The organism is Enterococcus sp. PLH-Efm8 (genome assembly GCF_053011625.1).
In genome coordinates, this window is the sequence record NZ_CP172568.1 from 1,596,113 (window position 1) to 2,057,485 (window position 461,373).

At 36.9% G+C, this 461,373-nt stretch carries 433 protein-coding genes, 4 tRNA genes, 1 other RNA gene, 19 pseudogenes, 1 riboswitch and 1 other annotated feature (2 of these 459 only partly in view); of the genes and pseudogenes, 97 read left to right on the forward strand and 360 right to left on the reverse strand.

Going from position 1 to position 461,373, the window contains the following annotated elements; genetic code table 11:
• Positions 1–820 carry the 3' portion of an IS30 family transposase gene (locus tag ACIFUW_RS07935; RefSeq protein WP_002287760.1) on the forward strand. The gene continues 134 nt to the left of window position 1, outside the view, so the window shows 820 of its 954 coding nt (coding positions 135–954); its start codon lies off the left edge, out of view; its stop codon occupies positions 818–820.
• Here ACIFUW_RS07935 and ACIFUW_RS07940 read toward each other — a convergent pair.
• The 9 genes from ACIFUW_RS07940 to uvrB all read right to left on the reverse strand — a co-directional run bounded on the left by ACIFUW_RS07940 (position 817) and on the right by uvrB (position 12,844).
• Positions 817–1,398: a DUF443 family protein gene (locus ACIFUW_RS07940; protein ID WP_002326695.1), complete on the reverse strand. Its 582-nt coding sequence runs from the start codon at positions 1,396–1,398 to the stop codon at positions 817–819. The genes ACIFUW_RS07935 and ACIFUW_RS07940 overlap by 4 nt on opposite strands.
• 186 nt (positions 1,399–1,584) lie before the next feature.
• Positions 1,585–2,211, reverse strand: coding sequence for a hypothetical protein (locus ACIFUW_RS07945; protein WP_002289700.1), 627 nt, complete (start codon positions 2,209–2,211; stop codon positions 1,585–1,587).
• A 566-nt stretch (positions 2,212–2,777) separates the two neighbouring features.
• Positions 2,778–3,713: a DNA-binding protein WhiA gene (gene whiA, locus ACIFUW_RS07950; protein ID WP_002289698.1), complete on the reverse strand. Its 936-nt coding sequence runs from the start codon at positions 3,711–3,713 to the stop codon at positions 2,778–2,780.
• A gap of 33 nt (positions 3,714–3,746) precedes the next feature.
• The gene (locus ACIFUW_RS07955; protein WP_002289697.1) at positions 3,747–4,745 is read right to left on the reverse strand and encodes a gluconeogenesis factor YvcK family protein; all 999 of its coding nucleotides are present in this window, start codon (positions 4,743–4,745) and stop codon (positions 3,747–3,749) included.
• Complete coding sequence (gene rapZ, locus ACIFUW_RS07960; protein ID WP_002289695.1) at positions 4,742–5,626, reverse strand: RNase adapter RapZ; 885 nt, start codon at positions 5,624–5,626, stop codon at positions 4,742–4,744. Before rapZ ends, ACIFUW_RS07955 begins: the two co-directional genes overlap by 4 nt.
• A gap of 134 nt (positions 5,627–5,760) precedes the next feature.
• Complete coding sequence (locus ACIFUW_RS07965; RefSeq protein WP_002296517.1) at positions 5,761–6,492, reverse strand: aspartate racemase; 732 nt, start codon at positions 6,490–6,492, stop codon at positions 5,761–5,763.
• A 3-nt stretch (positions 6,493–6,495) separates the two neighbouring features.
• Positions 6,496–7,761 carry a D-aspartate ligase gene (locus ACIFUW_RS07970; protein ID WP_002294441.1) on the reverse strand — a complete coding sequence of 422 codons (1,266 nt, stop codon included), beginning with the start codon at positions 7,759–7,761 and terminating at the stop codon, positions 6,496–6,498.
• A 262-nt stretch (positions 7,762–8,023) separates the two neighbouring features.
• Positions 8,024–10,840 carry an excinuclease ABC subunit UvrA gene (gene uvrA / locus ACIFUW_RS07975; RefSeq protein ID WP_002296519.1) on the reverse strand — a complete coding sequence of 939 codons (2,817 nt, stop codon included), beginning with the start codon at positions 10,838–10,840 and terminating at the stop codon, positions 8,024–8,026.
• 9 nt (positions 10,841–10,849) lie between these two features.
• Positions 10,850–12,844, reverse strand: coding sequence for an excinuclease ABC subunit UvrB (uvrB, locus tag ACIFUW_RS07980; protein WP_002294444.1), 1,995 nt, complete (start codon positions 12,842–12,844; stop codon positions 10,850–10,852).
• Between the two features lie 258 nt (positions 12,845–13,102).
• On the opposite strand from uvrB, the gene ACIFUW_RS07985 reads away from it, so the two are divergent.
• Both ACIFUW_RS07985 and ACIFUW_RS07990 read left to right on the forward strand, forming a co-directional pair.
• On the forward strand, positions 13,103–14,605 hold the full coding sequence (locus ACIFUW_RS07985; protein ID WP_002296521.1) for an amino acid ABC transporter substrate-binding protein/permease: 1,503 nt from the start codon (positions 13,103–13,105) through the stop codon (positions 14,603–14,605).
• 1 nt (position 14,606) lies between these two features.
• Positions 14,607–15,344 (forward strand): amino acid ABC transporter ATP-binding protein, encoded by a 738-nt coding sequence (locus ACIFUW_RS07990; protein WP_002292113.1) that lies wholly within the window; start codon positions 14,607–14,609, stop codon positions 15,342–15,344.
• Between the two features lie 44 nt (positions 15,345–15,388).
• On the opposite strand, the gene ACIFUW_RS07995 is transcribed toward ACIFUW_RS07990, so the two are convergent.
• Positions 15,389–15,562 carry a hypothetical protein gene (locus tag ACIFUW_RS07995; protein WP_002296523.1) on the reverse strand — a complete coding sequence of 58 codons (174 nt, stop codon included), beginning with the start codon at positions 15,560–15,562 and terminating at the stop codon, positions 15,389–15,391.
• Positions 15,563–15,573: 11 nt separating this feature from the next.
• Between ACIFUW_RS07995 and ACIFUW_RS08000 the strand changes: the two genes are divergently transcribed.
• Entirely contained in the window at positions 15,574–16,203 is a 630-nt protein-coding gene (locus ACIFUW_RS08000; RefSeq protein ID WP_002296524.1) for a PucR family transcriptional regulator, read from the forward strand.
• Positions 16,204–16,284: 81 nt separating this feature from the next.
• Here the strand turns inward: ACIFUW_RS08000 and dnaJ are convergent, their stop codons facing one another.
• From dnaJ to ACIFUW_RS08030, 6 genes are all read right to left on the reverse strand, one after another.
• Positions 16,285–17,451: a molecular chaperone DnaJ gene (gene dnaJ, locus ACIFUW_RS08005; protein ID WP_002289374.1), complete on the reverse strand. Its 1,167-nt coding sequence runs from the start codon at positions 17,449–17,451 to the stop codon at positions 16,285–16,287.
• Between the two features lie 150 nt (positions 17,452–17,601).
• Positions 17,602–19,431: a molecular chaperone DnaK gene (dnaK, locus tag ACIFUW_RS08010; RefSeq protein ID WP_002292134.1), complete on the reverse strand. Its 1,830-nt coding sequence runs from the start codon at positions 19,429–19,431 to the stop codon at positions 17,602–17,604.
• Between the two features lie 50 nt (positions 19,432–19,481).
• Positions 19,482–20,045: a nucleotide exchange factor GrpE gene (gene grpE, locus ACIFUW_RS08015; protein ID WP_002296525.1), complete on the reverse strand. Its 564-nt coding sequence runs from the start codon at positions 20,043–20,045 to the stop codon at positions 19,482–19,484.
• Positions 20,046–20,138: 93 nt separating this feature from the next.
• Entirely contained in the window at positions 20,139–21,182 is a 1,044-nt protein-coding gene (gene hrcA, locus ACIFUW_RS08020; RefSeq protein WP_002289532.1) for a heat-inducible transcriptional repressor HrcA, read from the reverse strand.
• 233 nt (positions 21,183–21,415) lie between these two features.
• Positions 21,416–22,582, reverse strand: coding sequence for a radical SAM family heme chaperone HemW (hemW, locus tag ACIFUW_RS08025; protein WP_002289534.1), 1,167 nt, complete (start codon positions 22,580–22,582; stop codon positions 21,416–21,418).
• 15 nt (positions 22,583–22,597) lie between these two features.
• Positions 22,598–22,825 (reverse strand): adenosine deaminase, encoded by a 228-nt coding sequence (locus tag ACIFUW_RS08030; protein ID WP_002300943.1) that lies wholly within the window; start codon positions 22,823–22,825, stop codon positions 22,598–22,600.
• Positions 22,826–23,308: 483 nt separating this feature from the next.
• On the opposite strand from ACIFUW_RS08030, the gene ACIFUW_RS08035 reads away from it, so the two are divergent.
• Both ACIFUW_RS08035 and ACIFUW_RS08040 read left to right on the forward strand, forming a co-directional pair.
• Positions 23,309–23,899, forward strand: coding sequence for a type 1 glutamine amidotransferase family protein (locus ACIFUW_RS08035; RefSeq protein WP_002289535.1), 591 nt, complete (start codon positions 23,309–23,311; stop codon positions 23,897–23,899).
• Positions 23,900–24,088: 189 nt separating this feature from the next.
• Positions 24,089–24,802, forward strand: coding sequence for a hypothetical protein (locus tag ACIFUW_RS08040; RefSeq protein WP_002289536.1), 714 nt, complete (start codon positions 24,089–24,091; stop codon positions 24,800–24,802).
• A 114-nt stretch (positions 24,803–24,916) separates the two neighbouring features.
• Here the strand turns inward: ACIFUW_RS08040 and ACIFUW_RS08045 are convergent, their stop codons facing one another.
• Together ACIFUW_RS08045 and ACIFUW_RS08050 are read right to left on the reverse strand one after the other, a co-directional pair.
• Positions 24,917–25,927 (reverse strand): S66 family peptidase, encoded by a 1,011-nt coding sequence (locus ACIFUW_RS08045; protein ID WP_002289537.1) that lies wholly within the window; start codon positions 25,925–25,927, stop codon positions 24,917–24,919.
• Positions 25,928–25,963: 36 nt separating this feature from the next.
• Positions 25,964–26,446: a YbaK/EbsC family protein gene (locus tag ACIFUW_RS08050; RefSeq protein ID WP_002294466.1), complete on the reverse strand. Its 483-nt coding sequence runs from the start codon at positions 26,444–26,446 to the stop codon at positions 25,964–25,966.
• Positions 26,447–26,595: 149 nt separating this feature from the next.
• Between ACIFUW_RS08050 and ACIFUW_RS08055 the strand changes: the two genes are divergently transcribed.
• Entirely contained in the window at positions 26,596–26,964 is a 369-nt protein-coding gene (locus ACIFUW_RS08055) for an iron chaperone (protein ID WP_002294467.1), read from the forward strand.
• A 464-nt stretch (positions 26,965–27,428) separates the two neighbouring features.
• Complete coding sequence (locus ACIFUW_RS08060; protein ID WP_002296526.1) at positions 27,429–27,881, forward strand: helix-turn-helix domain-containing protein; 453 nt, start codon at positions 27,429–27,431, stop codon at positions 27,879–27,881.
• Between the two features lie 143 nt (positions 27,882–28,024).
• On the opposite strand, the gene ACIFUW_RS08065 is transcribed toward ACIFUW_RS08060, so the two are convergent.
• The 5 genes from ACIFUW_RS08065 to truB form a co-directional block, all read right to left on the reverse strand.
• On the reverse strand, positions 28,025–29,320 hold the full coding sequence (locus ACIFUW_RS08065) for an ISL3 family transposase (protein ID WP_002296623.1): 1,296 nt from the start codon (positions 29,318–29,320) through the stop codon (positions 28,025–28,027).
• Between the two features lie 195 nt (positions 29,321–29,515).
• Positions 29,516–30,367, reverse strand: a complete 852-nt coding sequence (locus ACIFUW_RS08070) for a GRP family sugar transporter (RefSeq protein ID WP_002288523.1) — start codon at positions 30,365–30,367, stop codon at positions 29,516–29,518.
• 12 nt (positions 30,368–30,379) lie between these two features.
• The gene (locus ACIFUW_RS08075) at positions 30,380–31,165 is read right to left on the reverse strand and encodes an SDR family oxidoreductase (RefSeq protein WP_002288522.1); all 786 of its coding nucleotides are present in this window, start codon (positions 31,163–31,165) and stop codon (positions 30,380–30,382) included.
• Positions 31,166–31,516: 351 nt separating this feature from the next.
• Positions 31,517–32,458, reverse strand: a complete 942-nt coding sequence (gene ribF / locus ACIFUW_RS08080; protein WP_002288521.1) for a riboflavin biosynthesis protein RibF — start codon at positions 32,456–32,458, stop codon at positions 31,517–31,519.
• Between the two features lie 3 nt (positions 32,459–32,461).
• Positions 32,462–33,385 (reverse strand): tRNA pseudouridine(55) synthase TruB, encoded by a 924-nt coding sequence (gene truB / locus ACIFUW_RS08085; protein WP_002288520.1) that lies wholly within the window; start codon positions 33,383–33,385, stop codon positions 32,462–32,464.
• Positions 33,386–33,786: 401 nt separating this feature from the next.
• Here truB and ACIFUW_RS08090 point away from each other — a divergent pair, with 401 nt between their 5' ends.
• Complete coding sequence (locus ACIFUW_RS08090) at positions 33,787–34,746, forward strand: IS30 family transposase (RefSeq protein WP_002303350.1); 960 nt, start codon at positions 33,787–33,789, stop codon at positions 34,744–34,746.
• A gap of 72 nt (positions 34,747–34,818) precedes the next feature.
• Here the strand turns inward: ACIFUW_RS08090 and ACIFUW_RS08095 are convergent.
• A pseudogene (locus ACIFUW_RS08095) lies at positions 34,819–37,181 on the reverse strand (phosphoketolase family protein).
• 164 nt (positions 37,182–37,345) lie between these two features.
• On the opposite strand from ACIFUW_RS08095, the pseudogene ACIFUW_RS08100 reads away from it, so the two are divergent.
• A pseudogene (locus ACIFUW_RS08100) lies at positions 37,346–37,802 on the forward strand (carbohydrate ABC transporter permease); the annotation flags it as partial.
• A 156-nt stretch (positions 37,803–37,958) separates the two neighbouring features.
• Here ACIFUW_RS08100 and rbfA read toward each other — a convergent pair.
• The 11 genes from rbfA to ACIFUW_RS08155 form a co-directional block, all read right to left on the reverse strand.
• Positions 37,959–38,306, reverse strand: a complete 348-nt coding sequence (gene rbfA / locus ACIFUW_RS08105; protein ID WP_002288513.1) for a 30S ribosome-binding factor RbfA — start codon at positions 38,304–38,306, stop codon at positions 37,959–37,961.
• A 26-nt stretch (positions 38,307–38,332) separates the two neighbouring features.
• Entirely contained in the window at positions 38,333–40,639 is a 2,307-nt protein-coding gene (infB, locus tag ACIFUW_RS08110) for a translation initiation factor IF-2 (protein WP_085811518.1), read from the reverse strand.
• Between the two features lie 12 nt (positions 40,640–40,651).
• Entirely contained in the window at positions 40,652–40,963 is a 312-nt protein-coding gene (locus ACIFUW_RS08115) for a YlxQ-related RNA-binding protein (protein ID WP_085811517.1), read from the reverse strand.
• A complete protein-coding gene (gene rnpM, locus ACIFUW_RS08120) occupies positions 40,960–41,253 on the reverse strand; it encodes an RNase P modulator RnpM (RefSeq protein WP_002288501.1) in 294 nt (97 codons plus the stop codon). The genes ACIFUW_RS08115 and rnpM overlap by 4 nt, the downstream gene beginning before the upstream one ends.
• Positions 41,254–41,274: 21 nt before the next feature.
• On the reverse strand, positions 41,275–42,450 hold the full coding sequence (gene nusA / locus ACIFUW_RS08125) for a transcription termination factor NusA (protein WP_002288500.1): 1,176 nt from the start codon (positions 42,448–42,450) through the stop codon (positions 41,275–41,277).
• Positions 42,451–42,472: 22 nt separating this feature from the next.
• The gene (rimP, locus tag ACIFUW_RS08130) at positions 42,473–42,946 is read right to left on the reverse strand and encodes a ribosome maturation factor RimP (protein ID WP_002288499.1); all 474 of its coding nucleotides are present in this window, start codon (positions 42,944–42,946) and stop codon (positions 42,473–42,475) included.
• 144 nt (positions 42,947–43,090) lie between these two features.
• The gene (locus ACIFUW_RS08135) at positions 43,091–47,449 is read right to left on the reverse strand and encodes a PolC-type DNA polymerase III (RefSeq protein ID WP_002288497.1); all 4,359 of its coding nucleotides are present in this window, start codon (positions 47,447–47,449) and stop codon (positions 43,091–43,093) included.
• 211 nt (positions 47,450–47,660) lie between these two features.
• Complete coding sequence (locus tag ACIFUW_RS08140; protein ID WP_002288495.1) at positions 47,661–49,370, reverse strand: proline--tRNA ligase; 1,710 nt, start codon at positions 49,368–49,370, stop codon at positions 47,661–47,663.
• A 67-nt stretch (positions 49,371–49,437) separates the two neighbouring features.
• Entirely contained in the window at positions 49,438–50,706 is a 1,269-nt protein-coding gene (gene rseP, locus ACIFUW_RS08145) for an RIP metalloprotease RseP (protein WP_002288494.1), read from the reverse strand.
• A 160-nt stretch (positions 50,707–50,866) separates the two neighbouring features.
• On the reverse strand, positions 50,867–51,667 hold the full coding sequence (locus tag ACIFUW_RS08150; protein WP_002296531.1) for a phosphatidate cytidylyltransferase: 801 nt from the start codon (positions 51,665–51,667) through the stop codon (positions 50,867–50,869).
• Complete coding sequence (locus tag ACIFUW_RS08155) at positions 51,664–52,476, reverse strand: isoprenyl transferase (RefSeq protein WP_002294134.1); 813 nt, start codon at positions 52,474–52,476, stop codon at positions 51,664–51,666. Before ACIFUW_RS08155 ends, ACIFUW_RS08150 begins: the two co-directional genes overlap by 4 nt.
• A gap of 408 nt (positions 52,477–52,884) precedes the next feature.
• On the opposite strand from ACIFUW_RS08155, the gene ACIFUW_RS08160 reads away from it, so the two are divergent.
• Positions 52,885–54,135: an IS110 family transposase gene (locus ACIFUW_RS08160; RefSeq protein WP_002297404.1), complete on the forward strand. Its 1,251-nt coding sequence runs from the start codon at positions 52,885–52,887 to the stop codon at positions 54,133–54,135.
• Between the two features lie 318 nt (positions 54,136–54,453).
• Here ACIFUW_RS08160 and frr read toward each other — a convergent pair whose 3' ends face one another.
• The 4 genes from frr to rpsB all read right to left on the reverse strand — a co-directional run bounded on the left by frr (position 54,454) and on the right by rpsB (position 57,634).
• The gene (frr, locus tag ACIFUW_RS08165; RefSeq protein ID WP_002293875.1) at positions 54,454–55,011 is read right to left on the reverse strand and encodes a ribosome recycling factor; all 558 of its coding nucleotides are present in this window, start codon (positions 55,009–55,011) and stop codon (positions 54,454–54,456) included.
• A 2-nt stretch (positions 55,012–55,013) separates the two neighbouring features.
• Positions 55,014–55,736, reverse strand: coding sequence for a UMP kinase (gene pyrH / locus ACIFUW_RS08170; protein ID WP_002293877.1), 723 nt, complete (start codon positions 55,734–55,736; stop codon positions 55,014–55,016).
• A 135-nt stretch (positions 55,737–55,871) separates the two neighbouring features.
• The gene (tsf, locus tag ACIFUW_RS08175) at positions 55,872–56,753 is read right to left on the reverse strand and encodes a translation elongation factor Ts (protein WP_002293878.1); all 882 of its coding nucleotides are present in this window, start codon (positions 56,751–56,753) and stop codon (positions 55,872–55,874) included.
• 98 nt (positions 56,754–56,851) lie between these two features.
• Positions 56,852–57,634: a 30S ribosomal protein S2 gene (rpsB, locus tag ACIFUW_RS08180; protein WP_002293880.1), complete on the reverse strand. Its 783-nt coding sequence runs from the start codon at positions 57,632–57,634 to the stop codon at positions 56,852–56,854.
• 358 nt (positions 57,635–57,992) lie between these two features.
• Here rpsB and ACIFUW_RS08185 point away from each other — a divergent pair, with 358 nt between their 5' ends.
• From ACIFUW_RS08185 to ACIFUW_RS08200, 4 genes are all read left to right on the forward strand, one after another.
• Positions 57,993–58,472: an arginine repressor gene (locus ACIFUW_RS08185; protein WP_002293881.1), complete on the forward strand. Its 480-nt coding sequence runs from the start codon at positions 57,993–57,995 to the stop codon at positions 58,470–58,472.
• Between the two features lie 216 nt (positions 58,473–58,688).
• Complete coding sequence (phnW, locus tag ACIFUW_RS08190; protein WP_002347278.1) at positions 58,689–59,780, forward strand: 2-aminoethylphosphonate--pyruvate transaminase; 1,092 nt, start codon at positions 58,689–58,691, stop codon at positions 59,778–59,780.
• On the forward strand, positions 59,773–59,901 hold the full coding sequence (locus ACIFUW_RS08195) for a hypothetical protein (RefSeq protein ID WP_002296514.1): 129 nt from the start codon (positions 59,773–59,775) through the stop codon (positions 59,899–59,901). The genes phnW and ACIFUW_RS08195 overlap by 8 nt, the downstream gene beginning before the upstream one ends.
• Before the next feature lie 3 nt (positions 59,902–59,904).
• Positions 59,905–60,450 (forward strand): HAD hydrolase-like protein, encoded by a 546-nt coding sequence (locus ACIFUW_RS08200; protein ID WP_002288430.1) that lies wholly within the window; start codon positions 59,905–59,907, stop codon positions 60,448–60,450.
• A gap of 453 nt (positions 60,451–60,903) precedes the next feature.
• Here the strand turns inward: ACIFUW_RS08200 and argS are convergent, their stop codons facing one another.
• From argS to arcA, 4 genes are all read right to left on the reverse strand, one after another.
• Positions 60,904–62,595 (reverse strand): arginine--tRNA ligase, encoded by a 1,692-nt coding sequence (gene argS, locus ACIFUW_RS08205; protein WP_002288432.1) that lies wholly within the window; start codon positions 62,593–62,595, stop codon positions 60,904–60,906.
• A gap of 76 nt (positions 62,596–62,671) precedes the next feature.
• Positions 62,672–62,869, reverse strand: a binding site (T-box leader).
• A gap of 145 nt (positions 62,870–63,014) precedes the next feature.
• The gene (gene arcC, locus ACIFUW_RS08210; RefSeq protein ID WP_002288434.1) at positions 63,015–63,962 is read right to left on the reverse strand and encodes a carbamate kinase; all 948 of its coding nucleotides are present in this window, start codon (positions 63,960–63,962) and stop codon (positions 63,015–63,017) included.
• A 114-nt stretch (positions 63,963–64,076) separates the two neighbouring features.
• Positions 64,077–65,096, reverse strand: a complete 1,020-nt coding sequence (gene argF / locus ACIFUW_RS08215) for an ornithine carbamoyltransferase (protein ID WP_002288437.1) — start codon at positions 65,094–65,096, stop codon at positions 64,077–64,079.
• 90 nt (positions 65,097–65,186) lie between these two features.
• On the reverse strand, positions 65,187–66,416 hold the full coding sequence (gene arcA, locus ACIFUW_RS08220) for an arginine deiminase (protein ID WP_002288439.1): 1,230 nt from the start codon (positions 66,414–66,416) through the stop codon (positions 65,187–65,189).
• 460 nt (positions 66,417–66,876) lie between these two features.
• On the opposite strand from arcA, the gene ACIFUW_RS08225 reads away from it, so the two are divergent.
• Complete coding sequence (locus tag ACIFUW_RS08225; protein ID WP_002288442.1) at positions 66,877–67,578, forward strand: Crp/Fnr family transcriptional regulator; 702 nt, start codon at positions 66,877–66,879, stop codon at positions 67,576–67,578.
• Positions 67,579–68,186: 608 nt separating this feature from the next.
• Here ACIFUW_RS08225 and tsaD read toward each other — a convergent pair.
• From tsaD to galE, 7 genes are all read right to left on the reverse strand, one after another.
• Positions 68,187–69,203: a tRNA (adenosine(37)-N6)-threonylcarbamoyltransferase complex transferase subunit TsaD gene (gene tsaD, locus ACIFUW_RS08230; RefSeq protein ID WP_002288444.1), complete on the reverse strand. Its 1,017-nt coding sequence runs from the start codon at positions 69,201–69,203 to the stop codon at positions 68,187–68,189.
• On the reverse strand, positions 69,200–69,664 hold the full coding sequence (gene rimI, locus ACIFUW_RS08235; RefSeq protein ID WP_002288445.1) for a ribosomal protein S18-alanine N-acetyltransferase: 465 nt from the start codon (positions 69,662–69,664) through the stop codon (positions 69,200–69,202). Before rimI (ACIFUW_RS08235) ends, tsaD begins: the two co-directional genes overlap by 4 nt.
• 6 nt (positions 69,665–69,670) lie before the next feature.
• Complete coding sequence (gene rimI, locus ACIFUW_RS08240) at positions 69,671–70,213, reverse strand: ribosomal protein S18-alanine N-acetyltransferase (RefSeq protein ID WP_002288446.1); 543 nt, start codon at positions 70,211–70,213, stop codon at positions 69,671–69,673.
• Positions 70,197–70,919 (reverse strand): tRNA (adenosine(37)-N6)-threonylcarbamoyltransferase complex dimerization subunit type 1 TsaB, encoded by a 723-nt coding sequence (gene tsaB / locus ACIFUW_RS08245; RefSeq protein WP_002343909.1) that lies wholly within the window; start codon positions 70,917–70,919, stop codon positions 70,197–70,199. The genes rimI (ACIFUW_RS08240) and tsaB overlap by 17 nt, the downstream gene beginning before the upstream one ends.
• A 190-nt stretch (positions 70,920–71,109) precedes the next feature.
• Positions 71,110–72,090, reverse strand: a complete 981-nt coding sequence (locus tag ACIFUW_RS08250; protein WP_002288449.1) for a LacI family DNA-binding transcriptional regulator — start codon at positions 72,088–72,090, stop codon at positions 71,110–71,112.
• Between the two features lie 23 nt (positions 72,091–72,113).
• On the reverse strand, positions 72,114–73,598 hold the full coding sequence (gene galT / locus ACIFUW_RS08255) for a UDP-glucose--hexose-1-phosphate uridylyltransferase (RefSeq protein WP_002288451.1): 1,485 nt from the start codon (positions 73,596–73,598) through the stop codon (positions 72,114–72,116).
• 11 nt (positions 73,599–73,609) lie between these two features.
• Positions 73,610–74,599, reverse strand: a complete 990-nt coding sequence (gene galE / locus ACIFUW_RS08260; RefSeq protein WP_002288452.1) for a UDP-glucose 4-epimerase GalE — start codon at positions 74,597–74,599, stop codon at positions 73,610–73,612.
• Positions 74,600–74,846: 247 nt separating this feature from the next.
• Between galE and ACIFUW_RS08265 the strand changes: the two genes are divergently transcribed.
• Positions 74,847–75,014, forward strand: coding sequence for a DUF3042 family protein (locus ACIFUW_RS08265; RefSeq protein ID WP_002288457.1), 168 nt, complete (start codon positions 74,847–74,849; stop codon positions 75,012–75,014).
• A gap of 61 nt (positions 75,015–75,075) precedes the next feature.
• Here ACIFUW_RS08265 and ACIFUW_RS08270 read toward each other — a convergent pair whose 3' ends face one another.
• The 10 genes from ACIFUW_RS08270 to ACIFUW_RS08315 form a co-directional block, all read right to left on the reverse strand.
• Positions 75,076–76,887, reverse strand: a complete 1,812-nt coding sequence (locus tag ACIFUW_RS08270) for an FAD/NAD(P)-binding protein (protein ID WP_002288458.1) — start codon at positions 76,885–76,887, stop codon at positions 75,076–75,078.
• Positions 76,884–77,249: a DUF488 domain-containing protein gene (locus tag ACIFUW_RS08275; RefSeq protein WP_002288459.1), complete on the reverse strand. Its 366-nt coding sequence runs from the start codon at positions 77,247–77,249 to the stop codon at positions 76,884–76,886. Before ACIFUW_RS08275 ends, ACIFUW_RS08270 begins: the two co-directional genes overlap by 4 nt.
• 162 nt (positions 77,250–77,411) lie before the next feature.
• Positions 77,412–77,807 (reverse strand): rhodanese-like domain-containing protein, encoded by a 396-nt coding sequence (locus ACIFUW_RS08280; protein WP_002288461.1) that lies wholly within the window; start codon positions 77,805–77,807, stop codon positions 77,412–77,414.
• A gap of 17 nt (positions 77,808–77,824) precedes the next feature.
• A complete protein-coding gene (locus ACIFUW_RS08285; protein ID WP_002288462.1) occupies positions 77,825–78,787 on the reverse strand; it encodes an ROK family glucokinase in 963 nt (320 codons plus the stop codon).
• Positions 78,787–78,999, reverse strand: coding sequence for a YqgQ family protein (locus tag ACIFUW_RS08290; protein WP_002293902.1), 213 nt, complete (start codon positions 78,997–78,999; stop codon positions 78,787–78,789). Before ACIFUW_RS08290 ends, ACIFUW_RS08285 begins: the two co-directional genes overlap by 1 nt.
• Positions 79,000–79,019: 20 nt before the next feature.
• Positions 79,020–79,718 (reverse strand): rhomboid family intramembrane serine protease, encoded by a 699-nt coding sequence (locus ACIFUW_RS08295; protein ID WP_002289885.1) that lies wholly within the window; start codon positions 79,716–79,718, stop codon positions 79,020–79,022.
• Positions 79,719–79,737: 19 nt separating this feature from the next.
• On the reverse strand, positions 79,738–80,280 hold the full coding sequence (locus ACIFUW_RS08300; RefSeq protein WP_002289886.1) for a 5-formyltetrahydrofolate cyclo-ligase: 543 nt from the start codon (positions 80,278–80,280) through the stop codon (positions 79,738–79,740).
• Between the two features lie 131 nt (positions 80,281–80,411).
• Positions 80,412–81,416, reverse strand: coding sequence for a FecCD family ABC transporter permease (locus tag ACIFUW_RS08305; RefSeq protein ID WP_002301321.1), 1,005 nt, complete (start codon positions 81,414–81,416; stop codon positions 80,412–80,414).
• Positions 81,413–82,402, reverse strand: coding sequence for a FecCD family ABC transporter permease (locus tag ACIFUW_RS08310; protein ID WP_002293904.1), 990 nt, complete (start codon positions 82,400–82,402; stop codon positions 81,413–81,415). Before ACIFUW_RS08310 ends, ACIFUW_RS08305 begins: the two co-directional genes overlap by 4 nt.
• Positions 82,399–83,205, reverse strand: a complete 807-nt coding sequence (locus ACIFUW_RS08315; protein ID WP_002293905.1) for an ABC transporter ATP-binding protein — start codon at positions 83,203–83,205, stop codon at positions 82,399–82,401. The genes ACIFUW_RS08310 and ACIFUW_RS08315 overlap by 4 nt, the downstream gene beginning before the upstream one ends.
• 165 nt (positions 83,206–83,370) lie before the next feature.
• Between ACIFUW_RS08315 and ACIFUW_RS08320 the strand changes: the two genes are divergently transcribed.
• Positions 83,371–84,327, forward strand: coding sequence for an ABC transporter substrate-binding protein (locus ACIFUW_RS08320; RefSeq protein ID WP_002293906.1), 957 nt, complete (start codon positions 83,371–83,373; stop codon positions 84,325–84,327).
• Positions 84,328–84,403: 76 nt separating this feature from the next.
• On the opposite strand, the gene ACIFUW_RS08325 is transcribed toward ACIFUW_RS08320, so the two are convergent.
• Positions 84,404–84,922, reverse strand: coding sequence for a dihydrofolate reductase (locus ACIFUW_RS08325; protein ID WP_002296121.1), 519 nt, complete (start codon positions 84,920–84,922; stop codon positions 84,404–84,406).
• Between the two features lie 87 nt (positions 84,923–85,009).
• Positions 85,010–85,174, reverse strand: coding sequence for a 50S ribosomal protein L33 (rpmG, locus tag ACIFUW_RS08330; protein WP_002320810.1), 165 nt, complete (start codon positions 85,172–85,174; stop codon positions 85,010–85,012).
• A gap of 212 nt (positions 85,175–85,386) precedes the next feature.
• On the opposite strand from rpmG (ACIFUW_RS08330), the gene ACIFUW_RS08335 reads away from it, so the two are divergent.
• Entirely contained in the window at positions 85,387–85,833 is a 447-nt protein-coding gene (locus tag ACIFUW_RS08335) for a DUF2188 domain-containing protein (protein WP_002288531.1), read from the forward strand.
• 194 nt (positions 85,834–86,027) lie between these two features.
• Here the strand turns inward: ACIFUW_RS08335 and asnB are convergent, their stop codons facing one another.
• The 32 genes from asnB to ACIFUW_RS08495 form a co-directional block, all read right to left on the reverse strand.
• Positions 86,028–87,923: an asparagine synthase (glutamine-hydrolyzing) gene (gene asnB, locus ACIFUW_RS08340; RefSeq protein ID WP_002305724.1), complete on the reverse strand. Its 1,896-nt coding sequence runs from the start codon at positions 87,921–87,923 to the stop codon at positions 86,028–86,030.
• 324 nt (positions 87,924–88,247) lie between these two features.
• Complete coding sequence (bsh, locus tag ACIFUW_RS08345) at positions 88,248–89,222, reverse strand: choloylglycine hydrolase (protein WP_002303934.1); 975 nt, start codon at positions 89,220–89,222, stop codon at positions 88,248–88,250.
• A 525-nt stretch (positions 89,223–89,747) separates the two neighbouring features.
• Positions 89,748–89,821 (reverse strand) — tRNA-Ile (locus ACIFUW_RS08350).
• A 189-nt stretch (positions 89,822–90,010) separates the two neighbouring features.
• A complete protein-coding gene (locus tag ACIFUW_RS08355) occupies positions 90,011–91,036 on the reverse strand; it encodes a peptidoglycan recognition protein family protein (protein ID WP_069314784.1) in 1,026 nt (341 codons plus the stop codon).
• Positions 91,033–91,257 (reverse strand): phage holin, encoded by a 225-nt coding sequence (locus tag ACIFUW_RS08360; protein WP_002327994.1) that lies wholly within the window; start codon positions 91,255–91,257, stop codon positions 91,033–91,035. The genes ACIFUW_RS08355 and ACIFUW_RS08360 overlap by 4 nt, the downstream gene beginning before the upstream one ends.
• A complete protein-coding gene (locus ACIFUW_RS08365; protein ID WP_002318262.1) occupies positions 91,254–91,547 on the reverse strand; it encodes a hypothetical protein in 294 nt (97 codons plus the stop codon). Before ACIFUW_RS08365 ends, ACIFUW_RS08360 begins: the two co-directional genes overlap by 4 nt.
• A gap of 37 nt (positions 91,548–91,584) precedes the next feature.
• Positions 91,585–91,722: an XkdX family protein gene (locus tag ACIFUW_RS08370; protein WP_023043017.1), complete on the reverse strand. Its 138-nt coding sequence runs from the start codon at positions 91,720–91,722 to the stop codon at positions 91,585–91,587.
• A gap of 1 nt (position 91,723) precedes the next feature.
• Positions 91,724–92,131 carry a hypothetical protein gene (locus ACIFUW_RS08375; protein ID WP_002301869.1) on the reverse strand — a complete coding sequence of 136 codons (408 nt, stop codon included), beginning with the start codon at positions 92,129–92,131 and terminating at the stop codon, positions 91,724–91,726.
• A gap of 27 nt (positions 92,132–92,158) precedes the next feature.
• On the reverse strand, positions 92,159–92,683 hold the full coding sequence (locus ACIFUW_RS08380) for a hypothetical protein (protein ID WP_060806698.1): 525 nt from the start codon (positions 92,681–92,683) through the stop codon (positions 92,159–92,161).
• Positions 92,683–93,132, reverse strand: coding sequence for a hypothetical protein (locus tag ACIFUW_RS08385; protein WP_060806699.1), 450 nt, complete (start codon positions 93,130–93,132; stop codon positions 92,683–92,685). Before ACIFUW_RS08385 ends, ACIFUW_RS08380 begins: the two co-directional genes overlap by 1 nt.
• A 3-nt stretch (positions 93,133–93,135) precedes the next feature.
• Positions 93,136–93,753: a hypothetical protein gene (locus ACIFUW_RS08390; RefSeq protein ID WP_033646775.1), complete on the reverse strand. Its 618-nt coding sequence runs from the start codon at positions 93,751–93,753 to the stop codon at positions 93,136–93,138.
• Complete coding sequence (locus ACIFUW_RS08395) at positions 93,753–94,661, reverse strand: phage baseplate upper protein (RefSeq protein WP_069314785.1); 909 nt, start codon at positions 94,659–94,661, stop codon at positions 93,753–93,755. The genes ACIFUW_RS08390 and ACIFUW_RS08395 overlap by 1 nt, the downstream gene beginning before the upstream one ends.
• A gap of 12 nt (positions 94,662–94,673) precedes the next feature.
• Positions 94,674–97,433, reverse strand: a complete 2,760-nt coding sequence (locus ACIFUW_RS08400) for a phage tail tip lysozyme (RefSeq protein ID WP_269528394.1) — start codon at positions 97,431–97,433, stop codon at positions 94,674–94,676.
• A complete protein-coding gene (locus ACIFUW_RS08405; protein ID WP_269528398.1) occupies positions 97,430–98,134 on the reverse strand; it encodes a phage tail protein in 705 nt (234 codons plus the stop codon). Before ACIFUW_RS08405 ends, ACIFUW_RS08400 begins: the two co-directional genes overlap by 4 nt.
• An 11-nt stretch (positions 98,135–98,145) precedes the next feature.
• A complete protein-coding gene (locus tag ACIFUW_RS08410; protein ID WP_269528393.1) occupies positions 98,146–100,455 on the reverse strand; it encodes a phage tail tape measure protein in 2,310 nt (769 codons plus the stop codon).
• Between the two features lie 194 nt (positions 100,456–100,649).
• A complete protein-coding gene (locus tag ACIFUW_RS08415; RefSeq protein ID WP_002317983.1) occupies positions 100,650–101,114 on the reverse strand; it encodes a hypothetical protein in 465 nt (154 codons plus the stop codon).
• Positions 101,114–101,740 (reverse strand): major tail protein, encoded by a 627-nt coding sequence (locus ACIFUW_RS08420; RefSeq protein WP_002331125.1) that lies wholly within the window; start codon positions 101,738–101,740, stop codon positions 101,114–101,116. Before ACIFUW_RS08420 ends, ACIFUW_RS08415 begins: the two co-directional genes overlap by 1 nt.
• Before the next feature lie 5 nt (positions 101,741–101,745).
• Positions 101,746–102,111 carry an HK97-gp10 family putative phage morphogenesis protein gene (locus ACIFUW_RS08425; RefSeq protein WP_002301338.1) on the reverse strand — a complete coding sequence of 122 codons (366 nt, stop codon included), beginning with the start codon at positions 102,109–102,111 and terminating at the stop codon, positions 101,746–101,748.
• Positions 102,101–102,439 carry a hypothetical protein gene (locus tag ACIFUW_RS08430; protein WP_002317985.1) on the reverse strand — a complete coding sequence of 113 codons (339 nt, stop codon included), beginning with the start codon at positions 102,437–102,439 and terminating at the stop codon, positions 102,101–102,103. The genes ACIFUW_RS08425 and ACIFUW_RS08430 overlap by 11 nt, the downstream gene beginning before the upstream one ends.
• Positions 102,429–102,755, reverse strand: a complete 327-nt coding sequence (locus ACIFUW_RS08435; RefSeq protein ID WP_002317986.1) for a phage head closure protein — start codon at positions 102,753–102,755, stop codon at positions 102,429–102,431. The genes ACIFUW_RS08430 and ACIFUW_RS08435 overlap by 11 nt, the downstream gene beginning before the upstream one ends.
• Positions 102,736–103,014: a head-tail connector protein gene (locus tag ACIFUW_RS08440; protein ID WP_002331123.1), complete on the reverse strand. Its 279-nt coding sequence runs from the start codon at positions 103,012–103,014 to the stop codon at positions 102,736–102,738. Before ACIFUW_RS08440 ends, ACIFUW_RS08435 begins: the two co-directional genes overlap by 20 nt.
• A 1-nt stretch (position 103,015) precedes the next feature.
• A complete protein-coding gene (locus ACIFUW_RS08445) occupies positions 103,016–104,380 on the reverse strand; it encodes a phage major capsid protein (RefSeq protein WP_002331122.1) in 1,365 nt (454 codons plus the stop codon).
• A gap of 12 nt (positions 104,381–104,392) precedes the next feature.
• Positions 104,393–104,962 carry an HK97 family phage prohead protease gene (locus ACIFUW_RS08450; protein ID WP_033793245.1) on the reverse strand — a complete coding sequence of 190 codons (570 nt, stop codon included), beginning with the start codon at positions 104,960–104,962 and terminating at the stop codon, positions 104,393–104,395.
• Entirely contained in the window at positions 104,934–106,121 is a 1,188-nt protein-coding gene (locus tag ACIFUW_RS08455) for a phage portal protein (protein WP_002369120.1), read from the reverse strand. Before ACIFUW_RS08455 ends, ACIFUW_RS08450 begins: the two co-directional genes overlap by 29 nt.
• 63 nt (positions 106,122–106,184) lie before the next feature.
• Positions 106,185–107,912 carry a terminase large subunit gene (locus tag ACIFUW_RS08460; protein ID WP_002317990.1) on the reverse strand — a complete coding sequence of 576 codons (1,728 nt, stop codon included), beginning with the start codon at positions 107,910–107,912 and terminating at the stop codon, positions 106,185–106,187.
• Positions 107,909–108,361, reverse strand: coding sequence for a P27 family phage terminase small subunit (locus ACIFUW_RS08465; RefSeq protein ID WP_002301332.1), 453 nt, complete (start codon positions 108,359–108,361; stop codon positions 107,909–107,911). The genes ACIFUW_RS08460 and ACIFUW_RS08465 overlap by 4 nt, the downstream gene beginning before the upstream one ends.
• Before the next feature lie 111 nt (positions 108,362–108,472).
• Positions 108,473–108,853 (reverse strand): HNH endonuclease, encoded by a 381-nt coding sequence (locus tag ACIFUW_RS08470; protein WP_002304435.1) that lies wholly within the window; start codon positions 108,851–108,853, stop codon positions 108,473–108,475.
• On the reverse strand, positions 108,850–109,236 hold the full coding sequence (locus tag ACIFUW_RS08475; RefSeq protein WP_069972691.1) for a hypothetical protein: 387 nt from the start codon (positions 109,234–109,236) through the stop codon (positions 108,850–108,852). Before ACIFUW_RS08475 ends, ACIFUW_RS08470 begins: the two co-directional genes overlap by 4 nt.
• Positions 109,227–109,487, reverse strand: a complete 261-nt coding sequence (locus ACIFUW_RS08480; RefSeq protein WP_142423296.1) for a hypothetical protein — start codon at positions 109,485–109,487, stop codon at positions 109,227–109,229. The genes ACIFUW_RS08475 and ACIFUW_RS08480 overlap by 10 nt, the downstream gene beginning before the upstream one ends.
• Positions 109,477–109,854 carry a hypothetical protein gene (locus ACIFUW_RS08485; RefSeq protein ID WP_148411358.1) on the reverse strand — a complete coding sequence of 126 codons (378 nt, stop codon included), beginning with the start codon at positions 109,852–109,854 and terminating at the stop codon, positions 109,477–109,479. Before ACIFUW_RS08485 ends, ACIFUW_RS08480 begins: the two co-directional genes overlap by 11 nt.
• A gap of 60 nt (positions 109,855–109,914) precedes the next feature.
• Positions 109,915–110,211, reverse strand: coding sequence for a YjcQ family protein (locus ACIFUW_RS08490; protein WP_069972689.1), 297 nt, complete (start codon positions 110,209–110,211; stop codon positions 109,915–109,917).
• Positions 110,212–110,528: 317 nt separating this feature from the next.
• Positions 110,529–111,005: a sigma factor-like helix-turn-helix DNA-binding protein gene (locus tag ACIFUW_RS08495; protein WP_212463040.1), complete on the reverse strand. Its 477-nt coding sequence runs from the start codon at positions 111,003–111,005 to the stop codon at positions 110,529–110,531.
• Between the two features lie 256 nt (positions 111,006–111,261).
• Between ACIFUW_RS08495 and ACIFUW_RS08500 the strand changes: the two genes are divergently transcribed.
• Entirely contained in the window at positions 111,262–111,951 is a 690-nt protein-coding gene (locus tag ACIFUW_RS08500; protein ID WP_069972687.1) for a hypothetical protein, read from the forward strand.
• On the opposite strand, the gene ACIFUW_RS08505 is transcribed toward ACIFUW_RS08500, so the two are convergent.
• Genes ACIFUW_RS08505 through ACIFUW_RS08525 form a run of 5 tightly spaced genes read right to left on the reverse strand, consistent with a single transcriptional unit; the run spans position 111,920 to position 113,594 of the window.
• Complete coding sequence (locus tag ACIFUW_RS08505) at positions 111,920–112,054, reverse strand: hypothetical protein (protein ID WP_257790450.1); 135 nt, start codon at positions 112,052–112,054, stop codon at positions 111,920–111,922. The genes ACIFUW_RS08500 and ACIFUW_RS08505 overlap by 32 nt on opposite strands.
• Positions 112,051–112,632, reverse strand: a complete 582-nt coding sequence (locus ACIFUW_RS08510) for a DUF1642 domain-containing protein (RefSeq protein WP_269528391.1) — start codon at positions 112,630–112,632, stop codon at positions 112,051–112,053. Before ACIFUW_RS08510 ends, ACIFUW_RS08505 begins: the two co-directional genes overlap by 4 nt.
• Positions 112,629–112,826 (reverse strand): hypothetical protein, encoded by a 198-nt coding sequence (locus tag ACIFUW_RS08515; RefSeq protein WP_087625938.1) that lies wholly within the window; start codon positions 112,824–112,826, stop codon positions 112,629–112,631. Before ACIFUW_RS08515 ends, ACIFUW_RS08510 begins: the two co-directional genes overlap by 4 nt.
• A 7-nt stretch (positions 112,827–112,833) precedes the next feature.
• The gene (locus ACIFUW_RS08520; protein ID WP_269528390.1) at positions 112,834–113,022 is read right to left on the reverse strand and encodes a hypothetical protein; all 189 of its coding nucleotides are present in this window, start codon (positions 113,020–113,022) and stop codon (positions 112,834–112,836) included.
• On the reverse strand, positions 113,019–113,594 hold the full coding sequence (locus tag ACIFUW_RS08525) for a hypothetical protein (RefSeq protein ID WP_053812945.1): 576 nt from the start codon (positions 113,592–113,594) through the stop codon (positions 113,019–113,021). Before ACIFUW_RS08525 ends, ACIFUW_RS08520 begins: the two co-directional genes overlap by 4 nt.
• A 52-nt stretch (positions 113,595–113,646) precedes the next feature.
• On the opposite strand from ACIFUW_RS08525, the gene ACIFUW_RS08530 reads away from it, so the two are divergent.
• The gene (locus ACIFUW_RS08530) at positions 113,647–114,081 is read left to right on the forward strand and encodes a hypothetical protein (RefSeq protein WP_010725774.1); all 435 of its coding nucleotides are present in this window, start codon (positions 113,647–113,649) and stop codon (positions 114,079–114,081) included.
• 6 nt (positions 114,082–114,087) lie between these two features.
• Here the strand turns inward: ACIFUW_RS08530 and ACIFUW_RS08535 are convergent, their stop codons facing one another.
• The 13 genes from ACIFUW_RS08535 to ACIFUW_RS08595 form a co-directional block, all read right to left on the reverse strand.
• Positions 114,088–114,549: a DUF1064 domain-containing protein gene (locus tag ACIFUW_RS08535; RefSeq protein WP_269528389.1), complete on the reverse strand. Its 462-nt coding sequence runs from the start codon at positions 114,547–114,549 to the stop codon at positions 114,088–114,090.
• A gap of 142 nt (positions 114,550–114,691) precedes the next feature.
• The gene (locus tag ACIFUW_RS08540; RefSeq protein ID WP_002301754.1) at positions 114,692–114,934 is read right to left on the reverse strand and encodes a hypothetical protein; all 243 of its coding nucleotides are present in this window, start codon (positions 114,932–114,934) and stop codon (positions 114,692–114,694) included.
• Positions 114,931–115,779 carry an ATP-binding protein gene (locus ACIFUW_RS08545; RefSeq protein ID WP_002335805.1) on the reverse strand — a complete coding sequence of 283 codons (849 nt, stop codon included), beginning with the start codon at positions 115,777–115,779 and terminating at the stop codon, positions 114,931–114,933. Before ACIFUW_RS08545 ends, ACIFUW_RS08540 begins: the two co-directional genes overlap by 4 nt.
• Positions 115,779–116,561 (reverse strand): hypothetical protein, encoded by a 783-nt coding sequence (locus ACIFUW_RS08550; protein ID WP_069314766.1) that lies wholly within the window; start codon positions 116,559–116,561, stop codon positions 115,779–115,781. Before ACIFUW_RS08550 ends, ACIFUW_RS08545 begins: the two co-directional genes overlap by 1 nt.
• A 15-nt stretch (positions 116,562–116,576) precedes the next feature.
• Positions 116,577–117,392, reverse strand: a complete 816-nt coding sequence (locus ACIFUW_RS08555) for a PD-(D/E)XK nuclease-like domain-containing protein (RefSeq protein WP_069314767.1) — start codon at positions 117,390–117,392, stop codon at positions 116,577–116,579.
• Positions 117,355–118,377 (reverse strand): recombinase RecT, encoded by a 1,023-nt coding sequence (locus tag ACIFUW_RS08560; RefSeq protein ID WP_069314768.1) that lies wholly within the window; start codon positions 118,375–118,377, stop codon positions 117,355–117,357. The genes ACIFUW_RS08555 and ACIFUW_RS08560 overlap by 38 nt, the downstream gene beginning before the upstream one ends.
• Positions 118,378–118,379: 2 nt before the next feature.
• Positions 118,380–118,574 carry a hypothetical protein gene (locus ACIFUW_RS08565; RefSeq protein ID WP_069314769.1) on the reverse strand — a complete coding sequence of 65 codons (195 nt, stop codon included), beginning with the start codon at positions 118,572–118,574 and terminating at the stop codon, positions 118,380–118,382.
• 9 nt (positions 118,575–118,583) lie between these two features.
• Entirely contained in the window at positions 118,584–118,808 is a 225-nt protein-coding gene (locus ACIFUW_RS08570; RefSeq protein ID WP_069314770.1) for a hypothetical protein, read from the reverse strand.
• A complete protein-coding gene (locus ACIFUW_RS08575) occupies positions 118,808–119,137 on the reverse strand; it encodes a hypothetical protein (protein ID WP_058138102.1) in 330 nt (109 codons plus the stop codon). Before ACIFUW_RS08575 ends, ACIFUW_RS08570 begins: the two co-directional genes overlap by 1 nt.
• A 21-nt stretch (positions 119,138–119,158) precedes the next feature.
• Positions 119,159–119,356, reverse strand: coding sequence for a hypothetical protein (locus tag ACIFUW_RS08580; protein WP_016922361.1), 198 nt, complete (start codon positions 119,354–119,356; stop codon positions 119,159–119,161).
• A 48-nt stretch (positions 119,357–119,404) separates the two neighbouring features.
• Complete coding sequence (locus ACIFUW_RS08585) at positions 119,405–119,665, reverse strand: hypothetical protein (RefSeq protein WP_002323902.1); 261 nt, start codon at positions 119,663–119,665, stop codon at positions 119,405–119,407.
• A gap of 23 nt (positions 119,666–119,688) precedes the next feature.
• Entirely contained in the window at positions 119,689–120,438 is a 750-nt protein-coding gene (locus ACIFUW_RS08590) for an antA/AntB antirepressor family protein (RefSeq protein WP_069314771.1), read from the reverse strand.
• 38 nt (positions 120,439–120,476) lie between these two features.
• A complete protein-coding gene (locus ACIFUW_RS08595) occupies positions 120,477–120,719 on the reverse strand; it encodes a helix-turn-helix transcriptional regulator (RefSeq protein ID WP_069314772.1) in 243 nt (80 codons plus the stop codon).
• 172 nt (positions 120,720–120,891) lie between these two features.
• Between ACIFUW_RS08595 and ACIFUW_RS08600 the strand changes: the two genes are divergently transcribed.
• From ACIFUW_RS08600 to ACIFUW_RS08615, 4 genes are all read left to right on the forward strand, one after another.
• A complete protein-coding gene (locus ACIFUW_RS08600) occupies positions 120,892–121,728 on the forward strand; it encodes a LexA family transcriptional regulator (RefSeq protein ID WP_069314773.1) in 837 nt (278 codons plus the stop codon).
• A gap of 20 nt (positions 121,729–121,748) precedes the next feature.
• Positions 121,749–121,949, forward strand: a complete 201-nt coding sequence (locus ACIFUW_RS08605) for a hypothetical protein (protein WP_002317583.1) — start codon at positions 121,749–121,751, stop codon at positions 121,947–121,949.
• Positions 121,950–122,034: 85 nt separating this feature from the next.
• The gene (locus tag ACIFUW_RS08610; protein ID WP_069314774.1) at positions 122,035–122,475 is read left to right on the forward strand and encodes a hypothetical protein; all 441 of its coding nucleotides are present in this window, start codon (positions 122,035–122,037) and stop codon (positions 122,473–122,475) included.
• Between the two features lie 97 nt (positions 122,476–122,572).
• Positions 122,573–123,721, forward strand: a complete 1,149-nt coding sequence (locus tag ACIFUW_RS08615; RefSeq protein WP_016922368.1) for a site-specific integrase — start codon at positions 122,573–122,575, stop codon at positions 123,719–123,721.
• Positions 123,722–123,827: 106 nt separating this feature from the next.
• Here the strand turns inward: ACIFUW_RS08615 and ACIFUW_RS08620 are convergent.
• Positions 123,828–123,915, reverse strand: a tRNA-Ser gene (locus ACIFUW_RS08620).
• Positions 123,916–124,059: 144 nt separating this feature from the next.
• Positions 124,060–124,626 carry a TetR/AcrR family transcriptional regulator gene (locus ACIFUW_RS08625; RefSeq protein ID WP_002296332.1) on the reverse strand — a complete coding sequence of 189 codons (567 nt, stop codon included), beginning with the start codon at positions 124,624–124,626 and terminating at the stop codon, positions 124,060–124,062.
• 255 nt (positions 124,627–124,881) lie between these two features.
• Here ACIFUW_RS08625 and ACIFUW_RS08630 point away from each other — a divergent pair.
• Positions 124,882–126,212 (forward strand): annotated as a pseudogene (locus tag ACIFUW_RS08630) (DUF1576 domain-containing protein).
• Positions 126,178–126,528 carry a hypothetical protein gene (locus ACIFUW_RS08635; protein WP_002296335.1) on the forward strand — a complete coding sequence of 117 codons (351 nt, stop codon included), beginning with the start codon at positions 126,178–126,180 and terminating at the stop codon, positions 126,526–126,528. Before ACIFUW_RS08630 ends, ACIFUW_RS08635 begins: the two are co-directional and overlap by 35 nt.
• A 91-nt stretch (positions 126,529–126,619) precedes the next feature.
• Here ACIFUW_RS08635 and ACIFUW_RS08640 read toward each other — a convergent pair.
• A pseudogene (locus ACIFUW_RS08640) lies at positions 126,620–127,039 on the reverse strand (cupin domain-containing protein).
• On the reverse strand, positions 127,040–127,384 hold the full coding sequence (locus ACIFUW_RS08645) for a carboxymuconolactone decarboxylase family protein (RefSeq protein WP_002296337.1): 345 nt from the start codon (positions 127,382–127,384) through the stop codon (positions 127,040–127,042). It lies immediately after the preceding pseudogene.
• A 265-nt stretch (positions 127,385–127,649) separates the two neighbouring features.
• Here ACIFUW_RS08645 and ACIFUW_RS08650 point away from each other — a divergent pair, with 265 nt between their 5' ends.
• The 3 genes from ACIFUW_RS08650 to ACIFUW_RS08660 all read left to right on the forward strand — a co-directional run bounded on the left by ACIFUW_RS08650 (position 127,650) and on the right by ACIFUW_RS08660 (position 131,318).
• The gene (locus ACIFUW_RS08650) at positions 127,650–128,609 is read left to right on the forward strand and encodes an IS30 family transposase (protein ID WP_002301399.1); all 960 of its coding nucleotides are present in this window, start codon (positions 127,650–127,652) and stop codon (positions 128,607–128,609) included.
• Positions 128,610–128,798: 189 nt separating this feature from the next.
• Positions 128,799–129,395, forward strand: a complete 597-nt coding sequence (locus ACIFUW_RS08655; RefSeq protein ID WP_002287776.1) for a TVP38/TMEM64 family protein — start codon at positions 128,799–128,801, stop codon at positions 129,393–129,395.
• 123 nt (positions 129,396–129,518) lie between these two features.
• Entirely contained in the window at positions 129,519–131,318 is a 1,800-nt protein-coding gene (locus ACIFUW_RS08660; protein WP_002287775.1) for a glycerophosphoryl diester phosphodiesterase membrane domain-containing protein, read from the forward strand.
• A 277-nt stretch (positions 131,319–131,595) separates the two neighbouring features.
• Here the strand turns inward: ACIFUW_RS08660 and ACIFUW_RS08665 are convergent, their stop codons facing one another.
• The gene (locus tag ACIFUW_RS08665; RefSeq protein ID WP_002297633.1) at positions 131,596–131,808 is read right to left on the reverse strand and encodes a hypothetical protein; all 213 of its coding nucleotides are present in this window, start codon (positions 131,806–131,808) and stop codon (positions 131,596–131,598) included.
• 461 nt (positions 131,809–132,269) lie between these two features.
• Between ACIFUW_RS08665 and ACIFUW_RS08670 the strand changes: the two genes are divergently transcribed.
• The gene (locus tag ACIFUW_RS08670) at positions 132,270–132,419 is read left to right on the forward strand and encodes a hypothetical protein (protein ID WP_002293931.1); all 150 of its coding nucleotides are present in this window, start codon (positions 132,270–132,272) and stop codon (positions 132,417–132,419) included.
• 252 nt (positions 132,420–132,671) lie between these two features.
• On the opposite strand, the gene ACIFUW_RS08675 is transcribed toward ACIFUW_RS08670, so the two are convergent.
• The gene (locus ACIFUW_RS08675) at positions 132,672–133,631 is read right to left on the reverse strand and encodes an IS30 family transposase (RefSeq protein WP_002311774.1); all 960 of its coding nucleotides are present in this window, start codon (positions 133,629–133,631) and stop codon (positions 132,672–132,674) included.
• 212 nt (positions 133,632–133,843) lie between these two features.
• Between ACIFUW_RS08675 and ACIFUW_RS08680 the strand changes: the two genes are divergently transcribed.
• Together ACIFUW_RS08680 and ACIFUW_RS08685 are read left to right on the forward strand one after the other, a co-directional pair.
• Positions 133,844–134,752: an IS982-like element ISEfm1 family transposase gene (locus ACIFUW_RS08680; RefSeq protein ID WP_002326704.1), complete on the forward strand. Its 909-nt coding sequence runs from the start codon at positions 133,844–133,846 to the stop codon at positions 134,750–134,752.
• Positions 134,753–134,800: 48 nt separating this feature from the next.
• Entirely contained in the window at positions 134,801–135,187 is a 387-nt protein-coding gene (locus ACIFUW_RS08685; protein ID WP_002288573.1) for a YxeA family protein, read from the forward strand.
• A gap of 307 nt (positions 135,188–135,494) precedes the next feature.
• Here the strand turns inward: ACIFUW_RS08685 and ACIFUW_RS08690 are convergent, their stop codons facing one another.
• Positions 135,495–136,841 (reverse strand): glucose-6-phosphate isomerase, encoded by a 1,347-nt coding sequence (locus ACIFUW_RS08690; protein ID WP_002288574.1) that lies wholly within the window; start codon positions 136,839–136,841, stop codon positions 135,495–135,497.
• 111 nt (positions 136,842–136,952) lie between these two features.
• Entirely contained in the window at positions 136,953–138,302 is a 1,350-nt protein-coding gene (gene gdhA, locus ACIFUW_RS08695) for an NADP-specific glutamate dehydrogenase (RefSeq protein ID WP_002288575.1), read from the reverse strand.
• 116 nt (positions 138,303–138,418) lie between these two features.
• Here gdhA and ACIFUW_RS08700 point away from each other — a divergent pair, with 116 nt between their 5' ends.
• Positions 138,419–139,672, forward strand: a complete 1,254-nt coding sequence (locus tag ACIFUW_RS08700; RefSeq protein ID WP_002288576.1) for a BaiN/RdsA family NAD(P)/FAD-dependent oxidoreductase — start codon at positions 138,419–138,421, stop codon at positions 139,670–139,672.
• Positions 139,673–139,742: 70 nt separating this feature from the next.
• Here ACIFUW_RS08700 and ybaK read toward each other — a convergent pair whose 3' ends face one another.
• From ybaK to ACIFUW_RS08715, 3 genes are read right to left on the reverse strand one after another with little or no spacing between them, the layout of a single operon-like run.
• On the reverse strand, positions 139,743–140,228 hold the full coding sequence (gene ybaK / locus ACIFUW_RS08705; RefSeq protein ID WP_002288577.1) for a Cys-tRNA(Pro) deacylase: 486 nt from the start codon (positions 140,226–140,228) through the stop codon (positions 139,743–139,745).
• Positions 140,229–140,250: 22 nt separating this feature from the next.
• Positions 140,251–141,009 (reverse strand): type I 3-dehydroquinate dehydratase, encoded by a 759-nt coding sequence (gene aroD, locus ACIFUW_RS08710; protein WP_002305727.1) that lies wholly within the window; start codon positions 141,007–141,009, stop codon positions 140,251–140,253.
• A gap of 15 nt (positions 141,010–141,024) precedes the next feature.
• Positions 141,025–142,203: a class I SAM-dependent rRNA methyltransferase gene (locus ACIFUW_RS08715; protein ID WP_002288581.1), complete on the reverse strand. Its 1,179-nt coding sequence runs from the start codon at positions 142,201–142,203 to the stop codon at positions 141,025–141,027.
• A 229-nt stretch (positions 142,204–142,432) separates the two neighbouring features.
• On the opposite strand from ACIFUW_RS08715, the gene ACIFUW_RS08720 reads away from it, so the two are divergent.
• From ACIFUW_RS08720 to ACIFUW_RS08730, 3 genes and pseudogenes are all read left to right on the forward strand, one after another.
• Positions 142,433–144,553: an LTA synthase family protein gene (locus ACIFUW_RS08720; protein WP_002303943.1), complete on the forward strand. Its 2,121-nt coding sequence runs from the start codon at positions 142,433–142,435 to the stop codon at positions 144,551–144,553.
• A gap of 222 nt (positions 144,554–144,775) precedes the next feature.
• Positions 144,776–145,500, forward strand: a pseudogene (locus tag ACIFUW_RS08725) (hypothetical protein).
• Positions 145,490–145,999, forward strand: a complete 510-nt coding sequence (locus ACIFUW_RS08730; RefSeq protein ID WP_002288586.1) for a hypothetical protein — start codon at positions 145,490–145,492, stop codon at positions 145,997–145,999. Before ACIFUW_RS08725 ends, ACIFUW_RS08730 begins: the two are co-directional and overlap by 11 nt.
• Positions 146,000–146,068: 69 nt before the next feature.
• On the opposite strand, the gene ACIFUW_RS08735 is transcribed toward ACIFUW_RS08730, so the two are convergent.
• The 3 genes from ACIFUW_RS08735 to ACIFUW_RS08745 are packed head-to-tail and all read right to left on the reverse strand — an operon-like array spanning position 146,069 to position 148,564.
• On the reverse strand, positions 146,069–147,517 hold the full coding sequence (locus ACIFUW_RS08735) for a sensor histidine kinase (RefSeq protein WP_002288588.1): 1,449 nt from the start codon (positions 147,515–147,517) through the stop codon (positions 146,069–146,071).
• Complete coding sequence (locus ACIFUW_RS08740) at positions 147,517–148,233, reverse strand: response regulator transcription factor (protein WP_002288590.1); 717 nt, start codon at positions 148,231–148,233, stop codon at positions 147,517–147,519. The genes ACIFUW_RS08735 and ACIFUW_RS08740 overlap by 1 nt, the downstream gene beginning before the upstream one ends.
• Entirely contained in the window at positions 148,214–148,564 is a 351-nt protein-coding gene (locus ACIFUW_RS08745) for an SdpI family protein (RefSeq protein WP_002288595.1), read from the reverse strand. The genes ACIFUW_RS08740 and ACIFUW_RS08745 overlap by 20 nt, the downstream gene beginning before the upstream one ends.
• Before the next feature lie 143 nt (positions 148,565–148,707).
• Here ACIFUW_RS08745 and ACIFUW_RS08750 point away from each other — a divergent pair, with 143 nt between their 5' ends.
• The 5 genes from ACIFUW_RS08750 to ACIFUW_RS08770 all read left to right on the forward strand — a co-directional run bounded on the left by ACIFUW_RS08750 (position 148,708) and on the right by ACIFUW_RS08770 (position 152,576).
• Positions 148,708–149,481: a Cof-type HAD-IIB family hydrolase gene (locus tag ACIFUW_RS08750; RefSeq protein ID WP_002288592.1), complete on the forward strand. Its 774-nt coding sequence runs from the start codon at positions 148,708–148,710 to the stop codon at positions 149,479–149,481.
• A gap of 170 nt (positions 149,482–149,651) precedes the next feature.
• Positions 149,652–150,018: a transfer-messenger RNA gene (ssrA, locus tag ACIFUW_RS08755) on the forward strand.
• Positions 150,019–150,237: 219 nt separating this feature from the next.
• On the forward strand, positions 150,238–150,540 hold the full coding sequence (locus ACIFUW_RS08760) for a DUF5960 family protein (RefSeq protein WP_002302293.1): 303 nt from the start codon (positions 150,238–150,240) through the stop codon (positions 150,538–150,540).
• Between the two features lie 281 nt (positions 150,541–150,821).
• The gene (locus ACIFUW_RS08765) at positions 150,822–152,000 is read left to right on the forward strand and encodes an IS256-like element ISEf1 family transposase (RefSeq protein WP_000997695.1); all 1,179 of its coding nucleotides are present in this window, start codon (positions 150,822–150,824) and stop codon (positions 151,998–152,000) included.
• 336 nt (positions 152,001–152,336) lie between these two features.
• A complete protein-coding gene (locus tag ACIFUW_RS08770) occupies positions 152,337–152,576 on the forward strand; it encodes a hypothetical protein (RefSeq protein ID WP_002321266.1) in 240 nt (79 codons plus the stop codon).
• A gap of 361 nt (positions 152,577–152,937) precedes the next feature.
• On the opposite strand, the gene ACIFUW_RS08775 is transcribed toward ACIFUW_RS08770, so the two are convergent.
• The 9 genes from ACIFUW_RS08775 to ACIFUW_RS08815 all read right to left on the reverse strand — a co-directional run bounded on the left by ACIFUW_RS08775 (position 152,938) and on the right by ACIFUW_RS08815 (position 159,631).
• On the reverse strand, positions 152,938–153,198 hold the full coding sequence (locus tag ACIFUW_RS08775; RefSeq protein WP_002289617.1) for a hypothetical protein: 261 nt from the start codon (positions 153,196–153,198) through the stop codon (positions 152,938–152,940).
• Positions 153,199–153,382: 184 nt separating this feature from the next.
• Positions 153,383–153,880 carry a GAF domain-containing protein gene (locus tag ACIFUW_RS08780; protein WP_169040319.1) on the reverse strand — a complete coding sequence of 166 codons (498 nt, stop codon included), beginning with the start codon at positions 153,878–153,880 and terminating at the stop codon, positions 153,383–153,385.
• 129 nt (positions 153,881–154,009) lie between these two features.
• Positions 154,010–154,720 (reverse strand): acetolactate decarboxylase, encoded by a 711-nt coding sequence (gene budA, locus ACIFUW_RS08785; protein ID WP_002289619.1) that lies wholly within the window; start codon positions 154,718–154,720, stop codon positions 154,010–154,012.
• Between the two features lie 12 nt (positions 154,721–154,732).
• On the reverse strand, positions 154,733–156,397 hold the full coding sequence (gene alsS / locus ACIFUW_RS08790; protein ID WP_002289620.1) for an acetolactate synthase AlsS: 1,665 nt from the start codon (positions 156,395–156,397) through the stop codon (positions 154,733–154,735).
• A gap of 204 nt (positions 156,398–156,601) precedes the next feature.
• On the reverse strand, positions 156,602–157,264 hold the full coding sequence (locus tag ACIFUW_RS08795) for a DUF624 domain-containing protein (protein WP_002300930.1): 663 nt from the start codon (positions 157,262–157,264) through the stop codon (positions 156,602–156,604).
• 9 nt (positions 157,265–157,273) lie between these two features.
• The gene (locus tag ACIFUW_RS08800) at positions 157,274–158,089 is read right to left on the reverse strand and encodes a carbohydrate ABC transporter permease (RefSeq protein WP_002303949.1); all 816 of its coding nucleotides are present in this window, start codon (positions 158,087–158,089) and stop codon (positions 157,274–157,276) included.
• Between the two features lie 261 nt (positions 158,090–158,350).
• Positions 158,351–158,794 (reverse strand): LysR family transcriptional regulator substrate-binding protein, encoded by a 444-nt coding sequence (locus tag ACIFUW_RS08805; protein WP_002288989.1) that lies wholly within the window; start codon positions 158,792–158,794, stop codon positions 158,351–158,353.
• 133 nt (positions 158,795–158,927) lie between these two features.
• Positions 158,928–159,266: a LysR family transcriptional regulator gene (locus ACIFUW_RS08810; protein ID WP_002321036.1), complete on the reverse strand. Its 339-nt coding sequence runs from the start codon at positions 159,264–159,266 to the stop codon at positions 158,928–158,930.
• Positions 159,254–159,631: a MerR family transcriptional regulator gene (locus ACIFUW_RS08815; protein ID WP_002302962.1), complete on the reverse strand. Its 378-nt coding sequence runs from the start codon at positions 159,629–159,631 to the stop codon at positions 159,254–159,256. Before ACIFUW_RS08815 ends, ACIFUW_RS08810 begins: the two co-directional genes overlap by 13 nt.
• A gap of 223 nt (positions 159,632–159,854) precedes the next feature.
• Between ACIFUW_RS08815 and ACIFUW_RS08820 the strand changes: the two genes are divergently transcribed.
• Entirely contained in the window at positions 159,855–161,048 is a 1,194-nt protein-coding gene (locus tag ACIFUW_RS08820) for an MFS transporter (RefSeq protein WP_002322902.1), read from the forward strand.
• A 165-nt stretch (positions 161,049–161,213) separates the two neighbouring features.
• Here ACIFUW_RS08820 and ACIFUW_RS08825 read toward each other — a convergent pair whose 3' ends face one another.
• Positions 161,214–161,636: a helix-turn-helix domain-containing protein gene (locus ACIFUW_RS08825; protein ID WP_002288984.1), complete on the reverse strand. Its 423-nt coding sequence runs from the start codon at positions 161,634–161,636 to the stop codon at positions 161,214–161,216.
• Between the two features lie 370 nt (positions 161,637–162,006).
• Here ACIFUW_RS08825 and ACIFUW_RS08830 point away from each other — a divergent pair, with 370 nt between their 5' ends.
• Positions 162,007–162,681, forward strand: a complete 675-nt coding sequence (locus tag ACIFUW_RS08830; protein WP_002322903.1) for a hypothetical protein — start codon at positions 162,007–162,009, stop codon at positions 162,679–162,681.
• 161 nt (positions 162,682–162,842) lie between these two features.
• Here the strand turns inward: ACIFUW_RS08830 and ACIFUW_RS08835 are convergent, their stop codons facing one another.
• From ACIFUW_RS08835 to ACIFUW_RS08855, 5 genes and pseudogenes are all read right to left on the reverse strand, one after another.
• Complete coding sequence (locus ACIFUW_RS08835) at positions 162,843–164,015, reverse strand: class C sortase (RefSeq protein WP_002288982.1); 1,173 nt, start codon at positions 164,013–164,015, stop codon at positions 162,843–162,845.
• A 205-nt stretch (positions 164,016–164,220) separates the two neighbouring features.
• Positions 164,221–165,519, reverse strand: a complete 1,299-nt coding sequence (locus ACIFUW_RS08840) for a SpaH/EbpB family LPXTG-anchored major pilin (RefSeq protein WP_002303959.1) — start codon at positions 165,517–165,519, stop codon at positions 164,221–164,223.
• A gap of 127 nt (positions 165,520–165,646) precedes the next feature.
• Positions 165,647–166,162, reverse strand: coding sequence for a prealbumin-like fold domain-containing protein (locus ACIFUW_RS08845; RefSeq protein WP_223917858.1), 516 nt, complete (start codon positions 166,160–166,162; stop codon positions 165,647–165,649).
• A 72-nt stretch (positions 166,163–166,234) separates the two neighbouring features.
• A pseudogene (locus tag ACIFUW_RS08850) lies at positions 166,235–167,149 on the reverse strand (pilin N-terminal domain-containing protein); the annotation flags it as partial.
• A complete protein-coding gene (locus tag ACIFUW_RS08855; protein WP_002303963.1) occupies positions 167,146–169,473 on the reverse strand; it encodes an MBG domain-containing protein in 2,328 nt (775 codons plus the stop codon). The gene ACIFUW_RS08855 and the pseudogene ACIFUW_RS08850, both read right to left, overlap by 4 nt.
• Before the next feature lie 911 nt (positions 169,474–170,384).
• On the opposite strand from ACIFUW_RS08855, the gene ACIFUW_RS08860 reads away from it, so the two are divergent.
• On the forward strand, positions 170,385–171,680 hold the full coding sequence (locus ACIFUW_RS08860; protein WP_002297218.1) for an ISL3-like element ISEfa11 family transposase: 1,296 nt from the start codon (positions 170,385–170,387) through the stop codon (positions 171,678–171,680).
• 157 nt (positions 171,681–171,837) lie between these two features.
• On the opposite strand, the gene ACIFUW_RS08865 is transcribed toward ACIFUW_RS08860, so the two are convergent.
• Positions 171,838–172,131, reverse strand: coding sequence for a DUF2087 domain-containing protein (locus tag ACIFUW_RS08865; protein ID WP_002288970.1), 294 nt, complete (start codon positions 172,129–172,131; stop codon positions 171,838–171,840).
• Positions 172,132–172,167: 36 nt separating this feature from the next.
• Here ACIFUW_RS08865 and ACIFUW_RS08870 point away from each other — a divergent pair, with 36 nt between their 5' ends.
• Positions 172,168–172,353, forward strand: a complete 186-nt coding sequence (locus tag ACIFUW_RS08870; RefSeq protein ID WP_002311684.1) for a hypothetical protein — start codon at positions 172,168–172,170, stop codon at positions 172,351–172,353.
• A gap of 178 nt (positions 172,354–172,531) precedes the next feature.
• Here the strand turns inward: ACIFUW_RS08870 and ACIFUW_RS08875 are convergent, their stop codons facing one another.
• From ACIFUW_RS08875 to ACIFUW_RS08905, 7 genes and pseudogenes are all read right to left on the reverse strand, one after another.
• The gene (locus ACIFUW_RS08875) at positions 172,532–173,710 is read right to left on the reverse strand and encodes a tyrosine-type recombinase/integrase (protein ID WP_060814972.1); all 1,179 of its coding nucleotides are present in this window, start codon (positions 173,708–173,710) and stop codon (positions 172,532–172,534) included.
• Positions 173,711–173,812: 102 nt separating this feature from the next.
• Positions 173,813–174,124: a helix-turn-helix transcriptional regulator gene (locus ACIFUW_RS08880; RefSeq protein WP_060814999.1), complete on the reverse strand. Its 312-nt coding sequence runs from the start codon at positions 174,122–174,124 to the stop codon at positions 173,813–173,815.
• Positions 174,125–174,475: 351 nt separating this feature from the next.
• Positions 174,476–174,721 (reverse strand): helix-turn-helix domain-containing protein, encoded by a 246-nt coding sequence (locus ACIFUW_RS08885; RefSeq protein WP_169040341.1) that lies wholly within the window; start codon positions 174,719–174,721, stop codon positions 174,476–174,478.
• The gene (locus tag ACIFUW_RS08890; protein ID WP_060814974.1) at positions 174,715–175,116 is read right to left on the reverse strand and encodes an RNA polymerase sigma factor; all 402 of its coding nucleotides are present in this window, start codon (positions 175,114–175,116) and stop codon (positions 174,715–174,717) included. The genes ACIFUW_RS08885 and ACIFUW_RS08890 overlap by 7 nt, the downstream gene beginning before the upstream one ends.
• 236 nt (positions 175,117–175,352) lie before the next feature.
• Positions 175,353–179,612: pseudogene (locus tag ACIFUW_RS08895) on the reverse strand (Rib/alpha-like domain-containing protein); the annotation flags it as partial.
• Between the two features lie 3,246 nt (positions 179,613–182,858).
• A pseudogene (locus ACIFUW_RS08900) lies at positions 182,859–183,078 on the reverse strand (transposase); the annotation flags it as partial.
• 284 nt (positions 183,079–183,362) lie between these two features.
• Positions 183,363–184,913, reverse strand: a complete 1,551-nt coding sequence (locus tag ACIFUW_RS08905) for a polysaccharide deacetylase family protein (RefSeq protein ID WP_169040334.1) — start codon at positions 184,911–184,913, stop codon at positions 183,363–183,365.
• A 926-nt stretch (positions 184,914–185,839) separates the two neighbouring features.
• On the opposite strand from ACIFUW_RS08905, the gene ACIFUW_RS08910 reads away from it, so the two are divergent.
• Both ACIFUW_RS08910 and ACIFUW_RS08915 read left to right on the forward strand, forming a co-directional pair.
• Positions 185,840–187,135: an ISL3-like element ISEfa11 family transposase gene (locus tag ACIFUW_RS08910; RefSeq protein ID WP_002297218.1), complete on the forward strand. Its 1,296-nt coding sequence runs from the start codon at positions 185,840–185,842 to the stop codon at positions 187,133–187,135.
• A gap of 133 nt (positions 187,136–187,268) precedes the next feature.
• On the forward strand, positions 187,269–188,177 hold the full coding sequence (locus ACIFUW_RS08915; RefSeq protein ID WP_002295743.1) for an IS982-like element ISEfm1 family transposase: 909 nt from the start codon (positions 187,269–187,271) through the stop codon (positions 188,175–188,177).
• A gap of 204 nt (positions 188,178–188,381) precedes the next feature.
• Here ACIFUW_RS08915 and ACIFUW_RS08920 read toward each other — a convergent pair whose 3' ends face one another.
• From ACIFUW_RS08920 to ACIFUW_RS09025, 22 genes and pseudogenes are all read right to left on the reverse strand, one after another.
• The gene (locus ACIFUW_RS08920; RefSeq protein ID WP_060814977.1) at positions 188,382–188,621 is read right to left on the reverse strand and encodes a helix-turn-helix domain-containing protein; all 240 of its coding nucleotides are present in this window, start codon (positions 188,619–188,621) and stop codon (positions 188,382–188,384) included.
• Between the two features lie 23 nt (positions 188,622–188,644).
• A complete protein-coding gene (locus ACIFUW_RS08925; protein ID WP_060814978.1) occupies positions 188,645–190,168 on the reverse strand; it encodes a zinc ABC transporter substrate-binding protein AdcA in 1,524 nt (507 codons plus the stop codon).
• Between the two features lie 17 nt (positions 190,169–190,185).
• Entirely contained in the window at positions 190,186–190,308 is a 123-nt protein-coding gene (locus ACIFUW_RS08930) for a putative metal homeostasis protein (RefSeq protein WP_002322279.1), read from the reverse strand.
• A gap of 29 nt (positions 190,309–190,337) precedes the next feature.
• Entirely contained in the window at positions 190,338–191,321 is a 984-nt protein-coding gene (locus ACIFUW_RS08935; RefSeq protein ID WP_002304819.1) for a CobW family GTP-binding protein, read from the reverse strand.
• 23 nt (positions 191,322–191,344) lie between these two features.
• Positions 191,345–191,494: a 50S ribosomal protein L33 gene (rpmG, locus tag ACIFUW_RS08940; protein WP_002297320.1), complete on the reverse strand. Its 150-nt coding sequence runs from the start codon at positions 191,492–191,494 to the stop codon at positions 191,345–191,347.
• 20 nt (positions 191,495–191,514) lie between these two features.
• Entirely contained in the window at positions 191,515–191,892 is a 378-nt protein-coding gene (locus ACIFUW_RS08945) for a hypothetical protein (protein WP_002297319.1), read from the reverse strand.
• A gap of 31 nt (positions 191,893–191,923) precedes the next feature.
• On the reverse strand, positions 191,924–192,103 hold the full coding sequence (gene rpmF, locus ACIFUW_RS08950; protein WP_002297318.1) for a 50S ribosomal protein L32: 180 nt from the start codon (positions 192,101–192,103) through the stop codon (positions 191,924–191,926).
• Between the two features lie 14 nt (positions 192,104–192,117).
• Positions 192,118–192,387: a 30S ribosomal protein S14 gene (gene rpsN / locus ACIFUW_RS08955; RefSeq protein ID WP_127341857.1), complete on the reverse strand. Its 270-nt coding sequence runs from the start codon at positions 192,385–192,387 to the stop codon at positions 192,118–192,120.
• An 877-nt stretch (positions 192,388–193,264) separates the two neighbouring features.
• Positions 193,265–193,496, reverse strand: a pseudogene (locus ACIFUW_RS08960) (metal-dependent transcriptional regulator).
• 17 nt (positions 193,497–193,513) lie between these two features.
• The gene (locus tag ACIFUW_RS08965) at positions 193,514–194,458 is read right to left on the reverse strand and encodes a metal ABC transporter substrate-binding protein (protein WP_060814981.1); all 945 of its coding nucleotides are present in this window, start codon (positions 194,456–194,458) and stop codon (positions 193,514–193,516) included.
• Positions 194,455–195,297, reverse strand: a complete 843-nt coding sequence (locus ACIFUW_RS08970) for a metal ABC transporter permease (protein WP_010710542.1) — start codon at positions 195,295–195,297, stop codon at positions 194,455–194,457. The genes ACIFUW_RS08965 and ACIFUW_RS08970 overlap by 4 nt, the downstream gene beginning before the upstream one ends.
• A gap of 1 nt (position 195,298) precedes the next feature.
• A complete protein-coding gene (locus ACIFUW_RS08975; protein ID WP_002406972.1) occupies positions 195,299–196,018 on the reverse strand; it encodes a metal ABC transporter ATP-binding protein in 720 nt (239 codons plus the stop codon).
• A 210-nt stretch (positions 196,019–196,228) separates the two neighbouring features.
• Complete coding sequence (gene tnpC, locus ACIFUW_RS08980) at positions 196,229–197,776, reverse strand: IS66 family transposase (protein WP_002296127.1); 1,548 nt, start codon at positions 197,774–197,776, stop codon at positions 196,229–196,231.
• 101 nt (positions 197,777–197,877) lie between these two features.
• Positions 197,878–198,231: an IS66 family insertion sequence element accessory protein TnpB gene (tnpB, locus tag ACIFUW_RS08985; RefSeq protein ID WP_002287659.1), complete on the reverse strand. Its 354-nt coding sequence runs from the start codon at positions 198,229–198,231 to the stop codon at positions 197,878–197,880.
• On the reverse strand, positions 198,221–198,415 hold the full coding sequence (locus tag ACIFUW_RS08990; protein ID WP_002285758.1) for a hypothetical protein: 195 nt from the start codon (positions 198,413–198,415) through the stop codon (positions 198,221–198,223). The genes tnpB (ACIFUW_RS08985) and ACIFUW_RS08990 overlap by 11 nt, the downstream gene beginning before the upstream one ends.
• 403 nt (positions 198,416–198,818) lie before the next feature.
• Positions 198,819–200,603, reverse strand: coding sequence for an LPXTG cell wall anchor domain-containing protein (locus ACIFUW_RS08995; RefSeq protein ID WP_233143245.1), 1,785 nt, complete (start codon positions 200,601–200,603; stop codon positions 198,819–198,821).
• A 428-nt stretch (positions 200,604–201,031) separates the two neighbouring features.
• Positions 201,032–202,222, reverse strand: a complete 1,191-nt coding sequence (locus tag ACIFUW_RS09000; protein WP_002299749.1) for an IS256-like element ISLgar5 family transposase — start codon at positions 202,220–202,222, stop codon at positions 201,032–201,034.
• Between the two features lie 585 nt (positions 202,223–202,807).
• A complete protein-coding gene (locus ACIFUW_RS09005; protein ID WP_154731868.1) occupies positions 202,808–203,212 on the reverse strand; it encodes a PTS sugar transporter subunit IIA in 405 nt (134 codons plus the stop codon).
• 14 nt (positions 203,213–203,226) lie between these two features.
• Positions 203,227–203,709, reverse strand: a complete 483-nt coding sequence (locus ACIFUW_RS09010) for a PTS system mannose/fructose/N-acetylgalactosamine-transporter subunit IIB (RefSeq protein ID WP_082709565.1) — start codon at positions 203,707–203,709, stop codon at positions 203,227–203,229.
• A 19-nt stretch (positions 203,710–203,728) separates the two neighbouring features.
• On the reverse strand, positions 203,729–204,541 hold the full coding sequence (locus ACIFUW_RS09015) for a PTS system mannose/fructose/sorbose family transporter subunit IID (RefSeq protein ID WP_060815002.1): 813 nt from the start codon (positions 204,539–204,541) through the stop codon (positions 203,729–203,731).
• Positions 204,534–205,319 (reverse strand): PTS mannose/fructose/sorbose/N-acetylgalactosamine transporter subunit IIC, encoded by a 786-nt coding sequence (locus ACIFUW_RS09020; RefSeq protein WP_060814983.1) that lies wholly within the window; start codon positions 205,317–205,319, stop codon positions 204,534–204,536. Before ACIFUW_RS09020 ends, ACIFUW_RS09015 begins: the two co-directional genes overlap by 8 nt.
• Positions 205,319–207,394, reverse strand: coding sequence for a glycoside hydrolase family 31 protein (locus ACIFUW_RS09025; RefSeq protein ID WP_060814984.1), 2,076 nt, complete (start codon positions 207,392–207,394; stop codon positions 205,319–205,321). The genes ACIFUW_RS09020 and ACIFUW_RS09025 overlap by 1 nt, the downstream gene beginning before the upstream one ends.
• A 307-nt stretch (positions 207,395–207,701) precedes the next feature.
• Here ACIFUW_RS09025 and ACIFUW_RS09030 point away from each other — a divergent pair, with 307 nt between their 5' ends.
• Positions 207,702–208,868 (forward strand): ROK family transcriptional regulator, encoded by a 1,167-nt coding sequence (locus tag ACIFUW_RS09030; protein ID WP_060814985.1) that lies wholly within the window; start codon positions 207,702–207,704, stop codon positions 208,866–208,868.
• A 591-nt stretch (positions 208,869–209,459) separates the two neighbouring features.
• Here the strand turns inward: ACIFUW_RS09030 and ACIFUW_RS09035 are convergent.
• The 3 genes from ACIFUW_RS09035 to ACIFUW_RS09045 are packed head-to-tail and all read right to left on the reverse strand — an operon-like array spanning position 209,460 to position 212,153.
• The gene (locus ACIFUW_RS09035) at positions 209,460–209,939 is read right to left on the reverse strand and encodes a PTS sugar transporter subunit IIA (RefSeq protein ID WP_127341873.1); all 480 of its coding nucleotides are present in this window, start codon (positions 209,937–209,939) and stop codon (positions 209,460–209,462) included.
• Between the two features lie 11 nt (positions 209,940–209,950).
• A complete protein-coding gene (locus ACIFUW_RS09040) occupies positions 209,951–211,453 on the reverse strand; it encodes a PTS transporter subunit EIIC (protein ID WP_139914076.1) in 1,503 nt (500 codons plus the stop codon).
• Positions 211,446–212,153 carry an N-acetylmannosamine-6-phosphate 2-epimerase gene (locus tag ACIFUW_RS09045; protein ID WP_060814988.1) on the reverse strand — a complete coding sequence of 236 codons (708 nt, stop codon included), beginning with the start codon at positions 212,151–212,153 and terminating at the stop codon, positions 211,446–211,448. Before ACIFUW_RS09045 ends, ACIFUW_RS09040 begins: the two co-directional genes overlap by 8 nt.
• Positions 212,154–212,315: 162 nt before the next feature.
• Between ACIFUW_RS09045 and ACIFUW_RS09050 the strand changes: the two genes are divergently transcribed.
• Positions 212,316–213,134: a MurR/RpiR family transcriptional regulator gene (locus ACIFUW_RS09050; protein WP_060814989.1), complete on the forward strand. Its 819-nt coding sequence runs from the start codon at positions 212,316–212,318 to the stop codon at positions 213,132–213,134.
• 360 nt (positions 213,135–213,494) lie between these two features.
• Here ACIFUW_RS09050 and ACIFUW_RS09055 read toward each other — a convergent pair whose 3' ends face one another.
• From ACIFUW_RS09055 to ACIFUW_RS09070, 4 genes and pseudogenes are all read right to left on the reverse strand, one after another.
• A complete protein-coding gene (locus ACIFUW_RS09055) occupies positions 213,495–214,121 on the reverse strand; it encodes a TetR/AcrR family transcriptional regulator (protein ID WP_060814990.1) in 627 nt (208 codons plus the stop codon).
• Positions 214,122–214,127: 6 nt separating this feature from the next.
• Complete coding sequence (locus tag ACIFUW_RS09060) at positions 214,128–214,772, reverse strand: TetR/AcrR family transcriptional regulator (RefSeq protein WP_154731870.1); 645 nt, start codon at positions 214,770–214,772, stop codon at positions 214,128–214,130.
• A 353-nt stretch (positions 214,773–215,125) separates the two neighbouring features.
• Positions 215,126–216,316, reverse strand: a pseudogene (locus ACIFUW_RS09065) (IS3 family transposase).
• A 487-nt stretch (positions 216,317–216,803) separates the two neighbouring features.
• Complete coding sequence (locus tag ACIFUW_RS09070) at positions 216,804–218,123, reverse strand: IS1380-like element IS1678 family transposase (protein ID WP_000202380.1); 1,320 nt, start codon at positions 218,121–218,123, stop codon at positions 216,804–216,806.
• Between the two features lie 295 nt (positions 218,124–218,418).
• Between ACIFUW_RS09070 and ACIFUW_RS09075 the strand changes: the two genes are divergently transcribed.
• The 3 genes from ACIFUW_RS09075 (at position 218,419) to ACIFUW_RS09085 (ending at position 222,952) form a co-directional block, all read left to right on the forward strand.
• Positions 218,419–219,597 (forward strand): IS256-like element ISEf1 family transposase, encoded by a 1,179-nt coding sequence (locus tag ACIFUW_RS09075; protein WP_000997695.1) that lies wholly within the window; start codon positions 218,419–218,421, stop codon positions 219,595–219,597.
• A 488-nt stretch (positions 219,598–220,085) separates the two neighbouring features.
• Positions 220,086–221,212 (forward strand): IS3 family transposase gene (locus tag ACIFUW_RS09080; RefSeq protein WP_098381422.1). Its coding sequence is split into 2 segments (ribosomal slippage): positions 220,086–220,314 and positions 220,314–221,212, totalling 1,128 coding nucleotides; the frame shifts between segments, so codons are not numbered across the junction.
• A 444-nt stretch (positions 221,213–221,656) separates the two neighbouring features.
• Positions 221,657–222,952 carry an ISL3-like element ISEfa5 family transposase gene (locus ACIFUW_RS09085; protein WP_002297185.1) on the forward strand — a complete coding sequence of 432 codons (1,296 nt, stop codon included), beginning with the start codon at positions 221,657–221,659 and terminating at the stop codon, positions 222,950–222,952.
• 408 nt (positions 222,953–223,360) lie between these two features.
• Here the strand turns inward: ACIFUW_RS09085 and ACIFUW_RS09090 are convergent, their stop codons facing one another.
• Positions 223,361–223,939 carry an Asp23/Gls24 family envelope stress response protein gene (locus ACIFUW_RS09090; protein WP_060814996.1) on the reverse strand — a complete coding sequence of 193 codons (579 nt, stop codon included), beginning with the start codon at positions 223,937–223,939 and terminating at the stop codon, positions 223,361–223,363.
• 408 nt (positions 223,940–224,347) lie between these two features.
• On the opposite strand from ACIFUW_RS09090, the gene ACIFUW_RS09095 reads away from it, so the two are divergent.
• Entirely contained in the window at positions 224,348–225,598 is a 1,251-nt protein-coding gene (locus ACIFUW_RS09095) for an IS110 family transposase (RefSeq protein ID WP_002297404.1), read from the forward strand.
• A 184-nt stretch (positions 225,599–225,782) separates the two neighbouring features.
• Here ACIFUW_RS09095 and ACIFUW_RS09100 read toward each other — a convergent pair whose 3' ends face one another.
• The 7 genes from ACIFUW_RS09100 to ACIFUW_RS09130 form a co-directional block, all read right to left on the reverse strand.
• Positions 225,783–225,959: a DUF2273 domain-containing protein gene (locus tag ACIFUW_RS09100; protein WP_071870196.1), complete on the reverse strand. Its 177-nt coding sequence runs from the start codon at positions 225,957–225,959 to the stop codon at positions 225,783–225,785.
• Positions 225,960–225,968: 9 nt separating this feature from the next.
• A complete protein-coding gene (amaP, locus tag ACIFUW_RS09105) occupies positions 225,969–226,529 on the reverse strand; it encodes an alkaline shock response membrane anchor protein AmaP (RefSeq protein ID WP_060814997.1) in 561 nt (186 codons plus the stop codon).
• Between the two features lie 945 nt (positions 226,530–227,474).
• The gene (locus ACIFUW_RS09110) at positions 227,475–229,106 is read right to left on the reverse strand and encodes an LPXTG cell wall anchor domain-containing protein (protein ID WP_447224276.1); all 1,632 of its coding nucleotides are present in this window, start codon (positions 229,104–229,106) and stop codon (positions 227,475–227,477) included.
• Positions 229,107–230,346: 1,240 nt separating this feature from the next.
• Positions 230,347–230,814, reverse strand: coding sequence for a Dps family protein (locus tag ACIFUW_RS09115; RefSeq protein ID WP_060815481.1), 468 nt, complete (start codon positions 230,812–230,814; stop codon positions 230,347–230,349).
• Between the two features lie 133 nt (positions 230,815–230,947).
• The gene (locus tag ACIFUW_RS09120) at positions 230,948–231,481 is read right to left on the reverse strand and encodes an IbrB-like domain-containing protein (RefSeq protein WP_113850079.1); all 534 of its coding nucleotides are present in this window, start codon (positions 231,479–231,481) and stop codon (positions 230,948–230,950) included.
• Positions 231,468–231,893, reverse strand: a complete 426-nt coding sequence (locus ACIFUW_RS09125) for a hypothetical protein (RefSeq protein WP_060815483.1) — start codon at positions 231,891–231,893, stop codon at positions 231,468–231,470. Before ACIFUW_RS09125 ends, ACIFUW_RS09120 begins: the two co-directional genes overlap by 14 nt.
• Entirely contained in the window at positions 231,890–233,161 is a 1,272-nt protein-coding gene (locus ACIFUW_RS09130; RefSeq protein ID WP_060815484.1) for a DUF3440 domain-containing protein, read from the reverse strand. The genes ACIFUW_RS09125 and ACIFUW_RS09130 overlap by 4 nt, the downstream gene beginning before the upstream one ends.
• Positions 233,162–233,489: 328 nt before the next feature.
• Between ACIFUW_RS09130 and ACIFUW_RS09135 the strand changes: the two genes are divergently transcribed.
• The gene (locus ACIFUW_RS09135) at positions 233,490–236,114 is read left to right on the forward strand and encodes an Ig-like domain-containing protein (protein WP_447224277.1); all 2,625 of its coding nucleotides are present in this window, start codon (positions 233,490–233,492) and stop codon (positions 236,112–236,114) included.
• A gap of 118 nt (positions 236,115–236,232) precedes the next feature.
• Here ACIFUW_RS09135 and ACIFUW_RS09140 read toward each other — a convergent pair whose 3' ends face one another.
• The 17 genes from ACIFUW_RS09140 to ACIFUW_RS09220 all read right to left on the reverse strand — a co-directional run bounded on the left by ACIFUW_RS09140 (position 236,233) and on the right by ACIFUW_RS09220 (position 255,936).
• Positions 236,233–236,745: an EF0163 family protein gene (locus ACIFUW_RS09140; RefSeq protein WP_233143239.1), complete on the reverse strand. Its 513-nt coding sequence runs from the start codon at positions 236,743–236,745 to the stop codon at positions 236,233–236,235.
• A gap of 50 nt (positions 236,746–236,795) precedes the next feature.
• Complete coding sequence (locus tag ACIFUW_RS09145) at positions 236,796–237,854, reverse strand: glucosaminidase domain-containing protein (RefSeq protein ID WP_370531134.1); 1,059 nt, start codon at positions 237,852–237,854, stop codon at positions 236,796–236,798.
• A gap of 32 nt (positions 237,855–237,886) precedes the next feature.
• Positions 237,887–238,675 (reverse strand): conjugal transfer protein, encoded by a 789-nt coding sequence (locus tag ACIFUW_RS09150; protein WP_180811588.1) that lies wholly within the window; start codon positions 238,673–238,675, stop codon positions 237,887–237,889.
• 146 nt (positions 238,676–238,821) lie between these two features.
• Positions 238,822–240,843 (reverse strand): CD3337/EF1877 family mobilome membrane protein, encoded by a 2,022-nt coding sequence (locus ACIFUW_RS09155; protein ID WP_139914053.1) that lies wholly within the window; start codon positions 240,841–240,843, stop codon positions 238,822–238,824.
• The gene (locus ACIFUW_RS09160; protein WP_060815487.1) at positions 240,844–243,381 is read right to left on the reverse strand and encodes an ATP-binding protein; all 2,538 of its coding nucleotides are present in this window, start codon (positions 243,379–243,381) and stop codon (positions 240,844–240,846) included.
• The gene (locus ACIFUW_RS09165) at positions 243,356–243,763 is read right to left on the reverse strand and encodes a TcpE family conjugal transfer membrane protein (RefSeq protein ID WP_113850082.1); all 408 of its coding nucleotides are present in this window, start codon (positions 243,761–243,763) and stop codon (positions 243,356–243,358) included. Before ACIFUW_RS09165 ends, ACIFUW_RS09160 begins: the two co-directional genes overlap by 26 nt.
• Position 243,764: 1 nt before the next feature.
• The gene (locus tag ACIFUW_RS09170) at positions 243,765–243,983 is read right to left on the reverse strand and encodes a hypothetical protein (RefSeq protein ID WP_060815488.1); all 219 of its coding nucleotides are present in this window, start codon (positions 243,981–243,983) and stop codon (positions 243,765–243,767) included.
• 521 nt (positions 243,984–244,504) lie between these two features.
• A complete protein-coding gene (locus ACIFUW_RS09175; RefSeq protein WP_139914052.1) occupies positions 244,505–245,485 on the reverse strand; it encodes an ornithine cyclodeaminase family protein in 981 nt (326 codons plus the stop codon).
• 12 nt (positions 245,486–245,497) lie between these two features.
• Positions 245,498–246,376, reverse strand: coding sequence for a sulfite exporter TauE/SafE family protein (locus tag ACIFUW_RS09180; protein WP_127341850.1), 879 nt, complete (start codon positions 246,374–246,376; stop codon positions 245,498–245,500).
• A gap of 15 nt (positions 246,377–246,391) precedes the next feature.
• A complete protein-coding gene (locus ACIFUW_RS09185; protein WP_127341849.1) occupies positions 246,392–247,192 on the reverse strand; it encodes a TrmB family transcriptional regulator in 801 nt (266 codons plus the stop codon).
• 217 nt (positions 247,193–247,409) lie between these two features.
• Positions 247,410–248,588 (reverse strand): IS256-like element ISEf1 family transposase, encoded by a 1,179-nt coding sequence (locus tag ACIFUW_RS09190; RefSeq protein WP_000997695.1) that lies wholly within the window; start codon positions 248,586–248,588, stop codon positions 247,410–247,412.
• A gap of 974 nt (positions 248,589–249,562) precedes the next feature.
• The gene (locus tag ACIFUW_RS09195) at positions 249,563–249,949 is read right to left on the reverse strand and encodes a hypothetical protein (protein WP_113850084.1); all 387 of its coding nucleotides are present in this window, start codon (positions 249,947–249,949) and stop codon (positions 249,563–249,565) included.
• Positions 249,950–249,965: 16 nt separating this feature from the next.
• A complete protein-coding gene (locus tag ACIFUW_RS09200) occupies positions 249,966–251,033 on the reverse strand; it encodes a LysM peptidoglycan-binding domain-containing protein (RefSeq protein WP_169040315.1) in 1,068 nt (355 codons plus the stop codon).
• A 521-nt stretch (positions 251,034–251,554) separates the two neighbouring features.
• Entirely contained in the window at positions 251,555–252,067 is a 513-nt protein-coding gene (locus ACIFUW_RS09205; RefSeq protein WP_127341844.1) for a hypothetical protein, read from the reverse strand.
• An 18-nt stretch (positions 252,068–252,085) separates the two neighbouring features.
• Positions 252,086–255,049 (reverse strand): LysM peptidoglycan-binding domain-containing protein, encoded by a 2,964-nt coding sequence (locus ACIFUW_RS09210; protein ID WP_169040316.1) that lies wholly within the window; start codon positions 255,047–255,049, stop codon positions 252,086–252,088.
• Positions 255,050–255,294: 245 nt separating this feature from the next.
• The gene (locus ACIFUW_RS09215) at positions 255,295–255,762 is read right to left on the reverse strand and encodes a hypothetical protein (protein ID WP_127341736.1); all 468 of its coding nucleotides are present in this window, start codon (positions 255,760–255,762) and stop codon (positions 255,295–255,297) included.
• Between the two features lie 21 nt (positions 255,763–255,783).
• Complete coding sequence (locus ACIFUW_RS09220; RefSeq protein WP_164742214.1) at positions 255,784–255,936, reverse strand: hypothetical protein; 153 nt, start codon at positions 255,934–255,936, stop codon at positions 255,784–255,786.
• Between the two features lie 500 nt (positions 255,937–256,436).
• On the opposite strand from ACIFUW_RS09220, the gene ACIFUW_RS09225 reads away from it, so the two are divergent.
• The 3 genes from ACIFUW_RS09225 (at position 256,437) to ACIFUW_RS09235 (ending at position 257,868) form a co-directional block, all read left to right on the forward strand.
• Entirely contained in the window at positions 256,437–256,778 is a 342-nt protein-coding gene (locus ACIFUW_RS09225) for a hypothetical protein (RefSeq protein WP_164742215.1), read from the forward strand.
• A gap of 192 nt (positions 256,779–256,970) precedes the next feature.
• Positions 256,971–257,264, forward strand: a complete 294-nt coding sequence (locus tag ACIFUW_RS09230) for a hypothetical protein (RefSeq protein ID WP_113850087.1) — start codon at positions 256,971–256,973, stop codon at positions 257,262–257,264.
• Between the two features lie 55 nt (positions 257,265–257,319).
• Positions 257,320–257,868, forward strand: a complete 549-nt coding sequence (locus ACIFUW_RS09235) for a hypothetical protein (RefSeq protein ID WP_127341738.1) — start codon at positions 257,320–257,322, stop codon at positions 257,866–257,868.
• Between the two features lie 396 nt (positions 257,869–258,264).
• On the opposite strand, the gene ACIFUW_RS09240 is transcribed toward ACIFUW_RS09235, so the two are convergent.
• The 9 genes and pseudogenes from ACIFUW_RS09240 to ACIFUW_RS09280 all read right to left on the reverse strand — a co-directional run.
• Positions 258,265–258,462, reverse strand: a complete 198-nt coding sequence (locus ACIFUW_RS09240) for a hypothetical protein (RefSeq protein ID WP_049219549.1) — start codon at positions 258,460–258,462, stop codon at positions 258,265–258,267.
• Between the two features lie 504 nt (positions 258,463–258,966).
• Positions 258,967–260,142: a replication initiation factor domain-containing protein gene (locus tag ACIFUW_RS09245; RefSeq protein WP_127341739.1), complete on the reverse strand. Its 1,176-nt coding sequence runs from the start codon at positions 260,140–260,142 to the stop codon at positions 258,967–258,969.
• Positions 260,143–260,680: 538 nt separating this feature from the next.
• Entirely contained in the window at positions 260,681–260,845 is a 165-nt protein-coding gene (locus tag ACIFUW_RS09250) for a hypothetical protein (protein ID WP_154731831.1), read from the reverse strand.
• On the reverse strand, positions 260,838–262,157 hold the full coding sequence (locus tag ACIFUW_RS09255) for an FtsK/SpoIIIE domain-containing protein (protein ID WP_049219544.1): 1,320 nt from the start codon (positions 262,155–262,157) through the stop codon (positions 260,838–260,840). Before ACIFUW_RS09255 ends, ACIFUW_RS09250 begins: the two co-directional genes overlap by 8 nt.
• Before the next feature lie 267 nt (positions 262,158–262,424).
• Entirely contained in the window at positions 262,425–262,856 is a 432-nt protein-coding gene (locus ACIFUW_RS09260; RefSeq protein ID WP_102993996.1) for a DUF961 family protein, read from the reverse strand.
• Positions 262,856–263,206 carry a hypothetical protein gene (locus tag ACIFUW_RS09265; RefSeq protein WP_169040317.1) on the reverse strand — a complete coding sequence of 117 codons (351 nt, stop codon included), beginning with the start codon at positions 263,204–263,206 and terminating at the stop codon, positions 262,856–262,858. Before ACIFUW_RS09265 ends, ACIFUW_RS09260 begins: the two co-directional genes overlap by 1 nt.
• A gap of 18 nt (positions 263,207–263,224) precedes the next feature.
• Entirely contained in the window at positions 263,225–264,163 is a 939-nt protein-coding gene (locus ACIFUW_RS09270) for an LPXTG cell wall anchor domain-containing protein (RefSeq protein WP_102993995.1), read from the reverse strand.
• 99 nt (positions 264,164–264,262) lie between these two features.
• The gene (locus ACIFUW_RS09275) at positions 264,263–267,856 is read right to left on the reverse strand and encodes a SpaA isopeptide-forming pilin-related protein (RefSeq protein WP_169040318.1); all 3,594 of its coding nucleotides are present in this window, start codon (positions 267,854–267,856) and stop codon (positions 264,263–264,265) included.
• 428 nt (positions 267,857–268,284) lie between these two features.
• A pseudogene (locus ACIFUW_RS09280) lies at positions 268,285–268,542 on the reverse strand (hypothetical protein); the annotation flags it as partial.
• 103 nt (positions 268,543–268,645) lie between these two features.
• Between ACIFUW_RS09280 and ACIFUW_RS09285 the strand changes: the two are divergent.
• Together ACIFUW_RS09285 and ACIFUW_RS09290 are read left to right on the forward strand one after the other, a co-directional pair.
• Complete coding sequence (locus ACIFUW_RS09285; RefSeq protein WP_002287941.1) at positions 268,646–269,824, forward strand: IS256-like element ISEfm2 family transposase; 1,179 nt, start codon at positions 268,646–268,648, stop codon at positions 269,822–269,824.
• 271 nt (positions 269,825–270,095) lie between these two features.
• Positions 270,096–271,055, forward strand: a complete 960-nt coding sequence (locus ACIFUW_RS09290; protein WP_002301399.1) for an IS30 family transposase — start codon at positions 270,096–270,098, stop codon at positions 271,053–271,055.
• 43 nt (positions 271,056–271,098) lie between these two features.
• Here ACIFUW_RS09290 and ACIFUW_RS09295 read toward each other — a convergent pair.
• The 7 genes and pseudogenes from ACIFUW_RS09295 to rpsP all read right to left on the reverse strand — a co-directional run.
• Positions 271,099–271,354, reverse strand: a pseudogene (locus ACIFUW_RS09295) (hypothetical protein); the annotation flags it as partial.
• Between the two features lie 359 nt (positions 271,355–271,713).
• Positions 271,714–272,061, reverse strand: a complete 348-nt coding sequence (gene rplS, locus ACIFUW_RS09300; RefSeq protein ID WP_002286913.1) for a 50S ribosomal protein L19 — start codon at positions 272,059–272,061, stop codon at positions 271,714–271,716.
• Positions 272,062–272,196: 135 nt separating this feature from the next.
• Entirely contained in the window at positions 272,197–272,958 is a 762-nt protein-coding gene (trmD, locus tag ACIFUW_RS09305) for a tRNA (guanosine(37)-N1)-methyltransferase TrmD (RefSeq protein ID WP_002293717.1), read from the reverse strand.
• Positions 272,948–273,469 (reverse strand): ribosome maturation factor RimM, encoded by a 522-nt coding sequence (gene rimM, locus ACIFUW_RS09310; protein WP_002293716.1) that lies wholly within the window; start codon positions 273,467–273,469, stop codon positions 272,948–272,950. Before rimM ends, trmD begins: the two co-directional genes overlap by 11 nt.
• A gap of 169 nt (positions 273,470–273,638) precedes the next feature.
• Positions 273,639–274,430: a hypothetical protein gene (locus ACIFUW_RS09315; protein ID WP_002297190.1), complete on the reverse strand. Its 792-nt coding sequence runs from the start codon at positions 274,428–274,430 to the stop codon at positions 273,639–273,641.
• A 124-nt stretch (positions 274,431–274,554) separates the two neighbouring features.
• Positions 274,555–274,806 carry a KH domain-containing protein gene (locus ACIFUW_RS09320; protein WP_002290277.1) on the reverse strand — a complete coding sequence of 84 codons (252 nt, stop codon included), beginning with the start codon at positions 274,804–274,806 and terminating at the stop codon, positions 274,555–274,557.
• A gap of 11 nt (positions 274,807–274,817) precedes the next feature.
• Positions 274,818–275,093, reverse strand: coding sequence for a 30S ribosomal protein S16 (gene rpsP / locus ACIFUW_RS09325; RefSeq protein ID WP_002290274.1), 276 nt, complete (start codon positions 275,091–275,093; stop codon positions 274,818–274,820).
• A 252-nt stretch (positions 275,094–275,345) separates the two neighbouring features.
• On the opposite strand from rpsP, the gene ACIFUW_RS09330 reads away from it, so the two are divergent.
• Positions 275,346–275,900, forward strand: a complete 555-nt coding sequence (locus ACIFUW_RS09330) for an NADPH-dependent FMN reductase (RefSeq protein WP_002293714.1) — start codon at positions 275,346–275,348, stop codon at positions 275,898–275,900.
• 78 nt (positions 275,901–275,978) lie between these two features.
• Here the strand turns inward: ACIFUW_RS09330 and ACIFUW_RS09335 are convergent, their stop codons facing one another.
• From ACIFUW_RS09335 to ACIFUW_RS09355, 5 genes are all read right to left on the reverse strand, one after another.
• The gene (locus tag ACIFUW_RS09335; protein ID WP_002297192.1) at positions 275,979–276,500 is read right to left on the reverse strand and encodes a dihydrofolate reductase family protein; all 522 of its coding nucleotides are present in this window, start codon (positions 276,498–276,500) and stop codon (positions 275,979–275,981) included.
• A gap of 3 nt (positions 276,501–276,503) precedes the next feature.
• A complete protein-coding gene (locus tag ACIFUW_RS09340; protein WP_002293710.1) occupies positions 276,504–277,082 on the reverse strand; it encodes a DNA-3-methyladenine glycosylase I in 579 nt (192 codons plus the stop codon).
• 111 nt (positions 277,083–277,193) lie between these two features.
• A complete protein-coding gene (gene ffh / locus ACIFUW_RS09345) occupies positions 277,194–278,612 on the reverse strand; it encodes a signal recognition particle protein (RefSeq protein ID WP_002293709.1) in 1,419 nt (472 codons plus the stop codon).
• Positions 278,613–278,632: 20 nt separating this feature from the next.
• The gene (locus ACIFUW_RS09350) at positions 278,633–278,971 is read right to left on the reverse strand and encodes a putative DNA-binding protein (protein WP_002293708.1); all 339 of its coding nucleotides are present in this window, start codon (positions 278,969–278,971) and stop codon (positions 278,633–278,635) included.
• Positions 278,931–279,434, reverse strand: a complete 504-nt coding sequence (locus ACIFUW_RS09355; RefSeq protein WP_002297194.1) for a DUF523 domain-containing protein — start codon at positions 279,432–279,434, stop codon at positions 278,931–278,933. Before ACIFUW_RS09355 ends, ACIFUW_RS09350 begins: the two co-directional genes overlap by 41 nt.
• A 130-nt stretch (positions 279,435–279,564) precedes the next feature.
• Between ACIFUW_RS09355 and ACIFUW_RS09360 the strand changes: the two genes are divergently transcribed.
• The gene (locus ACIFUW_RS09360) at positions 279,565–280,269 is read left to right on the forward strand and encodes a response regulator transcription factor (protein WP_002293705.1); all 705 of its coding nucleotides are present in this window, start codon (positions 279,565–279,567) and stop codon (positions 280,267–280,269) included.
• A complete protein-coding gene (locus tag ACIFUW_RS09365; RefSeq protein WP_002303966.1) occupies positions 280,266–282,002 on the forward strand; it encodes an ATP-binding protein in 1,737 nt (578 codons plus the stop codon). The genes ACIFUW_RS09360 and ACIFUW_RS09365 overlap by 4 nt, the downstream gene beginning before the upstream one ends.
• A gap of 102 nt (positions 282,003–282,104) precedes the next feature.
• Here the strand turns inward: ACIFUW_RS09365 and ACIFUW_RS09370 are convergent, their stop codons facing one another.
• Entirely contained in the window at positions 282,105–284,576 is a 2,472-nt protein-coding gene (locus tag ACIFUW_RS09370) for a cation-translocating P-type ATPase (RefSeq protein WP_002297196.1), read from the reverse strand.
• 272 nt (positions 284,577–284,848) lie between these two features.
• On the opposite strand from ACIFUW_RS09370, the gene ACIFUW_RS09375 reads away from it, so the two are divergent.
• Positions 284,849–286,123 carry an ISL3-like element IS1476 family transposase gene (locus tag ACIFUW_RS09375; protein WP_146708612.1) on the forward strand — a complete coding sequence of 425 codons (1,275 nt, stop codon included), beginning with the start codon at positions 284,849–284,851 and terminating at the stop codon, positions 286,121–286,123.
• Positions 286,124–286,409: 286 nt separating this feature from the next.
• On the opposite strand, the gene ACIFUW_RS09380 is transcribed toward ACIFUW_RS09375, so the two are convergent.
• Positions 286,410–287,300, reverse strand: a complete 891-nt coding sequence (locus ACIFUW_RS09380) for a phosphate ABC transporter substrate-binding protein PstS family protein (RefSeq protein WP_002289807.1) — start codon at positions 287,298–287,300, stop codon at positions 286,410–286,412.
• A gap of 196 nt (positions 287,301–287,496) precedes the next feature.
• Positions 287,497–287,979 (reverse strand): hypothetical protein, encoded by a 483-nt coding sequence (locus tag ACIFUW_RS09385; protein ID WP_002300070.1) that lies wholly within the window; start codon positions 287,977–287,979, stop codon positions 287,497–287,499.
• Positions 287,980–288,186: 207 nt separating this feature from the next.
• Between ACIFUW_RS09385 and ACIFUW_RS09390 the strand changes: the two genes are divergently transcribed.
• Positions 288,187–288,552 (forward strand): hypothetical protein, encoded by a 366-nt coding sequence (locus ACIFUW_RS09390; protein ID WP_002289810.1) that lies wholly within the window; start codon positions 288,187–288,189, stop codon positions 288,550–288,552.
• A 90-nt stretch (positions 288,553–288,642) separates the two neighbouring features.
• Here ACIFUW_RS09390 and ACIFUW_RS09395 read toward each other — a convergent pair whose 3' ends face one another.
• Positions 288,643–288,960 (reverse strand): SdpI family protein, encoded by a 318-nt coding sequence (locus tag ACIFUW_RS09395; protein ID WP_002326708.1) that lies wholly within the window; start codon positions 288,958–288,960, stop codon positions 288,643–288,645.
• Positions 288,961–289,055: 95 nt separating this feature from the next.
• Here ACIFUW_RS09395 and ACIFUW_RS09400 point away from each other — a divergent pair.
• A pseudogene (locus ACIFUW_RS09400) lies at positions 289,056–289,151 on the forward strand (DUF5960 family protein); the annotation flags it as partial.
• 550 nt (positions 289,152–289,701) lie between these two features.
• Positions 289,702–290,661, forward strand: coding sequence for an IS30 family transposase (locus tag ACIFUW_RS09405; protein WP_002301399.1), 960 nt, complete (start codon positions 289,702–289,704; stop codon positions 290,659–290,661).
• A 122-nt stretch (positions 290,662–290,783) separates the two neighbouring features.
• Here ACIFUW_RS09405 and bsh (ACIFUW_RS09410) read toward each other — a convergent pair whose 3' ends face one another.
• Complete coding sequence (bsh, locus tag ACIFUW_RS09410; RefSeq protein ID WP_002301623.1) at positions 290,784–291,758, reverse strand: choloylglycine hydrolase; 975 nt, start codon at positions 291,756–291,758, stop codon at positions 290,784–290,786.
• Between the two features lie 409 nt (positions 291,759–292,167).
• Between bsh (ACIFUW_RS09410) and ACIFUW_RS09415 the strand changes: the two genes are divergently transcribed.
• Together ACIFUW_RS09415 and ACIFUW_RS09420 are read left to right on the forward strand one after the other, a co-directional pair.
• Positions 292,168–293,418 carry an IS110 family transposase gene (locus ACIFUW_RS09415; protein ID WP_002297404.1) on the forward strand — a complete coding sequence of 417 codons (1,251 nt, stop codon included), beginning with the start codon at positions 292,168–292,170 and terminating at the stop codon, positions 293,416–293,418.
• Between the two features lie 285 nt (positions 293,419–293,703).
• A complete protein-coding gene (locus ACIFUW_RS09420) occupies positions 293,704–293,961 on the forward strand; it encodes a hypothetical protein (RefSeq protein WP_002295273.1) in 258 nt (85 codons plus the stop codon).
• A gap of 231 nt (positions 293,962–294,192) precedes the next feature.
• On the opposite strand, the gene ACIFUW_RS09425 is transcribed toward ACIFUW_RS09420, so the two are convergent.
• On the reverse strand, positions 294,193–294,624 hold the full coding sequence (locus ACIFUW_RS09425) for a DUF4231 domain-containing protein (RefSeq protein ID WP_002305693.1): 432 nt from the start codon (positions 294,622–294,624) through the stop codon (positions 294,193–294,195).
• A 238-nt stretch (positions 294,625–294,862) separates the two neighbouring features.
• On the opposite strand from ACIFUW_RS09425, the gene ACIFUW_RS09430 reads away from it, so the two are divergent.
• A complete protein-coding gene (locus tag ACIFUW_RS09430) occupies positions 294,863–296,041 on the forward strand; it encodes an IS256-like element ISEf1 family transposase (protein WP_000997695.1) in 1,179 nt (392 codons plus the stop codon).
• Positions 296,042–296,201: 160 nt separating this feature from the next.
• Here the strand turns inward: ACIFUW_RS09430 and ACIFUW_RS09435 are convergent, their stop codons facing one another.
• Together ACIFUW_RS09435 and ACIFUW_RS09440 are read right to left on the reverse strand one after the other, a co-directional pair.
• Positions 296,202–297,110, reverse strand: coding sequence for an IS982-like element ISEfm1 family transposase (locus ACIFUW_RS09435; RefSeq protein ID WP_002295743.1), 909 nt, complete (start codon positions 297,108–297,110; stop codon positions 296,202–296,204).
• A 301-nt stretch (positions 297,111–297,411) separates the two neighbouring features.
• Positions 297,412–298,574, reverse strand: a protein-coding gene (locus ACIFUW_RS09440; protein WP_114366812.1) for an IS3-like element ISEfa8 family transposase whose coding sequence is annotated in 2 segments (ribosomal slippage) — positions 297,412–298,298 and positions 298,298–298,574 — 1,164 coding nt in all. Because the reading frame shifts where the segments join, the coding sequence is not laid out codon by codon here.
• Between the two features lie 104 nt (positions 298,575–298,678).
• Here ACIFUW_RS09440 and ACIFUW_RS09445 point away from each other — a divergent pair.
• Positions 298,679–300,018, forward strand: a protein-coding gene (locus tag ACIFUW_RS09445; RefSeq protein ID WP_086953915.1) for an IS3-like element ISEnfa3 family transposase whose coding sequence is annotated in 2 segments (ribosomal slippage) — positions 298,679–299,120 and positions 299,120–300,018 — 1,341 coding nt in all. Because the reading frame shifts where the segments join, the coding sequence is not laid out codon by codon here.
• Between the two features lie 39 nt (positions 300,019–300,057).
• Here ACIFUW_RS09445 and ACIFUW_RS09450 read toward each other — a convergent pair.
• A pseudogene (locus tag ACIFUW_RS09450) lies at positions 300,058–300,762 on the reverse strand (N-acetylmuramoyl-L-alanine amidase); the annotation flags it as partial.
• Between the two features lie 72 nt (positions 300,763–300,834).
• On the opposite strand from ACIFUW_RS09450, the pseudogene ACIFUW_RS09455 reads away from it, so the two are divergent.
• Positions 300,835–301,011 (forward strand): annotated as a pseudogene (locus ACIFUW_RS09455) (recombinase); the annotation flags it as partial.
• 175 nt (positions 301,012–301,186) lie between these two features.
• On the opposite strand, the gene ACIFUW_RS09460 reads toward ACIFUW_RS09455, so the two are convergent.
• The 3 genes from ACIFUW_RS09460 to ACIFUW_RS09470 form a co-directional block, all read right to left on the reverse strand.
• Positions 301,187–301,756 (reverse strand): prevent-host-death protein, encoded by a 570-nt coding sequence (locus ACIFUW_RS09460; RefSeq protein ID WP_002294835.1) that lies wholly within the window; start codon positions 301,754–301,756, stop codon positions 301,187–301,189.
• 73 nt (positions 301,757–301,829) lie between these two features.
• Entirely contained in the window at positions 301,830–302,153 is a 324-nt protein-coding gene (locus ACIFUW_RS09465) for a hypothetical protein (protein ID WP_002304701.1), read from the reverse strand.
• A gap of 153 nt (positions 302,154–302,306) precedes the next feature.
• Positions 302,307–303,119, reverse strand: a complete 813-nt coding sequence (locus tag ACIFUW_RS09470) for a hypothetical protein (RefSeq protein ID WP_002294839.1) — start codon at positions 303,117–303,119, stop codon at positions 302,307–302,309.
• A 326-nt stretch (positions 303,120–303,445) separates the two neighbouring features.
• Here ACIFUW_RS09470 and ACIFUW_RS09475 point away from each other — a divergent pair, with 326 nt between their 5' ends.
• The 5 genes and pseudogenes from ACIFUW_RS09475 to ACIFUW_RS09495 all read left to right on the forward strand — a co-directional run bounded on the left by ACIFUW_RS09475 (position 303,446) and on the right by ACIFUW_RS09495 (position 309,106).
• Positions 303,446–304,321, forward strand: a complete 876-nt coding sequence (locus ACIFUW_RS09475) for an AAA family ATPase (protein ID WP_305954223.1) — start codon at positions 303,446–303,448, stop codon at positions 304,319–304,321.
• Positions 304,322–304,334: 13 nt separating this feature from the next.
• Positions 304,335–304,658: a hypothetical protein gene (locus ACIFUW_RS09480; protein WP_002299544.1), complete on the forward strand. Its 324-nt coding sequence runs from the start codon at positions 304,335–304,337 to the stop codon at positions 304,656–304,658.
• On the forward strand, positions 304,655–305,407 hold the full coding sequence (locus ACIFUW_RS09485) for a DUF58 domain-containing protein (protein WP_002326714.1): 753 nt from the start codon (positions 304,655–304,657) through the stop codon (positions 305,405–305,407). Before ACIFUW_RS09480 ends, ACIFUW_RS09485 begins: the two co-directional genes overlap by 4 nt.
• Positions 305,397–307,568: pseudogene (locus ACIFUW_RS09490) on the forward strand (transglutaminase domain-containing protein). The gene ACIFUW_RS09485 and the pseudogene ACIFUW_RS09490 overlap by 11 nt, the downstream one beginning before the upstream one ends.
• Positions 307,569–307,810: 242 nt before the next feature.
• A pseudogene (locus ACIFUW_RS09495) lies at positions 307,811–309,106 on the forward strand (ISL3-like element ISEfa5 family transposase).
• 95 nt (positions 309,107–309,201) lie between these two features.
• On the opposite strand, the gene copB reads toward ACIFUW_RS09495, so the two are convergent.
• The 14 genes from copB to ACIFUW_RS09565 form a co-directional block, all read right to left on the reverse strand.
• Complete coding sequence (gene copB, locus ACIFUW_RS09500) at positions 309,202–311,373, reverse strand: copper/silver-translocating P-type ATPase CopB (protein WP_002299539.1); 2,172 nt, start codon at positions 311,371–311,373, stop codon at positions 309,202–309,204.
• A gap of 19 nt (positions 311,374–311,392) precedes the next feature.
• Complete coding sequence (locus ACIFUW_RS09505) at positions 311,393–313,579, reverse strand: heavy metal translocating P-type ATPase (protein ID WP_002312937.1); 2,187 nt, start codon at positions 313,577–313,579, stop codon at positions 311,393–311,395.
• A complete protein-coding gene (copZ, locus tag ACIFUW_RS09510) occupies positions 313,579–313,788 on the reverse strand; it encodes a copper chaperone CopZ (protein ID WP_002289040.1) in 210 nt (69 codons plus the stop codon). Before copZ ends, ACIFUW_RS09505 begins: the two co-directional genes overlap by 1 nt.
• Before the next feature lie 12 nt (positions 313,789–313,800).
• The gene (locus tag ACIFUW_RS09515; RefSeq protein ID WP_002294855.1) at positions 313,801–314,241 is read right to left on the reverse strand and encodes a CopY/TcrY family copper transport repressor; all 441 of its coding nucleotides are present in this window, start codon (positions 314,239–314,241) and stop codon (positions 313,801–313,803) included.
• A 73-nt stretch (positions 314,242–314,314) separates the two neighbouring features.
• A complete protein-coding gene (locus ACIFUW_RS09520; protein ID WP_002304690.1) occupies positions 314,315–314,854 on the reverse strand; it encodes a topology modulation protein in 540 nt (179 codons plus the stop codon).
• 614 nt (positions 314,855–315,468) lie between these two features.
• Positions 315,469–316,935: an APC family permease gene (locus tag ACIFUW_RS09525; protein WP_002288779.1), complete on the reverse strand. Its 1,467-nt coding sequence runs from the start codon at positions 316,933–316,935 to the stop codon at positions 315,469–315,471.
• A gap of 310 nt (positions 316,936–317,245) precedes the next feature.
• Positions 317,246–319,327 (reverse strand): heavy metal translocating P-type ATPase, encoded by a 2,082-nt coding sequence (locus ACIFUW_RS09530; protein ID WP_002304688.1) that lies wholly within the window; start codon positions 319,325–319,327, stop codon positions 317,246–317,248.
• A 524-nt stretch (positions 319,328–319,851) separates the two neighbouring features.
• Positions 319,852–320,211 (reverse strand): YccF domain-containing protein, encoded by a 360-nt coding sequence (locus tag ACIFUW_RS09535; RefSeq protein ID WP_010728238.1) that lies wholly within the window; start codon positions 320,209–320,211, stop codon positions 319,852–319,854.
• A gap of 29 nt (positions 320,212–320,240) precedes the next feature.
• Entirely contained in the window at positions 320,241–320,582 is a 342-nt protein-coding gene (locus tag ACIFUW_RS09540; RefSeq protein ID WP_002340853.1) for a hypothetical protein, read from the reverse strand.
• Entirely contained in the window at positions 320,579–321,253 is a 675-nt protein-coding gene (locus ACIFUW_RS09545; RefSeq protein ID WP_010728237.1) for an SGNH/GDSL hydrolase family protein, read from the reverse strand. Before ACIFUW_RS09545 ends, ACIFUW_RS09540 begins: the two co-directional genes overlap by 4 nt.
• A gap of 929 nt (positions 321,254–322,182) precedes the next feature.
• Entirely contained in the window at positions 322,183–323,481 is a 1,299-nt protein-coding gene (gene asnS / locus ACIFUW_RS09550; protein ID WP_002291771.1) for an asparagine--tRNA ligase, read from the reverse strand.
• Between the two features lie 39 nt (positions 323,482–323,520).
• A complete protein-coding gene (locus ACIFUW_RS09555) occupies positions 323,521–324,711 on the reverse strand; it encodes a pyridoxal phosphate-dependent aminotransferase (protein ID WP_002305679.1) in 1,191 nt (396 codons plus the stop codon).
• A 20-nt stretch (positions 324,712–324,731) separates the two neighbouring features.
• Positions 324,732–325,259 (reverse strand): cell wall elongation regulator TseB-like domain-containing protein, encoded by a 528-nt coding sequence (locus ACIFUW_RS09560; protein ID WP_002348809.1) that lies wholly within the window; start codon positions 325,257–325,259, stop codon positions 324,732–324,734.
• Between the two features lie 46 nt (positions 325,260–325,305).
• Positions 325,306–328,095 carry a helicase C-terminal domain-containing protein gene (locus ACIFUW_RS09565; protein ID WP_002304681.1) on the reverse strand — a complete coding sequence of 930 codons (2,790 nt, stop codon included), beginning with the start codon at positions 328,093–328,095 and terminating at the stop codon, positions 325,306–325,308.
• 224 nt (positions 328,096–328,319) lie between these two features.
• Here ACIFUW_RS09565 and ACIFUW_RS09570 point away from each other — a divergent pair, with 224 nt between their 5' ends.
• A complete protein-coding gene (locus tag ACIFUW_RS09570; RefSeq protein ID WP_002297185.1) occupies positions 328,320–329,615 on the forward strand; it encodes an ISL3-like element ISEfa5 family transposase in 1,296 nt (431 codons plus the stop codon).
• A 148-nt stretch (positions 329,616–329,763) separates the two neighbouring features.
• Here ACIFUW_RS09570 and ACIFUW_RS09575 read toward each other — a convergent pair whose 3' ends face one another.
• From ACIFUW_RS09575 to ACIFUW_RS09585, 3 genes are all read right to left on the reverse strand, one after another.
• Positions 329,764–329,964 carry a cold-shock protein gene (locus tag ACIFUW_RS09575; protein ID WP_002288762.1) on the reverse strand — a complete coding sequence of 67 codons (201 nt, stop codon included), beginning with the start codon at positions 329,962–329,964 and terminating at the stop codon, positions 329,764–329,766.
• Between the two features lie 451 nt (positions 329,965–330,415).
• Complete coding sequence (locus tag ACIFUW_RS09580) at positions 330,416–330,736, reverse strand: hypothetical protein (RefSeq protein ID WP_010728236.1); 321 nt, start codon at positions 330,734–330,736, stop codon at positions 330,416–330,418.
• Positions 330,737–331,238: 502 nt separating this feature from the next.
• Positions 331,239–332,357 carry a baeRF6 domain-containing protein gene (locus tag ACIFUW_RS09585; RefSeq protein WP_002299523.1) on the reverse strand — a complete coding sequence of 373 codons (1,119 nt, stop codon included), beginning with the start codon at positions 332,355–332,357 and terminating at the stop codon, positions 331,239–331,241.
• A 232-nt stretch (positions 332,358–332,589) separates the two neighbouring features.
• Between ACIFUW_RS09585 and ACIFUW_RS09590 the strand changes: the two genes are divergently transcribed.
• The 3 genes from ACIFUW_RS09590 to ACIFUW_RS09600 all read left to right on the forward strand — a co-directional run bounded on the left by ACIFUW_RS09590 (position 332,590) and on the right by ACIFUW_RS09600 (position 335,453).
• Complete coding sequence (locus ACIFUW_RS09590) at positions 332,590–332,712, forward strand: hypothetical protein (protein ID WP_002296297.1); 123 nt, start codon at positions 332,590–332,592, stop codon at positions 332,710–332,712.
• 115 nt (positions 332,713–332,827) lie between these two features.
• Positions 332,828–334,135: a serine hydrolase gene (locus tag ACIFUW_RS09595; protein ID WP_010728235.1), complete on the forward strand. Its 1,308-nt coding sequence runs from the start codon at positions 332,828–332,830 to the stop codon at positions 334,133–334,135.
• 118 nt (positions 334,136–334,253) lie between these two features.
• Positions 334,254–335,453 (forward strand): YdcF family protein, encoded by a 1,200-nt coding sequence (locus ACIFUW_RS09600; RefSeq protein ID WP_002302199.1) that lies wholly within the window; start codon positions 334,254–334,256, stop codon positions 335,451–335,453.
• A gap of 26 nt (positions 335,454–335,479) precedes the next feature.
• Here ACIFUW_RS09600 and ACIFUW_RS09605 read toward each other — a convergent pair whose 3' ends face one another.
• The 4 genes from ACIFUW_RS09605 to ACIFUW_RS09620 all read right to left on the reverse strand — a co-directional run bounded on the left by ACIFUW_RS09605 (position 335,480) and on the right by ACIFUW_RS09620 (position 339,356).
• Positions 335,480–336,748, reverse strand: a complete 1,269-nt coding sequence (locus ACIFUW_RS09605; RefSeq protein WP_002327344.1) for a voltage-gated chloride channel family protein — start codon at positions 336,746–336,748, stop codon at positions 335,480–335,482.
• Between the two features lie 54 nt (positions 336,749–336,802).
• A riboswitch (Fluoride riboswitch) is annotated at positions 336,803–336,869 on the reverse strand.
• Positions 336,870–336,910: 41 nt separating this feature from the next.
• The gene (locus tag ACIFUW_RS09610) at positions 336,911–337,558 is read right to left on the reverse strand and encodes a FusB/FusC family EF-G-binding protein (RefSeq protein WP_002323864.1); all 648 of its coding nucleotides are present in this window, start codon (positions 337,556–337,558) and stop codon (positions 336,911–336,913) included.
• 407 nt (positions 337,559–337,965) lie between these two features.
• On the reverse strand, positions 337,966–338,469 hold the full coding sequence (locus tag ACIFUW_RS09615) for an HD domain-containing protein (RefSeq protein ID WP_002289559.1): 504 nt from the start codon (positions 338,467–338,469) through the stop codon (positions 337,966–337,968).
• 122 nt (positions 338,470–338,591) lie between these two features.
• Positions 338,592–339,356, reverse strand: a complete 765-nt coding sequence (locus ACIFUW_RS09620) for a TrmH family RNA methyltransferase (protein WP_125278132.1) — start codon at positions 339,354–339,356, stop codon at positions 338,592–338,594.
• Positions 339,357–339,463: 107 nt separating this feature from the next.
• Here ACIFUW_RS09620 and ACIFUW_RS09625 point away from each other — a divergent pair, with 107 nt between their 5' ends.
• Together ACIFUW_RS09625 and yidC are read left to right on the forward strand one after the other, a co-directional pair.
• Positions 339,464–339,739, forward strand: coding sequence for an acylphosphatase (locus ACIFUW_RS09625; protein ID WP_010728233.1), 276 nt, complete (start codon positions 339,464–339,466; stop codon positions 339,737–339,739).
• A 676-nt stretch (positions 339,740–340,415) separates the two neighbouring features.
• Positions 340,416–341,366, forward strand: coding sequence for a membrane protein insertase YidC (gene yidC / locus ACIFUW_RS09630; RefSeq protein ID WP_002302193.1), 951 nt, complete (start codon positions 340,416–340,418; stop codon positions 341,364–341,366).
• Positions 341,367–341,544: 178 nt separating this feature from the next.
• Here the strand turns inward: yidC and lacD are convergent, their stop codons facing one another.
• Genes lacD through pfkB form a run of 4 tightly spaced genes read right to left on the reverse strand, consistent with a single transcriptional unit; the run spans position 341,545 to position 345,369 of the window.
• Positions 341,545–342,519, reverse strand: coding sequence for a tagatose-bisphosphate aldolase (lacD, locus tag ACIFUW_RS09635; protein ID WP_002302191.1), 975 nt, complete (start codon positions 342,517–342,519; stop codon positions 341,545–341,547).
• Complete coding sequence (locus ACIFUW_RS09640) at positions 342,516–342,974, reverse strand: fructose PTS transporter subunit IIA (protein WP_002374050.1); 459 nt, start codon at positions 342,972–342,974, stop codon at positions 342,516–342,518. Before ACIFUW_RS09640 ends, lacD begins: the two co-directional genes overlap by 4 nt.
• Complete coding sequence (locus tag ACIFUW_RS09645; protein ID WP_010728232.1) at positions 342,971–344,437, reverse strand: PTS fructose transporter subunit IIC; 1,467 nt, start codon at positions 344,435–344,437, stop codon at positions 342,971–342,973. The genes ACIFUW_RS09640 and ACIFUW_RS09645 overlap by 4 nt, the downstream gene beginning before the upstream one ends.
• Positions 344,419–345,369, reverse strand: a complete 951-nt coding sequence (pfkB, locus tag ACIFUW_RS09650; protein WP_010728231.1) for a 1-phosphofructokinase — start codon at positions 345,367–345,369, stop codon at positions 344,419–344,421. Before pfkB ends, ACIFUW_RS09645 begins: the two co-directional genes overlap by 19 nt.
• Positions 345,370–345,511: 142 nt before the next feature.
• Here pfkB and ACIFUW_RS09655 point away from each other — a divergent pair, with 142 nt between their 5' ends.
• Together ACIFUW_RS09655 and ACIFUW_RS09660 are read left to right on the forward strand one after the other, a co-directional pair.
• Positions 345,512–346,261: a MurR/RpiR family transcriptional regulator gene (locus ACIFUW_RS09655; protein ID WP_010728230.1), complete on the forward strand. Its 750-nt coding sequence runs from the start codon at positions 345,512–345,514 to the stop codon at positions 346,259–346,261.
• Positions 346,262–346,526: 265 nt separating this feature from the next.
• Positions 346,527–348,005 (forward strand): nucleotide sugar dehydrogenase, encoded by a 1,479-nt coding sequence (locus tag ACIFUW_RS09660; RefSeq protein WP_002302186.1) that lies wholly within the window; start codon positions 346,527–346,529, stop codon positions 348,003–348,005.
• 67 nt (positions 348,006–348,072) lie between these two features.
• Here the strand turns inward: ACIFUW_RS09660 and ACIFUW_RS09665 are convergent, their stop codons facing one another.
• Positions 348,073–349,164: an NAD-dependent epimerase/dehydratase family protein gene (locus tag ACIFUW_RS09665; protein WP_002302184.1), complete on the reverse strand. Its 1,092-nt coding sequence runs from the start codon at positions 349,162–349,164 to the stop codon at positions 348,073–348,075.
• Positions 349,165–349,503: 339 nt separating this feature from the next.
• Here ACIFUW_RS09665 and ACIFUW_RS09670 point away from each other — a divergent pair, with 339 nt between their 5' ends.
• Positions 349,504–350,691 (forward strand): IS256-like element IS16 family transposase, encoded by a 1,188-nt coding sequence (locus ACIFUW_RS09670; RefSeq protein ID WP_002296840.1) that lies wholly within the window; start codon positions 349,504–349,506, stop codon positions 350,689–350,691.
• 243 nt (positions 350,692–350,934) lie between these two features.
• On the opposite strand, the gene ACIFUW_RS09675 is transcribed toward ACIFUW_RS09670, so the two are convergent.
• The 25 genes from ACIFUW_RS09675 to ACIFUW_RS09795 all read right to left on the reverse strand — a co-directional run bounded on the left by ACIFUW_RS09675 (position 350,935) and on the right by ACIFUW_RS09795 (position 377,753).
• On the reverse strand, positions 350,935–352,440 hold the full coding sequence (locus ACIFUW_RS09675; protein ID WP_010728229.1) for a lipopolysaccharide biosynthesis protein: 1,506 nt from the start codon (positions 352,438–352,440) through the stop codon (positions 350,935–350,937).
• A gap of 45 nt (positions 352,441–352,485) precedes the next feature.
• Positions 352,486–353,910 (reverse strand): O-antigen polysaccharide polymerase Wzy, encoded by a 1,425-nt coding sequence (gene wzy / locus ACIFUW_RS09680; protein WP_002346842.1) that lies wholly within the window; start codon positions 353,908–353,910, stop codon positions 352,486–352,488.
• Between the two features lie 18 nt (positions 353,911–353,928).
• Positions 353,929–355,008, reverse strand: a complete 1,080-nt coding sequence (locus tag ACIFUW_RS09685) for a glycosyltransferase (RefSeq protein WP_002300862.1) — start codon at positions 355,006–355,008, stop codon at positions 353,929–353,931.
• 13 nt (positions 355,009–355,021) lie between these two features.
• Positions 355,022–356,068, reverse strand: a complete 1,047-nt coding sequence (locus ACIFUW_RS09690) for a glycosyltransferase family 2 protein (RefSeq protein ID WP_002300860.1) — start codon at positions 356,066–356,068, stop codon at positions 355,022–355,024.
• 5 nt (positions 356,069–356,073) lie between these two features.
• Positions 356,074–357,075 (reverse strand): glycosyltransferase family 2 protein, encoded by a 1,002-nt coding sequence (locus ACIFUW_RS09695; protein ID WP_010728228.1) that lies wholly within the window; start codon positions 357,073–357,075, stop codon positions 356,074–356,076.
• Positions 357,072–357,467 (reverse strand): glycosyltransferase, encoded by a 396-nt coding sequence (locus ACIFUW_RS09700; protein ID WP_002300858.1) that lies wholly within the window; start codon positions 357,465–357,467, stop codon positions 357,072–357,074. Before ACIFUW_RS09700 ends, ACIFUW_RS09695 begins: the two co-directional genes overlap by 4 nt.
• Positions 357,468–357,473: 6 nt before the next feature.
• On the reverse strand, positions 357,474–358,574 hold the full coding sequence (locus ACIFUW_RS09705) for a glycosyltransferase family 4 protein (protein ID WP_002300857.1): 1,101 nt from the start codon (positions 358,572–358,574) through the stop codon (positions 357,474–357,476).
• Positions 358,575–358,769: 195 nt separating this feature from the next.
• Positions 358,770–359,390: a sugar transferase gene (locus tag ACIFUW_RS09710; RefSeq protein ID WP_002321165.1), complete on the reverse strand. Its 621-nt coding sequence runs from the start codon at positions 359,388–359,390 to the stop codon at positions 358,770–358,772.
• Positions 359,380–360,498 (reverse strand): DegT/DnrJ/EryC1/StrS family aminotransferase, encoded by a 1,119-nt coding sequence (locus ACIFUW_RS09715; RefSeq protein WP_002301460.1) that lies wholly within the window; start codon positions 360,496–360,498, stop codon positions 359,380–359,382. Before ACIFUW_RS09715 ends, ACIFUW_RS09710 begins: the two co-directional genes overlap by 11 nt.
• Positions 360,495–361,190: an HAD family hydrolase gene (locus ACIFUW_RS09720; protein ID WP_002346844.1), complete on the reverse strand. Its 696-nt coding sequence runs from the start codon at positions 361,188–361,190 to the stop codon at positions 360,495–360,497. Before ACIFUW_RS09720 ends, ACIFUW_RS09715 begins: the two co-directional genes overlap by 4 nt.
• Positions 361,183–362,148, reverse strand: a complete 966-nt coding sequence (locus tag ACIFUW_RS09725) for an ATP-grasp domain-containing protein (RefSeq protein WP_002301462.1) — start codon at positions 362,146–362,148, stop codon at positions 361,183–361,185. Before ACIFUW_RS09725 ends, ACIFUW_RS09720 begins: the two co-directional genes overlap by 8 nt.
• 11 nt (positions 362,149–362,159) lie before the next feature.
• Positions 362,160–363,977, reverse strand: coding sequence for a polysaccharide biosynthesis protein (locus ACIFUW_RS09730; protein ID WP_002356654.1), 1,818 nt, complete (start codon positions 363,975–363,977; stop codon positions 362,160–362,162).
• A gap of 12 nt (positions 363,978–363,989) precedes the next feature.
• The gene (locus ACIFUW_RS09735; protein ID WP_010728227.1) at positions 363,990–364,754 is read right to left on the reverse strand and encodes a tyrosine-protein phosphatase; all 765 of its coding nucleotides are present in this window, start codon (positions 364,752–364,754) and stop codon (positions 363,990–363,992) included.
• A gap of 27 nt (positions 364,755–364,781) precedes the next feature.
• A complete protein-coding gene (locus tag ACIFUW_RS09740; protein ID WP_010728226.1) occupies positions 364,782–365,480 on the reverse strand; it encodes a CpsD/CapB family tyrosine-protein kinase in 699 nt (232 codons plus the stop codon).
• Between the two features lie 11 nt (positions 365,481–365,491).
• A complete protein-coding gene (locus tag ACIFUW_RS09745; protein WP_010728225.1) occupies positions 365,492–366,271 on the reverse strand; it encodes a YveK family protein in 780 nt (259 codons plus the stop codon).
• Between the two features lie 15 nt (positions 366,272–366,286).
• The gene (locus ACIFUW_RS09750; RefSeq protein WP_002294932.1) at positions 366,287–367,231 is read right to left on the reverse strand and encodes an LCP family glycopolymer transferase; all 945 of its coding nucleotides are present in this window, start codon (positions 367,229–367,231) and stop codon (positions 366,287–366,289) included.
• 45 nt (positions 367,232–367,276) lie between these two features.
• Positions 367,277–368,056, reverse strand: a complete 780-nt coding sequence (locus tag ACIFUW_RS09755) for a hypothetical protein (RefSeq protein WP_010728224.1) — start codon at positions 368,054–368,056, stop codon at positions 367,277–367,279.
• 390 nt (positions 368,057–368,446) lie between these two features.
• Positions 368,447–370,522 (reverse strand): glycine--tRNA ligase subunit beta, encoded by a 2,076-nt coding sequence (gene glyS / locus ACIFUW_RS09760; RefSeq protein WP_010728223.1) that lies wholly within the window; start codon positions 370,520–370,522, stop codon positions 368,447–368,449.
• 1 nt (position 370,523) lies between these two features.
• Positions 370,524–371,441, reverse strand: a complete 918-nt coding sequence (gene glyQ / locus ACIFUW_RS09765; RefSeq protein WP_002296161.1) for a glycine--tRNA ligase subunit alpha — start codon at positions 371,439–371,441, stop codon at positions 370,524–370,526.
• A 383-nt stretch (positions 371,442–371,824) separates the two neighbouring features.
• Positions 371,825–372,637 (reverse strand): DNA repair protein RecO, encoded by an 813-nt coding sequence (gene recO, locus ACIFUW_RS09770; protein WP_002301248.1) that lies wholly within the window; start codon positions 372,635–372,637, stop codon positions 371,825–371,827.
• A 142-nt stretch (positions 372,638–372,779) separates the two neighbouring features.
• Positions 372,780–373,679 (reverse strand): GTPase Era, encoded by a 900-nt coding sequence (era, locus tag ACIFUW_RS09775; protein WP_002288753.1) that lies wholly within the window; start codon positions 373,677–373,679, stop codon positions 372,780–372,782.
• Positions 373,680–373,693: 14 nt separating this feature from the next.
• Positions 373,694–374,089, reverse strand: coding sequence for a diacylglycerol kinase family protein (locus ACIFUW_RS09780; RefSeq protein WP_002301250.1), 396 nt, complete (start codon positions 374,087–374,089; stop codon positions 373,694–373,696).
• Complete coding sequence (gene ybeY, locus ACIFUW_RS09785) at positions 374,073–374,549, reverse strand: rRNA maturation RNase YbeY (RefSeq protein WP_002288749.1); 477 nt, start codon at positions 374,547–374,549, stop codon at positions 374,073–374,075. Before ybeY ends, ACIFUW_RS09780 begins: the two co-directional genes overlap by 17 nt.
• A 16-nt stretch (positions 374,550–374,565) precedes the next feature.
• On the reverse strand, positions 374,566–376,758 hold the full coding sequence (locus ACIFUW_RS09790; RefSeq protein ID WP_002327770.1) for an HD family phosphohydrolase: 2,193 nt from the start codon (positions 376,756–376,758) through the stop codon (positions 374,566–374,568).
• Between the two features lie 23 nt (positions 376,759–376,781).
• Complete coding sequence (locus tag ACIFUW_RS09795) at positions 376,782–377,753, reverse strand: PhoH family protein (RefSeq protein WP_002291698.1); 972 nt, start codon at positions 377,751–377,753, stop codon at positions 376,782–376,784.
• Between the two features lie 705 nt (positions 377,754–378,458).
• Between ACIFUW_RS09795 and brnQ the strand changes: the two genes are divergently transcribed.
• Positions 378,459–379,838 (forward strand): branched-chain amino acid transport system II carrier protein, encoded by a 1,380-nt coding sequence (gene brnQ, locus ACIFUW_RS09800; RefSeq protein ID WP_002288744.1) that lies wholly within the window; start codon positions 378,459–378,461, stop codon positions 379,836–379,838.
• A 153-nt stretch (positions 379,839–379,991) separates the two neighbouring features.
• Here brnQ and ACIFUW_RS09805 read toward each other — a convergent pair whose 3' ends face one another.
• The 3 genes from ACIFUW_RS09805 to ACIFUW_RS09815 form a co-directional block, all read right to left on the reverse strand.
• Positions 379,992–380,438, reverse strand: coding sequence for a GatB/YqeY domain-containing protein (locus ACIFUW_RS09805; protein ID WP_002287318.1), 447 nt, complete (start codon positions 380,436–380,438; stop codon positions 379,992–379,994).
• 26 nt (positions 380,439–380,464) lie between these two features.
• Positions 380,465–380,641, reverse strand: a complete 177-nt coding sequence (gene rpsU / locus ACIFUW_RS09810; RefSeq protein ID WP_002287321.1) for a 30S ribosomal protein S21 — start codon at positions 380,639–380,641, stop codon at positions 380,465–380,467.
• 161 nt (positions 380,642–380,802) lie between these two features.
• Positions 380,803–381,231 carry a Fur family transcriptional regulator gene (locus ACIFUW_RS09815; RefSeq protein ID WP_002287322.1) on the reverse strand — a complete coding sequence of 143 codons (429 nt, stop codon included), beginning with the start codon at positions 381,229–381,231 and terminating at the stop codon, positions 380,803–380,805.
• A gap of 91 nt (positions 381,232–381,322) precedes the next feature.
• On the opposite strand from ACIFUW_RS09815, the gene ACIFUW_RS09820 reads away from it, so the two are divergent.
• Positions 381,323–382,183, forward strand: coding sequence for a pyruvate, water dikinase regulatory protein (locus tag ACIFUW_RS09820; protein ID WP_002330063.1), 861 nt, complete (start codon positions 381,323–381,325; stop codon positions 382,181–382,183).
• Positions 382,184–382,274: 91 nt separating this feature from the next.
• On the opposite strand, the gene ACIFUW_RS09825 is transcribed toward ACIFUW_RS09820, so the two are convergent.
• The 5 genes from ACIFUW_RS09825 to ACIFUW_RS09845 all read right to left on the reverse strand — a co-directional run bounded on the left by ACIFUW_RS09825 (position 382,275) and on the right by ACIFUW_RS09845 (position 388,489).
• Entirely contained in the window at positions 382,275–382,625 is a 351-nt protein-coding gene (locus tag ACIFUW_RS09825; protein ID WP_002321425.1) for an ArsR/SmtB family transcription factor, read from the reverse strand.
• Positions 382,626–382,639: 14 nt separating this feature from the next.
• Positions 382,640–384,367 carry a phospho-sugar mutase gene (locus ACIFUW_RS09830; protein WP_085811444.1) on the reverse strand — a complete coding sequence of 576 codons (1,728 nt, stop codon included), beginning with the start codon at positions 384,365–384,367 and terminating at the stop codon, positions 382,640–382,642.
• Between the two features lie 214 nt (positions 384,368–384,581).
• Positions 384,582–385,508 carry a thioredoxin-disulfide reductase gene (gene trxB, locus ACIFUW_RS09835; protein ID WP_002296150.1) on the reverse strand — a complete coding sequence of 309 codons (927 nt, stop codon included), beginning with the start codon at positions 385,506–385,508 and terminating at the stop codon, positions 384,582–384,584.
• Positions 385,509–385,652: 144 nt separating this feature from the next.
• Positions 385,653–387,086, reverse strand: coding sequence for a 6-phospho-beta-glucosidase (locus tag ACIFUW_RS09840; RefSeq protein ID WP_002333726.1), 1,434 nt, complete (start codon positions 387,084–387,086; stop codon positions 385,653–385,655).
• Positions 387,086–388,489, reverse strand: a complete 1,404-nt coding sequence (locus ACIFUW_RS09845; RefSeq protein WP_085811443.1) for a 6-phospho-beta-glucosidase — start codon at positions 388,487–388,489, stop codon at positions 387,086–387,088. Before ACIFUW_RS09845 ends, ACIFUW_RS09840 begins: the two co-directional genes overlap by 1 nt.
• 230 nt (positions 388,490–388,719) lie before the next feature.
• On the opposite strand from ACIFUW_RS09845, the gene ACIFUW_RS09850 reads away from it, so the two are divergent.
• On the forward strand, positions 388,720–389,622 hold the full coding sequence (locus ACIFUW_RS09850) for a MurR/RpiR family transcriptional regulator (protein ID WP_085811442.1): 903 nt from the start codon (positions 388,720–388,722) through the stop codon (positions 389,620–389,622).
• Between the two features lie 39 nt (positions 389,623–389,661).
• Here ACIFUW_RS09850 and ACIFUW_RS09855 read toward each other — a convergent pair whose 3' ends face one another.
• The 5 genes from ACIFUW_RS09855 to ACIFUW_RS09875 form a co-directional block, all read right to left on the reverse strand.
• Positions 389,662–391,548: a beta-glucoside-specific PTS transporter subunit IIABC gene (locus ACIFUW_RS09855; protein WP_010724735.1), complete on the reverse strand. Its 1,887-nt coding sequence runs from the start codon at positions 391,546–391,548 to the stop codon at positions 389,662–389,664.
• Between the two features lie 94 nt (positions 391,549–391,642).
• Complete coding sequence (gene licT, locus ACIFUW_RS09860) at positions 391,643–392,494, reverse strand: BglG family transcription antiterminator LicT (RefSeq protein WP_085811441.1); 852 nt, start codon at positions 392,492–392,494, stop codon at positions 391,643–391,645.
• Between the two features lie 325 nt (positions 392,495–392,819).
• On the reverse strand, positions 392,820–394,604 hold the full coding sequence (locus tag ACIFUW_RS09865; RefSeq protein WP_010724733.1) for an ABC transporter ATP-binding protein: 1,785 nt from the start codon (positions 394,602–394,604) through the stop codon (positions 392,820–392,822).
• On the reverse strand, positions 394,604–396,355 hold the full coding sequence (locus tag ACIFUW_RS09870) for an ABC transporter ATP-binding protein (RefSeq protein ID WP_002330055.1): 1,752 nt from the start codon (positions 396,353–396,355) through the stop codon (positions 394,604–394,606). The genes ACIFUW_RS09865 and ACIFUW_RS09870 overlap by 1 nt, the downstream gene beginning before the upstream one ends.
• A gap of 141 nt (positions 396,356–396,496) precedes the next feature.
• Entirely contained in the window at positions 396,497–396,721 is a 225-nt protein-coding gene (locus ACIFUW_RS09875; RefSeq protein ID WP_002294955.1) for a YneF family protein, read from the reverse strand.
• A 250-nt stretch (positions 396,722–396,971) separates the two neighbouring features.
• Between ACIFUW_RS09875 and ACIFUW_RS09880 the strand changes: the two genes are divergently transcribed.
• Positions 396,972–398,558, forward strand: coding sequence for an Nramp family divalent metal transporter (locus ACIFUW_RS09880; protein WP_002296138.1), 1,587 nt, complete (start codon positions 396,972–396,974; stop codon positions 398,556–398,558).
• Between the two features lie 65 nt (positions 398,559–398,623).
• Here the strand turns inward: ACIFUW_RS09880 and ACIFUW_RS09885 are convergent, their stop codons facing one another.
• Together ACIFUW_RS09885 and ACIFUW_RS09890 are read right to left on the reverse strand one after the other, a co-directional pair.
• Positions 398,624–400,399, reverse strand: coding sequence for a hypothetical protein (locus ACIFUW_RS09885; protein WP_002294959.1), 1,776 nt, complete (start codon positions 400,397–400,399; stop codon positions 398,624–398,626).
• A gap of 212 nt (positions 400,400–400,611) precedes the next feature.
• Positions 400,612–401,514 carry a deoxyribonuclease IV gene (locus ACIFUW_RS09890; RefSeq protein ID WP_002296136.1) on the reverse strand — a complete coding sequence of 301 codons (903 nt, stop codon included), beginning with the start codon at positions 401,512–401,514 and terminating at the stop codon, positions 400,612–400,614.
• A gap of 278 nt (positions 401,515–401,792) precedes the next feature.
• Between ACIFUW_RS09890 and ACIFUW_RS09895 the strand changes: the two genes are divergently transcribed.
• The gene (locus tag ACIFUW_RS09895) at positions 401,793–404,138 is read left to right on the forward strand and encodes a transglycosylase domain-containing protein (RefSeq protein WP_002296135.1); all 2,346 of its coding nucleotides are present in this window, start codon (positions 401,793–401,795) and stop codon (positions 404,136–404,138) included.
• Positions 404,139–404,474: 336 nt separating this feature from the next.
• On the opposite strand, the gene ccpA is transcribed toward ACIFUW_RS09895, so the two are convergent.
• Positions 404,475–405,476, reverse strand: coding sequence for a catabolite control protein A (gene ccpA, locus ACIFUW_RS09900; RefSeq protein ID WP_002291653.1), 1,002 nt, complete (start codon positions 405,474–405,476; stop codon positions 404,475–404,477).
• A gap of 209 nt (positions 405,477–405,685) precedes the next feature.
• Here ccpA and ACIFUW_RS09905 point away from each other — a divergent pair, with 209 nt between their 5' ends.
• The gene (locus ACIFUW_RS09905; protein ID WP_002296134.1) at positions 405,686–406,792 is read left to right on the forward strand and encodes an aminopeptidase P family protein; all 1,107 of its coding nucleotides are present in this window, start codon (positions 405,686–405,688) and stop codon (positions 406,790–406,792) included.
• Positions 406,793–406,850: 58 nt separating this feature from the next.
• Here ACIFUW_RS09905 and ACIFUW_RS09910 read toward each other — a convergent pair whose 3' ends face one another.
• The 27 genes and pseudogenes from ACIFUW_RS09910 to ACIFUW_RS10040 form a co-directional block, all read right to left on the reverse strand.
• Positions 406,851–407,453, reverse strand: a complete 603-nt coding sequence (locus ACIFUW_RS09910) for a YtxH domain-containing protein (protein ID WP_002296133.1) — start codon at positions 407,451–407,453, stop codon at positions 406,851–406,853.
• 2 nt (positions 407,454–407,455) lie between these two features.
• Positions 407,456–407,896, reverse strand: a complete 441-nt coding sequence (locus ACIFUW_RS09915) for a DUF948 domain-containing protein (RefSeq protein ID WP_002289575.1) — start codon at positions 407,894–407,896, stop codon at positions 407,456–407,458.
• Between the two features lie 124 nt (positions 407,897–408,020).
• Positions 408,021–408,959 (reverse strand): UTP--glucose-1-phosphate uridylyltransferase GalU, encoded by a 939-nt coding sequence (gene galU / locus ACIFUW_RS09920; RefSeq protein ID WP_002289574.1) that lies wholly within the window; start codon positions 408,957–408,959, stop codon positions 408,021–408,023.
• 14 nt (positions 408,960–408,973) lie between these two features.
• Entirely contained in the window at positions 408,974–409,999 is a 1,026-nt protein-coding gene (locus ACIFUW_RS09925; protein WP_002296128.1) for an NAD(P)H-dependent glycerol-3-phosphate dehydrogenase, read from the reverse strand.
• A gap of 43 nt (positions 410,000–410,042) precedes the next feature.
• On the reverse strand, positions 410,043–410,873 hold the full coding sequence (lgt, locus tag ACIFUW_RS09930; protein WP_002289570.1) for a prolipoprotein diacylglyceryl transferase: 831 nt from the start codon (positions 410,871–410,873) through the stop codon (positions 410,043–410,045).
• Positions 410,874–410,887: 14 nt separating this feature from the next.
• Positions 410,888–411,826 (reverse strand): HPr(Ser) kinase/phosphatase, encoded by a 939-nt coding sequence (gene hprK, locus ACIFUW_RS09935; protein WP_002289568.1) that lies wholly within the window; start codon positions 411,824–411,826, stop codon positions 410,888–410,890.
• A gap of 166 nt (positions 411,827–411,992) precedes the next feature.
• Positions 411,993–412,343, reverse strand: a complete 351-nt coding sequence (locus ACIFUW_RS09940; protein WP_002289566.1) for a phage holin family protein — start codon at positions 412,341–412,343, stop codon at positions 411,993–411,995.
• Positions 412,343–412,663, reverse strand: coding sequence for a PspC domain-containing protein (locus tag ACIFUW_RS09945; protein ID WP_002294972.1), 321 nt, complete (start codon positions 412,661–412,663; stop codon positions 412,343–412,345). The genes ACIFUW_RS09940 and ACIFUW_RS09945 overlap by 1 nt, the downstream gene beginning before the upstream one ends.
• Positions 412,664–412,959: 296 nt before the next feature.
• Positions 412,960–414,528 carry a daptomycin-sensing surface protein LiaX gene (liaX, locus tag ACIFUW_RS09950; RefSeq protein ID WP_002289495.1) on the reverse strand — a complete coding sequence of 523 codons (1,569 nt, stop codon included), beginning with the start codon at positions 414,526–414,528 and terminating at the stop codon, positions 412,960–412,962.
• Positions 414,529–414,627: 99 nt separating this feature from the next.
• A complete protein-coding gene (locus ACIFUW_RS09955) occupies positions 414,628–415,395 on the reverse strand; it encodes a YibE/F family protein (RefSeq protein WP_002294975.1) in 768 nt (255 codons plus the stop codon).
• Positions 415,392–416,423: a YibE/F family protein gene (locus ACIFUW_RS09960; RefSeq protein WP_002296593.1), complete on the reverse strand. Its 1,032-nt coding sequence runs from the start codon at positions 416,421–416,423 to the stop codon at positions 415,392–415,394. The genes ACIFUW_RS09955 and ACIFUW_RS09960 overlap by 4 nt, the downstream gene beginning before the upstream one ends.
• Before the next feature lie 237 nt (positions 416,424–416,660).
• Positions 416,661–417,338 carry a phosphate signaling complex protein PhoU gene (gene phoU, locus ACIFUW_RS09965; protein WP_002289490.1) on the reverse strand — a complete coding sequence of 226 codons (678 nt, stop codon included), beginning with the start codon at positions 417,336–417,338 and terminating at the stop codon, positions 416,661–416,663.
• 12 nt (positions 417,339–417,350) lie between these two features.
• Positions 417,351–418,109 carry a phosphate ABC transporter ATP-binding protein PstB gene (pstB, locus tag ACIFUW_RS09970; RefSeq protein WP_002289489.1) on the reverse strand — a complete coding sequence of 253 codons (759 nt, stop codon included), beginning with the start codon at positions 418,107–418,109 and terminating at the stop codon, positions 417,351–417,353.
• Between the two features lie 15 nt (positions 418,110–418,124).
• Positions 418,125–418,931 carry a phosphate ABC transporter ATP-binding protein PstB gene (gene pstB, locus ACIFUW_RS09975; protein ID WP_002289486.1) on the reverse strand — a complete coding sequence of 269 codons (807 nt, stop codon included), beginning with the start codon at positions 418,929–418,931 and terminating at the stop codon, positions 418,125–418,127.
• A gap of 14 nt (positions 418,932–418,945) precedes the next feature.
• A complete protein-coding gene (gene pstA, locus ACIFUW_RS09980; RefSeq protein ID WP_002296590.1) occupies positions 418,946–419,830 on the reverse strand; it encodes a phosphate ABC transporter permease PstA in 885 nt (294 codons plus the stop codon).
• Positions 419,830–420,750: a phosphate ABC transporter permease subunit PstC gene (pstC, locus tag ACIFUW_RS09985; protein ID WP_002292761.1), complete on the reverse strand. Its 921-nt coding sequence runs from the start codon at positions 420,748–420,750 to the stop codon at positions 419,830–419,832. The genes pstA and pstC overlap by 1 nt, the downstream gene beginning before the upstream one ends.
• A 114-nt stretch (positions 420,751–420,864) precedes the next feature.
• Positions 420,865–421,722 carry a phosphate ABC transporter substrate-binding protein PstS gene (locus tag ACIFUW_RS09990; protein ID WP_002292763.1) on the reverse strand — a complete coding sequence of 286 codons (858 nt, stop codon included), beginning with the start codon at positions 421,720–421,722 and terminating at the stop codon, positions 420,865–420,867.
• A gap of 336 nt (positions 421,723–422,058) precedes the next feature.
• Positions 422,059–423,507 (reverse strand): cardiolipin synthase, encoded by a 1,449-nt coding sequence (cls, locus tag ACIFUW_RS09995; RefSeq protein ID WP_002296589.1) that lies wholly within the window; start codon positions 423,505–423,507, stop codon positions 422,059–422,061.
• A 151-nt stretch (positions 423,508–423,658) separates the two neighbouring features.
• On the reverse strand, positions 423,659–424,543 hold the full coding sequence (gene ftsX / locus ACIFUW_RS10000) for a permease-like cell division protein FtsX (RefSeq protein WP_002294981.1): 885 nt from the start codon (positions 424,541–424,543) through the stop codon (positions 423,659–423,661).
• The gene (gene ftsE / locus ACIFUW_RS10005) at positions 424,536–425,222 is read right to left on the reverse strand and encodes a cell division ATP-binding protein FtsE (protein ID WP_002292768.1); all 687 of its coding nucleotides are present in this window, start codon (positions 425,220–425,222) and stop codon (positions 424,536–424,538) included. Before ftsE ends, ftsX begins: the two co-directional genes overlap by 8 nt.
• Before the next feature lie 104 nt (positions 425,223–425,326).
• Positions 425,327–426,428 (reverse strand): peptide chain release factor 2 gene (prfB, locus tag ACIFUW_RS10010; RefSeq protein WP_096948712.1). Its coding sequence is split into 2 segments (ribosomal slippage): positions 425,327–426,355 and positions 426,357–426,428, totalling 1,101 coding nucleotides; the frame shifts between segments, so codons are not numbered across the junction.
• Between the two features lie 125 nt (positions 426,429–426,553).
• Entirely contained in the window at positions 426,554–429,088 is a 2,535-nt protein-coding gene (gene secA, locus ACIFUW_RS10015) for a preprotein translocase subunit SecA (RefSeq protein WP_103021687.1), read from the reverse strand.
• A 221-nt stretch (positions 429,089–429,309) separates the two neighbouring features.
• A complete protein-coding gene (hpf, locus tag ACIFUW_RS10020; protein ID WP_002289771.1) occupies positions 429,310–429,861 on the reverse strand; it encodes a ribosome hibernation-promoting factor, HPF/YfiA family in 552 nt (183 codons plus the stop codon).
• A gap of 127 nt (positions 429,862–429,988) precedes the next feature.
• On the reverse strand, positions 429,989–430,708 hold the full coding sequence (locus ACIFUW_RS10025) for a ComF family protein (RefSeq protein ID WP_002304587.1): 720 nt from the start codon (positions 430,706–430,708) through the stop codon (positions 429,989–429,991).
• Positions 430,705–432,019: pseudogene (locus ACIFUW_RS10030) on the reverse strand (DEAD/DEAH box helicase family protein). Before ACIFUW_RS10030 ends, ACIFUW_RS10025 begins: the two are co-directional and overlap by 4 nt.
• Positions 432,020–432,099: 80 nt before the next feature.
• The gene (locus ACIFUW_RS10035; RefSeq protein WP_002292778.1) at positions 432,100–432,420 is read right to left on the reverse strand and encodes a PTS sugar transporter subunit IIB; all 321 of its coding nucleotides are present in this window, start codon (positions 432,418–432,420) and stop codon (positions 432,100–432,102) included.
• 107 nt (positions 432,421–432,527) lie between these two features.
• Positions 432,528–432,815: a DUF7662 domain-containing protein gene (locus tag ACIFUW_RS10040; RefSeq protein ID WP_002294988.1), complete on the reverse strand. Its 288-nt coding sequence runs from the start codon at positions 432,813–432,815 to the stop codon at positions 432,528–432,530.
• A gap of 125 nt (positions 432,816–432,940) precedes the next feature.
• Between ACIFUW_RS10040 and ACIFUW_RS10045 the strand changes: the two genes are divergently transcribed.
• On the forward strand, positions 432,941–433,585 hold the full coding sequence (locus ACIFUW_RS10045; RefSeq protein WP_002304585.1) for a YigZ family protein: 645 nt from the start codon (positions 432,941–432,943) through the stop codon (positions 433,583–433,585).
• Between the two features lie 58 nt (positions 433,586–433,643).
• Here ACIFUW_RS10045 and ACIFUW_RS10050 read toward each other — a convergent pair whose 3' ends face one another.
• The 11 genes from ACIFUW_RS10050 to ACIFUW_RS10100 all read right to left on the reverse strand — a co-directional run bounded on the left by ACIFUW_RS10050 (position 433,644) and on the right by ACIFUW_RS10100 (position 439,331).
• Positions 433,644–434,351, reverse strand: a complete 708-nt coding sequence (locus ACIFUW_RS10050) for a GntR family transcriptional regulator (protein ID WP_002292782.1) — start codon at positions 434,349–434,351, stop codon at positions 433,644–433,646.
• Between the two features lie 219 nt (positions 434,352–434,570).
• Positions 434,571–434,741, reverse strand: a complete 171-nt coding sequence (locus tag ACIFUW_RS10055) for a hypothetical protein (RefSeq protein WP_002288995.1) — start codon at positions 434,739–434,741, stop codon at positions 434,571–434,573.
• A gap of 124 nt (positions 434,742–434,865) precedes the next feature.
• Positions 434,866–434,937: transfer RNA gene (locus ACIFUW_RS10060), tRNA-Gln, on the reverse strand.
• 6 nt (positions 434,938–434,943) lie between these two features.
• A tRNA-Tyr gene (locus tag ACIFUW_RS10065) sits at positions 434,944–435,024 on the reverse strand.
• Positions 435,025–435,111: 87 nt separating this feature from the next.
• Positions 435,112–435,348 (reverse strand): DUF2969 domain-containing protein, encoded by a 237-nt coding sequence (locus ACIFUW_RS10070; RefSeq protein WP_002316425.1) that lies wholly within the window; start codon positions 435,346–435,348, stop codon positions 435,112–435,114.
• Between the two features lie 113 nt (positions 435,349–435,461).
• Positions 435,462–436,346: an ROK family protein gene (locus tag ACIFUW_RS10075; RefSeq protein ID WP_002288998.1), complete on the reverse strand. Its 885-nt coding sequence runs from the start codon at positions 436,344–436,346 to the stop codon at positions 435,462–435,464.
• An 84-nt stretch (positions 436,347–436,430) separates the two neighbouring features.
• Positions 436,431–436,898, reverse strand: a complete 468-nt coding sequence (locus ACIFUW_RS10080; protein WP_002294994.1) for a GNAT family N-acetyltransferase — start codon at positions 436,896–436,898, stop codon at positions 436,431–436,433.
• Between the two features lie 184 nt (positions 436,899–437,082).
• On the reverse strand, positions 437,083–437,379 hold the full coding sequence (yidD, locus tag ACIFUW_RS10085) for a membrane protein insertion efficiency factor YidD (protein WP_002289000.1): 297 nt from the start codon (positions 437,377–437,379) through the stop codon (positions 437,083–437,085).
• A 134-nt stretch (positions 437,380–437,513) separates the two neighbouring features.
• A complete protein-coding gene (locus ACIFUW_RS10090) occupies positions 437,514–437,690 on the reverse strand; it encodes a DNA-directed RNA polymerase subunit beta (RefSeq protein ID WP_002289019.1) in 177 nt (58 codons plus the stop codon).
• A gap of 12 nt (positions 437,691–437,702) precedes the next feature.
• Positions 437,703–439,004 carry a UDP-N-acetylglucosamine 1-carboxyvinyltransferase gene (gene murA / locus ACIFUW_RS10095; RefSeq protein WP_002289003.1) on the reverse strand — a complete coding sequence of 434 codons (1,302 nt, stop codon included), beginning with the start codon at positions 439,002–439,004 and terminating at the stop codon, positions 437,703–437,705.
• A 96-nt stretch (positions 439,005–439,100) separates the two neighbouring features.
• Positions 439,101–439,331, reverse strand: a complete 231-nt coding sequence (locus ACIFUW_RS10100; protein ID WP_002289004.1) for a DUF1146 family protein — start codon at positions 439,329–439,331, stop codon at positions 439,101–439,103.
• 313 nt (positions 439,332–439,644) lie between these two features.
• Here ACIFUW_RS10100 and ACIFUW_RS10105 point away from each other — a divergent pair, with 313 nt between their 5' ends.
• Positions 439,645–440,940: an ISL3 family transposase gene (locus tag ACIFUW_RS10105; protein ID WP_002296623.1), complete on the forward strand. Its 1,296-nt coding sequence runs from the start codon at positions 439,645–439,647 to the stop codon at positions 440,938–440,940.
• Between the two features lie 370 nt (positions 440,941–441,310).
• On the opposite strand, the gene ACIFUW_RS10110 is transcribed toward ACIFUW_RS10105, so the two are convergent.
• From ACIFUW_RS10110 to ACIFUW_RS10175, 14 genes and pseudogenes are all read right to left on the reverse strand, one after another.
• Positions 441,311–441,733, reverse strand: a complete 423-nt coding sequence (locus ACIFUW_RS10110) for a F0F1 ATP synthase subunit epsilon (RefSeq protein WP_002289005.1) — start codon at positions 441,731–441,733, stop codon at positions 441,311–441,313.
• A 13-nt stretch (positions 441,734–441,746) separates the two neighbouring features.
• Entirely contained in the window at positions 441,747–443,153 is a 1,407-nt protein-coding gene (gene atpD, locus ACIFUW_RS10115; protein ID WP_002289006.1) for a F0F1 ATP synthase subunit beta, read from the reverse strand.
• A gap of 22 nt (positions 443,154–443,175) precedes the next feature.
• On the reverse strand, positions 443,176–444,078 hold the full coding sequence (locus ACIFUW_RS10120; RefSeq protein WP_002317883.1) for a F0F1 ATP synthase subunit gamma: 903 nt from the start codon (positions 444,076–444,078) through the stop codon (positions 443,176–443,178).
• A gap of 13 nt (positions 444,079–444,091) precedes the next feature.
• Positions 444,092–445,648: a F0F1 ATP synthase subunit alpha gene (atpA, locus tag ACIFUW_RS10125; protein WP_002317884.1), complete on the reverse strand. Its 1,557-nt coding sequence runs from the start codon at positions 445,646–445,648 to the stop codon at positions 444,092–444,094.
• Between the two features lie 22 nt (positions 445,649–445,670).
• A complete protein-coding gene (locus ACIFUW_RS10130) occupies positions 445,671–446,213 on the reverse strand; it encodes a F0F1 ATP synthase subunit delta (protein WP_002292794.1) in 543 nt (180 codons plus the stop codon).
• The gene (gene atpF / locus ACIFUW_RS10135; protein ID WP_002292796.1) at positions 446,200–446,724 is read right to left on the reverse strand and encodes a F0F1 ATP synthase subunit B; all 525 of its coding nucleotides are present in this window, start codon (positions 446,722–446,724) and stop codon (positions 446,200–446,202) included. Before atpF ends, ACIFUW_RS10130 begins: the two co-directional genes overlap by 14 nt.
• Before the next feature lie 90 nt (positions 446,725–446,814).
• Positions 446,815–447,030: an ATP synthase F0 subunit C gene (atpE, locus tag ACIFUW_RS10140; RefSeq protein WP_002292797.1), complete on the reverse strand. Its 216-nt coding sequence runs from the start codon at positions 447,028–447,030 to the stop codon at positions 446,815–446,817.
• Positions 447,031–447,082: 52 nt separating this feature from the next.
• Positions 447,083–447,802, reverse strand: a complete 720-nt coding sequence (gene atpB / locus ACIFUW_RS10145; protein WP_002300474.1) for a F0F1 ATP synthase subunit A — start codon at positions 447,800–447,802, stop codon at positions 447,083–447,085.
• 301 nt (positions 447,803–448,103) lie between these two features.
• Positions 448,104–448,568: an SsrA-binding protein SmpB gene (smpB, locus tag ACIFUW_RS10150; protein WP_002292799.1), complete on the reverse strand. Its 465-nt coding sequence runs from the start codon at positions 448,566–448,568 to the stop codon at positions 448,104–448,106.
• A 21-nt stretch (positions 448,569–448,589) separates the two neighbouring features.
• Complete coding sequence (rnr, locus tag ACIFUW_RS10155; RefSeq protein ID WP_002312230.1) at positions 448,590–450,947, reverse strand: ribonuclease R; 2,358 nt, start codon at positions 450,945–450,947, stop codon at positions 448,590–448,592.
• A gap of 2 nt (positions 450,948–450,949) precedes the next feature.
• Positions 450,950–451,705, reverse strand: coding sequence for an alpha/beta hydrolase (locus ACIFUW_RS10160; RefSeq protein ID WP_002304573.1), 756 nt, complete (start codon positions 451,703–451,705; stop codon positions 450,950–450,952).
• 102 nt (positions 451,706–451,807) lie between these two features.
• Positions 451,808–452,044, reverse strand: coding sequence for a preprotein translocase subunit SecG (secG, locus tag ACIFUW_RS10165; protein ID WP_002289017.1), 237 nt, complete (start codon positions 452,042–452,044; stop codon positions 451,808–451,810).
• A 117-nt stretch (positions 452,045–452,161) separates the two neighbouring features.
• Positions 452,162–452,440: a GNAT family N-acetyltransferase gene (locus ACIFUW_RS10170; protein WP_002296443.1), complete on the reverse strand. Its 279-nt coding sequence runs from the start codon at positions 452,438–452,440 to the stop codon at positions 452,162–452,164.
• A 112-nt stretch (positions 452,441–452,552) separates the two neighbouring features.
• Positions 452,553–453,167 (reverse strand): annotated as a pseudogene (locus ACIFUW_RS10175) (alpha/beta hydrolase); the annotation flags it as partial.
• A gap of 157 nt (positions 453,168–453,324) precedes the next feature.
• Here ACIFUW_RS10175 and tnpA point away from each other — a divergent pair.
• The 3 genes from tnpA (at position 453,325) to ACIFUW_RS10190 (ending at position 455,699) form a co-directional block, all read left to right on the forward strand.
• The gene (gene tnpA / locus ACIFUW_RS10180; RefSeq protein ID WP_002287522.1) at positions 453,325–453,729 is read left to right on the forward strand and encodes an IS200/IS605-like element ISEfa4 family transposase; all 405 of its coding nucleotides are present in this window, start codon (positions 453,325–453,327) and stop codon (positions 453,727–453,729) included.
• Positions 453,730–453,745: 16 nt separating this feature from the next.
• Entirely contained in the window at positions 453,746–454,894 is a 1,149-nt protein-coding gene (gene tnpB / locus ACIFUW_RS10185; protein ID WP_002287525.1) for an IS200/IS605 family element RNA-guided endonuclease TnpB, read from the forward strand.
• 229 nt (positions 454,895–455,123) lie between these two features.
• Positions 455,124–455,699, forward strand: a complete 576-nt coding sequence (locus ACIFUW_RS10190; protein WP_002289479.1) for an ECF transporter S component — start codon at positions 455,124–455,126, stop codon at positions 455,697–455,699.
• A 68-nt stretch (positions 455,700–455,767) separates the two neighbouring features.
• On the opposite strand, the gene ACIFUW_RS10195 is transcribed toward ACIFUW_RS10190, so the two are convergent.
• From ACIFUW_RS10195 to ACIFUW_RS10215, 5 genes are all read right to left on the reverse strand, one after another.
• Entirely contained in the window at positions 455,768–456,721 is a 954-nt protein-coding gene (locus ACIFUW_RS10195; protein ID WP_002287760.1) for an IS30 family transposase, read from the reverse strand.
• 111 nt (positions 456,722–456,832) lie between these two features.
• Positions 456,833–457,972: an ArgE/DapE family deacylase gene (locus ACIFUW_RS10200; protein ID WP_002295137.1), complete on the reverse strand. Its 1,140-nt coding sequence runs from the start codon at positions 457,970–457,972 to the stop codon at positions 456,833–456,835.
• A gap of 398 nt (positions 457,973–458,370) precedes the next feature.
• Positions 458,371–459,669: a phosphopyruvate hydratase gene (gene eno, locus ACIFUW_RS10205; protein ID WP_002292812.1), complete on the reverse strand. Its 1,299-nt coding sequence runs from the start codon at positions 459,667–459,669 to the stop codon at positions 458,371–458,373.
• Positions 459,670–459,784: 115 nt separating this feature from the next.
• On the reverse strand, positions 459,785–460,540 hold the full coding sequence (tpiA, locus tag ACIFUW_RS10210; protein ID WP_002292815.1) for a triose-phosphate isomerase: 756 nt from the start codon (positions 460,538–460,540) through the stop codon (positions 459,785–459,787).
• A gap of 103 nt (positions 460,541–460,643) precedes the next feature.
• Positions 460,644–461,373: the 3' portion of a phosphoglycerate kinase gene (locus ACIFUW_RS10215; RefSeq protein ID WP_002295135.1), read on the reverse strand. 461 nt of this gene lie beyond the right edge of the window; 730 of the gene's 1,191 nt are visible here — the last part of the coding sequence; its start codon lies beyond the right edge, outside the window — the gene reads right to left on this strand; the stop codon is at positions 460,644–460,646.

Consider the following 461,373-nt stretch of genomic DNA (forward strand, 5'->3'; position numbering starts at 1 on the left):
CAAATGTGGTGGAACAGCACTTGAATACTTTGAACAATACAAAGAAAATAAGCGACGTTGTGGGAGAACCGAAATCATTTTTCCTGCTGAGGAAAAAGAATACATTGAAAAAAGATCAACTGAAGGTTGGACCCCAGACGTCATTATTGGCCGTGCAGAGCGAACCTTCTCTTGTTCAGTAAGTACCCTCTATCGCCGGTTTAAGACGGGAGAATTCAATGTTTTACATTTACCGATGCAAGGAAAACGAAAACCAAATGGTTATAAGGAAAAACGTGGAAAACAGGCATTCAAAAGAAATATTTCTGAACGTAAAAAAGATTATGTCGTTTTCGAAGAAGAATTTGGACATTTAGAGGGTGATACGATTGTCGGCATCCACCATAAAAGTGCCGTCATCACACTCGTTGAGCGACTTTCAAAAGCCATTATCGCCTTGAAACCAGAAGGCCGTAAGGCAGTTGATATTGAAAATTCGATTAATGAATGGCTTCAATCCGTACCCAAAAATCTTTTCAAATCAATTACCTTTGATTGTGGAAAAGAATTCTCTAATTGGAAAAGTATTAGTAATACGAATGATATTGATATTTATTTCGCAGACCCAGGAACGCCTTCCCAACGGGGATTAAATGAACATTCAAACGGACTCCTCCGAAAAGATGGACTACCAAAAGAAATGGACTTCAACCAAGTCAATCAAGGATTCATCTCATCCGTTGCGTCCAAAAGAAACCATATCCCTAGAAAATCACTAAATTACCAAACACCATTAGAAGTTTTTTTGAGTTACGTAAATGGAAAGTTTTGTCTCGCTTAATTTGACAAATAATAATCTATAAACATCACCCCAAATAAAACAGAAAACAGTATAAGCATTATAAAAATTATCAACAACCTTGATCCTTCTTTTATAGATTCAGGAAACAGTATAATTTTAGTACTAGATAAATTGTTTACACCGATTAGTGTTAAAATATCTTTATTCTTCTTGCTAACATAACCCTTTATGCACAAAAGAACAGCTATACTTAAAGTAACAAATAAATAACGTATTCCAATAGAAAAATCACTATAAATACTCTCTAGCATAGGACCGACAATTGAAGAAGTCACTACTGCAAATGCTGGACCTATCCAAGCAACATTAGAATGTTCTTTCTCTCTTTTCCTTTGTAAATCTTTGTTGAGTATTAATCTATTTATTTCTTCTGCAGGCAAGTTAATTTTCATAACCTTATGGGGGATTATCCAATTAAAAATCGGAAAAAGGTAGCCTCCCCAAAAAGTATAGTGATCTGTGTCAATCAGATAATAACCTGATTTTGATTCCAGAATAACATATCTCAAAGCCGAACGAAAATTTTTCATGAATATCCATAATCTCACTGTTTCCACACCTAATTCCTCCAATTCCAATTAAATGGATTTATAGCATCACCAATTATGTTAACTGCCTGACCAACCTCATTGATAAAATTGGCACCACTATCCCATGCTTCAACAATGCTATATATCTATCAAACAAAAAATGGAAAACTAAATACTCGCGCACATAAATTTTACATTCTGTTTTTTATAAGACTAATAATAATCATTGAAAAAATTTCTTATCGGTGGCGCATATTCCCAATTGATTAATGTGATCCCATATTCTGCAAGTATTTTACGAGCTTCTTCTAAGTCATAGTGAGAAAAATGCATAAAACCTGCAATACGATCACGGACTGTGAGCTGTGGCTTGCTTCCACCATCATTCATAAAATATCCAGCAGAGCCACTACTTAAAGTGATTGTTACATCTTCACTTTCTATTATTAAGAATTCATAATGAAATGCTTTCAACTCTCCACTATTATTTAAAAGTTTTATACTCCAACTTCGTCTAGGTTGAGTTGTCACATTCCCTCTAAAACTTCCTATAAATTCTGCAATCACCGTATCTTCAATCAAAATTCTTTCCTCATCTATTTCATATTCAAGACTAAACGGAAATTCTCCATATGTAATCTCTGGCAATGGTGGTGCTGTAGTTCTCCAAATAAATACAATAACTGTGAATAGAAAAAATCCAACGATCGATATAAATGTTATGAGACCTGCTCGAAGTAAAACCCGATATAATAAAAATGCTGTATTTCGCTTTGCTATATCTAGAAAAATAAAAAGTACTGCAATCATAATGATAGTAAAAGTTGTAAAAAAGCACATTTTTTGCCCTCCCTTTATAAACATCGATTCTCAAATTCTAAACCAAATCTTGATAGTTCAAGTTCAGGTATAACGTATACCAACCATACATCCCAATTACTATTTATGAACTTATGATTATCACTGAATAAATCACTCCATCCCCTTGTTAAAACTTCTACATTAATTACACCTGGTTGTTTTCGACTAGCTAATCCAATGAACTTATCAACCATCCTTATCCACCAACCACGAGAATCTTGACCAGAAGTAAGAAAAACAGTTCTCAAGGTTGATCGAGCAGTTCCTTCCAGTTTTTAATTAATCTCCAGTTATAGATAAATACTTGATCCTATCTATATCAGGACTTCTATATTAAGCAAAAGTTTATGTATAAAACTAAAATCTTCATTCAGTTGTCTCCCCGCTTTTTATACGATTGTATTAAAAAACAATAGAAGCCTTTCAACATTATGTTACTCCAGTAAAGTTGGAATTATAGTTTGACGGAAGAAAAGCAAGTATAGCTTTTAAAAAAAACTGATACATTCGCATCTCCTGCTTCATGTATCAGTTTTTTCTTTGGATTAAACTGCTTCTTCACGCAGTTTTTCCGCAAATTCATTTATTTTGCGAATTCGGTGATTAATTCCCGATTTTGATATTGCACCTGAGGGAATCATTTCCCCTAATTCTTTCAAGCTGACCTCTGGATGTTGAAGCCGAAGTTCTGCGATTTCCTGAAGTTTTTCAGGAAGGGCATGTAGACCGACCTTTGCTTCGATCAATTCGATGTTTTCGATTTGTTTAGAAGCCGCATCAATCGTCTTGTTCAGATTTGCTGTCTCACAATTGACTAGACGATTGACCGAATTTCTCATATCCCGTACGATTCGAACATCTTCAAATCGGAGCATTGAGTTGGTTGCACCAATCAATGTTAAGAAATCAGCAATTTTTTCTGCTCCTTTTAAATACGAAATATAGCCATTGCGCCGTTCAAGCGTTCGAGCATGTAGACCGTAATAATTTAACATATCGCAAATGTCTTGGTTATGCTGTTCATAAATAGAAAATATTTCCAAATGATAACGACTCGTTTCCGGATTATTGACTGAACCTGAGGCCATAAAAGCACCACGTAAGTAAGAACGCATTTTTTGCGAATTTCCCATAATCTCGTCCGAAACGTGTCCATTGAACATCATACCATCCATGATATCAAGATCCATCAACACATCTTTTGTGCCTTGCTTCAACCGGACGATATAGACATTGTTCTTTTTTAATTTCATTTTTTTACGAACGAGTAGCTCACTTCGTACCTGATAATGATCTTTCAAAAGAGAATAGATACGTCTGGCAATTGCAGCATTTTCTGTTTGGACGTTCAAAATAAACTGCTGGTTCACAATACCTAAAGAGCCGTTCATTCGCAGCAAAGCAGCTAATTCCGCTTTCGCATGTTCTCGATGAACTTCCAAACCAGTTAGTTCTTTCTTCACATCTGCAGCAAATGACATCCTATTCTCCTCCTTTCTCCAACAATAAATTGCTTAATATTTTGAACCGAAAACTAAACGGAACAATTCTTCTACTACTTTGTCTCCATCGTGGAAGACACCACCATCTTTCAATTCTAAAAAGTCGGTGGAAATCACTCGACATCCTTCATTTCTCAATCCGTTGAAGTCGTGTGCGACTTGTACTAGATACTCATCATAGATCTCTGGGTCCATATAATCTTCAGGCACTTTTTCCGTATTGACCAATACTGTATCGATAAAAGGCTGATTCAAATGCTTGTGTAAAACACGTATATGATCGGCATCTGTGAAATGTTCCGTTTCCCCTTTTTGGGTCATGATATTACAGATATAGACGGTTTCAGCAGTTGTCTTGAGCATTGCTTCGCCGATTTCTGGTATCACTAAATTTGGAAGGATACTGGTGAATAAACTTCCGGGTCCCAAAACGACCATGTCGGCGTCCATAATTGCTGAAACGACTTTTCGAGCCGCTTTGGCTTCACTTTTATCATTTGTGTTGCAGACATACACACGGTCAATGGTTTTACGGTTGATCGCGATTTTAGATTCTCCTACTGCAGTCGTTCCGTCTTTAAAAACAGCATGCAAGGTCAAAGGAGTTTCTGAAGAAGGATAAACATGTCCATCTACATGCATCATTTTTGCTAATAATTGAATCGCCTCATAAGTGCTTCCCCGCATCTCGGAAACTGCGGCAATGATCAGATTACCGATCGTATGATTGGCTAAAAACTGATCTTCCTTTTTGAAACGGTATTGGAAAATATCTTCATAGAATTGTGGCATATCCGATAACGCCACTAAGACATTTCTCAAGTCACCAGGAGGAGCCATAGCGATCGATTCTCTGATTGCACCGCTGCTTCCACCATCATCTGCAACAGTCACTACTGCTGTGATATCTGCTCCTTGATTTCGTAAACTTTTCAGGATAACTGGCAGACCAGTGCCACCGCCGACCACTACGATCTTTGGTTTTCTTATCCGGTAGGTTTTCATTTTCACGACCGGTTCACCGTCTCTTTCCTTTTATCCTTGTCCCGATGTGTCACATTGACTTTATAGTTTTTCCCTAAAGCATTTGCCAAACGTTCAGTCAATGCCACAGAACGGTGTTGACCGCCTGTACAGCCGATTGCAACTGTCAAGCTGCTTTTTCCTTCTTTAATGTATCCAGGCAATACAGTTTCCAGAAGATCCAAAAATTTATGGTAGAATGATTGCGTTTCATCAAAGGACATCACATAATCATAGACTGGCTGATCTTTTCCGGTCAATGGTCTTAGTTCCGGGATATAATGAGGGTTGGGCAAAAAACGCACATCCATCACAATATCCGAATCGATCGGCAACCCGTATTTAAAACCAAATGATACAAATTCGATCCGAAATCCTTGGTCTCCCTTTGATTTGAATGACTCATTGATTTTTTCACGTAATTGTCGTGGTGTCAATGTTGTCGTATCAATGATCACGGAAGCTTGGGCTTTCAAGTCGTCTAGTATCGCCCGTTCTTTACGTATCCCTTCAGTGATCAAACCGTCCATCGCCATTGGATGTGCTCGTCTTGTTTCTTTGTAGCGAGCCACTAGTTCTTCGTCTGAAGCATCTAAAAATAAGATAGAAGTGTCGATGAAGTTCGTATTTTCGATTTCGATCAGCATGTTTTGGATTTCTTCAAAGAAGGAACGAGAACGCAAATCCACTCCTAAAGCCATTTTTGTGACTTTACCTGATTCTTTGATCAATTCCCAGAATTTTGGAATCAATCGAGGCGGCATATTATCGATACAAAAATAGCCCATATCTTCAAAACTTTGGATAGCTACTGTTTTCCCTGCACCACTCATACCTGTTATGATGACTAATTGCAAATTATCTGTCATATTTACGAACCCCTCTCACATTGTGCATAATAAAATTATATCATCCCGGGCGTATCATTACCAGTTTTCTTTTTCTTTTACAAAAAGATTTGGACCAAATATCTTTTAGGATATTTGCCCCAAATCCAATTTTTTTACTTTTCCGATGCTGTATCCAATGCCTCGCTTCTTTCAGCTAATGCACGTTCGATCGTTCGATCCGCTAAAATAGATTGAGCATCGATCACTGGGTAATGATTATCTTCAGCAAATTCATGCATCAAAGATAATTCTGTGCAACCTAGGATGACTTTTTCACAGTTTAGGCGCTCTACCGCTTCCTCTAAGATTTCGTAATAGAGCTCTTGATTCAAATAATCCGATTCCTTGATCTCATGATAGATCAGGTAATTGATTTTTTCTTGAAGCGCAGTATCAGGAATCACTGTTTCGAAACCAAGATTTTTGACTTCGCGTTCATAGATTCCAGCTTTCATACTTCCTTCTGTTCCTAGAATCGCTACTCTCCCTGTCGTATGCTGACGGACAAGTTCATTTGCTGCTTCTCTTGGCATATGCAAGATAGGAATATCCGTTGCCGCTTGTAACTCTTCAAAAAAGTAGTGTGCGGTGTTACAAGTCAACACAATGAAGTTTGGTCGCAATAAATTTTGTTTCTCAATATCATCCAGCAGAAACGGCATTGGATTTTCTTCTGATCGATCTAAAATATAAGCTGTACGATCAGGAACTGTTGCATGATTGAATAAGACATAATTCAAATATTCTTGATCTTTTGTAGCTTTCGTTCGGTGGTTGATCAAGCGAACAAAACTTTCTGTCGCCATCGTGCCCATTCCGCCTAAAATACTGAAAAAATTCTCCATGAACTAGCCTTCTTTCACATGAAAATACTTTTTGAATCTTGGAATATAGTTATGGAACATATATTTCATCAACAACCAGCGCTTGATTGATCGGTCTTTTTCATAAAATACAGTAGTACCGTAACGATTTTCTTTGATCATTTGCTCAGCTAGTTTTTTGTCTTCATTTTCCCGAGCATATTCTAAAAAGATTTTTTTGGGCACACCCATCCATAATCTTGCTTTATCTGATTGATTCGTTCCATAGGTCGTTTCAACAAAGGGTTTGTTGAACACTCGATCTTCTGTGACAAAACGAGCCAGATTCAAGCCGTTCAATGTCACAAAGAAACTGCTACGACCTTGTCTCAAATTGATTTCAAATAATTTATATTCTCCATCTCTAGGATCATACTTCATATCGAAATTGGCAAAGCCTGTATATTCGATTTTTTCCAAAAATGCCTTAATGGTTTGATAGATTTTTTCGTTATAATCTGGCATGATCACAACGTAATTACCAATCGATGCTGGTGTAGGATCTTCTAATAGTGGATGACCAAGGCACATCATCCGAACTTGATGATCTTCATCTACATACGCATTTAGCACACGCATATTACTATCATCACCCGGGATAAAATCTTGTACAATCATTTCACTTTTATAACCGGCTTCGTATATCCGGCCTAAAATTAAATCGAACTCTTCTCTAGTCTCTAAAATAAAAGCTTTTTTTCTTCCTTCAAATTGGACAGAAAGATACTCCACACTGTTTGCAGGTTTCAAAGCAACTGGGAATTCAAAAGGCAATTCCTGTTCCAAATGTCCATTTACTAACATTTCTTCTCTGACGATCAATGTTTTAGGATACGGAAGATCATATTCTTCACAAACTTCATAAAAGCTTACTTTATTGATCAGCCTTTCAAATAAAGAATAATCAATATATGGACAGATAAAATATTCTGACAGCTCTTGTTTATGTTGGGAGATCAATTCTGCATATCCATCACCACAAGCAATCAAAAGATATTTTTTACTCTTATCAGAATATCTTTCTTTTGCCAAACGAAGCATCGTCTCGATAAATACAGGGTCTTTATCAAATCCTGGAATAACTTCTACATTGACAATTTTACTGTAGCGGGTAGGGGCTAACTGATCCGAAGCATATGCTTGGCAGATTTTGCCGTATGCTTCATTAAAAGAACGTGCCATACCATAAACGTTCATGTCGCTTCCTAATAATATAGGGATAAATTCTTCATTTTCAATACTGTTCATCATTATCTCTCACTTACTCATAATCTCTTGTTTTTCTTTTCCAACTACACAAGGAATATCATACCATAAAGAAAAAAGCAATCAAAGGAAAGTCCTCCGATTGCTCAATTCTTTTTTGAACGGATTGAACTTATAGGAAGTTTTTATCTATACCAATCAGTGTAGAAAGAACTACCATGTAATGATTCTAGAACACTGATATTAATAAAACAAGCAAAAATTCATTTTTTTATGTTTTTTTAACTATCTCAGCTATCTATCCTCTTTATACCATTATTTTTTTCAAATAGTGACCTGTATAACTTTCTTTTACGTTAATGATTTCTTCTGGTGTTCCAGTCGCAAGGATCGTTCCTCCACCTTCTCCACCTTCTGGTCCTAAATCAATGATATAATCTGCTGTTTTGATTACATCTAGATTGTGTTCAATCACTAAAACTGTGTTACCAGCATCTACTAATCTTTGTAATACATGCAACAAGCGGGCGATGTCATCGCTATGAAGTCCTGTCGTTGGTTCATCTAGTATATAGAAATTCTTTCCATTAGAGATTTTGTGCAATTCACTGGCAAGTTTCATCCGTTGTGCCTCACCACCGGACAATGTCGTTGCTGGTTGCCCCATCGTCACATAACCTAAGCCAACATCAACAATCGTTTGCAGTTTGCGATGAATCTTTGGAATGTGCTTGAAGAATTCTACAGCATCCTCTACTGTCATTTCCAAAATATCAGCAATGCTTTTTCCTTTGTAATGCACTTCTAATGTTTCAGAATTATATCGTTTACCATGACATACTTCACAAGGAACATAGACATCAGGCAAAAAGTGCATTTCGATCTTAATAATTCCATCCCCGCGACAAGCTTCACAACGACCGCCTTTTACGTTGAAACTAAAACGCCCTTTCTTATAACCCCGCATTTTTGCCTCGTTCGTTTGAGCAAATAACCCACGGATATCATCAAATACACTTGTATAAGTCGCTGGATTACTTCTCGGCGTCCGGCCGATTGGGCTTTGATCGATATCGATGATCTTTTCGATACTTTCGTAGCCGGAAATTGTCTTGAATTTACCTGGCTTAGCAGAATTCTTATTTAATTTTTGCGCTAACGATTTCTTTAAGATACTATTGACCAATGTACTCTTTCCAGAACCAGACACACCTGTGACTGCTACAAATTCTCCTAATGGAAATTCAACACTAATATTTTTCAGATTGTTTTCTGAAGCACCAGTGATCTTGATTGCTTTCCCATTACCTTTACGGCGTTCTTTTGGTACAGGGATTGATTTTTTCCCTGAAAGATATTTCCCTGTCAAAGAATTTTCATCATTAGCTACTTCTTCAGGAGTGCCTGCAGCCACGATTTGTCCGCCTTGTTCTCCGGCCCCAGGTCCGACGTCAATCAAATAATCTGCTGCCCACATCGTATCTTCATCATGTTCGACTACAACGAGGGTGTTGCCAAGATCACGCATTTTCTTTAATGAGCCAATCAGTCGATCGTTGTCGCGTTGATGCAATCCGATCGATGGTTCATCTAAAATATACAAAACTCCAGAAAGATTCGATCCAATTTGTGTAGCCAATCTGATTCGCTGCGCTTCTCCCCCAGATAATGTTCCGGAAGCGCGACTCAAAGTTAGATAGTCTAGTCCCACATTTTCCAAGAATGAAAGTCTGTCATTTACTTCTTTTAAAATCGGTTTGGCAATTACTTTCTCTTGTTCAGATAACGTTAAGTTTGAGAAGAAATCTACTGCTTTTTGAATAGACAACTCATTTGTTTGCCCGATATTCGTTCCATTGATTTGAACAGATAGAGCTTGGGGATTCAATCGATAACCTTTACATGTCTGACAAGTTAATTCTGTCATATAAAGACGCATTTGCTCACGCGTGAAATCACTGTTCGTATCATGATAACGACGCTCGATATTCTTCAATACCCCTTCGAAAGTCGTTTCTACATCGCGAACGCCACCAAAATCATTTTCATAATGGAAATGGAAAAGATCATCTGTCCCATTCAAGATGATCTCCTGATGCTCTTCCGGTAATTCTTCGAATGGTGTATCTAAATCGATACCGAAACTTTCACAAGCCTGCGCTAACATTTGAGGATAATACTGAGAGCTGATTGGATTCCATGGAACGATAGCACCTTGACTAAGTGTCTTCGTTCTATCTGGAATCACTAAATCTTGATCGACTTCTAATTTGACACCTAAACCATCACAGTCTGGACAAGCTCCAAAAGGCGCATTGAATGAGAACAGTCTTGGTTCTAGTTCGCCAACAGTAAATCCGCAATAAGGACAGGCATAGTGTTCGCTAAACAACATTTCTTCTTCACCGATCACGTCAACCAGAGCATAGCCGTCTGCTAATCGCAGGGCCGCCTCTAAAGAATCAAATAGGCGAGAACGAATCCCTTCTTTCACAATGATCCGGTCGATGACGATCGCGATATCATGTTTTTTGTTTTTCTCCAGCTCAGGCACTTCACTTAAATCATAGATCTCACCATCGACTCGAACGCGGACGTATCCCTCTTTTTGGATTCGTTCGAATATTTTTTTATGTTGTCCTTTTTTCTTTACCACGATCGGTGCCAACACTTGGATCTTTGTGCGCTCAGGCAAAGCCATTACTTGATCTGCCATTTGATCTACTGATTGACTGGTAATCTCGATATGATCGTTGGGACAAATCGGATGTCCTACACGTGCAAACAACAAGCGTAAATAGTCATTGATTTCCGTCACAGTACCTACTGTCGACCGAGGATTTTTACTTGTTGTTTTCTGATCAATAGAAATCGCCGGACTCAATCCGTCGATGCTATCTACGTCCGGCTTATCCATTTGTCCTAAAAACTGACGAGCATAAGCAGAAAGGCTCTCTACGTATCTCCGCTGCCCTTCAGCGTACAGCGTATCAAATGCTAGGGAACTTTTTCCAGAACCGGACAAACCTGTAACGACCACGAATTTATCTCGTGGAATCGTTACATCTATATTTTTCAAGTTATGGGCACGTGCACCATGAATCGTAATTTTATCGTTAGCCATGTTGTCCTCCTACTTTGAAGCTTTTAATTCTAAAATCATATCTCGCACATTCGCGGCTGTTTCAAAATCCAAAGCTTTTGCCGCATCTTTCATTTCTTTTTCTAATTTCATCAATAACGTGTCTTTTTCTTCCTTCGTCATTTCTTCGTACGAGACTTGTACCGCTTCTTTTGTATCATCTTCCGATTCTTTCGTAATAGAAATCAAATCTCGGATTTCTTTAATGATCGTTTTTGGAACGATCCCATGTTCTTCATTGTACTTCTGCTGAATCGTACGACGTCTTGACGTTTCATCCATCGCTAGACGCATAGAATCTGTTACTTTGTCTGCGTACATGATTACTTTACCTTCTTCATTCCGAGCAGCTCGTCCAATCGTTTGGACTAAGGAACGTTCACTACGTAAAAAGCCTTCTTTATCCGCATCCAAGATAGCAACAAGGGAAACTTCAGGTACGTCTAATCCTTCACGAAGCAAATTGATTCCAACTAACACATCAAATTCACCTAATCGAAGATCTCGAATGATTTCTGTTCGTTCCAGCGTTTTGATATCACTATGCAAATATTTGACTTTGATCCCTAATTCTTTGAAATAATCTGTGAGGTCTTCTGCCATTTTTTTCGTCAATGTCGTTACAAACACCCGCTGGTCTTTTTCGACTCGTTCATTTATTTCGCCTACTAGATCATCGATTTGTCCCATGATTGGACGAACTTCGATCACTGGGTCAAGCAGCCCTGTCGGACGGATGATTTGTTGGATAACGGTATCTGTTTGTTCATGTTCATATGGTCCTGGCGTCGCAGAGACATAAATGATCTGATTGACATGTTTTTCAAACTCTTCTAACCGAAGTGGCCGATTGTCTAAAGCAGATGGCAAACGGAAACCGTAATCTACTAGCATCTGTTTTCTCGCTCGGTCACCATTATACATTCCTCTGATTTGAGGCATGGTTACGTGCGATTCGTCCGCCACGATCAAAAAATCTTCAGGAAAGAAATCCAATAGCGTATAAGGCGGTTCACCTTCTTTACGTCCGTCCATATGCCGAGAATAATTTTCAATTCCCGACGTGTAGCCCATTTCTAACATCATTTCAATATCGTAATTGGTTCGCTGTTCTAAACGTTGAGCTTCCAGAAGTTTGTTTTCATTTCGCAAGACAGTTAAACGCTGTTCTAATTCCGCTTTGATATTCGCTACGGCATGCTCCATATGTTCATCATTCGTCACAAAGTGAGTCGCCGGGAAGATTGCTACGTGTTCCGTTTCTCCTAAAACTTCACCTGTCAGTGCATTGACTTCTCGGATACGTTCGACCTCATCTCCAAAAAACTCCACACGTAAGGCACGTTCATCTCTTGAAGCCGGAAAAATCTCCACGACATCACCGCGCACTCGAAAACGACCGCGCTGAAAATCTATATCATTTCTTTCGAATTGGATACTGACTAAGTCACGAATCAACTGATTGCGATCTAGTTCTGCTCCCTGTCGAATCGAAACTACTTGTTTTTGGTACTCAAAAGGCGAGCCTAATCCAAAAATACATGAAACGGATGCAATGACGATCACATCATTTCTTTCTAATAATGAACTAGTAGCCGAATGTCGTAATTTGTCGATCTCATCATTTACACTTGAATCTTTTTCGATATACGTATCGCTTGAAGGCACATAAGCTTCAGGCTGATAATAATCATAATAAGAAACAAAATATTCAACAGCATTGTTAGGGAAAAATTCCTTGAATTCCCCGTACAGCTGACCAGCCAATGTTTTGTTATGGGCAATAATCAGTGTTGGTTTATTCACTTTCTCAATAAGATTGGAAATCGTATATGTTTTCCCTGTTCCAGTCGCACCTAATAAGATTTGTGCTTTTTTCCCGCCGACTACGCCATCCACTAATTGGTTAATCGCTTCAGGCTGATCACCAGCCGGTTGGTATTTCGAGACAAGCTCAAAGTGTCGGGAGGTATCTCTCTCAATCATTCTTCGTCCTCCTTTTCATTCATTCCTTTTCATTTTACGACCAATAAAAAGAAAAGGAAAGCAAAGGCATTCCTTACTAAAAAATTATACCACACCGAACATACTTTCGCCACTTTTTTATCTTATTATACATGTTATGTTTTATAACATAAAATGTTAGAAACTCGCATTTTTTTCATTTTTTCGAGCTTACAGTCTTGTCTGATTCAGCACTTTTCGCCTATAATAATAAAATATTGGAAATTTAGGAGGTTGATTATGAAAAGAAAGCATTTATTTCACTCATTTGTTTTCTTAATGACAGGACTTGTGACACTTGCGTTTGGTCATGTTGCACAAGCTGACAACACTACAACGGCAGAGTCAAGCACAAGCGAGACAATGCAAAAAATAGAGCCCAAAAAAGACGTATACGTAATTGCCAGTGACTCTGCTTTTGCTCCATTTGAATTTCAAAACGCAAAGGGCGAGTACGAAGGCATCGATGTAAAATTGATGGAAAACATCGCCAAACTGCAAGGATTTAACATCCGAATGGACTACCGTGGTTTCTCTGCTGCTTTGCAAGCTTTGGAATCAGGACAAGCAGACGGAATGATTGCCGGAATGACTGTAACAGATGAACGAAAGAAAAGCTATGATTTTTCTGATTCTTACTTTGATAGCGGGATCCAATTAGCTGTCAAAAAAGGAGATACTTCGATCAAGTCTTATGAAGATTTGAAAGGAAAAACAGTCGGAGCAAAAGTTGGTACCGAAAGTGCTGAATTTTTAAGCGACCATGAATCTGAATATGGCTATTCTATCAAATATTTTGATGCTGCTGATCAATTGTACGACGGGTTAAAAGTTGGCGCAATCGATGCAATGATGGATGATTATCCGGTAATCGGTTATGCGATCAAACAAGGACAAGAATTGGAAACACCGATCAAAAAAGAATCTGGCGGAAAATATGCATTTGCCGTTAAAAAAGGACAAAATCCTGAGCTTCTTAATATGTTCAATGAAGGATTGAAAGAATTAAAAAGAACAGGCGAATACGATAAGATTATTAAAGAATATGTAGCGGATGGTTCAGAAACTTCCAGTGAGTCTTCCACTGCTGATGAATCAACATTTCTTGGACTTATCCAAAACAACTATCAAGCATTGTTGAAAGGACTTTGGAGAACAATTCTCCTAACTTTGATCTCCTTTGCTTTGGCTATAGTAATCGGTGTGATTTTTGGATTATTCAGTGTAGCACCAATACGCGCTCTTCGCACAATTGCTAGTATTTATGTCGATATCATCCGAGGAATTCCAATGATGGTTCTTGCGTTCTTTATTTTCTTTGGGTTGCCTGGTATCGTTGGATTTACGATTCCTGACTTCCTTGCTGGTGTTATCACCTTGACTCTTAACGCAAGTGCTTATATCGCAGAGATTGTTCGAGGCGGGATCAACGCCGTTCCTGTCGGACAAATGGAAGCTTCCAGAAGTTTAGGTCTTTCTTATAATCGGACAATGCAAAAAATCATTTTGCCGCAAGCGATACGCATCATGATCCCATCATTCGTCAATCAGTTCGTTATCTCATTAAAAGACACAACGATCATTTCCGCAATCGGTGTAGTCGAATTGCTGCAAACTGGTAAGATCATTGTTGCACGTACAACACAAAGTACGTATGTTTACTTGATCATTGCGATCATGTACTTGATTTTGATCACAGCATTGACAAAATTAGCAAAAGTTTTAGAAAAGAAGGTGAAGTAAGATGGCAGAAAAAATCTTAGTTGAGCATTTAGTCAAAAAATACGGCGATAACACAGTATTAAACGACATCAATGTATCCATCAACGAAGGAGATGTCGTCTGTATCATTGGCCCTTCAGGTTCAGGAAAAAGTACATTCTTGCGTTGCTTGAATCGTTTAGAAGAACCTTCTGACGGTGAAATTATTATTGACGGCGCCCACTTGATGGATAAAAGCACAGATATCAACTTGGTGAGACAACATATCGGAATGGTATTCCAACACTTTAACCTATTCCCTCATCTTTCTATTTTGGAAAACATCATTTTAGCACCGATGGACCTGAAGAAAGAATCTAGAGAAGAAGCAGAGAAAAAAGCAATCAAATTACTGCAGACAGTTGGTCTAGAAGATAAAAAAGATATGTATCCTGAAATGCTTTCTGGTGGACAAAAACAGCGTGTGGCTATTGCTCGTGCTCTAGCGATGAACCCTGACATCATGCTTTTTGATGAGCCTACTTCTGCACTCGATCCTGAAATGGTCGGTGATGTCTTGAACGTCATGAAAAAGTTAGCAGAACAAGGTATGACGATGGTTATCGTTACGCACGAAATGGGGTTCGCTAAAGAAGTGGCCAATCGCGTCATGTTCATTGACGACGGAAACTTTTTAGAAGATGGAACGCCTCAACAAATCTTTGAAAATCCGCAAAATGAACGGACAAAAGATTTCTTGAATAAAGTATTAAATATTTAATAAAAACCAAAAATGCACGGTCGCCATGAAGGGACCGTGTATTTTTATCTTCTTATTTTCTCACCTAATCGTATCAGCCGCATCGCTTGTTTTCCTGCACAAACAAGCAATCGCTCTACCTGTTCCATCGCATAAGAAAGTACCATCGGTTCATTGATGATATCAAGTACATAGTCGATACCACCCTCACTTAATTGAGCTTGATTTTTCTTCTCCATATTATGTAGTTGTGGGACAACTTTCTGACAATCAGCAATTGTGTCAAGAACGGATCAATCCTTTATTGGAGTTGCTCGAAAGGGTCTTCTCTTATTACGGACAGGCTTTGCTCACTGTACATAGACAACAAATCATTATCCTAGTCAATCGGATTTCCAGAGCCTCATTGCTATCATTGCTTGATAAAATCCAGACAAAGTTTAATAAAATGTATCAGTTACAGCTAAACTTTGGAATTGGGTCGCTTTGTTATACAGAGCAAGAGACACCGCAATCTTTCCTTCATGCCAAACAAGTTTGCGAATGGATAGCTTTCCATCAATCTGTGAACGAGATCCGCTTTTTTGAAGATTTAGACCTCGGGATCGTTTTACCAGCAATCCCGTCAGATCAACGAACATTATATGTAAAACGTATTTTGAAAAGCCTGACAGAAGAAGAAGTACATTTGTTCAAGAAGACTTTGGCATGCTTCAGTAAAAATAACGGAAGCATCAAAAATTGCTCAGAAGAATTATTTATTCATAAAAACACCTTGCAATATCGATTGAACAAGTTCCATTCTCTCACTGGTTATACCCCTAGAAACTATGACGATTATCATATTCTAAAGCTGGCTTTTTTGTTGGTACAAACATGACAACTACAAAAAAACCAGGCGAACATATGATTGTTCGTCTGGTTTTTAATTATTAATGACTTAGCGTTTTTACTAGAAAAACTACTTCCGCTTTTTCCCGCCAAAAGCATCTTTAAACTTATCGAAGAAACCGTCTTCTTGCTGTTCTTCAACTTTGATGCCGCCAGCTTCAGCGAATGCACGTAATGCTTCTCTTTGTTGTTCATTTAGATTTTTCGGTGTGATCAGTTTTACTTTGACATGTTGGTCGCCTGTTGCACCACCACGTAACTTCGGAGCGCCTTTTCCACGTAAACGGAAGTTCGTACCTGTCTGTGTTCCAGCAGGGATCTTCAATTTCACATCTCCATGGACAGTTGGTACTTGGACTTCATCCCCCAAAGCTGCTTGTACAAAACTTAAAGGCAATTCATAGTAAATTTCAGAACCTTCACGATCAAAGATATCACTTTCTTCTACACGGAAGACCACATACAAATCACCAAATGGTCCGCCGTTTTCTCCAGCTTCTCCTTGACCAGCTAAACGCATTTGTTGTCCTTCTTCTACACCAGCTGGTACATTCACTTTAACTGAATGTGCTTTCTTCTCATGTCCTGAGCCATGACAGGTTGGACAAGGTTCTTTGATTTCTTTCCCTGTCCCATGACAAACATCACAAGTTTGACGGCTCATCACTCGTCCAAGTGGTGTTTGGCGTTCTACATTAATCGTACCTGCACCATGACATTTATGACAAGTAGTTGGTTGTGTGCCTGGTTTTGCACCGTTCCCACCACAAGTATGACAGATTTCTTCCCGATTATACTTGATTTCTTTTTCTACACCAAAAATCGCTTCTTCAAAAGACAAGTCGACCGTATATTGCAAATCAGCACCTTGACGAGGCGCATTTGGATCGACTGACCGACCGCCTCCTCCAAAGAAAGAGTCGAAGATATCTTCAAAACCACCGAAGCCGCCACCAGAGAAGCCGCCGAATCCACCAAATCCGCCACCAGCTCCACCAGCACCGTAATTTGGATCTGTGCCTGCATGCCCGTATTGGTCATATGCAGCGCGTTTTTGCGGGTCACTTAAAATCTCATATGCTTCTGATACTTCTTTGAATTTTTCTTCCGCATCAGGTTCTTTATTGATGTCAGGATGGTATTTTTTCGAAAGCTTACGATAAGCTTTCTTTATTTCATCTTCTGATGCTCCTTTTGAGAGCCCTAAGACTTCATAATAATCACGTTTTGTTGCCATAGGCTTTCCTCCTATTGGTTCTCATCATTTTCACGTCGCTTGTTATCATATCATATTTTGTTTGAAACAAAAACCGATACTTCAAACTATTTTTCAAAAGAAAAAGCCAAAGTAGCAACTTTGGCCTTCTCTCGAAATTCAGTGAACTGATTATTTATCGTCGCCATCGACTTCTTCAAAATCAGCATCAACGACATCATCTGCTCCGCCTTGAGCTGCTTCTGGGTTTTCTTGAGCTTGTTGTTGTGCCGCTTGTTCGTATAGTTTAACAGTCAAGTTTTGAACGATTTCGTTCAATGCATCGCGTTTAGTTTTCATTTCTTCGATGTTGTTTGCTTCAACAGCGGCTTTCAATTCATCGCGAGCTGTTTCTGCTTTTTTCACTTCTTCTTCGTCCACTTTGCCTTCTAATTCTTTCAATGTTTTGTCCACAGAGAATAGCAATGCATCTACATCATTACGTAGGTCAACTTCCTCTTTACGAGCTTTATCTGCTTCTGCATTTGCTTCTGCATCTTTTACCATACGTTCGATTTCTTCGTCTGTTAGACCTGAAGAAGATTTGATCGTGATTTTTTGTTCTTTTTGTGTACCTAGATCTTTCGCAGATACATTTACAATCCCGTTTTTATCAATATCGAATGTTACTTCGATTTGTGGAATACCACGAGGAGCTGCTGGAATATCTGTCAATTGGAATCTTCCTAGAGTTTTGTTGTCAGCAGCCATTGGGCGTTCACCTTGTAATACATGGATGTCTACTGCTGGTTGATTATCTGCCGCAGTTGAGAATACTTGTGATTTACTTGTTGGAATCGTTGTATTGCGGTCAATCAATTTAGTGAACACTCCACCCATTGTTTCGATACCTAATGACAATGGTGTAACGTCAAGTAAAACAACATCTTTCACATCACCAGTGATCACGCCACCTTGGATAGCAGCACCCATAGCAACTACTTCATCAGGGTTAACTGATTTGTTTGGTTCTTTTCCTGTTTCTTTACGTACTGCTTCTACAACTGCAGGGATACGAGTAGATCCACCGACTAAAATAACTTCGTCGATTTCTGATTGTGATAAACCTGCATCTTTTAGCGCTTGACGTACTGGTACTTTTGTACGTTCTACTAAGTCAGCTGTTAATTCATCAAATTTTGCACGTGTCAATGTCATTTCCAAATGCAATGGTCCAGATTCTCCTGCTGTGATAAATGGCAAGCTGATTTGTGTGCTTGATACGCCAGATAAATCTTTTTTCGCTTTTTCAGCAGCGTCTTTCAAGCGTTGTAAAGCCATTTTGTCTTGAGACAAGTCAATGCTGTTTTCTTTTTTGAATTCTGCTACCATGTAGTCGATGATTTTGTTATCAAAGTCGTCCCCACCTAGATGGTTGTCGCCAGCTGTTGACAATACATCAAAGACACCGTCTCCTAGTTCAAGGATAGATACGTCAAAAGTACCGCCACCAAGGTCGAATACTAAGATTTTTTCGTCGCGATCTGTTTTATCTAAACCATAGGCAAGAGCAGCTGCAGTTGGTTCATTGACGATACGTTCTACTTCTAGACCAGCGATCTTACCAGCATCTTTTGTTGCTTGACGTTGTGCATCATTAAAGTAAGCTGGCACAGTGATAACTGCTTTTTCGACTTTTTCACCTAAATAGTCTTCTGCGAATCCTTTGATATATTGAAGGATCATTGCTGAGATTTCTTGTGGTGTATATGATTTACCTTCTACATCTACTTTGTAACCTGCTTCACCGATATGGCGTTTGATTGATGAAATCGTATTTGGGTTTGTCACAGCTTGACGTTTTGCAACTTCCCCTACTTGGATTTCTCCATTTTTGAATGATACAACAGAAGGTGTTGTACGGTTTCCTTCTGGGTTAGCGATGATTTTTGCTTCGTTTCCTTCCAATACTGCTACTGCAGAGTTAGTCGTACCTAAGTCAATACCGATAATTTTACTCATAATTAACGTCTCCTTCTTTAATTGAAAGTGTAAGTTTTATATCCGCACAATTATTGTGCAACAATGACCATGGTTGGTCTTAACACGCGATCATGTAATTTGTAGCCTTCTTGTAGTACTTCTACAATCGTATCGGCTGGTGTATCTTCAGTCGCTGGAACAGTTTGTACTGCTTGATGAAGATTAGGATCAAAGGCTTCTCCTTTAGCAGGGATTTTTTCAATTCCTTCTTCTTCCAGTGCGTTACGCAAACTTTCCAAGACCATTTCCACGCCTTTTTTCAAACCTGCCCCTTGATCATCTGACACTTCTGTGGCTAATGCACGTTCCAGGTTGTCAATTGATGGAAGTAATTTTTTGGCTAAATCTTGTGAACGGTATTTTTGTAATTGCTCACGCTCATTTTTTCCTCGATTTGCCATATTTGCGATTTCAGCACGAGCCCGCAAGTATTTATCTTCCATTTCTTCTAACTCAGCTTTTAATTTCGCTGTTTCGAATTCTTCCGCTTCAGCTTCTGAAATACCCGAATCTTCTGCAGCTTCGACATCGATTTCCGGTTCTGGCTGAGCATCTGTCATTTCTTTATCTAGTTCTTCTTGATTTTCTTTCACGATACAGTCTTCCTTTCATTATTCAGTCAGCTGTTTGATTGCTCTTACTAAGAAAGAGAGAACGATCAGCTGCAAATAGCTTCGTTATTCACATTACGAGTTTGACAAGTCAAGCGAACGGTAGTAATCAGCAAGTTTAGCTGCTAGTTCTCTTCGATAAACATCGACTAGACCGAACATCCGAGAATAAGGCATACTAGTAGGCCCTAACAAGGCTATTGTACCTCTTCCATGACCATCTATCTCGTAACTTGCTTGAATCATACTCATATTCTGCAATAAATCATTGCCTAATTCAGCACCAATCTTGATATGAATATTGCTATCCATCGGAGTGATCATTTGTGTAAGTCCGTCTGAGTCTTTCATAAAAGAAAACATCGATTTGAACTGATCAAGATCTTGACGGGGCTCATAATCCAAGAGATTCATTTGTCCACTGACATAAACCTTATCTTCAAAAACATGACCAAGAACGGTGTCAAATAACTGAGACATCCCTTCTGTCGTTTGGAAATATTTATGAAGAATCATCGGAATCTCCGTACGAAGTTTATGGTACACCGTCATCAGAGGATCTCCGACTAGACGGTCGTTTACAATCTGTACCATTTTTTCTAGTTCCTGACTTCCCATATATTCGGGAAGAGTGAACACTTGGCTTTCTACATTCCCCATATCTGTTACGACGATAGCAATAATCTGTCGATTATTCAAGGGTACGATACGAAAGCCAGTCAGTCGGCGGTCTTTTATTTCAGGTCCCAATGAAAAAGTCGTATAGCTTGTCAGCTCAGATAATATCTCAGCAGATTGCTTAATAATCTCATTGATTTCATGAAATTCTCTGCCTAGAGACTGACGAATCAGCAGCAAATCATCTTCTGCTACGCGAGCAGGTTTTAACAAATGATCCACGTAATAACGATAGCCTAAAGCAGATGGAATCCGCCCAGAAGAAGAGTGAGTCTTCAACAGCAATCCTTCATCTTCTAATGCTTTCATATCATTGCGAATCGTTGCTGAGCTGGCCTTGACTCCCTCAGACATCAATGTTTTGGAACCAACGGGCACGCCACTACTCGTATAGTGTTGGATGATCAGACGTAAAATGTCGTTTTGTCGCTTTGTTAACATCTTCCTCACCTCTCATTAGCACTCATATATTCTAAGTGCTAATCCACTTATAAATATAGCAAGAAGCCCTTCTCCTGTCAAGAGAAAGACTCCATTTTTTAGCACTCTAAACACAAGAGTGCTAATTCTAAATAATTGATGTAAATCCAGTTATATCAACGTTTCAATAGTCCTTTATTGTATTTTTGAACTTTTTTTATTTAAATTCAGATAAAAAACAAATATTCTTTAAACTATTTTTCAAACAAAAAGCGCTCAAACACATTGTTCCCCAAAAAGGTCCCTCTTGGTGTCAAATAAACACGGTCTTCTTCATTAACAAGTAACCCTTCTTGCTCTAATTCCCTTAGCACATCACCGTACACCGATTCAATTGTTTTTTGATAGCGATCATAGAAATGTTTTTTAGTAATCCCTGTTTTTTTTCTTAGTCCTAAGAACATTTCTTCTTCTATTTGATTTTTTCGTGTCAATTTTTCTTCTTCCAATACCGGGCGTTCATTTGCTCGTAATGGGCGTAAATAGTGTTGGATTGGTCCTTTGTTGCGGTAACGAATATCTCCAAGATAACCGCTAGCACCAGCTCCAAACCCAAAATAGTGGTCATTGTTCCAGTACATGAGGTTATGTTGAGATTCATGTCCGGAGAGCCCAAAGTTACTTATTTCATATTGGTGACGTCCATGCTTTTCCATTGCTTCAATCGTCTCTTCAAACATTCTGGTTTCCGTTTCCTGATCAGGCAGTTCGAGTCTTCCTTGTCGTACCCAGTTCATGAACATTGTTTTGTTTTCGAGGATCAATGAGTACAAAGAATAGTGAGGCAGATCCAAAGCCAAAGCTTTTTCCAAAGTATCCAGATATCCTTCTAGTGTTTGTCCCGGTAATGCATAAATCAAATCGATGCTTACATTGGTAAAATTTTCTGCTTCTAAAAATTGCATAGTTTGATACACATCTTCTGCGGTGTGTTTACGTCCAATTTTTTTCAATAAGCGATTATCAAATGTCTGCACTCCCATGGATAAACGATTGACGCCATAGTTTTTCATTACTTGAAGTTTTTCACGGGTCAAATCACCTGGATTCGCTTCTACAGTAAACTCATTACCATTTTGAAAAGGCAGGATCTCTCTAGCACCTGATAACAGTCGATCAAGTTGTTTAGCAGATAAAGAAGTTGGTGTCCCGCCCCCTACGTAAAGTGTTTCTAAATTCGCTGTCGGATGACTTTCTAGCATTATTTTCATTTCATTCAGCAGCATTTCCACATACTCATCTACTGGCTGCCCTTCTAAAAAAACTTTATTAAAATCACAGTAATAGCAGATATGCTCGCAAAATGGGATATGAATGTACGCAGAAACCTTGTTTTCTGCGGGATTTATTGTTTCTATCATTGAAATTCTTTCTCCTTACGTCGAAAAGTCGTGCCTGTTTTCGACCTTCTTAAAATCGCGTTCAAGCACCAACTCATTGAAATAAGCCGCATATTTAGAATCAAGGAAACCTAGCTCTAAAAATGCTTGCTTATTGTCATCGGAGCTACACGGTGCTTTTACAGCCTCTCGATAAACGGTAATCGCAAAGCTGACCTTCGGCATTAAGTCAAAATCTGCAAAAATATGAAAAGCTATTTTCACAGATTCCTCCTTAAGTGCTCAGACCACAACGCTTTGCTTACAACCTCTCATATACGCATACTAAACGTATTTGGCGAACAAATCCACTAAAAAATCCAAGAATCGACTTCTTGGATGATTTTTTCTTTCATTAAACTGGTTACCTAGTTATATATCTCTAGGGTTGTTTTCATGTCTGAGTGCCCGATATGATTTATTTTTCGTTTCTATAATTACTTTTTGCCTTCCAGTTTCTTTTAATATTGTACTCAAGCAAGTGGGAATTGGTTCTTTTGTCATCCATGTATGCAAAATGTTATAATGCTGGTAAACAAAAATGATTACCTGTCATTTTTATTTAGTTCGTATTTAATTAAGTTGACTATCTGTATACTCTGTCTAAAACTTAAGAATTGTTGTTTTCGCTGTCGCTACCCAATTTTAATGAATGTCTGTAGGTTAAAACTGTTGTCCTTGTTATAGATAGTAAAGGAGAGCTTGAAAATGAAAACTGCGATTACGTTTCTATTAGAGGAATATGCCGATTGGGAAGGTGCTTATATTACTAGCACACTAAACCAAAATGAGAAATGGCAAAACAAAACTGCTTCTATCCAATCAGAGGTCACTTCCATTGGAGGATTAAAAACAAAAATCGATTACTTAATCGAACAAATACCTGAAAAAGTTGACCTTTTTATTATGATCGGTGGCAATTCATGGGACATAAAAAATCATCATTTATATCAAATAATCGATAAATTGTTAAAAACAGACGTACCAGTAGCTGCTATTTGTGGGGCAGTTGATTATTTAGCTCAGAGCGGATTATTGCAAGGTTACAAACACACCGGAAATGCGCAATTTCCTTGGTTAGAATCGGAAAATTATCAGAATAAAGAAGATTTTATAGAACAACAAGCTGTGAAAGATCGTAATTTGATTACTGCGAATGGAACAGCTCCTATAGAATTCACAGACTTGATTCTTCAAGCAGTCCATTTTGAAACAGAAGAAATAAGAGAAAAAACGATTCGTCTATACAAACTTGGATTCTATGATTACTATAAAAAGTACGGAGATCCTTTCTCCTAATCATTCTCTTCAATTAAATACTCCTTATCAATAGTGTGACAAGTAATTTTACTGATGATTATTTGTCACACTTTTTCTGACATTTATCAAAGAAGATACACTCTATTTATATTCATAGACAAGGTTTTACGGATTCAAAAATTCAGGATTATGCTATACTGGTATTAAAAAAATAATGAGGTATTTTATATGAAAAAGTTAGGTTTTATTTTATTGTTGGTCTCTTTATTCCTTGTAGGATGTACGTCTCCTAGTAAAGAAAATAGTGATCCATCTGCGACCACAGACAAAAGTTCAATCAGACAAACCAGTTCAGCTGAAAAATCAAGTACTCAGAAATCAGCTTCTACTGAAACGAATACATCTTCAACAAGCAGTAAAGTCTCAGAGCCCAATACTTCTTCTACATCTAGTAGTACAGTTGAGACAAATATTTCTTCTTCAACAATAGACACAACCTCCTCACAGTCTTCTCAGTCAATAGATCCGTTAGCAGGATATTCTGATCTACAAATTGAGTACGCACGTGTTTGGCTAGCTATTAGAGGTAATACTTTTAGAGATACATCGGGTGATTTCGAATTACATGTTATTCATTATCCTGCAGGAACACCTATCGCCCCTTATGATGCAGGGAGTGCAGTCTATCCGAAAGATGTGGTTATGCTCACTGGGAAATACAGTTACCAGGGAGTTTTAGTGTATTCAAGTAACCATGACGGGACAATCACTAGTTATCCAGTTCCTTCACATTGGCAAATGCCTGCAGATCAAACATCTTATCCAGCGTTCATTAGAGAAACAACTCAAGAAATCATTGATAATGCATCTGTAGTAGCTATTCCTACAGGAAATCCCAATGACGTGAAACAGTTAATCGATGTGACAGTTATAGATAATTAGACTTTCTAATATGTTATACAAAAAGAAGCTGACAGCATTTTGTCAGCTTCTTTCACTTTCTTTTCTATTTAGATTTATTGGTCTTTGATAGACTCCAAGGCAGGAAAAAATTTTTTAAATAAACGTTTGCAAAACAGTCGCTTTTCTATCTTCTACCGCTACTTCTGCATAGGCACCATTAATCAATGTCAGTTGTGGCGGTACATGACCACAATCAATATCATACAAGATCGGTAGTTTTAATTCCTTTGACAGATCTTCGTATACATCCTTCATTTTATAATCTAACAAATCCTCTGCCGCACTTCTACCGAACATGATCCCCGAGCTGCCATCAAACCAGCCTGCCAGTTTCATCTGAACAAGTGATCTTCTTAAATCAACTGACGATAGCTCACAGTTTTCTAGAAACCACAAGATCGGCTTTCCATCATTATACTTTCTTTTAAAAGATTGGACATCTCCATAAGGAGTACCGATTAAATGCCTGATCGTATCAATACAACCACCTAATAATCGTCCCTTCATCCTTACTGCATCTCCGCTGACTGATTGCCAATTTGTTGGTTCAGTGAGATGGAAAACAGAAGATGATGAATGCTCATGGGGCCACACTTTTTGATACTTTTCAGAAGATTGCTGTAGAATCGATTCTCCTTCTCTTGTTTTCAGTACACTTTCCCACATTGCTGTCGTTTCATCCAAGTACTCTCCTCTTAAATCAATAAGGTTAGTTCCATGTGCAGTGGCTATCCCTGTTTTTAATGTGACAGCAAGTAGCAACGTACTAATATCTGAATAACCTACTATCCATTTTGGTTGTAGAGCATCAAAATCGACAAAATCGAGAATCTCAATCAATAATTCTCCTCCCCAAGTCGGAAAGATCATTTGGATATTTTCATCTTGCATCATTTGATTGAATTCATCTGCTCGTTTTCTTGCTGGACCTGATTTTTCCTTATCTTGCGTCCAAAGCGTCTTTCCAGTAACTACTTGGAAAGATTTTTCTTCCATTCTCTTTAAAGCTGATTCGAGTAACGAATGGTGTTCCTCTGATACGCCTGAGGATGGTGCAGTAACCCCAATCGTTGCATTTCTTTCTAATAATGGATAACTTATCATGTTGCTTCACCTCCAAGTATGCACTATTTTACTTGGTTAATTGTTTTTTTCGTTTGCCGGCATCAAAAATATCGGCATCTCAAGTAGCTGGATGATTTTGTTTAAGTCAACCGTTTGGATGACCATCGTTTGATCTGGTCTACCTGGTGCAAAAACAAGTTTTTCATTTGATAAGAGCTCTTCATCAATAATAATCGGAATCTGTTTTTCATAACCAAACGGAGAAACAGCGCCCTGCTTTTGTCCCGTTTGTTCTTCCATGCGTTCTGATGAAACAATAGAAAGCCTTTTACCGACGATCTTCCCTAATGCTTTGAAATCCGTTTGTTTCGTAGTAAAAGTCAGATATACGTAGTTATTATCTTTTTTATCTTTTAAGAATAAGCTTTTGGTCTCTGTACCTGTAAATCCTTGTTCTTTCTTTATTACCAAAGCATCTTCATTTGTATAAATGGCTCGATGATGATACAACTCAAAATATATATTTTCGTGTAAGAATTTCTTTGCCAAGTCAATCATTTTTATGTCTCTTTTCTATTTTATTATTTGAGACATCTTATCATATAAATATAGCGGTTACAACATTACTTGTGTTTTGTTCGTTTTTTATACATAACTATTGTTTTTCTGGTAAAATAAATCAAACCACTTAATGGAGGCGTTTTAGAATGGAAAAATTTCAGCCGATCATCAATCAAATCAAAGAAAAAGAACATCAACAAAAGATCAAAGACCTTTTTGCTAAGATAACAGAAACGTATCCCCAGCTAGACACAACTGTAAAATGGAACCAACCTATGTTTACTGACCATGGTACCTTTATTATTGCATTTAGTTTTGCTAAAAATCATTTTTCTATCGCACCGGAAAAAGCAGCGATTCGTGCCCTTGAAAAAAATATCCAAGAAGCAGGCTACGTATATACGGATAACGTCATCAAAGTTCCTTGGAAAAGTGTAATCAACTGGGAATTGATTGAACAATTGATTTCATTTAATATTGAAGATAAAAAAGGTCATGATAAATTTTGGCGATAAAGCTTTATACGAATAAACCTTTTACTGGCGAGGAAACTATTCATCACCTTATACAGGTTTTGTTCAATCCTATCCTTTTTATCATCCCTGGTTAAACACTTAATTGACAAAGTATCTGCTATTTTTATAAGGAGTCTTTCTTGTGCTGAAAAAAATCACTGATTGAATGGCTTTGAATTTTCTACTTAGTAAAATTATTTTTTCAGCAATTTTCCTGCAAAACTTTTGAATAAGGAAAAAATACGAGAAAATATCAGTGATCTTTCATAATACTGCCCATTATTTTCAGGTATATTTAAATATAATATCACTTTAGGAGAGAACGAATTTCTTTAGAGAAATAAAAGTTAGAATTTTCTGACTTGATTTTTACAATGACCTTAATTAAAATCGTTCTTTCTACATTTCGTGATTAAGCAAATATCAACTAAGTCAGTAGAACCATTCACATAGGAGGGTGAACATTGAAAGATTTTTACTCAGTAAATGAATTAGCCGAACAATTAGGTGTTACTACACGTTCTATCAGAAATTATCTTCATGAAGGAAAACTAAAAGGAACAAAGGTTGGCGGGCAATGGAAATTTTCTGAACGTAATCTTTTTGAGTTCCTATACGGAGATCAAGCAGAGGAAGCAGCAAAAGAAATGCAGCGATTCATGCTAAATGCACCAATCACGATGCGTTTCAACCTTCAATATCGTGATTTTACAGCAATCAATCAATTCCGAGAACAATTAGTCCAGTACCATAACGATGTTTACGCAAATAAAAAAGACCGTCTTTTACAATACGATCTTTATAAAGACAATCATGCGGAGATACTAATCGGTGGTAACTTCAATTATGTCGTAAACTTTAGTCAATGGATCAATGAAAAATTATTGATCCAGACAGATATTTCCCTTGTATCTTAAACAATTAAAAAGCGCTAGAAATTCCAGAGATGTTGGAAATTCTAGCGCTATTTTTTTAGGCTCTTTGTCAAATGATGTTGGTAAAGAGAAATCTTAGAATAATTTGGACAGAACAGAAAGAAGAAAACCTCTTTCTGTTCTGTTTATTTGGTTAAAAATGTTTTGCCATGACGAATCATAATTCGTAGTTTGAAATTGTAAAAGTTGCGAAAGCCGTACGCATTGCGTTTTAATACTTTGATGTGGTTGTTTAAGCATTCCAATGGTCCGTTTGAATAGCTGTAGTGAAGCGCATTTTGGATCTGTGGCAGAAACTTTTTAAACGTTCGTAAAGTGGTTGTATAGGTTTCTGGCAGACCGCTAATGTCTCTAGTTAAACAATCCTCAAATAGTGACTGATCTCTTTTCTTTACCGCATAAAGAATGTCTTGGTATAACTGATAGCCTTGGCGTAAGTTGGGACAAGCAGCTAACAGTCGATCGGCAATCTCACTTTCAGTCAAATAATCTTTAAAACTGGCACGCCAAACCCGTTTTTCATAGTTTAACTTTGCTTCTTCTTTTTGTAGGAGTTTCCAATAGCGCTTCAATTTTTTCCCTAACCCTCGTTGAGAGTGGGAATTTCCTTTAAGTCGTACCGTGGTTTCTTTCACTCGATGATTCAAGAAAGTTCTGCCAATATGTTGGACGATGTGGAAACGATCGATGATCAACTGAGCATTCGGGAAAAGCTTTTTCACCAACGAAACATAAGGCGCATACATATCAATAACAATCAATTGAACGGCTTCACGAGTCGCTAATGAAAACCGAGAAAAATAGCGTTCTAAATAAGGCAAGCGTCGATTTTCGACAATATCCAATAATGCATGGCTTTGTCCGTCCATCATGATAAAACTCATTGCACTGGCAACACTTCGAACCGATTTGAATTCATCAAAGCATAAGACCTTTGGCAAAGTCTGTTTGAAAGGATTCAATGGGCGGTAGAATCGCTTCATGACACGATAGACCGAAGAAGTGGAAATATTTTTCTGACGAGCGATTTCCGTCATGGAAGTATTCTCTTTTAAGCGAGCAATGACAGACCAACGAACTTTTTGACTAATGAAACAGTGTTTTTCAGCAACAGAGGTATCCGCTACGAATGTTCTTTGGCAAGACTTACATTTAAATCGTTGTTTCTTCAGCTCCAGATAAGTGCGATACTCAGACACATCATTCAGTAACAACCGAACGGTTGTCGTCCCCCAACGAATGATCCTAGAGGGGACGACACAAAGACAATGGGAACACTCTTCTGGCTTGTACAGAAGAGTTCCTTTGTAAATCAAGCAAATTTGCCCTTTGTATTTTTCTTTAGTTAAACAATTTTCCTCGAAATAGATATTTAGGTCTAGAATATTTAGGGTATCTTTGATAAGCTGAGTATGAGACATCTTGAATCCTCCTATGAATTGGTAGCCAAATTAATTCTAAAGGATTTCAGGGTGTCTTTTCTATATTTTTTTATACAAAAAAGATGTTGGTGAAGTTCACCAACATCAAAAAGTATAGAGCCTTTTTTTATAAGTACTTACTGTTTGGTTCAAACAAATATTTTTTTAATAAATGAAATTTTACCATCTTTATCCTCAAATAAAGACCGTGACCATGCTTCCTACTACGATCAGCAATAATCCGATAATCGTTAATTTTTTTTCTTTTGGTGTCTTATTTTCATGCAGGATGTACATACCGCCTAATGTAGAGATAACTACGTTTAGCTGTGTAATGATATATGCAGTAGCAACCCCATTTTCATTTGCTGAAAAAATATAAGCCAATGCTGACACACTAAAGATGGCTCCAACGATCGTTGCTTTCCAACTCTTGTCTTCAGAAAATGCGGTTGGTTTACGGAAAATCACATAAATCACTGCCCCTAAAAAGACACCGATCATTTGCGGAAAGAAAATGGAAAGTCCGCTTGCATCAACTAGTTTAGGCAATGCACTGTATACCCAATAACCAATACTTGTTGATGCTAATAGACTAATTCCTTTTGTGATACCGCCTTTTTTTCCAGGATCATCACTGATTGCCGTTAAAGCAGAACCAAATACAAGAAGAATGATTGCTGCTGCTCCAATGATTTTCCCCATACTTCCAGACCATTCTCCAAAAGCGAAGACACCAATCAACGAGGTTCCGACTAACTGTAATGCAGTCGAAATTGGCATCGTTTTAGAAACACCAATCAAGTTGAAAGATGTATACTGTCCTGTTTGTCCAATAACCCAAAATGCACCAGAAAGTAAACTAATCAAAAATGTAGTCACTGAAATACCAGCTGGAGAAGCGAATAATTGAACGAGTAAGCCGACAAGCACCGCTCCAATACCAGTTCCTAATATCTCATTTGTTGGTCTGCCACCAATCTTTTTCAAAATCAGTGGCTGGATCCCCCAGCCAACTGCCGGGATCAATGCAATCAATAAACCCATTTTTATTCACCCTTATCCTTTTCCACCTTGGAAAGAAGGATATAAAGTCATCCCACCATCTGCAAATAGTGTAATACCTGTAACATAACTGGATTCGTCTGAAGCCAACCATGCAGCTGTCGCCGCTATTTCTTTTGGTTCACCTACGCGTCCTAGTGGGATCATACTTTCCAAGAGTTCTTTTTGTTCAGGATCATCAAATTTTGCCGCATTAATAGGTGTACGGATAGCACCAGGGCCTATACTATTGATTCTGATTCCCTTCGGTGCATACTCCATTGCTACCGTTTCGGTAAATAATTTTACCCCGCCTTTTGAAGCAGCGTAATGAGCAAACGTTGGCCATGGGATCTGTTCATGAACAGAAGACATATTGATGATATTTCCTTTTTTATTATTCTCTGTAAAGTAATTTAAAGCCGCTTTCGTTCCGATAAAAACGCCAGTCAAATTGACTTTTAACACTCTTTCCCAATCTTCAAGGCTAAGTTCATGGGTTGGATGCTGATTTTCCATCCCAGCATTATTAACCCAAACGTCCAGTGTCCCAAAATTTTCTAAAGCCGTATCAAGTAAACGCTGTATTCCTTCTTCAGAACTGACATCTGCTTGTACAGAGACTGCTTTTCCGCCTGCCTCTTCGATTGCTTTGACTGCTTTTTCTGCTCCTTCTTTATCCGAGTTATAGTTGACAACTACATTCATTTTTTCTTTCCCGAATCGTTGAGCAATCGCTGTTCCAATCCCCTTTGAGCCACCAGTTACTACTGCGACTTTGTTTTCTAATTCCTTGTACATAGTACCCACTCCTTTTTCATACCTAAACCTGTTATTACGGATAACTTTTATTTCCGCCTTAAAGTGAGTGTACACCAAGATATATAGTCTAAAGCAAATGATACGCTCTAGCAATCGTTTTCATGAATTGCTAGTGTCCTTTTATTTCTATAAAGAAAGAGGTTGTGACAGAAGTGGTCAGCTTCAAGAAATTTCGGCTTATTTCCGAAGAAGCTACTTCTGAAAAACCATTTATTTGGAAAAAAAGGCTGTGACAAGACTTTTGTCACAGCCCCTTTCCTGGGCTTATTTATCACCCATTTTATTGTAATTGCTAGTTATACATAAACAAGAGATTTTATGCATAATGTTTTATTGCTGAGAAAAATATTCAGCTGTTGCTTGTTCATCCTCCTTGAGTTGTTCAATCAATTCCTCTACACTAGAAAATTTCACTTGATCTCTTAAAAATTGATTCCAGCGTACCGCGACATGTTCACCATAGATATCTTGATTAAAGTCCAAAATATACAACTCTACAGTCAGCTCCCGTCCTTCACCGAATGTATCATTATGTCCAATTGAACCCATGGCTGGATACCATGTTTCCCCAATTTTTATTTCCGACACATAAACACCTTCTTTAGGCAAATGAACCGTGCTCTTTACTTTGACATTTGCTGTAGGGAATCCTAGTAGTCTGCCTCGTGCATCGCCATGGACAACTACCCCTTCTACCTCATATGTGCAACCTAATAGTTTTGCTGCTTCTTTTACTTGTCCGCTGTCTAGTAATCCACGAATACGGGTAGAGCTGATTTTTTCACCTTGTTCTTCTTCTTTAGAAACTGTGACGATTTTGAATCTTCCTTTGGCATATTCAGGAAAATGAGCGACATCTGCAATGTCTTTTGGTCCATACGTATAATCAAAACCGGAAACAGCATATTTTGCATGTAACCCTACGATGTATTGATCAACAAATTCCTGCGGTGCTAAATGAGCAAAAGAAGAAGTAAAATCAACTTCATATAAATAATCTATACCCAAAGCGGCCATTTTTTCTTCTTTTTGCTTAAGGCTAGTCAAATATTTCACGCTGCTAGGATCGATCTTTTTAAAGACAATAGATGGATGCTGATTGAAAGTCATCAATGCTAATTTCAATCCTTCTTTTTGTGCAATTTCCATACCTGTCTTTATGACTTTCTGGTGTCCGATATGCACGCCGTCGAAAAATCCCAGCACTAAAACGACATCGTCTTCTGGAATTTGTTCTGATTGGTAAGGATGTCTGATCTTGATGATATTCATTCGTTATTCCTCATTTCTCAATACTTTACTAGGTTTTAATTTGTTTTTTTCTTTCGGGTTTGGCTGATAAATACTGACAACTTTTCCTTTATAAAACAAAGCAATTTCTTCTGACGGCATTTCTGGGAGCGCAAATACAGTATAATCAAGTCTCATACCGTTTTTTACTTTCTGCCATACTTCATCAGTAATATCTACTCGTTTGAACCGTTCCACTCCTTTTTCTATTGGCAGCAAACAATCATCGATTGTCCCATTTTTCACAGCTTGAGCTACTTCTTCTAATGTCAGAGCATCCTTCTGGGACATACCGGCACTTGCTGTTCGGGTCAGATCAGACATGTGCGCAGGGTAACCAAGTTTCTTGCCTGTATCTACAGCTAATGTGCGGACATAGGTTCCTTTCCCGCATTCTACTTCGAAGCGCCAAGAAATGGTTCCTGTCACTTCGTCTCTTGTCAATTCACTTGTCCGGATAAAACGGTAAATCTGAGCCTTTCTAACAGGACGCTCCACTGTTTCATTATTGCGGGCATATTCATATAACCGCTTACCGTTGACTTTTACCGCTGAGTACATTGGTGGTATCTGGGTGATCTCACCAATAAATGAAGCCATCACTTCATCTATTTTTTTTTCAGATAAAGACATATCTACTGGTTTTGTTTCTACCCGTTCTCCGGATCGATCTTCCGTCGTTGTACTGAAACCTAGAGTTATCTCGCCTACATAGATTTTCCCAGAATCTGTCAAATATTCGATAACTTTTGTGGCTTTTCCAATACAAATGGGCAACACACCGTCTACGTCTGGGTCAAGCGTACCCCCATGTCCGATTTTTTTCGTATGTAAGATTTTTCTTAATTTGAATACGCAATCATGACTTGTCATTCCGCGTTCTTTCCATAAAGGTAATAACCCGTCCATGTCTTTTCTCCATTTCATTTTTGATTTAACTGAATTATTATAACACATTGCATCAATTACTGACGAATTTGACATCATAATGAACGGTTTTTATTTTTCGGCAATAAAAACGTAACAAAATTCATGCTCACGTAAATAGAAATCATGTTATGCTTTTTTAAAGGAGGGAATAGAATGGAAGATTTTTTCTTTGCACCATTTGATTGGATTTATGGGTGGCTTACAGGTAAATAGTTTGGTTTTCACTTCCCAAAAACGAAAAAAAAGACTGGCCATTCTTCCAGTCTTTTTTCCGTTTTTTTTATTTCGCCGATTGTAAAATTAAGCTAGACAACTAAAAAAAGTCATTTGTGCTACACTCAAAATAGTTCCGACGAAAGAATTATAAGGAGTGAGTACAAATGACCTATAACCATCTTACACCAACTGAACTCGTAATGATAGAAGCTTATTTCAATCAATCACAACCTGTTTCAAAAGTAGCCAATCTGTTACAACGTTCTCGACAAACTATTTATAAGGTCTATCGTTTTCTTAAATCTGGTGGAAGCGCAATGAGCTACTATAAACAATATAAGAAAAACAAACGTAACTGCGGAAGACATCCGATTGTTTTACCTGATGAGCAACAGGAATACATTCAAAAAAAGGTTGTTCAAGGGTGGGCTCCTGATGTCCTTATTGGTCGAGCAGAGTTTCCTATTGCTTGTTCGGTACGCACACTGTATCGAATGTTTAAAGATAAAACCTTTGACACTCACGATTTACCAATGAAGGGAAAAAGAAAACCAAACGGTCATAAAGAAAAAAGAGGAAAACAAGGGTTTCGCCGGTCAATCCGAGACAGAAAGACAGACTATACCCAGTTTGATCATGAATTTGGTCACCTGGAAGGTGACACTATCGTGGGTGGAAAACATAAAAGCGCGGTCATCACATTAGTTGAACGGCTATCTAAAGTCATCATTACCTTGAAACCCGAAGGCAGACAGGCTAAAGACATTGAAAATAGGCTGAATCAATGGTTTCGTTGTGTCCCAAAAAACTTATTTAAATCCATCACATTTGATTGTGGAAAAGAATTCTCAAATTGGAAAAAGATTAGTAATACCAACGATATTTCAATTTATTTTGCGGATCCAGGAACACCTTCTCAACGAGGATTGAATGAACATTCAAATGGCTTATTACGTAAAGATGGTTTGTATAAAGCTATGGATTTTAATGGTGTATCTGAAACCTTTATCCAATCGGTGGCATCGAAACGAAATCATATTCCTAGAAAATCATTACACTATCGGACACCAATGGAAGTATTTTTGAGTTACGTCACAAAAGATGATTTGTCTAACTTAATTTGACAAACGAAATTTATTTTTTCAGTTTCTTAATCAATGTAAAAAATTCTATTTTGCGGGATCGATTTTATCATTTTATTGGTCAAGATTTTTCCATTTCCAATCCAATACTTCTGGCAGATCAATACCATTTTCACGAATATAGTTTTGATGTTCTTGTAATTTCTGATCCATTTTTTTCGCAAAATCTTCTGCTTGACTTCCTTTGATTTTTAAAGCTGCGTCTTTTGCCAAATGATAACGATCAAGTTCATTTACTACACGCATGTCAAATGGTGTCGTGATATCTCCATTTTCTTTGTAGCCATGAATCATTAAATGATGGTTATGACGATCAAAGAAAATCGTGCGGACCAATGTTTCATAACCGTGGAAAGCAAATAAGATCGGTTTGTCTTTTGTAAAATATTGATCAAATTCTTCATCGCTCAACCCACGCGGATCTTGACTTGGATGACGTAATTTCAATAAATCTACGACATTGATGAACCGAATTTTTAGTTTTGGGAATTCTTCCAGCAGCAAAGTTACAGCTGCTAATGCTTCTAAGTTAGATTCCGTTCCTGCAGCAGCAATGACCAATTCAGGTTCCTCCTCTTTTGCTGTCGAAGCCCAATCAATGATTTTCAAGCCTTCATTCACTAAGACGGCTGCTTCTTCTGCTGAGTAAAATTGAGCACGCGGATGTTTGGAAGAGATGATCAAATTGATTTTTTCTGACGAGCGGAATGCTTTATCCATGACTGCGAGCAATGTATTTGCATCCGCAGGCAGATATTCACGGATGAACTCCGCCTTCTTTTCTGCCAAATGTGTCAATATTCCTGGATCTTGGTGGCTATATCCATTGTGATCTTGCTGGAAGACTGTTGAGCTTGCAATGAGATTTAGCGAAGGATAATCATTTCGCCAAGAAAGGTCATGTGATTTCCGCATCCATTTGAAGTGCTGAGTCAACATAGAGTCAACCACTCGCAAGAATGATTCGTAACTTGCAAAAAACCATGCCGTCCAGTCAGAACGTACCCTTCTAAGAACCCTTCATCTTGGTGTTCCGATAATTGACTGTCGATGACGCGACCAGATGGCGAAAGCCATTCATCATTTTCTGGTTCGATTTTTTCCATCCATTGGCGATTTGTCGTTTTGAAAACTTGATTCAATCGGTTTGATTTTGTTTCATCTGGTCCAAATATACGGAAATTTTCTGGATTTTTCTCAATGATCTCGCGAACGAATTTACCAAGTTCGGTCATATCTTCTGCTTTAACGGAGCCTGGTTTTTCAAATTGCAAAGTATATTTTTTCCAATCTGGCATAATAAGCGGTCTTGGATCGATTCCACCATTGGTGATAGGATTTTTTGCCATTCTTTGGTCACCAGTAGGCGCGATTTCTCTGATTTCTTCTAAAATACGTCCTTGTGCATCAAATAATTTTTCTGGTTCATAGGATTTCAGCCAACGGAGTAAAGCATCTGCATGATCCATATGTTCTTGATCTACAGGAATCGGTACTTGGTGTGCTCGGAAGGTTCCTTCAATTGGTTCCCCGTCCCATTCTTTTGGACCGGTCCATCCTTTTGGTGTGCGTACGATCAATACTGGCCATTTTGGCATCACGACATCTGTTGCTGTCTTCAGGCGAGCTTCTTTTTGGATGGATTTAATTTTCTCGATTGCTTGATCCATTTTTTCAGCCATAACAGGATTTAATTTTTCTGAATCATTTCCTTCAATAAAGAAAGGTTCCCAGCCAAGTCCGTTAAAGTAATTTGCTAATTCTCCATCTGATTTACGTGCCAAGATCGTTGGGTTGGCTATTTTTGCACCATTTAAATGAAGGATCGGTAAAACAGCTCCATCTATCACTGGATTGATAAAGACATTTGAGAACCAGCTTCCAGCTAAAGGACCGGTTTCCGCTTCACCATCACCAATCACGACAGCAGAGATTACTTCAGGATTGTCTAATACAGCTCCGACTGCATGTGAAAGAGAGTATCCAAGCTCTCCGCCTTCATGGATAGAACCTGGTGTTTCTGGTGCTGCATGAGAAGCAATGCCTCCAGGAAATGAAAATCGTTTGAATAATTTTTGCATTCCTGTCTCATCTTCCGTTACTTCTGGATAGATCTCTGTGTAACTTCCATCTAAATAAGCATTCGATACCATGACTTGTCCGCCGTGTCCTGGCCCTTCAATATAAAACATGTTCAAATCATATTTATTGATGACTCGGTTCAAATGGACATAAATAAAATTTTGGCCAGGAATCGTTCCCCAATGACCGATTGGATGTTTTTTGACATCTTCGGGTTTCAGTGTACGTCTCAGTAAGGGGTTATCTTTAAGATAAAGTTGCCCAACAGAAAGATAATTAGCAGCACGCCACCAAGCCGTCATTTTATCAAAGTATTCTTTACTAGAATAATCCATACATAACACTCCTTTTCATTATTACTCTTATTCTAGCGCAGATACTCCCAATTGAAACCTAATAAGCACTTCTGTTCATTTGTTTGGATTTTATATCTAGCCAAATGAACAGGTATAAAAAACCACGAAATTTTTCCTTTCGCTGACGTTTTTTACATTGATCCAAAAAACTTGTCGTTATCACAATGGCTGTTCCGCAGTTCATTTCGCTCCTCATCATGCATAATTTGCTGAATGACGCTGGGCCAGTTAACACATTGCTGGAAAACTGGGGCTGGATCGAGCAATTCCTTTCCTGATTGATCCGTTTTATGTAAAAGTCTCTGTTATCTTTGTCAATATGTGAATTGGTATCCCAGCTACTATGCTAATTTCTACAGGGATTATCCAAAATTTGGATCGTGACCAAATCGAAGCGGCGTAATCGGAAATATCAATAACTTCAACGTGATTTTTCTTTTAACTGTCAACGGACCGACAAACTCAAACTTTTATGGTGCAGGTTCCACTGATCTTCTAGTTACTTGGCTATACCTGACTGTCACTAAAATAGATTACAATCTAGCTTCCGTTATCGGTATCTTGATCTTTATCTATATGCAAAAATTTATATACTACTAGAAAAAAGAAAGTCGAATTTTTTACTTTTCTTTTTCTCTTTTTTGGTTAGCTGACACGCCGCAAGACTAAAGTCATGGAACTCTTAGGTAATACGTCTTAATGAAAACAAAAAAATCCCGCAACCCCTGATTTCACAGGATTTGCGGGAGTTTTTGATTAGTCTTTGTTCAAGTCGCGAAGCAATTCATCGATATGGTTGCCATAGACAACTGATTCATCAAGTTCAAAGAACAATTCAGGTGTCTTATAAATACTTAGATTGTGCCCTAACTCTCGACGAATCAATCCTGATGCTTTATTCAATCCATCTTGTGCTGTTTTCTTATCTGATGCTAAGTCAGATAAAATGCTGTAATAGATCGTTGCTTGCTGTAAGTCCCCCGTAACTTTCACATCTGTGATCGTTACGTTCTCCACACGAGGGTCACGGACCTTTTTGCGCAAAATATCATTGACTTCTTTTAAGATTTCTTGACCGACTCGGCGGTCACGGTAGTTAGCCATAATGATTGGCCTCCTTTTATCAGTTTTTAGTCATTTTTGACTTCTTCCATGATAAATCCTTCAATTACGTCATCTACTTTGATGTCATTGAATTTTTCAATCATTGCACCACATTCATAACCCATTTTGACTTCTTTCACGTCATCTTTGAATCGTTTCAGACTTGCAAGTTGGCCTTCATAGATTACGATTCCGTCACGGATTACACGGACACCGCTATCTCTACGAATATATCCTTCTGTTACATAGGCACCTGCAATCGTACCAACTTTAGAAACTTTGAAGGTTTCACGAACGATCATTTGACCGGTGATTTTTTCTTCAAATTCAGGGTCTAGCATCCCTTTCATCGCAGTTTCGATTTCTTCGATGGCTTTATAGATGATACGGTGAAGACGAATATCGACTTCTTCAGTATCAGCTTGCACTTTTGCCTGCGGTGTAGGACGAACGTTGAAACCGATGATAATAGCGTTGCTGGCTGCTGCTAAGGTTACATCACTTTCATTGATTGCTCCGACAGCTGAATGGACGATTTTTACACGGACACCTTCCACATCAATCTTCTTCAATGATGCAGCCAGTGCTTCTGCTGAACCTTGTACATCTGCTTTGATGATTACGTTAACTTCTTTCAATTCGCCTTCTTTCAGGCTTTCAAATAAGTTATCCAAAGTCACACGGCTTGTGGCAGCACGGTTTTCTAATAATGCACGTTTCGCGCGTTCTTCACCCGCTGCACGTGCTGTCTTTTCGTCTTCGAAGACTACGAAACGGTCACCTGCTTGAGGTACATCATTCAAGCCAGTGATTTCTACTGGCGTTGCAGGTCCTGCTTCTTTATCGCGACGGCCAAGATCGTTTGTCATTACACGGACACGTCCGTAAGTATTACCGACAACGATTGGGTCACCAACATGAAGTGTTCCTTCTTGGACAAGTAAGGTTGACACAGGACCTTTACCTTTATCAAGACGTGCTTCGATCACTGTTCCGATTGCGCGTTGTGTTGGATCTGCTTTTAAATCTTCTACTTCTGCGACTAACAGGATCATTTCCAGCAATTCTTCGATGTTTTGGCCGAATTTCGCTGAGATCTCAACAAAGATCGTTTCTCCACCCCATGCTTCAGGAATTAACTCATACTCACTTAATTCTTGCATAACATGTTGAGGGTTTGCACCTGGTTTATCAATTTTATTTACAGCGACGATGATTGGAACGCCTGCAGCTTTGGCATGGTTGATTGCTTCAACTGTTTGTGGCATGACGCCATCATCTGCAGCAACAACTAAGATCGTGATATCTGTGATACTTGCTCCACGTGCACGCATACTTGTAAAGGCCGCATGTCCTGGTGTATCCAAGAAAGTGATTGGTTTACCATCAATATCGATCTGGTAGGCACCGATATGCTGTGTGATTCCGCCGGCTTCGCCGCTTGTTACACGTGAATGGCGTAATGTATCCAATAAAGTTGTTTTCCCATGGTCTACGTGTCCCATAATCGTTACGACTGGCGGACGTGAGACTAATTTATCTGGATCGACTTCTTCTGCCTCGAAGAATTTATCGATATCAGCAATGTCAACTTGGACTTTTTCTTGTGGTTCCATGCCATAGTCCGTCGCTAACAGTTCAATCGTATCTTTATCCAGTGCTTGGTTTTGATTGACCATGACACCAAGCATAAATAATTTTTTAATGATTTCTGCTGGCTCACGATGAATTTTTTTCGCAATATCTGCTACGTTCATACCTTCAGTATACTCTAATACATCTGGCAATTCACGGAATTTGCGTGGTGGTACAGCTGGTTTAGTTGATTGTTGCTGTTTGCCTTTTTTACCTTTTTTATTATAACGATTACGGTTATTATTATTAAATTTGCCGCGATTGTTATTGTTTGGTTTGTTGTTATTGTTAGTACGGTTTTGATTGCCGCCTTGGCTCGTTCCTTGACGATTTTGGCTGCTGGTATTTCCCGTATTATTTGGGTTTGTTGTTGGTTTTTTTCCTTGATTCACTTGACCGCTCCCTTGACCGCGATCTTGATAACTGCGGTTATTTTTATTTTTTTGTTGATTGTTCGTTGTTTCTTTTTTACGTTGATCGTTCGGCTGTTGATTGGCTGGTTTTCTGCTTGCTTGTTGTGCAGCTTGTTGTTTCGTGCTTGGGTTTTTGAACGCTTGTTGCAATTTCTTCTCATCATTGCTAGTAATCGCACCCATATGGTTTTTCACATCGATGCCAAGTTGTTGTGCTTTTTCCACGACGTCTTTACTAGATTTTTTGAGTTCTTTTGCTAATTCATAGATTCTTTTGTTGCCCATGCAATCACCTTCCTAACCTTCAATTAGCTCCTTGGTCTTCTTCGCAAATCCGGCATCCATTATTCCGAATACCTTGCGAGGTTTTCCGATCATCTGCGTGATTTCTGCTTCAGAAAATAGCTCAAAGCAAGGAACTTCATAATATGAACTCTTATCTTTTATCTTTTTTCTTGTATTCTCGCTTGCATCGGTTGCCACAAACACCAATTTTGCTTTTTGTTTGCGGATTTCAGCAATGGTCAGTTCTTCACCCGTGATTAGTTTTCCCGCGCGCATCGCTAGACCGATGAGATTCATGGCTTCTTGCCGATTAACTGTATTCATTTTCCAAATAACTCTTTACGTGCTTTTTGGTGAGTGACATAGTCAAGAAGTTCTTGATAAAACTCATCTGTTAATGTTGTTTCGAGTACTCGATCGAGAATTTTTTTATCCCAAGCTTGTTGTACTTCTTCCGGCTCAAGTGAGACATACGCTCCTCGTCCAGGCATTTTTCCAGTTGGATCGATCGATACTTCCCCTTCTTTTGAACGGGTGATTCGGACCATCTCTTTTTTAGGTTTCATTTCACCTGAAACCACGGATTTGCGTAAAGGAATTTTCCTTTGTTTCATCTCTTTGCCTCCTTACTAAAGTTAAGCTTCTGGTTTTTCTTCGACCGTTTCATTGTTGAATGCAATTGTTTCATATTCATCGTCTGTTAAATCTGACTGAACGATTGCTTCATCATGCAGTTCTTCTGTTTCTTTTTGTTGTTCTTGATTTTCATAAAATTCCGTCATGTCAGATTCTGATTTGATATCGATTTTATGGTTAGTCAATTTAGCAGCTAAACGTGCGTTTTGTCCGCGTTTACCGATTGCTAGCGATAATTGGTAGTCTGGAACGACAACTGTGCAGGCCTTTGGATTTGTCTCATCGAAGATCACATCCATGACTTGTGCAGGATTCAATGCATTTGCAATGAATACAGCTGGATCTTCATTCCATTCGACGATATCCATGTTTTCGCCTTTTAATTCATTGACGATTGCTTGAACTCGTTGTCCCTTTGGCCCGACACATGTACCGACTGCATCGATATTTGGATCATTTGAGCGAACTGCCACTTTTGAACGATCGCCAGCTTCACGGGCGATGCTGACAATTTCAACGATTCCATCATAGACTTCTGGTACTTCTTGCTCAAATAAGCGGCGCAATAGGTCTGGATGGCTGCGGCTAACAAATACTTGCGGACCTTTAGACGTATTTTCTACTCGGGAAACATAAACTTTGATTCGATCATGTGGTTGATAAAATTCATTTGGCATTTGATCTTGTTTAGAAAGAACTGCCTCAATTTTACCAAGATTGACATAAATATAACGTTTATCCTGGCGTTCGACGATTCCTTGCATGATGTCTTTTTCATAAGCACTGAATTCGTTATAAATAATCGTTCTTTCTGCTTCACGTACACGCTGTAAAATAACTTGTTTAGCCGTTTGCGCAGCGATCCGCCCAAAATCTTTTGGTGTTACTTCAAAACGGATCGTATCACCGATCTCATATGCTGGATTGATTAAAAGTGCATCTTTCAATGAGACTTCCAACTGTGAATCCATCACTTCTTCCGTTACTTCTTTTACCGCATAGACATGGATCTTTCCTTTTTTCTGATCAAATTCCACTTCGACGTTTTGTGCTTGGCCATAGTGACGTTTGTATGCAGAAACCAATGCTGCTTCTAAAGCATCGATCACGATTTCTTTTGAGATCCCTTTTTCAGCTTCTAAAGCGTCTAACGCATTTAACATTTCTTTACTCATTTTTTCTGATTCCTCTCCGTGATTAAAATTGGATAGCTAAGCGAGCTTTTGCAATATTTTTTCGGTCAAAAGTCAATTCTTTTTCTCGTGTTTTTATGCGTATTTTCAATGTAAGCTGTTCAGCATCAAATGATTGAAGAAATCCTTCATATTGTTTTTCGCCATCTACTGGTTGGTATAAGGAGACATGGACATAATCACCAAGTGCCTTTTCATAGTCGCTTTCTTTTTTCAATGGCCGCTCTGCTCCCGGGGAGGATACCTCCAGGAAATAGGCTTGAGGAATCGGATCTGGATCTGCTGCATCAAGTTTTTCACTCAGTTTCTCACTGACAAAGGCGCATTCTTCGATATCGATACCGCCTTCTTTGTCAATAAATACTCGTAAGAACCAGCTTTTTCCTTCTTTTACAAATTCGACTTCGACAAGTTCAAAATTTTGTTCATCTAAAATCGGTGTCACCATTTCTGTGACTGTTTCAACGACGCTACTCAAAAGTTTCGCCTCCTTAAAAAATTAAGTGCGTAATTCCATTAAAAAGAGTGAGCGAAAAATCCGCTCACTCACAGTTAGTATCATTACCTATAAGAACTATACCATACTCTGCTTAAAATTACAAGCAGACAGGAAAACAGATGCTTATAGCATATCGAATAACGATAATTGATTTTCATCTGGTAGATCTTTCAATACGCCATTGTCGTTCATATATTCGATCAATGTTTTTGAAACTTTACCGCGGGTGGCAAGATCTTCTTTGGATAAAAATGGACCGTCTTTTCTTGCTTCAACGATTTGTTTTGCCACGTTGGTTCCCAAACTTGGGACAGCTCTAAATGGTGCGATCAACGTATCACCTTCAATAACAAAGTTAACGGCATCCGATTTATACAAATCAATCATTCCAAATTTGAATCCTCGTTCCAGCATTTCATTGGCTAACTCCAGCACTGTCAGTTGATTCTTTTCTTTTACGGAAGCATCTAATCCTTTGTCCGTGATTTCTTTCATTGCTTGTTTCACAGCATCTTTTCCTTTGCACATGGAGACTAGATCAAAGTCGTCTGCACGTACAGAAAAGTATGCACAGTAATACAAAATAGGGAAATAAACCTTGAAATAAGCGACACGAAGAGCCATCAATACGTAAGCTGCAGCATGGGCTTTCGGAAACATATATTTGATTTTTGAACAAGAATCGATATACCAGTCGGGCACATTATTTTCTTTCATCGCCGATAGATAGGTTTCTCGCAATTCATCAGGGATCTTGTTCCATTGTCCTTTACGAACAGTTTCCATGATTTTAAATGCCATCCCGCTATCTAATCCAGCATGGATCAAATAAACCATAATATCATCACGACAGCCGATTACTTCCGCCAGTGTCGCATCTCCTCGTCGAATCAATTCTTCCGCATTTCCTAACCATACGTCTGTACCATGAGATAGTCCGGAAATTTGCAGTAGTTCTGCAAAAGTTGTAGGATGCGTTTCTTCTAGCATCCCTCGAACAAAACGAGTGCCGAATTCTGGAATACCTAATGTCCCTGTTTTGGAATAAATTTGTTCCTGACTTACTCCAAGTACTTCAGGACCGGCAAATATCCGCATCACTTCCGGGTCATCCGTAGGGATCGTTTGTGGATCGATCCCTGATAAATCTTGAAGCATCCGAATAACAGTTGGGTCATCATGCCCTAGAATATCTAATTTCAATACATTATCGTGAATCGAGTGAAAATCAAAATGAGTCGTTTTCCATTCCGAATTTTGATCGTCTGCTGGATATTGGATCGGCGTAAAATCATAGACATCCATATAATCGGGAATAACGATGATCCCCCCTGGATGCTGGCCGGTTGTCCGTTTGACTCCAGTAGCGCCTTTTGCTAATCTGTCGACTTCTGCACTTCGAAACTGCAGATTATTGTCCCTTTCGTATCCTTTTACATAGCCATATGCTGTTTTGTCGGCGACTGTACCAATCGTTCCGGCACGGTAAACATAGTCTTCGCCAAACAATACTTTCGTATAGTTATGGGCTTCTGCTTGATAATCACCTGAGAAGTTCAAATCAATATCGGGCACTTTGTCTCCATGGAATCCTAAAAATGTCTCAAATGGAATATCATGACCGTCTTTGTTTAAGCGTGCACCACATTTTGGACATTGTTTTTCTGGCATGTCAAATCCAGAACCATACGTACCATCTTCAAAAAACTCGGAATATTGGCACTCTGGACAATAATAATGAGGGGCTAACGGATTAACTTCAGTGATTCCTGTCATCGTCGCAACAAAGCTAGAGCCAACAGAGCCACGTGAACCTACTAGATAGCCATCTTCATTACTTTTATGCACTAGTTTTTGGGCGATCAGATAAATAACCGAGAAGCCATTACCATTAATAGAATTCAACTCTTTTTTTAATCGTTTTTGAATGATCTCAGGTAACGGATCTCCGTACATTTGTTTTGCTTTTGTGTAACTCAATTCTGATATTTCATCTTCTGAACCTGGAATCTTCGGTGTATAAAGTTCATCTTTGACTGGAATCACTTCTTCGCAGATATCTGCGATTTTATTCGTATTTTCTACTACGATCTCTTTCGCTGTTTCTTCCCCTAAAAAGTGAAATGCAGTTAGCATCTCATCGGTTGTTCGGAAATGGACATCCGGCAAACTATGACGATTCAACGGATTCGCTCCGCCCATAGAATTGATCAAAATTTTTCGGTAAATGGCATCTTCTTCGTTCAGATAATGTACATTACCTGTTGCAACAACGATTTTATCCAAACTTTTTCCGATTTCTACCAAATTTTGGATAATTTCTTCCAAATCATGTTCATTTTTTACCAATTCTTGCTCGATCAAAGGCGCATAGACCGCTTTTGGCATAACTTCAATATAATCGTAGAATTTTGCTCGGTTTCTTGCCTCTTCTACCCCTTTTTGCATCATGGCTTCGAATATTTCTCCCTTATCACAAGCTGAGCCGATCAATAGATTTTCACGCATCTTTTTCAATTGGGAGCGTGGTATTCGTGGGACGCGTTCGAAGTATTCGACATTCGACATTGAAATCAGTTTGAACAAATCTTTCAGTCCTGCCTGATTTTTTGCTAAAATCGTTACATGGAAAGGTCGAGCCCTTTTGTAAGAATCTCCTTCTCCGATATGCTCATTTAGCTGATCATGATAAAGCATGTTATGATTGTCCATTGCCTCTTTCACAAAGATCCATGCTAAGTGACCAGTTGCTTCAGCATCATAGATTGCTCGGTGATGCTGTTCCAAGCTGACACCAAATTTTTTAGATAACACACCTAATCCGAAACGTTTGAATTGAGGATACAGATATCTAGCTAATTCCAACGTATCAATGACTGGATTGGCCGCTTCAGGAATACCATACCTTGCGTAGCTAGTATTCAAGAACCCCATATCAAAAGCCGCGTTGTGGGCTACCAAAATTGTATCTTTTGAAAATTCAAGGAACATCCGCAATACTTCTTCTTCCGACTTTGATCCTCGAACCATTCCATCCGTGATACCAGTCAGATCTACCGTTGTTCGTGACAAAGGATGTCCTGGATCGATAAATTCATCAAAGCTTTCGATCACATTTCCTTTATACATTTTGACTGCGGCTAGCTCGATGATCGTGTCATATACTGCAGACAATCCTGTCGTTTCCACGTCAAATACGACATATGTGGCTTCACTCAATGCTTCATGTGCATCATTATAAGCAATTGGGACACCATCATCTACGACATTCGCTTCCACGCCGTATAAGATTTTCACACCTGCTTTTTTTCCAGCACTATGTGCTTCCGGAAAGGCTTGCGCACCACCGTGGTCTGTAATGGCGATAGCTCGGTGTCCCCATTTCCCTGCTTGTGCCACAAGATCAGAGATGCTGTTTGTTGCATCCATCGTACTCATATTGCTATGAACATGAAGCTCTACTCGTTTTTCCCCTTCAGGAGCATAATCTTTGCGAGGTGTATGTTTGACTTCTATGATATCTTGCGCATTCATGACCAAATCACGGACAAACGTATCTTCTTGAATACTTCCTCGTACCTTTAACCAGCTACCGACACTGATCGCATCAAATACTTGTTCATCTTTTTCGCCGTTCGAGAATTTTTTGACGATAAATGATGAAGTATAATCTGTGATTTTCAAAGTCAAGATCTTGCGTTTTGAACGTAGTTCTCTGACTTCTTTGTCGAATACGTACCCCTCAAGTGTGACTCTTCGTTCTTCTTCAACGATACTGATCATTGGTGTCGTTGGTTCATCGGCTGGAATATTTCGTCCTAGCTGGATGTGGATGGGTCCTTCAAGAGCTGGCGATTGCTCTTTTCTTTCCTTTTTCTTTTGTTCGTGGACAACTAGACTTTCAGCTGCTTGCTTCATAAAGGCTTCTGCCTGTTCTTGTTTGCGTTCTTCAAAAAGTTTCAATACTCGTTCCGCTTGCTGCTCATCCACTTCTGGTTCGATACGAAATTTTGGGAATCCGTAACTGACGAACAACTCTTCTACTAATGGCAAGTATTGTTGCTTCAAATAAGAAATAGCTCCTGTACTGTCGATTGGCAAGATGACTTTACGATCTTTTATCACAGGTACCTGCGTTTTCAATACTTGCTGTGCTAGTGGTGTATCGCATTGCTGATTTTCCAAAGCTTGGGCCCAGTAATCTTGCAAGAGCTGTTCATCGAATGTCTGGTCATCTGCTAAGATATTCAGTTTGACTTGTGCAATATCTTTAAAAGCGATAGTCAGATGCTGAGTCAATGACCGATATAGCATAATAGGCAAAATTTTGGAAAAATGCAGCGTAAATTCCCATAAACGCGATTTACGATGGACCACTACACTATCCATTTCACCAGCAGTAAGCAGTGGATGATTTTTTTCTGCTTCCTCTAGTTGGATTTGTTCCAACAGTTTTTCAAATAAATCTCGTTTTTCTGACAAAGATATACGCCCTTTCTGATGAGAAACAATGCAATTGATCGCATCTTATCCTCTTCTTTTTCAGTACCTTTTAGTATACTCGTTTTTTCTGAGTTTTACATTAAAAAATTGGAACTGCGATTCAAATCGCAGTTCCAATTTTAAAAGCGAATCATCAGATTGTCAAAAACAGCTGATTCAGCTATTTTTATTTTCTGTGTTTTAACGCTTATTATTCGCCTTGGTTCAAGAGGATTGGTAAAGTATTCACCAATTCTTCTTTACGTACTTCAACCATTTCGCCAGTTTTCTTGATTTTCACTTCTACGATTCCATCCACTGCTTTTTTACCGACAGTGATTCTGATTGGACAGCCAATCAAATCAGAATCCGCGAATTTCACTCCTGCGCGTTCATTTCTGTCATCAACCAGTACTTCATAGCCAGCTTTTGTCATCGCTTCTTCTAGTTCATTCGTCAGGTTTGTTTGGTATTCGTCTTTTAGATTCATTTGGACGATATGCAAATCAAATGGCGCAATTCCTTTTGGCCAGTTGATTCCTTGTTCATCTGAATGTTGTTCTACGATTGCTGATAATAAACGACTTACACCGATACCATAACAGCCCATAATCACAAATTTTTCTCGTCCATTTTCGTCTAGTACAGTTGCTCCCATAGATTCACTGTAACGAGTGCCGATTTTGAAGATATGTCCGATTTCGATTCCTCGAGTAAAGGCAAGAACACCATTGTTGTCTGGTGAAGGATCTCCTTCTTGTACAAAACGAAGATCTTCATAAGAAAGTACAGTGAAATCGCGTTCTGGATTCACATTTTTATAGTGGAATCCTGTTTCGTTCGCTCCAGTAATGGCATTCGCTAAATCTTGGACATAACGGTCTGCATATACTTTTACGTCATCTGAAACACCGACTGGTCCGACAGAACCAAACTCAGCACCTAGATATTTTTGTGCTTCTTCTTCTGTTGCTTCTTCTAAAAAGTCAGCAGATAAAAAGTTTTTCAGTTTTACGTCATTGACTTCATGGTCTCCGCGTACCAAAACAAGGACAGGTTGTTCATCCGCAATGAACAATACAGACTTGATGATTTTTTGAGGTTCAACAGAAAAGAAATCTGCTACTTCGTCAATTGATTTTACGTTAGGTGTAGCTACTTTCTCCAATTCAAGCTGTGTTTCATGCGATTTTTTTGATACATAGTAGCTTGTAGCCATCTCCAAGTTTGCAGCATAATCACTTTCAGTCGAATAACAGATCGTATCCTCCCCGATTTCTGAGATCGCCATGAATTCTTTTGAGTCTTTCCCGCCCATTGCGCCACCGTCTCCGATAATCGAGCGAAATTCTAAGCCACAACGCTTGAATACTTCGGTGTAGGCTTTTTCGTAATCTTTATATGTCTCGTCCAAACTTTCTTCCGTTGCATGGAAAGAATACGCATCTTTCATGATAAACTCTCTTCCGCGAAGCAAACCGAAGCGAGGTCGTTTTTCGTCACGATATTTAGGTTGGATTTGATAAAGATTTAAAGGTAATTTCTTATATGAATTGATTTCATTACGCATCAAATCAGTAAAAGTTTCTTCGTGAGTTGGTCCAAGGATCATTTTTCGATCATTGCGGTCTTTGAAACGATACAAGTTTGGTCCATATGTTTCGTAACGCCCGGATTCTTCCCAAAGTTCTGCTGGCAAGATGGCAGGCATCAGCATTTCTACCGCTCCGATTTTTTCAAATTCTTCCCGCATAATGCGTTTCAGTTTTTCCAATACACGATTTGCTAATGGCAGATATGAATAAATACCCGCTGATACTTGGCGGATATATCCAGCTCTTAGCAAGATTTGATGGCTTAATACTTCTGCATCATTTGGAACTTCGCGTAATGTTGGAATCAACATTTTTGATTGTCTCATTCTATATACTCCTTTATTTCCTCAAAATAGTTATCGTTTGTTATTATACCCTATTTGTCAACTTTTTCTAGAAAAAGAATCGTTGAATATCGTTCCATGTAACTAGCACCATCAACAACATTAAAAATCCAAAGCCAGCTAATGTCAATATTCCTTCTTTTTCTTGACTTAATGGTTTCCCGCGAATCCCTTCAAAAATATTCAAGACTAATTTCCCGCCATCTAAGGCAGGAATCGGAAGCAGATTGACGATTCCGAGATTCATTGAAAGAAGCGCCATCAAACTAATAACAGTTGTTACACCTTGATTTGCTGCTTCTGAAGACAATTGGTACATCATGACAGGTCCGCCTAATTTATCTAAACTGAAACCTGTAAATAGTGATCCTAAGGCTTTGAAAATTTCCAATGAACCGCTGAAAGCTTGACGCGTCCCTCCAATGATCTTATCCATAAAACCTGTATTCATTGGGGCTTTTATACCAAGTTGGCCAACTTTTTCGCCATTTGACTCTACAGATTTCGGTGTCACGTCGACAGATTGCACCTGACCTTCTCGTTCGATCTTAAAGTCTAATGTTTTATCCGGATTTTTCGTAATGACTGTTGTCAGATCATTCCATGAATGGATTTCTTTTCCGTCCACACTGACTACCTCATCATTTTCTTTTAAGCCTGCTTCTGCCGCAGCTCCATTAGGCATGATCTCTCCTACGCGATTAGTGTTCGTCACTTGAACACCACCTTGCATAAATGCCAGAATGATGAATAACAGGATTGCCAAAATAAAGTTATTCATGGGTCCAGCAAAGTTGGTCAGCATACGCTGCCACAATTTAGCCGATTGGAACTGTACGTCTTTTGGCGCAATTCTGATTTCTGTTCCGTCGTTTTCAATAATCGTCGCATCATGATCAACAGGGTAGGTTACTACTTCTGTTTCGTCTCCATTCACATAACCAGTGATAGTCAGCTCATCTTCTAAATCATAACGGCTCAATTCCATCGGGATAGCATTTGTCAATTGGATTTTCTTACTTAAATTTATCTTCTCTACGATGCCGTCAGAATTTAGTAAAAGAGAAAGAGGCATTCCTGGTGCCATTTCTGTTTCATCATCCCCATTGCCTGCCATTCGAACATAACCGCCAATAGGTAATAGGCGAAGCGTATATGTTGTCCCGTCTTTTGCTTGATGCCCATAAATTTTCGGACCCATACCGATAGCAAATTCGCGAACGAGGATTCCTGATCGTTTCGCAAAGAAGAAATGACCAAACTCATGAACAATCACTAATATACCAAAAACGATGATAAATGTCAGAATCGTTTTCATAGCTTTTTTCTCCTTTACTTGTTTTTTGTGTTTTTTATAAAACAACGATAAAACACTATAATTTTACCATAGTATACCAAAGACACCAATAGTATCAATATAATGAAAAATAAAAACCTGCGTCTTTTATGAAATTCACAAAGAAACGCAGGTATACTTACTAAATAATGCCAAATAAATGCATGATAGGAAATACAAACAGCAAACTGTCGAAACGGTCTAAGATTCCACCATGGCCTGGTAAGATATTTCCCGAGTCTTTCACATCATAATGACGTTTGATTGCAGATTCGACCAAATCACCAAATTGTCCGACTGCTGAAAAAATAATCGTCATCAGAAGCATGACAAACATACCATGATTAAATAGTTCTTTTGCTGGGTATAGCAATAAATAAAGAAATGCGACTACAACAGCACTACCAATACCACCGAGCGCACCTTCAATCGTTTTGTTGGGCGAAATATCAGGACTTAACTTATGCTGACCATAACGTCGACCAACCATATATGCTCCGATATCAGTTGCCCAAACAATAAATAGACCAAATATCAAAACAGCCAAGCTTTCTGTTCGTGCATTGACAAAATTCTGGAAACCTATTCCCACATACAAGCTGACAAGCACAGGAAAACCTGCTTCATCAATCGTATACGTATTTTTAGAAATAACTGATGTTCCTAAAAGAATCATAACTATAAGATAAAATAACATAAATGTACTTACATTCTCTGGAAGAAAGAAAAACCATCTTTCTTTTGGCAAAACAAGTAACACTGCACCAACGGCGGATAAAACTCCTTCAAAACTTAAGAGTGTCAATCCTTTCATCCGAAACAGCTCGTAAACTCCTATTACTGCTAAGATTGCTGCTGTAAGCTCAACCGCTATGCCTCCGATCCATATAATCGGAATAAACAAGACTAGCGCCACGGCTGCTGTGACCACACGTTGTTTCATGACTGATCCCCTTTCTCATCTTCTGTTTTTTTTACACCGCCGAATCGACGGTCTCGATTTTGATAAGAGGCGATTGCTTCTTCAAGATGCGCACCATCAAAATCAGGCCAAAGCGCTTTTGTAAAATACAGCTCACTATATGCGATCTGCCATAACAGAAAATTACTAATTCGCTCTTCTCCACTTGTACGGATCATCAGCTCAGGATCTTGTAACTCTTTAGGCAAGAAACCTGTCATTAAATGCTTAGCAATCAATTCATCATCGATTTCTTCTGCGTGTATTTCTCCTTTTGCTACTTCTTCGGCAATTTCTTGGACAGCAGTCACGATCTCTGCTCTGCTTCCATAATTCAAAGCAAAATTCAATACCATTCCAGTATTGTTTTTTGTTTGCTCAATTGCACGTCTTACAGCATCTTGCGTATGTTCTGGCAATACGTTTTCATAACCCATGACATGAACTTTGACATTTTCTTTAATCAATTCTGGTACGAACGTATCAAAGAAGTCGACAGGTAGTTGCATGAGAAAACTTACTTCATCTTTTGGTCGCTTCCAGTTTTCAGTCGAAAAGGCATAAAGCGTCAACACTTTCACTCCAAGCCTTGATGCTTTTTTTGTGACTTTCTTTACTGTTTCCATGCCTTCTTTATGGCCAGCAACTCGTGGCAAACGACGGTTTTGCGCCCAACGACCATTGCCGTCCATGATGATGGCAATGTGCTGAGGAATTGGTCCATCGGTATTAAATTGAAATTCGCTTTTTTCTTGAATATATTTGTTTTTTTGCGGAAAAAAACGTAACATTCTTTTTCCTCCTCGTAAAATATCATTTGTCTAATAGTTTTTATTCAAAATGTTTCTAGATTATAAAATTTATTGAATAACACATTCCTAACGGAATTTGTTTCGATATTGTGTGATTTCTCAGAGTACAATGGATGTATGGAAAGGATCCAACGGGAATTTGCTATTTCCTCCTGTAGCGTTTGTCTACCCTGTTTAGTCTGTTACCCGAACCACTGTTATCACTACCAACTCATTAGCTGTTTCGATAATGGACTAGACTTTCAAATAGTAGTTTGGAAGGCAGCTTCTAGCTCTTTTATCACCGTATTCTATTAGGCGAGGTTGTGGCTATACAGTGAGTTTCTGGGAAATCCCACAGTATCGAAGCATTTTCCAAAATTTATATCGAAAGGAGGTCCTTCTTCCATGAAATTATTTGTCGGTATTGACGTTAGCTCTGAAAAACTAGATGTTTGTTTTTTAACAGACGACAATCAATTGTCTATCTTATCTGAAATCTCTGTTGCCAATGACATCGAAGGTGCTTCATTCATACGAGAAACAATTCTTGAATTCAATGACAGCTACCACTTTGATCAAATTGTGATTGGCATGGAGTCAACGTCCATGTACAGCTTCCATCCTTCCATGTTTTTTCATGAAGATGAGAAACTAAAGAAGCTCAACACACTTGTAACGATTGAAAATCCTTTTCGGGTGAAACAATTTAGTCGCATGTTTGATGAGAATAAAACTGATCGAAACGATGCATTAAGAATCGCTGATTTCTTGCGTATTCAACGATTCACAACTTCCCCTATCAAAGAAGAGAAATACATGGCCTTACAGCGTTTAACACGTACTCGCTATCAACTTATTAAGCAATTGATTCGTACAAAGCAACATTTTCTTGAAAATCTAACGTACAAATGTAATACGCTTGCTCGAGAAATGCGAGACGAATCGACGAGTCTTTTTAGTGCAACCCTCATTTCACTCATGACGGAAGATTTCACATTGGATGAACTTGCTGAGCTTCCTTTAGAAGCTTTCTGTGATTTACTTCAAGAAAAAGGAAAAGGCCGTTTCAAGCAACCAGAAAAAATCGCTAAAGCAATTCAACGTGCAATTACCATGAGTTACCGCCTAGGTGCTCTTGCACAAGAATCAATTAATGTTGTTTTAAGTGTTCTCGTACGAGAAATACGAGCACTTGAAAAAAATATCAAAGAATTAGATAAAGCCATCGAACAAGTAATTGTTGTCATTCCAGAATATCAATGCTTAACCAGTATTCCAGGCGTTGGTAAAGTCTATGCTGCCGGTTTAATCGCTGAAATTGGTCAAATCGAAAGATTTGAAGATCAGACAAAATTGGCAAAATACGCTGGATTAAGTTGGAAAGTGAACCAATCTGGAAACTATCAGTCGCAAAATACACCTCTGACAAAACAAGGAAATCGATATTTTAGATACTACTTAGTTGAAGCTGCCAACTCTGTAAAAAATTATCTTCCTGAATACAAAGCTTTTTATCAAAGTAAATATAAGGAGGTTCCAAAGCATCAACACAAACGTGCACTCGTCCTAACCGCAAGAAAATTTACGCGTCTGGTGGATACGCTACTACGTAAACACCAACTCTATACGCCACCAAGGAGTGTGATAGAGAAATAACAATCCGTTATTGACGCAAATCCTTGAATCAACCCGAAAAAAATTTGATTTTGATCGGGTCTAGTTTCGTGCGCTTCAAAACATATTACTCAATAAAGAAAATCTTAAATTTCATCTTGACTTATCACCATTAGACTATACTTAAAAGATTCCCACTATCTTAAGTATTATAGCAATATCTAACTGTTTTTCCTATGAAATCATTGTTTTTTTATTTAAAAACTGAATAATTTTTTCTTTTTTTAATTTTTAAATAAAAGAAATATAAATAAAAACAGAGGAAGCGGAATGATCCGCCCCTCTGTTTTTATGATTTTATTAAACTTCCAATAATTCTTTTTCTTTATCAGCAGCGATCTTATCTACTTCTTTGATGCTGTTATCTGTCAATGTTTGTACGTCTTTTTCTAATCCGCGCAAATCATCTTCGGTAATATCACCATTTTTTTGTTGTTTTTTATATTCATCGATCGCATCACGACGGATGTTACGAATCGCGATTTTTGCATTTTCTGCTTCTTTTTTAACATCTTTAGCTAATTCTTTTCTGCGTTCTTCTGTCAGTTGCGGGATAACTAAGCGAATGACATTTCCATCATTGGTTGGACTGATTCCGATATCACTTGCCATAATAGCTTTTTCAACATCTTGAAGAATGCTCTTGTCAAAAGGTGTGATCATTAAAACACGTGCTTCTGGAATTTGGATTGATGCCATTTGGTTCAATGGTGTTGGCGCACCGTAGTAGTTCACAGTAATACGGTCCAAAAGGCTAGCGTTCGCACGGCCTGCGCGGATTTGCCCAAGTTCACGTTGAAGATTTTGTGCTGCTTTTTTCATTTTTTCTTTTGCTTCTGTCATAATTGCATCTGCCATTTTTATTTCCCCCTTACAGTTGTTCCGATATTTTCGCCTAAGATTGCACGGCGAATATTTCCGTGTTCATTTAAATTGAAGACAAGCAGTGGAATATCATTATCCATGCTTAGTGAACTTGCAGTTGAATCCATGACTTGTAATCCTTTGGCAATAACTTCCAGATGAGTCAGTTCTTCAAATTTTACTGCATTTGCATCTACTTTCGGATCAGCAGAATAAACACCGTCTACATTGTTTTTAGCCATCAGGATAACATCTGCGCCGATTTCTGCCGCGCGTAATGCTGCTGTTGTGTCTGTCGAGAAGTACGGGTTGCCGGTACCGCCTGCAAAGATAACGATCCGTCCTTTTTCTAAATGACGTTCTGCTTTACGGCGAATATATGGCTCTGCGATTTGACGCATTTCAATCGAAGTTTGCACGCGTGTCGGTACACCCACGTTTTCCAACGTATCCTGTAAAGCTAAGGCATTCATAACTGTAGCTAACATACCCATGTAATCAGCTTGAGCACGTTCCATGCCCATTTGTGCTCCGATTTGTCCGCGCCAGATATTTCCGCCGCCCACAACGATTGCCATTTCAACGCCCAGCTCGTGAACTTCTTTGATTTCTTGGATGATTTCTTTGATTACTGGTGGTTTGATTCCAAATCCTGCGTCCCCAGCTAAAGCTTCTCCACTCAATTTTAAGACTACACGCTGATATTTCGGTGTGACCATGTTCATTCCTCCAATATTTTCTATTGCCATTTTACCATACTTAGATGATTTCGACACTCTAAGACTGGTTTTTCTTGTTTTGCTTAAAAAAAGGGAGCGCACAAACCGTGCGTTCCCGTCTGTTATTCAACAGAATTATTTTTTCACTTGGCTCATAACTTCTTCTACAAAGTTATCTTCGCGTTTTTCGATACCTTCGCCAACTTCGAAACGTACGAATGTTTTAACAGTTGCGCCTTTTGATGCAACGTATTTTTCAACAGTCATATCAGGATCTTTAACGAATGGTTGGTCCACCAAAGCGATTTCTGCTTTGAATTTCTTCAAGCGTCCTTCTACCATTTTTTCAACGATATTCGCTGGTTTGCCTTCGTTCAATGCTTGTTCTGTAAGAACAGTTTTTTCATGTTCTAATTCAGCTTCTGGAATTTGTGATTCGTTTACATAACGAGGATTGATAGCTGCTACGTGCATAGCTACGTCTCTTGCAACTGTTTCGTCAGTTGTTCCATCTAGAACAGTCAATACGGCAATACGTCCGCCCATATGCAAGTATCCACCAAATGCAGCATTGTCGTCTTTTTCTACAACTTCAAAGCGACGGAAGCTGATTTTTTCTCCGATAACTTGAGTTGCTTCGATCAAGTCAGATTCAATTGTACCTTTATCTGTTTTGATTTTCATTGCAGCTTCCATGTCTGCTGGTTTGTTTTCAGCAACAAGTTCTGCAATTTCTTTTACTAAATCTTGGAACATTTCGTTTTTAGAAACAAAGTCTGTTTCTGAGTTTACTTCAACGATTGCTGCAGTGTTACCTTTCACAGCAACTGAAGCCAATCCTTCAGCTGCAATGCGGTCATTTTTCTTCGCAGCCTTTGCCATTCCTTTTTCACGTAAAAGATCAACTGCTTTTTCCATGTCGCCTTCTACTTCAACTAATGCTTTTTTCGCATCCATCATTCCTACGCCAGTCATTTCGCGTAGTTCTTTTACCATTTTAGCTGTAACGTCTGCCATGTTTAACTCCTCCTGTGTGTTTTTCTTTTTAAAAAAAGCTGCTTCAAAGGAGAGTGAGGCTTGTCGCCCAGCCTTTGAAACAGCTCCATCATTCAAAATTATTCTGCTGAAGAATTGTCGCCTTCAACAACATCTACGATTTCTTCGATTGATGTTGCTGTGTTTTCTTCTGTGAAATCTTCTTCAACTACTTGATCTTCACCTTGGTTTCCTTCGATGAAAGCATCAGCCATTTTTGAAGTAATCAATTTAACGGCACGAATTGCATCGTCGTTTGAAGGGATTACTACGTCGATTTCATCTGGATCGCAGTTTGTATCAACCATAGCTACGATTGGGATATTTAATTTGTGTGCTTCTTGAACAGCAATACGTTCTTTACGTGGGTCAACGATGTACATTACATCTGGGATTCTTGGCATATCAGCGATACCGCCTAAGAATTTTTCAAGACGTTCACGTTCTTTGTTCAAACCAGCAACTTCTTTTTTAGGTAGAACTTCAAAAGTTCCATCTTCTTCCATTGCATTGATTTGTTTCAAACGGCTGATACGTTTTTGGATAGTATCCCAGTTTGTCAATGTTCCGCCTAACCAACGATGGTTAACGAAGTATTGTCCTGCACGAGTTGCTTCTTCTTTGATTGCTTCTTGTGCTTGTTTTTTTGTACCTACGAATAATGCTACGCCGCCTTCTTCAGCAACGCTCTTCATGTAATCATAAGCTGCATCTACTAATTTAACTGTTTTTTGCAAGTCAATGATGTAGATTCCGTTTCTTTCTGTGAAGATATATTTCTTCATTTTTGGATTCCAGCGACGAGTTTGGTGACCAAAGTGTACGCCGGCTTCTAGTAATTGTTTCATAGAAATTACTGCCATGTTTGTTTCCTCCGATTTGGTTTTATTTTTCCTCTTCTTATCTTCTACCTTGCCGGCAAACTTTTTCAAGCACCTACCGACAATCCAATAAGAATGTGGATTTGCTGATGCATAAAGCACCCTCAGCTATTATACAGACAAAAGATCCGTATCGCAAGAGCAAATATACTTTTCTGCTCAACATTCAATAGTTTACCTGAAAGATAAAAAGAATTCAAGAAAAACAGTAGATTTCTCTTTGTTTCTTTATTATCCTTTTTCCATAAAATAATTTTAGGTATAAAAGACGAATATTATTGGGCAATCCTTCTTTTTTTTGTTATGATACATGTGAAATCTTTCGTAAAGGAGAAAGAAAATGCGCAAAGCTCAAAGACATTTGCTGATTAAACAAGTCATTGAAGAATTCCCGATCCGTACGCAAGAAGAACTATTAAACAAACTTGGGCATTATGGCGTTACCGCCACGCAGGCAACGATTTCTCGAGATATCCGTGATCTAAAAATCGTGAAGGCACCTGATGAAAATGGCGTTTCCCGCTTCGTATTGTTTCGCGAAAAAGGAACTCCTGAGACTAGGACTGAGGAAGAGGATCGGCTGGTTCAAATGATTGAAGACATTGTATTGAAAGTCGAACGAGTCCACTTTTTGACGATCGTCAATACCTTGCCAGACAATGCTCATTTATTTGCATCTGTTTTAGATGAGATCAAACCTCCCTCTATTGTCAGTACAATTGCTGGATTCGATACGATCATGGTCATCTCGGAAAATGAGGAGGACGCAAAACGAGTAGAAGAATTTCTTCACCATCCAACTGAAGTATCACTTTTTTAATCAGAGCACGTATTCCTAATATGGAATGCGTGTTTTTTTATTTTCAATATTTTCCTTATTGAATAAACCTTTACACTCTTTACAAAAATACATCATTTTTTATTCAAATTTTTCAACACCTTGATTGAATCACAATAATCATCATTTATATTGGATGTTAACAAGAGCAGCTTCTTGCTCTTTGTGTATTTCAAAAAAGAAATGAAAGGAAATCATATGTATAAATTATTAACTTCTGGACCATTGACGACTTCTGAAACAGTGAAAAATGCTATGCTGATCGATCATTGTACTTGGGATCAAGAATACAAAGAAATTACACAATGGATAAGAAAAGAATTATTGGATCTTGCTCAAGTATCGGAAGGAATATACACAACGGTCTTAATGCAAGGTAGCAGCTCCTTCGGGGTAGAATCGGTATTAAGTTCTGTGATCAGGCCAGAAGATACTGTACTGATTTGTTCAAACGGCGCATATAGACAACGAATGATCAACATGTGCGAATGTCTGAAACTGAACTATACCGTTTATGAGGTATCGGAACATCAAATCCTCCAAGCTCATGTGATTACACAGCTGATTGAAGAGAATCCGTCTATCTCCGCACTAGCAATGGTCCATAGCGAGACTACTTCCGGTATTTTGAATAATTTGGAAGAGATTGCTGCTGTCACGCAAGAAAGAGATCTTTTGTTTATAGTGGACGCGATGTCAAGCTTTGGTGGGATACCGATTTGTGTAGCCGAACTAGGGATTGATTTTTTGATTTCCAGCTCAAACAAATGTATTCAAGGTGTTCCAGGCTTTTCTTTTGTACTTGCTAATAAAGCGGAACTGGAAAAACGAAAAAATGTTAGCCGAAGTTTGTCACTTGATCTATATGACCAGTACCGCGTGATGGAAAACGAGAATGGCAAATGGCGTTTCACTTCCCCTACCCATACGGTTTTGGCTTTTCAACAAGCGCTGAAGGAACTAGAGGCAGAAGGAGGAATCGAAACTCGATATTCACGTTATCTCGCCAATAATCATGTGCTACGACAAAAAATGACAGAGATGGGGTTCCAGCCTTTCATTCAAGAATATCAGGGGCCATTCATCACCTCTTTTCTTTACCCTAAGGACTGGCGATTTGATTTTAATCATTTTTATCAGTATTTAAAGCAAAATGGATTTGTGATCTATCCCGGGAAAATCAGCGATCATGAATGTTTTCGTATCGGAAATATTGGCGAGATCTATCCGGAAGATATTTTGGAACTGACAGCAATTATCAAAGACTATAAGGAGAACGTTAATGATTAAAACTGTAATTTTTGATTGGGCAGGAACAACTGTGGACTTTGGCTGTATGGCTCCTGTCCACGCTTTTAGAAATGCTTTTCTAGAAAAAGGAATCCAACTGACTGACAAAGAAATCCGCTAACCGATGGGAAAATTAAAATGGGATCATATCCAACAGCTTCTTTCCCTCCCTTCTGTCAAAAAACAATGGATAGCTATTTATGGACAACTACCTCAGGAAAAAGAGGTGGAGGAATTGTATCAACAATTTGAACATTATCTGTTTAAAGATTTGGTCAAGCATTCTACCTTGAAACCCGACACATTGGAAACGATCGAACGGTTGAGAAACGCTGGGATCAATATTGGTTCCACGAATGGATTTAATGCTCCTATGATGACAATCGTAGCAGAAACCGCAAAAAAAGAAAGGTATTCACCAGACTTCATGGCAACTTTTGAAGACGTCGAAGGGTATGGTCGACCGTTTCCTTATATGATCCATAAAAACATGCAGTACTTCAAAAACAAGTCGGTTGATGAAGTAATCAAAGTCGGAGATACGGTCTCAGATATCCAGGAAGGGAAAAATGCCGGAGTGTTGACAGTAGGTGTAATTGAAGGTAGTTCGCTAATGGGGATTTCTTATGATGAGTACCAAAAATTAGAGATGGGGAAAAAGATCGTTTAAAACAGTCTGTTGCTCTTAGATTCCAACAAGCCGGCGCTGATATTTGTGTAAACAATTTAAAAGAGTTAACAGAATACATTTTGTACGCTGACATGAATCCAGAATGACTTTTATACAAAATAAGAGGTTGTGAAAAAGCTGTCCTGTATCAAGTAATAAAAACAGCCAAGCAAAAATAGCTCCTCATATTTTTCGTTTGGTTAGGCTTATTACCGCAGATGCAAGCTTTTGAACACCGTTTATTCGAAAAAAAAAAGGGAGCTGTGACACGACTTTTGTCACAGTCCCCTTATTTGCAAACAAACAGTGTTTAAGAGACAACCTCTCCACTAAACGGTGTTCATTCAGCTGACTCTCGGTATTTGCTCAAAAAACGATAAAATTTGAAAAGCTATTTTCTCTTTTGTTTCTCTAATACTCGGATCAGAACGCTGATTTCACATTCTCTTTTTCTTACATCTTATCTGGTGCATGAAGTCCTAGCAAACGAAGGTCTTCTTTCAATAATACAGTCACTGCATAAACTAGAGCTAAGCGTGCTTCTTTTTGTTCATCATCAGCTAAAATCTTCGTATGAGCATAGTATTTGTTGAATGCTTGTGCTAATTTGATTGCATGTTTCGCAATCACTGACGGTTCGTATTTTTCCCCAGCAGACAAGACCGTTTCAGGGTATTTTTGAACTAATTTAACCACTTCCCAGCTGGTATCGTCATTCAATGCATAGTCTGCTGTTTCTGAAGGGACAAATCCTGCTTTTTCCAACAGGCTGACTGCACGAGCATGTGTATATTGCACATAAGGTCCAGTTTCTCCTTCAAATCGAACAACTTCTTCCAGGTTAAAGTCAAATGTATTCAGTCGATCGTTTTTCAAATCGTGGAAAATGACTGCCCCAACCCCAACTTGTTTAGCTACAGCATCTTTGTTTTCCAAATCAGGGTTTTTCTCGCTGATTTGTTCTTTAGCAGATTGGATTGCTTCATTTAATACTTCTTCTAATAAGACGATCTTTCCTTTACGAGTTGATAATTTTTTACCACCTTGCGTGATCAAACCAAATGGAATATGGTGCATGTCGTCAGACCAGTCAAAGCCCATTTCCTTCAAGACAGCTTTCAACTGTTTAAAATGATAGCTTTGTTCATTCCCTACTACATATAGAGATTGTTTGAAGTCGTAAGTACGTTTACGGTACAATGCAGCAGCTAAGTCACGTGTAATGTATAGTGTCGCACCGTCTGACTTCTTAATCAACGCTGGATTCAGGTCATAAGCAGATAGGTCAACGATCTCTGCACCTTTATCCTCGTTCAGCAAATGTTTTTCTTCTAAAAGTTTGACGATTTCATCCATCTTGTCATTGTAGAAAGCTTCACCGTTCAACGAATCGAAACGTACTTCCAGCAGATCATAGATTTTATTGAATTCTTTCATCGATTCATCACGGAACCATTGCCATAATTGAATAGCCTCTTTATCGCCTTCTTCCAGACGTTTGAACCAAGCACGAGCTTCTTCATTTAATTCTGGTTCTGTTTCAGCTACTTCATGGAATTGGACGTATAAACGAAGCAATTCATTGATTGGTTCTGCTTTAACAGCTTCTTCTGTACCCCATTTTTTGTAAGCGACGATCAGTTTTCCAAACTGTGTTCCCCAGTCACCTAAATGGTTGATGCGGATTGGCTGATAACCGATTTTTTCCATAATGAAACCGATCGAATTACCGATAACTGTCGAACGCAAATGTCCCATTGAGATTGGTTTGGCAATATTAGGAGAAGACATGTCGATTGGTACTGTTCCTTGATTCCCGATGTTGCTATCCCCATAATGTTCTTTTTCTTTCACTACTGTTTGCAAAACTTTTTTGCTGATAAGTTCTTTATTCATGAAAAAGTTCAAGTAAGGTCCGACAACTTCGATTTTTTCAAAGTTGGCAGAATCGATTTTTTCTGCTAAATCTGCAGCGATTTGCTGTGGCGCTTTTCGGTAAACTTTTGCTAATGAAAAGGCTGGAAATGCAACATCTCCGTGTTCAGCTGATTTTGGATTTTCTAGTAATTGCTCGACTTGTTCCAGTGTTAAATCATCTTTGACAGCGTCATAGACAGCTTTTGCGACAAGATCTTTATTATTCATCTTTATTCCTCCTAAAGTGTTCCCTTGATTGTTAAACAAAAAAAATCTCTAGCGACGGCATACTTAGTATGCCATCACTAGAGACGAGATTTCCCGCGGTACCACTCCAATTGTCCTAAAAAAGGACCAGCTCCATCTGATATCGGTAGACGACCGTCTGTTTAAAACAGAATTCTCCAAGTGCGCTTCGTTGTATCTTCTTCATTCGGCTTCCACCACTTCCGAATTCGCTAGCCAAGAATGATACAAGTACTCTCTTGTTCAACAAATCTTAGTCTTATTAAACTTTCTTGAATTATATCAGAAAAAAAAACGAAAGGCTAGTCGTTTCATAAAAAAACAATCCAGATGGCCTAAAGGAGAAGAAATACCACCTGGATAGCTATAAATCATTTCGTAAATACGAAAGACTTAACAAATTAATCAGCTACGATAATCGTTCCTTCTTCAGAAGCTAAAAGATTCTCGATATTTTCTAAAGAAGTGATGATTGCCTTAGCGTTTGGTTTTGCTTCAACAAATGCAATAGCTGCTTCTACTTTCGGAAGCATGCTTCCTGGAGCGAATTGCTTTTCATCAATGTATTGTTTCATTTCTGAAACAGTAACAGTTTCTAATTTCTTTTGATCTGGTTTTTGGTAATTGACATACACATTGTCTACTCCTGTCAATACGATCAGCAAATCCGCATCGATGATTTCGGCTAATTTTTCTGAAGCAAAATCTTTATCGATTACGGCTTCTCGTCCTTCTAATCCAGTAGCTGTTTCTACAACAGGAATCCCACCGCCACCAACAGAGACTGTGATAACTCCTTGATCGACCAGCGTTTCGATGACACGTGCTTCTTTAATCGAGATGGGTTTAGGGGAAGCGACTACTTTTCTCCATCCACGTCCAGCATCTTCTTTGAATGTCACAGTGGAGTCAGCATTCATTTGTTCTTTGGCTTCTTCTTCCGTGTAGAATGGACCGACTGGTTTACTTGGATTTTTGAATGAAGGATCATTTTCATCCACAATAACTTGAGTGACTAAAGAAACCACATCTTTATCGATCCCTTTTTCCTTCAGTACTTCGCCCATGGCGTTTTGTAACCAGTAACCGATAGATCCTTCTGTCATTGCAACACATGTATCTAAAGGCATTGCCGGTGTTTTCTCAGAATCAGCAGCTTGCTGCTGAATCAATAGGTTACCGACTTGCGGACCATTTCCGTGGGAGATGATCAATTCATCTCCTTGTTCGATAAATTTCACTAAATACTTTGCTGTTTCCATTAACGCTTCTTGTTGGGCTTTTGCACTTGCATCCGTAGACAAGATGGCATTGCCCCCTAAAGCGACAACTACTTTTCGTTTGGCCATTTCATTCGTCCTTTCTTCAGTTCTACCGAATTTTCTAGATAACAAAACGAGCCAGCGTTTTGTGATTTTCCCTCAATGCTGACTCGTTTTTTCGTGAGATGAATGTGGTTATGCTTAAACGCGAGGGATAAACAAGTTACCTAATGTTGCTGCCATGATCGCTTTGATTGAGTGCATACGATTTTCTGCTTGGTCAAATTGACGAGCATATTTGCTGCGGAAGACTTCATCTGTTACTTCCATTTCAGTGATGCCAAAGCGTTCTTTCATTTGTTCACCGTAAACAGTGTTTGTATCATGGAAAGCTGGCAAGCAGTGCAAGAAGATCAAACGATCTGTGTTGTGTGTTTTTTCTACCATTTCCATATTGATTTGGTAAGGTTTCAACAATTTGATACGTTCTTCGAATTTATCTTCTTCACCCATTGATACCCATACATCAGAATAAAGGACGTCTGCTCCGTCTACACCTTTATCAACATCGTCGGTAATCATCAATTGTGCACCGGATTTTTCAGCAAAGCCTTCTGCCATTTTGACGATTTCTTCTTCAGGTTGTAATTCTTTTGGTGCAACGATACGCATATTCGCTCCTAAAATTGCACCTGTGACTAATAAAGAGTTAGCCATATTGTTTCGACCATCTCCGCAGTAAGCAACAGTGATACCTTCTACTGTTCCAAAGTTTTCTTGGATAGTTAAAAAGTCAGCGATCATTTGTGTTGGATGCCATTCATCAGTCAAGCCATTCCAAACTGGAACACCAGAGAATTCTGCTAGTTCCTCTACCATTTTTTGACTGAATCCACGGAATTCGATTCCGTCAAACATACGTCCTAGTACTTTAGCTGTATCTTCTGTGGATTCTTTTTTACCTAATTGGATATCATTTGCACCTAGATATTCAGGATGTGCACCTAGATCGATCGCTGCAGTAGTAAATGCAGAACGAGTACGTGTAGATGTTTTTTCAAATAAAAGCGCAATATTTTTTCCTTCTAGATAGTGATGTGGGATACCACGTTTTTTCAAGTCTTTCAAGTGTTCTGAAAAATCGATCAAATATTGTAATTCTTCTTTTGTAAAGTCTTTTTCTGCTAATAAGCTTCTTCCTTGGAATACTGATTCTTTCATATTAAACATTCTCCTTTAGATTGTTTTTATTTAAGATTAAAGAGGAAATCCCGACGGCAGCTGACAGTAAGACTGCCGTCAGGAAACAAATTACTTCAAGTCTTCACGGACAAGTGGTTGGCTCATGCAGCGTGGACCACCACGACCTCGTGACAATTCACTTGAATTGATTTCTAACACTTTGATGCCATAGCTACGAAGCAATTCGTTCGATACATAATTTCGGTTATAAGTGACTACAACACCTGGAGCGATTGCCAATGTGTTTGATCCATCATTCCATTGTTCTCGAGGTGCAACGATCTCATCTCCATTACCAGTTGGGATCAGTACAAGATCATCTAATCCAAGAGCAGCTTTCATCGTTTCGTGTAAGTTATCTGAATGAGTAATCTTGATATCATCACCATCTGGTTCGATTGTAAAGACATCCATCTTACCGTCTTTACTTTGAATTGCTGGATGGATAGTGAATTTATCGTGATCTACCATTGTAAATACGGTATCCAAATGCATCATTGCACGGTTGTTCGGAATTTTGATTGCCAACACTTTTTCAAATCCTGAATTTTTTGCGAATAGGTGGCGTGCTAATTTTTCTAAAGCTTTCGCATTAGTTCGTTGAGAAATCCCAACAGCTACTACTTTATCGCTTAAGATCAATTCGTCTCCGCCTTCGATATGATCTGGATTTTCACGATCCAACCATACTTCGATTCCTTTATTTGCAAATCTTGGATGATGTTTCAAAATATATTCTGTAAACATCGATTCACGACGACGTGCTTCAAAAGTCATCTTATTGACTGTCATCCCATTTCCCATTGATGCGGAAGGGTCGCGTGTAAAGTACAAGTTTGGCATTGGGTCCATGTAAAATGGATAGTCATCGTCTGCTGACAGATCATATAGACTGCTAGAACGTACTTCGATATCTTTTGTACGAACCCCAGCCATGATTTTATCTACCATTTCTTGCGTTTCCATTGATAGAAGGAACTCATGAAGACCCTCTCTTACAGCATTCGATGCAATATGAGATTCATCCAACATTTTATTCAAGAATTGTTCTTTGACATTGCCTGCGTCAATCGCTTCTGCCGCTAATTTTTCCAAGTAAAGAGTCTCGACGCCTTCATTTTGCAATGTCTTCGCAAAGTTGTCATGTTCTTCTTGAGCAATCGGAAGATATGGAATATCATCGAACAACAGACGATCCATAATATCTGGTGTCAAATTTTCCACTTCTTGTCCAGGCCGTTTCAGTAAAACTGTCTTTAATTTCCCTATTTCAGAGAAAACGTGAATAGGTTTATCCATGTTGTGTTGCCTCCTTCTTTTTGATTACATGTATAGGATATCCTCCTTTTGTAATCACTTTCATAATTTTGTCTCATTCAAAACGAGACATTCCTCACATTAATATTCGATAATTAAATAATTAAACGTTTTTCTATTTTTAAGCGTAATTTATTCATTTTTTATTCTGTATACACTTTCAAAAAAATATTTATTCATTGAAAAAATTTTTTTGAATAAATTAAAAAAATAAATTATATTATCGTTGTTAGCGTTTACTATATGTATTATTGTTGTTTTTTATACACAAATCATTCGCTTCAAAACAAATTATTCAATACCATTGTATATTTTTTACATAATAACAAATTATATTTGTAAAGTATTAAAACTTGTTTCTAATGTTGGTATGTTAAAACTTTACAAATTCTTTAAAAAAAGTGACAATAAATATAGTGAACAATAAGGAGAGGACTTTTTAATGCGTGTTAATAAAATCGATTTTCACTTTTCAAAACTCAGATATCAACCTGATTTTGAACATTTCTCGGATGAAGAGTTCCAACAGATCAAGGAACATACTGTTCTTCGTTCTTATAAAAAAGGACAGATCCTTTTCGACGATGGTGATCCCAGACAACGGTTGTATATCTTGACCAAAGGACTCGTTCGTTTAGAACGTTATGATGAAAGTGCAACTTATTACTACTATGACTATGTGAATACAAATAACCTTTTTCCTATGTCAGGAATGTTTGGAGAAGAGACCTACACTTATACAGCTCAAGCGATGACTGATATTGAAACATTCTACCTTCCTGTTTCCTACTATGAAAAATTAGCACGAAAAAATCCCGAACAGTTGATCTATATGATACAAAAAATTTCTAAAGTAGTTGAAATACATGAATTGCGTATCCAAATCGGATTGACCTCTAGCGCCTTTGACCGGGTAAAACAAAATTTATTCATTTTGAAAGAAGAATTGGGCGTACCAACAAAAGATGGTCATATCACCATTCCTTATCCGATCACCTTAAAAGAATTAGCAGTGAATAGCGGCACGACACGTGAAACTGCTGGACAAGTAATCAAACAACTACGTGATTCCGGGCTGTTAGATTATGACAAAAAGCGTTTTACTTTCTGTAAGACAGCTACTACTCCAGCTATGAGAGAATAACGCGAACAAAAATAAGCAGTGACCCTGATAAATATCAGGGTCACTGCTTATTTTCCTCCCTAAAACTTCTGAAAGATCCGGCAGTTTTAGATCACTGGACAAGACTCAAAGATTTTCTATGTGTGTTTCAGTTATGTAATATTCACTGTTTGCAAAAAATACTGTTAGATTAACTAGATGAAGCGTCTTGTCCTCATCCGATCTAGATTATTCGATATTCCTCGACAATAAACGATTACTCAGTGAGGGCAATCAGAGGAACGGATAATGATAAATAAGCTGTAAAAAATAGCAAAATAACAATAATGATTAAAAGTATGTAAAAAATAGGGCTTTGACAAAAACGTGTCACAGCCCTATTTCGATTAAACGGTGTGTACCTGTCAACTCTTCGGTCACAAGTCATAATGTTCATAAACATGAGGAGCTGTTTTTTGAAATTGTTCCTTGTGAATCAGAGTTAAACGACAGGCTTACGAACTCTTGATTAAACGGCGTTCAAAAGCTTGCATACGCGGTAATAAGAACAGCCAGGTCAAAAACATGAGAAGCCGTTTTTCCTGGGCTGTTCTTATTACTTGATGCAGGGCAGCTTTTTCACAACCTCTTTATTCAGATAAAACCAAGCTTGGATCAGCATTCAACTGATAGCTAGCAAAATTTCTTTTTTGCATTTCCACATGTGCTGCTGCTCCAATCATTGCAGCATTATCTCCACAAAGTCGAAGAGGGGGAATCACTAGTTCTACCTCAGGGAGTTTAGCTGCCAAAGCATCCTGCAATCCTTCACGCAACCCTTGATTGGCCGCTACACCTCCAGCTATAATCAGTTGCTTGACTGGATAATTTTGACAAGCTCGAAGTGTTTTAGTAATCAATACATCGATCACACTTGCTTGAAAGCTAGCTGCTAAATCATTTTTGTCTAGATCTTCTCCACGCTGTTGTGCATTATGCACCAAATTGATAAATGCACTTTTTAATCCGCTAAAACTGAAATCATAATTATCTTCATGGATCATCGCTCGCGGAAAATGGTAATTATCTTTTCCCTGATGAGCTAGCTGATCGATTTCTTTTCCGCTTGGGTAAGAAAGACCTAATACTCTTCCAACTTTGTCATAAGCTTCTCCTGCTGCGTCATCTCTTGTCTCCCCAATGATTTCATATGATCCATCTTCTTGCATATAGACTAATTCTGTATGTCCTCCGCTAACAAGAAGTGCCATCAATGGAAACTGGAATGGTTTAACCAGACGGGCTGCATAGATATGCCCTGCCATATGGTTTACAGGAATAAGCGGCAATTGGTGTGCCCAAGCAAAAGCCTTAGCTGCAGAAATACCAATCAGCAACGAGCCGACAAGTCCTGGTCCATAAGTGACAGCGACTGCCGATAAATCTTCTGCCGACACACCAGCTTCTACCAGTGCATCTTCCAAGCATAAGGTGATTTGTTCTACGTGATGGCGGCTAGCTACTTCAGGTACTACGCCACCAAAACGTTTATGACTGTTTATTTGAGAAGCAACGATGTTAGATAAGATCTCTGTTCCATTTCTAACGACCGCTACACTCGTTTCATCACAACTTGATTCAATCGCCAGAATCAATTCTTCATTCATTTCATCGTCTCCGTTTTTAACTTTCTGCTCATAATGATCGCATCTTCCGTCGGATTGCGATAATATGATTTCCGTTTACCTAATATACGAAACTTTTCTGATTCATAAAGTTTTCTTGCTGCTTCATTAGATAGACGTACTTCTAAAAAAACATGCAGCGAATCTTTTATTTGTTCCGTAATCAGTAATTGTAACAAATGCCGTGCATGCCCTTTTCCTTGTTCTGAAACTGCAACAGCAATATTTGTGATCTCGACTTCATCTATTACTTTCGAGTATCCAATAAAGCCACAGATCTGGTTATCTTCAGCTAAAAGCAGATAATCAGAGTGAGGCTGTTGGATGTCTGCCAAAAACTGCATTTTCGTCCAAGGTGAACCATGTGGATAAGCATTTTCGCTAATCATCCATACGCATTCTGCCAAGTACGCTTCATCAAAATCTTTTTTTCTGCAAATCAACTAATCTCACTCATTTTCTAAAAGTTTTATCATATCCAACGCATCTTCTTTTGTTTCAGTGTAATATCTTTTTTTGATCGTTGTTGCTTGAAACCCCAATTTCCGATAAAGTCTTTGTGCATCTTGATTACTCATACGCACTTCTAATGACATCGTCTCACAGCGATTCATTATAGCAAAGTTCTCGATTTCGTCAATAAGCAGCGAACCGATTCGTTTACGCTGATATGCCGGTCGAACGGCAATATTCGTGATATGGCAATCTAAACCGAACGCTCTTGAACCGATAAAACCAATCATTCTTCCATTATCAAAGATACCTAGATATAGATGAGGAAGCGGTGACTTCAATTCTGATATAAAGGCACTTTTTGTCCATGGCAATTCGCCATTATAGACTTCTCGTTCGACATCCAGCAGCTCTTTGATATCTTCTGTAGTCAATTCTCTTAGTACGTAACGACGATCGATTTGTTCGACTGTTTTTTCTGTATAAATCATTTTATCTTGAAAAAAGCTTCTGGCATACGCTCTAAATTTTTTCAACATAACTTTCGTCTCCAGGTGTGTGCGTCTCCAACCATTTTTCTTCTGCTTCTACTCGTTTTAAATAGCGAGGAAGAAAAGCTTGTTTCTCTGCAACTGGTTCAACTAAAGCACCTAATTGAGCCACAGTTACACCACTTGGAATATCCCATGCTGGAACTGTATTAATCATCGCACTAGGCAATATTTCCTTTATTTCAGAGAAGAATTTGTGACAATCACTCCCGACGAAATAAATAGCTTCATTCAGCTTTTGTAGTTGTGTGAACAAATCAGAAGCAGAAATATGTACATCTTCAAGTACAGTTTCTAATCTATTTTCTTTCCAGCGGTATGCCCCAGCGTATACATTTTTTCTTCGAGCATCAAACATGGGCACAATAATATTATCCACACCGATGCAATTAGCCGCGATGGTTTTCAGACTAGATACTCCTACTAGCTCTTTATCTAATGTATAAGCAATCGTTTTTGCTGTCGTTACACCTATACGAAGCCCTGTATAAGAACCGGGACCATCAGAAACCGCGATTCGGTCAATGTCTTTTGGACTTATTTGAAGATCTGCAAACAATTGGTCGATTGCAGGCATCAGTGTTACACTGTGGTTGCGTTTGATATTTGTTTGTATTTGTCCAAGAATTTGTTCGTCTTCTACCACACCGATCGCCAAAGTTTGGTTTGCAGTATCTATTCCTAATGTAATCATATATTTGATCCTTTCTGCTATGACATTCTCGCCTTCCATTGTAGCATACTTTTTTATTCTGAGGATGAAAATACCAAAGGCAAAACTAGTACAATAATACATGATTATCTGCTGGCGGGCAAATTTTGCCCCTTCCTGAAACACAAAAAAGCTGCGGTATCACTCCATTTTCCCACAGCTTTTCCATCTTTTATTTCGTTGATTCTCGAATAATCAACTCTGTTTCCACAATAATCTTTCTTGAAACCGGTGCTTTGGAATTACTTAATTGAAGAATCGTCTCCACTGCTAGCTCTCCCATCCATTCGGTATAAACTTTTACAGTAGAAAGCGAGGGCGTTACATATTTCGCTACACTGACATCATTGAAGCCCATCACAGAAATATCTTCTGGTACCACTAAACCTTTTTCTTGAATCGCTTTCAGTGCGCCAATCGCTAATGCATCATTAGCTGCAAAAAGCGCATCAGGAACATGCGGATTCGTTTTTAAATATTGCTTCACTGCTTGATATCCTGACTCGACAGAAAAATCTGCTTCGATAATTGGACCTTCGTCGTAGCCTTTTTCTGCCAAAACTTGTTGAAATGCCATAATTCTGGGATCTTTTAGCCGCTGATGGTTTTTCTTCGTATATTCTGTTCCAGCAAGCATAGCGATATGTTGCGCTTTATGGGAGACAAAGTGTTCAATGACTTTTTGAACACTTGACTTAAAGTCGACAACTAGAGAGTCGATTCCTTGAGAAGTGCCGTCAGAATCTACCAAAAGCAAGGCATTTTGGGATCCTTTCATTTCTAATAACTGAGCTTCGTCGAATTTTCCTAGTGCGATCGTTCCATCTGCCGGAAGATCACTAATGGAATCCCACGTTTCTTTCAATAAAGTAACGTTTGCTTCTTCTGCCTTTTTTTCGATTCCTAGGCGAATAGATAAATAATAAAGATCTTCAAGCTCTTCCGTATCGTCGTACCACTGGATCAGGCGAAGCGTTTGCTTAGTATTTGCTGCATTTTTACGATGTTTCGTATAATTTAAGCGTTCTGCTGCTTCAAAAATTTTTTGCTTTGTTGCTAAGCCAACGGAAAGATCAGGATCATAGTTGAGAACTCTTGAAACAGTAGCAGGAGAAACTCCTGCCAACTGCGCAATGTCTTTAATTGTTGCCATTTGTCTCTCCTCCTTTTTTACGTTTATAAAATCGCAGTAAATCGTTCAAACGCTGCCTGTCCTTTTTCATCTCGCTTGAATACTCCAGCGTCTTCCAGTACACGTGCAAAAACCTGACCTACAGATTTTTGTACGACATCGGTGACCGTATCTTTCGTCAAATCAGGATGTTCTTTTTTTAATTGTTCTGCCCACGGACGATGATATTCAGCCATCTGGTTTTCTTCTCCTAATAAGAAATGCTCTACTTCTACTAGTTCTGGTTTCAAACGAGGTGGTAAAACAGCAAGCCCCATTACTTCGATCAACCCAATGTTCTCCTTTTTGATATGTTGGACATCTTTATGTGGATGAAAAATCCCATCAGGATGTTCTTCTGAAACATTGTTGTCTCGAAGGACAAGGTCCAACTCAAAGTAATTGTCCCTTCTTCGTGCAATTGGCGTAATCGTATGGTGTGGTGTACCATCTGCTGAAAAAGCTCTGATAGATACTGTTTCATCCGAATATGCTTTCCATTTTTCCAATACTGAGTTAGCTGCTTCAATAAGCAAGTTTTTCTCTGTTGATTGCAAACGGATCACAGACATCGGCCATTTCACGACTCCTGCGATGACTTGCGGATAATCTTCTAGTTTGATAAGTTTTTCTATCGGTGCTTTTGCCATAGGAAATTCATGACGTCCTGCCTGATAATGATCATGAGAAAGAATCGATCCTCCAACAATTGGTAAGTCAGCATTCGAACCAACAAAGTAATGAGGCAAGACTTCAGTAATCCGAAGCAGTCTAGCAAATGTTTCCTTTGTGATTTTCATCGGGCGGTGTTGTTCTGATAAAATGATCGAATGTTCATTGTAATAAGCATAAGGGGAATATTGGAATCCCCAGCTTTCACCGTCTAGATTCATTCGAATAATCCGGTGATTGGTGCGGGCTGGATAGTTCAAGCGACCTCTATATCCTTCGTTTTCCATGCAAAGCATGCAGGTAGGATAGTCTACTTTTACCGCCTCGCGTTCTGCTGCGATTTGTTTTGGATCTTTTTCTGGCTTAGATAAATTGATTGTGATTTCCAGTTCACCATACTCCGACTCTGCCGGAAATTTGATGTTTTTTGCGATGGCTCTTGTTTTGATGTAGTCATTTTTCTTACTTAAATTAAAGAAATACTCAGTTGCTTCCTCTGGGCTTTTCGAATAGTGCTGTGCAAAGAATGCATTGACGACTGAAGGTGGCGGTGTGAGAAAATCCATTAATTGCGCTTCAAAAATCTCTTGTTCTGCTGGCAATTCTGAAAGAACACCATTTTCTCTTGCCTTAGCGACAAGCTGATCCAATAAGTCTACAGATTCTTCCTTAACTGGTCTTACTTCAATGCTTTCTAGAGCATCTTCTCCTACCATCCCTAAAAGACGATTCTGTAAATATAAGCGGTCCATTTCCATCCATCCGCCAGCTTCGATCGCAAGTGTGGCAAAATCACAAATCGTTTGACTGATTGACATATCTCATTCCCCTATTCTTCATAACCATTTGGATGGCTGACATGCCAATCCCATGCTGTTTTGATAATCGCTTTGATATCTGTGTATTCAGGTTTCCAGCCCAGAATCTCTCTCGCTTTTTCACTTGAAGCGACTAATCGGCTAGGATCTCCAGCTCTTCTTGGTGCTATTTCTGCTGGAATTTCTTTTCCTGTCACTTCTCTAGCTGCTTCTAGCATTTCCTTGACTGAGTATCCTTTGCTGCTGCCTAAATTGAAGAAGTTGCTTTCATTTCCTTCTTTCAAGTATTCCAAAGCTAAAATATGTGCAGCAATCAAATCTTCTACTTGAACATAATCTCTGATACATGTTCCATCTGGTGTATCATAATCGTCTCCATAAACAGCCAAGGCTTTTCTTTGACCAAGAGCTACTTGTAAAATGATTGGGACAAGATGCGTTTCTGGTGTATGATCTTCTCCGATAGATGCATCTGCTTTTGCTCCGGCTACATTGAAGTAGCGCAAAGCGACATAGCGCATGCCATATGCTTGGTCACACCACTTCATCATTTTTTCCATCATCAATTTACTTTCACCATACGGATTTTTAGGATTAGCTGGTGTATCTTCTGTGATTGGAGACTCTTTCGGCTCTCCATAAGTTGCTGCAGTAGAAGAGAATACGATTTTATTCACGTTGAACTCGTGCATGACTTCAAGTAAGATTTGCATACCGTATACGTTGTTGTTGAAATACATCAATGGTTTTTCGACAGATTCTCCTACTAAAGAGCTTGCAGCAAAATGGATTACTCCTTCAATCGGTTCCTTTTCAAATACGGAACGTAGAAATTCTTTATCCCGGATGTCTCCTTCATAAAAATGAGCATCTGGATGTACTGCTTGTTTGTGACCTGTGAGCAAATTATCTACCACAGCTACTTGATACCCCTTTTGAACTAGCTGGTCTACAGCGTGCGAACCGATATAACCGGCTCCGCCTAGTACTAAAATTGTCATAAAAAACACTCCTTTGATTAGTAAAATTGTGTTTGTTGATTCTATATAATTTAAAAAACGAAGTTTACTTTTATGGTGAAAACAAACAAAGTAAAATTTCGTAAATTCATATGGTAAATTTATAATAAAACATTTAGTAAACATTTTCAAGGGTTTTTTGCAAAGGTTTACAAACAAACGTAAAACTAGCCTTTTTTTCTCTTTTGTTCCATAATAGATATAACAAATAATAAATGAGGTGGATTCAATGAAAAAATTTGTATCTGGAATATTAGTAGGAAGTCTGGCAACAGCCGCTGCCGTTGCTGGTTTGGTTGCTTCTGTGAAAAAAACAGTGATCGATCCAATTGACGAAAAAGAAGCAATGATCGAAGAAAACCGTAAAAAAGCAATGCGTAAACGCGTTTCTCGTTAATAATTATTTAAAAATACGCATGAAGACTTTCTAAAAAACAGATAAGTCATCATGCGTATTTTTATTTGTCAGTCAATATAAGTTGTGCTATTTTATCTGCCTGTCTCAGATTCCATGGATCTGTATAAGGTCTAGCTACTGCTGCAGTTAGCCAATCCACACCTTCAACAGGTATTCCATAGCAATAAAAGTCAGACTGGATTTCCCCTGAAGCATCAATCACGCGATTCGTACCTCGCTCAACATCTATAGCTTCTGAATGATAACTTCCTGTATTATCTGAAAATGAAAAAGGGCGAACAAGTTTGTTTTCCTTCAAATTTTTTATGACAGGATTACTTGAACGAGAAAAGCTTGTTTGTGGCAATCGAGCTTCAATCAAATAGCGACTGCTGATTTCTTTATCTTGTAGAGAAATAACATAGCGGTTGTGCTTTTGCTGAATATCAAATGGCGGTTCGATCAAATGAAAAATACCCGCATCTATCAGTGCTGCTAATTCTTTCGTCCGAATGATTGGCGGACCGATCGTTAAAAAGCTATTTAGATGAGTAAACCATCCCCATAGTATTTCTTTGTATTCCTTAGCAGAAAAAACGTGCCATTCAATAGCCTGCCGGATTGGATCACGCCAGTCTTTTAATGCATCAAATGTTGAAGCAAATGCTCCTGTGCAATTGCCTTTTTCCGCTTCTTTTATCTGCCCTTCAATAAATATTCGGCTAGCTTCTGAAAAGGGCTCATTCTGATAGGCAAGAGGAGTTTCTAAATACGACCAATCCCATCTATAAGGGATTAGTGCTGGATGCTTTCCGAGACACTCCTCTGAAGAGAGGGAGAGAAAATCATGCTCAAAATTTTTCTTTGGAATCGGCAAGTGATATTCTTCGATGATTTTCTTGTAATAAAACAACTCAACGTCTTTTTTCAGATAGTCAAAAAATGTTTCGCCAGTCAAAAATCCCGACTGATGCCATTGCTCCAGGTTTTCTTTTGTTAGTAACCGTGGCCATGCCATTGCTCCGCCTTGCTTTTGATTTCTTCCTCGAGGGTAATAAGGGAGCCCCCTTCTTGATCCACTGTATACAATCGGTTCCTTGCCTGATGGATGATAGACCAGTTTTCCCTTTTCGTTCTCGAAGCGCCCTCCTCTTGATACTGTAAACAATCCGACATAATCAAAAAAACTTAAGCCTAGACCTCTTAAAAAGACATTTTCTTTAGGCGGTATCTTCGAAAGATCTACATCTGCAGGATTAGAAGGAAGCTGATACAGTAAAACATTTTTCTTTGCGTAGTCTACCCACACTCTTTCTTCTTCTGTCTCATCATTTTCCCAGTGACCGCTTGCTAAAACAAGCTGATCGATAGAATAGCTTTGCTGATCTGTCTGTAAAAGATAACCATCTTTTCTTTTGCTTACTTTTTTTACTAAAGAATAAACAAACTGAATAGAAGCTGGAAATTCTTCTTGCAACTTTGAGAAAAACCAGCGTTGATAGAGTCCGTATAAACATCGAGTAGATTGCTGATCTTTTTCCAGACGATTGATTTCTTCTATAATTAGTTGCTTATTTTTGGTTACCGTCTGTTCGATATAATCTGTAGCAGGTCCTTTACTCCATTGAAACAAGTTGGGTCCCTGTGTTACCAATCCTCCACTGGACAATGTTTCATCTGTAAAAAGCGTCACTTGTTGAGAAACAGAATTCATTAATAACTCCGGTGGCTGATTCAACCGCCAAACTCGACCTCCAGGACCATTGGGATCGAAAAGAAAAAGTTCAAGAGAATGTCTGTCCTGATTATTATGGAGAATCCTTTCTGCTACACTTAATCCTCTAGGTCCGGCACCAATGATCCCTATTTTCATTTGCATGCCTCCATTTCGATAAATTTTTTCAATAAAACAGCATGGTTCTGATGTTCATTTTTTGCACCATAAACAAAAGTAATGACTGGATGTTCTTTCATAAGTTGACTGAGTTTAAAAATAGCTTGCTTCTTTTCTTCTTCGAAAATCAATTCTTGCTGGTATTTCTTTGCAAATGAAGCAAATCGTTCTGGTACATGGTCAAAAGTTTTGCGTGCTTCATTACTAGGTGCAATTTCTTTCAACCACAGATCTAACTGCGCTTTTTCTTTTGAAATTCCTCGTGGCCAGAATCTATCCACGAGTATTCTATAGCCATCCTCTTTTTCAGCATCAAGGTAAACACGTTTTAATTTGATCATAGTTGTTTCCTTCTTTCTACCTTTTCGCTTAGCTTATATATGTAGATAATAGCACAAAATAAAAAAAATGAACGGCACAACTATCCATTGCGCCGTTCATGTGATCTTGGTCAAAATCTAATGATTGATTCGGTTTTTAAAGCTGTCATACAATCATCTGTTTTATACTTTTTTACTTTTGATTTTTCCAGACCATCCGTCATATCCACCCTTAAGTAAATAAATCTCTTGATAACCTGCTTTACGTAATTTATTTGCTGTACGGATGCTCAAACTTTTCTTTTGATCGTAAATATAGACAGGCTGGTCTTTTCGAATAGATCCTAATGAATCTTTCAAAACAGTGTAAGGGATGTTTCTTGCACCTAAAATATGCCCAGCATCAAACACATCTTTTTCGCGAACATCGATTACTTGTGCTTTTCTCATTCCTTCTCGAAATTCTTCTTCTGTCAAAGTCGTTGCTGAACGTTTGGCCATTACTCGTAGATAGACTTCCCAAAGGATGATTGCAAGCACAATCAATAGCAAAATGATATTAATTACCCATAAAACCATGTAATGCCTCCGTTTTTTTAAGCAAATTTCAAGGCTAATGAGGCAGCACCAATGACACCAGCTTCATTACCAAGCTCTGCTAATTTGATTTTTGTTGATTCTCTTACTTGCGGGAAAGTAAATTCTTTAAAATATTTCTCTACACGGCTACGTAAAAATTCTCCTGCTGCCGATACTCCTCCACCTAACACGATACTTGACGGATTTAATGTATTCCCCAAGTTTCCGCAAGCTAAACCTAAGTAGAAGCATACGCGATCAACAACCATCAATGCAAACGGATCGTCTTCTTGAGCCATTTCAAAGATATCTTTACTTGTTACTTCTTCTCCGTTGTCTAGCATTGCTTTCAGTTTTGAATCCCCTGCGTATTCTTCTGCCAAGAAACGACCTAGGCGTACCACACCTGTAGCGCTAGATACAGTTTCTAAACATCCGCGTTTACCGCAAGTACATTCGAACCCTTCAGGATCCACAGTGATATGTCCGATTTCTCCTCCAGCTCCGCTCACGCCGTGAATCAAATTTCCGCCAGCAACGATACCTCCGCCAACACCTGTTCCTAGAGTAACGAATACAACGTCTGGATCGTTTTCTCCAGCACCTTTCCATCGTTCACCTAAAGCAGCAACATTCGCGTCATTATCGATAGCGAATTTGATTCCTGTTCCTGCCTCGATCAGTTTTTTCACAAATTGAACTTCTGTCCAGTTTAAGTTATACGCACCAATAACCGTTCCAGCTTCGCTGTCCACGCTTCCTGGGGTACCCATGCCGATTCCGATAAAGTCTTCGGCTTTCATATTATATAAATTCAAACGATGATTGATTGATTCAATGATTTCAGGAACGATATGCTTACCATCATCCAAAATATTGGTATCGATGCTCCATTTTTGCTGAATCTCTCCTTCTGGTGTTAAAATTGCAAATTTTGCTGTTGTTCCACCTAAATCAATCCCAATAATCTTCTTGTCCATTACAAATTTCCTTTCTTTCGGCTTTCTTCAATTCGGTGCTCTCTTTTTAATATGCGCCACGCTGTCATGTATGTATCATGATCAATCAAACGGCTATCATACAGATTACGCAATTCGATAGTCATTAATTCAATGTCATAGATGCGTGCACCCACATAGATAAAGATGCCAAATTTTTTGAACAGCTGCTGTACATCATATAAGCTCTCCATCTTTAAGCACTTCCTTCATATTATACAAGTAAACCATATTTTTTTAAACCCAGTAAAATACATATTACAAAAAGAAATACAAAAACTAGTGTAGAAAGAATCCTTTGGTGTATCGAATAGCTTGTCTGTTGTTTCGGTAGACCCAAAACATTCCCTAACACTAATCCGCCAATTAGCCCACCGACATGTCCCCAAACATCTACAGAGGTATCCAGAAGACCAAAAACAAATGTCAACACAATAAATAAAAGAAAATGTCTGACTAGCTGCTGGATCGCTGGGTTATGTTTAAAATGAAACCCTAAGATAAACAACGCACCGAACAAACCGAATATCGAAGTACTTGCACCACCAGACAGAACATTCGCTTCGTTAAAAGCAAAGCTTGCTGTATTTCCCATTATCCCGCTGAACATATAAATCAAGAAAAAACGCCAATGGCCATAGATTGCCTCGATTTGCTGCCCCATAAAATACAGTATCAGTGAGTTCATTACGAAATGCATCAGTCCAAAATGGATGAAGATTGGTGTCACTAAACGCCACCATTCATTGAAGTGAACAAGATAAGGACCATACATTCCGGCATAATAAGGGATCTCAAGTCGCGGAAATAATTCCATCATGAGGAAGACCGCTGTCTGTATCCCTAAAAAAGCATAGGTCCATAACGGTCGTCTTAACCATGCACGCAATTTTATTTGCTGTTGATAATTCATGAAAACCTCCCATTTCATTTTAGTCAATAAACAATTGTTGGATCTTCTGATCAAAGCTCTCCGGTTGCCATTGTTCATTCAATTGTTCACGAAAAACAAGGCTACATGTTTTTTTATGAAAATTATTTAAATACCGGTCGTAATAACCACCGCCAAAACCGATTCGATAACCGGCTCTATTGTAGATAATACCTGGTACAATGAGGAGATCGATCATCTCCGGCAAATAGAGCTTCTCTGATTGTGGCTCAAGAACACCAAAACTCGAACGTACAAGAACGGACTGTTCATCCATTTCATAAAACGCCATCTGACGTTTCGGCAAAGTTTTAGGTACAACTATTTTCTTTTGTTCTTTTTCTGCTCGTTGGATAACCGGCTGTGTATCCAGTTCAAATTCATTCGATAAAGTCGTCCCTATCACTTTTGCTGACTTCCAGTACTCGCTGGCGAATAGCTGTTTATAGATTCGCTGTTCTTTTTCCTTTTTCTTGCCACTTTTGGCCAGATTTTTCAGCTTTTCGATTCCTTTCCGGCGTAATCTTACTTTCAATTGGTCCAAAAACTCACCCTTCCTTCTCTCATAAAATGGTATAGGAAAAAAAGAAAAATAGCAATCGAACTTTCAAATAAATGCATAAATAGAATAAAAAGAAGACCTAGAAATGATTGGCCTTCCTTTTTTAATGAATTTCAACTGTTCAGCGCGTGTTTTTGTCTGATAAAAAGTGCATACAGAAAATATGGCGCACCAAAAAGGGCAATCAAAATTCCTGTAGGTACTTCCCCACTTAGTAGAATCACTCTAGCAACCATATCTGCACTAAGCAGAAAAATGGAACCGAACAAACCGCTCAGAACAAAGGTCCAGTTATTTTCTTTACGTACGACTAGCTTCGCAGCATGAGGAGCTAGTAGTCCTACAAAAGATAAACTACCTGTCACCGCTACACTACCGCTTGCCAAAGCAACAGCTAACAACAAAAGGATTTTTTGACTTTTAGCCACGTTAAGGCCTAATCCTTGCGCGCGTTCTTGACCAAATGATAGCAATACAATCCTCTGTGCATAAAGTCCTCCTAGCGGAATTAAGATAACCGCCCATGGAAGCAATGCCCAAACATAAGGCCAGCTCGCACCCCAGATTGATCCCGCTAACCATGCATTCACAAATCCATAATTTTCCTTAGATAATTGGATCGTGCATAGCAATGTTAATGCAGAAAGGCCGGCATTAACGGCAATACCGGACAATAAGATTCGATTCATACCCAAAAAGCCATTTCGATCATAGGCCGCAAGATAGACACAGCAAGCAGCTAAAACACCACCTAGAAAGGCTACAACTAGCAATAGAAACGGCAGCGAATAGTGCGAAAAGAAACCTAAATAAAGCATCACTAAAAATCCTGCTCCGGCATTAATGCCCAATATACTAGAATCTGCCAATTCATTTCTTGTTACTCCTTGCAAGATATAACCAGAAACGCCAAGACAAGCTCCTGCTAATAAACTGATCAGTAATCGAGGAACTCGAAATTCTCTAACAATCAGCGCCAAAGAAGATGATTCTTTCCCTATGAACGTGGCAAAAAGCTGATCCAGGTAAATAAAAGGCGTACCAATCATTAAACTACCTATAGACAGGATGACAAGTACAAAAAGCAAGAAATAGAACGTCCAATATATTTTTTTCACCGTTGTTCCCTCCTTACTTGTATCAGTAAAAACGGAACGCCAATCAATGCAATGACTAATCCAAAAGGTGTTTCAAAAGGGGGATTGATCATCCTCGCTGTAAAATCCGCCAACATAACCAATCCACCGCCAACTAAAAAAGAGACAGGTAGAACATAACGATAGTCCGTTCCAACCATTCCGCGAACAACTGGCGGAACCAACAGCCCAATAAATGAAACAGGTCCGACTAACGAAACGGCAATGGCTGCTAACACTGCAACTAGACAGAAAACAATCAACCGCGTTCGTTTAGGATGACTTCCAAGAGCTAATGCATGTGTTTCACTCAAATGAATCAAAGATATTGCTTTTCCTAATGAAAAAGAAACCAAAACAGCAAGTATATATAAAGGAAACAATACTGCTAATTGTTTCCATGTGATATTGGCAGCTCCGCCTACAAACCAAAAAGCAAGATCCTGCTGCAGATTAAAGAATTGGGTAAGTGCTTGGCTGATAGCAGTAAAAAAAGAACTAATAGCTACGCCAGCTAAAATCAGCTGTAAAGGATTCATGCCCATTTTCGAAAACTGCAAAAAACCAAATACGAGCAAAGTTACAGCAAAAGAACCTGCCAATGACATTAGAAACACAGAAAAATCAGAAGCTTTAGGCCAAAAAGCAAAACTAAGGGCCATTGCCAACGAAGCACCCGCGTTGATTCCTAGTAAGCCTGAATCTGCTAAAGGATTTCTTGTCACTCCTTGCATCAATGCACCGCTCAATGCAAAACAACTCCCTACAAGAAATGCTCCCGCCACACGAGGCAAACGAATATTTCGTATGATTTGGTGACTTTGTTTTGATCTATCAAAATCAAACAACGCCTGCCAAAAATCTGCTTTTCCCACAGTCGCTGCGCCATTTGAAAGAGCAACAAAAAAAATAATCAAAAGAACAAAACAGACCAAAAGCAGGAGTCTATTTTTCTTCATAGTCCTCATAATTGATCCTCCTGCTCTTTTGGCAACAAATCATAGGTTAGAAAAACTGGTTTATTTGTTCTTGGAAGCGTGACAATCGTTGCATCAATCTCAAATATTTTTTTCATACACTCTTTTGTGATCACTTCTTCAGGTGTACCTTCTGTGATCAACTTACCGTTTTTCATTGCTAATAAATAATCTGAAAAACGTGAAGCATGATTAATGTCATGAATCGACATCAAGATCGTTGTTTGTTTCATTTGATTGATTTCAGTCAATAACTGTAGGATCTCTAATTGGTGTGCCGGATCTAAAAATGTTGTCGGTTCATCCAAGATCAAGATATCTGTTTCCTGAGCAAGCGCCATAGCGATCCAGACACGCTGGGTTTGTCCACCAGACAGCGTTGCGATATCCCGCATACGAAATCCAGCTAGACCTGTAGCATCCAACGCCCACTCGATTGCTTCATGATCTTGCGTGTCCATGCCACTGAACAGTTTTTGATAAGGGTATCGTCCGTAAGATACTACTTCTTCTACTGTCATACCTGTAGGGTGTTCACTAGTTTGTGCTAATAATGCAATTTTTTTTGCAAGTTCTTTTGAACTGTATGTAGAGATATCAGAGTTATTGACAATGATCTTTCCTGATTTCACAGGTAGTATACGGGTAAAACTTTTCAATAAAGTAGATTTTCCACTTCCATTTGGCCCAATCAAACTAGTGATTTTCCCTTCAGGAATCGTAACAGACATGTTTTCAATGATTTTTTTGTTTTCGTAGCCGGCTGCAATGTCAGCTGCTCTTAATCTCGTCATTTCACCCATCCTTTCGCTGAAAATCATTCTCAATTATGACGCTGTTTCAACATTTCGTCAAGCGCTACTTTCATATCTATAGCCAAATGAAGCGGTTGACAGCGTTCGAAATATCAGGAATAATAACCAATGAGAAAGATTCTCAATTATGTTAGGAGGAAAGAAATGAAATTAAAAACAAAAGTATTCACATTATCTAGCATATTGCTGCTGGCTGGAGTACTGAGCGCTTGCTCCCCCTCTTCAGATAAAGAAACAGCTACAACTGCCAATTCGACGACTTCATCCAATAGTACTCATACAGTCACAGATACACTTGGACATAAAGTAGAGATTCCAAACGCGCCCAAACGGATCATCGGCAGTTACTTAGAAGACTATCTGATTGCACTAGGGGAAAAACCTATCGCCCAGTGGACTGTTGGCAGTGGTTCCATTCAAGATTATCTGCAAGATGATTTAAAGGATGTCCCAACGATTTCTTATGACCTTCCTTATGAGAAAGTGTTAAGCTTTGAGCCTGATTTGCTGTTGATTTCTTCTTCCGCTACTGTCGAAGGCGGGAAATACGAACAATATAGCAAAATCGCGCCAACTTATGTTGTAAAAAACGGAACAGATGTCACATGGGAAGAACAACTAAAAGATGTCGGCAAAGCTTTGGCAAAAGAAAAAGAGGCAGAAAAGATCATTTCCGATTATCAAAAATCCATCAAGAAAACTCGAGAAGAACTAGCAGATAAAATCGAGAACAAGACAGCTGCAGTGTTGTGGGTGACCAACAACTCAGCCTTTATGGTCAGCAAAAATCGGTCAAGTGGAAGAATCGTATACGACGATCTGGAATTTGGTGTTCCTGATCTAGTGGAAGAGGTCTCCAAAAAAGCCACTTCTGACTGGTCTGCTGTTTCCTCTGAAAAGCTAGCTGAATTAGATGCTGACTACATCATCCTTGTGAACAGTGACAAAGATGCTGCCATGTTCAATGAACCAAGCTGGAAGAATCTTAAAGCAGTGACAGACAATCATGTACTGCAATTCGGACCTGAATCTAGTTGGCTATATAACGGACCTATTGCCAGTCAGGAAATGGTCAATGATATCAAAGAAAAACTAAATTGATTTTAACTAAAAAAAGCATCTTCACGATTAGTCGTGATATGCTTTTTTTCTTATTAACAAACTAGACGCATAGATTTTATTCTTCTTTTGAAGCAACCCTATTTTTTACTCTTTCCCATTTTTGAAAACGATGGGCATATAGATTTTCTTGATCCGTTATCCCCTCATACTCCTCTATAAGGGCGAAGTCTGAAAAATCAATATTCCCAATATACGTATCGCCTTCAAACGTGCTATCGATCAATGTTCGCCAGATCCGACCAGTGTAAGGAAGAAGTTCTTGAAAAATCCGACTACCACCCGAAACATAGATATCTTCTGAGATCGTTTGACTATACGACAAAAGTTCATCGATCGAATGCATTACTTCCGCATTTTCTTTCGTGCGAAAATTTGGCTGCGTTGTCAACACGATGATATGGCGATAAGGAAGTGAAAGATCCCCCATTCCTTCATAGGTCTTTCTTCCCATCACTAAAATTCGATCCATTGTATGTTCGCGAAAGAAACGCATATCATTTGGCAATCGCCATGGTAACAAACCATTTTTGCCGATCAGACCATTTTTATCTTGTGCCCACATGGAAATAAACATATTATCCGCTCCTTATGATTTTAGATGTTTTGAGATAAAAAAAGTCTCAATTCTTTGACCAGCAAGGAATTGAGAACTTTAAAAACATTATTTTGTTTCACGGTGCAAAGTAACTTTGCGTTCGCGTGGGCAATATTTTTGTTTTTCCAAACGATCAGGATTGTTACGTTTGTTTTTGCTTGTTAGATAGTTACGTTCTTTACAAGAAGTACACTCTAAAGTGATGTTTACGCGCATGTTTTTCCCTCCCATTTTTACAAGAATCCTCTAAGATGACTCTCAGACTTGATTATCTTACCATGATTTTTTCTAGATTGCTAGTGTTTTTCACGATTTTGTTAAGTAAAACTACTTGACGATAAATACAACGGTTTTACTTCTCAAACAAAATCTTTTTCTTTTTGTATAAATACCCTTACACTTGTTTATATAGATTATGTTTTTTAATAAAGGGGGATACTAATATGCCATGGAACATGAAGGACTTTCCTGCATCAATGAAAAACTTAGATAAATTGACAAGAAAAAAAGCAATCGACATCGCAAATGCATTATTAGATGAAGGGTACCCTGATAACCGTGCGATCCCAATTGCCATTGATCAAGCAAAAAAATGGTATGAAGATGCTAGTGAATCAGAAAAACGAACTTTCGAAAAAGAAAAAAATCCAAGCAAGACGGATGAACACGATACGAATCCTCGTGCTGGAAAACTGCTTGATTCAGATGTGATCGTAGAATATGAGGAAGAACAATGGATCGTGAAATCTAAAGGGGCAAAAAAGGCAAGCAACCATTTTGATACAAAAAAAGAAGCAATCGAAAAAGGAAAGCAAGTAGCACAAAACAAAGAATCAACTTTGTTCATTTATAAAAAAGATGGGACAAAAGAAAAAGAAATCGATTATTGAACATATGTAAAGGGGTTGTGACGAAAATCGTGTCACAACCCCCTTATGTTCGAAACAATGGTGTTCCTCTGCCAACTCCGAACCATAAGTCATAATATCTATAAAACGGGAAGAGCTGTTTTTTGAAATTGTTTCTTATCACTCAGTGTTAAACGGTAGGAGAAAACCTCTTTTTTATTGATATTTGATTTTCATCAAACAGTCACATAGTCGATTGCTTCTGCTTGCGGAATCGTTTCATCTACAAAGTAGACTTTATACCATGTCAAGAAACTGAAGATTGTCCAGATTTTTCTTTGCTCTTCTTTACGTCCTTCGTGATGGTCATCTAGCAACTTCATGATTTTTTCTTGATCAAAAAATTCTTTTGCAAAATCTGCTTCGAACAATGCTTTGACTTGTTCGTAGCCGTGTTCTTCTTTCAACCAAGCTTTGATTGGCACAGGGAATCCTAATTTCACACGATTCGACCATTTTTCCGGAAGATGTTTGTTCGCAGCTTGTCTGAAAATATCTTTTGTGTTGTTTTGATTCAATAAAAACTTACTTGGTATTTGTTGAGCCAATTTCATGACTTCGATATCCAATAAAGGTACTCGGACTTCCAAAGAACTTGCCATAGAAAGTTTATCTGCCTTTAACAAGATATCTTTTGGCATCCATTGATGAAGATCGACATATTGCATCTTATTGACTTCATCTTTGATTCCTTCTGTTTTCTCGTAATGAACAGTCATGATTTCATCCACAGATGGTGCTGTTTGATATTTTGGTGTTAACACTTCTGATGCTTCTGATTCTTCGAACACTCGAGCATGACCGATAAAATATTCTTTTGCAGGAGCAAGTGATTCATATAAATGGATCCGTCCATGGAAATTTTTCATTTTTCCGATTTTACGTCCTAAATTATAGCGTGTTCCTTTTGGTAATTTTTTCAATCCTTGAGCAATCACACGGATGAATTTTGAATTCGTATGGAATCCATACGTTTGGTATCCCGCAAACAGTTCATCCGCCCCTTCTCCAGATTGGACTACCCGCACACTTTGTGAAGCAAGATTTGCTAAAAAGTACAAAGGTACGCAAGAAGGATTTGAATCAGGTTCATCTAAGTGATACTGGATCAAAGGGAATGCTTTGAACGACATGTCTCCGTCGATCACTGCTGCTGTATTATCTAAGTCCAATAGTTCGGTTAGTTTTCTGGCTTCAATCGCTTCATTATAGGTTTTATCATCAAACCCGATTGAGAAAGAATGATCTGGTTTCAATACAGAGGTTACATAACTGGAATCAACCCCGCTGGATAAGAAAGAACCAACTTCTACATCACTGACCGTATGTGCTTCAATAGAAGCTTGAACGGTTTCGTCGATTTTTTCGATCCATTCTTGTCGGGAATGCGTTTCTTTTGTTTCAAAATCTGCATCCCAATATTGCTGAATGTCTATTTTTCCATCTTTATACGTATAATAATGGCCTTCAGGCAAACGATAGACATCTTTGAAGAATGTTTCGCCGTTTAATGGAGAATATTGGAAAGTCATATAAGGTTTCAACGCTTCTTTGTTCAATTCTTTGTTAAAATCAGGATGAGGCAGAAAACTTTTGATTTCTGAACCAAACATAAATGTTCCGTTCATTTCTGCATAATAATATGGTTTGATCCCAAAGTGGTCTCTTGCACCGAATAACTCATTCTTTTCATTATCCCAAATAGCAAAAGCAAACATTCCGCGGATCTTTTGCAATAATTCTGTTCCCCATTCTTCGTAACCATGCAAAAGGACTTCTGTATCTGCATGTGTTTGAAAAACGTGGCCAGCTGCAATCAATTCTTCTCTCAAAGGCTGGTAATTATAGATTTCGCCATTAAAAATAATGATCTTTGTCCGATCTTCATTGTAAATAGGCTGAGTACCGCCCTCTAAGTCAATAATACTTAATCTTCTGAATCCTAAAGCAACATGTTTATCGATATATTCTCCTGAACTATTAGGTCCACGGTGAACGATTCGATCCATCATTGTATTAATAATTGTTTTTTTGTTGTCCTTGTCGTTAACAAAACCTACAATACCGCACATTTAACTTTCACATCCTAATATAAAATTACTGTTTATTTCATTCATATGCATCTTATCATAGAATAAATAGCGGACGAATATTTTCTCTCTTACAATTTCGTCACGTGAAAACAAAAGATGAAAGTTTCTGTTTTTACAGAAAATAAAGTCCCAATATCTAATTTACCATGTTTTCTTTTTTGAGGCTACCTTATTCTCTTCGTGTTAAAAAAATATTAGTGGATGCTATTTCCAAAAAAACCAGCAAAAAAAGACACGACCTAAAGATCGTGTCTAATTATGACTGTATCAGAAAATATGATACCAAACGGATCTATTCATTAATTAATTGACATAGTTTATCTGTTGCTCTTTTATGACTGGATAACTGACCAATTCATGACGATCCAAGTCTTCTTTATTCATATTTACAGCAGTAATTTGACTGTCTTCATACGTACGATAATAATAAATCCCTTTATCAACGTTACAGCAAGAAGAATAAATCGTATATTCGTATTTTCTTTCTCCAGTATCGCATACTCCTTTTTGTTGCTCGACTGAGCCTAGTATATGAAAAAATTGACTGATACTTTCAGATTCTGAATCACCTGATGCAGCATTCATTTTAGTAAATGTGGCTTTTACAAATCGAGAAACAGAAGAGAGATCTCCAGGTAAGCCCAATCCTCCCATCCCACGACTATAAACATTCAAGCTGATCTGGTTTGAAAAATGATTTTCTGGTGTTCCATTTGATAGCGAGCGATAATTGTTCAGATTAAATAATTGATAATCAAATGGCGGATTATTTGTCAACACACCGACAGGATTATCATATAAATGAAGTCCATCTTTCATACTTTCAATTACTATCGATTTTTCTTTATCAGCTAATAACCAGTGTAAAGGTGACAAGGGTAGTTTTTCACTAAAATCGATATTGACTAGATTGATAGTAGCCAATAATTCTTTAGCTTCGTCTATGGTTGAGCATTGCCCTAGTATCCATGGAATAAACTCAAATGGTGCAACGTTATCTTTTCCTTCTTGTAATTCTTTATAATCAGCATTGCCAGGAAAATTCAGTCCTGCCATACTCAACCCTTTTTCATTTGTAGCCTCATAATAGAGTGGATAGTTGGATACCCCAGCTGCTATTCCTATCATTGCATAATGTTTATCTAAATTTTTTACCTTTCTAAAATCGAAACGATAATTTCTTGGAGTAATAGTGACCACTTCATTATAAGACATCTCATAATCAAAATTCCTTCCAAAATAATGGTCTTTCGTTGCATAAGTGATTGCGGTACACATCGTTTCCCGTCCTAAAACAAATCGTTTTTACACTTTTATCTTACATCTAGTATTTTTTTTATCAAAAAAAGGCCAAAGAAGATTGATTTACTAGCATTTATAAAAAATAGTACTCAGGGGGAATCAAAAAATATTGTAGGTTAAAAGTACAACAATAAGGGGCTGTGACAAAAGTCTTGTCACAGCCCCTTATTCCGAACAAACGGTGTTCAAAAGCTTGCATCTGCGGTAATAAGCCCAATCAAACGAAAAAATAGGAAAAGCTATTTTTGTTTGGCCGTTCTTATTACTTGATGCAGGACAGCTTCTTCACAACCTCTAATCGTTGATATAAGGAAGGTACAGGATTTATATATGACTGGTAATAGAAGAAATTTACTAGCATATTTTAGCGATTTACCCTAATTTTTGCTTCTAGTTATAAAATATTAGTACTAACTAAATTTCAAAACGTAGTCAAAAACGTATTTAAAATTCTAATCGGGTAAGTGTTCGACAAACGGTTAATAAACTGAATTTATCTTATGTACCCTGTAGGACTCGAACCTACGACCGGACGGTTATGAGCCGTCTGCTCTGACCAACTGAGCTAAGGGTACAGGTTGTTGCCACATAAAGCCATAAACAATCAACCAGTAGAATGTGTGGCAACAAACCTGTTATCGCATAGCTTGGAGTGTGACTATTTATGGGTGATAGTGAAGATATGCGATAACATCACTATTTTATCGAATAATTTTTATAGTTGTCAATATAGTTATGTACTGCTCCTCAACGAGGAGCTATTTTTATCGTTTAGGAATATTTAAATACCAACGTTTGTCATGGAAATCTTGCGCACCGCCTTTAGTGTTTCCTTCTGGATCATTCGTTGCCCGCATCATGACATAGACTTTCTTACTAGGAAAATTACGCATATTGAAAGATACATGATAACCAACATTTCCAGAAGTATTATAAGCTTGATTTACATCTGGTCTATAAATTCCATCAGCTCTTACTCTAGCTAGTTCTTTTCCAGTATTGTAGTCCATAATGAAAATATACTCGTATTTATAGTTAGCGATGTGCCATCCAGCGACGTGTAAGTTTGCATTTTCAATTTCCCCAAACTGATCAATATGAGCGTAGTTTGTTCCATCTGTCAGCGTAGGATTTGCAGCACCTGCTCTAGTTGGATCAATGACTGGTTTATCATCTGAAGTAGTTGGATTTTCATCGGTAAATCCATGAGCTAAATCATAAGCAAGCTTTTCTTTGCTAACTCCCATTTGCGATAAGTAACCATATGGATCTGTGTGGTTCCCCCAAACATAATTTGTCACCCACAAATGAGAAATGATTCCTTTTGTAAATAAAGAAGTTCCTTGATCAAGAGTCAATGGAATTCCATATTTTTTTGCACTATCTCTTGTATATTCAATATAAGCTCGATAGTTTTTTTCAAACAATGCTTTATCATATGTGCGCTGTAATTCAATCTGTACAGGCGCATAAGGATTAGCGTTACCAGCTCCCCACGAAACATATCCTTGCTCACCCACACGGTAAACAATCCCACCGTCACCAATAACATCTGTAGTATAAGGATTGCTTCCGTTATAATTATTTTTCATGTTGGCGGCTACGTTTCTTGCTGGTGCATCTATTCCAGTTTCGTGCAAAATAATTTTGTTAGGAATTGCTAATCTGGAGTCTCCTTGATTCGGCGCTAAATTATACTCGTCATTAATAGTATAAGCAAACGTATTAATGGGTAATAAAAAAAGAGCCGTTAACAGGCTCATCGCAGTAATAGTAATTTTCTTTTTCATTTGTTTCCTCCTTCTTCGCTTTCAGCCGAGAACATTTTGTAGGTTCGATTTGATACACCCAACACACTCCCTAAAAACGTGCCAAAACCAGTAATGATGACAACACAGATATCTGTGTACTGCCAATTGAGCGCTTTACCAACTAACCCCACGAAAGTAGCTAGTGCGGGAATAATTACCAGTGCGAACCATTTTAGTACTTCGAACGTTTTATTATTCATTTTCTTCTCTCCCTAAACAAAGTTTTGATTTGTTGCGTGTGTTCCACCAATTTTTCTGTATGTGTATCTAATCTTTCATCGTGTTTCTTTAGTTCTTCATGAATCATCAATCGATCTGATTTGCTCGATTCTAAATCTTTAGTCAGCAAATCTAAATTGTGGCTTACTTTTGAAAGAGTCTCAGTAATCTTCGAGAAAGATGCAGTAATTGGTTTTATTACTAATAAAATCAAAGAAACGATAGCGGTTATTGATCCTGCTATCGCTCCCCATTCCCCTAAATTAATCATGTGACAACTCCTTGAATCAAAATAAAAAGCACATCAATTAAGATGCGCTCTCTTCATTGTTAATAATTTTTTCTGCTTCTTCGTCTGTAATGCATAGTGGAACGAATTGTCGAACTTGGTCAGCAGTAAAACAATTCCAGTCAAACATCATCTTGATATCATCATAAGAATACATATTATTTTCCTCCGTCAAGTTGTTCTTTGATAGTAGCAATGTCTTTTGTGTTTTGAAGGGATGTCAGCATGGTTTTCGAATTAATTTGTGCTAGTCCTTCTGCTTTTGTAGTAAGCTCTTCATTTGCTTTTTTCAATGCAGCATTATCTACCTGTAAACCTATAGATAAATTTTCTAGTAGTTCTAATTTTTTTGAATAATCTTGTGTAACTGCTTCTTCCCACTTATTTTCAGTGAAGTTAAAGAATTGCGACTGTTGTCTTCTTCCGAAAGCTTCATCCGTCTCATCTTCCTTCTTCTCAAACAAAATAGGTGGAACTTCTACAAAAGGTAAACCAGTTGGGAAATTATCCTCTACTTCGTGTTCTTCGTAACCTAGTGGATATAATACTTTATAAATTGTTTTCATTTTACTCTTCCTCCAATTAGTAATCTGTTAAGCCGGCCAAGGATCTCGAGTGATCCACATACCTGAAATATATGAACTACCTGAACCTGATTTGGCTTGTATGATGCTACTTTGATCAATGAATGCACGTGCATCCGCTGGCTGACTTGCATTTCTAACTAGTGAAAGCGCGGTTTGCGCTGGATAGCCTTGATCGCGTTTATAACCGTCTGGGATTCTTAAAATCCAACGAGTTTCTGATCCTTCGGGCCATGTGCCACATTTAAAATTAAAAGTAAGAAATACGATGTTTCCGATTCTGATTATTTTTCCATTCACATCAGTTACGTTTGTTGTATCACTTCGATCAGCTAGTGTGATAGCTCGCTCGATCATACCTGCTTGCACAGGCAATCCATTGAATTGCAATCCGTCTTTAAAATTTTTCGTTCCTAAGACCGTTTCATTACCTGTGGCTTTTACTAAAACACCCTCCACACCATCAATTCCTTTGGCATGAGTTTTCAAATACTTAGGAACGCCCTTTTCTTTTAATTGCACAATATCAGCCATTAAACCGTCCCCACTTTCTCAAATGTAATATTGGCTAATCCATCGAGTTTAGCTTTGTCAGTTGCTGACATTAAACCTGCTGTCGTAGTTGTAGCATTACCTGGATTTTTCTGTGCTCCAGCTGCAATTCCATCCAACTTAGTTTTATCTGCGGACGACATCAACCCATTTGCTGTAGTTGTAGCTACAGCTGTAGTTGTGGCATTTATTCCAGGATCACCTTTATCTCCCTTTGGTAAAACAAAATTAAATCTAGCTGCAGATGATGTTCCTACATTCGTAACAGAAGCGGTTGAACCACTAGAAACGGTTCCTATGGTAATTGTTGCTGCTTGGCCAGGATCGCCTTTATCTCCCTTCACCGTTGTTGGTTTGCCTTCTATAGCATTCCAATGAGTTTGTGGATAAACCTGTACACCGCTTTGTTTTATTTTTACGATATCTGTCATTTTCTATACCTCCCCGATTTTTTCAAAAGTAAAATTTGGAATTCTTTTGTTTGTGTAATTTTCTGCTTGATTTACAGCTTCTTGGAATTTTTGATCTACATATGACTGATTAACACCACCAGTCCCACTACCACCTGTAGAACTAATTGTTCCATCTTCTGCAATTGATATATTTGCACCTGCTTTTAATATTTTTAGAGATTCTAATTTTCCCTTTAATTCTTCAGAGAAATTGAAGTCTGTTTGCTTAGTTGCAGATAAAACACCTTCTTCAGTAACCTCTAAGAGTTCCCCAACTTTTATACCTCCTAATTGTTCAGGAGTAGCAATCGGCAAAATATATGTTCCACCTTCTCCATTTACGATCTTTTGAAACATTTCAGCAGTAAGAATACCATCGCTTGTCTCGCTTGCATAAGGTAGTTCAGTAATTGCATTCTCTAATCCTAAATCAGCTTTCGTTAAAATGACTGCACCATATTTACCATTAACCGAAAGAACTTTTGATTGTCCTGATATCATTTTTTCTAATCCTAAAACTGCAGAAACATGTGTAATTGGCATAAATTGACGTTTAACACCAGATTCATCAGTTTCCATCATTCTCTTTACTTTAACCATCAAATCACCCCAACTTTCTCAAGAGTGAACACATTTTGCTTTGGATCATCAACGGTTGCGATGATCAAGGCTCCTTCTTCAATCGGGAATGCTACAGTTCCAACTTTTTCGACTTCATGATTATCTGAAAAGAGATCATCCTGCAAAATATCAGTCACTTCAATCTCCCCGTATTCAATCGTGAAAAGCGTTGCTCGCAATTTCTGATATAAATAGTCCATATCTGCCAGCAAACGCTCTGAAATAGACGCATGACGAACTCCTTGAATATCAACACGTGCATCCATTAATTCGGCTAACATTACTCCACCTGGATCGATAGACTTCAAAATATCTTTGATTGATTCAAACCATTTTAAATAATCGGTTTCTTGTCCTTCTCTCCATGCCTCAAATGTATTTTGTTGGTCTTGTCGCCATTGTTCAAATTCCTTTTTACGTGCATTCATCCAATCTGTGAAGTCACCTTTGTTTTCATTGATAAAAGCTGACATATCCGCAATTAAATCTTCAATTGATTGCCAATAAGAACCCATTTCTCCTTCCGTTTTTGAAACAGCATTGATGACAAAATAAGAGAAGTCTTGAGTTGTTCCAATCAAGTCTTCTCCTTTAAATATAATGAAATTGGCTGTTTGTCGATGCAAACACTGCATGGAATATTTATCAAAAATATATTTGATTTTCCCTTTTTTAGCATCCACAATTTTTGTTTCTAATTGGACTGGATATTTTCCGCCAACAACTGATTCAAAATATACCTTACATTCTGATAAATCATATGGAAGACCATTTTCGACAATTGTAGCTTCCATAACTTCAGTGTTTTTATTGCCTTGTCGAACTTGAATCATCCCCACGTAATTATAGGGTTCTGTTGTACTTAATATGACATTCCACTTTGCCATTAAATCACCTCCCTATTTTGGTGGTATGACAATGGAAGAAATTGCACTTGCACTATAATACTGGCGATCTAACTTTCCACAAATCATACCTAACTCTGTGTTTTGTTCATAAGTTTGCATACGACCATTAGCTAAGCCTCGGATAACGCCAGTATGTCCATAAGTTCCATCTGCAAACCATGAACCCACTTGTCCACCTCTTGCCCAATTAATAATTGCGCCAACTACTAATTGATCATATCTAGGGTTTTGAATCACTTTCCAACCAACAGCAGACCAATCATAGGCAATACCAATATCAGATGCTGCAGAAGTATTTCCTATCACATGAGTTAAACCATATTTTGTTCCAGCACCCATGCCACAACCACCCAGATATCCTGAATATTCTGCAGACAAGCCATAACACTGACCATTGCCAATTCGTTGTCCAATCAAAGACTCTAAATGTTTTAGTCCTGCTTCTCCAGTAGCTCCTCCTGGTTTTAAATCTTTAAATTTGTTATACCAGTTAACTGCATAATCTTGACGTTCAGGATGTGTCGCTGCCGGACGTTCATAGTTTCGTTCAAAAGCATATGCTGCTTGTCTTGGATCAGTACAGGCCTTAAATCCATCAACCGTCGTAGGTTGTACTACGCCCATCCATTGTCCATTTGTAAATGTCCAAATAAGCAATCGAACTTGTGCATCTAAGCTCGTTATTGGTTCTTTAATACCTGCAGCATTAAATAAGTTTTGAACATAAACTTTTCCATCCCATGTTGCTGGACCAACAAGAGGATATGAAGAACCATCCCACTGAACTAATCCGTATGCTGGTCCACCTATTTGAACAGTATCAGGATCAAAAGTTCCTCCTGTTTCTTGTTGAATGTTCCCCAATATTCCACATGCAGATTGTTTCGTAAATCCGTTATTACACAAAATATCGTAAATTCTCCAAGCTCTCTTTTCTGCATCTGTTTTTAATTCACTAGGATACCCACCAGTAGATTCTCCACCTCCCGATGGACCACCACCTTGTCCAGGAATTATTTCTTTTCCTTTAACTGTAAGTTTTCCTTGTACATCTAAGTCTCCAAAATAAATTGCTTTACCATTTCCTAATAAAACTAATCCTTTTCCTGCAGTTGGAGAAATTAAAATGTATTTTCCATCGCCATTTGTACGTATTACCAAAGAATTTTCCTCAAGAGGTGTAGGCGTTACAGCATTTGGAAATGGATTTCCTGCTGAATCTGTTGTTCCGATCGTTCCAATGGATTCTTTTCTATTCCAGAATTCCATACCTTTTTTGGTTAGCTCCATGATTTTTTTGTTTTCATTCCAAATTTGAAGCGTGCCTTTTACAAGTTTTAACACATCACCATAAGCATTAAAGGAAGTTTCGAATACTTCTGCATTTATTGTTCCTACTTTGATGAAGTCAGCAACAATTTCTCCTTTTGATGTGATAGCAATACCGAATGGGCCATTTACGCCATTATCTGAATAACCTAAACCATTCAAATTCCATCGCCAAACACGCTTTGCACTAGCCACATTATCAGTATCCATAATAAGTATTTCGGATGGTGCTTTCTCTGGACGAAAAACGACATGTCCACCAGAATTCCCAGTGATCCATGCCGTTGCATTGAGTACGTTTTGCACTAATGTTTCTGTCCGATTATCGATTTTCTTTTTGAGTTCTTGAGTTTGAGAATTCACTGTAGAAGTATAAAGAGTTAAATCATTTCCCAATACTAGATCCTTATACTTTCCTAATGTAGGAAAGTATGTGTATTCAACTACTCGCTCAGTGATTTCAATATCAAGTTGTTTTGCTCTTACATGAACAACATCACCAAAGCTTAGAGTTGAAAGCCTCCGATACATTTCGCCGTATTCCAAAGTATGTTCTAGCGAGACCATGCTAACGGTATGAGTTGCTTTAGGTTCATGAATACGATCATTTTCAAAAAGTGTATTTCCCCATTTCTTTAGTTCGTCGATTGTTTTACAATCTGAATTCTCTCTTTTACCTATGCGCCGATTTTCATCCGTTACTCCATCTATTTCTAAAAATCCATAGGTGATAGGGTCTTTGTCTTCGTCATAATCATTGTCAGGAACACCACCAACCAGAAATAGACTGTTTACAATAGATTCTTCGTCTATTTCTTCCTCAATAGCTTCGAGATTTAAGCCGAAATCAATTCTAAATCCATTATCAGCTCCAATTTGTTTTACCAGTTTCAAATCATAGTTATCCATATCAAGTTCCGCGCTAGTCACGCCAGTCAAATTTTGATTACCGTTATTTGAGCCGATAATCGCTTCAACTGGTGCGACTTGTCTTGCTGTAAATTGGTGCGTTGTACCTACATTCGACAGATAGTTGAATTTTTGATCAAATGCCAAACTGTTTTTAAGATTGGTCATGATTTGAGAACCGTTGCCGTTATCCGTGAATGACTTAACGATAAAGTTTTTATTGGCCATAAAACCAATATGTCTGGCTGTCACAGAAACGGATGTCAAATTCTTTTTGATATTGTAAATTTCGAAGTATTGCCATGATCCATCTGGTACCTTCGCTTTTATAAAATTTCCTTTTTTTAAATAAGAGCGATACTGTCCGCTTCTTGAATAGTTACCATAAAACCGATATTGGCCATTCAGCACACGATTGATTTCTGGCAAATCTTCCCAGTCAACTAACGACGCTCCGTTCACGCTCAAATCATCTGGCATTTTTTTATAAGCATAAATAAATTCTTGCGTCACAGATACACACTCCTATTCCAAAACCGCACTTCTTTAAATTTTCCGGATATTTTTACCTGATTCCATTCAGGCTGCAATACTGGCCAATCACCACGCGTAAATAAATTCAAACCTTCTTGTATTGCTTTTCCAAGCTGAGTATCAACCCCGATTGTTGCAGCTAACGTATTAAGTATTGTTAGGCTTTTATCGCCGATAGCAATCGTAATATCTCCTCCGTTCGATTCTATTTCCAGATAGGGATGTGCAATTTCGTCACCATGATCAAAAATATCCATAACACTAGAATGAAAAATTTTAGGCGCTTCACCGATTTTTCTTTTGAGTGGCTGACAACGAAAAGTAACATCGAATGTATAAAAGAAACCCCACTCGTTTTCGAAAGGGACTTCTTTATCCATGCTGCAGATAGCATTTAGATACTTGTCTGGATCATTATGAGTGATTAATTGGCTTTTACCAGTAAGCCATCGTTTGACTTCCCTCAGTTTCGAATGTGGGATAGTGATCCCTTCTATTTCCAAATCAAAAGGTTCATAATCATCAAACGTCTCCGTCAATTCTCCGCTTCGGCCCTGAATCGTGTAAGTTTCGTATCGCTTGTTCGGCATAATATCTGGAAGCTCTCCCTCAATAATGCAATCCATATCAATTACTGCATTCCGATTTTTCCAAATAAAATTGGGTTCATCTGGTTTCATAAATTGTCGAATCAAATAGGAACACCCCCCAAATCATAAATAGCCTGTTGGTTTGCTTTAGCAAATTTACGATTCATACGATCTAATTCTGATGGGTTATTTGCATCAACTTTTCCAATATGGATATGCTGCTCAATATTACCGCCAGAAACTTTTCCGCCAATGCCTCTACGTTTTTCTTCGTCAGATAATGGAGTAACTGTTGTTTTTCCATTTTTTGCAGTCAGTAATTCTGGACCAGCTTCACCAACAATCGCTTGCCCATTGATTAAATGACCACCTTTTGCTAAATAAGGTATCTTATCAAAGTGAATACCTTTACCGCCTACAATTGGAACACCTTTAGGTACTTTTATTTTATTAGCTAGACCTATGAAATCGTTAATTAAACCTATTAATCCATTAATTGGTGCTTTTGCTAGCGCCACGATTCCATCAAATATCCCACCAAAGATATTGACAACACCATCCCAAGCCTTTGACCAGTTACCTGTAAATACTCCAGTGATAAAATCTAAAAAACCACTGAAAATTCGTTTTCCAGCATTATAAAAATTATTGAAATTCGCTATAACACCATCGAAAAATCCACCAAAATAACCACCTAAAAAATTAAATATTTCAACAGCTACATCTGAAACACCTTTGAAGAAAGAATTCACTCCATCATGAAACCATTTAACGTTATTATATGCCCAAATTAGTCCAGTAACTAATGCGCCAATAGCTATAACTGCTAATGCAAACCAGCCTCCCGACATTCCAAATAAACCAGCAAGTCCTTGCCAAACTCCTATAAAACTTTTAACTCCCCCAACTATTTTTGTAACAGATCCCATCAGCGAACCAAGAACGATTAGTACTGGACCAACTACTGCAGCTATACCAGCAATTGTTATGATCCAATTCTTTGTATCTTGATCTAGAGACCCCCACCATTTAGAGAATTCCTGTAATAAGAAAGTTGCTTTTTCAAAAAAAGGCAAAAGGCTTACTTGGACTGCTTCACCGACGTCAGCCATTGCTAATTTTGCATTGTTTATAGCTTGATCGGCTTGATCAATTGGGTCAAGAGTAGCATCGAATGTGTCTCCTACAGCTCCCCCACTTTCTCCAGCAGTTTTTGCTAAATCTTCCAGATTCAAAGTACCTCTACGAATTGCATCGGCCATTCTAGGACCGCCTTTAGTCCCGAATACTTCTGCTGCTGCATTGATGGCTTCTGTTTCAGAACCTGCATTTTTTACCTTGTCTTGTAGTTCTTCTAGTCCTTGACTTAAAGATTTTCCGTCTTTCGCATAAGCCACTGTTGCTTTAGATAAACTACTTAAAGCTGCGCTTGAATCAACACCAGATTGCTCAAATTGTCCAAGTAAAGTGACCCCTTCACCAAAGCTCAACCCTAATTGTTTAATTTGTGGTGCGCCATCAATTGCTTTTTGCATCAAGTCGTCTACAGATTGACCAGTATTCTGCGATGTTTTCGTTGTTACATCAAGGACAGAATTCAAATCATCATATTCTAGTCCATAAGCATCAATAGCTTGTCGAGCAGATATTGCTGATTGCGAAACATCTGTATCATTGATTTCAGCGTACTGTAGGAGATAATTGGTTGAATCTTCCAGTTTTTTATCCATGAATCCAAATTGTGTATTTACCTCACCAATAGCTTCCCCAACCGTTTGTAAAGGTAAATGAGTATTTGAACCAACGTTTTTGAAAGACTGTGAAAGTCTATCAGCTTGATCACCTGTTGCTCCGGTTTTTGTAATGATGGTATCAAGTGCCTCGTCAACTTCACCAAATGCTGCAAGTCCTGCTGCTCCTGCCGCTACAATAGGCGCGGTTACTCCAACAGACATTTTTTCACCAACGCCTTTTATCTTTTCCCCGGTTTCTTCTATTTTTTGAAGCTTTTTCGCTGTATCTACAGAAACATCACCTTGTTCTTTTAATGCATCGTTTGTCTGTTCCAATGCTGTACGAAGCTTATTTTCTCCAGTTTCCGAATTAAGCAATTGCTTATATAATTTTTCTGATTCAGCAGAATATTCGCCTGTCTCTTTGACAGATTTTTCATATTCTTCTCTCAACATTTGAGATCGTTGTTCAGCTAACCCCAGTTGTTTTTCTAACTTTTGTTTAGCCGCTCGCAATTTTTCTGTTTGAGTTGCATCCTTGTCCATCGCAGACACTTGGTTTTTGTACTCGGCAGCGGCTAAGTTCATTTCTTTGTTGATTTCTTTGATTGTTTTCGAATAACTGACTTCGCCATTCGTTTTAAAATTAAGAACGACATCAGATTCTTTACCAGCCATTTATCTTAGCGCTCCTTTCTACCACCAAGGCGATTTATCCATAGTTACAGATTGAGGTGGTTCAAAATCGGTGTTTTGTTGTAACCACTGTAAATAAGATTTGAGCCACAAGTTAGGTGTAGACTTTAAAAAGAAACTCTCACTCCAATTCAATAGAGTGAGAGCAACGTAAATATAAAAACTCCAAGGAGTTCCTATCTCTTCCGATTCTTTTTGTTTTTCTTTCTTTTTGCTTGCGCTTTTTGAAAGTCTTGTGGCTTCTTGGATTTTTTTAGGTCTTCTACCTGAAATGTCTGACTAGCAAAAATTTCCATACAGGTACTATAAGCAGACAACACCTCTCCACTCATTCCTAAGAATTTAAAAATAGTTTCTGGATCTTCCTCTAAACCACCAGTGCGCAACATTGCATAAATCAAGGCACGCATGATTTTTAAGTCACTAGGTGATAAGTTAGCAGAAGAAATTTTTCCTTCTTTTTTATATAGCATGGCATTCATATCAGATTCGAATTGCGAATAATCTCCACCATATACATCTGCTATAAATTCCATTGTTTGCATAGTAAATGAGATAGGTAATTCTACACCTTGAATAGTGACAATAGCAGAATTTTTTAAGTCTTCAACGTGAATTCCATAATCAGATAACCGAGCCATTAACCTGCACCTCCAACTTTAGCCAATGTTTTCCACTGTTCTTCATCGTATACAGGTTGAGCAATGAATTTATTAAATAATTCTAGAGAAGCTCCGTCTCTATTTGAATCAAAGCTTGAATACATTACGTTGTTATACTTCAATCCAGATGAAATGAAGTTCGCAGTTACATCATCAATTTTCGTTTCATCATCAGCAGTAGCATATTCTTCATCAATAACATTGGACAACTGTGTTTTGGGATACCAAACAGCTTTCTTTCCACCGTTTTCAATATTTCCAATAAAACCAAATGCGAAATAAGGAAATTCACGAGCAGTATTTTTACCAAAGGTTACACCACTTTCAGCAATCAAACCTTTCAATTCGTCCATAACAGCAATTGGAATTCCTACATGATCCAGAGCTAACTCATGTTTTGTTTCTCGACTTACACGCCGAAACATTTTACTAGATGCCCATTTTTCAAGAGCTGTTCCATTTCCCTTTATTCCTAATTTTGTAGCAATTGGCAAACGAACAATCTCGCTATAAGTTGGTGCTTCTCCAACAGCATCAGGAGTAGCCATCATACCAATCAATATATCGTCTAATCCTTCAAAATAGAAAGTATCTTGCTTTCCCACTTAGATCATCCTTCCCACATTTTAATAATTTTCTTTGTCATAATTTCTTCAATCTGTTGCTTATTTTGCTCATATGTTCCACTTGCAAAATGTTGAGCGCGTTGCTTTGTTGTCCCATTTTCAGCAAAACGCCAATAAAAGGCTGTATCTTCAAATTGGACTTTTACTTGATCGTTTTCAACGACTACTTTTATTTGATCGCGCATATGTTTCTTTTTTAAGAGCGACTTAGGAATATTAGGAAGCAACTGCTTTAGATAAAAGTTAGCTGCTTCTTCTAAAGATTCCAACGATAATTTTTTCGGATCAACTTTTGAAAGGTTTCCTAAATAATCCGATATTTCAGAAAAACCATTCTTATTACTTGGCATTTTCCACACACCTCACATATGTGTAATAGTTGGTTACGGTATCGTCGTTCTCATCACCTTGTATACCTGTAAAATCTGAATATGGAATACCAGCATTTTGTAATGCTTCTTCAATAACAGATAAATCCCGTTCTGTTCCAAGTGTGAAAAAAGAAATTTGATAATACGTTAATTTTTTATAGACTTTACCGGATGCCATTTTTTTACTGTTACTCACATTTGAGTACACGATGTATGGATACATCGTTCCTAATCTGGCTTTGTCTCTGAACACTGGTAACTTCGTTGATTTCAGAGCTGTTTTCAATTTATCAAAGCTAATAGACATAAGCTAAACTCAGCTCCATTTCTCTTGTATCGGGATTCGTATAAATGCGAGTAATGTTATACGTCACAGAATCAATTTTGAGTGCACTTAATTTCTCTGTGATGGATTTATCCCATCTGACTTTAATTCGTCTGACAACGTCTGTCTTGGCTTGTTGTGATAAATATTTTTCTTGAGAAGTCACACCGAGTTCCTCATAAAATATTGGACGCTTAAATTCGTAAACTGTAGTTGGACGATCGTTTCCATCTGTTCCTGTTTTGATGTCTAGCAATTCGGCTTTCCATCTGAGATTATTAGTCTGTCTCTTCGGCATTTTGAATCGCTCCTTGCACGATAAATGGCGTCATGGCATTCATAGCTTTGTCGAGTTCATCCTCTGAAACTCTATATTCATAGGCAATGCCGGCAACCATCAAAATAAGATATTCTTGTTGGCCACCAGTTGCTGTTTTGACATAATCTTTTGCCATATTTAAATAAAAAGAGAGCAAAGAATCATCCATGCCCTCTTCAAAATGAATATGTGATTTGAATTTTTCCTCTAAAGACAATTCTTTAGTTTGATCTTCCATCTTAACCACCAACTGGTCTTGTAATTTCGTAGCGATATACTGCCGGTTCAAATGGAGAATAAACCAATTGACCATCTAGCAAGTTGTAAATTTGGAATCCAATTTGATTTTTACCAGAGAATTTTTCAACAAGTTTTTGAATTTCCAAGGCACCAATAACTTCTTGAATTTTAAATGCAGAAAAATCGCCAAAATATAAAACTGGTGTGTCTGGTTCACCCTTTTTATCTGCTGCATCTGTCCAATCCACAGGATAGCCAACTAATTGGTAACCAATTCCACCTTCTGCTTGTGTGAATGGCCGCAACAAAGGAAATCCATCATCTGTTTTCATTTTTTCAATGGCAGTCAAAGCAGCTCGATTAATAATAAAGCGTCCCTTTTTCATCACTTCTGTCACTGGTGTATTTTTAAATTCGATTAATGCATCATATAATTTTTGCCCAGCACCTGAAGCAGTTAGATCTAAAGGTTTTTCAAATGCTACAGCCTTTTTGGCTAATGCACCAGGATTTTCATTTCCAGCGTCATCACCATTGAACATATAATTGATTTCTTTACGCACATAAGCTTTTTTCAATTCTTCCACAACAATATCTTCAACTGGAACACCAGACATTTTTAATAATTTTTTAGTTACTGTTGCCAAAGCATCGAATTCGGCAGGATTAAGCAAAATTTCATCAAACTGAATAGCTGTTTCAGCAATATCAGTTAAACGCTCTTTCTTGTTTACATTCGCATCTGCTTTCTTCACAAGAATTGGATATTTGACATCTCCTGATGTTCGCACCACTGTTCCGTATTTACGAAGTAAATTTTCTTCTTGAGCATAAGTAATAACTTCAGATGCAATTACTTCTGGGACAGTAACTGAACCGTTGCCAGCTTCAATCCCTAAAGCTCGAGCTTCTGCTTCAGAAATATTTCCAACTACAAAATTAGCAAATGCTTTTCGTAGTTGTTGATCTTTTTGTTTCTTGGTCATTTTTGCACGTGCCTCCAATCCGTTCTTAATTGATCCAAGTAATCCATCTCGTTGCTGTTGAGTAATCATTCCAGAACGATTTTCTGAACTATCTTCACTGTCTGAATCTTCTTCTTGATCGTTGTCTTCACCAGAACGGCTTTCGTCTGAATCCGTACTATTCGATTGATCATCTGTATTGTCGTCTGTTTCATCAGTTCCAGAATCTGCGCCTAATTCGTCTTTAATTCCGTTCAATTCATCAATAACACTGTCAATTTCTTCTTTCACGGCTTCTAAATCTGCTTCACGTAATTCCTCAGATTCAATTTTTTGGCGTAATTCAGCTAAACGTTGTTCGCGACGTGCCTTCATTTTTTTCAATAATTCTTTGTCCATAATAGTTTCCTCCTACGCTTCTAGCGCTTGATTAATTTTTTTGATTAATTCTTTTCTTTGTGCAATATTTTTTTCTAAATCACCACGGCTCCTTAGCGCTGCCTCTGTATCTTCATAAGCCGGCAAAGGAACAATAGAAACTTCATATAATTCCACTTCGCTAATTGTTCGAAGCATAGGTTCTGAATTGTAATCCCATGTTTCTTCAGTTGGTACAAATCCAAAACTACATTGATTAATGTCTCCGCGTTCCATAGATTTAACCAAGTCTCTTGCTACCGTTGTATCTGGCAAATCGACTTCGAATTTCAAACCATGATCGTCTTCTGACAATCGAAGGGTTCCGCTTTTGGTTCGCCCTAGTACATTAGACCAATCGTGATTAAATAAGCAACGTACATCGGAGTTACTAATCGTTCTAGCAAAAGCGCCTGGTGCAATTACTTCACTCAAATCGTCCCATAATAGTGTTGGGCTATTGAATACAGCAGCATATCCACTAATGGTCCTCGTATGAGTTTCTTCATCAGAACGCGTTGAAAGGTTGGTGATGTCAATTGTTCGAATCTCCTTCTTCTTCATTTCCATCACCCCCCTTCAAGTTTTGGTTATTCGTAGGTAAAGAATCGTCTGTTGCATGCTTCTTGCCGATTTCTGTCAAATCATTTGATATATAAACAGCTTCAGTTTCTGGCGTTCCTTGTTTAGGGAAACCAAGCATTTCTGCCACATTATCCGGACTTGTAATCCCAGTACGAACGATGTTGTAGCCAATATTTGTTTTTGTTGAGTAAGGAACAAAATCCAAAATATTAATTTTCCATTCCACTCTATAGCCAGAATTAGGCATAAAAAAAAGAGCGGTGTAATGTTCGCTCTTGTTTTTCAATATTGGTTTGATTGCTTTGTTGTGCAGATACATCATCGCTTTTTCAATATCTGTCTTCATCAGCGATTGATACGTATCAACATTGATTCCTAGAAATTTTCCTAAGTCTTTTTTGTAAACACCTAAATAGTTCAAAATTGCTGCATCATCAACAGGACTTTTTAATGTCTCGATGGAATATCCTTTTCCCAAAGGAATCATCTTAACAGAATGATCAATCTCATTTTGCGTTCCTTCCAGTTGATCCAATATAGCTTTGACAATTTTTGTTTGGGCGCTATTATTTGGATTGATGTGGGCGTCTAGTTTAAGCATGAACGCAAGTAAACCGCCTTTAGTATATTTATCCGTCAAAACTTTTTCAGCGCTCAGAACGCCTTCCAGAGTGTTTCTTGCAAGATCAATTATTCCAGCACCTTTTAATGAATCAGTTCCGATGTTCTTAATGTGTCGAATCATTTGACCAGGTATTTTTTGACCATTCATTTCAAATTCTTCTTGAAGTCGTTCATTGATCTTAGTTGTTACACCGTACGCCAAATGGAGCTGATCCCTATCCGTTAATGGGAATGTCTCACCATTGATCAATAAAGTATTTGTTTCCAATTTAGTAAATTCGAATCCGGTCAAATAATCATTTGGACTCTTCAAAATCTTTAGCAAGTGATGATCTTTGACTTCGTTGCCATCAGGACCAATAACAATCGGTGTGGCCAATGCCACCTGATTGGATATGTCTTGAACTAATTCATAAACATCAGAAGATTCCATGATAGATGAATCCGTCACATATCTTTGACCATAACGTGTGTAGTGTCCAAAAATATCCTCGATATATCCACGTTTTTCCATAAAAGAATAAACTGCATTCGATAACCGATCACGTAATTTCAATTTTTCTCACCGCCTTTCTATTTATCTATAAATGGAACTTAGATAATCATCTAACTCATCCGAATCAATATCTGTCATTTGATTCATCGTTTCCTTATGACCGCACAAAAACGCCACGAACCCATCAATCTTTTTCTTTGATTGGCGTTTACTTGGCGCTTTTTGTCCATTGATGTTAGTAATTGCTACAACGTTTAAAGTGCAATATAGGAATAATGGATTATCAAATTGAATCCGTTTCTCATAAAACAACCGCTCGACATCGTCAAAAGGTGCATTCAATACTTTAGGATATTGGTCAACCTCAACGCATTCCAATCCTAAGTTTTCTAGTTTCTCAACAAGTTTATCGCTCATTGCTGGATCATAATTTACTTGCTGAATATCATATAAATCCATGCAGTCCTCTATGTACTGCAAAATCTGATCTTGATCAATCATTTTTCCATCGCAAAATTCAACGAAACCTTGTTCAGCCAAATCACTGTAAGGAACATTATCTTCTTTTTCTCGAAACTCTAAATCTTCATTCGGAATAAAATAGAGTTGCTTTACTTTAAGAACCGCTTTACCATCTTCATCCCATGTTGGGAAGTTTAAAGATACACAGGTCAAATCTCGTGTACGTGATAAATCTAAACCGATATAACATGGTTCGCCACTTAAATCACCAAGTTCTTGTGTGGTAACTAAACATGGCTCTACTTGATCCTGTTCAAAGAAATTATCCGCGCCGTTCACAAATACATCCAAGTGTTTCGTTAGAAATTCAGCTTTGGAATGAGCTGACCGTTGCGCTGTTTTAAATGCCGATTCTAAAGCAGATAAATCGACTGATATTCCCCAGTTAGGATTGCACATTTCCCAGACTTTTCTATCCGTCCAATCATAATTTTTATTTGGCTCATAGATTAGAACAAAGTTTGAATCATTATCATCGCGTTTCAACACTTCTTTTGCTTCGCGATATACACGCATTCCAACAGACGACGAACCTTTCCCAGCAGTTGAGATATTAAACATCAATGGCTGTGGTAAAGATATTTGAGCAGACTTAAAATTGTCATACTGTTCCATTTTCTCTTGCTTATGCAATTCATCATTCAACACAAAATATGGATTTGAACCCTCAATGTTATCAATATTCTTCGTTTGAACAATAAATTTATTCGAGTAAGCCATATCTTTATGAATATAATCATAAGTGATACTAGAAACAGTTCCCTTTGGTCCTTTAAATATTTTTGTTCCTTCACGTAGAATTGGATTGTTTAAGATGGTAGCCGCAAAAGGTTTAGCAGCATATTGAGCTTGAGCAAAGTCAGAAGCGCATGCATAACAATCAACTGACAAAGCACCTTCTCCATACATTGCATAGCCTAATGAACCGACAGCAATCAATGTTTTACCGTTCTTTTTAGGGATTTGGACATACGCTTCACGAGTAACACGGACAATTTGCCCTTTTTCATTTTCTTTAACCCATCCATACATCCACGAGTAAATAAATTTTTCCCAAGGTTCTAAAATGAATGGCTTTCCAACCATCTCACCTTTTGTGTGAACAATAAACGACTCAACCCAGTCCATCATTTCATTCGCACGATCTACATCAAACCAAATATCTTTACGTTTTTTCCACCGATACCAACGATCCACTGCCAAACGAACAGTTTTAGGATATTTCCCAGGTTTCTTTCTTACTTCTTTTGCAAATAAATCGGCATAATTTACACCAGGTTCGATCATTTTTCAGTACCTGCCTTCTTACGCCATTTGTTTCTGTGCGCTGCTAGTTCATCTACTGGCTTTTCTTCTGGACGTGTAATTTCTTCATCTTTTCTTGCAGTCGATCCGCCAGTTATTTGTCTACCAGTTTTAGCCTTATTCGTTAGCCCCAACAAATCTAGAGCTTTCATTTTCTTATCTGACCAAGTTTCTACTTGCTGCGCCAATGGATGCTTCGATTGATTAGTGGCACCTGATTTATTCGTGAATTTTTGCGTCTCCGGAAAGCCTTTTTCCTTCCACAAAAGATATTTGTGTTGGTAAATTTCAAAAATATCCAAATATGATTCGATTAATGGATCAAGAGTGATGGTGTACAAATCAGACAAATTCATTATTTTTAAAATACGAGCTTTTTCAGCACTTACTTTTTCATCAACAATCGCTTTACGTTGCGCTTTAGTCGTCATACTTGTATACACCCCCCTTTGTTTTTTGAAAAATTTGACCTAACGATGCGCGTGACTCCCCGCTACCCTATCTCCCCACGCGAAAAAATTTTGAAAATGGATAGGGGGGCTTCAATTGAAATACGAAGGGAAAACTTTTTTGTCTTCCGTTTCATTTTCAACAATTGGATGACATTTTGAACATAAAAGCATGAGATTGTTTGGATCAAGCTTAAGCAGTTCATTGTCTTTGATGGGTACAATGTGATGGACATGTGCCCTCTTGCCGAAGATAAACTGACCGCATCGCTGACAGTGACCACCTTCTCTTTCATAAATAAATTGACGCATATCTTTCCATGCTTGCGTTCGATAGAATGGTTTGTTCTCATGATGATAAACAGACTTTGCTTGCTGCTTCTTCTTGCGTGATCTGCTTGATCTCTTGTGTTCAGTACAGTAGATACCTTTTGCTATCTTGTTCGTGCATCCGTCAAACTGACAGTACTTCATTCTGCTTCACGGATAAGATTGATGATGTCTCCTTTTGCACGGACAGCACCAGGAATATCAATGCTATGTTTCTTAGCATATGCACGTAATTCTTTTGCAGTCATGTTGTCCAGTTCATCCGTATCTTCAGTGGACTGATCATTAGTAGCTTCGTCTCCATCAAAGTCAGCAGCGGTGTTTCCATCGCTATCAAGAATTTCACTGCTATTAGTAATAAGTTCACCATTAACAGCCACAAACGTTTTACCATCACTTAATATTCCTTTTTCTTCCGTTGCTTCAAAATCAGGTTCTTGACCTTTCGGAACTACGACAGTCTTTTTCTTTTCTGAATCCCAATACTCTGTTCCTGTGATGGATGTTCTAATTTTGATCATTGCCATTTTGATTCTCTCCTTCCACATATAAAATCTACTGCTGATTTCCGAGTCCGATCTGCTAAACTTGGTTTCATCCATTCGTAATTTACAGGTGTATTTTCAATAACGATTTTTTTATATTCGTTACGTACTTGAATCAATTTGATCAACACATCAACATTATCCACAGTTGGTGTTCTTTCAATGAAAGACAATTGTCGATCAATCAAATCATCGATTCTTTCTAGTTGTTTTTTCTCAGTATTATTTTCCATTCTGGTCTTCTCCTTTGTAATTTGTACTGATTACTTTTGCGCCCATCCGCTCATACCATTCAACCTGTTCTTTCAAATTCGGTAAGGTCCTAGAAATCAATGCTATGGTTAGGTGAGTTTTGCGTTCTGTTCTATCAATTATTGCTCCGGAATATTTTTCAATAGTCAGGCTATTATCAATGCTGACACTACAGTGGTTGCCATTCCAGCTTGGCTTGATATCGCTAATCACAATATTTCCATCGGCATCTTTTATTTCATTTTTAATCCAACGTCTACTGTTGTCATCTTCAATCGCTTTTTTATAAACTTGCCCCATACCCGCTGGAACATCAAAAGTAAGTACAGCCTCATGAAAATCATTCATAGATAAAACTCCTTTCAAAATAAAAGAAGAGAAGCCTGATATACATCAGACTTCTCACACCTATTTTATCCAATCTCTAATTTCTTTTGCCATTTTATATGTTTTAGAAAATGTTGAGTTCTCTGCTAAAAAAATTTCGCCTTTTTCAGTCAGTTTTAAAAATCTATAAGTAGCAGGTAATAAAACATTGCTGCTGTAAGTTCCACCAACAATGTAACTTTCGTTTTTCAAAAAATTTAACTGGTCATTAAATTGTTCTTCTGAAATTCCCAATATACCAAAATCAAGATTTTCATAATTTCCATTTTCAATTTCTTTTAAAATGGCATATCGTATTTTCTGGTTTTCTTTTATCATTTATGAATAGCCTCCTTTTCATAAATGAATTATACCATTTAAACAATTCATTTTGCTCATTGTAAAACAATAATAAACAGTAGCCATTGATAGAATAGATAAACACGAAAATTTAAAAGAAGCTTTTCCATTTCCTTTTAGTTTATTTTTGATTATTGCTGTCTAATCAAAGCAATAGAAAAGAGCCACAGATACCAATTAATAAAACGGTTGGGATATCTTGGCTCTTTCATATTTTTTTGACACTAATAGAATATCATGCTGCTAACAATGTTTACATAGCTACAATGACCTAACATTTAGTGAACATTGTAATTTTAGAATAAAGAGAGCTGTTCTTTGTACTTCTTGCTATTGTAAAAATCAATTTCGTTTTCTTTTTTCAATCGGTCAGCTTGTCTGTGTTCGTACTCATCTAAAAAGTTCAATGTCTTTCTGATTTCTGCATGTCGCTGTCTGACATACGATGAGCTGTATCCAACGAATTCAGCAATATCTTCTAAGCTCATTTGATCAACATATTTCATCTTAACAATTTGATTATCAATACCAGAAAAGCTATCTATCAGCAATAACATTTCTTCTTTTTGCTCGATCAACAACTCCAATTCATTTTCTATCTTTTGAATATTTTCTTCTAAAGAAGCTGATCTAGAATTCTTTTCGATGCGGACGTCTGCTAAATCCCCATTGACCCATCGATTCAATTCAAGCTTACTTTTATTAAGATTCCACTTTAAGTAAAGAATCTGCTCATCAAGTTCTTGATAATCTTTTAACCACTGAAATCTCACAAACGCCACCCCTTATATGATAAAATAGTATTGCGCTGCTATCTCGAAAGAGGTGGCTTTTTTATTTCCCGAATAATTATGGATCCCGAAAACATAATTTATTCGCTTTTTACTTATTCATCTAAGCCTTAATTTCTAATACCATCAATCCATGTAATGATTCACGTTAAACACATAAAAATTATTCTTAGATTTTTAAATACTATCATTACTATTATTTGATATAATCTAATAAAAAATGAAATGAGGTTATTTTATGAAAAAATGTTTTTTTGTCACTCCGATAGGAACTGATGATTCTCCTGAAAGAAAAAACTCCGACACGGTTCTCAATCACATCATAAAGCCAGTATGTGAAAGTGTAGGTTTTGAAGTAGTTCGTGTAGATCAACTACATACTGTTGACAGAATTGATCATACTATTACAGAGTACTTATCTAACTCTGACCTCGTGATTGTCGATTTAACTTATCATAATGCTAATGTTTTTTATGAATTTGGTTACAGGCAAGCATTAGGGTTGCCTTTAATACCACTGATAACTGAAGGAGAAAGTATCCCATTTGACGTAAATACACTTAGAACTATCTACTATGTTACAAATGATTTAGATAAAGTAGAAAATGTGAAAAATAAATTATTGGAAACAATAAAACATATGACATTCGAAACTCCTCAAAAACCAATAACTAATGAAACAAATATTGATAACACTTTACTATTAAACATTATTGATAAACTTGAAGATATAGAAACTGCTGTTCAAGTTAGAAACGATAAAGAAACAGAAAGAATTGCTGAACTTATGTCCAAGTATTCTCATCCTCAAAAATCCGCAGAAGCAGAAATATTTAGCAGTGTATTTGGTCCTATAATGCAAATGGCAGCACAGGATCCCAACTCGTTAAAAAATATCAGTGATGCTTTTGGCAATGTTGAGTCTTAAGTTTTTCGCCTTCGTACAGTCCTTTGTAATATGCTACAAGGGACTGTTGTTTTTTCAATTCTTTTATTAATATCCCTGCAATTAATAATAATGTTCTAGTCATTTCGTCACCTCTTCCACTGGCACAGCAAACGGCCAGTATCTTTCATCAATTTCTTTGATTTCCACTTCTGTTATCTGATAAGCAGATTTTTCCCAAGCACACAGCGAGCAGCTAGTATCAAAACAGAAATCATTTCTGTTATTAAATTTCTTGATAAGATATAAGTCACCAATAATAACTTCATACAACGGTTCTTTCTCAACCTCGTAGCCGTTGTATAGGCTCAATAGTGTTTCATATGATTGTCTCGTTGCCCAAGCGAGTAATTCTTCTCCTTGTTCTTGCGTCACTATGCCATCTCGTACAAACCAATCACAGAAATAATATGAATCACCATCTTTGGATTTGATTAAATACGCTATTTTTTCAGCTTTTGTAAAAGGGTCCGTAGATTTCTCAAGCCAACCGGCCACGAGTTGTGGAATAACTGGTTTCTGCGATTCATTTAGTTGTTGGATTAGTTCTAATGCATGTTCTAAACCCGCATATTTTCCATCATGAAAAGCACTTATACCTTTAAAGTCTTCCATGCTACCTACAAGTCTTGCTAGTTTATCAATCAATTCCTGTTTATTCATCGCTGTTCCTCCTTAGTAGTTATAAGCATTGGTTCCGGCATAATCTGATCATCCTTCAAAAATAGATCAGGACATTTTTTTCTTAGCTTCTTATTGTTCGTATAAGTTTTCAATAGCCATTGACTGGCTTCGCTTTTGCTTTCTCCGGAAAAATAAATTTTCCCTGTTTGGATGCCTGCAAGTTGAATCATCATTTTCACCTCAAATCAAATTTTTTTCTGCTAGATGGAGCAAAAGCAATCCGACATCAAGAATCTTTTGATCCATTATTTCAGCTACTTTGCTTGGCTTAACTCCTTGAGAAAAGAGCAAGCGTGCTTGCTCTATCTCTTCGTGAGTCCAAACAAATTTGGCTTCCTCAAGGATAATTACTGGATCAGTTGCTCTCATTGTTCCTCTGGAAAAATGATGTCATCCTTATGTTTGGACCAGGTATCTGCATATGGAGCAAAGTATTGTCTAGCTAATTCGATTTGATCAATTAAAGCAGTCTCTGATAATTCATGATCTGCAGCAATTTCATTCATACTATCGCCTTCATCTAAACGGATAAGAACGTCTCGAATATTTACGGTGACATTTTCTGGTAGTTGTAATGTCGTTGCTGTTTTAATAAAATCATCAACAGTTTCTTTTGATACTAGGATTGTTACATTCTCAACTTCTTCTACACCATCGCCGATATCAAGTGAAGTCTGCTCTTCTTTGAACATTTCGATTGTGCCATCTGAATTCACAACATATTCAATATTTGGTTTCTTCGTTTGCTTATTTACTGGTACTGTGTATTCGATTGTTTCTGGTTGAATTACTACAGTCACTGTTGAGCCAAGAAACTCCGTTAAATTTTCAGTACTACCTCTCAGCGATCCATTGCTAACAACTAGTAATACTTCTGTGTTTCCATTAGATTTTGATGTCACTTTCTTCAATTCTGGTCTGAAATTTACTTGTTTTGTCATTTTATTTTCCTGCTTTCTTTGATATGATTTTTATTAAGGAGTTGAAATCAAGATGCTTTATAAAATTAACGTGTCTTTAAAGATGTATTTGAGAAGAAAATTTAGTAAAATAATTGGATCAAAGTTCTACGTTAAATTTTTCGATAAACAAACAGAATCACGTATATTGAACAAGTTCTTAAAAAATGTAGCTAGTGGAAAATATACGGAAAACAAAAACATAAGATATGCTTATTTAGATAACGACGATCATCTCAATGCAATCTTTTTAGCTATTGAGAAAGGGTACGTAAGCAATATTGAGATATTGGAACGCGAAGAAGAGATTTTTCCTGAATTAGAAGCCGTTTATCCTACAGTTACTGTTTCTGGAGAAAACTTTTTGCGTAACCAATCTTTTTTTAATCGACATCCTTTTTTTGAAAAAGTTTTAATTGCTGTTATATCTTCTATAGTTACTTTGCTTATAGGTTATTTTTCTAAATAATAGTTTTTATGAAGAAGTTTCGTCATGTAGCTTCTTCTTTCTTCGTTCCGTTTGTCTTTTTCGTTGCTGTCTTGCTGATTCAAAACAATCCATTTCAATGAATTTATTGATTTTTGAATCGAACTTAGCAAATGTCACTGGAAAACCGTATCGATAAGCAAACATCTTCATTTTGAGCATAGAGATTGCATCTTGATAACCTTTGACATCAATCACTTTTTTCACTTGGCCATTCTCATAAATCACAAAATCAGCTCGGTAATAAATCGGTGCAATCTTACGATCGTTGCATAGATACCCTTCTTGCAGCAGAACATTTTCTTGCATGGCACAGTAGGTTTCAGATAAAGGCATAAAACTCATACCGTTTCGTTTTAACTTCATGTAATAACGAGCTTCTGCTTTAGAATCAAAAGTGATGCCGTCTACTTCGTGCTTTTTGTTTCCGTATTTGCTTCTTGTTGCCATTTGCTATACTCCTTCTTTAGTCTTTCGAGTCGTTCTTTCGAACGTCGTCCATTTTCATTGCATATTGGACAAGGTTCACAAGTTGACCATCCAAGCGATGTCTTATACCAAATAACTGTTTCATCGTTGCATTTTAAACAAGTCATTTTGCACCTCTCATCCATGCTTGGTTACTTTTCGGACAACAACACTCTTTTTTCACTGGCTTTGTCTTAGGTTTTGAAAATCGTCTTTTGGGTTTAATAACTTCGACTACTTCGCCGCCACAAACACTTGCAACAAGGTCAGCCTCTTCTTTAGTCGTGTGGTGTTTAGCAAACTCGACACTGGCTTCTCCTCGCCCTCGGCTATCTAAGTAGCACATTTTTTTCACTACAAAGGTCAAACTGGATTCCTCCTTTTGTCTGTCGTTGTTTTGAATACGGCTATGTTTCCTTTTGTCCCATTCATTACACGAGAGAACACTCGCTCGCCGTATGCGTGTTTTAATTGCTTCGATGATAAATTGGTTGTGAATATCGTAGCTTTGTTTAGACGAGCTTCTGTGAGCGATGTGAGAACATCAACATCATAAGGCGTTGCCTGATTGTTTTCTTCCATTCTTCCTAGCTCCGCACCTAAATCATCAATCACTACAAAATCCGTCTTTTTAATTTCAGCCATCAACGAACCTGTCACAGCTTTTCTTGCTTCTGGATCATTCATTGCAAATTTCAATTGCTCTAATAATTCTCGATAGCTTATAAATGAACAGGCAATTTTATAATTAGATGCCATCATTACTTCTTTGATCACTGCAGCACCTAGATGGGTTTTTCCGGCTCCTGTTCTACCAGTAATAACCGCGTGAATCGTGCTGCCACTTACGATTTTTTTAGCCCATTCTTGAGCCATCGCTTTTATTTGTGCTGTTTCCTGATCAACTACTTTGTATCCATCAAAATCGAAGGTCCATATGGCATCATCTGTAATCATTGAACTGTTAAGCATTCGATTGATAGCGTCCTTTTTCATTGCTTCATTCGCTTTTTGGATAGCTTCTTTTTGATTTTTAGTTACCATTTCTCGGTAACCACAAATCTTATTGATACATGTAGGACCGCATCGATCAGTACCATCTTTATTTTTTGTTTTCCAGATATACAATGGATCACCACATTTCGGGCAATTATGATCTGCTGTTTTTAATCCGCCGTAAGGTGCAGCCATTGCACTTAGTTTTTTATTCATTACCAATCCTCACCTGTTTCTGGTAACTCATCATTAGAAATATTTTGTTGCGTTCTTTTATTTTTTTGGATAGCCATTTTATCGAAATGTTTTCTCAAACTCGTTGGAGATAAGATTACGCCTGACCAGAAATCATTACTTGTGGCCCAAACAATCATGTCTTGAACTTCTCTACCAGTTCGTTTGTCAGATTCAATTGTTAAACGAATCGTATTCGCCCATTTATCCAAATCAGGTTCTTTGATGTTTTGATTTTTTCGAATGAGTTTTAATAAAAGAATGGCCAATTTTTTATTTGGATCGTCATCTGCATACTCTCGTGTTTTTCGAGAGTTGCGAGGATTATTATTCTTATCATTCTTTTCATTCTTTTCATTCTTGTTAGTTGTTAGTTGCTTGTTAGTTGCTTGTTGGTTGCTTGTGAGTTCCTTTGTTAGATCGTTGTCTTTTGATTGGTAAACCTCCCAGTTGACAATGGTTATAAGCCTATTTTTGTTTGTTGGTTGGTTTGTTAAAAATTCATATTTTTCAAACCTCTTTAGAGCAGTTCTAACATTTTGCAATGAGATACCTTTACCACATTTTTTTCTAATACTATCGAGAGAAGTAACGAATTGACCTGGACTTGCTTTGTACGGTTCGCCTTGCCATTCCCACTCTCTTTCTTCATGATTCGCCATTGAAAGAAGGGTAATTAAGATAACTTTTTGCTCTGGTGTAGATTCTTGCCAAATAGGTTTCTCGAGTAATTGGCGATAAAGCTTTATCCATCCTCCGGTCATTTCATCACCACCACTCTACAAATCGTCCATGTTAGTGAATCCAGTAATTGGAAGATTACCTCTACAGTACTCGCACAAACCGCAATGGTTCGGCTTCTCTTCGCCGTCCTTCACTCTGACAATTCTTTCAATTTTTTCTTTTAACATAACCAGCTCATAATCCATATTGTCCTGATCAATCGTGATCAGTCTTGCTTCGCTTGGTGTCTGCTTGGACACTGCGGCGATGATCGGCATAAAACTTTTTCCATATTGTTGGAAAAGTAATTCCTGATAAATCGCCATTTGAAGCACGTAACCAAAATTGACAATGAACGTTTCTCTTGATCCATAGTTTTCGTTCCATTTCCGTTCATGCATGTCTTTTGTTGTTTTGATATCAACAAAATACTCATCCTCAACATTCAAGCAATCAATCTTGCCTTTCCATGTCGTTCCAAATAGTTCCCCAGTCACAATCATTTCTTTCTCACCTTGATAGATGTTCATGAACACTTCTTCTTGTTTAAGTCGTTCAATCATTTGTTCAGCAATTTGGAAATCTTTCAACAATCCATACGGCTTCCTACTAGAAAACATTCTGGATTTATTTTCTTCTTTGAACGCTTCATGTACTTCTTTTGATTCAAAATAAGAATGTACGTAGTTTCCGACGAGTAAGGCTTTGGGATCCGACGTCGGTGACCAATCGCCTTTCAACTTTGCTAAGGCTGCGGCTTCACATTTTAAAAAGGACTTATATTGTGATGTCGACATGTACTGCCAGTCAGCTTCATTGGAGTAATAATTTTCATCAGAAAGGGTACTCATCGTCTTCAAATTCTGAGACATCGTCTACACCTTCCTCACGTCCAAAGTCCGGAATATCTAATAATTCTTCTTGAATCGGATCGGTATCCTCATTTTCGATTAAATGTGCTTGTTCTATTTCTGAATGGCCAGGTACGTCAGCAACTCGAGTTACTTCATCTTGGATATCATCTGGAATCACAATCGGATCTGGTTCTTTTTGTATTGGTTCAGTAATCTTTTTGTTTGAAAAGAATTTTTGTTCGAGAGTAGCCACTTTTTCTGTTTGTGGCGTTACATCTTTCCGATCATTGTCAAATTCATTTTCTAACGTATCTTTTGCAGCTTGAACTAATAAATCGTTGTCGTTGCTTGTGTTGATCAATGTTTTAGCTGCACGATTGATTACTGTCCGTTTAGCCATTTCTTCTGGAAATTCCTTTTGTGGTCCAGAACCTTTCATTTTTGACTTCGCCCAACTATGATCGATTTGCTTTTTCGTCATGACTGTTGTGGTCTCTTTACCATTCGCTAACTTGATAACTACATAGGCTGCAATGATTTCATTGTCTAAATTCTCGAATTTTGTTTCATGCTTTTTGACAACCATGTTCGGTCCATCCATTGCAACTTCAAACTCATCACCTTGTCGAACGACTACAGGCGTAATATCTGCCCCTCCAGTTACACGATCAAGGACCGCCATTGTTCCAAAATATGAACGCATTAGCTGAACCTTGTTTCCGTATTTAATGAAATAGCATTGTTTTTTTGCTGGAGATAACCCTTGAATGACCATGTCTAAAAGTGCATTAGAAATGGAGGTTTTCATTTCTTGATTGTTTGCAGCCATCTGCAACAAATTTCCTCCTGTATTGTTAGTGAGTTCGAAAAAAGCACTTTTTAACGCATTTTGTGGACTATATCCTGGTGGCATTTCTAAGCCTTGTTCTTGTAACCGCCCAAGATTACTGATTACCTGCTCGTCTAATGAACGTTGTATTGTTTGTGTTAAATCATTTGCCATTTCTAAATTCCTCCTAATTCAATCTTTGGATAATGTTGTTGCGCATACTCTAGAATGTCGTCTACGGGTACATAGCCTTCTTCTGTTAAATAGCAAGAATCTCCTGGATACAAAGAATTTCCTTGCCAATCAACACCGACAGCTCTGGCTTCTTCTTGCGGTTGCTGTCTTGCGCCTAAAGAATCAAAGTCTTTCATCACGGCCTCCTAAAAATCCCAAAATAATTTGACACTACCGTCTTCACATTGAATGTTTGAAATACCTTCACTTTCTAATGCTGCTAGAAATGATGGTGTCAGCCCTTTTGAACGAACAGTGCAACTTGTTTGTCCATACTTTGCTGCAGTTAAGATTTTGTCTTGTACATCTTGTTGTGCTTTGTGCATCATTGCTTCGAATATTTCATCGCCTAGCCCTTTAACTGAGATCATCAGAATTTGATACCACCTTTCTTGCGATCCATTTTTTCGGCAAACCGTAGAAAGTCCTGATACCATTCCTCAAACTCTGGATCTTCATATTCAATACCAAACAATTGTTTTAAAGTACCATGAGTTTCACAATTGCAATTATTATTCTGCAAATCACGTTTTGTTTTCTCATACTGTCGGTAAACACTCCACGCAACCAAGCTATCGTTTCCAGCTTGTCCAAGAACGACTTCCCCTTTTTCATCGACTACACTAACTGACATTCCTAGATCATCATTCGCACATTCAGCTGCTAACTCTTTAATTAAATTTTGGATTTTTTCATTCATTGTGATAAACTCTCCTTGTAATTAATATTTTTCAGGACACGATTCTGCTTGCCGGCGTTCGTGTCTTTTTTTAGTTTGATATTCAGCTTCATCTAACCCTGCGAACATCCAAACGAGGTAGACAATTACCCCGATCAAAGCTTGTTTACTTCCCCAGACACTCAGCAGATAAATAATGATTGGTGCACTGAATACGATTGTTGTATTTAGTTTGTCCATAAATTCCCCTTCTTTGCTGTCATTATTTCCGAACACTTACCCGATATTTTATTGTGCTAGAACCCATGCTCTACATTTTTCTTTGTCGTAAAATTTTTGATCGCCTATACGCCCGAATGGAAGTCCTTTATCTTCCCACTTACGAATAGTTGCAGTTGATACTCCGAAGTATTTCGCTATCTCTATTTGCTTTAATACACGTTTATCAACTGAGGCATCTCTTCTTGCTTTTGCAATTTCATCAGTTATGATTTCATGAATGTAGCTACGAAGTGCTGCCTCATTTTCAGGCGTTAAGATTACTTCCATAATCCTGAACCTCCTATCAAATTTTATTTTTCTTTCCAAACTCCATACTTAATAGCGAAATCCTTGACTACAGATAAATAAATTTCTTTTAACCTTTTATCACTTTCGATTACATCTAACTTATTTGTCTTATCTCGCTTGGATTTTGAAACACCTTCGCCAGCCATACGGTTACGTAAATTGGTTAATCTAGTTTTGAGAGAGGAACCAGCTCTACGATCAACTTCTTCATATATCGCTGTTTGAATTTCTTGATAAGCACCATAGCCACCTTGCGTTTGTGCCATTTTATTTACAAAGTTTCGGCAATCTCTACGCCAATCAGTTGTATTCAGTGCCACAATTTCAGTAATATTATCCATTTGTGTTGCTAAACGTTTTGTCTCTAACTCTTGCTTAGCTACTGCATTAAATATTCCTTGGAACATTTGAAGTTCTGGACTTAGCTTTGAAGTATCAAGTAATTGTTGTTTGTATTCTTTTTCTACTTCAATAAAATATTGACGCGCTTGTTTTCCTTTTTCTGTTCGTTGGAGCATTGAGATTTCTTTTGCCATATCTAACTTTAAAAAATGGTTTTTCTGAGGTCTTCCACCTTTTACTGATTTTTCAGTAAAACTTATAAAATCAACGTTTTCAGAGAATCCATACTCTCTCATTCTCGGAAACCAATCATTATACCGCTCTTTTACTTCCAAAAATTCATGTAACTCTCTACCACTTACTAACTGCTCATTCTCTTCATTTGTTGTTACTTTGATTAGTTCTTTCATTGATTACACTCCTCACGACGAATTTATTAGTTATTTAATTAATTGAATACTGTTTTGCCTTGCCAATAACGAGTAAACTCGTTTTTATTCCCAAAAAAAATTTCTTCTGGTAAAACATTGTAAATATTTGGAATCATTTGAACGTATTTTTGTTTCATTTTATTTGAATCTTGTTCCCAACTTGCTAAAGTTTGGTAGTTTACGCCAAATTTAGAAGCCGCTTCTTTTTGAGTCATCCCTGTTAAAATTCTAGCGGCTTCTAATGAAATTTTCTTTTTCATTTAAACACCTCCTTTTCATAAAAACACTATAAACGAGTTTACTCGTTATGTCAATTAGTAAACTCGTTTTTTTATTTAAAAAACGAAGTTATTTTATTGCTATTAAGTTGTAAATAACGAGTTTATCCGTTACAATCTTTTATATAATAATGAATCAGGAGGTATGACAGTTATGGCTAGACCACCATTAAATAACTTCGAAAAACAACTACGTAAAGAAATTTCTGAGAACCTAAAAAAAGTGACTCGCGGAAAGACTCAAGCTCAAATCTCCCAAATGACAGGTATTCCCGCTTCAACTATTTCTGGTTATTTCTCTCAAAGATCAACAATAAAAGAAGAAAATGTCAAAAAAATTGCAAAAGCATTTGGAGTCTCCGAGATCGATATTGATCCTAGATTTGCTCATAATTACGATTTTTTAAGACTGAAAAAAGATGTAATGGACGAGTTGAGTTCCGGAAAGAAGTTTAATGAAAATGACTTTCTCCAACTTGCAAAAAAGACAAGCGCCTTAGGGGTGAGTTTAAATCAGATGAAAACAGAGAGGGGCAATAACATAACTGCTGTTTATCATGATACACATGATTATAACTTTTTTGACACTTCAGTCGCTGCTGGCATCCCCTCTTCAGTCGAAGCTTTCGATCAAGATCATATTGAACAAATTGCTATACCTGATTATGCAATGGGAAAATATGCAGGTTATCAAGACGTGTTTTTTACTAAAGTAAATGGGGATTCTATGAATAATGTTATCCCAAATGGTTCGTTGATTGCTGTGAAAAAGGTAATGAGTTGTGAGGAATTGAAGGATGGGGATATAGTTGTTTTTAGCAACGATAACGAATTTTCTGTAAAAAGATATATAAATGATCAACAAAATAAACGTATCATTTTCAGACCCGATTCTTCCAACATTTCTTTCACTGATATTGTGGTTAATTATGATGATACTAAATACGTTCAAATTTACGGGAAAGTCGTTGTATATATTGTCCAACTATAATTAATTTGAGAGGGTATAAAATGAAAATTGGAATGAGAAAACCAAGTATAAAAAAATCCATTAGCGCTAGAACTACTGGAAAAGCAAAAAGAAAAGTAAAAAAAGCAGTTATTCCTGGTTATGGGAAAAAAGGTAGCGGCTGGATTAAAGACCCAAAAAAGGCTGCTTACAATAAAGTATACAAGAAAACTACATTCAGTTTTTGGGATTTATTTAAATAAAAAAAGCCCGTGCAGCAACACGGACTCGAAACCTTATTTCTAAGATTCTCCAATAAAATAATACCATAGAGATAAGGAGTAGAAAATGAAATTTATTAAATTTGGAATTATTGGATTATTAGCAGTGACAGTTATGGGAGGATGTGGATTATCAACAGCTGAAACAAAGGAATCAAAAAATTATAGTGAGACAAACAGTACTATCAAAGAAGTAGACTCTGATCAAACTGCTGAATTTGCAACTATTGCCGAAAAACACATTAAAGAAATATATTCGATAGATAATTTGAAGATGGATTTAAAATCTATCAAAGTTACTCAATTTCCTGACGATAAAAATGCAGAAACTGGTGAAGAGTACAAAAATGTCTACAATGGTACTGGAGATTTTACTTGGCAAGACAAAAAATACAACTTTTCTTTGATTTACTCAAAAAAAGATGCGACTAATTACACTGTCCTATATCTATATAGTAATTTAGACCCTAATAAAGGCGTAAATACACCATTAGAAAGCGATCAATAAAATATAAACGCCTACCAGCCTAAAGCAAGCGTATAACTAAGGAGGTGATGCAAGCTATTTTAGTCCGAACACTTACCCGAGCGAAAGGACGAAAAAAATGGCAACATTCGAACAATACAAAAAGAAAAACGGTGAAAAATTGTGGAAGTTTCAAACTTATTTGGGAGTAGATCCCTTGACTGGCAAACAAGTGAGAACTACACGAAGAGGTTTTAAAACAAAAAAAGAAGCTCAATTAGCGCTGACCAAATTACAATTGGAATACGAAAGTAATGGTCTAAATAAAACTAAAGAATTAACTTTTCAAGAAGTTTACGATTTATGGATCGTAAATTATGAACAAACAGTAAAAGAAAGTTCTTTCGTTAAAACAAAAGAACAGTTTGCGAATCATATATTACCAGCATTTGGTGCTCTTAAAATCAACAAAATATCGATTGATATAGCTCAAAAGTTCGCTAATGAAAAGGTAAAAAAATTTGTGTTGTATAGAGAATTCATCAATAATGCTTCGCGTATATGTGATTATGCTATTAAATTAGGATATCTACAAGATAATCCTTTTAAAAAAATCACAGTTCCGAAAAGAAAGGTCTCTGTTCATGAAAAAGATACTTTAAACTTTTTTAGTAAAGAAGAACTAGAAATCTTTTTGAAATCAGTAGAAAAGAAAAAAGATATTCGTATGTATTCTTTTTTTCGGACACTAGCCTTCACAGGGATGCGCGTAGGCGAGCTCTTAGCTCTCACATGGAAAGATATTGATTTTGACGATAATTATATCAAGATAAATAAAACTCTCGCCAGAGGAAAAAATAGACGCCTTTATGTAGAGCAACCTAAAACCAAAAATTCTAAGCGAGATATACCAGTCGATGATGAAACTATGAACACCTTGAAGAAATGGCGATTAGAACAAAGAAAATGGTTGTTAACATTGGGAATTAATACGTTAAGCAAAAATCAACTGGTATTTTCTAACCAGAAAAACGAATATCTCCAATTATCTAAGCCTCGTAAATGGTTAGAAGTGATTATCAAACAAAATAATCTTAAACGTATTACTATTCATGGTCTTAGACATACACATGCTAGTTTACTTTTAGAAGCTGGTGCAAATATTAAGGACGTACAAGAACGTTTAGGCCACTCGTCTATTCAAATAACTATGGATCTATATATCCACATTACAGACAAACGAAAAGAAAAAACAGCAGCGCAATTCGCAAAATATATCGGTATTTAAGCAGAACGTATTCAAAGACGTATTCAAACAAAAAAACAGGGGCGAAAGCATTGCAAGCAAATGCCTGTATATCAATGTTTTCGCCTCTATTATGAAATGTTATATAAGGAAGGTACAGGATTTGAACCTGCGCGCCGGTATTAGCCGGTTCGCCGGATTTCGAGTCCGGTGCATTACCACTCTGCCAACCTTCCGTAAGTACTATTTTTAAACTTTTTTCACGAAATGTCAAGCCTATTTCTAATAGATAAATAACAGAAATCGCTTTTTTTAGCAAAAAAGTCCATTGACAGTTTGCAGCCAACGGACTTACCGATCAAATTCATACTGATAGAACACTATCTGATTATTTCAGGATTATCTAATGCTAAAATCGAGTCAATTGTCCGTTTGATCAGTGCAATGATTTGTTCTTCTGTTGGATGCATGATGTTTGATGACATCAATGACGCTAAGCCAGTCACTGCTACCCATGTACCAGTATGCAGAGCATCGACATATTCATCCGATAATTGATTGTATCTTTCATCTTCTTTAACTATTTCACGGAAATAATTGTATGAAAAATCATGCATTTTCTTTCCGTCCCCATGTTCATCAATGTACAATGCCATGTAAAGACTATGATGCTTTTTTGCAAAGTAGATATAGTTCAAACCGAGATCAATGATTTTATCACCAGTACGTTCAATAGGGAAAACATCTTCTTTTAGTTGTTCAAAGATAGAATCCAGCAACGTATTTTTTAAATCTTCCATGTTTTTGAATTCCAGATAAATCGGCTGTGTCGAAATCCCCATCTTTTTAGCAATATTTCTCGCAGTAAATCCTTTAAACCCTTCCTTTGCAACAACATCATAAGCAGCTTTTAGAATTTGATCCTTGGTATAGACTTTTCTTCTCATTAAAACTCCCCCACTTCTTTACTGCAGTATATGTTGTTTTATTGTACCCTATTTTTAGCATTTTTTGCAAACATTTTACTCAAAACGTTATATTTTAAATTTTTTTTCAGTCTTCTTTAACTTTTTTTTGCAAAATTAAAAAAATTTGGTTAAATTCAATGGGTTCCCTTACATTTTTAGTTTTGACCTAAATGATAGTTGTCCAAATCTTTCATTTCAAGTTATAGTTAAAGAAAATGAAAAAGAAGGTGTGTAATGGAAAACGAAACTGACGTTATTTATATTCATCCTCAAAAACGAATCGTTTCACAGAAAAGAAAGTATTTTTATCTTGGTTTTACAGGTGTTTTTTTCTTTTTATTGGCTTGCTTTCTAATACTCCTACTGATAATTGGAGTGGATTGCTAACTATTCTTACCTCGCCAAGCAATCTTTTGACAGATTATTTTGCTTTAGGCGGTTTCGGAAGCGCATTCATAAATGTAGGGATTTTGACCTTACTTTCTGTGCTTTTAGCTTATCGGCACAAGGTGATTTTAAACGGTCCCTTATTTGCTTCGATTCTAACAGTTACCGGTTTCTCTTTTTTTGGCAAAAACCTTTATAATTCTATCTCAATCATTTTAGGTGTGTATCTATACGCTGTATTTGTCAATAAACCTTTTTCTCAGTACATCATGATCGGACTGTTTGGTAGCGCATTATCACCGGTCGTTAGTTATATCACTTTTGGTATGCGTTTTCCTTTACTGATAGGTATTTTATTGGGGAATTTAGCTGGCATAGCAATTGGTCTACTTCTTCCGCCCTTAGCTGCTCAAACTTTAGTTTTCCATCGTGGATTCACACTTTATAATATTGGATTCACCTCTGGGTTGATTGCGATGACTTTTACTGCTGTTTTGAGGTTATTCAGCTATTCAATCGTCGAAAATACATTGGTTTTCAATGAATATCACTTTCCTCTCATTTGGATTATTTTTGGCTTTTTTTCGCTGACAGTCGGAATTGGTTTCTATTATAATTCCTTTCGGCTTTTGGGGATTCGAGAAATTTTCGATTCATCTGGAAAATTGACAACTGATTTCATTGCTAATTCTGGTATTGGTGCTACTTTGATCAACATAGGCTTAGTTGGTCTGATGCTGTCTTCTTATGTTTTGCTGGTTGGCGGTCAGTTAAATGGACCTGTCATCGGTGCTATTTTATCTGCGGTGGGTTTCAGTGCTTTTGGTTGTCATTTAAAAAACAGTTTTCCGATACTAGTCGGAATATTTATTGCTTCTTTGTTTGGAACTTTTCATGAGATCACCAGTACTGGCATGCTTGTTGCAGCTGTGTTTGGGACAGGTCTCGCGCCCATAAGCGGTTTTTACGGCAGTTTTTACGGTGTAATAGCTGGTGTACTACATATTGCTCTTGTCCATAACGTCAGCACTTTGCACGGAGGACTAAATCTATATAACAGTGGTTTTTCAACTGGTTTCGTTGCAGGTATCCTTGTACCGATACTAGATAACTTTACCGCTGTCAGAAAGGAAAAAAAGACACTTGGAAAAAGAATTATCAAAAAGAATCATCGATGAGCTTCTTACTTATTTATATTCCCATGAAATAACTGAAATACGTATTGGAGTAGAATTTGCTGAGGAAGGGCTTTTCATAGAGATACAGGGTACGGCAGAAACTCAGCCAGAAGATTTAGATGTACTTGCTGATTTGCTGAACAATCCTCGGGACCCTAGTATGGAAATCTATTATCAAGAACTATTAGGTAATCCCCGACATGATCGGGAAGATTATCATCTGTTAGGTAGTTTGATTGATGACGTGGAAATCATGTATGCCCAGCCGATTATCAATATTAAGATCTTTCGACGTGCTTCTCATTCCTATTATTAACCCTATTTTCTATTTATAAAAGACTGAATCAAAAAAGCAGCTCCTGAAAGTTCGATTAAAATCTACTTTCAGGAGCTGTTCAAGCTTGACATTATTGATTTTCCAATCCTTCATACACTTCATCTGTTACAGGTTCTAAAAACTCTGAATTACCAGCAGTGATCGCCAAATGTTCAAACCAACTGTCTTTTGTCGCACCATGCCAATGTTTAATCCCTTTGTGCGTTACGACGACATCTCCAGCCATTAATCGTCTTGCTGGCTTTCCTTCTTCCTGATACCAGCCTTCTCCTCCGGTCACAAGTAAGATTTGATAGCCGTCTTTATGGACATGCCAGTGATTGCGACAACCTGGTTCAAAAGTTACATTACCTACACCAACAGAAACTTCGGGATCATTCACTAACATATTCAGATAGCTTTACCCGGTAAATACTTGAGCGTAAGCTTCGTTTTTTTCACCTGCTGGAAAAATCACGCCATTGTGTATTTCTTCGTGTTTTGTCGTCATTTACGCCTCTTTCTTATCTTCGCTATTTTCTTCTAAATAGATTTCTTTTGCTAAACTAAAAGCTGACCAAGCTTTTGGCCATCCTACATAAAAAGCTAAATGGGTAATGATTTCTGCTATTTCTTCACTAGTAATGCCATTTTGCTTGCCAATCTTCAGATGAGCTGGCAATTGTTCAAAATTTCCTCCTGAAATTAATGCAGATATGGTGATGATACTACGCTGATGAGCAGATAATTCTTCTCTGGACCATACTTGTCCAAATAAAACATCATCATTCAATTCTGCAAATTTTGGTGCAAAATCTCCTAATTGATCTCGTCCTGCGGTTTGTTTTTCTGCCATTTCTCTTATTCTCCCTTCACGACTGTTAGGTGATTCAACTATGGTTCTAAGGCAACTTTATTTTCTATTGTTTCTTCGCATTTCATTTTAAATGTAGTCTTTCAGCCTGTCCAATGCTTAGTTTATTCAGTCGATATGCTTTTTAAGCATAGTTGCTAACGCTTTTTTTATTCGCCGATTGTAAAATTAAGCTAGACAACTAAAAAAGTCATTTGTGCTACACTCAAAATAGTTCCGACCAAAGAATTATAAGGAGTGAGTACAAATGACCTATACCCATCTTACAACGGATGAACTTGTAATAATAGAGTCTTATTTCAAAATGAATCAATCTGTTGCTAAAACTGCCCATTGCTTGAATCGTTCAAGACAAACGATCCATAAAGTATATCTGTTCTTCAAGCAAGGAAAATCAGCCTTAGAATATTATCAACAGTATAAGAAAAACAAATCAAACTGTGGTAGACGTCCGCTTGTTTTACCCGAGGAACAATCAGAATATATTCAAAGAAAGGTTGTTCAAGGATGGACACCCGATGTGATTGTTGGTCGTGCAGCGTTTCCTATTAGTTGTTCTGCTCGTACCATTTATCGTATGTTCAAAAAGGGGCTATTTGATTCTTCTGACTTACCGATGAAAGGCAAGCGTAAACCGAATGGACATCAAGAAAGACGTGGAAAACAAACTTTCCGCCGCTCTATTCATGAACGTGAAAAGGATTATAGCCAATTCTCAAATGAGTTTGGTCACCTTGAAGGTGACACTATCGTAGGTCTGAAACATAAAAGTGCTGTAATTACCTTAGTTGAACGATTATCAAAAGTTATCATCACATTGAAACCGTGTGGTAGACAAGCGATTGATATTGAAAAAAAATTAAATCAATGGTTTGAATCTGTACCGAAAAACCTATTCAAATCCATCACTTTTGATTGTGGAAAGGAATTTTCAAATTGGAAACAGATCAGTAATGTCAATGATATTGCCATTTATTTCGCTGATCCAGGAACGCCGTCTCAAAGAGGCCTAAACGAGAATTCTAACGGATTGTTACGTAGAGATGGTTTATTGAAATCTATGGATTTCAATTCAGTAGATGAATTTTTTATTCAATCTGTCGCATCTAAACGAAATAATATTCCTAGAAAATCACTGGATTATCGAACACCTTTGGAAGTATTTTTGAGTTACGTAAGTATTGATGATCTGTCTAACTTAATTTGACAATTAAGAATTTTAAAAAAAACAAGTTATTAAATAAGTCTTTAGTTGGATGTTTTTTTGAGATCAATCTTTTATACTTATGATGAACTTACAAAATTGTTTGTTTTCTGTCATATCAAAAAATGGCGCAGTTAGTTGCTTTTCTAGTAAAGTATAGTTAACAAAGAACCTCTAAGGAGTTGATGAATAATGAATATTGCTGCCTCTCGAAAACTGATAAATTTCATATCCATTATCGGATTAGGCCTATCAATCGCGCTGACGATTTATTTTATTAATTTAGGTGTTTTCAAAGATTTGAATGCGTTAAGAGGATTAGTAGGTGATTCCATCATTTTAGGACCGATTATTTTTGTCTTCATCCAAATCCTGCAAGTAGTTATTCCAATCATTCCTGGAGGGATCAGTACTGCAGCTGGTGTCCTGATATTTGGCCCTTATGCTGGATTTATCTATAACTATATTGGAATCTGCATTGGTTCGATTATCATTTTTCTGCTAGGGCGTCGTTATGGAAAGCCATTCATACTTTCCATGATTAGCGATAAGACATATAACAAATATATTGGCTGGCTGGATAATCAAAACCGTTTTGAGAAGCTGTTTGCTCTAGCTATTTTTCTTCCAGTTGCTCCTGACGATGCGTTATGTTTGATGGCTGGATTGACAAACATGTCAGTGAAACGATATACACTAATCATTTTGATTGCTAAACCACTGTCGATTTTCTTATATAGTATGGCCTTGATTTATGGAGGTCAATATCTAAGTGGTCTTCTTGGATAATATTTATTTTGTAAAATTAGTCATTGATTGACAATGTTAAATCTGGGAAAGGGTCTGCAAAACACACTGCACCCTTTCCTTTTTCATTAGATTTGCGCTACAATGTGAAGAGCAGGTGATAGGATGAATTATTTGAAACGTAGCTTAGGTAATGCTTGGGACTTTTTAAAAGGAACACAAGCTTATTTCCGTGATGTCTTGCTGATGCATGGCTTTATTTTATTTATTTGTTTACCCTTATTGAGCAGTACGACCCGTTTTATTTTACACCGAGGGGCAATTGACTATTTGTCTTATGACAATATTCCTTCAATTTTTTCTCAACATCCTGGGGTTCTACTCTCGTTAATCGTAGTTTTGATGACGATTTTACTGTTAGTTTATTTCGAATTTACTTTTCTTTTGATGAGTGTTTTTTTTATTAAAAAGAAAGAACCAATCTCTTTGAAGCAACTCTTACACTTGACGATACTTCAGCTGAAGAAAGTGAGACCCATTACTTTTTTGTTTTTCCTTGCTTATTTTTTATTGATTCTACCGATCAGCGGATTAAGTTTTAATTCTGATCTACTGTCAAAAATAAAAATCCCCGCTTTCATTATGGATTTTATTTTTGCTAATCGTTGGATCATCGTCAGTTCCTTTTTACTCGTTTATATTTTCCTTGGCTATATTGGGATTCGACTGATTTTTGCTTTACCGGAAATGATTCTACGGGATCGTCCTTTTCGAGCAGCCATTCGGGAAAGCTGGTCATTGACCAAATCGCGTCTTTTGGCCATCACGGGCCAATTTATTGTGATTGGCGGTACGATTTTACTCCTTTCTTCTTTAGGATATATCGTTGTTATTTTGGCACAAAGTATGGTTGAACAATTTTTCCCAGACTATGCATTGATCAGCGCTGTGTTTGCTATGACGCTTTTACAAGGGATTTTATTATTCAATATCGTGATGTCTACCGTAGGGATTTTTTATATCATTGTTGATTTCATGGATGACGAAGGCTTCTTGCCTGAGATCCCTAAGTGGTTTATCCCACAAGCCCCCAACTTGCGTTTCTCTGCGCTGAAAAACACTGGTTTGACTCTTTTTGCAGTTTTTTTCGGTATTGGCGTCTGTCTTTACAATATGGATTATCTGACTTCAGCTGTTCAGACAAAACCAGTGACTGTCTCTCACAGAGGTGTGAGTACCCAAAATGGGGCGCAAAATACTTTAGAAGCACTTGAAAAAACAAGCAGAGACTATCATCCTGATTATGTAGAGATGGATGTTCAGGAAACAAAAGATGGTCATTTCGTAGTGATGCATGATGCAAATCTTCGTCACTTAACAGGGGTAAATGGAACACCACAGGATCTTACATTGAAAGAATTGACAAATCTTACAGTTACTGAAAACGGAGTGCAAGCCCCTGTTTGTTCTTTTGATTCTTATTTGGAAAAAGCACATAAGCTAAACCAAAAATTACTTATTGAGATCAAGACCTCTAAAAAAGATTCGGATGACCTTGTCGAACGATTTGTCCATAAATACCGCAAAGTTATCTTAGAGAACCATCATATTTTGCAAAGTTTGACGTACCAAACCGTTTCAGATTTAAAAGAAGCAGAACCAAACTTTTATGTGGGCTACATCTTACCTTTCAATATTGTTGGGCCCCCTGTGACGCCTGCTGATTTTCTGACAATGGAATATAGTACGATCAACCGTAACTTCATTAATTCTGCCCACCAAGACGGAAAAGAAGTATATGTATGGACAATCAACGATTCAGATGCTATGAGTCGCATGATGTTTTATGGTGTGGATGGTATCATAACCGATGAGATGGGACTACTAAATGAAAGTGTGAAACAAACAGATGAAGAAATCACTTATTCAGATAAACTGCTAAATTTTGTTTTGGGAGTCGGCTAATCAAAAATCGTTAATGAAAAAAGTCTTTATACAACAAAAAACGCATAACCTGCCACCGCAGGTATATGCGTTTTTTGTTTGACGCTCATAATGTGTGCTTAACTTTCTCTTGATTCCTTCATCGCACGAACAATAGCTAAAATAGCAGGAATTGCAGAGATCACTGCAAGAATAATTCCCATTTTCCCTGAACTTTTTCTTTTTGGCATATCTTCTCGCTCCCTTCTGTCTTTATTTATATTATAAGGGAGTTCTTGCGAATTCTCAAAAATACTGTTTAAGAAACCAATTCAGCAGGTGCGCTAATATCACAGAATTTTACGAGCATGCGATACTTGCTTTCATTGATAAGTTGATAGTCTCGTTGGTCATAACTTTCAACATACACGACAGCCGTGTTGATATATGTACGTTCAATACAGCCGATTAGTTCATGAGATACTCCGATCGGTTTGCATATATAAGATCTTCCTACTTCTGCTTTTACCATTTCATTCCCTCTTTTCTTTATTTTTATTTTGTTTTTTCTTTATTTTATAATAACAAATTACCTTGTATTTGAAAACGTTTTTATCCATTTTTTTATTTTTTATTTTGAGTATCTTTCTGCTTTTTAGATAACTATTTTTTAACACGATCTTAGACGTTGTGACAAAAACGTTTGTTTATATTCCTATGTTGTTCGTGCGTTTTTTTCTTTATATTGCTAAGTTATTTATAAAGAGGTGAGCATATGATTTATATTCAAGCAATAGTATTTGTAACCTTGATGATTGGGCTACTTATCGGATTAAAAGAAAATAGCTAAACCATTTAAGAAAAAATAAATAAGGAAAATGATAAATGCTTTTTAATTGCATCAAAAAACGTACGATGCTAAACTTGGTATAAGTTCGAAAGTTTAAAGGAAACTTTCAAGAACTAAATTACATTACAAAGGAGATGAATTTTATGACGTTTACAAAAACAAATATGCAATACCGCGTAGCTTTTGATACAACTTCTAACCGTTTTATGGCGATTGATGCACAAAACGAAAATAACGTTGCGTTTGGTATTACAATCGAACAAGCAGTCCGAGCATTAAACGAATCTAGATAAGGAGTGAACCATTCCAAATGGCGACTGATGAGATCTCGGAAAATCAATAAAAGACGTTTGTAACGGTAATCCGCGACAAACGTCTTTTTGTATTCATTACATATATTTGGAAATTGTCTCTCTTTATCTCTAGACCTAAACAAAAACACAAGTTCTAATATCAACCATCTCGTTTTTTATGACAATTTTGTTAGCTGTTTCGATGATAATATTCCGTTATTATCTGTATAATATTTAATATAATCTTAATTGTCAAATTAAGTTAGACAGATCATCAATACTTACGTAACTCAAAAATACTTCCAAAGGTGTTCGATAATCCAGTGATTTTCTAGGAATATTATTTCGTTTAGATGCGGCAGATTGAATAAAAAATTCATCTACTGAATTGAAATCCATAGATTTCAATAAACCATCTCTACGTAACAATCCGTTAGAATTCTCGTTTAGGCCTCTTTGAGACGGCGTTCCTGGATCAGCGAAATAAATGGCAATATCATTGACATTACTGATCTGTTTCCAATTTGAAAATTCCTTTCCACAATCAAAAGTGATGGATTTGAATAGGTTTTTCGGTACAGATTCAAACCATTGATTTAATTTTTTTTCAATATCAATCGCTTGTCTACCACACGGTTTCAATGTGATGATAACTTTTGATAATCGTTCAACTAAGGTAATTACAGCACTTTTATGTTTCAGACCTACGATAGTGTCACCTTCAAGGTGACCAAACTCATTTGAGAATTGGCTATAATCCTTTTCACGTTCATGAATAGAGCGGCGGAAAGTTTGTTTTCCACGTCTTTCTTGATGTCCATTCGGTTTACGCTTGCCTTTCATCGGTAAGTCAGAAGAATCAAATAGCCCCTTTTTGAACATACGATAAATGGTACGAGCAGAACAACTAATAGGAAACGCTGCACGACCAACAATCACATCGGGTGTCCATCCTTGAACAACCTTTCTTTGAATATATTCTGATTGTTCCTCGGGTAAAACAAGCGGACGTCTACCACAGTTTGATTTGTTTTTCTTATACTGTTGATAATATTCTAAGGCTGATTTTCCTTGCTTGAAGAACAGATATACTTTATGGATCGTTTGTCTTGAACGATTCAAGCAATGGGCAGTTTTAGCAACAGATTGATTCATTTTGAAATAAGACTCTATTATTACAAGTTCATCCGTTGTAAGATGGGTATAGGTCATTTGTACTCACTCCTTATAATTCTTTGGTCGGAACTATTTTGAGTGTAGCACAAATGACTTTTTTAGTTGTCTAGCTTAATTTTACAATCGGCGTAATAAAAACCCGTGGTGCTAGTTAATTTTTTCCTAGAGGAAAATGTCTAAACATGTTGGTAAATCAACAAAAAAACGCATATAGTAGTCTCAAAACTCCCAAGAAATGAGGACTACATATGCGTTCATCAAAATATACTGAACATTATACAGATACTTTTATAACATTCAAGGAAATTATGAGAACTGTTTCTAACATATACCACAATTGTGTACCAGATAAGATTAAAAACCGAAGAAATACTGATAAACTGAAGCAACGCGATACAGTGATTATTGCTTGTGTTATATGGGGCATAATTAATGGCTATACTAGCCAAAGAGCCACGTATAGAGCGGTTTGTTCCGTCTTATTTCCTAATGGTGACTTTCCTAGTAGGAGTCGATTCACTCGCTTAAGTTCAAACTTAGCTTACACTATCAAGATTATTCGATACTTTTTCATCAAGAAGCTCACCAAAGGTGAACTAGTCGGAATTATAGATAGTTTTCCTAGTCCATTATGTAAACCAGTTAGAAATAGACAAGCAAAACTATTGAATCAAATAGCCAAAGTTGGCTATAACTCAACAAAAAAATCTTATTTTTATGGTCTTAAAATTCATATGATCGTTACTAAGACTGGCTTTCCGATTACTTACTCAATCACGAATCCAGGTGTCCATGACGTGAAAGTGTTAGAGACTTTATCGGAAGAAGCGAATCTTCCCAATATCCTAGGGGACAAAGGATATATTAGCCATAAAATCCATGAAAAGCTTGCCCTTAAGGGCATTACTATATCCGTTCCGCCACGTAAAAACATGGATAAATCAGAAAAACTAGACCACAGCTTACTTGGAAAACAAAGAAAAACAGTTGAGACTGTTTTTTCTTCCTTAGAAAAATTAGGTTGTCAAAATTTCAACTCACGTTCTGTTAAAGGGCTAGAGAGTAGATTTGAAAGCATATTACTGGCTTACAGTGTTCTATTAAGTCGAGCACAACGACGTTTTGAAGGAACTTTGAGATATTCTTTAGGATATTAAAATTAACTAGCACCACGGGTATAATAAAAATAAAAAAGGAGATCTTTCATGAAAAAAATTTTAGGGTTGATCGTTATCATATTGATTGCTTTTATAGGATGGAAAGGTTGGGACTACTATCAGTCTACTTATGTAGGTAAAGATTATTATGCGGTAGTCAAAGCTCCAATGCCTGCAGAAACTGATATCAAAGCAGATAATGGGGAAGTAATTGGAAGAGGTTTTAAATACAACGTAGATGCTTATGCTGAAAACGGTGAAAAAAGACAGTTAGATTTCGATGTCATTACTTCTGGTGACTCTGCCAATGGTTCTGCTTACCCCGAAGGAACGATCTTGCAGTTGAAAGCAAGCGAAAAGCGGATCATAGAGAAAAAAGTAATTACCAGCGATAAGGTACCCTCATCTGTAAAAGAAAAATTAGGCCTATCTTAAGCTAAGAATATATCGCAAAAAAGCACTCGAAGTGAGTGCTTTTTTGCTTACTGATTCTAGAAAACAAAAAAACAGAATTAACCTTCGAAGTCAGCCTCACTGTTCTTAAAGTCCTAAAACAAACTAAAGAGCAAGGCAATCAATCGATTTCTATACAAACAAGGGACTGTGACAAACGTCTTGTCACAGCCCCTTATTCTGAATAAACGATGCAGTATGTTTGAGTACCTAAATGGGTACCAGTTTTCATTTTAAAGCGAACATGTTTCTATCACTGATTATTTAAATCTAGCGAAAAACCCTTATCTTACAGGCGTTCGTTCAATTCTTTAGCAAGATCTTCAAAGCCTGGTTTGCCTAGAAGTGCGAACATGTTTTTCTTGTAAGCTTCTACACCTGGTTGGTCGAATGGGTTGATTCCATTCAAGTAACCTGAAATACCTACAGCAATTTCAAAGAAGTACATTGTATAACCCAATGTATAAGCATCCATTTCTGGAATTTTGACTAGCAAGTTAGGCACGTCACCGTCTGTATGAGCAAGCAATGTTCCTTCAAATGCTTTTGTATTTACGAAGTCCACTTCTTTTCCTTGCAAGTAGCCTAGACCGTCTAAATCTTCTGCTTGTTCAGGAATTGTGATTGATTTACGAGGTTTTTCAACCTTCACAACTGTTTCAAAAATATTGCGACGTCCTTCTTGGATGAATTGTCCTAAAGAGTGCAAATCAGTTGAGAAGTTTGCGCTTGAAGGATAGATGCCTTTTTGGTCTTTTCCTTCAGATTCACCATACAATTGTTTCCACCATTCTGAGAAGTATTGCATTCCTGGTTCATAGTTGATCAACAACTCAGTTACTTTGCCTTTACGGTAAAGAATGTTGCGCATTGCTGCGTATTGGTAAGCTTCGTTTTCTTCTAGTTTGTCGCTTGAGTATGCTTTGCTTGCATCAGCGGCACCTTGCATCAATGCATCGATATCTGCACCACTAACAGCGATTGGTAACAAACCAACAGCAGTTAATACAGAGAAACGTCCGCCGATGTCATCAGGAATCACGAAAGTTTCCCAACCTTCTGCATCTGCTTCTACTTTAACTGCACCTTTTGCTTTATCTGTTGTAGCGTAGATACGTTTGTTTGCTTCTTCTTGTCCATATTTCTTAACAAGAAGCTCTTTGAATACACGGAACGCAATCGCTGGTTCAGTAGTTGTTCCAGATTTTGAAATAACGTTTACTGAAAAGTCGCGATCACCGATTACTTCGATCAAGTCAGCAATATATGTTGAGCTGATTGAATTTCCGGCAAAGAAGATTTGTGGTGCTTTTCTTGTGTTGCTATCTAATAAATTGAAGAATGTGTGATTCAAGAAGTCGATCGCTGCACGAGCGCCTAAATAAGAACCACCGATACCGATAACAACTAATACTTCAGAATCAGATTGGATTTTTTTAGCTGCTTCTTTGATACGTGCAAATTCTTCTTTGTCATAGTTCGTTGGTAAATCGATCCAGCCGCGGAAGTCGCTTCCTGCGCCAGTACCTTCCCGTAATTCGTTGTGGGCTGCTGTTACTTGGCTTTGCATGTACCCTAACTCTTGTTCGTTGACAAACGGTGCTACTTTTGAATAGTCAAAATGAATGTGTGCCATTTGTTCTCCTCCTTATAGGTTTACTCTACAGGTAATACTTTACGTTTTTTTTTATTATTTTTCAAGCAAATAAACAAAATGCTGACAATATTTCCAAGAAAGTTTCATTTTTCAAACTAAACCTTCTGCTGCCATTGCTTTGGCAACTTTTTCAAATCCAGCAACATTTGCTCCAAGAAGCAGATTTTTTTCGTCGCCGTACTCGGCTGCTGTTTGGCGACACGTATGGTAAATCGTTTCCATGATTTGATCCAGCTGCTCATCCACTTGCTCTCTTTCCCAAGTCAATCGCTGGACGTTCTGACTCATTTCTAAAGCAGATACTGCTACTCCTCCAGCATTAGCAGCTTTTCCTGGACAATACCACACGCCTGCTTCATGAAGAACAGAAACAGCTTTTACTGTACATGGCATATTAGCGCCTTCTGCTACGATTTTGATCCCATTTTCTACTAAGATTTCGGCCAAGCTTTCGTCTATTTCATTTTGAGTAGCACATGGCAAAGCGATATCCGCTTTTTCTTTCAATGTCCAAACAGATTCTCCAGCATGATAAATAGCAGAAGGACGTTGGTTTGCGTATTCCGTCAAACGTTGTCTATTGATTTCTTTGACTTCTTTCAATAGTTTCACATCTATTCCTTCTGGATCATAGATGTACCCGCTAGAATCTGAACATGTAACAACTTTCCCGCCTAGCTCTTGCACTTTTTCGATTGCATAAATGGCTACATTCCCGCTTCCGGAAACAAAAACTGTTTTTTGATTAAATGAATCTTTTTCTTCGTTCAATAGATGTTTGACATAATACACTAATCCATAACCAGTAGCTTCCGTACGTATCTTACTTCCCCAAAAATCCAAAGGTTTACCTGTCAACACACCAGTATCATATTTTTTCAATCGTTTATATTCGCCGAACAAATAGCCGATTTCTCTAGCTCCTACACCGATATCTCCCGCAGGAACATCAATCGATGGGCCGATATGTTTTGACAATTCCAGCATGAAACTTTGACAAAAACGCATGATCTCATTATCAGATTTTCCTTTAGGATCGAAGTCACTTCCGCCTTTTCCTCCACCGATTGGCAGACCGGTTAAACTATTCTTGAAAATCTGTTCAAAAGCCAAAAATTTCAAGATACTTAGATTGACACTAGGATGGAAGCGCAATCCACCTTTATAAGGGCCGATAGCTGAGTTGTATTGGATACGGTACCCTCTATTTACTCGCCAGTTTCCTTCATCATCTTGCCAAGGCACTCGAAATTGAATAACTCTTTCTGGTTCCGTTAAAAGTTCTAAGATATTCTTTTCGATATATTCGGGATGAGTGTCCAAAAAAGACATAACCGTGGGCATGAATTCATCGATTGCTTGTAAAAATTCTTCTTGCCCTTGATCCTTTTGATGTAGCTTTTCTTGAATTGCTTGAACATATTCTGTTGCGTTTGTCATCGTTCCACGCTCCTTTGCTTATCTTCCCTCATTTTAGCTCATTTTCTCTTTTGGCTCAAAACATTTTTTTCTGTTTTCTTTCTTCAGATATGCTACACTTTCCTTGAGGTGAGGGAATGGAAAAACTGTATGATGTGATCGTAGTCGGCGCTGGAACAAGCGGGATGATGGCAGCGATCAGTGCAGCTGAACAAGGCGCACGCGTACTCTTGATCGAAAAAAACAAAAAAGCAGGAAAAAAACTACTGATGACAGGTGGTGGTCGGTGCAATGTTACGAACAATCGTCCTGTTGATGATTTGATTGCACATATTCCTGGAAATGGAAAGTTTTTATATAGTACGTTTGCGCAATGGAATAATTTCGATATCATGAACTTCTTTGAATCACAAGGCGTACATTTAAAAGAAGAGGATCATGGACGGATGTTTCCTGTAACAAATAAATCAAAAACGATTATCGAAGCATTGCTCAATCGTCTGAAAGAACTAGATGTGACGCTTCTATTCTCTACTCGAGTAGAGAAATTGATCCACAAAGAACATAAAATTTACGGTATACGCACGGAATTCGAAGAGTTCCATGCTCCTGCCATTATCTTAACAACTGGTGGACGGACTTATCCATCTACTGGTTCTACTGGAGATGGGTACAAGATCGTGAAGCGAGTGGGTCACACGGTGACGCCTCTTTATGCGACAGAGTCCCCCTTGATATCGGATGAACCGTATATTCAGGAGAAAACACTTCAAGGGCTTTCTTTACAAGACATCACTTTACGCGTTTTAAATAAAAAAGGTCGTGTATTGACTGAACATACGATGGATTTACTTTTCACCCATTTCGGTATTTCTGGTCCGGCTGCACTGCGTTGTTCAAGTTTTGTCAATAAAGAATTAGAGAAAACGGGAGAACCAGTGACACTTTCTCTGGATTGTTTCCCTACACAAACCAAACAAGAGCTTATTCATATATTGACAGAAAAAAGTAAAGCAACCAAAAAGAACTTGGTCAATGCTTGGCATGGTATATTGCCTGAGCGATTGTTAGTTTTCTTTCTTGAGCGGCTTGAAATGGATCATCTGACAGGACAACAAGCCTCTCAAAAACAAATTCAAGATTTTGTTCAACTATGCAAAGAGTTTAAGCTATCAATCAACAAAACTTTTCCTATTGAGAAATCATTTGTAACTGGCGGAGGGGTTTCTCTAAAGGAAATTTATCCTAAAACATTGGAGAGTAAAATCATTGATGGTCTGTATTTTGCGGGAGAATTACTGGATGTCAATGGTTATACTGGCGGCTTTAATATCACAGCGGCTTTCGCTACAGGGCATGTAGCAGGAATGAATGCCGGGCAAAGAGCATAATGTATAAAAAAGAAAGAAGGAGACTGGACAAACAACATCCCGGCCTCCTTCTTTCTTTTATACGTATGATTTATTGTTTTATATCTGCAAATTGTCCGCTCGTTAATGCACAGATATCTTGAGGTGCTAACTCCATCTGTAGCCCTCTTCTGCCAGCCGAGACAATGATTTGTTCATAGCTTTCTGCAATTTGATCTAAATAAGTAGGAAATAGTTTTTTCATACCTATAGGCGAGCAGCCACCACGTATGTATCCGGTCGTTGCTTCCAAATCTTTTAAATGGAGCATTTCTACTTTTTTATTCCCTGAAACTTTTGCTAATTTTTTTAGATTCAATTCGGCTTCTCCCGGTATCACAGCAACAAGAGGCCCCGTCACATTGCCCACAGCAACCAGTGTTTTAAATATACGAGATTGGCTTTCTGGAAGCTGTTCAGCGACCGATGACGCACTTAGGTGGCTTTCGTCCCACTCATATTCGTGCTCTGTATAGGGAATCTTTTTTTGTTCGACCATACGGATTGCATTCGTTTTTACTATTTTTTTCTTTGCCAAAAAATATCACCTCAAACTTGTTCTACAACGGTTCATTTAATAATTGAATAATTTGCTTCAATGCTTTGACCGGTAATTGTCCTGGAGCAGAAGTAGAATCGCTGCTTAAGGAACCAAATGTCATAACGGAACCCGTCGTTCCGCCAACCAGACGAGAAATTTTACCAAGATTTCCCATGGACATCGTAATAATAGGCATGGAGAAAAAAGCATTTGCCCGTCTAGTCAACTCCATCAACCGCAAAACATCTCGTTCATTATTGGGAGTTACTGCCAGTTTTCCGATATCGGCTCCAAAATGTTCCATAACATTCAATCGGTAAAGCAAGACAGGGTCTGCTGGTGTTTCTTTAAAATCATGACTACTGATAATTAAAGGAATGTTTAAAGACTTGATTTCCTCTATCAGTCTTTTTCCTAGACTTTCTACTTTGAACAACTCGATATCGACCATATCTACTAATCCTGTGTGTATCACATGTTCATAAAGGTCGCGATACTGACGGATCGATATGTCTTGTTCTCCGCCTTCAGCTAAGGTACGAAACGTAAATAATAACGGCAGTCCATCAAGCATCTCATGGATAAGAACCAATGTTTCTGCTACTTCATCAAAAGAAAAAACTTCACGATAATGATCGACTCGCCATTCGACTAAATCGGCCCCTGCTTCACGTGCAAGAACTGCTTCACGTAATACTTCCTCTCGGACGGCCCCGATAAGAGGCGCACAAATCTTTGGTCTACCGCTTCCTATATTCAATCCCTTTACCCGAACCATTCTGCATCGCTCCTTCTAATGGTTATTTTTAATTTGATAAACAAACACTTTCAGATAATTGCCTTCTAAAAAGGTATCCGTCGTCTGGAAATCTTTTGGCAGACGATATAAAGCAAGTTGTTCAAAAGAAACATTTTTGGCATGGAATTCCTCTTCAATCATTGTTTGGAATTGTTCTATCGAGACATTCGCAGCATTTGTAGACGCAATAAGTATCCCGTCTTCTGCTAAAATATCCAGACTATCCTTGACCAGTTCCCCATAATCTTTTGCTACGCGAAAGACTTTTTTCTTATTTCTGGCAAAACTTGGTGGATCCAATACAATCATGTCATATAAAAATTGTTTTCTTTTGGCGTATTTGAAATACTCGAATACGTCCATAACAATGATTTTTTGCTGATCGACATCCAAACCATTCACTTCAAACTGTTCCTGTGTTTTTTTTAAACTGCGTTTTGCTAGATCGACACTTGTTGTTTCGATTGCCCCTCCCATTGCGGCAGCAACAGAAAAGGCGCCGGTATAACTAAACATGTTCAAAACTGTTTTCCCAGAAGCGAAACCTTCTGCTAATGATCCCCGTACTTCTTTTTGGTCTAAAAAGATCCCAGTCATTAATCCTTCATTTAAATAAACGGCAAATTTTACTCCGTTTTCTTTTACGATCAAGGGTTCCGGTGCCTCTTTTCCGTAAATGAACTGGCTCTCAGGCAGATTTACTGATTCAAATCGAATTTTCTCATAGCCTCCTATGATTTCCGGGTAGATTTCACGAAAAGCTTGAATCAATAATTCACGATGTGCATATAACGTTTCGTTATACCAAGAAAAAACAGCATAACCTGCATAATAATCAACAATCAGACCGCCGATCCCGTCTCCTTCTCCATTGAATATACGAAAAGCGGTAGTAGAATCATCTGAAAAAAAGAAAGTTCTTTTTTCTTTTGACTTCACAAAAAATTCTTCAAAAAAAGATTGATCAAATGGGATGTTCTGCTGGCTCAATACCCAACCGATTCCCTTATTCTGCTTTCCTAGATATCCTTTTGCGATAAATTGGTTTTGCGAATCAACTAATTCCACCCATTGCGTGGTTTCTTTTTGGGGATGAGCAAGGTCTTCTTTTTGGATCAGTGGATATCCTTTTTTCAATCGATTGCTTGCTCTTTTTTTTACTTTTACTTTCATTCCTTCACCTGCTTTAGCTTTCTCTTCCCAAGTATAACAAAAAACATAGGACTTGTCTTACTGCTCATTTTTTCATGAAGCTTAAAGAAAACCTTAATGAAACAGCATAAACTTCTGGTTTCAATTGACACTATATTGTCATACTAGTAAAATAAATGAGAATAAGTGAGCTGTGTAACATGGTTTCAGGACACTTCTGTGATTAAGAAGTGCAGAAAGGAAGATTATCTTGAAATGTATAAAAACACCTGCCTTTTTGAATAAGAGGCTCGGATTTTTTTCTTTACTAGTCGTTTTACTTTGGTTGAAAACGATTTTTGCCTATTTAGTTGATTTCCATCTCGGAATCGAAAGTGGCATTCAATACTTTATCTTGTTTATCAACCCTATTGCAACTACATTGTTATTACTTGGAATTGCTCTTTATATCAGACGCCCTAGAGTTGCTTATATCACGATGATGGTCATTTATTTTCTTTTGACATTGCTTGTTTTTTCGAATGTCACTTATTATCGAGAATTCACGGACTTCATTACGATCAACACGATTTTAGGTGCTGGGAAAGTAGCGAGTGGTCTGGGAGAAAGTGCCATTCGACTGTTTCGCCCATATGATGTGATCTATTGGATCGATTTTATTATCTTGACTGTTCTGCTGATTGCAAAAAAAATCAAGTTGGACCCTCGCCCGATCCGAGCAAGAATGGCTTTTGCGATCTCTACATTAGCAGTTATGATTTTCTCAGGAAATCTTTTTATGGCGGAAGCTGATCGTCCAGAATTGCTGACTCGAACATTCTCTCGTGATTATTTGGTCAAATATCTTGGCTTGAATGCTTTCATGGTTTATGACGGTGTTCAAACTTACCAGACAAACCAAGTGCGGGCAGAAGCAAGTCCCAATGATATGAAAGAAGTAGAAAATTATGTAAAAGAACATTATGCAGCACCAAATGACGATTTGTTCGGGCTCGCTAGAGGAAAAAATGTGATTTATATCCATTTAGAAAGCTTCCAGCAATTCCTGATCGATTATAAATTGACAGATGAGAATGGTCTCCAGCATGAAGTTACACCTTTCATCAATAGTCTTTACCACAGCAACAGCACGTTCAGTTTTGACAACTTTTTCCATCAAGTAAAAGCAGGAAAAACAAGCGATGCGGAAACGCTGATGGAAAATTCATTGTTTGGCTTGAATCAAGGCTCCTTGTTCACACAATTAGGCGGAAAAAATACTTTCCAAGCTGCACCTGATATTTTAAGTCAAACACAAGGTTACATTAGTGCGGTATTCCATGGGAACGCTGGTACATTCTGGAATCGAAACGAGACATACAAGAATTTAGGATATGATTATTTCTTTGATTCTTCTTATTATGATGTTAATGATGACAATTCGTTCCAATACGGGTTGCATGATAAACCATTTTTCCAACAATCCGTACAATACTTGGAACGTCTGCAACAACCATTTTATTCAAAATTCATTGCTGTATCTAACCATTATCCTTATTCAAAATTCACCAATGACGAAGCAGGATTCCCGTTAGCCAATACAAATGATGAAACGATCAACGGTTACTTTGCGACAGCCAATTATTTAGATACCGCCGTACAAGAATTCTTCAATTATTTGAAAGAAAGCGGCTTGTATGATAATTCAGTCATCGTCCTTTACGGTGACCATTACGGTGTCTCGAATTCAAGAAATAAAAATCTAGCTGAATTAGTTGGAAAAACAAGTTCTACTTGGACAAACTACGACAATGCACAAATGCAGCGTGTCCCTTATATGATCCATATCCCTGGACAAACACAGGGCGGAATCAATCACACTTACGGCGGACAAGTTGATGCCTTGCCTACATTACTTCACTTACTAGGTGTAGATACAAAAAATTATATTCAGTTAGGACAAGATCTATTCTCGAAAGATCATGAACAGCTTGTTTCTTTCCGTGATGGTGATTTTGTTACACCAAAATATACTTACTACGGTGGTACGATCTATAGTAACGAAACTGGTGAAGCTATTACTGAACCTACTGAGGAAGTACAGAATGAAATTGATTCACTGAAAGAAAAAGTTGATAAACAGTTAGCTGTTTCTGACCAAATCAATAATGGTGATCTTCTTCGGTTCTATACGAATAGTGGATTAGACCCAATTGATACCAGTGATTATGACTACAAGAATGGCTTAGAGAAATTAAAAGAAGCTGAAAAATCTCTTGGTGACAAGTCAACTAGTGTCTTTAGTGAACACAACGGACAATCAACTGTTGATCTTTATAAAACGCAAACGTACCAAGAACTTCACGGAACGACCACAAGTTCTTCCGAATGATAAAATAAATTTAAAAGGAGCAGCGACAAAATTATTGTCGCTGCTCCTCTTTTCGAATAAACAGTGTTCAAAAGCTTGCATCTACGGTAATAGAATAGGGCAGCTTCTTCACAACCTCTTGCTTTTTACAAAATATTTTCTGGTTTTAATTCGTGATTTCACTAAAGGAATTTCATACTTTATTCATATTCATTTTCTATACTTTTTATAGAGGTGAAAAGTATGAAAATAATCCGCTATGCTACTGCTCGATTAATTTATTACAAAAAGCAGACAATACTCTATTGTTTATTTTCAAGCTTTTCTGCTTTTTTATTGATAGCATGCCTGACTCTTTACCATTTGCAATCGGCTTTAGCCAATCAAGTCCAAGATCGGCTTTCATTTATTGGCGCTTCTGCATCTACAGAGCTTCTTCCGGCTTTAGAATTAGCTAGCCGATTTTATATAAAAGGCATATTCAGTTTATTTTTTCTATTTGCCTTCCTTTTTATCTTTTTCTTTTACTATTCAGTCAGGCAAAACAAGCAGGAATTGATCAATTGGCACCTGACTGGTCTTTCTAAAACCAAATTATTCCTTTTTATTTTCTGGCAGCTGTTCTTTCCTCTCTTTCTTTGTTGTATCTTGGTTTTATTGTGGATCGTAAGCTTCCAGTCAGTTTATGAAGCGCTTCTTCAAAGGATCAATTTTCTTGTCTTAAAGACTACTGAACTGCCAGATATCCGTGATATCTTGACTTCGGTAAGCGGACTTACAATTCCGATGGATCAACAGACTTTTTTTACCATCGATTTCCAAAATGATCTTTTTTTCACAGATATACTTAAGGGATTTGCCCAAACTCTTATTGGGCTCAGTGGATGCTGTCTCATTCTTAGTCTATTCCCTTTCACTTTTTTATCCATCATTTGCAAAGTAGGAGGCCTGGACGTAATGAAACCTGAATATTTGATTCATGCTGAACACTTGACCGTTATTTTGTGTCCTCTCGAAAAACAGCATAAAATATTGGAGCACTTGAAAAAAGAGGTTCTTGTTGCAAAACTGGATAATTTTGCGATCATCCAAAAAAATTGGCCGATGTTTCCTTATCTGAATCTTAAAGACCATGTCCTGTTGGATGTACCGGAAAAAGAAATCAAACAAGATCGTTTGGCCTATCAAGAAAAACTTGATATCTCTCCTTCCTTGCTTAATTGTGCGGCAGCTGAGTTGACGTCTTTTGAAAAAGTAAAGCTGCAATTACTTCATGCCTTGCTTTCCAAGCGAAACAATATTGTTATTGAAGATACATTTGATGAACTTAGTGTATTGGAGATCCAAGAGCTACTCCACTTGCTTTCTTATTTAGCTCATGAAGAAAATCAAGGTATCTTACTCTTTACTCATGATGCTACTATTGCTCAAAGTCCTTATATTGATCGTTTAGAGCCCGCGGGCTAAATCAATCATTTTATAGTAAAAACAAGCGGTATAGAAGATCGATTCATGATCTTTTATACCGCTTGTTTTTTACTCTTTTTTGATTTCTACGTCAGGCAAACGAACAGCGAATTTTGTTCCTTTTCCTAGTTCGCTTTCTACTTCTAATTTTCCTTTATGCAAGCGTACAAGTTGCTGCACGATTGGTAAACCTAATCCTGATTCACCATATTTTGTATTTTTTCTTGAAGGATCTACTTTATAATAACGATCCCAGATACTTTTCATTTGTTGTTCAGACATTCCAATTCCCGTATCTTCAATCGTGATGATCGTTTCAAGATAGCCTTTTTCTAAAGTAATCGTGATTTGGCCGTTTTCAGTAAACTGTATCGCGTTTTGAATAATATTGACCATGATTTGGACAAATCGGTCATAATCAGCGTAAACATCAATATCATCAACGGCTTTCAATGTCAATGTATCTCCTGCTGCTTCTGCTTTAGCTTCTAACTGTGCAACAATATTTTTCAATGTTTCTGTTCCATTGAATTTTTTAATGACCATACTGATTTGATTCGTACGGATTTTTTCATAATCCAAGTTTTCATTCACCAAACGGATCAGACGCTCTGTTTCATTTTTCATCAATTTAATCGCGTTTTCTCGCTGATTTTCAGGGATTGCATTGTATTCTAACCCTTCCAGAAGTCCGTTGATTGTCGTAAGAGGTGTTCTCATCTCGTGAGAAGCATCTGCCATAAATTGTCTTCGACGATTTTCTTGTTCTTCAATTTCTGCTTGAGATTCTTTCAATGAATTCGTCATTTTATTGAAATCATCTGCTAACTCATCAAATTCATCTTTGTCATGTACGGGGAGCTGTACATCAAAATTACCATTCGTCACTTCTTTCGTCGCATTCCTTAACCGATTGATACGCTTAACTTGGAATGCTGCAAAAGCATAGCTGGCAATAACTGCAACGATACTGGAAAAAATAAATCCTTTGAACAGGTTCAGTGTAATTGGACGAACGCTGTTATCGATATTTCGCGCAGGTTGACTAACTACAAGTGCTCCATAGAATTCATGATTCAAATTAAATGGCACAAGTGCGTAAGAGGTCGCCTGTGCTTGTCCTAAAATATTTTTATTCGATGTGAATTTTTCTTGACGTCCATTCCTCAGATTTTTCCATTGATCAGCTGTTAAGGTAAAATTCAGTAAAGCTGTATTAGTCGGATAAATGACACGTTCGTTTTTATCGATAAATATAAAGTTCACATTTTGTTCTGTCAGTACTTGCTCTGTCAGCAGCAATGCATTTTGAAACGCCTGATCTTGACTAAACTGCGGGAGCGTATCGGCATAGGTTTGCGTTGTCTTTTCAACTGATTCAGCATATCCAAACAGTTGCTGGTAATTGTTTTCTTCAATCGTTTGTTTTGTCAGTTGTGTAAAAGAAACTCCAACGATCAATAAGATCAACGCGACCATTCCGCAGAAAGCTAAGAGTTGCTGATACAAATAACGCATTAGGCAACACCAGAATCATCGAATTTGTAGCCGACTCCCCAAACAGTTTGGATGACTTGTGGTCCGACCTTTTCGATTTTTTGTCGTAATTTCTTGATATGGGCGTCCACTGTCCGTTCATCACCAAAGTACTGATAATCCCAGACTAATTCAAGCAACTGCTCCCGAGAGAATACTTGACGTGGTTTTTTTGCTAAAGTAAACAATAGATCGAACTCTTTAGGCGTCAGTCCTTCAATTGGCCGGTTGTCCAGATACGCTTCTCGTGTTTTCGTATTCATCTTGAAATGACTAGTCTCGATATCAAAATGATCATCTGAAACTACTGCTTCTTCTCTTGCTTCTGCCAACTCACTACGGCGATGCAAAGCTTTCATTCGAGCAATAAGCGTCAGAGGACTGAAAGGTTTTGTGACATAATCATCTGCCCCCATCTCTAAGCCGATCACCTGATCGCTTTCAGAATCTCTAGCTGTCAGCATGATAATCGGCACAGTACTTGAAACTTTGCGGATCTCTCTTCCTACTAGCATACCGTCCAGTGTGGGCAAATTCAGGTCTAGTGTAATCATATCCCAATGTTGTGGGTTTTCTAAAAAGGCATCGAGCCCTTCTTTTCCATCATACTTGAAAGTTGCTTCCCAACCTTCATTTAAGAAAAACATCTGCATCATTTCAGAAACAGATTGATTATCTTCAATCATTAAAATATTCATTATCGTTCCCTCCAGTTTCCAGGTCATATTTCTGTAATTTCTTTTCTGTCATAATAAAAATAGGCATAATTGGAAATACTAGCAGAAGCATTTCAATCAGAAAATAATTCGTATGCCCAGATGTCTTTAAATAATAGCCGATCAATGCCATCAGTAAGCCCATAAGAAAAAACCAGTTTCCGCTTGTCTTTTGAGCCAGCCGCCAATGAGCGTCTGTTTTTGCGGCAAGAGGCGAATGATACCCATAAAAAGGCAGATTTCCTTTTGAGGGCAGAATCCGAAAAAGACTGCCAATTATTAAGAATAAGATACCAATACTGAAAAAAATCATTCTTTCCCTCCTAAATTCTCTTCTTATAGTATACTCTAAATTGTTGACTGAACCAATATGTTCAGGAATTCTTCACGAAAGGTTTGTCTTTTGTTCATTCTTTGTTAAGATAAACTTATTCCAATAAAAAAGGAGTTTTATTTGTGTCAAATTATCGTGCAATCACTTTCTTTGATCTTGATGGAACATTACTAGATGCGAAATCAAAAATCACACCCGAAGTGGCAAAAGCTATGAACGCATTAAAAGAAAACAATGTTCTCCCCGTCATCGCTACAGGACGTACAGAAGCAGAAATCCACTCTATCATGGAAGATGCGGGCATTACTTCTGCGGTCACCATGAATGGTTCTTTCATTCGAGTAGACGGCGAAGAAATCTATTCTCAAACATTTTCTTCAGAAGAATGTCAAAAAATGTATGATCATGTACAGTTGAACGGTCATGAACTTTCTTACTATAACGATCAGAAAATCTGGTGTACCGGTCATAGCCAAACAATGATCAATGCTTACGACTTCATTCATTCAGATGTTCCGGAAATTGATCCTTTAGGCTTTAAAGAAAACACAGTAAATATGTTGCTGATCTTATCTCAATCAGGTGACGAATACTATCACGAACATTTTCCTGAGCTAACTTTTTATCGGAATGGTCCTTACTCGATCGATACAGTGAAGAAAGGAATCTCAAAAGGGGCAGGTGTCAAACGTCTGCAAAAAGAACTTCAGCTGGAAAAAGTTCCTACTTTTGGATTTGGCGATGGTCCGAATGATTTTGCCTTGTTGGAAGCTTGCGACAACAAAATCGCTATGGGCAACGCCTATGACGGATTAAAAGAACTTTCTACCTTTATCACAAAGAAAAATACAGAAGGCGGAATTGTCCACGCATTGAAGTATTTTGATCTGATTTAAGATCTTTTTTTGAAGCTACCTCTTTTCTTAAGAAAATCGCTTATTTTTTCTTAAGAAAGGGGCAGTTATTATATAAATAATGGGATATGATTCGCTTTTTTATTGAATTTATCCCAATATATGCTATACTAATTTTGTATGAAAAATACACGTAACCCTTGTTAGCTAACGGGGACGTTACGGATTCGACAGGCACAGTCGAGCTTGAATTGCGTTTCGTAGGTTACGTCTACGTAAAAACGTTACAGTTAAATATAACTGCTAAAAACGAAAACAACTCTTACGCTTTAGCTGCCTAAAAACAGTTAGCGTAGATCCTCTCGGCATCGCCCATGTGCTCGAGTAAGGGTCCTAACTTTAGTGGGATACGTTTCAACTTTCCGTCTGTAAGTTGAAAAAGAGAACATCAGACTAGCGATACAGAATGCCTGTCACTCGGCAAGCTGTAAAGTGAATCCTTAAATGAGTTGACTATGAACGTAGATTTTTAAGTGGCGATGTGTTTGGACGCGGGTTCGACTCCCGCCGTCTCCATTGTGAGATTTCAGCAGATTTCGCTAGATGCTTAAATCCTTATTTTATAAGGGTTTGAGCATTTTTTATTTTCGCAGATTTTCGTTAAATGAATGAAAATGGCATTCAAAATAGCATTCAAAAAGAACACTTTTTAATATATATGTTCCATCCATATTATCAATGATATTCCTACTTTACAAAAAGAACATTAGTTCGTATACTCTTTTTGAGGTGAACATTATGTTGATGGAAGGAAAAACACAATTATGGTTTAAATTTGATCCTTCGAATAGATTTGTCAAAGATTTTTATAAGGTGTGGGATTCAGAAGTTTTCTTTTTAGCAATCGAAGATAGCTTATTAATCAATCTCTATTACTCTAATAAGAACTACTTTAAAATTCCGGCAACAAAAACCAGAATGAAGAAAGATGTGTATTTTTTGTTTGATATCGTGACTGATGTGCCAGACGCACGGAGCGATCATCGGCGTTATGACTATTTGAAGTATACTTTCGTTGATCCAGAAAGGTATAAAGATTAAAGTAGGCTACCTAAAAAAGGTAGCCCGGAACGGATTTTATCACCATACTTATAAAAGGGATATTTTTTAAGTTAGTATTAAGATTGTGTAATATGATGATATCTATATTTTATAGTATCAGTGCTATAAAATCAAAAATAAGTCACTAATTAACTACCACTCCAATTATAAGTCGAGAGTATAAAATATTTTGTGTAAATGAAAAAATCCATACAAAAAAGGAAGTCCCTTCTGTAGAATAAAGTTAACGACAACCAATTCACAGAAAAGAGGACTTCCCTATGAATGATTTTACTACAGAAATTGTGCAAACTCTAGTCACTAAAGGCGATTTAAATGAATTATTCCGTTCGCACTTAGAAAAAGCGATAAACACACTCCTACGGACTGAATTAACGGCTTTTTTAGATTACGAAAAATATGATCGCACTGGTTTTAATTCAGGTAATTCGAGAAACGGTTCTTACTTTCGATCAATCAAAACCGAATATGGTGAATTAACATTGGAAATACCTAGAGATCGTAATGGTGAGTTTAAACAACAAACTTTACCAGCCTACAAAAGAACAAACGATACATTGGAAACCACTATTATCCATTTATTCGAAAAAGGTGTTACGATGTCTGAAATTGCTGATTTGATCGAAAAAATGTACGGTCATCACTATACTCCACAAACCATGTCCAACATGACTAAAGTTCTGACTGAAGAAGTAAATGCCTTTAAATCCAGAGCCTTAAATGATAAGTATGTCGCTATTTTTATGGACGCTACTTACATTCCACTAAAACGTCAAACCGTATCCAAAGAAGCGATTTATATTGCCATTGGTATACGAGAAGACGGCACTAAAGAAGTACTGAGTTATGCGATTGCTCCAACTGAATCAACATACGTTTGGAATGAGCTGCTACAGGATATTAACTCCAGAGGAGTTCAAGAAGTCTTGCTTTTTATTACGGACGGCTTAAAAGGCATGAAAGATACTATCCATCAAATTTATCCTAAAGCAAAATATCAGCATTGTTGTATCCATGTATCTCGTAATATCGCTCATAAAGTACGTGTCAAAGACCGAAAAGAAATCTGTGATGACTTTAAGGCTGTTTATCAAGCTAACTCAAAAGAAGAAGCGAATACCTTCTTATCCGGCATGATTGAGAAATGGAAGAAAAACTATCCTAAAGTGACGCAGTCACTCATAGAAAACCAAGACTTATTAACTTTTTATGATTTTCCACCTAGCATTCGTAGAACCATTTACTCAACCAATCTAATCGAGTCTTTCAATAAGCAAATTAAAAGATACAGCCGTAGAAAAGAGCAGTTTCAAAATGAAGAATCACTAGAACGCTTTCTAGTCAGCATTTTTGATACATACAATCAAAAATTTCTAAACAGAAGCCATAAAGGTTTTCAACAGGTAACCGATACATTAGTTTCAATGTTTACTGAGTAACTAATTATTTTGCAGGAGGACAATTTATTTACACAAAATTATTGACGCTCCCAGCTATCCTCCTAGCAACTATTTAAATACCCAAAAAAATTACCTCTAGATAATATCATACCTACGTTTTCACTTATAAATTTTTTCATAAAAAAAGCGTTTAGAGGCATAATCGTTAATACAGATGGTAACCAATGTATCTGGTTTGAACTGGGATATCACCCTCTCCATATATGTATTACTAAGACTAATAGATACTATAAAAGACTTGATAGTTTTGCATTGATTTTGCCTAATACTGAGCATAGGTGTATGCTAAACGATACTATAAGGAGTGTGTACATAATGAAAAGAATTCTGTTTATCAGTTTATCAAATTTATTGTTACTTACTGCTTGTGGGACTTCTGCATCAAAGAACATACCTTCAGATACGCAAATTTCGAATAGTATCGATTCAACAATTTCTACAAATGAGAAAAATTCTCCGGTAGAAACTTCCGATATAAAAGTTTCTACCTCTGCAAAAAACAGGGTAAAGAAACTGTCAGCACGTCTCCTTTATTTCAAACAAACTCTGAATTAGCTTCTTCATCTTCTTCAGCAAATAATGATGATAGTTTCGCGTTTACTCCTAACTAAATGCAACCTTTACAAATGCTTTACGATAACAAGCCTGAGCTAAATGATCCTGATATCAGTTTTGCATTTTTTGAAATGATTGGATCGGATGATCTTTTTAAAACTACTAGTTTGTCTATCCGAAAATAGGACAGTTCTGGCAGTATAGGTTTTTATCGAGTTTCTCCACCAGGCCTCGTTACAGAGACAGATTCTCTAGGCGAACCTTTTGAATAAATCAAAAATCATGAACAATCACTGCCAACTAAATAAAGTGCCTTCAAAAGCTTGGTCTTCTCGCTTTTGAAGGCACTTTATTTAAATCTTTATGAAACTAAAGTATGTTCATATTTGTTGCTATAGTTATATAGATATTCTGTTGTTTCCAACTCATAAACGTGAGTATATTTTGCCACTACTTTTCCGCATTTTTCTAATATTTCATTGCGATCGACGTCATGATATTCGTCTACGCAGATCACAACACAATTTTCTAATTTACTGATTACTTCTCCAACCACTTTTTGTTTCAAGCCAATAGGTTGGCAAATATATTTTTTTCCTAAAATGATAGTTTCGTTATTCATATTTCATCCATCCTTAATGTTTTTCCATTATTTAAAATGATAATACCATTAAAATATGATTATGAAAATCAATAACACTTGTGATTTTATAAAAAAATAAAAAAACCGAAAAACAGAAATGCCCACTGTCTTTCCGGCTCTTTTTATTCTTGATTTCTCTTCTTTTTTGTTTCAATAGACGATTTTAGTTATTAATAAATGAAAAAGCATTTATATTCAAATTTGCTAATAAAAGATCTACATATTTTTCTAGAAATGCTTGATCGATTTCATCATACCCTTTCGTTACTCCGCAATCGATATCTAAAACACCGATTAAATTACCTTCTTTTACCATTGGCACTACGATTTCTGATTGTGCGGCTGAATCGCAGGAAATGTAATTTGCATGGGTTTTGACATCATCAACGATCAATGTTTCTTGTTTTTCAGCTGATTCTCCACAAACTCCTTTTCCCATCTTGATACGTGTGCAAGAAACTCGCCCTTGGAACGGTCCTAAAATCAATTCATTACCATCGAATAAATAATATCCTGCAAAGACAGTCTCAGGCAAAGTCTCATTCAACAATGCAGATGAATTTGCTAAATTTGCTAACCAGTTATCTTCTGCTTCTAATAATCCTTGTTGCTGTAATAATAAAATTTCGTATGCATCTTTTTTCTGTTTTTCTGTCCACATGATAAAAACCGCTCCTTTTTGATCTATGGAGAAGATTATAGCTCAGTTTTTTTGTAAACGCTAGGTTTCCTCCTCAAAAAAACGAGATACGTCAGGTTAATCACCTTGAACGCATCTCGCTGTCTTTTTCTATTCTGCTTGTTGGATTTCTGCTGCTAAATCAGCATAATCAATCGTTTCGTGAACAAAAGTCGGATCATCAACTGGAAAATGCTGTACAAGGGACGAGATGCGGCTAATCTCAACTTTTCCTTCAGCCACTTCAAAATCCATTACATGTCCGCCAAATGTATGTGTATCATCGATAAAATGCAAGTGAAATCCCGCTGCAGCAACTCCTTGGAATAATTCAGGCGTAAAGAACCCGACTAATGTTCCTTGGACATTGCTTTGTTGGAATTCTGGTTGAGACTCTGAAATTTTTGCTAGTCTTCTGTAAGGTTTTTCTTGCTTCGGCATGATACGGATGTGCATATTTTTGAATAATCCAGTTATCTTCACTGCCAAAAATAGGTTTTCCCCGGCTTCTCTTACTAATATGTCTTTTTTCAATTGTTCTCCATCTGCAGTTTTTGAGACAGAAAAACTAGTATCTGGCGTAAAATCTGTAATTGCTGCATAGGGGGTAAGTTCACTTCCATCTAATTGGGCAACTGAGCCATCTGATCTTCCTTGATAAGCTACGCCATCTAAAAAGATGACTTCACCATCAAGCCCATGCAATGTTCCCAATCCCAGAGTTCCTTTTTCTAATATATGAGCAATCGTTTCTGTTCCATCCATCAAGCCAGCCATCAAAGCTCCTAATGTCCCGTGCTGGTATAAGATTTTTTCAGTCATGTCGACACTTCCTTAATAGAATTGATCTGGTAAGATTGTTTCTCCCAATTTCTCATTATCACGGTAATCAATCGGAATATCAATAATTACGGGTCCTTCTGTCGCAAATCCTTCTTCTAAAGCTTTTTCTAATTCCTCTACACTTGTAGCTCGGATTCCTTTAGCGCCAAAAGCTTCTGCATATTTCACAAAATCAACTGGACCAAAGTCTACACCTGACGCCCGCTGATATTTCATTTTTTCTTGGAACTCTACCATATTGTAGTGTCCATCATTCCAAATCAAATGAACGATATTCAATTTTTTACGTACCGCCGTTTCTAAATCCTGGGCAGAGAATAAAAATCCCCCATCGCCGGAAACTGATACGATTTGTGTATTTGGACGCACCAATGCAGCAGAAATCGCCCATGGCAATGCAACACCAAGCGTTTGCATACCATTACTGAATAACAAATGACGAGGTTCATAACTTCTAAAGTGGCGTGCCATCCAAATATAATGACTACCTACATCTACGGTAACAGTCATATCATCTGTTACTTTTGACTGAAGCGTGTTAATAACTTCTAAAGGATGCAAGATACCTGCTTCTCCTTTTGATTGAACAATGTCCCGCTCCGTTAATTCTGCTTGAAGAGATGCTAAATATTCTTTTGCATCTTCTGACACTTGTTGAGGCTCTAATGAACCTGTCAATAAATCAAGAGTGGCTGAGATATCACCGATCAATTCTCTTTCAGGCTGCATAAAAGGATCGATTTCAGCTGGCGCTTCATCGATCACAATGATCCGCGCATCTTTTTCCGCATTCCAGTTTCTTGCTTCATATTCGATTGGATCATAGCCAATAGCAATAACTAGATCACTTCGTTTCAAAAGCATATCTCCTGGTTGGTTTCTAAATAAACCCACACGACCAAAGAAATGCGCTTCTAATTCACGTGAGATCACTCCAGCTGCTTGGAATGTCTCTACAACAGGCAATGCTGTCTTTCCAACTAATTGCCTGATGGCTAACGTTTCTTTTTCACTTGATCCTCGCATACCTACTAATAGTACCGGTAGTTTTGCTTCTCTAATGCGTTCAGCTAGGTAACGGATATCATCTGCAGAAGCAGAACCTAATTTAGGATCGCTCAATGGCTTGATGACATTCCCTTGGACAGGTGCATCCACTACATCTTGCGGGATACTGATAAAGCTCGCGCCTTTTTTTGAACTCTTAGCCATACGATAAGCATTGGCAATCACTTCTGAAATTGTTTCTGGATCTTGGATTTCTGCACTGTATTTTGTGATTGGCTGGAACAGTGCTGCATTATCCATGCTTTGATGGGTCAACTTCAATAGATCGCTTCGTTTTACTTGTCCGGCAATTGCTAAAACTGGGTCACCTTCTGCTGTCGCTGTTACCAAACCTGTAGCTAAGTTACTAGCACCAGGACCACTTGTTGCGATAACTACTCCTGGCTCTCCTGTAATACGTCCGATTGCTTGTGCCATAAATGCAGCATTTTGTTCGTGACGAGTCACGATTAATTCAGGACCTTGATCCTCTAATTCATTAAATACACCATCGATTTTTGCACCTGGTATACCGAATACATAATCAACATGATGATTAATCAAACTTTCTACTACAGATTTCGAACCTTGTTTCATTTTTTCGTCCATTGAACATCGTCCTTTTTATGCTTTATTTTTAATTATTAGTTAGAAATAATCACAAATAATTGATACAGTTTCTAAACCTGTTTCATTCAAAAGTATAGCACGTTTTATTTCATTTGTTTAGCCATATGTTTCAAAAAATGAAAAAGAATGACAGTTTTTACATAAAAACTGTCATTCTTAATTGAAAGTTTCAATTTATAAAGTCTACAGATCCATAGTTCTCATCAATTTACGATTGTTGAAGTAAATCAAACCAAATACGATAGAAGGACCTAGTAGAATACACCATTGGGGCTTTACGAAAAAGAAGAGAAACAAACTTGTCAATAGTAAAAAATCTAGTAAACTCACATACCATTTTTTCAACGTATAGTAGAACGCTATCCGTAGAACTTGATTTGGTTTCGACGCTGGATTTCTCACCTGAAAATACCAGTAGTTGATGCTAAAGGAAACTGATAAACAAGCAAGTAAAACAAACAACGGAATCAACCATTTTCCATAAGAAAAACGTATAAAAAAGAAACAATCAAAAATCATTATCACACTAACTATCCAAGCAAATAGCCAATAAAAAAATCCCTTTAGCCAAAATTGGCGAAACGTCTTTATGAACAAACGTACTGGTGAAAAACTTTTTTCTTTTGCTAATTCTTCTGTCATACCTATCATCACGATGCAACCTGGACCAATAAAAAGTAAAGAAAAAATAAAGGAAAAGACATTCCTTCCATCTATCGACAAAAGGAACGCAGCTGCTATATACAAGATATTGACACACCAAAAACAAAGGCTACTTGCCAATGATTGATACAACCAATAAAAGAATTCCATATAAACATTTTTGTCAAAACGCTGCTCTTTCATAATCACCTCCTATTCCTTCATTCCTGATGAAGCGATCCCTTCTACAAAATATTTTTGCATCGCTAAAAATATAAAAGCAACAGGAAGAACAGAAACAACTGAGGCAGCCATGATTAATGCGTACTCTGCATCAAATAGCCCAATAAACATTTTCAACCCTAACTGGATTGTTTTATTTTCCGTAGAAGACAAATAAATGAATGGCCCCATATAATCGTTCCATGTATTAACGAATGTGATGATCGTCAAACTGGCAATCGCCGGTTTTGTAAGAGGTAAAATGATCTTGCGATAGATTCCCCACTCTGATAAGCCATCGATCCGCGCACTCTCACATAAAGAATCTGGGATACTACTGTAGTATTGCTTCAACAAGAACACACCAAAAGCATTGAACGCTTGTAATAGCACCAACGACCACAACGTATATGTTAAACCCACTTTTCTCATCATAATGAACTGCGGGATCATATAAGACTGCCAAGGGACAGCAATCGTGCCGATATATGCTAAAAATAAAATATCGCGCCCTTTAAAATTTAGTTTAGAAAACCCGTAAGCAGCAAAACTAGAAGTAAACAACTGAATCAACGTGATCACAACGCTTAAAAAAGCTGTATTCTTAAAAAATGTCACTAAAGGAATACGAGACCAAATAACCAGATAATTCTCTAAATGCCAAGTTTTAGGGATCCATTGAATCGGAATCGTGAACACTTCATTATTTGCTTTGAATGAAGCAGAAACCATCCATAAAAAAGGAATGATCGTCAATAAAGCTAATACAATCAGCAGAATCATACCCAACCATTGAATAAAGGGCATGTTTTTTGAACGAATTTTTGCTTTTTTTCTTTCATTTCGAACACCTCCAAAGTTATAATCTTCATTTCTTTGTAATGATTACAATCCAGAACAACGGTTATTATAGCTGATTCATTTCCGTTCTTCTTATGTTTGTAAGCGCTTATTTAACAAGTTATGTAAATCTCTTTATTTTTTTTGATTTAAAAATGAAAAAATACAAAAGCAAGACTGTCATACGTCTCGCTTTTGTATTGAAATTTCTTCGATTAGAGATACTTATTACTGTTCAAAAGCTTCTTTGAAACGGTGAATCAATTCATTGACTACAGGTGATAAAATCCGATTCTTTTTCCAGACTAGCATGCAGTTCGTTTCAATCATTGGGTCAAGCGGAACGAATGTCACTCGCTTTGAAAGATGACTTACAGCACCTTCTATGACTAAAGCAGCACCTACCTGATTCTCAATTAGCGCAAATACATTGAAAATCAAATTGTACGTTCCTGTGATCAGCAACTGCTCCTTTTTTATGCCTAACCAGTCAGCAAACATTCGCTGTATTTCTGGACGCTTTGAGATCAAAAGAGGTACATTCGCAAAGTCTTCTTTTGTTATCACGTCTTTTTTTGCTAAAACAGAATTTTCTAAAATGAGCAATCCCCATTTTTCCTTTCTTGGTAACAAAATCGTTTCGTATTTCTCTGTATCTACTGGATCTAGCAAAATCGCTAAATCTAACAGGCTTTTTTCTAGTCACTCCGTGATATCATCACTTGTTCCGCTGTGGATATGAAATTGAACGCTGGGATAATCACGGATCAACTTTTCTAGTAATAGTGCCAATGTATTCGAATTATCAGCTTCCACACAGCCGATCGTAAATCGGCCGCTGAATAATTGTTTTTTTCTGTTCTCGAATTCTTGAGTGGTTTGATTCGTTAAATCTAAAATTTCTTCTGCTCGGCTTTTTTAGAAAATAACCTGCTTCTGTCAAGATCATTTTGCGGTTTTCGCGTACAAACAGTTCTGTTCCTAGTTCCTCTTCTAACTCCTTCAGTTGTCGGCTTAAGGTTGGTTGTGTAAGATGTAGAACTTCTGCGGCTTGAGAGATTGTTCCTTCTTCTGCAATTGTCCAAAAATATTTTAGTAAGCGTAACTCCATAGCGATGCTCCTTGATTTTTTTACTTGATACATTCCATTTTATTTCTAGATAACACACGATCATATTTCTTGATTTTTCCTTGTAAACGTTCCAAACATTCTTGCATTTCAGCAATTTTTTTCGTCAAAAGTTCACTTTCTTCAATCAAAAGCTTACGCCGCTCAAATACAGTTGCTTCTCCTTCGCTAGATAGGCGAATATATTCAATCAAAGACTCGATCGATAATCCGGCATTTCGCATACAGATCGTAAAGTCGACCCATTTTAGGTCTTCTTCTGTATAATCACGGATTCCGCCTTTTGTCCGATTAACTGGTGGAATCAACCCGATTCGTTCATAATAGCGCAATGTATCGGCCGAAATGCCCTTTTCTTCACTGACTTGTTTGATATTCATCTGATCACTCTTTCTCTTAATTTCTTGCCACTTTACTTATGTATTTTATTTATTCTACAACTTTAAGTGTACTCCAAGTCAATACTCATTTCTATTAAAACTAAGCTGGATTATCTATATCGGTTGTTTGTGTATTATTTCAAATAAAAAAGTCTTGTTTTTTTATTCTTTTTTGGATATACTTTTAACAATTTAGGGAAATTTTAGGAAAAGGGGTATAAAAATGACAACGTATCAGCGAAAGTTATTATTATCGACATCGGCGGGAATTGCTTTAGAGAATATGGATATTATGTTTTTAGCTTTTTCATTATCTTCAATGATTACTTCTTTTCATATTAGTGGTACGCAAGCGGGTTTCATTTCAACGATCACTAATTTGGGGATGCTCATTGGAGGTATTTTTTTTGGCATCATAGCTGATAAATATGGACGTGTGAAAGTATTTTCTCAAACGGTCCTTCTGTTTTCGATTGCTTCTTTATTGATGTATTTTGCTTCAAACATCTACTTGGTTTATCTCTTTCGCTTTATCGCAGGTGTAGGAGCGGGAGGAGAATACGGGGCGTGTATGTCCTTGATTTCCGAAAGTTTTTCAAAAAAACAAATTGGACGAGCTTCTTCGGTTGCTGGTATTGGTGCGCAGGTCGGTGCGGCTTTGGCTGCGATTTTAGCTGCTGTGATCATTCCAACGTTTGGTTGGAAGATGTTGTATGTCGTAGGTGTACTGCCGGTGTTGATGGTCTTGTTCATTCGTCGCGGCTTGACTGAACCAAAGGAATTCAAATCTGTACAATCTGCCGAAAAGAAAACCAAACTTAGCAGACTGTTTGAATCAAAACATCTTGCTTGGCAAACATGTGGCCTTAGTATCATGGTAACTGTCCAAATTGCCGGCTATTTTGGGTTAATGAATTGGCTGCCTTCAATTATGCAAAATCGATTAGGGCTTTCGGTTTCTGGGTCTTCATTGTGGATGGTCAGTACTATTTTAGGCATGTCTTTGGGGATGATGACTTTTGGCATAATCATGGATAAATTGGGGCCTAAACTAGCCTTTTCTTTGTTTTTAATTTGTTCATCCTTATCTGTCTATCTACTTGTGTTAGCCCATAGCCAGTGGAGTTTGGTAGCAGCCGCTGTGATAGTCGGCTACTTTATCAATGGCATGTATGGTGGATATGGCGCAGTGATTAGTAGTTTGTATCCAACAGAAATCCGCGCGACGGCGAATAATTTCATTATGAACCTTGGACGAGCTGTTGGTGGTTTTTCTTCTATCGTCATCGGTTTCTTGATGGATCATTATAGTTTAACTGCCGTAATCTTGTTTTTGAGCGGTATTTACCTAGTCAGTCTGCTGGTCTTGACAACTCTTACTGGTGTTACAGCATTAAGGGAAAGCTTGCAGCATTGATAGTTGAGTCTGTAAATGACAAGAAAGAGGTGTGGCAAAAGCTTGCATCTGCGGTAATAAGACCAGCCAAATCAAAAACATGAGACACTGTTTCCGTTTGGCTGGTCGTATTACTTGATGCAGGGCAGCTTTTTCAACTGCTAATTTCCTTCTATCTGGCGGCTACTATTCTTTGACGTCCGTCATTTCAAAGTACTTTACTAATAACTTAGCATAACGAAAAACTGTGGATACACTCGTATATTGAGCGTCTGCATAATCTTCCAAATTTTTCTCAGGATGTTGATACATGAATTCAATCAAATGATAATTATATGATTTTCTGTAGAAATGAAGATAAATAATGTAGATTGGGAAGTTCTCCTGCTTTTCCATAGAAAAGCGCCGATTATTCTCATTCTTCAAAATGACCTTATCAGGATATTTTTGGAACAATTCTTCTAAATCTGTTAGATAATTCAAGATAGACTTACTTGATACCTTCAATTCGTTTTGTAGTTCTTCTATTGAACACCAACGTTCTGTTTCAAGCAGTAAATGAATCATTTTAATTTTCTTTTGAGAAACTTTTGTTAAAAAAGTCTGCATATTTTCTCCTCCTGTATCTACTTTACTATACTACATACAAGAAAAAAAACGGATACAAATATCATATTGTCACACCGTCAATAGTGCATAAACCTGTTATTATTTCTCTTTTTTTCCTAAGTATTCTATTGATATGAATCATTTAATCGTTTATTATATAAATGTCAATAATCTAATAATAAAATAACGTACATATTTTATTATTGCATACTTAATAACAGAACTATAGCAAAAAATCCCGTGTATCAAAACGGGATTAGATTAAGTTTCCTCAATCACTATTCATAACACAATTATTATAACAAGTAAGTAAACAATTGAAAAGGACATTTATTGAAAACGGTTGTTTTTTACTTAAGGAGGAAATTTAGTGAAAAAATTAGTTGCATTGTTTTTGGTCGCAGGAAGTTTGTTGAGTGGGTGTGGTGCTACTACGTCTACTACTCAAAGCACAAGTTCAGCTCAGGCTTCCAGCAGCAGTACCACGATCTCCGAAAGTACGGCAGATTCATCGAAAGAACAAGAACAAATTGAAAAGAAAAAAGAAGAAGAGAAACAAAAAGCGGAAAAAGCTGCACTAGAAAAAAAAGTGACAGAAGCGGAATCTGCTTTGTCACAAGCTGAAGCAAATCCTACAAAAGAAAACTATGCAACTGCTTCAGCAGCTATCCAAGCGCTACCTGAAAACAAACAAGAGTTGACAAGCCGTCTTGCTGCAATTGATTCCACAATCAAAGCAAAAGAAGCAGAAGAAGAACGGAAAAAGCAAGAAGAAATTGCACGACAACAAGCAGAACAAGCGCAACAAGAAGCAATCGCACAGCAACAAGCAGAACAGGCGCGACAGCAAGCAGCAGCTGAACAGGCCTCTCAGCAGGCACAAGCCGCAGCTCCTGAGCAAAATAATGAACAAACTGTCTATGTCACACCGACCGGTTCAAAATACCATACACATAAATGTGGAAATGGTACGTATACCCCTGCCACTTTAAGCGAAGCTCAAGCTCGTGGTTTAACCCCTTGCTCCAAATGTTATGGAAACTAATTCAAAAGTTATACTATAATAATAAAATTCTTCTGAAACATAAAAAAATAGAAGCTGGCGTTCCAGATAGTAAACCAAAAATAGCAGTTTACACGTCCATTTCGTCAGCTTCTCTCTTTTTTCATTTAGTCTGTTCCCTCTGCTTTTTTGGACATCTTCATTCATTCTTTCTCAATCAAATAGTACACCTCTTTTTCTTTTCGCAGTTTATATCTTCCTTTTTTCAATTTCATTGAAAACTGTTTCGAATGTTTATGTTTTACATGGATTTTAAGCAGGAGCTCCTCATGTTGCAAGCGATAGTTCCTGCCTTTTAAATCAGAAAATCTCACTAGTCCGTATTCATCAGAAGCTTTCACAAATGGAACTTTTTCTCTAGTAATATAGTGTTTGCCGTTGAGCGTTTTTACAGAAAAGACCATTCCTTCGATTGGTCGTCCGTTTGTGTTCTTTACATAAAAAGATAAAGGATAGTTTCGCTTAGCGATGGCCAAAGAATCTAAATAAGCGATGAGTAGCCAAACTAAGCCGATTGATCCAAGTAGTATACCGATAAACCAAATAAAAAATTTCCATTTTTTCCATTGATCAATTCCTTGGATCGCTTTTTTTGCCTCTTTTGCTTGATAAGGAATACGATGCCCCGTCACAAGCAGTCGATGTGTATTGACCATATAAGGAGTACAGGTAAGCAAAGTCACGAGATCTCTGCCTTTTTGGATACCCAAAGAATCTACTTCATCAGGTAAGACCACTTGGATTTTTTCTACTTGATACGCCAATGTCTTTCCATTGATCTGGATGAAAAACTGGTCTCCTTTTTTCAACTTAGGCAAATCTGTAAATAATTTTGCTTCTGGGAGTCCACGATGCCCAGAAAGAACGGCATGGGTGTTTTTCCCGCCAGTCGGATAAGAACTTTCTTCCAATAATGACGTTCCTTTTTGCAAAAATATTTCCGTTGTCTGATCGAATATAGGTAAGCTGACATTGATTTTTGGGATTTCGATGACTCCAAGCATATGTTCCATAAAAAAGGCATTACTAGGTAAATCTTTTAATGCTTTTGCATCAACTGCTTGGTTGAAACTGCCTATCCCTGGTGATACGTTTTGCTCTGCCAACTGTTGGTTTTTCTTTGTCATTTTTTCCTGCTGTTTTTTTATTTCCTCTGAATTCTTATTCGATGCTTGCTTTTGATAATGGATGATCATTTGCTGGGCAAGAAAATCATTCAGTGAATCTTCTACAAAAGGATAAGAAAAGATCCCGATCCCAACGACTAAAATGATTGCCATGAAGATGTCCAGTATTCTTATTCTGCTTTTATTCATCATGTCCACCTATTTTCTAATATGTATATGAAGAGGTTGTGAAATCAGCGCCTTGACCTGAGTATTCGCTCAACAAACGGCAAAATAGTTCCTCCTATTTTGCCGTTTGTTGAGCGAATACCAAGAGACCGACCACTTGTCACAACCTTTCTCCCCATTTGAATCACTATCGTTTATTTATCGTATGATTTTTGTTTCCAATAGTTTAAGCTTCTGTTTCTTGATGGCGTTTTTTGAAGTAGATCACTGCTCCTCCAACTAAAGCAGTACCTACCAAGATGAATACGATGATCCCCATACCACCAGTTGAAGGCAAGATTCCTTTAGGTTGGTTATCGATCGTTGTTTCATCAGAAGTTGTTGGATCATCATCTACTGTAAATTCAGTGTACGCAGCTTCATTCTTAGGTAATGCGTAGCCTTCTGGTGCTTTTGTTTCTTGAAGGCAGTATGCCCCTTGTTTCAGCCCTTCGATTGAAAATTTCCCTTCTGAATCAGAAATCAATTTCACTTCTTCCCAGTCAGAACCTGTGACTTCATCTGACCAAGCATATGGGTATTCTCCTGAGGCAAGATTTGCTATTTTTTTCATTAATTTAACAGTTGGATCTTTTGCTCTTAGAATAGAAAATTCTGCATCGGCTAATTTTTCTTGCGTGTTCACATCTTGTTTGATGAAGTGGAAATCACCGTAGTTTTGGACATTTTCTACAGTAATCGTGTTATCCGTAGTTGTATTTTCCCGATTGACTACACCGTTTGGATTCCCAAGATTGGCTTCATCTGCGCCATGGATGATACCGGTTGTTTGTTGCAATTTTCCGTTTTTTACTATAAAAGTAGTTTCTTTTTGTGGATTGGTTAATTGATAACCATCTGGTGCTTTTGTTTCAACTAAAGTATAATTGCCGTCTATTAATCCATTGACACTGATGGATCCTTCAGTATCAGTTGTGAATGTCAACGCTGACTCAGCAGGATCATAGAGAGCGACACCAGTGTTTTCATCAAAACCGGTCACGAATTGATTCTCTGAATTTTTGATCTGGAATTGCGCCCCTGCTAACTTATCTACCCCTGAAAAGTTCCCAGCTTTCTGGATTTTGATATTGCTTTCTTTGATGACATTTTTAGCATATAGGTGAATCGTGTCTAAAGGTTTGTCAGGGTCTGATGAATTCGGGTTATAAAAGGGTAAGCTTAACACGATATTTGGCGACGTTTCGACACCGGGCTTTGGTGTTTCTACAAAGACGTATACAGCATCTTTCCCATCAGATTTACCTGGAAGAGTCAGGTTAGCTAATCCTTCACCAGAAGTCGTTACACTTGCGAAGGGTGTAGCGTCTGCTGGAACTGCTGTGTCTTTACTTGGATAGTACGTAGCAGTGATGTCATATACGTTGAATTCAACGCCGTTCAACGGTTCGCTATTCGGAAATGTCAATTCCGTTCCGTTGTTTATTTGATTTTCTGGTGCTGAAGTGAATTTCAATTTATGCAAATTAACCGTAACATTTTCTGGTGTAGGTGATACGGCCTAGAAACCTCTGCAGTTCCTAGGCCGAGAACGAAAGGAAGCAGCATGATAGCAGTTCCTAAAAACGTCCATATTTTTGTTTTGATGTTTTTCATTTTATTTCCCTCCTATTGTTTCCTTTTTGTTGTTTTTTATAAAACCAAGCTGTCCCTGTTGAAAGGACTAGCAACAACCCTAAAATTGAGAAACCTCCAAGCATCTCTTCGCTTGTTTTTGGAAAGCTTCCTCCATTTTTTTCATTTGATGGACCATTTGTCTGCATCTGAACTGGCGTTTTTCCATTATTCGTCGGATTTGCTTTTGGTTCGTTGATGATTTCCAATGGTATAGGATGAAGCGGATCATAACTGCCTTTTTCAACTTCAAAGAGAATGGTTGATTGACTCAATATATATCCTTTAGGCGGTTTAATCTCCACTAGTTCGTAACTTCCAAAAGACAATCCATGGACAGAAAATGTTCCATCTTTACTGGAAGTAAAAATCGTTGCTCTTGAATCATCTTTGGCTACCCAATGATTTATCCCGTTTTCTTGCGCTAAGTATTGGTCATTTTTTTTGACTAGAAATTGAGCATCTGCTAGTTTTTGTTTCGTTTGCCGATCCACTTTGACAAATTGTTTGCCTCCTGTTTGGATGGCAAGATGTGTTTCTACTGTTTGATTGTCAGTCGTCAAACGTACATCGTTATCAAATGTCGTTTTTTCACTGTTTTCTTTCAATGTCATTTGGTAACGGATCGTTAATTTTTTCCCAGCAAACGAACTAAGATCTTTTCCAGAATCTGATAAGACAAAACCATGTTTTGTTTTTTGTGTGTGAAATGTATGAATCTTGTCTCCACCAATCAAAAAATCGATCGTTTCTGGTTCTAGCCATAACTGAGGATCAGCTGTATCTTTGATCGTATAGGTTCCTATCTCGTTGATGTTCTCAGGAATTGTTACGGTGATGAGATAAGGAACTTTATCCCCATCTGCAAAATCTGTCTGCTTATTCTCTACTGTTTTTGTTAATGTGAGTGCAGCAGGTATTTTTTGTTCGCTCTTTGGATACAAGTGGATGGTCGTCAATTTATGATTAGATGAATCTGTCACAGGAAGCACAACGACAAATGGTGCTGATTTTTCTTTTACTTAATCTGAAGTCTTTATTTCCGCAAATCGGTAAACAGCGTCACGACCTTGCTCATCTTTGTCCGATGCACTAAAAGAAGCAATGCCCTCTTCCTCGTCTACTGTTTTTGTCACATTTTCTGCCAGTATTTTTTCACTATCACTTTTTTGTGCTAGTTTTCTTTGTGCGTCTTCCACACTACTTCCTTCTGACCGCAGCTTGTAAAATTCATCCGAGACATCATATATAGCGAAAGTAACGCCGTTCAACCCTTTTACTCCTTGAAAGTTATCCGGGATATTTATTCCGTCGTTTTGACTGATACTTGGCATCTTATCGCTTTCGAACATTCGATTATGCAAAGTAAATGTAATAGGTGATTCTCTAGCTGACACAGTCGGAGAACCTATAAAAAAGACCAGTAGGATAAAAAAGAGAACAGCAAATATATCCACACGTACATTTTTTGTTTTTTTCATCGCTGTTCACCTGCTTTTTTCTTACGATGGATAAAATAAAAGAAGCCAGAAAAAATAAAGATCAGTCCTAAAAAGACAAAGGGCAGTAGACCTATCCCACCTGTCGAAGGAAGCAAGAGAGTCGGATTGATCGTCAACTTAGCGGTATCTGTTGCGATAATCGTATAATTATTGTTTACACTTCCTTCGCCTAAACTAATCGTTACTATTTGTGATCCAATATCTGTCCGGCTGTTAACTGTTAGGGTATAATCCAATGATTCGCCTAAGACAACACCGGTAACGTGGAGATTTCCAACCGAAATCGAGTGACTTTGGGCATCATAATTAAAGGCAGCGTCATCGACAGTAATCACTGCGTTAGCTTTATAGATGGTATAAGTTCCTGATGTGTTGGCTATATCAGTAAATGACAACTTGGGATTTGCTGCTTTGACTTTGTCTATTCCGCTATTCGTTAGTTTAATTGTATAGCTGCCAGCATTAACCATATTTTTTGCTGATTGTGCATCTGCTGTGTAATCCATACTGCTAAGTGCCACTTGTACTGGAGTAAGCGAACTAGTGACACCCTCTGCTAGCTTGACATGGATTGACGGGACACCTGCTTTTCCATCATATGTCTTACTGCCACTGAGCTCTACCGCACCGCTGATTTGCTTAATCGTATAGACATCAGATGTCTGCACGATAGTAAATAAATAGTTTGTTCTGGCAGCTAGTTTAGCTAGTCCGCTTTTTGTCAATTGCCAAGACGTATAGGTTCCAATTTCAGTAGGCGCAGTTACTTCAACTCCCTTTTCATTCATCGCTTTGAAATCAGTTGGATTCCATGTGATTTGATCAATACTGAGATCATTGTTTAAAAGGGATGTTGATTCTGTTTTATCATTAAAGGCATATTTAACGATCGGTACAACAGAAAGACCATCATAGTACTTACTGCCATTTGCATTGATTGATACTGTTGCATTTGTCTTATAATATAGGATGACTTCAGAAATCTGTTTTCCATTTGCGTCCTTTACGATTACATTTCCATTTGTATCTAAACTAGCTAAAACACTCATTGCTGATTGGTTCTTTGTTTCTGTCGCTGAAACAGCTGTAAAGGTATATCCGTTGATAGTAGGCGTATTAGTCGTCAGGTCTTGTGCAGCACTTCCGTAAGTAAGATTCATTATTTTAGAAGGAGCAATCATCTGTCCAAAATAGTCTTGATACTTAATAGTGATTGGTGTTTGTTTGCCTGTATAGGTCACCGTATCGACGTTACTTTCTAGGGCTGTGAAAGAACCGTTTGTTTGTGCAAAAGAATAGCCCGTTACTGCTGTTGGAGTGATAACCACTTTGTCACCCACATGGATTCCAGATAATGTAGTCCCGTACGTTCCGATTTTTGCTGCTCCACCATTGACTGTATAAGAAAAAGTTCCTGTCCGATTCGCATTGACCTGAACCGTTGCTGCTTGATAGGTTGGAAAATTTGAAACATTTCCCTTACCATCAACGATCTGCCCATTTTTGATCGAGTACCCCGTGAATGGAATATCATTTGCTAACTGTATACCGATTGAAAAAGTACTCATACCTCCTCCGGCAGGAAGCCCTCCCCATGTTGAGGGTGTAAAAGAATAACTTTTATCCGCATTGGGTGTAACTGAATCGATCGTATTTCCAGCGGTAGCCACCCCCATATAGATACTTTTTGGGAATGTGATAGTAGTACCATTTACTGTGGAGCCAATAAACAGATTATGGATATCTGGACGGTTATCAATAAAAGCGATTGCTTTGGTTACGCCTTGTAACGCAGTTTTATCCGCACTCATCGATCCGTTAACCGCAACAATGACTCCATCTTTGGCATATATCACTGTATATCCATCTGGTATGGTATGTCCGTTGAAATTCGCAGTGGCCGCAACAGTACTAAATGTCTGGCTTCTACCTGTTTCTGAATAAGCTTTCTCCCCTGCTGCTTTTGCTGCTGTGATTTCTTTTTCTGTCGGATCAATCAGTTGAGTCGAGGATGTGGTTGAGGTTGTCTCGTTGTTGCTAGACTGATTGGTGCTTTCTATGGACTGTATTTCAGAATAGGGTGGACTATTTGTCTCCTCTGTCGTTTGGTTAGCAAAATTTGACGTTTCTGTATAAACGTTTACATAAATACTTGATAAGCTCCCTAAGAAAGTAAAAATCAAGATGATCGAAATCATAATGGGATGTAAGTATTTTCTTTTAGATACAGCTTTGAGTCTAGAAACAAAATGTTTTTGACATATACGTTGGATTTTATTTTGAGTTTTCTTAATCATTTTCATCCCTCCTCTCAATAAAAAATCATCAAATAATCCTTTACACGTTATTCTAAATTTAATTTTTATTATTTTATTGATGTATAGAAAGTTTGGGGCTTTTTTTCTCTTTTTATTCTAAGGTTATTTTAGTCTTGTCCTTTAATACAAAGATTTTATTTTTAAATAAAAAATACTCTTTTTTTACGATTATTGAAAAAAAAAGATAAAACTTGATTAATTGAAGTATTGCTTAAATTTGGAAGCTATGAGGGAAGAATAAAAGAGTTAGGACGGGATTATCTACTATTTTTCTTTGTTTTAAATATTTGTTATCTTTGAACATAAAAGAGAAATGTGTCGACTGCAGTGTTGTGTCCCTCATCACGAATAAACGGTGTTCAATTAGCTGATCTTGTATTAACTTAAAAAATGGTAAAGTACGAGTTGCTATTCCCCATTTTCAATTTTCTAACGCTCAGGACAAAATACTGTTTTCACAACCTCATTGGAATAAAAGCATATATATTGTTTCAAGAACGAAATCTTGTTATCTTTTTAAAGGGCATCTGTCCAAAATCTAATTTTAGGAGGTACGTTTTGGTATTTATTCGTACAAATAAAAGAGAATTATCTTTATTCATGTAACGCATCCAATTGATTTTTTCATGTACGCTCCTGGAACGATTTTACTGACGATTGCTTATTTAACTGCGAATCGCTCATTAGCTTTTATCATAGCTATCCATATTTTGAATAACGTTCTTGGCTTTGTATTATAGATACAGATGACAAAAAAAGTGGCTCTATAATTTATGGGACTGATGAATCAGAATTGATTCTTCAGCCCCATTTTCATTTTAGGTATTAAAAAACATATCGTTCTCTAGTATGATTAAATCACCACAAAATAAACAACTGAGAGGACGATACGCTATATGAATGATTCTATCAAAAAAATGCTGAGAATAACAGAGAAAGATTTGATGATTACAGAGGTCTCTTACGAGACCCTTCAGAAGAAAAAGACGTTGGTCGTCGATGCTGTTCTCTCGCCTACTCCTCGTGCTTGTAGAAGTTGTGGTTCTACTGTGGTAGATGGAAACGGGAAAGCAATTATAGTGAAAAATGGAAAAAAGGAAACGATTGTCCGTTTTGAACAATACAATCATATGCCTTTGGTTATGCGCCTAAAAAAGCAACGCTATACCTGTAAAAACTGTCGCACCCATTGGACGGCTCAAAGTTATTTTGTCCAACCCAGACATTCAATCGCAAATCATGTTAGATATAAAATTGCTTCTTTACTGACTGAAAAAGTATCTTTATCTTTTATTGCGAAAAGCTGTCAGGTATCTTTGACCACCGTTATTCGTACATTGAAAGAGTTTAAAAGCTATTTACCAAAGCAATCTAAGAAGATCCTCCCCAGAGTATTGATGGTTGACGAATTTCGTTCGCATGCTTCCATAGAAGATAAGATGAGCTTTATTTGCGCGGATGGCGAAACAGGAAAATTAATAGATGTTTTGCCTACGCGTAAATTACCTCGATTAACAAGCTATTTCTTAGGTTGTACCAATCCAGAAGAAGTAGAATTCTTGGTGACAGACATGAACGCCGCCTACTTCCAGCTCACCAAACGTGTTCTGCCAAATGCGAAAGTCGTGATTGATCGGTTTCATATTGTCAAACACATGAATCAAGCGTTCAATGAGTTGCGTATCCGTGAAATGAATGAACTTCGTAAAGCCGGACAGAAAAGCCAGGCAGAAAAACTGAAAAAGAACTGGCGCTTTTTGCTAAAAAATCGTGCAAACATCAACCATTATGAATACAAAACATGGAAAAGTTTCCGAGCACCAAAATACCCATTTCTTACTGAAGCAATGATGATTGATCGATTGCTTGAGTTTTCTCCGCCCCTAAAGGAGGCGTATCCCTTTTTTCATGAATTAGTTGAAGCCTTTCGAGACAAAGACCCTGACTTATTTTTCTCCTTATTGGCAGAACTTCCCGAAACGTTAGATGACAGCTTTCGGGAAAAGCTTCAAAACCTTCTGACCTATGAAGAAGGCATCACCAACGCAATGATCTATCCTTATTCCAATGGAAAAATAGAAGCGAAGAATACCCACATAAAGACAATGAAACGAGTATCCTACGGATTTAAATCATTTGAGAACATGAGAATTAGAATCTTTTTGATCAATCAATTAATCAATGTAAGATAACAAAAAATCTGAGCCAGAATGTGGTTCATTCTGACTCAGATTTGATTTTGCACAACTCATCAGTCCTTATTGACAAAGAGCCAAAAAAGTTCAAGTATGCGGTGTAGAACCAATATCGCATACTTGAACTTTTTTCAATGAGTATAAATTAAAACTTCTAATTTTCAATTCCCATCATCTGATATGCCCGACCGTCTGAACTTCTTTTGAAAAAGCCAAATGTGATTAGATAACGTCTTTGTTCGACATAATCGCCACTAGAAAATACGTTCAGCAGTATCGAATTAACCTCTGTTTCTGTATAAGTCACTCCATGGTCAAAGCGTTTCAAGACTTCTTTCAATAGGATGTATTTCTTTTTTGTTGAACTTGGTACTTGTTTTACTTTTCCATCATTCATGAATGTGTCTAAAACTTTCATCTTTTCTTGCTCCGTATAAGTATAAACCATCTTCTTTCTCCTTTTGATTCTAAGAATACTCCATTTATGTTAGAATATTCTGGATTTTTTATTAAAGCGGTTACTCTTAAGAAAGATATTATCATAGTGCTCTTTTTTTTACTACTACTTATAGGTAGATTTATTCTAATCCATTATTCTCCCCTACCAATAATTAAAGAAAAAACTGGATCAGGGTGTTCAAATTACATGCTAAGAAAAAAGAACCCTTGAATACCAAGGGTTCTTTCTCAGTCTGATAACAATGATTAACGACGGATTTCTTTGATACTTGTGAAAAGTCATTAAAGTATTGATATAAAAGTTTTTCTCTTTTTCTGACTACACTTTGACTAAAGCATAGTCACAACACCTATTTTAGATTCTAAAATACCTGCACTTCTGCCAAAATCTAATTTTCTAATGAATCAAAAGCAAGCAAAGGCTTTATTCTTTCGTTTGATGTTAAATGCCGATATATTTTTGAAGTTGTACTATCTGTATGACCTAAACGATCCTTTAAAACATCCCAACTGCAATACTCAGCTACTAAACTAGCCATCGTATGACGAGCCAGATGAGTATGGAAATTTTTGTTGATTCCACATCTCTCTACACAGCGCTTAACGTGGTCATTTACATATTCACGACGATAAGGAACTCCACGCTTACCAGGATCAAGATAAACAAATAAATAAGTCTCGTCTACAACAAAATTGCTATTTCTTTTTGTTTTATTTAATACATCAATTAATTCGTGCAATTTCTCCATTACTAACGGTGTGACAGGTACTCTTCTAGCAGAACTAACAGATTTTGTAGTTTCAATTCGAAAATCTTTGCTTTTTCCTTTTACTGCCGTCTGCTTATAAAATAAGATTTCATTTCGTTCAAAATCTATATCTTGAGGTTGTAAAGCAAGTGCTTCACTCACACGACACCCAGTATAAAACAAAACATGAAAAAGAACAGACATGGGTAATTCTTCATAAATGATCCCATAATTTAAAAAAGTTCGCAATTCATCTACTGTTAAAAACTTATCTTCTAAACTATTAACAGACTCTTTTAAATCTTCAACTGTTAACTGATACTTAGGCATTTTTACAAACTCCATTGGATTTTCATTTATCAAATTCTTTTTCTTACAATATTTAAAAATCATATTTAGAACTTGAACAAGAGATTGTAAACTATTTTTAGCATAACCAACATCAATGCCGTCAATTCCTTTTTCTTTTAAAATAAAAAGGAATTTTTGTAGTTCTTCTGAAGATAAACTGCTTAATTTTTTATCACCAATCCATCGATTAAGTATTTTTACCTGTTCTTCTCGCTTATCATATGTTGCCCTCTTTTGTTCGTTTAGTGATCGATAATATTCAAACCACTTTTGACTAACCACATTGAATTTATCATTACTAGCAATTCTTTTTTGCTTATTTCTGTGTTGTTTTTCCATTTCAAGATAAGCTAGCTGAGCCTCACGCTTAGAATTAAAACCTCGTCTCGTAGTTCGAAAAGCCTGAAAGTACCAAGTAATTTTTCCTGTTGCAGTAATATGTTTTTTAAAACGACTCATATTTTCCATTTGTTTTTACCCCCAATTATGAAGGAACCCAACAATCGGAAACTCTTGAAAATCTTTCTATTTATAAAATAATTATACAATATACAGACGAAAAAATAAATTCTACAATTCTCGTAATAAACGAAACTGATCACAAAAGTATTCTTCCTTTCCTTTTTTTATCCACTCCAAAATATCATCTCTAAGGTAATGCCCTTTGATGCCAAACCAGCATCTTGGAAAATTATCTAGTTTTATAAGACGATTTAAAGTACTATCACTTATTTGAAATTGTTCTTTTAGATCTTTATTTGTTAAAACTAACGGTAGGTCATTTATTCTCTTTACTTTATTGATAGAATCCTCTAGCTTTTTGGGATTAAATAAACAATTTTCTAACTCTGATGAATTATTTTTATTGTTATTCTTTGACATGATTATCTCTTCCCTTCTATTATTAAGGATTAATCTATCAGCTGCCTTTGTCAAAAGCACATAGGAATTTCACCTCTCCCCAAGTTTACGGCGAGCCTTACGGAAGTATCATTATCCCAACCTCAAATCATCGCTTTTTATTGACTATAAAAATTATTTTAGAATATTTATCGCTCCTTCTTTATAATAAGAGATCATGGCGTAACTAAAATATGCTCCTTGAAGTGTTAACGTACTGATAGAATATATTTATTTTTCAATGAACAATAGGTTTTCTCCCTAAAAGAATCCGCTAATCTAAAGTATTAGAAGACTCTTTTTGGTAGAAAAAGTAGAAAGGGGAGTTTTTAGCTAGTTAACTTTAAATTTCAATATAGCTTCTATTAATTTAACTTCTAATTGCCTTAGCATATATTCATCCACATAGGTAATAAATTGCCCCACCTCATTAAATCCATTTGTTAAACATAACTTAGCTATATAATTATCATAATGTTTGAGTATCATCTTGATCGAAATTGGATCTTCTTCTAGAGCAGATAGGATAATAGATAGTGGAACTAATGGATACTGCCATTTTTTGGGTTTATCTACCATAGGTCATACCCCATTTTCAATTGTTCAACTGCCTTCGTTCGTTGATACCAGATACCACTTGTACTCATATTGAGAATTCTACCGATTTCAGCATCATTAAAATCGGCAAAATAATAAAGTAGAATAATCTTCCTTCTTATATCCGATAACTGATCAATTGCTGCTGATAACTTCTGATCTGAAATTAATATCTCCATTCCAAATAAGAAATAGACATCTTGTTCATCAAAATTAGTTTGTGGATACTTCCCTTCATTTACATCATTCAGTGGTTCCTCATTATCTTTTATTCTAGTGTTTCGTTTTCGAATAGACTTAGCTTCGTTTCGTAATACTTTTTTGCAGTAGGCATCAAATTGGTGTTGTATAGATTTCTCATTATAGTTTTGTTGCACGATCAATATGCTCCTTTATCCCCTTTCCACTAATACAACAATCAGAGAGTGCCTTTTTTTCGAAAAAACTAAAAAAAAACAAAAAATAATCATACTTTTTAGGTGGAATTTCATTCTCAAAAAAAAAAAAAACGATTAGTATCACTAATCGTTTTTGAGTATTCCTTGCAAAAGCCAAATTACTTTTATAGTTAAAATTTGATATTGATAATCATCCTTCTTTCGGTAGTGGGTAATCATTTTGATCTTTCTATTCTACTTGATGATTTTTTAGACTCTCTCTTTTTATAATCAATTAGGCCTAAACTTCCCAACAATAGAAGACCACCAAAGATAGTAATCATATTTGTATCCTCTTCACCTGTTTTGGGTAACATTTTCGCTTTTTTAGCTTGTTTCCCTACTTGTGTAGTATCCACTGGGGTGACGACTTCCACTTTACTTCCTTCTGGAAGATTCAGAATGTTGTCCGTTAGGTCAACTCCTTCTCCTTTATGAACTTCTTCTGGCATGATTTGTTCTGGTTCGATTGTTGGAATTGGCTTGATTTCTACCCAATCTACTTTATCTTTGACTGTTACTGGTACCTTAACCGTTGTACTTGATCCATCTGGGAAGGTGACTTTCACTTCTCCTGTACGTTCACCTACTTGTGTAGTGTCCACTGGGGTGACGACTTCCACTTTACTTCCTTCTGGAAGATTCAGAATGTTGTCCGTTAGGTCAACTCCTTCTCCTTTATGAACTTCTTCTGGCATGATTTGTTCTGGTTCGATTGTTGGAATTGGCTTGATTTCTACCCAATCTACTTTATCTTTGACTGTTACTGGTACCTTAACCGTTGTACTTGATCCATCTGGGAAGGTGACTTTCACTTCTCCTGTATGTTCACCTACTTGTGTAGTGTCCACTGGGGTGACGACTTCCACTTTACTTCCTTCTGGAAGATTCAGAATGTTGTCCGTTAGGTCAACTCCTTCTCCTTTATGAACTTCTTCTGGCATGATTTGTTCTGGTTCGATTGTTGGAATTGGCTTGATTTCTACCCAATCTACTTTATCTTTGACTGTTACTGGTACCTTAACCGTTGTACTTGATCCATCTGGGAAGGTGACTTTCACTTCTCCTGTATGTTCACCTACTTGTGTAGTGTCCACTGGGGTGACGACTTCCACTTTACTTCCTTCTGGAAGATTCAGAATGTTGTCCGTTAGGTCAACTCCTTCTCCTTTATGAACTTCTTCTGGCATGATTTGTTCTGGTTCGATTGTTGGAATTGGCTTGATTTCTACCCAATCTACTTTATCTTTGACTGTTACTGGTACCTTAACCGTTGTACTTGATCCATCTGGGAAGGTGACTTTCACTTCTCCTGTATGTTCACCTACTTGTGTAGTGTCCACTGGGGTGACGACTTCCACTTTACTTCCTTCTGGAAGATTCAGAATGTTGTCCGTTAGGTCAACTCCTTCTCCTTTATGAACTTCTTCTGGCATGATTTGTTCTGGTTCGATTGTTGGAATTGGCTTGATTTCTACCCAATCTACTTTATCTTTGACTGTTACTGGTACCTTAACCGTTGTACTTGATCCATCTGGGAAGGTGACTTTCACTTCTCCTGTATGTTCACCTACTTGTGTAGTGTCCACTGGGGTGACGACTTCCACTTTACTTCCTTCTGGAAGATTCAGAATGTTGTCCGTTAGGTCAACTCCTTCTCCTTTATGAACTTCTTCTGGCATGATTTGTTCTGGTTCGATTGTTGGAATTGGCTTGATTTCTACCCAATCTACTTTATCTTTGACTGTTACTGGTACCTTAACCGTTGTACTTGATCCATCTGGGAAGGTGACTTTCACTTCTCCTGTATGTTCACCTACTTGTGTAGTGTCCACTGGGGTGACGACTTCCACTTTACTTCCTTCTGGAAGATTCAGAATGTTGTCCGTTAGGTCAACTCCTTCTCCTTTATGAACTTCTTCTGGCATGATTTGTTCTGGTTCGATTGTTGGAATTGGCTTGATTTCTACCCAATCTACTTTATCTTTGACTGTTACTGGTACCTTAACCGTTGTACTTGATCCATCTGGGAAGGTGACTTTCACTTCTCCTGTATGTTCACCTACTTGTGTAGTGTCCACTGGGGTGACGACTTCCACTTTACTTCCTTCTGGAAGATTCAGAATGTTGTCCGTTAGGTCAACTCCTTCTCCTTTATGAACTTCTTCTGGCATGATTTGTTCTGGTTCGATTGTTGGAATTGGCTTGATTTCTACCCAATCTACTTTATCTTTGACTGTTACTGGTACCTTAACCGTTGTACTTGATCCATCTGGGAAGGTGACTTTCACTTCTCCTGTATGTTCACCTACTTGTGTAGTGTCCACTGGGGTGACGACTTCCACTTTACTTCCTTCTGGAAGATTCAGAATGTTGTCCGTTAGGTCAACTCCTTCTCCTTTATGAACTTCTTCTGGCATGATTTGTTCTGGTTCGATTGTTGGAATTGGCTTGATTTCTACCCAATCTACTTTATCTTTGACTGTTACTGGTACCTTAACCGTTGTACTTGATCCATCTGGGAAGGTGACTTTCACTTCTCCTGTATGTTCACCTACTTGTGTAGTGTCCACTGGGGTGACGACTTCCACTTTACTTCCTTCTGGAAGATTCAGAATGTTGTCCGTTAGGTCAACTCCTTCTCCTTTATGAACTTCTTCTGGCATGATTTGTTCTGGTTCGATTGTTGGAATTGGTTTGATTTCTACCCAATCTACTTTATCTTTGACTGTTACTGGTACCTTAACCGTTGTACTTGATCCATCTGGGTACGTAACTTCTATCGTTCCTTCATACTCACCTGGCTGGGTTGTATCAATGACACCTTCTGGTGTAACGTCGTTCACTTTCGTGCCTTCCGGCAACTCTTCCAAGTTAGTTACATTATCCGTCAGATCAATCGTTCCTCCGTAGTTGACTTCTTCTTTTTCTACTTCTGGAGTATATTTTTCAGCATCATTTCGATTGTCCACTACTTCCACTGGAACTTTCACTGTATCTTTTGTTCCATCTGGATACGTAACTTCTATCGTTCCTTCATACTCACCTGGCTGAGTTGTATCAATGACACCTTCTGGTGTAACGTCGTTCACTTTCGTGCCTTCCGGCAACTCTTCCAAGTTAGTTACATTATCCGTCAGATCAATTGTTTCTCCATAGTTGACTTCTTCTTTTTCTATTTCTGGAGTATATTTTTCAGCATCATTTCGATTGTCCACTACTTCCACTGGAACTTTCACTGTATCTTTTGTTCCATCTGGATACGTAACTTCTATCGTTCCTTCATACTCACCTGGCTGAGTTGTATCAATGACACCTTCTGGTGTAACGTCGTTCACTTTCGTGCCTTCCGGCAACTCTTCCAAGTTAGTTACATTATCCGTCAGATCAATTGTTTCTCCATAGTTGACTTCTTCTTTTTCTATTTCTGGAGTATATTTTTCAGCATCATTTCGATTGTCCACTACTTCCACTGGAACTTTCACTGTATCTTTTGTTCCATCTGGATACGTAACTTCTATCGTTCCTTCATACTCACCTGGCTGAGTTTTATCAATGACACCTTCTGGTGTAACGTCGTTCACTTTCGTGCCTTCCGGCAACTCTTCCAGATTAGTTACATTATCCGTCAGATCAATTGTTTCTCCATAGTTGACTTCTTCTTTTTCTATTTCTGGAGTATATTTTTCAGCATCATTTCGATTGTCCACTACTTCCACTGGAACTTTCACTGTATCTTTTGTTCCATCTGGATACGCAACTTCTATCGTTCCTTCATACTCACCTGGCTGAGTTGTATCAATGACACCTTCTGGTGTAACGTCGTTCACTTTCGTGCCTTCCGGCAACTCTTCCAAGTTAGTTACATTATCCGTCAGATCAATTGTTTCTCCATAGTTGACTTCTTCTTTTTCTATTTCTGGAGTATATTTTTCAGCATCATTTCGATTGTCCACTACTTCCACTGGAACTTTCACTGTATCTTTTGTTCCATCTGGATACGTAACTTCTATCGTTCCTTCATACTCACCTGGCTGGGTTGTATCAATGACACCTTCTGGTGTAACATCGTTCACTTTCGTGCCTTCCGGCAACTCTTCCAGATTAGTTACATTATCCGTCAGATCAATTGTTTCTCCATAGTTGACTTCTTCTTTTTCTATTTCTGGAGTATATTTTTCAGCATCATTTCGATTGTCCACTACTTCCACTGGAACTTTCACTGTATCTTTTGTTCCATCTGGATACGTAACTTCTATCGTTCCTTCATACTCACCTGGCTGAGTTTTATCAATGACACCTTCTGGTGTAACGTCGTTCACTTTCGTGCCTTCCGGCAACTCTTCCAGATTAGTTACATTATCCGTCAAATCAATCGTTTCTCCATAGTTGACTTCTTCTTTTTCTACTTCTGGTTCATAAAATTCAGCATCACTAGAAAGTTTCTTATAATACAAATTAATGATATTTCCATCTTTTTGTGTGATTATTAAACTTTCAGGATCGGCAGTCACAAACTCATAATTACTAATTTCGTATGTTTCCCCCATATCCATTCCATTAATTTCTTGACCAAACGTAGAAACTAAGTAGGTTGATTCACGTAACTTCAATAATTGTTCTGTATCCTTGGTTGAATAATCATAGAAATTAATGGTAGTAGGGAATAAATTAATGTAACTTGAAGCAAGTGAGTTTCTTACTATTCTCTCTTGATCATTTTTTTTATCTGTAAACCATGTTTTAATTTCTGCTGATATCAATTGATCTTCATCTTCAATTAGAGATTTAGGCATAACAGGAATATCAATAAAGTTTGCACCAACAAATGGTGAAGAACTCAAAGTATTCATAAAGCTCTCAACAGCATTAACGTAGTAAACTCCATTTCCATACTGACCAGCTTTATCCTTGTTGACTTCAATTTTTATTTTATTATCTACAAACATATTCTTTTTCAACATGACAGGTGCATTTGATCCACCGTCATGATGGTTGATACTATTTTCTCTGTATACTTGCCAAATCGTAATATAATCATCATCTGAAACTAAATTTAATATTTGTGGATCAATCTCAATATTAAATGAAACAGGTCGACCTAAATCAAGTGCCGTTCCATATAAAAGGTTATTCATGATCGTATTCTGAACTCTAATCAGACTTTTATCAGTTCCTTCGAGAATACTACTGAACTGACCATCGCTTCCCATTTGCTTTCCTTCATAAGTGGTAGTAATTGTATGGACAGATGGTGAGTTTAACCAATTTGAATTATTTTCATCTGGCTCCTCTTGTGAAAGATCAACAATAGTATTCTTATTTAAACTTTCTTTAGCAATAGTTGCAACACCAGAACTTGATTGACCTTGTAAACGAAGTTGAACACCAAACTTATCCCTTCCAAGCTCTTGCTGTAACTCTGCGACATCTTTCGATAATTTTATATAGATATTCGCTTCATATCTTTCAGCCTCGAGAGGAACAGATGGAAATACCCCCCAGTTTCCAGATAGCGCGCCTCGACTCTTAGGATTCGTGCCCGGAATACGTATGAAAAATTTATCTAATAACACACGATAGATTCCGCCAGTTTTTTGATCTACTTGTGCATAAGCATCACTTACACCTGTCGGAGTTCCAAAAGTATTTACATTGCTCAATGTATTAGTATCTACTTTTTCAAAATATCGTTGGTACCCAACTTGTGCACCGATGTTTACGGTATTTTTTATGTTAATTTCTTCAATATATTTCGTAAGCTCTGGATCCACACGAAGATAAATCCAATCAATTGAAGCAGGCGTTGCTGCAGCTCTGTAAGCCATTTTCAAATGTAATTGAGTGGGATCATCAGTTTTTACACCCACATAAGTAATTCCAGTCTGAGTAATCAAACTTCCAGAAATGTTAGAATTGTCTGGTAGTGCCCAATCTTCTAAAAAGTTTTCTCCAGTTTGAACATCAAGACTCCTAACACTTCTACGTAAAGTTCTTGATGCTGATGATGAATTATTTTCCTCTAATAAAGAAATACTATCTTTTTTGATCGTTTTTTGTGGAGTAACATTTTCTATAGCAGTATCTTCTAAATTAACTAAGTCCCTTGTTGTATTAGATAAAACTGTCGTATCTTTATCTACTTGTGAAGTATTGCTTTTTATACTTTCTTCTGTAACTCTTGTCATCTGATTCTCAACTAAAGCAGCATCATCGCTATCTTCATGAGGATGTACTTCTAATTGTTGAATAGCATCATTATCAGTCAAGACTTCCTTTTGAATAATACTCTCTGGCTGAACTTCAATACTATCTTCAGATAAATTTGTATTTTCTTGATTGTTAGTAGTTTCACCAAATGAATTTTCTGATTCAGAAATGGTTGCTTTCGAAGCTAGTTCTAGATCTTTATTTATAGCACTATCTTCCGACACATCAATATTTTGTTTTTCTTCTGAATTACTTTCTTTTAGAATAGAATTATTCAAAGTAGATTGGATTTCAGTTGATTGATTTATCTCTGTTGTTTCACTAGCAAAAGAAACTGTAGGACAAGAAATTAATCCTATTCCTAAAAACATTGCACCGATAATGAAAGAAGCCGCTCCACCTCCTCCTTTTTTCTTTTTAATTGCGTACTTAAACTTCTTCTCGCTTCTTTGATAAAACATACTTTATCCTCCTAACATAAAAAGTTATCAAAAAGAAATCCTAAAAACGAACGTTCATTTTATAAGAAAGGTTAGAATAGATTCCCTTTCTCAATTTATATGTTAAATTAAATTTATAATATTTTCAATATGAACGTTCACTTTTTATTAGTCACAAAAGATCTATTTCTTTTGTATTCATTTAACCTTTTTTCTCGTTGATAATAATAAAGGGAAGGATTTAATTTATAATCAAATGAGAATGATACTCAAATAAAGGAGGAATCTTAGTAGAGATTATTATGAGTAAAAACGAATTTTTTTAATATAAATTCACTTAATAAGTCAAATAAGACTGCCAATAAAATGATGTTCCTCAAGTAAAAAACAGCTAAAACTCTTTCTAAAGTGGCTGACTATTAACCATATAGTGGGGAAAAGATAAATAAAAACAAACAAGTGATTATATACTCAACAATCAGTTTAACCATTGCATCCATTCTAAAAGATGTTGATCGCCATTATCAAATAAAGAAATTTTTTCAACTTTGAAAAAAGGTTCATAAACTCGACATTTCTTATTAAAAACTTAACTCATAGTATTCTTCCTAAAATAAACATGATAATAATATCAATATACAACGATCTTATAGAGGTTATTAGCAGTATAGATTGCATAAGTTTCTTTTCACGTTTTCTTTTTCTTTTCCTTCAAAGAAAAAGAACAGATCTTTCTTATTAAAAAATTTGTTTTGAATAAAATGGATAGGATGACTTCATTTTAGTAAAAGCTGAAAATAAAGAATCTAGAAAGTCTATTCTTAGAAAATTTAGTTCTTTATTGTATAAATAACTATGGCGAATTAAAAGATATAATCAATATCAAAAATCAAAATCAAAGAATGTGCCCAATCAAGGGAGAAGCAAAAGCGTCTTTCCTTGATTCGTTGCAATGAGGTTTTTACGGGGTTCAGTCTATCTTTATTACCAGAATATATTTACCTTTCTAAATTGATCAGTGACGTCTTTTTAGTAACCCATAAAACTGGAAATACTAATTTTTGACGTTATTCTTACTAACAAATGAATATAACATGAGCTTTAATGATTTCAATATTTTTCATCTCACACAATTTTCTTAATATCTGACCAATACCTACTCTTAACTTTCCATAAATCACTTTTCGTCGATACTTTGGGTAAAGAAAATATGACATCTCGTATGTGCTACACTTTTATCGTCGGTAAACATTAGAAACTCCTTTCGATCTGATATGCGGTTAGTAGCCATTATTAGTATATCGAAAGGAGTTTTTTATCGCTAAAGCTATTTCGTCCACGCACAGAAATGCGTGTTTTTTTGTTTCGTACGCTACGCTAACGAGACTAACTAAAGTTAATAACTAAAAGAGTATTAAGTATACTTACAACAGTTAGTATACTTAATACTCTTTATTAATTTGTTTTACATGACTTTTCATCAAATAAGGAAACTACAAATATAATTTCTTCAAATACCACTCAATCTAATTACAGTTAGTCTACTAGTCGCTCATCATTCATACCAAAATATTGATGCAATGGTTTTTGTTTTCCTGACAATAGTTGATCGATCGTCACAAATTCGTACCCTTTATTTTTTAACATGGAGATCATATTTGGTATGGCTTTAACTGATTCAGGATGGATATCGTGGATTAAGATGATTGCACCATTATAAACATTCTGTTTGACAACATTATTGATTGCTCTAGGATTTTTTGATTTCCAATCCTGTGAGTCAATATCCCATTGAATAATTGGCATGCCAATTGTTTCAGCACTTTTTTTGTCAATAGCGCCATAAGGGGGACGGATATTGCGAGGCAAGACGCCTGTAGCCTTGAAAATTGCTTTATTAGCTTTATTTATTTCACTTTGTAATTCATCTGTCGAAAGTGTATTCAATTGTGGATGAGAATACGAGTGACATGCTACCTCATGACCCTCGTCGTGGACTTGTTTTGCAACATCTGGATTTTGATCCACCATCTGTCCTAACATGAAAAAAGTAGCTTTCACGTTATCTGTTTTTAGTATATTCAACAAATCAAGTGTTGAGCTATTATTTGGACCATCATCAAAAGTAAGAGCGACGTACTTTTTATTTTCATCTAATGCAGGTAATGTATCTTTTATACTTTCTTGCGAAACCAGATCTGTATCAATGAATGGCGCAATATCTTTGTATTTTAGAGTGACTTTAGAAGTTCCAGTTGAATTTTTTGGTAAGACGATAGTCAATTCATCAGGTGTATAAGTCATTTTACTATCATAAGAAATTCTATCCATTGTTAATACAGCATCAATGATTTTTTCAGGTTCTTTGGCTTGATCAAGTATGGATTGCTGAATCACCTGTTGAATACCTAAGAGACTTCCTTCATCTGGAAACAAATCCTTATTTGTGATTTCTTTGCCAGTTTTTTTGAAAATATAGATATCTTTCTCAGAAATACTATCTGGCTTTTTGAAATTTTCCTTACTGCGATCCCAGATAAAACTATCTGCTTCAATTCTATATTGATTAACTTTAGAAGATATTGCTGTTGCTTTTATTCTGGCAACTGTGAGCACTTCTTTTTCACGATGCTTTTTTTGTTGCTTTTGAGCAAGCTCGTCTAAGAGCTGGTTTGCATTTTTGAAAGGAACAGTATTTTCATCAACTGGACGGTAAACAAGGCACTTATTTTCTCCGTCATTTATAGTATCTATTTTCGTTGAAATTCCACTTTGGTCTTGCTCTTCTTGGATTGAAGCCATGAGATTTTTTGCAGCAGTTTCATATTTGGCTTGAGCTTCTGCTTCTTGCTGTTTTAATGTATAAACAATATAGCCGCCAGTAACGACAATTACTAGAATAAGTGCGGTAAACAATGCGAATATATACTTGCTATAATTAGATTTTTTCTTCGGTATTTTTGGTTGTTTGTTTTCGTTTCCGGTTTGGGGCTTTACAGCTTCATTCAATTGATTTGTATTTTCACAGCTATCAGGTTCTTGTTTGTGACGTTGGCTACGACGTGCATAGGTATTTTTGTCAGACATATGACTTTATCCCTCCATTTATCATCATAAAGTAAAATAAAACAGCGCAATTATAATGAAAACGAATTCATAGATAATTTTTAAGGAAAGTTTTTTCTATTATTCTTTTACTTTCGGCGTAGTAATTATCGCTAATTCCTCACCACTTTAGATATTGTGGCTACTTAATTTTCAACTCAGTTTTGATAACATTAGAATCACTAGTTTTGATTTTAGTTTTTGAAATTGTACCATTCGATAGATTAATTAGTATGGTTGTAGTCTTTGAAATACCAATAATGGTCTAGGATTAAAAATATAAACTATTATCCAATCTTGTTCTATTTGATTAAACATACTATTTTAATACTTTAATTATTAGTAATTAGCTAAACAGAATCACTTGCTTTGATAGTGTAGCCAGTTTCTCTTTATTTAAATTATTCACTATTAGGCGAAAGGATGTTATTTCAGAATTTCTATTCGAAGAAACTTCTTTTTTTGTTTTTTGTGCATTTGATTATGCATCTTATTACTTTGTTAAGTTCCCTTTAACAATCTATCAAAGAAGACTATTTATTAATTCTCTAAAGAATTCACCATAGTAGTAACACTTAATACGAGAAACTAAAATACTGTAAATAACATATTTGTACTTACACCAATTTAAAATATTTTTTCTACGTATTGCTTCCTCCTCTCTATTTTTCAATCATTTAAAAATCACAATTAATAGTACAAAAACCCGTGGTGCTAGTTAATTTTTTCCTAGAGGAAAATGTCTAAACATGTTGGTAAATCAACAAAAAAAGGCTCTATAATTTATGGGACTGATGAATCAGAATTGATTCTTCAGCCCCATTTTCATTTTAGGTATTAAAAAACATATCGTTCTCTAGTATGATTAAATCACCACAAAATAAACAACTGAGAGGACGATACGCTATATGAATGATTCTATCAAAAAAATGCTGAGAATAACAGAGAAAGATTTGATGATTACAGAGGTCTCTTACGAGACCCTTCAGAAGAAAAAGACGTTGGTCGTCGATGCTGTTCTCTCGCCTACTCCTCGTGCTTGTAGAAGTTGTGGTTCTACTGTGGTAGATGGAAACGGGAAAGCAATTATAGTGAAAAATGGAAAAAAGGAAACGATTGTCCGTTTTGAACAATACAATCATATGCCTTTGGTTATGCGCCTAAAAAAGCAACGCTATACCTGTAAAAACTGTCGCACCCATTGGACGGCTCAAAGTTATTTTGTCCAACCCAGACATTCAATCGCAAATCATGTTAGATATAAAATTGCTTCTTTACTGACTGAAAAAGTATCTTTATCTTTTATTGCGAAAAGCTGTCAGGTATCTTTGACCACCGTTATTCGTACATTGAAAGAGTTTAAAAGCTATTTACCAAAGCAATCTAAGAAGATCCTCCCCAGAGTATTGATGGTTGACGAATTTCGTTCGCATGCTTCCATAGAAGATAAGATGAGCTTTATTTGCGCGGATGGCGAAACAGGAAAATTAATAGATGTTTTGCCTACGCGTAAATTACCTCGATTAACAAGCTATTTCTTAGGTTGTACCAATCCAGAAGAAGTAGAATTCTTGGTGACAGACATGAACGCCGCCTACTTCCAGCTCACCAAACGTGTTCTGCCAAATGCGAAAGTCGTGATTGATCGGTTTCATATTGTCAAACACATGAATCAAGCGTTCAATGAGTTGCGTATCCGTGAAATGAATGAACTTCGTAAAGCCGGACAGAAAAGCCAGGCAGAAAAACTGAAAAAGAACTGGCGCTTTTTGCTAAAAAATCGTGCAAACATCAACCATTATGAATACAAAACATGGAAAAGTTTCCGAGCACCAAAATACCCATTTCTTACTGAAGCAATGATGATTGATCGATTGCTTGAGTTTTCTCCGCCCCTAAAGGAGGCGTATCCCTTTTTTCATGAATTAGTTGAAGCCTTTCGAGACAAAGACCCTGACTTATTTTTCTCCTTATTGGCAGAACTTCCCGAAACGTTAGATGACAGCTTTCGGGAAAAGCTTCAAAACCTTCTGACCTATGAAGAAGGCATCACCAACGCAATGATCTATCCTTATTCCAATGGAAAAATAGAAGCGAAGAATACCCACATAAAGACAATGAAACGAGTATCCTACGGATTTAAATCATTTGAGAACATGAGAATTAGAATCTTTTTGATCAATCAATTAATCAATGTAAGATAACAAAAAATCTGAGCCAGAATGTGGTTCATTCTGACTCAGATTTGATTTTGCACAACTCATCAGTCCTTATTGACAAAGAGCCCAAAAAAACGCATATAGTAGTCTCAAAACTCCCAAGAAATGAGGACTACATATGCGTTCATCAAAATATACTGAACATTATACAGATACTTTTATAACATTCAAGGAAATTATGAGAACTGTTTCTAACATATACCACAATTGTGTACCAGATAAGATTAAAAACCGAAGAAATACTGATCAACTGAAGCAACGCGATACAGTGATTATTGCTTGTGTTATATGGGGCATAATTAATGGCTATACTAGCCAAAGAGCCACGTATAGAGCGGTTTGTTCCGTCTTATTTCCTAATGGTGACTTTCCTAGTAGGAGTCGATTCACTCGCTTAAGTTCAAACTTAGCTTACACTATCAAGATTATTCGATACTTTTTCATCAAGAAGCTCACCAAAGGTGAACTAGTCGGAATTATAGATAGTTTTCCTAGTCCATTATGTAAACCAGTTAGAAATAGACAAGCAAAACTATTGAATCAAATAGCCAAAGTTGGCTATAACTCAACAAAAAAATCTTATTTTTATGGTCTTAAAATTCATATGATCGTTACTAAGACTGGCTTTCCGATTACTTACTCAATCACGAATCCAGGTGTCCATGACGTGAAAGTGTTAGAGACTTTATCGGAAGAAGCGAATCTTCCCAATATCCTAGGGGACAAAGGATATATTAGCCATAAAATCCATGAAAAGCTTGCCCTTAAGGGCATTACTATATCCGTTCCGCCACGTAAAAACATGGATAAATCAGAAAAACTAGACCACAGCTTACTTGGAAAACAAAGAAAAACAGTTGAGACTGTTTTTTCTTCCTTAGAAAAATTAGGTTGTCAAAATTTCAACTCACGTTCTGTTAAAGGGCTAGAGAGTAGATTTGAAAGCATATTACTGGCTTACAGTGTTCTATTAAGTCGAGCACAACGACGTTTTGAAGGAACTTTGAGATATTCTTTAGGATATTAAAATTAACTAGCACCACGGGTGTACAAAAACTTTTATTAACAGATACAATAAAATATTATCATCAATTTTAGCATTGTAAAATAATTAATTATAAATAATAGCATTACAATTTTGTAATATTTTTTCGAATATGTTAATTCCTATACATAATAAAGAGCAGATCAAATCCTAATAAAAGAAAATTAATCTGCTCTACTGTTACAACTAATTAATCAAACTATTATATCGTTTTGCTAAACGTCTACTTCTTCCAGTATTGACCTTGATAAAACAACAATCCCGGTCTTGTTTTAACACTCTACGAACTGTATCAACACTAACATGTAAAGTTGCAGCAATATCAGCTAATGTACTCCCATTTAATCTCATTTGCTTTGCAAATCGATAACGCCGATAAGCATCAATATTCTTGGAATCCATAGACAATAATACTTTTCTTACCATGTATTTTCTCCAAAGATTGGATTTTAATGGGCCATCATTTCTTGAGCAATCTCATGCTCAGATAATGAAGCTGGATAGAAAGTAGGCCAATTATGCATTTCATTATAAAGTTTTTCTTGACTTTCTCCACCAAAGAAAATATGGAAATGCTCTGCCTTACTTGGTGCAATTCCATGATCACTAAATTGAATATATTTAAAACGACCAGCACCTGCATCATCAGTTTCAAAATTAAAACGAACACCACGGTTTCCTTTTTCATAATTCAAAATTTTGTATCCAACATATTTGTATGTGTATTGATGATGTTCACCGTTGACTACAAAATCAATGGTGTTGTCTTTAATGTTGATAGTATCAATATCTGTCTTATAGCCAGTAGTATAATAATCTTTGTACTCGGCAGCTGTCATGTCTTTATTGAGTTTTGCTTTGTAATCGAAAACTTCATCCAAAATTCCATCTTTTAACAACGGATAAACAGATTGCCATTCGCCTGTATAATCACTCAATTCGCGATCCTTCACATCGGCATCTTTAAAGTACCCATTAGCAACTGTCTTTTCATCCTTCGCTTCTTTTTCTGGAACTACCTCTTCACCAGCAACCATAGTTGTTTTCTCTAACGCTTTTAGATTGTCTTCCATTACTGAAACATAATCTTCACCATTATCCATTTGTTCTTTTGTAAGACTTTCAAGAGGATTCAATACTTCCAATTTTATCCCAGCTTCATTGGCCAAAGTTTTTGCGATTTTATCATTAGCATTCTTTTCAAAATAAATATAATTGATCTTATTTTTTTTAACATACTCTTTTAATTCAGCTAATCGACCAGAAGATGGCTCTTCTTCAGGACTTAGTCCAGCAATAGGAACTTGTATCAATCCATAATCCAAAGCTAAATATCCAAAGGCTGCATGTTGTGTCACAAAACTTTTTTGTTTCGCTTCTTTAAGACTAGTGGTATAGTCAGCATCCAACCGTTTCAGTTTAGTCAAATACTTTTCAGCATTTGTCTCAAATACTTTTGCTTTTTTCGGATACAATTTAACTAACTGATCCTTGATATTTGAAACTTCCTTAATTGCCATTTTGGGTGAAACCCACGTATGAGGATCTAGTTCATGATGGTGATCTTCTTCTCCGTGATCATGATCTTCTTCTTCACTACCTGGCAATAAAATCATGTCTTTTGTTCCTTCTACTACATTAGGCCCAGCTTTCTTCCAACTTTCTTTAGCTTTTGGTACCCATGATTCCATGTTTTCGTTATGATATACAAAAACATCAGCATCATGAGCTTTTGCCATATCCTTAGCTGAGGGCTCATAGTCATGAGGTTCTGATCCCGCTGGAACCATTAAATCCACGTTCGCTTCATCGCCGACGATGTTTTTGGTGAAATCATACATTGGATAGAATGTTGTTACAATTTCTAATTTTCCATCTTTATCATTCGATACTTTTGCATCATTAGTGCTGGAGCAAGCTCCCAATAATCCTAGAGCTGCTATCCCAACAAGTCCTACACTGATTTTCTTCATTCTTTTTCCTTCCTTAATTATGCTAATTTCTTCATTTTATTTCGTTTATGTTCTTTGATAATTTTTAATGCCCTTTTTCTAGTTTTAATATTCGGGCTTTTAAGTCGTCGATATGCACTAGATATATCCGTTTTCTCCATTAGAAATTACCCCCAATCACTACTTATCATTATTTGCTTTCCGCCAGTAATTTATCAAAACTCTGTTTGATCCTTTCTTCATCCAACATTTTTCCGATTAGAATAATAGTGGTTTGGTCTTTTTGTCGAGTGGTGTATTGAAAATTAACCTGTTCGTTTACCTCTTGCATGGCAACTATAAAATCCTGCTCTTGTAAAGCAATCAATCCTTTAAAACGATACAGGCTCCCTTGGTTGGTTAAAATCAGCCAGTCAATCCATTGGAGTAAAAAATCTTTTTTTATGTCTTGATCTGAAGTTAAGAGAATTGATTTAAACTCATGTACTTGATGGTGTTGATGATAGTATTTGCCATTATAGTGATTTTCTGATGAATCACTTTCAAAAACTAAGGGATGATTAAATTTTTTCAAATTATAAAAATCCTTTTTTTGAATCGTTTCACTATGTGTGAACATTCGAATATCGGATAAAGGGTTAATACTTTTGATTTCTCTCTGTAATTTTTTTAGTGCAGATAAATTCAAGTTTTGTTTTCTAGACACAAAAATGCGATCTGCCATGACAAGTTGCTTAAGGGCTTGTGGTTCTCTTTCAATAAGTTCAAAACTGTCACTATCAATAACAGTCAATAAACTATCGATATATACTCTTCCTCTTAGTTGAGGCGCTGTTAAAAGTGTTTGAATGATTGGTTGGGGATCTGCTATACCTGTAGTTTCAATGATGATTTGTGAAATTGGTTGTTGATGTTCTTCTATTGTTTCCAGTAAAGAAATCAATATTGCTAATAAATCACTGCGAAGACTGCAACACATACATCCATTATTTAGTTGTAACACCCGTTCCTCGCTATGAACTAATAATTTGTGATCAATCCCAACTTCACCAAACTCATTTTCAATTATAATAATTTCTTCCCTGGGGTAGGGTGAGACTTGCAAGGCTTGATTGATTAGCGTTGTTTTTCCAGCCCCTAAAAACCCAGAAACGATTGTAACTGGTATGCCCATTTTGTCACCTTTTTACCACTTAGCTATTTCACTTCTTTAAAAATTGCCCGTCTGCGCAATTTTGGCGAATACTTTTTTAATTCTAACCGTTCAGGGTTATTCCGTTTATTTTTGCTGGTGAGATACAGACGTTCTCCAGTTTCGACACATTCCAAAATAATATTTTGACGCATAAATCTTCCTCCTTCAATACTTATCGATCTTCAAGATATGCTTGAATTTGTTGTGCATCTTCAAAAGTTAACTCGCCAGATTCCAATTGTGAAACTAAATTTTCTTTCATATCAACAGGTATCTCCCAATAACCATCGATACATTGAAATAACTCCTCGTCATACTCTTCAAAAATTGGATAGATTCTTAAAAAATCATCAAATGATAAGCCTTGGTCCTCATAGTAATCTTTGACTAATCCATTTTCAATTGCCTGTTGGGTCGGTAAACCCGTTTCAGTAATAATTCCTCTCTCTACCATCGAACGATAAAAAGTGCATTTATCTAGCGATTGCTGGGTCGTTTCAAGATAATACTTTAATCCTTCTTCAACTAAAGGTGGGTAAATAATTTCCATTTTGGTTCCCTCCTAAAAGTTATATATTAAACTATTTTGAAGCTCCTTTAATTACTTTCTTTCCATTATAGTACCCTTTTAAAGATACATGATGGCTACGTCTATAATCACCATTCGCTTCGTCAAATGAAATTTCTGGTTTTACTACAGTTTGATGAGTTCTTCTTAACCGTTTCTTCGCCTTAGATGTTTTTCTTGCTGGTACTGCCATGATATTTCCTCCTCTTACCAACTTGCTTTTTTTACTCCAGGAATCAAACCTTGATGGGCAAGCTCTCTAAACTTAATACGGGACATACCAAACTTCCGCATATACCCTCTTGGACGGCCATCCGTCTGATCACGAAGCCTCAGACGATTTGGATTTGAATCTCTTGGCAATTTAGCAAGGTCGGTGTGATCTCCTACGGCTTTTAATTCTTGACGTTTGTCTGCATATTTTTCAATCATTGCCATTTGTTTCTTTGCTTTAGCAATTTTAGACTTTTTTGCCATATACATTTATACTCCTTCTGTTTTGATTTAGACGTCACAAATCGTAAACGTTACGTTTTGACATTGACACTTTACCAACAAAAATTTCTCTTGTCAACAATAAATAACATGAAATAAAAATCATATGAATAGATATCCATTTGAAAATGATTTTATCGATACATAGAGATAATCAGATTAATTAAAAGAACTTGTAGTTTAAGTGCAAAAAATAATGGTTCATTTTTATTAGTCCATTAAAACATAAATACCGTTTTAAGTAGCTTTTCTCTACTTAAAACGGCATTATGAAAGAAACTATAGTTTTATTCAATCTTTTATGTTTAACTCGTTTATTAATGATTTTGTAAGATTGTGACCAATTCTTATATTATAAGAAATAAACATTAAGTAACTAATTTGAAAAAGAATTGTAGCTGTATTCCAAAAATTTATAGGCTAATTATAAGCCTATCCTATCATCTCGATAGAACTTATCTTTTTTAGATAGATTGTTCAGACAAACAAAGCTATCTTAATTTGATGAAGTACATCCTTTTGAAAATAACTTAGTTCATTTTCTATTATCTTTCAGTAAGTGGCACGTAGTACCTAGTCTATATGAGAAAATTCGCCTTATATGATATTTTTAATTCTATAAATTTTTAAACATTAATGTCTATTATTAAACTCATTGCTTAAACCTAAACTAATGAGCAGCAACAGAATAGCTGATTAAAAAAGTAATCCTATAAGAAGTAATATACTCATCTAAATCATTCGCCTTTTCTAAAATAATCCAAGAAAGATTTAAAAAAATTATATCCAGCTATTAGGATAAGTCCTATCATAATTACTCCAATAGTCATTTTCTTATCCTTTCTAAATAAAAAGTCTTTTATATAAAGCTCTTTTTGTAATTGTCAATAAAGTCTTTCCCTCTATTTGTCAATTGACACCCTATGTTTAAATAACCTTCATATCTAAGTTTAGCCAACATCTCACTTACAGATGCTGGAGTAATGCTTAGAATTTTTGCTAAATCTTTATTTTTTAACTTTTTTTCTTTTCGTCAATTCCTGAATTGCTAATAAATAAATCAGTATAGTAGTTGGTTTAATTTTTACCATACTCTTTTTCCTCCAATTTATTTTGAAAGACCTTCAGCAATTTTATCCAGGTTCCATTTCATCATCGCGTAGTAACTATCACCATCTTGTCCTTTCTCTGCAATTGAATCAGTAAAAATCGTTGAATAGATAGGAATATTGGTATCTTTCGATACTGTTTTCATCGGTCTATCGTCCACACTGCTTTCTACAAATAAGGAAGGAACTTTTGTTGTGCGTAGTCTTTCAACTAAGTGTTTAATTTGATCTGGCGTTCCTTCTTCTTCAGTGTTGATTTCCCAAATGTAAGCAGAAGGCACATTATACGCTTTCGAGAAATACTTAAAGCATCCTTCACTTGTAACAATCATTTTTTTATCATTCGGAATTGAAGCAAATTTAGATTTTGCTTCTTTGTCTAGTGTATTCAATTTTTCAATATACTTATCTAGATTTTCTTTATAGATTTTTTTATTATCAGGATCTTTTTCCGCTAAATGTTTTTCAATGTTTTTAGCGTAAATAATACCGTTTTCTAAATTTAACCAAGCATGAGGATCTTCCTTCCCTTTCTCACTCTGACCCTCTAAGTAAATAACATCTATGCCATCACTTGCTGCAAAATAGTCTTTGTTTTCCTCTTTGTTCGCATTTTTAACTAATTTTGTAAACCAAGCATTTCCTCCAGTTTCCAAGTTAACACCATTATAAAAAATCAAGTCTGCTTTTGAAGTTTTTTGAACATCTTCAGGCAAAGGTTCATATTCATGGGGATCTTTCCCAATAGGTACAATACTGTGTAAATCAATTTTATCCTTTGCTATATTTTCAGTAATATCTGCTAAAATCGAATTAGTAACTACTACTTTTAATTTTTCGTTCGAAGCCACTTTATCTTTACTATTTGTTGAACACGCTCCTAATATAAAAAGAGCAATCAAAATCCCCAGACTTCCCACTACTACTTTCCATTTTCTCATCATAACGATCTCTCCTTCTTTCTTAAAAATTTTTGTTTTGGTGAGATTAGAAAACTAATTACAAATAAGGATGCCGCTGTTAAAACAATACTTGATCCTGCGGCTATGTTAAAATTATAACCAATAAACAATCCAAGCAATGATGAGCTTGCCCCGACTGCTGCAGAAATAAATATCATAGTTTTCAAGCTATTTGCATATAAATATGCTGTAGCTGCTGGCGTGATTAACATTGCAACAATTAATATAGTCCCCACACTTTGCATAGCTGTTACTGCTACTAAAGTTAATAGAACCATCAGTAGATAATGATAAAAATTGACGTTCATCCCCATTGCTTTTGCCATTAATGGATCAAAAGAAGTAATTAATAATTCTTTAAAAAATAGAACTACTATAACCAACACTAAAACAGAAACGCCAATCGTAATCCACTTATCAATATCTTGTACAGCTAAAATGTTTCCAAATAAGATATGAAATAAATCCGTTGAGCTATTTGCAACTCCTATAAGGATAACTCCTAGCGCTAAAAAAGAACTGAAAGTAATACCAATTGCTGTATCTCCTTTTATTACACTATTGCTTTTTATAAAAGTAATAATGATAGAAGCTAATAGACCAAATACAATAGCACCAATAAAAAAATTAATACCTAAAATATAAGAAATTGCTACTCCTGGCAAAACAGCATGAGAAATAGCATCGCCCATAAGAGACATTCCTCTTAAAATAATAAAACAACCTACTGTTCCAGAAACAATCCCTATAACTACAGATGTAATTAGAGCATTCTGTAAAAAGTGAAAGTCATACAGACCATTAATAAAATTTTGAAGCATGTTATTCCCTCTCTCCAATAAATATAGTATCTCCATAGGCTTTTTTTAAATTCTCTTCATTAAATACAGATTCTACACTTCCGTGAGCAATTACATTTCGATTCAAAAGAATAATATTATCAAAATACTTCTTTACCTTGCTTAAATCATGATGCACAATTAGCACTGTTTTTCCCTGATTTTTCAATTCTTTTAACGTATCCATAATTATTCGTTCACTAATTAAGTCTATCCCTACAAATGGTTCATCTAAAAATATGAAATCCGCATTTTGAGCAAGACATCTTGCTAAAAGTACACGTTGAAATTGTCCTCCAGATAATTCTCCTATTTGATGATTAGAATATTTTCCCATATCGACCTTTTCCAAAGCCTTTGAAACTCTTTGCCATTCTGCATTTTTAATTCTTTGAAAAACTTTCATTCCGGCATACGTTCCCATAGATACACATTCTTTTACTTTTATTGGAAAAGTAAAATCAATATCAGCTTTTTGCTCTACATATGCAATCTTTACCAGTTTTTTATTGATATCTTCATTATTAATGGAGACCTCTCCCTGATGAGGGATAATATTTAACATTGCTTTAAGTAATGTAGATTTTCCAGCACCATTTGGACCAATAATACCTGTTAGAGCACCTTCTTGTATTTTTAAAGAAATCTCGTTCAATGCTAAAAAATCGTTATAACAAACATTAAGCTTTTTCACTTCTAACATAACTTTCTCCTTCTAAATGATAATGATTATCACGATTATATGGTATACAGAAAATATATTTTAGTCAAGCCTAAATTTTAAAATTTGGATTTTTTTCTGTTGCTGAAGATTAGGATGACAAAACTATTTGAAACGTAAGCGCCCCATAGAACAGTACCTGTACGTCAAATAACCCGACCTATAGAATAGAATCGGGAATGTTTGGCGTTTTTAGTTACGAGAAAAATGTTGTTGTACATCCTTGTTCCAAGGCAACAGTTGATCTAAAGTTTCTGCTGAAAGTACGGGAAGATTTGGTATCTTATCAAATAGAAACTCTAGATACTTTACAGGATTCAATCCGTTAAGTTCTGCTGTTTTATATACACTCAGAATGATTCCTGAAGTTCGTGCTCCTTCAAGACTTGTGGAATGCAACCAATTTTTCCGTCCTATCACCAGCTCTTTGATATTTCGCTCCGCACGATTATTTGTGAGTTCTAAACGACCATCTTCAAAAATAGGTTCAAAACCACTTCGTAGTTTACACGCATATTGAACGGCTGCATCCAACTTGGATTTTGCAACAGGATCTATCGTTGCCATCCACTCATAAAAAGCAATAAATAATGGACGCAGTTCTTGTTGCCGACAGCTTAATCGCTTCTCAGGAGAAAAGTCTTTCCATTTCTTTTCTAGGACAAACCATTTATCCAATTGTTTGACTGCTTGAGCTGCGGGAATATCCGTGTTTTTCTTTCCTTTTGGAATTGCTTCGAAAAATTTCCGCCGAACATGCGCGAAACAATAGACAAGTCGTACACTTTCCACGGCATTATACCCGCTATAGCCGTCACAGTGTAAATACCCTGTAAACTCCTTGAGAAAAGTTTTCGGAACATCTCCAGCACGACTTTCGTCGTGGTGATAATAAACGATGGGATGCTGACTGTCTTTTCCTGTACAAAACTGCCAGTAATAGGTATCTGTTTTGGCACTTTCAATCACACGATAACTTGTTTCATCCCCGTGTAGAATCTCTTCTTGATTAAGATAGACTCTTAATCGTTCTCCTAAAGGGTCTAACGCGTTTTGCACTGCTTTAATATGCCAATTGGTGATATTATCTCTCGAAATATCCAACCCATGTGTTTGTTTCCAATAGTTCTCTTGCCGATAGGCAGGAACTTTCTGACCAAATTTCATCCGGATCGTTTCCGCCACTAAACTATTGGAACCTAAGCTATTAGAAATCAAAGGTTTAGGAACGATCGCTTTTTTAAAAGAAGAAAGTCCTTCTTTTTCGCAGCTTTTACAACAATAGGTATGTTGATAATGGGTGAGACAATCCAACATAGCCTGATGGAAACGAATTTCTTCTCGTACTTTTGTCCGTCCGATATCTTTCATCTGTGAACCGCAATGTTCACAAAATTGTTCTTCCAAAGGAAGGAGATGTTCTTTCTCTGTTATAGGTAAGTGTTTGATTTTGTCTGCTTTCGTTCCTACAACTCGTTGATGTCCTTTTACTGGAATAATGGTGGCAGCTGCTTCTGGAACACTTACAGAAATTTCTTCATCACTAAAAAGATTCAATTGCCCATTCGTTTCCTCAAAGAGAGTCTCTTTAGAGCGTCCAAATAATTTGTTGGTTAAATAATTGACCTTTTCATTCAATAGTTGGATTTCAGTTGTAAGATTCTGAATGGTTTGTTGTTGTGCTTGATTGGTTTTATGGGCTTCTTGAAGCAACTGAAGCAACGTATCTGTAGTTTCCAAAATTTTTCACCACCTTGAATCGAACTGATTTTGTTACAGAATACCACAAGAAACGCACAAGAAATAGGGGTTCAACACATTTTTTGTGTTAACCCCCCAGCTTAAAAAACTCCTTTTTTTCCTGGCAAAATAGCTCGAGGTTGATCGATACTTAATCCTTCTAACAACCATCGAACCTGTTGGTTCGTTAAGGTTCGAACTTCGTCTTTCGTCCGAGGCCATTTTAACTTGCCGTTTTCTATCCGCTTATAACAGAGAAGAAAACCATCACCGTCCCAATAGAGAAGTTTGAAACGGTCTTGACGGTTCCCGCAAAATAAAAAAACGGCATCTTCGTAAAGCTCGAGTTGATACTCTTGTTGAATAAGACTGGCAAGACCATCAATTCCTTTTCGCAAATCTGTTTTTCCGCACACAATATAAATATGTTTGGTTTGAAGTAAATCATAAAGCATTGGACAACAGTTCTTTCAAAATAGCTTGAAGAATATAATTGTTAATACCGTTATAGATCAAAACTTCAGAACCATTCTCTCTTTTGATGCGCATCGCTAACTTGGCAGCCGCGGGTTTACCTTTTTCTGGTGCACTCTTTTCGTTTCCTAATTGGACAGGAACAATCTCATTTAATTTATACATAGAAAACCTCCAGACTTCTTGATAGCTCAAGTATATCTTGAGGTGCATTTGTTAGTAAGGTACTGTTCTATGGGGCGCTTACTTTGAAACTACCCGTATAGTAAGTAGTTTTCAAAACAAAAAAAGAGTGTTCTCTAATGAGAACACTCTCCTAAAAATACTTTATTTGCATACAAAAGAATTAGACTTGAAGTGGATAGGGAGCTAAATCTGTTTATAAGCATCAAGACATTCTCTTCTAGAAATGAAAAGTAGGTTATTTATCTTTCGTAACATGTTAGGCTTATTCAACTATGCTTCCAATCGAAATTTAATTTACTTAACAACTTAAAACTTTCTCTTTATTGATTTTCATATTTTAAATTGCTCAAATAGAATTAGAGAAATAATAATAATTCCCACATTAAAATTTATTTTTTTTCAGCCCTATAATACTTGCAATCGCCGTGAATAACCCTACATACACAGGAAGACCATTATATTTTTCTCCAGTTTTCGGTAACTCCATAGTATTTTTATTTCGATTGCCTTCTTTATTTTTTTCTTGATTCATTAGTTCCCTTTTTTTATTGCTATTATTATAATTTAGATTAGATGATCTTTTGTTGTTGTTAAAAAAAGTAGAAGGATGATTAAAGCTAGCTTTACTATCCGAACTTTGTTTAGAATTTGTATTTTTCGTTACTCCGGGTAATTTGACTGCTATGTCTTTCTCTTTTTCTCCACCAAGATCATATCTTACTGTATAGCCATTTCTTACTCCATCTGTTTCGATGCCATAATTTACTTCTTTTTTGATGCCATCTTGTTCGGTAAATGTTACCTCTCCGTTAGCGTCTACCTGTTTCTTAAGTACTTCCGTTGATCCATCTGTTAAGTTTCTTAACCGTACTTCTTTTCCCGCTTCAAGTGGTAATCCATTTGTATAATGTGCTTTTACCTTTAAACTAAGTGGTAACTCGGATCCTGGCAAATTCACTGTTATGTCCTTCTCTTTTTCTCCACCAAGATCGTATCTTACTGTATAGCCATTTCTTACTCCGTCTGTTTCGATGCCATAATTTACTTCTTTTTTGATGCCATCTTGTTCGGTAAATGTTACCTCTCCGTTAGCGTCTACCTGTTTCTTAAGTACTTCCGTTGATCCATCTGTTAAGTTTCTTAACCGTACTTCTTTTCCCGCTTCAAGTGGTAATCCATTTGTATAATGTGCTTTTACCTTTAAACTAAGTGATAACTCGGATCCTGGCAAATTCACTGTTATGTCCTTCTCTTTTTCTCCACCAAGATCGTATCTTACTGTATAGCCATTTCTTACTCCATCTGTTTCGATGCCATAATTTACTTCTTTTTTGATGCCATCTTGTTCGGTAAATGTTACCTCTCCGTTAGCGTCTACCTGTTTCTTAAGTACTTCCGTTGATCCATCTGTTAAGTTTCTTAACCGTACTTCTTTTCCCGCTTCAAGTGGTAATCCATTTGTATAATGTGCTTTTACCTTTAAACTAAGTGATAACTCGGATCCTCGCAAATTCACTGTTATGTCCTTCTCTTTTTCTCCACCAAGATCGTATCTTACTGTATAGCCATTTCTTACTCCGTCTGTTTCGATGCCATAATTTACTTCTTTTTTAATGCCATCTTGTTCGGTAAATGTTACCTCTCCATTAGCGTCTACCTGTTTCTTAAGTACTTCCGTTGATCCATCTGTTAAATTTCTTAACCGTACTTCTTTTCCCGCTTCAAGTGGTAATCCATTTGTGTAATGTGCTTTTACCTTTAAACTAAGTGGTAACTCGGATCCTGGCAAATTCACTGTTATGTCCTTCTCTTTTTCTCCACCAAGATCGTATCTTACTGTATAGCCATTTCTTACTCCGTCTGTTTCGATGCCATAATTTACTTCTTTTTTGATGCCATCTTGTTCGGTAAATATTACCTCTCCGTTAGCGTCTACCTGTTTCTTAAGTACTTCCGTTGATCCATCTGTTAAATTTCTTAACCGTACTTCTTTTCCCGCTTCAAGTGGTAATCCATTTGTGTAATGTGCTTTCACCTTTAAATTAAGCGGTACTATAATTTCTGCTGAATTTGTTAAACTTTCTGCACTGGTAATTTGTGGGGATTGTAGTGAAACGAAAGCTGTTGTAGATAGTAGCAAACCGCCAAGAATTATCTTTGATTTCATAATATCATTCTCCTTAAATTCTATTTATTAAGCTCAAAAAATAGTTTTTATGTTAATATTCTAGCTATTAAAATTCTTAATACTACAAAAGGAAACCATTGTTTTATTGAATAGAGACATGTCCCTATCTCCTCTCTAATTAGTTTTTATAAAACGTAACTATTACGTTTTATAAAAACGATTTTACAAATTTACTTAAAAAATGTCAATAAAAATGAAGGTTCATTTTTTATTGAAGTGCCAAAAATAGATTAATATAAAATTCAACTCGATTTTTTTCAGATAGCTAAAAATGCAACTTCAGCTTTATTAGCTAAAAAGTTGCATTTTCCCCGTATAATAAATTTTATAGTCTAAAGCATTTCTAGAATTTGATTGGGAGCGTCAATAATTTTGTGTAAATGATTCTTCCCTACTGCAGATTGTTTCTAATTCTCAATCAGTTGGCTTAGCATTTGTTCAAGTTCGCCTTCGGCCTGTTGAAAGCCTTTATGACTGCGACCTAGGAATTTTTGGTTGTAAGTATCAAAAGACGAGACTAAGAAACGTTCCATCGACTCTTCGTTTTGGAACTGTTCCTTGCGGTGGCTGTATTTCTTGATTTGCTTATTAAAGGATTCAATCAAGTTCGTAGAATAAATACTCTTGCGTATGGCCAAGGGGAAATCATAGAAAGTGAGCAAGTGATCGTTCGAAAGAATCGATTCAACCACTTTTGGATAGCTGGTTTTCCATTTTTCCGCAAAAGCACCACGTGCTTCCAACGCCACCTCTTTAGATGAGGCTTGATACACCATTTTAAAATCATCACAGACTTCCTTACGATCATCGACACGCACTTTGTGACTGATATTACGGGAAACGTGTACACAACAATGTTGAAAACGAGCTTTGGGATAGAACCGACTAATCGCTCCTACCATCCCCTTTAAGCCATCCGTGATGAACAGGAGGACATTTTTCAAACCGCGCTCTTGAAGGTCCAATAAAATTTCCTCCCAAATCGTGATGGATTCAGTCGGTGCAATCGCATAGCTCAATACTTCCTTTGATCCGTCCGGGCGAATGCCAACTGCGATATGAATAGCTTCCTTGGCGACGGTTTTCCGCTTTAACGGAATATACGTTGCGTCCATATAAATAGCAGCATAACGGTCATGAAGCTCCCGCCCTTTAAACGCCGTTACCTCTTCTGTAAATGATTTTGTTATATTGGACATGGTTTGGGGCGTGTAGTAATGCCCATACATTTTCTCAATCAAGTCTGCGATTTCCGACATGGTAATACCTTTTCGGAAGAGGTGAATGACGGTCTCCTCTAACGTGTCATTCGTCCGTCTATAAGCAGGAACAGTCTGTTGCTTGAACTCACCATTGCGGTCGCGCGGAATCTGGAGATGAAGTTCCCCATACTCGGTCTTGACCGTACGGTCATAGGAGCCGTTACGAGAATTACCCGTGTTAAAACCAATGCGATCATACTTTTCGTAATCTAGGAAAGCCGTTAACTCCGTTTTGAGAAGCGTATTGACTGCTTTCTCCAAATGGACACGGAATAATTCATTCAAATCGCCTTTGTTCGCTAGAGTCTTTAGAATTTCTGTAGTAAAATCGTTCATAGGGAAGTCCTCTCTTCTGTGAATGTGTTGTGGTAACTCTATTCTACAGAAGGGACTTCCTTTTTTCTATTTACACAAAATATTTTACACTCTCATTTGATTGGACAACATTCATATATATATCAAAAAAACTTTAACACAACTATATAATATTTGCATATAGATCATATCCCACCGCTGTTAAGATTGTTACATCTAGAATTAGTACCTACTCTGGCACTAATTTCCTAACCGTCTCATTGAAAATACCACTTATACTTGAAAGCATCTTCAATCTTAGATTGTCCTCCAAATAGTACACTCGAACCATTATTGCTTTACTATTTAACTATTTGGTTTTTATAGCAGTTCAAGCACTAGCTATACCGTGCTATTCCAAAAAGAGCCCTTTTAACATTCCTCTATTTCGCTAGTATTAATTATTTAAGATTATAATGAAAAAAACATATTTCTTACTATGGCTTCGTATCTAATTTTGATATTATGTAGAAAACGAATCATATTAATATCGAAAATAGATTTCCTTTTGTTTTGATTTAAACTTTTTCAATTGAGATTAACAGAACTATTCTTCCTTCATTATAATTACTCTTCTCCACCATCCATCTGTATCTCAGGTATTTTAATACTACTTTTACCTATTTCTATTAAATGCTCAGCAAGTTTTTCTTCATTAATTTTAAAGTATGATTCTAATACCATCCCTAGATTCATTCCAGTTACTACTTGAATTCTTTTATCCATACTTGCTTTCATCATAGCTACATTTGCAGGTGTTCCTCCCATTAGGTCTACTAATATAATAATATTTCGTATGTCACTTGTTTCTTCCAGTATTTTATTCAATTTATTTATTGTTCCTTCAATACCGTCATTTTGTGTCATAGAAACTACCGGATAATTAATCTGGTTTCCAAGTATCATTTTAGCTGAATTTAATATTTCCTCAGCCATTAAACCATGACTCATTAAAATTATTTCATTAGTCATCGCACTTATTCCCCTTATAAAATATCTTTTAAGTAAGTTTTTTTATCGTCTGGTGTCATAATTGTAGTAATTTCAACACCAAGATTTAATAGCTTCTCGAAGGCATTTCTTTCTTCATTAGTAACGCTAATATTAGGACGTAAAACCGTTGTTCCTTTTCGATTAGACATGTTGCCAACGTTAATCCTATCTATCTGTAAATCATTTTCGATAAACGATAATAAGTCTACTGGGGATTTGACTATTAAAAGCACATTTTGCCCTTCATATTTTCCATTTTTAATATTGGTAATCGCTTTCTCCTCAGTTATAATTGAAGAACTGATTCCTGCAGGGACTGCCATCCTTAGCACCTGTTTTTGTATATCATTATTTGCAACAGTATCATTTACAACCATCAAACGAGTCACACCTAATTTATTACTCCACATTGTAGCTACTTGACCATGAATTAATCGATCGTCAATTCTAATATTTTTTATACCCTTCATTTCCACAAAAATTTCCTCCTATCATTTATTTTAAAATGCCTAGAGTAGCTAAAACAATAGACAGAACCATCACACCAAGAATTAAATAAATAGGTTTTACATTTTTTTTCAAAGACCAGTAAACTAAACCAACTAAAAGTGCAGGTAATAATCCTGGCATTATTTGATCTAGTATTTCTTGCCCTCTCATAGAAAAATCACCTTGTTTAAAATCTAAGACGACATTTGTTTTAACAACAGATGGTATTAATGCTCCAACAACCATTAATCCTAAAATTGAAGTCGATTCAGTTAAAAGTTTTAAACTTTTTTCAATAGTAGTAATTAATTTCGTACCTGAAGTATAGCCTATGCGAAATAATGGTATACTTATCATCTTTAAAGCTACACTTACAGCAATCCATAAAATAATTCCTACTGGACTACCATCAATTGCCATATTTGCTGCAATAGCCCCAAATATAGTCCATGGAATAACTACAAATAGACTATCACCTAATCCAGCTACTGGCCCCATAAGTCCTGTCTTAATCGATGTCACTGCTTCTTCAGTATTTTCATCTGAATTTTCTTCCATAGCTATATTAATACCTAAAATATACGGTGCAACCCAAGGATTTGTATTGAAAAATTGTAAATGATTTAGTACTGCTTTTTGTAACGCTTCTGGTTTGTTTTTATAAGTAACTTTTAAGAATGGTAATACAGCGTAACAATATGCTAGAGCTTGCATCTTTTCATAATTTGAAGAAACTGAGCTTGTAAAAAACCATCTCCATAATACACTCTTTTTAATTTTGGAATTAACACCAAGTTTTGTCGTCTCCAAGCTATTCATCCTCATCCATACCTCCTATTGTATTAACAACGGTATTATTAATTACATTCTGACTATTTTTTTTATAAATAATTAAAGCTATAGCAGCGCCTATTAATGCTACTCCTAATAATGGCATTTTTAAGTAAACAGACATTACAAAACCGATAACAAGATAACTGAAATATTCTTTTGCAGGTAAGTATCGAAGCAATAAACCAATACCAACAGCTGGTAATAATCCCCCAGCAACTGTTAACCCATTTGTTAACCATTCAGGAGTATGAGCAAGAATAGTATTAATTAAAGATGGTCCAAAAATTACTGCCAACGCAACCGGTATGCCCGTTGTTGCCGCCGTTAAGAATACTCCAAACATTTGCATCTTGGAGATCATACTATAATCTCCTCGCTTTACACCTGCTTCTGCTTTATGAACCATCCAAATACCAATTGTATTTCTAATAATATCTAATTGAACCATTAATAGTGCTACTGGTATACCAATAGAAATCCCTACCGAAGATTCCTGACCAGTTGTTATGGTGATAAAAGTTGCGACAATACTTGCAGTTTGATAGTCTGGTATAGAAGCTCCTCCAAAATTACTAATTCCTAAAGACAATAATTGTAAGGTTCCCCCAATAAAAAGCCCAGTTTTTATATCTCCAAGTATTAAACCAGTTACAAATCCCGCTGTTACAGGTTGGTAGGTTCCGAACATTGTTGAATTCTTCTCAAAATTAATAAAAAAACCATATAACACAATTAAACCAAGTTGAATAACACTTATCTCCATTAGATCTCCTCCTTAATTATACTTAATAGTTTTGAAAATTTATCTTTTTGATTTGTCTTTATAAAAACAGGTATCATACTAATATCTGCTTCAACATCCAACGTTTGTCCGCCATCATATTCTTCACCTGTCCATATATTGGTCCAGTTTTCATTTATTGGTAAGTAAACTTCTCTTACTGTTTCCTTATAATTTACAATCGGTGCAATTAGGAACGTATCTCCAAATAAGTAAGTATCTTCTACAGCCCAAGTATTATTATCTGAAGGATATTCATAAAATAGCGTCCTCATGATCGGATCTCCGAATCTATGAGCTTTATCCATCAAAGTACTGATATACGGTTTCAACGCTTCACGTATTTTTATATACTTAGTTAATATCTGCTCAACTTCTATACCGTATGACCATATTTCATTTGGTGCACCAGTAACCATCGAACCTCCACCATGATCCGATAAGGGTTTACTATGGGGTAATCGGTCACCGTGCATTCTTAAAATTGGTGAAAAAGTAGCATATTGAAACCAACGAATTAGCAATTCTCTAAACTCCGGATCTTCTGGATTTCCGCCATGAAACCCACCTATGTCAGTTGTCCACCAGGGAATCCCTGCTAAACCTACATTTAGTCCAGTATTAACTTGATTTCTAAATGCTTCAAAACTAGAATCAATATCTCCAGACCACAATAATGCACCGAATCTTTGTGCTCCAGCCCATCCTCCTCTAACAAGAGTAATTACAGGCTGTTCATTACTTAATTCTTCATAAATCATTGAAAGATAATCGATTGGATATAAATTACCACTATATAAATCAGTCCCCTTTTTATAACGATAATTATCAAAGTCATAAACGGAATATCCTGGCTCAGCTACATCTAACCAGAAATAATTAATCCCTTTATCAACATAATTCTTTTTAATTAGACTCCAAACATATTTCCGAGCTTCACTATTTGTCATATCAATAAAAATAGTGTTTCCTTGAATTTGCATGGTTAATCGAACTCCACGATTAACTTTTACTAGATAACCATTTTCTAAATATTTTTCATAATTTTCTGCATCAGTTTGTACTGTAGGCCAAATTGAGATTATTGGTTCCACTCCGTAATCAGTTTTCAAAGTCTTTAAAAATTTTTCTGGATTAGGCCAGTATTCCTCATCAAAACAATATTCTCCTTGCTTTGGCCAGTGAAAATAATCAATAGCGATAGTTGAAAGCTTTATTCCACGTTTATGATACTTTTCTACTACATCCATCACTTCCTCTGGTGATCTATATCGTAATTTGCTCTGCCATAATCCTAATAAACTATCTGGCATTTTAGGGACTTTTCCAGTTAGATTACTATAGTTTCTAAGTATTTCCTTTGGTTCATTTCCTGAAATTATTACATAATCGATATAATCAGAAGAATACATTTTCCATCGAGTTATATTTTTAGCAAAAGAAACTTCTCCAATACCAGGATTATTCCATAAAAAACCGTATCCAAGACTAGATATATAGAATGGAATTGACACCTGTGAGTTTCTTTGCGCTAATTCTAAAACAGTGTTCTTCAAATCAAGATAAGAATGTTGATATTGACCCATTCCGAATATTTTTTCTTTTGGATCTGATTCAAATCTAGTAGTTACTTGAAATTTACCATCCATATTGGAACGATATTCTCTTGACTTTAATTTCAATGTAGAATTAAAATCCTTTGTAACTTCAACTGAACCAGCATCTTCACCACCATCATCATGTTTAACAGCTCTTAATCTAATATATTCTTTTAGTAAGACATCGTTTTTTTCATTATAAAAAGTTAAACGATCACGATGATCTAGTACCGCTCTTATTTTCCCGTTAATTAATTCTGTTTTATTTTCATATTGATTTATTATCACTTTATTTAGGGAATTAGGCTTATCAATTAAGGAGTTTTGTCGATCTTCATAGTTCATGTCTACAAATGAACGTATTCTAATAGCATTTTCCCCCCATGCTTCAATAATCAGTAATTCATCATCAAATTTTCTTGAAAAATAATTTGATTCAATGTTTATCACTTCTTTCATCCCACTTTCCTTTTCTTCTTAATTAGTTAACTCTTATTACAACACTAGCAATTGTAATCGCATACATATACATATCAATTTAATTTAAGTATTTTGACTAGAATTCTGCTTTTTAATTTGTTTTCTCGATAAACTAATTATCAAAAAAAAAACTAATAACAAAAAACACTTAATTACTTGAACTAAAATTGTTTGTACGTTAAACTAATTAATAAATAAAATATAAAATAAGCTATTTAAAATGTCAACTGTAAACGCTATATTTTTTTTGCATAGGCTATTTTATTTTTAAATTGAGGAGAAATTAATGATTTCAAGTAAATATACAATTAGAGAACAAAACGAGGCAAAAATACTTAATCAAATAATTAGACATAAAGAAATATCTAGAGCTGAATTGAGTAAAATAACCTCTTTAAACAAAGCATCTGTATCTTCTATTATCAATAAATTGATCGATGACTCGCTTGTAATTGAAAATAGAATTGGAGAAGCAACAAATCGTGGCCGAAAACCCATTATGTTAACTTTTAATGGAGTATCTTCGGGCTTAGCAATTGCAATTGATCTAGGATATAATTACATTGATGGAATGGTAGCTTCATTAGATGGAAAAGAAATTGCAAGAATACAGCTTACTGATACTTATGTTAGTAAAGACAACATACAAATGTTAATTCGTAAAATTATAAAAAAACTCACCGATAATCTTCCTTATACGCGACATGGAATAATCGGTATGACAATTGCTGTTCAAGGACAAGTTCTAAATAATAAAGTACTTAGTACAACTTATAACGGTCTTGAGGAAATTGATCTAGTAAAATTATTAAATCAAGAGTATAGCTTTCCTGTTTTTTTACAAAATGAGGCAAACTTATCTGCATTAGGTGAATATACTTTTTCTTCTGATATCGAGAATTTAGTATCAATTAGTCTTCATAGTGGAATAGGCGTTGGAGTAGTAAAAAATGGTAAACTTGACATTGGTAATAAAGGATATGCTGGTCAGTTGGGACATACAATTCTATTTCCAAATGGCAGAAAATGTGAATGTGGTAATTATGGTTGTTTAGAAAAATATTGCTCTACTCAAGTAATTTACCAAGAGATTTCCAAAGAAAAAAAACTAGATAAAATTAATTCGGATATAGTGGAATATCTTTATAGCAACAAGGATCAAAAGGTTGTAGAGATGATTGAACTATATGCATACTATTTATCGATAGGAATTAACAATATAGTTATGCTCTATGCTCCTGAGTTAGTGATTTTTAACAGTCCTTTAACAAAAAAAATTCCGAACATAATTAATATAATCAAAAATTTTTTGAATAATCAATATACAAAAGAAATTCATATCATTAACAGTCCTATAGAGTGGAATCCTGTTCTTAGTGGAGCAATTTCGTTTTCAATTCAAAAATTTTTAAATATTGAAAAGTTGAAACTCAGCTCTTATGCAAAAAATTAATTTAATTTAGTGGAAACTAGTATGTGAAATGGAGAAATTTTAACATACTAGACGGCTCACCAGTACTCTCTCCTTAAAAAGAGCTTTTTATATAGTTATGAATTTCTCACCGCTCTACCTCTTTTTCAAGAGATAAAAAAATTAATACAATGCTTATTACTTAAACTATTTCTAACTCAATAATCTATCAAATATTCTCAATTTTTTTCAATTGTCTTTTTGTTTAATCAAAGCATGCTTGCTTATTATCCATTTGGCCTATACTTTAGGGTAAAATTTTACAATTTCATCTAAATTATATACTAAACTTTTATCGCTATTAAAAGTAAAAACAGCTTCGCCCACGTATAGAAACGTATATCTTTTTGTTTCTACACGTGGGCGAGCTGACTAAAATCATATAATCAAAAACTTAATAAAACGAGGTTCACTCCAATCATATTTCATTTTTCAAAACTATCACATTAATCTCTTGTCAATCAAAATTATTATACATTGAGAAAGTTACAACTTATATACTACTTCTTTAAACTCTAAAACTTCACCAATGAGTTTCTAATAATTAGATCTTATTAATCTAACTATTAATCATTATGATAAATTTAAATACCCACAAAGAACACCATGTAAAACTCTTCCTGTATATAAATCGAGATTATCAATTTGACTAGATTCAGTAAAACAAATGATTACTGATGAGTCTTTTTTAGCCAATTCAAGCTGTTTAAAATCAACCTTAACTAGTGGATTTTCAGGTGTTATATATTCTTTTTCATCAACAAGAATTGAAAAAGGTTTTCCTTCTAATTCTACTGTATCTATCCCAATATGAATCAAATAATCAATTCCTGAATTACTCTTTATACTAATAGCATGTTTTGTTGGAAAGATAGTTGTGACCTGACCAGCTAAAGGAGCATAAATTGTCTGCTCTTCTGGAATAACAGCAAAACCTTCCCCTAATAATTTTTGTGAAAAAACTGGATCATTTACTTCTGATATAGGAATAACTTTTCCCGAACATGGAGAAAATAGTTCCACTTGTTTTTTCTTTCTTAAAAACTTAATCATATAAATTCCTCCTAATTATCTCTTTTCAAAATTTGATTGATTTCTTGACTAAGTAAATCAGCTTTTCCTCCAAAAACTGCTTGAATCCCACCTTTTACCTCAAAAACTGCAGTAGCACCTAATTGTTTTATAGCTTGTTTGTCAACATTTTGTCCATTCTTCACAGCAACACGCAAGCGAGTTGCACAGGCTTCAACAGATTCAATATTCTCTTCACAGCCAAGTGCTTTTATAATCATTAAAGATTCTTCATGCAAAGAAGTATTTTTATTCAAGTTAATTTCAGAGACTACCTCTTTTTCTTCTATCATACCAGGGATCGCTACTTTGAATTTTTTTAAAAAGAAAGTAAAAACGATAAAGTAAATAATAGCCCAAGCAAGTCCAAAAGGAATCAATTTAAGCCAGTTAGTTTTGTCATTTCCTTGAAGTACACCAAATAATAGAAAATCAATTAGTCCACCTGAAAAAGAATTTCCTACTCGAATATTCAGGATATCCGCAAAATAAAAAGATAGGCCGTCTAAAAATGCATGGATGACATAAAGCCATGGAGCCACAAACAGAAACATATATTCTACAGGCTCAGTGATTCCTGTTAAAAACGAAGTTAATGCACCGCTGAAATAAAGACCGCCATTTTTCTTACGGTTTTTTTTAGGAATTGCACGATACATCGCATAACAAGCAGCAGGAAGGCCAAACATCATCGTGGCAAATCTTCCAGCAAAAAAACGAGTCCCATAAGTAAATAAGCCTGTGTGATTCGGATCAGCTAATTGAGCAAAGAAAATATTTTGTGCCCCAGAAACTGTAATTCCCGCTACACTCTCAGTTCCCCCTAACGAAGTGTACCAGAAAAGTGGATAAATTGTATGATGAAGACCAACAGCACCAGTTAAACGAAGTAAAAATCCATAAAGAAATGTTCCTAGACTCCCCATTTGAGCAATATGCTCTCCAGCAACAACTAATCCATTCTGAATCGGTGGCCAAATTAGATAAAAGAAGGAACCAATAATAATTGCAGCCAAACTAGAAATAATTGGAATAAAACGTGAACCACCAAAGAATCCTAAAAACTGCGGTAATTCTATTTTTCTATAGCGATTGTGTAAAAATGCGACAATTCCGCCAATGGCAATTGAACCTACAACTCCAGTATCAAGAGTTGCATCTTTGACAGAAAATAATTCAAGAAAACCACTAATTGTTGCTGTATAAACTAAGTAAGAAACACCACCAGCTAAACCAGCAGTTCCTTTGTCACCATTTGCAAGCCCCACTGCGATACCAATCGCAAATATCAATGCTAAATTAGCAAAAACGGCGTTACCAGCATAACTCATGATACTCAAAATCGTATGAAGCCACGGTTGAGCTAATATGGGATAAGCATTTATGGCGCTTTCATTTGTCAGTGCACCGCCAAGACCTAAAAGTAAACCAGCAACAGGTAAAATAGCGATCGGCAACATAAATGCCCGACCTAGTTGTGAAAATTTTTTAAACATTTTTCTCTTCCTCCTTCAATGCATTGACGAAACGTTCTGCAATTTCTTGTGGACGAGTGATCGCGCCACCAACTACGATTCCAGAAACACCTAATTCCCTAATTTTTTTTGCCTGCTCTGGGGTATGGATTTTTCCTTCTGCAATAACACAAATTTCTGCTTGAACGAGCTGTTTCATCAAGTCAATCGCTGGCCCTTCTTGCTTTCTACTTTCATTAGTATATCCGCATAACGTGGTTCCGACAAAATCAACGCCAGCTTCATAGGCATTTTTACCTTCTTCAAAGGTAGAGATGTCTGCCATTAATAATTGTTCAGGATACTTTTCTTTGATCTGAGTAATGAAAGTGTTGATAGACAAATTATCATGGCGTTTGCGCAGCGTACAATCTAGCGCAATAACTTCTACACCAGTAGCAACTAATTCATCGACCTCACGCATCGTTGCGGTAATAAATGGTTCTTCAGGAGGATAATCTCGCTTAATTATCCCAATCATAGGTAGAGAAACTTTTTCTTTAATCTCTAAAATATCTCGAACAGAATTTGCTCGGATACCAACTGCACCAGCTCTTTCAGCAGCTAGAGCAAAATAGGACATAAGACCTCCTTCTTCTTTATAAAATGGTTCACCAGGTAATGCCTGACAAGAAACAATCAGTCCACCTGAAATTGCATCTAAAAATATTTGTTTCTTCATTCTCCTAAACACTCCACTTTAAATTAATTTTCGGATAATAACTCCAAATAAAATATAGCACGCGCTTTCATTGATGTAAAGTATAAAAATGGATAAATTTGGAGATTTTTTTATCTTTTTGGAGTATAATGGAGTAAAATTTTTTACTGTAAAGGAGTTCATATGAATTACATCTATTTAATTAAAGAGCATTATCCTTTATTGACTAAATCTGAAAAAAAAGTAGCTGATTTAATCTTAGATTCTGGGAAAGCAATTATTTATAGTACAATGAGCGATATCAAAGAAAAAACCACAGTTGGGGATGCAACGATTATTCGTTTTTGCCAAAAATTAGGATTTTCTGGTTTCTCTGATTTGAAGATCGAAATTGCAAAAGAAGATTTCAGTAAAAAAAAAGAATATCCGTCAAGCGAGAAATATTACGATATAATTGCTACTCATCTAACTGAGGCGCTCTATTCTACAGCACATTTACTAGATGAAAAAAAACTAGATAAGGCAATCCAACTCATCAGTCAAGCAAAAAATCTTTATATATTTGGGGTGGGTTCTAGTGGAAATACAAGCCTTGATTTAGAAAGTATGTTCTTACGAGTAGGAGTTCAAGCAAAAGCTGTTCTGGATCCTCATTTTCAAGCTCAAGTAGCTTCTTTGATGGAAGAAGACGATGTGATTATTGCTTTTTCATTATCCGGAAAAACAAAAGATACCTTTGATTCTGTAGAAATTGCAAAAAAAAATGGTGCAAAGATCTTAGCAATTACCAATTACCTTCATTCTCCAATAGGACAGACAGCAGATGTTGTTTTACAAACAGCAATCGAAGAATTTTTAAATGGTGGTTCTTTGGCAGGGAAAATCTCTCAATTGTACCTTTGTGATTTACTTGTACAAGGTTATGAACAGAAAAACAATATTAATGCAGTGGAATTACGTGAAAGAGTATTACGCTCTATCTTAGATAAAAGCTTAGATTAAATAGAGTATTAATTGAAGCAATTTATATTTAGGTGAAATATCAATTAATTAGTGGGACTCACAATTTGCACAAATAACTTTCATCTTACCTTTAGATGAAGTGTTAGAAAGAAAAGTATCAACCATCAATACTTTGAAAAAATTCTTTTTATAGGAATATGATGAACAGCTTTCAATATACAATAATCATTATCAAAGATAACTGACAACTTTTAGCAATAAAATACAAAACACTTTTTTAGTCAGTATCTAAATATAACAAATCTATTTCATAAAGCAAAAAAGCGGCTAGACAAAAGAGATGTCTAACCACTTACATTTATCATCTATATAATTCAATGAACAGAGAAAAAAAGGACATCAGTTTTTATCAATAAAAAGTCTTGTTCTTATCAATATTTTCAGATGTTTTAGCAGATCCTCTTCAAATTCTATAGATTGTTTATCTTGTTGATATAAAGATAGATAAAGCAATAATTTTTTTCGATAAAATACATTAAAATATGAATAGATATAAATAGTAATTAAATTATCTATAAACAATAATGTATAGCGATCTTTTACCTTAGGGGATTCTATAAATTTAAAATAGAAAGAAAATTTTTTTCTTTCAAATTCTTCTATAATATCTATTTTTTTTATTTGGCCAGAATTGGTCGAAATAAGCATAAAAAAATTCAAAAACAATTGTTTCTTTTCAGAATTTAATCGTACTCTTTCAACTATATTTATAATATATTCATCGAGTGTAGAACTTTCCTTAACAATTTTTTCAAGTTCAAGGTTTATTATATTTAAATCATACTCCACTGCAGCTTCATACAGATCATGTTTTGTTTTAAAAAAACTATATACAGTAGTAGTACTAGTTTTAGCTTCATTAGCAATATCTAAAAGTCTTGTTTTCTCATAACCAAATTTAGAAAAATGCTTTATAGCAATAATTATAATTTCTTCTCGCATGCTATTCTTATTACTTATTGTCATAGACTCTTACCCCCTTGCAAGTACAGTTAGCGTCTCGATAACATTTTCTTTTAATATTAATGAACTTTTTATTGAGTCTTCTAGAAAAATTTTGGCTTTTATTTCTTGATATTGCGTATTTTGAAGTAATTCTCCGGATAACATCATCGTATCAATAATGAACGTGTAGACAACTGGATCAATTTTATCACTTATTTCTTTTTCATCTTGTAATTCATTTACGGTATGCCAATATACTTTGAAAAAACTAGTGTTATTGTAAAATTGTTTAACCCACTCGCTTGTCATTTGTTCGTCACCAGGAATTTTATTATAAAAAACAATCAATTCAGGATGTTTTCTTCCTAATTCTAAGATTGTTTCGAACATTACTTCTAAACGATTTTCTAATTTTAAAGGAGCATTGTTTATATTATTAATATATTCATCTAAAATAACAAAAACGTGTTCTATTGCTACTCTTAGCATTCCTTCTTTATTGTTAAAGTACTGATATAATGATCCTGCACTTAAATCTGCCTTATCAGCAATCTTACGAACTGAAGCAGATTCATAACCAACTCTTCCAAATTCTTCTAAGATATAGTTTAAAATGAGTTCTTTTTTTTCTGATTTTAATCGATTAAATAATTCATTTGCTGTTTTATACATAGCTATCTCCTCAAAAAAGATATTATAACTAAGTATACCATATTAACCTTATAAAAACGACCGCTCATTTTTTAAAGCTTCTCCTAATTGAATCATTTTCCAACCATTTACTTTTCTACTACTAATAATTTCGTCTGAACTATTTACAGAAGTGTGACCCGACTTAATTTCAGAAGTCTTAATATTTTCATTATTCTTTACAAGACTCCTGACTTTCAAGGGGATATAAAATAACTCTAGATGTATGGAATGGCAACACTTTTCTAGACAAAAATTATAAGGTCTGTTTATGACACCATATCCAGTTGCCCTTGACAACGAGCCTCCTCAAATCGGTTTTCTTAGCGGCGTGCTCACTTTGAATAAAATAAGCCGCTCGAACAGAAGGTAACCGATTCTTGCTCATTATCAAGGGTTCGCTACGCCAACCTCCGCATAGCGTACCTCAATTGGTGTTTTATAACCAAGAGAACTATGGATCCGATGATGATTCCACCAATTGACATAATCAAAACATTCTAATTCTAAGTGTGCCATCGTTTCAAATTGATATTGACTCACAAATTCCGTCTTAAAAGCTTTGTAAGTCGCTTCTGAAACGGCATTATCATATGGACATCCAGGCTTACTCAAGGAGCGTTGAATGCCAAATGTTTCTAAGATAAGATCAATCAATTCATTATCAAATTCTTTTCCACGATCCGTATGGAAGAGTTCGATTTCTTGAAGTGAGTAAGGAATGCTTTGAATGGCCCTTTTTACAAGCTGCGCATCTTTTTTATTTCCGCAAGAATGGCCAATAATTTCACGATTGAATAAATCAATCATCAAACAAATATAAGCCCAATTTGTCCCGACCCGAACATAAGTTAAATCCGTGACAACCGCTGACAATGCTTTTGTTTGAGTAAACTTTCGATCTAAGTGATTCGCAATTTTCTTTTGATTGCTTTGGCACGAATGTACGCGATATTTGGGCTTCGTGTAACTGGATTTCAATCCTCGTCTTTTCATGATGCGACGAATTTTTCGACGACTCAAAATGAGATTTTTCTTATCAAGGCGTTTCTTGATTCTGCGTGAACCATATGCTCGTCTATTTTGTTGAAAAACTTCTTCCACCGCTTCTTCTAATTTTGCTTCTACTGCGCCTTGAGTCGTTTCTTTTTCTCGATAATAATAGGTGGCTCTTGCAATACCCAGTACTTTACACATGGCTGATATCGAGTATTTGTGCTTATTTGCATCAATTACTTGTCTTTTCGTCCGAATATCAGCGCCGCTTGCTTTAAAATATCATTTTCTATCAAGAGTTGTTTATTTTGCTTTCGCAATTGAATTAACTCTTTTTGTTCAGGTGTTAAGTTATCTTTTTCTTTAAATGAGCCAGAGGTATTTGCTTGTTTCACCCATTTATCAAAAGTAGACGGGGTTAAATCATACTCTCTGATAATATCGGTTCTCTTTTTCCCTGACGCATATAACTGAACCATTTGATTTTTAAACTCTTTAGTAAACGTTCGACGTGGTTTTCTTTCTGACATTAACAATTCCTCCAGTGTGTTTTCTTATATTTTACACACCTTAATTTTTCTGTCTAGTTAATTGTAGCCTATCCAAACAAACGTTCATTTTATAAAAATAAGAGAAATAATATCATTATGTTTCATAATATATATGTTAAAATAATTTTAAAAAAAATTCAATATGACTATTCATTTCTAGTTTGCGAATATGACTAAAGAAAGAAAAAAGACTTTACCATTAGAATAAATCAGTTATAAAAAAGAGACGGTAAATATCGATTTCTTTAATTATCTAATTACTCCCTGAATAATTCATAGCTTTAATTCTTTGGCACATTTTATTGAAATATGTATCACTAATATCCCTATCAACTGATTTTGACTAAAAAGTTACTTCAAACATTCACTGTTCAAAAATATTGAGGAATAAATTTTGGGTGTAAGGCATTTTGAGCATACTTCTCCCTGGATAACTTCCCAGTAAAAAAATCGTTAGATTGTTGGATTAGATCCATTGACTGGCTCGCCTCAGGCGAGCAAAGACCCTGTAGAATTCATTCTGATACACATGATAACTAGATAATTTGAGATAGACTCGTCTACCCGTTTGGACTAATTTCCCAGCAACTTTCAGAAACTTCAATCGAATAGAATGAATGGTCATTCCCTTTTGGACTTCTTCAAAGCCAATCGTTCTTAAGAAGTTGACTAAGTTGTAAGCTATCAAGCTGAGCATCATTCGGACATGATTCTCCAAAAAGCGAGGACTGTCTGTTTTGTCAAAGTAAAAGCCAGCTTTCGCTTCTTTAATGAAGTTCTCCATTGTGCCACGTTTGGCATAGATAGAAAAGATGGTATCAGGAGAAACATTTTCTGATAGATTCGTCACGATAAATTCATGTCGAAAGAGTAGTTCGCCCGCTTCACGTGTTGAGCGTATACACACGCGACGACTTTGTGACCAGGATTGTGCTTGATAAGTGGTCGAGAAGTACTGAACTTCTCGTTCTTCCCACTTTTGATTATCGCCATAAAGTACTGATTTCTCAGCTATTTGACCTAGTCTACGATTATTCTTCAGTCGAATAACATAATGACTCTTTTTTGATTCACACGAATCATACACACCAGGTGTAGCGAACCCGCTGTCTCCACGAACCAAGATGTCAGTGTTTGGTAGAGAGTGATTATAGTGCTCTAATAAAGGTGTGAGAAACTCCTTTACGCCTTTTGATGTATATTGATTTCCTGAACGTAGTTCAGCTTTTAAGAAGTCACCAGTCAATCCGTCAAAAGCTACCAATGGATGGTAACCATAGGTTTGGTAGTGTGTATTATAATTCGTTTGTTCTTGGTGACCAAATGTATCTGAATGGGTCGAATCTAAATCAATGATTAATTCCGTATCATTACGGATGAGGCGTGCTTTATCGATAAGTTCTTGGTTCAAAGCTTGAAGTTCATGGATATTCTCCTCAGATAGTCGATCTAAAAATCGGGAAAGTGAAGATTGAGAAGCGAGTTCTTTCCTATCTAAAACAGCTTTAAACACAGGATCTTGTCTCAGGAGATTAGCTGCAGAATCAGCTGAGTAACCAGCAATTAATTGCATAATGAACTGCTCAAGTATGGATAAGTTGTCATGAGTAAAATACGCTCGTTCGTCTTCAATGTGAATGTGTTGCTTAGCCAGTTCAGAAAAACCAAAGATGTTCATCAGCTCTTTCACTAGGACGAGACCCGAATCACTCGATAATTGACCACCTGTATGAGAAATAGTGATATTTGAATTGAATTTTACTTGGTTTTTGTGTAAGCTAGTCATGAAAAGAACTCCTTTCTTTTGGTTGGTTTAGTCACTTTAACCATAGCAGAAAGGGGTTCTTTTTTCATCACTTAACGGGTGAAGATGAAAAAGTAATTGTAAGCTGCCGTGAGGCAGTTTCACATGGTTTTAATTAAAAGTATGAATTATTCAGGTTACTCTTCATAATGATATGTTTTTCATGCTTAGAGAGTATAAAATATTTTGTGTAAATGAAAAAATCCATACAAAAAAGGAAGTCCCTTCTGTAGAATAAAGTTAACGACAACCAATTCACAGAAAAGAGGACTTCCCTATGAATGATTTTACTACAGAAATTGTGCAAACTCTAGTCACTAAAGGCGATTTAAATGAATTATTCCGTTCGCACTTAGAAAAAGCGATAAACACACTCCTACGGACTGAATTAACGGCTTTTTTAGATTACGAAAAATATGATCGCACTGGTTTTAATTCAGGTAATTCGAGAAACGGTTCTTACTTTCGATCAATCAAAACCGAATATGGTGAATTAACATTGGAAATACCTAGAGATCGTAATGGTGAGTTTAAACAACAAACTTTACCAGCCTACAAAAGAACAAACGATACATTGGAAACCACTATTATCCATTTATTCGAAAAAGGTGTTACGATGTCTGAAATTGCTGATTTGATCGAAAAAATGTACGGTCATCACTATACTCCACAAACCATGTCCAACATGACTAAAGTTCTGACTGAAGAAGTAAATGCCTTTAAATCCAGAGCCTTAAATGATAAGTATGTCGCTATTTTTATGGACGCTACTTACATTCCACTAAAACGTCAAACCGTATCCAAAGAAGCGATTTATATTGCCATTGGTATACGAGAAGACGGCACTAAAGAAGTACTGAGTTATGCGATTGCTCCAACTGAATCAACATACGTTTGGAATGAGCTGCTACAGGATATTAACTCCAGAGGAGTTCAAGAAGTCTTGCTTTTTATTACGGACGGCTTAAAAGGCATGAAAGATACTATCCATCAAATTTATCCTAAAGCAAAATATCAGCATTGTTGTATCCATGTATCTCGTAATATCGCTCATAAAGTACGTGTCAAAGACCGAAAAGAAATCTGTGATGACTTTAAGGCTGTTTATCAAGCTAACTCAAAAGAAGAAGCGAATACCTTCTTATCCGGCATGATTGAGAAATGGAAGAAAAACTATCCTAAAGTGACGCAGTCACTCATAGAAAACCAAGACTTATTAACTTTTTATGATTTTCCACCTAGCATTCGTAGAACCATTTACTCAACCAATCTAATCGAGTCTTTCAATAAGCAAATTAAAAGATACAGCCGTAGAAAAGAGCAGTTTCAAAATGAAGAATCACTAGAACGCTTTCTAGTCAGCATTTTTGATACATACAATCAAAAATTTCTAAACAGAAGCCATAAAGGTTTTCAACAGGTAACCGATACATTAGTTTCAATGTTTACTGAGTAACTAATTATTTTGCAGGAGGACAATTTATTTACACAAAATTATTGACGCTCCCCATGCTTACTTTGTAGCCAGATAATTGAAAATAAAACTTATATTTTACAAATGATACATTTATTTTAATAAAGAGACATATCTTAAACACAACTTAGGTTATCCAAAAAATTAAAAAAGGAAAAAGGTACTGTTATTCCAAGTAATACCATTATTCAACTTCTGGTGTTATATATCTTGTTTTATATTTTTGTATTTTCGAAAATAGGTTTTACATGTGAACATTAATTAGTTATATATTAACTATATTCTTCTATTCTTCAGCTTTTTGTGCTTCTTTATTTATTAGATTATCTATGATTATATTTTATTTCAGATAATCTTATTGTTTTTTATCTTCTTCCATTTCACTAAATTCTGGTGTTAGTATCAAATCTTAGACAGCTTTTCGTAGAGACAAGAATAAATTAAACTTATCTACGAGAGGATGAATTTTTATGACCCGATATGAAGAAAATTTTAAACAAATGATTATTGAACTGAATCAAACTGGACGTTCTGTTCGAGGGTTAGCGAAAGAATATGGCTTATCTGAAGCAACGATTTACAAATGGAAGAATTTATATTTACCTGATCAGTCCACAGGACTGACTGGAAAAGAAGTAGCTGAACTGAGAAAAGAAAATGCTCGTTTAAATGAGGAACTTGAAATCTTAAAAAAAGCCGCAGCCATATTCTCTCGGAAAACCTAAATTCGCTTGTTCAATTTATTGAAAAATGGTGTAAGGATTACACTGTTTCTTTGTTGTGTCGGTTATTAGAAATCCCTAGAAGTGTCTATTATTTTTATAAGAATAAACCGTTGACAGCTACAGAAATCAGAAATAATAAGTTGAAAAAGAAGATTTCAACAATTTTTTTTACGAATAAACAACGCTATGGTGCCACAAAGATCCATCAAGTTTTATTAAAAGAAGGGATTTCAGTATCTCTTAAACATGTCCAAAAGCTAATGAAACAATTAAATTTAAGGTCGATTGTAGTTAAAAAATATAGACCTCAAAGGTCTAATAAACCGATCATTTTAAAAGAGAATCTCTTAAATCAGGACTTTTCTACTGAAACGATCTGTGAGAAATGGGCAGCTGACATTACGTACATTCCTACTAAGAAAAATGGTTGGTGTTACTTATCTTCAATCATGGATTTACACACGAAAAAAATTATTAGTTATACATTTTCAAAACGAATGACTGTGGATTGTGTCATTCAAACATTGAATAAAGCAAAAATACATTATCACATTCCAGAAGGAATGATTCTACACACTGACTTGGGCAGCCAATACACAGCAAGAGAAGTGGAACAATGGCTTAAAACCAACAAAATAAGGCATTCTTATAGTAGAAAAGGAACACCTTATGATAATGCTGGAATCGAATCTTTCCATGCCTCATTGAAAAAAGAAGAAGTCTACACGACTAGCTACTCAGATTTTGAAGAAGCAAATCGAGCGCTATTTAGCTACATTGAAGGATTTTATAACCGAAATCGAATCCATAGCTCGATTCACTATCTAACCCCACAGGAATTTGAAGAATTAGCAAAAGAAAAAATGGCTTAACCGTCTCTACTAAAATGTGTCCAAGATATTGACTCAAATCCATTCCTCTACTACACCATATCTATTGACAATCAACCAAATAAAATACAGTATTTCACGATATAGTGTGATAAATAACAAAATAGAAGCAATAAAGCTTCTTGTGTTAAAACAATTATAAAAGAACTAAATAATTAGCCCTTCTATCTATAAAAAAGTCAATAGCGTCACTAGGATTTCCTAATAACGCTATTGATTTTCTTTTCCTCTGAAATTAAATCAGAAAGATTTTTCAATAATGATAACTGTTTTGATTAACAGCTTTTATAGGCTCTATAATTTATGGGACTGATGAATCAGAATTGATTCTTCAGCCCCATTTTTATTTTAGGTATTAAAAAACATATCGTTCTCTAGTATGATTAAATCACGACAAAATAAACAACTGAGAGGACGATATGCTATATGAATGATTCTATCAAAAAAATGCTGCGATTAATAGAGAAAGATTTGATGATTACAGAGGTCTCTTACGAGACCTTTCAGAAGAAAAAGACGTTGATCGTCGATGCTGTTTTCTCACCTGCTCCCCATACCTGTAGAAATTGTGGTTCTACTGTGGTAGATGGAAACGGGAAAGTAATTGTAGTGAAAAATGGGAAGAAGGAAACGATTGTCCGCTTTGAACAATACAATCACATGCCTTTGGTTATGCGCTTAAAAAAGCAGCGCTATACCTGTAAAAACTGTCGAACCCATTGGACGGCTCAAAGTTATTTTGTTCAACCCAGACATTCAATCGCGAATCATGTCAGATATAAAATTGCTTCTTTACTGACTGAAAAAGTATCTTTATCTTTTATTGCGAAAAATTGTCAGGTATCTTTGACCACCGTTATTCGTACGTTGAAAGAGTTTAAAAGCTACTTACCAAAGCAATCTAAGAGGATTCTCCCCAGAGTATTGATGGTTGATGAATTTCGTTCGCACGCTTCCATAGAAGATAAAATGAGCTTTATTTGCGCAGATGGCGAAACAGGACAATTAATTGATGTCTTGCCTACGCGTAAATTGCCTCGATTAACAAGCTATTTCTTAGGCTGCGCTAATCCTGAAGAAGTAAAATTTTTAGTCACAGACATGAACGCCGCCTACTTCCAGCTTACCAAACGTATTCTGCCAAATGCGAAAGTAGTGATTGATCGGTTTCATATTATCAAACACATGAATCAAGCCTTTAATGAGTTGCGTATCCGTGAAATGAATGAACTTCGTAAAGTAGGACAGAAAAGTCAGGCAGAAAAACTGAAAAAGAACTGGCGCTTTTTGCTAAAAAATCGTGCAAACATCAACCATTATGAATACAAAACATGGAAAAGTTTTCGAGCACCAAAATACCCATTTCTTACGGAAGCGATGATGATTGATCGATTGCTTGGCTTTTCTACGTCCCTGAAGGAGGCGTATCCCTATTTTCATGAATTAGTTGAAGCCTTTCGAGACAAAGACCCTGACTTATTTTTCTCCTTATTGGCAGAACTTCCCGAAACGTTAGATGACGGCTTTCGGGAAAAGCTCCAAAACCTTCTGACCTATGAAGAAGGCATCACCAACGCGATGATCTATCCTTACACCAATGGAAAAATAGAAGCGAAGAATACCCATATAAAGACAATGAAACGAGTATCCTACGGATTTAAATCATTTGAGAACATGAGAATTAGAATCTTTTTGATCAATCAATTAATCAAAGTAAGATAACAAAAAATCTGAGCCAGAATGAGGTTCATTCTGACCCAGATTTGATTTTGTACAACCCATCAGTCCTTATTGACAAAGAGCCCTTTTATAATGGTTTATACGATAATAAAATTTTTAAATAATATAAATTGAGAACTAAAATATTGTAAAGATTTACTAGAAAGAGACAAAAGAACTAAATAAGAAATACAAAATGAGTAACCAACAGCTATAAAGATTTCTACATCTTTCACAAAATGCTTATTCAGATGTTGATCTCCCACTTAAAGAAACTAAAACCAGTTAAGTCCTATACCTAACTGGTTTTATTATATTTCAGTTCTTTCTTCTATATCTACATTAAAATATCTAAGAGCCTTAAATTTAGTCTTTCAATTTTATATGTTGTATATTACAGAAAGGAAGTTACTATTTTACACGAGGTTCTGTTGCTTCTTTTACGTTTTGTACACCATCATTAACTTTTTCACTTGCTACTCCTAAAGCTTCTTTTGATTTCTCAATTTGTTTTGAAGCAAATTCTCCAGTAGCAGAAGCTGCATCAGTAAGATGATCTTGTAGGGTAACTGAATCTTTTTCGTATTGTTCTTTTGTTTTTACATCTACGACGTTTACGTTAATTTCAATTACATCTAAGCCAGTCATTTTCCTAACTTCATTTGAGATTACTTGCTTAATTTTATCATAAATTGTAGTTACATCTTTACCATATTCAGCCACTATTGAAAGATCTACTGCAACTTGTTTTTTACCTACTTCAACATCGACTCCAGAAGTTGTGTTATCTGTATTTACTAATTTTCCGGCTATATTTGAAAAGAATCCTCCATCAACTGTCAAAAGCCCATCAATTTCATCTAATGCAATACCGATTATTTTTTGAATTACTTTATCTTCAAAAACCAATTCTCCTTTAATAGCTTCAGAAGCTTTTGATATATCATTCTTTTTAATTTCTGTTTTTGTATTGTTTGTTTTATTATCCATTAGTTTTCCTCCTCGTAAAATATCATTTGTCTAATAGTTTTTATTCAAAATGTTTCTAGATTATAAAATTTATTGAATAACACATTCCTAACGGAATTTGTTTCGATATTGTGTGATTTCTCAGAGTACAATGGATGTATGGAAAGGATCCAACGGGAATTTGCTATTTCCTCCTGTAGCGTTTGTCTACCCTGTTTAGTCTGTTACCCGAACCACTGTTATCACTACCAACTCATTAGCTGTTTCGATAATGGACTAGACTTTCAAATAGTAGTTTGGAAGGCAGCTTCTAGCTCTTTTATCACCGTATTCTATTAGGCGAGGTTGTGGCTATACAGTGAGTTTCTGGGAAATCCCACAGTATCGAAGCATTTTCCAAAATTTATATCGAAAGGAGGTCCTTCTTCCATGAAATTATTTGTCGGTATTGACGTTAGCTCTGAAAAACTAGATGTTTGTTTTTTAACAGACGACAATCAATTGTCTATCTTATCTGAAATCTCTGTTGCCAATGACATCGAAGGTGCTTCATTCATACGAGAAACAATTCTTGAATTCAATGACAGCTACCACTTTGATCAAATTGTGATTGGCATGGAGTCAACGTCCATGTACAGCTTCCATCCTTCCATGTTTTTTCATGAAGATGAGAAACTAAAGAAGCTCAACACACTTGTAACGATTGAAAATCCTTTTCGGGTGAAACAATTTAGTCGCATGTTTGATGAGAATAAAACTGATCGAAACGATGCATTAAGAATCGCTGATTTCTTGCGTATTCAACGATTCACAACTTCCCCTATCAAAGAAGAGAAATACATGGCCTTACAGCGTTTAACACGTACTCGCTATCAACTTATTAAGCAATTGATTCGTACAAAGCAACATTTTCTTGAAAATCTAACGTACAAATGTAATACGCTTGCTCGAGAAATGCGAGACGAATCGACGAGTCTTTTTAGTGCAACCCTCATTTCACTCATGACGGAAGATTTCACATTGGATGAACTTGCTGAGCTTCCTTTAGAAGCTTTCTGTGATTTACTTCAAGAAAAAGGAAAAGGCCGTTTCAAGCAACCAGAAAAAATCGCTAAAGCAATTCAACGTGCAATTACCATGAGTTACCGCCTAGGTGCTCTTGCACAAGAATCAATTAATGTTGTTTTAAGTGTTCTCGTACGAGAAATACGAGCACTTGAAAAAAATATCAAAGAATTAGATAAAGCCATCGAACAAGTAATTGTTGTCATTCCAGAATATCAATGCTTAACCAGTATTCCAGGCGTTGGTAAAGTCTATGCTGCCGGTTTAATCGCTGAAATTGGTCAAATCGAAAGATTTGAAGATCAGACAAAATTGGCAAAATACGCTGGATTAAGTTGGAAAGTGAACCAATCTGGAAACTATCAGTCGCAAAATACACCTCTGACAAAACAAGGAAATCGATATTTTAGATACTACTTAGTTGAAGCTGCCAACTCTGTAAAAAATTATCTTCCTGAATACAAAGCTTTTTATCAAAGTAAATATAAGGAGGTTCCAAAGCATCAACACAAACGTGCACTCGTCCTAACCGCAAGAAAATTTACGCGTCTGGTGGATACGCTACTACGTAAACACCAACTCTATACGCCACCAAGGAGTGTGATAGAGAAATAACAATCCGTTATTGACGCAAATCCTTGAATCAACCCGAAAAAAATTTGATTTTGATCGGGTCTAGTTTCGTGCGCTTCAAAACATATTACTCAATAAAGAAAATCTTAAATTTCATCTTGACTTATCACCATTAGACTAAAAATAAAAATTTATTTTTTACCGTAAAAACGGTTATTAACTAGTTTTATTTGTCAAAAAATCCAATAGTTTCTAAATAGATACCTAAATAAAAACCACATACAGTAAGTATTGTTATTATCACTATTTTAAAAAGTCCTAACGTGAGAATTAATAATCCTAATAGTAGTCCTACACATGCAAAAATGAGCGGATATTTATATTTCTCTATGAATTCTTTCATTGTTTTCTCCTATAAAACTTTTGATTTGGTTTCTTTATTTCTTTCATGATAATCATTGAATTTTATTTCAGTTAGTATTGTTTGTTCTGCACCAAATAAGGCATTCAAATTAGTGTTTACTTTCCTTATAAAGGAGGTTTGTCGCTCCCCTGTTTGAAAAGCTTTACGTATTTTTCCCCGTACATAGATTTTTATTTTTTTCTTCTTAATTACAACTTTTACCGTTGGATCAACAATAAAAGGCTCTTCTTTTGCTGCGATTAATACAAAATTCTCAATTGCTTTTTTTTGAATTGCTATTTTTCCAGTATCGGTCTTTTTTTCTATATAATTATTTATCCTAGGATAAAATAATACAATAATTAAAATAATAAATAAGAATGTTAGCAAAACGGCACTAAGCCAAAACAAAAATTGAGCCATGTTATTACCAATATATGGGTAACTTGTAAATGGTAGTAAATAAAATGGTAAACTAACCACACTTTGCATTGTAATTAACGTATGTGCTAAAGGAAAAAAAAACAGCAGTAAAACAATAGTTAATAGTAGTTTCAAGCTTTTTCGCATATTCCACCTCTTAGATTACGTTGTGAATATAATTCTTTATTTTATTATTCTATGGAACTTTACAATTAAACAAAACCTATAAATTAAACTTGACACAGATTTTGGCAGTTTGATTTCTAGAATATTCTCCTTTCATTTCATTTATCTCACTAACTTTAGTTAAACTAATACGATAAGTTTAACCAATTACTATATCTGAAACTATCAAAGTGAGTAACTTGTATAAAAAAATAGACTGTTCACTTTATAAATTAAAATAGTTTACGATATAATATTATCAAGTAAAAATCCTCAAGTCAAATAAAAATGAATGTTCAATTTATTTTTTATACAAGTTTTTTAATTCTAGAAATAAGTTCCCTGCTTATAAGAAGATGTACTAAATAATGATTCTTATCTCACAAACATATTATTTCTTACCTCCAATCCTTTTAGAAACCATAAAAACTATTAACTAACAATATTTGAAAATTCACACTAGTATTATTTAATCCACTAGACAAAAAATTACTATCATCGATATAAAAAATTTTTTTCGATTGTATATAATATTTTTTTTGAGAGATGAGATTTTTCTATTGAAAATTTCTTATCTTCCAATGTTTTTTTTGTTAAAGAAGACTTAATTTTTCGTTTTTTATTTCCTGTTTCTTTAATTACAAGTCTTTGTCCCTAGAAAAAATAAAAAATCAACCAATAAGTATTTCTGAATAATGAATAATATAATACGTTTTTTCGGCCAAGCATATTAAACATTGGGCGTGAGATTCAGTATCTTGAATATACTTATGATTTAAATAGACTCTTTTCTTATACATTTCTTGCCTAAAGATTATATATATTTCTCTTCTAAAGTTATCATAATCCCTCCTTAATACTTGAGTGATATAAAACATAATTACAACCTGAGATAGAACACTAAGTATTCTATCTCAGATCTATTTTCTATCCTTTTTTTCTTTTCAAATTTAATTTAAATCCAGCAAAAATAGAAGTCAATAAAACTATTATACCTACAAATACTCCAGATGATTTTGCCTCTCCAGTTTTTGGAAGAGTTTTATTTGTTTCAGATTTATAATTCACCTTACTCTTTTGTATTTGTAGAGTTTTATAATTACTAGTCTCTGGCGTTACCGGGGTTTCTGGATCTGGAGTCTCAGGTGTTACCGGAGTTTCTGGATCTGGAGTCTCTGGTGTTACCGGAGTTTCTGGATCTGGAGTCTCTGGCGTTACCGGAGTTTCTGGATCTGGAGTCTCTGGCGTTACCGGAGTTTCTGGATCTGGAGTCTCAGGTGTTACCGGAGTTTCTGGATCTGGAGTCTCTGGTGTTACCGGAGTTTCTGGATCTGGAGTCTCTGGTGTTACCGGAGTTTCTGGATCTGGAGTCTCTGGCGTTACCGGAGTTTCTGGATCTGGAGTCTCTGGCGTTACCGGAGTTTCTGGATCTGGAGTCTCAGGTGTTACCGGAGTTTCTGGATCTGGAGTCTCTGGTGTTACCGGAGTTTCTGGATCTGGAGTCTCTGGTGTTACCGGAGTTTCTGGATCTGGAGTCTCTGGCGTTACCGGAGTTTCTGGATCTGGAGTCTCTGGCGTTACCGGAGTTTCTGGATCTGGAGTCTCAGGTGTTACCGGAGTTTCTGGATCTGGAGTCTCTGGTGTTACCGGAGTTTCTGGATCTGGAGTCTCTGGTGTTACCGGAGTTTCTGGATCTGGAGTCTCTGGCGTTACCGGAGTTTCTGGATCTGGAGTCTCTGGCGTTACCGGAGTTTCTGGATCTGGAGTCTCAGGTGTTACCGGAGTTTCTGGATCTGGAGTCTCTGGCGTTACCGGAGTTTCTGGATCTGGATTTACTGGTTTATCTGGATCGATTTTTTTAACCGTTATTAATGATTGAGAAGCATTTACCTGCAAAATATTATTGTCGTCAGTTGGAATAAGTAAACTAATATCATAATTGTTAATATCTTTTGCAAGTGGCTTGTAATTTAGAGCTTCTTTATAAAATTTATAAGCATTAGTATTTACGCCACCTAAATCACTTCTTGATTTTTTCTCTGTTGTTTGTCCCAAGGTTACCCAAATAGCATGACTAATTCCTCTGGCAAGAGAAGCACGATCATCATTAGAAGCGGCTGTATAAGTATTTAAATAGGGATATTTAGTAATAAAATTATCCCAAGCGTAAGCCATGATATTTCTTACTTTATTAATTTTTTCATTACTATATACTTTCAAGAGTTGTTCGTCTTTTTCATTGTATAATTGATAACCAGGGTTTGAAAACCCACGATCATTCAGTTTAGCTATAACGTTTTTGTCAAAACAAAAAGCTACTTGGTTATCAATAACACTTTCAGTTTTAATACCCTTATTATATAAGAAATACCCACCTTTTGTCTGATTACCAAAACCACTTATTGCATAACTATTTTCTATACTAGACGCATTAGCAATAGCGCCATTGAGAAATATGTTTCCAAAAATTAAACAGCCAATTATAAAGGACGCAGCACCACCACCTTTCTTCTTTCTAATTGCAAATTTCAATCTTTTTTCTTTACAACTAGTAAACATTCCCATCTCTCCTTACCGCAAAATGAACGTTCATGTTTTATAGACAAAAAGAAAAAGCATTCAAATTAGAATGTTTTTCGATAAAAGTATAAATTAATTTTCCGGAAATTTCAATAAAAAAATGATCGTTTATTTTTTAAGAAACAATTATGATGAGGCACTTTTATTTTCAGGTAGACTCACTATAAAACATTAAAATTAGACAGGTAATCAATGCTAATTTTGCTTCAACATTTCACTATCAGTGTTATCTAAAAACTATCTGGGAATAAGTCCACTGAGTTCTATTATATTTGTAAATAAGATAAAACTATTTATAAGAAAATATTCTTGAACAGTTTTTATTTATATATAATAAGCTTTGTTGTTAATCTTAGGACTTGAAATATGATTTCTTTTTTAATTCTTCCATACATTTAATAATCTATAGATAAAAAAAGAGATAATTTAGATCATTTTTTGCAATATAAAGCAAATTTGTTGAGCTAAGATGTTGGTATTTCTATAATAGGTTCAGGGATATCCCAATATCACTCTCTAAGGGCAACTCAGGGGAAGGAGTTGCCCCTGAAAATGTATATTAGAATTATCAAAGCAAAAAATAAGCATATTAACTTATTTTTTATAATGTTGTAGCGAAAAATATAGCGCAAGCTTAAAATTAAGTTCTCAAAAAGTAGAAATAGCTGCTTCTTATACCATGATTAAATGAATAAAGTATGCTGTCACTTTATGGGAATTTCGGGATGAAAATAGATACAACGTGTATCAGCATATTTTTTCTTTTTATATTTTTTATAGCTTTTTATACTTTTTCTCAGTCCATCAGAATCTATTTCTCCAAATAATATTTTCATATTATATATAGATATAAAAGAGCATAGTTAAAAAATATTCTTCCAATGTTTCTTTCGCTCAGTTTTCTAATTTTATATACATATCTGACATACTATTAGATTGTGTATGTTCCCATCAACTCTTTGTTAAGATAATTTATAATATATATTTTTACAGTACTATATACTTATTTCTTTGATATAATTAGTTGTTAAAATCTACCTGCACTTATATTTATCGACTGAAACAGATCACTTAGTGAAAAAACATCTAAGGTAGAAATAAATCTCTCCTTAGATGTTTTTGTTTTTTTATCAATCTCACTTATAGTATTCATAGAAACACTGAAAAACACTCCCTATTCACAAGGAAATATCATAACCATTCACTTGAAGTTCTGTATCTATTTATCTAACTCAGGTGAGTTACCTAACTCTGCTTTTAACATCCAAATCTCTTTTTCTAGCTCTGATTTAGAACCAATAAAAATATCCTCTGTACAGTCATCGCCTTCCTTTCCTGCAGTTTCAATCCCCTCTTCATATGTCGAAACAAGATAATTATAACCTTCCAATAAATAATCAATTTGTTCATCAATAGTTTTATTCCAAGAGCCTTTTTCTTCTTCTAATTTGGAATTTGTAAAAAACTCTTCTAGAGTTGAATACGGAGATCCATCAAGTGTAATCAGTCGTTCTGAAATTACATCTAACTGATCATTAATTTGCTCCATGAGATCATCCATTTTAGGATGTAGAAATAGAAACCTTTCTCCACGCATATACCAATGAACTTGATGTATTCTTACTGAAAATACGCTTAAATCGGCTACCAATTGATTTAATACTTTTTTTGTTTCACAAAATTTCATAATATCACTCCTAATTTAAATTTTTTTAAAAGAAATAATTCTGATTTACACATAATTTAATATAACAAATATATCTTGTCAACAATAAAATGAACGTTTATATTAAAATCGTGTTTATAAAAATCTTTACCACTTATTCATCCTTTTGTTTAGGATAATTTTTTTTTACAAATTCATCCCATGATTCACTAAATTCATGGTTCAAAAAGGCACTTTTCAACCCTGTTACTTGTTTTAATCTAAGAACTTCTTCTTTTTCCATTCCTAGTTCTTTCCCTATTTTATGATCGTCCCATCCTTCATTGACAAGCAGTAGAACTAATTCGGACATTTTATCTATTTCATGTTTCCCTCTAGCTCTATTGTGTCTAATTGTACTTGACATTCTTTGCTCCAATGGCTTATCAATTACAACTAAAGGAAGTTCTTTTAAATCAAGTTTGCTTTTTCCAATTAAATACCTATGGAACCCATCAATAATAATATATTCGTCTTTTTTATCATCATAATAGCAAACAATTGGTTGTGTATATCCGTCTTTTAAAATCGATAATTCTAAAAGCTCCATTTCAGGTTCAGCGACATGATTTGGGTTATAATTATTACTTTTTATTTTCTCTACTGGAACCATTTTTACATTTAAAACAGGCATATCAATCTTGTTCATTGATTTCTCTCCTAAAAAATAAATAATTCTTTGTCTCTCTATATTGTTTAAAACAATAATGTTTCAGATTATTTAAGTACTGATCTTTTTTTAAAGAAATTCGTACACACTTTCTTTCACATTTCTTGTCTATGAAAAATAAAACCTTCTCCAATAGATACTTTCGAGTATCGTCATTTTCATCTTCAACAAAAACATCTCCAATATCAATAAACTCATTGGAAATTTGGATGGAAGAAAATCCAATTATCCTTTCCTTGTTCATTAACAAAAACCAAATAGTACTAGGTGTATTTATTAAATAAGGTAATTTTCTTCTATATACTCTTTCAGCAAAATATTTCCCCATTAAACTGTAAAAATTTTGTTTATTGTATGGGGGTATATAAACTTTAATATCTATTTCGCTCATTTCATTCCTCCTATTTTTTGTACAATATTTTCGTACCTCTTTCCTTTTAATTGATTTATTCCCAAAAAGTCTTTATATTCTTTAAACATCTCATATAGTTCAGCTTCATCTTTTTTCGTTAAACTATAATTTCTAGTAGATAAAACAAAGTCATTTTTTTCTAAAGCTTTAGCTATCCCTTTCCAGTCATTCCAAAGTCTTTCATCTTTTATCCAATCTTTTCTTTTTGATTCATCTGGCATATCTTGGATATCCATATTATATTTATTCTTGTAATAAGCAAAAAGAATACATATCTTTCTGTAATAATGATTCATTAAAAGAGGAGAATATAATCCTAATGTTTCTAGTAAAAAAATAGAATATCTTTGCCAAGTCATAAATGAAGGTTTTTGAGAAGTATTTAATCCTAAAAGACTAGTTTTACCATATATATTTCCAAAATTAACTCCACTTACTCTTTTTACTAATTTATCCCATGTTTCAGGTTCAAGTTCAGCAAATTGATTTAACGCTTTTCTTTGTTGTAATCCGAAAGGCTGACATATTCTCATGTCCCGGTACTTATATCCAATCTTATACATTTTCTCATAGATATAATTATATTCTAGTCCACATTTAAAAGTTGCAGCCCAAATGTCATCAACTTTCCAATCAAATAAAGGATAAAACAAAATATTTCCTTCTAAAGTTATATTTATCCAACATCGATTCTTATATTTATTTTCACCTTTTGTAACAGCACTATGTCTATGTAAACTTTCTTGTGCTCTTATACCTACACCACATGATACAGCACTTTGGGGATATTGTTCTTTATACCAATTTTGAAAATAACGAAGAAATCTGTCGGGATTACCATTTGATAATGAATAATATTTCTTTAAACCGTCATCAATATTTTCCAAAGTTATGGCATTTTTAGGAAGAGAATGAATCCATTTTTCTTTTTCGCTTGGATCCCACATTTTCCATTGAGGTTGAAAAAAACTAGTGTTGTTATCCTCAAAAAAAGGTAAGCAAAAATGATAAATATTTTTTACTCTAGGTAACTGTTCAATTTTTTTTATAAAATCAACAGTTGCTGTGTAATTTGCTTCAATATTTAATATTAATAGATCAAAATTTCTATCTAATTTTTCTGCAACTAGATTAGCTAACTGAACCATTATCCCACTATCCTTACCACCACTAAATGAAAAATACACCTTGTCAAATTCTTCAAATATGTATTCTAATCTCTTTAAAGTAGCATCAAAGACATTCATTTCTCATCCCCCTAAAAAAATAAGCGTTCAATATCAATGGTAATACCTTTAAAAACTTTGTCAATAATTTTATCAATTGTTGTTTCTTATAGTATTCAAATCATATAGAATAATGTAAGGAACACCTTTAATTTATATACTATACTTACTTAAAAAAACAAAAATGGATTTTAGTCTAGTAGTATCTTACAGTTAACAAATATTATAGAAATAATTGGAATTATTATTCAAACAATATTTTTAACTTGTTTTTCCATTAAATATTATTATAATGAAAATGAACGATCATTTTTATCGTTCGAATAAATTATGTAGAAAGGATAATTTTATGGTTGGAAAAAACAATAAAAAGTTATTAGAATTAAAAAGCAATCCAATTATCAAAAAGTGGAGAATTAGTCGACTGAAAACAGGAGTTGCATCAATTGTCATATTTAGCGGGGTATTATTAAGTTCTACTATTTTTATACCTTTACATACTGTTTCAGCAGAAGAAACAGTAACTACTACTTATTATGACCAATCTAAAAATGTTAGTGATCAATTAACAAATATTAATATTTCAATATCTAATAATAAAGAGAAAGTCATATTTCCACATAATGCAGAATCGCTAACTTCAAATTATGCATTCAAAGTCCCTGACTCAGTTAATCCAAAAGATTATTTTTATATTGACTTGAGTGAAAATGCTAATTTTTATGGAGTTACAGAAGCTAACTCTGTCACAATGCCTAATCTCTTAGCTCCAGATAATTCAATTATAGCAACTGGAAAATACGATATTGATACTAATCGTATTCAATACGAATTTACGGATTATGTAGCAGTGCATGATAATGTTAGTGGAAAAATTTCTTTACCGATCTTTATTGATCCAGAAGTAGTAACTAATACTTCTTATCAAACTATTACTGCGAGTATAGGCAATAGTAAAAAAGATTTGAGTCTGTTAGTGGATTATTCTAAAAATGTAGGACCTCAATATAATGCTAATGGTGCTGGTAACATATTTAATGTAGACTTGAATAACCATAATTTTTCTCATACTATCTATGTCAATTCTTTAAAACAAACTTTAGGAAATAAAAGTATTGAAATTAGAAATCAAAGAAAAGAAGAAAATGGATATAATTCTGAAATTATCTACGATAAGACAAATACTCAAATAAAAGTTTATAAAGTAAAATCAAACGGAAGACTAACCGACAGTTTTTCTATTGCTACAAATGATTCACTAGAAGACGTGACTAATCAATGCTATATTGATTTTTATGATAATAAAATTAATATTAGTTTTCCGAGCAATATTGATAACGAAACTTATGTCGTTCAATATACTTCTCCTTATACAGATAAAAAAGATATTGCTACTAGAGTAGTTATGTATGGTTACTCTCCTTATCAATTAGGCAATACTAGCTGGTACTGGGATAATTATGTAAAACTAACAGATGGAAATGCAAGTGGTGACGGTAGTGTGATATCACCTGATCCAGAAACTCCAGTAACGCCAGAGACTCCAGATCCAGAAACTCCAGTAACACCAGAGACTCCAGATCCAGAAACTCCAGTAACGCCTGAGACTCCAGATCCAGAAACTCCGGTAACGCCTGAGACTCCAGATCCAGAAACTCCAGTAACGCCAGAGACTCCAGATCCAGAAACTCCAGTAACGCCAGAGACTCCAGATCCAGAAACTCCGGTAACGCCTGAGACTCCAGATCCAGAAACTCCGGTAACGCCTGAGACTCCAGATCCAGAAACTCCGGTAACGCCTGAGACTCCAGATCCAGAAACTCCGGTAACACCTGAGACTCCAGATCCAGAAACTCCGGTAACGCCTGAGACTCCAGATCCAGAAACTCCGGTAACGCCTGAGACTCCAGATCCAGAAACTCCGGTAACACCTGAGACTCCAGATCCAGAAACTCCGGTAACGCCTGAGACTCCAGATCCAGAAACTCCGGTAACGCCTGAGACTCCAGATCCAGAAACTCCGGTAACACCTGAGACTCCAGATCCAGAAACTCCGGTAACGCCTGAGACTCCAGATCCAGAAACTCCGGTAACGCCTGAGACTCCAGATCCAGAAACTCCGGTAACACCTGAGACTCCAGATCCAGAAACTCCGGTAACGCCTGAGACTCCAGATCCAGAAACTCCGGTAACGCCTGAGACTCCAGATCCAGAAACTCCGGTAACACCTGAGACTCCAGATCCAGAAACTCCGGTAACGCCTGAGACTCCAGATCCAGAAACTCCGGTAACGCCTGAGACTCCAGATCCAGAAACTCCGGTAACACCTGAGACTCCAGATCCAGAAACTCCGGTAACGCCTGAGACTCCAGATCCAGAAACTCCGGTAACGCCTGAGACTCCAGATCCAGAAACTCCGGTAACACCTGAGACTCCAGATCCAGAAACTCCGGTAACGCCTGAGACTCCAGATCCAGAAACTCCGGTAACGCCTGAGACTCCAGATCCAGAAACTCCGGTAACACCTGAGACTCCAGATCCAGAAACTCCGGTAACGCCTGAGACTCCAGATCCAGAAACTCCGGTAACGCCTGAGACTCCAGATCCAGAAACTCCGGTAACACCTGAGACTCCAGATCCAGAAACTCCGGTAACACCTGAGACTCCAGATCCAGAAACTCCGGTAACACCTGAGACTCCAGATCCAGAAACTCCGGTAACACCTGAGACTCCAGATCCGGAAACTCCAGTAACGCCTGAGAACCCTGAGCCTGATAAACCAGTGTCTTTAAAAAACACTAACTCTAAAATTTTAATATCAGAGAAGAATGTTTCAAATACTAATTCAAAGTCAAATAATACTCTTCCCCAAACTGGTGAAAAAGAATCATCAGGAGTTTTAGCTGGATTAGTTATTTTATTAGCTTCTATTGCAGTGGGTATTAAATTAAATTTAAAACGAAAAAATATCTAGATTAGTCCAAAAGAAAACAGAGATAGAATAAGTATTCATCCTATCTCTGTTTTCAATTTAAAATAAATAATCACTGTTCGATTTAATTACAAACAATTTCCACAATTCCTTTTTTATTTTAATATGCACTTCTTACATAATAAATCTTGATTTTATCAATCTTCTGCACTTCTTGATCCACCTTGATTTGAAGTAACACAAACCGAGTTATCTCATTTGTTGTTTCTTCTCCAAATAATAAATATTGATCCGATTGGATTACATCTTGTGTGATAGTATGAATACGGCCAATTGTTTTATATTGTATATGTGGATCGTTGTCAATCCCATTTTCTTTTATACAACGATCGGTTAAATAGTTTTTTACAGATTGATTTCGTTCGTATATATCCGTGTAATTCACCCATTTTCTTCCAAAATTCTTTAACAAATATTGGATTTCTTCAGAAATATTGCATTCTGTTTTGTCTTCCTGATTTCTTTTGCTTTCTTTACTTGAACTTTCTGCTTGTATCATCTTTTCTTTTGATATTAAGGAAACTTCTGTTTTTTCTTCAGAAAAAATCCACCCACAACTAGTAAGTCCAAACAAACAAAAACAACTTAGAAAGAAAAAATAATACTTTTTCACAATCGATCCTTCTCCCTTTTCTACTAAAAATTTTCATCGAAAGAATTCTTTTATTTCACTTTCCGAACCAGACTTCGAATTTTCGCTTGGTTATAGCCGCGTTGATACCGTGCCATAATTCGCCCCTGCTCGGCGTTCTGTTCTACGGTGGAGAAACTTTGTCCACTATTTGAGACATCTGTTATGATACCCGTGTGGCCATAGATTCCAGGAGACAATGCACCACCTGCTTGCCAATTGACCACATCTCCTGCTTGTAAGTCACTGGGCTTTGGATTCATGATCACTTGCCAACCATAGGTTGCCCAGTTATAATCTTCCCCTATTAACATCGCAAACATGTGTCCAGAACCCATTAACTGTGGGCCACCTAGTTGAGATACATACCATGCCGTACCACCATAACATTCCCCATTATTTACGGGTCGTCCAATGATCCGATCCAAAACCTTCGCATTGCCTTTACTTTTTCCTGCAATAAGCGAAGTTTTTTTGATTGGTAGGCTATTCCAATGCTTGATCGCAAAGGCATCATATTCCGTTAAGTTATAGGACTTTATGATACTTATTGCGCCTTGATAATACGAACTGCCTTCGGTGATACCTGCCGCCGCATAACCTCCACGACCTAGAATCAATAAACAACTTCCAGGATCTTTATTGCCCACACATTGATTAAAGTTGCTTTGACTCGCCACCATAAATCCATAATAGTCATAACAAGCATTCAGGTTCGGAAACTTCATATAGAAACCACCTTCAGAACCACCAATCCCACGTGCAGAACCTTGTGGATAGGGACAACCAGGAAACCACGTAATCCCAAAAAAGTTCGTATCGTTTCTTCCAGATTGTGACTGCCCATAAGCTGATTCATATCCTAATTGAGAAAGAATCACACTCGGTAATAACTGATACTTTACAGCTGCACCAACTGCTGCTTGGGCATGTTCATCTGTTATCGGACCACGCCCTTTGATCTCTGAAAAAATAGGTAAGGTTTCGATATATTCTCCCGTATGAGTAACACCAACTGCTGAATCCATGTGCTTCGATTCACCACTAGACATGCTAATTATCGCAAATAATAAAAACAGACAACTCATCATACAGATGCCACTAAATAAAAAAATCTTTTTCACTAATGAATCGCCTCAATTCGAAAGTTCCCATTCTCTAATTGTTTCATAGACATTTCATAGTACATGGTAAACCAAAGGTGCGTTTCTTGATCTTGATACAAAATATTACAATGAATCTCATATCTACCCTCTTTTTTTGCGACTTGCAAATTCGATAGTTCTTCAAAGGCTAAAGGCTGTTGAATTGGTAAAAGAGTTGTCCCATAATATTTTAATTCTTCTGCGTTTGCTTTAGGATAAATACGAAAGAAGGTATATAAGAATTTCTCTAATTCTTCCTGTTCTTTTCGAGAAATGCTCGTTGTTTCGAACCGAGTGTCTACTTTAATCGTTGCTTTTTTAACATTACTCGCTACAATAGGCAATTTCACTATGGCATATGATAATTCGTTTCGATATACCTCCACCTTATACACACGCTCTTTGAATTCTTTTTCTATCTCTAATAAGACATGAAACATAACCACAAATGTATGTTTTTTTGATTCATGTTCCTCTATTGCCCAAATCGAGACATTTTTAACTTTTACATTCGTTTCTATGTCTTTATCTATTTCATTATCCATTTGCAGCCCATCAGCTAAATAACTTTCTACTGCTTTTGATCGATTTATTTGTTGGTCGCTTTCAAGACTCACTGTAAAATACAAAAATGCAAAATTTTTCACATAACTTTCTATTCCAGTCATATCTTTTAATTGTTTATCAATGACTTTTGTTTCATGGATTGTATGCGTATCTTGAGAAGTTAAATTATTATAAACTCCAAAACAAACACTAAAAACCAAAAAGCTCCAGCCTACAAAAAAAAGGAAGCGCCTTTTTCGCGCTCCCTTATAGCTTTCTTTTTTCTTGTCTTTCTTTCCTTTTAGTCTTGTTTCTTGTTCAGAGAGAATAGACAGTTTTTTCTTCCGAGGAAACATAGCCCTCCTCCTTATTCTTTTTTAGTTCTACCTTTTCTCGCGTTTTGACGAGAAGTCGAAGTCCAACGAACCGGAGTTTCAATCTTTCGATTCGTACTTCGTTCATGAATCGGATGTTCCTGCTTCGACAATTTCTTATTTTTAGCTATATTTGAAATGTTACTTCTTTTTTCTATCGTAGGAAATTGTTCTGTTCGACCAATCATTGCACTTTTCCGTGTTTGTAATTTACCAGAAGTCACTTGTGTTTTTCCTGTTTGATGCGCCATTGAACGCATCGCTCGTTGTTTTCTCTCTTGTTGCTCTAATTGCAATGCATCTTTTCGTGCTTCATAAAAATTCTTCTGTCGCTCATTCGCAAGGTTACGCGCTCGTGTTTGTCGTTCCGACTCATTCATTCGCCCAGAGAAATAATCGTATTTCATTTTTTGTGCTTTGTATTGGGCATTGGTTGGGACATACTGAATTGTCCGCTTCCATTGTTCTGCCCTACTTTCAATCGTTGCCGGTAATTCTGTCATAGCTGAAACTTTTTTTCCTACTCGCTCTATAAGAGGTGTAGAAGCTATACTTCGTTGACCACTCATAGATTTGGAAATCATTTGGCCAGCTACACCTCCGGCAGTACCCCCAACAAAATTTTCACCAATTCCTCGTATCATTTTTTGACCCATTGTACCTAACATCATGCCACGTAAGAAACGTCCAGTTCGATCCCCAGCTCGTGTTTGTACGCCACCAATTTTCATCCAACCTAATAATTCATTGACACGTGTCGAGACAGATAACCATAACGTCACCTGTAAGAAACTGGTCCAAATCATTCCTTTGTCCTTGGATAAGTGGTTTAACTCATGACTAATAGAAAAAGTAATGGTTAAAATGAGTAAAATACCCATTTTTGTAAACAATAATTGAAAGACTTTCTGTAAGGCATTACCTAATAACGATCCTGAATTTGGAAATAACGAGAAAATCATCGCTACAGGTAAGAATCCTATAAATAACAAGAATAATACTTGCGACGCAATTAAGATAACGATTAATACCAAAACACTCATACTAATGACAATGTTGACGATGAGCGTTAAAAATACCATACCAAAACGCAAATACACTTTTTGTACCGAAAGATGGCCATTTTTTTGTTTGGTTACTTCTTCTTCAACAAGCTTATTTCGCTGTTCTCCTTCATCATAAGGTGATTCTTTTAATAAATTGATTATACGTTCTTCACCAACCGTTTTTATATCACTATCCCCAAATTGCATCACTAGCCAGGGTTGCTTAATTTGAATGGCAAATAAATTCTCACGAATGGCCTTAATTGCATCTGGTTTTTCTTTTTGTTCAGGTAACAGATTTTTGGCAATGGTTAACATTTCACTATTGATTTCTTTTTGTACCCCATTAGCTTTCTCTAAATATGTGTTTGTATTCATAAAGAAAACGCCGCAACAAATAAAAGTAAACAAAAATGTCACCGCTTGTTGAATAGCTTGCGTAGGGTGTTGTTTCACTATTCCTTGATAAACTACTGAACAACCTGCTAAAGTAATTAACAATCCACCAAAGAAAGGGACTAATCCATGACTCAATGTCCCTGTACGGTTCATTCCAGCAATATTCTGAATTGTATGACTTAACGAACCAATCAACTCTGAAAGAAAATCTAATTCAAAGGCTTCTTGGACAAGAAACCCTAAAAAGTAACACAGGTAGACATTTAACATCCATAAAATATTGGTAACGGCAAATATCCCATAAATAACTGTATTAGAAATTCCTTCACCCCATTTCCACGGCAACCAATTCCACGACGTATCCACAAAAAAATCTAAATTATAATTATCTAAAGGATATGTTTCAAAATCATATACGGCATTTTTGCCGCCTAGGGTTTCTTTTATCCAACCAGCTGCTTCTACTAATGATGGGTGAAAGAAAAAAACACCCATCATTATGACTAGACTTATGAAAACCAGTTTCCGGCGAGTAATTAAAAATGAAACCTTTGAATACCACTGTTTCATCTAATTCACCTCAATTTCTTCAACCAGTTTTTCTAATATCTCGTCTTTATATTCTTCCTCTTCGTAGGTTTCTTCCATTGGCGGTCGTGTATCAAATGCATGGAATAAATCTTCAAACCAATAATACACATACAAAATGCCAATATTACCATGGATGTCACAAAACAGACATTCACCGTTTTCTAGATTTTTTACACGCTGGATATTTTCTTCTGTGACAGATATTCCACAAAAGCTTAATGCTTTGGTAATTTCTTCGCGATCATTCGAACGAAAAATGAATTTCAACCCAATTTTACTTCTCATCTTTTCATCACCTAAATCATCTGTGTTTTGTGTTGAAAAATCAATCCCTGCATTGCGAGATCTTCCTTCACGAACCAATTTATCTCCTAAAATTTTTCCTTGCGCAACATTCAACCACGCCCAACTTTCATCTAAGCCAACCGCTTTATAAATTTTTCGATTTTGTTTAATAAAATCTAGCGCATACGTAGCCAAACTCATCATAATCGCAATACTTAAAATTTCAGAAGAGTTATAGTCCTCAGGTACAGTTTCACTATCTGGTAACGTTAAATCCTGAACCAGTGCGAGATTACATTTGGCATCCAAATTTAACCCTTGTTGGTTCGTGCCATCTCCAAATAATAGGCCTGCAATAGATAGTTCTTTGAAGCTTTCAATATGCTTTGCCAGGCGTTGTGCGGTCGCTGCTTCTTGTGCATATAATTCCTGAATTACTAGAAGTAATCCTTTTGTTCCCTCAAAATCAGAAACAGTTTTAACTGCCCGTTGTAACAAAGGAAACCGGTCTTCGTCCCGAATACTTACACCCGTGATATAGGTGAGCACATCCAATGCTAAACTTTCTTGATCTTTTTTTCTTCTCATCAATTGAAATGGATCAAGTAAACCAATATTTTCTTTCTCACTGGTAATATTAACTGTTTTTAAGTAGGGGGCAAAATATGGCAAATCTTCGGACCAATTTGAACGTTCCGATTTTGGATCGATACAAAAAGCCAAGGCGCCAAACAACACCGACCAAAATAACAAGAGATTCTCAGTTAATGATTTCCCACCACCTAGCGAACCAATTAATGCTTTGGCAAGAGTATTGGTAACCGTTCCTTTTATTCCTTGTGCCGCTAACCATGGTTTAATAAACACTGGGATTCCTGTTTCTGCATTAAATCCAATCGGAATACCACAGCCATCTCCTAGTTGTTGTGTCGCACCAATGCCAAGACTAGCAATAAATTCTGCGCCTACATATTGACGATAATCCTCAATCACTCGCCTTCCTGCTGGATAACTTCCAAAATGTAAAAGCAGCTGTACATTGCACGGTACTTCTAAATACATAGAATAGACATCAAAAAAATTGCGAACATCACTCACACGTTTTAACATTTCATCATAGGTCTTCCCTGACACGCGAACGTTTAGTGATAATACATACAAATCTTCTCGCGTATCTTCTAATTTTTGTTCCAACTCATTGGCTGATTGGTAAGCTTCGCGTACATTGTTTCCTACATCTTTTCCAACCGACATACCACTTTCATAAATATCAGATAAATCACTCTTTTTGCCACGTACTTTCGCCAAGGCCAAACGATTATCTAAAAGATTCACATCTAACCAAGAATCGATTGGAAAATCCAATTCCGATTGTAAAAAATAATAAATCTCTGATTGAAATGGAAATACCAAATCACGGGTCATACGTGAAAGAGATAAATACGTGATATATTCTTTTTCTGTCCCTTGTTCTAAAATTAGATAATTTTTCTTTTCTGTGATTCCTGCACTGGCCAAATTCAATACATCATAGTGATACGTATACGTATTCGTTTCTTCTTTAAAGCTATTTGGTCGATACATCACTTCATCTAAGGATTGTTCTTTTTTTCCTTCTAAATGTTCCACTAAAAACACCATGTCTTCTGGTGTTGTTTTTCGTAACCGAAAGTATTTACTAATCCGGTTATACAATAAATTCTCCAATCGCTTATATCGTTGAATTTTTTCATTTGGGATGGTTTCAAAGTCTCCAAACAAACGGGCATTGGATCGGTGAAAAAAATCTTTTGCGGCAATACGAAATTCTTTTAACCAATGAGCTTCTTTGGGAGCAATTTCTTCTAATACCAGCTCAATCCCAACATACCAGCAAACATTTTGAATATATTTTCCATGTAGCTCTTCTAAAATGTGCTGAACACCTTCTAAATGTTGGTAGGCAATCGTTTTTAATTCCCCTTTAGAACGCACCAATTCTTTTGAGGATTTAATCGTTTTTTCAATTTTTTCTTCGTTTGTACAAAAAAAGAACCGAACATGCGAAGAATGACTTTGACGAATCAGACGCATGATTGCTTGTTGGAGTTGATACGCCTGATCTTCTCCCACGAAGCTATATGAATACATTGGGAATTCATAATAAGCGTACACACGATCTTCTTCTCCAAAAACTAAATTGTCTTCTAAATAATAAAAAGGAATCTTAGGCACTAGTTTTGGTAGTCGCATCCTTTTCACCTCCATAACGTACTACACAACGAATTCCTCGTTTGATTTCTTTTTTTTCTATTGGCTTTACCCATTGGCCATGAAAGGATTCTTTTGAACGACACTGAAATAAAAGAAAAGAAGCCAAATAATTATAAGGCTTCCTTCCTTGAAATTGTTTTCGTGTCATTAAAAAAGCAAATAACCACGGACAAAAAAATTGTCGAGTAATCGTATGTTCCATAACAAATGGAAAAATTCGAAAAATCCCCCCAAAAAAGCCAATCCCAAACCATATCGCAAATGTTTGTGTTACAGGACGAGGTAACGCGACCCCATCCCACAATTTATAAAACACTCGCTCTATATACCAAATCTTTGTCCAATTGCGTATTTCACTCATTTTATCGCCCCCATGACCGCATACGATCCAAAATCCAATTGAATACGCCAGACGTATCTCCAACTAACCAAACAGCTACTGCTAGCACAAGAATCAATGGAATGGCTTTGCTTGCTTTCCGTTCAAAGGCAATATATGCCGCACCACCAAGCATCGCCAACATAATCAAATACTTAAAATCCCCAACAAAATCGGTAAACACATTTTGAAAAAAATTCATTTGCTTTTTCCTCCCTGTTAATACTCATTGAACTAATGACAATACACAATACCACAGAGCAAAACTGATAAAAATTTCACTTGATATTCCTCATTATGCATTTTTTCTGTTCCTTGATTGCTGTTTTTTACGTAAGAAGTATAAATAATTTCTCACACGACGATACATTACTTTTACAGGAACATGCGTACAATAAATCCGGTGCTGCGTACTTTTCTTTGTTTTAGGATCAAGTTTCATAGAATAAAAATCATAAAAATACTTACCACTTTTTTTATCGTATGTTCCTTCAATCATCAGTGAAAAGCTAGGGTGGTAAATCTAACAAATACAATTGATACTTCCCTCTACTAGATAAAGGGATAAAACCAAGTACCTTTAAATGATCCGATACAGTCATAAACACGATCTATCTCCTCCCAAATAAAACAAAAAAAAGCTGTAATCGCATTTTGATTACAGTCTTTTTTGTTCTCTTTTTATAAATGTACTAATTAAAGGTTTACTTCCGGTCTTTTTATTTAATAAATCAATTTTCCCAAATTATTTTCTTTAGCTTTATTAACGATTTCTGTCGCAACTACCACATCTAATACAGCCGAACCAACTGTTTTGAAAATTGTGATTTGTTCTCCACTTGTCCGACCGATCAATTCTTCATTGATCAGTTGGCCTAGTTCCCCATGATAACTGTCTCTTTGAATATACCCATCTTGCAGCGGTGAAATGAAGTCCCCAGCTTCTTTTAGAACACCGTCCATGGTATCAAAAATAACAACATCTGCGGCTTTGATTATTTCTCGTGGAATTTCACACATTTCCGGTGTGTAAGCACCGACTCCGTTGATGTGCGCACCTTTTTTGACCCACTCAGCAGAGAATGTCGCACGTTTTGAAGTGGTCACACTTGTAATGATATCTGCTCCTTCAACGCATTCTTGACTGGTTTTTGTTGGGCGCATCGTTACAGAAAACTGTTGCATCATTTCTTCAGCAAATCGGCTGGCACGGTCAAAATCAATATCAAAAATCCGAACTTCTTCTAATTTACGAACGGTCAACATCGCTTCTAATTGCGACTGTGCTTGTCCGCCGGTTCCGATCAGTGCGCCGATTTTAGCATCTTCTCTTGCAAGAAGTTCTGTTGCTGCACCTTGAACAGCGCCGGTTCTTAATTGTGTCAAATAGGTACCATCCAAACAAGCGGATACCATACCCGTTTCTGGATCAAGGACGATCATCGTGGCTGGTACACTTGGTAAGTTTTTCTTGAGGTTTTCAGGATACACGGAAACGATTTTGACACCTAACGCACCTTCGCCACCTTCTACATAAGCTGGCATATATAAGCTTTGTCCGTTGCTTTTTGGCACATCGATATTGGTGCGAAGAGGCACACTTGCCTTTCCTGCTGAATACAATGACAATGCTTTTTTGTCTGCATCGATGGCTTCTCTCATTGAGAAACTTTTGATAATATCTTCTTTTTTAAGAAATAACATTTGAATCGCTCCTTAATTAGCTGCTGAAACTTTTTTTAATTGACTGCCCAACATTGTGTATGCACTGTATAGTAAGACCAAAATTACGATCCATTTCAAGACATAGGTATCTAAAGATTTGACTAGGAATACAGCGACCAATACCCCTAATACACCGAAGGTTGAAGTGAAAAGTGTGATTTTTCTGCTGTATTCATCAAATTTAATGAATTGGACACTGCCGATCGGTACTGAGAATGTACAAGCCCCCATCATAATAGGAAAGGCTGCAACTGGATTCAAGCCTAGCAAGTAGACAGTTACCATCGTTAGCGCATAAGAACCAATGCCAATATTGTTCAATGCGCCATAGACAAAGAGTAAAAATCCTGCCAAGATTAATTTTCCGCCATACAATTCACTGGCTGTTCCGTTTGAGGGAATCCAATTCATTTGTCCCATAAAAATTAAGAATGCAGCAATGACCAATCCTATGCCGACAAATAGTTTGATCGTTTTTTCTGGTAATTTCACGACAAATCTTGGTCCTAAATATGCACCGATAATTTGGCAGATAATACAAACAGCTAGTGTCTTGACCCCTACGTTGATGGCAGTGATATAAGACAATGCCATGACGGCTACCGGTACGACACATTGGGTATTCAACGTTCCGGGTAGTTTTTTCATGCTGACCCATTTCAACTTTGGATAAAGGACGGTTCCGATAGCAAAGTCGGAAACGCCAAATGTTGAAAGAAAGAAGGTGATAAATGACGTGAAGGGCAACAGACGCATATCCCCTGGTTCTTCTTTGAAATTTTGTTTGTTTTTGAAAAGGTCTCTTAGAAAGTAAATAATAAAATATAGATTGATTGCGACAATTAGTGCCAGCAAAATATTCCGAATCATAAAAATTTCCTCCTACTAGTAAATCTTTCTGATTCCCTCAAAGTCCTCACCATATTTTGCTTTAAGTTCTTCAGAAGATTCTGCAATCACTTTTAGTGTATATGCATCATGTTTGACATATTCTTTTGCTAGATTGACCATGGCGTGGTTTTTTGTCCAAGTGACATCGGTTGATTGCAGTTCTTCGTTAATGGTGCCAAACACGACTTCTTGCTCATCGGCGACGATGTTTATCCATCTTGCCCCAAAGTCAGCGAGTTTGTCTGTTTCAAAACCATGAATGTAATACTTTTCTAAGGGAAGATCATATTCATGGCTAGAACTGAATAAAATCAGTACAAATTTATCGACTCTTTTTTCAGCCTGCTGCAATGTCTTTAGCAGTGAATCCGTGAGGTTCTCATGCCAAACTTGGATGAGCAAACTTTCTTTTGCATTTTTCACCAAATGCTCTGCTTTATCCAGAACATACTCGATGCCATCAACTTTCCACAGCATTTCTTCTTCATCTTTTTCTTTGATCATCCCTAGATTTTGAGTAAGAAAAGAGAGATCATTTTTAACACTTTTTTCTAATTTCTCTAAAAACTCATTTGCCGAGATGGCATGATAAAGTTTAGGTTCTGATTTATTGACGACAATCAAATTCTTTTTTAATAGTTTTTCCAAAATGTTATATACTTTCGAGCGTGGCACACCTGAGACTTTACTTACTTCATATCCTGTAAGATTGCCTTTTTCCAATAGTGTGGTATACACTCTTGTTTCCATCTCTGAAAAATCATATTTTTTCATGATTTGAATAATCGTTTCCATTGATTAATCCTCACTTTATCTTTTAGTAGCTACTACGGTAACAACTATAAATCCTTTTAAATTTTATGTCAAGAGTTAGTTCAACAAAACACATATAGAAATTAGTTTAAAAACAATGTATTTATTAAATAAAACTATTATTATATGAATGTTTGTGAAGAAAATGGGAGCGTCAATAATTTTGTGTAAATAAATTGTCCTCCTGCAAAATAATTAGTTACTCAGTAAACATTGAAACTAATGTATCGGTTACCTGTTGAAAACCTTTATGGCTTCTGTTTAGAAATTTTTGATTGTATGTATCAAAAATGCTGACTAGAAAGCGTTCTAGTGATTCTTCATTTTGAAACTGCTCTTTTCTACGGCTGTATCTTTTAATTTGCTTATTGAAAGACTCGATTAGATTGGTTGAGTAAATGGTTCTACGAATGCTAGGTGGAAAATCATAAAAAGTTAATAAGTCTTGGTTTTCTATGAGTGACTGCGTCACTTTAGGATAGTTTTTCTTCCATTTCTCAATCATGCCGGATAAGAAGGTATTCGCTTCTTCTTTTGAGTTAGCTTGATAAACAGCCTTAAAGTCATCACAGATTTCTTTTCGGTCTTTGACACGTACTTTATGAGCGATATTACGAGATACATGGATACAACAATGCTGATATTTTGCTTTAGGATAAATTTGATGGATAGTATCTTTCATGCCTTTTAAGCCGTCCGTAATAAAAAGCAAGACTTCTTGAACTCCTCTGGAGTTAATATCCTGTAGCAGCTCATTCCAAACGTATGTTGATTCAGTTGGAGCAATCGCATAACTCAGTACTTCTTTAGTGCCGTCTTCTCGTATACCAATGGCAATATAAATCGCTTCTTTGGATACGGTTTGACGTTTTAGTGGAATGTAAGTAGCGTCCATAAAAATAGCGACATACTTATCATTTAAGGCTCTGGATTTAAAGGCATTTACTTCTTCAGTCAGAACTTTAGTCATGTTGGACATGGTTTGTGGAGTATAGTGATGACCGTACATTTTTTCGATCAAATCAGCAATTTCAGACATCGTAACACCTTTTTCGAATAAATGGATAATAGTGGTTTCCAATGTATCGTTTGTTCTTTTGTAGGCTGGTAAAGTTTGTTGTTTAAACTCACCATTACGATCTCTAGGTATTTCCAATGTTAATTCACCATATTCGGTTTTGATTGATCGAAAGTAAGAACCGTTTCTCGAATTACCTGAATTAAAACCAGTGCGATCATATTTTTCGTAATCTAAAAAAGCCGTTAATTCAGTCCGTAGGAGTGTGTTTATCGCTTTTTCTAAGTGCGAACGGAATAATTCATTTAAATCGCCTTTAGTGACTAGAGTTTGCACAATTTCTGTAGTAAAATCATTCATAGGGAAGTCCTCTTTTCTGTGAATTGGTTGTCGTTAACTTTATTCTACAGAAGGGACTTCCTTTTTTGTATGGATTTTTTCATTTACACAAAATATTTTATACTCTCAAGAAAATACTACAACTCAGATATTTTTTACAACGATTTACAGAAAAATAACCTCTTTAAATATAAAAAGTATGGGTTACTGATTACTTATAAATCTTTACGGTCTAGTTTCGCAACAATTCCTTTCTTTCTAAAAAATATACTCACATTTTTTCTTTCTTGGACTTCTTTTTTGATTCTTCTCTTTTAACTCTTGCCCCTTTTCTCCTTCAAAATATTTATGCTTCCTCTTTCAAAAACGTTTTTAGGTTTTGGACGATAAGGAGTGACTTTTTTTCATATAAACACCTCATTCAACTGTTCGATCCATTTTATATCATCACATTATAAAAATAACAAATATATTAAATTTTTTTATCAAAATCATCTTAACCTTTTGGAAGATTACAGTACGCTTTCTTTTTATTCCCAAACTTTTTTTGTTGCTCACTTTCGTATAGCCAATCTAAGCGATCATCGACGACGGTGCTTTTACAACGAATGGTTAGTTTTGGGCGCTGACTTATCTACTGTTTTATAGTAGATTATCTTCTGAGAATTCTCATATTAAACTTTTGTATACCTCTAAAGTGGATATAAAGCTTTCAACTGTACCTCAAGAACGCCTCGAAAGCTTCAACAACTATTTCAACAATAAATTGTCTTTCTTTGATTAAAATTTATATATCATTCAAATAATTAACTATTAAAATTAAGCGATAAAATAGAAAAAGAAACGATACAACTAAATCGTTTCTTTTTCAACTTCAGCTTATACTATTCTATACATAGATAACTTTTTATTAGCAACTTGATTAGTGAGTGTATGCTTACTATTCAAGGCTTTGCTATTCGACGCCAATCGAATAGTAAAGTGCCTTTTTTATTTTATTTATCCACTTTATAATTTTTAATCCAATTAAGAATTTCTTTTTTGTTCGTGATTAGTTTGATAAATTTTTCTTCATCAAATTGAACTCGAGTATCTTTTATATTAACACCATGAGCCTCACTTAACATATCAATTATCATTACTTTTCCTTCTGAGCTAGATAGTAAATATTGATTACCTTCTAAAAATACACCTTCGTACTCGTTCCCATCATATAATTCATCACTAAAGTTAATTTTCTTACTAACATCATCAGAAACTACAAAATCTATTGTTTCTTGTAAATTATCTTCATCAATTTCTGAAAGTAAAAAGTCCTCTATTTTAAATATTTGTTGTTTTTTATACGATTGCAAAATATTCGTTATTTGTTTATCAATCACTTTGCTTACCTCCTATTTAAGGTTTTGGGACAGGATAGGTAGTCCACACATTTTTTAATTCATCATAAACTATTTTTATATGTGTTTCCCCTTTGGTTCCAATAACTTTCCCTGTATCAATAATACTAGAAAAAGAATTTTGTCCTTGGCTCCCTACTCCATTTGGTATAGCTTCTACAAGTTTTCCATTTTTTAATGCGTCTTGAACTATTTTATTAGCTTCTTCGGCTGAAGAAACATTAAACTTTCTAGCCCGTTTAGCAGTTGAACTATTCAAATGTTTATTCTTGATTTCAAAATTTTTAATATTAATATCCAATCTACTTCCATCCCCACTGGCTTTCTCAACCAATACTTCTGATTCAGTCTTAGGAACGGTTGTGACCACAGGTTGTTCTTTTACTTTCGGTATTGTTGTAATTACTGGTTTCTCGTCCACTTTTGGTGTGGTAGTCACTCCAGATTTTGATTCCGCTTTTGGTGTCGTGGTAATCGCCGGTTTTGCTTTTACTTTTGGTGTTGTCGTGATCGCAGGTTTTGCTGGTGTAGAAACAATTGTTTGAATCGTTAAGACTTGACCCGGATGGATCGTATAATTTTTGATCTTGTTCCATTTCACTAGATCATCCATGCTCACGCCGTATCGATTAGCGATCAACCAAACAGAATCCCCTGCTTTTACGGTATAGCTGGTTCCGCTTTTTCCTACAGGAGTTGAATGACTCGTGGTCATACCTTTTTTGACGACTAATACTTGGCCGGGGTGAATCAAATCACCTTTGATGCCATTCTGTTTGCGTAATTCATCGACGGTCACACCATATTTACTACTAATCAGCCATAAAGATTCACCATAAGAGACTTTGTGGGTGACTGGATTTGTAGAAGCGGGTACTTTTGTCGTTGGTTTCCCTGATGAAACAGGCTGTTTGACTGTCAACTTTTGGCCAGGATGGATCGTATTATTCTTGATCTTATTCCATTGGACAAATTTTGAAATGGATAACCCATACTTCTCACAAATCCCCCAAACTGAGTCTCCTGCTTTTACTTTGTACGTAGCTGGCGTACTTGGTTTTGCCACTGGTTTGGACGTTGGTTTTATAGTAGATTATCTTCTGGAAATTCTCAAATTAACCTTTTACATGCCTCTAAAGTGGATATAAAATTTTCAACTGAAGAAGCAAAGGTCACTAATAGTAAATATGAACACTATTTTTGAATCTGGAAAAGAGAAAATTAATATGACAAATGACTAAATAGAAGTTGTGAAGGTACTTGTTATAAAACAATTTCTAAAAGGAGCGGAAGGCAATGAGAAAAATGATTCTTCTGATCCGTAAAACACTATAAAGAAAGTCAATAGATCATTAGTCTCTCCTAATATTGCTATTGACTTTCTTTATTGGGCATGTGCTTTTGATAGTGCCCGAGGAACTCACAAAATACCTAGTACCTTGGATTATCCCTCGAACCTTTTCAGCATAACATGCCCACCGTTTATTTTAGCATTTGAATTTGTTCTTTCAAAATTCTTTTGTTTCATCCTCAGAATCTAGCAAAATAGCTGTTGAAAATCCTATCTTCTTCTCATTTAAAATTAAATCAAGTGGTAGATTTTATACTTTCATTGAGTTCTGCCCATTCATTATCTGAAAAGCTAGAAAACTCTAAACCAATAATCTCACTGTCTTCATTTAGAAATAAAGATACATGATTAGACATCTTTACAACAGAATCCATCTTTTCTTTATCTAATTTAAAACATAATTTTTTGTGTTCTCTAGATATTTTAAACCCAGATTCTTTAGTTATAATCGAATTTTCATCAAAAATATCTGTTTGGATCACTGGATTTTTTTCTGCATACTCTCCAATAAATAAATTGGAATCTTCAATATCATTGATGGATGTGAATACTACTTCTACAATTTTCTGTGTAACAGAATTGATTTTAATCTCAACAAATGATTCATATTCATTAACGAATCTATAATAATAAAATTCTCCTAGGTTATACTTATCATCATTTTCTGGAAATGATACTGTGATTGGGACATAATAGTCAACTTCTATATCATCTTTGACTAATTTATCCTCATAACTTTTAATTTTCATAATTTGCTCCTTTCATAGTTATGGTAGATATACAGCATGTTTAATAACTGGTAATTGTCCTGCTTCTCTAGCTGGACTAAATATTAATTCCCAATTATCTATTATTATTTTAGTTTCAAATTTTATCCCTGTAGAAGTAGCTTGTTCTACAGCACCTTGAAAACTCCTTAACAATTGTTGTTCGGTAAGTTTTTGTCCATGAGATAGATTTCGAGTTGAATATTCTACCATGTGCTTGGTTCCATTTGGATTTACCCACAACTTTTCCCCATTAACAATTATTTCAAACGATTTAGGAATAGTAGTTCCTTCTCTTGGAGGTTGTGTACCTTTAATATCATCCCAGACTGTACCTGTAGACCCACTGGCTTTCTCAACTAATACTTCTGATTCAGTCTTAGGAACGGTTGTGACCACAGGTTGTTCTTTTACTTTCGGTAATGTTGTAATTACTGGTTTCTCGTCCACTTTTGGTGTGGTAGTCACTCCAGGTTTGGATTCCACTTTTGGTGTCGTGGTAATCGCTGGTTTGGATTCTACTTTTGGTGTTGTCGTAATCGCAGGTTTTGCTGGTGTAGAAACAATTGTTTGGATCGTTAAGACTTGACCCGGATGGATCGTATAATTTTTGATCTTGTTCCATTTCACTAGATCATCCATGCTCACGTCGTATCGATTGGCGATCAACCAAACAGAATCCCCTGCTTTTACGGTATAGCTGGTTCCGCTTTTTCCTGCAGGAGTTGAATGACTCGTGGTCATACCTTTTTTGACGACTAATACTTGGCCGGGGTGAATCAAATCACCTTTGATGCCATTCTGTTTGCGTAATTCATCGACGGTCACACCATATTTACTACTAATCAGCCATAAAGGTTCACCATAAGAGACTTTGTGGGTGACTGGATTTGTAGAGGCGGGTACTTTTGTCGTTGTTTTCCCTGATGAAACAGGCTGTTTGACTGTCAACTTTTGGCCCGGATGGATCGTATTATTCTTGATCTTATTCCACTTCACCAGATCATTCATACTGATCCCATGCATATTAGCGATCAACCAGACCGAATCTCCTGCTTTTACCGTATACGTCGTATTAGTCGTAGGAGAAGTTTTTGGTGCTGGTTTTGATGCCGGTTTCGGTTCTTGTAAATGCATCACTTGTCCTGGATGAATGGTATTATTTTTGATCTTATTCCATTGGACAAATTTTGAAACGGATAACCCATACTTCTCACAGATCCCCCAAACCGAATCCCCTGCTTTTACTTTGTAAGTGGCTGGCGTACTTGATTTTGTCGCAGGTTTGGACACTGGCTTTGATGTACTTGCTGGTTGTTTGACGATGACTTGCTGGCCAGGATGGATCAGATTATTTTTGATTTTGTTCCATTTGATGAAGTCATTCATACTGATGCCATACTTATGCGAAATAGACCAAACAGATTCTCCTGCACGTACTTGATGCATCGTATTTTTGGGGGTCGTCGTTGGCTTCGGTTTCGCTGGAGAAGTTGGTTTCGTTACTGGTTTGGCTACTGGTTTTGCAGGTACTTTGGGTTGGGCTTTGATTACTGGTTTCGGACGAGTTACCGGAGGAACATAGGACGCATTTGACTTTCTTCGTGCACTTGCGGCCGCCTGTGCACGAGCTCGAGCGGCGGCTTGTTGTTTAGCCCAATTTTGTGCTTGTTTTCTCGCTTTTGCTGCGGCTTGGGCACGAGCTCGTTGTGTGGCTTGCGCTTTTGCACGGGCTGCTGCTTGTAATTTGGCACGGGCAACGGCTTTGGCGCGGGCTTGTTGTGCGGCTTGATGCCGCTTTTGTGCTTGTTGTTCATGGTAACGCCAGCGTTCGACCATTCGTTTCTTTTCCGCACGTTGTGCTTCCATCGTCTTATAGAACTGATGGCTTGAATAAGCAGCTACCCCTGCCCCGATTACCAACATCGCTCCTTTGACAAGCAATGGAATGACTAAGAAGCGCTTGTTTCGCTTTCCACTTGTTTGACTATTCCGAGAAGCACTGATTTCAGAAATCACTTGTTCCAATGCTTGTTCATCTTTTACCTCTAACATCCGATCGATTTCCTCATCGGTACTTGCTAGAAAGAAGTCACTAAATGCTGCTCCTTCTTCCAATTTCTGTTCTCGATCATTATAGTATTGCGTAAGCAGTTGTTCAAATGTCTCTAACGACGATTCATTTTCCAATCGTTCAATCTCATCTGCCGTGAGGAACTTCTTTAGTTCATCGAGTTCTTCTACACCAAAGGACTCATCCAATTGATTCAACAAGAGATATTCTAAAGCATCGGCCAATTCTTTTTCATTGCTTGAATTTATGACTAACCCTAATTCTTCTTCTGTTGCATGATCAATGTATTGATCGATTGCGGCATCAAAGGCTTTTTCATCAAAAGCGACCACCGGTTCCTCTTCTGGGTGATTTGAAGAAACCGCAGAAAGATCTCGGCGGCTTCGCCGTGAAACAACTGCTCCTTCATTTGAAGAGACTGGTTCGGCTATTTTTTCGTTAGGTTTATCAATACTTGGAGAGGTATGTTTACCGAATGATTCAGAAGATCGTGTTCCTTCAAAATCAATCGTTGATGAATCAACTGCTTCCTTCGTTTCTTCTTCATGAGAAATCGTTTGTTCCTGAGGATCCGAAGACTCTTCGGTAGACTCATCGACTTCTTCTGGCGCAGTTTCTTCGCTGGACTGGGTAAGATCACTTGATTCATCTGAACTGCTCGATACCGTCGTTTGAGTAGTTTCTGTTTTCTGTACTTCAACCTTTTCAGTTTGTCCATCTGACGCATCGTCCGAGCGTTCTGTAAGCTTCTCTTCCCCCTCGCTATCAGATGCGATCGTTTCTTGTATCGCCACCGAATCGGCCACTGCAATCATACTTGGCACAAAAGTGGAAGATGTTACCAACCATATACTTATACATACCCCAAATCGTAACACTTTTTTCAACATATTTTTCTTCCTTTCTTCATTTACACCTAATTAAAATAACGATCATTATCATACTGAAAATTGTAGAAACAAATTTAAATAGGTGTTTAAAGAAATAATATCATCATTTTTAATGATGATAAATAACAGGGAAGAAAAAAATGACCTTTCATTTTTGTAATATGATCAAGCAACTATAAAGATGGAACAAAATAAATAAACCGATAAAAGTAGAACAGATATTCCCAAAACATGTCTGATTTCCGTCATTCCGTTTTCTCATTTCTCTCATTTAATGTCATGGACACTTGGATATCTTTTAACTTCTGAATATGGGTTAACATCGATCTATTGGCTTTTACAACTACGTGTACGACACCTTTAGCTTTTCCTAGAATCAATTCTTTCTCTCTTTTCAATGGCTTTTTATCAGGCCCTACATATTCATGATTCGCTTTATCTATAAACCGAATCGTTAGTACATACGGCTTTTCCGGATCCGCATATTCAAATGAAAGATCTCCTTGATAGAGCTCGTTTTCCGAAGGAATTGTCTCAGGTTTCTTTGTATCAAGAACATCCGTCTCTAATAATAGCTCTGGAGATACCTCTTCCGTTGTGCTAGCAGGGGATTGTTCCGTAACATCTTTGTTAGAAAACAACGAGTTTCCAATAAATAAAACACTTCCAAATATACTTAATCCAACAATCAATACTATTAAACTTTTTTTCATACTTCTCTATTTTTTCACCTACTATTTTTCTATATTTTCTTTTTCTTGACTAGACTTCTTTTTTTGATTCTTCTCTTTTTCTTCCTGATCTCTTTCGCCTTCAAAATATTTAAATAACCCCCTTTCAAAAGCATTTCTAGGTTTCGGAGAATAAGGAATGCCTTTTTTCTTCATACAAACACCTCTTTTAACTATTTGATCTATTTTATACCACCACATTATCAAAATAACAAATGTATTAAAAGGAATTTCTTATTAAAACCATCTTGACCTTTTGGGAGATTTCAGTGCGATTTCTTTTTATTCCCATACTTTTTTCGTTGGTCGCTTTCGTATACCCAATCTAAGCGATCATCGGCAGTAGTGCTTTTACAACGAATGGTAGGACAAAACAAGGGGCGGAAAAACTTTTTTGATCATTTCATAAAAAACTTTTTCCTACAGCATTCCCTTGTTTTCTCTTACCACACGTTGTGACCTAAAAGCACGCCGACGAACGCTTAGCTATACGAAAATGACCAACCAAAACAAAAAAGTGAGGTGAATGGAAACAAAAAGAAATTGAAATCTCCCAAAAGGTCACCCGCCTCGGAGACAACTTGCTGCCGAAAATGGTTGGTTGATTCGGCTAAGTATCAAATAAGGCAAATCAAATATTATTGGAGGAATAGATCATGAAAGCAAATACACCATACAAAGTAGGAGACATTTTTTATAGTAGTTGGGGCTATGAACAAACCAACGTTACTTTTTGGCAAATTATTAAATTAACCAAAAAAACAGCATGGTTTCGACCCATCAAAAAGCAAACTGTAAAAAACTATACTTCTATGAGTGGAGAAACTATGCCAATACCAAATGAATTTATCGATTATCCGCTTGCACGAACCAAAGACAGCATTGTTAGAAAACGAATTAATCCAGCCTTATATCCCAATGAATTATACGGTAATCGCAGTTGGGATACATTTTACCGCTATGATAATCAACCGGTTTATGAAAGCAGTTATTACTAAGAGGGTATTTCCCTCTTAGTCAACGTTACAAAAATAAAAGGAGCAAGAACAATGAAACCAATAACTCTATATGAAATCTTAGGTGAAGAACGGTCTGACAATTTACCAACAACGCATAAATTAAGAGTTCTTGCTTCTAAATCTATCGGTAAAAAATGATAACTGAGTATTTCTAATCAAGGAGAGATTGCAATGCTAAGAACAAATGCTATTCCTATCGTTGATTCTTACGATCGGAATACCAATAACTATTTAGGATCTTTTGAACAAACAGATGAAAATATTTTGAACTATGTTGCTGGGTTAAGTCCTTTTGAATCTGTACGTTTAGTTGAACATACAACAGATACACTCATTTTAACAACAATCGGCTACTTCTTCGATCAGGTATCTGACCAACAATGGTTACAACAGATTTTACCTAAACTTATCGCAAAACAAACTGGAAAAAGCACCATCGAAGCAGTCAAAATATTTTTTTACTAAATACATGTATTCATTCTCAAGGGATTTTTTCCCTTGAGTGAAAGGAGAAAGAATGATGTCCATACTTCAACCCTTTGGTGAACCAATCGAACGAACAGAATTCATTCAACACTATATGAAATTATTTGTTCAAGTTATTAAACACACTCATCAAATTGATGAATTTTATTCCAAAGAAATAGAGTATCTTCTAGCAGAAAAGCAAAAAATTGCTTTACTTTATGACTATTTTGTCGAAATGTATGATCGCGCACCAGATTACTTTTATTTATCTGATACACTTACTACTAACTTTTTAGCTAAAGAACATCTTTTTGCCTCACACACAAAAAACCTTATGTGTGTAGAACACTTTGTCAATACCTATCTTCATCTGTTAAAAATTCAAAAAATCTGTACATTTGAAGCATTTCAAACAGATTATCTATTTATTTTAGATCGTGAAGCATATCATGCAAAACTAGCATTTGAAAAGCAAAATCAAGCCATTGAAGGCTATCCAGAATTACGCATCCAAAACAATTCTTTTTTACAACAACGATTGTTGAAACAGCTAATAAATGGATTCCATCAACGAAATAAAGCCTATCAAAAAGATCAATAACTGGTTCTTTTTGATAGGTTTTTTCCATCAAAAACAGAAACTTCTTTTTTTAATTGTTTGATTACTTTTTTAGTCATAAAGATCATTCAAATTTTTTTAAATAAATTATCCATATCTTCTAATATTAATGGAACATCTGCAATTATTCGATCCCTATTCGTACCAAATAATTCAATCGATGAAGCATCAAAGAAAGAAACTATTTTTTCTAAATTACTAAATGTAGTTAGCTCTTATCTTCCTCAACATTAGAAGCGCTTTGTACATTGACACCTAATTTATTAGCCAGCTCTTTTTGTGTAGCTCCCTTTTTCTTTGGCAATCTAGATAACTTATACTCGAAATTTTCTATCACATAGCCCACTTCTAAACATTAAATTTTTTAAATATATTTTTTTATCCAAAACGTTGCTGCGCCCAATGAATTATCACTTGTATTTGATCCGCCACAAAATTCAACACGCTTATGATAAAATCTTTTGGCGTTGGCATTCCTTCTCCCGATAATAAAATTCTAAAACAAATATAGGCAATACCTAAAATAATCACTAATTTCAATACATACCAAACACCGGTAAGAAAATACTGTCCCATTTTTCCAACATATTCCTTTCTTTAAAGTGTTAATAACCAAATAATACTACAGACAATACAAACTAAAAGAAACAGTAATTTCAAAAAATGCCAACCTACAGAAAATAAAAATCGAATCATTTCTTTTCCCCTCTATTTTTCATATATAGATATAGTTTTTCTTCCAATACTTGTTGTAAATCTAGGATATCTTACTTGGCAAATCGTCATATTTCATCATTGTTTTTACTGCTTTTTCGTATATCCACATACTTGTGTTGCATATAAATAAATCTTTGTCAACGAATATTTTAACGAATCACTAATACGGTAGCTTAATACTTCCCCTATTTCTACATGTAACATTTTGATTGATTGTTGATAATCTAAATATTCTTTAAATAACTGTAGATCATTTCCAACACATAGGATCGTTTCTTTTATTAATCGTTAACAAGCAATCATATACTCTCCCCATCATTGGTCTTCTGTTTTAATCATGTTTCACCCATCTTATCGCAAGCTTTATAGCAAATAATGAATCGCGTCTGGATTTTCTTGTATATATTCATAAACAGCACGCACCTCATCTTCTACAATTTTTTCATCTTGTTCCCGTAATTCTGTTTCTTCTAAAATTTCTCCAAATCGATTCAATCCTAAAATTTCATCCACAGTTTTTACAATCTTCATTGTACGAGCAGGTTGTGTCTTTAAATACATCAATTTCCGATTATAATTTGGCTTTTCTGGTGTCACTGTCAAATTGACTTTTCCAACGTTCTGAATCAATTTTCCCCATGGTTTCCACACATTTGTGTTTTTCTCTCCCTCAAACATTATTAACTGATTGGCTAAAATCCCCATCGTTAAATCTGAAAAATCTACTTTATTTAAGTATTGTTCAATAAAACTGACCGCTTTTGCATCACGTAAGCGAATTTCATAACGATTTTTTACCTCGACCTCTTCCAACGGAAGTTTCTGCTTTTTTGCAATTTCATAATTCTTCTGATAAAAACAAAAATACATCAAACTTTGTGAACTACCTAAATAAACAGATAAGCCACTACTTAGATTATCTAACAACTGTTTTTCTTCTTGAAATCGCCAGGTTCGAAATTTTGAATCAAATTCGCCACGATTTAGTTTTTGTGCAAATTCATGTAAAGAAAATAGTTCTTCAAAATCATCTACCGCAATATCAATTCTTCGAGACACACCATTGAAAGAGACACATCGTGTAAAGAATTGATACCAACTATCATTTCGTTCATCCAGTACACTTTCATAATTCCGACAGCCTTGACCAGATAATTCGATCAACACTCCTTTATCGTCACCTTTTTTAGAATTTAATACACGGATCATGCCTTTTTGATACATTTCAATATAACCATATAAGCGGGTTTCTGCATAAAAAAAAGAGTTAAAATCCATTCCCAAAATTTCTTCCACAACTGTTTTCGTATCATTTGTCGGAACTCGTACACGGACATAATCAAATTTAATTTCTAAACTCGTAAAACTTGAAAAATTCGCATAAAATTCACAAAGTGCTTCTTCTTGTTCTTTCGAGCAACTTCGTTGGTCATTTTCTATCATTGATAAAAAAGATTGTGGCCATCCTAATGTATCTGCCACTAATTTCTGTGTCAAATTCCGACTTAACCGCATTTGCTTTAATTGTGTCCCATCCAAATATATCTTTCCTTTCTTTTGTGATATTTTATGTTACAAAGCGAAGAAAAATATCACAAAATTTTTGAAGCAAAATAGTGTTATATCAATGTTTCAATCACCCATCTTTGCCACCGAATATAAATTCTACCCCCCTGTTAGAATATGGGGGTTTTAGGCGTGCGCTACGCGCACGCCCCACAACGCACCCTGCACCTCAGGGCTTTCGCTAACGCTAGGACGCTTCCGCGTCCTTCCGCCCTGAGGCTTGTTTGCTTGTGGAGCATACGCACAGCATCTTCCGTATTCTAATGAGGACAAATTTAATTTTCTGGCAACGCAAAGGACAAGTTAATATCCTCTACTTGTAGGTACAGTCGAGACCGGTCTTTACTTTTAACATAAGAACAGGAAAGTCCTTTGAATCGTCCATAAAAAACAGGCTGTTCCGCTGCTTTTTCGACAATTTGGTCACTATAGGATCGAGCACTTTTATTTGAAGTAAAAACCCGTCATATTCGCCTTCGATAATTGTCATAAGGCAACTGTAACCAATCAGTTAACTCGTTGGATACATACGTTCTACTCTCCAACGATTCTCTACTTTTTTATTGATAAAGAAGCTTAATCTCTTCTCACTGAAAACAATTGCCAAAAAAGAGTCAATCATTAAATCTTTTATTCCTAATCGAGTTCCACATGTAGCTGGGATTTCTTCATACATTTTTTCCCTCTTTCGTCTCCTTGATTTTTTCAGCCATTAATTGATCAGATAGTTGTTTAAATTCCGCAAAAAAGTTAAATCTTGTTATATCGATAAATGGCGCATAAAATTCTCGTACTTGATCGGTTCCCGAATCAATATAACCACGACCTTTAATCGGCTTATTAAATAATGATTTTACTGTATGTTCAAAGATCATCTTATACCCAGCTTTGGATACTCTTCCCAGTGTTACACGTAAACCAAAATTATCTCGTATCGCGCCGTCCAAATACTTTGTATCTGGACGTTGGGTACCTAAAATTAAAAACACGCCACATTGACGACCCATTAAAGCAATTTGGTTCAAACATCCCATTGCCTTCTTTTTTTCTTTAGTATCTAACGATGCATAATATGCTGCCCATTCATCAATCACCAAAAAATGAGGAGTTAGATGATAATAAGTATAATCGTACCCTAATTCATACTCGGGCTGTTCTCTTAAAAAATCGTATCGATTAGCAGTTTCTTTAGCTAGATTTATTAAACAAGATAAAATACCACCACCATAAAAAACTTGATCTTTAAAAATTGGTATTTTTTCTAAACTAGCCAAATCTGCACGTTTTGGATCACAAATATCAAACGTACCATACGGTAATAATGCATAGATCAAAGACATTATAAAATACGTTTTCCCACCGCCAGTACTTCCTATAATTATGGCATGTGGTGCTTTATTAAATGCCCATTGAACATTCTTCATTAAGGTGATTATGCCATCTTTTACGGTTATATCTCGAATCCCAATACGATTTTTTTCCACATCGTATAAAAAGGTATAACAAATATAGTTTTTCTCTCGTTGCTCTTCTACTAAATCACAAAAAAAGGCTTCTTCTAGTTGCCCAGCCATCTCATTAAACCGATCTTGAAAGGGACCTAAATCTAATGGCAATCGAACATGAATTAAGCCATTTTTATAGTGATAAAAAATTTTTGGATAATACACCACTTTCCGCCGTCCATTTTTCAATACTCTTTCAAGAATCAATCGACGACTATGTATCATCTTTGCTAATTTTCCTTTATGAACCAATCGCTGATAAACATTATAAAAGTAAAAATACAAACACATATACGCAAATAGACCAGCTAAACCAAATGCGATTATCCAATAAATACAGCACCATTCCCATGTGATCGTTGTATAAAAGAGAGAAAAAAATCCACTCATTAGCAACAGAACCGGCAACATAAGATAAAAAATAAATCGTTCTGAAGCATATTTATGTCGATTTCGAATACGAATACCTTTATATTGAAACACTTATTCTCATCTCCTCGCATCATAGAGTGACTAATGTATTGGATAAAAGAAAACCTTCATTAACACTAACAACATCAATATTAACTTAATGTAAATACCACACAATACTTAAATAATACAAAATACACAAAGAATCAATCGTATCTAACCACTATCTAAATTCTTAAAAATTCAAAAATTTATCCCAATAATATAGCCAGCCAATTCAATTTTCTCCACATCAGCTACTTCTTCTAGCTTTAAAATAAGAAAGAGCAATGGAAACCATTACTCTTTCTTTGCACTTTCTTTATTTGAGTCTTGTTTTTCTTTTACATATGTTGCACGAGTAGAGGAAGACGTTTGAAAAACGTTTTTTCCCGTTTTTTTATAACGAAGCGCAGATACTTTCAGATCATTCTCTGCTCGGTTACTCATTGATTCGCGATCAATAGAAATCCAAAATCGAAATTCAACCTCTTCTAATTCCACCACATCGCCAAAACTTAATCCATCCAAATTTGTTTTTGGTGGAAAATTCACCACGAACATTGTTTCTTGGGTAGCACTTGAAAATTCAACTGGACGCTCTTTAATTTCTCCTGTGTTTTCATTATCTTCATACAGCATACGTGGACGTTGTGCCTTGACAAAATAGATTTCTCCTAGTGTTTCTTTTACCAACCCTGGGACAATTCCTTGATCAAATTCTAGTGTCATTAGTTATTTCCTCCTTTTACTTCTACACGATCGACTAACAAATAAAACCTATTACGTGCTATTTTGTTTGTTTCACCGTCATTTCCAATATTTCGTACATCTGCTCGACGAGAAATTCTAGGATTTGCCAGTAACACTTCTGCATTGTATCGCATGGCTTTAGGCGCACCACCGACAGCTACACGCACTTCAATTTCTCCCATCTTTTCAGAGTTCATCTGAAAAATCTCCCACTCTACTTTCTTCATATTTCCTCGATGATCTCGTTCACCTGTCGAGCCAACGTGTTTTTGATTAAAACACTTTCCCAATACTTCTTCCTGACTAATTGCAACATAAGATAAACCCATTTTTATTCTCTCTCCTTACTAAATAGTTTTCTTAAACATATGACGCAAATGACGCCATTGTTTTTTACCATAAAAAATGCCCCCGGTTACTGCTGTTAAAAGAGAACCAAGGATAGTTAAACTAATTTGAAGTTCTTCACCTGTTTTTGGCAATACTTTTGTTTTCCCATCGATTGTTTTGATTTCAATATTGCCGCTAGGTAGTTTTTTTACAGGAATGGATAAATCTTCTACCAAATTCCCTTGATTATCTTGTACAAGTGGTACACCATCTTGTACCCCAACAATCGCTTGACCAGTCGCTACTTGTAAAGGAGTTTCAGATGTTGGGACATGATTAATTTCTTCTAAATTACTTGTCACAATAGGAATTGATTTTTCGGTACCCGTTCCTTGTACAATTTTTCCATCTGAACTGACTGAAACAGTCATTTCCTTTTCCGATACAGTCTTTATATGATTTTCAGGTGTTAAATTTTTGGGAGCTCCTAAATCATTTTTCTTTTCTGTTTCTTTTGGTGTATCTATTGTAGTAGATGAAGAACTAAAATCGTCTATTTTTGAATCATTATCTACCGAACTAGTTCCCGAATAAGACTCACTGGTAGTTGGTGTAGTATCTTTATCATTCGTTGTTTCTCCAGTAGAAGGCGATACAACTGGTGTTTCATTTTCTGAATTTTCCGTTATATCAGGAACAACAGGTGTTGTTGGTTCAGTTACTTCTGAAGATATATCCGGATCAACAGGAGTTGGTTGATCCGGAACAGACTCATCTATTTTAGAAATATCTGGAATTGGAACAACAGGTGTTGTTTCTTCTATCACAGGTGGCGTAACTGGTGTAATACCTATTTCATCTGCAAAAACGTTTATTCCACCAGCAAGAACTACGGAACTAAATAAACATGCGAAAAATAGCTTCTTCATTCTCTTTTTCCTTTCTTTTTTCTTCATAAAACAAAGATCATTTCTTATCTTTTCAAAGGTTACTTATGCAATAACTTTTTTAAAACCAAACAAGCGATTAGGCATCTAACCGCTTGTTTGTCCTACTTAGTCTTTGACTTTGCGTAACTCGTAAAATGTAAGACCTGCTGCTAAAACAAATAGCACACCAATGATCATCCATAATACAGTATCTTCTGATCCTGTTTTTGGCAACATTGGTACTACTGAAGCTTGTTTCACCTCTTTAAAAGGTTGTGATTTTTCAGGAATTTTTGGTTCCGGTACTTTTGGAACTTCTACAAAATAAACCGTTTGATCTTCTGATTTTAAGTCTACGTTGTGGTTTGCGATTTGTTCAAATCGAACTTCATAATCGTTTTCATCTTTTGGTTCACTTTGGGCTTCTAACCATTCTGCAAAAGATAATCCTTTGCCTGCTAGCTTACGTCCATCTACCAAAAATTCAAATAAGAACTCTAAAGTTGTCTTATCTGCTTTGAAAATTTTTTCAGCACTTGTACCGTCTAATTTCACACCATCAGGTGTAATATAACCTTGTACGAGCACTTTGTACGTTTGACCAACAATTAAGTCGTTCAACTGTACCAATTCTTTCACTTTTTGATTTGGTAAAGCTTGTAATTGTTTTTCGCCGTTTTGACCTGTTGCTTTTGTATGAATCATAGGGTTCACAATACGAACCGTTTGTCCTTTATCGTGAATATCTGTATGAGACGCAACTAAGCGTCCGTCACGATAGACATTTTCAAATACGACTATCTCTTTTCCAGCTAATGCACTAGCATCAAAGACAAAGTCAAGGGAAATCATTCCGTTAGGATTTTTTGCGACAAACACTTTACTTGCGGTAATTTGTTTACCATTTACTAACAACGGTACGTCTTTTCCTGCTGTGATAGATTCTTCCTTATCCATCAAAACACCATTGACGGTATAAGTTTTTCCGATGATTAGATTACTGTATTTTACAGTGTCTGTAATCGTTACTTTTTTCAATGGGGTCACTTTTTGTTGGTTTGTATACTTACCGATAGCTGTAGTACCAATTTTAGGTGGAATCCGTTTGTTTTCCACTTCTAGTGCAATCACTGTACCGTCTTTATCAACCGTTACAGTAAATGGTACGTCTTTATCTAAGGCCAGATACCCTGCTAATGGTTTCACTTCTTTAAAGAAGTAATCGCCAACCAATAAGTCTTTCACATTGATTTTACCTTTTTTGTCTGTTTTGAATGTACCAACAAAGGTTGTGCCTGTTTCATCTTTTTTGAATAGGTCAAATTCAACACCAGCAATCGCCGTTTTTTGATCAAAATTCGTACTAGTATCATATTTGAAAACCTCTACGTTGGCTTTCGCTAAACGGTTAGCGAAGTAGATTAATTGAATCGTATTGGTGTCGTCTGTTACTGAAAAGACATAAGGCGTTTTATTTAGAACATATTTTTCAGGTGCTTTGATTTCTCGCAACTCGTAACGATTTTTTCCGTATTTCAATGTATCCGTTGTGACAAAGTACCCTTTCTCGTTTGTTGTAAATATGTCTGAAACCTCTGTATCATTCGGTAATGCCATCGATACATAGCCACCTTTACCATTGTTTGCGTATTTATCCCAAATTTTGAATTGGGTACCAGCTAGAGCAATGACTTTCCCTGTTTCTTGATCCACTTTCACCACTTTAAGACGTTGTTCGATTACTTTGTCTTCTAAAACATAATGGAAGGTTTGTCCATTTTCAGAAATTGTGACTTCGAATGGTTCAAATAGTTTATATCCTTCTTTTCCTTTGGTTTCAGAAAGAATGTACGTATCAAAGACAACGGTATTTTTACCAAAAGTAGCGTAACCATCATTATCTGTCACAACTGTTTTCACCACTTTTCCAGTTGTTTTTGACGTCAAAGAGATTTCAATACCAGCTAATTTGGGTTTGTTGTCTGGATTGGTTGAATCGACTAAATCTTTATTTGCGACTTTGACTAAATCAATGGTTCCTTTGATCACTTGATCTTTTGCGATCGTATTGACAGTTTTTCCAGGTTCAACGACGATTTCAATTGCTTCATCAGAAAGTACATAACCTTTTGGTGCTTTGATCTCTTTTAAAACATATTTACCAGGATCAAGATCTTTGATTTCTGCCTGTACTTTGCCATTGATATTTTTCAATGTAATTTCTTTGATTTTCTTCCCATTTGCTTGATACAAGCCATACACTGCATTTTCTAAAGAAGCTGCACCTTGTGCTTTCACACCGGTTTCTGCATCTTCTTTAAAGACGCGAATGTTTCCTTGTTTCAAAATGGTCAAATTGACAACAGAGTCACCAGGTACAAAAGGATTCAGCACCCCAATTGTTTGAGCACCTGGACGACGATACGCTAATGGCACGCCTAATGCTTCAATTTGATTGAAATGAATTTTTGCCTTTTCTGGTGACTCTTTTGTGATTGTAATCCATACTTCATTATCATGAATAGATACATTAACACCTTTTGGCTTTTGAATGTCTTTTACACGTTGTAGAAAGTCATTGCCACTTTTTACTTTTAACGTTTCGCCAATTTTTACCGTATGTGTTTGATTATGAAAAGTAGCTCTTACATCAAAATTATTAAGCAAACGTTGAATTTCTGCTTTTCGACGATCATAGTCAATACGGATATTTTTAATTGGAATTTTTGTGCCCAAAACTTCCCAAATCATAAATTGTGCCGCAATGTATTGTTCATCGGATTTGTCTTTGCTTGTGACATATCCTAAATAAGAGATCAAGCTTGTTTTTTTTCGTATATTTAAATCTTTCAAATAGTTTTCTAAAGCAGTAGCTGTATAAACTTGACCTTCTGCGGCTGCGACACCAGGTTCAATACAAAATGCTACTTGTCCATTAATCTCAAAACGAACCATGTAATTTAAAGTGAAATTGGGATTATTGGCACTAGAAATAACACCAATATTTTCGCCCCAATCAATTTTCCGACCACCCAAAACTGCTGTATTGGTTGCACGTCGCACCCGTGCACTTCGAGCGGTTTGTGGTACAATCAATGTAACTTCTTTTGAAGAAGTAGAAGAAACAGCTTCTTTTTTTATTTTCTCTTTTTGTGTATCACCTGATTCCTCAACTTTTTTCAATTCAGGTTCATGGGATTCTGTCGAAAGAGCTGTTTTCTCTTCTTTTTCAGAAGAAAGTGAAGTATTAGAATTCATTTCTTCTTTCGTCAATTCAATCGGAGTCGTTGCCTCTTTTGAATCTTCTGATTGAACTGATTCTGTTCCTTCGTTTATTACAGTAGAACAACTTTTTTCTGATGAATTTTCCTTTTCAAAAATTGTTTGAACTTCAGGTGTTTCTATTGGTATTTCTTCTGCCACAACTGGACTATCTCCTGGTTGTTGGCTTTTACCGATGGTTTCATCGAGTACGCTTTTTTCGTTCATTGAAGGTGCTTCTGTTGGTGGAACAAATTCTGTCGATATCTCTTCTTTGGCAGTCTCTTTTGGTAAATCGGATTGTACTTCAACTTCATTTGAAGTAGGAGAAACTTGAGAAACAGTTGTTCCTTGAGTTATTTCTTCTGCTTGTGTTGTCAGTGAGCCTACCAAAAAAAATACTTGACAAAAAACTGCCAATAAAGCAACTTTCAAGCAAAGCTTTTTGTTTCTTATCATATCAAGAAACCTCCTTTTATAAATTTTTTATAAAAAAAACGTCGATAACTTAATAAGTATCGACGTAAACTATTTATTGTGTTCTTAATCAAAAAATCTAAAGAAGCATAGCCTATTATGCATATTGTATCTATCTTAATATTTGATATATTTCTATCATACCTACTACTCTCATTTTGAATTTGAAGGAGAAAAATTCAAAACTCATCTGTACATTTAGCTTTTAAATCAAATTTTTTACCTTTTGTAATAGAAATAAATATTTTTCGTTCACATCTCTATTTTCTATTAAAATACAAAGTTTAAGCAGTAACATGAAAATAAGCAGTGAATTCAGTATTGTATTTTAAACCTCATAAATCATGAATAAACTGCTATGGATATTTAAAATAATGGTACAGATAAAAATATGCTGAAAAATACTTTGTTTATTCATATCTTGAACATATTTTTTTTGATCTACAACGCAAATTATTTCTCTGTTTTTTTATTTTTATTTCTTTATAATCATACCCAATTTCGCTCATCAATTCTTCCCATGTCTTATTTGTCCGTCTCATAATTGTATATACAGATGGAAGATGTTTGGATTTTGAATAGTTTTGAAATTTTGTCATAGATAAATCATCTTCCATATTAAGTCTAATTATTTCATTCTTAAGCTCTAAAAGTATCTCAAAATTAGTTAATCCCTTGAGAGTGTAAAATATTTTGTGTAAATAGAAAAAAGGAAGTCCCTTCTGTAGAATAGAGTTACCACAACACATTCACAGAAAAGAGGACTTCCATATGAACGATTTTACTACAGAAATTCTAAAGACTCTAGCGAACAAAGGCGATTTGAATGAATTATTCCGTGTCCATTTGGAAAAAGCTGTCAATACGCTTCTCAAAACGGAGTTAACGGCTTTCCTCGATTACGAAAAGTACGATCGCATTGGTTTTAACACGGGTAATTCTCGTAACGGCTCCTATGACCGTACGGTCAAGACCGAGTACGGGGAACTTCATCTCCAGATTCCGCGCGACCGCAACGGCGAGTTCAAGCAACAGACTGTTCCTGCTTATAGACGGACGAATGATACCTTAGAGGAGACCGTCATTCACCTCTTCCGAAAAGGTATTACCATGTCGGAAATCGCAGACTTGATTGAGGAAATGTATGGGTATCACTACACGCCCCAAACCATGTCCAAAATGACTAAAGTGCTGACTGAAGAAGTAAATGCATTTAAAGTTAGAACTCTAAATGATAAGTATGTCGCTATTTTCATGGATGCTACTTATATTCCTTTAAAACGGCAAACCGTCTCCAAAGAAGCAATCTATATTGCCATTGGTATACGAGAAGACGGCACTAAAGAAGTACTAAGTTATGCGATTGCTCCGACTGAATCGACCTACGTTTGGAATGAGTTGTTACAGGACATTTACTCCAGAGGGGTTCATGATGTCTTACTGTTTATCACCGATGGCTTAAAAGGCATGAAAGATACGATTCACCAGATTTATCCTAAAGCTAAATACCAACATTGCTGTGTTCACGTTTCCCGTAATATTGCTCATAAAGTACGTGTCAAAGATCGAAAAGAAATCTGTGATGATTTTAAGGCTGTTTATCAAGCTAGCTCAAAGGAAGAGGCAAATACCTTTTTAGGGAGTATGATTGAGAAGTGGCAGAAAACTTATCCTAAAGTGACGCAGTCACTGATAAAAAATCAAGATTTATTGACTTTTTATGAGTTTCCGCCTGGTATCCGCCGAAGCATTTACTCAACTAATTTAATCGAATCTTTCAATAAACAAATCAAGAAATACAGCCGCAGAAAAGAGCAGTTTCAAAATGAAGAATCACTAGAGCGTTTCCTAGTATCCATCTTTGATACATACAATCAAAAATTCTTAAATAGAAGCCATAAAGGCTTCCAACAAGTGACGGATACATTAGCTTCAATGTTTACTGAGTAACCCATTATTTTGCAGAAGGACGAGTTATTTACACAAAATTATTGACGCTCCCAATCCCTTATTCACTTCCTTTTTAAAAAGAAAACGAATGTCGCCCAATCTATTCTTTAAAGTGCTTAAACACGGAACATCTTTACCAGCAGACTTTTTTTCATAAACGCGTTGTGATTTTATTTTTCGCCGATTGTAAAATTAAGCTAGACAACTAAAAAAGTCATTTGTGCTACACTCAAAATAGTTCCGACCAAAGAATTATAAGGAGTGAGTACAAATGACCTATACCCATCTTACAACGGATGAACTTGTAATAATAGAGTCTTATTTCAAAATGAATCAATCTGTTGCTAAAACTGCCCATTGCTTGAATCGTTCAAGACAAACGATCCATAAAGTATATCTGTTCTTCAAGCAAGGAAAATCAGCCTTAGAATATTATCAACAGTATAAGAAAAACAAATCAAACTGTGGTAGACGTCCGCTTGTTTTACCCGAGGAACAATCAGAATATATTCAAAGAAAGGTTGTTCAAGGATGGACACCCGATGTGATTGTTGGTCGTGCAGCGTTTCCTATTAGTTGTTCTGCTCGTACCATTTATCGTATGTTCAAAAAGGGGCTATTTGATTCTTCTGACTTACCGATGAAAGGCAAGCGTAAACCGAATGGACATCAAGAAAGACGTGGAAAACAAACTTTCCGCCGCTCTATTCATGAACGTGAAAAGGATTATAGCCAATTCTCAAATGAGTTTGGTCACCTTGAAGGTGACACTATCGTAGGTCTGAAACATAAAAGTGCTGTAATTACCTTAGTTGAACGATTATCAAAAGTTATCATCACATTGAAACCGTGTGGTAGACAAGCGATTGATATTGAAAAAAAATTAAATCAATGGTTTGAATCTGTACCGAAAAACCTATTCAAATCCATCACTTTTGATTGTGGAAAGGAATTTTCAAATTGGAAACAGATCAGTAATGTCAATGATATTGCCATTTATTTCGCTGATCCAGGAACGCCGTCTCAAAGAGGCCTAAACGAGAATTCTAACGGATTGTTACGTAGAGATGGTTTATTGAAATCTATGGATTTCAATTCAGTAGATGAATTTTTTATTCAATCTGTCGCATCTAAACGAAATAATATTCCTAGAAAATCACTGGATTATCGAACACCTTTGGAAGTATTTTTGAGTTACGTAAGTATTGATGATCTGTCTAACTTAATTTGACAATTAAGATTTTCTGAATCAATAAATATTTGTGCCACTTTTATTAATTCATCGGTCTCCATTCTAGCCCATTTTTTAGATCCGTTATTATCAATTCCAATGCTATTCAGCAAATTATTCCACGAGCCATATTTATTAATAATAAACCACATGCTGGGAGCTGAATGTGGATTTTTCGATAACTGTTTCTGATATTCTCGACTAGATTTTATTTCGTAAGTTTCAATAAACTGACTAATTGTTAATATAATTTTTAAATCGCTTTGATCCTTCCAAACAATACGCTTATCTTTTCCCATTACAAAAAACTCCTAAAATTATTTAAATAGAAACCTATCACATAAACTTTTTAGCACAATGGTATATGTTTTGCTTTTTTCGAAAGCATTCAACCTTTTTAGCAACTCGGGTTCAAAAATTGCTAAATTCGGTAAGTGTTTAGGTATTTTTCGTATTAAATTTGTCGTCAAAATGACTACTAATTTTTTCGGTATTTTGACGATAATAGTAGTCAATATTGGGAGATTCAGGACAATTTGAGAGAACATTAGAAAAAAAGGCCCAAAACATATTAAAAATGTGATAGAGAAAAAAGAAAAAGTCCTTGATATACAAGGACTTTTCACAGATTTCAGATTTCCAAGGAAGTTTTCCGTGTTTATCTTCTGATTTCTTTGATACGAGCAGCTTTTCCGTGTAATGCACGTAGGTAGTACAATTTTGCACGACGTACTTTACCGTAGCGAACTACTTCGATTTTTGCAACACGTGGTGTATGCAATGGGAATGTACGTTCAACGCCCACTCCGTTAGAAACTTTACGTACTGTATAAGTTTCGCTGATTCCAGCACCGCGGCGTTTGATAACAACACCTTCAAATAACTGGATACGTTCACGAGTACCTTCAACAACTTTTGCGTGAACACGCACAGTGTCACCAGGGCGGAACGCTGGGATGTCAGAACGTAATTGTTCTTTTGTTAATTCTTCGATTAATGGATTCATGGTTTTCTTCTCCTTATTCCAAATATTCTTATGAGCTTTTCTCACAGCGGAATATCGTAATAGTTAAGTGCTTTTGCACTCACCATAAAATACTAACATATTATCAACCTACTGTAAAGAAGATTTTAGAAAAAGTCACTTGGCTTCATCTGCTGTTTTTTCTTGTTCTTCTTTCTTGATTTCTTCTAAAAATTTCGTCATTTGAGGTGTCCATTCAAGTGTTTCCAAAAGATCAGGCCGACGTTGATAGGTCCTTCTTAGTGATTCTTTTAATTGCCATTCTTCAATCAATTTATGATTTCCATTTGTCAATACTTCTGGTACTTTCATCCCTTTATATTCTGCCGGGCGAGTATATTGGGGATGTTCCAATAAACCGGTTGAATAAGAATCCGTTTGAGCTGAAGTCTGATTCCCTAACACATCTGGCAAAAGCCGAACTGTTGCATCGATCATGACCATCGCACCTAATTCTCCCCCAGTAAGGACATAATCTCCTAAGGAAACTTCATCTGTCACTAATGTGCGGATACGTTCATCATATCCCTCATAATGACCACAAATGAATACTAAGTGTTCTTCTTGTGAAAATTCTTCTGCCATTTTCTGATCGAATCGTTTACCAGCTGGGTCAAGAAGAATTACTCTTTTTTTGACATCCGGTGCAGCTTTTTCAATGGCTTGGATGTTATCATAGATGGGCTGGACTTTGAGCAGCATACCTGCTCCACCGCCGTATGGATAATCATCTACTGTCTGATGTTTGTTATCTGAATAATCGCGGAAGTTAGAGATATTGATATCTAATAATCCTTTATCTACAGCCTTACCGATGATGGATTCCCCCATAGGACCTTCAAACATTCTTGGAAATAAAGTCAATACATCAATCTTCATCGTCAATCAGTCCTTCTGGAATTTCTACACGGACCACTCCAGCTTCTAAATCGACTTCTTTGACGACAGAAGCGATATATGGAAGCAATATATCAGCTTTTTTCGGACGTTGAACGACCCAAACATCATTGGCACCTGGTGACAAGATTTCTTTTACTTTACCTAACTCAGTTCCATCTTCTAATACATGCAGACCGATGATCTCATGGTAATAGAATTCATTTTCAGCTAGATCTACAGAGTTGTCTTTTGACACTTTTAATATGCCATCCCGATATTTTTCCACATCATTGATAGAAGGATGTCCTTCAAAACTCAATAAGTCAAAATTTTTATGTTTGCGATGACTTTTGACTGTTAATTCCACAGGTGCTTTTCCGTCTTGGAATAGTGTTAGCACCGTTCCTTTTTTGTAACGTTCTTCTGGGAAATCCGTTGTTGAGATAACACGGACTTCGCCTTTGATACCTTGTGTGTTTACGATTTTTCCTACATTCAAGTATTCAGTCAACTTATATCCCCATTTCTTTTTTGTCTGTTTTATTTTAGCATGTGTGAAGAGGCAATTCTAGTTTTCTTTTAAGGTATTAAGCCAAAATTATGCAAAAATGCGGCGTGCTATTTTTGATTACTTCCTGTGACTTGGAGTTAAATGATGGGCTCAGATCAGCGCGCTGATTTCACAACCTCTTCATAGAAACTGCCATCTTCAACGCAGACATAGGATCTTGATGAGTGATCGTATAGGCATTTTTCGGTTCTTGCCAGCTTACTTCTACGGCTCGATTCGTCGTATCACCCATATCAACAGTAATTTTACCAAATTGTTCAGGTGCTGGTAGACTGTTTTCTTCCAAATAAGCTACGATTTCTTTAGCTAATAGTAAGGGATCTTGGCCTTCTATATTATTCCCACGGATTCGAATACGCCAGTTTCCTTCTTGCCATTCAAGAAAACTTGAACCTGCTGCACCTTGCTGATACCCTGTGATTCGAGAACCTAAGTCCACTTGCTGACCATTTGTGTCGATCTCAAATGGCTGCAAAACTTGGATTGTTTCTTGACTAGAAGCAAACCCATATTGATATAGATAGGTTGCAATAGGCGTTTCTTGATTCAATTCGTCAGCATTCAACCCGAGGGGACGATCTGTTCTGTAATATAAAATAGAATAACCTTGCTTTGTATGTGTCGCTGCGATATTGAGATAGCCTGAAGAGACTGGTACATCTAGAGGCATGGGAACATTTGGCTGTTGTTCTTTCAACTGGTCTAAAGCAGTCTTTTTCTCATTATTTGAGGTAGCCATTGTTTGTTCAGTGGTGGAAGCCGTTTTGGTACTACTTTTTTCTGGACTGGTAACAGTTTCAGATATACTGCTTGATAGATGTGTATTGTCTGATTCTTGAGTAACCGAACTACAAGCGCTTAACAATAGAGCAAATGGAATAAATAACATTTTCTTTCTCATTGGCTGTTCACTCCCTCCTCCTATAAGGATACGCTTTCTTGCTTGTTTTGCCAAATAATCATTTCTTCAATTAATAAAAAAAACAAAAAAGCTGCACTCGAAAATTCGAGTACAGCACGTTTATTTACTTTTCCTTATCATCGATGATATTCAAACGCACTTTTTTCGGTGCATTGATCCGAACACCGTAAACGATTGTGCGGATTGCTTTAGCAACACGCCCTTGTTTTCCAATGATACGGCCAATATCTTCAGGAGCCACTGTTAGATTGTACTCGTAAAAGTCTTTCGACTCTACGACGTCTAACTTGACTTGATCAGGATAAGTGACTAGCGGACGAACGATTGTTAAGACTAAGTCGCTTAAATCTTTCATATCCGGTCACCTTATTTCTTTGAGAATTTAGCTTCGTGGTGTTTTTGCATAACGCCTTCTTTTGAAAGGATGTTACGTACAGTGTCAGAAGGTTGTGCACCTTTTGATAACCAGTCAAGAACTAAGTCTTCTTTTAAAACTACTTCTGCAGGGTCTTTCAAAGGATTGTAAGTACCTACAGTTTCGATGAAACGTCCATCACGAGGAGAACGTGAATCAGCTACGACGATACGGTAAAACGGACTCTTTTTAGAACCCATACGTTTTAAACGGATTTTAACTGCCATTATTTATTTCCACCTCCATTGTTTTATTCACAAGATGTAGTGTAACAGTTTTTTTTTACCCTGTAAAGCTTTTTTTCTTTACAGCTTGATTAAATTCGATTTTTTTTAGAAAATAGAAGATTTTAGACTTCTTTTTTGTTAAAAATAAGTAATCTATCTTCTATGTAGCTTTTGTCAGTAAGTGTTTTTATTTGCTCCAGTTACTTATCTTTTGTAAGATTATTATAGATAGTTTGAAGGAGGAAAAATCGTATGACAAAAAAAATTGGATTTTTTATTGGTAGTTTAAGAAAAGATTCTTACAACAAAAAAGTAGCAGAAGCTTTTGCGAAATTGCTTCCTGAAGGGTACGAAAGTGTATTTGTAAAAATCGATGATCTGCCATTTTACAATGAGGATCTCGAAACTCCAGAACAGGCTCCTGCTGAATGGACTCGTTTTCGTGAGGAAGTGAGGGGACTAGACGGTGTCGTTTTCGTTACTCCTGAATACAACCGTTCTGTGCCAGCAGTATTGAAAAATGCTTTAGATGTAGGCTCAAGACCTTATGGACACAGTGTTTGGGATCATAAACCAGGTTTAGTCGTTACTGCATCACCAGGTGGGATCGGCGGCTTTGGCGCAAACCACCATCTACGCCAATCACTTGTCTTTTTGAATGTGCCAACCTTGCAGCAACCGGAAGCATATATCGGAAACGTTGCGAATCTAATTGATGAAAATGGTAATATCGTTGAAGGAACATTAAGTTTCTTCCAAACGATTTTAGATGCGTATCTAGATTTTTCTAACAAATTAACAGAGTAAAAAGCATAACGGTAATAAAAAAGGCAACTATGTACAGGACATTTCTGCATATAGTTGCCTTTTTTATTTTATTTACTTCTACTTTCGTACATAATGCAATTCGATAAATTCACCGAATCGTGTCGTGTCTAGCATTTCAAAACGCGCTTCATATGTTCCTTTTTGGAATAAAGGAATCCCGTCCCCTAATAATACAGGGGTAATCTGGATATACCATTCATCAATCATTTGATGTTCCAATAGCGGTTTGATCAATCGACCGCCACCCACAACCCAGATATCTTTTCCTTCTGTCATTTGTAGATTTTTTAGAAAAGCAACAGGATCTTCGTTTACGACCTCAGCATCTGGCAATTGTAATTGTGCGTGGGTGGAAAAAACGAAATTCTTTTTCTCTGGATAAATTGCTTCGGTCTCCAAATATTTTTTTGCTTCCTGATAAGTTTTTCTGCCCATGATGGTCGTATCGATTGTTTCATAAAAAGCTTCATAAGTAGTTTGCTTACCTGTTGGAGTGTCAAAAAGCCATTGAAGATCATCCGTTTTCGTTGCCAAATAGCCATCTAAACTTATAGCACCATAAAATATGATTTTTCGCATGCTTTATTCGCCCTTTCTGCCGATACGTACGACCTCTTCTTTGCGGAAACAACTGTCAAGGTGATCATTGATGATCCCGACAGCTTCTAAAAAAGCATAGATTGTTGTGCTTCCGATAAATTTAAATCCTCTTTTCTTTAGATCTTTTGCTAATTCATCTGAAAGAGGACTTGTTGTTGGGACTTCTTCTTGTGAATGATAAGAAGAATCAACGATTTTTCCATTAGAAAACGACCAAAGATACTCTGAAAAACTGCCGATTTCTTCTTGAATTTTCAAGACTGCTTTGGCGTTTTGGACGGCTGCTTCGATTTTTCTTCGGTTACGAATAATTCCTTTGTTTTCCATTAGTTCACTGATTTTTGTTTCTCCATAATTTGCGACTTTTTTGATATCGAATCGATCATATGCTTCATCGAATGCTTCACTTTTATTTAAAATCGTCTGCCAGCTCAATCCGGCTTGATTAATATCAAGCATCAATTTTCGGAACAGCTTTTGGTCATCATATTCAGGAACACCCCAGACAGTATCATGATATTGCCGCATACTTTCTGTTTGTTCACTCCACGGACATCTCATCTGTGCCACCTCTTCGTTTAGAGTAATTGTATTAGTAAAGAATAAAAATTGCTGATAGAAAAGCTCCGGCAGTAGACATTTTCAGTCTGTACCGAAGCTGTTTTTTTCATCTTATTTCCGTTTTTTCTTTTTCTTCTTATTTTTCTTGATCATTCGATTCATCGCCATTTTGCCTAGTTTTCCTTTGACGCCTGAACCAAACATTTGGTCCATACCTGGGATGTTCATATCCCCTTTGGACATTTGCTGCATCATTTTTCTTGATTCCTTGAATTGTTTGATCATTCGATTCACTTCAACAACACTGTTTCCAGAACCGGCAGCAATTCGGCGACGACGGCTTGGGTTCAACAGATCAGGATTTGCTCTTTCTGCTGGCGTCATAGAATAAACCATCGCTTTTTTGCGTTCAACATCTTTTGGATCTACCTTGACGTTTTCGATTCCAGGGACTTGATTCATTCCTGGGATCATTTTGATTAGATCTTCCAGTGGGCCCATACCCATCACTTGATCAAGCTGTTCAATAAAGTCATTGAAATCGAATGAATTTTCCCGCATTTTCTGTGCAAGTTCTTCCGCTTTTTTCTCGTCGTAGTCTTGCTGCGCTTTTTCAATCAATGTCAGCATATCCCCCATACCAAGGATACGGCTAGCCATACGATCTGGGTGGAATACTTCTAAGTCAGTCAATTTTTCACCAGAACCGATGAATTTGATTGGTGCGCCTGTCACTGAGCGGATCGATAGTGCTGCCCCGCCTCGAGTATCCCCATCAAGTTTAGTGATGACGACCCCTGTAATACCTAATTGCTGGTTGAAGCTATCAGCTACGTTGACGGCATCTTGACCAGTCATGGCATCGACAACAAGCAAAATCTCATTTGGTTGCGTCAATTCTTTGATTTGTTTCAACTCATCCATCAATGTTTCATCGATATGCAGACGTCCTGCCGTATCGATCAATACATAGTCGTTTTTCTTTTCTTTTGCTAACTCCATCCCTTGACGGACGATCTCTACCGGGCTGACTTCAGTTCCCATATCAAATACAGGAACGTCTAGCTGTTGACCTAATACTTTCAATTGGTCGATCGCAGCTGGTCGATATACGTCCCCTGCGATTAGGAGCGGACGAGCATTTTCATTTTTCTTTAAATAATTGGCTAATTTACCAGTAAAGGTCGTTTTACCTGCCCCTTGAAGACCAGCCATCATGATAACAGTTGGTATTTTTGGTGATTTATTTAACTCTGCTGTTTCAGAACCAAGTGTGATCGTCAATTCTTCATCAACGATTTTTACGATTTGTTGTGCAGGTGATAAACTTTCCAGCACTTCTGCCCCTACCGCACGTTCGCGTACGCGCTTAGTAAAATCTTTGACTACTTGCAAGTTAACATCGGCTTCTAGTAAGGCAAGGCGGATTTCCCGCATCATTTCTTTTACGTCAGCTTCTGATACTTTTCCTTTTTTTCTTATTTTTCCCATCGCCTGCTGGAGACGTTCAGTTAAGCTTTCAAATGCCATATTTTCTTCATTCCTTTTATTTATTCTTCGATTGCTTGAATTTGCTGTACATATTCAAGTAGTTTTTTATCTTCCGGGTACTTATCTGTAATATATGCAGTCATATTTTCCAATACCTGTTCTCGAACAATATAATTAGAAAAAAGATGGAGTTTTTTTTCATAATCCTCCAAGATCTTGCTTGTCCGCTTGATATTGTCATATACTGCTTGTCGGCTTACTTCGTATTCTTCCGCGATCTCACCTAATGAAAAATCATCTGCATAATATAATTCCATGTAGTTCATTTGTTTTTCTGTCAATAAGGTCGAATAAAATTCAAAGAGCGCGTTCATTCGATTGGTCTTTTCGATTTCCATTCTGCTCACCTCTAGTTTTCAGCCATTCTTCATCAGAGAGCACAGTCATTTTTTGCTGAATAAAATAAGCAGTAGCCACTCCGGCACCATTTTTTTTTATTCCGGAAAAACTTCCGTCATAAATCGAATGGGTTCCGCATGAAGGGCTTTTTTCCTTCATGATGACTAGATCAATGTGTTTTTCCTGCAATTTTTGATAGGCTTTGATCGCGCCATTTTTGTACGCTTCCGTTACATCTTCGCCGCTTGTCGTCCATACTTTTGCTTGATCTTTCCACACATCGAATCCATTTCCACCAATGATTTCAGCGGGATCTCTAGGAATTGGTAATCCGCCGATCACTTCTGGACAGACCATGACAGCTTCTCCAGTTTCAACTAGTTCCATCAATTCTGGTACTTCTTTTTTCTGTCCATCATAGCGACAGGCCAGACCGCCTAAACATGCACTGATTCCAATCATTGACTGCTCTTCCTTTCTATTCAGCAAAGTGCCTTCCTATTATACCATTTATTTCTTTTGTAAAATAGCCCTTTGTACTGATTCTATGCTAAAATATAAACAGAATGAAACCTATTTAAAGGAGATTTGAATGAAAAAAATACTAGTTGTTGATGATGAACCTTCTATTGTAACGCTCTTGACGTTCAATTTGGAAAAAGAAGGCTACAAGGTAACCAGTGCCACAGATGGAGGCGAAGGATTAGAATTAGCATTAGAACAATCATTTGATTTCATCATTTTAGATGTGATGCTTCCAACGATGGATGGCATGGAGATCACTCAGCGGCTGCGTCAAGAAAAAAATGAAACACCGATTTTGATGCTGACGGCTAAAGATGACCAAGTGGATCGGATCATTGGCCTAGAAATAGGTGCTGACGACTATTTGACCAAACCATTTAGTCCTCGCGAAGTATTAGCCCGTATGAAAGCAATATTCAGACGAATTGAACCTCGTAAGCAATCAAAAGATGAAGCTGAGCCTGAATATCTATCGATTGGACAAATCACTGCTGATTTGACCAATTATCAAGTGACCGTAGACGACCATCTGATTGAACTAACACCGAAAGAATTTGAATTACTTGTTTATTTCATGAAACGAAAAGACCGTGTGATCGACCGAGACACATTGCTAGACCGCATTTGGAATTTTGACTTCGCAGGACAAAGCCGAATCGTAGATGTACACGTTAGTCATTTGCGAGAAAAAATCGAGCGAGATCCAAAACACCCAAAGTACTTGGTGACTATTAGAGGATTTGGCTATAAGTTTCAGGAACCCAAACGATGAAATGGAAAAAAATTTATGAACGTCTCTTCTTTCTTATTCTTTTAGTTAGTTTGTTTTTTGGTGGCTGGCAATTGATTTCCCATTATTTTCAACAGCAGATCGTGGAACAGCAAGAAAGCTACCTGACAAAAAAAGCACAACTGCTGATCCGGCAATTAGATGTCGAAAACCTCCAAGCAGCGCAAAACAAAACTGCTTTGGAAGAATTCGTCCATCAGTCGAACGAACGGATTACTTTAATGGATGCTACTGGAAAGATCTTATTTGACACAAACAATGAAACATTGAATGAACAGCGAAACTCCCGTCCCGAAATCAAAGCCGTATTGAATGGTGGGAACCTAGGTAGCGCTTTGCGCAAAAGTACTACTTTGAATGAGGATCTTTTATATGTCGCATTACCAGTCAAAAAAAGTGGCCAGTTAGAAGCCATTTTACGTATCGCAGAACCGACAAGCGTTTTTTTACCGAGAACTGAGAGTTTTCGCCGTTGGGTCTTTTTCTTCTTTCTGTCTTTCTTCCTTGTTCTTGCAGGAATGATCTATTATCTGATCTATCAAAAAAACCAGCCATTGAAAACCGTGCTGCCCGTACTAAAAAAAATGGTGCAAAATCCTAATCAGGCGGAAGTAATCATGCAAACACCCGATCAATGGGAAGAATTGTATCAGACGATTAATGCGTTGAGCGAACAAATGAGTAAGATGTATCGGGCGTGTACTACCACAGAAGAGCAATTATATACGTTACTGAACGAACTGATGATTGGCGTATTCCTGATTGATGATGCTGATTCTCGTTTACTACTGCTTAATCCAAAGATGCAGCTACATTTAAACGTGGTAAGCTATCAACCTGAACAGCGGTACACAGAAGTCATTCAAGAGCCAAAACTCATTCAGCTGATTCATCAAGTGACTCCTGAGCATCCGCTGATCCATCAGGAGATCACCCTTACAGAAGGTCGGCAGACATTAGACTTGAGTTTGCGCTACTTTACTAATTCAGAAGGTACCGGACAGATTCTAGGGGTGGCGTATGACTTAACGAAAGTGCGACGTTTAGAAAAGCTACAAAAGGATTTCGTTGGCAACGTCTCTCACGAATTAAAAACTCCTGTGACTTCACTGATTGGTTTTACCGAGACTTTACTGGATGGTGCAAAAGATGACCCGCAAACTCTGACTTCTTTTCTTGAGATCATGCAAAAAGATGCGATCCGGTTAGATAAACTGATTCGGGAAATCATCCAGCTGTCAAAAGATGGCGAGAATTCTTACGAGATCCAGACAATTTATACAGAACCTTATTTCCAGCAAATCGTTCAAAATTATCAGCCAATCATCGAAAAGAAACGGTTGACGATTCGATTGATTGGAAAGAACGAACCATTTACTACTAAAACAGATATCCTTTATCCAATTATCAAAAATCTGATTGAAAATGCTGTCCAATATTCAAAAAGCGACAGCGAGATTATTATCCGCTATCAGGCAACAGATGATCTATCGTTTTCTGTCCAAGACTTTGGTATAGGTATCGACATTGAGGATCAGGAACGGATCTTTGAGCGTTTTTACCGCGTAGACAAGGCGCGAAGCCGACATTCAGGCGGGACCGGATTAGGGTTAGCGATTGTAAAAGACTACGTGCAACTCCTTAATGGTACGATTACTGTAGACAGTCATCTTGGAACAGGTTCGACTTTCACCGTTACCATTCCGAAAATGTAAAAAAGAGCAACTGCTCGTGCGTTTTAAAGTTGGATGACTCATCCTGCTTCGAAAGATACACGAGTGGTTGTTCTTTTTTACTCTTTTTTGAGATACTTTTCGTCAATTTTCTCGTTTAAATATCGATAGAAATTTTTTAGCTACGCGACTAAACGGCTTTTGCTCTTTTTCATTTTTACGTTCAAACAAATATTCTACCAATGTGGTCAAATGCCTAAAAATCGAATCTGCCGAGAAAAATAGAATGCTCAACAGCAAAAGTGATACAGCTGAGATACCGGTGATTGAAAACAGCTTATGCAAAAAGATGACCGAAAAAAAGTTACCGCTAGCACAGAAAAGAATGATCTGACTTCTGAATTTATTCAGCGGTGAACAGATTTTATAGAGAACGAGGAACCCTACTGCAATCAAAAGCATGGTAGATGCTGTAGAAACATCTGTTTTATTTAGATTCAAAGTCACCCCGCAGATCACCAACGCACCGACTACGATCATATCTGTTAGTCCACCTGGCACAGCTTTTTCCATCACATTCATGATGAATTTCCCTCTGATTCGCTTTTTGTTTTCTTCTAGAGCAAGCAAGAAAGATGGAAGTCCGATAGTAAACAAACTAATCAATGTGATTTGTGATGGTTCTAAAGGATAGGTCAGAGCAAAGATCACTGAAAACAGTGAGAGCAAAAAGGAGAAAATATTCTTCACTAAAAACAAGCTGGCTGATCGCTCAATATTGTTCACAACGCGCCGTCCTTCTGCAACAACTTCTGGCATGCGTGAAAAGTCAGAATCAAGTAAGACCACTTGTGAGGCCTGCATGGCGGCTTCATTTCCGGAAGCCATCGCTATACTGCAGTCTGCTTCTTTCATGGCTAGAATATCATTCACGCCATCACCTGTCATAGCTACTGTATTGTTACGCTTTATCAATTGAACGAAGATTTTCTTTTGTTCTGGCTTGACGCGTCCAAAAACTGTATATTTTTCGACAGCTGCTTCATATTCTTCTTCTGATAATTTAGATGCATCAACGTACTGATCAGCATGTGAAATCCCTGCTTGGACAGCTACATTGGATACGGTGAGCGGATTATCTCCAGAAATCACTTTGATGGCTACTTGCTGTTTTTTGAAGTAATCAAATGTGGCTCTTGCTTCTTTTCTGATAGGATTAGCAATCAGAATATAGCCTAATGGTGTGACTGCTTCTGTCAATACTGGTTCTTCAAGAATCCCATCGTACACACCAAAGACCAACACGCGATAGCCTTTTTCAGCGAAAGAAACAAACTCTTCCGCATATTCCGGCAATTGATCGCGCAAAACCATTTCGGGCGCTCCTAAAACATACACCTTGTCTGCCAACGCTACACTGCTGAATTTTTGGACAGAAGAAAAAGGAATAACATGGTGATAGGATTGATCAGTGGTTTTTGTAAAATATGCTTTAACAGCTTCCATTGTTGCATTGTCTCCTGCCATCGCTTTTGCATAGTCAGCAATGCATGCTTCCAATTGATCTGACTGACTGATTATTTCTTGTTTTTTAGAGACGATCATTTTTTGAACAGACATTTTATTTTCTGTGATCGTTCCTGTTTTATCTACACAAAGGACATTTACCCTTGCCAATGTCTCAATGCTTTTCATATTGTGTAAAAGAACTCTTTGCTTTGCTAGTTTAGTCGCACTTAATGCTAATGCAATCGTCGTCAGCAAGTACAGTCCTTCAGGTATCATACCGATCAATGCTGCTTCCATTGCAACGACACTTTCTTTGATCGTGTTTCCATTAAAAAAGTAACTTTGAGAAAAAAGCAGGATACCGATAGGAATAATGATGATCCCAATCCATTTGATCAATTGATTAAGAGAAGCAATCATCTCCGACTGTTCTCCTTCTCCCATTGTCTTGGCTTTGACTGTCAGCTGGGAAATATACGAATCTGCTCCAACTTTGTCTAATCGGGCGTAAGCTTTTCCGGAAACAATGAAACTGCCGGACATTAATGGATCACCTATTTCTTTGGTTATTTCATCTGCTTCGCCTGTCAATAAAGCCTCATTAACTTGCAGTTTCCCTTCCACGACCTCTGCATCTGCTGGAATTTGATATCCAGTCTCTAAAATAACAATGTCATCTATTACAAGGTCTTCTATATCTATTGTTTGTTCTATCCCGTCTCGTATGACATTGACTTTTGCTGTATTTAAAACATTTAGTTCGTCCAAGATCTTTTTGGATCGAATTTCCTGAAAAATGGCGATTCCTGTATTGGCTATGATAACTGGTAAAAAAGTCAAGTTCTTATAGGATTCTACTAAACAAAGCAAAATGGCTAAGATAAGAAAGATCAAATTGAAATACGTAAATATGTTTTCCAATACGATTTGCTGATTTGTTTTGAATGTGGGATCGACTGAATTATTTGCTGCACCTTTTTCTATTCGTTCCTTGACTTGATCTGCCGTTAATCCTTCTTTATACGATGGAAAAAGACGGATGACTTTATCTGATGATCTTTGTGTTACTTTCTTTTTTTTACTTCGATTTATCCATTTATTCTTCATGTGGCTACCTCGATTGATTTCGTTTTCTGGATATTTCCAAACTTCTCCTATCCAGTATAGAACAGATATGGAAAGTGTTCCTCACATTAAGCTTGCAAACACCTTTCATTCCTGTCATATAGCAAAAAAAAAGGGTTCTATAATATTTTGTGTTGGTGGAAAATCGAAGGCGATTTTCTACTAACACTTTTTCTTCGTTTCAACTCAAAAAGAGACTCACTTTTGGTAAAATTTAGTCGACCAAAACGTCATCCTACCAAAGGAGTCTCTCAATGGATAATCATACTAGAAAATTACTCGGATTAACAGATAAACATTTATTTTTTGATGAAGAATGGCTGATTGAAAAAGAATATAAAGGCGTTCAAGCGCAGTTTATTAAAGGAAAATTGGATGACTCTTCTTCCTATTGTGAACACTGTCGATCGGTTCGTATTATCCGCAACGGTTCCTATACGACACGCACTCAGATGTTGAAAGTCAAAGAAAAGTTAACTATTTTAGAATTAAAACGTACCCGTTTTCTCTGCCATGATTGTGGAAGGACCTTTTCTGCGAAAACGGACTTAGTTGATGAACATCATCAACTAACAAAGGAACTGAAGCAGGCGATTCTCATGGAACTGTACGAAAATCAATCACGTAAACTAATCGCTAAGAAGTACTTCGTCTCGGATGGGACGGTGACACGGATCTTGCGTGAAGCAACGAAGCATTACCAGCCACGTATGAACTTCCTTCCGACGGTGTTGTGTATGGATGAGTTCAAATCAATGAAGTCTGTTTCTGGTTCCATGAGTTTTATTTGTGTTGATGGGACAACCCATCAGCTATTTACGATCCTTGAAGATCGCAGACTTTACAAACTAACTCAATACTTCCTGCGCTTTCCTAGAAAAGCCCGTTTAAAGGTCAAGTACCTAGTGATGGACATGAATGCCAGCTATTGTCAGTTGCTTAAAACAGTCTTTCCAAATGCGGAGATCGTAACTGACCGCTTTCATATTGTCCAACACATCAATCGCAGCTTCAATCAATTACGTGTCCAGATCATGAATCGTTTTCGAACCTCACACTCTGAAAATCAGAAGAAGTACCGTCGGCTCAAGCGATATTGGAAACTCTTACTCAAAGATTCCACGACATGGGAGCCACTCAAACGGCATTATCATCGACTGTTTAAACGACCAATTAGTCAAACAGAAATCGTTGATGAGCTGTTAAGCTACAACGAAGAATTGCGAACTGCGTATCATTTTTGTCAATTATTACGCTATTATTTCGTTAAACGAGGTACGGAAGGCTTTCAAGAAACCCTTAAAACAATTTCATCTACGTTACCTCAGTCGTTTAAAAAGAAATTCACGATCTTCCATTGCTACCAATCGGGTATTTCAAATGCCTTTAAGGTGTCCCACTCAAACGGCGTCACTGAGGGGCTGAATAACAAGATCAAGCTGATTAAACGAATTGCGTTTGGTTATCGCAACTTTTATAACTTTCGGGCACGGATCTATTTACAACAAGGTCTGATCTTTGAAAACTAAAAAAATATGCGGCGCACAGAACGCGCCGCATATCGGACTAAGTTTTATTCAAATTTGTCTTCACCAACACGATTTGACGAAGAGCCAAAAAAAGTTACGACAGTTCTATGTCGTAGCTCTTTTTTTCGAATAAACGGTGTTCAATCAGCTGACCCTCGGTATTAGCTCAAAAAACGGCAAAATATGAGGAACTATTTTTCACAATTAAAGGAAAAATGTATATGTGGGGAAACATAGTTGATTTTTCCTTAATAGTAACGACTACCGTGGCATGTTTATCTGCTAGTTATTTGATATTTCCTTCGTGATCACGTTCTACTTCCATCATTGTGATTGGTAAATAGCCCAATTCTTTGACAGGTCCTTCTTGGATTTCTTCTGTCATCATGTAGTCTAAGAATTTTTGGACTTCAGGGGAAGGTTTTCCGTTCGTGTACATATGTTCATATGACCAGATTCCCCAGCTGTTATCTGCTACATTCTCTTCTTTTGGTTCTACACCGTCGATACTTAGTGCTTGTGTGGAATCATCGAGATATGAGAAAGCTAAATAGCTGATTGCTCCTGGTGTTTGACTTACCAGCTGCCGAACTGTTCCTGATGAATCTTGTTCTTGGGACTGCACAGGGGTAGCACCATCCAGTCCCCATTTTTCGAATGTCGCGCGGGTACCGCTGCCGTTTGCACGGTTCACGACGTTGATTTTTTGATCTTTCCCGCCAACTTCCTTCCAGTTAGTGATTTTTCCTGTAAAGATATCAATCAATTCCTGTTTGGTGATATCTTTGACATCTGTATCTTTATTGACGATTGGTGCCATCCCGACCACTGCTACTTTATGATCCACTAATTTTGAAGCATCAACTCCGTCTCTTTCTTCTGCAAATACATCAGAGTTTCCGATAGTAACTGCTCCAGCTTCGACTTGGCTCAAACCAGTTCCGCTTCCTCCTCCTTGTACAGAGATTTGATAATTTGGATTTTCTTGTACAAAGCTTTCTTGTGCTGCATCGACTAACGGCTGTAATGCTGTCGAACCTACCGCAACGATTTTTACTTGTTCATTTGAGTCACTTGAATTATTTTGTGTGGCAGAGCCATCTGTATTTCCTGATCCTGAGCCGCATCCGGCTAAAAGAATTCCCATCATACCTAGAGTAAACAATACTTTTTTCATTTTATTGCTCCTTTCTTATTTACAACTAAAGTTTATCAGTCGACTGTAAATCCCTCGTATGGTTGCTGTAAAAATATAGTTAAGTTATGTAAAAATCATGTAAACGTTTTTCGCATTCTTTACATAATAATAAAAAAAGCATATGAGAAACATGCATTTTACGCAGCTCATATGTTTTTTTACTGATGATCCACCATCAATAGTTATTTTTTATAGATACAGATCGTTCACTTTTTATCCTGATTTCTGTCCAGAAGTAAAAAAATGTTGCAAGAATAAATGAGGCAATTACTAAATAGAACCATGGTTTGATCGTCAAGAAATACATGGAGGAATAAGCTAAATCCTTCAATCCACTCTCGCTCAAACCATTAGGGCCGATAATCAAGCGAGGCAGCAAAGAAAACATAGATGTAAATACTAATAAGCAAGAAAAGTAAAGCAGCTGCCAATTGTAGTGATTGATCAGAGATTTTGGTAATAAGAGACCTACACTTATCACTAAATAGAAAACAATCAAAGCTGGAAAATTCCTAGAAACCACAAATCCGCTTCCTTGGATCAGGCCTAATATCTCCGCACCTTGTACAACAGCATTTACCCATGTAAAAGGTAGCAAAACGATAGGAAAAAACCAAAAAAATAAATAAAGCCGATCGATTACTGCTTTTCTTCTCATTAACGTTCCCCCAAACTACTTTTTCTCTCATCATACTATACAATTTTCTATCTAAAAAAATTAGGGGGAAAAACTTTTTTTTTAGAGATAATGGCATGAGAGTTTATTCATTTAATCTAGAAATAATGAAAAAGTAATTGATTATTGCAGGATTCAATTTACAATAAAACTAACAAAATAATAACACTTGTTAGGTGGTGATGAAAGATGATAAAAACTTGCTGGAAAAACCTTCCGTTGCTTTTATCTTTTGTTCCTTATGTGCATTTCGCCTTACTGCTTGATTTTCGTTATCATTCCGTAAGCGGGTTCATCACATTGATATTTTTATCTCTTTTTGCTGGATATTATTTTCAAAGGAACAGGCGTATTATATCTTTATTCATTGCCAATATTATATCTACTGTCACTTCCTATTTATTTTGCGCCAATTTTACTGAATGGCGTTACTTCTATCATCCTTTAAAACCGACCCAGCTGATCTTGCTTCTTGCAGGTATTTACTTAGTTCCACAAATCCTTGGGTCGTTATGGGCGGTAGCCTTATCTTATAAAAAAGCTCGGCATCCATAAAAACAAACCATATATGTACAAAGAGAAGCTACTTTCTTCTTTTTATACATATATGTTTTTCTTATATCACCAAAACTATCACTAGTTTTTCTATTTTTTACTTCTTTTCTTCTCTCCAAACACTAAAAACAGTTGTGTAATAATTGCAGCAATAATGATTCCAATAATAGATATTGAATTTGAGGTGGAAACATCTATAATATTCAAAGAATAAAGTGTTGAAGAAAGTAAACTAATTAAAACAATTCCTCCATAAAAAATAGTTTGTGAGTATACCCAATTTTTTTTAGAAGACAAACTTCGTTTAGTTCTAAAACCTATACTTGAATTTCTACTCCTATCAAAAATCCATATATTCAGAAGTAATAATATCGCTACTATTAAGATAAAATTACTATAAAAAAGCAAAATATTACCTCCTAATTAAATATTAAATACCGAAAAAATTATGTTTAGATAATACCATAGTTAAGTTTTTCCTTGTGATGTTTTTCGTAAAAAGATATTTTAGCAGCATTATCGTTACAGTGCATAGTTACCATCGGCGTTATGACTATATAAAGTATACTTTCGTTGATCCAGAAAGGTATATAGATTAAAATAAGTTACCTAAAAAGGACAAATACAAATTTTATTATCTTATTCACAGTAAGAAGATAATTTTAAGATTGCGAAATACGATACTATTTGTAATCTATAGTATCAGTCCTATAAAATAAACATCTAATTAATTACTCTAAATCCTAATTATAAGCCTTTTTTCTCACTTTTTTTCAAAAATATGGTATGCTTCTTAGTAAATTCAAATATATGGTATGCTTCTTAGTGAATTCAAATATAAAAGAGTTTAAAGCGTAATACACTTATGGGGAAGTGGTTTGGGGTGCGCTTTAAACTCTTCTTTATTATTATCTCACAGCATGCTTAAAAGGTCTATGGATTAAGTTATGTAAAAAAGTGCCTCTTTAAACGTCCTAAAATCCAAACAAGGATAGCATAATGTACACTATCGTTGATCCAGAAAACAGGTAAATAAATTTTGCAAAAGCAATAAGTCGCCGATTGTAAAATTAAGCTAGACAACTAAAAAAGTCATTTGTGCTACACTCAAAATAGTTCCGACCAAAGAATTATAAGGAGTGAGTACAAATGACCTATACCCATCTTACAACGGATGAACTTGTAATAATAGAGTCTTATTTCAAAATGAATCAATCTGTTGCTAAAACTGCCCATTGCTTGAATCGTTCAAGACAAACGATCCATAAAGTATATCTGTTCTTCAAGCAAGGAAAATCAGCCTTAGAATATTATCAACAGTATAAGAAAAACAAATCAAACTGTGGTAGACGTCCGCTTGTTTTACCCGAGGAACAATCAGAATATATTCAAAGAAAGGTTGTTCAAGGATGGACACCCGATGTGATTGTTGGTCGTGCAGCGTTTCCTATTAGTTGTTCTGCTCGTACCATTTATCGTATGTTCAAAAAGGGGCTATTTGATTCTTCTGACTTACCGATGAAAGGCAAGCGTAAACCGAATGGACATCAAGAAAGACGTGGAAAACAAACTTTCCGCCGCTCTATTCATGAACGTGAAAAGGATTATAGCCAATTCTCAAATGAGTTTGGTCACCTTGAAGGTGACACTATCGTAGGTCTGAAACATAAAAGTGCTGTAATTACCTTAGTTGAACGATTATCAAAAGTTATCATCACATTGAAACCGTGTGGTAGACAAGCGATTGATATTGAAAAAAAATTAAATCAATGGTTTGAATCTGTACCGAAAAACCTATTCAAATCCATCACTTTTGATTGTGGAAAGGAATTTTCAAATTGGAAACAGATCAGTAATGTCAATGATATTGCCATTTATTTCGCTGATCCAGGAACGCCGTCTCAAAGAGGCCTAAACGAGAATTCTAACGGATTGTTACGTAGAGATGGTTTATTGAAATCTATGGATTTCAATTCAGTAGATGAATTTTTTATTCAATCTGTCGCATCTAAACGAAATAATATTCCTAGAAAATCACTGGATTATCGAACACCTTTGGAAGTATTTTTGAGTTACGTAAGTATTGATGATCTGTCTAACTTAATTTGACAATTAAGAAGTTAAAAACATTACAAAAAAGACAAGGATATCACATCAAGAAAAAATGTTTTGAAAATATCTTTGCCTTTTTGTATTATATCTATATTAAATAATCAATCACAACACATTAACTAATTTATATATTTAATTTGTTGTTTTTCTATAATTGGATAACTAATTAACTTATGACTATCTAAGTCTTCTTTATTCATATCAATTGCAGTAATTTGACTGTCTTCATATGTTCGATAATAATAGATTCCTTTGTCAACATTGCAACAAGAAGAATAAATTGTATATTCATATTTTCCATCACCAACATCACACAAACCTTTTTGTTGTTCTACTGAACCTAAGATATGGAAAAATTGACTAATACTTTCTGACTCTGAATCTCCAGATACAGAATTCAGCTTCGTAAAAGTCGCTTTAACAAAACGAGATACTGAGGATAAATCTCCAGGCAAGCCTATCCCTCCCATACCGCGGCTATAGGCATTCAAACTTATTTGATTTGAAAAATTATTTTTAGGAGTTTCACTCGATAAGACACGATAATTGTTTAAATTAAATAATTGATAGTCAAATGAAGGATTATTGGTAAGAACGCCCACAGGGTTATCATATATATGAAGTCCATCTTTCATACTTTCAATGACAATTGATTTTTCTTTATCAGCTAATAGCCAATGTAAAGGGGATAAAGGAAGTTCATCACTATAATTTATATTTGCTAAATTGATATTTTTTAACAATTTTTTAGTTTCTCCTACTGTTGAGCATTGTCCTAAAATCCAAGGAATAAATTCAAAAGGAGATACATTGTCTTTCCCTTCTTGTATTTCTTTATAATCAGCATACCCAGAAAAATTTAGCCCAGCCATACTCAATCCTTTTTCATTTGTCGCATCGTAATAAAGAGGGTAGTCAGCTATACCAGCGGCAATACCAATCATTGCATAATGAGTATCCAAATCATTTACCTTTCGAAAATTCAACTTATAATTTCTTGGAGTAACAGTAACTACTTCATTGTAAGATATTTCATAATCAAAATTCCTTCCAAAATAATGATCACTTGTTACATAAGTAATAGACGTACACATAGTTTATTCCTCCTCGTAAAATATCATTTGTCTAATAGTTTTTATTCAAAATGTTTCTAGATTATAAAATTTATTGAATAACACATTCCTAACGGAATTTGTTTCGATATTGTGTGATTTCTCAGAGTACAATGGATGTATGGAAAGGATCCAACGGGAATTTGCTATTTCCTCCTGTAGCGTTTGTCTACCCTGTTTAGTCTGTTACCCGAACCACTGTTATCACTACCAACTCATTAGCTGTTTCGATAATGGACTAGACTTTCAAATAGTAGTTTGGAAGGCAGCTTCTAGCTCTTTTATCACCGTATTCTATTAGGCGAGGTTGTGGCTATACAGTGAGTTTCTGGGAAATCCCACAGTATCGAAGCATTTTCCAAAATTTATATCGAAAGGAGGTCCTTCTTCCATGAAATTATTTGTCGGTATTGACGTTAGCTCTGAAAAACTAGATGTTTGTTTTTTAACAGACGACAATCAATTGTCTATCTTATCTGAAATCTCTGTTGCCAATGACATCGAAGGTGCTTCATTCATACGAGAAACAATTCTTGAATTCAATGACAGCTACCACTTTGATCAAATTGTGATTGGCATGGAGTCAACGTCCATGTACAGCTTCCATCCTTCCATGTTTTTTCATGAAGATGAGAAACTAAAGAAGCTCAACACACTTGTAACGATTGAAAATCCTTTTCGGGTGAAACAATTTAGTCGCATGTTTGATGAGAATAAAACTGATCGAAACGATGCATTAAGAATCGCTGATTTCTTGCGTATTCAACGATTCACAACTTCCCCTATCAAAGAAGAGAAATACATGGCCTTACAGCGTTTAACACGTACTCGCTATCAACTTATTAAGCAATTGATTCGTACAAAGCAACATTTTCTTGAAAATCTAACGTACAAATGTAATACGCTTGCTCGAGAAATGCGAGACGAATCGACGAGTCTTTTTAGTGCAACCCTCATTTCACTCATGACGGAAGATTTCACATTGGATGAACTTGCTGAGCTTCCTTTAGAAGCTTTCTGTGATTTACTTCAAGAAAAAGGAAAAGGCCGTTTCAAGCAACCAGAAAAAATCGCTAAAGCAATTCAACGTGCAATTACCATGAGTTACCGCCTAGGTGCTCTTGCACAAGAATCAATTAATGTTGTTTTAAGTGTTCTCGTACGAGAAATACGAGCACTTGAAAAAAATATCAAAGAATTAGATAAAGCCATCGAACAAGTAATTGTTGTCATTCCAGAATATCAATGCTTAACCAGTATTCCAGGCGTTGGTAAAGTCTATGCTGCCGGTTTAATCGCTGAAATTGGTCAAATCGAAAGATTTGAAGATCAGACAAAATTGGCAAAATACGCTGGATTAAGTTGGAAAGTGAACCAATCTGGAAACTATCAGTCGCAAAATACACCTCTGACAAAACAAGGAAATCGATATTTTAGATACTACTTAGTTGAAGCTGCCAACTCTGTAAAAAATTATCTTCCTGAATACAAAGCTTTTTATCAAAGTAAATATAAGGAGGTTCCAAAGCATCAACACAAACGTGCACTCGTCCTAACCGCAAGAAAATTTACGCGTCTGGTGGATACGCTACTACGTAAACACCAACTCTATACGCCACCAAGGAGTGTGATAGAGAAATAACAATCCGTTATTGACGCAAATCCTTGAATCAACCCGAAAAAAATTTGATTTTGATCGGGTCTAGTTTCGTGCGCTTCAAAACATATTACTCAATAAAGAAAATCTTAAATTTCATCTTGACTTATCACCATTAGACTAAATATTTTTCTGTCCACGTTCATTTTACTCCAAAGTTTTCCTCATTTCAAAAGAAAATCACAGAATACACGAAGAAGCGTTTCTATTTGTATAAACTATATCAAAGTTCTATACTTAAATTATCAAATAAAAAGGACGTGAAGATAAATGTCAAATTTAGAAAACAAAGAAGAAAAAGTTGTAAACAAAATTGTTTCTGTTGTCAATAAACTGGATAAAGAGTTAGACGAACTTGATACGTTATCTGAAAATCCAGAAAAAAAACATAACCTAAAAAAATGGTTAGTTGAACGAAAGGCTATTCATGAAATTAAAAAAGTTCTTCATGAAGCTGATAAATATGAAAAATATGATGAAAAAGAACTTGATAAAGAATTTAAAGAAATCAATGACTTATTACTATAATTGATTTATACGACTCATTTTTGAGTCGTCAGACTGCAAACAACACTCTAAATTTAGGAGTTTGTCTACAGTCTGAATAAATTTTAAATTTATTGTCCATAATGTTATTATGAATTTATAGCATTAAGAAAAGAGATAAGACTTTACATTTTTTTAGGAATGTAAAGTCTTATCTCTTTTCTTAATTGTACAATTAGTATTATCTGCACTACTTTCTAATTAAATAAATTTTTAGTTATTAACTTGATTAAAATCAGAGATAATATCATTTAATTCAGTTTGAAGGGTTGTAACGATTAAATGGAAATTTTCTTCATCTGTTTTATTATATGGGGATGTTTTCGTTATATATAACAACTTTTCTTTTTCAATTTTCATTAATAACTCTGTCGAAGTCTGTACTTTATCTTGATAATTAAATGCAGACATACCACTTTGTATAATTGTAATTATTGCTGAAGCAATTGAAACAATCAATAGTAAAGACCTGTGTTCGGAAGCCTGATCAATTAATATTGGGATACTAGCTGATAAGACTATTTTTATAATATTTCCGATACCAATTACTCTATTATAAAATCGAATTTCTTTTTTTAATCTATCGATTGTAGAATCAATAGATTCGATAAACGCTTTTTGATCCATCATTTTCTCTCCAATCATTTTATTAAAATCATTAACAAAAATATTATAATAGGATTTAAGTAAGTTCTAACTAATCACATATAAAAATAAAAAAACATTTGTATTTTATCAAAGTTTTATTATACTTGTCAATTTGTGTACATCCTAAAGAGAGTATAAAATATTTTGTGTAAATGAAAAAATCCATACAAAAAAGGAAGTCCCTTCTGTAGAATAAAGTTAACGACAACCAATTCACAGAAAAGAGGACTTCCCTATGAATGATTTTACTACAGAAATTGTGCAAACTCTAGTCACTAAAGGCGATTTAAATGAATTATTCCGTTCGCACTTAGAAAAAGCGATAAACACACTCCTACGGACTGAATTAACGGCTTTTTTAGATTACGAAAAATATGATCGCACTGGTTTTAATTCAGGTAATTCGAGAAACGGTTCTTACTTTCGATCAATCAAAACCGAATATGGTGAATTAACATTGGAAATACCTAGAGATCGTAATGGTGAGTTTAAACAACAAACTTTACCAGCCTACAAAAGAACAAACGATACATTGGAAACCACTATTATCCATTTATTCGAAAAAGGTGTTACGATGTCTGAAATTGCTGATTTGATCGAAAAAATGTACGGTCATCACTATACTCCACAAACCATGTCCAACATGACTAAAGTTCTGACTGAAGAAGTAAATGCCTTTAAATCCAGAGCCTTAAATGATAAGTATGTCGCTATTTTTATGGACGCTACTTACATTCCACTAAAACGTCAAACCGTATCCAAAGAAGCGATTTATATTGCCATTGGTATACGAGAAGACGGCACTAAAGAAGTACTGAGTTATGCGATTGCTCCAACTGAATCAACATACGTTTGGAATGAGCTGCTACAGGATATTAACTCCAGAGGAGTTCAAGAAGTCTTGCTTTTTATTACGGACGGCTTAAAAGGCATGAAAGATACTATCCATCAAATTTATCCTAAAGCAAAATATCAGCATTGTTGTATCCATGTATCTCGTAATATCGCTCATAAAGTACGTGTCAAAGACCGAAAAGAAATCTGTGATGACTTTAAGGCTGTTTATCAAGCTAACTCAAAAGAAGAAGCGAATACCTTCTTATCCGGCATGATTGAGAAATGGAAGAAAAACTATCCTAAAGTGACGCAGTCACTCATAGAAAACCAAGACTTATTAACTTTTTATGATTTTCCACCTAGCATTCGTAGAACCATTTACTCAACCAATCTAATCGAGTCTTTCAATAAGCAAATTAAAAGATACAGCCGTAGAAAAGAGCAGTTTCAAAATGAAGAATCACTAGAACGCTTTCTAGTCAGCATTTTTGATACATACAATCAAAAATTTCTAAACAGAAGCCATAAAGGTTTTCAACAGGTAACCGATACATTAGTTTCAATGTTTACTGAGTAACTAATTATTTTGCAGGAGGACAATTTATTTACACAAAATTATTGACGCTCCCATCCTAAAACATAAGCTATTTGTTTACTTCTGTAGAATATATACTTTGTTGTTAGATAAGTTGCACATGTTTATAGAATCTAAATAATACCCGTGGTGCTAGTTAATCTTAATATCCTAAAGAATATCTCAAAGTTCCTTCAAAACGTCGTTGTGCTCGACTTAATAGAACACTGTAAGCCAGTAATATGCTTTCAAATCTACTCTCTAGCCCTTTAACAGAACGTGAGTTGAAATTTTGACAACCTAATTTTTCTAAGGAAGAAAAAACAGTCTCAACTGTTTTTCTTTGTTTTCCAAGTAAGCTGTGGTCTAGTTTTTCTGATTTATCCATGTTTTTACGTGGCGGAACGGATATAGTAATGCCCTTAAGGGCAAGCTTTTCATGGATTTTATGGCTAATATATCCTTTGTCCCCTAGGATATTGGGAAGATTCGCTTCTTCCGATAAAGTCTCTAACACTTTCACGTCATGGACACCTGGATTCGTGATTGAGTAAGTAATCGGAAAGCCAGTCTTAGTAACGATCATATGAATTTTAAGACCATAAAAATAAGATTTTTTTGTTGAGTTATAGCCAACTTTGGCTATTTGATTCAATAGTTTTGCTTGTCTATTTCTAACTGGTTTACATAATGGACTAGGAAAACTATCTATAATTCCGACTAGTTCACCTTTGGTGAGCTTCTTGATGAAAAAGTATCGAATAATCTTGATAGTGTAAGCTAAGTTTGAACTTAAGCGAGTGAATCGACTCCTACTAGGAAAGTCACCATTAGGAAATAAGACGGAACAAACCGCTCTATACGTGGCTCTTTGGCTAGTATAGCCATTAATTATGCCCCATATAACACAAGCAATAATCACTGTATCGCGTTGCTTCAGTTGATCAGTATTTCTTCGGTTTTTAATCTTATCTGGTACACAATTGTGGTATATGTTAGAAACAGTTCTCATAATTTCCTTGAATGTTATAAAAGTATCTGTATAATGTTCAGTATATTTTGATGAACGCATATGTAGTCCTCATTTCTTGGGAGTTTTGAGACTACTATATGCGTTTTTTTGTTGATTTACCAACATGTTTAGACATTTTCCTCTAGGAAAAAATTAACTAGCACCACGTGTTAAATAATAAATTTTTATGTACCGCCCCTCAAAGTGATGTGCACCCCAAAAGTTAGACTAGTGGAATGGCAACACTTTTTTTGACAAAAATTATAAGGTGTTGTGAATGCTGCGGTGTTATGGCTCCGATTGCCCTTGACAATGAGCATCCTCGGATCTGATTTTCTCCGGCAGAAGCACAATCATTCAATTACGCTGCCTCTCCAGAGGTATCAGATCCGCGCTCATTATCAAGGATTCGCTTCGCCAATCTCTGTTGTCGAATTTGGATCGGTGTTTCATACGCCAACGTGCCATGTAAGCGTAGATAGTTCCACCAATGCACATAATCAAACAATTCTAGACGTAGCTGTGCCAGTGTCTCAAATTGGTATTGATGCACGAATTCTACTTTGACAGATTTATAGGTTGATTCCACAACGGCATTATCATACGGACAACCCTTCCTACTCAATGAACGAGTAATTCCAAAACCATTCAGAATCTCATGAATGGTTTGGTTATCAAATTCCTTTCCCCGGTCTGTATGAAAAAGCTTGACGTCTGTTAAAGAATACGGTATCCGTCCAAAGGCTTCTTTTACCAATGAGGCATCTTTCTTCTCACCACAGGAATAACCAATAATTTCTCGATTAAACAAATCAAGTATTAAGCAGATATAATGCCACTTTTTCCCCACGCGAACATAAGTAAGATCCGTAACGATGGCTTCCAATGGCTGTTCTTGTGTAAAGGTCCGATCTAATACATTCGCTGTTTTCGCTTCATTACAAGCTGTTCGTTGCCCTTTAAAATGAGCGATCGTATAGGTAGATGTCAATCCGCGGCGTTTCATGATTCGACCGATTCGGCGCCGACTGAGTTGAAGCCCACGCTTTGCTAAACACTTCTTCAATTTTCGGGTACCGTAAGCCTTTCGGTTTCGAATAAACTCTTCCTGAACGATCTCTTCTAAGTCGGACTCATTTTCGATCGGTTTCGCTTGATAATAGTAGGTCTGACGAGAAATATTTAGAATTTTGCACATCGCTGATATGGAATATTTATGCTTGTTGGCATCAATTACTTGTCTTTTCGTCCGAATATCAGCGCCGCTTGCTTTAAAATATCATTCTCCATTTCGAGTTGCTTATTTTTCTTTCTTAGTGCGATCAATTCTGCTTGTTCTGGTGTTAAGTTGTCTCTTTCTTTGAATGAGCCCGTTGATTGTGCTTGCTTCATCCATTTATCGAAAGAAGAAGGCGTAAGCTCATACTCTCGAATAATTCCTGCGCGAGGCTTACCAGCGAGATAGAGATCGACGATTTGTTGTTTGAATTCTTTTGAATAGGTTCTTCGTTGACGTCTTGGCATGAAAAATCCTCCAGTGTGTTTTTTATTATTCTACACACCTTATTTTTTCTGTCTAGTCTAGTGTAGCCGATTCACTAGAAATCTAATTAAAAGGGGTGCTTTTTTTGCGGAAATATACATTTGTTTTTAAGAAAAAAGTAGTTTCAGACTATTTAAATAACGAAGGCGGCTACAAATATCTTGCACATAAATATCAAATAAATCGTACACTGGTTAGACATTGGGTAAGGATTTATAACTATCATGGTTGGGAAGGCTTGGTTGGAGGTGGCAAAAGCTACACTACAAAATTTAAACTTGATGTTATAGAATATATGGAAACAAATGGTCTTTCTATCCAAGAAACTGCTAAAAAATTTAATATCGGTTCAAATAGAACTCTAAGTAAATGGATAGAGCAATATGAAGAAGGCGGTGCTTCTTCACTTGAGAGCCAAAAAAGGGGCAGAAAAATTAGTATGAATTCCAAGCTAAACATTCCTAAAAAACTTAAAGATGAGTCTCTTGAAGAAGAAGTTATTCGTTTAAGAGCAGAGAACGCATATTTAAAAAAGTTAGAAACCTTGATTCAAGAACAAGATTTGAGCAAGAAGAAATCAAGGTTAAAACAATCCTTCAGCTCAAAAAAGAATTTAAATTGAATCTATTACTTTCAATTGCACAATTAGCGAAGTCAACTTATTATTACTGGGTAAAAAAATTAGATAAGCCAGATAAATATAGCAAGATAAAGCAAGAAATTACAGCGATTGTAAAAGAATCAAGAAACTCTTATGGTTATCGTAGAGTCACTTTAGCGTTAAAGATGAAAGGATATACAATCAATCATAAAACAGTTAGAAAATTAATGTCCCAAATGGGACTTACCTGTCAAATCCGAATAAAGCGATATAAATCTTATAAAGGAACAGTAGGAAAAATTGCCAAGAATGTGTTAAAACGAAATTTTTCAGTAGATACACCCAATAAAAAATGGGTGACAGACGTCACTGAATTCAAGATAAAAGGAAGAAAAATCTATCTATCTCCTATACTTGATTTATTTAACGGAGAAATAATTAGTTATAGTATATCAACTAGTCCAACATATAAACTGATTGAAGAAATGCTTCAACAAGCAATTAAAAAAAAGGGAACTGAGGGTTCACTGATTCTACATTCAGATCAAGGATGGCAGTATCAGATGCCACAATATCAAAAAAAATTAAAAGAGAATAACATTATTCAAAGCATGTCTAGAAAAGGAAATTGCTTAGATAATTCTGTAATAGAAAATTTTTTTGGTGTGCTTAAATCAGAGTTTTTTTATCGAGAAAAATTCCGATCAATTGAGATATTTCAAAGTAAATTAAATGAGTATATTAGGTGGTATAATAACAAAAGGATAAAACTAAAGTTAAATGGACTATCTCCAGTAGAATATCGGAAACAGTCCATTAAATAGTTCAACTTTTGGGGTTCAGTTCAAAGAGGGGGGGATTTTTTATCGTTGTGGAATATTTAAATACCAACGCTTGTCATGAAAATCTTGTGCTCCACCCTTAGTATTTCCTTCTGGATCGTTTGTCGCACGCATCATGACGTATACTTTCTTATTAGGGAAATCACGCATATTGAAAGATACATGATAGCCAACATTTCCTAAAGTATTATAAGCTTGATTTACGTCTGGTCTATAAATCCCATCAGCTCTTACTCTAGCTAGTTCTTTTCCAGTATTGTAGTCCATAATGAAAATATACTCGTATTTATAATTAGCAATGTGCCATCCAGCTACATGCAAGTTTGCGTTTTCGATTTCTCCGAACTGATCAATGTGGGCGTAATTTGTTCCATCTGTCAGCGTAGAATTTGCAGCACCTGCTCGAGTTGGATCAATTACTGGTTTATCCTCCGAAGTAGTTGGATTATCATCCGTAAAACCATGAGCCAAATCATAGGCTAGTTTTTCTTTACTTACACCTATTTCAGAAAGATAACCGTAAGGATCTGTATGATCGCCCCAAATATTTTGTGTTACCCATAAATGCGATTTGATTCCTGGTTGGTTATAAGGAGTGTCTAATGTTAATGGAATACCATATTTCATTGCTGAATCTCTTGCCAATTCAACGTATACTTTATAGTTCTTTTCAAAAGTTTCTTTATCATGTGTGTGTTGTAACTCGATTTGCACAGGACTTTTGGCTCACGAGGTTGTCCTACTCTACATCTTGCTGATAGATATGCTGAAAGGAAAACACCAACATTATGTTTTGCTTTTTCAGCTAGAACGAGACAAGCAGGAATACCTTTAGAAGATATCAAAGGTTTTTTAGGTCATAAAGATGTTTCCACTACACAAGTCTATGCCCATATTTCTCCCGAAGTGAAAAAAAGATCAATGAATCAACTAGAAAACTATATAGAAGAGCAAATAAAAAAGCACTCAAATTGAGTGCTTTTTTAAGCTCACTATCACTAAAACTATCACTAATTTTATTTATAAGCGAACATGTTTCTATCACTGATTTTTTAAATCTAGCGAAAAACCCTTATCTTAAAGGCGTTCGTTCAATTCTTTGGCAAGGTCTTCAAAGCCTGGCTTGCCTAGAAGTGCGAACATGGTTTTCTTATAGCTCATGTAGAAAAATTTTCTTGATGATGATTTTATCCATCAATTGAGATTGACTGTTTTGCTCTCCTATGATTTCAGCTATGATTGTCCGATTTTGCGGTTTTCTTCTTAACTGGTAGTTGATTTTCCCAGTTTCCATCAACTCGCTAAGCATATCCACGACTCCGCCAAATCCGGTCTTTTTCGTAATAAAACCTAGTGCTACCATTCGTTCATCTAGATTTTTTGCTGTAATCGTCACACCAGTAATGAGCGAGTGCTGTAATGTTTGGGCCAGCTCTTCCATCCCTTCAGCATTGGATACGACGGAAGCTGTTTTGTTAATAGGTTCTTCGTTTATTTCTTTTGGTTCTTTCCTCTCCACTTTCACTGTTTGACGAAGGACATCTAGTTCTTGCAAGAGCGTTTCGTATTGTTCTTGGGTCAGCATCACGCCAGCTACTTTTTCACGATTAAATATATATACGCCAGTTCCCGCGTCTCGCGCTTGAGCAAATACATCCATCGGCGATCGTTTCACTTCTGTGATCGAAGATGTGGGAACTTCTAATTTCTTTAATTCCAATGGATTTCCTCCTTTACTAATCGCTTTTTATTATAGCACAGACTGACTTGTTTTGATCTTTTTTCCAAAGGTTTTATCGGTTTTTGCCTAACCAGTAATTGATATCGGTAAGAAGTCTTTCGATACCAAATGAAGGATGGTACAGATACGTTTTTTGATCTTCGTTATGGTCTAGTGGAAAAAAATGATCGATGATCACTAGATCTGCATACCGAGGCGGCTTATTTCGAGTACATACATGTATAGAGATCCGTTTTCGATGTCTTAGCGTTTTGTTCAGTACCCCAGCAAGTCTTCTTGCTTCTTGGTGTTCATAGCGAAAAAAAAAGACGATTTTCACTTCAGGAGGGTGGACATCTAAATACCCTCGTTCCTGGAGTGTTTTCAGTAAAAGCATCCCCCACTCTACTGCGGGGTGTGCAAGTGCTTGTTGGATCGCTAGCCGAAATTGATATAGTTTATCTTTGGAATTGGGAAATTTTTCTAATGTTTCCTGATAATAACGAACTTCTTCTATCAGCCGGTCATGGATACCAATTACGTAACGAAGTCATTCTTGGTAAAGTACTTTTGTCAGCTTTGATTTGCTTTCGCTCTCAAATTCGCTATTCAGCCAAAACAGCGAATCAAGCTTTTCAGTCACAATCGTCAATTTCCGATAGTCTTGTGTCTCTTCTATCCGTTTCCACCGCTTTTCAGTAATCTGGTTACAGCTCAAGCGCAAAATTGCTAGATAATTTTTTTCTTTTATTGGCAAAATCTGCTCCTCTCTAAATAGCAATTCAGGAAACAATTCAAAGAATAGTGTTCGACTGTCTCCTAAAATCTCGATTTCTGCCGGATCCTTTCTTTGCTTCAATAATTGGATGAACATCTCAGAAAAGGACTGCTCTCCATCATCTGCAAAAAAATGCGGAAAATCTTTCAAAAAGCAAAACAGCAGATATCTTACTTTTCTTTCTGAACCAAAGATCTGTGCTTTTTTATAAGAAAAAGAAAGGTGGTACTCGCCAAACCACTTTCTCAATCGCTCTTGCGTAGAACGATCGTACTTCTGCTCGTAAGGTTCATTCAATAGCAGATTTTTCAGTAAACAAAACGGGGGTGATTGGATCAGAAAAACAAACAAGAGATAAGGTTCGCTATATCCTTGATCATAAACTAACTGAACGGTTTTCTTATGAAGAATCAGCTGAATGGGACAGTCGCTTTCCGCCAAACGTTTCAGATGCCGATCCACTGTTTTAACATCGATTTTCAGTTCTTCAGCTAAATCAGCTTTTCGCCAGATCAAATCTTTCATTAGATTGATTAGTGAAAATAAATTCTGTGCATTTTTTGATAATAGTTTTTGCCATCTCATCGATCATTTCTCACCTGATTTCTAAACATATTGTTTGATCAAAATGGGTTCACTCCTAAAAAGATAAAAAACTCCCTTTCTATTTATTTAAATACGCAAATCTTCCTCATTATTTTTTATTTTACTCAATTTAATCGTATTCTCATTTCAAAACGAATGTACTTTAAAAAAACATAATAAGATCACTTTGCTTGTAGGATGTATTCCCTTCCATTACAATGAAATAAATAGCGATTTTATGAGAAGGTGATGTGAAAATGGAAGAAAAAATAGAAGAATCCAAACAAAAAATCGATCAGTTGATATAAGAATTAGAAAAAGCGGTCATCGGCAAACGTTCAACTATCCAATTGATGATCGTGGCCCTATTAGCAGGTGGTCATGTCTTATTCGAAGATATTCCCGGTGTAGGTAAAACGTTACTGGTCAAAGCACTAGCAAAAGCTGTACAGGGAACCTTCAGCAGAGTCCAATGTACTCCTGATCTGCTGCCTAGTGATATTCTTGGTTTTTCCGTATACAATTCACAATCAAAAGAGTTTGAATTTCGTCCGGGACCGATCTTTACCACGATCTTGTTAGCAGATGAGATCAATCGTACGACTCCTCGTACTCAGTCAGCACTTTTAGAAGCAATGGCCGAGAATCATGCAACGATCGACAACAATACATACCCTCTAGACAATCATTTTTTTGTCTTAGCTACGCAAAATCCAATCGAGTACGAAGGAACATATCCTTTGCCGGAAGCACAGCTCGATCGTTTTTTATTCCGACTACAAATCGGTTATCCTTCTTTTGATGACGAACTTTTGCTACTTTTGGATAAATTCGAAAAAGTGTTGGATAACTTAAATGAAGTATTGAACAGTTATGAAATAGAAGAAATAAAAACAAATGTGGCGAATGTCTTTGTCAGTCCCGAAGTGGCATCTTATGCCTTGCAGTTAGTGTCAGCAACAAGAAGTCATGCTGCCATCCAGCTTGGCATCAGTCCACGAGGAAGCCTTTCCTTTATTCAGGCAGCAAAAGCTTATGCTTTAATCCATGGGAGAAATTACGTCACGCCCAAAGATTTGCAGGATTTAGTTCCTTACGTGTTTTCCCATCGCCTGATTTTTTACGATCGTTCATTGAAGGAAGACGAAAAGAAACAAATCATTCATACTCTTGTTGCACAAATTCCTATTCCTGTGAGGTAGATTGAGGTAGACAATGGAAAAAATCAAAGATTATTTCATTAATTTTGTGTTATTTCTGGTATATTTCATCATTGTGCTTTTTGCTCTTGTATTCAACAATTCTTTAGGCTGGTTCTTGTTGGCCTTTTTTACTCTTTATGTATCATGGAGCTTGATTTCATTAAGCAGCTTTCTAAAGAAACTTTCGGTTACTTGTACATTGCAGCCACTCGTTTATCGCAAAAAAAGTATGCAGGTTATTTTTTCCATAGCAAAAAAGAGAACTTTTTCTTTACCTCTCCCTCGTTTACAAATCGGCTTCCCAGCAATCTTTGCAGAAAAAAACAAGAGATTTTGATTCTTACAAATAAACCGCAAGAAGTCCAATTGCTTTGGCAGCCAAAAGAAAGAGGATGCCATGAAACATTAACTGTCATTTTTACAGCCTATGATAGTCTAGGACTTTTCAGAAAAAGTGCAAAAAGAGAGATCTCTTTTCCTGTGACTGTTCTGCCTGCTTTTTGTAAGATTCAAGCAGAAAAATTACAGAGAGTTCTGGAAAAAAAACAGCAGCTGAACGCGTACCAAAGAGGTCTTGATTTTCGGGAACATCGCGCTTATCGTCCAGGTGATTCTTTCAACCGAATCGATTGGAAATTGTCTGCTCATACTCAAGAGTGGTTATACCGTGAATACGATTATCAAGAAGAAGAATGTTCTCCTCTTTTTTGCTTTTGGGGTTCGCCCAGTCCAAAATTTGAACCTCTGCTAGACTTGTATTTTTCTTTATGGCATTTGAGAAAAGAAAAGCAGCCGGAACTTCTGATATTAGGCAACCGCGCCTTTCATGGCAAAGACCCCGGTCATACCTATTTTGCTTCTTTGGAAGCTGGCGATGAGAAAACTTTTTTCGCACACTTGAAAAAATATGCAAAAAAACAAATCGTCCTCTTTGTTCCTGAGAATTCTCCTGAAGTCTCAGAAGCTATTGAAACATTGTCAAAAGATCGAACGGTTTATCTTGTTTATTTCGTAGAAAAACAACTCATGGTCCAAGAAAAAGACAAGATATGTTCATTGCCAGGAGGTGAATGGATTGACGATTAAACGGGAAAAATGGCTGCGTGGCGTTTACTCCTTTGTGATACTAAGTGTAGGTGCTCCGATATTTGTAGTAGCTAATCAATTGCAAAACAGCTACCTTCTTATCCTAACTATTGGTGTCCTATGCCTTATTGTCTGCTGTATTCCTAAAAAATGGGTACGTTTGCTGCTTTCTTTGCCAGTAATGATAGGTTGTTTGTTTTTATATTTTCCTTCGAAGACATTTTCCATATTATGGATCTTACAGTTTTTTTCGTCAGTTACAGAGGAATTCTTCCATCTATCCCAAGGTAAACTTTATTATTTGCCAGAAAAGACAGCTTTTTTTCTCATAATGTTGCTGATCTATTTATTTATTACATTGACCGTGGATTACGACTATTGGTACGCACCCTTTCTTTCTTTGATGGCTTACTTCATGATGCTTACCGTTTTTCGGAAAAAAGATTTACTGTACGAAATGATTGCGGTAGTAACTGTTTTGTTCGTGTATCTGGCAGCAAGGCAATTTTTCTCCATCCGGTTGTTGTCGAGAAACACTCGATTCCAGTCATTGACTACAGTTCTGCTTATTTGTTTCTTAACTTTTAGCGCTATCTTGCCTTTATATCTTCCGAAAGTACACCAATCTCTCGAGGAAACGAGTGAACCGATCCGAGAATATCTTAATGATGAAGGGCTTTATGACACACTCCATGAGTATCAATTAACCGGAAGTGCAAGAACAGGCTTCAGTGAGAATGATGAACAGCTTGGTGGACCTTTATATGATAATGGCGAAGTTGTTTTTACAGCGAACCAAAAAGGAAATGGCTATTGGAAGATCGAAAATAAAAATCATTACACCGGTTCTGGATGAATAGAAGATCAGGACGCACCCATCCAACCAATCCAAGAATTCCCTGTTGACATCACGAGCTACCAAACCGTTATAGAAGACAAAGAAAACATTACATTGACCCTAAAAAAACAAGCTTTCTTACCTTATCCTTATGGAAATACTACCTTGACTGATTTTTCATTAGCTAGTGGACAAACGCTTTACTATTTGCCTGAAAGCCAGCGATTCATTCCTGTCCCGAATGAATCGACACGTTCTGCAACTTTACAAACAGAAAGGTTAGTTTTTACGAGAGAAGAATTAAAAAGCAGTCAGTTAAAAGCTGATGATTTAGAAAATCAGCAGACAAATCTTCAATTGCCAAAAAGTTTGCCTAAACGTATTGAGGACTTGGCGGTCGAATTGACCAAAAATGAAGCAACTTTAATTCGTAAAGTCGAAGCTGTCTAACAGTATTTAAAAACAAGCGGAAATTTCCGCTATTCCAAAACGGATACCGGGCATACTCCAAAAGAACACGATTATGTGGATTATTTCCTCTTTGATTCAAAAGTCGGCTATTGTGACAACTTTTCAACTTCTATGGTCGTCCTTCTTCGAACACTTGGTATCCCAGCTCGCTGGACAAAAGGTTTTACAAATGGGCTCAGAACAGGCACAGATAATCAAGGGAATGAGGAATACAGCATTCTCAATAGTCATGCTCATTCTTGGCCAGAGGTATACTTTCCTGGATTTGGCTGGCTTCCATTTGAACCAACCCCTTCATTTGCCAATCCAATGGGTTCACAACCAGTTGCTGAAACAACCGAAACCGTCCAGCCTGCTATCGAACAACCAAATGAAAGCGAAAATATGGCAGAAACTATTTCCAGTGAGAGATCTGAGGTCATTCCATCAGAAGAAACAACACTCACACCAGCTTATAAAATCGTCTTATTCAGCCTTGGAGTGTGTTTATCCGTCTTGTTGTTCTTTCTATTGTTATTCAGAAAATCTCTGCGCTGGACAAGTTATCTTATCTATCTTCATTTTTTTGCTTCTACTAATACGATTGCATATCAAAAACTTCTTAACCCTTTGGAAACATTGGTACCGCGCAAACCCGCAGAATCTTTGCAGGAATATAGCCTGCGAATAGAACAAGAATTCAAGCTAGATCTGCGTTTCATTCGATTAACTACTCAATATGAAGCAGAAATATATGGACGACAAGCAGATCCGGTAAAATTCGATAAAAAAACCTATTTAGAAATAACGCATATAATAAGAAAAACGGTATACAAAAAAATTCTGACAAAAGGGAGCCGCTTCAAAAAATAAGATAAAATTTCTGGAGAATCTACTTCTCGAATGCCGAGAACCAGCTGATTGAGTATCGATTACTCGAAAAAAAGGTTGTGACACGTTTTTTGTCACAACCTTTTTTGGCTCTATAATTTATGGGACTGATGAATCAGAATTGATTCTTCAGCCCCATTTTTATTTTAGGTATTAAAAAACATATCGTTCTCTAGTATGATTAAATCACGACAAAATAAACAACTGAGAGGACGATATGCTATATGAATGATTCTATCAAAAAAATGCTGCGATTAATAGAGAAAGATTTGATGATTACAGAGGTCTCTTACGAGACCTTTCAGAAGAAAAAGACGTTGATCGTCGATGCTGTTTTCTCACCTGCTCCCCATACCTGTAGAAATTGTGGTTCTACTGTGGTAGATGGAAACGGGAAAGTAATTGTAGTGAAAAATGGGAAGAAGGAAACGATTGTCCGCTTTGAACAATACAATCACATGCCTTTGGTTATGCGCTTAAAAAAGCAGCGCTATACCTGTAAAAACTGTCGAACCCATTGGACGGCTCAAAGTTATTTTGTTCAACCCAGACATTCAATCGCGAATCATGTCAGATATAAAATTGCTTCTTTACTGACTGAAAAAGTATCTTTATCTTTTATTGCGAAAAATTGTCAGGTATCTTTGACCACCGTTATTCGTACGTTGAAAGAGTTTAAAAGCTACTTACCAAAGCAATCTAAGAGGATTCTCCCCAGAGTATTGATGGTTGATGAATTTCGTTCGCACGCTTCCATAGAAGATAAAATGAGCTTTATTTGCGCAGATGGCGAAACAGGACAATTAATTGATGTCTTGCCTACGCGTAAATTGCCTCGATTAACAAGCTATTTCTTAGGCTGCGCTAATCCTGAAGAAGTAAAATTTTTAGTCACAGACATGAACGCCGCCTACTTCCAGCTTACCAAACGTATTCTGCCAAATGCGAAAGTAGTGATTGATCGGTTTCATATTATCAAACACATGAATCAAGCCTTTAATGAGTTGCGTATCCGTGAAATGAATGAACTTCGTAAAGTAGGACAGAAAAGTCAGGCAGAAAAACTGAAAAAGAACTGGCGCTTTTTGCTAAAAAATCGTGCAAACATCAACCATTATGAATACAAAACATGGAAAAGTTTTCGAGCACCAAAATACCCATTTCTTACGGAAGCGATGATGATTGATCGATTGCTTGGCTTTTCTACGTCCCTGAAGGAGGCGTATCCCTATTTTCATGAATTAGTTGAAGCCTTTCGAGACAAAGACCCTGACTTATTTTTCTCCTTATTGGCAGAACTTCCCGAAACGTTAGATGACGGCTTTCGGGAAAAGCTCCAAAACCTTCTGACCTATGAAGAAGGCATCACCAACGCGATGATCTATCCTTACACCAATGGAAAAATAGAAGCGAAGAATACCCATATAAAGACAATGAAATGAGTATCCTACGGATTTAAATCATTTGAGAACATGAGAATTAGAATCTTTTTGATCAATCAATTAATCAAAGTAAGATAACAAAAAATCTGAGCCAGAATGAGGTTCATTCTGACCCAGATTTGATTTTGTACAACCCATCAGTCCTTATTGACAAAGAGCCCCTTTTTTCATTATTATTTGATTTTCAATGTCAAAGCATTTAGAGCTACAACTACCGTACTTAACGACATCAAGACAGCACCAACTGCTGGACTTAATATGATACCAATTGGCGCAAGAATTCCGGCTGCTAGCGGAATTGCAAGAATATTGTAACCTGCCCCCCACCAGAGGTTCTGGATCATTTTCTTTCGCGTTTGCTTGGCTAGATCAAGAAAATGCAAAATATCTTTTGGATCGCTGTTTGTCAATACGACATCCGCAGAATCGATTGCGATATCTGTCCCTGCACCGATTGCCATCCCGATTGAAGCACGGGCTAAACTTGGCGCATCATTGATCCCATCACCCACCATGATTACTTTTTTCCCTTGGTCAAGGTATTTCTGGACAACAGCTTCTTTATCATCTGGTAATAAACCGCCATAATATTCTTCGATCCCTAAATAATCTGCTACTGCTTGGGCAGCGTTTTTATTGTCACCAGTAAGCATGACAGGAGTGATTTTTCTTTCTTTCAATGTTCGGATAAATTCTTTTGCTTCTGTTTTTACTACGTCACCTAAAGCAACGATTGCAGCTAGATGATTTTCTAAAATCAGGAAGCTGATGGTATTTCCTTGTTCTTGGTAAGGTTTCAATAATGCTTGTTCTACGTTTAATCCGAGACGCTCAACTTCTTTTTCATTAACTATTTTCACTTGTTGTTTTTTGACTGTTGCCTCTAGCCCGACTCCTGAAAGATTTTTTAGATTTTCAGCTTGATAAGGCTTGATTTCATGTTCTTTCAAATAATTCATAATGCCAACAGCCAATGGATGATTGGCATTCGCTTCCAAGGCTCCTAGATATTGAAGGATTTCATTTTTATTGAACGCATCATCAAGTACTTCGACACCCGTTACAGTAAATTTTCCTTCTGTTAGTGTTCCTGTTTTGTCCAGCATGATCACATCTAGATCATTGGCTTGCTCCAGTGCATTGCGGTTTTTCAAAAGTAATCCGTTTTTAGCTGCTATTGATGTGGAGCGAGCAACAACTAATGGGATAGCTAAACCTAGAGCATGAGGACAGGCGATGATAAAGACTGTTACCATACGTTCTAATGCATTAGGAAGATCTGTCAAGAACAACCAGGCGATGAATGCCAGGATACCCACAATTAATGCGACATAAAACAGCCATTTTGCCACTTTGTCAGATAATGACTCTAGCTTGGATTTTTCTCCTTGTGCTTTTCGCACCATTTCCATAACCTTCGCTAGATAACCATTTTCACCAGTTCCAGTTACTTCGATTTCGATCGTTCCATCCCCATTGATAGAACCGCCAATCACTTTGTCATTGGCTTGTTTTTTGATTCCTCTTGATTCGCCAGTCACAGCTGATTCGTCAACAATTGTTTCACCTTTCAAGATTACACCATCTGTTGGCATTTTATCACCAGACCGGACGATCAAACGATCACCTTCGTTTACTTCTTTCAATGAAACTGTCTCTTCTTTTCCATCTTTCGTCAAGCGTTTCACTGATTCTGGCAGTAATTCTGCTAGTTTTTGTAAAGCATTGCTGGCATTCGACACAGCATTCATTTCAATCCAGTGACCTAGTAGCATAATAACGATCAAAGTAGCCAATTCCCAGAAGAAATCCATGACGTGTGTATGTGGATTGAGCAGATTTGCGATAAACGAATAGACACTATAAATATATGCAACTGTAATCCCCATCGCGATCAGTGTCATCATAGCAGGACTTTTTTGTTTCAATTCCATCTTAGCTCCACTTAAAAATGGCTGACCGCCATAGATAAATAGTATAGTTGCTAAGATCAATACGAGCCAATCAGAACCAGGAAACGTTACTTGAAATGGAAATTCCATTCCCATCATTGGTGAAAAAAGAATGATTGGGATAGCTAGGATAAGCGATAGCCAAAATTTTTGTTTGAAATTCCCCATGTGCATGGAATGATCCATGCCGCCGTGTTCGTGATCCATGTGCATCGAATGGTCCATTTGTTTGCTGTTTGCTATATCTCCATGGTTATGTCCCATGTGCATGGAATGATCCATCTGACTATGGTCATGTTTCATCTCCATCTGTTTTTCATGAGATTCTGTACTTTCTTTGTTTACTACTTCTTTTTTATGCTCATGTTTTTTCTCCATATCGTTCCCATTCATTTTTACTCCATCCCTTCTCTTACTTTTTCATGTGTCGATTTAAGCTCAGGGAGTTCAACAATACACTGACGGAACTAAACGCCATCGCTCCTCCTGCAATGATTGGATTCAAAAAGCCTAGTGCGGCAAAAGGAATACCAATCGTATTATAGACAAAAGCCCAGAAAAGATTTTGTTTGATTTTTCTCAATGTCAACCTAGACAACTCGATTGTTTGTGCAATGGATGCCAAACTGCTATTCATCAGCGTCACATCGGCTGTTTCCATCGCAATGTCCGTTCCACTTCCCATTGCCATACCGACATCAGCTAATGCTAAGGCCGGTGCATCATTGATTCCATCGCCTGCCATACCGACTTTTTTGCCATCTTTCTGAAGTTTTTCTACGTAGGCTGCTTTATCCTCTGGAAGTACTTCAGCAAAGATATGCTTTGGATCAATACCAACTTGTTTACCAATCGTTTCGGCTGCCAGTTTGTTGTCTCCTGTCAGCATAAAAACATCTAATCCTTTATTCTGGAGCTGCTTGATTGCTTGTTTGGCTTCTAGTTTGATTTGATCAGCCACGGCAATCCACCCGATCACTTGCTTTTCATCAGCTAAAAACATGACTGTTTTTCCCTGCTGTTCTAATTCTAACGCGTGTTCTTGGTATTCATCAAATGATAGGTTCAATTCAATTAATCGTTTACGTGTACCCGCAAAATAGCGTACTCCATTAATCGTACCGCTGATCCCAGCACCTGGGTGGGCTGTAAAATCAATCATATCGTATGTTGCTGCTTCTTGCAGTTTTCCGTATTCCACGATTGCTTTACCTAGTGGATGTTCAGAAGCTTGTTCTAAAGTATAAAAAATAGATAGGACTTCTTTTGAACCGACTAGATCTGTAACTTTGGGCTTTCCTTCTGTAATCGTTCCAGTTTTATCCAAAACAATGCTGTCTAAGTGAGCAGCTGCTTCTAATGCTTCTCCGCCTTTAATTAAAATTCCATTTCGTGCACCAACACCCGTTCCTACCATAATAGCTGTTGGGGTCGCTAAACCTAATGCACATGGACACGCAATGACTAATACAGAGACACTATGGATCAATGCGAGTTGCCAATCACCAGTGATCAAACCTGTAGCTATGAGCGTGATAAACGCGATGACTAATACGATCGGAACAAAAATCCCTGAGATCCGATCTGCGATTTTTTGGATTGGGGCTTTGCTCCCTTGAGCATCTTCCACCATTTGAATGATTTGCGCTAATACTGTCTGCTTGCCGACTTGTGTGACTTCCATGTGTAGCAGACCATTCGTATTGATTGTCCCGCCAAAAAGCGTGTCATCCGGATTCTTTTCTACAGGAAGATTTTCACCAGTAAGCATACTTTCATCTATCGCACTGCTTCCTGAAATAATTCGACCATCTGCTGGAATCTGCTCACCAGGACGGATGACTAGTTGATCACCAACGACTACTTCTTCAATCGCTAACGTTTCTTCTTTCCCGTTTCTTATCACTTGGGCGGTTTTTGTTTGAAGAGACATCAATTGTTTGATTGCATTACCTGTTTTCGTTTTTGCTGTATGTTCCAAATATTTGCCGAGCAAAATCAGCGTGATGATCATACTGCTGCTTTCAAAATAAAGATCTTGGGGGTGTCCACGGAAAAATCCGTTGTAAATGCTCAATGCAAAGGCAGCCGATGTTCCAATTGCTACCAATACATCCATATTTGGTGCTTTCGTCTTGATTGCATGGTACGCACCTTTATAAAAACGAGCACCGACATAAAATTGGACAGGAGCAGACAGCACTAACTGGACGATTGGAAAATGAAAAAAGTGAACAATCGCCGCATGGCTTCCTAACATCATAGCAATCATTGACAACATCAACGGCAAAGTCAAAACCGTACTCAATATAAGATCGAATAGCATTTTTTTCAAATACGCTTGCTTTTCTTCTGCAATTTTTTGTTTGTGGGCTTCATCGTACAAAATTGCACCATAACCGATGTTTTCTACGCTTTGGATTAATTTTTCAGTGGTCGTCCCTTCATATTTGACACTTGCTTTTTCAGTGGCCAAGTTGACTGTGGCATTGACCACACCAGGTTGTCCGTTCAGCTCTTTTTCGATCCTAGCAGAACAATTTGCACAAGTCATACCTGTAATGACGAACGTATCCATTTTGGTTTCTGCTGTTGCCATCAAATCACCTCTGCTTTATAACCCAATCCATTGATTGCTTGACAAATCTTTTCGGATTGAACTTTTGTTTCATCAAACTTGACCGTACCGTTTGCTTTTTTCAAATTTACTTTCACTTTTTGCACGCCGTCAAGTGCGCTTACTGTTTCTTCTACTCTTGCTGCACAATGATTGCAGCTCATACCTTCGATTGAAAATTGTTGTTTCATTTTTTCTTCCTCCTATTGATGTTGTTTACATTCACATTGACCTGGGATACAGTTACATTCGATCGTATCTACTGGTTGCTTTTGTTCCAGTTGTTTCAAAATCTCATTGATATCTTCTTGAGTCAAAGTGGCTTCTTCTACTAGATCCGCAATCGTCTCTCCAATCCTTTTTGCACAGATATGGGAAAAAAGATTTTCCGTCGCACTGCGAACTGTTTCCATCTCCGAGACAGCTGGATGATAAATGAATTTTTTTCCTTCTTGTTCTGTCCAGATCACTTCTTTTTTTACCAAACGTCCCAGCAAAGTTTTGATCGTTGCTGGTTTCCAATCCATCGAATCAGCTAAGATCTGCGTGATTTCTTGGGCTGTCGTCTGTCCAAGTGTCCAAATAACACGCATGATCTCCCACTCTGAATCACTGATCTTTACTGGCGTTTTGACTTTTTCCATTTATTTCACACCTTTCGTTTACAAATGTAATCATTAGCTTATGAATACAGATTACGCTTGTAAACAAAAACTGTCAATTATTTTTGCTCTCTATTTTCAATTTAGTTAAAAATTCTTGTTTCTCTCGTCTTGTTTTAAGGATGATCAGTTTATTTCTTGCATTAGCTACTTGGATCAGCTGCTGTATTTTCGGTTCATTGTTTTCTTCAAAATGCCAGATAAAAGATAAAAATTCTAAGTATTCCCTGTTTAGTTTCTCTGAAAATGATTCAGGCATATCTGGCCGAGATTTTTTGTTTATCTTTCTTTTTAGAGAACGCCAAACTACTCGGTAGATGGCGAGATAACGCGGCACTTTAAGCCAAATGATCTTATCTGCTTCTTTAATCCTTTCCTCTAATGTAGAAGTATAATTTCCTTCAACAATCCATGACGGATTAGATACCATAAACGATTGCTGTTCTTGCAAAAACCACTTTTTTGCCTGAATACTGTAGTCTGTTGTATGCCATAAAAGGTCTAGCGGCAGTAGCGGAAAGTCGGTGATTTCTTTGATCTTCCTTGCGAGGGTCGATTTTCCCGACCCACTTTGTCCAATCACGATGATCTTCATTCTTCTCCCTCACTTCTCTTTGGAATTTGGTTCGATCATACCACTTATAACGCCGCAAAAAAACAAGGGACTGTGACAAAAGTCGTGTCAAAGTCCCTTGTTTCGAATAAATGGTGTTCAATCAGCTGACCTTCAGCATTAACTCAAAAAACGGCAAAATATGAGGAGCTATTTTTTCGTTTGTTCCTCTAATACTCAGGTCAAATCGCTGATTTTACAACCTCTTCCTTAAACGGTGTTCTCCTGCCAACACCTCGGTCACAAGGCACAATAGTCAACAAACATGAGAAGTTGTTTTTTGAAATTGCTCCTTGTGACTCGGAGTTAAACGGCAGGCTCACTACCTCTTTCTTAAACGGTGTTCAAAAGCTTGCATCTGCGGTAATAAGCCCAGCAAAACGAAAAATATGAGGGGCTATTTTTGTTTGGCTGTTCTTATTACTTGATGCAGGACAGCTTTTTCACAACCTCTGATTCACGGTGTTCCAGAAGTAGCTTCTGCGAAAAACAAGCCGAAACTTCACAAAAATTTGAGAAGCAATTTTCGTAAATTCCTTCTTATTTCTTGAAGCTGACCACTTCTGTCACAACCTCTTGTAACAAGTATTTCTATTTTAAGGCTGAACCACTGTTTCTGGTTCAGTGATTTCTTTGTTTTTGTCTCGACGAGCAATTGCTGGCAAGATCATACCTAATAAGATCAAGACAATTGGTGTGATGATATTCGTGAATAATTGGAACCACCATGCTTTAGGATCAGCAGTATAATCTACTTTTGGCACCATTCCTAGGATACATGCAAACGCAGTGAAGGCAAAGCACCAAGCACCAAAGATAAAACCGATTTTTGGATTTTTAACAAATTTATATTCAGAATTGAATTTCTTATAAGCTTTATTCAACATCATATATGCCAAGAACACCCATAGGTAACGCATTGGCATGACAACTGAGTTCAAGTTCGTCAACCATTTTACTAATTCATTCATATCTTTGATACCAAAGATCGGCAACAAAATAATGATTCCTACTAGTATACCTGTCAGAAGATAACCATTCACCAATGTACCTTTACGATTACGTTTACGTAGCCAGTTTGGTACAAATTCTGGATCCGCATCTGCTAACAAGATTTTTAGTGGTGCATCAATTGAAAAGGCTAATGCGGAGATTTGTCCAATCATGTTTGTCAATGCGTAAATGATCATCAATGAGTTACCGATACCATAGTAATTACCTAAAATTTGAAAAGCACTGTATGCCCCATTTGCCATCAAGTCTTTAGGAATATTATCGCTAGCAAACAGCATACCCATTGCGACTGAGCCTAATACAGCACAAATCCCTACCATTGCTGCTAAGAAGATCATCCCTTTAGGAAATTCCTTTGCAGGATTTCTTGTAGAGTTGACATAAGGGGATATTTTTTCCGCTCCTCCAACTGCAAATACTAGCATCGAAACGGTTGTGAAATAACTGAAATCAAATGTTGGAATATATGTTTTCACTTGATTCATATGTGGTGTGGCAAATTCCATCGTTGGATTGATGAACGGTGCCGTTACAGCTAAAAGAATAAATAAGATCGACATGACGAACATCGCTGTTCCGGCCAGTCCGCCAATCACTTTCAAAGTAGAAAGTCCTTTTGTTGATAAATATAAAAAGGCAAGAAATATAATAAGTGAAATAACTGCTACCATTTGTACTGACATCGTATTTACGATATTTCCATTTCCTTGGACTGCCCAACCGCCAGCAATCAGGATTGCTTGAGGCTTTTGTGCCAAATAAGGAATATGGACGACCCAGTAAGTCCAAGCGGCATAGTATGCCAGTCGTTTATTAGATGTCGTATTTTCGACCCATGAACTGACGCCTCCTTTACTATCCTTGAAGGCTGACCCTAATTGTCCAACGATCAATGCGTATGGAATAAAATAAATGGCCAAAATCAATAGCCAAGAGGTGACAACTGATACTCCTTGCTGAGCATAGTTATTAACTACATTCCCCATGCCCCAAACCATGTTAAATGCAATTAACGCAACAGTAAACCAGCGTAATTGTTTGTTGTTCATTCGTTCTCTCCTTTATGATAAAAATTTGTTATCCAGATGTAATCATATTCAATTTTTAACAAACTTACAAGACAGTGTTATTTTATGTGTGTATTCTTTTATTTAATACACATCGTTTTTTCATATTTTTTCCATCAAAAAAATAAGTTATTTTCTTTTATTTCATTTACCTTATTGAATTTCAAGCTATTTTGAATTTTCTGCAAAATTAAAAACATTAGTTATTTTATAATCCTATCTATTTTCTTTACATTTTTCATTAAGAAAAGGATATAAAAAAAAGAGGACGTTCATTCGTCCTCTTCATTGATCAACGTTTATTTTTTACATGCAAGCTTCGCATGGCATTCAAAACAGCTAATACTGTCACCCCAACATCTGCAAATACTGCATCTCCCATTGATGCAAAACCAAAAGCACCTAAGGCAAGTACCAAAATTTTTATCCCAATAGCAAAGACAATGTTCTGTTTGACGATTTTCAATGTTTTCTTTGCTAAATGGATTGCTTCTGCAATCTTCGATGGTTGATCATTCATGATGACTACATCTGCTGCTTCAATTGCAGCATCGCTTCCCAATCCACCCATTGCGATTCCTACATCTGCTCTTGCTAGCACCGGTGCATCGTTGATTCCATCTCCGACAAATGCGGTCTTTTTATTGTTTCTTTGTAAGATTTCCTCTAACCGCTGCACTTTATCTTCTGGAAGCAATTCGCTATATATCTTGTCCACGCCTACTTGCTTCCCGATATGATCAGCAATTTTTTTCGAATCGCCCGTCAACATGACTGTGTTCTTCACACCAGCCTTTTTTAATTGAACCAATGCGTCTACGGCATCTTCTTTCAAGGTATCTGCAATAACAAGATAACCACTGTAACTTTGATCGATCGCTAGATAAAGCAATGTACCGATTTCTTGACTTGAAGGAAAAGAGATTTCAAATCTTTCCATCAATTTGTGATTACCTGCTAATACTTGTTTGCCATCAACTTCAGCTAAGATCCCTTCACCTGCAAATTCTTGGATATTAGCTGTTGGTAAAAGCGGACCTGCGTAGCCTTCTAAAACAGATTGAGCAATCGGATGTGTAGAAAACTGTTCTGCACTCGCAACATATTGCATGAATATCTTTGGATCGATTTTTGTATCGATCGTCTGGATCGAAAAGTCACCTTTCGTTAATGTGCCGGTTTTATCGAATACCACTGTCTCAGTTTGTGCAAGCAACTCCAAGTAATTTGAACCTTTTACTAATACACCGATTTTACTTGCTCCTCCGATACCGCCAAAGAAACTAAGGGGTACGGAGATCACTAATGCACATGGACATGAGATCACTAAAAATGTCAATGCTCGATAGATCCATTCAGAAAACGCCGCTCCAGAAACAACAAGTGGAGGTAAAACAGCTAATAAAACGGCCAATCCTACAACGACTGGTGTGTAATAGCGCGCGAATTTAGTAATGAAATTTTCAGCTGGTGCTTTTTTACTGCTGGCATTTTCTACTAATTCTAATAATTTGCTGATAGTAGAATTTTCATAAGATTTTTCTACTTGAACTAAAAATGGTTTATTTTTATTGATAAATCCACTTAATACTGTTTCACCAACATATACAGATTTAGGGACTGATTCTCCTGTAAGTGCTGACGTATCGACTAATGATTCTCCTTCGATGATCGTTCCATCTAACGGTACACGTTCACCAGGCTTCACAAGTACAAACTGACCGATCTGCACGTCTTCAGGGTTCACGGTCATCAATCCTTCCGTCGTCTGCACGTGAGCTGTTTCTGGACGGATCGCCATCAATTCGCGAATCGATTTTCTTGAATGACTGACTGCCAATCCTTGGAAATACTCGCCGATTTGATAAAATAGCATCACTGCTACGGCTTCTGGATATTCACCGATCAACATAGCGCCAATCGTAGCAACAGACATAAGAAAATTCTCATCAAAGATTTTTCCTTTGACGATATTCATCACTGCCTTCTTCACTACATCATATCCTATCAGCAGATAAATCAATAAATACCCTATCAAGCGAATTGGTTCATTAAAATCAAATAATAGCAATAAAGCGATACCTGCAAGGGAAAATAAAATCCGGAACAGCGTATTTCTCTCTTTTTCATTTCCATGTTCAGATACTTTTTCCTTATCTATTTCTGTTACTTTGACATCTGGTTCTAATTCCTTCACTACTTTTTTTATTTCTTGTTCAATCGTAGCCAAATGATCTTCCTCTGCGTCAATCGTTAGTTTTCCAGAAGTGAAGTTTACCGTTGCTTCCTTGACTCCATTGATCTTCTGAACTCCTTTTTCGATTTTCATTGCACAGTTCGCACAATCTAAACCTTCTAATCTGTAACTTTTCATTTTAATGACCTCCTCGCCTCAACATATGAATATCTCTTCATAACTAATTATAAATGAACGGTTATTCATATGTCAAGGTATCCGAAAGAAAAAATGAAAAACATCTGCATCGGAAAATTTCTTCCATACAGATGTTTTGGCTTATTCTTTCTTTTTCTTTTCGATCATTGCCACTGCTCTTATCCAACCCGCACTTGCCTTCTTGATCTTGACAGGATAGCAACTAAGTTTGAAGCCTGTTGCTGGCAATTTGTCTAAATTCATTAATTTTTCGATAGGACAATATCTTTTTTCAATCCCTGCAAAATGTCCTTCCCAGATATTCGAAGCTCCACTAAGCTTTCAAAAATATAGCAAGAGTTCTTTAATGAAAATTATTTCAACTTTCCATAAACAGTAATCCCATATAAATAAAAGACGTAAAAGTCACATGGGAGAACTTATACAGGAAAACACATAGAGTCAGGTGAAATACATGTATCCCACCTGACTCTATGCGTTTTCTAACCTTTATTATTCTCTTTTTATACAATTTCTGCACCGAATGGCATCAACGCCAATCGAGCAAGTTTGAAAGATTGCTTGGCAAAAGGTATCCCTATGATCGTGATACATAGAAGGATGCCGCTGACGACATGTGCGAGAGCAATTGGTAGGCCTGAAATGATCAGCCAGATGATATTAACGATCAATGATATGCCAGACTGGTGATAAATTACTTCTTTGCCAAAAGGCGCAAAAGAAAGGGAGGCGATCTTAAAACATTGCATACCGATTGGGATACCTATGATCGTGATACACCAAAGTATCCCCGCTGCTAACCAGCTAAGACCACCGATTAGTCCGCCGAATATAAACCAGATGACATTTCCTAAACAACTCATTATATTTCTCCTTCTATTACTGTTTTTGATTAAAACTGGGCAAAAAATGATTTTATTCTTCTTTTTTTAGCTTCCAGCATCAAATATTCTGCAAATTTTTTTTGGATTTCTTCCGTATTTTCTTTTGTTACTAATGTGTGTTGGATTAGTTTTCCTGATGGTCGCTGATCCAATCGTTCTTCTGACTGTTGCACGTCCGCTTGCGCAAATCCGATAATCCGTTTTTCTTTTGTTACAGCAACGAGCAATAGTTTATTCTTATCATTTAGGTCAGCTGCCGTTTTTGCTTTTACGAATGATTCTGGATGATCAGTAATCAGCTGATTGATTTGAGGTAAATCTTCTTTTACTGCCCACCTTATTTCCATCATTTTTCACTTTTCTTTCGCTCATTTTTATCTCCACTAAAAAAATCGACTGCGGCAATTGCATCTATCCAGCTTTGTGCAATGATCTCATGTCCACCAATCGTTGGGTGGACCCCATCTTCTCTTGTATATTTCGAAAAACCATAAGCAATCCCTAAAGCATTGAATATACCATCTAAAGGAACCAGCAATGCGCCATATTCCTTAGCAAGTTTACGAACAATTTGGATTTTAGGGTCTAAGTCTTTACGCCAGCCATGACGGTCGTCGGTTATAGGAAGTACAAACGGCTCCATCAAGATGATGTTGCAGATTTCCGCTGTTTGAAGTTCATTTAGTAATTTTCGATAAACGGATTCAAATTGCTGAGCAGATTTCTCAGTTCCGAATATAGCCTGATCGCTAGTATTATGCCAGGTATCATTGATTCCGATCAAAATCGATACATAGTCAGGTTGTAAAGCTAAACAATCTTCTTGCCAGCGTACTTGCAGATCTGCAATTTTGTCTCCTCCTATCCCACGGTTCATGCATTCAAATTCCATCGTTGGATATTGGGCGATTAGTTTTCCGGCAATCAAAAGTGGATAACCTTTACCTAGATCAGTTGCTTCTGCTCGGTCTCTTCCTGCGTCTGTAATGCTATCACCGATAAATAATATACGTTTTTTCATTTGTCAAAAACTCCTTTTTGAATAAAACGATGATTTTCTTCCTTATATTATCCCATAAGCCCTATCAAGACGAAAGAGAAAATATATGTATAAAAAATGACATCAGCCTAGTCCCTTCAAACAATTGAATGAACGCTCATCAAGTGTCTAGTTTTTTATGCTATTTTTTTCTTAACGTGCCGGATTCCCCTTGATTCCTTCGTTGTTTGGTCCAGAGAGATCGATCATACCCAAGCTTCCGTCAATCAGACCACTGATGACGCCATCAAAACATATATTTATAGGCTCATCTAAGACTTCTAGTAAATGTCCCTTTACTAATATCTCTTCTAGATTGCTTGGGATAGATTGGTCATAACTTTATCTGGTCCGATGATTTCAAGGGTGAATTGAACTTACATATGGATTATTGCATGCTGAAAATACGGACCTACTCCATCTTCGAATGTTACTATTAGTTTGTTTTCAGGTGCTAGATGATGCTTTATTTCAACAGCAGAAGCATCATCAAATTAGATTTCCATTTGAATTACCTTCTTTGTAAATGTTTGATTGATTGCGATTTCGTTATAGAACCTTGTGAATCAAATAGCAATTTCTTTTGCTTTCTTCTCTTGTCTGCTGGAAACTTCCTTTATCCCGTATTTAAAAAAAAGAACTGCGAGAGTTCGCAGTTCTTTTTTAGAATAAACGGTGCTCTCCGGCCAACTCCTCGGTCACAAGTCACAATAGTCATCAAACATGAAAAACTGTTTTTTGAAATTACTCCTTGTGACTCGGAGCTGAACGGCAGGCGCACAACCTCTTGATATAAACGGTGTTCAATCAGCTGACCCTCGATATTAGCTAAAAAAACGGTAAAATATGAGAAGCTATTTTTCCGTTTTGTTTCTCTAATACTCAGGTCAAGGCACTGATTTCACAACCTCTTATGGATAAATTCGGTTCAACAAACGTGGGAATGGAATAGCTTCACGCACATGGTCGATACCAGCAATCCAAGTGACTGTTCGTTCAAGGCCTAGACCAAAACCAGAGTGCGGAACAGAACCGTATTTACGTAGATCAAGATACCATGAATATTCTTTTTCATCCAAACCGTGATTACGGATTTGTTCTAGCAAGAAATCATAGTCTGTTGCCCGTTCGCTTCCGCCAATAATTTCACCGTAACCTTCTGGTGCGATCATATCTGCACAGATCACCACGTCTTCTCTTGTTGGATGTGGTTTCATGTAGAATGGCTTGATGGCTTTTGGATAGTTTAGGATAAAGACAGGCTGTTCGAATGAATTCGCAATGAACGTTTCATGAGGTGAACCAAAGTCTTCGCCCCATTCGATGTCATCAAATCCATTTTTCTTCAGTAATTCGATTGCATCATCGTAAGTAATACGAGGGAATGGCAATTTTGTATAAGTTTTTAAGACTTCTTTGTCTCGTCCTAGTACATCTAATGCGTATTCGCAATGATCTAAAACATTTTGTACTAAGAATGCTACATATTGTTCCTGTACTTCTAAACTTTCTTCTTGATGAGTGAAAGCCATTTCTGGTTCGATCATCCAGAATTCGATCAAATGACGTCGTGTTTTTGATTTTTCAGCACGGAAAGTCGGACCGAATGAAAAGACTTTTCCGAAAGCCATAGCAGCAGCTTCCATGTATAATTGGCCACTTTGAGATAAATAAGCTTTTTGATCAAAGTAATTTGTTTCGAATAGATCCGTAGTGCCTTCTGGTGCAGAACCAGTCAAGATCGGCGGATCGATTTTGACAAAATGATGTTGATTAAAGAATTCATACGTTGCACGAATGATTTCATTTCTGATCTGCATAATCGCATGTTGTCTTGAAGAACGCAGCCATAAATGACGATGATCCATCAAGAAGTCTGTTCCGTGTTCTTTTGGTGTGATCGGATAATCGTGGCTCTCGCTTACCACTTCCACATTTGTAATTCCGATTTCATAACCAAATTTTGAACGACTGTCTTCACGGATTTCTCCAGTTACTAACACGGATGTTTCTTGGTGTAGATTTTTAGCTGTTTGGAAAACTTCTTCCGGCACTTCGCTTTTTACAACTACACCTTGGAAAAAGGCTGTTCCGTCTCTTAATTGTAAAAATGCGATTTTTCCGCTTGATCGCTTATTTGCGACCCAAGCGCCGATTGTTACTGTTTCTCCCACATGGTTTTTCGAATCGATGATTTGAATTTGTTCCACGTATGACTCTCCTTTTATATTCCTTGAATTTCTTCAGGATTAATTTTGACTTTTACTCTCAATAAATTGCTTGATTCTGCGTACCGCTTCTTCTAACGTAGCGCGATCAGTAGCATAACTCATGCGGACATTTTCTGGTGCCCCAAAGCCTTCGCCAGTCACAAGCGCTACCCCTGTTTCTTCTAAAAGATCTTCTACCCATTGTGTGACATTTTCATATTTACACATGCGTAGCGTTTCTTTTACATTAGGAAAAAGATAAAAAGCTCCTTGCGGCTTTTCAAGAGAAACACCCGGCAGTTCTGCCACAAGCGGATATAACGTATTCAGGCGTTCTTCAAAGGCGTTCCGCATTTCTTCCACTGTATCTTGCTCGCCTTTCAATGCTTCAACAGCTGCATATTGACTGACTGCTGTCGGATTACTGGTTGACTGGGAAGCAACAGCGATCATTCCATTGATGATCTCAGAATTCCCCACCGCATAACCAATGCGCCAGCCTGTCATCGCATATGTTTTAGACACGCCGTTGATGATGATGGTCTGATTTTTGATTGCTTCTGAAATCGTTGCAATTGGAGTAAACTCATTGCCATTATAAACTAAACGACCATAAATATCATCAGCAACTATCAAAATATCATTTTTTACTGCCCATTCACCGATTGCCTGCAGTTCATTCTTGCTATAAATCATTCCAGTCGGATTCGATGGAGAATTGATGATTACGGCTTTTGTTTTTTCTGAACGTGCTTGTTCTAGCTGCTCAACAGTAACTTTCCAGCTATTGGATTCTTCCCCTTTCACAAAGACAGGAAGTCCTTCTGCCAGTTTTACTTGCTCACCGTAACTGACCCAGTAAGGCACAGGAATGATGACTTCATCTTGCGGGTCAAGGATCGTTTGGAAAAGGGTATACAAAGCAAATTTCGCTCCGTCTGTTACGACTGTTTGTGAAGGTTCATAGACAAGTCCATAGTTTTTCTTCAGATAATCAACGATTGCCTGTCGAAGCTCTGGGATTCCTGCTGTTGGTGTATAATAGCTAGCTTTCCCATTGCGGATTGCTTCGATTGCTGCTTCTTGGATGTTTTCTGGTGTCGCAAAATCCGGTTCTCCCACAGTCAAACTCAGCACATCTCTGCCTTTTGCTTTTAATGCCTTGGCCTTTGCCGCAGCTGCCAAAGTGACAGACGGTTCTAATCGTTTTGTTCTTTTTGATAACTCCATCCCATTCATTCCTTTACCTTTTAAATTCCCTTGATTGTCTTGACTTCATCTCCAGATTCAAAGCCAATCAGGTAATAATTCAGTTTCCCATTTGTTTCTTTTCCTACTACTTCCCACACAGGCTGATCATCATACATCCCTAAAGCAGCTTTTTCGATTTGGATTTCAGGATGGGCCGCAGCAATTGTCTGTTTTGCTTCGTTTTCAGTCAGTCCCTTTGTTTGATCCAATACTTTTACTTTTTCACCAGATTTAGGAATGATAACGGCGATTTCTTTTCCTTTATCATTTGTACCTGTCAGTGAAAAGTATGTCTTCTTTCGAGTAAACCAATAAAAATGATCGGCTTCCTCAAGATTTGCATATTTCTTTGCGATTTCTACTGCTTCTTTCTTCGCCTGCACCGCCGGACGACTGGAACGCAAGTAAAAAATCGAGCTGATCACGATGACCGCTAATAAAAATACGATCAAGCCAAGTAACACGCGATTAATCGTTTTTTCCTTTGTCTGTTTTTTCTTCAAGGGTCGTCGCTCCTTTATCTTCATTCCTTTTCATTATAGCAGATTTTAATTATGAAAAAAGACAGCTCCTCTAACTTCCTTCTTCATTTTTCTTTAAGAATTCATGGATGTCCTGATAGATTTCCTCCATAGCTAGCTCTTTGATCGGTACTTTTTTCGGTAATGCATGGATGATCCGTGCACCATATTTTGCAGTGACTAGTCTTCGATCCAAAATAAGCAATACGCCACGATCTGTCTCCGTCCTTATCAAGCGACCTAATGCTTGGCGTAACTTCAAAGCTGCTTTAGGTACGGATTCCTGGTAAAAAGGATTGATCCCCTCTGATTCTAAATAAGCGTTCCTAGCTTTGACCATCGGGCGAAGCGGATTATCGAAGGGTAAACGTGTGACTACAACGATCTGCAAAGCATCTCCAGGCAAATCTACACCTTCCCAAAAGCTGTCAGCGCCAAACAATACGCTTTTTTCTGACAAAATGAAGCGTTTCAAAAGCTTCTCCCGGCTTCCGCCAAACCCTTGAGCTAGTATTTCTCGTCCTTTTTCTAGCATAGACAGATGCATTTTCTGATAGACCTTCTGCAAAACATCATGAGAAGTGAATAACACAAGTATTGGCCGATCTTCTTGTTCGATCAGACCTGTAAGTGCTGTCTCTAAATAATCGATATATGCTTGATTGCTGACTTGATGGACGGCAGGTGCCTCTTTTGGCACATAGATCCTTGCCTGTTTCTCATAATCATAAGGAGAGGCAATCACTTTAAGAGGTGCTGCTTCAATGCCAAGCCGCTTAGAGAGATAGTGTCGATTAGGGCCGATCTTCAGCGTTCCTCCAATATAAAGAATACGATCATATCGAGGATACCAAACAGTCGACGGCAACATAGCCGCTTGAAAATCATGGAGATGAAAAATCATCTGCTGCGCTGTGTTCCCAGGAACGAACCAATGGATCAAATGATCTCGCCAGTCTTCCAGCCATTGATCCATCAGCAAGTACTGCTTGTCTAATTGATCAAATAAGCTATATAAACTTGCTAAATCGATCCGCATCTGGTTTGTCCAGCTTTCTTGGATAATCTCAAAAGTCAGACGCATTTGTGACTGTAGCTGCTGGATCTCCTGATAAAAAAGCTGCAGGTGATCAATGGCTGTCCCAGATTCCAGTGGCAGCTGATCCAACATCTCTTTTGTCATCATGACTTCTTCTGGATACTGTCCGTTAGGTTGCTTGCCGCTCACTAAACTCATTAATCCTTCTGCCATACAAATCTGTGCTTCGCATAGCGCAGAAAGTTCTTCTCGATAAATCGATAACCAGCGTAAGGCTTCATGTTCTTTCGGTAAATAGCTTTGTATTCGGTCAAACAGCTGATTTGGTTCTTCTAATTGCTGGATTTGTTTATGGAAATAGTTAATACTTAATCGTTTGTCATTTACTTTTTCAGCGATTTCCGGCAAATGATGTACTTCATCGATCAACAAAAATGGACTAGCTGGAAGCAATGGTTCTTTTCGCTGTGTTTCTTGTATTAAAAACGCATGATTGACAATCAAAAAATTACTTTGCCTGATTTTCTTTTGCAAGAAACGAACAAAGTCTTGTTCGTAAAATGACTGATTTCTTGCTAAAAATCCAATACCTCTGTGCGCGATATCTGCAAAGAATGAATGGTTCAAATTTGTTAAATGTAATTCATCCAAATCACCGGTCTTCGTTTGCGTCAGCCAAACTAAGACCGCCATTTGATACAAAGCATATTGTTTTTGTTCTGGCGGTTCCACAAGTGTGCCTTTAAAACGCTGTAAATCAATATAGTGGCGATAGCTTTTGATAATTACAGGTTGTATGGGCTGATCTAGCAATTGATTCAGCAATGGAATGTCTTTTTCTATGATCTGCTGCTGCAAAACTAGCGAAACGGTACTGATGACAGCGGGTTTTTCAGGTGTAGCCAAATAACTCAATGGCAGCAGATAACCGATTGTTTTACCCATTCCTGTAGCTGCTTCGATCATCAAATCTTTTGATTCATCTTTTGTGAAATGGTCGTAGACCGCATTCATCAGTCTGTTCTGTTCTTTTCGATACATCAGTGTTTTACCAAACATTTTTTCTTTTGCTTGTTTTTTTCTTGGATATGTCCGCTCACCATAATGGACGGATGTGAATAGTTCCACTTCTTTTTTCTGCAAAGCTAGCCCATCGACGATTTCTAATGAGGGATCAAGTGGCTCTGGTTTTTCTTTCATTTCTTCAATCACATGATAAATGAAACGACTCGTATCCATACCTGTGTGTCTACTTAATCGCGCAATCTGCTCTAACGTGATGATTGGCAATTTTCTCATCCGTTCTTCGATCAGCAAAAGAAGTTGACCTGTCACTTCGGCATCACTATCTGCCTGATGAGGATTCTCATGAATAAATCCAAGGCTTTCTGACAAATCAGCTAAGCGAAAGCTTGGTTCCGTCGGCAAGAAAATTTGTGCAAGTTCTACTGTATCGATGCCTGGTATCTTCAAACTAGGAAGTCCGCATCGCATGAGTTCATGGTTCAAAAAATTATAATCAAAATAAATATTATGCGCGACAAATATGGTGTCTGCCAAAAGATTGTAAATCGTTTGGGCGACATCTTCGAAATAAGGCGCTTTTTGGACGCGTTGATTCGTGATCCCTGTTAAATGCTGGATTTGTTTTGAAATCTTCCGCCCTGGATGAATATCGATCGAAAAACGTGAAGTGATCCGACCTGATTCAATCATGACGCAGCCAAATTGGATGATCCGATCTTCTTTTGGATTCGTCCCAGTCGTTTCGATATCAACGACTGCATAAGTTCTTGGTTTCAAAATATCTTCCTCTTCTCCTGCCTCTAATGTTCTTTTGAAATTATACTACAAAGTGCAGAAAAATACTCTCATCGCTTTTTAAAGAAAAGGCTCTATAATTTATGGGACTGATGAATCAGAATTGATTCTTCAGCCCCATTTTTATTTTAGGTATTAAAAAACATATCGTTCTCTAGTATGATTAAATCACGACAAAATAAACAACTGAGAGGACGATATGCTATATGAATGATTCTATCAAAAAAATGCTGCGATTAATAGAGAAAGATTTGATGATTACAGAGGTCTCTTACGAGACCTTTCAGAAGAAAAAGACGTTGATCGTCGATGCTGTTTTCTCACCTGCTCCCCATACCTGTAGAAATTGTGGTTCTACTGTGGTAGATGGAAACGGGAAAGTAATTGTAGTGAAAAATGGGAAGAAGGAAACGATTGTCCGCTTTGAACAATACAATCACATGCCTTTGGTTATGCGCTTAAAAAAGCAGCGCTATACCTGTAAAAACTGTCGAACCCATTGGACGGCTCAAAGTTATTTTGTTCAACCCAGACATTCAATCGCGAATCATGTCAGATATAAAATTGCTTCTTTACTGACTGAAAAAGTATCTTTATCTTTTATTGCGAAAAATTGTCAGGTATCTTTGACCACCGTTATTCGTACGTTGAAAGAGTTTAAAAGCTACTTACCAAAGCAATCTAAGAGGATTCTCCCCAGAGTATTGATGGTTGATGAATTTCGTTCGCACGCTTCCATAGAAGATAAAATGAGCTTTATTTGCGCAGATGGCGAAACAGGACAATTAATTGATGTCTTGCCTACGCGTAAATTGCCTCGATTAACAAGCTATTTCTTAGGCTGCGCTAATCCTGAAGAAGTAAAATTTTTAGTCACAGACATGAACGCCGCCTACTTCCAGCTTACCAAACGTATTCTGCCAAATGCGAAAGTAGTGATTGATCGGTTTCATATTATCAAACACATGAATCAAGCCTTTAATGAGTTGCGTATCCGTGAAATGAATGAACTTCGTAAAGTAGGACAGAAAAGTCAGGCAGAAAAACTGAAAAAGAACTGGCGCTTTTTGCTAAAAAATCGTGCAAACATCAACCATTATGAATACAAAACATGGAAAAGTTTTCGAGCACCAAAATACCCATTTCTTACGGAAGCGATGATGATTGATCGATTGCTTGGCTTTTCTACGTCCCTGAAGGAGGCGTATCCCTATTTTCATGAATTAGTTGAAGCCTTTCGAGACAAAGACCCTGACTTATTTTTCTCCTTATTGGCAGAACTTCCCGAAACGTTAGATGACGGCTTTCGGGAAAAGCTCCAAAACCTTCTGACCTATGAAGAAGGCATCACCAACGCGATGATCTATCCTTACACCAATGGAAAAATAGAAGCGAAGAATACCCATATAAAGACAATGAAACGAGTATCCTACGGATTTAAATCATTTGAGAACATGAGAATTAGAATCTTTTTGATCAATCAATTAATCAAAGTAAGATAACAAAAAATCTGAGCCAGAATGAGGTTCATTCTGACCCAGATTTGATTTTGTACAACCCATCAGTCCTTATTGACAAAGAGCCAAAGAAAATAGACAAAAACGCCCAGACACGCAAATGTCTGGGCGTTTATTTTTTAGTATAGGTTAATTAAGCTTTAGTAACGTTTGTTGCTTGAGGTCCGCGTTGGCCTTCTTCAACATCGAAAGTTACTGCTTGGCCTTCTTCTAAAGTTTTGAATCCGTCGCCTTGGATAGCTGAGAAATGAACGAATACATCGTTTCCGTTTTCTGCAGTGATGAATCCAAATCCTTTTTCTGAGTTAAACCATTTTACTGTACCTGTTTCCATAATAAAAATCCTCCTTGTGTATCAACACATATTTTGCAATTACTTGAATGGTGTATATCTGGAAGATGTTTATTTGAAACAAGCTACCACAGATTACCGAACAAAAACTACTCCTATAGTATATCATACCGTTTACAAAAAAGCTAGAGTTTTTCGACTTTTTTTATTAAAAAAAGTTTTCTCAGCGATTACATAAAGTGAAAAACCGAACTTTTTTTAAAATAAACGAAATATTGTTCAGTTGGTGTTTTTTTGCTCTGATGTTCTTCTTTAAACTAAAAAAATTATTCTTTCTGACTACTTATCGGTTCTGTTTCAACGGTCGAGGCTGGGGAAGATTCTTTAGTAGGTCTGATGTTCTCATGGTATTTCTGATAGCCTATGACAGTGACCAGAAGAACAAGGCAAACCAATACGATCAACGAGATTAGTTTTTCTTTTTTGCTCATATCTATACCTCATAAATAACAGGATGATGTCCATCATATTTCTGAGTATGAGTAAAAGCAAAAGCTGCAGCTGTAGAATGTAAGAAATGCCAGCAACTTTCATAATCACAGGTCGGACAGTACCAAAAGTAACCAAATCTTGGCTGCAAAGACCGTTCTTCTGTTTCAGGAATCGCAGAATCAAGATCTGTTGTCTGTACATAAACATTTTTGTACAGACGTGTGCCTGTAATAGGAGACCGCTGTGTTTCTTCAGCAAAAACTGGCTGACTTGTTAAACTTAGGGATAGAAACAGCAAACACCATAACACTCTTTTTTTCATAAAGACCTCCTTATCGATAAGTTTTTCCCAATTAAAATCATATCTCAAGAACGCCCGTTATTCACATTTTGTTCATAAATGATGTTTTTTGTATCATAATCGTCAAAAAGAGGTCGTGACCACGTCACAACCTCTTTTTTAAATGGTGTTCCAGAAGTAGCTTCTTCGGAAATAAGCCGAAATTTCACAAAAATTTGAGAAATAATTTTTGTCAATCTCTTCTTATTTCTTGAAGCTGACCACTTCTGTCACAACCTCTTCCTTAAACGGTGTTCAAAAGCTTGCATCTGCGGTAATAAGCCCACCAAACAAAAAATATGAAGAGCTATTTTTGCTTGCTGTTCTTATTACTTGATGCAGAACAGCTTTTTCACAACCTCTCATACACGGTGTTTAATCAGCTGACCTTCGGTATTAGCTCAAAAAACGGCAAAATATGTGAAACTATTTTTCCGTTTGTTTCTCTAATACTCAGGTCAAAACACTGTTTTCACAACCTCTTTTAATAACGAAGAATCGCTGTCAGACTCTTTTCATCTGGCGCATCTTTTTGATCCAAAATAAACACTTTCCCGCCATTAATGATCACATCATCTGCTAATGCATTCAACACTTGACGCCGATCATATTCTATTTCAGGATCTTCACCGAAACCATCAGCTAAGTTTGACGTAGCGATAAATAGATGCGACACTTTTCCTTCTTTCGCAGCTGGAACGATATCAACTAACTGATCGATGAATTTCTTATCTAAGAGTTTATTGTATTCTTTTGATTCTTGAGCTGCGAGTTCACTTGACAGCTTCTTCGCCCCTTCTTCGATATCTCTAAAGGATAGCTGCGCAGGAGAAGCAGAAATCGCAACGTCTGCACAATAATAGGGATTTTTAGCAATTTTTTTGAACATCGTCTGATTTTCTGGTAATGCAAATAAATAAATCGGCCATTGTTCTGGATTTTCGAAAGAATCCTTCAAGTACGTATCAACAGCTTGGTAATAGTTGACCCAATCGATCTCTACTTCTTCATCTTTTGGATTTACGCCATGGAAAGTTACTCCATCTCGGGCTCCGCCTCCTCCATTAGAAGAGAAGTTCAAACCGCCACCTGTCAGTTCAGATCCCAATGCAGTAACGACATCAACCGGTGCCCCTTCTGGTAGAGATACTTCTTTTACTTGTTTGTTGCTGACTTCATACAATTTCATGGAGTCGCGGTTCAATCCCAACAGATAATAGGAATAGTTGAACTGTCCATTTTTGATAATGGCCAGTAAATAAGGAAGATCACTTACATAGTATTGATCGTCTACCGGGATACTCAAACGATGGATATAGGTTTGGTCAGCAGTTATAATGACCGCTACACTCGTAGTTGCACTACGCCAAAACGAAGGATCTCCTAACAAATTTTCAATTTTTTCTTGGAACGGGGACCAGTCATGTTCGGAATATTTTTTCTCAAAACGTTTCTTTGCTTCTTTCGCAAAATTTTTGAATTTGATTTGATCTTTTTCCACATCTTGATGGGCGACATGCGTATTCAGCATGATCGTGACGAATGGTCCTTTAGCGCCTTCTGAAGTCAATTGTGACAATAATTCTTTATCCTTTTTTGCCATAAACGTACCCCTCCTAAAAAAATCATTCCTTTGTTTCTATCTAAAGTCTACCACAACACTATTTTTCCATACAATAAAACGTATCTAAAAAAATAAAACGGTTTCTACGGTTTTAAATTTAGCTATTTTTTTAAGTTATCTTCATAATTTCCTCAATTATTTAGCCCCAGTCTTCAACTATTCTTCATGAAATGCTGATAAACTAAAAAAAAGAATAAAAGAGGTGGATCTTATGCATTTGATTATGATTTTCAGTTTATTAAGTATTATCAGTTTATTTGCTTTCAGCGCTTCCCGCTTATTAGATGCGGAAACACAGCCTATTCCTGTAAAAGTACGTAAAAACGACCGCTAACCTTCCATAACGTGCGTTCTTATCCTAAAGTTTTTTCAGAAACATTGAAACTCTCTCCCCTCTCTGATAAAATTTTAATTTGTAGCGAAACAAATTAATTACAAGGAGATCGGATATGTCCATAAAAAAAACACGTCTAGTCCTATTATTGGCTAGTCTCATTCTTTGCCTTGCTTCTTTTCTACCAGCTGTTGCTGTGCAAGCTGAAGATACGTTCAAAGTAAATGCAAAAGCAGCTTTTGCTGTAGATGCGCAAAGCGGTAAGATTCTTTATGATCAAGATGGAGAAAAAACCATGGGGATCGCTTCAATCACAAAAATCATCGGTCTTTACATCGTTCTTGATCAAGTAAAAGAAGGAAAACTATCATGGGATGATAAAGTTTCGATTTCAGATTATGCAGAAAATTTGAGTATCACCCCAGATTTATCGAATGTTCCTTTGCATAAAGAAAACACCTACACTGTCAAAGAATTATTCGACTCTGCAATCATCCAGTCAGCCAATGCTTCAATGGTGGCCTTGGCAGAAAAAATCTCTGGCAGCGAAGCTAAATTCACTGAACGAATGAAAGAACAATTGAAAGATTGGGGAATCAAAGATGCAACGATCGTTAATGCATCAGGACTGAATAACTCTTATCTTGGCGAAAGCCGACCAGAAGGTACTGGAGAAAACGACGAAAATCAAATGTCTGCTCAAGATGTGGCCATCGTGGCCCGTCATTTGATCTTGGATTTTCCAGAAATACTGGACGTATCTAGCACTACGACACAAATGTTTGGCGAAAACACGCAATCACCAGTGGAAATGGTCAACTGGAACTGGATGCTCCCAGGATTCGTTAATTACAAGGAAGGCGTGGACGGATTAAAAACTGGTACGACTGAGCTTGCAGGTGCTTGTTTCGTTGGTACGATCACTAAAAACGATCAACGGATCATCACTGTCGTATTGAATGCGGACGGCCATGCGGAAAACCCGAGTGCCCGCTTCAATGAAACAGACCGTTTGATGGACTACTGCTATGACAATTGGTCAGAAAAAGAGCTCGGAAAAGCTAACGCAAGTATTCCTAGCCTAAAAACCATTGATGTAAAAGACGGAAAAGAATCAACAGTTCCTGTTGTGCTTAAAAGCCCTGTAAAAGTATGGGTACGAAACGATATGGATACTGGCAAATTAACGATCACGCCAACACTTGACAAGAAGCAAGTCACTGACAACGAGATCCAAGCACCTATGGATAAAGGTACAAAAATCGGTACCGCTACGATCACCTTGGCAGACGATAAATTAGGCTATTTAGAAGACAACAATGCGCCATCAACAGAGATCATTACGGATAAAACAGTGGAAAAAGCGAATATGTTCGTGATTGGCTGGCGACGCGTCGCAGAATTTTTCGGCAACTTGTTTTAATTGAACAATAAGAAAAGCATCTTTCCATCGGAAAGATGTTTTTTTGCTTTTTCTAGTTTAAATAACAGCTTTTTTCATCTATTTTCGTTATACTGTATAAGAAAAAGGAGTTGAATTTATGAATCTAACCAGAGATCTGATCTTTTTAGTTCTCTATCTTATTGGGGTATTCTCTATCGTTTATTGGCGAAAACAGAAGAAGGATCCTTCCTTGTTCTTTTACGGCAGTACGTGGACATTTACGGTAATCTTAACTTATTTTGTCGTGTTGGAAATTTTTTATTCGACCTTTTATTTTTTGATTCCATTGTTGTTCTTTAGTATCTTTGCTTTTTCTTATTTCACAGAAAAACGAAGGCTGCTGAATGGTCTTTTATTCAATGTTTTCCTCATCAGTTTCGGCATCTACTTGTTTGTCTTGCTGTATGAAACGCAAAATATTTTCCTTGGCGGACTGATCGCCTTGATCACGATTCCATTGCTACTTGTCCTTTTATTTGGTATTTATGGATTGATTGTTTTTCTTTTTTGGAACGGGGTCACAGTTTTACGTAGAGAATCGCATTCATTAGCGAATCTTTTAACGTTGATACTAGCCATTTTTCTTACACTGTTTCTTGTTTTTGACTTTTTCTTGTTAAAATATTTGCCGCAATGGATAAATGCTTTGTTTTTCTGCGTTCCCCTGATCTTGATCTATCTATTTATCGTATTCTACAACTTTTTGACTGTCTCATTCTTGTACCAGTTCAACCGGCCTCGATACAATCAAGACTTCATCGTTGTGTTAGGCGCTGGGTTGATCAATGGAGAAACAGTTTCTCCTCTTCTAGCCAAGCGAATCAATAAGGCAATTGCTTTTTATCGGGCTCAAAGCCGTGCTACATTAAATCCGCCCATCTTATTGATGTCTGGCGGGCAAGGAGCAGACGAAAAAGTACCAGAGGCCATTGCGATGAAACAATATGCCATGGAACAAGGAATCCCTGAAAGAGACATTCTTGTCGAAACCAATTCGACAACCACTTTGGAGAACATGCTCTATTCAAAGGAAATCATGGATCAGCAAATGAAAGGGCCATACCGCGCGATCTTTAGTTCCAACAATTACCACATTTTTAGAGCCGGTCTTTATGCGCGGCAAGCCAAATTGAAAGCAAATGGTATTGGTGCAAAAACAGCTTTCTACTACTTGCCTAATGCGTTTTTAAGAGAATACATCGCCATCTTGATGATGAACAAAAAAAGACATATGATCATTTGCGGATTGCTTTTCGCAGGCTCCGCATTCTTATCGCTGATTACTTTACTTTTCTAAAAAAACAAGGTGTGACAAAACATATGTCACACCTTGTTTTTTTCTTTCATTCTCTTAACTATTGGCAAAAAGAGTATCCCTTTTTTGACCGCTACTTGCTGAGCAGAATAAATACCGCTGTTGCCTGAACACATAAAGCTGATCAAGCAGATCATAAAGAAGTAAACAGCCGCTTGTGAACCGAACAATTCGATCCCCATCACAAAGCAGGCAATCGGTGTATTTGTCGCACCAGAAAATACTCCGATAAAGCCCAATCCTGCGAGAAAAGGAACAGAAACATGGAGCAAAGGCGCTAGTGCTGCACCAAGCGTTGCACCAATTTCAAACAATGGTGTCACTTCTCCCCCTTGATATCCCGCGCCTAAAGACAAAACTGTGAAGAATAACTTCCCAATAAAATCATAGACATGTGCCTGTCCATTAAATGATTCTTGAAGTAACGGAAGACTCAATCCGAGATAACGTTGTGTTTGCAAAATCAATGCTGCTGCCACAACTACAGCCCCACCTATCGTATTTCGCCAAACAGGATGAGGAATCCATTGTGCATACCGTGCTTTTAAAAAGACGATCGAACGGCTGAATACCCAGCCAATCAAACCAAAAGCAATCCCAGCAACAAAAACTTTGAAGAACAGCAACATACTCCATTCAGGGATCACACCCATTTGGTAATGTAGGTGAGAAACACCATAGCTTTCCGTCATGAAATTTGCAAACAGTGCAGCAAAGAAGCTAGGGAAGATCGCTTCTGTTCGGACTTTCCCGATTGCCAACACTTCTAATCCAAATAATGTTCCAGCTAAAGGTGTGCCAAATACAGAACTAAAACCCGCACTGATTCCACTGATAATCAAGATTTCCCGTTCTGCTTTATCCAATCGGAACAAACGTGCTGTATTATCTGCTAACGCTCCCCCCATTTGGACTGCTGTTCCTTCACGGCCAACAGATCCCCCAAATAAATGGGTAGTTATGGTTCCAAACAGTGTAAGTGGAATAAGCCGCAACGGGATTTTTTCTTCTCCACCATTTCCTTGATCGATCACTAAGTTGTTTCCACGACTAGAAAGTCCGCCGTGATACGCATAGAGATAAGCAAAAAGCGCACCACTAACTGGTAGTAGATAAAGGAGCCAAGGATGTGATAGTCGGATATCTGTCACAACTGTCAAGCTATTTAAGAAAAAAGCAGACAAGCTCCCCATGAATATACCGAGAATCGCTGTGATCACCAGCCACTTCAGCATGTACACTAAAATGCGTACTGGACTCGGTAATTGTTTTTCCATAAAAAATTCCTCCTCAATAAAAAAACGCCTACTAAAGAAAGGGGCTATCCCCAGACTTTAGTAGGCGTCATTAGCTATCTTTCGTTAGCATTTAAAGGCGAACACCATCACCTATTCACTTCCATTAAAAGATAGCATATTTTTCTGTAAAAAACAATAAAATTATCGTTCTTTCTTTACACGTTCAGCAAATTCATAGAAAGGAGCCAATTTCGTTAACTGTTGATTACATTGGTCACTATCATGACAAATATAATTCCCCTTTTTCGTATACGTGCCATCAGAACCTGCTTTCGTTGTAGAAAGAAAAAGCGAAACATTCGATGTTTTCTGACAGATTGCACAGATTCCCTTATTTATCGTTGGTGATAAAGTACCGCTAATCCCTTTTAATTTTTCATCTTCGTAATAGACCATGAATTTTTTCTGCGTACCTGGATCATTCCAGCCGATGTACGTATGTTCTTGCAAGTCGATTTCATTCCAAGCTGGTTGTTTGAGTTTTTTCACTTTTCGGAATAATTTCTCGATTTGTGGTTTGCTAGGCTGCATAAACGGCTGAACGATTTGCTTCAGCTCCTCCAATGCTCTTTCTGCTTGCGCTTTTGTCAGTTTTACGTCTAAAACTGTCGTTAAAAATGTATCGATTTCTGGCAGTTCGTGATCTAATATGTCTCGAATCTTTTCAGCTGCTAGTGCCTGAACTGTTTGCACCGTTTTTGGATCATTGACAGATGAGTACGCATTTAATAACTGTTCTACTTCTCTTTTTATAAAAAAATATTGGTATGGTTTTATTGTTTGTTCCATGATTTTAAAGTCCTTTCTTCTAACCAAAGTGCATACTTTGTAGAAAAAAGTGATCTTCTGCAAAGTATGTGTTACCTGAAGATCCCGGACTCTTTTAAATAAGATACGTTTTGCATCTTATCATCACCCCCTTTAATGCTTATTCTTCTATGTACATGATTCATTCGATAAATAAAAGTAAACCGTATCTTGAACAGATAGTCAACTGCAAACAGAAAAAAGGACTGTGACAAAAGTCGTGTCAAAGTCCCTTGTTTCGAATGAATGGTGTTCAAAAGCTTGCATCTGCGGTAATAAGCCGAAACTTCACAAAAATTTGAGAAGTAATTTTCGTAAATTCCTTCTTATTTCTTGAAGCTGACCACTTCTGTCACAACCTCAATATGGTCTATTATTGGTTTTACCTGTTAAATCGAGGATTCTTTCCCAAAGTAACGTTGCCATCTCTTACGCATACTTGCAGACATGGGCTGTGCCGCTTCTTTGACTGCGCAGTATTTGTCCACGAATGTCACGATATATCCTTCTTTATACTTAGGCGGTGCGATCGTTGCACCCCACATGTGCTTCAAAATGATATCTCGCTCAAGATCCGACAAATCGGTGATTTTTTCTGCATTCTTTACAGCAATTCTTGGATGGATATACGCATGTGTCCCCTCGTCAAATTTCGTCGTACGCCAATCATAGTAGAACAGATCATGCAAAAGTCCAGCACGCGCTGTTGCTTTAGCATTGCCACCCCATTTTTTTGCGAGCAGATAACTATAGTAAGAAACACTGATGGAATGCTCCAAACGAGTGGAATGAACATGCTGTGTGTAATTCGCTAATTTTTTCACTGCTTCTGTTTCTAAAAGATCTTGTACATAAGACATATATTCTTCGTCTTCACGCCATTTTTCTGTCATAATTATCGATCTGCCACCTTTTTGAATTTCATTTTCTTCTGAAATTGATCTAAGTATACCACCAGTGTTCGGATTATTCTAGTCGCTCTAGATAAAATAGCTAAAGCTTAATAGTTCCTTAATCATAAAGAAAAATGATAAAGAACGATCCCTGCTGCGACTCCGACATTCAATGATTCCGCATTTTCTTTCATTGGGATATATACGTTCTGATCAGTCAAAGACAAGATTTCCTGACTTACTCCCTGACCTTCGTTTCCCATGATTATAGCGAAATCCTCTGTTTTTTCTACTTTGTCTAATGCATGTGCTTCTTCATTTAATTCTGTACCGTACACCATAAACCCTTTGCCTTTCATTACAGGGATCACTTCTGCCAAATCTTTTTGTAACACAGGCAAATGATAATTGCTTCCCTGCATGCTTCGCAGCACCTTTGTACTATAAATATCTGCCGTTCCTTTACCTAATAAAACACCAGCCATACCAAACGCATCTGCCGTACGGATCATCGTTCCCACATTTCCAGGATCCTGTACATTATCTAGTAAAAGCCAGCCTCCTGAAAAATCTGGCGTATCTTCAGATGTTAACGCCATCACTGCTAAGATCCCTTGCGGTGTAGGTAGATCTGACATAGCGGTCATGACCTCATCTGAAACTAGAAAAGTAGAAATCTCTTTGTTTACAGCCAGCCAGTCTCCCCATTCTTTCATACCTCTCTGTGTCACAAAAAGTTCTTTTATTTCTGCATCAGACGACGCAGCTTCTTCGATCAGATGGAACCCTTCCAAAAGATATTCTGCCTTTTCTTCTCTGTATTTCTTTTTATGTAGTTTTTTTAATTCTTTGATTCTTGGATTTTTTGCTGATTGGATCTCTTTCACATTCCTTCACCTCACCTGATTATATCATGGAATAGGTGCTTGAGCTTGTTTCATCCTAAAAAAATCGGTATCATTGATTTATAAAACAGGAAAGAAAGGTGACGAACATGCGCAAAGTTAAAATGAATGTCCAAGGACGTGTCCAGGGCGTGGGATTTCGCTATATGACCAAGATGGTTGCTGATCAGTTAGGCGTGACCGGAACGGTAAAAAACGAAGAGGACGGCTCAGTCACAATCGAAGCAATCGGAAATGACGACATCATCCAAAAATTTATCGAAGAAGTCAAGAAGTCTCCGAGCCCAAGTGGACGAGTGCAGTATGTGGATGTCCAAGAAGATCCGATGATTGAGGAACGAAAGAAATTTGATGTGGTGGGATAAGGTTGTGAAAAGGTCGCTTAGTTTTGAGTATTAAGGAAAATTTTGTGAAAATGTCTTTCCACATTTTTGCATAAATTTGACTTAATACCGAGAAACTGACTTTTGAACACCGTCGATAAGGTTGTTTTTGAAGCGCTTTGCCTCGAGTATTAAGGAGAAACATTTTCAAAATAGCTTCTCATATTTTGAAATGTAATGACTTAATACCGAGAGGCAGCTGATAAAACACCGTCAATAAGGTTGTGAAAAAGCTGGTCTGCATCAAGCATTAAGGACTGGTTGTGAAAAATAGCTCTCCATATTTTTCAACAGGCTGGACTTAATGCCGTAGATGCAAGCTTTTGAACACCATCGATAAGGTTGTTTTTGAGGCACTTTGCCTCAAGTATTAAAGACAGGTAGTAAAAAAGCTGATCTATAACTTGCAATGAATTTGCTTAACCCATATTTTCCAGACAGAACAAAAAAGTTTTTAGTTTTTTAAATAAGAAAGAAACACTTGGAATCACTCTTTTCTTTCTAAGTATTTCTTTCTTGATTTTTTGTCTTTTTTCAAAATTTTTCGCTACGAAAAAGAAAGAATATTTATATGAAATTTCTATGAAGTTGATTGAATTCCATGCGCTTTTTTAGTATAGTTAAGTTTGTGTAAAAATTATAGAAGAGGAAGTATTCTATGAATAAATGGAAAAACTGGTTATTGGGATCCGGACTTGTCAGTATCCTGCTCTTTTTATCTGGCTGCGTGCGGATGGATTCAAACGGAAACCCTGACACTTCAGGAATCGTTTATCGAGTACTCGTCCATCCTATGGGCCAAGCGATTACATATCTAGTTGAGAATTTCAATTGGTCTTACGGCTGGGCAGTTATTGCAATGACTGTGATCGTTCGTATCATCATCTTGCCACTAGGTATCAGTCAATCGAAAAAAACAATGATCCAATCTGAAAAAATGCAAGCGTTAAAACCACAAGTTGAAGCAGCACAGCAAAAGCTAAAAGCTGCAACAACACGTGAAGAACAAATGGCAGCACAAGCAGAAATGCAGCAAGTATATCGCGAAAACGGATTGAGTATGACCGGCGGAATCGGCTGTCTGCCTCTATTGATCCAAATGCCGATCTTCTCTGCCTTGTATTTTACGGCTCGCTACACAGAAGGTATCCGTGAATCATCTTTTTACGGCATCGATCTAGGCTCACCAAGTATGGTGCTTGTTGCCATTGCAGGGGTCGCTTATCTGCTTCAAGGATATATTTCAACAATCGGTATTCCTGAAGAACAGAAAAAGACGATGCGTACGATGCTGATCGTCTCTCCTGCTATGATCGTCTTCATGTCGATCAGTGCGCCAGCCGGTGTTACACTTTACTGGGTAGTCGGTGGTGTGTTCAGCTGTCTGCAAACATTCATCACAAACGTTATGATGAAACCACGTTTGAAAGCACAAGTGGCAGAAGAGTTGAAACAAAACCCGCCAAAACAAGTCGTCACTCCAAGAAAAGACGTGACAGAATCAGCAAAGCCAGCTAACAACAAACAAGCAACAAAACAAATCAAACAACCAAAAAACAGTACAAACAACAAAGGCCGCAACGCAGGAAAGCAGCAGAAGCGGAAGTAGATAGTAAATAAGAGTGTAATAAAAATTCATTAACAGTTTTAGCAATTAAAAATATCGACCAAGATTTTTGAAAAAGAAATCTGGTCGATATTTTTATTTAAGTGAATGTTTAATTTGAATCATCGATTGATCGCTATCTAATTGCAGCAGCATCTTTTTATGAAGAAACAACTTTTTCTTATCTATCAACGTAGACAGGTGTTGCTGTTTCTTCTAATAGTGTACTTAATTCCTTAATATTTTGTTTTCCTTCTTCTAACATCCAACTACTCGCTTTTTCTTCGCCTTCGGTAACAAAAGGCGCCACTCCCTTCGCCCATGTTGCTCGCCCACATAAGACACCATTGAATGTCGAACCTGATTGTTTTGCAAAACGTAATGTATCTTGAAATAGCGTAGCATTGACTCCCGCACTTAAAAAAATAAACGGTTGTTCAGTCACTTTCGATTGTTCATAGAAATACGCGGATGCCTCTGCTTGACTATAACAAGTCTCTTGCCCATATCCTTCCACAAATCTCATATTCACTGGCACTTCTACTTTCAATACATCCACTTGATAACGTTCTTTTGAAAATTCTCGCATGGCTTCAATAACTTTATGTGGTTTTACTTTTGCATAGGCAAGAGAAGACGGATCGCCAATAGTTGCATCATAAGAGAGGATCTCTAAAAAGAAAGGTATGCCTTCTGCTTCGCATTCTGAACCAATCCGTTCTATAACTATTTGTTTTTGCACATTAATCTCTGCTGGTTCATCAACGTCATAGTACAATAAAAATTTACAAGCATCCGCACCAGCTTCTTTTAACCTTTTCACCGACCAAATATTCAATAAATCAGGTAATCTTCCCGGAATTTTCGTATCATAGCCGGTTTTTTCATAAGCTAGCAGCAAGCCACATTCTTTCTCTCGAAGCGCTGCTGCAGGCAGGCCGTATTCTGGATCAAGTAAAATAGCTGAGGCATAGGGAGTCAGGTATTGAGAAACCATCTGTTTAAATTGGATGATGTCTTCTGATGTAGCTTCTTTATATTGGTTGATCATTTTCTTCAAAGCACCACGCTGGTCGATTGCTAACGCGCTAATAATTCCAGCTTCATCCGTCAATCGCTTCAAACGTTCCTGCTTTTCTATACTCATCTTCTTCATAGATCTTCACCTATTTCTTTAGTTAATATTGTGGCTATTTTTGTTTTTGATTTTGCTTTTCTCAACTGTTCTGTAACCTCTTTTCGCATCAATGATCGTGCAACGAGAGACAATAATTTCAAATGAGTCGTTCCTGCTTCTGAATCTGGAATAAATAACGCAAAAATAAAATCAACTGACTGTCTATCTAAACTGTTCCATTCAATTCCTTTGTTCAGTGTGACGATAATCATACTAGGTTCGTTGATTGTTTGAGACTTCGCATGAGGAATAGCAAAACCTGACATTATTCCTGTAGTACCTTCTTTTTCTCTTTCTAGAAGTTTTTGATATACATCTTTTTCGTCATGAGCAATTCCTAAGCAGAATGTTTGCTTTGCTAAAAACTTAAATGCTTCTTCTTGACTATCCAATGGCTGTTGTAAAAAAATGTTCTCTTCATGAATGATTGTCATGATAAGTCTCCTGCTCTTCCTTTTTCGATAACTGTACGATTTGCTGCTTTACTATCATCCATCTTCTTGTCTTTATCAGTTACTCTTTTCTTTTGGATTAATCCTAGTATCACTCCACCAACGATCGAACCAATAAGAATCGCTGTAACCCATTGGATTTTTCCTGTTACTACAGGTAATACTAAAAAACCGCCATGTGGTGCTGGAACTTGGACGCCAAACAAATAAGTCAAGACAGCAGCAATTGATGAGCCTAACATCATCGTGGGTAACACTCGGATCGGGTCTTTCGCAGCAAACGGAATAGCTCCTTCCGTAATATGAGTTGATCCTAAAATAAAATTAACCAAACCTGCATTACGATCATTGGTATCAAAATATTTACCAAACAATAAAGTAGCAAAACCAGTAATCAACGGTGGCGCAATACAAGCTGCTGACACACCAGCCATAAAAGTCGTGTTTCCTTGTGCCAAAAGAGCTGTTCCTGTTACATATGCCGCCTTATTAACCGGTCCTCCCATATCAAACGCACACATGCAGCCAACAATCACGCCAAGAACAAGTGGATTCGAATGTTCAAATCCAGCTAAAAAGCTCATCATTCCTTCATTTATAGCCTTCATTGGACCTGCCAGCAAAGACATCACGATGCCAATAAATGCTACGCCAATAACTGGATATAAGAAGATTGCCTTCAAGCCATCTAGTTGTTTAGGTAAAATTGTCAGTAGCTTTTGCAAAAATAAGATAAAATAACCTGCTAAGAACCCAGCTAAAATACCTCCTAAAAATCCAGTACCGCCATTCATGGCTACGATTCCACCAACAAATCCAACGATTAACCCTGGACGTTTCGCGATCCCTTCTGCAATATAAGCTGCTAAAACTGGAACCATCATTCCCATTGATGCATCGCCAACTGCTTTTACCATTGCCGCTGTAGCATTGTATTGTGCATGATCTGGATCAAAAGAATAGATTCCCCAAACGGCAAATGAAATAGCAATCAATACTCCGCCAGCTACCACGAAAGGCAACATATGAGAGACACCGTTCATCAAATTTTTATAGATGCTACGACCAAAATTAGCACCACTCATCGCTTCTGGTTCTAAAGTATCAGCAGCTTCATTATCTGCTAAGACAGTACCTTTTCCTGCCAATGCTTCGTCAATCAGCCGTTGTGCATCCTTGATTCCTGTACTGACAGAAACATCAATGACTCGTTTTCCCGCAAATCTTTCTGAATGGACATCTTTGTCTGCGGCAATAATGACAGCATCTGCCTGTTTGATTTCTTCAGCCGTTAATTCATTTTCGATCCCAATTTGTCCATGGGTCTCTACTTTGATCGTGATGCCTTTTTTCCTAGCTGCTTGTTCTAATGCCTCTTGCGCCATGTAGGTATGCGCAATTCCTGTCGGACAACCGGTTGCTGCAATTAGTTGATATTTTCCCATCTTTCGAACCTCTCTTCCCTGATTTTGATTTGTTTACTTAATTCCTCCACATCTAAAAAATCTGTTAATCCTTTGCGAAAAGCGGTTGAGCTGCCTGCTGCTATGCTTTTACGTAACGTTTCATCAAGCGGTCGTCGATTCATGTATCCTGCTAAAAAAGCGCCTAACATGGTATCACCTGCACATGCTGTATTGACAACTTTTCCTTTTGGCGAGTTTCCTCGAAACACCCTGTCTTTCGTAAAAAGAATTGCTCCTTTCTCACCGAGGGATAACAAAACATTTTCTGCACCTAACTCTACTAGTCGTTGTCCATAAACAAAGTAATCTTCATCTGTAACCATTTTTCGTCCGAACCAAGAAGAAAGTTCTTCCTCGTTCGGTTTCAGCAAAAATGGTCGATAGGGTAAACAATCCATGGCTTCTTGATCACTACTATCAATAATCAAATGAATCCCCTTTTCCTGACAAATCCGACTGATTTCTATTAAAACCTTTGGAGACAGCCCTCTTGGTAAACTCCCAGAAACACAAAGATAATCTTCTGCTTGTAATGCTCTTATTTGATTTAAAAAATTATGGACAGCTGTCTGCGGTATTTCAGGTCCTTGATTCACTAATTTGTATTCTTCTCCCGTTTGATTGACTTGTGTAAATACATTGATACGCGTCATACCAGGCACTTCAATAAACTCTGTTTGGATTTGTTTCTGCTGTAAATAGTCTTCTATATACTTTCCTGTGAACCCAGCAGAAAAACCTAATGCCGTACTTGGGAAATCTAGCATCTTTAATACTAGTGACACATTCACTCCTTTTCCGTTTGCCTGAATGTCATCCTCTTTTGTGCGGTTTACCATAAAAGGATGCATCTCCTCTGTTTCAATAAATAGATCAATTGCCAAATTCATCGTGCATGTGTAGATAGACATAACCAATGACCTCCTTGACTCTATTATGAAATACGCGAAAGAGAAAATGTTTTCTTAATCGTTCCAACACAAAGAAAACCTTTACATTTATAAACTCGTCGTGCTATTTTTTAACTAACTTTTGGTGAAAGAAGGAAAGAATATGGATCACAAATTAAGTGAAACAGAACAGTACCTCTGGAACTTTATCGAACACCATATCCTAGAGATCCCTAACTACTCCATCGTGAAACTAAGTGAACAAGCAAATGTCTCAACAGCCACCATTGTGCGGACAATGAAAAAGAAAGGCTATGAAGGGTTTACTTCGTTTAAGCATCATCTAAAAGAAGGAGAAAACAAGAACATCAATTTTTCTTTCTTAGATAAAGTAGACAAAGGTATCCGCCGAGCCATTCTAAAAAATGAACAAGAAGTGGTACGTACGATCAATGTGTTGGAAATCGGAAATATTGAGGATGCGATACAAAGAATCAAATTTGCTGACCGGGTTTTTGTCTTTGCCCGAGGATTTTCAGAAATGATTGGCCAAGAAATGCTGGTAAAACTTCAATTAACGGGAAAAAATTGTCAAATGCATACTGATCCAGAAATTATCAAAAGCATCAGTCAGAAACTGACTAAGAAAGACAGCGTTATTTTTGTTTCTTTGAACGGCGAGACAAAAGAACTCGTCACCGCCGCAAAGAATTGCTATGATGCAGAGATTGGTTCGATTCTAGTTACAGCCAATCATTCCTCTACACTGAAAGACTATTGCGAGATCAATCTCGTAGGTTTCAAATCAGAAGGTTCTTATTTCCCTGATTATGAAGTACGGTCACGCTTGCCTCTCCAGATTATCGCGAGAATTCTGCTTGACGCCTATGTATTGCGTATGGGGGAGAATTGAGAAGCAGTTTATTATGGTTGGTTACAGTTTAAAACATCACATTTTTTATTCTTTATATTGTATAGACTCACGTAAACTTTTTATGTATAAAGTTATTCACAATCTATAAAGTTACTTTAAGTAACAAAAAATAATTGAAAATACTTAAAATCAAAAAATATCTTTTTAATCAATAAAAAAATTGACAGTTTTATTAATAATAAGCTATTCTGTTATAGAAGAAAAAATTGTTTGTTATTATTAGCAACAAAAAAAGGAGTGCATCATGAAAAAGTTATCTCAAAAACGTTTAGCTCAAATCATTATTGATTCTAGAAAATCTCTGAAAATGACACAACAACAACTTGCAGTAGCTACTGGTATCAACCGTGCCTTAATTAGTCGATTAGAATCTCTCGATTTTATCCCGTCAATACAACAATTAGAATCATTAGCAGAAGTTCTAAATTTTGAACCAACAGATCTATTTATAAATGAATCAAATAAATCAAACAGAACAAAACATCAGTCGAAGAATATTGCTGTAGCCGGTACTGGTTACGTAGGTCTTTCCATTGCTACTCTTCTTGCCCAGCACAATCAGGTAACAGCAGTAGACATTCTTCCTGAAAAAGTAAAACAAATTAACAATAAGAAATCTCCAATACAAGACGATTACATTGAAAAATATCTAGCTGAAAAAAATCTTAATTTAATTGCAACGACTGATGGTGCAGCCGCCTATAGAGAAGCCGATTTTGTTGTCATTGCTGCTCCAACAAATTATGATAGTAAACAAAATTATTTTGATACTTCTGCTGTAGAGTCAGTAATCAAATTGGTGTTAGAAGTCAATCCAAAGGCAATAATGGTCATCAAGTCGACGGTACCCGTAGGCTATACCGAAAGTATTCGTAAAAAATACAATACTAAAAATATTCTATTCAGCCCAGAATTTCTCAGAGAATCTAAGGCATTATATGACAATCTATATCCTTCGCGAATTATTGTCGGCACGGACCAAACTGACAAAACTTTACGAGAAGCCTCTCACACTTTTGCAGATTTACTCCAAGAAGGAGCAATCAAAAAAGATATCGAAACTCTTTTCATGGGATTCACAGAAGCTGAAGCAGTTAAATTATTCGCTAATACTTACCTTGCACTTCGAGTATCTTACTTCAATGAGCTGGATACTTATGCAGAAATGAAAGGACTAAATACACAAGAAATCATTCACGGGGTTTGCTTAGATCCAAGAATTGGCACACATTATAATAATCCATCTTTTGGATATGGAGGCTATTGTTTACCGAAAGATACAAAACAACTTCTCACTAACTATAACGATGTTCCTCAGAATATGATAAGTGCAATTGTCGATAGTAATCGTACAAGAAAAGACTTTATAGCAGATCGAGTGTTAGAACTTGCTGGCACGTATGAGGCTAACAGTTCGTGGAATGCAGAAAAAGAAAAAGAGGTAGTCATAGGTGTATACCGTCTTACAATGAAGAGTAATTCAGACAACTTCCGTCAGTCATCTATTCAAGGAGTTATGAAGCGAATTAAAGCAAAGGGGGCAACTATTGTAATTTATGAACCAACACTTGAAAATAACACTACATTTTTTGGTTCAAAAGTAATAAATAATTTAGATGATTTTAAAAATATCAGTCACAGTATTATTGCTAATCGTTACGATAGTAATCTTGATGATGTAAAAGAAAAAGTATATACCAGAGATTTATTTCAACGAGATTAAAAAATAACACCTCAGATTTGTAGTGTCTGAGGTGTTTCTATAAACTTTTATAAGTAAAAAAATACAATTATACTTCATAAAAAGACTTATACCACTGCGCAAATTTACGAAGCCCGTCACGCAAACTTGTACTTGGTTTAAATTCAAAATCTCGTTCTAACGCACTAGTATCTGCATAAGTAACTGGCACATCTCCTGGTTGCATTGGAACTAGTTCGGTATGAGATTCAAAGTCGTAATCTTCTGGTAGCACCCCTGCTGCAATTAGCTCTTGTTGTAGAATATCTACAAAATCTAGTAGGTTTTCCGGCGTATTGTTACCAATATTATAAATATGATATGGTGGGATTGGTAGCCCATCTTCCCCATCAATTTTCTCTGGAGCGCACTGCATAACCCTCTTTACTCCTTCAACAATATCATCTATATAGGTAAAGTCACGCTTGCAATTCCCATAATTGAATATTTGGATATTATCACCAGCACGAAGTTTATCAGTAAAACCAAAATAAGCCATATCTGGACGCCCAGCAGGACCATATACTGTAAAGAAACGTAACCCTGTAGACGGAATATTGTAAAGTTTAGAATATGCATGTGCCATTGATTCATTACTTTTCTTAGTTGCTGCATACAACGATACTTGATTGTCTACTTTATCCTCTGTAGAATAAGGAATTTTCTTATTAGTACCATAAACGGAAGACGATGAGGCATACACTAAATGTTCCACACCAGATTCTCCATTATCATATGAATGACGACAAGCTTCAAGAATATTATAGAATCCTATTATGTTAGATTCGATATACATATCTGGATTAGTAATTGAATAACGGACTCCTGCCTGAGCTGCTAAATTCACCACGATACTTGGTTTATAATTATCAAAGATGAAATCAATTGTTGCTTTATCAGCAATAGAACCTTTGATAAAATTCCAAGTAGATCCTGGATGGTTCTTTGCCTCCGTTTCTATCTCTGATAATCTATAGTTCTTAATAGAGACATCATAGTAATCATTCATATTGTCAATGCCAATGATTTTTATTGATGACTGAGTACGTAATAACTCAAGAACCAAATTTGATCCAATAAAACCGGCTGCGCCAGTTATTAATATTGTTCTATTTGATAAGGACGTGTTTAATTCCAGCATTTTTTAGCACTCACTTTCTTTTTTTCTTATGAATACATATTTGTTATATATTAAAAAATCTTATTTAGACTTATCTATTGTCACTTTTATCATTCTAATCTTTGCACGTAGTAGAATAATTATACAGATAGGAAATTGCTAAGCAACCCACTTCTTTCTATTATCTATTAACTTATTCTAAAACGAATAGAAATTATTCTTGATCACATAAGTAACCTTAAAAGAAAAAATGATTACGTCCATATAATTGTGTAAAAGTGAAGCATCAAAAAAGCCATTGATCTCAGTTAGGAGTACAATGTTTTTTGCAGAAAACATACTCGAATAGGACTGATATCAATGACTCAAGTACATTTTACTTTTGAAAGCGAAGAAATTCAAGCAATTATAAACGAAAGCGGTGCGAATGATACCGCAAAAACACTTATGACTATCATGTTTAATCAGCTGATGGAAGAACAACGAAATCAATATATTCAGGCAAATGCCTATGAACGTTCAGAAGAACGGCAATCACAAAGAAATGGTTACTACGATCGTTCGTTTACAACTCGAATTGGTACGTTAGAACTTCATGTTCCACGAACCAGAGACGGTAAGTTTAGTCCTACTATCTTTGAAAGATATCAGCGAAGCGAAAAAGCTTTGATCGCTGCCATGATTGAAATGGTCATTTCTGGTGTCTCCACTCGCAAAGTAACTAAAACAGTTGAACTGCTAACGGATGGTGCGACTGTTTCTAAATCATTCGTTTCAAATCTGATGAAACAGTTGGATCCATTTGTTTTTGAGTGGAGAAACCGGAGCCTAGAAGGCTCGGAATATCCATTTTTCATGTGTGATGCCCTGTATATGAAAGTAAGGGAAAATCATCGTATTGTCTCAAAAGGTGTATATATTGGTATCGGCATTGATTCTGATGGACGACGTACGATTCTTGGTTTTGATGTTCAAGACGGCGAATCGGAAGATAATTGGGATACCGTTTTTCAATCGTTCGTTCAACGAGGTTTGTTCGGTGTAAAACTGGTCATTTCTGATGCACACAAAGGGTTAGTTAAGGCTGTTCGCAAGAACTTTTTAGGTGCGAGCTGGCAAAGATGCCAAGCCCACTTTTTGAGAAATATTTTTGATAAGCTGCCAAAGAAAGTTTCTTCTGATGTAAAAGACGAGTTGAAGAGTATCTTTAAAGCCTCTGAACTTGAATTGACACGTGAAAGAAAAGAGCACTTCTTGGAAAAATATGGTTGTGATTCAAAATTAAGTGCTGCTTGCGACATTTTAGAAAACGGCTTTGAAGATGCTATTCAAATTTTGTCTTTTCCTGAAAATATCCGCCGAAGGATTCGTACAACCAATGTGTTGGAACGGTTGAACGAAGAGATTCGCCGGAGAGAACGAGTGATTCGGATTTTTCCAAATATCAATTCCATCACTCGGATAATTGGAACACTTTTGATGGAAAAAGACACTGAGTGGCTGGCTTCTCCACGAAAATATTTAGAATTTAATTCGAATAACATTTAGCACCATGAACCTGTGCGAGTCTCTTCTTTCTGAGGAGAGACATCAAGAGTCGCTGCGCTACTGCTCCTGACCTCTCTCCTCAGAAAGAAAGGCATGGCAGTTAGGTTCACAACGCAAAACATTGTGCTTTTGATGAGGTTGAACTTTTACACAAGATTGTGGACTTGACTGAAAAAATTTAATATATGTGTCTAATTTTGGCAAATATAATTTTATTAAGTTTATTAAAACATTTATTGTGTATTAAATTTTCTTTATTTTTACGATGATTTTACTAATTATTTTTACTACATATCTTCTATAAAATAAAACATTAACTAGGATTATACATATAAATACAATAACTGCACATTTAATTGCGAGAACAATCCAATCCAAATATGTGATTGACATCATTTTCAATTGTGATGTCGCCCCAAAAGAAAGAACTACAGTTAAGATGTTTACAAATAACTGTTTATAGAATTTTTTCATCGGCCATTTAAGCAAATATTTTGAATTATAATTTGCACTCCAAAGTGTATGATATGTGATTGAAATTAGAGATCCTAATGCTACTCCAACTAGCCCTAGTGGTTTAACCAAAATTAATGATAAACCTAAATTTAACAAAGAAGCAATTATAAAACTATTTTGAGTTTCTTTATATTTACCAGCTGCTTTTATCATTACATGATAAGGTGTACGCAGACAGTGAAGTGCGTTAGCAGTTACAAGTAAAGCTGCGAATGATAATTGATTATAATTAGCATCTGTTACTCCTCTTGTATATACTTGAATAAATGGAACGATTAGTATACCGGTACAGCCAAAAATAAAAACTGTCAAAGTATGTACAATCCATTCGAACCATGCAAATGTTTTGTAAAGAACTTCTATTTCTTTTCTGGCCCAAAGTTCCCCTAGTAAGGCCTGAACGCCATTTGTCATAGCCATGAATAGCTGTTTTACTCCGTATATTACTAAATTGTACACATTATATATAGATACATATATCAGGTTAGAAAATATAGATAACACTACAACATCAGTACTATCTAGTACAACAGAAGCTACGTGTTGTGCAACCCCATTCCATTTTTGAGGGATCGGTTCCTTATCATATGACACATTCCTCTTTATATTATAGTTTCGATCCACATACCATCTATAATATATTGGACAAGCAAGATAAATTATAGCAGTAATAAGTTTTACCATAAGGATCTCTGTGTTCAGACTAATTAATAAAGCACATGCAACTGTATTAGAAATAAATGCTATTGTCTGTGCAATATACGTAATATAAATTTTCTGGTCAGCACTTAATAACAAAGTATTAACAATACCAAAATAATATTGAGCAAATGAATTAATACTTAATGTTGCAATCATTGCCATTGTATATGATCTCCCAAATTCATTAGGAACGAGAACATAATAGACTGCAAGTAACAAACCCACGTATACTAGTAGAATATATGCAATTTGCCGATAAAACTTCCCTCCAGAAGCTAAGATTTGACTTATCATTAAATTATCCTTTTCTGCTAGTGGTTTGTATAGAGTTGATTGCATTACAGCGCCTACTCCTAATTGTAAAAAAGAAATAATTTGTAGAAATTGGTTAATAGAGCTAATCATTCCATTAACCTCGGATCCGTACTTTGTTAATATCAAACGTAGCAAGATCATACCACAGACAATAGAAGTTATTTGAAACACCAGAGCCCAAATAGTGTTTTTTTTGAGCCGAGCAGTTCTTTCCATTTTTGCAACTCCTGACTTGTTTTATCTTTTTATTAAGCTTAAATATTAAAGACGTTTATTAAATTGCTGTAGGAAAAAGTTTATCAACAATATAATTAAAACACCATACACAAAATTTTTCACAATTAAATATGAAGCAGCTCTAGGAAAACCCATTATAATATTTGCTGTAGTTATAGCCAAAAACATCTTCATAGGATGATTTTCAATATCTTGGTTGTCTATACTATTAGAAAGGATTTTACCGATGACTATACCAATAATAAAAATATAGACTATACCCCCAATGTATCCACCATTGACATAGGCTTCTGCAATCATTGAGAATCCAGTCCCCCAAGTGATTCCTAAATAATCCTGAGAAAACCAATCAGCTAATAAAACAAACTTTATTCCAAACATTGATAGCATTCTTGTTGATATAGAGCCTAAGAGTGAGGTCAAATAAGTATTAGCAAAGGGATATATTCCATTACCACTTATTAGGAAAAAAGTTATAATACTCATAGTCCCCCCCATTTCAAAAAAAGAATCAACTAAAGGAGAATCATCTGAATCAAATACAGATGTAAAATCTTTTAAAGTAAGTTTACTTAGTCCTCCACCATCACGTGCTTTCGTTATTACGTTTAGAATATATATTCCTATAACAGCTAAAATAAGCCACTTTATTAATTTTTTATAATTAAAGGTTCCTTTATATTGAGTGTATGCCCATATGAGTATAATAGAGCTATACAACCAACTTCCTCTGTCTCCTGACATAATTCCTAATAAAGAATATAAAGCAAAAATAATAAAAACAAATCTCGTTATTACTTTTGAAAAGTTGCTACCAATTAATAAACATATTAAGGCTGGAAAAAAAAGATATAGAATAATTTGTAAATATCCACTTTGTGTAGCATAATCACCATAATATAATGCATTATAACCATGGACTAATGCTATACGTACCTCTAGTAATTTAGAAACAAAAACTATCGGTACTACTATTATAGAAATGATACACCCTATTTTAAATAAAAACTTTCTATCGGCATCAGCATCTCCAGATTCATACCAACTAACTTTTCTTAGTGTGGTTTTTCTCGTAAATAAGAGTGCTCCTATGTGAAATACAAACATAGAAATACAAGAATACCATTTTACCATTATCATATCTGATTCACTAGGAATAATCCCCGTACCATAAGCTACTACTGTTGTACCGATTCCACGATCTGTTCCAATACCGAATGCCCACATAATGCATTGCCCATAACTAAATAATAAAAAAAGAGTGAAAAAAATCGTGTATAATGAAAATATTGAATCTCCTTTTCTCCAATGCCATGTACAGATTGCATATAAGTAAATCAATATTCCAAGCCAATTTAGCCAATAGTTCTGATTTAATGAAAAAGCGCAAAATATTGTAAACGCGACTAACGTTAACGAAAACATCAATATATTTATTTTTTCTTTCACACAATATCCTCCTTTTGGTTAAAAGAACTGGTTTAAATATTCGTACCATATATTTGAAATATTTTTAGATGTCAGTTCTTTTCTTAGTTTAATTCCTTTTTGCGCTTTTCTTACCACACTTTCTCTATCCAAAAGTACCCTACGCATTGCATCTGTTAACTTATCTAGATTATTACATTCAACAAGATGACCTATTTCATTTCTATCACCTAAATACATTCTTGCGCCACCTACTGGACAATCTGTAGCGATAACTGGCACTCCAATAGCCAGTGCTTCTAACATAGAATTAGATATACCTTCATAATCAGAAGAAATTACAAATCCTGCCGCATTTTGCATCTTTTCATGTATTTTATTTGTAAATTCTTTTAGATGAACAAATTCTGTTAATCCATTATGGTTGATATAACTTTCAAGCTCGGTTTTTAATCCCCCTTCTCCATAAATATCCAGTTCACACTCATATCCTTCATGAATAAGTTTTCCTATTGCATCAATCATTAAGGGCAAATTTTTTTGTTTATCCAATCTACATGCAGTAATAAATTTTTTACTACTTGTAGTTTTATTATAATAAGGTAAATTTTCCTTTATTGGGTTGGGAATTATAATTGTTTTTACTTTTTTATCATTGATCTTACTAAAATATTTTTTTGCGTCTGGTGTTTGAAAAACAATTCCATCTACATTTTTATAAAGAAAATCTCTAATTTTCCTAATCCATGGTTCTTCTGGATTCCGTTGTGGATCATTTCGTTCAGAAACAATTAATTTTTGTTTTACTCCTAACAATGAAATAATGACATGGATATTTACATCAGCAAGGAACGAAATAACCAGATCAGGCTGTATTTCCCTTATTTTTTTCCTAAGTTCCTTAAAGCGTTCCAAAGGTCTAAATGCACGAAACGAACTTTTACATATTATTGGATGTACCTGTATTTTTCTATTCAGTTCATAGTCTTGCCGATTCCCATATATAGTTATAATATCAATTTCCCAGTTATCTTGAATAAAATTATTTGCCAAATTCGCAATTACTCGTTCTGCCCCTCCTTTTCCCATAATTCCTATCACAAAGGTCAATTTCCTCATATTTCCTACCTCTTTATCGATTATATATTCTCCAGAGCATATTATACGCTGTTTTATACATTTTAAAATTAAACATTATACTAATGGTCACAAGGGCTAACTTCTTTCTCATATTAGGTTCAAGTTCATATGCTTTCATTCTAACTATATTTGAAATATTTTCTCTCAATATTTTATGATGTTTCAAAGAAACTAATGCATTCTTATAATCTTCACATGTTCCACCAACGTTTTTTTGATTAAAAATCTCCATAATTAGTACATCAAATGCAACCAACATACAAGCTTTTTTATCTATTATGTTGTTTCCATTTTGCCTTATCAACTTTTCATAATCAGCAATCATATTTCCATGTCTAAAAACCAAATTACTTTTTGGCTTATGCATTATAGAATTATTTTGTTGGCGATAATAATAACACAATTTATCTACGAAACAGATTCTTGTATTTGTCATAAATACTTGTAATTGAAACCAATTATCTTCTGCAAAAATTATTTTGTTATCACCAAATGATAAATTAAACTCTAATACTAAACTACGTCTATATATCTTATCCCAAGCATTATGTGAATATAAACGATTGAAATAGAATTGCTTAAAAAATTCTTTCTTATTATATGTTGCTAATTCAATTGTTTTTAAGTTCGTTAGACTTTTTCTTATTTTTACTCTTTCTATTTCTCTATCAGAAAAAATGCCTACTTCTCCAATTGCAATGTCCGCATTCTCTGCAATTGCACAATTATATAAACTTTCAAACATAGTATTGGAAACAAAATCATCAGAATCCACAAAAGCCAAAAATTCTCCATTAGCTATTTTAATCCCTCGATTTCTAGTTGGCCCTAACCCCATATTTTTATGTTCGTAAACTTTTATTCTAGAATCAAGCTTTTCATATTTCTTTAATATCGCCAACGTATTATCTGTTGAACCATCGTTTAACAAAATAATCTCAATATCTTTCAATGTTTGATTTATCAAACTATTTATACACTCATCAATATATTTTTCAACATTATAACAAGGTACAATTACACTAATCTTAACTGACATTATTATTACCTCTTTATCAATTTGTTATAAATATAAATTAAAAATACCCATTTGTTTTTCAATGCAAACTTAGCACTAATTCCTTTCCAATTATCTTTATATTTGCATTTACAAATAGCTCTAGTATAGTATTCGTCACTTAGATTTTGTATAATATCTTTTTTTATATTTAAATATTTGTCCTGTTTATTAAATTGTGAAACAGCAACATTAAATAAATTGTGTGTAACATTTCTATATACTTGATCTTGAAAATCATACTTATTCATATCAATCTGCTTTTCAAAATGCTCTCCAATAGCCTTTGGTCCTTCCCAATAATATGGTTGTGGTTTTTTTGTTATAGAATTTTCGTTTATTCTGTAATAATATAAACATTTTTCCATCATATATATCGAATTTGCATGGTAAATACATGGTTTTGTACATGCATGATCTTCACCAACACTAACTTGCCCAGATACTTGTTGTTGCTCCTTGTACAGAGTAGTTCTAAAAGCTTTTGCCCATAATTGTGGACTAAAATATTCTCCATGTTCATCCTCAATTAATTTAGGATAAATCAAATTTATAATTTTATTTTTGTCATAATATCCAAACGAGCAAGACAATTCTCTTTTTCTAATTTTGTTGGAACGTGATGCAAAATACCCACTACATATTATATCTGGATTGTACTTAGTAATTACTTCCGCATATTTTTCTAAATAAGTATTTGCAAGCCAATCATCACCATCTAGAAAAACTATATACTCTCCCATAGCACTAGTGACTCCTATTTTCCGTGCATCTATTATTCCACCATTTTTCTTATGAATTACTTTTAAACGTCCATCTATTTGGGAATAATAGTCACATATTTCTGGGCATTCGTCAGGACTACCGTCATCAACTAGTATTGCTTCAAAATTTTTAAATGTCTGATTTCTTATTGAATCTAAGCAATCTTTCAAATATTTTTCAACGCAATAGATAGGTACTATTATTGAAAACATTGGATTTTTCATTTTACACTCTCACCTATAACTTCTTCATATATTTCTTTGATTCTTTTTTTTACGATACTAACCTCGAATTCTTTAATTCTGGAAAGGTTCTCATTTCCCATATACTTTCTAAGAGATTTATTATTGATTAGTTCTCTCAAACACTCTGCTACTAATTCTGCATCTTTAGCTGGAACAAGATATCCACCTTTTCCTTCCACTAAAAGGTCTACATTACCTCGGATTTTACTTGCTATACATGGCAATCCACTTGCCATAGCTTCCATCATAGATCTTGGCATTCCTTCTTGTAATGTAGTAAATAAAAAAATATCAGAAACTTTTGCCAATTCTTTGATATCTATTCTGAAGCCACAGAATCCCTCTTTTCTATCACATACTTTGCAAAACATATCTTTTTAACTAAATAATGATTTAATTGTTTCATCGACAACTTTCTTCTTATTAAATTTTTTAATCATATAATTTCTCCCCATTTTTCCCATGTTAATGCGCTGCTCATATGATAATTTTAGAAATTTATTCATCGAATTATAGAGACTACAACTATTTTTTCTTTCACATAAATAACCAGACTTCGATTCAATAACTGCTTCTTTACACCCTGGGATATCACTTGTAATAATTGGTCTCCCTGATGCTGCTGATTCAAGGTTAGTATTTGCCATTCCTTCGTGCCAACTAGGCAAAACAAAGCAATGTGCTCTTTCTACAAAGGGACGAATATCAGATTGATATCCATGATATTTTAACCATCCCTCTTTTTCGTATTTTTCAATTTTTATGCCGTAATCTTCTTCAAAATACCCAAGGACATCAAGTACACAATTTTTCTCTTCACTATATAAGTTTTTCATTGCTTCAAAAAGTTCATCTACACCTTTCTCTTTCATAATTCTTCCAATAAATAAAAAATGAACTTGCTCATCTTTAGGATATTCTAAATAACTAAAGTGTTCTACATCTACTCCTGCACCGTTTAATAGCTTGTATTTACTTTGTTTAGCAATTTGTAAAGTCTGAAATGTTTTCATATTTTCAAAATTTTCGAAAAATATGACCTTAGATTTTTTAGCTGCTAATCTATACAAAAATACAATGAGACTTTTCAAAACCCCCTTTTTTTGAAATGCCGTTCCTAATCCGGTTATATTTAATGCATAAGAAACCTTTCTTAACCGACATGCCAATCCACCGTATATATTTGGTTTGATAGTATAAGCAATGACCATATCTGGCTTTATTTTTTTCAAAATATTACAATAGTTAAAAAATAGTTTAAAGTCAGTTTTTGGATTAATTCCTCTTCTATCTATTGGAGTTTCAATAATTTGACATCCAAGTTCAATTAATTTAGGAATATTCTTGCCCTTTGGAAGAGATACAATAACTTCATTACCTTGATCTACTAAGTTTTTTATGAGCATTCCTCGAAAACGGTAAAGACCATCATCGTTGTTTGCCATTATAAGAATTTTTTTATTATAATACTTTGCCATAACTCTCTTTTCCTTATACTTTTTTATAATTTTCTCGTATTGAAACAGTATATTTAAAACTCTACACAAATTTTTAAAATCATACTTTTATTAGCTATACGTTTTTTTAACATATGTTATATAATTCTAATATACTCGCTTTGATTTATACCTAAATATAATGCAAGTCACAAAACTTGCATTAAGCTGCTGTATTTAACTCCCTTTAAATTTTTCTGGGATATTGTTATTGATTGTATTAATATTCTCTTTCTTGATTACTTTTTTACATGTCTGAATTATAATAATAAGATCATTAAAGAAACTAATTTTATCAACATAATAAACATCTAAATCAAACTTTTCTTCCCAACTAATAGCATTTCTTCCATTGACCTGAGCCAGTCCAGTTAATCCTGGTCTTACGTTGTGTCTTTTCCGTTGCTTCTCACTATATAGTGGCAAATACTCCACTAATAATGGACGAGGTCCTACGATCGACATATCACCTTTCAAAATATTCCAAAGTTCGGGTAGCTCATCCAGACTTGTTGCTCTAAGCATTTTCCCAAATTTAGTTAGTCGAATTTCATCAGGTAAATATTCTCCATTGTGGTCTCTTTCGTCAGTCATTGTACGAAATTTATACATGGAAAAAATTTTTTCACTTTTTCCTGGTCGTTCTTGTTTGAAGATAATTGGAGAACCAAGTTTAATTCTTACTAAAAAACCTACAATTAAGATTATCGGCGATAAAACGATGAGAGCAATTCCTGACAATAGGATATCTAAAATTCTTTTCCCAAAAAGCTGATAGAAAGTTTTTTTACGCATCATTGATCACTCTTTTAATCGTAGATACTACATATTTTAAATCTTCATCTGTCATCTTTGTATCTGATGGTAAACATACTCCTAAGTCAAATAAAGTTTCTGCTACATCATCGCCAATATAATCATAATTTTTAAAAACAGGTTGTAAATGCATAGGTTTCCATACTGGGCGGGCTTCTATATTATTTTTGTCTAACTCATCAATAAGATGATTCGCATTTATTCCCTTTATTGTTATGACACTTAACCAATAATTCGGTTCATTCCAATTATTTTCTGGCATGAATTGTATATTTGACAATTTAGACAATTCTTTTTTATAAAAACTATGAATATATCGTTTTTTCTCAATTCTTTCATTTAATACTTTCAATTGTCCTCGACCGATACCAGCAACGATATTGCTCATTCGATAATTATAGCCAATTTCATTGTGTTGATAATGGCGTGCCTTCTCACGAGATTGCGTAGCCCAAAATCTCACTTTTTCCACCTTTTCTTTGTCATTGGATACAAGCATTCCGCCACCTGAAGTTGTGATTATCTTATTTCCATTAAAAGAATAAATTCCATAGTCGCCAAATGTTCCAGTATATTTTCCTTTATATGTTGTTCCTAATGATTCTGCAGCATCTTCAATTAGAGTAACATCGTATTCTTTGCATATTTTAGTAATTTCGTCTAAATTAGCTGATAAACCGTACAAATGTACTACTAATACAGCCTTTGTGTTAGGATATTTTTCTAGTGCTGTTCGCAAATGTTCAGGTTTCATATTCCAAGTTTCGTAATCACTATCAACAAATACAGGTATAGCTCCTTGATAGAGAATTGGATTAGCAGTAGCTGAGAACGTCAAGGACTGACAAATCACTATGTCATCTTTACCGACCCCAGCCGCTTTCAAAGCTAAATGTATAGCTGCTGTTCCAGAAGATAATGCGGCAGCATGACTAGCTCCCACGTATTCTGCTAATTCTTTCTCAAATCCATTCACATTCGCACCTAAAGGAGCAACCCAATTTGTATCAAATGCTTCTTTTACATACTCTTTTTCATATCCTTCTTCACTCATATGTGGAGAAGCTAATAGAATTCTTTTACTTTTCATGAAATCACTCCCAAAAAATTTTTTATCTCCCATAACGAACGTATTTTTTTATCAGCTTGGTAAAATCTTTTGAACTTCAAACTGCTTTCTCTGTAAATACCATTTACTCTTTCTATTTTAATTGTTTGCATTCCTATTGATTTGGCAGTTATAAAATCTTTCAACTCATTATCGCCAATATATATACACTCTTGTGCCTTTAAATTAAACTTTTCTAACAATAAAAGATATGAGATAGGGTGTGGTTTCCACAATTCACGGCCTAATTCGTCAGTAATACAAATATAATCTACCAAATAGTCTACTTTCAAAGCATCCAATTTGTTTCGTTGGGTTATAGCATACCCATCTGTAATAATCCCCAGCTTGTATCCTCTACTTCTTAATTCCGTTAATAAAGTATCTGCATTTTCTAAAAAATTTATGTCTGGTTTGTGTTCTCGATATACATTTACCAGTTCTTTAATTTCTTTTTTACTATAAGGAATTTCAAAATAGTCATATAGACGATTAAATACATTTTTACTATCTTCAGCAAAAAGATCTAAAAGGACTCTATATATTTCGTCAAAAGTAGCCGGGAAAATTTTTTGCACTGCTAATCTTCTAGCTACACATTTGTATCCACTTTTTACATAATCATATTCAGACACAAGAGTGTCATCTAAATCAAAGATCACCGCTTTAATCATTATATACATTTCCTTTTTCATCTAAATAAATCGCTTGATCATATCTCAGTGCTATCATTTTATCTAAATAATTTTCTCTGTATCTCAAATTTTTTTTTGAATCTATCATCTTTATAATATATTCAGGGGAATTAGCTCCTGATTTAATGCTAATGGGGGCTCCTCCACCGTATCTTGCATTTATTTCTAAATAAAATATTCCCTTTTCGTTTTTTATACATTGAATAGTAATATGTCCGATTGCATTTAATTTTTCCAACATCTTTTTCGTAGTCTCAATTAGTTCTCTATCTTTAATAATCTGACCCTTCAGTATTTCCCCACCTCTAGTTGCTATTCTTTTTCTAGGAACAATACTTACTGGTGTCGAATCAAAGTTTAAGCAAACATCTATAGTATATTCTTCACCTAAAATATACTCTTGAATAAGAGGATTATCTATATATTCACTAAAAAACAACAATTCTTTTTCATTATTTACAATAAATGTGTTAACAGATGAACTACCATTCAGAGGTTTTATAAATACAGGAAATTTTGTAATTTCAGAAGAGTTTAAAATTTCAGGAGTTTTAAAACCATTTTGTTCAAAAAAAGCAGAAGTTAAAATTTTGTTCTCACAAATGTCGATGACTTTTTCTGAAGAAACTAATACAACTGAGTCTGTTTCATTTTCAATATATTTTTTATTTCTTGATAATGTTGATAATTCAGTATCAATAGTAGGAACAATTAATTTAATTTCAAAAAACTTTATTACTTTTATTAATTCCTCAATATAATTACTTTCTGAAACTTTAGGTAATACTATTTTTTCGTCACACATATATAGTGCGGGTGCTAGTTCAGAGCAATCTGCTCCAATGATTTTTCCTTCCATTTCATTATTGTTTAATGCTGTTTTAAATGCATTCACTAGTTCACAACGACGTCCACAACTTAATATTAAAATATTCAATTTTTAATCTCCTATCTATTCGAAGCATTTGCAAAAGTGACAATGTCTTTAGCCAGTTGTTCATCGTCTTGTGGCAGGCTCTTAACAAAATCCATCACTTTTTGTATTGAGTAACCTTTGATGTTTCCTACAAAGATTTTCTCATAAACTGCTTCATCATTTCTTTCCTTATCCAACAATAGTTCTTCATATAGTTTTTCCCCTGGACGGATACCTGTTTCAATGATTTCGATTTCGTCTTCGCTATACCCGCTCAATCGGATCATGTTTTTGGCTAGGTCTACAATCTTCACTGGTTCACTCATATCTAGAATAAAAATTTCGCCACCTTTTGCTAATGCGCCAGATTGAATAACTAAACGACTCGCTTCAGGAATCGTCATGAAGTATCGGGTCATACGAAAGTCTGTTACAGTGATTGGACCACCTTGAGCAATTTGTTCTCTGAATACTGGAATCACACTACCGCGAGAACCAAGGACATTCCCAAATCTGACAGCTGAGAATTTCGTACAGCCTTCTTCATTCAATCCAGTCACGATCATTTCAGCGATTCGTTTTGTTGAACCCATGACGTTTGGAGGATTGTTAGCTTTATCTGTCGATACCATGACGAAGTTTTTCACTTTTGCTGCTTTAGCTGCTTCTGCTACATTTTTTGTACCGAAAATATTGTTTTTGACTGCTTCTTTTGGATTATATTCCATCAGTGGTACATGCTTATGAGCAGCTGCATGGTAGACGATATCTGGATGATATTGTTCCATGATCTCATTGATTTTCTCGCGATCTTGGATATCTGCGATGATCGGTACGATTTCTGTAGGACAATTTTGATGATGCGTGCGTAACTCACGGTCAATCAAGTAGATCGAGTTCTCCCCATGTCCTAAAAGCAATAGCTTTGCAGGATTGAATTGAATGATTTGCCGACAGATTTCTGAACCGATCGATCCTCCTGCGCCGGTGACAAGAATGACTTTGTCTGTGATCTGATCTTTGATGGATTCAATATCCAGCTTTACCTCATCTCTTCCCAGTAAATCCACTACGTCAATTGTTTTTAATTTTGATACGCTAATTTTTCCTGAAGCAAGTTCTTCTATAGAAGGCATCGTGTTGACTTTCACACGAGCGGATTCGACTAACTCGAAGATTCTTCGTAATTTTTTTCTTGATAAGGAAGGGATAGCGATCGTTACCATTTGAATGTCATATTTTTCAATCAATTCCGGAATATCTTTTAATGCACCTAATACTTTTTTTCCTGAAAGATACGTATTTCTTTTATTTGGATCATCATCTACGAACCCGACAACGTGGATATCTTGAGCCGTTTTGGATCCAAGAAAGCTGTTGTATAAAATACGCCCGCCTTCGCCAGCACCAACAATCAATGTATTTTTAGCAGAATCTGCTGATACATATCTCATATTTTTTGTTTCGATGTAGATACGCCAGATCAATCGGCTACCGATGATCAATAAGAGCGAAAGCAGATAAGCAAAGATAACTAACCGTAAACTGTATCGCCGATTAATGAACAGCAGTATGAGGATACTTGAGGCAGCACTTGCAGATAGTGAACTAAAAATTGCAATGATCTCTCTTAAATTTGTATAGCGATTGATTCGAGTGAAAACTTTAAATAAACTACCATAAAATAAATAAAAACCAATCGACAAACCAATAGAGATTAAAATAAGGTCCATTGGTATAGCTACAAACGGCTTCATGAATTTAGCTGCTGCAATATTTGCAGCGATTAATAACAAGCTGTCCACAACAACCAATGTGGCAATTTTTCTTCTTCTTGTTAATACAAACACCCTACATTCCCCCTAAAATAAACCAAATTTCTTCTTTTTTACCTCTTCATAGACTGGATAACTGATTTCATCCCCGTTGATCAGATCCTTTGCGACTTGTTTCATCTGTACTACTTTTTCCTTACCAAAGTCCTTGCCAATCTGCTCATAGCACTCTTTTAAGTAAAAGGTGCGCTTAGAGACCCCATGGGCATCAGAAGCAGCCATCTGCACGAGATTATGTTTGACCATCGTTTTAGCTGTTTTCTGGATGTCTTTGCCAAACACCCCAACATAACTTGGCGCAGTAAGTTGGGCCAAACACCCCATATCTAGGAACGGAAGCAAATAATTCGGGTTTTTACGAAAATGCGCGTTACGTTCTGGATGGACGATCACTGGTGTCTTTCCTAGTTCTAACAACTCAAAAAAAAGCCGTTCTGCATATAACGGCACTTCCAGTGTCGGAAATTCGATCAGAAGATATGTATCATCTAAATCTGTAAATAAAATTTCATCTCGGTGGATGTCTTCGATGAGCGTTCCGGTAATACGTACTTCTTGTCCTTCCAATAACGTCAAAGGCAATTGTCTTTTCTCTAATTCGGCTTGTAACGAAGCGACTAGAGAAATGACTTGTGATTTTTCATTGCTGTATTTTCCATTATTGTGGTGTGGTGTGCATAAAATATGCGTGATGCCTTGCTGAATCGCTTTTTCAGCCATTGCAATACTTGCTTCTAAGTTTTCTGCCCCGTCATCGATTCCTGGTAGGATATGGCAATGTAGATCGATCATTTCTCTTGTCTCCTCTCTTCTTATTCCTTAATTTCCGTAGTAATAACCAGCATCTTTGCTATGTTCTGCTCCGTTGTATACAACACCTAAGACTCGTGCTTGTACCATCTCTAGCAGTTCTTTTGCTTTAGACAAGGATTCTTTACGTGATGTATTTTCACGTACGACCAATAAAGTGCCATCCGTTTTTGAAGACATGATCTGTGCATCTGTTACGGCTACTACTGGTGGCATATCGAATATCACCACGTCAAATATCTGTCTTGCTTCGGCTAGAATCTGATCCATTCTTGGCGAGCTTAACAATTCTGATGGGTTGGGTGGCTTAGGCCCACTAGGCAAAATCGACAAGTTCTCGACTGGCGTTCGTTGGATCACATCTGCTACACTTCCTGATGAACTAAGTGCTGTACTTAATCCACTAGCATTGCTCAACTGGAATGTTTTATAGACGACGGGTTTACGTAAATCTGCATCGACTAATAGAACCCGTTGACCGGATTTAGCAAAAACGACTGCAATGTTTGCTGCAGTGGTGGATTTTCCTTCTCCAGGACCTGATGAAGTCACGACAATCGTTTTGATTTGCTGACCAGCTGCGGAGGCAAACTGGATATTCGTCCGGATCGTACGATATTGTTCGGCGATTGGTGAAGATGGGTTTGTTAATGTGATCAAACTGACTGCATGAGTTTGTGCTGCTTTTTGTTTCTGTGTTCGTGCCATTTTTCTTCCTCCTAGACTCTTGAGCGGCTTCTGCGTGATGGCGCTGTTTTACCATTTGTAGCTTTTGGTCGTGCAGGAGCTGATCCTTTTTTACGGATACCAGCGTTCAATTCTTTCGCTGACATTTCTGGAACTGTTCCTAAGATTGGGAATCCTAATGTATCCGTCACATATTTTTCATCTTTCACTGTCCGATCGAGTAATTCGAATAAGAATGCCAGACCTACGCCTACCATCATTCCTAATACTAAGCCAATCACTAAATTCAATTTATTATTTGGCGAAACAGGTGTCGTATTGGCAACTGCACCTGAAATAATCGAGATTTTATCGACATTCATCACGTCTTTTGCGTTCTCTTGGAAAACTTGTGAAGTTGTGTTAGCGATCTGTTGAGCAGTCACTGCATTCGTGCTTATTGCCTGGATCGAGAACATTTGTGAATTTTGTGACTGATTGACTGAGATGGCCTCTTTGATTTGTTCAGCAGTCATTTTCACATTGTCTTCTGTTTCTAAACGATCTTTGACTTCATTTAGCACTAAATCACTGACGATCATATCTTTATACGTATTGATCATTTGCAGGTTCGTATTGACATCATTGACATTTGCTGTGTCTGATTGTGGCAGTGTCACGATCAATTGTGCTTGTGAACTGTATTTTGGTGTCAAGATGAAAAATGTTACGATTCCTGAGATGGCCAAGCCAGCAAACATTGAGATGATGATTGTTACCAAGTGTTTGCGTAATGTTTCAAAAATTTCTTTCAAGCTGATTGTCTCTTCCATTTTTTCTCCACTTTCCTATTTATTCTCTAGATTCATTTGATCTTTTAATTCTTTTTTCACACGATCAAGTTCTTGATCGCTGACTTTTTGATAGGAGATATTATCTTGCATGAAGCCTTCTCCTTGCAGCTGATCTTGCTTGATCGTACCAAATGCCTCCCGATAATCTAAAGCAATTTTTTTCATTTCATCAAAGCTCATGTCTGTTTTCATATTCGACTCTAGAGCATTCAAAACGGATTGATAGTTGCTGACACCGTTTAGACTCAATACTTTTTTCGCTACACCTTCTACGATCTTTCTTTGACGCTCTTGTCTACCATAGTCACCATTTGGATCTTCATAACGCATACGAGAATAAGATAATGCCTGATCCCCGTTCAAAGTAATTTTACCGATTGTAAAGTCATAGCCATCTTGTGAGAAAGTGAGGTCATTATTGACTTCGATACCACCAACTGCATCAACAAGTTCTTTTAGCCCTTTCATGTTGATAGAGACATAGTGATCGATTGGGATGTCTACATATTTTTGTACGGTATCCATCGCCATGGCAGCTCCGCCGAATGCGTAAGCGTGGTTGATCTTGTCTTTTGTGTCACGACCTACGATGTCGACATACGTATCTCGAGGAATGCTGACGATCGTTGTCTGTTTGTCTTCAGGACTGACTGTGGCAACCATCATCGTATCTGATCTTCCTTGATCGACCCGACCTAAATCTCCAGTATCAATGCCCATCAATAGAACAGAGAAAGATTCTTGTTTGTCCAGATCAACTGGTTTCGTTCGTTCTCCTTGGGTTCGTTCCACTGATTCGTAAGTTTTCTCAATAGAATGTGAGAGATCCAGATATAATTTTGCTCCTACTCCTACAATTGCTAATACTAATACGATAAGAACTGCTAAAATAATCAGAAATATTTTTTTCCCTCTTGATTTTCTTCTTCGTCTTGCCATAGTTTCCTCCGTTTGCTAACCTTGCTTGAATCAACGTTTTAACTGTCAATAGCTTATATTGCTATAGCCCATTTGCTGAGCAACAGTTTGTGCTTTTGTTGCGTATGCTGCGCGTATTTTTTCATTCCGGATCTGATCTATTTGACTGAGCACCGTCAAATATTGATCGTAAGTAGCGGTGGCAGTCACTTGACCATCCTTCAACATCGTATCGAATAACTGATCTAGTTGCGTGACTTGCGCGATCTGAGTATCAGCGAATCCTAGATATTGCATAACAATCGTTTTCCAAGGACTATCTTTAAAAAAGCTCATATTTTCACGTACACGAGCGACATCTGCACTTGTCACCTTTTCTTTGATGACGACATCGTCTACAGCTTGCTGCCAGTTTGATACATTTTTAGTAAATAAATCGTTGACAGCTGTCTGGATCTTCAGTTTTGATTCTGCACTATCTAACTGTGTCACGATTGCTTTCTTCTCATCTTGGATTGCAACAGCTTCTTTAGGCAATTCTGATTCTTTGATGTCGTAATCATCTGCTGAAAGTTTGACAGAGGATAGCTTATTTGACAAACTTGTGATTGTTTCTTCTGTTATTTCAGGGTTTAGAAAATTTTTTTCTTTTGTACTATACAGCTTGTCTACTTCTTTTGATAAAGAAGTCAAGGTGTCTTTTTGATTGGTGATGGCAGATTCTGCATAATTGATCCGTTGCTGATGTTGCCGCTGATTATTGATATGGTAACCAAACAAACAGATCGCAATAGCACCTGCACCTACCGCCACAGCAGTCAATGACTTGACGAATGGCTTTTCCATAGATTCACTCCTAAGTATTGATGATAGATAAATTAAGATATAATTCACTTACATAAAAATGACAGCTTTTTATTTTAAAAAACATAATTAAACTAATATATTCACAGAAATATTTGTAAACAAGTTTTCCCTATATAATCATACCACAAACTGTTTTCTTGACTAGGGCAATTTACGATTTAAAAATAAATAAAACATTAATAAGATAACAATTAATCGATTTCATTTTTATTTCCTTAATTTTCATAGGTGTTTTTAAAAGTTACACAAAAAATAAAATAACAAAAAAAATTAACATTGAATTAATAATAGTTATTTATATTTATAACAAATAAACCAGAGAAATAGCCTATTTTGTGCCTGTTCTCTGGTTTATTTACATATTAGAAATTATTTTGTGATGATTTGATCTAAACTTGCTAGTGACAAAGCCATGGCAGCAATTTGACTTAATTGCGTTAATCGGTTCTTACGTACTGCTGGTTCTTCTGCCATGACCATCGTCTGATCAAAATAATTTTCGATCAGTGGGCGAAGGCTTACAAGCTGATCATAATTTTCGTTGATCGTTTGGTCAGCAAAGCTTGTTTTCATTGCCTCTACTGCTTTGTGCAGTTCTTTCTCCGCTTCGTTTTCGAACAGTTCAGGGTCTACTTCTGATTGTTTTTCAAGCTCCGCTTTTTTCGCTAAGTTCACGACACGTGTCAAAGCTTCCATCGATGGTTTGAAGTCTTCATCTGCAAGATGCTGCTTGAACAATTGTGCTGCTGCAAATACTTTTGTCAGATCTTTTTGTTCTGCGTTCAAAACAGCTTCGATGACATCATGACGAATATTCTTAGTTGTCAATAATTGGCGCAGACGGCCTTTGATAAAGTCGATCACCTGTTGTTGTCCCGCTGACAAGCCAATGCCAAAACGATCCGTATCTTTACTGATAACTTCACTAATCGTTTCTTGCAGAACAGACAAAGGAAAGGCCCATTTTTTCGATTCGATGATTCGAACGACACCATATGCTTGACGGCGCAAAGCATATGGATCGTTTGAGCCACTTGGGATCATCCCAACTGCAAAGAAAGAAAAGATACTATCTAATTTATCAGCAATCGCTAAAACAGAACCTACTGTAGTCTCAGGTAGATCTCCTTCACTGGATATAGGCATGTAATGTTCACGGATCGCTGTTGCTACGGCTGGTTTCTCGCCTTTAAGCAGAGCATATTTTTCTCCCATGATCCCTTGTAGTTCAGGGAATTCTCCTACCATGTTGGTTACTAGATCAAATTTATAGATTTCAGCAGCGCGTTGCAGATCCATCAATTCTTCCTCAGATAGTCCTACTTGTTCGCCTATGATGCGAGCGATGACTTGTACCCGTTGCATTTTCTCATAGATGCTACCGATTTTTTCATGGAAAGTAACAGTTTTTAATTTTTCAACGTATTGGTCGATTGAAGCTTTCTTGTCTTCATTATAAAAGAATTCCGCATCTTCTAAACGAGCAGTCAATACTTTTTGATTGCCTCGTACCACATTTTCCAATTTTACCCGATCGCCATTACGAGCAGAAATAAAATGAGGAAGCAACATACCTTGATCGTTCCGTACTTCGAAATAACGTTGATGTTCTTTCATAGAAGTGACTAGTACTTCTTCAGGAACAGATAGATATTTTTCTTCGAAGTCGCCAGAAAAGACAGTTGGATATTCGACTAGATTGTTGACTTCTTCTAGTAAATCTTCATCTAGATCAATGATCCAGTGATTTTTTTCTGCTAATTCGTTTGCTTGTGTGATGATCATTTCTTTTCTTTTTTGCGGTGAAGCAATAACAAATTGTTCATTTAATTTTTCTTCGTATTCTTTTGCATGCGTAAATGTTACATCTTCGCCTAAGAAACGATGACCTCGAGAGGCTTTGCCTGTTTTGACATCCAAGATTTCGAATGGGATTACTTCGTCATCTAACAATGCCACGATCCAGTGAATAGGGCGGATATATTCAAAATCGTATTCTGCCCAATGCATCGTTACTGGGAAAGTGAGGCTTTTAATGACATCTGCTAAACCTGTCAATACTTCTTTTGCTTCTTTGCCGTGAGTGTATTTCGTTACATAGACATATTCCACGCCTTTTAATTCTCTAAAAGTGATAGCATCTGTCGTCAGACCTTGTCCTCGGACAAATCCTTCAGCTGCTTTCGTCCAGTTTCCATCTGCGTCCAAAGCAATTTTTTTGGCTGGTCCTTTGACTTCTTCTTCGCTGTCCGCTTGTCGTTCTGGAATATTTGTTACTTTGATTGCTAAACGGCGCGGTGTGGAAAATGTTTCGATCGTATCATAAGTCAATTGGTTTTCATCTAAAAATTTTGCTGTTTTTTCTTCTAATTGTTTCATGCTTGGTGTGACAACATGAGCAGGCATTTCTTCCAGCCCGATTTCAAGTAATAAGTCTTTTGCCATCTTATTCAGCCTCCTTCATGTTTTCTGGATTTGCTGTGTTTTTATTCAATAAAGGGAATCCTAATTTTTCGCGTTCTGCCACAAAGATTTTGGCTACAGCACGAGCCATGTTGCGGATACGGGAAAGATAACCTGCTCGTTCTGTTACGGATACTGCACCTCGGGCATCTAATAAGTTGAATGTATGGCTGCATTTCAAAATATAATCATACGCTGGATGAACAAGATTTTCATCGATACAGCGTTTAGCTTCTTTTTCAAAACGGTCAAAATTACTTAGTAGCAAGTCTTGGTCGCTTACTTCAAAAGAATATTTGGAATGTTCATATTCTGGTTGTTTGAAGATCTCGCCATATTTCACGCCATCAGCCCATTCCAGATCATAGACACTTTCAACTTCTTGAATATATGAAGCAAGACGTTCTAGTCCATAAGTGATCTCAGAAGTAACTGGTTTACAAGGTAGTCCTCCGACTTGCTGGAAGTACGTGAATTGTGTGATCTCCATCCCATCAAGCCATACTTCCCAACCCACACCGGCACACCCCATCGATGGGTTCTCCCAGTTGTCTTCAACAAAACGAATATCGTGTTCTAATGGATCAATTCCTAAAAGACGCAAGCTTTCTAAATAAAGCTCTTGGATATTTTCAGGTGAAGGTTTCATTACGACTTGAAATTGATGATGCTGATACAAACGGTTTGGGTTTTCTCCATAACGCCCGTCAGCTGGTCGGCGGGATGGCTCTACATAAGCAGCATTCCATGGTTCCGGTCCGATTGCCCGTAAGAATGTATATGGGCTCATCGTACCTGCTCCTTTTTCTGTATCATAAGCTTGCATCAGCATGCAGCCGTTTGATGACCAAAATTTTTGTAATGTTAAAATCATATCTTGGACGGTCAATTTTTTACTCATCTGTTTTGCCCCTTTCAATTTTTAAGCGTTGCTGTCAATAAGAATACAGGAAAGAAAACGACAAAAAGTCCCTATGTCTGATTACAGACATAGGGACGAATAATTTCGCGGTTCCACCCTACTTCCGAATAAAGATTCGGCAGCTTCATTTATCGTACTCGCAAGTGCCTCTTCAAAAATCGTTTGGGTCCGGCTTCCACTCTCCCGAACTCGCTAAACCACGTGTTTTTTACTGATCTTGGTCAATGTACGTATTCATTTTGCAGTTTTCTTGTTTATATAATAGATCCTCTCAGTGAACGATCTATTTAATCTACGGTTAATAATAGACGGAAGTCCCTGTATTTGTCAAATAGTTTTGATTTTTTTGTTGTATCTTTCATTTATTCTTCTTTTTCAGGTATCTCTTTTTCAGGCATATTTTTCTCTGGCGTCTTTAATACGTGTGCCCAAGACTTCATTTGATCAATGAACTTTTTGCTTTTTAGATGAATACCGACATATTCATCATACAACTGGTCAATGAGGTCACGGATTGCCTGCTTCGTTTCTTCTTTCAAGTGGATTCCACTGATCTTATCATAAGAAATAGCCGAAAACATTCGGACGAAATAAACAGCACGAGGATCTGCATGATAACGGTGTTCGTCCATTGGCCAGTGTTTCTCGCATATCACACCGCCATATTTGGAAGAATAGTCAAATTTTCCTTTTGTTTCTCCGCATACGACACAGTGAGTCCAAATTGGCGCGATTCCGAAGCGTTGCAGTATTTGAACTTCAAAGATATTCGTGATGATTTCTGCATCATCTCCTTGATCCATCCGCTGCAGAGCTTGTTGCGTAAATTGGAATAAATGCGGGTCATATTGATGATCTTCGATTGCTGCATCTACTAGATTTAGCAAATAGGTACCATAACCGCTCAAAAAGATATCTTCTTGGATGTTCCGAAACGCATGGACGTCTTTGACACTGCTTAAAAACGACAAACCTTCACTTCGAAAATTACCGATATAGACTGCTTCGGTAAAGGGGAGCAAAGCCGGAGCTAATGGCTGATTTTGCCGATGGATTCCTTTGATATAAAACATCATTTTGCCAGAAGATTCCGTAAAGATTTTGACTAATTTATCTTTTTCTTTGTAATTACGGCTAGATAAAATCAAGCCTTTCGATTCTGCAAGCTGGCTCATATTCTCCCTCCTAAAAAATAAATCTGGAAAAGCAGATTCTGCCGATCCAGATTATTTATGTTTCGATCTTCCGCCGTTTTTCTCAACGTGCGGATTTTTATCCAGTTTATTTCTATACTTAACCTATAAGAAGTTCAGAATATCAGTATTCATCTTTTCGGTAGCCGAAGTCTTGCAGATAGACTTTTTTGTCTCGCCAGTCTTTTTGGACTTTGACCCAAAGTTCTAGAAATACTTTGTCTCCTAAAAGATTTTCGATATCCTTTCTTGCTTTCGTTCCTACTTGCTTCAGCATTTTTCCGCCTTTGCCGATAATGATTCCTTTTTGGCTATCTCTTTCGACGATGATCGTGGCCTGGATATGGATTTTATCATTCTCGTTTCGCTTCATCGAATCAACAACGACTGCGACAGAATGAGGCACTTCGTCTCGTGTTAAAAACAAGACTTTCTCACGGATCAATTCAGAAACGATGAAGTATTCAGGATGATCAGTCACTTGATCATCTGGAAAATATTGTGGGCCCTCTGGCATTTCACTGACTAATACATCCATTAAGCGTTCGACATTGTTTCCTTCTGTAGCAGAGATCGGAATCACTTGTGCAAAAGGCATCTGCGTCGAATAATCTTCGATGATTCCCAGCAACTCGTCTGGATGGATCTTATCGATTTTATTGATAATCAGATAAACAGGAGAATGCACGTTTTTTAGACGTTCAATAATAAAATCGTCTCCCCGGCCGCGTTTTTGATCAGCACTGATCATAAATAAGACTGCATCCACTTCTTTCAACGCACTGTAAGCTGCTTCTACCATAAAATCTCCTAGACGATGCTTTGGTTTATGGATTCCTGGTGTATCGATAAAAATCAGCTGAGCTTCTGGTGTAGTATATACTCCTTGGATTTTATTTCTAGTTGTCTGTGCCTTGTCACTCATAATGGCAATTTTTTGACCCACGATTCGGTTCAATAATGTGGATTTTCCTACATTCGGGCGGCCGACGATTGCGACAAACCCTGATTTATGTTCTGGCATATACGTTCTCCTTTTTAATTAAACAACAAATGATATATTTTAGGGACAAATAAAATCAACCCAATGATGACAGCAAAACAAGCGGTCACTAAAACTGCTCCAGCTGCCATATCTTTGATTTTTTTCCCAATCGGATGAAAATGAAAATCCGTAAACATGTCCACTACATTTTCAAAAACAGTATTGATGATCTCTACTATCCAAACGAGAAAAACAGCTAAAAGCAGCCATAACCACTCTATCCGATCAAGCTGGAAAATCACGCCCATAAATAAAGCAAGAATACCGAACGCAACATGTTTCCTCATATTGCGTTCTTCCTCAAAAACGGTTTTGACTCCTTGGACAGCAAATTCCACAGACATCAGGAAATGTTTGTTTTTCTCTACGTTTTTATCTTTTGAGTCCATAGGCATCCAAGATCTCTTTCTGTAAACCAAACATTTCTTTCTCATCTTCTGGTGTCATATGGTCATACCCGTTGATATGCAAGAATCCATGTACCGCTAAAAAGCCAAGTTCCCGATCATATGAATGGCCGTAAGCTTCTGCTTGTTCAGCAGCACGTTCAATAGAGATCATGATGTCTCCTAGTACACGAGGTAATGGATTCTCTCCATCTTCAAAAATCACTGGGATTTCGTCTTCGCCTTCTTCTTCCAGAGCAAAACTGATGACGTCTGTCGGTGCATCTTTTCCACGGTAATCACGATTGATTACTTGGATTGCCGCATTGTCCATGAAAGTAACAGACATTTCTGTTTCCTCTGGCAGCTTTAAATAAGATGCTGCAAATTGCAGCAAGTCATCGATTTCTTTCATTTTCTCTTCTGAGACTTGGTTTGTTTCATCCATAAAGGTAATATCCATTATACATCGCTTCTTTCTATTCTTCTTGTTCTTCCTTTATCTTCTCAACTTCTGTTTTCATTTTAGGATATTTGATCCGAGAATGGAAGGTGCTACTTAAACCGCTGATTAATGATTTTTCCACTTTTCGGATTTCTTTCAAGGTCAGTCCACTATCGTCTAATTGACCATCGGAAATACGCTCTTCGATAAGATTATGGACAAAACTTTCGATTTTTTCGCTCGTCGGATGATCCATTGCCCGTACTGCAGCTTCACAACTGTCAGCAATATTGACGATCCCTGCTTCACGACTTTGCGGTTTTGGTCCAGGATAACGGAATTGCTCTTCTGTTACTTCCGGATTGCGTTCTTTCGCTTTGATGTAGAAATAACGCATTAGCGTGGTTCCATGATGCTGTTTGCAAATATCGATCACCATTTGCGGCATATTATAATCTTCCAATATTTTGGCTCCATCTGTCACATGTCCAAAGATAATATGTTTACTGTCTTCTGGCAATAAGAAATTGTGCGGGTTTTCCGCTCCTGAAGGCAAGTTTTCAACGAAAAAGCTAGCATGTTTGATCTTGCCGATATCATGATAATAGCAAGCTACTCGAGTTAGCAAAGAACGTCCGCCGATTTCTGCTACAGCGTTAGCACTTAGATTAGCTACCATCATACTATGATGATAAGTACCTGGCGCTTCTTCCAGCAACTGTTTCAATAAAGGATGATTTGGATTGCTGAGTTCATTTAATACAATTACACTGTCATCATTGACCATCAATTCAATATATGGGTGTAGACCGATCGTCAGCAAGAATGAGAAGAGTGCACCAGTGAACCCGCAGACGAGCATTAACCAAGTCGTTGCATCACCAAAGCTCATTCCTTGATAGACGATCAAAATGACATCCATCATCACAGGAAAAATAATGACCCACATGGCAGCAGATAATCCTTGTTCTGAGATCCGTTTGCGTCTGACAATCGTTGCCATGAGCCCAGAGAAAACATAAGACATCAAGATAATCGTTAGAAAGTTCGTGCCAATCGAATCATAAAAAATGAAAAGTGCGGATACTGCTTGGAAAATACCAGCCATGATCCCTGCTCTTCGATTCAAGAAAAAGCTTAAAACAAGTGGTGCAAAAGCAGCGGGATAAAACAGCGGGATATAAGTAGCTTGTTCCGTTTGGAATAATTGGAAAAATTTCATCAGCACTATGCTGACTGACATAGCTGTCACATAGAAAAGCACGTATTTTGTTCTTTCTCCTGCATTTTGGAATTGAAGTGAATTATAAATCAGTACGCCGATTTGAAGCAAAACAGCTAAAACCATGGCAATTAGCGGAAAAATCGAAGTTGTTTGATTAGTCAGTCCTAGTAATTCCAATTTTTTCATAGCTGAAGCATCGATTTGATTACCTTCACGAACAATGATTTCTCCTTGGAAGATCATCACTGGCTGTACAGCTTCTCGTGCGGATTGTTTCAATTCTTCTGTCTTTTTCTCATTCAATACGTCATTCACTACGATACCTTGATCCACTAAGTAGCGAATCATTTGTTGTTGTGCTGGTGTGACATTCAAATATTGGATTTGCTCTTCTGCTTCTTGTTTAAAAGCTTCCAATTCACTTTCACGAACTTGTTTGCTCATCTGTTCGTCAATGAGCTTCAGACTCTCATCCCTCACAGTATGAATCTCAGTTTCAGTCATTTCAAATATCGTCGAATAAAAATTGTTCGGTAGTTTTTGATAAAACACAACATTTTCTGCATTCACATTTTCAAAATTTTTCTTCAGCGCGGCGATCCGCTCTTCTGTAGTAGGCTTTGGGATATTTTCATCTTCCTTTGCCTTATCAATCTTTTCGTCATAAGATTTGTTGATGGCATCATTCGTCTTATCGATCAATTCAAATAGTTGCTTGATCCGATTGTTCTGGTCATCTGCAAGATCTTTTTGGTAAGTGTATTCTGGAGTGACTGCTTCTGCTGCCAGTTTTCTTTTTTGTTCGGTTTCTTCCGTGTTCTCGATCGTTTTGTTCGCACGGATACTTTCTTCTGCTACTTGGCCTTCTCTGAAATCATTGACCTTTTGTTTGACACTACTAAATGTAACGCCGCAGATAATGATAAAAAACAAGAACAGCAGGAAAGGCAATGCTGCCTTTCCAAGTTTTTCTTGTAGTTTCTGCAGTGTTTTATTCAACATGTGCTTATCCTCCTAAGCAAAGCTTATTCTTGATGGAGATCTGCCTTTTCATAAGCTTTGATGATTTCGGCAACTACAGGGTGCCGAACAACGTCACTTGCTTCAAAATTAACAAAATCGATTTTCTTGATTTGCTTTAATGTTCGTTCTGCATGAACAAGACCACTTGTCGTCCCTCGAGGCAAGTCTATCTGACTTGTATCCCCATTGACAATCATTTTTGATTGATAACCGAGACGGGTCAAGAACATTTTCATCTGAGCGACTGTCGTGTTTTGTGCTTCGTCCAAGATAACGAATGCATCATCCAATGTTCGCCCCCGCATGTAAGCTAAAGGTGCGATTTCGATTACGCCTCGTTCCATCAATCGGTTCGTATGATCCAATCCAAAAATTTGGTATAAAGCATCATAAACAGGCCGCAGATAAGGATCCACTTTTTCTTTTAGATCCCCGGGAAGAAAGCCTAGATTTTCACCTGCTTCCACAGCAGGCCGCGTCAAAATGATTTTTTGCACTTCACCTTTTTTCAAGGCAGCGATTGCTAATACTACTGCAAGAAAAGTTTTTCCTGTCCCGGCTGGTCCTACGCCAAATACGATATCATGTTTGGCTACCGATTCGACATATTTCTTTTGGCCGCTGTTTTTTACCCGTATAGGTTTTCCATTACGGTCTTTGACGATCTCTTCCTCATACATCTCAACAAAATAATCTAATGTACCTTTTTGCCCCATTTTCAATGCCGTCACAACATCGGGCGTACTTACGTGGATTCCTCGTTTGATCAATTCCTGTAATGTCCGAATGACTGAGGCAGCCAAGGAAATCTGGGATTGCTCACCAATGATCTGAATGATTTCTCCACGTGTATGGATGGTTGTTTCCGTTGTTTCCTCAATCAGTTTTATATGCTTGTCGTGTGCACCTAAAAGCATGCTGACATCATCAGCAGCCGTCAATCTAATCTCTAAAGAACTAGACTCTTCCGTCAAAAATAGACATCCCCTTTTTTTCGATTAATTCTTTCCTATTTTACCATACTCAGAAGAAACTATATAGCAAATAAGAAAAGGTTCTAAAAGAGTTGCTTAACCATAAGTACCAAGAAACGTTAAAAAACTAGCCGCTTCCATTCTCTAAAGGTCTCGTTTGAATAAAAAAAGCTGATCATGTAAGCTATGCATAAGATAGAGGACAAGTATTCCGTCTAACTTAGCAAGTATTCTCTGGGTATTTTTCTTGTTTCAAAAAAAGAAAACAAAATATTTGAAATATTCTTGCATTTCAAAAAAAACAGGTGTATTATAACGTCAACAAATAAATATACAGCAAAGCGTCGAGGAAAACAGTAGGCTATTCAGTGATTTATTCCCAGTGAGTCATGTAAGTGAGAAATGACAATAAATCGAATAGACGAACATCATTTCCGAGTCAATGTCGAAAACGTAGATCATTGTGGCTGCCTCCATTATCAGGCTAGCGGATAACTTTATCGAAAAGCGTCCGTGAATGAAGAAGCTTTTTTAAGCGAAAAAAGGTGGTACCGTTCTAGAATCTAGAGCCCTTTTCCCAAGTGGAAAAGGGCTTTTTTTATATTTTAAGGTGGTGGTTTTCATGGAATCTGATATTAGTGGTATTTCTAGTTTCTGCAACGTTTATTTTGTTACTCAAAATGATAATTATTGGAGGAAAAATTTATGGAAGAAACAAAAACTTATTCATGGAAGCAATTATTGATGGTCAGTTCACTTATCTTCGGGATGTTCTTCGGGTCAGGTAATCTGATCTTTCCTGTACACTTAGGTCAAATGGCTGGATCAAACTGGATCAGCGCTGGTGTAGGATTTGCCATCTCAGGCGCTCTTTTCCCATTATTAGCTATCTTAGCTGTAGTAGTGACAAAAAGTGATGGTCTGTATGACTTAGCTAAACCTGTCGGAAAATGGTATGCTGCCTTGTTCTTGATCCTTGTTCATTTAACGATCGGACCATTCTTTGGTACACCGCGGACAGCAGCAACTGCTTTTGAAATGGCTGCTAAACCCTTTTTGCCTGAAAAATATGATTCATTAGGTATGTTTTTATTCTCTGCTCTTTTCTTTTTACTTGCTTATTTCCTTACTGTACATCCAACACGTTTGGTCAAATATGTCGGAAAGTATTTAAACTCCTTGTTTCTTGCATTATTAGCTATCATTTTTGTCGTTTCTTTATTCCAACCCATGGGGAATCTAAACCAATCTGCTGCAGATTCTTATCAGACGAACGCTTTGACAAATGGCGTTTTAGAAGGATACAACACGGTTGATGCAGTAGCTTTACTTGCTTTAAGTGTCACTTTTGTCCATGCAGTTCGTGATCTTGGTTTTAAAGATAAAAAAGTCACAGAATTAACAGCAAAAGCTGGTAGCCTGAGCGTTGCGTTAGAAGTCATGATTTATTTTGGTCTGGTCCTTCTCGGTGCGATGAGTTTGAATAAGATGTCTTTATCAGAAAATGGCGGAACTGCACTTTCTCAGATCACTAATTTTTATTTAGGTAACTTCGGTGCTAGCTTCTTAGGGGTAATGGTCACATTAGGTGTCTTCACTACTGCTATGGGACTCGTTGTTTCTTTTGCACAAGATTTCCATAAACTGTTCCCTAAAGTCAGTTATATGACATGGCTGCGGTTAACGACTTTTGTCTCTTTTGTCGTTGCGAATGCCGGATTGGATAATATCATCCAATGGTCTTTACCAGTATTGATGCTTTTGTATCCATTGTCACTTGCGTTAATCTTACTTTCCTTAACAGCAAAATTCTTCCAAAAGAGTCCATTTGTCTATCAAGTAACGATGTTCTTTTCTGCCGTTCCAGCCGTATTGGATATGTTGGCAAATTCGCCTGCATTAGTGAGTCAGCAAACTGTCGTAGCAAGCTTACTAGGATTTTATCATCATTATGTTCCTTTTGCTGCATTAGGTCTTGGCTGGGTCGTCCCAACGTTGCTTGGTTACGCTGGCAGCTTGCTCTTTTATTATGTATATCGCGTATCAGGATATAAACAAGAAGCAAGTGAGTTACCAGAAGAATAACCAAATCAAACACAATTTAACATAAGAGATATTAAACAGGAAAAAAACAGCTAGAAGAAAGAATAAGATTCTTTCTTCTAGCTGTTTTTTAGTTCTTTTTTTACGAACACAAAAAACTGCGGATAATCACTGTCCGCAGTTTAAATGATAAAATTAAGATTGTAATAGTTCTTTCACAATCGCATTCACTTGGTTTCCATCTGCTTTTCCTTTGACTTTAGGCATAATTGCACCCATAACTTTGCCAAATTCTTTCATTGATGAAGCACCAGTTTGAGTGATTGCTTCTTGAACAAGTTGTCGAATTTCTTCGTCGGAAAGTTGTTCCGGCATATATTTTTCGACTATTACAATTTCACTTTTTACTTTTTCAGCTAAATCGTCACGTCCTGCTTCTTCAAACTCATGCAAAGAATCACGTCGCTGTTTCATTTCACGAGACAACACCGTTAGTTCTTCTTCTTCTGTCAAGTCGTGACCTTCTTTAATCTGCTCGTTTTGTATAGATGACTTGATCATTCGGATGACTTGTAAAGATTCCTTATCTTTCGCTTTCATCGCTGCTTTCATGTCATCGTTTAATCTACTTAGTAGTGACACACTACCAACTCCAATTCATCACAGAACTAGAATTTTTTGCGTTTTCTAGCTGCTTCAGATTTTTTCTTGCGTCTTACACTTGGTTTTTCGTAGAATTCACGTTTACGAGATTCTTGTAAAGTACCCGCTTTTGACACGGAACGTTTGAAGCGACGAAGAGCATCGTCAAGTGATTCGTTTTTGCGAACGACTGTTTTTGACATGTTAATTCCCTCCCTCCGAGCTTAAAAAGTAACCGTAATTGTTATTGAAATATATCTCAAAAAACAAGACTGTCCTGTAAATATTATATCTAATGCTGTTTTGACCGTCAAGGAAATCTTGCTTTTTTTTTAAATTATCAAATGTTATTTTATTTAAATCCTTATTGACAATTTTCACATCTTCCGAAAATCTCGAATCTATGCCCTTCGATCGTGCATCCACCTAGCTGTTCTTCGAAATAATTCATCGGACACATATGGATTTCTTTCGTTGTTCCGCACACTGTACAGATAAAATGATGGTGATGGCCGATTTCCCCCTGACAGCAATGAAAACGAAACTTCATTTCTCCATTTAAATCGGTTTCTTCCAGTAAATCGATCTCTGCAAAATCATGGAGATTCCGGTAAATCGTATCATAACTTACCCCTTTGAATTCCTGATTCATATAGTCAAAAACTTCTTTAGCAGATACGTAGCGGTTACGCTTCACTAAATAAGTTAACAATGCTTCTCTTTTTTTAGTATATTTAAAACCGTTATTTTTCAATGTTTCTAATGATTGTTCGATCAATGTCTGTTTTTTCATGACTTATTCCTCCAAATCAAAATGATTACGAAGTACGCATTCTAGAGTATGGTATAATAAACATAAAAAAAATGCAAGTGAGGTTTTATCCATGACTTCCGATTCTACAGAAATCGTTACTTTTTTTGTCATCTCCGACTCTGCTGGAGAAACTGCGACAAAACTAGCGCAAGCTACTATGGCTCAGTATCCTACCGTTGAGTTCAACCTATTCCGCAGAACGTTCGTGACAGATGAAAAAACATTAAGGCAGGCATTGCAAGATGCATTAGAAGAAAAAGCACTTGTCCTGCATACATTAATCAATCAAGAACTGATCGAGATAACACGTTCTTTTTGTGAAGAACATCAATTATTTAGTTTTGATGTGATGACGCCACCGATATCAGAAATTGAACGTTTAACTGGTATCAAGCCAATTCGGCAACCTGGTGCCCTCCATTTATTGAATGAGAACTATTTCAAACGGATCAAAGCAATGGAATTTGCTGTAAAATACGATGATGGGAAAGATCCTCGTGGTTTTTTAGAAGCAGATGTCGTTTTGCTAGGCGTATCCCGAACTTCCAAAACGCCTTTGAGCTTGTTTTTAGCTAACAAAAATTTAAAAGTTGCCAATTTACCTTTGATCCCACAAGCACATATTCCCAAACAGCTTTGGGAGATCGATCCTAAAAAAATCGTGGGACTAACGAATAACCCAGATATTTTAAATAATATCCGTAAAGAACGGATGCGCTCTTACGGATTAAACCCTGATACTGCTTATTCCGATATCGAAAAAATTAGAGCTGAACTCGATTTTGCGAATGATCTTTATGAAAAACTAGGATGTGTAGTGATCAATGTAGCATCTTTATCTATTGAAGAAACGGCTTCGCTTATTTTGAATGCTTTAGACCTAGAAGATCATAGTTATTATGGAACTGAAACAACAGAAAAAAGCGATTGATCATTTTTGTCTTTTTCTTAAAAAACACTGGAGTGTGACAACGAAGAAATTTCGTTGTCACACTCCAGTGTTTATCTATTTGCACCTATCGTTATTGATGTTCCACATGTTTGAGTGTCTGGTTCAAAATATCCAGTACATGAGAATCATCAAGACTATACAAAATCGCTTTTCCCTCGCGATGAGACTTGACGACATGATTTTCTCTTAATAAACGTAGTTGATGCGATACAGCAGACTGCTCCATTTCCACTGCTTGGGTGATTGCTGTCACATTTTGTTCCCCGTCTTTCAGATATAGCAGAATTTTAAGACGAGTGGGATCACTCAACATTTTGAATAATTGACTGACTTTCTCTACTTTTGATTTTTGCGTGTCTGGCAATCCATTCACCTCCAACTTGAAAAAAGACTGACTTCTAAAGTTTACCACTTTTTCCATCAGTCTCAAGTTTTTTATTCTTCTGTCATCTTTTTGATAATCGCTTCATAAGAGGCTACTTTTTTGGCTGCGTCTTCTGTAGAGCTTCCTTTTACACCAATATAAAACTTGATTTTCGGCTCAGTTCCTGAAGGGCGGATAGCAATCCAGCCATTTTCTTCCAATGTATATTTCAATACGTCGGATGGCGGTGTTGTGAGTTTTTCTACGTTTCCTTCACGGTCTGTTCTCGTCAATTCTTTAAAGTCTTCTGTTTGAATAACTTTTGCTCCGGCAAATTCTGTCGGTGCTTCTTTACGGAATTTTTCCATCAAAGCAGAGATTTTCGCAGAACCTTCTTGTCCGCTCATTGTCACAGAAATCGTTTTTTCTGCGAAATAGCCATAGGTTTCAAAAATCGTTTGCAAGCCGTCATACAACGTTTTGCCTTGTTTTTTATAGTAAGCTGCTACTTCTGCTAATAAAAGCAATGCTTGGATCGCGTCTTTATCGCGAACAAAAGGTTTAACTAAATAACCATAACTTTCTTCGAATCCAAACATAAAAGTATGTGAATGGTTTTCTTCGAATTGTTGGATTTTTTCAGCAATGAATTTAAACCCTGTCAACACATTGAACATGGTAGCACCGTAGTGTTCCGCAATTGCTGTAGGCAATTCGCTGGAAACGATTGATTTCAATACCGCTGCGTTTTCTGGTAAAGTGCCTCTTGATTGATGTGCTTCCAAAATATATTGAGCAAACAATGCTCCGATTTGGTTCCCAGTCAATACTTCATAAGAACCATCTGGCAAACGAACCGCTGCGCCTAAACGGTCTGCATCAGGATCTGTTGCAATCAGCAAGTCAGCTCCTTCTTTTTCTCCAAGTCGTATAGCATATTCAAAAGCTGAATGTTCTTCTGGATTTGGCGATTTGACCGTAGTGAAATCTGGATCTGCCACAGCTTGTTCGGGAACTAGTACGAATTGTTCGAATCCAGCTTGTTTCAACGCGCGTTCGCCCAACATTTTCCCTGTTCCATGAAGTGGCGTGTACACAAGTTTCAAATCTTTCCCCATTGTTTCAACCAATTCACGATCAATCGTCACTGCTTTGATTTCTTCTAGATAAGCAGCGTCCACTTCTTCTCCGATGATCGTGATCAACCCGCTATGTTTAGCTTCTTCGTCAGATAATACTTCGACTTTTAGCGGATTGCTGACTTCACGGACATATTTCGTCAATGCATCTGCGTCTGCAGGAGGCATTTGTCCGCCATCTTCTCCGTAGACTTTATATCCATTGTAAGCCGCTGGGTTGTGAGATGCGGTTACCATGATTCCCGCAAACGTCTTCAAATGACGAACTGCAAAAGAAAGCTCTGGTGTTGGACGCAGACTTTCGAATACATAAGACGGGATATTGTGATGTGCCAGTGTTTTGGCTGCTTCCATTGCAAATTCTGGTGACTGATGGCGTGAGTCATAAGCGATAGCGACACCTCGGCGTTTTGTTTCTTCACCTTGTGTATCCATGAAACGTGCTAGTCCTTCTGTTGCTTGTCTTACCGTATAGATGTTCATTCGATTGATCCCAGGTCCTAAGATTCCCCGCATGCCTGCAGTACCGAATTCCAACGGTGCATAAAAAGCATCTTCAAGTTTTTCAGGATCTTCACCCAGATCATTTAATTGTTTTTTTAAGTTTTCTTCTAAATTTTCTTCATGTACCCATTGTTCATACACTTGTTCCCAAGACATGAAAATAACACCTCTTTCTGAAATATGGTTCTTAATAAGTATAGCATTCACTTATTAGATATGAAAGTATGAGGACCAAAAAACGCTTAAATCAAGAAAGGATTCTTTTATCAAGCATGATTGCAAGTATTCACATAAATCGGATTCAGTGGATTTCACGCGAAAAAAAAAGAGTAAAAGAACAATTAAAACCGTTCTTTCACTCTTTTTAAACTTATGCTGTTGTTTCTTCTAAAGACTCCAAGTATTTATACACTTGTTGTCCAGCAATACCGCCGTCACCAACAGCTGTAGTGATTTGTCGCAAATCTTTTTCACGAACATCTCCGATGGCAAAAACGCCTGGCATATTCGTTTTCATTTCGTTGTCTGTTGGAATCCAGCCAGCTTCGTTCGTCAAACCTGCTTCTCTAAAAGGTGCAGTTAATGGATCCAGTCCAACATAGATGAATACTCCGTCTGCTGCTAAATCAAATTCATTGCCGGTTTTGACATTACGTGCTTTCACACCTGTCACTACCATTTCGTTTCCAACGATTTCGTCAACGACTGTATCCCACATAAAGGAAATTTTTTCATTTGCAAATGCACGGTCTTGGATGATCTTTTGTGCACGTAATTCATCTCTACGGTGGACGATCACTACTTCAGAAGCAAATTGTGTCAAATAGATGGCTTCTTCTACTGCTGAGTCCCCACCCCCGATGACTACTAGACGTTTGTTACGGAAAAACGCACCATCGCAGACTGCACAGTAAGAAACGCCTCGTCCAGCAAATTCTTCCTCGCCAGGTACGCCTAATTTACGGTGGATACAGCCTGTTGCGATAATGACTGTTTTTCCTTCGTAACTTTTATCTTCACAGATGACTTCTTTATGGCTGCCGTGATCCTTGATATCTTGAACGATTCCATAAGCATTTTCTGTCCCAAATCTTGAGACACTTTCATACATCTTATAAGCTAGATCGGGGCCCATGATCGAATCGAATCCAGGATAATTTTCGATTTCTGCCGTATTGTTCATTTGGCCGCCAGGGGCACCTTGTTCGATCATCAATACGGATAAGTTTGAACGTGAAGCATATAAAGCAGCAGTCATCCCAGCAGGACCTGCGCCAATAACGATTACATCATACATATGTAGATTCTCCTTTACTTAATCAAGTAAGCATACTTTACAGCCAATGCGAAAAAAAGTCTATTGTTCTGCTTGCGTTTCTCGAATAGCTTTATTATACTCGAAAAATCCGCTGAAAAACAATAGACTTTTATAAATCATTGATCAATCGTTCGAAAGATTTTCTCCATTTGAATCAATTACTTTTTTATACCAGTTGAATGATTTTTTCTTTGAACGGGCTAATGTGCCATTTCCTTGGTTATCACGATCGACATAAATGAATCCGTACCTTTTCTTCATCTCACCGGTACCAGCTGATACTAAATCAATACATCCCCAAGTCGTATAGCCTAATAGATCGACTCCGTCTAGTTCTACTGCATCCTTCATCGCCTGGATATGCGCTGCCAGGTAATCGATTCGGTAATCATCTTCCACATAACCATTTTCATCTGGCGTATCGACTGCACCTAAGCCGTTTTCTACAATAAATAATGGTTTTTGATAACGATCATAAATATCATTCATCGTTATTCTCAAGCCTAATGGATCAATTTGCCACCCCCATTCACTTGCTTGCAGATATGGATTTTTGACAGAAGCAAAGATATTTCCTGCAGTCTGTTCCAAGAGTTCGTTGTCGGTAGTCGAAACTCGGGAAGAATAATAAGAAAAGGAGATAAAATCAACAGTATGTTCTTTCAGCAATGCGGCATCCCCTGGTTCCATTTCGATCTGAATGCCATTTCGTTCCATTTCTTTCAATGCATAAGCTGGGTATTCTCCTCGTGACTGAACATCAATGAAGAAATAATTTTCTCGATCTGATTTTCTAGAATCCCAAACATCTTCAGGATTGCAAGTGTATGGATAATATGCTCCTGCTGCCAGCATACAGCCTACTTTGTTCTCCGGATCTACTTCATGAGCAATCTTCGTTGCGATGGCACTTGCAACCAACTCATGATGTGCCGCTTGATATTTGATTTGTTCTTCATTTTCTCCTTTTTCAAAATACAGCCCTGCGCCCATGAATGGTGCATGAAGGATCATATTGATCTCATTGAATGTCAGCCAATATTTGACAAGTCCTTTATAGCGATTGAAGATGACTCGACACAGATTTTCATAAAAACCAACGAGTTCTCTGGAACGCCACGCACCATATTCTTTGATCAAATGCATTGGACAATCAAAATGCGTAATCGTCACAAGTGGCTCAATTCCGTGCTTTTGGCATTCTTTAAAGACATCCTCATAAAATTTCAAGCCAGCTTCATTCGGCTCTTTCTCATCCCCCATTGGAAAAATACGACTCCAGGCGATGGACATTCGATAAGTCTTGAACCCCATTTCTGCAAACAAAGCAATATCTTCTTTATAACGATGATACATATCGATTGCAATTTTTGCTGGATAAAAATGGTCCTCATCAAATTCAAACATTTTTTTCTTTCCGGTGATAACAGGAAAACGGTCTTTTCCGATTGGCACAACATCTACGTTTGCTAGTCCGCGTCCACCTTCATCATAACCGCCCTCACATTGATTGGCTGCTGTAGCACCGCCCCATAAAAAATCTTTTCTGAATCCCATTATACTTCCTCCATTATATGTGTATTACTTGATAATTCTCTTGCCAGTTCATCTTGAACTTCGATTCCTTCTTCTTTTAATCGGCCGATTGTTTCCTTGAATTGCGGTAAATACTGCTGGTGTGCAATAAACAACTCATCCATGATCCGTTTTGCTGTCTTTCCTGATCGTATAAGTGGATTGATCGTAAACGCCTGTAAGGCTGTCCCATAATCACCAGTCACAGCTGCTTCGATCGTCAGCAATTCCATATTCTTCATTACCTGCAACCAGCCTCTTTCAGCAGCAGGAAGAGAACCAAACGCTACATTTCTCGCTCCTTGTGCGCCAACATAGGCAGTGACTTCTACAACACAATCTGCCGACAGGTCAGGAACAGCTCCATCATTCTTTGTAGATACAACGATCTGTGTTTCTTTATTTCCATAGATTGAAGTAATCGTTTCACAGGCAGCGTCTGAATAATAAGCGCCACCTCGTTTTTGCAATTGTTCAGGTTTATGGTCTAATTCTGGATCTTTGTATAATTCAAACAGCTCTGCTTCTGTTTCTTTCACTTGCTGCGCTCTTGTACCAATCGTTTGATATTCTTCTAAAGCATGTTCCAGCATTTCTTCTTCACGATAGTAATAGCGGTGGTAGCCACAAGGGATCATGTTCATTTGTTTTAATTGTTCTTTGAAAAACGGGATATCAAAGATATTTTTCGGCAATCCATTGTCTTCATCGTATAAACGATCAATCAATTCTGCCGTGCGGTCATTTCCTTTATTATCTGCTACTTTGTGCCAATGGAAATGATTTAGACCGGCAAACTTGTAGATCAGCTCTTCTTTTTTCTTGCCAAGCATTGCTGGTTCTGTCATCATCGCCATTACTGGCACATTGCATAATCCAATCACTTTATCCCATTTACCATATCTGATAACTGCTTCTGTCACCATCCCACTTGGGTTCGCGAAATTGATCAGCCAAGCATTTGGACATAAACGCTTCATGTCTTCAACGATTGCCAAGACCACTGGCACGGTACGAAAAGCTTTGAATATCCCGCCAGCACCATTTGTTTCTTGTCCGATCATCCCGTAATAACTAGGGATCCGCTCGTCTTTGATTCGTGCATCTAATTGACCGACACGAAACTGAGTCGTAACAAAATCCGCATCTTTCAATGCTTCTTCCCGATCCAGAGTTGCATAGATCTTGACTTCATACGGAGAAGCATCCCACATACGCTGAGACATCTGACTAACGATATCAAGCTTTTCTTTTCCTTCTTCTACATCTACGAGCCAGATTTCTCGTATCGGTAATTCCTCATATCTTTTGATAAATCCTTCCATCAACTCGGGGGTGTAACTGCTGCCTCCACCAATCGTAGCGATTTTGATTCCTTTTGCCATGTTCTCACTCCTTTACTTTTTTACACTTTAATTATCTTTTTTGTAAACAAAACAAACAATAGAAATCCGTTTCTTTCCAGTAACATTTACAAAAGTTACTGTTTTCTAGTGGATTTTTGTAAATATCTTGTCAAAAAATGTCTATTTTAAGTTATATAGTATAAATCCGTTTACAAATCATTTTCAAAAAAGTTATAATTTACGTAAAAAAATAAGAAGAAGGTATCTACATGTTATTACGTGAAAAAATCAAAGAAATCTCCTTTTCTCCTTCAGAAAATGAAGTGATCCAGTTTCTCTTAAGCGATTCTCCAGCACTTGGCGAAATGACCATCCAAGAGATCGCTGAGCGATGTTATGTCCACCCGTCCACACTCATCCGTGTAGCAAAAAAAATGGGGTTTGATGGCTGGGTCAGTTTTCGTAATGCTTTTTTAGCTGAAACAGCCTATCTTGAAGGGAATTTTCAAGACGTAGATGCGAATCTTCCTTTTTCCACCACAGACGGTATTATGACGATCGCAAATAAAATGGCTTCTTTAGAACAGATGACGATTCAAGATACACTTTCTCTCATTCATCATGACCAACTGCAAAAAGCTAAGTATTTACTGCTCCAGGCAAAAAAAATCGTGATCTTCGCCAGTAACTCGAATACTTTGATTTCTCAAGATTTCATGCTGAAAATGAAGCGCATCAAAATGGATGTCACAATTGTCACCACTTTTGGTGAATCATTCTATGAAGCGTACAATTGCACGAGCGATATGTGCGGGATTCTGATTTCTTATACAGGTGAAAACAATGTGATCCTTCGTACCGCAGAAATATTGAAACAAAATGATGTTCCAATTTTAGCTTTGACCAGTATCGGTGATTCAACGCTATCTGCAATGAGTACAGCCGCTTTGCGACTTACGACACGCGAGCGACTGTATTCAAAAATTGGTAATTTTACGATCAATACATCAATTTGTTATCTTCTAGACGTGTTATATAGTTGTGTTTTTGCAGAAAATTATCAGCAGAATTTAGTCCATCTAATTTCTGTCGGTCAAAAATTCGATAAACGCCCTATCAGCTCAGCCATCATGAAAGAGCCTTTCAATTTTGAAAATAAAGAAGTGGAATAAAAAGAATAGTTAAGCCTAGTCCATTCTTCACCTAACCGTTCAGGTCAGTGCGGTGATAAGTGCATCGTCTGGCCCGACCGTCTCCCCTTGGTTTTCCAAAATATCCAAATAATCCGTATAATTGGTGACGATCACAGGTGTTTCTAAACTGTATCCTTCCTTTTCGATTTTCTTTTTGTCGAAGCGTAGCAACAGGTCGCCTTGTTTCACTCTTTCTCCTTGCTGCACTAAGCTTTCAAAATATTTCCCTTCCAACTGCACAGTATCCAATCCGACATGAATCAGCAATTCCAGCCCTGTTTCAGAAACCATTCCGATTGCATGTTTCGTCGGGAACAGGGTCATAACTGTTCCGTCAAAAGGGGCACGTACTTCTCCTTTTTCAGGGTAGATCAGGATCCCTCGACCTAATGTTCCTTGAGCAAAAGCTGCATCCTTCGCTGCATTTAGTGGAGCGATTTGTCCTTGTATCGGTGTTTTTACAATTTCTTTACCCGATCTTTTCTGTATATCATCTGTTTCACCTGCTTCATCCTTCCAAAAGAAAAAAGTCAGCGCAAAGGATACCACCATCGCAATGGCGATCCCAATTAATACATTAATCACATCTGTTAAATCACCATCTGGTCTAATATAGTTGGGAATCGTAAAGATGCCTAGTCCACCTTGATTCCAAGAAGTTAAATTCATTAACCCACTATACGCGCCCCCTAACGCACCACCGACACAGGTAAAAATAAATATTTTTTTACGTGGCAATGTAAACCCATAAATAGCTGGCTCTGTAATCCCCACAATACCAGAAACAATGGCTGGCATTGCGATTGCTTTGTCTTTTGGGTTTCTAAGCTTAAAGTAGAGTGCAGTAAGTGCTGCAGTTTGTCCAAAAGACACTACTGCAACAGGTGTCATGATATTTTGCCAGCCATTCACAGAAAATTGCATCAATCCCATTGGTACGATTGCCCAATGGAGACCAAACATCACCAGAATTTGCCAGAAGAAGCCTACGATTGCTCCATAATTAACTGGCGAAAGTGCTAAAAGTGTTTCAAATCCAGCCATTAAAATATCAGTTGCGAATGTGAATGCTGGTCCAACGAGTAAAAAACCTAAGGGCATTGTAATAAGAACGGTGAAGAATGGAACGAAGAAATTCGCGATCATCTCAGGTACTAACTTTTTAATTGGCTTCTGAATTTGGCTAGCTAACAACACAATAAAGATAATGGGAATGACAGAAGAAGCGTAGTTACGCGCAATCCAGGGAATGCCAAATACTGTTTGATAAATAGGTGCTTCAAAAATAGTACCAGAAAATATGGTCGTCAGTGGTGCTTCTGCTGCACCACTCAAAACTTCCAGCGACAAGTTAGGATTCATTAATGCTGCGCCAAGCAACATCCCTACGAATTCATTTACTTTAAATTTACGGGCAACTGTTAAACCGATAATAACAGGCATAAATTGGAATACAGAATCACCGATATTGTCGAACATAACAAATGTTCCAGAACCGCGATCAAACGCGCCTAAGAAGACAAGTAATGCTGTCAGTCCACGAATCATCCCACCAGCAGCCAGGATAGCAAGGAATGGCTGGAAACATCCCGATATTCCATCAATAAGCATATCAAACGGTCTCATTTTTTCTGTTGAAACAGCCTCATCAAAAGTAAGGTTTCCTGCTTTTATAACCTCTTCAAACACGACTCGCACATGATTCCCGATGACAACTTGGTACTGTCCTCCCGCTCGCATTACCGTCACAATACCGTCCATATTTTTCAAGATCTCATCATTTGCTTTTTCTTCGTTTTTTAATTTGAAACGAAGCCTTGTGATACAATGTGTCAAACCATTGATATTTTCCTTCCCGCCGACATTTTCTACAATTTTGCTCGCTAATTCTTGGTATTTTCCCATTTCTGTTCCCTCCAATTAATTAGTGGAAGGTTTAGCCAACTGAATGTCACTACCCTTATTTCATACGTTCGTGTTAATTTGTCCTCCTTTTTATTTATTTACAACGATTCTCATGCACTAAACGCGCAGTATGGATCGTTAAATACATTTTTTCATCCGTGGACATCTGGTAGTCGAAAGCCCCGGTTAAAAAGTCTGCTATTTTCTCAACGCAACCAAACGTATCCTTATATTTTTTTTGAATAACTTGGAACAATTCCTCAGAAACTTCTCCATCTTCTGATTTCGCTCCATCTAGAACACGTGTCAGAAAAAAACGTAGGTGTGTGACAAATCGAAAAAAATGGACTGAATCTTCATCAAAAGTAATCTTATAGTAACAGCGGACGATATTTAAAATATCCTGTATTGTTGTGGTAAACAGGTAGGTATTGTCTTGCTGGCTTTGAATGCCTTGTGCATTAACTAAATGCAATGCGATAAATCCGGCTTTGTCTTCTGATAACTTGATGTGGTATTTATCCGAGATTTTCTTCACTGTTTTTTTCCCAATGGCATACTCTTTAGGAAACAGTTGTTTGATATCATACAGCAATACATTTGGCACAAAGATCCCCATTTTTTGACGTTCGATAGCTGTATACAAATGATCCGTCAATGCAATATACACAGAATCATTCAAATGGACTTGTAGATCCTCTTTTGTATATTCAATGATTTCACAAGAAATTTCTAAGTACTCAAGAGGAATCGCTTGTGCCAATTCTTGGAACTGTTGTGAAAGTCCGTCATTTGTCAACTGAAATTTTTTGTCGATGCATGAGTCAAAAATCGGGTCACCCACTTTCTTTTTGAATGCCAAACCTTTTCCCATCACGATCATTTCCTGATTTCTTTCATCCCTGGTTATTACGACGTTGTTATTCAGTACTTTCTCAATCAGCATGTTTTGCTCCTTTCCATGATATATAGGGCTGTATCCAAAACAAAAAGAAAAACCCAAAAAGCCGTCCATGAAACCATGGGAGACTCATCAGGTTTAGCTTGCATTAGGCAATCACTATCCAAGTTGTATCGTTTTCTTTGTATTATCGAAAGCAAACGATTTTGTCAACGCTTTCTTAGGGGCTACTAGGCACTTCTGACTAGCTGGCGTCGTCTTTTTTAAATCTGGTAACTACGACACTAACTCTCACAGATGAAAAATATGGGAAGCTATGTTTTATTTTCACTCTAGTGCTTAGGTCAAAATGCTACTGTCACAACATCTTTTATATACCACTGCTTTGCAGTTTGTACATATCTGCATACAAACCATTTTGCGCTAGAAGTGTTTCATGATTCCCGTGTTCTACTATATGACCTTTGTCTAAAACTAAAATCAATTCTGCATCTCGAATCGTTGACAGCCGATGGGCAATCGCAATCGTTGTCCGTCCTTGTCGCATTTTCGCCAATCCTTCTTGGATCAATCCTTCTGTTTCAGTATCGATATTTGCTGTTGCTTCATCCAATACTAGAATTTTAGGATCAGTCACGATTGTTCGCGCAAAAGTGATCAGCTGTCGTTGTCCACTAGAATAGCTGGCACCATGTTCGATCACTTTTGAGTGATATCCTTTTGGTAATTCATCGATGAATTTGTTTGCTTGAACAAACTCAGCCGCATGGCGTATCTGTTCGTCTGTGATAGCTGGATTCATCATCCGAATATTTCCTGCGATATCCCCATAAAACAAGAAAGCATCTTGCAAGACCAGCCCCATTTTCTTACGTAACTCTTCCATTGGATATTCTCGAATGTCATGATCATCAATCAATATCTGACCTTCATAAAATTCGTAAAACCGCATCAACACATTGATGATCGAGCTTTTCCCACTTCCGGTGTGTCCCACTAATGCAACGGTCTCTCCCGGATTAGCAACAAAAGAGATATTGTTTAATACATTGTGCTCTCCATCATAAGAAAAGCTTACATTGCGAAACTCAATCTTACCTGAAGTAATCATTTGATCTGCTCCAGGGTTTTGTTGTGGTGCATATTCTTCTGTATCCATAATCTTCAAGATACGACTACCAGCAACCATCCCATCTGTGAAGATGCTCAAAAAGTCCATCATTTGAGACATTGGATTAAAAAATCCCTGGACATAGGTCGTAAATGCATAGATCAGTCCAACTTCTATGGGAGAATGCAACGCATCGATCCCAAACAAAGTCAACACCAACGCAATCGCCAGTGCATATAGAAAATTGATGATCGGACTTAATAGAATCGAATTCGTTTTCATCATCGCATAACGCGTGTCTAAATACTCATTGTTCACTTGTTCAAATTCTTTAGCTAAACGAGCTTCTTGGCGAAACTGCTGGATAATACGCATGCCGGAAATCGATTCATTCAATTTCGTATTCAGCTGACTTAATTTTTCTCGCATATTCCGGTAAATACGAGAACTAAATTTCTGGTAATACCAGATGACGATTCCTAAAATTGGCAAGAACACCAAAGTCCACAAGGCAATTTCTCCATTGATTTGAAACATGGCAATGAATGAAGAAACGACTGCAAAGATCCCAGTCAATACCATCAAAAAGACGTACCAAAATTCAAATAGCGTTTCTGTGTCACTCGTCACTCGAGAAACGGTTGAACCTGCCGGTGTCTGATCAAAATAACGCATACCTAGTGTATGCAGCTTTTCAAATAATTTTACCCTAATATACTGATAGGTCTTCAATGAAGCCATGGAATACAAATACCATTGGAAAAACCAAATGATACTTTTTACTATGACTCCAAATAAGTACATACCAGCAAAAAACAAAATAACTTGTGTCGTAGCCGACTGTTTAGCCAGATGATCATCCATAAAAGTTTGGATGATCCTTGGCAATAGGACATTGATCACAGACAGAGCAAACGCAAATAAGATAGCAACGATGAACGTTCTTCTAAAAGGTTTGGCGAACTTCATCAGTCGTGTGATGATCTTTTTCTGTTCTTTAAGTGGAATCGATTTTGTCCATTCCGATTGATAATTTTCATCCATCAGGCCTCGCCTCCTTCTATCTTCGCTTCTAATTGCTGTTTCTCCCACATTTGTTCATACCAGCCGCCTAGTGCAAGCAGCTCATGATGGGTTCCTCGTTCAATGATTTTCCCTTGATCGACAACAATGATTTCTTTTGCATGCATTACGCTACTTAAACGGTGAGCTGCAATGATAGTTGTTTTCTCTTTTCTTATTTCTTTTAAATTATGCAAGATAGCTTCTTCTGTTTTGGCATCTACTGCAGAAAGTGCATCATCTAACATTAATAATTCAGGATTTTTGATCAATGCTCGAGCAATCGAAATCCTTTGTTTCTGTCCGCCAGATAAAGAGACTCCACGTTCTCCAACTAAGGTATCATAACCTTTTGGTAATTCCTTGATTTCATTGTTGATAAATGCTAAAGAAGCCGCATGCTCTACTTCTTCTTCTGAAAGTTTTGGATTAGAAAAACGGATATTATCTCGAATGGTCATCGAAAACAAGAAGTGGTCCTGAGGCACATAGCCGATTGATCCTAATAAAGCATTCAATGAATATTCTTTGATCGAACGTCCGCCAAATTGGATTTTCCCTTGATAATCATCGTATTCACGCATCAGTAATTTGATGATCGTCGTTTTTCCCGCACCAGTTTTCCCAACAATACCTAATGTTTCTCCTTCTTGGATCGCAAACTTGATTTGTTCTAATGCTGGTGATTCTTCTTTCGGATAATTAAAAGAGGAAATAGCTACATTCAGCTCGCCTTTTGCCGGGGTCTGCACTGCACCCAGTTGTTCCACGATATGCGTCTTTTCATGCAAAAGTTCATTGACGCGATCATAAGAAGCATTTCCTCTTTCCAATACGTTGAACAATCGACCAATCGCAAACATCGGCCAAACAAGCATACCGATATAACTAATAAATGAGACCATCTGCCCGATCGAGATCGTGCCTTCCAAGACATACTTTCCACCTAAAATAATTGTTGCAACATAAGACAGACCGATAATCAAGGTAATGAATGGATCAAATAAGGAGTCTAAAAAATTGACTCGTTTGTTTTTAATAATTGCATCTTCAATCTTTTCTTCAAAATCCGCTAGATCTTCTTTTTCTTGTCCAAATGTTTTAATGACTTTGATCCCAGTGATACTTTCTTGTGTCTTATCATTGATACTAGAAAAAGCTTCTTGCGAATCACGAAAAGCATCATGGAGTTTTGACCCCAGCACTCGTGAAGTGACGGCCAGCAAAGGCAGAGGAATCAGCGCAATCAGTGTTAAGCGCCAATCAATAAACAAAATCATCGCAATGATCGTTGTTCCGCCCGTAATCACTGAATCTGCAAAGGTCAAGATACCAGCTCCTGCTACATTCTGGATCGCATTCAAATCATTCGTTGCGTGAGCCATCAAATCCCCAGTCCGATATTTTTGGTAAAAGAGATTGTCCATTTCTGTAAAATGTTTGAATAACTGCTGCCGAAGTTCTTTCTCCAATCGAGCTGCACTTCCCCAAATATTCGTCCGCCAGATATAACGAAAAAGATATTGTAAAAAAGCAGCGATAATCAATAGGAAGATCCACCCGAAAATGATCTTTATTGATAAATTTTTATCGGCGATCTCATCAATGATGATCCCAATCACTTTTGGAGGAACTAACTGTACCAAGGCCACTGCGAATAGCGAGAAAACCCCAATTAAATAATGTTTCTTTTCCTGACGAAAAAACCAGCCTAATTTTCTAAAAATCGACATTTTACTCCTCCTTTGTCTTTATCAAGAGCCTAGGATTGTCTGTGCTTGTCTTTTTTGCTGAATAATCTGAATAGTCTAACAAATTACGAAATAAAAAACGGACTGAAAAAATCAGCCCGTAAAAAGTCGTTGGGTCAGAACCTATTTTTTCCCTTGGTTCTTCATTTGCTGCATCATCTGGCGAATTTTCTTCTCAGATGGTTTTTGCCCCATTGACATCATCATTGATCGCAACATGTCCTCATTAACGGGAGGATTTTTTTCTAAATAGTCTTTCATATATTTACGCGCTAGGAAAAAGCCACCTACTGCGCCGATTAGCAAAGCAATAATAGCAATAAGTACGACAATACCTGTTGATAACATATAAATCTCTCCTTTCTATTTCCGAATTGCTCTCAATGACTTATTTTACTAAAGTTTATTGAAAAAAGAAAGGCGTATTCTTTAGTTTCATGCAAAAAATAGTGGTTTTTTTAGAGGAGAACAAAATTTCTTTCGTCATCTAGCAAGACGCGCCATGAAAAAAAATTAGGCGTACCGAATCTTTTTCTTTAATTTTTTCTTTTTGAGGTGTAGAATGTAATCGTAGATAAATAGGAAAGGTGGTTTTTTCTTGAATAATCAATCCAATAAACAATTTCATAAGCATCGACTTATTGAACATACAAATGGTTTATCTTTAGCTGAAGTAAATGGAACAGTTGATGTACCAAAGGGGAAAAGTTTTTTTAAAACACTTCTTGCTTACTCTGGACCTGGTGCGTTAGTAGCAGTTGGGTATATGGACCCGGGTAACTGGTCTACTTCGATCACCGGAGGACAAAATTTCCAATATTTATTGATGTCAGTTATTTTGATGTCTAGTCTGATTGCTATGCTTTTACAGTATATGGCAGCAAAATTAGGAATCGTGAGCCAAATGGATTTGGCACAGGCAATCCGAGCACGCACAAGTAAGACATTAGGTGTCATTTTATGGATCTTGACTGAATTAGCCATTATGGCAACAGATATTGCAGAAGTCATTGGTGCAGCAATCGCCCTCTACTTACTTTTTGATATTCCATTGGTGATTGCCGTCTTTATTACTGTATTAGATGTTTTCGTTCTCTTACTACTGACAAAAGTCGGGTTTCGTAAGATCGAAGCACTGGTTGTCTGCTTAATTTTCGTCATTTTATTCGTTTTTGTCTATCAAGTTGGCTTGTCTAACCCAGATTGGCACAGTTTATTTGCTGGCTTTATCCCTAACAGTCATACATTCTCAGACTCACCGGTCATCGGCGGCGAAACTCCGCTGACTGGAGCTTTAGGGATTATTGGTGCAACAGTCATGCCGCATAACTTATATCTTCATTCAGCAGTTTCACAAACTCGGAAGATCGATCACCAAAACGAAGAAGATGTAGCACAAGCTGTACGTTTTTCTACTTGGGATTCTAATATCCAGTTGTCAATGGCTTTTCTAGTCAATGCACTGCTATTGATCATGGGTGTCGCTGTCTTCAAAACCGGTTCTGTCCAAGATCCTTCCTTTTTTGGTCTGTATGAAGCTTTATCTGATCCATCAGCTATGAGCAATGGTATTTTGATTGCTGTAGCAAAATCTGGTATCTTGTCCACTTTATTTGCTGTAGCACTTCTTGCTTCTGGCCAGAACTCTACTATTACTGGTACGTTGACCGGTCAAGTCATCATGGAAGGATTCATCCATATGCGTATCCCGATTTGGCTAAGAAGACTGGTCACACGATTGCTTTCTGTGATTCCTGTATTGATTTGTGTTTTGTTTACAAGTACAAAAGGAACGATCGAAGAACATGCCGCTTTGAATAACTTAATGAATGAATCCCAGGTGTTCTTGGCTTTTGCGTTGCCGTTTTCGATGATTCCTTTACTGATGATGACCAACAGCCAAGCGGAGATGGGTAGCCGATTTAAAAATTCATTCATCGTAAAACTTCTTGGCTGGTTCTCTGTGATTAGTCTAACTTACTTGAACTTACGAGGATTACCAGGACAGATCGAAAGTTTCTTCGGCGAGCAAGCCACTTCCGCTCAACTAGCATTGGCTGATCACATCGCTTATGTAATCATTGTTCTTGTCCTTCTCCTGTTGGCATGGACGATTGGTGATTTATATAAAGGAAACAAAAAATATGAACAGCTTTTGCAGGAAACGGTAGAAGAAATCGAATAAAAACTGATTTTTCCACACAAAGACCCTTGATAGTTAGGTTAAAAATCTAGCTACCAAGGGTCTTTTTATTTAGAAGATAAAGCTTTTTTCAGATTTAATTTACTGAAAACTAGCATGCTTGTTACTACGATGAATTGCGTTAATGGCACGCCTGCACCAGTGTAGACACTTAAAAAATAGTCCTTTTTTTCTGGCGCATAAGAACAAAACCATGAGACACCGAAAAGAAAAACCAATTGTGTCAGTATTAATCCGGTGACCACAATCAAAGAGGAACTATAATAGGCACGATCAGCTTTTGCAAATACGGTTCCTAGTATCATAAGTAATATCCCTGCTATTGAAGCAATCAGCACGGGAATAGCCAGAACTTGGTAAATTTTTATGATGACATTCGCGACTTTTGCTGATTTTGTTAATTGGAAATTAGGTGTTCTCGGTTCATTACTATCGATCCAATTCTCCATTAGCGGAAGGTTTAATAATTCTTGAGCCTGTTTGACTTGTTCTTGCGTTCCGAAACTATAATTTCCTCCTTGATGGAAATCTTTATATCGCCATGCATAAGCGTATCCTGATTGAAGGAAATCGAATACGATTGGCAGATCACTCATCGTCTTTCCATCTCCTGATCCCATCAGATAGAACTCTTTTTTCTTTTTGATTGTTCCCTTGTGATAGGCTTCTTCTAATTCTTGGTTGACTTTTTTCCAAAAATCATTGGTTTCTTTTGCATTGTTTTGGTAATAACCAGATTCGCTTACCACATCTCGCAATGCCCAAAAGATGATATCTCCGGGTAATTCTTTTACTTTTCCACCTTGAGTCCACGCGTGAGTCGTATATAATTCGTCAATACGGGTAGAAACAGTATGGAATGTAGGAGATGCGGCTAATGCTTTATTTAGTGCAGCATGTGAGACCCATATCTCACTGTTTTCTTTATTCAAGTTCGTTTCATCATCTATTCGGATCAGTTGTTTCATCAAACGTCCAAATTCTCCACTGGAACGGTCATTGATGGTTGCAATACCGTATGTTGTCTCATTTTTATATTCGATCCATTGATAGACGATGGAAAAGCCAACTATAGGAAGTAAAAACAATGAAAGTTTCAGCCATTCCCGTTTCGAGAGAAGAAAGAGTCGTTTTTTTAACTTCTTTACTTCTTTGAAAGAAAAGTCTTGCCCTAGCAAGATCTGGACGAAACTGATACCCAAAGCTACTACAGTAAAAGGAAGAAGCCAGATAGAATCTTCGCGAATGAACCAAAAGAAAGGAAAAGCGACAGAAAGCCCTAAAAACCATGGCAGCAATTTTCTGCTAGAACCGTATTTGCGGTAATAAATAGCTAATAAACAAGCGATAATGATCTCAACAGCCGGAATCACGAGGGCATTACGATATGTTCGAGTGGAATATTCATGTGTAAAACTAATCGGAGAAAACAAAAAATAAAAATAGATACTTAAAAGAAGATACTTGTTCTTCACAATCGGTTTAAACGCGAGTGCAACCAATATACTGGCAAAAATACTGAACATGCCGAACAAAACTGCATAAGAAAGATGCAGTTTATGTGCAAGTACTAAAAATAAGCTGTAGGAGATTCCTTTGGAAAGTGTTGTAGTCGTATACTCCCCTAGCCATTTACCGTCCAAAATATTTTGAGCATAGCGAATCAGCAGCTGGTCATCATAGGTTGCCGACATGTCTGTTCCATAGATTGCTTTACTATATAAATACAAACGAATAATTGTAAATAATAGGGCTATGCCAAGAATAAAGTATGTATGTTTCTTTTTTAGTTGGTTGATCAAGGGTTTTAAAGTGTTCAGCATCTTTTCGTCCTTCCAATCACGTTTTGCCACTTGCTTGTGAAACTTTTCGTTTTTTTACTTTTCTACCAGTATACCTTGTTTGTCTAAATTTAAAAAGAGGGGGGAGAAGATGCATGATGAAAAAGACTGCAAAAAGTACTCCTTTGTTTCTTAAACAAAAAAGGACAAGGCAATGTGCCTGGTCCTTTTTTGCTGCTGTCAGATAGAAAATCTTAGAGTATCACTTCTTCTGCTAATAACTCAGGAAACACTTCTGGATCGAATGTTTGCGCTTTGAACATGGCGATTTCTTTTCCATATGGTGCGTAAGCTTTCTTTTTATCTTTGCCTACATAGGGAGTTTCCAAGATTTTCGAAATATTGTCAAACATTGGATCATGGACGATCTTATTCAGCGTGTCGAATCCGATTGTTCCAAAACCAATATTGGCGTGCCGGTCTTTATGCGAACCTTGCGGATTTTTAGAATCATTGATATGGAGTACTTTAAGCCGATCTAACCCGATGATCTTATCAAACTCTTCCATTACACCTGAAAAGTCTTCTTTAATATTATAACCGGCATCATTCGTATGACAGGTGTCAAAAGTAACGGATAATTTTTCATTCAATTTTACTCCATCGATGATTTGCGCTAATTCCTCAAATGTTCGACCGATTTCCGTACCTTTACCTGCCATTGTCTCCAAAGCGATTTGTGCCGTCTGTTCTTTTGTCAAAACTTCATTCAAGCCTTCAATAATTCTAGCAATTCCGGCTTCTGTTCCTGCCCCTACATGAGCACCTGGGTGAAGTGTAATTTGAGTAGCGCCTAAAGCTTCCGCACGAACAATCTCTTCTCTCAGAAATTGGACGGCAAAAGGAAACATTTCTGGTTTGATCGTATTCCCCAAATTAATGATATAAGGGGCATGAACGACGATATTTGTTAGACCTTTTTCTGCCATGTACGCTTTTCCGGCATCAATATTCATCTCTTCGATGGCTTTTCTTCTAGTGTTTTGAGGGGCGCCTGTATAGATCATAAAAGTCGAAGATCCATAACTGGCTGCTTCTTCTGCTGCTCCTAACAGCATTTTCTTTCCGCTCATGCTGACGTGTGAGCCTAATAACATGGATGGATTCCTCCTTGAAAGGCAATTGTTACTAACAATTCCTATATATTGGTAAGATGATATACAAAGAAAATGATTGATTTTTCTTTGCCCTGTTCTCCATAGTAACTGAAATTTTCTCTAAAGAAAAGCTTAAGAACTCTTTTATAATAAAGATCATTTTCTCACGTTTTAACTCTTTTAAAAAAGAAATTCCTGCCAAAAACAGCCTTGTCTGTTTTTTTGTTCTATTATTTGCTATAATTAGCGAAATAAAACCATTAGTTGAGGTGACCCTTTTGCCACGCAAAAATACTCGAAAAAAACAGAATAGAAGAAAAAAAGAAAAATGGTTTGTTCCTAAGATTATTTTTAGAGTTTTTCAATCATTGACTGTTTTTATTACTGTTCTTCTTTTGATGTTCGCAGCTCTAGGTATTGGAATAGGCGCTGGCTATTTTGCCTATCTCGTCGAAGACACACAATTGCCGACTAAAAAAGCACTGCAGACAGAACTAGGAAACATTACAGAAACGTCAAAGATTGTTTATGCAGATAATACAGAGATATCAAAAATCCAGACAGATCTGATGCGCACGACTATTTCATCTGATAAGATTTCACCTTTATTGAAAACTGCAATTATCAGCACAGAGGATGAATACTTCGATAAACACCAAGGTTACGTTCCTAAAGCTGTTTTACGAGCATTAGTATCTGAAGCTACTGGTATTGGCTCTTCTGGTGGATCAACTTTGACACAGCAATTAGTCAAACAGCAGATCCTTACAGATGAAACAACATTCAAACGTAAAGCAAACGAGATCATTCTTTCTGCACAAGTAGAAAAATACTTTTCAAAAGATGAGATCATTGCTACGTATTTGAATGTCTCACCATTTGGTCGTAATAATAAGGGACAAAACATTGCTGGAGTCCAGGAAGCTGCAAAAGGAATCTTTGGTGTAGATGCAAAAGATGTGACGCTGCCGCAAGCTGCTTATATCGCTGGATTACCCCAAAGCCCGATCACGTATAGTCCATACACGAACACAGGCGCGCTAAAAGAAGATCTTTCTGCCGGCCTTGCCAGAAAAGATTTTGTTTTATTCAGTATGTATCGTGAAGGCCAAATTACGAAAGAACAATACGAAGAAGCAAAAGCCTATGACCTTACAAAAGACTTTCTACCACAACAAATCGCAGAACAGACTGACAGAGAATTCTTGTATTATACTGTGATGAATGAAGCAACAAGAATCATTGCACAACAATTGGCTGAAAAAGACAACGCTGATATGTCTGATTCATCGGTCAGTGACGCTTATTATCAAAAGGCACAGCAAACGATCCAAAATAAAGGATATACAATCCATTCGACAATCGATAAAGATGTCTATGCTGCATTGCAAAATGGCGTTGAAAATTATGGATACATGTTAGATGATGGTGCTGGCAGTCAAGTAGAAACCGGAAATGTATTGATGGATAACAGAACTGGCCGCATCTACGGATTCGTTGGCGGACGGAATTACAGTCAGAATCAAAATAACCATGCCTTCGATACAGAACGTCAAGCTGGCTCATCAATCAAACCAGTTCTTGTTTATGGACCTGCAATCGACATGGGGCTTATCGGATCAGAATCCCGTGTATCAGATTATGCAACAACTTGGCAAGAAGGAGAAAATGCTGGCGAGAAAATCGTCAATGCTACTAACGAAGGATCGAACACCTTCCAAACCGTCCGTGAGTCACTAGAATGGTCCAACAATATCCCGGCTTATCACTTATATCAAGATGTGTTGAATTCCGGTGGATCGAAACAATATGCTTACGAGCACTACTTGGCAAAGATGAACTACCCGGCAAATGACAATTGGGGCGTTGAATCTGCTCCTTTAGGTACAGTAGATGTCACGACGCTTCAACAGACCAACGGATTTCAGGCTTTAGCAAACGGCGGCGTCTATGAAGAAGGCTATATCATCGATTCCATCACAGATAACGCAGGAAATGTAATTTATAAACACGAAAGCAACTCTGTCCGGATCTATTCGGAAGCAACGGCATCGATCATGAATGACATGATGCGTAGTGTGATCAATGCAAAAATCACTACACCATTCAAAGATGCCATCTCAAGCTTAAACGGAAATCTAGGAAAAGCAGATTGGGTCGGAAAAACTGGTTCTACCAATGAATACCGAGATTCATGGCTAATTGTCTCTACTCCGTCTATTACCATCAGTAGCTGGGCAGGGCACGATGACAATACTGGAATGGACAGCAAAGCAAGGATACGTTCGGCTAATTATCTTGCCAATCTGATCAATCAAGCTTACCAAGCAAAACCTGACATTTTTGGCACTGATGAGAAATTCGAATTATCATCTGATGTGATGAAGAAAAAAGTATCTGGATTTACTGGTCAAACACCTGGAAAAGTTACTGTCAATAAAAAATCCATCCAAACACCAGGAAAAACAGTTGAATCGCTATGGGCGAAAAATGGACCGAAGAAAAGCGCCTTTAAATTTGGCGTTGGCGGTACCGATGAAAACTATACAGATTACTGGAACACCGCTTCAGCTTATGCAAGAGCGAATCAAGCAACTAAAGAATCAGATGAGAAAGATGATTGATTTAATAGAATACACAGTAATAAGGGATTGTGACAATAGTATTGTCACAGTCCCTTATTTTTTTGATGGTGGTGAACAAAATGCAGCATCTATACACGGATTGTTTTATATACGATAAATGTAATTTCAACCACTTTCTCTCTTTTTTAAGACACAAAAAAAGGATTATAACAAAATTTTGTCATAACCCCTTTTCCCAAATAAACGGTGTTCTCCTGCCAACTCCGAATCACGAGTCACAATATTCATCAAACATGAGATGCTGTTTTTTGAAATTGCTCCTTGTAACGCAGAGTTAAACGGCAGGCACACAACCTCTGAATGGTTGTCCTTTTATTATTTTGTAGATCCTTTTTCTTCGATTCCATAAGGCAAGATAATCGTTTTTTCTTCGACTTCTTCTTTATTCATCATTTTCGTCAATAGGCGCATAGATACCGCCCCTAAATCGTATAATGGTTGTGTGATACTTGTTAAACGAGGACGAGCTACTTCTGTCAGTAGTGAATTGTTACTTGTGATGATTTCGAATTCTTCCGGTACTTTCACGCCACGGTCTAATAAACCATCCAAAATACCGATGGCTAATTCATCATCTGAAACATAGACAGCTGTTGCACCGCTATTATGGATCCGATCGACTAGAGATAGACCATCTTTGAAGTTGTATTGTGCTTCAAAGATCAATCCTTCGCTATATGGTAGGTTATTTTCGCTTAATGCTTCTTTATAGCCTTTCAGACGATTTTGTCCATTGATGGGATCGATCAACGCACCACTGACAAAAGCGATTTTTTTATTGCCGCTTTTTGCCAATTTGTTTACTGCATCTTTTGTTGCGGATACATAATCAATGTTTACGCTACCTACTTGTTCATCTGGATCAATAGAGCCAGCTAATACAACAGGAGTTTTTGAACGTGAAAATTCTCCACGGATTTCGTCTGTGATATGGTGACCCATGAAGATCACGCCGTCCACTTGCTTAGCCAGTAAGTTATTCAATACATTGACTTCTTTTTGGTCGTTGCCATCTGAATTTGCTAAGATAATATTGTATTTGTACATTGTTGCCACATCATCGATACCACGTGCTAAAGAAGCAAAGAACATATTGCTGACATCAGGGATGATTACACCAACTGTTGTTGTTTTCTTACTTGCCAAGCCACGCGCAACTGCGTTTGGACGATAATCCAAGCGATCGATAACTTCCAAGACTTTTTTTCTTGTTGCTGGTTTAACGTTTGGATTGCCATTTACGACACGTGAAACAGTAGCCATCGAAACATTTGCCTCTCTCGCTACATCATAGATAGTGATTGTTTGCTTTTCCATTTGTGTTCTCCTATTCATATTTTATATGTTTTCTGAAAATACGTCTTACATTTCTAAAATAGAATATCAAATAATCTCAAGAATTGCAACCGTTTTATCTCTGTTTTCATGAAAATTTTTACTTTTTTCAGTTTTTAGAACGTTGGTCTTTTAATAAATCAGTGGTACAATTATTGAATACAAAATTAATTTAGAAAGTAGGTTGCCAAATGAATAACGTAAAAATCAATGAACTACGTCAATGGATGGCACAACACCAAGTCGAATTGGCTTATATCAGCGACCCTGGCCACATCGCTTACTTTTCCGGATACGAAAGTGATCCTCATGAGCGTGTACTAGCTCTTTTTATCCCTCTTGAACAAGATCCTTTCCTTTTCACTCCTGCTTTGGAAGTTGAAGATGCTCAAAACAGTAGTTGGGCGTATGATGTCCGTGGCTATTTAGACAGCGAAAACCCTTGGGAGATCATCGGAAAAGAACTTCGTGCTCGCTATGGTCAGCCTGGCAATGTAGGGATTGAAAAGAACGCCTTGACTGTCGAGCGCTTCGATGCTATCTCTGATATCTTGACGGGAACGGATTCTTACACTGATCTAACTTCCATCATCCAACGTCTACAACTGATCAAAACTCTAGAGGAAAAAGACAAACTGATCGAAGCTGGTAAATGGGCCGATGTTGCATTTGAGATTGGCTTTAAAGCAGTGAAAGAAGGCGTGACTGAACAAGCGATCATTGCAGAAATTGAATACCAATTGAAAAAACAAGGTGTTTCACAAATGTCTTTCGACACATTAGTCCTTGCAGGAGCAAATGCTGCAAGCCCTCATGGTACACCAGGAAATACGAAGATTTCACCGAATGAACTTGTGTTATTCGATCTTGGCGTTGTTTGGAATGGCTATTGCAGTGATGCTACTCGTACAATTGCTTATCAAAAACCAACCGACTTCCAAGAAAAAATCTACAACATCACTCTTGAAGCACAGCTTGCCGCACAAGAAGCCGTCCGTCCAGGTGTGACAGCAGGTGAACTTGATCAAATCGCACGAAACGTGATCAACAGCTATGGCTACGGCGAATATTTCAATCACCGTTTAGGTCACGGGATCGGAACAACCGTCCACGAATTCCCTTCCCTTGTAGAAGGAAATGACTTAGTAATCGAAGAAGGGATGTGCTTCTCTCTTGAACCAGGAATCTATATTCCTGAAAAAGTAGGGGTACGTATCGAAGACTGTGTATATGTGACAAGCGATGGCTGTGTGCCATTCACGACTACACCAAAAGAATTACTTGTTTTAGAAAAATAAGAGTAAAAAAGGTGAGAGCTAGTCCGCTCCCACCTTTTTATTCTATAAATTTGTGATTTTAGTGATTTGTAGATGAATCTGTCATTGTATCTTTTATTTCTTTTTTAGCTTCTTTCGCATCTTCTTTTGCCATTTTCATCATTTCTTTTGAGTCATCTGCAACTGGTTTTGCTTCTGACATTCCTTCATTGACAGTATCTCCTGCTTTACCAGCAGCGTCTTTTACATCAATCATGATATCTTCTGAAGTATCTTTAGCAATACTTCCTAATTCATCTGCAGGTTTTTTCATATCTTCTGCCGTTTTTTTGAAACGATTAGATAAGTCAGCTGATTGTTCTTTAAGATTTAACAAGATATCGTCAGATTCACTTCCTGCTTCATCTGCTGATTCACTTACTTTTTGTTTGACACTACCTGCTAGATCACCTGCTTGTTGAGAAAGATCTTGCGCTTTTTCTTTTGCAATACCTGTTAACTCAGTCGATTTTTCTTTCGCCATATCTGTGTAATCTGAAGCCATATCCATCAAATCATCCGCTTGGGCAGCTAATTCATCCCGAAGTTCTTTACCAGATTTTGGTGCTAACAATAACGCGGCGATTGCTGCGGCTGTGCCTCCGACTACTGCACCTAATAAAAATCCACCTTTTTTAGCCATTTTTATTTTCCTCCTGTCGTTTCAGTATGTTTTTTGTTTTTAAAAAATTTCATCGCTGTCCCACCGACTTTTCCGGCAACCGTCGCTTTAGCTGTCGTTTTACCGATTCCGCCGACTTTCGTCGCGATGTTTTTACTAGAATGATTAAGTTCTGATACACTTTCACTTAAATCAGCAACTGCTGTGAACAATGGATCGATCGTTGCGACTTTTCCATTGATATCCAAGAGCAGTTCATTACTTTTGACCAGTAAGCCTTCTACTTGTCTAGACAAAAGATCTACGTCTTTTGTGACGATTTCGATCGTCGTATTTGCTTCTGCTACAGTCTGATCTACTTTTTCTAAAGTTTTAGAAACTTGCAACAACACACGAACGATAAAAACGACAAGTATCGCAAAGGCGATTGCTGCGATCAATCCTGCAATTTCTCCTCCTGACATGATCAAACTCCCTTCTTGTCTCTCTTTTCTATAAGGATAGCATTTTCGTGTTTTTTAAACAAATAAAAACGAGCTTCAACTACTTTTTATTCAATTAGCAGCTGAAGCTCGTTAGAAAAAAGGGTTATTTTTTCTTTTCTTCTTTGATTTCTGTTATTCCTTTTGGATTATGATCGATCTTGCTTCCTTCTGCTTCTAATGTTTTACCTAAAGACAGGATGTACTCACGTAAAGGTGCACCTACTTCTGGATGTGTTAGACCATATTCAATACTTGTTTTCATAAAACCAAATTTGTCACCGACATCGTAACGTTTACCTGTGAATTTACGGGCAAATACGCGTTGTGTTTTATTCAATGTATCGATTGCGTCAGTTAGTTGGATTTCATTTCCGGCTCCTGGTTGTTGCTCGGACAATACATCAAAAATTTCTGGAGTCAATAAGTAACGTCCAATAATAGCTAAATCACTTGGTGCTTTGCTTGGATCTGGTTTTTCAACAAAGTTTTTGACATTGTATAACCCATCTTCCAATACTTCTCCTGGATTGATAATTCCGTATTTTGAAGTTTCATCATGAGGAACTTGCATAACGGCGATCGTAGAAGCATGAGTACGTTCGTAATCATCGATTAATTGCTGTGTCAATGGTACTTCGTCTTCCATTATATCATCGCCTAGCATAACGACAAATGGTTCATTTCCAATAAAGGCTCTTGCTTGAAGAACGGCATGTCCTAAACCCTTTGGATGAGATTGACGGATGAAATGCAAGTTGACATCTGTCGTTTCTTCTACTAATTTCAATAATTCGGTCTTTCCTTTTTCACTTAGGTTTGTTTCTAATTCAATATTTGAATCAAAGTGATCTTCGATTGGTCGTTTAGCTTTTCCTGTAACGATCAAGATGTCTTCGATACCTGATTTCAACGCTTCTTCAACGATGAACTGGATTGTTGGTTTATCAACAATTGGCAACATTTCCTTTGCCATAGCTTTTGTTGCTGGTAAAAATCTTGTTCCTAATCCTGCTGCTGGAATAACTGCTTTTTTAACTTTCATATACATTCGCTCCTTCAAAAAATTGTTAATGAGAATTCATTTTCTTTTTTTCCATCACGTAACATGATTTCTTTTGCGGCTGTTTTGATTTCTTTTTGTTCATACAGCACTTCATAGATTGTTTGAGTGATGGGCATTTCGATTTCCATCATTTGGGCTAGTTCCATCGCTGCTTGGGTAGTATTCACACCTTCAACGACCATTCCCATATTGGCTAGCACCTCTTCTAGGGGCTGCCCTTGTCCTAACAAGTTGCCTGCGCGCCAGTTCCTAGAATGAACACTTGTGCAAGTAACGACTAGATCGCCTATTCCGCTTAATCCGATAAAGGTCAGCGGGTTGGCACCCATTGCTACACCTAAACGGCTGATCTCAGCTAATCCGCGCGTCATGATTGCTGCCTTTGCATTATCGCCAAACCCTAAGCCGTGAATAGCGCCAGCACCAATAGCAATAATATTTTTCAAAGCTGCCCCCATCTCTACACCGATCACATCAGGATTGGTATAGATCCGAAAATAATTATTCATGAACAGCTCTTGTACATATTTTGCTGCTTTTGCATCTGTACTTGCAGCTGTGATCGTAGTGATGTCATGTTTTGCTACTTCTTCTGCATGGCTTGGTCCAGAAAGAACAACAACAGCTTTTCTTTTTTCTGCTGGGATTTCCTCTAACAAGATGTCAGAGATCCTTTTATGTGTTCCCTGTTCTAATCCTTTACTTGCATGGATGATCACTGGCTTTGTATTCAATTTAGGCACTAGTTCTTTTGCAACAGAACGTATTGCTTTCGTTGGAATGACGAATAGCACCGCATCTGCGTCTTTTACTGCATCTTCCATATTGGTGAATGCTTGGATGGAATCGGGTAGATAATGATCTGGTAAATAACGTTGATTCGTGTGTTGGGTGTTGATTTCTTCTACTTGTGAAGCACGATGTCCCCAAATCCGAACGTCATGTCCGTTTTCGGCGAGGACTTGTGCCAAAGCAGTACCCCAAGAGCCTGGTCCTAAAACCGCTACTCTATAATTCATTTTACCACTCCTGAAATTTTTTTCATTTTTAACGCTCTAAAAATCAGATAATTTGTTGATTTTTTCCTAATGAGCGGTCATAATCCGGTAAATTTCCTTTTTTTCTGCGCCAAATAAATAGAATCAATGTACCGACAAATAACACAGCAGATAATAATTGAGAAATACGGATCACACCTAAAAAGTAAAGACTGTCTGTACGTAATCCTTCAATAAAGAAACGCCCGAAACTATACCACATTAGATAACATAAAAGGACTTCGCCTTTTTTCAAAAGGTGTGGTTTCTTTCGTAAAAACAAAAGCAAAATAAATCCAATCAAACTCCAAAGTGATTCATAAAGAAATGTTGGTTGACGATAGATCCCTTCGATATACATATTATCAATGATGAATTGCGGTAAATGCAGACTTTCTAAGAAGCTTCGCGTCGTGTCTGGTCCATATGCTTCGTGGTTCATGAAATTTCCCCAACGACCGATTGCCTGTGCTAATAATACACTTGGTGCAGCGATATCTAAAAAAGTCCACAAAGAAATAAAATGATATTTAGTAAAAAAATACAGCGTGATCGCGCCTGCAATCAGTCCGCCATAAATAGCTAAGCCTCCTGAACGGATATTGAATATTTGGATTGGATCAGCTATATACTGGGGAAGATCAAATAAAACATAATATAAGCGAGCGCCAATAATGGAGATAGGCAATCCCCACAACATAAAATCTGTCACATCATCTGCTTTTAATCCTACCCGAACAGCCTCTCTGCTGCTAAGCCACATAGCGATAATGATACCTGATACGATGATCAATGCATACCAGTAGATAGGAATCCCTACAAGCTCAAAAGCAACTCGATTGATTTGTGCTAACATATTGTCACTCCTTGCTAGTCGTTGCCTGAGTTTTCTTCAATCAAGCGACTTAATCTTTCTTCAAATGTTTTCGTTGCGTCAAAGCCCATTGTACGTGCACGGAAATTCATCGCGGCTACTTCAATGATGATTGCAACGTTTCGTCCTGTTTTGACAGGGATTTTTATTTGTGGAATGCCCACTTCCGCGATTTCAACGGTCGTGTCTTCAGAGCCCAGACGGTCGTATTTCTTATCTTTTGCCCATGCTTCCAGATAAACAGCCAACTGGACTTGCATAGAGCCACGTACCGCACTCGCACCAAAAAGATTCATTACATCAATGATCCCGATTCCTCGGATTTCAATCAGATGTTCCAGGATTTTAGGCGGTTCTCCGATCACCGTTAATTCATCTTGCTGATAAACATCTACTCGATCGTCTGCGATCAATCGATGGCCGCGTTTGATCAACTCCAACGCTGTTTCACTTTTTCCTATCCCACTGTCACCTTGAATCAGTACACCTAATCCGTAAACATCCACTAAAACACCGTGGACACTTGTTCGAGGGGCAAGGCGACCATCTAAATAACTGGATAATTCTCCTAATAAACGAGAAGTTGAGATGGGAGAACGCAGTACAGCTATCCCATTTTCATTTGCTGCCTGGATCATTTCTTCTGGAGCTGGTAATCCTCTTGAAATAATAAATGCGGGCATATCTTCACTACATAATCTTCTCATGATGATCAAACGCTCTTCTGGGATCATCCGTTCCGCAAAACTGATTTCTTTACTGCCAAATAGCTGTAAACGATTATGGGAATAATAATTAAAATAACCAGTCAACTCTAGTCCTGGGCGTGAGATGTCCCCAGTTACGATGACACGGTCTAAGCTTTTCTCGTCGCCTGTCACGATTTCCAAAGATAATTTTTTCACTAATTGGCTAACTTTTACAACTTCTGACATTCATGCTACCTCATTTCTATTAGAGTGTTCTCTATCATTTTATCATTGTCTAGCCAAAAGTACTACCAATTAAAAAAAACGTTTTTATTTAATTACCAATGTAATAGAAAACGCATTCCTGATTCTAAATAAAAAAACTGCGCCGATAGTTCGGCACAGCTTTCTTTTATTTTCTACTGTTATGTTCGCTGACAATTACATTGACAAGCGACATCAAGATAGCTACTAACAACGCTGCACCGAATGAAGAAAAACTAAAATGTTCTGCTCCCACAAAAAAGGAGGTCATTTTAAGAATCGCTGCATTGATAACAAACGTAAACAATCCCAATGTGACTAATGTAAAGGGCAGGGACAGTATCGTCAAAATCGGTTTGACAAACATATTCAACACAGACAATACGAAGCTGGCAAGAACGGCCGTCCAAATACTGCTCACATGGACCATCGCAGGAAAAAGAACAGCCAATGATATGAATGTTAACGTATTAACTAAAATACGTTGAAAGTACGACATTAAAAGTCACTCCATTCGTCATCATCGATTTTTTCCGCTTCTTTGCGTTTTTTTGTTTGTTCACGAGTTTGTTCACGATAATTGTTTTTTTCATAATATGCATTGTTATGTCCATAGTTTGTTCGTGCAGAACGCGCAGATGGGATAATCAAAGCTAATAAAATGTATAAAATAATTGGACTTCCAAAAGCAACTAAGCTCAGGAATACATAAAGCACACGGATAACAGTCGGATCAATCCCGATGTATTCTCCTATTCCTGCTAAAGTCCCTGTCAAAACAACATTTTTATTAGATTTTGTCAACTTTTTTTTCATCATGTCTCACCTCTGTTCTACTATTTTAAATGAAGAAAATCGTTGTGACAACCTTCTTCTTAATCGGTGTCTTTCTGCAAAATTCTCGGTCACAAATTACCATATTCATAAAACGTGACGAGCTTTTTCTGAAATTATTCCTTGTGACTCGGCGATAATTGGCAGGTTCATAATCTCTTGGTAAACGGTGTTCAAGAGATAGACTATCGGCAATAAGGCACAATTTTGTAAAATAGGGGAAGCTATTTTACAAAATCGCTTCTTATTGCTCAAGGCTGAACATCTCTTTCACAACCTCTTTATTTATCTGTATCTTTTAAATAGATACTTCCTGTTGTCGTTGAAAGTTGCACTTGCGCGATTTCACCATCTGAAACACGACGGAATTGCAACATTTGGTTTGTCCGTTCTTTTTTCTCACGAACTACTTCGTAATTGGACAGACGGCTGTTGATACTTCCAAGACTTGTTTTAGCATGTCCTTCCAAACCGATGCCATCTGGTAAAGCGACTTTGACATTTCCGTTCACTGAACTTGCTTCTACTTTTTTCAAATTATCTTCTTTAATCGTAAGACGTACATCACCATTTACCAAAGACACAGAAAGGTTTTCTGCTGTCGCACCAAATGTCACTGTACCATTTACTGTTTCGATAATAGAATCTAAGATGTTCCCGTTTCGAATATCGATATTGCCGTTTACACCTTCTACTTCCAGCATCGTTGCAGTTAATTGGTCCACGATGATGTTACCATTCGTAGATTTTGTATAAATATCTTTAGCTTCCAATGTTTCAATCATGATGTTGCCATTTAGAAGTTTAATAGCTGCGTGGTCGTATACTCGTTTAGGTAAGTAGAAAACAAGGTCTGCACGCACACGTTTATTTGGAATTTGGAAGGAGATATGATCTTCATTAACCTCAATCTGGCTCCGTTCAGAGAATGCTTCAAATGGTTCAGCACCCATTTTTCCGTAAAGTTTGATCTTAGCTTCAACTTTCACATCGTTGCTGTCCCACGTTTTTAACGTCACGTTTCCGTTTGCTGCCTTGATATCAAGGATACTTGCTGCAGGAGCTTCATAGTAAAATTCATGCTCAAATTTCGTTGTCGCAATCCCAGGGACACGTAAGCTGACATCTTTCCATTCCATGTTGTCATTCACTGTTTCTGAAACAGTTTGGAATGTTTTCTTCAAGAATTTGCCTAACTGTGATCCAGCTTCTGACATTTTTTCGCCTACTTGATTCAGTGTATCTGTTGCTTGATCTTTCCAATCATCTGGCAATTCAAACTTATCAGTAAACGTTTCTTTTTTCTCAGACCATTGATTCTTACGGATATCTTTTAATTCTGCTTCTAATTTCAATTGTTCTTCTAACAGTGTATCGCCACTAGCTTCTAATTCTTTGATTTCTGCTTCTAACGTCTGACGCTGTGCTAATTCTTCTTCTGTCAACTCGCCTAATTCTTCTTTTGTATTCAGCTGCATCAATGCTTCCTGTTTCTCATTGCGTGCTGCCTTATTGTCAGCGAATTGAGCATTTACTTCATCTAGACGCGCCGAAGTTTTATTCGCTTCAGTTGCTAGTTCATCTAAGATCTTTTCTAAGTTTTCTTGATCTTGTCTTTCTCTTTCCTTTGGATCAACTGGCTCAGAAATTTCTTCTTCGCCGTTTTCAAGTTTATCGATCAATTGACTTGCCTGATCTTTTTCTTTATGACTAGCAGTTACCTTGTCTGCTTCTTTTTTGATTTGCTTTTCGTCTTTTTCAGTTGCCATGCTTTCTAATAAATCTAAGCCTTCTTCAGTCGAAAGGATTCCTTTTTTCACTAAATCTAAAATACGTTCTCTTTCTTTCATGGAAATTGCCTCCTTAAGCAAAATTGTTTGCAAGCTTTTCCTTACATCCATATTATGCACTGATTCAGTAAAAATGTCATAGGACTTAAGTTGTAACTTTTACTCCATCTTGAGTTGTTCTTTCTTTTTTGTAAAGAGATATGCTGTAGTCACGCAGGTTAAAGGAAGAACAAGTAGTGCGGACAATGTGGTAAGAATAGCCATCGTATATTCTAGAACAAATGATTTTTCATTGATCACTTGCTGAAAAGGAATGTCTAAATCAATAAACCAGAGGATCAACGCTAAAGAACTTCCCATGAATGCAAAAAGAAGTGTCATTACTGTTGACGCCAATATTTTTTTAGCAATAGCGAAACTAGAATGGCGCAATTGGTAAAAAGATAATTGCGGATTTGCCTGATATACTTCGAATGTCCCACTAGAAATTGCTACACTCGCATCTAAAACAGCACCACTAAGACTAATCAGAAGCAACGATCTCGTAAGTAATCTAAAATCAATCGCTAAAGTCTTATCTAAGCCAGATAATTCTTCTAGTTCTACCGATGTAAAACCTTGGATTGCTAAAAAATCAGTGATAGGAAGCAATAGTAGGAAACAAAATAAAAAGATCAGTATACTCACAAAAGCTGCACGCATTTTTAGATTATAACCGTTGATAAAAAATAAGATAACCACAGCAATCAATAAAAATCCTATGACCGACAATGCCAGTATCGGCCACTTCTGATGATAACCGAATAACAACAGGAAAAAGATCCCTAAATTGATGAATAAGCCTAAAAGAATATACATACCTTGCGTACCGCCAATAAGTAGCACGCTGATTGCTAAAATCCCAACAAGTATAATAAGTACATTCATCGTTTCAGCCTCCTTACAGTCAGAAAAAAGAGGACCGAGATAGGGATCGATAATACTATTCCTAAGCTGCCAGCAATGACGCGTAAAAATTCCAATGATAAATGCTGTTCTATCGTTTCTTTGAACGACCATTGATTTCCTAAATATAAAAGAAGCGATGGAACTGACCCACTGATATAGACGAACAAAAGGATATTGGTCATCGAGCCAATCACATCTCGACCCACTTGCCTTCCTGAAAGCCATAACTGTTTCGCTGTTATTTCTGGTTGTCGCTTAGTCAATTCTTCTAATGTCGCAATGACTGTGATAACGGTATCGAGTGTTCCTCCAGCTGTTCCAATCAGTACGCTAGAAAGAAAAACAGAACGATACGGTCGTGTCAGATAATTCAGTTCCTCATAGCGCAGTCCTTGGTCTTTCCAATGATTCATTGTCAAAAGACAAATAAAAAATGCTAAAAAAACACTCGTAACTGCAGCTGAAATTTTGATTATACTGCTTCTATTCCATCCATCTAAAGCCAATATGCTAATAATCATCCCTATAACGACGAACAGGATAGATATATTTAATAGAGAAATCCCTTCTGTTTTAGTAAAGATGAGCAACAAAAGTAAAAGTAAAACGATATTGATGATGAGACTTCCTAAAGCAAATAGACCCTGTTTTCCACCAATAAGCAACATGGCGCCAATGAAGATACTTGTGAAGAAGAAAAGCCAGCCATCATTTTTTTTTGCTACTAGCTGCCATTCATCTCCATGCATTTGGACTAGATACATTTGTCTCGCTTTTATATTTGCTGTTTCTATTTGATTTTTTTGATAAGGAACCGATAAATAAATCGATTCTCCTTTTTGATCCGTGTTCATCAGTTTTCCTGTAATCAATTGATGATCCTCTTTTATTCGTACTTTTTCTATCTCGATGACAGGTACTTCATATAAAGCGGCTTGATGCTGAATAACCCATGAAGTAAGCACACAAATAAAAAATATAGTGATGATGCTAATTTTTTTTTGCATTCTTTATCCTTTCTATGAAATGATGAAAAGGGTTTGTGACATGTTTTGTCACAAACCCTTTCCCGAATAAACGGTGTTCAAAAGCTTGCATCTGCGGTAATAAGTCCAGCCAAACGAAAAATATGAGGAGCTATTTTTTGTTTGACTGTTCTTATTACTTGATGCAGAACAGCTTTTTCACAACCGCTGATTTCACAACCTCTTTTCCTAAACAAACGGCATAATCACAGCTTCAGTTTAGAAAATCTCATTGTGGTTCGTATTTAACTCAGTGATTTTCCCTGTAGCCAAGTAGACGATCCATTCACAGATGTTTGTCACATAGTCTCCGATCCGTTCTAGATAACTGGCAACATTCAAGTAGTCTGTTCCACTGATGACTGTCTCAGGATTTTCCTGCATATTTTTGATTGTTGCATTATAGATTCGATTGAAATAGTCATTGACTCTTTGATCCATATTGGCGATCGTACGTGCGTCTTTTTCGTCTGTTTTGACATAAGCAACTAGGACGTTGTCCACCATTTTTTTCACATAATCGGACATATCGGAGATCTCTTTTTCGATTTCCGGTATTCTCGTCTGCCCTTTTACGCGAATCGTGGATTTAGCAACAGACACCGCATGATCGGCCATACGTTCTAAATCCGAGCTAGCTTTCATGACCGTAATGATCATACGCAAATCAGTTGTAACTGGCTGTTGCAATGCGATCATTTCAAAACTTTTCTTCTCCAAGCGTGTTTCCATGTTATTGATATTTATATCGTTTTCGATAACTTCTTGGGCTAAGATTTTATCGTGTTTGATGTATGCACGAACTGACTTGTGCACGGCGCTGCTCACCATCATCCCCATTTCGTAGAACTGATTATGGAGATTCAGCAATTCTTCTTCAAATTGTGTACGTAGCATTCCGTTTCCTCCTTATCCAAATCGACCTGAAATATAATCTTCTGTCTCTTGTTTTTCTGGATTCATGAATATCTTCTTCGTATCATTGTATTCGATCAAGTGACCATCTAAAAAGAATGCCGTCTTATCTGAAATACGTGAAGCTTGAGACATATTATGGGTCACGATGATCATCGTATACCGCTCTCTTAATTCTAACAGCATACTTTCGATTTTCCCAGTAGAAACAGGATCAAGCGCACTTGTTGGTTCATCCAATAAGATGATTTCCGGATTAACTGCCAAAACACGTGCGATACATACACGCTGCTGCTGCCCACCGGATAAAGATAAAGCACTTTTATGCAATTTGTCTTTCACATCATCCCAAACAGACGCTGCCTTCAGGCTTTCTTCAACTACTTGATCAAGGACTTTTTTATCTTTTTCCCCTTTTAATTTCAATCCATAGATGACATTTTCATAGATAGAAAAAGGAAATGGGTTTGGCTGCTGGAATACCATGCCGATTTCTTTTCTTAGTTCAACAACATCTGTTTTTGGACCATAGATGTCTTTGTCTTTATATAAAACACTTCCGGTGATCGTTACATTCGGAATCAGGTCATTCATCCGGTTCAAAGAACGCAGATAAGTGGATTTTCCGCAACCAGAAGGACCGATCATCGCAGTGATTTCCCCTTGATTGAAGCTTAGATCGATCCCTTTTAGTGCTTCTTTCTTTCCATAATACAGATGAAGATCTTTAGATGAAATAATCTCTTTTGTCATGTTGAGGCCTCCGTCTTAACCAAAATGACCGGACACATAATCTTCGGTTGCCTGAATTTTTGGTCTGGTAAATATCTTGTTAGTTTTGTCATATTCCATTACTTTTCCTAAATAGAAAAAGGCAGTATAGTCGCTGATACGAGCTGCTTGTTGCATGTTATGCGTCACGATGATGATCGTATAGTCTTCTTTCAAGTTTACAAGTGTTTCTTCAACCGTTCCTGTCGAAATAGGGTCCAAAGCACTTGCCGGCTCGTCTAGCAGCAAGATATCAGGTTTCATCGCGATCGCACGAGCAATACATAAACGTTGCTGTTGCCCGCCAGATAAAGCCAAGGCACTTTTGTCCAAGCTGTCTTTTACTTGGTCCCACAAGGCAGCTTGTTTCAAGCTTGTTTCAACGATTTCATCTAATTTCTTTTTGTTTTTTTCGCCGTGCTGTTTCAAAGCAAATGTAATATTGTCATAAATCGACTTGCTGAACGGATTAGGACGTTGAAAAACCATGCCAATCCGTTTGCGCATCTCATAAACATCCACTTGAGGCGCATTAATATCTACGCCTTGATACATGATTTTCCCAGTGATTTTCGTATTAGCGATCCCATCATTCATTCGATTCAACGAACGAAGATACGTAGATTTTCCGCAGCCGGAAGGACCAATCAGTGCAGTGATCTTATTTTTTTCAAATTCCAGATCCACTCCTTTGATTGCTTCATTGTCGCCATACCAGACATGTAGATCATCCGTATATAGTGCTACTTCTTTCTCTTTTGGCATGGTGATGACATTTGTTTCATTCCAGTTATATTTTTTCATTTTGCTTCTTCTCCTTAGGCTGAAGTCATTTTTCGGTATAATCGTTTGCCAATCGCACGAGCGCCGAAGTTGAACAGTAAAACAGCAATAATCAACACGGCAGAAGCGCCAGCCGAAACAGAAACACCATCAGGCATCGTGCCTTCTGTATTGATCTTCCAAATATGGACAGCTAATGTTTCAGCTTGACGGAAAATGCTGATCGGGCTTGAAACACTTAATGGATTCCAGTTCGTAAAATCTAACGCAGGTGCACTTTGTCCAGCCGTATAGATCAATGCAGCTGCTTCACCAAAAATTCTTCCAGAACTTAGGATCACACCAGTCAAAATCCCTGGTGTCGCTTCTGGAACCACCACTTTTATCACTGTTTCCCAGCGTGACAAACCTAAGGCCAATCCTGCTTCTCGTTGTGTGTAATGGACCGCTTGTAAAGACTCCTCAACTGTTCTAGTCAAAAGAGGCAAGTTGAATACAGTCAAAGCCAATGCACCAGAAATAATCGAGAAACCATACTGGAATTGAATAACGAAAACCAAGAAACCGAATAAACCGACAACGACAGAAGGCAACGAGCTCAAGATTTCAATCGACGTGCGAATCACATCTGTTAGCCAGTTTTTTCCAGCATATTCTGAAAGATAGATACCCGCACCTAAAGAAATAGGAAAACTGATGATCATCGTGATCAAAAGCAAATAAATCGAGTTAAATAGCTGGATCCCGATTCCACCGCCTTCTTGGTAGGCTTTGGAAGGTTCGGTCAAGAAGGACCATGAAATGTGCGGTATTCCCCGAACTAAGATATAAAGTAGTAAAGCTGCTAAAATCAATACGATGATCCCCGAAACTATATATAAAACACCTGTAGCAATTTTATCTGAGCGTTTTGCGTTCATTATTTCAGCTCTCCTTTCTTCCCAATCATACGGATCACGATATTAAAGAATAATGACATCAATAGCAAGATCAGCGCTAATGACCATAACACATTATTTTCAACTGTTCCCATGATTGTATTTCCGATTCCCATTGTTAAGATGGACGTCAATGTAGAAGCAGGAGTAGTAAGACCTGTTGGCATCAATGCTGCATTACCGATGACCATTTGGATAGCTAAGGCTTCACCAAACGCACGAGCCATACCAAAAACGACTGCTGTTAAAATCCCGGGCACGGCTGCTCGTAGCACGACTTTGTAGATTGTTTGCCATCTTGTGGCACCAAGCGCTAATGAAGCTTCCCGATAGTGCCGTGGCACTGCCTTTAATGCATCAACAGTCATCGTTGTGACAGTCGGCAAGATCATAACGAACAACACAAATGTACCAGCTAAGATACCAAACCCAGTCCCGCCAAAAATACTTCTGACAAAAGGCACGATAACTGATAAACCGATAAAACCATAAACGACAGAAGGAATACCTACAAGCAGCTCGATGACCGGCTGTAAGATCTTCGTTCCGTTTTTAGGAGAGATCTCCGTCATGAATACTGCTGCACCAATGGCAAATGGCGTGGCAACGATAGCAGATAAAAAGGTCACAATAAACGAACCTGTGATCATAGGCAATGCCCCTACCATTGGTTTCCCATTTGCTCCGATTTGGCTTGGATTCCAATCTGTACCAAACAGAAAATCAAATACATTGATCTTATCAGTAAAAAAGGTGGCCAATCCTTTACTAGCTACAAAATAAAAAATAGATAATACAACCAACACGATCAGCGCGATACATAAAAAACTGATGAATTTTCCACGCTGTTCCATTTTTGAACGTTTTGATTTTGTTAATAATACTTTTTTCACATCTTCCACAGATGACTCCCCCTTAATCAGGTTTAACATACTCACTCAGTGTACAAATTGAACATCAATTTGGTTTTAATAACATGTAAAAGTTTAGCTAAGTTTGTAAATTTTGTGTAAAGATTACTCTTTAACGATATTTCCTTGCCAATCACGTTCGACTTTCATATGAGAAACAGGGATATAACCTAGTTCTCCAACGATGTTATCTTGTACTTCATCAGATAAGATATAGTCTAAAAATTCTTTTGTCAGTTTTTTTGGATGATCTCTTGTGTACATATGCTCATATGCCCAAATCGTCCATTTGTTCGTTGTCACATTTTCATCTGTCGGTTCTACACCGTTAACATTCAACGTATCTACATCATCGGAAACATAAGAAAAAGCAACATAGCTGATTGCACCGGGTGTGTCGGCAACGATCTGGCGCACCATTCCGCTTGAATCTTGTTCTTGTGCCTGAACAGCTGTTTCTCCGTCCAATACCCATTTTTCAAACGTGCTACGGGTTCCGCTTCCTGAAGCGCGGTTCAATATAACTACTGGCTGATCTTTTCCACCGACTTCACTCCAGTTTTTGATCTCGCCTGTAAATAGTTTTTTCAGGTTTTCCATACTGATGTCTTTTACGCCAATATCCTTGTTCACAATAGGAGTGATCCCAACAACTGCTACTCGATGATCGACTAATGCTGAGGCATCGATCCCCGATTTTTCTTCCGCAAACAAATCAGAGTTTCCGATGTCGACTGCTCCTGACTGTACTTGAGACAAACCAGTTCCGCTTCCGCCCCCTTGTACATTGATGAATTTTCCAGGATTTTCTGTCTGGTAAGTTTCAGCAACTGTTTCTACTAAAGGCTGTAAAGCAGAAGAGCCAACAGCCGTAATGGATTCTCCTCGATCAATCCACTTTGAACAGCCTGATAAAAGAATAGCTAATCCTATTATTGGTAAGAATAATTTAAGTTTTTTCATTAGAAATCTCCTTTAATCCTAAAGTATGTTTATTTTATCATTTTCATTACTTGATGAAAACGAATCAAAATCATTAAATAACAAAATAAATTCTCATAATTGTAAAAAAAACTATCTCATTAAAAGTTTCTATGCTATACTGGCTTTGAAATGTGTCTCTTTTAATAGCATATATTAGCTTATTTCTTGCTTTCCCCAAAAAACAAGAGATACCCCAAAGTTAATTTCGCTCATGCGAGACGCTTTCTCCATTTCTGACGTACTCTCAGAAATGGCCCCGTTAGAAAAGGACACGAGATCTCCATCTGTTGATGGTTCTCATGTCCTTTTTATGTTTTAAAGGAGCGGCGAAATCAATCTTGCTAATCCTTCTTTCATCTTGATGATTATTCCTCGGTTTTCATACATTTCTTTTGTGAGATGCGTAGAAATTTTCGAGTCTTCAAAAAAAGCTTTTCTTACACGTGAAGCCATTCGTTCATCATAAACCAGTGTATTGACCTCAAAGTCCAAGCGAAATGAACGAACATCGATATTTGCTGAGCCAACTGAAACAATGCCACCATCGATAATCATCGTCTTTGCATGAATAAATCCATTCTCATATGTTTCGATCCTTGCTCCATACTCGATTAGCTCTGCAGCGAAAGAATACGTTGCCCAGTAAACGAGAAGATGATCTGGTTTGTTAGGTATTTGGATATGAACTTTTACGCCTGAAAGAAGAGCCAACTTCAGTGCTTCATGAATCGATCCATCCGGTATGTAATAAGGCGTTTGGATCAATATCTCCCGTTTGGCTAACGAAATCATTTTCAAATAAGTCATTTTGATTTGTTCATGTTCGGTATCTGGTCCGCTTGTCACGATTTGAACAGCTATATCACCAGTAGAGTGAATGGACGGAAAAAATTTGGGAGAATAGCCTACTTCTTTTGTATGCTGAGAATTCCAGTCCATCAAAAAACGGTTTTGCAAGGTATACACCGCTTCTCCGTAAATACGCAAATGATTGTCTCGCCAATAACCAAATTTCTTTACCAATCCTAGATATTCATTTCCAACATTGAACCCACCTGTATATCCGATTTTCCCATCAATAACTACGATTTTACGATGATTGCGATAATTGATCCGAGGATTAATATACGGAACAAATAGAGGAAAGAAAAATGCGACTTCTCCGCCTGCTTTTTTCAAATTCTGAAAAAAGCTGGAAGAAACTTGTGTGGAACCCCATGCATCAAGAAGGACTCTGACTTTTACCCCTCGTCTTGCCGCCTCTGTCAATGCATCTCGAACTTCTTCACCTAATGCATCACTGCGATAAATATAATACTGGAAGTGGATATGGTCTTCTGCCTGCTTGATATCTTCAATCAGCGCATCGAATTTTTCACGACCATCTGTAAATAAAGTGATTTCATTTTTAGTCGTATAGAGCGTACTTTCAAATACCGTGAGCATATAGATCAATTGTTTCACATCTACTTGTCCAGTAGGCGGATGAGGATAAAGCCCTCGCATCAATGCCTGTTTGTCTTCTTCAATTTCCAGGTTCTTACCGATTTTCCCTTGGATCTTCAAATCAAAGATTTTCTCTTTGGAAATCCCTCTTCCTAAAAAAATATATAAAATAAATCCTACAACTGGAATGAACATCAAAACGAGCACCCATGCCCATGTTTGAGCAGTTTCCTTTCTTTCTCGAAAAACGATGATAAAGGAAAGCAAAATATTCATAATCAAAAGGATCGTAAAAAAATTGTCAACGATAATTTTCACGGCTTCACCTCTTCTTCTACCAACTTAAGAATACCCAAGTTGTTTTTTAAAGTAAAGGGAAAAAAGCCGCTTCCTTCTATTCTCCTAGCCAATAAAAAAAGAAAGCTGGAACGAAACTGTCCAACTTTCTCATTTTATTTATATTGTGGTATTAGAATTTCAAGAAACGTCTCATAGAAATGATCGAGCCAAGTGAACCAATGATCACACCAATGCCGACCATTAAAAGATTGATTTTCCAAACGATATTTTGTGGATGAATCAATGAATAATGGGAACGTAATAATGATGGATTGATCAATTGGAAAAACCATGCATAACCAAATGTGATGATCAAAATCGGAAGAATCGCACCGATCAGACCGATCCAGCCACCTTCAAGGAAAAACGGCCAGCGAATATATCCATTTTTTGCACCGACTAAACGCATGATTTGAATTTCACGCTGTCTAGACAAAATCGTGATCCGAATCGTGTTCGAAATGAGAAACATCGCTACGAACAGCAGCAATGCCGCTGCAACTAATCCCCATGTCCGAACTGCACCAGCGATTTGGAAAATCCGATCTGAGGAAGCTCCACCGTAATCAGAACGAGAAACATTCTTCAAATCTGCTGCTTCTTCTGCTACTTGTTTTGTATAAGAAGGATCAGTAGCACTTACTACATACACATCATATAACGGGTTATTGTCACCTTCAAACAATTTCCAGGAATCACCCATTTCGTTTTGGATTTTTTTCAATTCCTGTTCTTTGCTTGAAAATTCAACTTTTTTAACATGATCTAAGTCATTCAATTCTTTTTCTAGCTTTTTCATCTCTTCGTCTTTTGTACCGATATCTACGAATACAGAGACATCAACGTTTCCTTCTATATCTTGAGCTAATTTAGTTGCGTTCATGATAACTGCCATGAATACACCGACTAAAGTCAATGTGATCGTTACCGCACTGACTGAAGCAACTGTCATCCAGCCGTTACGTTTCAAACTCTTGATACTTTCTAATAAATGGCGGAAAAAGGTTCTAATCATCGTATCCATATTCCCCTTCCGCTTGATCTCGAATAATGCGGCCGTTTTCGATAGCAATTACTCGGTGCCGAATCGTATTTACGATCGTACTGTTATGTGTAGCCATCACGACAGTAGTTCCTTGGGCATTGATCCGATCTAATAATTTCATGATTTCCCATGAGTTTTCTGGATCCAGATTTCCTGTCGGTTCATCCGCGATAAGTACTTTAGGCGTATTCACTATTGCCCGAGCAATAGAGACACGTTGCTGTTCCCCACCGGATAATTCGCTAGGAAAGACTCGAACTTTGTGTTTCAAACCAACAAGGTCCAGCACTTCCATTACTCGTTTTTTGATATCCCGAGGTTTTCTGCCGATAACTTGCATAGCGTACGCAACATTTTCATATACTGTTTTTCTTGGTAATAATTTATAGTCTTGGAACACCACGCCGATTTCTCTGCGTAGATAAGGAACTTCGCGGTTTTTGATTGCTATTAGATCATGACCTGCGACGTTCAAAGTTCCTTTTGAAGCTTTTTCTTCTCGATACATCAATTTGATGAATGTAGATTTACCGGCTCCAGACGGACCAACCACATAGACAAACTCTCCTTGTTCGATGACAATTGAGAGATTGCGGATAGCGGTCGTACCATTTGAGTACTTCTTCATTACATCCTTCATTTCAATCATGGCGTTCTCTCCATATCTTTTTCAGTCTTTAGCTATTATAGCATGGCAATGTTTCAACATGCTTGCAAAATCTTACAATTTTATTTCAATTTAACAATGGGTTCTTATTGTAGATGCATTTTTAAATAGCCGTCAATAAATAAATCAAGGTCACCGTCCATAACTGCTTGGACATTTCCTGTCTCTACGTTTGTCCGATGGTCTTTTACCATAGAATATGGATGGAAAACATAAGAACGGATCTGTGAACCCCAGCCGATTTCTTTTTGTTCTCCTCGAAGTGCAGCTGCTTCTTGTTCTTTCTTTTCCACTTCTAATTGATAAAGCTTAGCTTTTAACATCCCCATCGCTTGCTCACGGTTTTTCAATTGTGAACGTTGTGCCTGACTAGCTACTACTGTTCCTGTAGGCAAGTGAGTGATCCGTACAGCAGATTCTGTTTTATTGATGTGCTGACCACCTGCACCACTTGCTCGGTACGTATCGATTTTCAAATCATCTGGATTGATTTCTATATCGATCGTTTCATCAAGCTCTGGCATCACATCTACCGAACAAAAAGAAGTATGACGTCGTTTCGCTGAGTCAAAAGGCGAGATACGTACAAGGCGATGAACACCTTTTTCTGATTTCAGATAACCAAATGCGTTGTGTCCTTTGATCAGTAGGGTCACACTCTTGATTCCTGCTTCATCACCTGCTTGATAATCTAGTGTCTCTACTTGATACCCATGCTGCTCTGCCCAGCGTGTATACATACGTAAAAGCATACTGCCCCAATCTTGGGACTCCGTTCCGCCAGCCCCTGGATGCAATTCAACGATGGCGTTGTTTCGATCATAAGGACCATCTAACAACATAGATAATTCATATGTCTTCATTTTTTCATCTAGCGCATTGATACGTGTTTCTGCTTCTTCTTGCATGGCTGCATCAGGTTCTTCCTGCAACATCTCCACCATCAATTCGATTTCTTCCAGTTCTTCAGCAAGAGAATGGAATTGATCATAAGTTTCTTTATTTGCATTGTTTTCACTGATCACTTTTTGAGCAGCTTCGCTATCATCCCAAAAACCAGGTTCAGCCATTTTTGCTTCTGCTTCCGCAATGTCTTCTTCCAGCTGGTCTAAGTCAAAGAGACCTCCTGAAGCTTGTGACCTTTTCCTGCATTTCTGTCAGGAGATTTCGAATTTCGGATATTTCCATGTTTTTTCCTTCTTTCACTATACTTTTTTCATTATATCTAGTCTAACAGAATCAGCAAATAACAGAAAGAAGGTGAGACGAATTCTTAAAAAAAGAATTTGTCTCACCAATCCTGCTGTCAGAAATTAGTTTGCATTTTTTCCATGACAGTTCTTATATTTTTTCCCGCTTCCACAAGGACAAGGATCATTTCTTCCGACCTTGTTCACATGGATTGGCTGTTTTTTCGCGCTAGTATTACTATTTTCTTTGGCATCTCCGTCTTCTGAGTGAGAAGCTGTTCCTTGAGAAACCTGTTCACGCTGTACGTTTTGACGGATCTCAGCTTTCATAAAGATTCGAGTGACTTCATACTCGATGGCGCCTACCATATCTTCAAACATCTTATAGCCTTCTGTTTGATATTCGACTAATGGATTGTTCTGTCCATAAGCACGTAAGCCGATTGACTGACGTAATTGATCCATTGCATCAATATGGTCTGTCCATTTAGAGTCCACAACACGCAAGATCACGACTTTTTCAAATTCCAACAGTTGCTCTGGACCATTTAGTTGAGCCGCTTTGGTATTAAATACTTCTTGTGCTCGTTCGTTTAGATACTCTTTGATCTCCTGAGCTGTTTTTCCTTCGATATCTGCAAGAGTAATACTATCTTCATGGACAAGAGTACTGCCGGCAAAATCGATGATACTTTCCAAATTCCAATTTTCTTTCTCTAATTGTGTATGCGCATCTACTACACGACTGATTGTCCGTTTGACCATGTTCATTAGTGGCTTGGATAAGCTTTTTTCTTCCATGATTACTTCTTGTCGCTGTTTATAGATTACTTCACGTTGTTCACGCATCACATCATCGTATTGTAAGACGTTTTTACGTGTGTCATAGTTATTTCCTTCTACACGTTTTTGTGCAGATTCTACTTGTTTCGTCAGCATCTTGCTTTGGATAACAGCATCTTCCTCACCGATCTTCATCCGATCTAAGAAAGATTTGATTCGTTCTGAACCGAATCGTTTCATCAAATCATCTTCCAATGACAAGTAGAACTGTGACATACCAGGGTCTCCTTGACGTCCTGCACGTCCTCGAAGCTGGTTATCGATACGACGAGATTCATGTCGTTCTGTCCCGATAACTGCTAGACCACCAAGTTCTCTTACCCCAAGTCCTAACTTGATATCTGTTCCCCGACCAGCCATGTTGGTAGCAATCGTCACAGCACCTTTTTGACCAGCATTCATGATGATCTCTGCTTCTTTAAAGTGATTTTTCGCATTCAGCACTTCATGAGGAATACGTTCTTGATTCAGCATATCTGATAATAACTCAGATGTTTCAACCGCAACAGTTCCGACTAACACAGGTTGACCTTTGCGGTAGCGATCTTTGATATCTTGCACGACAGCGTGGAACTTGCTTTGTAATGTTGGGTAAAGCAAATCTGGACGATCATCACGGATAACCGGACGATTTGTCGGAATCTGGTATACTTGGATGTTATAAATTTCTCTGAATTCTTCTTCTTCTGTTTTAGCTGTACCAGTCATTCCCGCAAGTTTCTTGTACATACGGAAATAGTTCTGGAAAGTGATCGTCGCCATGGTTTTCGTTTCGTCTTCGATCTCTACGCCTTCTTTAGCTTCGATTGCTTGGTGAAGTCCATCTGAATAACGGCGTCCATCCATGATCCGACCAGTGAACTGGTCAACAATCAGTACTTTTCCGTCTTGGACAACATAATCGATATCTAAAAGCATGATATAGTTGGCTCTCAATGCTTGATCCAAGTGATGGGTCAATGCAGTATTTTCAATGTCGTATAAGTTATCCAAACCGAATGTTTCTTCTGCTTTTTCGATCCCTGCTTCGGTTAAACTGATTGTTTTTGATTGTACATCGATTTTATAATCTTCTTCTTCTTTCAAACGTTTCACGAAGTTGTCTGCTCTTGTATATAAAGCTGTGGATTTTTCTGCTTGCCCTGAAATGATCAGCGGCGTTCTCGCTTCATCAATCAAGATTGAGTCAACTTCATCGACAATGGCATAATTCAGCGGACGTTGTACCATTTGATGGCGGTAAACGACCATATTGTCTCTCAAGTAGTCAAATCCTAATTCATTATTCGTACTATAAGTGATATCACAATTATAAGCCTCGCGTTTTTCATCCGAAGATTTTGAGTTGATATTCAACCCCACTGTTAATCCTAAGAAATTATAAAGTTCGCCCATTTCCGTCGAGTCACGGGTTGCTAAATATTCATTGACGGTAACTACGTGTACCCCTTCGCCAGTCAGAGCATTTAGATATACTGGCATCGTTGCGGTCAAGGTTTTACCTTCACCAGTACGCATTTCAGGGATATTTCCATCGTGAAGCACGATTCCACCCATCAATTGTACGTGGTATGGATATAAACCTAATACACGTTTTGCTGCTTCTCGGACGACTGCAAAAGCTTCCGGAAGTAATTGATCTAATGTTTCTCCTTTTTGGTATCTGCCCTTGAATTCAGCAGTTTTTGCCTGTAATTGTTCATCAGTTAATGCTGCCATTTGGTCAGCGTATGCTTCAACTTTTTTTGCAATGCTATCTAAACGTTTTAGTTCTTTCTTATCGTTTTCGATAAGTGAACGAATCAAATTGGCCATGCGTTGTGTAATCTCCTTTTCCTTCTGTGTATTATCCAGACTATGTAGACTTTACTTTTCATTTTATCATTAGTTATAGATAATTGAAATATCTTAAGCGTATTAAAGTAAGAACTTCATAATTTATTCATATTTCATCTAAAAGAGGAGGAAACTCAAAAAAACTTGCGGCAGCTGTCAGTAGCTGCTGCAAGTTTTCGTTGTTATTTAAGTAAGGCTGATCAGTCTGTTTCAATCAGTCCGTATTTTCCATCTTTACGGCGGTAAACGATACTTGTACCATTTGTTTCTGCATCTTCAAAAATAAAGAAGTTATGTCCCAGCATGTTCATTTGCAAGACTGCTTCTTCACTATCCATTGGTTTCAATGAAAGGCGTTTCGTACGTACGATATCTAATTCAGAATCATTTTCGTTTTCGTCCTCTTCATTGAATAAAGCAGCAGCATTTGCAGTATTCATGCCCGTTTCACGGGATTTACGATTAATTTTTGTTTTGAATTTGCGGATTTGGCGTTCCAATTTGTCAACAACCAAATCGATACTTGCGTATAAATCTGGAGAAGTTTCTTCGGCACGTAATACAAGATAAGGTAATGGGATCGTTACTTCCACTTTTGCTGTTTTTTCTGTATAAACTTTTAAGTTCACATGCGCCGTTGCATCGGGTGCGTCACTGAAATAGCGTTCTAGTTTGCCTACTTTTTTCTCAACGTAGTCGCGAATCGCTTCAGTTACTTCGATATTTTCGCCGCGTACATTATATCTAAACATAAAAATTACCCCTTTCGTCTACCACAATCAAGAAGGAGAAGGACCACTCTTTCCCTCTTCTTAATTCTATTATATCGAACTCTAGGTTATTTGCAAATTAAATCGCTATCAAATTTCCACATCTAATTCATCTCGCCAAAGAAATAGTTCGGATGATTTTCGGCTGTGCGATCTGCAAACAATCTGCTGCGTGGAAAAGAGTCTGTCCTGTTGTATAGACATCATCAATAATCAATATTTTTTTATTTTGTATCTTAGAAAAGGTGACTGCAAGTTCAAAAGGTTGAGGCATCTCCAATCTTTCCTTTCGCGTGTTTTTTGCTTGAGCCAGCAGATGCTTCTCTCTTTTGAGTAGCATCTGAAAAGGAATTCTTGCTGCTTTCAACATCTCGCTTACTTGATTGAATCCTCTTTCTGTTCGCCTTTTTTCAGATAAAGGTATTGGACAATAGATGTATGTCGGGTATTCTTTTTTTATCTGCGTCCATTTATATGCAAAGGTGCCTGCTAGTCGGATATCTCCCATAAACTTGTATTGATTGAGCCAGGCCTTCATATTTTCATCGTACACAAAAAAGGCACGGTGCTGAAAATCATAGGTCGGATATTTCTTCTTCCATTCTTGACAGTCACTGCAGTAAACGGGGATAGAATTTACTTTCTTTTTCGTACTCTCTAGATTGAAATGGATTGGTTTTTGACAGCCAGAACAGCCTCTTGTTTCCAATAAATGAAATTGTGCGCGACAAACTGAACAAGTCTGAGGTAATCTGTATTTCGAAACACCAATAATCTCGCTGAATGTTAAATTTTGGACGATATCTTTACTGCAGCAACTGCACCTCACAGTATCTTCTTCCCTTCTTCATTCATTTCTTTGATTTCCTGACAAGCTTTTCGAATAGCTGCAGTTTTTTCTTCATAGAAAAAATATACTTGACTGTTCGTATAAGGCCCTTTACGATCGGCTCTTCCTGCGATTTGTACCAAAGAAGATTTAGTAAAAACCGGATGATCCGCTCCTAAAACGATAACGGATATTCTTTCAAATGTGACTCCACGTTCAAGGATCATCGTGGTTAACAGTATGTCATATTTTGCTTCTCGCATTTTCTGGACTTTTTCCGCCCGCTGATTGTCTCTTGAAGAAACATCTGTGATCTCATATCTCGGAAGAGCCTCTTGAAGTGTGGCTTTCAAACGATGCATCATCGTGATACTTGGACAAAATAAAAGGATATGGTTTTCTTTAATTAATTGATGAATGATCCGCACCAAAGATTTTATCTTCTTCTTGTTCTTGCATTTTTGTCGCCAATTATTCATGAAAACCAAGACGGGTTCAGGAAGCAAACGCCGATGAAAGCGTAAAGCAAGTTTGTGGATGTCAAACGTCTGCTTGATCTCCTTTAGTAACTTTTTATCAGGTGTGGCACTTAAGTAGATGAATCGTCCGTCTGGTTTAATCGCTGTTTGCACAGCATGAGCTAATCCTGCATCCCCGTTATAAGGAAACGCATCGATCTCATCGATCACTATTAAATCAAAGGACCGATAAAAACGGTATAGCTGATGAATCGTACAGATAACAAAAGAAGTAAAGGTATAAGCCGTTGCTGTATTCCCATGGAGCAACGTGATTTTTTCTTCTGGAAAAACATAACGATAGCGTAAAAACAATTCATTACAAACATCGACTCGCGGTGTACAAATCGCTACTCTTCCTCCAGCTTTTAAAGTTTCCACTAAAATAGGATAAAGCATCTCTGTTTTCCCTGCACCTGTTACAGCCCAAATAAGATGATGTCTTTTTTCTGAATGGCAAAGTATTCTCTTTGAGATTTCCGTTTGTTTTTCAGTAAGCTGTCCTGTCCAAAAAAAAGACGACTTCTCGAGGTTTTGCTTCAGGCTGATCAAACAAATATAAATCTTGTTGAGTGTCGCATCGCCCTAAATATAGACAATGTGTACAAAAATAACCGTAATCTGCAAGCTGTCCATCAATGACGGACGTTCTCATTCCACAGCGATGACAAAGAATCCAGTTGCTCAAACGTTCCACTGCTGCGATCTTCTCATAATTTGGTAAATTTACCTCCTCACAGTCTATTGCTTTAATATCTCTCGTCAGAAGCCTTCTACCCCAAAAATGATTCATATTATTCGCCCTAAAAAAATATACGAAAAAACAAGCGATCTATTTTTTGGATCGCTTGTTCGATAGTTATACTGTTCTATTTATTCACCTATGAGCGTGATTGCTTGATCTAACACTTTTTCGCCATTCATCATACCATAATCAGCCATATTGATGACATCTAAAGGAATGCCTTTTGGTTCCAGACGTTTCTCAAAATCAGCTTTCATAAAGCGAACTTGTGGGCCTAATAACAACACATCCACGTCTTTATTTGCAAGATTGTTATCTGCGTCAGAAGCGGACACAGCGAAAATATCAGAGTCGATTCCTTTTGCTTCAGCAGCTTTTTGCATTTTTGTTACTAGTAAACTTGTGCTCATACCAGCCGAACATACAAGCATGATTGTTTTTTTAGCCATACTTTTCTCTCCTTTTTAAAACAAACTACGCAAACGTTTTCTTCGCGTCTGTTACTCTATTATATAAAAAGAAAGAAATTTGTCAACGTTTTCTAAACGCGGTTTATTTAATCAAATAGCCAACTAGATTTCACTAATTTATTGAACACGACATATTCTTTGTCCAAATTGATGACAACTACTTCATAGCCTGCATTTATCCAGCCATAGGCACCTTTTTCAGGGTGTTTATAATCATTTGCCCACCAATCTGTACTTTCCCTTGCTGTTTTGGGAAGTCCGTTACTGGGAAACAGCAGTTCGTCAAATTGGGTAAAGGTCAACGTTACTTGAGAGCCGCCATTGTTCTTCAAATAATGCGTAATTGCATCGTACTTTTTCATTCGTTCCTGCATCCCCAGATCCACCTGCCTTTGTCTTTATTATCGCATACTACAGCAATTGCGCAACCGTTACAGTGTTGAAACAACCTAGAACTTTATTTATACTGAATAAAGAAAATGAAAAAAGAGGTGACAAGATGATCGAGCGCTATCGTACAATAAAAGAAAATGGACAAAGTGAGATCGAGATCAAAAAATCACGCTTTATCTGTTCTCTTAGACGAATAGAATCAGAGGACGAAGCAAAAAGTTTCATTCAAGAAATAAAAAAAGAACATTGGAAAGCGAACCATAACTGCAGCGCCTTCATCATTGGAGAAAAAAATGAAATCCAGCGAAGCAGCGATGATGGAGAACCAAGTGGAACGGCGGGCATACCGATGTTGGAAGTCCTCAAAAAAAATCAACTGATCAATGTAGCTGCAGTAGTCACTCGATATTTTGGAGGAACGAAACTCGGCACAGGCGGATTAATACGAGCATACACTCATGCGGTCTCTCAAGCATTGTCTGACATTGGAATCGTAGAAGGTACCTTGCAACAGGAGATCTCTGTGATGATCACGTATCCGCAACTAGGAAAATTACAGAATTATCTTGAACTCCAACATTTTTTTATAAAAGAAATCCAATATACTGATCAAGTTAGCGTCATCTGTGCTGTAGATGAAAAAAGTGCTGACCACTTTAAAGAATCCATCATTGAGCTGCTGAACGGACAAGTCCAATTTGAAGAGGGTCCTGTTTCTTATCACGAGCAACTGGTAACTGATCATATATAAAAACAGGTGATTCTGATTCTCTTTTATTTCTAATACGGAATCAGGGATCACCTGTTTTTTATTTTTCCAAATAAAACTCAAAACGATTTCCTACGTATTGCGTACGCACATACTCAAACGGCGTACCGTCTTCAAAATAAGAAATCTGGCGCAAACGAAGAACTGCATCTCCTCGTTTTACCTCTAAATAGTCAGCAATTTTCTCAGAAGCCAACACAGCAGTAATCGTTTGATTCGCTGGACCGATCTTTTTCCCGCCTTTTTCTTCTAGCGTGCGATACAACGATTCAGTAATCTCTGCTTTGCTGTAGCCATCGATCAGCTTTTGTGGCACACTGGCAACTTCAAAACAAATAGGGACATCATCTGCGAAACGAATACGTTCCATTCGCAAGATCGTGTCATCTTTACTCAAGTTTAGTTTTTCCATTTCACTTGAGCTTGGCGAAGTCAAGAAATAAGAGATTGTCCGACTAGACGGTACTCGATTTTGTGATTCCATAATTTCTGTAAAACTTGTTGCACCAGACATTTTTTCTTGTACTTTTTCTCGTGCAACATATGTACCCGAACCGATCTTTCTTTCTAAGATTCCTTCATCTGCCAAGTTTTGAATTGCTTGTCTCAACGTCATACGGCTGACATTGAATTTCACTGCTAATTCTCTTTCTGAAGGAAGACGGTCTCCGACTTTCCATATACCTTGTTCGATTTCATTTTTTAATTGGTCATGAATCTGTATATATACAGGTAATTGATTCGACATAACGTACACCCGTCCTTTCGTTTCTTCTATTATAACTGGTATATACCTGATTCACAACTGAAAAAGATAAAGGTTTCTATCCATCAACAGAGGATTTAGACACACATCGTTCTTCCTACTCCTATTGTCAGAAACAATTTTTTAGATATGTCCAACCTAGAAAATAACAAAAGACCCTAAAATCGATGAAAATGCCGACTTATGGATCTTTTGTTATTATTAGCGGTTTTTAGCCATCCATTTTTTTGTATGATTCGTTGGGCGTTTTGATTTTACCCGGACCGCTTTTCCGCCTTTTTTCGGAATATTCACTTCAATATTGTATTTTTCTGATTTGACCAAATCATATAACTTTTCAGCTGCTTCGTCTACTTTTTCTTTCCATTTCATGTGGATCCCTCCAATTCTTGTAGTTAACTTAACTCTATCTTAAATCAGCAGAATCTTCAAGGAACAAGGTAGCAAAGCAAAAAAAAGAGCTCTCGAACTAACGAGAGCTTACGATTGTGGTATACTGGGGTAGCTGGATTCGAACCAACGCATGAGGGAGTCAAAGTCCCTTGCCTTACCGCTTGGCTATACCCCAATGAAATGGAGGAGAGTGGATTCGAACCACTGAACCCTAAGGAACGGATTTACAGTCCGTCGCGTTTAGCCACTTCGCTACTCCTCCGAAAGGTTTGTATCAACCTGACTTAGTTATAATACCTAATTTTCCAGATTTTTGCAACCCTTTATTGAAAGTTTTTTTGATATTTTTTTATTCGTGCAGATTCCAGTGTCGAATCACTGTTTCTATCGCATTTTCAAGACTTTTTTCTTTTCCAAAATCTTCTTCACCAAAGAAAATTTCATATTCTTTTGGTCCATAGGCTAAGATCTCACCAATCATTTTTTTCCCTATAAATAACTGAGTGACTTCATAATTCTTACCTTTGATATCTTTTTTCACTTCTTCTATACGCACTTCAATATCTTTATTTTTTTTTGACATCATTTTCACCTCTCAGATATTTTATCATACTGCAGCAAATAAAACATTCCTTAGGTAAAAATCTCCTATTCATTTCATTCACTTCTTTTATGCAAGCTGCACCTTCTCTAAAGCTCTTAATTCTCCCCTTGACGTACAGCGAGATAGTTTGCTGCTGCACCTACAAGATTAGCATCGTTTCTGTATTCACATAATAAAATCTGCGGTTCGAAATCATGCAGATCGAATTGTTCTGTCAGCTTCTTCATTCGGCTTTTGATCTCATCAATGAGCCCTTCTTTTGCAGAAACCCCGCCGCCTAATACGATCACTTCTGGATCAAACGAAAATTGAATACTGAATAATCCCTTTGTAAGATACGTATAAAAACTCTCAACTTCTTCTTTTGCTATTGCATCTCCAGTTTCTGCTAATTCAAAGACATCTTTTCCGGTATAAGCATTTTTATCGAGACCTTTGCGTTCACAATAACGCCAAGCCATCTGTACCGCTGTACCAAGTTTACTGAATGTCTTATCGCCATTTAAGAACATCAACCCAAATTCTCCACCGTAAAGATGTGCCCCTTTATTGATTTGTCCTTTCGTGAACAACGCCCCGCCAATCCCAGTTCCTGCCACAACAAAAGCAACATCTTGATAATCGCGGGCAGCACCTTCATAAAATTCAGCCATTCCGGCACAGTTGGCGTCATTTTCAATCGTTACTGGAAGTTGAAACAGAGTTTCCAAATCTCGGAAAATATTAAATCCATGAATATAAGGAATCGCACTGATTCCCTCAATCACCTGTTTCTCATTATTCACTACTCCAGGAGAGCTGATTCCAATTCCTTCGACTTCAAAAGAAACGAGTATTTTTTTATAAACTTGAAATAATTGCGCTTTCATTTCTTCCCAAGATTCAGGCGTTGCAAATTGTCCCTTACCTTTAATCTCTTTGCCATCCCAACAACCATATTTGACAGCCGATCCACCAAAATCAAAAACTAATATTCCCATAAAAATATTCTCCTTTTTGTTTGCTAAAGCTATTGTAATGTATCTATTTAGCATTTGAAAGCATTTTCTTGAATTGAAATTTTATTAGTTAAAGCTATTTTTAGGTAAGTGAATTGCTAAAATCACTTGATCCCTTAATTGATCTCCATTTTCAAAAATGGGCTCAGAGTAATGATGGATAAAATAGTCTTTGACTCGACCAATCTCCACATAGCCCATTTTTTGATAGAGATGTAACGCCGCACTGCTAGTACTGCCGGTTCGTATGATGATCTGAGTTTGACTGGAAGCGAGTTGTGAAAGCTTCTGAAAAGCTGTCTCAAGTAATTTTCCGCCAATCCCCTTTCCTTGATACGTTGGGGTTACTGCTACATTGACGATTTCGTATTCTTTTTCCCTTGCCACATAGATCAGTACACCTATTGTTTTTTCTTTTTCTTTCCATATCCAGCCACTCCCTCTGGAAACATATACTTGAACTTTTTCTTTATCAGGATCTGCATCTAATAACAAGGACCATGGTAAATCTTTCTTGTTTAGTTCTTCGATCATTTTTTGTCCCCCATATAAGTAGTTGCGGAGTTGTTACTTTGACAATAAATTTCCTCTTTTTCTTTATCGCTCAGTGCTAGCCGTATTTTTCACAACCTTTTTTTTGACGGTGTTCAAAATCCAACACTTCGGCAATAACTCACAATTTTGCAAAATATAAGAAGCTATTTTCCAAATTGTTTCTTTATCGCTCAGTGCTACCCGTATTTTTCACAACCTTTTTATAATCTGGTTCTTTTTTATCTTTCTTATTTCGCGTTAATCGGAATGTCAATGGTACATAATCGATACCGCCTTTGACAAAAGGATGACAGCGTAAGATCCGTGCAGTCCCCATTACCGTCCCTTTTAGCGCGCCATGGGTTTGAATTGCTTTTATCATATAATTGGAACAGGTTGGGTAATAACGGCAGCTAGGTGGAAATGCAGGCGAAATAAAGCGCTGATATCCTCTAACTAAATAAATCAATATCTTCTTCATCAATTAGATTCCTTCTTTTCTTTTACTAAAAAAAGGGATCGCGACTAACGTCAACGTTCCCTTCTGTTTTCTTTTATCATGTTCTGCTTCATGGCTCACTTCATATCGACTAGAACCACTGTGATTCTTATTTATCAATGAAAAAAGTCTCGAATATGAATCCACAAACTTGGCTGAAATACTTTAAATGGATTGCCGCCACCGATGACACCATATCCGATCATCGTTCCGGCCACAAAAAGAAGGATAAGCAATAAGATCACCATTAAAATCTTTATCAAAGTTAATAAGATATATCGTTGGTTACTCATTCAGCCACTTCCTTAAGCAATCGTTTGTGCTGTTTTTTCAGCAGAAGTTTGATCCATGTCTACACGTTCAACGTCTGCACCTAATTGCTGTAGTTTGATATGGAAATTATAATATCCACGGTCTAGATAATTCAAGTTACGCACACGTGTGATTCCATTTGCTTTCAAGCCAGCTAAAACTAATGCTGCTGCTGCCCGCAAGTCTGTTGCATATACTTCTGCACCTTGCAATTCATGGTTTCCATCCATGATTGCTACATTTCCGTCGATTTTGACATGAGCGTTCATACGGCGCATCTCTTCTAAATGTTGGAAACGATTTTCAAACACTGTTTCAGTCACTACACTTGTACCTTCTGCAACTAATTGGATAGCTGTCATTTGAGCTTGCATATCTGTAGGGAAACCAGGATGAGGCATCGTTTTTACATCTGTAGGTAAGATATGTTTTGGTCCGATGACACGGACTCCGCCTTCTTCTTCAATGATTTCTGCACCCATTTCGATCAATTTAGAAATCAATGGGCGGTTATGTTCAGAGATAGCATCTGCAATCAGCACATTGCCTTGTGTCATTGCAGCAGCAACCATAAAGGTACCTGCTTCGATACGATCTTGTACGATTGAGTGGTTGACTGCATGTAAATGATCCACGCCTTCAATACGCATTGTTTCAGTACCAGCTCCATAGACTTGAGCGCCCATTTTATTCAAAATGTTTGCTAAATCAACGATTTCTGGTTCGCGAGCTACGTTTTCAATGATGGTTGTTCCTTTTGCTTTTACGGCAGCCATCATGATATTTTGAGTAGCACCTACACTAGGGAAATCTAAATAAATCGTGTTACCGATCAATTCATCCGCAATTGCTTCGATATAGCCGTTTTTTTGAATAATTTTTGCTCCTAAAGCTTGAAATCCTTTTAAATGCAAATCGATTGGTCGTTTACCAATCGCACATCCACCAGGCATAGCTACTTTTGCATGTCCATTTCTGGCAAGTAGCGGACCCATCACAACGATTGAAGCACGCATTTGACTAACATACTCATAAGGCGCTTCGATTTCTAATTGTCTTGAAGCGTCGATTGTTACTTGATTCTTTTGTTCATCAAAATCTACATCTACGTTTAAGTGACGAATCACTTGATTCATAGTGAAGACATCAGAAAGAATCGGAACGTTGTCTAATGTCGTAATACCTTCTTCTGCTAACAAACTAGCAGCTAAAATAGGCAAAACAGCATTTTTAGCTCCTTCAATTCTTACTGTTCCATTTAATTGATTGCCACCTCTTACGATGATCTCTTCCATGTTGTTCCCTCCAAAAAATTCCAATGAGCATACACTTACTCAAAATCTTTTCTATTATAACATCCTTGCTTTTAAAATAGTACCTTTTTTTAAAATTTACAGGCTAACGAAAAGATTTCGGCATAAAGCGATAACTTCTAAGAAAAAATTACTTGCAGTGTACCCTAAAAAAATTGAAAAAAGTACGATTGCCATTCTAATTTGCGTATTATGCATTGGTCTGAAAAAAGTTTCAATGCGTAACGAACGTAAAGACCAGAAGGCTAAGTAGATAAACGCCAAATGACTCACGATTCGAAGCACCGCATCAATTCCGTATACTTGCATAATGACGTCCTTTCTAACGATTGTTTTATAATAACTAATAAAATGATAATACCATAAAATGTATAAAAGGAAAAACAAGTATACTTAAAAATATAGGAATCCCCTTACATTTTTTAGGAAATAAATGCTAAAAATATGCAAAAAAAGGGACTGAGACAAAAGTCTTGTCGCAGTCCCTTATTCCAAATAAAGGCTCTATACTTTTTGATGTTGGTGAACTTCACCAACATCTTTTTTGTATAAAAAAATATAGAAAAGACACCCTGAAATCCTTTAGAATTAATTTGGCTACCAATTCATAGGAGGATTCAAGATGTCTCATACTCAGCTTATCAAAGATACCCTAAATATTCTAGACCTAAATATCTATTTCGAGGAAAATTGTTTAACTAAAGAAAAATACAAAGGGCAAATTTGCTTGATTTACAAAGGAACTCTTCTGTACAAGCCAGAAGAGTGTTCCCATTGTCTTTGTGTCGTCCCCTCTAGGATCATTCGTTGGGGGACGACAACCGTTCGGTTGTTACTGAATGATGTGTCTGAGTATCGCACTTATCTGGAGCTGAAGAAACAACGATTTAAATGTAAGTCTTGCCAAAGAACATTCGTAGCGGATACCTCTGTTGCTGAAAAACACTGTTTCATTAGTCAAAAAGTTCGTTGGTCTGTCATTGCTCGCTTAAAAGAGAATACTTCCATGACGGAAATCGCTCGTCAGAAAAATATTTCCACTTCTTCGGTCTATCGTGTCATGAAGCGATTCTACCGCCCATTGAATCCTTTCAAACAGACTTTGCCAAAGGTCTTATGCTTTGATGAATTCAAATCGGTTCGAAGTGTTGCCAGTGCAATGAGTTTTATCATGATGGACGGACAAAGCCATGCATTATTGGATATTGTCGAAAATCGACGCTTGCCTTATTTAGAACGCTATTTTTCTCGGTTTTCATTAGCGACTCGTGAAGCCGTTCAATTGATTGTTATTGATATGTATGCGCCTTATGTTTCGTTGGTGAAAAAGCTTTTCCCGAATGCTCAGTTGATCATCGATCGTTTCCACATCGTCCAACATATTGGCAGAACTTTCTTGAATCATCGAGTGAAAGAAACCACGGTACGACTTAAAGGAAATTCCCACTCTCAACGAGGGTTAGGGAAAAAATTGAAGCGCTATTGGAAACTCCTACAAAAAGAAGAAGCAAAGTTAAACTATGAAAAACGGGTTTGGCGTGCCAGTTTTAAAGATTATTTGACTGAAAGTGAGATTGCCGATCGACTGTTAGCTGCTTGTCCCAACTTACGCCAAGGCTATCAGTTATACCAAGACATTCTTTATGCGGTAAAGAAAAGAGATCAGTCACTATTTGAGGATTGTTTAACTAGAGACATTAGCGGTCTGCCAGAAACCTATACAACCACTTTACGAACGTTTAAAAAGTTTCTGCCACAGATCCAAAATGCGCTTCACTACAGCTATTCAAACGGACCATTGGAATGCTTAAACAACCACATCAAAGTATTAAAACGCAATGCGTACGGCTTTCGCAACTTTTACAATTTCAAACTACGAATTATGATTCGTCATGGCAAAACATTTTTAACCAAATAAACAGAACAGAAAGAGGTTTTCTTCTTTCTGTTCTGTCCAAATTATTCTAAGATTTCTCTTTACCAACATCATTTGACAAAGAGCCCAAATAAACGGTGTTCAATCATCTGACCCTCGGTATTAGCTCAAAAAACGGCAAAATATGAGGAACTATTTTCCATTTGTTTCTCTAATACTCAGGACAAAACGCTGATTTTACAACCTCTGATATACGGTGTTCCAGAAGTAGCTTCTTCGAAAAATAAGCTGAGATTTCACAAAAATTTGAGAAGCAATTTTCGTAAATTCCTTCTTATGTCTTGAAGCTGACCACTTCTGTCATAACCTCTTTTTACTGTTCTTAAACACGGATAAACATCCGCATCTCATTTTATGAGTGCTTAGATACTTTGATACGATTGATTGCTCGGTGCAACGCAACAGTTGCCCGTTTCAATTCGTTCGTATCTTGTTTTGCTTTTGCTTCTTCGATTTGGCGTTCTGCGCGTTGTTTTGCACGTTCCGCACGAGATACATCGATATCACGTTCACGTTCCGCACTATCAGCAACGATTGAAACAACATTATCACGAACTTCCATGATTCCGCCATTAACAGCGATCCAATCGACGTGGGTATCTGAATCTGTTCGTTTTACACGAACTTCATCAATCGTCAATGGAACGATGATTGGTGCATGTTTAGGCAAAATCCCAAGCTCACCAGCTGTCGTACGTGCAACGACGATAGCTGCATGGTGATCATAGACCAAACCGGCAGGAGTTACCACATTTACTGTTAAATATTGATCCATGGGGCACCCCTTTCTAGTAGCCTAGTGTTTTCGCTTTTTCTACGACGTCTTCGATTCGGCCAACACTTCGGAAAGCTTCTTCAGGAAGATCATCGTATTTGCCTTCCAAGATTTCGCGGAATCCTTTCACTGTTTCTTCTACAGGGACATATGAACCTGGAAGACCAGTAAATTGTTCAGCCACGTTAAAGTTTTGTGACAAGAAGAATTGGACTCTGCGGGCACGAGAAACTAACACTTTTTCTTGATCGGATAATTCATCCATACCTAAGATAGCAATGATATCTTGTAATTCACGATATCGTTGCAATACGTGTTGGACTTCTGTTGCTACTTTATAATGTTCTTCCCCCACGATTTCAGGTGCTAAAGCACTTGAAGAAGAAGCCAATGGATCTACCGCTGGATAAATCCCTTGTTCTGTTAATTTACGTTCCAAGTTGGTTGTCGCATCCAAATGGGCGAATGCTGTTGCCGGCGCCGGGTCAGTGTAGTCATCGGCTGGCACATAGATTGCTTGGATCGATGTGATCGAACCTTTTTTCGTAGATGTGATACGTTCTTGTAATTGACCCATTTCTGTTGCCAATGTTGGTTGATAACCAACCGCAGAAGGCATCCGTCCTAACAAGGCTGATACTTCAGATCCAGCTTGAGTGAAACGGAAAATGTTGTCGATAAACAACAGTACATCTTGACCTTCTACATCACGGAAATATTCCGCAATCGTCAAACCAGTCAAAGCAACACGCATACGTGCACCTGGTGGTTCGTTCATTTGTCCGAACACCATGGCTGTTTTTTCGATAACTCCTGAATCTTTCATTTCATAATACAAGTCATTACCTTCACGAGTACGTTCACCTACACCGGTAAATACAGAAATACCACCATGTTCTTGGGCGATATTATGGATCAGTTCTTGGATCAGTACGGTTTTACCAACACCGGCACCACCGAATAGTCCGACTTTCCCACCTTTTAAATATGGGGCAAGCAAATCGATAACTTTGATCCCTGTTTCCAAAATTTCTGTACTTGTACTTAATTCGTCAAAGGCTGGTGCTTTTTTATGAATTTCGCTTCTTTCCGCATCTTCTGGGAAAGGTGTTTCTAAATCGATCGTATCTCCTAGTACGTTGAATACGCGACCTAATGTTTCTTTACCTACAGGAACAGAGATTGCTTTGCCTGTATCAATGACTTCCATTCCTCTTTGTAAACCATCTGTTGATTCCATCGCAATGGTCCGGATCACTCCGTCCCCTAATTCTAACGCTGCTTCAAGAACAACTTTTGATTTATTTTCGTCATTTTTATAAACAACTAATGCGTTGTTGATATCTGGTAAGGATTGGTCTAAAGAAAATTCCACGTCGACAACGGGACCGATTACTTGAACAATCTTGCCTGAACTCATCTTTTTTCCTCCAATCTCAATACTATTCTAGTGCCGAAGCTCCGGCAACAATTTCGGTAATTTCTTGGGTAATAGCCCCTTGTCTTGCACGGTTATAAGAAACCGTCAGCTCATCAATGATATTAGCAGCATTATCAGTTGCTGTTTTCATTGCTGTCATACCAGCAGCATGTTCTGCTGTTTTGGCGTCAACGATCGCACCGTAGATCAAACTTTCAGCATACTGAGGCAATAACTGAGACAAGATTTCTTCTTTTGAAGGTTCAAAAATATATTCTTGTTCGAAAGTCGTTGCTTCTTCTGGATCTAAGTCTGAGATTGGCAGCATTTTTTCTACACGAAACTGACTAGTTAGTGAATTGATATGATGGTTATAACATACGTATAATTCATCGAATACTTCGTTTTGGAACATAGTTGTTGCCATATTTACGATTTTGCGGACTTCATCAAAGCTTGGCTGATCAGATAGATTGCGCAGCTCATATGCTAGATTGATACCGCGTGCTTTAAAGAAGTCTGCACCAGTTCCGCCAATTGCGATCATCACGTAATCATCGGGTGATTGGTGGTCTTCTTCTAAAATAGACATCGTTTGTTTCAATATCGAGCTGTTATATCCACCGACTAAACCGCCATCTGCAGTGATGACGATATAACCAGTTTTCTTCACAGGACGGCTGAGCAGCATGCTGTTGTAATTGATATCCCCTCTAGGATTTTCTGAGGCAATATCATTTAACTGAGTAGCAGTCAAATGCGTAACGATTTCTCTTACTTTTGTTGCATAAACCTGAAACTTCTGTGAAGAAGCTTCAGATTTTGTCAACTTAGAAGCAGACACCATCTGCATTGCCCGCGTGATTTGGCTCGTTTTTTTCGTTGAAGCGATACGTGTCTTGATTTCATTTAATGAAGCACCCATTCATCTCACCTCACTATGCATTTTGAATGGATTTCAATTTATCTTCTGTAGAGGAATTACTTCCTTTTGTAGCTAAGAACATGTCTTTATATTCCTGAATCGCACTGTTCAACGCTTCTTCTTCTGGAAGATCTTTTGTTGTACGGATTGTTTCAAAGATATCTGAATGATTGGTATCCAGATATTCGAATAATTCATGTTCGAAGTCTAAAATACTGTCTACAGGGATACTATCTAAGAATCCATGTGTCAAAGCATACAAAATCACTACTTGTTTTTCAACAGCTAGCGGTGCATGCAATTTTTGTTTCAAGATTTCTACTGTACGGCGTCCACGATTTAGTTTTGCTTGTGTTGCTGCATCCAAGTCAGAACCGAATTGTGTAAATGCTTCTAATTCACGGTAACTTGCTAAGTCTAGGCGTAAAGTCCCAGCAACTTTTTTCATTGCTTTGATTTGCGCAGAACCCCCTACACGAGATACAGATAGTCCGGCATCAACCGCTGGACGAGTACCTGCGTAGAACAAGTCGCTTTCTAAGAAGATTTGTCCATCAGTGATCGAAATAACGTTTGTTGGGATATAAGCAGAGATATCTCCAGCTTGTGTTTCAACAAATGGTAAGGCAGTCATTGAACCGCCACCTAAATCATCACTTAATTTTGCTGCACGTTCTAATAAACGTGAGTGCAAGTAGAAAACATCCCCAGGATAAGCTTCACGACCTGGTGGACGGCGAAGTAGCAAGGAAAGTTCACGATAAGCAACAGCTTGTTTTGAAAGATCATCAAAAATGATCAATACATGTTTACCGTTGTACATGAATTCTTCACCCATTGCAGTACCAGCATATGGTGCGATATAAAGCAATGGTGCTGGTTGAGACGCACCGGCATTCACAACGATTGTGTAATCCATTGCGCCATATTTTTTCAATGTTTCAACTTGTGTACGAACTGTAGAATCTTTTTGTCCGATTGCTACATAGATACAGATCATATCTTGACCTTTTTGGTTGATGATCGTATCGATCGCAATAGAAGTTTTCCCTGTTTTACGGTCACCGATGACTAATTCACGTTGTCCGCGTCCGATTGGCACAAGGGCGTCGATCGCTTTTAGCCCTGTTTGCATTGGTTCGTTAACAGATTTACGTTGCATAACACCTGGTGCCATCGCTTCTACTGGACGAGCTTTGTCAGTAACGATTTCACCTAGTCCGTCGATTGGTTGACCTAGCGGATTGACTACCCGACCGATCAAGGCCTCTCCAACTGGAACTTCCATGATCTTACCTGTTCGTTTTACTTTATCTCCTTCACGAATGGACTCGAAATCGCCAAGGATAATGATACCTACATCATTTGACTCTAAGTTTTGCGCCATTCCGTATGAGCCGTTTGAAAATTCAAGCAACTCACCACTCATCGCGTTTTCTAAACCATGTGCACGAGCGATCCCGTCACCTACATAAGTTACGGTACCGATTTCTTCGACTGAAAGCACGTTTTGATAATTTTCAATTTGTTCTTTAATCAAGGCACTAATTTCTTCTGCTTTGATGGCCATTCGATTCACCTACCTCTTTGTACTATCTGTTTAATTGATTACGCATTTTTTCTAATTGCGTGCGAATGCTTCCGTCGATTACTCGATGGTTGGCTTCAACAATCGCGCCACCAATAATAGAAGAATCAACGATTTGTTTTAATTCAACTGATTGATAGTCCATTGTTTTTGCAACATTCTTTTCTAATTGTATTCGTTGTTCGTCTGAAAGTGGGACTGCTGTTGTGACACTTCCCAATAGTAACCCTTGATGTTCATCATATCGACGTTCATATTCTTCGATCATGAACAAAAGGTCATCCATTCGGTTATACTCATAAACAACTTCTAAAAAGTTTTTAACGATCCCATCATAACCGCTGACAAGCTTGTCCATGATTTCTCGTTTTTCATGAGGTTCTAGACGAACATCACTTAACATATTCCCTAATCCAGGTACTTGTTCATAGATTTGACGTAAACTTACGAGATCTTGATAGATTTCTTCTGCTTGATTTGAATCGATCGCCAGTTCAAATAAAGCTTTCCCGTAACGTCTTCCTACTGTATATTTATCTAGTTTCATTTGAAGAACCTAGACCTTCAATGTATTGATTGATTAATGATTCATGCATTTCTGGAGATAATTCTTTGTTCAAGATTTTTTCCGCGATTTGAAGAGAGAGTTCTGCAACGTCGTCTTTTACAGAGTTCAGCGCTGAATCACGTTCTACAGTGATATCAGCTTGGGCTTTGCTTTTTAGACGAGCTGCTTCTTCTTGAGCATCCTTCAAAATATTTTGGCGGCTTAATTCTCCACTTTCTTTCGCATTTTTGATGATATCAGCTGCATCAGAACGAGAGGCTAACAATTGTTGTTCGCGTTCTTGTTCCATTTTCGCTGAGTTGATGCGAGATTGTTCTGCAGAATCTAAATCATTGGCGATCTTGTCTTCACGTTTTTTCAAAATATCGCTGATTGGTCCCCAAGCAAAGTGCTTCAAGAGAGCCAGTAGTATCAAAAATGAGCCGCTGACAACGATGATATTACCTAACATCGCATTGCCAACTTCTGCAATTGCCAATTGATTCAGCATAGGCGAGCCTTCCTTTCTTTGGAGTATTTCTAGTTTCCATGTAAAAAAGCAGTAACAAACGATGTTGTTTCTGCCTTAATACTGATTCAATTAAACGGCAAAAACTAGAATCAAGGCGATAACTACCCCTAAGATAGGAACAGCTTCAACTAGAGCTACCCCGATAAACATTGTTGTACGGAATTGACCAGACATTTCAGGTTGGCGAGCCATTGATTCGATTGTTTTAGAGATAACTTGACCGTTACCATAACCGGCTCCGATTGCTGCTCCCATGATTGCGATTGCTGCTGCGATATAATTCATAATTGTTTTCCTCCTAAAATAGATAAATAGTAGTTTGTTTTTTAACCGAGTATTATTCTTCTACTTCAATCTTATGGCTCATATAAACCATTGACAAAGTGACAAAGACAAATGCTTGGATGCTCCCAATAAACAAGGAGAACGCGATCCAGACCATCTCTAATGGAATTGCTAATGGTAATGAGAACCAGCCTAAGCTTGTCATCATTTTTGCAATCAAGGTTAGCAAAACTTCCCCCGCATAAATATTCCCATAAAGACGTAAAGCAAGTGTTAATAAATTTGTAAATTCTTCAATCAGTTTCATCGGAAACATAAAACTATAGGGTTTCAAGAACGAATTTACGAAATATCCTTTGAAGCCTAACTTTTTCACCCCGAATAAGTGAGTAAGTAAGATCATTATAAATGCCAAAGTTAAAGTAACAAACGGGTCTGCTGTCGGGCTTTTCCAAAGTGTTGTTTCGTTAGGTAAGACGATTTTTGTTACTAAACCTATGTTGTTTGCAACAAAAACAAATAAAAACAATGTAAATGCCAACAAATGGAAATTGCTCAATTCTTTTCTAGGCAGATTATCTGTTACGATTCCTCGACTAAAATCAATGACCCATTCTATCGCATTTTGTTTGCCTGTTGGTTTCAACTTAAGATTTCTTGTAAAAAAGTAAGCTAAGAAGAAAACAATCAAACAGGTCAGTAACACCATTATACAAACTGTACCATCAAACCAAATTGGTCCAATGTGAAACGTTAGCGAGCGTTCATCCAATCCATTTCACCTCTTTTCCCCGAAATTCACATAAAATCAATTCATGTGCGTATCTGGTTTTTTCCAATCGGTTTCTAACCACACGGTATCATACCACCATGAAACAGAAAATTCAAAACATTTTCATGAAAATTAGACACTTTTTTATTTCAGTCAAAAACGAAGCGAATTTTTCCCCATGCACGGTGCTCCTGATCTAAGAAAAAACCTGTGATAATCATGTTTTATCAGATTAAATGCTAACAAATTTTATCATTAAGTAAAAGCAAAAGCACCGAATATGCGAAAAAGGATAATGAAATTATCTAGAGAAATTTTTTAATGTTCGATCAATTTGTCGATCGATATCTTTTCGTTTCAAATCTTCCCGTTTATCATACGATTTTTTCCCTTTTGCCAGACCAATCAATACCTTGGCATAGCCGTTACGAATATAGACTTTTAAAGGAACAACAGTGATTCCAGTGTTTTTCAATTCGTTTTCAAGACGAACGATTTGTTTCTTGTGTAATAATAACTTTCTCGTGCGCAACGGATCATGATTAAAAATATTTCCTTGTTCATAAGGACTGATATGAACATTATGCAAGAAAGCTTCCCCGTTGCGGACGCGAATAAATCCATCTTTCAGATTGATCCGGCTGTTTCGTATCGACTTGATCTCCGTTCCTTGCAAGACCATCCCTGCTTCCATCGTGTCGATGATCGAATAATCATGGCGAGCTTTCTTGTTTTGTGCAATTAGTTTTCCCTCGCCTTTTGGCATAGCTGTTTCCTCCAACTCATTTTATTTTTTCTTTTTCTTCTTTTTGACATCTTTGTAAAATGGCTTTTTCCCTTTTTTCTTACCGAACGTTTGCTTACTATCACTATATCGTTTGTTCTTCTTGCCATTTTTTTCTGAGCGTTTGCCTGCTTGTTTTCCTTCTCGTTTTCCAGATTTTCCATTGCGTGCTTTTGGACGTTCCAACGCAGTGACCTCTTCTGCGGAAACGAGTTCAAAATCCACTGCTCGTTCATCTGGATCAGCTTTGACTACTTTTACGCGCACTTTTTGTCCGATTTTAAAAGTCAGACCAGTTCTTTCACCTACAAGAGCTAAATGATTTTCAACAAAATGGAAGTAGTCCTGTTTCAATTCATTGATATGGATCAATCCTTCTACTGTATTCGGCAGTTCGATAAACAGGCCGAATTTCACAACAGAGCTGATGATCCCATCGAATTCTTCTCCCACTTTGTCCATCATGAATTCTGCTTTCTTCATGGAATCTACTTCACGTTCTGTTTCTACTGCACGACGTTCCATCTTAGAACTATGATCTGCAATTTCAGGAAGTTCCGCAGCCCACGAACTTTGATTGCTTTCACTTTTATCTTCACTGTAAGAACGGATCAGACGATGGACGATTAGATCGGGATAGCGTCGAATAGGAGATGTAAAGTGTGTGTAGTAATCTGCCGCTAAGCCATAATGCCCAAAATTGTCTTCTGAATAGCGTGCTTGTTGCATGCTTCTTAGCAACATAGTATTGATAACTGCAGCTTCTGGTTTGTCTTCTACTCCTTCGATCACATGCTGTAAATCTTTTGGTGTGATCGTTCCTTTCGTTCCTCGGACCAGAATGCCCAAAGCTGAAGCAAAATCAAAGAAGCGCTGCATTTTTTCTTCTTTTGGCTGTTCATGGATTCGGTAAATAAACGGCAGATTTAATTTATTATAATGTTCAGCTACCGTTTCATTGGCCGCAAGCATGAAAGATTCGATCAAGCGTTCACCAATTCCTCTGCTTCTTAGCTGGATGTCATTTGGGTGTCCTTCAGCATCAACAAGGATTTTCGCTTCGCGATCCTCAAAAGAAATCGCGCCACGTTTGATTCGCATCGTTTCAAGGATTCGATGCAATTCACCCATTTCTTGGAACATAGGTACGAGCTGAGCATAGCGTTGCATCGTTTCTTCGTCTTGATCTTCTAAGATTTGATTGACAGCTGTGTAGGTCATCCGTTCTGTTGTTTGGATCACACTTGGGAAAATATCATGAGAGACTACTTGTCCATTTGGATCAATCTCCATTTCGCAACTCATGGTCAGCCTTGGAACATGGGGATTCAGTGAACAGATACCATTCGATAAACGTTGCGGGATCATCGGAATCACTCGATCAGTCAAATATACACTTGTCCCTCTTTCATATGCTTCTCTGTCCAATTGACTGCCTTGTGTCACATAGTAAGAAACATCTGCAATGTGTACTCCAAGAAAATAATTACCGTTATCTAATTTTTTAACCGTAACTGCATCATCTAGATCTTTTGCATCTTCTCCATCAATCGTAACAATGAGCTGATTTCTTAAATCTCTACGTCCAGTTATATCCTTTTCGCTGATTTGATCTGGAACTTCATCTGCTTCAGACAATACATCATCAGGAAATTTCGTAGGGATACCATTAGCCACGACAATTGAGAGGATATCCATGCCAGGGTCATTCTTATGACCAATCACTTGCTTGATTATCCCTTCTAAACTAGTCGCATACCCTTTTTCAGGGTAATGGGTCAGTTCGATCAGCACAATACTTCCGTCAACTGGACGAACTCCCTCTGCTGCTGCATATACTTTAAATTGGTTGAGCTTTCTATCTTTCGGGATAACAACGCCGTAAAGATCTGTTTCTTGTATTTCTTCTTCTGAATAAGCAACGAATTCCCCTGCTAACTGAGTAGTCGCCCGGTCTCGAATCTCGACTACTTTCCCCTCTGCTCCGCGATCCATATCTGTATTTGCTCGCTTCATGATATCGATTGCTACGGTGTCTCCATCCATTGCAAAACCAGTCGCTTCTTTTGGGATATAGATGTCATCTTCTTCGGGATCAATCGTTACAAATCCAAATCCTCGTTCATTTGCTCGAAATGTTCCTTCGATCAAGATTGGTTTTAAAGGAAGTTTCACTTTTCCTTTTTTATTGAAAACTATACTCTGTTCTCTTTCCATTTGAGCAATCGTTTGTACTAGTAATTTAAAATCATCGCTTTTTTGGAACCCTAAACCTTCAGCGATTTCTTCCATAGAAAAACTGCGTTTGCGACTGCTTTCCATGAAAAAGAGAATTTTCTCTTTTATCGTTTCTTTTGTCATATTTATTCCTCATTCCAAGGTAATTTTTCTAAAAATTCCAAGACGTCTTTTTCTAATTCGCGTCTTGCTGTACCAACTGTAATCACATGACCACTTTCAGGATACCATTGAAGTGTCACTCGCTGACGGCTCAACTTGCGTGCAGTTTCAAATACGCCATTAGGGTCGATCATTTCATCTTTCCCAGCTTGAGCTAAAAATATCGGCTGTTGGATATCTGACAACCTACTTTCTACGATTGCTGCCTGATCTTGTATATCCATTAATTGTTGTTCAGCTAACGAGCGGTAAGCAACTGCTTTTTCATTGATTTCTTTCTCTGATTTACCTGCTGTCTTCAGCACTTGACGTACGTATTTTTCAAAGTTTTCAGGCACGTTTGTTTTTACAGGAGACAAAGGCGAACAGAAAAAACCGCCGCCAATCACTGATTCTTCTTCTAGTGCTCGTACAGCAAAGATGCCGCCCATTGATAATCCTAATACGGCAATATCAGAAAACTGCTCAGACTGTAAAAAATGGATGGCTTTTTTAGTGTCTGCCCACCAGCTTTCTGCTTTTTCTTGCAAGATATCATATGGCTCCATTGTTCCGTGTCCTTTAAAAAGCGGCGCATAAACTGTATAATCTGCTTTTTCCAAAAATCGTGCGAGCATTCGAACATCGTTTGGACTTCCTGAGTAAGCGTGAAGCAGCAAAACCGCTCGCTTTCCATGTTTTGCATAAAGGGGTTTTGGTAATTGTCTCACTCGTCTCACCTCTTTCGCCTCATTTTACCATAGTTTCTTTCATAACTTCTTCTTAAGCGTTCTCTTTGCAATAAAAAAAGCCGCCCGCCGTTTTGCGAGAGGCTTATTCAACTACTTCGAAGATAAATATGCTAGGACAAATAATAAGATCATCCAGATAGCTCCCATAACTGCAGTTGATCGCTGCATGACAGCTTCAAAGCCGCGAGCTTTTTGTTTGCCGAATAGTTGATCCGCACCGCCGGTAAATGCACTCGCTGCACTATTTTGCTTGCTTGGCTGCATCATAATCGCAATGACCATAACAATCGATAAAACGATCACGATTCCCAAAATTAAATTATACATATCGCAGCCTCCTTCCCAAAAGATATCGTCTCTTTAACTTTATCATAGATAAAAGTCCGTGACAACTCTATATAAATGGAATAACAGCTGAAAGTTCAAAACTTTCAGCTGTTATTCTTATGACTGACGTAAGACGTCTTGATATTCTGGTTTCTTTTCAAACTCTTTTTTTGCATAAGGGCATAAAGGAATGATCTTTTTCCCGTCTCGTCTTGCTAATTCTACTCCAGTATACACTAGCTTTTCAGCTAACTTTTGACCACGATATGCTGGATCTACAAATGTATGGTCAATGATCATGATGTCTGGGCCCGCATCTGACCATGTCATTTCTCCAATCTCTTGTTGCTCATCATTGAATAAAGCAAGACGATTTTTTTCTTCTTTGATTTCCATATGCCGCACTCCTCAAATAACTGATATTTTTTTATTCCTACCTTATTTTAGCAGTCTCCAGATCTATAAACAATTATTTATCCTCGAATTACTTACAAAAAAGAAGAGAAAATTAATCCATCGTTATTCTTTGTTCAATAAATGAAAAAATCACTGTCCAATAGGTTTTCGGATCTTTCATCGATGCTTCCAAGTGTTCTGCTTCTGGAACAAGCAGCAGTGCTTTATCCCCTGCCGTAGCATTTTGAATCGTGTACGCTGCTTCTGTAGGGACAAAATGATCTCTTTCACCATGGATGACTAATAAAGGCAGATGGTTGCTGCCAAGCTGTCTCGTAGCTGATGCTTGCTTTAAGGAGTAACCGGCGTATTTCTGGGCATAATGATTCGCATATCTCATGACCATTTTTTTAGGAAAGACAGTGATTTTACTTAACATATATCGGAATTCTGCATAAACAGAAACATATCCGCTGTCTAAAATAAATCCTTTGACCGCTGATGGAAGTTTTTCACCACTTGCCATCATGATCGTAGAAGCTCCCATTGATCCGCCGTGTAAAATAATGGACGCATTCGGCTGTTCATCTAAGATGAGTTGGATCCAGGCAATTAAATCTAGCCGATCTAGCCATCCCATTCCGATGATTTCTCCTTCACTTTCTCCGTGCGCACGTAAATCAGGTACAAGAACGTTGAATCCTTTCTCTGCATATCTTTTACCAGAATTAGGCAGAAGTCGCCCATCCTCTATAGGTGGGTGATGAATGCCGTTCGGTATGAGGGTTACCGTTGGTAACTCGAAGACCGACAACTAAGGCGTATTGCCTTTTTATTTTGTTCCATGTTACAATCAGTCTATACAAGAAATGAGTTGATATAACATGGAATTAGATACAAATAATCATTCAGTATTTCTTCTTTATTACCACCTTGTTTTAGTAACGAAATATCGTAGACAAGTGATTGATGATGAAATATCTGATTATGCCAAAACTACTTTTGAAAGAATTTCAGAATCGTATCACATTACTTTAGTGGAGTGGAATCATGATAAAGACCACGTTCATATTATGTTCAAAGCTCAACCTAAAACAGAATTGACAAAATTCATCAATGCCTATAAAAGTGCCAGCTCAAGATTGATAAAACGTGACTTTCCAAGAGTCAAACAATTTCTTTGGAAAGAAATGTTCTGGTCTAAAAGTTTTTGTCTTCTGACAACTGGTGGCGCACCAATTGATGTGATTAAGAAGTATATCCAAAATCAAGGAAACAATCATAAATAGAAAGTAGGTGAACTTTATGGAACAACTAAAAGCATACAAATTCAGAATCTATCCAACAGAGGAACAAGAAATCTTCTTTGCCAAATCTTTTGGTTGTGTCCGTAAGGTCTACAATCTAATGCTTGATGACCGAAAAAAGGCGTATGAAGAAGTTAAAAATGATTCTTCTAAAAAAATGACTTTTCCGACACCAGCTAAATACAAGAAAGAATTTCCGTTTTTGAAAGAAATTGATAGCCTTGCTTTAGCCAATGCCCAACTTAATTTAGATAAAGCATACAAGAATTTTTTTCGGGATAAATCCGTTGGATTTCCACGTTTCAAAAGTAAGAAAAATCCTGTTCAGAGTTATACAACGAATAATCAAAATGGTACAGTTGCTTTGATTGATAGTAAATTCATCAAAGTTCCTAAATTGAAGTCATTAGTAAGAATTAAGCTTCATAGACAACCAAAAGGGATTATCAAATCTGCTACAATATCACGTCATTCTAGCGGTAAATACTATATTTCTTTGTTGTGTAAAGAAGAAATTATCGAATTACCTAAAACTAATTCCACAATTGGTATTGACTTAGGTATTATGGACTTTGCGATTCTTTCTGATGGACAAAAAATTGATAATAATAAATTCACGTCCAAAATGGAAAAGAAACTAAAGCGTGAACAACGCAAATTGTCTAGGCGTGCTTTATTGGCTAAAAATAAAGGTACCAATCTATTTGAAGCTAAAAATTATCAAAAACAAAAACGCAAAGTAGCTAGATTGCATGAAAAAGTAATGAATCAACGTACTGATTTTCTGAATAAGTTGAGTACAGAAATGATCAAAAATCACGATATTATCTGTATTGAAGACTTAAACACAAAAGGTATGTTGCGAAATCATAAATTAGCTAAAAGTATTTCTGATGTTTCTTGGTCAAAGTTTGTGACTAAATTACAATACAAGGCTGACTGGTATGGACGAAAAATCATCAAAGTAGATAAATGGTTTCCGTCTAGTCAGATTTGTTCAGAGTGCGGACATAAAGATGGCAAGAAATCTCTTGAAATTCGAGAATGGACTTGTCCTGTTTGTCATACTCATCATGATCGTGATATCAATGCTAGTATCAATATTCTGACCGAAGGTCTAAGACTACATTCTATGGGATTGGCTTAGATCCAATCATCAAGAACCGTAGGAACTACGGGGATAGCTTGGTAAATAAGAGACACCGCTGTTAGTAAAGAAATACGCTATCAAGTATGCTCTATTCCCAAGAAGCTCCCACTTCAAGCGTTAAGAACCGTCAGGTTTAGCTAAGTGGTGAGTAGTTCACCCGTTCTTTTAAATGCACAAGAAGAAACGATTATGAAAGATTTGGAAAGGTTAAAGATGGGCTAACAAAATGAATAAAAACAAAATGGCAACTCGCGTACTTACAGTGATGGCTTTGTGTATTGGGATCAATTATATTGGAGGAACGATTGCTTTATGGCTTCGTTTGCCAATCTATCTCGATTCTATCGGAACGATTTTTGCTGGTGCATTGCTTGGGCCTGTACCTGGAATGCTGACAGGATTGTCCAGCGGTATTTTAAGTGGAGTGACTACAGATATTTTTTCTCTGTATTATTCGCCAATCCAAATTCTCACAGGCTTGCTTGCTGGATTGATTTTGCCAAGATATCTCGGCAAAGATAAAAACAGCTTGAAACTGTTATTACTCGCTTTGATTTTGTCGGTACCTGGAACGATCGTTTCTTCGATCATTACCGTTCAGTTATTTGGCGGGATCACCTCCTCAGGATCCAGTATGATCGTTCAGCTATTACATGGGTTAGGTTTAAGTCAGACAACAAGTGTGATCTTGGTACAGGCGGGTACAGACTACCTTGATCGCTTGTTGTCTATCGTCGTTGTTTCATTAGTCATCACTATGTTGCCCCAACGCTTGATATATTCAAAAAGAAAAATAGGCTGAATAAACAGAGCTGGATTAGCAAAATAATGCTAATCTGGCTCTGTTTTTTCATTTTATTATTTGTCAAATTAAGCGAGACAAAACTTTCCATTTACGTAACTCAAAAAAACTTCTAATGGTGTTTGGTAATTTAGTGATTTTCTAGGGATATGGTTTCTTTTGGACGCAACGGATGAGATGAATCCTTGATTGACTTGGTTGAAGTCCATTTCTTTTGGTAGTCCATCTTTTCGGAGGAGTCCGTTTGAATGTTCATTTAATCCCCGTTGGGAAGGCGTTCCTGGGTCTGCGAAATAAATATCAATATCATTCGTATTACTAATACTTTTCCAATTAGAGAATTCTTTTCCACAATCAAAGGTAATTGATTTGAAAAGATTTTTGGGTACGGATTGAAGCCATTCATTAATCGAATTTTCAATATCAACTGCCTTACGGCCTTCTGGTTTCAAGGCGATAATGGCTTTTGAAAGTCGCTCAACGAGTGTGATGACGGCACTTTTATGGTGGATGCCGACAATCGTATCACCCTCTAAATGTCCAAATTCTTCTTCGAAAACGACATAATCTTTTTTACGTTCAGAAATATTTCTTTTGAATGCCTGTTTTCCACGTTTTTCCTTATAACCATTTGGTTTTCGTTTTCCTTGCATCGGTAAATGTAAAACATTGAATTCTCCCGTCTTAAACCGGCGATAGAGGGTACTTACTGAACAAGAGAAGGTTCGCTCTGCACGGCCAATAATGACGTCTGGGGTCCAACCTTCAGTTGATCTTTTTTCAATGTATTCTTTTTCCTCAGCAGGAAAAATGATTTCGGTTCTCCCACAACGTCGCTTATTTTCTTTGTATTGTTCAAAGTATTCAAGTGCTGTTCCACCACATTTGAGAAAGTTATAGACATTGTAAATTGTTTGGCGTCCACGTTTAAGCTGCTTCGCAACGATAGCAACCGGAGTTTCTTGATGAAAATATGCTTCTATCATTACAAGCTCGTTTGGTGTAAGATGGGTATAAGTCATTTATGTTCACTCTCCTTGTATGCTTTAGCGGGTATTACAATTGGAGTGTAACATAAATGGCTTTTTTATTTGTCTCGCTTAATTATACAAACGGCGTTTATTAAAAAAATCTTACGCTAAGTAGGATAAAATAATTCCTTGATATTTTTCGATCATATCCAAATAATTATCGATTTCAACATACTCATCTACTTGATGAGGCAAAGTAACGACACCAGGCCCAAAGACGACAAAGTCGAAGGAATGGTTAGCTTTCGTAAATTCGGCTGCATCCGTTGTTGCTGCCGCTCCAACTAAAGGTAATGGCTGGCTGAATTGTTGCTGAATGCAATGAATCAAAGGAGAATCTGGATCAGCTTTGACAGGTATTTTGTTGTAATCGATCATCAATTCCAAATGATAGTCTGTCTCTTGATTCAATTCATTGACGATTGATTGCAGCAATGCAATGATTTTATCATTTGGGTATTCTGGAATCGATCGAATGTTCCCTTGGAGCTGCGCATGGCTTGGGATGCTGTTGACTTGATTCCCGCCACTGATCAATGTAACATTATGGATTGTTTTTCCTAGGACAGGATTCTCGATTGTTTCAGCGAGGTGATTCATTTCAGCATTTGCTTTCGTAATGAATTCATTTAGGTGATTGATTGCATTATAACCTTGGTCTGGCATAGAGCTATGCGCTTCTTTTCCGTGCGAGGTGACTGTATAGTTGATTGATCCCATGTGCGTATACATCAAACTGTAATTGGTTGGCTCTCCGATGATCAAGGCATCTAAGTCATCTACATAGCCTGCTTTCGTGAGCTGTTCCCCACCTAGTTCACCCACTTCTTCTCCGACAGTGGCTAATAATTTGACTGTTCCGTTAAATGGTTTTCCTGACTCTTTCAGTTCGATCATGGCAATCACCATTGCTGCCAAGCCACTCTTCATATCTGTAGCACCACGTCCGTACAAACGGTTCCCATGGATTTCTGCTGCAAAGGGTGCATAGGTCCAAGACGATTCATCACCAGCCGCCACGACATCCATATGCCCAGATAGGCCTAACACTTTTCCTGATTGGCCCTTTTGGTAACGAGCAATCAAATTATCTCTACCATCTCTGTAAGAAACAATCTCTCCTGTTATGTCATGCTTTGCCAAAAGCTTATTCAAATAGGCTGCTACTTCACCTTCGTTTCCATTCACTGATTTAATTCGGATAATCTCTTGTAAAATCGCGATTTTTTCTTCTTTTTTCATCTAATCCTCTCCCTTGCCATTTCTTTTTATTGTATTTGAGTGTGCTCGAATTTTCAAATAGGAGCAACCAAAGTAAAAATGAAGAAAGAGAGCCACTTTATGAAAAATATGCTGCTACTTCCCTCCTATTTTATTTATACGAGAGGACTTGCCCATAGATTCCTATTCTACTGTTCTATCCTTAAAAGCTCTTATATGATGCTAGTTATTGTTAGCTTTCCTTTTTCAAGGATGATCTTTTCTTGTACCATTCTTTGTAAACATCATATACAGAAGCTAGTTGCAAAAAAACTCTCTACCTGCTGATATTTCAGCAAGTAGAGAGTTCGATTACTTAACTAAGTGATCATACTCGACTATCTTTCAATAGTCGATCATGTATCTTCATTAGAAAAGAATTATTTGTTTTTTAAGTTGTAGAAAGATTTCAAACCTTTGTATTCTGCAACTTCACCAAGTTGGTCTTCGATACGTAGTAATTGGTTGTATTTAGCAATACGGTCAGTACGTGATAGAGAACCAGTTTTGATTTGGCCAGCGTTTGTTGCAACAGCGATATCAGAGATTGTTGAATCTTCTGTTTCACCAGAACGGTGAGATACAACTGCTGTGTAGCCAGCTTCTTTAGCCATTTCGATAGCTTCGAAAGTTTCTGTTAATGTACCGATTTGGTTCACTTTGATAAGGATTGAGTTAGCAATTCCTTTTTCGATACCTTCAGATAATTTTTGAGTGTTTGTTACGAACAAGTCGTCACCAACTAATTGAACTTTGTCGCCTAATACGTCAGTTAATTTCTTGAATCCGTCCCAGTCGTTTTCGTCTAATCCATCTTCGATTGAGATGATTGGATATTTAGAAACTAATTCTTCGTAGAATTTGATCATTTCGTCAGTTGTTTTTTCGCCTTCGCCTGAGTCAGCTAGTACGTAAACACCTTTTTCTTTGTCGTAGAATTCTGAAGAAGCAGCATCCATAGCAAGAACAACGTCTTTACCAGGTACATAGCCAGCTTTTTCGATTGCTTCGATGATTACTTCAAAACCTTCTTCGTTTGAACCAAGGTTTGGAGCAAATCCACCTTCGTCACCAACAGAAGTTGCTAATCCGCGAGCTTTCAAGATTGAAGCTAATGCGTGGAATACTTCAGCACCCATACGTAGAGCTTCTTTGAATGTTGGAGCGCCAACAGGCATGATCATGAATTCTTGGAAGTCGATTGAGTTATCAGCATGTGATCCGCCGTTGATGATGTTCATCATTGGTGTTGGCAATACTTTTGTGTTGAATCCGCCTAGGTAGTGGTATAAAGGTACTTCTAGGTAGTCAGCAGCTGCACGTGCAACAGCGATAGAAACACCTAAAATAGCGTTCGCACCTAATTTACCTTTGTTAGGAGTTCCGTCTAAAGCGATCATAGCTTTGTCGATAGCCATTTGGTCACGAACATCGTAGCCAATGATTGCTTCAGCAATGATGTTGTTTACGTTGTCGACAGCTTTAGTTACACCTTTACCGCCATAACGAGCTTTGTCTCCGTCACGTAATTCAACTGCTTCGTATTCACCAGTTGAAGCACCTGAAGGAACCATTCCGCGGCCAAAAGCTCCGCTTTCTGTGTATACTTCTACTTCGATTGTTGGGTTACCACGTGAGTCTAAGATCTCGCGAGCGTAAACATCAGTAATAATTGACATGTTTTGTCTCTCCTTTGAGTTTGTTTTTTCCTAAGGGATTTCCCTCATATACGATTTTAGTTAATTTTGCTCATTAGTGCAAACATTTCTTGCATTTTTCGCAAATTTTCAACAATTATTTTACAGCGTCTAACAATGACAAGAATGAATCTGCTTGCAAGCTTGCGCCACCGACTAAAGCACCGTCAACATTTTCTTTTGCCATGTATTCAGCAATATTTTCTGGTTTTACAGAACCGCCGTATTGGATACGAACTGCTTCTGATACTTCTTTTCCATAAAGTTTTTCAACTGTTTGACGTACAACTCCACAAATTTCGTCAGCGATTTGTGCGTCAGCTGATTTACCAGTACCGATTGCCCAGATTGGTTCATAAGCAATAACCATGTTTGACACCTGTTCAGCTGAAAGATCAGCTAAACCAGCTGTAATTTGTCCTTCGATCCATTCAGCAGTTTTGCCTGCTTCATAGGTTTCTAAAGATTCGCCGCAGCATAGGATTGGTGTCATACCATTTGCAAAGATAGCTTTCGCTTTTTTATTGATGTCTTCGTCTGTTTCATGGAAATATTCACGACGTTCTGAATGTCCGATGATCACATAATGAACACCTAGATCAGCAAGAGCTGCTGGTGAAGTTTCACCAGTGAACGCACCTGAGTTTTCCCAGTAGCAGTTTTGTGCTGAGATTTTTAGTTCTGTACCTTCAGCTGATGTCATTAATTCTTGTAAGAATAATGCAGGAGATCCGATGACTGAATCAACTTTGTCATTTGAAGGGATTTTGTTTTTTACTGCTTCAGCAAATTCTTTTGCTTCTGATGCAGTTTTGTTCATTTTCCAGTTACCTGCGATAATAGGTTTACGCATTGAGGAACACACTCCTTAATTTATTGAAAAATGGCTAGGGAGTCATGAAAACTCCCTTCACCTTTTGTTCGATTACTCGTCAGAATTGAGCAAACTTGGTCGTTTATTTATCGTTGATTGCTGCTAGTCCTGGTAATTCTTTACCTTCAAGCAATTCCAAGCTTGCGCCGCCACCTGTTGAGATGTGTGTGAATTTGTCAGCAAATCCTAATTGTTCTGCTGCTGCGGCTGAGTCTCCGCCACCGATGATTGTTGTTGCGCCTTCTAAGTTAGCGATTGCTTCACAAACACCGATTGTACCTTTAGCAAAGTTACTCATTTCAAATACACCCATAGGTCCGTTCCAAACAACTGTTTTTGCACCTTGTAATGTATCAGCAAATAATTTTACTGATGCTGGGCCGATGTCTAAAGCCATCAAACCATCAGGAATGTCTCCTTCGATTACTTGTGTTTCAACATCATTTGAAAATTCTGGTGCACAGACATTGTCGATTGGCAAGACAAGTTTGTCGCCTGCTTTTTCGATTAATTCTTTTGCTAGTTCCACTTTATCAGCTTCTACTAGAGAGTTACCGATCTTGATTCCTTTTGCTTCGTAGAATGTGTAAGTCATTCCGCCACCGATCAAGATTTTATCTGCTTTAGGAATCAAGTTTTCGATTACGCCGATTTTATCAGAAACTTTTGCGCCACCAAGGATTGCAATCATTGGTCGTTTTGGTTCTTCTACTGCTTCACCGATGAACTTGATTTCTTTTTCCATCAAGAATCCAGCAACTGTTGGGATACCAGTTGAAGCGATACCTACGTTAGAAGCATGTGCACGGTGA

Excerpts from the sequence above, each read along its gene's own strand:
- ACIFUW_RS07945 (WP_002289700.1), bottom strand. The coding sequence starts at position 2,211 with ATGTGCTTTTTTACAACTTTTACTATCATTATGATTGCAGTACTTTTT.
- whiA (WP_002289698.1), bottom strand. The coding sequence starts at position 3,713 with ATGTCATTTGCTGCAGATGTGAAGAAAGAACTAACTGGTTTGGAAGTT.
- rapZ (WP_002289695.1), bottom strand. The coding sequence starts at position 5,626 with ATGACAGATAATTTGCAATTAGTCATCATAACAGGTATGAGTGGTGCA.
- ACIFUW_RS07965 (WP_002296517.1), bottom strand. The coding sequence starts at position 6,492 with ATGGAGAATTTTTTCAGTATTTTAGGCGGAATGGGCACGATGGCGACA.
- ACIFUW_RS07970 (WP_002294441.1), bottom strand. The coding sequence starts at position 7,761 with ATGATGAACAGTATTGAAAATGAAGAATTTATCCCTATATTATTAGGA.
- uvrA (WP_002296519.1), bottom strand. The coding sequence starts at position 10,840 with ATGGCTAACGATAAAATTACGATTCATGGTGCACGTGCCCATAACTTG.
- uvrB (WP_002294444.1), bottom strand. The coding sequence starts at position 12,844 with ATGATTGAGAGAGATACCTCCCGACACTTTGAGCTTGTCTCGAAATAC.
- ACIFUW_RS07985 (WP_002296521.1), top strand. The coding sequence starts at position 13,103 with ATGAAAAGAAAGCATTTATTTCACTCATTTGTTTTCTTAATGACAGGA.
- ACIFUW_RS07990 (WP_002292113.1), top strand. The coding sequence starts at position 14,607 with ATGGCAGAAAAAATCTTAGTTGAGCATTTAGTCAAAAAATACGGCGAT.
- ACIFUW_RS07995 (WP_002296523.1), bottom strand. The coding sequence starts at position 15,562 with ATGGAGAAGAAAAATCAAGCTCAATTAAGTGAGGGTGGTATCGACTAT.
- dnaJ (WP_002289374.1), bottom strand. The coding sequence starts at position 17,451 with ATGGCAACAAAACGTGATTATTATGAAGTCTTAGGGCTCTCAAAAGGA.
- dnaK (WP_002292134.1), bottom strand. The coding sequence starts at position 19,431 with ATGAGTAAAATTATCGGTATTGACTTAGGTACGACTAACTCTGCAGTA.
- hrcA (WP_002289532.1), bottom strand. The coding sequence starts at position 21,182 with ATGTTAACAAAGCGACAAAACGACATTTTACGTCTGATCATCCAACAC.
- hemW (WP_002289534.1), bottom strand. The coding sequence starts at position 22,582 with ATGATAGAAACAATAAATCCCGCAGAAAACAAGGTTTCTGCGTACATT.
- ACIFUW_RS08035 (WP_002289535.1), top strand. The coding sequence starts at position 23,309 with ATGAAAACTGCGATTACGTTTCTATTAGAGGAATATGCCGATTGGGAA.
- ACIFUW_RS08040 (WP_002289536.1), top strand. The coding sequence starts at position 24,089 with ATGAAAAAGTTAGGTTTTATTTTATTGTTGGTCTCTTTATTCCTTGTA.
- ACIFUW_RS08045 (WP_002289537.1), bottom strand. The coding sequence starts at position 25,927 with ATGATAAGTTATCCATTATTAGAAAGAAATGCAACGATTGGGGTTACT.
- ACIFUW_RS08050 (WP_002294466.1), bottom strand. The coding sequence starts at position 26,446 with ATGATTGACTTGGCAAAGAAATTCTTACACGAAAATATATATTTTGAG.
- ACIFUW_RS08055 (WP_002294467.1), top strand. The coding sequence starts at position 26,596 with ATGGAAAAATTTCAGCCGATCATCAATCAAATCAAAGAAAAAGAACAT.
- ACIFUW_RS08065 (WP_002296623.1), bottom strand. The coding sequence starts at position 29,320 with ATGTCTCATACTCAGCTTATCAAAGATACCCTAAATATTCTAGACCTA.
- ACIFUW_RS08070 (WP_002288523.1), bottom strand. The coding sequence starts at position 30,367 with ATGGGTTTATTGATTGCATTGATCCCGGCAGTTGGCTGGGGGATCCAG.
- ACIFUW_RS08075 (WP_002288522.1), bottom strand. The coding sequence starts at position 31,165 with ATGTACAAGGAATTAGAAAACAAAGTCGCAGTAGTAACTGGTGGCTCA.
- ribF (WP_002288521.1), bottom strand. The coding sequence starts at position 32,458 with ATGAATATCATCAAGATCAGACATCCTTACCAATCAGAACAAATTCCA.
- truB (WP_002288520.1), bottom strand. The coding sequence starts at position 33,385 with ATGGACGGGTTATTACCTTTATGGAAAGAACGCGGAATGACAAGTCAT.
- ACIFUW_RS08090 (WP_002303350.1), top strand. The coding sequence starts at position 33,787 with ATGACCTATAACCATCTTACACCAACTGAACTCGTAATGATAGAAGCT.
- rbfA (WP_002288513.1), bottom strand. The coding sequence starts at position 38,306 with ATGGCTAACTACCGTGACCGCCGAGTCGGTCAAGAAATCTTAAAAGAA.
- infB (WP_085811518.1), bottom strand. The coding sequence starts at position 40,639 with ATGGGCAACAAAAGAATCTATGAATTAGCAAAAGAACTCAAAAAATCT.
- ACIFUW_RS08115 (WP_085811517.1), bottom strand. The coding sequence starts at position 40,963 with ATGAATACAGTTAATCGGCAAGAAGCCATGAATCTCATCGGTCTAGCG.
- rnpM (WP_002288501.1), bottom strand. The coding sequence starts at position 41,253 with ATGAAACAAAGGAAAATTCCTTTACGCAAATCCGTGGTTTCAGGTGAA.
- nusA (WP_002288500.1), bottom strand. The coding sequence starts at position 42,450 with ATGAGTAAAGAAATGTTAAATGCGTTAGACGCTTTAGAAGCTGAAAAA.
- ACIFUW_RS08140 (WP_002288495.1), bottom strand. The coding sequence starts at position 49,370 with ATGAGACAATCAAAAATGTTGATTCCAACATTACGCGAAGTTCCAAAT.
- rseP (WP_002288494.1), bottom strand. The coding sequence starts at position 50,706 with ATGAAAACGATTCTGACATTTATCATCGTTTTTGGTATATTAGTGATT.
- ACIFUW_RS08150 (WP_002296531.1), bottom strand. The coding sequence starts at position 51,667 with ATGAAACAACGTGTGGTCACAGCAGCCGTGGCGCTAGTCTTGTTTATT.
- ACIFUW_RS08155 (WP_002294134.1), bottom strand. The coding sequence starts at position 52,476 with ATGTTACGTTTTTTTCCGCAAAAAAACAAATATATTCAAGAAAAAAGC.
- ACIFUW_RS08160 (WP_002297404.1), top strand. The coding sequence starts at position 52,885 with ATGAAATTATTTGTCGGTATTGACGTTAGCTCTGAAAAACTAGATGTT.
- frr (WP_002293875.1), bottom strand. The coding sequence starts at position 55,011 with ATGGCAGATGCAATTATGACAGAAGCAAAAGAAAAAATGAAAAAAGCA.
- pyrH (WP_002293877.1), bottom strand. The coding sequence starts at position 55,736 with ATGGTCACACCGAAATATCAGCGTGTAGTCTTAAAATTGAGTGGAGAA.
- tsf (WP_002293878.1), bottom strand. The coding sequence starts at position 56,753 with ATGGCAGACGTTACAGCTAAAATGGTAAAAGAACTACGCGAAATGACT.
- rpsB (WP_002293880.1), bottom strand. The coding sequence starts at position 57,634 with ATGGCAGTAATTTCTATGAAACAATTACTAGAAGCCGGCGTACACTTT.
- ACIFUW_RS08185 (WP_002293881.1), top strand. The coding sequence starts at position 57,993 with ATGCGCAAAGCTCAAAGACATTTGCTGATTAAACAAGTCATTGAAGAA.
- phnW (WP_002347278.1), top strand. The coding sequence starts at position 58,689 with ATGTATAAATTATTAACTTCTGGACCATTGACGACTTCTGAAACAGTG.
- ACIFUW_RS08195 (WP_002296514.1), top strand. The coding sequence starts at position 59,773 with ATGATTAAAACTGTAATTTTTGATTGGGCAGGAACAACTGTGGACTTT.
- ACIFUW_RS08200 (WP_002288430.1), top strand. The coding sequence starts at position 59,905 with ATGGGAAAATTAAAATGGGATCATATCCAACAGCTTCTTTCCCTCCCT.
- argS (WP_002288432.1), bottom strand. The coding sequence starts at position 62,595 with ATGAATAATAAAGATCTTGTCGCAAAAGCTGTCTATGACGCTGTCAAA.
- arcC (WP_002288434.1), bottom strand. The coding sequence starts at position 63,962 with ATGGCCAAACGAAAAGTAGTTGTCGCTTTAGGGGGCAATGCCATCTTG.
- argF (WP_002288437.1), bottom strand. The coding sequence starts at position 65,096 with ATGAAAGAATCAGTATTCCAAGGAAGAAGCTTATTAGCAGAAAAAGAC.
- arcA (WP_002288439.1), bottom strand. The coding sequence starts at position 66,416 with ATGGATAAACCTATTCACGTTTTCTCTGAAATAGGGAAATTAAAGACA.
- ACIFUW_RS08225 (WP_002288442.1), top strand. The coding sequence starts at position 66,877 with ATGCGTGTTAATAAAATCGATTTTCACTTTTCAAAACTCAGATATCAA.
- tsaD (WP_002288444.1), bottom strand. The coding sequence starts at position 69,203 with ATGAATGAAGAATTGATTCTGGCGATTGAATCAAGTTGTGATGAAACG.
- rimI (WP_002288446.1), bottom strand. The coding sequence starts at position 70,213 with ATGTTGAAAAAATTTAGAGCGTATGCCAGAAGCTTTTTTCAAGATAAA.
- tsaB (WP_002343909.1), bottom strand. The coding sequence starts at position 70,919 with ATGATTACATTAGGAATAGATACTGCAAACCAAACTTTGGCGATCGGT.
- ACIFUW_RS08250 (WP_002288449.1), bottom strand. The coding sequence starts at position 72,090 with ATGGCAACAATTAAAGACATTGCGCAGTTGGCAGGAGTTTCTCCTGCT.
- galT (WP_002288451.1), bottom strand. The coding sequence starts at position 73,598 with ATGTCAATCAGTCAAACGATTTGTGATTTTGCCACACTTGCGATCGAA.
- galE (WP_002288452.1), bottom strand. The coding sequence starts at position 74,599 with ATGACAATTTTAGTACTAGGCGGAGCCGGTTATATCGGTTCGCACGCT.
- ACIFUW_RS08265 (WP_002288457.1), top strand. The coding sequence starts at position 74,847 with ATGAAAAAATTTGTATCTGGAATATTAGTAGGAAGTCTGGCAACAGCC.
- ACIFUW_RS08270 (WP_002288458.1), bottom strand. The coding sequence starts at position 76,887 with ATGAAAATAGGGATCATTGGTGCCGGACCTAGAGGATTAAGTGTAGCA.
- ACIFUW_RS08275 (WP_002288459.1), bottom strand. The coding sequence starts at position 77,249 with ATGATCAAATTAAAACGTGTTTACCTTGATGCTGAAAAAGAGGATGGC.
- ACIFUW_RS08280 (WP_002288461.1), bottom strand. The coding sequence starts at position 77,807 with ATGGTTTTATGGGTAATTAATATCATTTTGCTATTGATTGTGCTTGCA.
- ACIFUW_RS08285 (WP_002288462.1), bottom strand. The coding sequence starts at position 78,787 with ATGGACAAGAAGATTATTGGGATTGATTTAGGTGGAACAACAGCAAAA.
- ACIFUW_RS08290 (WP_002293902.1), bottom strand. The coding sequence starts at position 78,999 with ATGGAGAGCTTATATGATGTACAGCAGCTGTTCAAAAAATTTGGCATC.
- ACIFUW_RS08295 (WP_002289885.1), bottom strand. The coding sequence starts at position 79,718 with ATGAATTATCAACAGCAAATAAAATTGCGTGCATGGTTAAGACGACCG.
- ACIFUW_RS08310 (WP_002293904.1), bottom strand. The coding sequence starts at position 82,402 with ATGAGGACTATGAAGAAAAATAGACTCCTGCTTTTGGTCTGTTTTGTT.
- ACIFUW_RS08315 (WP_002293905.1), bottom strand. The coding sequence starts at position 83,205 with ATGACGAGATTAAGAGCAGCTGACATTGCAGCCGGCTACGAAAACAAA.
- ACIFUW_RS08320 (WP_002293906.1), top strand. The coding sequence starts at position 83,371 with ATGAAATTAAAAACAAAAGTATTCACATTATCTAGCATATTGCTGCTG.
- ACIFUW_RS08325 (WP_002296121.1), bottom strand. The coding sequence starts at position 84,922 with ATGTTTATTTCCATGTGGGCACAAGATAAAAATGGTCTGATCGGCAAA.
- rpmG (WP_002320810.1), bottom strand. The coding sequence starts at position 85,174 with ATGGGAGGGAAAAACATGCGCGTAAACATCACTTTAGAGTGTACTTCT.
- ACIFUW_RS08335 (WP_002288531.1), top strand. The coding sequence starts at position 85,387 with ATGCCATGGAACATGAAGGACTTTCCTGCATCAATGAAAAACTTAGAT.
- asnB (WP_002305724.1), bottom strand. The coding sequence starts at position 87,923 with ATGTGCGGTATTGTAGGTTTTGTTAACGACAAGGACAACAAAAAAACA.
- bsh (WP_002303934.1), bottom strand. The coding sequence starts at position 89,222 with ATGTGTACCGCAATCACTTATGCAACGAAAGACCATTATTTTGGAAGG.
- ACIFUW_RS08355 (WP_069314784.1), bottom strand. The coding sequence starts at position 91,036 with ATGAAAAAGAAAATTACTATTACTGCGATGAGCCTGTTAACGGCTCTT.
- ACIFUW_RS08360 (WP_002327994.1), bottom strand. The coding sequence starts at position 91,257 with ATGAATAATAAAACGTTCGAAGTACTAAAATGGTTCGCACTGGTAATT.
- ACIFUW_RS08365 (WP_002318262.1), bottom strand. The coding sequence starts at position 91,547 with ATGATTAATTTAGGGGAATGGGGAGCGATAGCAGGATCAATAACCGCT.
- ACIFUW_RS08370 (WP_023043017.1), bottom strand. The coding sequence starts at position 91,722 with ATGTATTCTTATGATGATATCAAGATGATGTTTGACTGGAATTGTTTT.
- ACIFUW_RS08375 (WP_002301869.1), bottom strand. The coding sequence starts at position 92,131 with ATGAAAACAATTTATAAAGTATTATATCCACTAGGTTACGAAGAACAC.
- ACIFUW_RS08380 (WP_060806698.1), bottom strand. The coding sequence starts at position 92,683 with ATGGCTGATATTGTGCAATTAAAAGAAAAGGGCGTTCCTAAGTATTTG.
- ACIFUW_RS08385 (WP_060806699.1), bottom strand. The coding sequence starts at position 93,132 with ATGACAGATATCGTAAAAATAAAACAAAGCGGTGTACAGGTTTATCCA.
- ACIFUW_RS08390 (WP_033646775.1), bottom strand. The coding sequence starts at position 93,753 with ATGGTTAAAGTAAAGAGAATGATGGAAACTGATGAATCTGGTGTTAAA.
- ACIFUW_RS08395 (WP_069314785.1), bottom strand. The coding sequence starts at position 94,661 with ATGGCAAAGTGGAATGTCATATTAAGTACAACAGAACCCTATAATTAC.
- ACIFUW_RS08405 (WP_269528398.1), bottom strand. The coding sequence starts at position 98,134 with ATGAAACCAGATGAACCCAATTTTATTTGGAAAAATCGGAATGCAGTA.
- ACIFUW_RS08410 (WP_269528393.1), bottom strand. The coding sequence starts at position 100,455 with ATGGCTGGTAAAGAATCTGATGTCGTTCTTAATTTTAAAACGAATGGC.
- ACIFUW_RS08415 (WP_002317983.1), bottom strand. The coding sequence starts at position 101,114 with ATGGCTCGGTTATCTGATTATGGAATTCACGTTGAAGACTTAAAAAAT.
- ACIFUW_RS08425 (WP_002301338.1), bottom strand. The coding sequence starts at position 102,111 with ATGCCAAGTAATAAGAATGGTTTTTCTGAAATATCGGATTATTTAGGA.
- ACIFUW_RS08430 (WP_002317985.1), bottom strand. The coding sequence starts at position 102,439 with ATGTCTATTAGCTTTGATAAATTGAAAACAGCTCTGAAATCAACGAAG.
- ACIFUW_RS08435 (WP_002317986.1), bottom strand. The coding sequence starts at position 102,755 with ATGCCGAAGAGACAGACTAATAATCTCAGATGGAAAGCCGAATTGCTA.
- ACIFUW_RS08440 (WP_002331123.1), bottom strand. The coding sequence starts at position 103,014 with ATGGAAGATCAAACTAAAGAATTGTCTTTAGAGGAAAAATTCAAATCA.
- ACIFUW_RS08445 (WP_002331122.1), bottom strand. The coding sequence starts at position 104,380 with ATGGACAAAGAATTATTGAAAAAAATGAAGGCACGTCGCGAACAACGT.
- ACIFUW_RS08450 (WP_033793245.1), bottom strand. The coding sequence starts at position 104,962 with ATGAAGAAGAAGGAGATTCGAACAATTGACATCACCAACCTTTCAACG.
- ACIFUW_RS08455 (WP_002369120.1), bottom strand. The coding sequence starts at position 106,121 with ATGGAAAAACGTGGATATATCGAGGATATTTTTGGACACTACACACGT.
- ACIFUW_RS08460 (WP_002317990.1), bottom strand. The coding sequence starts at position 107,912 with ATGATCGAACCTGGTGTAAATTATGCCGATTTATTTGCAAAAGAAGTA.
- ACIFUW_RS08465 (WP_002301332.1), bottom strand. The coding sequence starts at position 108,361 with ATGACGACTAAAGCGCAACGTAAAGCGATTGTTGATGAAAAAGTAAGT.
- ACIFUW_RS08470 (WP_002304435.1), bottom strand. The coding sequence starts at position 108,853 with ATGAAGTACTGTCAGTTTGACGGATGCACGAACAAGATAGCAAAAGGT.
- ACIFUW_RS08475 (WP_069972691.1), bottom strand. The coding sequence starts at position 109,236 with ATGGCAATGATCAAAATTAGAACATCCATCACAGGAACAGAGTATTGG.
- ACIFUW_RS08480 (WP_142423296.1), bottom strand. The coding sequence starts at position 109,487 with ATGGAAAATAATACTGAGAAAAAACAACTAGAAAGAATCGATGATTTG.
- ACIFUW_RS08485 (WP_148411358.1), bottom strand. The coding sequence starts at position 109,854 with ATGAATGATTTTCATGAGGCTGTACTTACTTTTGATGTTCCAGCGGGT.
- ACIFUW_RS08490 (WP_069972689.1), bottom strand. The coding sequence starts at position 110,211 with ATGATAAAAGAAAACCAGAAAATACGATATGCCATTTTAAAAGAAATT.
- ACIFUW_RS08500 (WP_069972687.1), top strand. The coding sequence starts at position 111,262 with ATGAAAAAATGTTTTTTTGTCACTCCGATAGGAACTGATGATTCTCCT.
- ACIFUW_RS08505 (WP_257790450.1), bottom strand. The coding sequence starts at position 112,054 with ATGACTAGAACATTATTATTAATTGCAGGGATATTAATAAAAGAATTG.
- ACIFUW_RS08510 (WP_269528391.1), bottom strand. The coding sequence starts at position 112,632 with ATGAATAAACAGGAATTGATTGATAAACTAGCAAGACTTGTAGGTAGC.
- ACIFUW_RS08515 (WP_087625938.1), bottom strand. The coding sequence starts at position 112,826 with ATGATGATTCAACTTGCAGGCATCCAAACAGGGAAAATTTATTTTTCC.
- ACIFUW_RS08520 (WP_269528390.1), bottom strand. The coding sequence starts at position 113,022 with ATGAGAGCAACTGATCCAGTAATTATCCTTGAGGAAGCCAAATTTGTT.
- ACIFUW_RS08525 (WP_053812945.1), bottom strand. The coding sequence starts at position 113,594 with ATGACAAAACAAGTAAATTTCAGACCAGAATTGAAGAAAGTGACATCA.
- ACIFUW_RS08530 (WP_010725774.1), top strand. The coding sequence starts at position 113,647 with ATGCTTTATAAAATTAACGTGTCTTTAAAGATGTATTTGAGAAGAAAA.
- ACIFUW_RS08535 (WP_269528389.1), bottom strand. The coding sequence starts at position 114,549 with ATGGCAACAAGAAGCAAATACGGAAACAAAAAGCACGAAGTAGACGGC.
- ACIFUW_RS08545 (WP_002335805.1), bottom strand. The coding sequence starts at position 115,779 with ATGAATAAAAAACTAAGTGCAATGGCTGCACCTTACGGCGGATTAAAA.
- ACIFUW_RS08550 (WP_069314766.1), bottom strand. The coding sequence starts at position 116,561 with ATGACCGGAGGATGGATAAAGCTTTATCGCCAATTACTCGAGAAACCT.
- ACIFUW_RS08555 (WP_069314767.1), bottom strand. The coding sequence starts at position 117,392 with ATGTCTCAGAATTTGAAGACGATGAGTACCCTTTCTGATGAAAATTAT.
- ACIFUW_RS08560 (WP_069314768.1), bottom strand. The coding sequence starts at position 118,377 with ATGGCAAATGATTTAACACAAACAATACAACGTTCATTAGACGAGCAG.
- ACIFUW_RS08565 (WP_069314769.1), bottom strand. The coding sequence starts at position 118,574 with ATGAAAGACTTTGATTCTTTAGGCGCAAGACAGCAACCGCAAGAAGAA.
- ACIFUW_RS08570 (WP_069314770.1), bottom strand. The coding sequence starts at position 118,808 with ATGATCTCAGTTAAAGGGCTAGGCGATGAAATATTCGAAGCAATGATG.
- ACIFUW_RS08575 (WP_058138102.1), bottom strand. The coding sequence starts at position 119,137 with ATGAATGAAAAAATCCAAAATTTAATTAAAGAGTTAGCAGCTGAATGT.
- ACIFUW_RS08580 (WP_016922361.1), bottom strand. The coding sequence starts at position 119,356 with ATGGACAAACTAAATACAACAATCGTATTCAGTGCACCAATCATTATT.
- ACIFUW_RS08585 (WP_002323902.1), bottom strand. The coding sequence starts at position 119,665 with ATGGAAGTAATCTTAACGCCTGAAAATGAGGCAGCACTTCGTAGCTAC.
- ACIFUW_RS08590 (WP_069314771.1), bottom strand. The coding sequence starts at position 120,438 with ATGAAAGAACTAATCAAAGTAACAACAAATGAAGAGAATGAGCAGTTA.
- ACIFUW_RS08595 (WP_069314772.1), bottom strand. The coding sequence starts at position 120,719 with ATGAAAAAGAAAATTTCATTAGAAGCCGCTAGAATTTTAACAGGGATG.
- ACIFUW_RS08600 (WP_069314773.1), top strand. The coding sequence starts at position 120,892 with ATGGCTAGACCACCATTAAATAACTTCGAAAAACAACTACGTAAAGAA.
- ACIFUW_RS08605 (WP_002317583.1), top strand. The coding sequence starts at position 121,749 with ATGAAAATTGGAATGAGAAAACCAAGTATAAAAAAATCCATTAGCGCT.
- ACIFUW_RS08610 (WP_069314774.1), top strand. The coding sequence starts at position 122,035 with ATGAAATTTATTAAATTTGGAATTATTGGATTATTAGCAGTGACAGTT.
- ACIFUW_RS08615 (WP_016922368.1), top strand. The coding sequence starts at position 122,573 with ATGGCAACATTCGAACAATACAAAAAGAAAAACGGTGAAAAATTGTGG.
- ACIFUW_RS08625 (WP_002296332.1), bottom strand. The coding sequence starts at position 124,626 with ATGAGAAGAAAAGTCTATACCAAGGATCAAATTCTAAAAGCTGCTTAT.
- ACIFUW_RS08645 (WP_002296337.1), bottom strand. The coding sequence starts at position 127,384 with ATGGCAGAAAAACAAACCGCAGGACGAGATCAATTAGGAGATTTTGCA.
- ACIFUW_RS08650 (WP_002301399.1), top strand. The coding sequence starts at position 127,650 with ATGACCTATACCCATCTTACAACGGATGAACTTGTAATAATAGAGTCT.
- ACIFUW_RS08655 (WP_002287776.1), top strand. The coding sequence starts at position 128,799 with ATGAATATTGCTGCCTCTCGAAAACTGATAAATTTCATATCCATTATC.
- ACIFUW_RS08660 (WP_002287775.1), top strand. The coding sequence starts at position 129,519 with ATGAATTATTTGAAACGTAGCTTAGGTAATGCTTGGGACTTTTTAAAA.
- ACIFUW_RS08665 (WP_002297633.1), bottom strand. The coding sequence starts at position 131,808 with ATGGTAAAAGCAGAAGTAGGAAGATCTTATATATGCAAACCGATCGGA.
- ACIFUW_RS08670 (WP_002293931.1), top strand. The coding sequence starts at position 132,270 with ATGACGTTTACAAAAACAAATATGCAATACCGCGTAGCTTTTGATACA.
- ACIFUW_RS08675 (WP_002311774.1), bottom strand. The coding sequence starts at position 133,631 with ATGACCTATACCCATCTTACAACGGATGAACTTGTAATAATAGAGTCT.
- ACIFUW_RS08680 (WP_002326704.1), top strand. The coding sequence starts at position 133,844 with ATGCGTTCATCAAAATATACTGAACATTATACAGATACTTTTATAACA.
- ACIFUW_RS08685 (WP_002288573.1), top strand. The coding sequence starts at position 134,801 with ATGAAAAAAATTTTAGGGTTGATCGTTATCATATTGATTGCTTTTATA.
- ACIFUW_RS08690 (WP_002288574.1), bottom strand. The coding sequence starts at position 136,841 with ATGGCACACATTCATTTTGACTATTCAAAAGTAGCACCGTTTGTCAAC.
- gdhA (WP_002288575.1), bottom strand. The coding sequence starts at position 138,302 with ATGACAAACGCAACAGAATATGTTCAAGCAATTCAAGAAAAGCTACAT.
- ACIFUW_RS08700 (WP_002288576.1), top strand. The coding sequence starts at position 138,419 with ATGGAAAAACTGTATGATGTGATCGTAGTCGGCGCTGGAACAAGCGGG.
- aroD (WP_002305727.1), bottom strand. The coding sequence starts at position 141,009 with ATGGTTCGGGTAAAGGGATTGAATATAGGAAGCGGTAGACCAAAGATT.
- ACIFUW_RS08715 (WP_002288581.1), bottom strand. The coding sequence starts at position 142,203 with ATGAAAGTAAAAGTAAAAAAAAGAGCAAGCAATCGATTGAAAAAAGGA.
- ACIFUW_RS08730 (WP_002288586.1), top strand. The coding sequence starts at position 145,490 with ATGAAACCTGAATATTTGATTCATGCTGAACACTTGACCGTTATTTTG.
- ACIFUW_RS08735 (WP_002288588.1), bottom strand. The coding sequence starts at position 147,517 with ATGCGTTATTTGTATCAGCAACTCTTAGCTTTCTGCGGAATGGTCGCG.
- ACIFUW_RS08740 (WP_002288590.1), bottom strand. The coding sequence starts at position 148,233 with ATGAATATTTTAATGATTGAAGATAATCAATCTGTTTCTGAAATGATG.
- ACIFUW_RS08745 (WP_002288595.1), bottom strand. The coding sequence starts at position 148,564 with ATGATTTTTTTCAGTATTGGTATCTTATTCTTAATAATTGGCAGTCTT.
- ACIFUW_RS08760 (WP_002302293.1), top strand. The coding sequence starts at position 150,238 with ATGTTGATGGAAGGAAAAACACAATTATGGTTTAAATTTGATCCTTCG.
- ACIFUW_RS08765 (WP_000997695.1), top strand. The coding sequence starts at position 150,822 with ATGAATGATTTTACTACAGAAATTGTGCAAACTCTAGTCACTAAAGGC.
- ACIFUW_RS08770 (WP_002321266.1), top strand. The coding sequence starts at position 152,337 with ATGAAAAGAATTCTGTTTATCAGTTTATCAAATTTATTGTTACTTACT.
- ACIFUW_RS08775 (WP_002289617.1), bottom strand. The coding sequence starts at position 153,198 with ATGAATAACGAAACTATCATTTTAGGAAAAAAATATATTTGCCAACCT.
- ACIFUW_RS08780 (WP_169040319.1), bottom strand. The coding sequence starts at position 153,880 with ATGTGGACAGAAAAACAGAAAAAAGATGCATACGAAATTTTATTATTA.
- budA (WP_002289619.1), bottom strand. The coding sequence starts at position 154,720 with ATGACTGAAAAAATCTTATACCAGCACGGGACATTAGGAGCTTTGATG.
- alsS (WP_002289620.1), bottom strand. The coding sequence starts at position 156,397 with ATGGACGAAAAAATGAAACAAGGTTCGAAATCTGTAGTAGAAAGTTTG.
- ACIFUW_RS08795 (WP_002300930.1), bottom strand. The coding sequence starts at position 157,264 with ATGAAAGAGCAGCGTTTTGACAAAAATGTTTATATGGAATTCTTTTAT.
- ACIFUW_RS08800 (WP_002303949.1), bottom strand. The coding sequence starts at position 158,089 with ATGCCCTTTATTCAATGGTTGGGTATGATTCTGCTGATTGTATTAGCT.
- ACIFUW_RS08810 (WP_002321036.1), bottom strand. The coding sequence starts at position 159,266 with ATGTATCAAGTAAAAAAATCAAGGAGCATCGCTATGGAGTTACGCTTA.
- ACIFUW_RS08815 (WP_002302962.1), bottom strand. The coding sequence starts at position 159,631 with ATGAATATCAAACAAGTCAGTGAAGAAAAGGGCATTTCGGCCGATACA.
- ACIFUW_RS08820 (WP_002322902.1), top strand. The coding sequence starts at position 159,855 with ATGACAACGTATCAGCGAAAGTTATTATTATCGACATCGGCGGGAATT.
- ACIFUW_RS08825 (WP_002288984.1), bottom strand. The coding sequence starts at position 161,636 with ATGCAGACTTTTTTAACAAAAGTTTCTCAAAAGAAAATTAAAATGATT.
- ACIFUW_RS08835 (WP_002288982.1), bottom strand. The coding sequence starts at position 164,015 with ATGAATAAAAGCAGAATAAGAATACTGGACATCTTCATGGCAATCATT.
- ACIFUW_RS08855 (WP_002303963.1), bottom strand. The coding sequence starts at position 169,473 with ATGAAAATGATTAAGAAAACTCAAAATAAAATCCAACGTATATGTCAA.
- ACIFUW_RS08860 (WP_002297218.1), top strand. The coding sequence starts at position 170,385 with ATGAATGATTCTATCAAAAAAATGCTGAGAATAACAGAGAAAGATTTG.
- ACIFUW_RS08865 (WP_002288970.1), bottom strand. The coding sequence starts at position 172,131 with ATGGTTTATACTTATACGGAGCAAGAAAAGATGAAAGTTTTAGACACA.
- ACIFUW_RS08870 (WP_002311684.1), top strand. The coding sequence starts at position 172,168 with ATGTTAGAATATTCTGGATTTTTTATTAAAGCGGTTACTCTTAAGAAA.
- ACIFUW_RS08875 (WP_060814972.1), bottom strand. The coding sequence starts at position 173,710 with ATGGAAAATATGAGTCGTTTTAAAAAACATATTACTGCAACAGGAAAA.
- ACIFUW_RS08880 (WP_060814999.1), bottom strand. The coding sequence starts at position 174,124 with ATGTCAAAGAATAACAATAAAAATAATTCATCAGAGTTAGAAAATTGT.
- ACIFUW_RS08885 (WP_169040341.1), bottom strand. The coding sequence starts at position 174,721 with ATGGTAGATAAACCCAAAAAATGGCAGTATCCATTAGTTCCACTATCT.
- ACIFUW_RS08905 (WP_169040334.1), bottom strand. The coding sequence starts at position 184,913 with ATGTCTGACAAAAATACCTATGCACGTCGTAGCCAACGTCACAAACAA.
- ACIFUW_RS08910 (WP_002297218.1), top strand. The coding sequence starts at position 185,840 with ATGAATGATTCTATCAAAAAAATGCTGAGAATAACAGAGAAAGATTTG.
- ACIFUW_RS08915 (WP_002295743.1), top strand. The coding sequence starts at position 187,269 with ATGCGTTCATCAAAATATACTGAACATTATACAGATACTTTTATAACA.
- ACIFUW_RS08920 (WP_060814977.1), bottom strand. The coding sequence starts at position 188,621 with ATGGTAAGAAAAGTATTATTGTCTATGGATTCCAAGAATATTGATGCT.
- ACIFUW_RS08925 (WP_060814978.1), bottom strand. The coding sequence starts at position 190,168 with ATGAAGAAAATCAGTGTAGGACTTGTTGGGATAGCAGCTCTAGGATTA.
- ACIFUW_RS08930 (WP_002322279.1), bottom strand. The coding sequence starts at position 190,308 with ATGGAGAAAACGGATATATCTAGTGCATATCGACGACTTAAAAGCCCG.
- ACIFUW_RS08935 (WP_002304819.1), bottom strand. The coding sequence starts at position 191,321 with ATGGGCATACCAGTTACAATCGTTTCTGGGTTTTTAGGGGCTGGAAAA.
- rpmG (WP_002297320.1), bottom strand. The coding sequence starts at position 191,494 with ATGCGTCAAAATATTATTTTGGAATGTGTCGAAACTGGAGAACGTCTG.
- ACIFUW_RS08945 (WP_002297319.1), bottom strand. The coding sequence starts at position 191,892 with ATGGAAATTATTTACCCACCTTTAGTTGAAGAAGGATTAAAGTATTAT.
- rpmF (WP_002297318.1), bottom strand. The coding sequence starts at position 192,103 with ATGGCAGTACCAGCAAGAAAAACATCTAAGGCGAAGAAACGGTTAAGA.
- rpsN (WP_127341857.1), bottom strand. The coding sequence starts at position 192,387 with ATGGCAAAAAAGTCTAAAATTGCTAAAGCAAAGAAACAAATGGCAATG.
- ACIFUW_RS08965 (WP_060814981.1), bottom strand. The coding sequence starts at position 194,458 with ATGATGAGAAAATGGAAAGTAGTAGTGGGAAGTCTGGGGATTTTGATT.
- ACIFUW_RS08970 (WP_010710542.1), bottom strand. The coding sequence starts at position 195,297 with ATGCTTCAAAATTTTATTAATGGTCTGTATGACTTTCACTTTTTACAG.
- ACIFUW_RS08975 (WP_002406972.1), bottom strand. The coding sequence starts at position 196,018 with ATGTTAGAAGTGAAAAAGCTTAATGTTTGTTATAACGATTTTTTAGCA.
- tnpB (WP_002287659.1), bottom strand. The coding sequence starts at position 198,231 with ATGCTTTATGATTTACTTCAAACCAAACATATTTATATTGTGTGCGGA.
- ACIFUW_RS08990 (WP_002285758.1), bottom strand. The coding sequence starts at position 198,415 with ATGTATAAATTAAATGAGATTGTTCCTGTCCAATTAGGAAACGAAAAG.
- ACIFUW_RS08995 (WP_233143245.1), bottom strand. The coding sequence starts at position 200,603 with ATGAAATCAAAGATAATTCTTGGCGGTTTGCTACTATCTACAACAGCT.
- ACIFUW_RS09000 (WP_002299749.1), bottom strand. The coding sequence starts at position 202,222 with ATGAACGATTTTACTACAGAAATTCTAAAGACTCTAGCGAACAAAGGC.
- ACIFUW_RS09005 (WP_154731868.1), bottom strand. The coding sequence starts at position 203,212 with ATGACTAATGAAATAATTTTAATGAGTCATGGTTTAATGGCTGAGGAA.
- ACIFUW_RS09015 (WP_060815002.1), bottom strand. The coding sequence starts at position 204,541 with ATGAATAGCTTGGAGACGACAAAACTTGGTGTTAATTCCAAAATTAAA.
- ACIFUW_RS09020 (WP_060814983.1), bottom strand. The coding sequence starts at position 205,319 with ATGGAGATAAGTGTTATTCAACTTGGTTTAATTGTGTTATATGGTTTT.
- ACIFUW_RS09025 (WP_060814984.1), bottom strand. The coding sequence starts at position 207,394 with ATGAAAGAAGTGATAAACATTGAATCAAATTATTTTTCAAGAAAATTT.
- ACIFUW_RS09030 (WP_060814985.1), top strand. The coding sequence starts at position 207,702 with ATGATTTCAAGTAAATATACAATTAGAGAACAAAACGAGGCAAAAATA.
- ACIFUW_RS09035 (WP_127341873.1), bottom strand. The coding sequence starts at position 209,939 with ATGATTAAGTTTTTAAGAAAGAAAAAACAAGTGGAACTATTTTCTCCA.
- ACIFUW_RS09040 (WP_139914076.1), bottom strand. The coding sequence starts at position 211,453 with ATGTTTAAAAAATTTTCACAACTAGGTCGGGCATTTATGTTGCCGATC.
- ACIFUW_RS09045 (WP_060814988.1), bottom strand. The coding sequence starts at position 212,153 with ATGAAGAAACAAATATTTTTAGATGCAATTTCAGGTGGACTGATTGTT.
- ACIFUW_RS09050 (WP_060814989.1), top strand. The coding sequence starts at position 212,316 with ATGAATTACATCTATTTAATTAAAGAGCATTATCCTTTATTGACTAAA.
- ACIFUW_RS09055 (WP_060814990.1), bottom strand. The coding sequence starts at position 214,121 with ATGACAATAAGTAATAAGAATAGCATGCGAGAAGAAATTATAATTATT.
- ACIFUW_RS09060 (WP_154731870.1), bottom strand. The coding sequence starts at position 214,772 with ATGTATAAAACAGCAAATGAATTATTTAATCGATTAAAATCAGAAAAA.
- ACIFUW_RS09070 (WP_000202380.1), bottom strand. The coding sequence starts at position 218,123 with ATGACTAGCTTACACAAAAACCAAGTAAAATTCAATTCAAATATCACT.
- ACIFUW_RS09075 (WP_000997695.1), top strand. The coding sequence starts at position 218,419 with ATGAATGATTTTACTACAGAAATTGTGCAAACTCTAGTCACTAAAGGC.
- ACIFUW_RS09085 (WP_002297185.1), top strand. The coding sequence starts at position 221,657 with ATGAATGATTCTATCAAAAAAATGCTGCGATTAATAGAGAAAGATTTG.
- ACIFUW_RS09090 (WP_060814996.1), bottom strand. The coding sequence starts at position 223,939 with ATGGATAATAAAACAAACAATACAAAAACAGAAATTAAAAAGAATGAT.
- ACIFUW_RS09095 (WP_002297404.1), top strand. The coding sequence starts at position 224,348 with ATGAAATTATTTGTCGGTATTGACGTTAGCTCTGAAAAACTAGATGTT.
- ACIFUW_RS09100 (WP_071870196.1), bottom strand. The coding sequence starts at position 225,959 with ATGAAAGAATTCATAGAGAAATATAAATATCCGCTCATTTTTGCATGT.
- amaP (WP_060814997.1), bottom strand. The coding sequence starts at position 226,529 with ATGCGAAAAAGCTTGAAACTACTATTAACTATTGTTTTACTGCTGTTT.
- ACIFUW_RS09110 (WP_447224276.1), bottom strand. The coding sequence starts at position 229,106 with ATGTTTACTAGTTGTAAAGAAAAAAGATTGAAATTTGCAATTAGAAAG.
- ACIFUW_RS09115 (WP_060815481.1), bottom strand. The coding sequence starts at position 230,814 with ATGAAATTTTGTGAAACAAAAAAAGTATTAAATCAATTGGTAGCCGAT.
- ACIFUW_RS09120 (WP_113850079.1), bottom strand. The coding sequence starts at position 231,481 with ATGAACAAGATTGATATGCCTGTTTTAAATGTAAAAATGGTTCCAGTA.
- ACIFUW_RS09125 (WP_060815483.1), bottom strand. The coding sequence starts at position 231,893 with ATGAGCGAAATAGATATTAAAGTTTATATACCCCCATACAATAAACAA.
- ACIFUW_RS09130 (WP_060815484.1), bottom strand. The coding sequence starts at position 233,161 with ATGAATGTCTTTGATGCTACTTTAAAGAGATTAGAATACATATTTGAA.
- ACIFUW_RS09135 (WP_447224277.1), top strand. The coding sequence starts at position 233,490 with ATGGTTGGAAAAAACAATAAAAAGTTATTAGAATTAAAAAGCAATCCA.
- ACIFUW_RS09145 (WP_370531134.1), bottom strand. The coding sequence starts at position 237,854 with ATGATGAGTTGTCTGTTTTTATTATTTGCGATAATTAGCATGTCTAGT.
- ACIFUW_RS09155 (WP_139914053.1), bottom strand. The coding sequence starts at position 240,843 with ATGAAACAGTGGTATTCAAAGGTTTCATTTTTAATTACTCGCCGGAAA.
- ACIFUW_RS09160 (WP_060815487.1), bottom strand. The coding sequence starts at position 243,381 with ATGCGACTACCAAAACTAGTGCCTAAGATTCCTTTTTATTATTTAGAA.
- ACIFUW_RS09165 (WP_113850082.1), bottom strand. The coding sequence starts at position 243,763 with ATGAGTGAAATACGCAATTGGACAAAGATTTGGTATATAGAGCGAGTG.
- ACIFUW_RS09170 (WP_060815488.1), bottom strand. The coding sequence starts at position 243,983 with ATGAATTTTTTTCAAAATGTGTTTACCGATTTTGTTGGGGATTTTAAG.
- ACIFUW_RS09175 (WP_139914052.1), bottom strand. The coding sequence starts at position 245,485 with ATGTTATTTCTTAAAAAAGAAGATATTATCAAAAGTTTCTCAATGAGA.
- ACIFUW_RS09180 (WP_127341850.1), bottom strand. The coding sequence starts at position 246,376 with ATGATTCGGAATATTTTGCTGGCACTAATTGTCGCAATCAATCTATAT.
- ACIFUW_RS09185 (WP_127341849.1), bottom strand. The coding sequence starts at position 247,192 with ATGGAAACGATTATTCAAATCATGAAAAAATATGATTTTTCAGAGATG.
- ACIFUW_RS09190 (WP_000997695.1), bottom strand. The coding sequence starts at position 248,588 with ATGAATGATTTTACTACAGAAATTGTGCAAACTCTAGTCACTAAAGGC.
- ACIFUW_RS09205 (WP_127341844.1), bottom strand. The coding sequence starts at position 252,067 with ATGAAAATTAAAAGTTATGAGGATAAATTAGTCAAAGATGATATAGAA.
- ACIFUW_RS09210 (WP_169040316.1), bottom strand. The coding sequence starts at position 255,049 with ATGTTGAAAAAAGTGTTACGATTTGGGGTATGTATAAGTATATGGTTG.
- ACIFUW_RS09215 (WP_127341736.1), bottom strand. The coding sequence starts at position 255,762 with ATGAAAAAAAGTTTAATAGTATTGATTGTTGGATTAAGTATATTTGGA.
- ACIFUW_RS09220 (WP_164742214.1), bottom strand. The coding sequence starts at position 255,936 with ATGAAGAAAAAAGGCATTCCTTATTCTCCGAAACCTAGAAATGCTTTT.
- ACIFUW_RS09225 (WP_164742215.1), top strand. The coding sequence starts at position 256,437 with ATGAAAGCAAATACACCATACAAAGTAGGAGACATTTTTTATAGTAGT.
- ACIFUW_RS09230 (WP_113850087.1), top strand. The coding sequence starts at position 256,971 with ATGCTAAGAACAAATGCTATTCCTATCGTTGATTCTTACGATCGGAAT.
- ACIFUW_RS09235 (WP_127341738.1), top strand. The coding sequence starts at position 257,320 with ATGTCCATACTTCAACCCTTTGGTGAACCAATCGAACGAACAGAATTC.
- ACIFUW_RS09240 (WP_049219549.1), bottom strand. The coding sequence starts at position 258,462 with ATGGGACAGTATTTTCTTACCGGTGTTTGGTATGTATTGAAATTAGTG.
- ACIFUW_RS09250 (WP_154731831.1), bottom strand. The coding sequence starts at position 260,845 with ATGTATGAAGAAATCCCAGCTACATGTGGAACTCGATTAGGAATAAAA.
- ACIFUW_RS09260 (WP_102993996.1), bottom strand. The coding sequence starts at position 262,856 with ATGACACTAGAATTTGATCAAGGAATTGTCCCAGGGTTGGTAAAAGAA.
- ACIFUW_RS09265 (WP_169040317.1), bottom strand. The coding sequence starts at position 263,206 with ATGGGTTTATCTTATGTTGCAATTAGTCAGGAAGAAGTATTGGGAAAG.
- ACIFUW_RS09270 (WP_102993995.1), bottom strand. The coding sequence starts at position 264,163 with ATGAAGAAAAAAGAAAGGAAAAAGAGAATGAAGAAGCTATTTTTCGCA.
- ACIFUW_RS09275 (WP_169040318.1), bottom strand. The coding sequence starts at position 267,856 with ATGATAAGAAACAAAAAGCTTTGCTTGAAAGTTGCTTTATTGGCAGTT.
- ACIFUW_RS09285 (WP_002287941.1), top strand. The coding sequence starts at position 268,646 with ATGAACGATTTTACTACAGAAATTCTAAAGACTCTAGCGAACAAAGGC.
- ACIFUW_RS09290 (WP_002301399.1), top strand. The coding sequence starts at position 270,096 with ATGACCTATACCCATCTTACAACGGATGAACTTGTAATAATAGAGTCT.
- rplS (WP_002286913.1), bottom strand. The coding sequence starts at position 272,061 with ATGAATCCATTAATCGAAGAATTAACAAAAGAACAATTACGTTCTGAC.
- trmD (WP_002293717.1), bottom strand. The coding sequence starts at position 272,958 with ATGAAGATTGATGTATTGACTTTATTTCCAAGAATGTTTGAAGGTCCT.
- ACIFUW_RS09315 (WP_002297190.1), bottom strand. The coding sequence starts at position 274,430 with ATGAGAAAGAAAATGTTATTTATTCCATTTGCTCTATTGTTAAGCGCT.
- ACIFUW_RS09320 (WP_002290277.1), bottom strand. The coding sequence starts at position 274,806 with ATGAAAGATTTAAGCGACTTAGTCTTAACAATCGTTCGTCCGCTAGTC.
- rpsP (WP_002290274.1), bottom strand. The coding sequence starts at position 275,093 with ATGGCAGTTAAAATCCGTTTAAAACGTATGGGTTCTAAAAAGAGTCCG.
- ACIFUW_RS09330 (WP_002293714.1), top strand. The coding sequence starts at position 275,346 with ATGACAAAAAAAATTGGATTTTTTATTGGTAGTTTAAGAAAAGATTCT.
- ACIFUW_RS09335 (WP_002297192.1), bottom strand. The coding sequence starts at position 276,500 with ATGCGAAAAATCATATTTTATGGTGCTATAAGTTTAGATGGCTATTTG.
- ACIFUW_RS09340 (WP_002293710.1), bottom strand. The coding sequence starts at position 277,082 with ATGAGATGTCCGTGGAGTGAACAAACAGAAAGTATGCGGCAATATCAT.
- ffh (WP_002293709.1), bottom strand. The coding sequence starts at position 278,612 with ATGGCATTTGAAAGCTTAACTGAACGTCTCCAGCAGGCGATGGGAAAA.
- ACIFUW_RS09350 (WP_002293708.1), bottom strand. The coding sequence starts at position 278,971 with ATGGAAATCGAAAAGACCAATCGAATGAACGCGCTCTTTGAATTTTAT.
- ACIFUW_RS09355 (WP_002297194.1), bottom strand. The coding sequence starts at position 279,434 with ATGATTGGAATCAGTGCATGTTTAGGCGGTCTGGCCTGTCGCTATGAT.
- ACIFUW_RS09360 (WP_002293705.1), top strand. The coding sequence starts at position 279,565 with ATGAAAAAAATACTAGTTGTTGATGATGAACCTTCTATTGTAACGCTC.
- ACIFUW_RS09365 (WP_002303966.1), top strand. The coding sequence starts at position 280,266 with ATGAAATGGAAAAAAATTTATGAACGTCTCTTCTTTCTTATTCTTTTA.
- ACIFUW_RS09370 (WP_002297196.1), bottom strand. The coding sequence starts at position 284,576 with ATGAAGAATAAATGGATAAATCGAAGTAAAAAAAAGAAAGTAACACAA.
- ACIFUW_RS09375 (WP_146708612.1), top strand. The coding sequence starts at position 284,849 with ATGGATAATCATACTAGAAAATTACTCGGATTAACAGATAAACATTTA.
- ACIFUW_RS09380 (WP_002289807.1), bottom strand. The coding sequence starts at position 287,300 with ATGAAAAAAGTATTGTTTACTCTAGGTATGATGGGAATTCTTTTAGCC.
- ACIFUW_RS09385 (WP_002300070.1), bottom strand. The coding sequence starts at position 287,979 with ATGAGAAGAAAAGCAGTAATCGATCGGCTTTATTTATTTTTTTGGTTT.
- ACIFUW_RS09390 (WP_002289810.1), top strand. The coding sequence starts at position 288,187 with ATGATAAAAACTTGCTGGAAAAACCTTCCGTTGCTTTTATCTTTTGTT.
- ACIFUW_RS09405 (WP_002301399.1), top strand. The coding sequence starts at position 289,702 with ATGACCTATACCCATCTTACAACGGATGAACTTGTAATAATAGAGTCT.
- bsh (WP_002301623.1), bottom strand. The coding sequence starts at position 291,758 with ATGTGTACGTCTATTACTTATGTAACAAGTGATCATTATTTTGGAAGG.
- ACIFUW_RS09415 (WP_002297404.1), top strand. The coding sequence starts at position 292,168 with ATGAAATTATTTGTCGGTATTGACGTTAGCTCTGAAAAACTAGATGTT.
- ACIFUW_RS09420 (WP_002295273.1), top strand. The coding sequence starts at position 293,704 with ATGTCAAATTTAGAAAACAAAGAAGAAAAAGTTGTAAACAAAATTGTT.
- ACIFUW_RS09425 (WP_002305693.1), bottom strand. The coding sequence starts at position 294,624 with ATGATTGGAGAGAAAATGATGGATCAAAAAGCGTTTATCGAATCTATT.
- ACIFUW_RS09430 (WP_000997695.1), top strand. The coding sequence starts at position 294,863 with ATGAATGATTTTACTACAGAAATTGTGCAAACTCTAGTCACTAAAGGC.
- ACIFUW_RS09435 (WP_002295743.1), bottom strand. The coding sequence starts at position 297,110 with ATGCGTTCATCAAAATATACTGAACATTATACAGATACTTTTATAACA.
- ACIFUW_RS09465 (WP_002304701.1), bottom strand. The coding sequence starts at position 302,153 with ATGCTTTTACTGAAAACACTCCAGGAACGAGGGTATTTAGATGTCCAC.
- ACIFUW_RS09470 (WP_002294839.1), bottom strand. The coding sequence starts at position 303,119 with ATGAGATGGCAAAAACTATTATCAAAAAATGCACAGAATTTATTTTCA.
- ACIFUW_RS09480 (WP_002299544.1), top strand. The coding sequence starts at position 304,335 with ATGGAAAAAATCAAAGATTATTTCATTAATTTTGTGTTATTTCTGGTA.
- copB (WP_002299539.1), bottom strand. The coding sequence starts at position 311,373 with ATGAATGGGAACGATATGGAGAAAAAACATGAGCATAAAAAAGAAGTA.
- ACIFUW_RS09505 (WP_002312937.1), bottom strand. The coding sequence starts at position 313,579 with ATGGCAACAGCAGAAACCAAAATGGATACGTTCGTCATTACAGGTATG.
- copZ (WP_002289040.1), bottom strand. The coding sequence starts at position 313,788 with ATGAAACAACAATTTTCAATCGAAGGTATGAGCTGCAATCATTGTGCA.
- ACIFUW_RS09515 (WP_002294855.1), bottom strand. The coding sequence starts at position 314,241 with ATGGAAAAAGTCAAAACGCCAGTAAAGATCAGTGATTCAGAGTGGGAG.
- ACIFUW_RS09520 (WP_002304690.1), bottom strand. The coding sequence starts at position 314,854 with ATGAAGATCATCGTGATTGGACAAAGTGGGTCGGGAAAATCGACCCTC.
- ACIFUW_RS09525 (WP_002288779.1), bottom strand. The coding sequence starts at position 316,935 with ATGAACAACAAACAATTACGCTGGTTTACTGTTGCGTTAATTGCATTT.
- ACIFUW_RS09530 (WP_002304688.1), bottom strand. The coding sequence starts at position 319,327 with ATGAAAAGTTACAGATTAGAAGGTTTAGATTGTGCGAACTGTGCAATG.
- ACIFUW_RS09535 (WP_010728238.1), bottom strand. The coding sequence starts at position 320,211 with ATGAGTTGTTTAGGAAATGTCATCTGGTTTATATTCGGCGGACTAATC.
- ACIFUW_RS09540 (WP_002340853.1), bottom strand. The coding sequence starts at position 320,582 with ATGATGGAAATAAGGTGGGCAGTAAAAGAAGATTTACCTCAAATCAAT.
- ACIFUW_RS09545 (WP_010728237.1), bottom strand. The coding sequence starts at position 321,253 with ATGAAAAAACGTATATTATTTATCGGTGATAGCATTACAGACGCAGGA.
- ACIFUW_RS09555 (WP_002305679.1), bottom strand. The coding sequence starts at position 324,711 with ATGGAGTTATCAAAAAGAACAAAACGATTAGAACCGTCTGTCACTTTG.
- ACIFUW_RS09560 (WP_002348809.1), bottom strand. The coding sequence starts at position 325,259 with ATGAAGATAAAGGAGCGACGACCCTTGAAGAAAAAACAGACAAAGGAA.
- ACIFUW_RS09570 (WP_002297185.1), top strand. The coding sequence starts at position 328,320 with ATGAATGATTCTATCAAAAAAATGCTGCGATTAATAGAGAAAGATTTG.
- ACIFUW_RS09575 (WP_002288762.1), bottom strand. The coding sequence starts at position 329,964 with ATGGAAACAGGTACAGTAAAATGGTTTAACTCAGAAAAAGGATTTGGA.
- ACIFUW_RS09580 (WP_010728236.1), bottom strand. The coding sequence starts at position 330,736 with ATGAAAAAAAGAGTGTTATGGTGTTTGCTGTTTCTATCCCTAAGTTTA.
- ACIFUW_RS09585 (WP_002299523.1), bottom strand. The coding sequence starts at position 332,357 with ATGGCAAAAAAGGATAAAGAATTATTGTCACAATTGACTTCAGAAGGC.
- ACIFUW_RS09590 (WP_002296297.1), top strand. The coding sequence starts at position 332,590 with ATGCATTTGATTATGATTTTCAGTTTATTAAGTATTATCAGTTTATTT.
- ACIFUW_RS09595 (WP_010728235.1), top strand. The coding sequence starts at position 332,828 with ATGTCCATAAAAAAAACACGTCTAGTCCTATTATTGGCTAGTCTCATT.
- ACIFUW_RS09600 (WP_002302199.1), top strand. The coding sequence starts at position 334,254 with ATGAATCTAACCAGAGATCTGATCTTTTTAGTTCTCTATCTTATTGGG.
- ACIFUW_RS09605 (WP_002327344.1), bottom strand. The coding sequence starts at position 336,748 with ATGGAAAAACAATTACCGAGTCCAGTACGCATTTTAGTGTACATGCTG.
- ACIFUW_RS09610 (WP_002323864.1), bottom strand. The coding sequence starts at position 337,558 with ATGGAACAAACAATAAAACCATACCAATATTTTTTTATAAAAAGAGAA.
- ACIFUW_RS09615 (WP_002289559.1), bottom strand. The coding sequence starts at position 338,469 with ATGACAGAAAAATGGCGTGAAGACGAAGAATATATGTCTTATGTACAA.
- ACIFUW_RS09625 (WP_010728233.1), top strand. The coding sequence starts at position 339,464 with ATGCGCAAAGTTAAAATGAATGTCCAAGGACGTGTCCAGGGCGTGGGA.
- yidC (WP_002302193.1), top strand. The coding sequence starts at position 340,416 with ATGAATAAATGGAAAAACTGGTTATTGGGATCCGGACTTGTCAGTATC.
- lacD (WP_002302191.1), bottom strand. The coding sequence starts at position 342,519 with ATGAAGAAGATGAGTATAGAAAAGCAGGAACGTTTGAAGCGATTGACG.
- ACIFUW_RS09640 (WP_002374050.1), bottom strand. The coding sequence starts at position 342,974 with ATGACAATCATTCATGAAGAGAACATTTTTTTACAACAGCCATTGGAT.
- ACIFUW_RS09645 (WP_010728232.1), bottom strand. The coding sequence starts at position 344,437 with ATGGGAAAATATCAACTAATTGCAGCAACCGGTTGTCCGACAGGAATT.
- pfkB (WP_010728231.1), bottom strand. The coding sequence starts at position 345,369 with ATGTCTATCTACACATGCACGATGAATTTGGCAATTGATCTATTTATT.
- ACIFUW_RS09655 (WP_010728230.1), top strand. The coding sequence starts at position 345,512 with ATGGATCACAAATTAAGTGAAACAGAACAGTACCTCTGGAACTTTATC.
- ACIFUW_RS09660 (WP_002302186.1), top strand. The coding sequence starts at position 346,527 with ATGAAAAAGTTATCTCAAAAACGTTTAGCTCAAATCATTATTGATTCT.
- ACIFUW_RS09665 (WP_002302184.1), bottom strand. The coding sequence starts at position 349,164 with ATGCTGGAATTAAACACGTCCTTATCAAATAGAACAATATTAATAACT.
- ACIFUW_RS09670 (WP_002296840.1), top strand. The coding sequence starts at position 349,504 with ATGACTCAAGTACATTTTACTTTTGAAAGCGAAGAAATTCAAGCAATT.
- ACIFUW_RS09675 (WP_010728229.1), bottom strand. The coding sequence starts at position 352,440 with ATGGAAAGAACTGCTCGGCTCAAAAAAAACACTATTTGGGCTCTGGTG.
- ACIFUW_RS09685 (WP_002300862.1), bottom strand. The coding sequence starts at position 355,008 with ATGAGGAAATTGACCTTTGTGATAGGAATTATGGGAAAAGGAGGGGCA.
- ACIFUW_RS09690 (WP_002300860.1), bottom strand. The coding sequence starts at position 356,068 with ATGTCAGTTAAGATTAGTGTAATTGTACCTTGTTATAATGTTGAAAAA.
- ACIFUW_RS09695 (WP_010728228.1), bottom strand. The coding sequence starts at position 357,075 with ATGAAAAATCCAATGTTTTCAATAATAGTACCTATCTATTGCGTTGAA.
- ACIFUW_RS09700 (WP_002300858.1), bottom strand. The coding sequence starts at position 357,467 with ATGTTTTGCAAAGTATGTGATAGAAAAGAGGGATTCTGTGGCTTCAGA.
- ACIFUW_RS09705 (WP_002300857.1), bottom strand. The coding sequence starts at position 358,574 with ATGGCAAAGTATTATAATAAAAAAATTCTTATAATGGCAAACAACGAT.
- ACIFUW_RS09710 (WP_002321165.1), bottom strand. The coding sequence starts at position 359,390 with ATGATGCGTAAAAAAACTTTCTATCAGCTTTTTGGGAAAAGAATTTTA.
- ACIFUW_RS09715 (WP_002301460.1), bottom strand. The coding sequence starts at position 360,498 with ATGAAAAGTAAAAGAATTCTATTAGCTTCTCCACATATGAGTGAAGAA.
- ACIFUW_RS09720 (WP_002346844.1), bottom strand. The coding sequence starts at position 361,190 with ATGATTAAAGCGGTGATCTTTGATTTAGATGACACTCTTGTGTCTGAA.
- ACIFUW_RS09735 (WP_010728227.1), bottom strand. The coding sequence starts at position 364,754 with ATGATCGATCTACATTGCCATATCCTACCAGGAATCGATGACGGGGCA.
- ACIFUW_RS09740 (WP_010728226.1), bottom strand. The coding sequence starts at position 365,480 with ATGGCACGAACACAGAAACAAAAAGCAGCACAAACTCATGCAGTCAGT.
- ACIFUW_RS09745 (WP_010728225.1), bottom strand. The coding sequence starts at position 366,271 with ATGGAAGAGACAATCAGCTTGAAAGAAATTTTTGAAACATTACGCAAA.
- ACIFUW_RS09750 (WP_002294932.1), bottom strand. The coding sequence starts at position 367,231 with ATGGCAAGACGAAGAAGAAAATCAAGAGGGAAAAAAATATTTCTGATT.
- ACIFUW_RS09755 (WP_010728224.1), bottom strand. The coding sequence starts at position 368,056 with ATGGAAAAGCCATTCGTCAAGTCATTGACTGCTGTGGCGGTAGGTGCA.
- glyS (WP_010728223.1), bottom strand. The coding sequence starts at position 370,522 with ATGGCAAAAGACTTATTACTTGAAATCGGGCTGGAAGAAATGCCTGCT.
- glyQ (WP_002296161.1), bottom strand. The coding sequence starts at position 371,441 with ATGAGTAAAAAATTGACCGTCCAAGATATGATTTTAACATTACAAAAA.
- recO (WP_002301248.1), bottom strand. The coding sequence starts at position 372,637 with ATGAGCCAGCTTGCAGAATCGAAAGGCTTGATTTTATCTAGCCGTAAT.
- era (WP_002288753.1), bottom strand. The coding sequence starts at position 373,679 with ATGCCAGAACATAAATCAGGGTTTGTCGCAATCGTCGGCCGCCCGAAT.
- ACIFUW_RS09780 (WP_002301250.1), bottom strand. The coding sequence starts at position 374,089 with ATGGACTCAAAAGATAAAAACGTAGAGAAAAACAAACATTTCCTGATG.
- ybeY (WP_002288749.1), bottom strand. The coding sequence starts at position 374,549 with ATGGATATTACCTTTATGGATGAAACAAACCAAGTCTCAGAAGAGAAA.
- ACIFUW_RS09790 (WP_002327770.1), bottom strand. The coding sequence starts at position 376,758 with ATGTTGAATAAAACACTGCAGAAACTACAAGAAAAACTTGGAAAGGCA.
- brnQ (WP_002288744.1), top strand. The coding sequence starts at position 378,459 with ATGGAAGAAACAAAAACTTATTCATGGAAGCAATTATTGATGGTCAGT.
- rpsU (WP_002287321.1), bottom strand. The coding sequence starts at position 380,641 with ATGTCAAAAACAGTCGTTCGCAAAAACGAATCACTTGACGATGCTCTT.
- ACIFUW_RS09815 (WP_002287322.1), bottom strand. The coding sequence starts at position 381,231 with ATGAAAAAACAGACATTGATCGAACAATCATTAGAAACATTGAAAAAT.
- ACIFUW_RS09820 (WP_002330063.1), top strand. The coding sequence starts at position 381,323 with ATGACTTCCGATTCTACAGAAATCGTTACTTTTTTTGTCATCTCCGAC.
- ACIFUW_RS09825 (WP_002321425.1), bottom strand. The coding sequence starts at position 382,625 with ATGGAAAAAGTGGTAAACTTTAGAAGTCAGTCTTTTTTCAAGTTGGAG.
- ACIFUW_RS09830 (WP_085811444.1), bottom strand. The coding sequence starts at position 384,367 with ATGTCTTGGGAACAAGTGTATGAACAATGGGTACATGAAGAAAATTTA.
- trxB (WP_002296150.1), bottom strand. The coding sequence starts at position 385,508 with ATGTATGATGTAATCGTTATTGGCGCAGGTCCTGCTGGGATGACTGCT.
- ACIFUW_RS09840 (WP_002333726.1), bottom strand. The coding sequence starts at position 387,086 with ATGGGATTCAGAAAAGATTTTTTATGGGGCGGTGCTACAGCAGCCAAT.
- ACIFUW_RS09845 (WP_085811443.1), bottom strand. The coding sequence starts at position 388,489 with ATGGCAAAAGGAATCAAAATCGCTACGATTGGTGGAGGCAGCAGTTAC.
- ACIFUW_RS09850 (WP_085811442.1), top strand. The coding sequence starts at position 388,720 with ATGTTATTACGTGAAAAAATCAAAGAAATCTCCTTTTCTCCTTCAGAA.
- ACIFUW_RS09855 (WP_010724735.1), bottom strand. The coding sequence starts at position 391,548 with ATGGGAAAATACCAAGAATTAGCGAGCAAAATTGTAGAAAATGTCGGC.
- licT (WP_085811441.1), bottom strand. The coding sequence starts at position 392,494 with ATGCTGATTGAGAAAGTACTGAATAACAACGTCGTAATAACCAGGGAT.
- ACIFUW_RS09865 (WP_010724733.1), bottom strand. The coding sequence starts at position 394,604 with ATGGATGAAAATTATCAATCGGAATGGACAAAATCGATTCCACTTAAA.
- ACIFUW_RS09870 (WP_002330055.1), bottom strand. The coding sequence starts at position 396,355 with ATGTCGATTTTTAGAAAATTAGGCTGGTTTTTTCGTCAGGAAAAGAAA.
- ACIFUW_RS09875 (WP_002294955.1), bottom strand. The coding sequence starts at position 396,721 with ATGTTATCAACAGGTATTGTCGTACTTATTGCTATTATTGCTTTGCTA.
- ACIFUW_RS09885 (WP_002294959.1), bottom strand. The coding sequence starts at position 400,399 with ATGCTGAACACTTTAAAACCCTTGATCAACCAACTAAAAAAGAAACAT.
- ACIFUW_RS09890 (WP_002296136.1), bottom strand. The coding sequence starts at position 401,514 with ATGTTATTAGGCTCACACGTCAGCATGAGCGGAAAGAAAATGCTGTTA.
- ccpA (WP_002291653.1), bottom strand. The coding sequence starts at position 405,476 with ATGGAAAAGCAAACAATCACTATCTATGATGTAGCGAGAGAGGCAAAT.
- ACIFUW_RS09905 (WP_002296134.1), top strand. The coding sequence starts at position 405,686 with ATGAATAACGTAAAAATCAATGAACTACGTCAATGGATGGCACAACAC.
- ACIFUW_RS09910 (WP_002296133.1), bottom strand. The coding sequence starts at position 407,453 with ATGGCTAAAAAAGGTGGATTTTTATTAGGTGCAGTAGTCGGAGGCACA.
- ACIFUW_RS09915 (WP_002289575.1), bottom strand. The coding sequence starts at position 407,896 with ATGTCAGGAGGAGAAATTGCAGGATTGATCGCAGCAATCGCCTTTGCG.
- galU (WP_002289574.1), bottom strand. The coding sequence starts at position 408,959 with ATGAAAGTTAAAAAAGCAGTTATTCCAGCAGCAGGATTAGGAACAAGA.
- ACIFUW_RS09925 (WP_002296128.1), bottom strand. The coding sequence starts at position 409,999 with ATGAATTATAGAGTAGCGGTTTTAGGACCAGGCTCTTGGGGTACTGCT.
- lgt (WP_002289570.1), bottom strand. The coding sequence starts at position 410,873 with ATGTTAGCACAAATCAATCGAGTTGCTTTTGAGCTTGTAGGGATTCCT.
- hprK (WP_002289568.1), bottom strand. The coding sequence starts at position 411,826 with ATGTCAGAAGTTGTAAAAGTTAGCCAATTAGTGAAAAAATTATCTTTG.
- ACIFUW_RS09940 (WP_002289566.1), bottom strand. The coding sequence starts at position 412,343 with ATGTCGTACTTTCAACGTATTTTAGTTAATACGTTAACATTCATATCA.
- ACIFUW_RS09945 (WP_002294972.1), bottom strand. The coding sequence starts at position 412,663 with ATGATGAAAAAAAAGTTGACAAAATCTAATAAAAATGTTGTTTTGACA.
- liaX (WP_002289495.1), bottom strand. The coding sequence starts at position 414,528 with ATGAAAGAAAGAGAACGTATTTTAGATTTAGTGAAAAAAGGAATCCTT.
- ACIFUW_RS09955 (WP_002294975.1), bottom strand. The coding sequence starts at position 415,395 with ATGAATGTACTTATTATACTTGTTGGGATTTTAGCAATCAGCGTGCTA.
- ACIFUW_RS09960 (WP_002296593.1), bottom strand. The coding sequence starts at position 416,423 with ATGCAAAAAAAAATTAGCATCATCACTATATTTTTTATTTGTGTGCTT.
- phoU (WP_002289490.1), bottom strand. The coding sequence starts at position 417,338 with ATGCTACGTACACAATTTGAAGAAGAATTGCTGAATCTCCATAATCAG.
- pstB (WP_002289489.1), bottom strand. The coding sequence starts at position 418,109 with ATGACAAAAGAGATTATTTCATCTAAAGATCTTCATCTGTATTATGGA.
- pstB (WP_002289486.1), bottom strand. The coding sequence starts at position 418,931 with ATGAAAAAATATAACTGGAATGAAACAAATGTCATCACCATGCCAAAA.
- pstA (WP_002296590.1), bottom strand. The coding sequence starts at position 419,830 with ATGAACGCAAAACGCTCAGATAAAATTGCTACAGGTGTTTTATATATA.
- ACIFUW_RS09990 (WP_002292763.1), bottom strand. The coding sequence starts at position 421,722 with ATGAAAAAACTTAAATTATTCTTACCAATAATAGGATTAGCTATTCTT.
- ftsX (WP_002294981.1), bottom strand. The coding sequence starts at position 424,543 with ATGATTAGAACCTTTTTCCGCCATTTATTAGAAAGTATCAAGAGTTTG.
- ftsE (WP_002292768.1), bottom strand. The coding sequence starts at position 425,222 with ATGATTGAAATGAAGGATGTAATGAAGAAGTACTCAAATGGTACGACC.
- secA (WP_103021687.1), bottom strand. The coding sequence starts at position 429,088 with ATGGCCAATTTGATTCGTTCACTTATCGAAAACGATAAGAAAGAACTA.
- hpf (WP_002289771.1), bottom strand. The coding sequence starts at position 429,861 with ATGTTTAGATATAATGTACGCGGCGAAAATATCGAAGTAACTGAAGCG.
- ACIFUW_RS10035 (WP_002292778.1), bottom strand. The coding sequence starts at position 432,420 with ATGGCTAAAAAAACAATCATGCTTGTATGTTCGGCTGGTATGAGCACA.
- ACIFUW_RS10040 (WP_002294988.1), bottom strand. The coding sequence starts at position 432,815 with ATGCAGGAACGAATGAAAAAGTACGATGCAATTACGCATTATTTGAAG.
- ACIFUW_RS10045 (WP_002304585.1), top strand. The coding sequence starts at position 432,941 with ATGATCGAGCGCTATCGTACAATAAAAGAAAATGGACAAAGTGAGATC.
- ACIFUW_RS10050 (WP_002292782.1), bottom strand. The coding sequence starts at position 434,351 with ATGTCGAATCAATTACCTGTATATATACAGATTCATGACCAATTAAAA.
- ACIFUW_RS10055 (WP_002288995.1), bottom strand. The coding sequence starts at position 434,741 with ATGAAATGGAAAGAAAAAGTAGACGAAGCAGCTGAAAAGTTATATGAT.
- ACIFUW_RS10070 (WP_002316425.1), bottom strand. The coding sequence starts at position 435,348 with ATGATGTCAAAAAAAAATAAAGATATTGAAGTGCGTATAGAAGAAGTG.
- ACIFUW_RS10075 (WP_002288998.1), bottom strand. The coding sequence starts at position 436,346 with ATGGGAATATTAGTTTTTGATTTTGGTGGATCGGCTGTCAAATATGGT.
- ACIFUW_RS10080 (WP_002294994.1), bottom strand. The coding sequence starts at position 436,898 with ATGATCGAAGAACTAAACAAGAAAGATTTACCATGGTCCTTGTTATTA.
- yidD (WP_002289000.1), bottom strand. The coding sequence starts at position 437,379 with ATGAAGAAGATATTGATTTATTTAGTTAGAGGATATCAGCGCTTTATT.
- ACIFUW_RS10090 (WP_002289019.1), bottom strand. The coding sequence starts at position 437,690 with ATGAGTAACCAACGATATATCTTATTAACTTTGATAAAGATTTTAATG.
- murA (WP_002289003.1), bottom strand. The coding sequence starts at position 439,004 with ATGGAAGAGATCATCGTAAGAGGTGGCAATCAATTAAATGGAACAGTA.
- ACIFUW_RS10100 (WP_002289004.1), bottom strand. The coding sequence starts at position 439,331 with ATGCAAGTATACGGAATTGATGCGGTGCTTCGAATCGTGAGTCATTTG.
- ACIFUW_RS10105 (WP_002296623.1), top strand. The coding sequence starts at position 439,645 with ATGTCTCATACTCAGCTTATCAAAGATACCCTAAATATTCTAGACCTA.
- ACIFUW_RS10110 (WP_002289005.1), bottom strand. The coding sequence starts at position 441,733 with ATGGATCAATATTTAACAGTAAATGTGGTAACTCCTGCCGGTTTGGTC.
- atpD (WP_002289006.1), bottom strand. The coding sequence starts at position 443,153 with ATGAGTTCAGGCAAGATTGTTCAAGTAATCGGTCCCGTTGTCGACGTG.
- ACIFUW_RS10120 (WP_002317883.1), bottom strand. The coding sequence starts at position 444,078 with ATGGGTGCTTCATTAAATGAAATCAAGACACGTATCGCTTCAACGAAA.
- atpA (WP_002317884.1), bottom strand. The coding sequence starts at position 445,648 with ATGGCCATCAAAGCAGAAGAAATTAGTGCCTTGATTAAAGAACAAATT.
- ACIFUW_RS10130 (WP_002292794.1), bottom strand. The coding sequence starts at position 446,213 with ATGAAACTAGATAAATATACAGTAGGAAGACGTTACGGGAAAGCTTTA.
- atpF (WP_002292796.1), bottom strand. The coding sequence starts at position 446,724 with ATGCTGAATCAATTGGCAATTGCAGAAGTTGGCAATGCGATGTTAGGT.
- atpE (WP_002292797.1), bottom strand. The coding sequence starts at position 447,030 with ATGAATTATATCGCAGCAGCAATCGCAATCATGGGAGCAGCAATCGGA.
- smpB (WP_002292799.1), bottom strand. The coding sequence starts at position 448,568 with ATGCCAAAAGGCGAGGGAAAACTAATTGCACAAAACAAGAAAGCTCGC.
- rnr (WP_002312230.1), bottom strand. The coding sequence starts at position 450,947 with ATGACAAAAGAAACGATAAAAGAGAAAATTCTCTTTTTCATGGAAAGC.
- secG (WP_002289017.1), bottom strand. The coding sequence starts at position 452,044 with ATGTATAATTTAATTTTGGGAATCGTGATCGTTTTATCGATTGTTATG.
- ACIFUW_RS10170 (WP_002296443.1), bottom strand. The coding sequence starts at position 452,440 with ATGGAAATCAAAGAAGAAAAAAATCGTCTTGCTTTATTCAATGATGAG.
- tnpA (WP_002287522.1), top strand. The coding sequence starts at position 453,325 with ATGGAATTAGATACAAATAATCATTCAGTATTTCTTCTTTATTACCAC.
- tnpB (WP_002287525.1), top strand. The coding sequence starts at position 453,746 with ATGGAACAACTAAAAGCATACAAATTCAGAATCTATCCAACAGAGGAA.
- ACIFUW_RS10190 (WP_002289479.1), top strand. The coding sequence starts at position 455,124 with ATGAATAAAAACAAAATGGCAACTCGCGTACTTACAGTGATGGCTTTG.
- ACIFUW_RS10195 (WP_002287760.1), bottom strand. The coding sequence starts at position 456,721 with ATGACTTATACCCATCTTACACCAAACGAGCTTGTAATGATAGAAGCA.
- ACIFUW_RS10200 (WP_002295137.1), bottom strand. The coding sequence starts at position 457,972 with ATGAAAAAAGAAGAAAAAATCGCGATTTTACAAGAGATTATCCGAATT.
- eno (WP_002292812.1), bottom strand. The coding sequence starts at position 459,669 with ATGTCAATTATTACTGATGTTTACGCTCGCGAGATCTTAGACTCACGT.
- tpiA (WP_002292815.1), bottom strand. The coding sequence starts at position 460,540 with ATGCGTAAACCTATTATCGCAGGTAACTGGAAAATGAACAAAACTGCA.